The organism is Magnetospira thiophila (assembly GCF_054657015.1).
Window position 1 is genome coordinate 1,640,229 of sequence record NZ_BAAHXF010000001.1, and the last position, 351,632, is coordinate 1,991,860.

Annotated in this window: 330 protein-coding genes, 3 tRNA genes and 4 pseudogenes (1 of these 337 only partly in view); 202 read left to right on the forward strand and 135 right to left on the reverse strand. The window is 60.7% G+C overall.

Annotated features, from left to right (window positions below; translation table 11 throughout):
• Positions 1 to 309: the 3' end of a M16 family metallopeptidase gene (locus ACYQ1P_RS07920; protein WP_460019803.1), read on the forward strand. The gene continues 1,008 nt to the left of window position 1, outside the view; the window shows 309 of its 1,317 coding nt (coding positions 1,009-1,317); its start codon lies off the left edge, out of view; it ends in the stop codon at positions 307 to 309.
• The gene (locus ACYQ1P_RS07925) at positions 310 to 1,020 is read left to right on the forward strand and encodes a DUF3750 domain-containing protein (RefSeq protein ID WP_460019804.1); all 711 of its coding nucleotides are present in this window, start codon (positions 310 to 312) and stop codon (positions 1,018 to 1,020) included.
• Here ACYQ1P_RS07925 and ACYQ1P_RS07930 read toward each other — a convergent pair.
• Positions 1,017 to 1,901, reverse strand: a complete 885-nt coding sequence (locus ACYQ1P_RS07930; protein WP_460019805.1) for a branched-chain amino acid aminotransferase — start codon at positions 1,899 to 1,901, stop codon at positions 1,017 to 1,019. The genes ACYQ1P_RS07925 and ACYQ1P_RS07930 overlap by 4 nt on opposite strands.
• Positions 1,902 to 2,083: 182 nt before the next feature.
• Between ACYQ1P_RS07930 and ACYQ1P_RS07935 the strand changes: the two genes are divergently transcribed.
• The 3 genes from ACYQ1P_RS07935 to ACYQ1P_RS07945 are packed head-to-tail and all read left to right on the forward strand — an operon-like array spanning position 2,084 to position 4,541.
• The gene (locus tag ACYQ1P_RS07935; RefSeq protein ID WP_460020146.1) at positions 2,084 to 2,500 is read left to right on the forward strand and encodes a MarR family winged helix-turn-helix transcriptional regulator; all 417 of its coding nucleotides are present in this window, start codon (positions 2,084 to 2,086) and stop codon (positions 2,498 to 2,500) included.
• 39 nt (positions 2,501 to 2,539) lie between these two features.
• Entirely contained in the window at positions 2,540 to 3,223 is a 684-nt protein-coding gene (locus ACYQ1P_RS07940; RefSeq protein ID WP_460019806.1) for a response regulator, read from the forward strand.
• 1 nt (position 3,224) lies between these two features.
• Positions 3,225 to 4,541 (forward strand): ATP-binding protein, encoded by a 1,317-nt coding sequence (locus ACYQ1P_RS07945; RefSeq protein WP_460019807.1) that lies wholly within the window; start codon positions 3,225 to 3,227, stop codon positions 4,539 to 4,541.
• Between the two features lie 63 nt (positions 4,542 to 4,604).
• Here the strand turns inward: ACYQ1P_RS07945 and ACYQ1P_RS07950 are convergent, their stop codons facing one another.
• The 5 genes from ACYQ1P_RS07950 to ACYQ1P_RS07970 all read right to left on the reverse strand — a co-directional run bounded on the left by ACYQ1P_RS07950 (position 4,605) and on the right by ACYQ1P_RS07970 (position 7,801).
• The gene (locus tag ACYQ1P_RS07950) at positions 4,605 to 5,084 is read right to left on the reverse strand and encodes a phasin family protein (RefSeq protein WP_460019808.1); all 480 of its coding nucleotides are present in this window, start codon (positions 5,082 to 5,084) and stop codon (positions 4,605 to 4,607) included.
• A 141-nt stretch (positions 5,085 to 5,225) separates the two neighbouring features.
• Entirely contained in the window at positions 5,226 to 5,840 is a 615-nt protein-coding gene (locus tag ACYQ1P_RS07955; protein WP_460019809.1) for a hypothetical protein, read from the reverse strand.
• A gap of 78 nt (positions 5,841 to 5,918) precedes the next feature.
• Positions 5,919 to 6,743 (reverse strand): pyrroline-5-carboxylate reductase, encoded by an 825-nt coding sequence (gene proC / locus ACYQ1P_RS07960; RefSeq protein ID WP_460019810.1) that lies wholly within the window; start codon positions 6,741 to 6,743, stop codon positions 5,919 to 5,921.
• Between the two features lie 6 nt (positions 6,744 to 6,749).
• Entirely contained in the window at positions 6,750 to 7,250 is a 501-nt protein-coding gene (locus ACYQ1P_RS07965) for a type III secretion system chaperone family protein (protein ID WP_460019811.1), read from the reverse strand.
• Between the two features lie 260 nt (positions 7,251 to 7,510).
• A complete protein-coding gene (locus tag ACYQ1P_RS07970) occupies positions 7,511 to 7,801 on the reverse strand; it encodes an accessory factor UbiK family protein (protein ID WP_460019812.1) in 291 nt (96 codons plus the stop codon).
• Between the two features lie 154 nt (positions 7,802 to 7,955).
• On the opposite strand from ACYQ1P_RS07970, the gene rfaD reads away from it, so the two are divergent.
• The 10 genes from rfaD (at position 7,956) to ACYQ1P_RS08020 (ending at position 18,197) form a co-directional block, all read left to right on the forward strand.
• Positions 7,956 to 8,942 carry an ADP-glyceromanno-heptose 6-epimerase gene (gene rfaD, locus ACYQ1P_RS07975; protein WP_460019813.1) on the forward strand — a complete coding sequence of 329 codons (987 nt, stop codon included), beginning with the start codon at positions 7,956 to 7,958 and terminating at the stop codon, positions 8,940 to 8,942.
• Positions 8,943 to 8,957: 15 nt separating this feature from the next.
• Entirely contained in the window at positions 8,958 to 9,764 is an 807-nt protein-coding gene (gene lgt / locus ACYQ1P_RS07980; RefSeq protein ID WP_460019814.1) for a prolipoprotein diacylglyceryl transferase, read from the forward strand.
• Positions 9,761 to 10,837: a class I SAM-dependent methyltransferase gene (locus ACYQ1P_RS07985; protein ID WP_460019815.1), complete on the forward strand. Its 1,077-nt coding sequence runs from the start codon at positions 9,761 to 9,763 to the stop codon at positions 10,835 to 10,837. Before lgt ends, ACYQ1P_RS07985 begins: the two co-directional genes overlap by 4 nt.
• Entirely contained in the window at positions 10,834 to 11,601 is a 768-nt protein-coding gene (gene pgeF, locus ACYQ1P_RS07990; RefSeq protein WP_460019816.1) for a peptidoglycan editing factor PgeF, read from the forward strand. The genes ACYQ1P_RS07985 and pgeF overlap by 4 nt, the downstream gene beginning before the upstream one ends.
• 77 nt (positions 11,602 to 11,678) lie before the next feature.
• Complete coding sequence (locus tag ACYQ1P_RS07995; RefSeq protein ID WP_460019817.1) at positions 11,679 to 12,776, forward strand: hypothetical protein; 1,098 nt, start codon at positions 11,679 to 11,681, stop codon at positions 12,774 to 12,776.
• Between the two features lie 97 nt (positions 12,777 to 12,873).
• A complete protein-coding gene (locus tag ACYQ1P_RS08000) occupies positions 12,874 to 13,806 on the forward strand; it encodes a ribose-phosphate pyrophosphokinase (protein WP_460019818.1) in 933 nt (310 codons plus the stop codon).
• 104 nt (positions 13,807 to 13,910) lie between these two features.
• Positions 13,911 to 14,534: a 50S ribosomal protein L25/general stress protein Ctc gene (locus tag ACYQ1P_RS08005; protein ID WP_460019819.1), complete on the forward strand. Its 624-nt coding sequence runs from the start codon at positions 13,911 to 13,913 to the stop codon at positions 14,532 to 14,534.
• 3 nt (positions 14,535 to 14,537) lie between these two features.
• A complete protein-coding gene (pth, locus tag ACYQ1P_RS08010; protein ID WP_460019820.1) occupies positions 14,538 to 15,128 on the forward strand; it encodes an aminoacyl-tRNA hydrolase in 591 nt (196 codons plus the stop codon).
• Between the two features lies 1 nt (position 15,129).
• On the forward strand, positions 15,130 to 16,230 hold the full coding sequence (gene ychF / locus ACYQ1P_RS08015) for a redox-regulated ATPase YchF (RefSeq protein ID WP_460019821.1): 1,101 nt from the start codon (positions 15,130 to 15,132) through the stop codon (positions 16,228 to 16,230).
• Positions 16,231 to 16,403: 173 nt separating this feature from the next.
• Positions 16,404 to 18,197, forward strand: coding sequence for a SulP family inorganic anion transporter (locus ACYQ1P_RS08020; RefSeq protein ID WP_460019822.1), 1,794 nt, complete (start codon positions 16,404 to 16,406; stop codon positions 18,195 to 18,197).
• Positions 18,198 to 18,203: 6 nt separating this feature from the next.
• Here the strand turns inward: ACYQ1P_RS08020 and pgl are convergent, their stop codons facing one another.
• Positions 18,204 to 18,902 (reverse strand): 6-phosphogluconolactonase, encoded by a 699-nt coding sequence (gene pgl / locus ACYQ1P_RS08025; protein ID WP_460019823.1) that lies wholly within the window; start codon positions 18,900 to 18,902, stop codon positions 18,204 to 18,206.
• Positions 18,903 to 19,017: 115 nt separating this feature from the next.
• Here pgl and gnd point away from each other — a divergent pair, with 115 nt between their 5' ends.
• Both gnd and zwf read left to right on the forward strand, forming a co-directional pair.
• The gene (gene gnd / locus ACYQ1P_RS08030) at positions 19,018 to 19,938 is read left to right on the forward strand and encodes a phosphogluconate dehydrogenase (NAD(+)-dependent, decarboxylating) (protein ID WP_460019824.1); all 921 of its coding nucleotides are present in this window, start codon (positions 19,018 to 19,020) and stop codon (positions 19,936 to 19,938) included.
• Positions 19,935 to 21,443, forward strand: a complete 1,509-nt coding sequence (gene zwf, locus ACYQ1P_RS08035; protein WP_460019825.1) for a glucose-6-phosphate dehydrogenase — start codon at positions 19,935 to 19,937, stop codon at positions 21,441 to 21,443. The genes gnd and zwf overlap by 4 nt, the downstream gene beginning before the upstream one ends.
• Before the next feature lie 5 nt (positions 21,444 to 21,448).
• Here the strand turns inward: zwf and ACYQ1P_RS08040 are convergent, their stop codons facing one another.
• Complete coding sequence (locus tag ACYQ1P_RS08040) at positions 21,449 to 22,144, reverse strand: hypothetical protein (RefSeq protein WP_460019826.1); 696 nt, start codon at positions 22,142 to 22,144, stop codon at positions 21,449 to 21,451.
• A gap of 53 nt (positions 22,145 to 22,197) precedes the next feature.
• Between ACYQ1P_RS08040 and ACYQ1P_RS08045 the strand changes: the two genes are divergently transcribed.
• The gene (locus tag ACYQ1P_RS08045; RefSeq protein ID WP_460019827.1) at positions 22,198 to 22,623 is read left to right on the forward strand and encodes a hypothetical protein; all 426 of its coding nucleotides are present in this window, start codon (positions 22,198 to 22,200) and stop codon (positions 22,621 to 22,623) included.
• A 10-nt stretch (positions 22,624 to 22,633) separates the two neighbouring features.
• On the opposite strand, the gene traT is transcribed toward ACYQ1P_RS08045, so the two are convergent.
• Positions 22,634 to 23,392 (reverse strand): complement resistance protein TraT, encoded by a 759-nt coding sequence (gene traT / locus ACYQ1P_RS08050; protein WP_460019828.1) that lies wholly within the window; start codon positions 23,390 to 23,392, stop codon positions 22,634 to 22,636.
• A gap of 2 nt (positions 23,393 to 23,394) precedes the next feature.
• On the reverse strand, positions 23,395 to 25,452 hold the full coding sequence (locus tag ACYQ1P_RS08055; RefSeq protein ID WP_460019829.1) for a S1C family serine protease: 2,058 nt from the start codon (positions 25,450 to 25,452) through the stop codon (positions 23,395 to 23,397).
• A 135-nt stretch (positions 25,453 to 25,587) separates the two neighbouring features.
• Between ACYQ1P_RS08055 and ACYQ1P_RS08060 the strand changes: the two genes are divergently transcribed.
• The gene (locus ACYQ1P_RS08060) at positions 25,588 to 26,259 is read left to right on the forward strand and encodes a dienelactone hydrolase family protein (RefSeq protein WP_460019830.1); all 672 of its coding nucleotides are present in this window, start codon (positions 25,588 to 25,590) and stop codon (positions 26,257 to 26,259) included.
• A 55-nt stretch (positions 26,260 to 26,314) separates the two neighbouring features.
• Here the strand turns inward: ACYQ1P_RS08060 and ACYQ1P_RS08065 are convergent, their stop codons facing one another.
• From ACYQ1P_RS08065 to ACYQ1P_RS08145, 17 genes are all read right to left on the reverse strand, one after another.
• Complete coding sequence (locus ACYQ1P_RS08065; RefSeq protein WP_460019831.1) at positions 26,315 to 26,965, reverse strand: class II aldolase/adducin family protein; 651 nt, start codon at positions 26,963 to 26,965, stop codon at positions 26,315 to 26,317.
• Between the two features lie 2 nt (positions 26,966 to 26,967).
• Positions 26,968 to 29,019 carry a bifunctional aldolase/short-chain dehydrogenase gene (locus tag ACYQ1P_RS08070; RefSeq protein ID WP_460019832.1) on the reverse strand — a complete coding sequence of 684 codons (2,052 nt, stop codon included), beginning with the start codon at positions 29,017 to 29,019 and terminating at the stop codon, positions 26,968 to 26,970.
• 67 nt (positions 29,020 to 29,086) lie between these two features.
• Positions 29,087 to 30,904, reverse strand: a complete 1,818-nt coding sequence (locus ACYQ1P_RS08075; protein ID WP_460019833.1) for an ATP-binding protein — start codon at positions 30,902 to 30,904, stop codon at positions 29,087 to 29,089.
• Positions 30,905 to 31,771, reverse strand: coding sequence for a hypothetical protein (locus tag ACYQ1P_RS08080; protein ID WP_460019834.1), 867 nt, complete (start codon positions 31,769 to 31,771; stop codon positions 30,905 to 30,907). It abuts the gene before it with no gap.
• 76 nt (positions 31,772 to 31,847) lie between these two features.
• Entirely contained in the window at positions 31,848 to 32,501 is a 654-nt protein-coding gene (locus ACYQ1P_RS08085) for a hypothetical protein (protein ID WP_460019835.1), read from the reverse strand.
• The gene (locus ACYQ1P_RS08090; RefSeq protein ID WP_460019836.1) at positions 32,498 to 33,034 is read right to left on the reverse strand and encodes a hypothetical protein; all 537 of its coding nucleotides are present in this window, start codon (positions 33,032 to 33,034) and stop codon (positions 32,498 to 32,500) included. The genes ACYQ1P_RS08085 and ACYQ1P_RS08090 overlap by 4 nt, the downstream gene beginning before the upstream one ends.
• Positions 33,035 to 33,407: 373 nt before the next feature.
• Positions 33,408 to 33,827, reverse strand: coding sequence for a hypothetical protein (locus ACYQ1P_RS08095; protein ID WP_460019837.1), 420 nt, complete (start codon positions 33,825 to 33,827; stop codon positions 33,408 to 33,410).
• Complete coding sequence (locus ACYQ1P_RS08100; RefSeq protein ID WP_460019838.1) at positions 33,824 to 34,330, reverse strand: hypothetical protein; 507 nt, start codon at positions 34,328 to 34,330, stop codon at positions 33,824 to 33,826. The genes ACYQ1P_RS08095 and ACYQ1P_RS08100 overlap by 4 nt, the downstream gene beginning before the upstream one ends.
• A gap of 1 nt (position 34,331) precedes the next feature.
• Positions 34,332 to 34,721, reverse strand: a complete 390-nt coding sequence (locus ACYQ1P_RS08105) for a hypothetical protein (protein ID WP_460019839.1) — start codon at positions 34,719 to 34,721, stop codon at positions 34,332 to 34,334.
• Positions 34,722 to 34,738: 17 nt separating this feature from the next.
• Positions 34,739 to 35,608, reverse strand: a complete 870-nt coding sequence (locus tag ACYQ1P_RS08110) for a hypothetical protein (RefSeq protein WP_460019840.1) — start codon at positions 35,606 to 35,608, stop codon at positions 34,739 to 34,741.
• An 18-nt stretch (positions 35,609 to 35,626) separates the two neighbouring features.
• Positions 35,627 to 36,187, reverse strand: a complete 561-nt coding sequence (locus tag ACYQ1P_RS08115; RefSeq protein ID WP_460019841.1) for a hypothetical protein — start codon at positions 36,185 to 36,187, stop codon at positions 35,627 to 35,629.
• Between the two features lie 57 nt (positions 36,188 to 36,244).
• On the reverse strand, positions 36,245 to 37,360 hold the full coding sequence (locus ACYQ1P_RS08120; RefSeq protein WP_460019842.1) for a DUF4384 domain-containing protein: 1,116 nt from the start codon (positions 37,358 to 37,360) through the stop codon (positions 36,245 to 36,247).
• Positions 37,357 to 37,896 (reverse strand): hypothetical protein, encoded by a 540-nt coding sequence (locus ACYQ1P_RS08125; RefSeq protein WP_460019843.1) that lies wholly within the window; start codon positions 37,894 to 37,896, stop codon positions 37,357 to 37,359. Before ACYQ1P_RS08125 ends, ACYQ1P_RS08120 begins: the two co-directional genes overlap by 4 nt.
• The gene (locus ACYQ1P_RS08130; RefSeq protein WP_460019844.1) at positions 37,893 to 39,347 is read right to left on the reverse strand and encodes a hypothetical protein; all 1,455 of its coding nucleotides are present in this window, start codon (positions 39,345 to 39,347) and stop codon (positions 37,893 to 37,895) included. Before ACYQ1P_RS08130 ends, ACYQ1P_RS08125 begins: the two co-directional genes overlap by 4 nt.
• Positions 39,348 to 39,416: 69 nt before the next feature.
• Entirely contained in the window at positions 39,417 to 40,163 is a 747-nt protein-coding gene (locus ACYQ1P_RS08135) for a lytic transglycosylase domain-containing protein (RefSeq protein ID WP_460019845.1), read from the reverse strand.
• Entirely contained in the window at positions 40,160 to 40,588 is a 429-nt protein-coding gene (locus ACYQ1P_RS08140; protein ID WP_460019846.1) for a hypothetical protein, read from the reverse strand. Before ACYQ1P_RS08140 ends, ACYQ1P_RS08135 begins: the two co-directional genes overlap by 4 nt.
• Positions 40,589 to 40,601: 13 nt before the next feature.
• A complete protein-coding gene (locus ACYQ1P_RS08145) occupies positions 40,602 to 41,486 on the reverse strand; it encodes a hypothetical protein (protein ID WP_460019847.1) in 885 nt (294 codons plus the stop codon).
• Positions 41,487 to 41,695: 209 nt separating this feature from the next.
• Between ACYQ1P_RS08145 and ACYQ1P_RS08150 the strand changes: the two genes are divergently transcribed.
• A complete protein-coding gene (locus tag ACYQ1P_RS08150; protein WP_460019848.1) occupies positions 41,696 to 42,097 on the forward strand; it encodes a glycine zipper 2TM domain-containing protein in 402 nt (133 codons plus the stop codon).
• A 65-nt stretch (positions 42,098 to 42,162) separates the two neighbouring features.
• Here ACYQ1P_RS08150 and ACYQ1P_RS08155 read toward each other — a convergent pair whose 3' ends face one another.
• The gene (locus tag ACYQ1P_RS08155) at positions 42,163 to 44,019 is read right to left on the reverse strand and encodes a caspase family protein (protein ID WP_460019849.1); all 1,857 of its coding nucleotides are present in this window, start codon (positions 44,017 to 44,019) and stop codon (positions 42,163 to 42,165) included.
• A 332-nt stretch (positions 44,020 to 44,351) separates the two neighbouring features.
• Here ACYQ1P_RS08155 and ACYQ1P_RS08160 point away from each other — a divergent pair, with 332 nt between their 5' ends.
• On the forward strand, positions 44,352 to 46,556 hold the full coding sequence (locus tag ACYQ1P_RS08160; protein WP_460019850.1) for a HEAT repeat domain-containing protein: 2,205 nt from the start codon (positions 44,352 to 44,354) through the stop codon (positions 46,554 to 46,556).
• Here ACYQ1P_RS08160 and ACYQ1P_RS08165 read toward each other — a convergent pair.
• Positions 46,551 to 47,888 (reverse strand): MATE family efflux transporter, encoded by a 1,338-nt coding sequence (locus ACYQ1P_RS08165; RefSeq protein ID WP_460019851.1) that lies wholly within the window; start codon positions 47,886 to 47,888, stop codon positions 46,551 to 46,553. The two genes, ACYQ1P_RS08160 and ACYQ1P_RS08165, sit on opposite strands and share 6 nt — an antisense overlap.
• A gap of 104 nt (positions 47,889 to 47,992) precedes the next feature.
• Between ACYQ1P_RS08165 and queA the strand changes: the two genes are divergently transcribed.
• Both queA and tgt read left to right on the forward strand, forming a co-directional pair.
• Positions 47,993 to 49,024, forward strand: a complete 1,032-nt coding sequence (gene queA / locus ACYQ1P_RS08170; protein ID WP_460019852.1) for a tRNA preQ1(34) S-adenosylmethionine ribosyltransferase-isomerase QueA — start codon at positions 47,993 to 47,995, stop codon at positions 49,022 to 49,024.
• Complete coding sequence (gene tgt, locus ACYQ1P_RS08175) at positions 49,021 to 50,145, forward strand: tRNA guanosine(34) transglycosylase Tgt (protein WP_460019853.1); 1,125 nt, start codon at positions 49,021 to 49,023, stop codon at positions 50,143 to 50,145. The genes queA and tgt overlap by 4 nt, the downstream gene beginning before the upstream one ends.
• Here tgt and ACYQ1P_RS08180 read toward each other — a convergent pair.
• On the reverse strand, positions 50,142 to 50,357 hold the full coding sequence (locus tag ACYQ1P_RS08180; RefSeq protein WP_460019854.1) for a DUF3126 family protein: 216 nt from the start codon (positions 50,355 to 50,357) through the stop codon (positions 50,142 to 50,144). The two genes, tgt and ACYQ1P_RS08180, sit on opposite strands and share 4 nt — an antisense overlap.
• Before the next feature lie 145 nt (positions 50,358 to 50,502).
• Here ACYQ1P_RS08180 and ACYQ1P_RS08185 point away from each other — a divergent pair, with 145 nt between their 5' ends.
• Together ACYQ1P_RS08185 and gpt are read left to right on the forward strand one after the other, a co-directional pair.
• Positions 50,503 to 53,202, forward strand: a complete 2,700-nt coding sequence (locus ACYQ1P_RS08185; RefSeq protein ID WP_460019855.1) for a DUF748 domain-containing protein — start codon at positions 50,503 to 50,505, stop codon at positions 53,200 to 53,202.
• A complete protein-coding gene (gene gpt, locus ACYQ1P_RS08190) occupies positions 53,202 to 53,693 on the forward strand; it encodes a xanthine phosphoribosyltransferase (protein ID WP_460019856.1) in 492 nt (163 codons plus the stop codon). Before ACYQ1P_RS08185 ends, gpt begins: the two co-directional genes overlap by 1 nt.
• Before the next feature lie 79 nt (positions 53,694 to 53,772).
• Here the strand turns inward: gpt and ACYQ1P_RS08195 are convergent, their stop codons facing one another.
• Positions 53,773 to 54,492: a pyrimidine 5'-nucleotidase gene (locus tag ACYQ1P_RS08195; RefSeq protein ID WP_460019857.1), complete on the reverse strand. Its 720-nt coding sequence runs from the start codon at positions 54,490 to 54,492 to the stop codon at positions 53,773 to 53,775.
• Positions 54,493 to 54,614: 122 nt separating this feature from the next.
• On the opposite strand from ACYQ1P_RS08195, the gene ACYQ1P_RS08200 reads away from it, so the two are divergent.
• The 3 genes from ACYQ1P_RS08200 to ACYQ1P_RS08210 all read left to right on the forward strand — a co-directional run bounded on the left by ACYQ1P_RS08200 (position 54,615) and on the right by ACYQ1P_RS08210 (position 58,162).
• Positions 54,615 to 56,309, forward strand: coding sequence for a sensor domain-containing diguanylate cyclase (locus tag ACYQ1P_RS08200; protein WP_460019858.1), 1,695 nt, complete (start codon positions 54,615 to 54,617; stop codon positions 56,307 to 56,309).
• On the forward strand, positions 56,306 to 57,580 hold the full coding sequence (locus tag ACYQ1P_RS08205) for a DUF2336 domain-containing protein (RefSeq protein ID WP_460019859.1): 1,275 nt from the start codon (positions 56,306 to 56,308) through the stop codon (positions 57,578 to 57,580). The genes ACYQ1P_RS08200 and ACYQ1P_RS08205 overlap by 4 nt, the downstream gene beginning before the upstream one ends.
• 174 nt (positions 57,581 to 57,754) lie before the next feature.
• Positions 57,755 to 58,162, forward strand: coding sequence for a hypothetical protein (locus ACYQ1P_RS08210; RefSeq protein ID WP_460019860.1), 408 nt, complete (start codon positions 57,755 to 57,757; stop codon positions 58,160 to 58,162).
• A gap of 64 nt (positions 58,163 to 58,226) precedes the next feature.
• On the opposite strand, the gene ACYQ1P_RS08215 is transcribed toward ACYQ1P_RS08210, so the two are convergent.
• Positions 58,227 to 58,472, reverse strand: coding sequence for a HypC/HybG/HupF family hydrogenase formation chaperone (locus tag ACYQ1P_RS08215; protein WP_460019861.1), 246 nt, complete (start codon positions 58,470 to 58,472; stop codon positions 58,227 to 58,229).
• Positions 58,473 to 58,570: 98 nt separating this feature from the next.
• Between ACYQ1P_RS08215 and ACYQ1P_RS08220 the strand changes: the two genes are divergently transcribed.
• The 6 genes from ACYQ1P_RS08220 (at position 58,571) to ACYQ1P_RS08245 (ending at position 64,404) form a co-directional block, all read left to right on the forward strand.
• Positions 58,571 to 59,059: a hydrogenase maturation protease gene (locus tag ACYQ1P_RS08220; protein WP_460019862.1), complete on the forward strand. Its 489-nt coding sequence runs from the start codon at positions 58,571 to 58,573 to the stop codon at positions 59,057 to 59,059.
• 208 nt (positions 59,060 to 59,267) lie between these two features.
• Entirely contained in the window at positions 59,268 to 59,639 is a 372-nt protein-coding gene (locus tag ACYQ1P_RS08225) for a hydrogenase expression/formation C-terminal domain-containing protein (protein WP_460019863.1), read from the forward strand.
• A gap of 15 nt (positions 59,640 to 59,654) precedes the next feature.
• Positions 59,655 to 60,746: a hydrogenase small subunit gene (locus tag ACYQ1P_RS08230; protein ID WP_460019864.1), complete on the forward strand. Its 1,092-nt coding sequence runs from the start codon at positions 59,655 to 59,657 to the stop codon at positions 60,744 to 60,746.
• Positions 60,747 to 60,749: 3 nt separating this feature from the next.
• Positions 60,750 to 61,409, forward strand: coding sequence for a hypothetical protein (locus ACYQ1P_RS08235; protein WP_460019865.1), 660 nt, complete (start codon positions 60,750 to 60,752; stop codon positions 61,407 to 61,409).
• Positions 61,406 to 62,689, forward strand: coding sequence for a (Fe-S)-binding protein (locus ACYQ1P_RS08240; RefSeq protein WP_460019866.1), 1,284 nt, complete (start codon positions 61,406 to 61,408; stop codon positions 62,687 to 62,689). The genes ACYQ1P_RS08235 and ACYQ1P_RS08240 overlap by 4 nt, the downstream gene beginning before the upstream one ends.
• A complete protein-coding gene (locus ACYQ1P_RS08245; protein WP_460019867.1) occupies positions 62,686 to 64,404 on the forward strand; it encodes a nickel-dependent hydrogenase large subunit in 1,719 nt (572 codons plus the stop codon). The genes ACYQ1P_RS08240 and ACYQ1P_RS08245 overlap by 4 nt, the downstream gene beginning before the upstream one ends.
• 6 nt (positions 64,405 to 64,410) lie before the next feature.
• Here the strand turns inward: ACYQ1P_RS08245 and ACYQ1P_RS08250 are convergent, their stop codons facing one another.
• Positions 64,411 to 64,704, reverse strand: a complete 294-nt coding sequence (locus ACYQ1P_RS08250; protein ID WP_460019868.1) for a hypothetical protein — start codon at positions 64,702 to 64,704, stop codon at positions 64,411 to 64,413.
• A gap of 243 nt (positions 64,705 to 64,947) precedes the next feature.
• Between ACYQ1P_RS08250 and ACYQ1P_RS08255 the strand changes: the two genes are divergently transcribed.
• From ACYQ1P_RS08255 to istB (ACYQ1P_RS08290), 8 genes are all read left to right on the forward strand, one after another.
• The gene (locus ACYQ1P_RS08255; RefSeq protein WP_460019869.1) at positions 64,948 to 66,684 is read left to right on the forward strand and encodes a peptidase domain-containing ABC transporter; all 1,737 of its coding nucleotides are present in this window, start codon (positions 64,948 to 64,950) and stop codon (positions 66,682 to 66,684) included.
• Positions 66,681 to 68,870: a peptidase domain-containing ABC transporter gene (locus ACYQ1P_RS08260; protein ID WP_460019870.1), complete on the forward strand. Its 2,190-nt coding sequence runs from the start codon at positions 66,681 to 66,683 to the stop codon at positions 68,868 to 68,870. Before ACYQ1P_RS08255 ends, ACYQ1P_RS08260 begins: the two co-directional genes overlap by 4 nt.
• A 39-nt stretch (positions 68,871 to 68,909) precedes the next feature.
• Positions 68,910 to 70,271, forward strand: coding sequence for an HlyD family type I secretion periplasmic adaptor subunit (locus ACYQ1P_RS08265; protein ID WP_460019871.1), 1,362 nt, complete (start codon positions 68,910 to 68,912; stop codon positions 70,269 to 70,271).
• 75 nt (positions 70,272 to 70,346) lie between these two features.
• The gene (locus ACYQ1P_RS08270; protein WP_460019872.1) at positions 70,347 to 78,713 is read left to right on the forward strand and encodes a hypothetical protein; all 8,367 of its coding nucleotides are present in this window, start codon (positions 70,347 to 70,349) and stop codon (positions 78,711 to 78,713) included.
• Between the two features lie 333 nt (positions 78,714 to 79,046).
• A protein-coding gene (locus ACYQ1P_RS08275; protein WP_460018340.1) for an IS630 family transposase occupies positions 79,047 to 79,992 on the forward strand; the annotation gives its coding sequence in 2 pieces (ribosomal slippage) (positions 79,047 to 79,385 and positions 79,387 to 79,992; 945 coding nt in all).
• A 277-nt stretch (positions 79,993 to 80,269) separates the two neighbouring features.
• Entirely contained in the window at positions 80,270 to 80,548 is a 279-nt protein-coding gene (locus ACYQ1P_RS08280; protein WP_460019873.1) for a hypothetical protein, read from the forward strand.
• 140 nt (positions 80,549 to 80,688) lie between these two features.
• On the forward strand, positions 80,689 to 82,203 hold the full coding sequence (gene istA, locus ACYQ1P_RS08285) for an IS21 family transposase (RefSeq protein ID WP_460018637.1): 1,515 nt from the start codon (positions 80,689 to 80,691) through the stop codon (positions 82,201 to 82,203).
• A gap of 14 nt (positions 82,204 to 82,217) precedes the next feature.
• The gene (gene istB / locus ACYQ1P_RS08290) at positions 82,218 to 82,970 is read left to right on the forward strand and encodes an IS21-like element helper ATPase IstB (protein WP_460019056.1); all 753 of its coding nucleotides are present in this window, start codon (positions 82,218 to 82,220) and stop codon (positions 82,968 to 82,970) included.
• A 109-nt stretch (positions 82,971 to 83,079) separates the two neighbouring features.
• Here istB (ACYQ1P_RS08290) and ACYQ1P_RS08295 read toward each other — a convergent pair whose 3' ends face one another.
• The 3 genes from ACYQ1P_RS08295 to ACYQ1P_RS08305 form a co-directional block, all read right to left on the reverse strand.
• Entirely contained in the window at positions 83,080 to 83,289 is a 210-nt protein-coding gene (locus ACYQ1P_RS08295; protein ID WP_460019874.1) for a Mu transposase domain-containing protein, read from the reverse strand.
• A gap of 177 nt (positions 83,290 to 83,466) precedes the next feature.
• Complete coding sequence (locus ACYQ1P_RS08300; protein WP_460019875.1) at positions 83,467 to 84,012, reverse strand: gluconokinase; 546 nt, start codon at positions 84,010 to 84,012, stop codon at positions 83,467 to 83,469.
• Positions 83,981 to 84,394, reverse strand: coding sequence for an SDR family oxidoreductase (locus ACYQ1P_RS08305; RefSeq protein WP_460019876.1), 414 nt, complete (start codon positions 84,392 to 84,394; stop codon positions 83,981 to 83,983). Before ACYQ1P_RS08305 ends, ACYQ1P_RS08300 begins: the two co-directional genes overlap by 32 nt.
• 128 nt (positions 84,395 to 84,522) lie before the next feature.
• On the opposite strand from ACYQ1P_RS08305, the gene ACYQ1P_RS08310 reads away from it, so the two are divergent.
• Entirely contained in the window at positions 84,523 to 84,900 is a 378-nt protein-coding gene (locus ACYQ1P_RS08310; RefSeq protein WP_460019877.1) for an IS5 family transposase, read from the forward strand.
• 61 nt (positions 84,901 to 84,961) lie between these two features.
• On the opposite strand, the gene ACYQ1P_RS08315 is transcribed toward ACYQ1P_RS08310, so the two are convergent.
• Positions 84,962 to 85,420 (reverse strand): DUF2231 domain-containing protein, encoded by a 459-nt coding sequence (locus ACYQ1P_RS08315; protein ID WP_460019878.1) that lies wholly within the window; start codon positions 85,418 to 85,420, stop codon positions 84,962 to 84,964.
• Between the two features lie 186 nt (positions 85,421 to 85,606).
• Between ACYQ1P_RS08315 and ACYQ1P_RS08320 the strand changes: the two genes are divergently transcribed.
• From ACYQ1P_RS08320 to ACYQ1P_RS08360, 9 genes are all read left to right on the forward strand, one after another.
• A complete protein-coding gene (locus ACYQ1P_RS08320) occupies positions 85,607 to 86,272 on the forward strand; it encodes a DUF6134 family protein (protein ID WP_460019879.1) in 666 nt (221 codons plus the stop codon).
• Between the two features lie 9 nt (positions 86,273 to 86,281).
• A complete protein-coding gene (locus ACYQ1P_RS08325; protein ID WP_460019880.1) occupies positions 86,282 to 86,959 on the forward strand; it encodes a response regulator in 678 nt (225 codons plus the stop codon).
• Positions 86,956 to 88,350, forward strand: coding sequence for a sensor histidine kinase (locus ACYQ1P_RS08330; protein WP_460019881.1), 1,395 nt, complete (start codon positions 86,956 to 86,958; stop codon positions 88,348 to 88,350). Before ACYQ1P_RS08325 ends, ACYQ1P_RS08330 begins: the two co-directional genes overlap by 4 nt.
• 83 nt (positions 88,351 to 88,433) lie before the next feature.
• The gene (locus tag ACYQ1P_RS08335) at positions 88,434 to 88,994 is read left to right on the forward strand and encodes a thermostable hemolysin (protein ID WP_460019882.1); all 561 of its coding nucleotides are present in this window, start codon (positions 88,434 to 88,436) and stop codon (positions 88,992 to 88,994) included.
• Complete coding sequence (locus tag ACYQ1P_RS08340; RefSeq protein WP_460019883.1) at positions 88,987 to 90,486, forward strand: AMP-binding protein; 1,500 nt, start codon at positions 88,987 to 88,989, stop codon at positions 90,484 to 90,486. The genes ACYQ1P_RS08335 and ACYQ1P_RS08340 overlap by 8 nt, the downstream gene beginning before the upstream one ends.
• Positions 90,465 to 91,151 carry an iron-containing redox enzyme family protein gene (locus tag ACYQ1P_RS08345; RefSeq protein ID WP_460019884.1) on the forward strand — a complete coding sequence of 229 codons (687 nt, stop codon included), beginning with the start codon at positions 90,465 to 90,467 and terminating at the stop codon, positions 91,149 to 91,151. The genes ACYQ1P_RS08340 and ACYQ1P_RS08345 overlap by 22 nt, the downstream gene beginning before the upstream one ends.
• Positions 91,141 to 91,995, forward strand: a complete 855-nt coding sequence (locus ACYQ1P_RS08350; protein WP_460019885.1) for an SDR family oxidoreductase — start codon at positions 91,141 to 91,143, stop codon at positions 91,993 to 91,995. The genes ACYQ1P_RS08345 and ACYQ1P_RS08350 overlap by 11 nt, the downstream gene beginning before the upstream one ends.
• A 32-nt stretch (positions 91,996 to 92,027) precedes the next feature.
• A protein-coding gene (locus tag ACYQ1P_RS08355) for an IS3 family transposase (RefSeq protein ID WP_460019886.1) occupies positions 92,028 to 93,244 on the forward strand; the annotation gives its coding sequence in 2 pieces (ribosomal slippage) (positions 92,028 to 92,301 and positions 92,301 to 93,244; 1,218 coding nt in all).
• Between the two features lie 214 nt (positions 93,245 to 93,458).
• The gene (locus tag ACYQ1P_RS08360; RefSeq protein WP_460019887.1) at positions 93,459 to 96,758 is read left to right on the forward strand and encodes a S8 family serine peptidase; all 3,300 of its coding nucleotides are present in this window, start codon (positions 93,459 to 93,461) and stop codon (positions 96,756 to 96,758) included.
• A gap of 151 nt (positions 96,759 to 96,909) precedes the next feature.
• On the opposite strand, the gene ACYQ1P_RS08365 is transcribed toward ACYQ1P_RS08360, so the two are convergent.
• The 4 genes from ACYQ1P_RS08365 to ACYQ1P_RS08380 all read right to left on the reverse strand — a co-directional run bounded on the left by ACYQ1P_RS08365 (position 96,910) and on the right by ACYQ1P_RS08380 (position 101,270).
• Entirely contained in the window at positions 96,910 to 97,779 is an 870-nt protein-coding gene (locus tag ACYQ1P_RS08365) for a carbohydrate ABC transporter permease (RefSeq protein WP_460019888.1), read from the reverse strand.
• Between the two features lie 3 nt (positions 97,780 to 97,782).
• On the reverse strand, positions 97,783 to 98,697 hold the full coding sequence (locus tag ACYQ1P_RS08370) for a carbohydrate ABC transporter permease (RefSeq protein WP_460019889.1): 915 nt from the start codon (positions 98,695 to 98,697) through the stop codon (positions 97,783 to 97,785).
• Positions 98,698 to 98,798: 101 nt separating this feature from the next.
• On the reverse strand, positions 98,799 to 100,127 hold the full coding sequence (locus ACYQ1P_RS08375) for an ABC transporter substrate-binding protein (RefSeq protein ID WP_460019890.1): 1,329 nt from the start codon (positions 100,125 to 100,127) through the stop codon (positions 98,799 to 98,801).
• Between the two features lie 51 nt (positions 100,128 to 100,178).
• A complete protein-coding gene (locus ACYQ1P_RS08380; RefSeq protein ID WP_460019891.1) occupies positions 100,179 to 101,270 on the reverse strand; it encodes an ABC transporter ATP-binding protein in 1,092 nt (363 codons plus the stop codon).
• 254 nt (positions 101,271 to 101,524) lie between these two features.
• Between ACYQ1P_RS08380 and ACYQ1P_RS08385 the strand changes: the two genes are divergently transcribed.
• Positions 101,525 to 102,556 carry a LacI family DNA-binding transcriptional regulator gene (locus ACYQ1P_RS08385; protein WP_460019892.1) on the forward strand — a complete coding sequence of 344 codons (1,032 nt, stop codon included), beginning with the start codon at positions 101,525 to 101,527 and terminating at the stop codon, positions 102,554 to 102,556.
• A gap of 14 nt (positions 102,557 to 102,570) precedes the next feature.
• On the opposite strand, the gene ACYQ1P_RS08390 is transcribed toward ACYQ1P_RS08385, so the two are convergent.
• The 4 genes from ACYQ1P_RS08390 to ACYQ1P_RS08405 form a co-directional block, all read right to left on the reverse strand.
• Complete coding sequence (locus ACYQ1P_RS08390) at positions 102,571 to 103,500, reverse strand: NAD(P)-dependent oxidoreductase (protein WP_460019893.1); 930 nt, start codon at positions 103,498 to 103,500, stop codon at positions 102,571 to 102,573.
• Positions 103,501 to 103,522: 22 nt separating this feature from the next.
• Positions 103,523 to 104,296, reverse strand: a complete 774-nt coding sequence (locus tag ACYQ1P_RS08395; protein WP_460019894.1) for a hydroxypyruvate isomerase family protein — start codon at positions 104,294 to 104,296, stop codon at positions 103,523 to 103,525.
• 13 nt (positions 104,297 to 104,309) lie between these two features.
• On the reverse strand, positions 104,310 to 105,437 hold the full coding sequence (locus tag ACYQ1P_RS08400; RefSeq protein ID WP_460019895.1) for a lactonase family protein: 1,128 nt from the start codon (positions 105,435 to 105,437) through the stop codon (positions 104,310 to 104,312).
• A gap of 72 nt (positions 105,438 to 105,509) precedes the next feature.
• On the reverse strand, positions 105,510 to 106,547 hold the full coding sequence (locus ACYQ1P_RS08405; RefSeq protein WP_460019896.1) for an L-idonate 5-dehydrogenase: 1,038 nt from the start codon (positions 106,545 to 106,547) through the stop codon (positions 105,510 to 105,512).
• 201 nt (positions 106,548 to 106,748) lie between these two features.
• On the opposite strand from ACYQ1P_RS08405, the gene ACYQ1P_RS08410 reads away from it, so the two are divergent.
• The 12 genes and pseudogenes from ACYQ1P_RS08410 (at position 106,749) to tnpC (ACYQ1P_RS08465) (ending at position 117,732) form a co-directional block, all read left to right on the forward strand.
• Positions 106,749 to 107,519 (forward strand): SDR family oxidoreductase, encoded by a 771-nt coding sequence (locus tag ACYQ1P_RS08410; RefSeq protein WP_460019897.1) that lies wholly within the window; start codon positions 106,749 to 106,751, stop codon positions 107,517 to 107,519.
• A 22-nt stretch (positions 107,520 to 107,541) separates the two neighbouring features.
• Positions 107,542 to 108,033: a gluconokinase gene (locus ACYQ1P_RS08415; RefSeq protein ID WP_460020147.1), complete on the forward strand. Its 492-nt coding sequence runs from the start codon at positions 107,542 to 107,544 to the stop codon at positions 108,031 to 108,033.
• A gap of 370 nt (positions 108,034 to 108,403) precedes the next feature.
• Positions 108,404 to 109,462: a Fic family protein gene (locus ACYQ1P_RS08420; protein WP_460019898.1), complete on the forward strand. Its 1,059-nt coding sequence runs from the start codon at positions 108,404 to 108,406 to the stop codon at positions 109,460 to 109,462.
• Between the two features lie 168 nt (positions 109,463 to 109,630).
• A pseudogene (locus ACYQ1P_RS08425) lies at positions 109,631 to 110,373 on the forward strand (transposase).
• Positions 110,374 to 110,710: 337 nt separating this feature from the next.
• A complete protein-coding gene (locus ACYQ1P_RS08430; RefSeq protein WP_460019899.1) occupies positions 110,711 to 111,979 on the forward strand; it encodes a tyrosine-type recombinase/integrase in 1,269 nt (422 codons plus the stop codon).
• Positions 111,979 to 112,362 (forward strand): hypothetical protein, encoded by a 384-nt coding sequence (locus ACYQ1P_RS08435; RefSeq protein WP_460019900.1) that lies wholly within the window; start codon positions 111,979 to 111,981, stop codon positions 112,360 to 112,362. Before ACYQ1P_RS08430 ends, ACYQ1P_RS08435 begins: the two co-directional genes overlap by 1 nt.
• A gap of 68 nt (positions 112,363 to 112,430) precedes the next feature.
• The gene (locus tag ACYQ1P_RS08440) at positions 112,431 to 112,640 is read left to right on the forward strand and encodes a helix-turn-helix transcriptional regulator (RefSeq protein WP_460019901.1); all 210 of its coding nucleotides are present in this window, start codon (positions 112,431 to 112,433) and stop codon (positions 112,638 to 112,640) included.
• Positions 112,637 to 113,527, forward strand: a complete 891-nt coding sequence (locus ACYQ1P_RS08445; RefSeq protein ID WP_460019902.1) for a hypothetical protein — start codon at positions 112,637 to 112,639, stop codon at positions 113,525 to 113,527. The genes ACYQ1P_RS08440 and ACYQ1P_RS08445 overlap by 4 nt, the downstream gene beginning before the upstream one ends.
• A complete protein-coding gene (locus ACYQ1P_RS08450; protein WP_460019903.1) occupies positions 113,524 to 115,038 on the forward strand; it encodes a phage/plasmid primase, P4 family in 1,515 nt (504 codons plus the stop codon). The genes ACYQ1P_RS08445 and ACYQ1P_RS08450 overlap by 4 nt, the downstream gene beginning before the upstream one ends.
• A gap of 310 nt (positions 115,039 to 115,348) precedes the next feature.
• Positions 115,349 to 115,771 (forward strand): IS66-like element accessory protein TnpA, encoded by a 423-nt coding sequence (gene tnpA, locus ACYQ1P_RS08455; RefSeq protein ID WP_460019129.1) that lies wholly within the window; start codon positions 115,349 to 115,351, stop codon positions 115,769 to 115,771.
• Positions 115,768 to 116,118 carry an IS66 family insertion sequence element accessory protein TnpB gene (gene tnpB / locus ACYQ1P_RS08460; RefSeq protein ID WP_460019126.1) on the forward strand — a complete coding sequence of 117 codons (351 nt, stop codon included), beginning with the start codon at positions 115,768 to 115,770 and terminating at the stop codon, positions 116,116 to 116,118. Before tnpA (ACYQ1P_RS08455) ends, tnpB (ACYQ1P_RS08460) begins: the two co-directional genes overlap by 4 nt.
• Positions 116,119 to 116,175: 57 nt before the next feature.
• The gene (gene tnpC / locus ACYQ1P_RS08465; RefSeq protein ID WP_460019128.1) at positions 116,176 to 117,732 is read left to right on the forward strand and encodes an IS66 family transposase; all 1,557 of its coding nucleotides are present in this window, start codon (positions 116,176 to 116,178) and stop codon (positions 117,730 to 117,732) included.
• A 503-nt stretch (positions 117,733 to 118,235) separates the two neighbouring features.
• Here the strand turns inward: tnpC (ACYQ1P_RS08465) and ACYQ1P_RS08470 are convergent.
• Positions 118,236 to 119,231 carry a helix-turn-helix transcriptional regulator gene (locus ACYQ1P_RS08470; protein ID WP_460019904.1) on the reverse strand — a complete coding sequence of 332 codons (996 nt, stop codon included), beginning with the start codon at positions 119,229 to 119,231 and terminating at the stop codon, positions 118,236 to 118,238.
• Between the two features lie 307 nt (positions 119,232 to 119,538).
• Here ACYQ1P_RS08470 and ACYQ1P_RS08475 point away from each other — a divergent pair, with 307 nt between their 5' ends.
• The 4 genes from ACYQ1P_RS08475 to ACYQ1P_RS08490 all read left to right on the forward strand — a co-directional run bounded on the left by ACYQ1P_RS08475 (position 119,539) and on the right by ACYQ1P_RS08490 (position 130,474).
• Positions 119,539 to 122,556 (forward strand): peptidase inhibitor family I36 protein, encoded by a 3,018-nt coding sequence (locus tag ACYQ1P_RS08475; RefSeq protein ID WP_460019905.1) that lies wholly within the window; start codon positions 119,539 to 119,541, stop codon positions 122,554 to 122,556.
• Between the two features lie 442 nt (positions 122,557 to 122,998).
• Positions 122,999 to 124,864 (forward strand): hypothetical protein, encoded by a 1,866-nt coding sequence (locus ACYQ1P_RS08480; RefSeq protein ID WP_460019906.1) that lies wholly within the window; start codon positions 122,999 to 123,001, stop codon positions 124,862 to 124,864.
• A gap of 31 nt (positions 124,865 to 124,895) precedes the next feature.
• Positions 124,896 to 127,529 (forward strand): NHL repeat-containing protein, encoded by a 2,634-nt coding sequence (locus tag ACYQ1P_RS08485; protein WP_460019907.1) that lies wholly within the window; start codon positions 124,896 to 124,898, stop codon positions 127,527 to 127,529.
• A gap of 1,007 nt (positions 127,530 to 128,536) precedes the next feature.
• A complete protein-coding gene (locus ACYQ1P_RS08490; protein ID WP_460019908.1) occupies positions 128,537 to 130,474 on the forward strand; it encodes an SUMF1/EgtB/PvdO family nonheme iron enzyme in 1,938 nt (645 codons plus the stop codon).
• A 387-nt stretch (positions 130,475 to 130,861) separates the two neighbouring features.
• Here ACYQ1P_RS08490 and ACYQ1P_RS08495 read toward each other — a convergent pair.
• From ACYQ1P_RS08495 to ACYQ1P_RS08535, 9 genes are all read right to left on the reverse strand, one after another.
• Positions 130,862 to 130,954: transfer RNA gene (locus tag ACYQ1P_RS08495), tRNA-Ser, on the reverse strand.
• 67 nt (positions 130,955 to 131,021) lie between these two features.
• Positions 131,022 to 133,655, reverse strand: coding sequence for a type I DNA topoisomerase (topA, locus tag ACYQ1P_RS08500; RefSeq protein WP_460019909.1), 2,634 nt, complete (start codon positions 133,653 to 133,655; stop codon positions 131,022 to 131,024).
• 10 nt (positions 133,656 to 133,665) lie between these two features.
• Positions 133,666 to 134,790, reverse strand: a complete 1,125-nt coding sequence (gene dprA / locus ACYQ1P_RS08505) for a DNA-processing protein DprA (protein ID WP_460019910.1) — start codon at positions 134,788 to 134,790, stop codon at positions 133,666 to 133,668.
• Positions 134,791 to 134,965: 175 nt separating this feature from the next.
• Positions 134,966 to 135,685, reverse strand: coding sequence for an acetoacetyl-CoA reductase (gene phbB, locus ACYQ1P_RS08510; RefSeq protein ID WP_460019911.1), 720 nt, complete (start codon positions 135,683 to 135,685; stop codon positions 134,966 to 134,968).
• A 52-nt stretch (positions 135,686 to 135,737) separates the two neighbouring features.
• Positions 135,738 to 136,919 carry a beta-ketothiolase BktB gene (gene bktB / locus ACYQ1P_RS08515; RefSeq protein ID WP_460019912.1) on the reverse strand — a complete coding sequence of 394 codons (1,182 nt, stop codon included), beginning with the start codon at positions 136,917 to 136,919 and terminating at the stop codon, positions 135,738 to 135,740.
• A gap of 398 nt (positions 136,920 to 137,317) precedes the next feature.
• Positions 137,318 to 140,050, reverse strand: coding sequence for an ATP-dependent DNA helicase (locus ACYQ1P_RS08520; RefSeq protein ID WP_460019913.1), 2,733 nt, complete (start codon positions 140,048 to 140,050; stop codon positions 137,318 to 137,320).
• A 170-nt stretch (positions 140,051 to 140,220) separates the two neighbouring features.
• The gene (locus ACYQ1P_RS08525; RefSeq protein WP_460019914.1) at positions 140,221 to 140,370 is read right to left on the reverse strand and encodes a hypothetical protein; all 150 of its coding nucleotides are present in this window, start codon (positions 140,368 to 140,370) and stop codon (positions 140,221 to 140,223) included.
• A gap of 256 nt (positions 140,371 to 140,626) precedes the next feature.
• Positions 140,627 to 140,899: a hypothetical protein gene (locus tag ACYQ1P_RS08530; protein ID WP_460019915.1), complete on the reverse strand. Its 273-nt coding sequence runs from the start codon at positions 140,897 to 140,899 to the stop codon at positions 140,627 to 140,629.
• Positions 140,900 to 141,009: 110 nt separating this feature from the next.
• Positions 141,010 to 141,642 carry a S24 family peptidase gene (locus ACYQ1P_RS08535; protein WP_460019916.1) on the reverse strand — a complete coding sequence of 211 codons (633 nt, stop codon included), beginning with the start codon at positions 141,640 to 141,642 and terminating at the stop codon, positions 141,010 to 141,012.
• 133 nt (positions 141,643 to 141,775) lie between these two features.
• Between ACYQ1P_RS08535 and ACYQ1P_RS08540 the strand changes: the two genes are divergently transcribed.
• A complete protein-coding gene (locus ACYQ1P_RS08540; protein WP_460019917.1) occupies positions 141,776 to 142,138 on the forward strand; it encodes a hypothetical protein in 363 nt (120 codons plus the stop codon).
• A complete protein-coding gene (locus ACYQ1P_RS08545; RefSeq protein WP_460019918.1) occupies positions 142,135 to 142,530 on the forward strand; it encodes a hypothetical protein in 396 nt (131 codons plus the stop codon). Before ACYQ1P_RS08540 ends, ACYQ1P_RS08545 begins: the two co-directional genes overlap by 4 nt.
• Before the next feature lie 76 nt (positions 142,531 to 142,606).
• On the opposite strand, the gene ACYQ1P_RS08550 is transcribed toward ACYQ1P_RS08545, so the two are convergent.
• Complete coding sequence (locus ACYQ1P_RS08550; protein ID WP_460019919.1) at positions 142,607 to 142,732, reverse strand: hypothetical protein; 126 nt, start codon at positions 142,730 to 142,732, stop codon at positions 142,607 to 142,609.
• A 378-nt stretch (positions 142,733 to 143,110) separates the two neighbouring features.
• On the opposite strand from ACYQ1P_RS08550, the gene ACYQ1P_RS08555 reads away from it, so the two are divergent.
• From ACYQ1P_RS08555 to ACYQ1P_RS08605, 11 genes are all read left to right on the forward strand, one after another.
• The gene (locus tag ACYQ1P_RS08555; protein WP_460019920.1) at positions 143,111 to 143,317 is read left to right on the forward strand and encodes a hypothetical protein; all 207 of its coding nucleotides are present in this window, start codon (positions 143,111 to 143,113) and stop codon (positions 143,315 to 143,317) included.
• Positions 143,318 to 143,319: 2 nt separating this feature from the next.
• Positions 143,320 to 144,906, forward strand: a complete 1,587-nt coding sequence (locus ACYQ1P_RS08560) for a portal protein (protein WP_460019921.1) — start codon at positions 143,320 to 143,322, stop codon at positions 144,904 to 144,906.
• Positions 144,896 to 145,180 (forward strand): Bbp19 family protein, encoded by a 285-nt coding sequence (locus ACYQ1P_RS08565; RefSeq protein ID WP_460019922.1) that lies wholly within the window; start codon positions 144,896 to 144,898, stop codon positions 145,178 to 145,180. Before ACYQ1P_RS08560 ends, ACYQ1P_RS08565 begins: the two co-directional genes overlap by 11 nt.
• A 37-nt stretch (positions 145,181 to 145,217) precedes the next feature.
• Positions 145,218 to 145,880, forward strand: a complete 663-nt coding sequence (locus ACYQ1P_RS08570; RefSeq protein ID WP_460019923.1) for a capsid assembly protein — start codon at positions 145,218 to 145,220, stop codon at positions 145,878 to 145,880.
• Between the two features lie 808 nt (positions 145,881 to 146,688).
• A complete protein-coding gene (locus ACYQ1P_RS08575) occupies positions 146,689 to 147,060 on the forward strand; it encodes a hypothetical protein (protein WP_460019924.1) in 372 nt (123 codons plus the stop codon).
• Positions 147,061 to 147,367: 307 nt separating this feature from the next.
• Positions 147,368 to 148,867, forward strand: coding sequence for an IS21 family transposase (istA, locus tag ACYQ1P_RS08580; protein WP_460019925.1), 1,500 nt, complete (start codon positions 147,368 to 147,370; stop codon positions 148,865 to 148,867).
• Entirely contained in the window at positions 148,864 to 149,628 is a 765-nt protein-coding gene (gene istB / locus ACYQ1P_RS08585; protein ID WP_460019926.1) for an IS21-like element helper ATPase IstB, read from the forward strand. The genes istA (ACYQ1P_RS08580) and istB (ACYQ1P_RS08585) overlap by 4 nt, the downstream gene beginning before the upstream one ends.
• Positions 149,629 to 149,873: 245 nt before the next feature.
• Positions 149,874 to 151,460: a hypothetical protein gene (locus ACYQ1P_RS08590; protein ID WP_460019927.1), complete on the forward strand. Its 1,587-nt coding sequence runs from the start codon at positions 149,874 to 149,876 to the stop codon at positions 151,458 to 151,460.
• 129 nt (positions 151,461 to 151,589) lie between these two features.
• Positions 151,590 to 153,104: an IS21 family transposase gene (gene istA, locus ACYQ1P_RS08595; RefSeq protein ID WP_460019928.1), complete on the forward strand. Its 1,515-nt coding sequence runs from the start codon at positions 151,590 to 151,592 to the stop codon at positions 153,102 to 153,104.
• Between the two features lie 14 nt (positions 153,105 to 153,118).
• Positions 153,119 to 153,871, forward strand: a complete 753-nt coding sequence (gene istB / locus ACYQ1P_RS08600; protein WP_460019056.1) for an IS21-like element helper ATPase IstB — start codon at positions 153,119 to 153,121, stop codon at positions 153,869 to 153,871.
• The gene (locus ACYQ1P_RS08605; RefSeq protein ID WP_460019929.1) at positions 153,858 to 154,985 is read left to right on the forward strand and encodes a DUF7483 domain-containing protein; all 1,128 of its coding nucleotides are present in this window, start codon (positions 153,858 to 153,860) and stop codon (positions 154,983 to 154,985) included. The genes istB (ACYQ1P_RS08600) and ACYQ1P_RS08605 overlap by 14 nt, the downstream gene beginning before the upstream one ends.
• Here the strand turns inward: ACYQ1P_RS08605 and ACYQ1P_RS08610 are convergent.
• The 4 genes from ACYQ1P_RS08610 to ACYQ1P_RS08625 all read right to left on the reverse strand — a co-directional run bounded on the left by ACYQ1P_RS08610 (position 154,949) and on the right by ACYQ1P_RS08625 (position 158,317).
• Positions 154,949 to 156,078 (reverse strand): IS3 family transposase gene (locus ACYQ1P_RS08610; protein WP_460018929.1). Its coding sequence is split into 2 segments (ribosomal slippage): positions 154,949 to 155,817 and positions 155,817 to 156,078, totalling 1,131 coding nucleotides; the frame shifts between segments, so codons are not numbered across the junction. The two genes, ACYQ1P_RS08605 and ACYQ1P_RS08610, sit on opposite strands and share 37 nt — an antisense overlap.
• Positions 155,972 to 156,478 carry a formylglycine-generating enzyme family protein gene (locus ACYQ1P_RS08615; protein WP_460019930.1) on the reverse strand — a complete coding sequence of 169 codons (507 nt, stop codon included), beginning with the start codon at positions 156,476 to 156,478 and terminating at the stop codon, positions 155,972 to 155,974. Before ACYQ1P_RS08615 ends, ACYQ1P_RS08610 begins: the two co-directional genes overlap by 107 nt.
• A gap of 54 nt (positions 156,479 to 156,532) precedes the next feature.
• Entirely contained in the window at positions 156,533 to 157,399 is an 867-nt protein-coding gene (locus ACYQ1P_RS08620; RefSeq protein WP_460019931.1) for a formylglycine-generating enzyme family protein, read from the reverse strand.
• A gap of 54 nt (positions 157,400 to 157,453) precedes the next feature.
• Positions 157,454 to 158,317, reverse strand: a complete 864-nt coding sequence (locus ACYQ1P_RS08625) for a formylglycine-generating enzyme family protein (protein ID WP_460019932.1) — start codon at positions 158,315 to 158,317, stop codon at positions 157,454 to 157,456.
• 113 nt (positions 158,318 to 158,430) lie between these two features.
• Here ACYQ1P_RS08625 and ACYQ1P_RS08630 point away from each other — a divergent pair, with 113 nt between their 5' ends.
• From ACYQ1P_RS08630 to ACYQ1P_RS08655, 6 genes are all read left to right on the forward strand, one after another.
• The gene (locus ACYQ1P_RS08630; RefSeq protein WP_460019933.1) at positions 158,431 to 159,918 is read left to right on the forward strand and encodes a hypothetical protein; all 1,488 of its coding nucleotides are present in this window, start codon (positions 158,431 to 158,433) and stop codon (positions 159,916 to 159,918) included.
• Positions 159,919 to 160,018: 100 nt separating this feature from the next.
• Positions 160,019 to 160,327, forward strand: a complete 309-nt coding sequence (locus ACYQ1P_RS08635; RefSeq protein WP_460019934.1) for a hypothetical protein — start codon at positions 160,019 to 160,021, stop codon at positions 160,325 to 160,327.
• On the forward strand, positions 160,320 to 160,775 hold the full coding sequence (locus ACYQ1P_RS08640) for a cell wall hydrolase (RefSeq protein WP_460019935.1): 456 nt from the start codon (positions 160,320 to 160,322) through the stop codon (positions 160,773 to 160,775). Before ACYQ1P_RS08635 ends, ACYQ1P_RS08640 begins: the two co-directional genes overlap by 8 nt.
• Before the next feature lie 3 nt (positions 160,776 to 160,778).
• Positions 160,779 to 161,168: a 3TM-type holin gene (locus ACYQ1P_RS08645; protein WP_460019936.1), complete on the forward strand. Its 390-nt coding sequence runs from the start codon at positions 160,779 to 160,781 to the stop codon at positions 161,166 to 161,168.
• Between the two features lie 112 nt (positions 161,169 to 161,280).
• Positions 161,281 to 161,709, forward strand: a complete 429-nt coding sequence (locus tag ACYQ1P_RS08650; protein WP_460019937.1) for a MaoC family dehydratase — start codon at positions 161,281 to 161,283, stop codon at positions 161,707 to 161,709.
• Positions 161,710 to 161,861: 152 nt separating this feature from the next.
• A complete protein-coding gene (locus tag ACYQ1P_RS08655; protein ID WP_460019938.1) occupies positions 161,862 to 162,194 on the forward strand; it encodes a bacteriohemerythrin in 333 nt (110 codons plus the stop codon).
• 26 nt (positions 162,195 to 162,220) lie between these two features.
• Here ACYQ1P_RS08655 and tnpC (ACYQ1P_RS08660) read toward each other — a convergent pair whose 3' ends face one another.
• Positions 162,221 to 163,552, reverse strand: a complete 1,332-nt coding sequence (tnpC, locus tag ACYQ1P_RS08660; RefSeq protein ID WP_460019016.1) for an IS66 family transposase — start codon at positions 163,550 to 163,552, stop codon at positions 162,221 to 162,223.
• A gap of 267 nt (positions 163,553 to 163,819) precedes the next feature.
• A complete protein-coding gene (locus tag ACYQ1P_RS08665; protein ID WP_460019939.1) occupies positions 163,820 to 164,905 on the reverse strand; it encodes an SO_0444 family Cu/Zn efflux transporter in 1,086 nt (361 codons plus the stop codon).
• 167 nt (positions 164,906 to 165,072) lie between these two features.
• On the opposite strand from ACYQ1P_RS08665, the gene ACYQ1P_RS08670 reads away from it, so the two are divergent.
• Entirely contained in the window at positions 165,073 to 165,375 is a 303-nt protein-coding gene (locus tag ACYQ1P_RS08670) for a hypothetical protein (RefSeq protein ID WP_460019940.1), read from the forward strand.
• Here the strand turns inward: ACYQ1P_RS08670 and ACYQ1P_RS08675 are convergent.
• Together ACYQ1P_RS08675 and ACYQ1P_RS08680 are read right to left on the reverse strand one after the other, a co-directional pair.
• On the reverse strand, positions 165,372 to 165,959 hold the full coding sequence (locus tag ACYQ1P_RS08675; RefSeq protein WP_460019941.1) for an alpha/beta hydrolase family protein: 588 nt from the start codon (positions 165,957 to 165,959) through the stop codon (positions 165,372 to 165,374). The genes ACYQ1P_RS08670 and ACYQ1P_RS08675 overlap by 4 nt on opposite strands.
• Complete coding sequence (locus ACYQ1P_RS08680) at positions 165,959 to 166,846, reverse strand: S-methyl-5'-thioadenosine phosphorylase (protein ID WP_460019942.1); 888 nt, start codon at positions 166,844 to 166,846, stop codon at positions 165,959 to 165,961. The genes ACYQ1P_RS08675 and ACYQ1P_RS08680 overlap by 1 nt, the downstream gene beginning before the upstream one ends.
• 124 nt (positions 166,847 to 166,970) lie before the next feature.
• Here ACYQ1P_RS08680 and ACYQ1P_RS08685 point away from each other — a divergent pair, with 124 nt between their 5' ends.
• Positions 166,971 to 167,594, forward strand: a complete 624-nt coding sequence (locus ACYQ1P_RS08685) for a hypothetical protein (protein ID WP_460019943.1) — start codon at positions 166,971 to 166,973, stop codon at positions 167,592 to 167,594.
• A 78-nt stretch (positions 167,595 to 167,672) separates the two neighbouring features.
• On the opposite strand, the gene ACYQ1P_RS08690 is transcribed toward ACYQ1P_RS08685, so the two are convergent.
• From ACYQ1P_RS08690 to petA, 3 genes are read right to left on the reverse strand one after another with little or no spacing between them, the layout of a single operon-like run.
• Positions 167,673 to 168,458, reverse strand: coding sequence for a cytochrome c1 (locus ACYQ1P_RS08690; RefSeq protein WP_460019944.1), 786 nt, complete (start codon positions 168,456 to 168,458; stop codon positions 167,673 to 167,675).
• A 26-nt stretch (positions 168,459 to 168,484) separates the two neighbouring features.
• Positions 168,485 to 169,714: a cytochrome b gene (locus ACYQ1P_RS08695; RefSeq protein ID WP_460019945.1), complete on the reverse strand. Its 1,230-nt coding sequence runs from the start codon at positions 169,712 to 169,714 to the stop codon at positions 168,485 to 168,487.
• Positions 169,715 to 169,729: 15 nt separating this feature from the next.
• Positions 169,730 to 170,284, reverse strand: a complete 555-nt coding sequence (gene petA / locus ACYQ1P_RS08700; protein ID WP_460019946.1) for a ubiquinol-cytochrome c reductase iron-sulfur subunit — start codon at positions 170,282 to 170,284, stop codon at positions 169,730 to 169,732.
• 306 nt (positions 170,285 to 170,590) lie between these two features.
• On the opposite strand from petA, the gene ACYQ1P_RS08705 reads away from it, so the two are divergent.
• Positions 170,591 to 171,049 (forward strand): tRNA (cytidine(34)-2'-O)-methyltransferase, encoded by a 459-nt coding sequence (locus ACYQ1P_RS08705; protein ID WP_460019947.1) that lies wholly within the window; start codon positions 170,591 to 170,593, stop codon positions 171,047 to 171,049.
• Here ACYQ1P_RS08705 and ACYQ1P_RS08710 read toward each other — a convergent pair.
• Both ACYQ1P_RS08710 and ACYQ1P_RS08715 read right to left on the reverse strand, forming a co-directional pair.
• Entirely contained in the window at positions 171,043 to 171,399 is a 357-nt protein-coding gene (locus ACYQ1P_RS08710) for a TraR/DksA family transcriptional regulator (protein ID WP_460019948.1), read from the reverse strand. The genes ACYQ1P_RS08705 and ACYQ1P_RS08710 overlap by 7 nt on opposite strands.
• Before the next feature lie 43 nt (positions 171,400 to 171,442).
• Positions 171,443 to 171,979, reverse strand: a complete 537-nt coding sequence (locus ACYQ1P_RS08715) for a glycine cleavage system transcriptional repressor (RefSeq protein WP_460019949.1) — start codon at positions 171,977 to 171,979, stop codon at positions 171,443 to 171,445.
• Positions 171,980 to 172,107: 128 nt separating this feature from the next.
• On the opposite strand from ACYQ1P_RS08715, the gene msrB reads away from it, so the two are divergent.
• Complete coding sequence (gene msrB, locus ACYQ1P_RS08720; RefSeq protein WP_460019950.1) at positions 172,108 to 172,509, forward strand: peptide-methionine (R)-S-oxide reductase MsrB; 402 nt, start codon at positions 172,108 to 172,110, stop codon at positions 172,507 to 172,509.
• On the opposite strand, the gene ACYQ1P_RS08725 is transcribed toward msrB, so the two are convergent.
• The 3 genes from ACYQ1P_RS08725 to ACYQ1P_RS08735 form a co-directional block, all read right to left on the reverse strand.
• Positions 172,506 to 173,249, reverse strand: a complete 744-nt coding sequence (locus ACYQ1P_RS08725; protein WP_460019951.1) for a pentapeptide repeat-containing protein — start codon at positions 173,247 to 173,249, stop codon at positions 172,506 to 172,508. The two genes, msrB and ACYQ1P_RS08725, sit on opposite strands and share 4 nt — an antisense overlap.
• A 17-nt stretch (positions 173,250 to 173,266) precedes the next feature.
• On the reverse strand, positions 173,267 to 173,944 hold the full coding sequence (locus ACYQ1P_RS08730) for a transposase (protein ID WP_460019952.1): 678 nt from the start codon (positions 173,942 to 173,944) through the stop codon (positions 173,267 to 173,269).
• A gap of 65 nt (positions 173,945 to 174,009) precedes the next feature.
• Positions 174,010 to 174,741, reverse strand: coding sequence for a Crp/Fnr family transcriptional regulator (locus tag ACYQ1P_RS08735; protein WP_460019953.1), 732 nt, complete (start codon positions 174,739 to 174,741; stop codon positions 174,010 to 174,012).
• 302 nt (positions 174,742 to 175,043) lie between these two features.
• Here ACYQ1P_RS08735 and ACYQ1P_RS08740 point away from each other — a divergent pair, with 302 nt between their 5' ends.
• Positions 175,044 to 176,465, forward strand: a complete 1,422-nt coding sequence (locus ACYQ1P_RS08740; protein ID WP_460019954.1) for an ATP-binding protein — start codon at positions 175,044 to 175,046, stop codon at positions 176,463 to 176,465.
• On the opposite strand, the gene ACYQ1P_RS08745 is transcribed toward ACYQ1P_RS08740, so the two are convergent.
• Positions 176,462 to 177,115: a response regulator gene (locus ACYQ1P_RS08745; RefSeq protein WP_460019955.1), complete on the reverse strand. Its 654-nt coding sequence runs from the start codon at positions 177,113 to 177,115 to the stop codon at positions 176,462 to 176,464. The genes ACYQ1P_RS08740 and ACYQ1P_RS08745 overlap by 4 nt on opposite strands.
• 253 nt (positions 177,116 to 177,368) lie before the next feature.
• Between ACYQ1P_RS08745 and ACYQ1P_RS08750 the strand changes: the two genes are divergently transcribed.
• On the forward strand, positions 177,369 to 177,512 hold the full coding sequence (locus ACYQ1P_RS08750; RefSeq protein WP_460019956.1) for a hypothetical protein: 144 nt from the start codon (positions 177,369 to 177,371) through the stop codon (positions 177,510 to 177,512).
• On the opposite strand, the gene mutY is transcribed toward ACYQ1P_RS08750, so the two are convergent.
• Positions 177,507 to 178,559, reverse strand: a complete 1,053-nt coding sequence (mutY, locus tag ACYQ1P_RS08755) for an A/G-specific adenine glycosylase (RefSeq protein ID WP_460019957.1) — start codon at positions 178,557 to 178,559, stop codon at positions 177,507 to 177,509. The two genes, ACYQ1P_RS08750 and mutY, sit on opposite strands and share 6 nt — an antisense overlap.
• A gap of 77 nt (positions 178,560 to 178,636) precedes the next feature.
• Here mutY and ACYQ1P_RS08760 point away from each other — a divergent pair, with 77 nt between their 5' ends.
• The 8 genes from ACYQ1P_RS08760 (at position 178,637) to ACYQ1P_RS08795 (ending at position 186,139) form a co-directional block, all read left to right on the forward strand.
• The gene (locus ACYQ1P_RS08760) at positions 178,637 to 179,155 is read left to right on the forward strand and encodes a DUF721 domain-containing protein (RefSeq protein ID WP_460019958.1); all 519 of its coding nucleotides are present in this window, start codon (positions 178,637 to 178,639) and stop codon (positions 179,153 to 179,155) included.
• A 105-nt stretch (positions 179,156 to 179,260) separates the two neighbouring features.
• Positions 179,261 to 179,860 carry a DsbA family protein gene (locus ACYQ1P_RS08765; protein WP_460019959.1) on the forward strand — a complete coding sequence of 200 codons (600 nt, stop codon included), beginning with the start codon at positions 179,261 to 179,263 and terminating at the stop codon, positions 179,858 to 179,860.
• A 27-nt stretch (positions 179,861 to 179,887) separates the two neighbouring features.
• Complete coding sequence (locus ACYQ1P_RS08770) at positions 179,888 to 183,355, forward strand: AAA family ATPase (RefSeq protein WP_460019960.1); 3,468 nt, start codon at positions 179,888 to 179,890, stop codon at positions 183,353 to 183,355.
• A 147-nt stretch (positions 183,356 to 183,502) separates the two neighbouring features.
• Positions 183,503 to 183,913 (forward strand): AtpZ/AtpI family protein, encoded by a 411-nt coding sequence (locus ACYQ1P_RS08775; protein ID WP_460019961.1) that lies wholly within the window; start codon positions 183,503 to 183,505, stop codon positions 183,911 to 183,913.
• Between the two features lie 36 nt (positions 183,914 to 183,949).
• The gene (locus ACYQ1P_RS08780) at positions 183,950 to 184,675 is read left to right on the forward strand and encodes a F0F1 ATP synthase subunit A (protein ID WP_460019962.1); all 726 of its coding nucleotides are present in this window, start codon (positions 183,950 to 183,952) and stop codon (positions 184,673 to 184,675) included.
• Positions 184,676 to 184,725: 50 nt separating this feature from the next.
• Positions 184,726 to 184,950, forward strand: coding sequence for an ATP synthase subunit C family protein (locus tag ACYQ1P_RS08785; RefSeq protein WP_460019963.1), 225 nt, complete (start codon positions 184,726 to 184,728; stop codon positions 184,948 to 184,950).
• A gap of 71 nt (positions 184,951 to 185,021) precedes the next feature.
• Positions 185,022 to 185,594, forward strand: a complete 573-nt coding sequence (locus ACYQ1P_RS08790) for a F0F1 ATP synthase subunit B family protein (RefSeq protein ID WP_460019964.1) — start codon at positions 185,022 to 185,024, stop codon at positions 185,592 to 185,594.
• Positions 185,594 to 186,139, forward strand: a complete 546-nt coding sequence (locus ACYQ1P_RS08795) for a F0F1 ATP synthase subunit B family protein (protein WP_460019965.1) — start codon at positions 185,594 to 185,596, stop codon at positions 186,137 to 186,139. Before ACYQ1P_RS08790 ends, ACYQ1P_RS08795 begins: the two co-directional genes overlap by 1 nt.
• Before the next feature lie 18 nt (positions 186,140 to 186,157).
• Here ACYQ1P_RS08795 and ACYQ1P_RS08800 read toward each other — a convergent pair whose 3' ends face one another.
• Positions 186,158 to 186,496 carry an ArsR/SmtB family transcription factor gene (locus ACYQ1P_RS08800; protein ID WP_460019966.1) on the reverse strand — a complete coding sequence of 113 codons (339 nt, stop codon included), beginning with the start codon at positions 186,494 to 186,496 and terminating at the stop codon, positions 186,158 to 186,160.
• Positions 186,497 to 186,712: 216 nt separating this feature from the next.
• Between ACYQ1P_RS08800 and ACYQ1P_RS08805 the strand changes: the two genes are divergently transcribed.
• From ACYQ1P_RS08805 to ACYQ1P_RS08815, 3 genes are all read left to right on the forward strand, one after another.
• Positions 186,713 to 187,609 carry an efflux RND transporter periplasmic adaptor subunit gene (locus ACYQ1P_RS08805; RefSeq protein ID WP_460019967.1) on the forward strand — a complete coding sequence of 299 codons (897 nt, stop codon included), beginning with the start codon at positions 186,713 to 186,715 and terminating at the stop codon, positions 187,607 to 187,609.
• Positions 187,606 to 190,965, forward strand: a complete 3,360-nt coding sequence (locus tag ACYQ1P_RS08810; protein ID WP_460019968.1) for an efflux RND transporter permease subunit — start codon at positions 187,606 to 187,608, stop codon at positions 190,963 to 190,965. Before ACYQ1P_RS08805 ends, ACYQ1P_RS08810 begins: the two co-directional genes overlap by 4 nt.
• A gap of 171 nt (positions 190,966 to 191,136) precedes the next feature.
• Entirely contained in the window at positions 191,137 to 191,586 is a 450-nt protein-coding gene (locus ACYQ1P_RS08815; RefSeq protein WP_460019969.1) for a hypothetical protein, read from the forward strand.
• 84 nt (positions 191,587 to 191,670) lie between these two features.
• On the opposite strand, the gene ACYQ1P_RS08820 is transcribed toward ACYQ1P_RS08815, so the two are convergent.
• The gene (locus ACYQ1P_RS08820) at positions 191,671 to 192,252 is read right to left on the reverse strand and encodes a hypothetical protein (protein ID WP_460019970.1); all 582 of its coding nucleotides are present in this window, start codon (positions 192,250 to 192,252) and stop codon (positions 191,671 to 191,673) included.
• A gap of 339 nt (positions 192,253 to 192,591) precedes the next feature.
• Here ACYQ1P_RS08820 and ACYQ1P_RS08825 point away from each other — a divergent pair, with 339 nt between their 5' ends.
• The 13 genes from ACYQ1P_RS08825 to groL all read left to right on the forward strand — a co-directional run bounded on the left by ACYQ1P_RS08825 (position 192,592) and on the right by groL (position 207,890).
• Complete coding sequence (locus tag ACYQ1P_RS08825; RefSeq protein ID WP_460019971.1) at positions 192,592 to 192,987, forward strand: hypothetical protein; 396 nt, start codon at positions 192,592 to 192,594, stop codon at positions 192,985 to 192,987.
• A gap of 11 nt (positions 192,988 to 192,998) precedes the next feature.
• Positions 192,999 to 194,132 carry an efflux RND transporter periplasmic adaptor subunit gene (locus tag ACYQ1P_RS08830; RefSeq protein WP_460019972.1) on the forward strand — a complete coding sequence of 378 codons (1,134 nt, stop codon included), beginning with the start codon at positions 192,999 to 193,001 and terminating at the stop codon, positions 194,130 to 194,132.
• Positions 194,133 to 194,264: 132 nt separating this feature from the next.
• Positions 194,265 to 198,608, forward strand: coding sequence for an efflux RND transporter permease subunit (locus ACYQ1P_RS08835; protein WP_460019973.1), 4,344 nt, complete (start codon positions 194,265 to 194,267; stop codon positions 198,606 to 198,608).
• A 10-nt stretch (positions 198,609 to 198,618) separates the two neighbouring features.
• Positions 198,619 to 199,116, forward strand: a complete 498-nt coding sequence (locus ACYQ1P_RS08840; RefSeq protein ID WP_460019974.1) for a hypothetical protein — start codon at positions 198,619 to 198,621, stop codon at positions 199,114 to 199,116.
• Positions 199,117 to 199,139: 23 nt separating this feature from the next.
• On the forward strand, positions 199,140 to 199,688 hold the full coding sequence (locus tag ACYQ1P_RS08845; RefSeq protein WP_460019975.1) for a hypothetical protein: 549 nt from the start codon (positions 199,140 to 199,142) through the stop codon (positions 199,686 to 199,688).
• Positions 199,689 to 199,812: 124 nt separating this feature from the next.
• Positions 199,813 to 200,214: a sulfur globule family protein gene (locus tag ACYQ1P_RS08850; RefSeq protein ID WP_460019976.1), complete on the forward strand. Its 402-nt coding sequence runs from the start codon at positions 199,813 to 199,815 to the stop codon at positions 200,212 to 200,214.
• Between the two features lie 110 nt (positions 200,215 to 200,324).
• Positions 200,325 to 201,194, forward strand: a complete 870-nt coding sequence (locus tag ACYQ1P_RS08855; RefSeq protein WP_460019977.1) for a hypothetical protein — start codon at positions 200,325 to 200,327, stop codon at positions 201,192 to 201,194.
• 14 nt (positions 201,195 to 201,208) lie between these two features.
• Entirely contained in the window at positions 201,209 to 201,817 is a 609-nt protein-coding gene (locus ACYQ1P_RS08860; RefSeq protein WP_460019978.1) for a nucleotide-binding protein, read from the forward strand.
• A gap of 71 nt (positions 201,818 to 201,888) precedes the next feature.
• Complete coding sequence (locus ACYQ1P_RS08865; protein ID WP_460019979.1) at positions 201,889 to 202,788, forward strand: tetratricopeptide repeat protein; 900 nt, start codon at positions 201,889 to 201,891, stop codon at positions 202,786 to 202,788.
• A gap of 41 nt (positions 202,789 to 202,829) precedes the next feature.
• Positions 202,830 to 204,341, forward strand: coding sequence for a dynamin family protein (locus ACYQ1P_RS08870; RefSeq protein WP_460019980.1), 1,512 nt, complete (start codon positions 202,830 to 202,832; stop codon positions 204,339 to 204,341).
• A gap of 73 nt (positions 204,342 to 204,414) precedes the next feature.
• Complete coding sequence (locus tag ACYQ1P_RS08875; RefSeq protein ID WP_460019981.1) at positions 204,415 to 205,716, forward strand: NAD(P)/FAD-dependent oxidoreductase; 1,302 nt, start codon at positions 204,415 to 204,417, stop codon at positions 205,714 to 205,716.
• Between the two features lie 178 nt (positions 205,717 to 205,894).
• Complete coding sequence (gene groES, locus ACYQ1P_RS08880; RefSeq protein WP_460019982.1) at positions 205,895 to 206,182, forward strand: co-chaperone GroES; 288 nt, start codon at positions 205,895 to 205,897, stop codon at positions 206,180 to 206,182.
• A gap of 43 nt (positions 206,183 to 206,225) precedes the next feature.
• Entirely contained in the window at positions 206,226 to 207,890 is a 1,665-nt protein-coding gene (groL, locus tag ACYQ1P_RS08885; RefSeq protein WP_460019983.1) for a chaperonin GroEL, read from the forward strand.
• Positions 207,891 to 207,948: 58 nt separating this feature from the next.
• Here groL and ACYQ1P_RS08890 read toward each other — a convergent pair whose 3' ends face one another.
• Positions 207,949 to 209,946 (reverse strand): motility associated factor glycosyltransferase family protein, encoded by a 1,998-nt coding sequence (locus ACYQ1P_RS08890; RefSeq protein ID WP_460019984.1) that lies wholly within the window; start codon positions 209,944 to 209,946, stop codon positions 207,949 to 207,951.
• A gap of 57 nt (positions 209,947 to 210,003) precedes the next feature.
• Between ACYQ1P_RS08890 and ACYQ1P_RS08895 the strand changes: the two genes are divergently transcribed.
• From ACYQ1P_RS08895 to ACYQ1P_RS08905, 3 genes are all read left to right on the forward strand, one after another.
• The gene (locus tag ACYQ1P_RS08895) at positions 210,004 to 210,849 is read left to right on the forward strand and encodes a sulfite exporter TauE/SafE family protein (protein ID WP_460019985.1); all 846 of its coding nucleotides are present in this window, start codon (positions 210,004 to 210,006) and stop codon (positions 210,847 to 210,849) included.
• A 97-nt stretch (positions 210,850 to 210,946) separates the two neighbouring features.
• Positions 210,947 to 212,392 carry a glycogen synthase GlgA gene (gene glgA / locus ACYQ1P_RS08900; RefSeq protein WP_460019986.1) on the forward strand — a complete coding sequence of 482 codons (1,446 nt, stop codon included), beginning with the start codon at positions 210,947 to 210,949 and terminating at the stop codon, positions 212,390 to 212,392.
• Positions 212,393 to 212,401: 9 nt separating this feature from the next.
• Entirely contained in the window at positions 212,402 to 214,885 is a 2,484-nt protein-coding gene (locus tag ACYQ1P_RS08905) for a glycogen/starch/alpha-glucan phosphorylase (RefSeq protein WP_460019987.1), read from the forward strand.
• A gap of 6 nt (positions 214,886 to 214,891) precedes the next feature.
• On the opposite strand, the gene ubiV is transcribed toward ACYQ1P_RS08905, so the two are convergent.
• The 4 genes from ubiV to gluQRS all read right to left on the reverse strand — a co-directional run bounded on the left by ubiV (position 214,892) and on the right by gluQRS (position 218,368).
• Complete coding sequence (ubiV, locus tag ACYQ1P_RS08910) at positions 214,892 to 215,797, reverse strand: ubiquinone anaerobic biosynthesis protein UbiV (RefSeq protein ID WP_460019988.1); 906 nt, start codon at positions 215,795 to 215,797, stop codon at positions 214,892 to 214,894.
• Between the two features lie 3 nt (positions 215,798 to 215,800).
• A complete protein-coding gene (ubiU, locus tag ACYQ1P_RS08915) occupies positions 215,801 to 216,793 on the reverse strand; it encodes a ubiquinone anaerobic biosynthesis protein UbiU (protein WP_460019989.1) in 993 nt (330 codons plus the stop codon).
• Positions 216,790 to 217,455: a ubiquinone anaerobic biosynthesis accessory factor UbiT gene (gene ubiT, locus ACYQ1P_RS08920; protein WP_460019990.1), complete on the reverse strand. Its 666-nt coding sequence runs from the start codon at positions 217,453 to 217,455 to the stop codon at positions 216,790 to 216,792. Before ubiT ends, ubiU begins: the two co-directional genes overlap by 4 nt.
• Positions 217,456 to 217,531: 76 nt before the next feature.
• On the reverse strand, positions 217,532 to 218,368 hold the full coding sequence (gluQRS, locus tag ACYQ1P_RS08925; RefSeq protein WP_460019991.1) for a tRNA glutamyl-Q(34) synthetase GluQRS: 837 nt from the start codon (positions 218,366 to 218,368) through the stop codon (positions 217,532 to 217,534).
• Between the two features lie 100 nt (positions 218,369 to 218,468).
• On the opposite strand from gluQRS, the gene ACYQ1P_RS08930 reads away from it, so the two are divergent.
• Positions 218,469 to 219,023, forward strand: coding sequence for an HNH endonuclease (locus tag ACYQ1P_RS08930; RefSeq protein WP_460019992.1), 555 nt, complete (start codon positions 218,469 to 218,471; stop codon positions 219,021 to 219,023).
• Here ACYQ1P_RS08930 and ACYQ1P_RS08935 read toward each other — a convergent pair.
• The 3 genes from ACYQ1P_RS08935 to ACYQ1P_RS08945 form a co-directional block, all read right to left on the reverse strand.
• Positions 218,993 to 219,703 (reverse strand): hypothetical protein, encoded by a 711-nt coding sequence (locus tag ACYQ1P_RS08935; protein ID WP_460019993.1) that lies wholly within the window; start codon positions 219,701 to 219,703, stop codon positions 218,993 to 218,995. The genes ACYQ1P_RS08930 and ACYQ1P_RS08935 overlap by 31 nt on opposite strands.
• Positions 219,700 to 221,496, reverse strand: a complete 1,797-nt coding sequence (locus tag ACYQ1P_RS08940; RefSeq protein WP_460019994.1) for an HD domain-containing phosphohydrolase — start codon at positions 221,494 to 221,496, stop codon at positions 219,700 to 219,702. The genes ACYQ1P_RS08935 and ACYQ1P_RS08940 overlap by 4 nt, the downstream gene beginning before the upstream one ends.
• A gap of 89 nt (positions 221,497 to 221,585) precedes the next feature.
• Positions 221,586 to 221,855, reverse strand: coding sequence for a hypothetical protein (locus ACYQ1P_RS08945; protein WP_460019995.1), 270 nt, complete (start codon positions 221,853 to 221,855; stop codon positions 221,586 to 221,588).
• A gap of 115 nt (positions 221,856 to 221,970) precedes the next feature.
• On the opposite strand from ACYQ1P_RS08945, the gene ACYQ1P_RS08950 reads away from it, so the two are divergent.
• The 4 genes from ACYQ1P_RS08950 to ACYQ1P_RS08965 all read left to right on the forward strand — a co-directional run bounded on the left by ACYQ1P_RS08950 (position 221,971) and on the right by ACYQ1P_RS08965 (position 228,516).
• Entirely contained in the window at positions 221,971 to 223,479 is a 1,509-nt protein-coding gene (locus ACYQ1P_RS08950) for a UbiD family decarboxylase (protein ID WP_460019996.1), read from the forward strand.
• A 120-nt stretch (positions 223,480 to 223,599) separates the two neighbouring features.
• Complete coding sequence (locus ACYQ1P_RS08955; RefSeq protein ID WP_460019997.1) at positions 223,600 to 225,174, forward strand: BCCT family transporter; 1,575 nt, start codon at positions 223,600 to 223,602, stop codon at positions 225,172 to 225,174.
• A 74-nt stretch (positions 225,175 to 225,248) separates the two neighbouring features.
• Entirely contained in the window at positions 225,249 to 226,571 is a 1,323-nt protein-coding gene (locus ACYQ1P_RS08960) for an MFS transporter (protein WP_460019998.1), read from the forward strand.
• A gap of 118 nt (positions 226,572 to 226,689) precedes the next feature.
• Positions 226,690 to 228,516 (forward strand): sensor histidine kinase, encoded by a 1,827-nt coding sequence (locus ACYQ1P_RS08965; protein ID WP_460019999.1) that lies wholly within the window; start codon positions 226,690 to 226,692, stop codon positions 228,514 to 228,516.
• On the opposite strand, the gene ACYQ1P_RS08970 is transcribed toward ACYQ1P_RS08965, so the two are convergent.
• The 3 genes from ACYQ1P_RS08970 to gloB form a co-directional block, all read right to left on the reverse strand.
• Positions 228,513 to 229,778 (reverse strand): hypothetical protein, encoded by a 1,266-nt coding sequence (locus ACYQ1P_RS08970; RefSeq protein WP_460020000.1) that lies wholly within the window; start codon positions 229,776 to 229,778, stop codon positions 228,513 to 228,515. The genes ACYQ1P_RS08965 and ACYQ1P_RS08970 overlap by 4 nt on opposite strands.
• A gap of 100 nt (positions 229,779 to 229,878) precedes the next feature.
• Positions 229,879 to 230,490 carry a glutathione S-transferase N-terminal domain-containing protein gene (locus tag ACYQ1P_RS08975; protein ID WP_460020001.1) on the reverse strand — a complete coding sequence of 204 codons (612 nt, stop codon included), beginning with the start codon at positions 230,488 to 230,490 and terminating at the stop codon, positions 229,879 to 229,881.
• Complete coding sequence (gloB, locus tag ACYQ1P_RS08980) at positions 230,490 to 231,260, reverse strand: hydroxyacylglutathione hydrolase (protein ID WP_460020002.1); 771 nt, start codon at positions 231,258 to 231,260, stop codon at positions 230,490 to 230,492. The genes ACYQ1P_RS08975 and gloB overlap by 1 nt, the downstream gene beginning before the upstream one ends.
• Before the next feature lie 106 nt (positions 231,261 to 231,366).
• Here gloB and ACYQ1P_RS08985 point away from each other — a divergent pair, with 106 nt between their 5' ends.
• From ACYQ1P_RS08985 to ACYQ1P_RS08995, 3 genes are read left to right on the forward strand one after another with little or no spacing between them, the layout of a single operon-like run.
• Positions 231,367 to 232,149: a methyltransferase domain-containing protein gene (locus ACYQ1P_RS08985; RefSeq protein WP_460020003.1), complete on the forward strand. Its 783-nt coding sequence runs from the start codon at positions 231,367 to 231,369 to the stop codon at positions 232,147 to 232,149.
• A 38-nt stretch (positions 232,150 to 232,187) separates the two neighbouring features.
• A complete protein-coding gene (locus tag ACYQ1P_RS08990) occupies positions 232,188 to 233,630 on the forward strand; it encodes a TrkH family potassium uptake protein (protein WP_460020004.1) in 1,443 nt (480 codons plus the stop codon).
• A gap of 46 nt (positions 233,631 to 233,676) precedes the next feature.
• On the forward strand, positions 233,677 to 234,744 hold the full coding sequence (locus ACYQ1P_RS08995) for a mechanosensitive ion channel family protein (protein WP_460020005.1): 1,068 nt from the start codon (positions 233,677 to 233,679) through the stop codon (positions 234,742 to 234,744).
• A gap of 11 nt (positions 234,745 to 234,755) precedes the next feature.
• Here the strand turns inward: ACYQ1P_RS08995 and ACYQ1P_RS09000 are convergent, their stop codons facing one another.
• Complete coding sequence (locus tag ACYQ1P_RS09000; protein WP_460020006.1) at positions 234,756 to 237,065, reverse strand: putative bifunctional diguanylate cyclase/phosphodiesterase; 2,310 nt, start codon at positions 237,063 to 237,065, stop codon at positions 234,756 to 234,758.
• A 162-nt stretch (positions 237,066 to 237,227) separates the two neighbouring features.
• On the opposite strand from ACYQ1P_RS09000, the gene ACYQ1P_RS09005 reads away from it, so the two are divergent.
• Positions 237,228 to 240,506 (forward strand): chemotaxis protein CheB, encoded by a 3,279-nt coding sequence (locus ACYQ1P_RS09005; protein WP_460020007.1) that lies wholly within the window; start codon positions 237,228 to 237,230, stop codon positions 240,504 to 240,506.
• A 72-nt stretch (positions 240,507 to 240,578) separates the two neighbouring features.
• The gene (locus ACYQ1P_RS09010; protein WP_460020008.1) at positions 240,579 to 242,237 is read left to right on the forward strand and encodes an ATP-binding protein; all 1,659 of its coding nucleotides are present in this window, start codon (positions 240,579 to 240,581) and stop codon (positions 242,235 to 242,237) included.
• Between the two features lie 562 nt (positions 242,238 to 242,799).
• On the opposite strand, the gene rpmG is transcribed toward ACYQ1P_RS09010, so the two are convergent.
• The 5 genes from rpmG to phnD form a co-directional block, all read right to left on the reverse strand.
• Complete coding sequence (gene rpmG, locus ACYQ1P_RS09015; protein WP_460020009.1) at positions 242,800 to 242,967, reverse strand: 50S ribosomal protein L33; 168 nt, start codon at positions 242,965 to 242,967, stop codon at positions 242,800 to 242,802.
• Between the two features lie 72 nt (positions 242,968 to 243,039).
• The gene (locus ACYQ1P_RS09020) at positions 243,040 to 244,692 is read right to left on the reverse strand and encodes a S41 family peptidase (RefSeq protein WP_460020010.1); all 1,653 of its coding nucleotides are present in this window, start codon (positions 244,690 to 244,692) and stop codon (positions 243,040 to 243,042) included.
• Entirely contained in the window at positions 244,689 to 246,974 is a 2,286-nt protein-coding gene (rnr, locus tag ACYQ1P_RS09025; protein ID WP_460020011.1) for a ribonuclease R, read from the reverse strand. Before rnr ends, ACYQ1P_RS09020 begins: the two co-directional genes overlap by 4 nt.
• A 75-nt stretch (positions 246,975 to 247,049) precedes the next feature.
• Complete coding sequence (locus ACYQ1P_RS09030) at positions 247,050 to 248,777, reverse strand: sensor histidine kinase (protein WP_460020012.1); 1,728 nt, start codon at positions 248,775 to 248,777, stop codon at positions 247,050 to 247,052.
• Positions 248,774 to 249,640: a phosphate/phosphite/phosphonate ABC transporter substrate-binding protein gene (phnD, locus tag ACYQ1P_RS09035; RefSeq protein ID WP_460020013.1), complete on the reverse strand. Its 867-nt coding sequence runs from the start codon at positions 249,638 to 249,640 to the stop codon at positions 248,774 to 248,776. Before phnD ends, ACYQ1P_RS09030 begins: the two co-directional genes overlap by 4 nt.
• A 157-nt stretch (positions 249,641 to 249,797) precedes the next feature.
• Between phnD and ACYQ1P_RS09040 the strand changes: the two genes are divergently transcribed.
• The 10 genes from ACYQ1P_RS09040 (at position 249,798) to ACYQ1P_RS09085 (ending at position 260,452) form a co-directional block, all read left to right on the forward strand.
• Positions 249,798 to 252,413 carry a bacteriohemerythrin gene (locus ACYQ1P_RS09040; protein ID WP_460020014.1) on the forward strand — a complete coding sequence of 872 codons (2,616 nt, stop codon included), beginning with the start codon at positions 249,798 to 249,800 and terminating at the stop codon, positions 252,411 to 252,413.
• Positions 252,414 to 252,450: 37 nt separating this feature from the next.
• On the forward strand, positions 252,451 to 253,725 hold the full coding sequence (locus ACYQ1P_RS09045; protein ID WP_460020015.1) for a glutamate-5-semialdehyde dehydrogenase: 1,275 nt from the start codon (positions 252,451 to 252,453) through the stop codon (positions 253,723 to 253,725).
• The gene (locus tag ACYQ1P_RS09050) at positions 253,726 to 254,340 is read left to right on the forward strand and encodes a nicotinate-nucleotide adenylyltransferase (protein WP_460020016.1); all 615 of its coding nucleotides are present in this window, start codon (positions 253,726 to 253,728) and stop codon (positions 254,338 to 254,340) included.
• A gap of 47 nt (positions 254,341 to 254,387) precedes the next feature.
• Entirely contained in the window at positions 254,388 to 254,723 is a 336-nt protein-coding gene (gene rsfS, locus ACYQ1P_RS09055) for a ribosome silencing factor (protein WP_460020017.1), read from the forward strand.
• A gap of 15 nt (positions 254,724 to 254,738) precedes the next feature.
• Positions 254,739 to 255,200, forward strand: a complete 462-nt coding sequence (rlmH, locus tag ACYQ1P_RS09060; RefSeq protein ID WP_460020018.1) for a 23S rRNA (pseudouridine(1915)-N(3))-methyltransferase RlmH — start codon at positions 254,739 to 254,741, stop codon at positions 255,198 to 255,200.
• A 44-nt stretch (positions 255,201 to 255,244) separates the two neighbouring features.
• A complete protein-coding gene (locus ACYQ1P_RS09065) occupies positions 255,245 to 255,721 on the forward strand; it encodes a c-type cytochrome (RefSeq protein WP_460020019.1) in 477 nt (158 codons plus the stop codon).
• Positions 255,722 to 255,998: 277 nt separating this feature from the next.
• A complete protein-coding gene (locus tag ACYQ1P_RS09070; protein WP_460020020.1) occupies positions 255,999 to 258,368 on the forward strand; it encodes a hypothetical protein in 2,370 nt (789 codons plus the stop codon).
• 115 nt (positions 258,369 to 258,483) lie between these two features.
• Positions 258,484 to 259,623 carry a NapC/NirT family cytochrome c gene (locus ACYQ1P_RS09075; protein ID WP_460020021.1) on the forward strand — a complete coding sequence of 380 codons (1,140 nt, stop codon included), beginning with the start codon at positions 258,484 to 258,486 and terminating at the stop codon, positions 259,621 to 259,623.
• The gene (locus ACYQ1P_RS09080) at positions 259,620 to 260,072 is read left to right on the forward strand and encodes a c-type cytochrome (RefSeq protein ID WP_460020022.1); all 453 of its coding nucleotides are present in this window, start codon (positions 259,620 to 259,622) and stop codon (positions 260,070 to 260,072) included. Before ACYQ1P_RS09075 ends, ACYQ1P_RS09080 begins: the two co-directional genes overlap by 4 nt.
• Positions 260,069 to 260,452, forward strand: coding sequence for a hypothetical protein (locus tag ACYQ1P_RS09085; protein WP_460020023.1), 384 nt, complete (start codon positions 260,069 to 260,071; stop codon positions 260,450 to 260,452). Before ACYQ1P_RS09080 ends, ACYQ1P_RS09085 begins: the two co-directional genes overlap by 4 nt.
• A 2-nt stretch (positions 260,453 to 260,454) precedes the next feature.
• Here ACYQ1P_RS09085 and ACYQ1P_RS09090 read toward each other — a convergent pair whose 3' ends face one another.
• Entirely contained in the window at positions 260,455 to 261,360 is a 906-nt protein-coding gene (locus ACYQ1P_RS09090) for a sulfurtransferase (RefSeq protein ID WP_460020024.1), read from the reverse strand.
• Positions 261,361 to 261,494: 134 nt separating this feature from the next.
• On the opposite strand from ACYQ1P_RS09090, the gene ACYQ1P_RS09095 reads away from it, so the two are divergent.
• Positions 261,495 to 262,097: a tetratricopeptide repeat protein gene (locus ACYQ1P_RS09095; RefSeq protein ID WP_460020025.1), complete on the forward strand. Its 603-nt coding sequence runs from the start codon at positions 261,495 to 261,497 to the stop codon at positions 262,095 to 262,097.
• 10 nt (positions 262,098 to 262,107) lie between these two features.
• Here ACYQ1P_RS09095 and ACYQ1P_RS09100 read toward each other — a convergent pair whose 3' ends face one another.
• Positions 262,108 to 264,219 (reverse strand): HD domain-containing phosphohydrolase, encoded by a 2,112-nt coding sequence (locus ACYQ1P_RS09100; protein WP_460020026.1) that lies wholly within the window; start codon positions 264,217 to 264,219, stop codon positions 262,108 to 262,110.
• Between the two features lie 122 nt (positions 264,220 to 264,341).
• Between ACYQ1P_RS09100 and ACYQ1P_RS09105 the strand changes: the two genes are divergently transcribed.
• Genes ACYQ1P_RS09105 through ACYQ1P_RS09115 form a run of 3 tightly spaced genes read left to right on the forward strand, consistent with a single transcriptional unit; the run spans position 264,342 to position 266,062 of the window.
• Positions 264,342 to 264,983, forward strand: coding sequence for a hypothetical protein (locus ACYQ1P_RS09105; protein ID WP_460020027.1), 642 nt, complete (start codon positions 264,342 to 264,344; stop codon positions 264,981 to 264,983).
• A complete protein-coding gene (locus ACYQ1P_RS09110; RefSeq protein WP_460020028.1) occupies positions 264,980 to 265,753 on the forward strand; it encodes a competence/damage-inducible protein A in 774 nt (257 codons plus the stop codon). The genes ACYQ1P_RS09105 and ACYQ1P_RS09110 overlap by 4 nt, the downstream gene beginning before the upstream one ends.
• A 9-nt stretch (positions 265,754 to 265,762) precedes the next feature.
• The gene (locus ACYQ1P_RS09115; protein ID WP_460020029.1) at positions 265,763 to 266,062 is read left to right on the forward strand and encodes a hypothetical protein; all 300 of its coding nucleotides are present in this window, start codon (positions 265,763 to 265,765) and stop codon (positions 266,060 to 266,062) included.
• Between the two features lies 1 nt (position 266,063).
• On the opposite strand, the gene ACYQ1P_RS09120 is transcribed toward ACYQ1P_RS09115, so the two are convergent.
• Both ACYQ1P_RS09120 and ubiA read right to left on the reverse strand, forming a co-directional pair.
• Complete coding sequence (locus ACYQ1P_RS09120; protein WP_460020030.1) at positions 266,064 to 266,414, reverse strand: hypothetical protein; 351 nt, start codon at positions 266,412 to 266,414, stop codon at positions 266,064 to 266,066.
• A gap of 4 nt (positions 266,415 to 266,418) precedes the next feature.
• Positions 266,419 to 267,327: a 4-hydroxybenzoate octaprenyltransferase gene (ubiA, locus tag ACYQ1P_RS09125; RefSeq protein WP_460020031.1), complete on the reverse strand. Its 909-nt coding sequence runs from the start codon at positions 267,325 to 267,327 to the stop codon at positions 266,419 to 266,421.
• 71 nt (positions 267,328 to 267,398) lie between these two features.
• On the opposite strand from ubiA, the gene ACYQ1P_RS09130 reads away from it, so the two are divergent.
• From ACYQ1P_RS09130 to ACYQ1P_RS09140, 3 genes are read left to right on the forward strand one after another with little or no spacing between them, the layout of a single operon-like run.
• Positions 267,399 to 268,118 carry a 16S rRNA (uracil(1498)-N(3))-methyltransferase gene (locus tag ACYQ1P_RS09130; RefSeq protein WP_460020032.1) on the forward strand — a complete coding sequence of 240 codons (720 nt, stop codon included), beginning with the start codon at positions 267,399 to 267,401 and terminating at the stop codon, positions 268,116 to 268,118.
• A 12-nt stretch (positions 268,119 to 268,130) separates the two neighbouring features.
• Complete coding sequence (locus ACYQ1P_RS09135) at positions 268,131 to 269,483, forward strand: glutamate--cysteine ligase (protein ID WP_460020033.1); 1,353 nt, start codon at positions 268,131 to 268,133, stop codon at positions 269,481 to 269,483.
• Positions 269,484 to 269,494: 11 nt separating this feature from the next.
• On the forward strand, positions 269,495 to 269,797 hold the full coding sequence (locus ACYQ1P_RS09140; RefSeq protein WP_460020034.1) for a chorismate mutase: 303 nt from the start codon (positions 269,495 to 269,497) through the stop codon (positions 269,795 to 269,797).
• Positions 269,798 to 269,809: 12 nt separating this feature from the next.
• Here ACYQ1P_RS09140 and ACYQ1P_RS09145 read toward each other — a convergent pair whose 3' ends face one another.
• From ACYQ1P_RS09145 to ruvX, 5 genes are all read right to left on the reverse strand, one after another.
• Complete coding sequence (locus tag ACYQ1P_RS09145; RefSeq protein ID WP_460020035.1) at positions 269,810 to 270,046, reverse strand: thioredoxin family protein; 237 nt, start codon at positions 270,044 to 270,046, stop codon at positions 269,810 to 269,812.
• Between the two features lie 18 nt (positions 270,047 to 270,064).
• Complete coding sequence (locus ACYQ1P_RS09150) at positions 270,065 to 271,030, reverse strand: permease (RefSeq protein ID WP_460020036.1); 966 nt, start codon at positions 271,028 to 271,030, stop codon at positions 270,065 to 270,067.
• Positions 271,031 to 271,432: 402 nt separating this feature from the next.
• Positions 271,433 to 272,350, reverse strand: coding sequence for an AEC family transporter (locus ACYQ1P_RS09155; RefSeq protein WP_460020037.1), 918 nt, complete (start codon positions 272,348 to 272,350; stop codon positions 271,433 to 271,435).
• Positions 272,347 to 272,538, reverse strand: coding sequence for a DUF6116 family protein (locus ACYQ1P_RS09160; protein WP_460020038.1), 192 nt, complete (start codon positions 272,536 to 272,538; stop codon positions 272,347 to 272,349). The genes ACYQ1P_RS09155 and ACYQ1P_RS09160 overlap by 4 nt, the downstream gene beginning before the upstream one ends.
• A gap of 9 nt (positions 272,539 to 272,547) precedes the next feature.
• Positions 272,548 to 273,012: a Holliday junction resolvase RuvX gene (ruvX, locus tag ACYQ1P_RS09165; protein WP_460020039.1), complete on the reverse strand. Its 465-nt coding sequence runs from the start codon at positions 273,010 to 273,012 to the stop codon at positions 272,548 to 272,550.
• A gap of 98 nt (positions 273,013 to 273,110) precedes the next feature.
• Here ruvX and ACYQ1P_RS09170 point away from each other — a divergent pair, with 98 nt between their 5' ends.
• The 4 genes from ACYQ1P_RS09170 (at position 273,111) to gatB (ending at position 277,219) form a co-directional block, all read left to right on the forward strand.
• Entirely contained in the window at positions 273,111 to 273,923 is an 813-nt protein-coding gene (locus tag ACYQ1P_RS09170) for an SH3 domain-containing protein (RefSeq protein WP_460020040.1), read from the forward strand.
• Between the two features lie 75 nt (positions 273,924 to 273,998).
• Positions 273,999 to 274,289 carry an Asp-tRNA(Asn)/Glu-tRNA(Gln) amidotransferase subunit GatC gene (gatC, locus tag ACYQ1P_RS09175; RefSeq protein WP_460020041.1) on the forward strand — a complete coding sequence of 97 codons (291 nt, stop codon included), beginning with the start codon at positions 273,999 to 274,001 and terminating at the stop codon, positions 274,287 to 274,289.
• Complete coding sequence (gene gatA, locus ACYQ1P_RS09180; protein ID WP_460020042.1) at positions 274,286 to 275,758, forward strand: Asp-tRNA(Asn)/Glu-tRNA(Gln) amidotransferase subunit GatA; 1,473 nt, start codon at positions 274,286 to 274,288, stop codon at positions 275,756 to 275,758. The genes gatC and gatA overlap by 4 nt, the downstream gene beginning before the upstream one ends.
• Before the next feature lie 3 nt (positions 275,759 to 275,761).
• Positions 275,762 to 277,219 carry an Asp-tRNA(Asn)/Glu-tRNA(Gln) amidotransferase subunit GatB gene (gatB, locus tag ACYQ1P_RS09185; RefSeq protein ID WP_460020043.1) on the forward strand — a complete coding sequence of 486 codons (1,458 nt, stop codon included), beginning with the start codon at positions 275,762 to 275,764 and terminating at the stop codon, positions 277,217 to 277,219.
• Between the two features lie 205 nt (positions 277,220 to 277,424).
• Here the strand turns inward: gatB and ACYQ1P_RS09190 are convergent, their stop codons facing one another.
• Positions 277,425 to 279,200, reverse strand: coding sequence for a retron Ec67 family RNA-directed DNA polymerase/endonuclease (locus ACYQ1P_RS09190; protein ID WP_460020044.1), 1,776 nt, complete (start codon positions 279,198 to 279,200; stop codon positions 277,425 to 277,427).
• 621 nt (positions 279,201 to 279,821) lie between these two features.
• Here ACYQ1P_RS09190 and ACYQ1P_RS09195 point away from each other — a divergent pair.
• From ACYQ1P_RS09195 to ACYQ1P_RS09225, 7 genes are all read left to right on the forward strand, one after another.
• Positions 279,822 to 280,193, forward strand: coding sequence for a hypothetical protein (locus tag ACYQ1P_RS09195; RefSeq protein WP_460020045.1), 372 nt, complete (start codon positions 279,822 to 279,824; stop codon positions 280,191 to 280,193).
• The gene (locus ACYQ1P_RS09200; protein ID WP_460020046.1) at positions 280,190 to 280,663 is read left to right on the forward strand and encodes a hypothetical protein; all 474 of its coding nucleotides are present in this window, start codon (positions 280,190 to 280,192) and stop codon (positions 280,661 to 280,663) included. The genes ACYQ1P_RS09195 and ACYQ1P_RS09200 overlap by 4 nt, the downstream gene beginning before the upstream one ends.
• Positions 280,664 to 280,901: 238 nt before the next feature.
• On the forward strand, positions 280,902 to 281,273 hold the full coding sequence (locus tag ACYQ1P_RS09205; RefSeq protein WP_460020047.1) for a hypothetical protein: 372 nt from the start codon (positions 280,902 to 280,904) through the stop codon (positions 281,271 to 281,273).
• Entirely contained in the window at positions 281,270 to 282,829 is a 1,560-nt protein-coding gene (locus ACYQ1P_RS09210) for an alpha/beta hydrolase family protein (protein ID WP_460020048.1), read from the forward strand. The genes ACYQ1P_RS09205 and ACYQ1P_RS09210 overlap by 4 nt, the downstream gene beginning before the upstream one ends.
• A 119-nt stretch (positions 282,830 to 282,948) precedes the next feature.
• Positions 282,949 to 283,071, forward strand: a complete 123-nt coding sequence (locus ACYQ1P_RS09215) for a hypothetical protein (RefSeq protein WP_460020049.1) — start codon at positions 282,949 to 282,951, stop codon at positions 283,069 to 283,071.
• Between the two features lie 114 nt (positions 283,072 to 283,185).
• The gene (locus ACYQ1P_RS09220) at positions 283,186 to 283,551 is read left to right on the forward strand and encodes a hypothetical protein (RefSeq protein ID WP_460020050.1); all 366 of its coding nucleotides are present in this window, start codon (positions 283,186 to 283,188) and stop codon (positions 283,549 to 283,551) included.
• A gap of 4 nt (positions 283,552 to 283,555) precedes the next feature.
• Positions 283,556 to 284,128 carry a hypothetical protein gene (locus tag ACYQ1P_RS09225; RefSeq protein WP_460020051.1) on the forward strand — a complete coding sequence of 191 codons (573 nt, stop codon included), beginning with the start codon at positions 283,556 to 283,558 and terminating at the stop codon, positions 284,126 to 284,128.
• A 77-nt stretch (positions 284,129 to 284,205) separates the two neighbouring features.
• Here ACYQ1P_RS09225 and rplT read toward each other — a convergent pair whose 3' ends face one another.
• Positions 284,206 to 284,559, reverse strand: a complete 354-nt coding sequence (rplT, locus tag ACYQ1P_RS09230) for a 50S ribosomal protein L20 (protein WP_460020052.1) — start codon at positions 284,557 to 284,559, stop codon at positions 284,206 to 284,208.
• A 14-nt stretch (positions 284,560 to 284,573) separates the two neighbouring features.
• On the reverse strand, positions 284,574 to 284,774 hold the full coding sequence (gene rpmI, locus ACYQ1P_RS09235; RefSeq protein ID WP_460020053.1) for a 50S ribosomal protein L35: 201 nt from the start codon (positions 284,772 to 284,774) through the stop codon (positions 284,574 to 284,576).
• 384 nt (positions 284,775 to 285,158) lie between these two features.
• On the opposite strand from rpmI, the gene urtA reads away from it, so the two are divergent.
• The 12 genes from urtA (at position 285,159) to ureG (ending at position 295,851) form a co-directional block, all read left to right on the forward strand.
• Positions 285,159 to 286,448, forward strand: coding sequence for an urea ABC transporter substrate-binding protein (gene urtA, locus ACYQ1P_RS09240; RefSeq protein ID WP_460020054.1), 1,290 nt, complete (start codon positions 285,159 to 285,161; stop codon positions 286,446 to 286,448).
• Between the two features lie 93 nt (positions 286,449 to 286,541).
• Positions 286,542 to 288,158 (forward strand): urea ABC transporter permease subunit UrtB, encoded by a 1,617-nt coding sequence (urtB, locus tag ACYQ1P_RS09245; protein ID WP_460020055.1) that lies wholly within the window; start codon positions 286,542 to 286,544, stop codon positions 288,156 to 288,158.
• A 3-nt stretch (positions 288,159 to 288,161) separates the two neighbouring features.
• Complete coding sequence (gene urtC / locus ACYQ1P_RS09250; RefSeq protein ID WP_460020056.1) at positions 288,162 to 289,310, forward strand: urea ABC transporter permease subunit UrtC; 1,149 nt, start codon at positions 288,162 to 288,164, stop codon at positions 289,308 to 289,310.
• Positions 289,307 to 290,068, forward strand: coding sequence for an urea ABC transporter ATP-binding protein UrtD (urtD, locus tag ACYQ1P_RS09255; RefSeq protein WP_460020057.1), 762 nt, complete (start codon positions 289,307 to 289,309; stop codon positions 290,066 to 290,068). Before urtC ends, urtD begins: the two co-directional genes overlap by 4 nt.
• A 3-nt stretch (positions 290,069 to 290,071) precedes the next feature.
• Positions 290,072 to 290,767 (forward strand): urea ABC transporter ATP-binding subunit UrtE, encoded by a 696-nt coding sequence (gene urtE / locus ACYQ1P_RS09260; RefSeq protein ID WP_460020058.1) that lies wholly within the window; start codon positions 290,072 to 290,074, stop codon positions 290,765 to 290,767.
• Positions 290,742 to 291,611, forward strand: coding sequence for an urease accessory protein UreD (locus ACYQ1P_RS09265; protein WP_460020059.1), 870 nt, complete (start codon positions 290,742 to 290,744; stop codon positions 291,609 to 291,611). Before urtE ends, ACYQ1P_RS09265 begins: the two co-directional genes overlap by 26 nt.
• Before the next feature lie 12 nt (positions 291,612 to 291,623).
• Positions 291,624 to 291,926, forward strand: a complete 303-nt coding sequence (locus tag ACYQ1P_RS09270) for an urease subunit gamma (protein ID WP_460020060.1) — start codon at positions 291,624 to 291,626, stop codon at positions 291,924 to 291,926.
• A gap of 125 nt (positions 291,927 to 292,051) precedes the next feature.
• Positions 292,052 to 292,363, forward strand: coding sequence for an urease subunit beta (locus ACYQ1P_RS09275; protein ID WP_460020061.1), 312 nt, complete (start codon positions 292,052 to 292,054; stop codon positions 292,361 to 292,363).
• Between the two features lie 3 nt (positions 292,364 to 292,366).
• Positions 292,367 to 294,076: an urease subunit alpha gene (gene ureC, locus ACYQ1P_RS09280; RefSeq protein ID WP_460020062.1), complete on the forward strand. Its 1,710-nt coding sequence runs from the start codon at positions 292,367 to 292,369 to the stop codon at positions 294,074 to 294,076.
• Positions 294,073 to 294,531, forward strand: a complete 459-nt coding sequence (locus ACYQ1P_RS09285) for an urease accessory protein UreE (RefSeq protein ID WP_460020063.1) — start codon at positions 294,073 to 294,075, stop codon at positions 294,529 to 294,531. The genes ureC and ACYQ1P_RS09285 overlap by 4 nt, the downstream gene beginning before the upstream one ends.
• On the forward strand, positions 294,521 to 295,213 hold the full coding sequence (locus tag ACYQ1P_RS09290) for an urease accessory protein UreF (protein WP_460020064.1): 693 nt from the start codon (positions 294,521 to 294,523) through the stop codon (positions 295,211 to 295,213). The genes ACYQ1P_RS09285 and ACYQ1P_RS09290 overlap by 11 nt, the downstream gene beginning before the upstream one ends.
• Positions 295,210 to 295,851 carry an urease accessory protein UreG gene (ureG, locus tag ACYQ1P_RS09295; protein ID WP_460020065.1) on the forward strand — a complete coding sequence of 214 codons (642 nt, stop codon included), beginning with the start codon at positions 295,210 to 295,212 and terminating at the stop codon, positions 295,849 to 295,851. The genes ACYQ1P_RS09290 and ureG overlap by 4 nt, the downstream gene beginning before the upstream one ends.
• Here the strand turns inward: ureG and ACYQ1P_RS09300 are convergent.
• Positions 295,787 to 296,566, reverse strand: coding sequence for a class I SAM-dependent methyltransferase (locus ACYQ1P_RS09300; protein ID WP_460020066.1), 780 nt, complete (start codon positions 296,564 to 296,566; stop codon positions 295,787 to 295,789). The genes ureG and ACYQ1P_RS09300 overlap by 65 nt on opposite strands.
• A 34-nt stretch (positions 296,567 to 296,600) precedes the next feature.
• Positions 296,601 to 297,068, reverse strand: a complete 468-nt coding sequence (locus ACYQ1P_RS09305) for a hypothetical protein (protein ID WP_460020067.1) — start codon at positions 297,066 to 297,068, stop codon at positions 296,601 to 296,603.
• A 152-nt stretch (positions 297,069 to 297,220) separates the two neighbouring features.
• Here ACYQ1P_RS09305 and ACYQ1P_RS09310 point away from each other — a divergent pair, with 152 nt between their 5' ends.
• Together ACYQ1P_RS09310 and ACYQ1P_RS09315 are read left to right on the forward strand one after the other, a co-directional pair.
• Positions 297,221 to 297,847 (forward strand): Rieske 2Fe-2S domain-containing protein, encoded by a 627-nt coding sequence (locus ACYQ1P_RS09310; RefSeq protein ID WP_460020068.1) that lies wholly within the window; start codon positions 297,221 to 297,223, stop codon positions 297,845 to 297,847.
• Positions 297,848 to 297,990: 143 nt separating this feature from the next.
• Positions 297,991 to 298,146 carry a hypothetical protein gene (locus ACYQ1P_RS09315; RefSeq protein WP_460020069.1) on the forward strand — a complete coding sequence of 52 codons (156 nt, stop codon included), beginning with the start codon at positions 297,991 to 297,993 and terminating at the stop codon, positions 298,144 to 298,146.
• Here the strand turns inward: ACYQ1P_RS09315 and ACYQ1P_RS09320 are convergent, their stop codons facing one another.
• The 4 genes from ACYQ1P_RS09320 to ACYQ1P_RS09335 are packed head-to-tail and all read right to left on the reverse strand — an operon-like array spanning position 298,147 to position 300,892.
• The gene (locus ACYQ1P_RS09320) at positions 298,147 to 299,427 is read right to left on the reverse strand and encodes a CCA tRNA nucleotidyltransferase (RefSeq protein ID WP_460020070.1); all 1,281 of its coding nucleotides are present in this window, start codon (positions 299,425 to 299,427) and stop codon (positions 298,147 to 298,149) included.
• 2 nt (positions 299,428 to 299,429) lie between these two features.
• Positions 299,430 to 299,717, reverse strand: coding sequence for a hypothetical protein (locus ACYQ1P_RS09325; RefSeq protein ID WP_460020071.1), 288 nt, complete (start codon positions 299,715 to 299,717; stop codon positions 299,430 to 299,432).
• Complete coding sequence (locus ACYQ1P_RS09330) at positions 299,714 to 300,340, reverse strand: NUDIX hydrolase (protein WP_460020072.1); 627 nt, start codon at positions 300,338 to 300,340, stop codon at positions 299,714 to 299,716. The genes ACYQ1P_RS09325 and ACYQ1P_RS09330 overlap by 4 nt, the downstream gene beginning before the upstream one ends.
• 9 nt (positions 300,341 to 300,349) lie before the next feature.
• A complete protein-coding gene (locus ACYQ1P_RS09335; RefSeq protein ID WP_460020073.1) occupies positions 300,350 to 300,892 on the reverse strand; it encodes a DUF1285 domain-containing protein in 543 nt (180 codons plus the stop codon).
• A gap of 92 nt (positions 300,893 to 300,984) precedes the next feature.
• Between ACYQ1P_RS09335 and ACYQ1P_RS09340 the strand changes: the two genes are divergently transcribed.
• From ACYQ1P_RS09340 to ACYQ1P_RS09375, 8 genes are all read left to right on the forward strand, one after another.
• On the forward strand, positions 300,985 to 301,989 hold the full coding sequence (locus ACYQ1P_RS09340; protein ID WP_460020074.1) for an AAA family ATPase: 1,005 nt from the start codon (positions 300,985 to 300,987) through the stop codon (positions 301,987 to 301,989).
• A complete protein-coding gene (locus tag ACYQ1P_RS09345; RefSeq protein WP_460020075.1) occupies positions 301,986 to 302,867 on the forward strand; it encodes a DUF58 domain-containing protein in 882 nt (293 codons plus the stop codon). Before ACYQ1P_RS09340 ends, ACYQ1P_RS09345 begins: the two co-directional genes overlap by 4 nt.
• The gene (locus ACYQ1P_RS09350) at positions 302,861 to 305,509 is read left to right on the forward strand and encodes a DUF4159 domain-containing protein (protein ID WP_460020076.1); all 2,649 of its coding nucleotides are present in this window, start codon (positions 302,861 to 302,863) and stop codon (positions 305,507 to 305,509) included. The genes ACYQ1P_RS09345 and ACYQ1P_RS09350 overlap by 7 nt, the downstream gene beginning before the upstream one ends.
• On the forward strand, positions 305,499 to 307,538 hold the full coding sequence (locus ACYQ1P_RS09355; protein ID WP_460020077.1) for a hypothetical protein: 2,040 nt from the start codon (positions 305,499 to 305,501) through the stop codon (positions 307,536 to 307,538). Before ACYQ1P_RS09350 ends, ACYQ1P_RS09355 begins: the two co-directional genes overlap by 11 nt.
• A 42-nt stretch (positions 307,539 to 307,580) precedes the next feature.
• Positions 307,581 to 308,276, forward strand: a complete 696-nt coding sequence (locus ACYQ1P_RS09360; RefSeq protein WP_460020078.1) for a pirin family protein — start codon at positions 307,581 to 307,583, stop codon at positions 308,274 to 308,276.
• A gap of 67 nt (positions 308,277 to 308,343) precedes the next feature.
• Positions 308,344 to 308,670, forward strand: coding sequence for a hypothetical protein (locus tag ACYQ1P_RS09365; protein ID WP_460020079.1), 327 nt, complete (start codon positions 308,344 to 308,346; stop codon positions 308,668 to 308,670).
• Positions 308,671 to 308,862: 192 nt separating this feature from the next.
• Positions 308,863 to 309,069, forward strand: coding sequence for a hypothetical protein (locus ACYQ1P_RS09370; RefSeq protein WP_460020080.1), 207 nt, complete (start codon positions 308,863 to 308,865; stop codon positions 309,067 to 309,069).
• Between the two features lie 162 nt (positions 309,070 to 309,231).
• Positions 309,232 to 309,543, forward strand: coding sequence for a hypothetical protein (locus tag ACYQ1P_RS09375; RefSeq protein ID WP_460020081.1), 312 nt, complete (start codon positions 309,232 to 309,234; stop codon positions 309,541 to 309,543).
• 22 nt (positions 309,544 to 309,565) lie between these two features.
• Here the strand turns inward: ACYQ1P_RS09375 and ACYQ1P_RS09380 are convergent, their stop codons facing one another.
• Positions 309,566 to 310,594: a complex I NDUFA9 subunit family protein gene (locus ACYQ1P_RS09380; protein ID WP_460020082.1), complete on the reverse strand. Its 1,029-nt coding sequence runs from the start codon at positions 310,592 to 310,594 to the stop codon at positions 309,566 to 309,568.
• Positions 310,595 to 310,768: 174 nt separating this feature from the next.
• Here ACYQ1P_RS09380 and ACYQ1P_RS09385 point away from each other — a divergent pair.
• Positions 310,769 to 310,855: transfer RNA gene (locus tag ACYQ1P_RS09385), tRNA-Leu, on the forward strand.
• Positions 310,856 to 311,091: 236 nt separating this feature from the next.
• Positions 311,092 to 311,931 (forward strand): hypothetical protein, encoded by an 840-nt coding sequence (locus ACYQ1P_RS09390; protein WP_460020083.1) that lies wholly within the window; start codon positions 311,092 to 311,094, stop codon positions 311,929 to 311,931.
• Here the strand turns inward: ACYQ1P_RS09390 and ACYQ1P_RS09395 are convergent.
• The 10 genes from ACYQ1P_RS09395 to ACYQ1P_RS09440 all read right to left on the reverse strand — a co-directional run bounded on the left by ACYQ1P_RS09395 (position 311,889) and on the right by ACYQ1P_RS09440 (position 320,282).
• Positions 311,889 to 312,989 (reverse strand): IS5 family transposase, encoded by a 1,101-nt coding sequence (locus tag ACYQ1P_RS09395; RefSeq protein ID WP_460018622.1) that lies wholly within the window; start codon positions 312,987 to 312,989, stop codon positions 311,889 to 311,891. The two genes, ACYQ1P_RS09390 and ACYQ1P_RS09395, sit on opposite strands and share 43 nt — an antisense overlap.
• Positions 312,990 to 313,070: 81 nt before the next feature.
• Positions 313,071 to 313,352 carry an ATP-binding protein gene (locus tag ACYQ1P_RS09400; protein ID WP_460020084.1) on the reverse strand — a complete coding sequence of 94 codons (282 nt, stop codon included), beginning with the start codon at positions 313,350 to 313,352 and terminating at the stop codon, positions 313,071 to 313,073.
• Positions 313,353 to 313,426: 74 nt separating this feature from the next.
• Positions 313,427 to 314,266, reverse strand: coding sequence for a hypothetical protein (locus ACYQ1P_RS09405; protein WP_460020085.1), 840 nt, complete (start codon positions 314,264 to 314,266; stop codon positions 313,427 to 313,429).
• A 31-nt stretch (positions 314,267 to 314,297) separates the two neighbouring features.
• Positions 314,298 to 314,762: a PTS IIA-like nitrogen regulatory protein PtsN gene (ptsN, locus tag ACYQ1P_RS09410; protein ID WP_460020086.1), complete on the reverse strand. Its 465-nt coding sequence runs from the start codon at positions 314,760 to 314,762 to the stop codon at positions 314,298 to 314,300.
• 13 nt (positions 314,763 to 314,775) lie between these two features.
• Complete coding sequence (gene hpf / locus ACYQ1P_RS09415; protein WP_460020087.1) at positions 314,776 to 315,354, reverse strand: ribosome hibernation-promoting factor, HPF/YfiA family; 579 nt, start codon at positions 315,352 to 315,354, stop codon at positions 314,776 to 314,778.
• 166 nt (positions 315,355 to 315,520) lie between these two features.
• Entirely contained in the window at positions 315,521 to 317,068 is a 1,548-nt protein-coding gene (gene rpoN / locus ACYQ1P_RS09420) for an RNA polymerase factor sigma-54 (protein WP_460020088.1), read from the reverse strand.
• 54 nt (positions 317,069 to 317,122) lie between these two features.
• Positions 317,123 to 317,968, reverse strand: coding sequence for an LPS export ABC transporter ATP-binding protein (gene lptB, locus ACYQ1P_RS09425; protein WP_460020089.1), 846 nt, complete (start codon positions 317,966 to 317,968; stop codon positions 317,123 to 317,125).
• On the reverse strand, positions 317,965 to 318,792 hold the full coding sequence (locus tag ACYQ1P_RS09430; protein WP_460020090.1) for an LptA/OstA family protein: 828 nt from the start codon (positions 318,790 to 318,792) through the stop codon (positions 317,965 to 317,967). The genes lptB and ACYQ1P_RS09430 overlap by 4 nt, the downstream gene beginning before the upstream one ends.
• Positions 318,789 to 319,502, reverse strand: coding sequence for an LPS export ABC transporter periplasmic protein LptC (lptC, locus tag ACYQ1P_RS09435; RefSeq protein WP_460020091.1), 714 nt, complete (start codon positions 319,500 to 319,502; stop codon positions 318,789 to 318,791). The genes ACYQ1P_RS09430 and lptC overlap by 4 nt, the downstream gene beginning before the upstream one ends.
• Before the next feature lie 165 nt (positions 319,503 to 319,667).
• On the reverse strand, positions 319,668 to 320,282 hold the full coding sequence (locus ACYQ1P_RS09440; protein ID WP_460020092.1) for a ribonuclease D: 615 nt from the start codon (positions 320,280 to 320,282) through the stop codon (positions 319,668 to 319,670).
• A gap of 758 nt (positions 320,283 to 321,040) precedes the next feature.
• Here ACYQ1P_RS09440 and ACYQ1P_RS09445 point away from each other — a divergent pair.
• The 6 genes and pseudogenes from ACYQ1P_RS09445 to istB (ACYQ1P_RS09470) all read left to right on the forward strand — a co-directional run bounded on the left by ACYQ1P_RS09445 (position 321,041) and on the right by istB (ACYQ1P_RS09470) (position 326,233).
• Complete coding sequence (locus ACYQ1P_RS09445) at positions 321,041 to 321,289, forward strand: DNA cytosine methyltransferase (RefSeq protein ID WP_460020093.1); 249 nt, start codon at positions 321,041 to 321,043, stop codon at positions 321,287 to 321,289.
• Positions 321,290 to 321,368: 79 nt separating this feature from the next.
• Positions 321,369 to 321,791, forward strand: coding sequence for an IS66-like element accessory protein TnpA (gene tnpA, locus ACYQ1P_RS09450; protein ID WP_460019129.1), 423 nt, complete (start codon positions 321,369 to 321,371; stop codon positions 321,789 to 321,791).
• The gene (tnpB, locus tag ACYQ1P_RS09455) at positions 321,788 to 322,138 is read left to right on the forward strand and encodes an IS66 family insertion sequence element accessory protein TnpB (RefSeq protein ID WP_460019126.1); all 351 of its coding nucleotides are present in this window, start codon (positions 321,788 to 321,790) and stop codon (positions 322,136 to 322,138) included. Before tnpA (ACYQ1P_RS09450) ends, tnpB (ACYQ1P_RS09455) begins: the two co-directional genes overlap by 4 nt.
• A 57-nt stretch (positions 322,139 to 322,195) precedes the next feature.
• Positions 322,196 to 323,752, forward strand: a complete 1,557-nt coding sequence (gene tnpC, locus ACYQ1P_RS09460; RefSeq protein WP_460019128.1) for an IS66 family transposase — start codon at positions 322,196 to 322,198, stop codon at positions 323,750 to 323,752.
• A 199-nt stretch (positions 323,753 to 323,951) separates the two neighbouring features.
• Positions 323,952 to 325,466: pseudogene (gene istA, locus ACYQ1P_RS09465) on the forward strand (IS21 family transposase).
• A gap of 14 nt (positions 325,467 to 325,480) precedes the next feature.
• Positions 325,481 to 326,233, forward strand: coding sequence for an IS21-like element helper ATPase IstB (gene istB, locus ACYQ1P_RS09470; protein ID WP_460019056.1), 753 nt, complete (start codon positions 325,481 to 325,483; stop codon positions 326,231 to 326,233).
• Positions 326,234 to 326,677: 444 nt separating this feature from the next.
• Here istB (ACYQ1P_RS09470) and ACYQ1P_RS09475 read toward each other — a convergent pair.
• Positions 326,678 to 327,807, reverse strand: a protein-coding gene (locus tag ACYQ1P_RS09475) for an IS3 family transposase (RefSeq protein ID WP_460018929.1) whose coding sequence is annotated in 2 segments (ribosomal slippage) — positions 326,678 to 327,546 and positions 327,546 to 327,807 — 1,131 coding nt in all. Because the reading frame shifts where the segments join, the coding sequence is not laid out codon by codon here.
• 66 nt (positions 327,808 to 327,873) lie between these two features.
• Between ACYQ1P_RS09475 and ACYQ1P_RS09480 the strand changes: the two genes are divergently transcribed.
• Positions 327,874 to 329,016: a DNA cytosine methyltransferase gene (locus tag ACYQ1P_RS09480; RefSeq protein ID WP_460020148.1), complete on the forward strand. Its 1,143-nt coding sequence runs from the start codon at positions 327,874 to 327,876 to the stop codon at positions 329,014 to 329,016.
• Here ACYQ1P_RS09480 and ACYQ1P_RS09485 read toward each other — a convergent pair.
• Entirely contained in the window at positions 328,997 to 329,413 is a 417-nt protein-coding gene (locus tag ACYQ1P_RS09485) for a hypothetical protein (protein ID WP_460020094.1), read from the reverse strand. The two genes, ACYQ1P_RS09480 and ACYQ1P_RS09485, sit on opposite strands and share 20 nt — an antisense overlap.
• A gap of 150 nt (positions 329,414 to 329,563) precedes the next feature.
• On the opposite strand from ACYQ1P_RS09485, the gene ACYQ1P_RS09490 reads away from it, so the two are divergent.
• Positions 329,564 to 330,664, forward strand: a complete 1,101-nt coding sequence (locus ACYQ1P_RS09490) for an IS5 family transposase (protein ID WP_460020095.1) — start codon at positions 329,564 to 329,566, stop codon at positions 330,662 to 330,664.
• A 200-nt stretch (positions 330,665 to 330,864) separates the two neighbouring features.
• Entirely contained in the window at positions 330,865 to 332,223 is a 1,359-nt protein-coding gene (locus ACYQ1P_RS09495; protein WP_460020096.1) for a sensor histidine kinase, read from the forward strand.
• 423 nt (positions 332,224 to 332,646) lie between these two features.
• Here the strand turns inward: ACYQ1P_RS09495 and ACYQ1P_RS09500 are convergent, their stop codons facing one another.
• On the reverse strand, positions 332,647 to 333,849 hold the full coding sequence (locus ACYQ1P_RS09500; protein ID WP_460020097.1) for a pyridoxal phosphate-dependent aminotransferase: 1,203 nt from the start codon (positions 333,847 to 333,849) through the stop codon (positions 332,647 to 332,649).
• Between the two features lie 89 nt (positions 333,850 to 333,938).
• Positions 333,939 to 334,397, reverse strand: a complete 459-nt coding sequence (locus ACYQ1P_RS09505) for a hypothetical protein (RefSeq protein WP_460020098.1) — start codon at positions 334,395 to 334,397, stop codon at positions 333,939 to 333,941.
• Positions 334,398 to 334,527: 130 nt separating this feature from the next.
• On the opposite strand from ACYQ1P_RS09505, the gene ACYQ1P_RS09510 reads away from it, so the two are divergent.
• From ACYQ1P_RS09510 to ACYQ1P_RS09535, 6 genes are all read left to right on the forward strand, one after another.
• Positions 334,528 to 334,615: transfer RNA gene (locus tag ACYQ1P_RS09510), tRNA-Ser, on the forward strand.
• A 278-nt stretch (positions 334,616 to 334,893) separates the two neighbouring features.
• Entirely contained in the window at positions 334,894 to 335,121 is a 228-nt protein-coding gene (locus ACYQ1P_RS09515) for a hypothetical protein (RefSeq protein ID WP_460020099.1), read from the forward strand.
• A 108-nt stretch (positions 335,122 to 335,229) separates the two neighbouring features.
• Positions 335,230 to 336,729 (forward strand): IS21 family transposase, encoded by a 1,500-nt coding sequence (gene istA / locus ACYQ1P_RS09520; RefSeq protein ID WP_460019925.1) that lies wholly within the window; start codon positions 335,230 to 335,232, stop codon positions 336,727 to 336,729.
• Positions 336,726 to 337,490, forward strand: a complete 765-nt coding sequence (gene istB, locus ACYQ1P_RS09525; RefSeq protein ID WP_460019926.1) for an IS21-like element helper ATPase IstB — start codon at positions 336,726 to 336,728, stop codon at positions 337,488 to 337,490. Before istA (ACYQ1P_RS09520) ends, istB (ACYQ1P_RS09525) begins: the two co-directional genes overlap by 4 nt.
• Positions 337,491 to 337,750: 260 nt before the next feature.
• Entirely contained in the window at positions 337,751 to 338,503 is a 753-nt protein-coding gene (gene istB, locus ACYQ1P_RS09530) for an IS21-like element helper ATPase IstB (protein ID WP_460019056.1), read from the forward strand.
• Between the two features lie 112 nt (positions 338,504 to 338,615).
• Positions 338,616 to 339,923, forward strand: a complete 1,308-nt coding sequence (locus ACYQ1P_RS09535) for a recombinase family protein (protein WP_460020100.1) — start codon at positions 338,616 to 338,618, stop codon at positions 339,921 to 339,923.
• 96 nt (positions 339,924 to 340,019) lie between these two features.
• Here ACYQ1P_RS09535 and ACYQ1P_RS09540 read toward each other — a convergent pair whose 3' ends face one another.
• Positions 340,020 to 340,238: a hypothetical protein gene (locus tag ACYQ1P_RS09540; protein WP_460020152.1), complete on the reverse strand. Its 219-nt coding sequence runs from the start codon at positions 340,236 to 340,238 to the stop codon at positions 340,020 to 340,022.
• Here ACYQ1P_RS09540 and ACYQ1P_RS09545 point away from each other — a divergent pair.
• The 4 genes and pseudogenes from ACYQ1P_RS09545 to ACYQ1P_RS09560 all read left to right on the forward strand — a co-directional run.
• Positions 340,198 to 340,347 (forward strand): annotated as a pseudogene (locus ACYQ1P_RS09545) (Arm DNA-binding domain-containing protein); the annotation flags it as partial. The gene ACYQ1P_RS09540 and the pseudogene ACYQ1P_RS09545 sit on opposite strands and share 41 nt — an antisense overlap.
• Positions 340,348 to 340,416: 69 nt before the next feature.
• Entirely contained in the window at positions 340,417 to 341,307 is an 891-nt protein-coding gene (locus ACYQ1P_RS09550; RefSeq protein ID WP_460020149.1) for a tyrosine-type recombinase/integrase, read from the forward strand.
• A gap of 185 nt (positions 341,308 to 341,492) precedes the next feature.
• Positions 341,493 to 342,722 (forward strand): Fic family protein, encoded by a 1,230-nt coding sequence (locus ACYQ1P_RS09555; protein WP_460020101.1) that lies wholly within the window; start codon positions 341,493 to 341,495, stop codon positions 342,720 to 342,722.
• A gap of 133 nt (positions 342,723 to 342,855) precedes the next feature.
• Positions 342,856 to 343,985, forward strand: a protein-coding gene (locus ACYQ1P_RS09560) for an IS3 family transposase (protein ID WP_460018929.1) whose coding sequence is annotated in 2 segments (ribosomal slippage) — positions 342,856 to 343,117 and positions 343,117 to 343,985 — 1,131 coding nt in all. Because the reading frame shifts where the segments join, the coding sequence is not laid out codon by codon here.
• A gap of 36 nt (positions 343,986 to 344,021) precedes the next feature.
• On the opposite strand, the gene ACYQ1P_RS09565 is transcribed toward ACYQ1P_RS09560, so the two are convergent.
• The 8 genes and pseudogenes from ACYQ1P_RS09565 to ACYQ1P_RS09600 form a co-directional block, all read right to left on the reverse strand.
• Entirely contained in the window at positions 344,022 to 346,109 is a 2,088-nt protein-coding gene (locus ACYQ1P_RS09565; protein WP_460020102.1) for a hypothetical protein, read from the reverse strand.
• Positions 346,106 to 347,179 carry a TraB/TrbI/VirB10 family type IV secretion system protein gene (locus ACYQ1P_RS09570; protein ID WP_460020103.1) on the reverse strand — a complete coding sequence of 358 codons (1,074 nt, stop codon included), beginning with the start codon at positions 347,177 to 347,179 and terminating at the stop codon, positions 346,106 to 346,108. The genes ACYQ1P_RS09565 and ACYQ1P_RS09570 overlap by 4 nt, the downstream gene beginning before the upstream one ends.
• The gene (locus ACYQ1P_RS09575; protein WP_460020104.1) at positions 347,179 to 348,150 is read right to left on the reverse strand and encodes a TrbG/VirB9 family P-type conjugative transfer protein; all 972 of its coding nucleotides are present in this window, start codon (positions 348,148 to 348,150) and stop codon (positions 347,179 to 347,181) included. Before ACYQ1P_RS09575 ends, ACYQ1P_RS09570 begins: the two co-directional genes overlap by 1 nt.
• The gene (locus tag ACYQ1P_RS09580; protein WP_460020105.1) at positions 348,147 to 348,848 is read right to left on the reverse strand and encodes a VirB8/TrbF family protein; all 702 of its coding nucleotides are present in this window, start codon (positions 348,846 to 348,848) and stop codon (positions 348,147 to 348,149) included. The genes ACYQ1P_RS09575 and ACYQ1P_RS09580 overlap by 4 nt, the downstream gene beginning before the upstream one ends.
• A complete protein-coding gene (locus tag ACYQ1P_RS09585) occupies positions 348,836 to 349,021 on the reverse strand; it encodes a hypothetical protein (RefSeq protein ID WP_460018330.1) in 186 nt (61 codons plus the stop codon). The genes ACYQ1P_RS09580 and ACYQ1P_RS09585 overlap by 13 nt, the downstream gene beginning before the upstream one ends.
• 14 nt (positions 349,022 to 349,035) lie before the next feature.
• Entirely contained in the window at positions 349,036 to 350,142 is a 1,107-nt protein-coding gene (locus ACYQ1P_RS09590) for a TrbL/VirB6 family protein (protein WP_460020106.1), read from the reverse strand.
• Positions 350,139 to 351,083, reverse strand: coding sequence for a hypothetical protein (locus ACYQ1P_RS09595; RefSeq protein WP_460020107.1), 945 nt, complete (start codon positions 351,081 to 351,083; stop codon positions 350,139 to 350,141). The genes ACYQ1P_RS09590 and ACYQ1P_RS09595 overlap by 4 nt, the downstream gene beginning before the upstream one ends.
• A pseudogene (locus ACYQ1P_RS09600) lies at positions 351,065 to 351,632 on the reverse strand (type IV secretion system protein VirB4); the annotation flags it as partial. The gene ACYQ1P_RS09595 and the pseudogene ACYQ1P_RS09600, both read right to left, overlap by 19 nt.

Below are 351,632 nucleotides of genomic sequence, written 5' to 3' on the forward strand. Positions count from 1 at the left end.
GCTGCCGAGACGGTCAAAATCGTGCGCGATCAATGGACGATCCTGCGCGAAAGCGGCCCGAGTCCAGAGGAAGTGGCCGATGCCAAGACCTATCTGACCGGCTCCTATCCCTTGCGCTTCACTTCCGGCGGGGCCCTGGCGAGTACCCTGGTCGCCATGCAGATCCATAATCTGGGGCAGGATTATTTGGACCGACGCGAGGACTATATCAATGCCGTCACCCCCGAGGACGTGGCCCGTCTGGCGCGCCAACTGCTCGATCCGCAACGGCTGACCTTCGTCGTGGTCGGTCGGCCCGAGGGGCTGTAGATGGTCCGGCGCGGATTTTTCCTGTCCTTGATGTTCGGCATCTTGGCTGCCTGCGCGCCCGGCGATTGGCGCACGGCGAGCCGCGATTCCACCGGCATCGCGCCGGACCCGGCGCTGGTGCCCGAGCCTCTGGTGCAGGTCTATGCGGCCCGGGCCTGGAGCTGGCGCGGCTGGTTCGCCGTTCATACCTGGGTCGCCACCAAACCGGCCCATGCCCCGGCGTTCACCGTCTACGAAGTGACCGGATGGCGGGTGCGCCAAGGGTTGTCCGGAGTTTCGGTATCCCAGCGTCCGGCTGATGGGCGGTGGTTCGGGGCCGATCCTGAATTGATTGCCGAATTGCGCGGCCCGGGCGTCGAGGACGCCATCCGACGGGTCGATGCCGCCGCGCGTTCTTATCCGTACGATACAGAATACACCATCTGGCCGGGTCCCAATTCCAACACCTTCACCGCCTGGATCGGTCGCCATGTGCCGGAACTGAAACTGGATCTACCGCCAACGGCCATCGGCAAGGACTACCTCCCGAACGGCGCTTTCAGCGCCGTCAGCCCGAGTGGCAGTGGCCGACAGTTTTCGGTGTTCGGGCTCGCCGGCCTGACCTTGGGGCGTGAGGAAGGGCTGGAGATCAACCTGCTCGGGTTGGTGTTCGGGCTCGATCCCCTGGCCCCGGCCCTCAAGCTGCCGCTCATCGGCCGGATAGGCGCTTAACGAATTTTGCCCACTGCCCGCTCATAATCCTCGATCAGGTTGCGGGTGATCTGTCCGGGGGTGAAGGTCAGGTCGTTGATCTTGCCGACCGGGGTGACTTCTGCCGCCGAACCAGTGAGAAAGATCTCGGTGGCCTGGGTCAACTCGTCGGGCATGATGGCCCGCTCGATGACCTCGTAGCCCCGCGCCTTGGCCAGTCCGATGACCGTGCGCCGGGTGATGCCGTCGAGAAAACAGTCGGGGATCGGGGTATGCAGTTTGCCGTCCCCCATGACCAGAAAGATATTGGCCCCGGTGGCTTCGGAAACCTGGCCCCGCCAGTCGAGCAGCAGCGCATCGGTATAACCAGCGGATTCCGCGTCGTGCTTGGACAGGGTGGCGATCATGTACAGGCCCGCCGCCTTGGCATGCACCGGGGCGCATTCCGGCGGCGGCCGCCGCCAGGGCGAGGTTTTCAGGCTGATGCCTTTCTCGCGCAGTTCGGGGCTGAAATAGGACGGCCAGGGCCAGGTGGCAATGGCCAGATGGATCTTGGTTTTCTGTGCCGAGACGGCCATCATCTCGCTGCCCCGCCAGGCGACCGGGCGGATGTAGCCGTCAACGATGTTGTTGGCCTTGCAGGTGGCGATGCAGGCGGCATCAATCTCGTCGGCGCTATAGGGAATTTTGAAACCCAGAATGCGCCCGGACTCGATCAGCCGTTCCGTATGCTCGCGCAGCTTGAAGATCTGGCCGCCGTAGGATCGTTCCCCCTCGAACACGCAGGACCCGTAATGCAGCCCGTGAGTCAGCACGTGCAAGGTGCTCTCGCGCCAGGGAACGAGCTTGCCGTCATACCAGATCTGACCGTCGCGATCGTCGAAGGGAATGATGTCCGCCATGAAACAATGATCCGAATAGAGGGTTATTGTCGAAAGGATGTTGCTCTGGGTACCATTGGTCGGGTAATATGTCAATAACACTGACATAATTCTCCTGCACGGCAGGCCCCACAAAATGGCATGGGATTTCCGGGGATTTGGATAGCTTCGACGTCGAGAGTGAGCCGGAACTGCGCCGCGCCATGGAACTCCTGTTTTTCGCCTATCGGGATTTCACCGGTGAGGCCGATGCGCTGCTCGCTCAGTTCGGTTTCGGGCGGGCCCATCACCGGGCCTTGTATTTCATCGCGGCCCGCCCCCACAGCACCGTCAGCGACCTGCTGGAAATCCTCAAGATCACCAAGCAAAGCCTGGCCCGGGTGCTGGGGCAACTGGTCCGCGAAGGCTATGTCCGACAGGAGCCGGGACCCCACGACCGGCGTCAGCGGTTGCTCTCTCTCACGCCCAAGGGCCAGGCCCTCGAACAGCGTCTGGCCGCCGTGCAATGTGCCCGCATCGCCCGCGCCTACCGGGAGTCCGGGTCCGGCGCGGCGGAGGGATTCCGCCGTGTGCTGCGTCAGATGATCGAGGAGCCCGACCGTCCGCCGATGGACGGTTGACCATAGGCAGTCCGCTTCCCTTGGGCTATAGTTCGAGCCATGGATGAGCTGCCTCATATTCTGGTGGTCGATGACGATACCCGGCTGCGCGACTTGCTGAAGCGCTATCTGGGCGATCACGGTTTTATGGTCAGTGCGGCCGAGGATGCCGCCGATGCCCGCACCCGTTTGGCCTCCATGGCCTTCGACTTGATTGTTCTCGATGTGATGATGCCTGGGGAAACCGGCCTGCAACTGGTCGCCGATTTGCGCCGCAGTCTGGATGTGCCGGTGCTTCTGCTCACCGCCATGGATGAGCCGGAGGACCGGATTAACGGCCTGGAAGCCGGCGCCGACGATTATCTCAGCAAGCCGTTCGATCCGCGGGAACTGCTGTTGCGCATCCATAGCATCCTGCGCCGCACGGCCCCCAGGAACGCCGCGCAGGGTGACCCGGTGCGGTTCGGGGCCATCCATTTCGATCCGGCCCGAGAGGAGCTCAGTTGCAATGGCGAACCGATCCGTCTGACGACTTTCGAGGCCCAGTTGCTGCGTGTCCTGGCGGCGCGACCGGGCGAGGTCTTTTCCCGCGAGGACCTAACCCGGCTCAGCGGCGCGGCGGGCGGCGAACGGAGTGTGGATGTTCAAGTGACCCGCCTGCGCCGCAAGATCGAACCGGACAGTCGCGCCCCCCGCTACCTGCAAACGGTACGCGGACAGGGCTACGTCCTGCGACCGGACTGAGATGAAAATCTCCGTCAAACAGATTCTGCCGCGTAGCCTGCTGGGCCGCTCCCTGATGATCATCGTCACGCCCATTTTGCTGGTGCAGATGGTGTCGGCCTTCATTTTCTTCGACACCCATTGGGAGACCGTGTCGCTGCGCCTGGCGCGCGGCGCGGCGGGGGAAATCGCGTCGATCATCCGGTTGATGGATCAGGCCCCGGACGGTCAGGCGATCGAGAATCTATTCGCCATCGCCGAGGATCATATGCAGTTGCAGGTATCGTTGCTGGCCGGAGAAATCCTGCCCAACGTGCCGGAGGTGAGCGATGACAGCATTCTTGACCGGACCCTGCGGCGGGCCCTGCGGGAGTATCTGCCCCGCCCGGCCCAAGTGGATTCCCACAGCTTGGACCGTCAGGTCATCGTGACCGTTCAGCTGTCTGACGGGGTGCTTCGGGTGCTGGTTCCGACCAAACGGCTGTTCAGTTCGACGACCTATGTCTTCGTGCTTTGGTCGGCGGGATTGTCGCTGTTGCTGTTTGGCGTGGCGGTGATCTTCATGCGCAATCAGGTGCGCCCCATCCGGCGTCTGGCCCGTGCCGCCGACGCCTTCGGCAAGGCCCGCGATGTGCCCTCCTTCAAGCCCGAGGGGGCGTTGGAGGTGCGTCAGGCGGCGACCGCCTTCCTGCGCATGCGGGATCGCATTCAACGGCAGATCGCCCAGCGAACCGACATGCTGTCCGGGGTGTCCCATGACCTGCGCACCCCGCTGACCCGGATGCGCCTGCAACTGGCGATGCTCGAGTCCACGGAAGGCGTGCGCGAACTGGAAGAAGACGTCGCCGAGATGGAGCATATGCTGGAAGGCTATCTGGCCTTCGCCCGGGGCGAGGGACGGGAGGCACCGACCCCGACCAACCTGGGCGACCTGCTTGAAGAGGTGGTCGGACGCGCCCGACGCAAGGGATTATCCGTCGACCTGCATGTGGAAGAAACCCTGACCGTGCCGTTACGACCCCATGCCTTTCGCCGGGCGGTGACCAATCTGGTGGAAAATGCCGGACGCTATGGCACTCATGTTTTCGTGCGGGCCGGACTGCGCGGCAAGGCGGTGGAGATCGTCGTCGATGACGACGGGCCAGGCATTGCGGAAGATAAAAGGGAGGATGTTTTCCGACCGTTTTTCCGCATCGACTCGTCCCGCAATCCGGGCACCGGGGGTGTGGGGTTGGGGTTGACCATCACCCGCGACGTGATGCGGGCGCATGGGGGCGACGTGGACCTCGGCCAATCCCCTCAGGGCGGATTGCGGGCAAAGTTGAGGCTGCCGCTGTAGCCGAAAGGAAAAGGGGGCACCGGAAGCACCCCCTTGTCGCCACATGCCGTTCAAAAACAGCGATTACTTTTTGATCGCCAACAGAGTCTGGCGAATTTCGTCCATGCTTTCGGTGAAGCGCTTGTTGATCGCCGCCGCGGCTTCCGAATTGGATTTGGCAGACATTTCGGCCAATTCACGCGCATTGCCAAGAGCCTTCTCGAAGGCCGCCTTGACCTGCTCAATCTGTTTGGCGGCGGCTTCCTGAGGAGTGCCTCCCGCAGCCATTTGGGAAATGGTGGCCGACACTTCTTCCATGGTCTGTTGCAGGATCTCGGCCTGCCGACGCACAATGGCCTGCATCCCTTCCAAGGCCACCTTGTTGGCATTGGTCAGGGCTTCGATGTTCTTGCGTTGGGCTTCCATCATGGCCTGCGGATCCAAGCCAGGAATCTTCATGTCGCCAAAATTCTTGGAGAAATTGCCCATCATTTTGGTGGGATCGAATTCCGCCATCATCTTGGTCATGTCAAAATTGAAAAAAGGGTTTGTCTTGTCCGTCATCGCCTCATCCTCCGGCCGTTAACTGCAAATACGGGAAAGGTTTGCAGTGCACAATTTTGCAAAAGTATGCGCAACTCCATCCCCGGAGTCAATGCAAATGTTGCAGCGCACAAAAAAATGCTGCGCCCGGGGAGCGCTGGTTCAGGTCGGCACTTCCCGGGATAGATCCCCGGACGGCGCGCCGTTGTTTTCCCATGGACACCAACTCGCCAAAACATCGAGCCGCTGAAGGTTTCGATCCAGTGCCGCCAGGGTGGCCGATTGATCGGCGCTGTCGTCGTTCAGCCAGACCCGGGCGGTCGACAGCCACAGGGCGCAGAGCGCCTTGGTGCGCAGTCGTCCCTTCCAGCCCTGGGAGGACAGCCCGGCGGCCTCCAGCATCCAGCCCATGGATTGGGCAAAAGTGGGGGCAAGCAGCAGGGAAGACAAAGGATCACGACCCAGATCGCGCAGCACGGCGCGTAGGCCCTCCTTGTGCGCAGTCAGAACCTCGAAACGACGCATCAGGATATCGAACAAACGGTCATGAACCGTTTCGCCTTCGCCGTTGCCTTGAGCCAGAACCCGGCGATCCGTGCGGCGGACAAAGGTGCGCAGCAGATCTTCGCGGCTGGCGAAGTGCTCTCGAATCTGAGCCAATGTGCGGCCGCTGGAACTGGCCAGGGCATGAAAGCTCACCGCGCTCCAGCCGTCGCGGGCGGCGAGCGCGAGGGCGTCGTCGATCAACTTGTCGGGGGAATCAGATGGGCGGGGCATAGCGGACCTCCAAAGTAACGTGAGCCTGTGTCGGTCTTACCCGGAAAATGTGTTATCACCATGGCGCAAGGTCAAGGTTCAGCCGGCCAATTCTCGACCGCGCTGGACCGCCGCCGCCACCGCCTCGCGCATCAGGGTCGGCAATCCGCCCTCGGCCATCAGGACTTCCAGGGCCGCCGCCGTGGTGCCGCCGGGGGAGGTGACATTGAGCCGCAATTGGCTGGCACTGTCGGGGGATTGGCGAAGCAGTTCTCCGGCCCCCGACACCGTGGCCCGGGCCAGCAATTCGGCGGTGGCTTCCGGCAGCCCGGCCCGCACCCCGGCCCGGGTCATCGCCTCGGCGAGCAGAAAGACGTAGGCCGGACCGGAGCCGGACAGGGCGGTGACGGCATCCATTTGTGACTCGTCGGTCAACCAAACCGTCTCGCCGACCGCCGCCAAAAGCTGCTCGCACAACGCCCTGCCCTGGGCATCGACACGGGGATTGGCGCACAGGGCGGACACCCCGCGCCCGACGGCGGCCGGGGTGTTCGGCATGGCCCGCACGATGGCCGCGTCGGCTCCCAGTTTGGCATTGAAAAAGCCGATGGTCTTACCGGCGGCAATGGACAGAAAAACCACCGTCCCGACAAACGGTCGGTAAGCGGAAAGCGCCTCGGCCATGACTTGCGGTTTGACCGCCAGGGTAATCAGGCCAGGGTCGAACTCTCCGGACAGCTCGGCAACGGTGGCATGGACGGTGACGCCCAAGCCATCGCGAACCCGGGCCGCCGATTCCGCGTGTGGTTCAATGACCCGCACCCGTTCCGGGGCCAGTCCGCGGGATAACCAACCGGCCAGCAGGGCAGAGCCCATCTTGCCGCCACCGACCAGAAGCAGTGGCGGAGTCTCAAAGCGAGGCATGACGGTTCAGGCCTCGCCGACGGTCTCGATCATCGCCGCCGCAATGGCGTCGGGGGCCGACTTGCCGCCCCAGATGACATATTGAAAGGCCGGATAAAAACGCTCGCACTCGGCGATGGCGATATCCACCAGATCTTCCATCTGCCCCTGACTGACCCCATCGGCCCCGCGCAGCAAAACCGCGTGGCGGAACATGGGCAGTCCTTCGTCATCCCAGATGCCGAAATGACCGAGCCACATTTTCTCGTTCATGGTGGCCAGCAGGTCGTGCACTTCCTGGCGGCGCTTGGCCGGAACCCGCATGTCGAAAGCGCAGGTGAAATGCAGGGCGTTGACCTCCTCGCACCAGGCGAAGAATAGGCTGTAGTCGCACCACTGCCCGGGGACCTGCACCGCCATTTCCTCATCGTTCCGACGATCGAAAGACCAATCGTAGGAACTGATCACTTGTTCCACGGTGTCGATGGGATTGGTGACCGGACTTGTGTTCGATTGCAAACTCAACATGGTTGCGATCCACCTCCTATGGCGGTTTAGAGAGACCCGTCGCAGGTGGAAATGCGATTTCCTCTCCGTTCATGGCGCTAACCGCTAGATCTTGGGGGGTTAGCGAAATGTAGTGGAAACGTCGCATTCCCAACACAAGAGGTAGCCTGCCAGAAGCCGAGTCCCGGTGCAAGGGCCTGATTGTGACAGGTTCGCTAAATTATAAGGATTTATGGGGACAAAGCCGAAAAATATACAAATTTCCGGTGTCTAATGCCTGTTCAGTCGGCGTCCTTTGCCGCAGATTTCTTGCCGGTCGTCGGTTTCGCCGGGGCGGCGGCCTCCAGGGCGGCGAGGCGTTTTTCCAAATCCTCGTTGGCCATCCGCGCCTTGGCGGCCATGGCCTGCACGGCCTCGAATTCCTCGCGGGTCACCAGATCCATGCCCGAGAGCAGGTCCGCCAGACGCTGACGGATCATGGTGTCCACCTCGTCCTTTATGCCGGTCAGGGTGCTCATGGCTCCATTGGCCAGTCGCGCCATGTCATCGAACAAGGGGTTTCGGGTCTGCATGGGAATTCTCCAAGGGTCGCGTGTGGGGCGCATTATGCCCCGGAGCGCCGGTCGGCGCAACCGGGTGCGCGGCCCCTTGTCGCGACGGTTCTAGAAGCCTATAAAACACCCGGTACTTATATAAGCCCTTAGCCATATACATAAGAGGTGTCCCATGATCGTGGTCACCGGCGGTGCCGGATTCATCGGGTCCAATATCATTGCAGCCCTGGAAGAGCGTGGGACCTCTGCGCTTGTGGTCTGCGACCGCCTGCGCTCCAACGACAAATGGCGCAATCTGGCGAAGCGCGAACTGGAGGATGTGGTGCATCCGGAGCGCCTGTTCGAGTTCCTCGAAGGCAAGTCGGTGGAAATCGAGGCGGTCATCCATATGGGGGCCATCTCCTCGACCACGGAATTCGATGCCGATAAGGTGTTCGAGAATAACTTCCGCCTGACCATGGATCTGTGGCACTGGTGCACCCTGCATCGGGTACGCTTTATATATGCCTCCTCGGCGGCGACCTATGGCGATGGGGCCAATGGATTCCTCGACGACTCCGCGCCGGAGCATCTGGCCCGCCTGCGGCCCATGAATCCCTACGGCTGGAGCAAGCATTTGTTCGACCGTGCGGCGGTTCGCCAGATTCTCGATGGCGATCCGATTCCACCGCAATGGGCCGGGCTGAAATTCTTCAACGTCTATGGCCCCAATGAATATCACAAGGGCGGTCAGCAGAGCGTCGTTGCCCACGTCTACCCCAAGGCCAAGGCGGGACTTTCGGCGCCTTTGTTCCAGTCCCATCATCCGGACTACGAGGATGGCGGCCAGATGCGTGATTTCGTGTGGGTCGAGGACTGTGTCGATGTGGTGCTCTGGCTGCTCGACAATCCCCATGTCAGCGGCCTGTTCAACGTGGGCACCGGCACCGCGCGCCCGTTCAAGGATTTGGCCGCCGCAGTATACCGGGCGCTCGGCCAGGAGCCGGATCTGACCTATGTGCCGACGCCGGAGTCCATCCGCGACAAGTACCAGTATTTCACCGAGGCCAATATGAGCCGCCTGCGGGCCGCCGGGTACGACCGCCCGTTCACGTCCCTGGAAGAGGGCGTGACAAACTATGTCCAACTTTATCTGGACACGGACGACCCCTACCGCTGAGGACCGAAACGCCGCATGAGTCTCGTCATCCCTTATCCGCAGATTGATCCGGTGCTGGTGGAAATCGGCCCGCTGGTCCTGCGCTGGTATGCCCTGGCCTATATCGCCGGGCTGCTCGGCGGCTGGGCGCTGATCCGCCGCCTCGGCAGGCGGTCGCCGCTGCATCTCGATCCGGTGGCGGCGGATGATTTCATGACCTGGGCCACGCTGGGGGTGATTCTCGGCGGCCGGATCGGCTTCGTGCTGTTCTACAATCTCTCCTATTATATGGAGAACCCGTTGCAGATCCTCCAGGTCTGGCACGGCGGCATGTCGTTTCATGGCGGGCTGGCGGGGGTCACCCTGGCCATGTGGCTGTTCACCCGCAATCGGGGACTGTCGTTTCTGGCGTTCACCGACGTGGTGGCCTGCGTCACCCCGATCGGGCTGTTCTTTGGTCGGCTGGCCAATTTCATCAATGGCGAGTTGTGGGGCCGGGTGACCGATGTACCCTGGGCCATGGTCTTTCCGCGCGGCGGGCCGTTGCCGCGCCATCCCAGCCAACTCTACGAAGCGGCGCTGGAGGGGTTGGTGCTGTTCGTCATCGTCAATCTGGTGGCCCGCTCGACCCTCTGGCGGCACCATTCCGGACGGACGACCGGCGTGTTTCTGATCGGCTATGCGCTGTCGCGCATGGCCGTCGAAATGGTGCGCCAGTTCGATCCCCAGGTCGGTCTGCTGTGGGATGTCCTCACCATGGGGCAGTTGCTGTCCATTCCCATGCTGCTGCTGGGCCTGTATCTTGTCTGGCGCGCCCAACCTGTCACAGGGAGTCCGCAATGAGTGAAATCAGTACCCTTCTCCAAGAGCGCATTGCCGAGGACGGACCGCTGACCGTGGCCGAATATATGGGCATTGCCCTGACCCATCACCGGGGCGGCTACTACATGACCCGCGACCCGTTCGGCACGGCGGGCGATTTCATCACCGCTCCGGAAATCTCGCAGATGTTCGGCGAGCTGATCGGCCTGTGGTGTGCTGTCGCCTGGCAATCCATGGGCATGCCTGAAACTGTGAATCTGGTGGAATTGGGGCCGGGGCGCGGCACCTTGATGGCCGATGCCTTGCGGGCGGCGCGGGCGGTGCCGGCGTTCCAAAAGGCGGTGCGGCCGCATTTGGTGGAGATCAGCCCGACCCTGACGGCGGTGCAGAAAGAAACCCTGGGACGTCTCGATCTGCCCCATGCGCCGACCTGGAGCGAAACCTTCGCCGAGGTGCCGGAAGGGCCGATGATTCTGTTCGCCAATGAATTTTTCGATGCCCTGCCGATTCGTCAGTTCGAGCGCACCGACGAGGGCTGGTTCGAGCGACTGGTGACGGTCGATCCGGCGGGGGGATTCTGTTTTACCCTGGCGCGTGAGGAAACCGCCCGCCTCGGCCCGGCCCCGGAGGGCAGCATTCAGGAAATGAGCCCCGAGAGCCTGAACCTGGTCAAGACCATCGGCGAGCGGCTGGCCGCCCAGGGCGGCGCTGCGCTAATCATTGATTACGGGCACGGCGAAAGCGGCTATGGGGATACCTTGCAGGCGGTGCGCGGGCAGGAATATGCCGATGTGCTGGGTCAGCCGGGGGACGTCGATCTGACCGCCCATGTGGATTTCGAGGCCCTGGCCGACGCCGCCGAGATGGGCGGCGGGCGCTGCTTCGGCCCCATCGCTCAGGGACATTTCCTGATGGCCCTGGGCATTGAGATGCGCGCCCAGGCCCTGCTGGACAAGGCCAACGAGGCGCAGCGCCGGGAAATCATGACGGCCCATCATCGTCTGGTGCATCCCGATGAAATGGGGCTGCTGTTCAAGGCTCTGGCCGTGGTCGCACCGGGAATGGCCTGTCCGCCGGGGTTTGAAGCATCATGATTCTGACCGTCGCCTCACTGAACGCGGTCTCGCGCGTCCGCCATGCCTTTTTCACCCGCCAGGGCGGCCTGAGCGAGGGCATTTACGCCTCGTTGAATTGCGGTCCGGGCTCCCGGGACGACAGCAAGCGGGTGATGGCCAACCGGGCCCGGGCCATGCAATGGATCGACCGACCGGCGGACGCCCTGGTGACCGTCCATCAGGTGCATTCGGCCCGGGTGGTGGCGGTGGACGGTCCCTGGACCGGTGATCCGCCCGAGGCCGATGCCATGGTGACGAGCCAGGTTGGCGTGGTGCTGGGAATCCTCACTGCCGATTGCGCGCCGGTGCTGCTGGCCGATGGGCAGGCGCGGGTGGTCGCCGCCGCCCATGCCGGATGGCGCGGCGCGGTGGATGGGGTGATTGGCGCAACGGTCAAGGCGATGGTCGAGCGGGGGGCCAAGCCGTCCAATATCGTCGCCGCTGTCGGACCCTGCATCCAGCAACGCTCCTACGAAGTGGGGCCGGACATGGTGGAAGCCCTGTTGAGCATCGACAAGCACAATGAGAACTACCTGTTGCCGTCGCGCAAGCCCGGGCATCACATGTTCGATCTGGCCGCCTGCGTGATGATGCGTCTGCAACGGGCCGGGCTGCGCAATATCATTGGCACCCCCTGCGACACCTATGCCGAGCCCGACCGTTTTTTCAGCTACCGGCGCACCACCCACAAGGGCGAGCCGGACTATGGTCGCCAACTCTCCGCCATTTATCTGGAGCCCTAGCTCGAAATGCCGCACATCTATTTTCTCCTGAGCATTTCGGTGATCGGCCTGATGGTGGCCTGTACGGCGATGCTGTGATGTGGCGGGCGATCCCCAGCTTATTATTGTTGCTTGCGGTGGCGGCCTGCGCCCCGCAGGGAGCAGCGACTCCGCCCGCCCCGGTCGGGCCGCCGACCTGCTACCTGCCGCCCCTGGAAGGTGCACCCGTGGCGGTGCGCGGCCTGCTGATCGGCGGTCTCGCCACCGCCTTGCAGGAACGGGGATGGCAAATAACCCGTGACCCGGCGCAGGCCCATGATCTGGTCTTGCGCGGTCGGGTGGTCACCGACCCGGAGGTGACCAGCGGCCCCTATGCGGCGGTCCTTGATTGGATGTTGGAGAATCAGCGCGGAATTGGTCTGGCGTTGCTGCGTCAGCGTCTGGGCGGCTCGACCGCGCAGTGGTACAACGCGGACCCCCGGGTGCTGCTGGCGCTGATTGATGATGCGGCCCCCCGGGTGGTCGGCCTGCCGCGATCCCCCGCCGAACGCCGCTCCCTGGGCGGGGTGAGCGGGATGGTCGATGTGTTCGTCCCGGTGACCCCGGTGCACGGCAAGATCAAGCGGGTTTCCTCGGTCGAACTGTTGTTGCCGAAACTGCCGCTGCCCTGGGTGCCGCCGGTGCCGCCGGTGGAGGCCGCGCCGCCGGTCGACCCGGCACCGCTGCCGCCGACCATTGCCGATGTGCCGCAGCCGGAGCCGCAGGAGTCGTCGCGGCGGCCCGTGGCGACTCGGGGGCCCGTGGTTTTTGTCGGACCGGTGGAGGGCGCGCCGGGTGACGGCGGCGACGCCCTGGCCCTGGCCCTGGAAAACACCCTGGCGCGGACCGGGGTGAATGTCACCACCGATCCGCAGCAGGCGACGCATGTGGTCGAGGCGACTGTTTCGGTGGAACCGGGCGGCGGGGCCAATCCGACGGTTGGCATTTCCTGGCGGGTGTTCGACTCCGAGGGGCGGCCCTTGGGCACCATTGACCAAAAAAATCAGATTCGGGCGGCCATCCTTTATGATCGCTGGGGCGCGACGGCGGTCGGGGCGGCCAACGGCGCGGCCGATGGTGTGGTGGAATTGCTGATCCGCTGGAGTCGAATGCAACAACAATTCCCATCCGGGTCGGAAGGGCGTTTACAGAAATAAGTCAGCTTGGTACATTCCGCTCGCTTTCCGGCATCAGTTCCGCGACTGGTCCCACTGAGCTTTACGGGGTATGGGCACAACAGGGCGCGAGGCGATCATGAGGATCCTTTCCTGCAACAGCAACCGGCCCCTGGCCGATGCCGTCTCGGCTTATCTGAGTCTGCCGTTGACCAAGGCCAGCGTGCGCCGTTTCTCGGATATGGAAATTTTCGTCGAGGTGGAAGAGAACGTGCGCGGCGCCGATGTGTTCGTTTTGCAATCCACGTCGTTTCCGGCCAATGACAACCTGATGGAATTGCTGGTCACCCTCGATGCCTTGCGGCGCGGGTCGGCGCGGCGGATCACGGCGGTCATGCCCTATTTCGGCTATGCCCGTCAGGACCGCAAGTCGGGACCACGGACGCCCATCTCGGCCAAGCTGGTGGCCAACCTGATCACCGTCGCCGGGGCCGACCGGGTGTTGACCCTGGATCTGCACGCCGGACAGATTCAGGGTTTTTTCGATATCCCGGTGGACAATCTCTATGCCGCCCCGGTGTTTGTCCATCATATCCAGGAAACCTATCACGGCGAACATGTGATGGTGGTGTCGCCGGATGTGGGCGGCGTGGTGCGGGCCAGGTCCCTGGCCAAGCGGCTGAACGCCGATCTGGCGATCATCGACAAGCGTCGCGAACGGGCCGGGGTGTCCGAGGTGATGAATATCATCGGCGAAGTGGAGGGGCGGCATTGCGTCCTGGTCGATGACATCGTCGATTCCGCCGGCACCCTGTGTAACGCCGCCGTGGCCCTGACCGAGGCCGGTGCGGCCAGCGTGTCGGCCTATGTCACCCACGGGGTGTTGTCCGGGGGCGCCGTGGCGCGGGTGACGTCGTCGCCGTTGCGCTCGATGGTCATCACCGACAGCATTCAGGCCACCGAGGCGGTACGGGTGGCGTCCAATGTGGAACAATTGACCCTGGCCCCGCTGCTGGCCGAAGCCATGCATCGGATTGCCGAGGAAAAATCGGTTTCCAGTCTCTTCATTTGAGGCTATAACACCGCCGCCGTCCCGCCCAACGGGGCGGCGGACCTGTTGAGGCGCTGGCACCCCTGGAGGCCAGCGTTGTCTGTTTATTATTTAGGAGTATGTCGATGAGTGACATCGTGAACTTGGATGCCGAAGTGCGGGAGCGGGCCGGTAAGGGGGCAGCCCGAGCAACGCGCCGCGCCGGACGCATCCCCGCTGTGATCTACGGCGGTAAAACCGAACCAATTATGATTTCCCTGGAACCCATTCAGTTGCACAAGCGGCTGCACGCCCCGGGGTTCTTCTCCCATATGGTCCAGTTGAAGCTCGGCTCGGAATCCTATCAGGTTCTGCCGCGCGACGTGCAGTTCCATCCGGTGACCGACGTTCCGCTGCATGTGGACTTCCTGCGCGTTTCCAAGGAAGACCGCATCGAAGTGGCGGTCGTGGTGGACTTCATCAACGAACTGGCCTCGCCGGGCCTCAAGCGCGGCGGTGTGCTCAACGTGGTGCGCCACGAGGTGGAGCTGATCTGCTCGCCGGATAACATCCCCGAGACCCTGATCGCCGATCTGACCGGGCTCAACATCGGTGATTCGGTGCATATCTCCAACATCGCCCTGCCGGAAGGCGTGGTGCCCGCCATTGCCGACCGCGACTTCACCATCGCCACCGTCGTTGCGCCGTCGGGCATGGAGACGGAGACCGAGGAAGGCGAAGGCGAGGGCGACGCCGGGGCCGAAGCCTAGGCCATGTTGCTTGTGGTGGGACTTGGCAACCCGGGTGCGGGCTACGCCGGGAACCGCCACAACATCGGGTTCATGGCGGTGGACGCACTGGTCCGCCGCCATTCCTTTGGCCCCTGGCGCAACAAGTTCCAGGCCGAACTGGCCGAGGGCATGGTGGCCGGGGTCAAGGTCTACGCGCTTAAGCCACTGACTTATATGAATGAGTCCGGTCGTGCCGTGGCGGCCTGTGCCGGGTTCTACAAGATCTCGGTCAACGGCTTGCTGGTGTTTCACGACGACCTGGACCTGCAACCGGGCAAGCTGCGGATCAAGGCCGGCGGCGGTCATGGCGGCCATAACGGGTTGCGCAGTCTGGACGCTCATCTGGGCAGCCGCGACTATCGACGGGTGCGCCTGGGCATCGGCCATCCGGGAGACAAGGAGCGGGTTCATGGTCATGTGCTGTCCGATTTCGCCAAGGCCGACGGGGCCTGGCTGACTCCGATGATCGACGCGCTGGCCGAACAGTTTCCGCTGCTGGTCAGGGGCGATGACAGCGGATTCATGAACCGGGTGGCGCTGGCCCTGCAACCGCCAAAACAGAAGGACGACTGAAATGGGTTTCAATTGCGGCATCGTTGGCCTGCCCAATGTCGGCAAGTCCACCCTGTTCAACGCCCTGACCGCCACGGCGGCGGCGGAGGCAGCCAATTTTCCATTCTGTACCATCGAGCCCAATTCGGGCCGGGTGGCGGTGCCGGATTCGCGGCTCGATACCATTGCCAAAATCGGCAAGTCGGCACGGATTGTGCCGACCCAATTGGAATTCGTCGATATCGCCGGGCTGGTGCGCGGGGCCTCCAAGGGCGAGGGCCTGGGCAATCAGTTCCTGGCCAATATCCGCGAGGTGGATGCGGTGCTGCATCTGGTGCGCTGTTTCGAGGACGGAAATGTCACTCATGTGGATGGCGGGGTTGATCCCCTGCGCGATATCGAGACCATCGAAACCGAATTGATGCTGGCCGATCTGGAGAGCCTGGAAAAGCGTGAGGTCTCGTTGGTCAAGAAGGCGCGCGGCGGCGATAAGGAGTCGAAACTGCAATTGGATCTGGTCGGGCGTGCCCTGGCCCTGCTGCGCGAGGGGCAACCGGCCCGTTTGGTCGAGGTGGCTGACGATGAGAAAAAAGCCTTCGATATGCTGCAACTCCTGACCGCCAAGCCGGTCTTGTATGTCTGCAACGTCGATGAGGACTCGGCGGCGGAAGGAAATGAATTTTCAGCCATCGTCGCCCGGCGCGCCAGCGAAGAAGGCGCGGCCAGCGTGGTCATTTCGGCGGCCATCGAGGAGGAAATCTCACAACTGGGCAACGCCGAGGAAAAAAGCGAATTTCTGGAAAGCCTCGGTTTGCATGAAACGGGACTGACCCGGGTCATTCGGGCCGGGTATGAGTTGCTGCACCTGATTACCTTTTTCACCGTCGGACCGAAGGAGGCCCGGGCCTGGACGGTTTTTGGCGGCGCCCTGGCCCCGCAGGCCGCCGGGGTGATCCATTCGGACTTCGAGCGCGGGTTCATCAAGGCCGAAACCATTGCCTATGACGATTTCGTCGCCTGCAATGGCGAGCAGGGGGCCAAGGAAGCGGGAAAGATGCGCCAGGAAGGCAAAACCTACCGGGTCAAGGACGGCGATATCATGCTGTTCCGCTTCAATGTCTGAAATTATATGAGATGTTGCTAATTTAGTGTTCCATTTTAAGTCGATCGGTATATAATCCCCCATCTCCATGCTTCTTCGAAGCGGCTGGCGCGGTACCTTTTGGGTCGTACGCCACAGGTTCTTTGTTTCGAAAATCAAGAGCTAGGCTCGGGCTGAGGAAAGATCGATTCGACATGACTGCTTTGCGAATTCCCCGTATTCCCCGTATTCCACTCCAGATCTTCCTGCCTTTTCTCGCGTGGTTGCCGATGGTCAACCGACAGACCTTGCGGGCCGATCTCATAGCGGGCATCACGGGAGCGGTCATTGTTTTGCCGCAAGGCGTGGCCTTTGCCATCATTGCCGGATTGCCGCCGCAATACGGTCTGTACACGGCCATGGTGACCCCCATCGTTGCCGCCCTGTTCGGCTCGTCGCTGCACCTGATTTCCGGGCCGACGACGGCCATCTCGATCGTGATTTTTTCCGCCGTCAGCAGCCATGCCGAACCGGGGTCCCAGGAGTTCGTGACTCTGGCCCTGACCATCACCTTCCTAGCCGGGGTCTACCAGTTGGCCTTCGGTTTGGCGCGATTGGGCATATTGGTCAATTTCGTGTCTCATACGGTGGTTGTCGGTTTCACCGCCGGAGCGGCCATTCTGATTGCCACCAGTCAGGCCAAGAACGTGCTGGGAGTACATGTGCCACGGGGCGAGTCGTTCCTTTATACCTGGGCTGATATCTGGCACGAGATCGGCAATACCAACACTGCGATATTGGTGGTTTCCCTGACCACCTTGGTGGCTGCCGTGGCCATTAAAAAGTTCGCACCCAAACTGCCGAATTTGCTCATATCGCTGATCGTCGGCGCATTTGTCGCCATCGCCATGGGCGGAGCGGACGCAGGCATTACCACGGTCGGCGAAATTCCGGCCCATCTACCGCCCTTTTCGCTGCCCGATCTTTCGGCTGGCACCATTAAGCTGTTGGCGCCGCAGGCCTTCGCCGTCGCTCTGCTCGGTCTGATCGAGGCTGTTTCCATCAGTCGCGCCATTGCCTCGAAATCGCACCAACGCATCGACGGCAATCAGGAATTCATCGGCCAAGGAGCCTCCAATCTGGTTGGCAGCTTCCTGTCGTCCTATGCCGGGTCGGGGTCGTTTACCCGCTCGGGCGTCAACTATTCGGCCGGGGCCAAGACTCCCATGTCGGCGATTTTTGCGGCGCTGTTCCTGATGGGCGTGCTGTTGCTGGTTGCGCCTCTGGCGGCCTATCTTCCGGTCGGGGCGATGGCCGGGGTGATCCTGGTGGTGGCCTATAATTTGATCGACCTCAAACAGATCAAACATGTCATCGAGTCCAGCAAGGCGGAAACCTCGATCCTGCTGACCACCCTGGGCGCGACTTTGTTCCTGGAACTGGAGTTCGCCATTTACCTGGGCGTCTTCCTGTCGCTGGTCATTTTTCTGGCCCGCACGTCGCATCCGGAAATCGTTTCCCTGGCCCCTGATTTCGATCCGGTCTATGGCAAGAAAAAGCTGACCGACGTGAGGACTAAGCCCCTCAAGGAATGCCCGGACATGAAGATCCTGCGCATCGACATGTCGATCTATTTCGGCTCGGTCAATCACCTTCAGAAAGAGATCCAGCATATCTATGACAAGGAAGGGATCTATCACATCCTGATCATCGGCACTGGAATCAGCCTGATCGACCTGAGCGGGACCGAGATGCTGCTGCACGAAGCGGAGCGCCTGCACGAGTTGGGCGGCGGTCTCTACTTCGCCGAACTGAATCCCGTTGTCTATGATACGGTCAGCCGCACCCATCTGGTCCGCGCCATCGGCAATAACCACTTCTTCGACGAAAAACAGGACGCCATCCGCACCCTGCGGCGGTTGCTTCGCAAGCAGGGCAAATGTGACAATTGCCCGGTCCTGGCCTTCGAGGAATGCCGCGAGGTCAAGGCGGAAGGGATTTTGGGCTAAGCCGACTCAAATCCCCATCAAGTCGTGGTGCACCTCCACCCCCTGTTCGGGGCGGATGGCGGCGGCGGGGATCGGCTCCCCTTTCAGCCATTCGGTGACCGCGTGGCGTTTGCCCTCGCCACTGACCATGAAAATCACCTGCCTGGCAGCGCTCAACCGACGGGCGCTCAGGGAAAGGCGCTCCGGCGGCGGTTTGGGCGCGTCGAAGACCGCCAGCACATCGGGAGCGTCGGCGGCTTCGCCCCAATCCTGGCCGGGAAACAGGCTCGCCGTGTGACCATCCTCGCCCAATCCCAGGAGCACCAGGTCAAACATCCCGACTCCGTCGAGCGCCCGCGCATAAGACAGGGCGGCGGCGTCGGCCCCCAGCTCGGCGGGCATGGGATGAATTTGGCCAGCGGGAATATCCACATTTTCGAGCCAGCTTTCGGCGGCCATCAGGCTGTTGCGGTCATCATGATCGGGCGGCAGACAGCGCTCGTCGCCGAAGTAGATATGCCAGTGTGCCCAGTCGGCCGGAAGAGTCGCCAAAAGTTCATAGACCCGACGCGGCGTGCTCCCACCGGCGAGGACCAGATGAAACGCCCCGGAATCGGCGATGGCCCGGTCAGCGGCACGCATAACTTCTGCCGCCACGGCCACGGCCAGGGACGTGGTGTCGAGGTGGGAATGCCAACGGTTGTCGCGATGGGCTTGAGTCATCATGAATTCCGGCGCATCATCCTTCGGGAATCGCAAAATATTTGCGTATTAATATGAGCATATACCAACAAATTTGCAGAAACGATGTTTCTGTTCAGCCTGGGAAAAGGAAAAGCACATGCGTCTGGCAATGATCGGCTTGGGAAAGATGGGCGGGAATATGGCGCGGCGTTTACGCCGAGGCAACATCGAAGTGGTCGGCTATGATCGGGATGCCGGTACAGTTTCCGCCTTGGCCGAGGAGTCCGGCATGATCGCCGCCACATCGGTGGCCGATGCGGTCGGCAAACTGAGCGCGCCGCGGATCGTCTGGGTGATGCTGCCCAGCGGTGACATCACCGAAGGCCAGATCAAGGATTTGAGGGAGATGCTCGAGTCCGGTGACATCGTCATCGACGGCGGCAATTCCAACTACAAGGATAGCCAACGGCACGGAGCCATGTTGGCCGAAAAGGGCATCGGCTTCATGGACGCCGGGACGTCGGGCGGTGTCTGGGGCCTGGAAAACGGCTATTGCCTGATGGTCGGTTCGACCCCCGAGGTGGCCGCCACCATGACTCCCATTCTGCAAGCCCTGGCACCGGCGGCGGATACCGGCTGGGCGCATGTGGGACCGGTGGGCTCCGGCCATTTCACCAAGATGATCCACAACGGCATCGAATACGGCATGATGCAGGCGTTGGCCGAAGGGCTGGATCTGCTGCGCGGCAAGCAAGAGTTCAAGCTCGATCTCGCCCAGATTACCGAGCTGTGGCGACATTCTTCGGTGGTCCGCAGTTGGCTGCTTGATCTCACCGCCGAGGCCCTGGAGGGTGATCAGAATCTGGAAAATGTTGCCCCCTATGTGGCGGATTCCGGCGAGGGCCGTTGGACGGTCGTCGAGTCCATTGATCAGGGCGTGGCGGCTCCGGTGCTGACTCTGGCTTTGCAAATGCGTTTTGCCAGCCAAGATGAGACCGGCTACGGCTTCAAGCTGTTGTCGATGATGCGCAACGCCTTTGGGGGTCATGCGGTGAAAAGCAGCGGAGACGGCAAATGACTCTGACGCTTCCCCCTTGTACCATGATGATCTTCGGTGCCGGAGGTAATCTGGCGCGGATCAAATTGATTCCGGCGCTGTTCAGGCTGGAAGTGGCGGGGCGACTGCCCGACAACATGGCCATCCTGGCCTCCAGCCTGGAAGAATGGACCGACGCGCAATGGCTCGATCAGGTGCTCGACATCCTCAAGGCCAAATATCCCAAAGGCTACGACAAGACGGCCTTCGAGCGCTTTCGGCAGCGCCTGCATTATCACCCCAATCCCATCGGTGACGAGACCGCCTATCCGAAGCTCAAGGAAAAACTTGAAGATACCGCGACCTTTCCGCCCAACATCGCTTTTTACATGTCGGTCCGTCCGGCGGAATTCCCCAACATCATCGACAAGTTGGGCAAGGTCGGTCTGCTCAAGGAAACCAGCGGCTTCCGGCGGGTGGTGTTCGAAAAGCCGTTCGGCTACGACCTGCTCAGCGCCCAGACTCTGCAATCGGGGCTCTACAAGCATCTCAACGAACCACAGATTTTCCGTATCGACCATTACGTGGGCAAGGGCACGGTGCAGAATGTGATGGTGTTCCGCTTCGCCAACATTCTGTTGGAGCCGCTGTGGAACCGTCATTACATCGACCATGTGCAGATCACCCATTCGGAAACTTTCGGTATCGGCAATCGGGCCGACTATTACGAGGGCTCCGGGGCGCTGCGCGACATGATCCAAAGCCATCTGTTGCAGCTCATGGCGCTGGTCGCCATGGAGCCGCCGGTGTCCATGGCGGCGGAACATCTGCGCGACGAGAAGGTCAAGGTGCTCAAGGCCATCCGCCCGATCACCCCAAGTTCCGTCCATGCCCATGCCTTTCGGGGGCAATATGCCAGCGGCGCCATCGACGGCAATCCGGTGCCCGGCTATCTGGAGGAACCCGGCGTGGCTCCGGACAGCACCACCGAGACCTATGCGGCGATGAAACTGTTCATCGACAATTGGCGCTGGATGGGGGTGCCGTTTTTCCTGCGTACCGGCAAGCGCATGAAGGAGGGAGCCTCGGCCATTTCCATCCGCTTCAAGTCACCGCCGCAGGATCTGCTGCGTCAGGTGCGTCGCGAGCCGCCGCGCCCCAACTGGCTGATGCTCGGCATTCAGCCCGACGACTGCATGAAGCTGGAAATGCAGGTCAAGGTACCGGGCCTGGAACTCTCCACCCGCACCATGAGTCTGGATGCCACCTATCGCAAGAACGACGAAGAGGACTTCGACGCTTACGAAGGACTGCTGCTTGATGTGATGGAAGGGGACCATTCCTTGTTCCTGCGCATCGACGAGGTGGAATGGGCCTGGCGGGTGGTCGATCCGGTGCTCAAGGTCTGGTCCATGGAGCGCGAGTTCATCAATACCTATCCTGCCGGGTCCTGGGGGCCGCGCGGCACCTATCGCCTGTTCGAGCGCGAGGACCAGTTCTGGCGGCATTCCCTGGAACTGGGCGGGGCGGAACTAACGGCCTATTAGCCGGGTCAGTAACAGGTATAACTGGACCCCCCGACGGAAGCGTAACAATTCCAGGTCTTCGGGGTGTTCATGTAGCTATTGTATCGCATCTGGTTGTTCATGTTTGAAAACTCGGCCATGGCTTTTTGCTGGCCCGCTTTTCGACCGGCCTCGAAAGATTCGTCGGCAGAAGCCTGAAAGGACGATTGCTTACGCAGAACTTGGGCCACGCCGTAATTATAAACTCCGAACGGGATCTCACCTTTGAACAGGCCGTAGCGAAGTTTGGCCCGGCGGCTTTCCATGAGGTCTTCCGTTGCGCTGGTGGTGTAGCCTGCATCCTCACGCATTTTTTTGCAGGTTTCCTTGACTTGCTGCAGCCGCTGCACGGCGTCCACTTCGTCCTGGGTCGGGGAATCAGTGATCAGCAGCATTTCCCGTGTCGGTATTTCGTCGTGGCGGTAGGCCATTTTTCCGTCAAGAACACTGAGGTTGGCCTGTCCCATGGCCGCCTCGCATTGGGCCTCGATTTCTTTGTTGCCACGGGATTTTTCAGCAAATTGCGTGGCCTGAATACAGCCCGCAGTGAAAAACACAACACATCCGGCAATCAAGGCCAGGGGCGGGAGGGGGGTCGGGAAGCTTGTCTGCATGGGGTCCTCGCTGATACTATTCTTCGCCACAACGTGTGAAAAAATATCATATGCTATTGTTGTCTGCATAGGGATTCGATACAGTCACAATCCATAATATATTCTCGTGGGGGAGTTCGGATATGCGAAAGTGGCTTGGGTTTATCGGTGGTTTCTTCGCGGTGACCTTGGTAACAGGATGCGTAAAATATCATGTGGGGGGCGAGTTTGTGGGATCGGGCCAAACTTTTTTTGGCTCCGTTATCGTGAGCTTCGATCGGGGCTCCATTGATGTGGCCTCCGCAGACGGCAGCGTCACATGCGAGGGAAGCAGCAAAGTGATCAGCCGTCCCAGTTTGTTCGTTGATACGGGCGGAGCGGGAGAAGCGAGCGCAACATGCTCGGATGGGCGGACGATCAAGGTGGATTTCATCCAGACTTCTGAAACTGGGGGGCACGGTCAAGGCATCGACAGCGACGGCAAGGAAATTTGGCTGGTCTACTCCACATCGGAAAAAACAATCGCCTCGAAAGTCCGGCAGCGCCAGTTGGACAATCTTGTTAAATAATCTGTCCCCTTTATAGGAAGTCGCTGACGATCCGAATCACTCGGCTGCGCACGCCTTCGGTGATTTCCCGCTGCTTGACGTTGCGCCCCCCGGCATAAACGGCCAGGTTGGTATGGTAAGTGCGCTTGAAGCCGCTGATGACCTCCTTTTCGTCTTCATCCGGATCGTCCAGATTTTTGATCTTGGTGCTGCGGCTGAAGGTGACCCGCCGTTTGGAGACGGTGCGGTTCTTGACCACGCCGAACGTCACATTGGCGATGATCATGTAGGTATCCTCGGTGATGTTGTCACCGATGATGGCCCCCAGGGCCGCCCCGCCCAGCGCGCCCAGGTCCTGGGAATCACGGGCCTTGCCACGGGCCGAGGCCAAGCTGCCCGCCACCCCGCCGAGAAAGGCGTATTCGTAGGTCAGCCGTTCCTGGATATGGCCGCTGTGCATCACGTTGACGTCCAGAAGCAGACCGAAATCATCGCCTTGGGTCGGCTCATATCCCTTGGAAATCATGGCCCGCTCAAGCCGTTTGGTCAGGTCGTCCAAATCAAAGGCAAGGTCGCCAGAGGTGTTGCGGGTGCGGATCTTGATCTTGGTATTTGAATAAAAGGCCGCATCGGTCACCAGATTGTTTTCGATGGTCGAGCCATACATGAGACCGCTGCCTTCCGGGGTCTCGACCATGCCCAGGCGCGGCTGCGGCGAGCTGTTGCAGGCGACGAGCCAAGTCGAAAGCAGGAAGATGACCAATCCCCGGGTGATTACAATCTTGGACATGCTCAGCTCCTTCCCGCCGGGTCCACATGGAAACCGGATAAATGCTCATTCAGATAATTCAGGATTTCCGCGTAATGAACGGAAAACCCAAGCCCGTCGGTTCCGAGGTATCCCCAGGTATTCATGCCGATCACCTTGTTGCCATGGAACAGCGGGCCGCCGGAATTGCCGCCATTGATGGGCGCGTCGGTCTGCACGAAAAGGACCTCATCGCCGGCGCCGCCGGGCAGGTTGATGCTCGGCTCCTTGCGGATGGCGCTGACGATGCCCCGGGTGATGCTGAAGAGATGTCGATAAGGGTGGCCGATCACATCCGCTTCCATGCCGGGGCTGAGATCGCGGCCGGTGTAAAAGGCCACCGGGCGTCCGCGATCCTGCACCTTGACCAGGGCCACATCCAGCCGCACGTCCTTGGCCAGCACCGTGCCATAGGTTTCCCGGCCATCGTACATTTTCATTTCAACGACTTTTTGGTTTTCCACCACATGCCAGTTGGTAAGAACAATGTCAGGGGCCACAAAGAACCCGCTGCCCATGCCCCGTTTACCCGTATAGACCGCGACCACGGAATCGAAACGCGGATCGTTCAGGGGGCGCGCATCGAAAGTGTTGGCCTTGTAATTGGCCAGAGCCGCATTGCGATCCCGCTGTAGGACCTGACGCAGGGCGGAGAGGCTGGTTCGGTTGTTCTGTTTGTCGCGATTGTTCTTGTAGTGGGTCAGCAGTTGGCTCAGGGATACGGCCAAAGGCCCACTCTCGAAATCATCAATTTCCTGTTCCGTATCGTAATCCTGATCCAGTCGATTGCGTTTGGGATCGCCGGCAAGAACGTTGTAGGCCACATTGTAGCGCTGCTCTTCAAAGGCATCGAAAGTGGACTTGAAAAAATCGCGTCGCTTGCGATCCACAATGTAATAGTTGACCGTCATGTTCTTGCGCGACCGAATGTCGGCCAGGCTGAAAGAATAACGATAGGCGACCGGCTCTCCCACCGCCCGACGTTCGGTAATGCCGTAATCCTCCATGGCCAGGGGATTGACCGAGGGTGACGTGGTGCCTGTCGTGGGGTCCTTGACATCCTCGACGACCCGCCCGTCGGCGGTCATCACGCCCGTGCCATAACGGTTACCGATAAAGACCACGGAGGGCACTTCTTTCAGGCTCATCACCCGGCGCGTGGCCTTGGCCAGGGCCACTTCGAACACAACGATAAAACGCGGCCCGTTTCCGTCGTACGGGGTGATGGCCTCATCCAGGGAAAGTTTTTCCGAGTTCACCGGCAGATCCACATCGACGGAAGCAGGGAAATCAACCTGTCTTTCCCGCAGCAGAGTCTTGCTGGTGGCTTCGACAAAGCCGATGGTCGAAGAGTCCAGCTCCGCGCCTTCGAATCCGGCGGACTTGGCCAACTCGGCATTGGCCAGGAGGGTCTCCAGATCATCCCTTCCCTTGTTCCGACTCTTCAGACGCTCGGTGAACATCTGGACCAGTTCTTTTCGATGAGCCGCGCCGAGGTCGGTTCGGGAATATGTGCTGGCAAAGTGGCTTAAGTCTTCCAGCGATGCATTTTGTAATTTCGGGTAAAGGCTCCCCCATTGGGCGTCAAACAACGTTGGACCATCGAGATCAATAGGATAGATCTTTAAAAAGGAGCGTCCATGGATCAGGTCATGGCGGGCGAAGAGCGTCGGGGCATCTTGCCGCAATTGGGTTTCGAAGCTGCGCAGCCGTTGGCGCACGGATTCCGATTCGGGAGCTCCCGCCAGATCCTGCAAGTTGGTCCTTGTGCGGTCGAGAACGTTACGCAGGTCCGTCCAGGTCTCTTGAGGCTGCGGCCAATTCAAGCCCTCTAGATCCTTTTGCGCCTGAGCCAGGACGGCAGCGGAATCCAGTTCTGTTTCAGAACGTTCGGAACTGGGGGTTGTCGAGGAAACGGCGGACCTAGTAGATAGCCCGAGCTTTTGCAGGTCCTCTTGAATTCCGGACATGGTCTGACAGCCGCCGAGCAGAACGCCCAGCACCAACACTCCGAACAAAGTCCGTGTCCGGTACATACGCATGAGGACCCCTTGATTCACCTTAAGGCTGTGAGAGATTTTATGCTGCTCGCAATGTGGTGTCGAGACTCATTTGCCGTTAAGGAGTATTTTAGCTGTGGTCATACTTGTCGAAATTAGGGATTGGGAGAGATCGCTATGGGGCAAATCCTCAAATTGACGGCGGCCGACAATCATTCGTGCGCCGCCTATCTGGCTCGGCCCGACGACGACCCGAAGGGGGCATTGGTGGTGGTGCAGGAGATTTTCGGGGTCAATGGTCATATCCGCGATGTCTGTGACCGCTTGGCGGTGCAGGGCTGGACGGCCATCGCTCCGGCGGTGCAGGACCGGGTGAGGCCGGGGGTGGAACTCGACTATGACCCCGAGGGCGTCGCCACCGGACGGGAGATCGTCGAGCAACTGGGCTGGGACGGACCCATGCGCGATATTGCCGCCGCTGCCGAGTTCGTGGCACCAAATGGTCGGGTCGGGGTGACCGGCTTCTGCTGGGGCGGTTCGGTGACCTTCCTCGCCGCTTGCCGGGTGCCCGCCGTGGGCGCGGCGGTCGGCTGGTACGGTCGCCATCTGCCGCAATTCGTCGGCACGGACCACCCCCAATGTCCGGTAATGATGCATTTCGGGGCCGATGATCCGCTGATTCCGCCCGACAACCGGGCCGCCGTCGCTGCCGCCTATCCGGACGTGACGGTGCATCTGTACGAAGGCGCGGGGCATGGCTTCAACTGCGACCGCCGCCCGGATTTTCGCGCGGCGCAATCAAAGTTGGCCTGGCAACGAACCTTCGAGTTTTTTGAGGCAAATCTGTAGGGCTCCTTTTGCGGGCTCTACAAAGAGGGCCTTATTAATATAGGGACACAATATTTTATTTGTGTTGCGCATTGGCCCCATAGGTCTTGAAGATGTCCAGCATGCGCTGCATCTCGTCGGCATCGAGCAGGGGCGGTTCAGCGATGCTCAGGGCCTGCACATAGACCCGGGCCAGATCCTCCACCTCGGCCGCCAGATCGAGCGCCCGGGCGGCGTCGGGGCCACAGGCAATCATGCCGTGATGGGCCAGCAGGCAGGCAAAACGACCCTCCAAGGCCGTCACCGCCGCCTCGGCCAGAGCCTGACTGCCGGTGGTGGCGTAGGAGGCGCAGCGAATACTGTCGCCACCCGCTGCGGCGACCATGTAATGGAACGGCGGAATATCCCGTTCCAGGACAGCCAGAGTCGAACAATAAGACGCATGGGTATGGACGATGGCTCCGATTTCGGGACGCGCTCCATAGATATCCCGGTGAAACAGCCACTCGCTGGACGGCTTGCGGCCCGAGGTGTCCCAGTCGCCATTGAGGCCGACCCACACCACGTCCGGTGGCGTCAGAGCGGCATAGGGCAGCCCGGAAGGCGTGACCAAAAAGCCGTCCTCGAAACGCAGGGACACGTTACCCGCGCTGCCCCGGTTGAGACCCTGGCGATTCATCTCCAGGGCGGTATGGATCACCGTTTCGGCGGCCTCGGTGCGATTCATGATCAGCGCACCGACGCTTCGATATTGCCGCCATCCACCGTCAGCACCGCCGCCGTGGTCTTGCGCGCCTTGGCCAGATCGACGAAAGCCTGTGCCACGTCGGCAGCGGAAACCTCGCGACCCAGCAGGTTGCCCGCCATGTAGTCGTGTTCACTGACGCCGCGCGCCACCGCCCGTTCGGCGATGAAGTCGTCGGTCAGCAGGCCGGAACGGATGCGGTCCGCATTGACCGCATTGGCGCGGATACCGTCCCGCCCATGGTCGAGGGCATATTGCTTCATCAAGAACAAAGTGGCCGCCTTGGGCAATCCGTAGGGGCCAAAGTTTTTGCCCGGATTGAGCGCCTGTTTGGAGGTATTGAACAGCAGGCAGCCGCCGGTTCCTTGGGCGGTCATGATGCGTACAGCATTTTGACAAACAGTATGATGTCCCCAGAAATTCAATTCGAAGCTTTGACGCAAAATTTCGTCGTCCACCTCGCCGATGCGGCCCTGCCAGGCCGCCCCGGCATTGGAGATCACGATATCCACCCCGCCCAGGGTGGCGCAGACCCGATTGAAGGCCGCCCGCACTGCCGAGGGATCGGTCACATCGCAGGCCAGCCCCAGCCCCTTGACCGATTGGGCCATTTTTTGTGCCGCGTCGCCGTCGCGGTCGAGTACCACGACCTCGCAGCCCTCGGCGGCAAAGGCCCGCACGGTGGCGGCCCCGATACCCGATGCACCGCCGGTGACTACACAAACCTGCCGCGCCAGGGGTTTTTCCTTACCCTTGCCCAGCTTGGCCTGTTCCAAAGACCAGTATTCCATATCGAACTGATCGGACTCGGGGATCGGATCGAAGCGGCCCAGACCCTCGGCAGCGGTGATGACGGCTATGTTGGTCTCCGCCAGATCGGCGGCAATGGCCGCGCCGCCATGTGACTTGTCCATGCCGAACAGTCCCAGACCGGGCACCAGGGCGATGCGCGGGAACAGGTCCAGTTCGGTTTTGATGCCGCCCAACCGGGCGTTGTTGCGCTCGAAATAGGCGTGATAGTCCGCCTTGTAGGCTTCCAGGGCGGCGCGGGCTTCGTGAGCGAATTGATCGAGATGACCGGCGCGCGGCGTCGGCAGGATCAACGGCTTGGGCTTGGTGCGAATCACATGGTCGGGGGTCACCGTGCCGCGTTGGCTGTAGTCGGGCAGGTCCACCCCGTCCACATAGGCGCGGATGGCGTCGGAGGTGCGGAAATCGAGCAGCATGCGCCCGGGTTCCCGGTCCTCGCCCCGGTCCTCGGCCATCAGACCGCGCAGGATAGGCGCCACGTCGGCGACATCTGCCACGTCGCCCGGCAACTTGGCAACGGCAAAGACTTTCGGGCCGCTTCGGGCCAGCCGTTCCTCGGCCAATGTCACCAGATCAATCATCCGCTCATAGGCCTGTCGGGCCGTCGCCCCGAAGGTGAATATACCGTGTTTGACCAGGATCAGCCCTTCGGCATCCGGCTGATCTAGGTAGGCCCGGTATCCGTCGCGGGCCAGATAGAAGCCCGGCATCACATAAGGCACGATGACCATGCGGTCGCCATAGAGCTCGCGTGCCAGATCGGCCCCGTTGGGCTGGTCGGTCAGGGCGACCACCGCGTTGGAATGGGTGTGGTCTATGAACTTATGCGGAATGAAGGCATGCAGCAGGGTTTCCACCGAGGGGTTGGGGGCGCTGGCCTCCATCAGACTGGTCCGTTGCAGATTGACCATCTCCTCGTCGCTCAGGCTGTCGATGCCTTGCAGCTTGAGCAGCGGGGCGAGGCGCACGGCGGGCAGTCCCGCCGGTTCGATGGTCCCCATGTCCCAGCCCGACCCCTTGACGCAGAGCACCTCTGTGGGATCGCCCACCAGATCGGGCAAGGTGGTCTTGACCGAGGTATTGCCGCCGCCATGCAGCACCAGCTCCGGCACCGAGCCGAGCAGTCGGGTGGTGTAGGTGCGCAAAGCCCAATCCTCATTGATTCCTTGCGCGCCATAATGGGCGACGGCGGTACGGGCGTCGGAGTCGGACCAGAGTGACTGCATGGGGAGATGTCCTTGATATGAGCGTCAGCGGAGGTCCGGTTTAGCAGAAACGGCTGGCCGGGAAAAGTTATCCCACCACGCCCCGCTCCGCCACCTGACGCAATATCCGTCGCAATTGGACCGGATCAACCGGCTTGTGGATGGTCGGGTGGCCGCTGCGTCCGATTTCTTCCAGCCGTTGGGGGGCCGTGTCGCCGGTGATGATGAGGGTCGGCACCCCGTGACCCCAGGCGGAGACCAGGGCGGCGATGGCGTCGGTGCCGGTGCGTCCCTTGGGCAGACGGTAATCGACCAGCAACAGGTCAGGCGGTCGCCCGAACGCCGTGACCAGTCCGGGAAAGTCGGGATGGTCCGGGTCGGCGCAACAATCGGCGACCGCGCAATGCCCCCAGGCGCTCAACAGGGACAGGGTGGCATCGCGGACCAGCAGATCGTCGTCGATCAGCATGATATTCAGCGGGCGGCTCGGTCGATCCGGTTCCACTCCTGTGCCGATGGGCTCGATGGAACTCTCGAAGCGCGGCAGGATGAAGGAAAAGCAGGTCCCCTGGCCGGGATGCGAGACCAGGGTGATCTCGATCCGCATCACCTGGGCGATTCGGCGAACGATGGACAGCCCAAGACCCAGGCCCTTGCGGCGGTCCCGCTCCGGGTTGTCCAATTGGAAGAATTCCTCGAACACCCGTTCCTGGAAGGCCGGTTCAATGCCGGGGCCATTATCCAGGACCTCGATCGAAAAGTCGCCGCCCCGACGCCGCACCCCCAACAGGACCTTGCCCTTGGGGGTATATTTCAACGCATTGTTGACCAGATTGCGCAGCACAATTTCGGTCAGCCGTGGGTCGGCCAGCACATGGGCGCGCGGTGCGACGACGCGAAATTGCAGGTTCTTGCGCCGGGCGACCGGGGCGAATTCCTCGGCCAACTTGTGGAACAGGCGGCCCAGGGAAAAGACCTCCGGCTGCACCTGCACCAATCCGGCATCAAGGCGTGAAATGTCGAGAATTTCATCGAGCAACAGGCGCAGGCTTTCCGTGGTGCGGGTGATGCGCCGGGCCAGGTCCCGGGTTTTCTCTTCACCGGTCCCGGCGGACAGGGCTTCCAGATACAGGGTAATGGCTTGCAGCGGCTGTCGCAGGTCGTGGCTGGCTGCGGCCAGAAAGCGGGTCTTGGCGGTATTGGCCTCCTCGGCGGAGGTCTTGGCGGCCATCAGGGTCTGTTCATTGTCCAGCAGTCGGGCCACAAGGCGGTTATAGGCACCGATCACATCGCCCAGTTCGTCCCGCGTCAAAGGTTCAAGGGGGACATGCCGATGTTCCGCTTCGGTGCGCCGGATTTGGGCCAGCAGGGTCTCCAGGGGACGCCCGATAATCAGCCGATTGGCCAGCAGCGCGCTGACCAGCAGGACGAACACCAGAAAAGCCAGCAGCAGGAGATTGCGGGTGATCTGTTCGGTCAGGGTCTTGGAAACCCGATCAAAGGTAAACACCACCTCCAGGGTGCCCAGACGATAAATATTGGCGTCCGATTGAAAGGTCACCGGGGTGCGCGTAGTCAACCAGTCGGTGCCCGGCGGGGCACCGGATTGCGCAACCAGAACCCCCTTGGTGTCGACGATGCGCACCCCCGCCACATCCTGGGTCAACAGCAGGGCATCGAGCAAACGTTGGGTTCCGGCCTTGTCGAAGTTCCACATGGTTTCGGCGAGCGCGGAGCCCATGAATTCGCTCAAATGGGTTTGCTTGGCCGTTAATTCATTTTGCATCTGCCCATAGGTCAGGGCGACGAACAGTCCGGAGACCAGGATCGTGGCCAGAATGACCGGCGGCAGCAATAGGAGCAGAAACTTGCCGCGCAGGGTTTTCAGGCGATCCAGGAGACTCATCTAGTTCGTGCTCTTCAACAGCCTGTCGTCCCAGACCAGACGATAGGTGGGCCGCATGCCCTCGTCGAGCCAGGATTCGTAATGACCGCGATAGCCCGGGTCCCGGTACAGTGTGGGCAGGATGGCATTGACGCTGCGGATGATCTCGGCCCCCCATTCGCCCTTGGTGCAGGCCACATGGGAATGAAGGTATTCGGTCTCCTCGCGGACTTCCAGTGCGCGCGGCAGGGGGCCATCGGTGTGGGCATTTTGCAGCCCCAGCCGCGCCTCGTCCGGATAGCTCAGGGTATAATCCGCCCGTCCGGAGACCAGCATGCCGATCTGCGCCTCCAAAATGGCGTCGGTTTGCGTCAGTTCGATCACATGGGGCCGACCGCGATGGGGGGCGATGATTTCATCGAGCGTTTGGGTGTAGGAACGGCCCAGCCCGATGGTCAGAGTCAGGTCCGGATGATCATTGAGCAGTTCGGACAGGGACAGCGACGTGGGGTGCCCCAGCTTTTCGAGGGTTTCGGCCCGCATGAGTATGGAGATGGGCATATAGAGGTAATCGGGTTCGGAAAACAGCGCGACCTGGCGCCGGTCCGGCTTGTCGTAGGCCCCGATCAAACAAAGGGTCTGTCCCTCGGCGATGAGCGACCAGAAGCGTTCCACGTTGGCGGTGACATAGCTGTGCTGGTAATCGGGCAGCAGGCGCTGGATATCCTGCCGGTAAAGACTGCCGTAATAGCCCTTTTCGATCCCGTCGGGACCATCGAACGGCGCATAGTCGATGAGACCCCAGTAAATGGACTTGCGCGGTTCGGATTGCGCTTCAAAAGCCGAAAGAAATACAAGAAGGGCGTAAAACGGAACGAATCGGATCATTGACGTACCCTTGGATATTTTTAGGAGAGTATAGATAAAAGCCGCAGCATATACATCTTTAAGTGAATGACTCGGGCTAGCGCGTGTCGGGCAACGTGCGCATCATGCGCCGCAGGGCGTCGTCGATCAGCGACTCCATGACTTCCGCATCGGCCTGAAAAGCCCCCGCCGTCGCCGCGCTGGCGACCAGTGACAGGGGCGACAGGGGCAGTCCGCCGTCGCCGCGCCGGGCCGTATGGGCGGCCAGCCACAGCCGCCGGTCATCGGAGGCGCGGAACAGTTCCAGCCGCAGGCCGACCTGCCGTTCGCTCCAGACCACCATAAAAGAGTCTTCCAGATGGCCGAGCGTGGCGCGGGCGTAGAAGGGACAACGCTGGTCTATGGCAAAGCGGCGTCGGTCTCCAGCATTTTGGAGATCGAATCCCCGTTGTCGCTCCAGCCGCTGTCGGGCCAGCGGCGTGATGACCCGTTCCACCCGCCCGGCCAGCCGCCGGGCAAAGGCCTGGGTCAGTTGTTGTGCAGCGAGAGGATTGTCCAGACCCTCCGCAGGCAGGACCACCACACAGGTCGGCGGGTCGCGATGGAATTCCCGGTCCAGGTCGTACAGCACCTCGCGGGACAGGGGGGGCTGCGGAGTCTGACGGTCGGTGTCGGTCATCGGTCGGTAGCCGGTCTGCATGCAGCCGCCCAATAACACCAGCAACACGACCGCCAGCCCCAGCCTGTTCATGACCGCCTCCCGCAACCGCCCAGGTCGATGCGTCCGGGCAGGGGGGCGCCATCCACCTGAAGCCCGTCGATCCGCAGCCGATCCCCGTTCAGGACATAGGTGGCGCGAATCTGATGGCTGTCGGCATAGTTGGCCCCGATCCGCTGTTCGAGGCCGCCGAGCAGCGCCGCGTCGGCATGCCGGGGAAAAATGCGTACCGGGGTTCCGCCGCTCAGGCCGTGACGGCGGCGGATGGCGCGCACCAGATTTTCCTCGCTCCGTGCCGTCTGCCCTGAAGGCTGGCGCAGAAAGCCGCTGTAGCGGTCCAGGTTGATCTCCCAGCGCTGACCGGGGGCCTGTTCGAGGGTGAACAGATTGCCCGACTCGTCCAACACCGCCACCTTCATGCCATGGCAGCGATCCAGCAGGCCGAACAGGCGCTCCCGGGCCGCAGCCCCATCCGGCCAGGCGATCTCGATTCCTGGTCCCCGGCCATGCTCCAGAACCCGCAACAAGGTGCGCCCCTTTTGAATGTCGGCGACGGTGGGTTTCACCTCTGGAATGGGAGCCGGTTGCAGTGGCGTTGCGACCGTCGAAGCAGTCGGCGATACAGTCGGCAATGGTTGGGGGGCAACTGGAGCCACTGAAGGCGTGGGGCTCGGGGCCGGGGCAGGTTTCGGACCCGCGACGGTGGGGGGAGAAACCTCCGTTTGGGCAACGACAGCCGGGGCCACGGGGGGCGGTGGCAAAGTGAATGAGGGGGTGGCCGGGGGCGGCGCTTTCCGCTCATTCGCGTGCGTCACCTCGGCGGCGGGCCGCTGAACAATCGGCTGCTCTCTCGGCCAGATCAGGGCGATCAGGAACAGGCCGAGGGCCAAACTCAAAGCCAGGGAGAGGTGATTGCTCAGCGGTGCCCAGGTCATGACCTTACCTCGTCATTTTCTCGGCGTACAGGCGCTCCATGTCCGAGACCAGATCCTGCAAGGCCCGACGGCGTTCGGTCGGATCGGTCTTGGGGACCTCCGGTTCCGAGACAGCGACCGGGGCGTGTCCAGGAGAGTCTCCTTTGGGGGCCGGTTGCACGGTCCGCGTGACGACGGGAATCGGCTCGGGCAGCGGCGGCGGAGCCTGCACCGCCGGAACCACCGGCGCGGGTGGAAGCGCGGCCACCTGGGGGGCGGGTTGGGGCTCGGGTGTCGGTGCGGGCACCTCGATCTGTTGGGCGACGATCTTTTGCGGACGGTCGGGGAACATCTCTCGGGTCAGGGGCAGCCCGGTGGGACCGCCGAAGACCATCAAATAGACTAACGCACCGCCCACCACGAGATTGAACATGAGGAATTTCATAGGGCCTCCTTGGCGTCGAGACGCCGGTCGGTGATCAGCAACAACGCCCGCAACAGGGCTGAGACAGGCAAGCCGACCACGGTGGTCAAAAACGCCATGCTGAAATGCCGCGTCAGTTCGCGGATGATGCCGCCCACGGTTTCCGGGCTCAGGGTCTGATCGGCCAGGGTGCCGATGCCCAGGGAAATGCCGAACAGGGTATAGGTCAGGGCCAGGGTGGCGACCCCTCCCGCCCCATGCAGACCGGTTTCCAGCCACAGGGCGCGGGCTGTCGGATCGAAGCGGCTTTGCCCCATGCGGGTCCAGGCGAACAGGCTGACGAAGATCAGTCCGGTCAGCAACACCAGGAAAGTGCCGCCGAACACATTGACCGTCCAGGCCGCCAACGCCCCCGGGTCCCTGGCCGTCACCCAGACGGCAATGGCCAAAGTCAGGGTCAGCCCGCCGATCAGGTAGCTGACGACGCGCGAGCCGGTATCGGCGAGAGCGAGCAGACGACGCATGTCACCGTCTCCCCACATGGGCCGCCATCAGACTTTCGGTGCTGACGCCGAATTGATCGAGCCAGTTGTCGACCATGGTGCGGTTTTTCTCCACCGCCCCATGGGCCAGAAAAGTGACGTCATAATTTTTGAACGCCATGCGCACGGTGTTGGTGTTCTTGCCGCGCAGGCTCTCGTCGCGCAGCACCATGCGCTCCAGATCGACCAGTCGGCGCTGGGCGGTGGCCAGCTTGCCCATGCGGTCCGGGGCGGTCAGTTCCGGGTCGAGCATCAGATCGACGGTCACCGCCCGTTCCCGCTCCAGGGTCTCCAGGGTGTCGGCAAAGGCCGGGGGGGCGAGGGCCAGCAGCCCGAGGGCGAGGCCGGAGGAAAGCAGGATCTTGCGGGTCATCGGAAATCTCCCGTGTCTCAGTTGTTGAGGAAATAGGGCAGAGTCGCCACCGGCGAAGCCACGGCGGCGGCATCGGAATCGGCAAGTTCGGCATCCAGTCCGTCTTCGGCCAGAACCATGGCGTCCAGCGCCACCAGCTTGGCCATGTAGCCGATCATCACTTCTTCCTGGTCGAGCATCGCCAGTTCAGTTTGGATGTCGGCGGCCATGCGGCGCAGATGCTCCTTGCGGGTCAGCGGTTGGCCGTCGTCGTCGTGGACGTCGCGGTTCATCTCGTGGGACTGAATGCGGGCCAGCAATTTGCCCATGGCATCCATGTTGGCTGTGTATTGGCTGGCGTATTTGCTTTCGCTGGCCATGCTGGTTTCGAAGATCCGTTGATCAACCACATCGACCGACGACTTGAAACGCTGATGGGCGGCCTCTTGTTGCGCGATCAACTCCTGCCGGGCGCCGGTGGGATCTTCCTCGCTCTCAGCCAGCCGGTCGATCATGCGATCAAACAGCTTGCGCTTGGTCTCGAAATGCTTGCGGCGCAGTTCGTTGCGCTGGGATATCAGGTTCAGATAGGCTCGTTTCTCAGCCAGGAACTGGTGCCGAAGCTCAAGTCGGACATCCCCTTCAGCGCTCCCAATGGCCCGTTGCAGGTCGGCCAGGGTGCCGTTCTTGAGAGTCAGGTCTTGCTCGGTGCCGGTCAGCGCCTGCCCCAATTCCGAGCGCGCGAAATCATTGTCGATGGATTTCTGCAGATAGCTCGGCGGCAGCTTGATCAGCCGTTCGCTGGCCTGGGGTGTCCAGGACGGGCTGGCCCAACTGGGGGCGGCGGCGATGGTCAAGGCGCTGCTCATCATCAAGGCGGCAAGGATGTTCTTATATGACCGTTTCATTATAATGGCCTCCCGGCTCTAGTGACTCTGCCAATATTGAACCCGGCGCATTTCGCTCTTCAGGTCTGAATTGACGTTGGCATCGGAAAAACGGGCCACCGCATGATCCGGGCGCAGGCCGAGCAACACTTCCATGGTGTCGATGAATGAGGAGCCGTCCGGGTAATACAGATCGACCCCCGGATGAGCCTGACTCAAGCGATCCAGGTTGGTGCGGGCGCTCATCAGGTCGCCGCCCTTGAGATAATTCTGAATGCTCAGGGCATAAGCCTGAAGGCGTTCTTCCTTGGCCACCCCGGCGGCTTCCGGGCCCAGGTCGGATTCACAAGTTTCGAGAAGCCGGGCGCTGGCCAGATATTTGGCCCCGTCGCTGGCTTCGCGGGCCTGACGATCCAGGGTCAGGGCGTCGTCGCGGCATTTGCGATAGTCGCGCATGGCGGAGACTTCGGCGAACCGAGCCTCGCGGAATCCGATACCCGCATCGGCGGCGGGCGGCTGGGTGACGCAGGCCCCGAGGCTCAGGACACCGAGCAGGGCCAAAACGGCGGTGGTGGATTGATGAAAGGTCGTCTTGGACATGGTCTCACCCTCTGTTTCATTGCCTGAGCAGGCTAGGGAGGAGGGAGAGACGGTTTTTTATGGCGCGACGGTCAAACGCAGCCGCGCGGTCGAAATTTTTGATTGGGTCAGGCTGTCGGGCAGGGCCTCGAAATGGCCCTCTTGCAGGGCCGGGCTGAGTTCGGCGGTGATGTCCCGGTCGGCGGCGTAGCAGATCACCTGTTCCTCGCCTGCCGGAGGCGCCACTTGCAGGTCGAACGGAAACAGGTCGGCGCCGGGCAGATCGTAGCTGCGCCCGCCGAACAGCCGGGCCTTGGGAAAATGGCTGTTGGGCAGCAGTTGCAGGGTGGTGCCGTCGGCCTGATGATAAAAGCAATAGACCCAGGCGTCATTTGCCAGCACCAGCCGCAGATCCAGGCGCTCGCCAAAATGATAGACCGGCGTGGCCCCGCGCGGACTGCTCAGGTGGAGCAAAGGCACGTCAGGCAGAGGCTCCACCGCCGGGCGGGGCCACAGAAAGGCCAACGCCCCGGCCACCGCCGCGCTGGCGGCCAGAAACAGCCAGGGAAAGCGCCGTTTCGGCGTCGGGACTGGCACGGGAGTGAAAAGAGGACGCAGTTCCGTCGGGCCGAGGGGCAGCCGGTCGAGCAGATCCTGCACCGTTTGTAGGCCCAGAATCTCCACCTGTCCGGGCAGTTCGGCCTGGCGCAACATCGCGGCTTCAGCGTCCCCGGCGCAGGCCGCCAGGACCGGGATCCCCGCAACGGCCCAAGCTTCGAAGTGGGGGCGGGCGGCGGCGATCTTGGTCGGCAGATGATCCACCACGCCCACGTGAAGGTCGTAATCGACGGTGCCGGTGAGCCACAGGATCAAGTCGGCGTCGCGCTCCGGGGCCAGCGCCATATGTTCGGAACGGTGCAGCACATGGGCGGCAAACACCGCCAGTTGCCAAGACCGCCCGCCGCTGATCGGGCCGGACATGTCGAGCCGGTAGGCCTGTTCCCCCTCGTTGCTGCATTCGCGCAGAATGACCCCGCTGCCCGGGCGCACGAAATCGTCATAGTCGCCGCTGATGGAAAGGACCTCGGAGCTGCGTCCCAGGCAGACCATGGATTGGGGGGCCGCTTCGGCGGTGATGCGCTCGATGCGCACCGGCCCGTCGGTGGTGGCGACGAAGACGGCGCAGCGTTTCACCGGAGATAAGCCTCCGTTTGCGGGTCGGCGAGCATCCGTACCGCGTCCGACTGGCGGTCGAGGATCACCTGGACCACACCCTTGCGCGGCGTCGGCAGGGCGATCTGAGTCATGTTGTCGGCGCTGTCGCAGATGACCAATGTGGTCGGCCCCTCTGGCGGCGTGCCGGAAATTTCGACGACCAGATAGAGCTGATCCGGCTCGGCTCGGGACTCCCGCAGGCTGAGGCGGCAGTCTGTCCCCTCGCGGGTCGGCAGGGCCTCGCTGCTGGCGGCCCGGGCGCGTGGAACATGGTGAGTCGCGGCGGCCTGGACCATGGCCCGAAAGGCACGGCGCAGCGGCAGATGGCGGCCCAGCGCCTGTTCCAGATCCGGCTGCGGCCAGGACAAGCTGCCTTGGGCATAGGCCGACAAGCGGGCCGGGGACGGCAGGGCGGCGCGGCGCGTCGTGGTGAGAAGGTCGTCCGCCGCCGCGCGGTCGCCGAACAGGGCGGCGGCGCGGTCGAGCAGGTCGGGGGTCACGTCATAGGTGATCATGAGGGGTCTCCATACAGCGCCTGGAAGCGGTCGCGGAAAATGTCCTGGTCGGCTTGAAATTGGGTATGCAGGCCGTCGGTTGGTCGATCCAGGCGGTCGAGCAGGGTCAGGTATCCCGCCAGCAGGTCCCCCAGGCGCACCAATTCGTCCACCGCCTCCCGGAACGCCTCCCGGCGCGCAGCGGTTTCATCGAATCCCTTGCGGGTCAGGGTTTTGAAAGCCCGGGCGGCGTCTTCCAGCGGGATCACATTGTCCGCCGTCTCGGGCATTTCCGGAGCCAGAATATGCAGGGTGGCCTTTTGCAGTTGCGCCACATGGTCAGCCAGTTTTTGAAATAGATCCCGGCGTTGGTCATAGGGTTCGGCCTCGGCGCAGGATATCCGTCGGGCCACCGAGTCGGCTCCCCGTCCCACTTGCAGATCGTTGGTGATGCCTGCCTGCACCTGACCGAATATATCGTAGCGCAAAAAGGCCAACGGCAGACGCAGCGCATGGGGGCCATGGGTCATCAGCGGTTCCAGCGGCTTGCGCTCGCTGCTGCCCTTGAAGAACTTGATGTCGGACAGCGGCGGCTGATCGAAGGCGAGGAGCGGCGAGGTCCAACCGGGCGGGGCCGGTTCGGAGCGGTCGCTGTCGGCGATGTCGATTTCTCCGGCCTCCCGGTCCAGACCCAGCGGCGTGGCATCGTCCACGGCCATGCGTGCCCCGGCTTCTTCCAGCGAGTCCATGAAACGGGTGAATTGATCAAACACGGCGCGATATCCTCTGAATTCCTTGCTTTGGCAATGGAGGCACCAGAAGTCCAAAATCGCCGCGTCGTCGATATGCAGACGGTTTTCCGGGCTTCTTTGGCGCAGAAATCCGGCGATGGTGGTGAATTTCCCCTCGCTGCGGGCGGCGGGCAGGTATTTCTTGCGATAGCGCCGGAGGTGGCTGGACAGGGCGTTGCTGGCCTCGCGAATGGCGGCGCTCTCTTCTGCCCGGGTCATCAGAGTGCCCAGAATCTCTTCTAATTGGGGGTAGAAAGCGTAGCTCTCCAGGCCGCACAAAAACTCGTACAGCGCCGCCAGGATCGGCATCCGGCCATAGCGGATGGTGAAAGGGCCATCGGCAGAGGTCAGGGTGACGCCGTCCCGGTCGGCACCGGGATGATCGGCGAAGCGGGCGCGGGCGCGGGCGGCGCTGACCCCCTCCGGGGCCAGCAGGAAGGCGGCCCGTTGATCAGAGGTTCCGCCGAGCGCGGCGATCAGATGGCAGAGTTCGTACAGCGGGGCATCCTTGTGCGGCCCGCCCGCCTGCCCGACGATGAAACGGGCCAGCCAGTCCAGGGTCGGTCGCGGTGCATGGCGGGAGCGACCGTCCGGGGTCGTGGATTCCGCAACGGCACGGAAGTCCTCGATCAGCGGGCTTTCACTCCCCGCCCATAACAGTCTGTCGGTCGCCTCGTCCACGGGTCCTCCTGGCTTTTCCGGCCCCCATGTCGTGAAGTCTATGAGCCTTGGGACGCCCATGCAATTCTCCTAAAAGCGGTGCAGGCGCGGCGGGCGCTGGTGACGGGGCGGCGGACGATCATAAAAATCGTCCTCGCCTCGCCAGCGGCGCGGTGGGGGCGGAGGACGATCCTCATAGGAATCGTCAATGATTATGTAGTTGACGACTGGCGCGTCGCGGGCTTCCGCCCAGGGCTCGACGATCAGCCGTGGCGGGCGCTCACCGAAAAGATCGTCGTGCCGCTTTTCCCGGTCAATCGGCGACGCTTCGGCCAGGGCCCCCCAAATCTGCGCCTGCTCTTCATAGACCTGTTGCCACTTGAGCACCTGCCGCACATAGCCGCGATTGAAATCGTGCGGGCGGCTGTCCCGGGGATAATTGGTCAGGGTGCCGCCGTTGTAATGGGACAGGGCCAGATCCCAGCGTGCGTCATATTGATCGTACAGGCGTTCCAGATAGGCCAGTCCCGTTCGAATATTGGTCCGAGCGTTCCAAAGTTCGTCCGGGGTCAGGCCGAATTCGTCGCGACCGGTCTTCGGCATGATCTGCATGACGCCACGCGCCCCGGCTTTGCTGAGGGCACGGGCATTGAAATCGGATTCCACTTTGGCGACGGCCAGGGCCAGCTCCAGCGGGACCCGGGTACGGGCGGCTTCATGCAGGATCATTTGCTTGATTTCCGTGCGGCTGGCCGTGTCGGTGGGCGCGGCGATGGCGGCGGTACTAACGATCAGGGCCAGCAGCAACAGGCCGTTACGAATCCAGGTCAAAGTCATGGCTGTTTCTCCTTCAAAGCGGTTTGCCAGCGCTCATCGAGCGGAGCCATGGTCAGCGCCTTGACGGGAAGCTTGTCCCGTGCCGCCAGCGCTTCGGCCATGGGCAGTTGGGGATCGACGGCGAGCACCAATCGGGGACGGTCGGCGAAGCTGGCCGGGTCCACAGGGATCAAATCACCGTTGTAGTATTGACCCTTGTGAAACAGGACCAATGAGTCTCGGGGGACGGCAGGACCCGCTGCCTGCGTTGCCGTCGGGGCCTCGGTGCGCCCCAGGGTGACGCCGCTGTCGGTGACGGGCAGGTCGGCCGGGGCGACCAACCCGCCGCCCATGGAAACCAGGGTCAGGACCATGATGGAGAAAAAACCCATGGCCAGGGCGAGGGCGATTTCCGCCATGGCATTGTTGGGGGTGCCGTGAATCATCGCCTGACCTCCCTCAATCCGGACGGCGGGACAGGAAGGACAGCTCGGTCCGCGAACTGCGAATCAGCGTGAACCCCCGGTCGGAGCGGATAATACGGGCCGACATGCCCACATTTTCGAGCAGCCGATGAATGGCCCGGATCATCTGCCGGGGCTTGGCCGAGGTCTCGACCCACAGGATGCGGCTGCGCTCGGTGCGGCCCACCGACCAATAGTCCAGCCGGTCGCCGTAATCATCCAGAGTGCGCAAAAGGGTGCGGATTTCCTGGGGCTTGAAGTCCTGCAAAATCACCGAATACCCGCGCGGATCGACCTCTTTGGTCCCTGCGGCATGGGCCAATCTTTCAGCCACTTCCTGGGCGAAGCTTGGGCTCAGGTGGCGGGTCAGATCGAGAATGCGCTCGCCCCGACAGGCCCGGTGGCAGTCTTCCGGCAGCGCCTGCGCATCCCGCGCCCGCATAGACACCGTGTCGATCACCTGACCACTGGGCAGATCGACCACTTGTCCGGTCAATTGCACGAACAGCATGTCACGGGCATTCACCTCCGGGGCGACGGACAGGATCACCGCCCGGTCCATGGCCGGACGCTTGAGCGCCTGGGCGGCGGCAATGGCCTCCTGGGTGCTGCGCCGGGTATTTTCCGGATGGTGCGAGGCCAGGGTGATGTTGCTTTCCTGGAAGATCCGGTATCCATCCCGGTCCAGGGCTGCGCTCAGACGCTCGGCCAACAGGCGATAGGCCGGGCTGTCTCGGCGCGGCAGGTCGGGGGCGGCATCCTGGCCCAGAATGACCAGATTCGATAGGGGGGCGGCGGAAGCCTTGACGCCATCGGCCCAGGTCGGCATCGACGAGGCCCAAAGCAGTCCGGCCAGAGTCATCATCCATATTCGTTTCATCACACGGTCTCCCGGTTGCTGAGGATCGTGCGACGGTTAGGGAGGCGGGAGAGGTGGAATTGCCGTCGCAACATCAAAAATTGATCCACGGCTTGCCCCGTTGGGTGGCGGTGTCGGGAGGTTTTCCTGCCGCCCTTTTTGTTTGGCTCCCCAAAACGCGCTCTGAGACCTTCATTGACAACGTATCCACATGATCTTGGAGATGTACCATGCGCTTGAAATTGAAAATGGCCGCCCTGGCCGCCGCTGCCGCCCTGATCGCCGTCGCGCCCCATGGTTCGGCGCGGGCCGGTGATTCCTTCGTGACTCCCGGAACCCTGATCGGGGCCGCCGCCGGCGGATTGCTCGGTTCGACCATCGGACAGGGTCAGGGCCAACTGGTCGCCACCGCTGCGGGGACACTGTTGGGGGCTGGTTTCGGATATATCCTGACCGAACAGGAGCCGGTCCGCACCGCCTATGTGGCGCGCCGTCCCGAACCCCGCCGGGTGGTGGTGATCGAACAGCCGCCGCGCCGCCCGGTTCGGCAGGTGGTGGTCTATAAAACCCATCCGAAAAAGGCCTGCCGGGGTCGGGGATGGCGCTGCGACCGGCACGATCATCGTTATTGAATAGTGATACAAAAAAGCCCCCCGGGCGTACTGTCCGGGGGGCTTTTTTGTGGGAGAAGAGAGTGTCAGGAGCGGGGCGGGCGGGCCAGCACCGGGCCATCGCGGCACAACCGCCCCAGTTCCAGCGCCTTTTCGACGAAACGGTCGCGGTCGTTGCGATGAATGAAGCGGGCCCGTCCGAACAGGTAGTGGGTCACCTCCAGCAACTGGCCGTCGGTCTGGGACTTGATGGTCAGCGTCCGGTCCAGAACCTTTTGCGGCTCCTGAAATTCGAGGGTCACGACCCGGTCCTGGATATAGGTCCCCTTGCGGCTGCCATCGGGGCGGATCAACCGATCATGCTCGAAGGTGACCGTCACATTGAGCGCGCAGGCCCGGGGCAGGGGCTTGATTTGACTGTAGAACAGGGCGCTGGACCCCTCGGCCCGACAGGTGCCGCTGTCCGGCCCCGGACAGGCCACCGGCACATCCACCTTCTCGATATAATTCTGCCGTACCAGGATCTGCGCCATCTCGTTGAGCAGGTCCATGATCAGCCGCGCCGGAGGATGGGGCGGGGGAGCCCCTCCCGGGCGATCGAACGGAGGACGGGGCGGCGGGCGGCGCGCCAGGCGGCTGCCGGGTGGGGGCGGGCGGCGCGGATCGAACTCCTCCTCCAGACGCGGCGGTGGCGGTGCATTGTCCGGCGCATGATCGCGGGCGCGCTGCTCCAACTCATTTTCCAGCCGTTGCAGCCGGTCTTCCAGGGCCTCCTTCGTACTGTCAGGCGTTTCCGTTGGTTCGGGGTCCGGGGCCTGTTCGCGCAGCAGCGAGGCATAGACATAGCCCAAGCGCGCGCCGTCCCGTTCGACCAGATACCAGGGACGGTCGGCCACCTTGCCGGTGACCCGGACTCGTGCTCCCTTGGGCAACACACCGACCCGCGCGGTATCCAGGTCGGGGGCGGCGCGCACGTTGCTGGTGGCAATGGCTTCCATTTCCTTGTCCAGGGGATCGAGCGTCGGTGGACTGGATTGCACCCGAGGGGGGACGGAGAGGGTCGGGCGGGTCGGAAATCCGCCCTCGGGCGCGCGAACCAGAACCCTGTCCGGCGGGCCAAGCACCGTCGGCACCTGCTCCCGGTTATAGCTGCGGCGGGCCTTGTAACGCATTTCATCGTCGAGGAAGGCTTTCACTTCGGCCAGGGTCACCTGTCCGTCGTTGTTGCCGTGACCGGGGCTGTCGGCTTCTCCATAAAGGGCGCGCAGCAGATATTCGGTGAACAGGCCATGCTGGCTGTCGTCATCCCAACTGGCCAATTGGTCGGCGGAGGCGGCGGTGATGATGGTTAAGGACTCGGGCGAGGCCTCGGCCTTGGGTACGATGGTCACCCCCGAGGCCCCCTTGATCAGAGGCCCCCTGTGGCTGCTGCCGCTGAAACAGGCATCCACATAGACACTGACCGAGCGGGCCCCCAGTTGCCCCAGGTTGTCGTACAGCACATCCAACGGGTAGCCATTGATCTCTACCGTCGCCAAATCGGCATCGGCGGGCAGGAGGTAGCTGCGTCCCTGCTCCCGACCGGGCAGGCCATGCCCCGAATAGAAAACGAACAGGTCCGATTTGCCGGGATGGATATACTGGAAGACCTTGCCGCGCGGATTGCCCTGACGACCGAAGGTGGATTCCATCTGGGCCTGGGAGGCATCCATGAGCAGCAGGATGTTTTCCTCGCGAAAGCCCAGCACATCGCGGACAAAGCGATGCATGGCTTCGGCGTCCCGATGGGCGTAATCGACGGTTGGAACATCGGGATGCAGGTAGACGCTGTTGCCGACGATGACCGCCACCGCGTCCGCATGGGCCGACTCCGCAGCCAGCGGGGACGGTCCGCCCCGCAGGGCCAGGCCGATCACAAGAATCGTCAGATACAACCGTCGCATGGGCTTTCTCGCACTGGTGCCGGAACCTCGTTTAGGGAGGAGCCAGAGCCTTATTCGTCCAGGATAGCGGCATAAAACGGCCCTGGCGACCCTTGGATGACAGGTAAGTGTCTCAAGGGACGGAATGGTTCGACTTGCGGCGGGTGACGATTTCGGCCCTCCGCGCCGGAAGCGCATCGGCCGTCCCGATGCAAAGAAGTTCTGCGTTTGCCCAGGCCCTGCTTGCAAGAGTTCGCAAAGGAGCAAAAAGGGCAGCGGATTTTTTCCCCAGGCCCGCCGGGATCGTTTAGGATCGGCCTCCATTGGGGAATAAGAAAATCCGGGGGGTGACCATGGATGCCAAGCGATTTCTTTTTGTCTGCGCCGTCTCTTCCGTGCTGGCCATCGGAGCCTGCGACGAAGACCCGGTCAATGATCTGGTGAATGATCTGGAAAGCCGGTTTTCCAACGTGGAGGAGCGGGTTGCCGCCGCCGAACAGTTGGCCCAGATGTCCGATCCGCGGGCCAGCGCGGCGCTGCTGCGCGCCCTCAACCGCGAGGAGTCCCCGGTGGTCCGGGCGGCCATCGGTGCCTTGGCGCAACGTGGCGACGAACAGGCGGTGGAGCCGCTGTTGATCAAGCTGAAAACCGACAGCGATCCGAAAAATCAGGTCGCCCTGGTGGCGGCGCTGGGTCAATTGGGGGATGCCCGCGCAGTGCCGCTGGTCGCCACCCGACTGACCGAGTCCTTTCCCTTTGAAGTGGCCGTGGAGGCTCTGGCCCGACTCGGGGCTCCGGCGGTCCCGGTGCTGCTCGACGAAGCCAAGGCGCGCGGCGTGACCAGCGAACAGGGGCGCAAGATCCTCGCGACGGTGACCACGGTGACCGACCGCAAGGCGGTGGACGTGCTGATCAACCGGCTGACCGATCTGGATGACGAAGTGCGCGTGGCGGTCACCACGGCGCTGGGCAATATCGGCGACGAGCGGGCGGTGCTGCCGTTAATCGATTTGATCGAGAATTGCCAGGATTCAGCGCAACCGGCCAAGGGCGAGACCTGGATCACCACACCCGAATCCCGATTCCGGATGGCGGCGGCCAGCGCCCTGGGGCGACTCGGCGATCGTCGGGCCATTGAGCCGCTGCAAGTGGCGGCCCAGCGCTGTCACGCGGGATTGCAAGGTGCGGCGCTGACCGCCCTGGCCGATCTGGAGGTTTCCGACCGCAAAACCGTCGATCTGGCCCATGACGCCCTGATGTCGGCCCCCAGCCCCGAATTGAACAAGGTGGTGGCGATGGCCATGGCGCGCATGGGTCATCGGGGCCCGGCGTTGCTGATCGAATATACGACCGGCGTATCGAGCTATACCTTCACCGGCCCGCGCGACGCCCTGTTGGCGGAATCCGGGCGACCGGGGGTGCAACTGGCGCTGTTCGAGGCCCTGGAGCAGGACAAAAGCGAGGTCCGGGCCGCAGCGGCGGAGCTGATCACCGAGTCGGGACTCGTGCTGCCCCATGACCGGCTGGCGCAGTATCAGTTCGCCCGCGAGGATTGGGACGGACTGGTGGAAACCGGCGCGGCGGCGGTGCCGATGCTGATCCGCCATCTGGAATGGCGGCCCGAGGTTTCGCAAACCCTTGAAAGGATCGGTCCGGCGGCGGCGGCCCCTCTGGCCGAGAAGATGCGCGGCCTGTCTCCCTCCGGCCGCATGTTGGCGGCGCGTATTCTGGGGCGGCTCGGCGATCCGGTGGCGCTGCCGGTGCTCGAACAGACCCTGCATTATGACTCGGACGACGGGGTTTTTCTGGCTGCCGCCACGGCCATGGGCAAACTCGGCGGGTCCGGCGTGGCGCGTCTGGGACGCGGCCTCGGGGTGATGGAAAATACCGAACACCGGCGTCATGTGATTGCCGTGCTGAGTGCCACCCGACGTCCGGAAGCCGTGCCCTTTCTGATTGCCGAGTTTCAGAGTCACGGCAGTGAGGATGGCGAGGTCATCCGGGCGCTGTCTGGATTCGGTTCGCTGGCCCGCGACGCGGTGCCGCAGCTGATGGCCCATGTGGGCGAGGGCAAGGCCCATTGGGCGGATGCCGTCGTGGCCCTGGGCAAGCTGGGGGATCAGAGCGTGCGACCCTTTCTGATTGCCTTGCTGGGGGATTGGGAAAGCAGCCCCCCGGCGGCCCAGGCGCTGGACGAACTGGGATGGACGCCGCATTCGGACCGCCAGTGGATTCTTTATTACGGCGGGCGCCGGGCGCGGCTGGAACTGCTCGCCTACTGGACCAAGGCGCATGAGGTCCTGAAAGCGGAGATCGCTTCCGGGGACCGGCTGCGCATCAACAATGCGGTGCGCATCCTGATTGGTCTGGGGCGTCAGGAAAGCCTGGAGGACCTGACTTCGCTGCTTGCCGACCAGGGCTGGCCAGAGTTGGCGGCGCTCTATGCGCAGAGCGGCCATGACGGGCTGGCCCAGGCGGCAATTCAATGGACCGAGGCCGAAAAGACCGATCTCTCAGCCGTGGAGCTGTCCGTGCCGGTGCGTTGGGGCGCTTTATAGATCCCTGGAGGCCAGCTTCTGAAAGCGCCAGGACAACAGGACGACGGACACCAGGCTGGCCAGGAAGATGCCCTCGAACAGCCCCCCCGGACCGCGCCCCAAATGGATGGCCAGGGTCCAGGTGAGGGGGATCATCAGGCCCAGATAGACCGCCGTCTGAAGGCTCATGGTGACCCAGGTATCGCCGCGCCCGCGCAGGGCGTTGGACATTACCACCTGCCCGCCGTCGGGCAACAGGGCGAGGACCACCAGGGACATCAAAGGCAGCGCCGCCGCCAAAACCTGTGGGTCGGTGCTGAACAGGCCGATCAACGGTTCGGCGAACAGCAGGTAGAGCCCGCCACAGAGCAGCATGATCACGGTATTGGCCCCGAGACCGGTCCAGCCCGCCAACACCAGATCGTGGGGGTCCCGGCGTCCCCAGGCGGTGCCCACACGGACGGCGGTGGCGGCACCGAGGCCCAGGGCGACCATGAAAATGATCGACATCAGATTGAAAGCCACGGTGAAGGCCGCCATGGCCAGTGCGCCGAGCCATCCGGCAAACAGGCTGACCAAACCGAAGGCGATGGATTCCGCGCCGATGGCGATGCCCGCTGCATAGCCCAGGCGGCGCTGAGTCCGCCATCCGGCCCAGCCGCCGGGGGCCTTGCGGCGTACCCCGTAGATTTCCCGGTCGTGCAGAAACCAGACATAGGCGAGCAGGCCGAGAGTCGACAGGCTGCGGGCCAGGGTGGTCCCCCAGGCCGCGCCCTCGGCCCCCAGGGCGGGAAATCCCCACGCGCCGCCGATCAGCAGCCCGTTGAGGCCGAGATTGACCAAATTGGCGAACAGCATGGCGAGCATCCCCGGCAGCGGGCGGCCGATGCCTTCGAGAAAGAAGCTGGTGGCGAAAAAGAGGAAGGTGAAGGGGAGGCCAAGCCCGAAGGGGACCAATACCCGCCCCGCCCCGTGCGCCAGATCCGGGGTCTGGCCGGTCAGGGTGAAGAAATCTTCGCCGAACAGGGACAGGACGGCGCAGGGCAGGCCGATGACCAGAGACAGGGTCAGCCCGTGCCGCCAGGCGGCCCCGCATTCGGCGGGCCGCCCGCCGCCCGCCGCCTCGGCCACCACCACGATGGTGCCCAGTAGCAGGCCGATGCCAATCAGGGTCAGGCTGGTGGCCGGGGCCCAGCCGAGCCCCAGATAGGCCAGTTCGGTAGTCGAAAACCGCCCAACCATCACCGTATCCACCAACGCCATGATCATCAGGCCGGAGCGCGACAGCATCACCGGCCAGGCCAGTCGCGCCAGCTCCTGAAGGTGATGAACGACGCGGGCGAAGGGAAACATGGAAACGGCCTCATGGGGGGCGATGGCAGGGCTTATGGGCCAAAATCCGGGGCTGTGCAAGCGGGGCTTCCCCCCCGGCCCGCGCCCGTGTAGGGTGCGCCGCCATGGATGTGGACCTGTTTGATTTCGACCTGCCCCGCGATTTGATTGCCCAGCGCCCGGCGGTGCCGCGCGATAGCGCCCGGCTGCTGGACGTGGGGGCGTTCCTGGCCGACCGGGCGATGGCCGATCTGCCCGGCCAACTGCGCCCCGGTGATCTCTTGGTATTCAACGACACCAAGGTCATTCCGGCGCGACTGAGCGGCCTGCGCGGTGAGGCCAAGGTCGAAGTTACCCTGCATTTGCAGCAAGGCCCCGATACCTGGCGGGCCTTTGCCCGTCCGGCCCGCAAGCTGCACCCTGGCGATGTGATCCGATTCAACGAAGAATTCACCGCCCGAGTCACCGACAAGGGTGCGCGCGGCGAGGTGGGGCTAACCTTCGACCGGGCCGGGGGCGACCTGATCGCCGCCCTGGAGCAATGGGGAATCATGCCGTTGCCGCCCTACATCCGCCAGGGCCGGGGCGATGCCCGCGACCGCGACGATTACCAGACCCTGTTTGCCACCCGCGAAGGGGCGGTGGCGGCCCCGACGGCCGGGCTGCATTTCACCCCCGACCTGTTGCGACACATTGAGGAACGGGGGGTCAAAAATTCACGTCTGACCCTGCATGTGGGGGCCGGGACCTTCCTGCCGGTCACCGTGGATCGGGTGGAAGATCATGTGATGCACGCCGAATGGGGGGAGGTTTCCCCGGACGTGGCGGCGGCGGTCAACGAGACCCACGCTCAAGGCGGGCGGGTCGTCGCGGTGGGCACCACCTCGCTGCGGCTGCTGGAATCGGCGGCGGACGAGACGGGCGTGGTGCAGCCGTTCCAGGGCGAAACGGATATTTTCATCTATCCGGGCTACCGCTTCCGGGCGGTGGATCTGTTGTTGACCAATTTCCACCTGCCGCGCTCGACCCTGTTCATGCTGGTCTGTGCCTTCGCCGGGACCTCGCGTATGAAGGCGGCCTATGCCCATGCGGTGGCGGCGGGCTATCGGTTTTATTCTTATGGGGATGGCTGCCTGTTGCAGCGGGGGGACGCATGAGCATCGGATTCGACCTTCTGGCCACCGACGGGGCGGCCCGCCGGGGCCGCTTGCGCACCGCCCATGGGACGGCGGAAACCCCGGCCTTCATGCCGGTGGGCACCGCCGGGACGGTCAAGGCCATGTACCCGGAAGACGTGGAGGAGACCGGGGCGGAAATCGTCCTCGGCAATACCTATCACCTGATGCTCCGCCCGGGGGCCGAGCGGGTGGCGCGGCTCGGCGGTTTGCACGACTTCATGAATTGGCCGAAGATCATTCTGACCGATTCCGGCGGCTATCAGGTGATGTCCCTGTCCGATCTGCGCAAACTCACCGAGGACGGCGTGACTTTTCGTTCCCATGTGGATGGCTCGTCCCATCACCTGACTCCTGAACGATCGGTCCAAATCCAGCATCTGTTGGATTCCAACATCACCATGGTGCTCGACGAATGCCCGAAGTTTGGCACGCCGAAGGATGAAATTGCCAAGAGTCTGAAGCTGACCAGCCGCTGGGCCAGACGCTCCCGGGAGGCGTTTCTGGACCGTTCGGGCTATGGGCTGTTCGGCATTGTCCAGGGCGGCGTCCATGCGGACCTGCGGGCCGAAAGTGCAGCCGACCTGATTCACATCGGGTTCGACGGCTATGCGGTGGGCGGACTGGCGGTGGGCGAGGACCAGGAAACCATGCTCCGGGTGCTCGATTTCACGTTGCCGCTGTTGCCGGTGGATCGTCCGCACTACCTGATGGGCGTCGGCACTCCAGCCGACATCGTCGAATCGGTGCGTCGGGGGATCGACATGTTCGATTGCGTCATGCCGACCCGCTCCGGGCGCACCGGACAGGCCTTCACCCGGCGCGGACCGATCAACCTGCGCAACGCCCGGCACAAGGACGATCCCCGCCCGTTGGAAGAGGGCTGCGGCTGTCCGGCCTGCGGCAACTATTCCCGCGCCTATCTGCATCATCTGGTGCGCAGCAAGGAGATCCTCGGGGCGATGCTGCTGACCTGGCACAATCTCCAGCACTATCAGGATCTGATGCGCGACTTGAGGGCGGCCATCGAGACGGCGAGCCTGGACTCCTTCGCCGCCCGCTTTCACGCCACCCAGGAACGCGGCGACATCGCGCCTGTTTAGAGGTCTTCCAGGTCGATATCCAAAATGGTCATGACCATGGAATAGGATACCTCGCCGTCGTCCTCGTCCCGGTGCAGCACGCCGATGAAATCCTCGCCGATCATGACCTCGACGGGGGCATTGGGTTTGGACGGCGGGATGATGCTGATTCGGTTGTTGTCGAAGGTTTTGCGCAGGTAGCTCTGCACTTTGCCGATTTCGTCAGGCTTCATGAGAATCGAGTCTCCTTTTCGAGTCGGCGGATTTTATAATGGATCGGTGGAAAAATGCAGCCCCTGCCGTGCAGGTGGCTTGTATTCGTCCGGCAACAGGGCGATGTTCCCGATAGGAAAATGCCACTCAAGGACCCTTATGGACATGGCGGAAAGCGCACCCTCCCCAACCCGTCGCCCGCGTTGGCCCTGGATCACCGGCGGCATGCTGCTGGCGCTGCTGCTCGCTGTCGGCGGGCTGTTTCTGGCCTCGGCCCCCCTGGCGGCCTATCTGGCGGAGAAGGAATTGCGCGCTCTGGGTCTTGATCCGAAGGGCCTGGAAACGTTGCGTCTGGATTGGTGGAACCATGAAGTGCGGCTGGGGCCGGTGGCCATTGGCCGGGCCGGGCAGGTTCCCCTGGAGGTCCGCGAACTGGGGCTGGTCTATGACATCAAGGCCCTGTTCGACCATCGTGTCCGGGTGCGGCGGGCGATCCTGCATGGGGCGGATCTGCATCTGGAGCGCAATGAATCGGGCGCTTTGTTGCTGAACAAGATTCCCCTGGCCGACCTGATAAAAAGCCCGTCCGACGTGTCGCCGCCACCGCCAGACGCCGTGACCTGGCTGGTCGGCCTGGATCACTTCGAACTCAAGGACAGCCGCGTTAAGTTCGACGATCTGGCCAGCGGACGGACTCTGGCTTTGAATGCCCAACAACTGGATCTGAAGGGCTTTTTCGGCTGGACCCCCGATCAACCCGGGACCTTCGCCACGACCGCACGGATCAATGACATGGTCTTGGCGATGGAGGGCACGGCGACGCCGTTTGCCGAGACCCTCCGTCTGACTCTCAAGGGCAGCCTTGATGAAATAACTCTGGCAAAGCTGCAACAAGCGGTCGGAGATTTGGGGTTGATCAAACAAGCGGGCAGCTTCGGTCTGCGGTGGGATCAGCAGGGATCGCTGTCCCCCAATGCCGACTTGGCGCTGACAGGAAGCCTAGCATTGCTGGGCGAGGAAATGGACCTGGAATATCCGAATATCGGTGCCCTTACCCTGTCCAAGGGCCAGATGCATTTTGCCGGTGAAACTGAATTGTCGACCGCACAAGGGCTGGCGGTGCGGGGGTCGCTTTCCATGGCGACAGCGGCCGGGGCATGGGAGCAAACGGATTCATTGGCCGCGACACTCGAAAAGCTTTCGCTCCAAATGGCGAAACTGGATCTGGAGCGCTCCGCCGAGGGGGTTTTGGCGTTCAAGGGTCAACCCACGTTAGCCGTTGAAAAACTGGCTCTCACCACGCCTGTGGAAAGCACGCTGGGGCGCGGGACCCTTGCCCTGACCGACCTGACCGTACAGCAAACTGCCGATCAAACCTTGGATCTACAAGCTGTTGGAAGCCTCGACCTTGCGGAGATCAAGACGGTTGTGCCGAAAAAGGGACAACAGGCGGCGGTCTCTGTTGAGGTGGCCCGTCAGATATCGCCCTTCAAGGCCTCGGTTCATCGTCCCATAGAGGGCCTCTTGGACTGGCAGGTCGAGCTTTCGACGGATCTGGAGTCGTTACGAGCCAGTCTCGACGATGGAGCCGCCGCCCGTCTGCAAATGAAAGGCCTGTCGCTCGATAACGTCACCCTCCATGGGGTGAACGACATTCGTGTGGGTCAGATCTCGGGGCGAGGTTTGGACGCGACCTTGACCGATAAAATGGCGGCGCTCTCGGGAGGAGACGAGGACCCGGCCAAGGACCCTTCGGCGACCCCTATCGTCCTGCGGATCAGCAAAATATCATTGGATTCCGACAGTCGGCTGACGCTGATTGACGGATCGGTGGTGCCACCTACTCAAGGCACGTTCGATATTGAAACCCTGAGTCTCTCCGATCTGGCGCTTGATGACCCGGATCAGGCAGCACGGTTGGACCTGCAAGGCAAAATCAATAAGTTCACGCCATTAACTCTGAGCGGTTGGGCCAAGCCGTTTGGCCCGAGCCTGTCTTTTGACATGAACGGCAATATTGAGACACTGGAGTTACCGACCCTGTCGCCCTATGCGGCGCAGGCGGTGGGCATGAACCTGGACGGGGGGCGGTTGACCGCCAATGGCTCTGGTAAGGTTGAAGGTGGCATTCTCGACGGCAAGTTAGATCTGCAACTGGACAAACTGGCCTTTACGCCGCTGTCCGAGGAAGACCGAAAACGGCTGTCCGATCAGGTCGGCATGCCGGTGGAAACCGTGGTCGGGCTGCTGGAGGATTCCGACGGACGGATCAAGCTCACCCTGCCGGTGAAGGGCGATCTGGCGGCGCCCGAATTCGATTTGAGCGACGCCATCAATCAGGCCGTGGGGGGTGCCATCCAGGCCGCCGCCGGTGGCCTTTTCAAGGTCCTGTTCCCGCCCGCCGCACTGATTTCGTTGATCATTGAATCGGAAAATGGCGGTGTCAGCTTCAAGCCGGTGGTGTTCGATGCCGGATCGGCGAAGCTGTCCGCCACTGTCATCACCCATGGCGATAATCTGGCGCTGGTGCTCCAGGAACGCCCCAAGCTGTCCATCCGGTTGTGTGGGCGGGCGACCGGGGCCGATTTCAAGGTGATGGCCGCCGAGGCGCGCGCGGCGGCCCTGGCGCAAAAAATCGCTGCGGCGCCGAAAGCCAAAACCCCGCCTGAGCTGACGCCGGAAGACCTGCTCGCTCTGGACCAACAGCTACAGGTGCGGCTTGGCGAATTGGCCGTGGCCCGGACCCGCAATCTGAAACAATATTTGATCGAAAGCCATGAACTGGCGGCGGATCGGCTGGCGGAATGCCGCAGCCTGTTTGACGCCAAGGACACCTTAGCCCCGAGAGTGGAGGTCACCTTCTGATGCCTGCCCCCATCGACGAAACCGACGGATTGATCGTCACCTGGCCCGACGTGCACCGGGATGCCAAGTATCTGGTGCGCAAACTATTGTCCGATCAGACCTGGAAAGGAATCGTCGCTTTGACTCGGGGCGGTCTGGTCCCGGCAGCCATTGTGGCCCGGGAAATGGAAATCCGGCTGATTGATACCCTGTGCATCGCCACCTACGAAGAACAGGAAATGGGGGCGCAGGCGAAAATCCTCAAAGCCCCCGAACAGGCTGTGGCCGAACAGGGCGCGGGATGGTTGCTGATCGACGATCTGGTGGATACCGGCACCACCTTGCGGGCGGCCCGGGAACTGCTGCCCAAAGCCCATTTTGCCACCTTGTACGCCAAGCCCGAGGGCCAGCCGCTGGTCGATACCTTTTTGCACGAGGTCCCGCAGGCGCAATGGGTGTTCTTTCCCTGGGATACGGATTTGCAATATGTGGTGCCGCTGTCACGGCGGTAGGCAGGCCGCCGGATGGGGCGGCCGATGCCGCTCGTTTAGTATGCTGTCCCCCTAATACCTGGGTTTGCCGGGCATTTCCTCAGCCGCCAACCGCATCCCCCACCATCGCCGCCAGCCAGGCCGAGAGATCATCGGTGGCATGGTGGATATAGTCCGGGTGATGGCCGTCGCGGCCGAAGTCGGAGCCGGTGTCGATCCACAGGGTGGTCATGCCCAGGGCATGGGCCGGAATCAGATTGCGGGCCATGTCTTCGACCATCACCGCCCGGGTCGGCGAAATACCGTGGCGGCGGATCAGGGCGTCATAGATCGCCGGGTCAGGCTTGGGCACGAAGTCGGCGGCGAAAATGTCGAACACCGCCTCGAAATGGTCACCGATGCCCAGCCGATCGAGAATGCGCGCCGCGTGGGCTTCGTCGGCGTTGGTGAAGATGATCTTGCGTCCGGGCAGAGCGGCCAGGGCGCGGCCCAGCCGGGGGTCGGGGCCGATCACCGACAGGTCGATGTCATGGACGAAATCCAGGAAATCGTGCGGGTCGATGTGATGACGGTTCATCAGCCCGCGCAGGCTGGTGCCATAGTCGCGAAAATATTGCTTTTGAACTTTGAAGGCTTCGTCCTCGGGCAGATCCAGCAGCCGGGCGATATAGGCTTTCATCAGCACATCAATCTGATCGAACAGACATGCCGAATGGTGATACAGGGTGTTGTCCAGGTCGAACACCCAGACCGCCGCATCGCGCAGGCCGTGCGGATAGGCCAGGGGGGCAGGCTTGGACGAGGGCTGTGGCGCGTTCATGCCCCTTCATATAGGCCGGGTCGGCTGTGGACGAAAGACTTGATGTGAGAGGCAAGGCTTGCCGGGGCCGTCGAGGGCTTCTAAAATTCCCCTCCAATCCATAAGAATCGTGACCGCCCCACATGTCCGACACCCCACAGCACACTGCCGAAGCCCTTGAAACGGCGCCCTTATTGGACGGCAGGGGGTTGCAACTCATGCTCGACGGGGCCGCCGGACCGGCCCTCGCCCTCAGGGCCGACGGAACGGTCGTGGCCACCAACCGGGCCGGTGCCGTGTTGGCCGAGGCCTTGAGCAGCGGGACTCCGGCGGATTTTCGGGATCAGGTGTTGAGCGCCGTGCGGGGCGACGGTCCGCTGACCGGCAGTTATAGTTTCGACCAGGGCGACAAACCGCTGATCCTGGAGATCCAGTTGTTGCCCCTGGCGCCGCCGCTGCATCTGCTGCTGGCCCGCGATGTGACCCTGGAACGTAATCTGCGCGCCGCCCTGGTGGATTCCCGCGAACGCTTCAAGGATCTGGTGGAGGCCTCGTCGGATTTTGCCTGGGAAGTCGGGCCGGAGGGGCGGTTCGTCTATGTTTCGCCGCGCGGGGCCCTGGGCTTCGAGGCGGCGCGGCTGATCGGCCATGCCCCCTCGGAACTGCTCAAGAAGGGCGGTGATACGCGCAACCCCTTTGTTTCTCATAGTGAAGTGGAAGAGGCCGAGGTCTGGGTGCGGCGGGCGGACGGCACCCGCGCCTGCCTGATCGTCACCACCGTGCCCTTGTTTACCCAAGACGGAATCTGGCGCGGCGGACGTGGGGTGTGCCGCGACGTGACCGCCGAACGGGAAAAGGATGCCGCCCTGGCCCGGGCCCATCAGCGTGAGCAAATTCTCAATAGCGTGGTCGGTGCCATCCGCGACGAGGTGGACCCGCAGGACATGCTCGACGTGGCCGCCCTGGCCACCGCCCGCGCGATCCATGCGGATGGCGTGCGCATCTATGGCAGTGACGGGGCCGGGCATTTTTTCCTGGTCGCGGAACAGGGGGAGCATGCGGCCGATGAGATTCTCAATGAAGCCGTGCGGGCGGTGCGGGCCGATCACCGGGTGCTTGAATCCACGGGCGGGGAATTGATCTTGCTGTCCGCGGCCACCCCCTATCAGCGCGAAGTCAACGGTGCCCTGTGTGTCTGGCGACGTTCGGAGGGTCAGCCCTGGAGCGATGACGACCGCATCATCGCCGGTGACGTGGCCAACCGGCTGGGGATCGCCCTGGAGCAGTTCAACAACCACGAGCGGATTCTGAGACTGTCGCGGACCGATGGTCTGACCGGTCTGCTCAACCGCCGGGCCTTCTTCGAGGAGGAACTGCCGCGGCGGCTGAAGAAGTCCCAGCGGCCCGGCGGAGGCGGCGCGCTGGTCTATGTGGATCTGGACAACTTCAAGCGGGTCAACGATGTGCATGGTCACCAGAAGGGCGACGCGGCGCTGCTCAAGGTGCGCGATATTCTCGACAGCCATACCCGGGCCTCCGACCTGCTGGCCCGGCTCGGCGGTGATGAATTCGTCCTGTGGCTCGACCGCATCGAACCGGAGGTGGTCCGCCAGCGGGTCGATGTGCTGCATGAATCGGCCGCCGAACTGGCGGTTTTTTCGGGCGATGCGGCGCACCCGTTGGGGTTCTCGGTCGGTGTCGCCCTGTATGATCCGCTGATTGAGGAAACCATGGAGTCGTTGGTGGCCCGCGCCGATGAGGCCATGTACCGGGTCAAGAAGCGTGGCAAGGGCGGCATCGAGATTTCCCTGCCCACCGCGACGGGAGGGGACGCATGAGCAAAGAACTGGACAAGCTGATGAAGGGGGGCAAGGGGGGAAGCCTGAGCTACGAAGAATCCCGCGCCCTGGCCAACCATGATGATCCCGACGTGCGCCGCGCCCTGGCCGCCCGGTCCGACGTGCGCCCGGAAATCCTGTATTATCTGGCCGAGGATGACAATCCCGAGGTCCGGCGCACCATTGCCGGCAACAGCGCCACGCCGATCCTGGCCGATCATCTGTTATCGACAGACGGCGATGAGGATGTGCGCAGCGATCTGGCGGCCAAGATTGCCCATCTGGCCCCCGGCCTGAGTCCCTTCGAAACCGGCAAGATCGAATTCAAGGCCTATGAGATCCTGGAAACCCTGACCCGCGATCAGGCGGTGCGGGTGCGTCGGGTGATCGCCGAAACCCTGAAGGATGTGGCCGGAGCCCCGCCGGAGGTGATTCGGCGGCTGGCCCACGACGACGTGCTCGAAGTCTGCGGTCCGGTGCTGCAATTCTCCCCGGTGCTCAGTGACGCGGACCTGTTGGAGATCATCGAGGGGGCGCCGGTGCAAGGCGCGCTGGGGGCCATCGCCCGCCGCTCGGCGGTGGCCGAGGTGATTGCCGATGCCGTGGCAGCGACCGACGATGTTTCCGCCATCACCGACCTGCTGGGCAACCCCTCGGCACAAATCCGCGAGGAAACCCTGGACGCCATCATCGACCGGGCCAAGGAGGTCCGGGTCTGGCACAAGCCGCTGGTCGAACGGCCCCGATTGCCTTCCAAGGCAGCCCGCCGACTGGCCGGGATCGTCGCCCACCGCTTCCTCAAGACCCTACAGGAACGTCAGGACCTGGACCCGGAAACCGCCCAGGCGGTGCGGGCCGAGGTGGAACGTCGGCTCGACGAGGAACCGGACGACTCGGAAGAGGAGGATGCCTTGTGGGACGATCCCGACGCCGCGCGGGTGGAGGAGGCGGAGCGGCTCTACGAGGCGGGGCTGCTGAACGAAGACAAGGTCATGGAACTGTTGATCCAGGATCGGCCCGCCGGAGAGGTGGCCCTGGCCACCCTCTGCGGTCTGCGTCCGCGCACCGTGCGCAAGGTGCTCGACGGCGGCGTGCCCGAGGCGGTGGTGGCCCTGGCCTGGAAGTCCGGCCTCAGCGCCCCGTTCTGCCTGTTCCTGCAAGACGATCTGCTCGACTTGGACGCAAACAGGCGTCTGCCCCTCACCGAAAACGGCAGCTTCCCGCTTTCGGACGCCGACATGGAATGGGAGGTGGGGCTGTTCGGGAAGTGAGATGGCGCGAGGCACAAATTACAGCCCCCATAAAAACATAAGGTAGAAATTTTGAATCCGTTGAAGCTCATATGAGACATATGAGATCAGAATCTATACAACTCATTTGTGTTTGATAAAATGATATGATATACTGATTAATGTTGACGTGAGTCGTTCATGTAGGAGGTTGCCATGACTAATTTTGTAATGGGGAATCTCAATAAGCCGAACGCCAATGGAAGCCATGGTCACCCAAGAGATAAGCTTTTGAGGTCATTGGGATACCAGAAAGAGGCATATGAAGCGATCGAGGTGAATGGAGAGAAAGACTTTAGCACAATGGTTGGCTGTACCTCTAAAAAGATACGCCCCTGGTGGTTCAAGGAAGCGGGTGGTCCCTATGGGATACGGGTTTACTATGGAAACAGGGTCCTGGACATCAACGGGAATTCCGATGTGATTGTTGGCGATGATAAGGAGATGATCCCGAAGGCCATCGACTGGCTATTGGAGCAAGTGGAGGCCGGGGCCTTTGATCAATCCTTGAACAAGGTGGTGGAGGAAATGTCCGTCCGCCGCAAACAGGCCGAAACAGACTAACCCATGGAAATCCGCTCGCGGGCTTGAGAGCCGGACCAGGTGCCGAACGCCGAAGCCTTGATCCTCAGTCTCCGTTGGCGGTGTTTTTCTCCGGCGTGAGGATTTCCCGGAACAGATTCTGGGACTCCCTGGCTTCGTCGGGGGGGACGGTGCGGAAGATCACCCCCCGCGAGATCAGGACATAGTCACCTGGTTTGGGGGGCTCGTGCAGCATGCGGTCGACCTTGGCGGTCCGCCTGTGGCCGAACACCTCGCAAAGGGCCTCGCTTTCGTTGACCTCTAACACAAGCATGGGGACAGCAAGGCACATGGCAGGGATCTCCGCCGCAAAATGGATTTGACCGGACGAGCGGTCTGGTCCGTGATATATCGTCTCGCCTTGCAACCCGCAAGCACTGGGGGATTCCCATGGGAAACGATGCAAGGGGCATTTTGGTCCTGGGCCTGGGCAATCTGATCCTCTCCGACGAGGGGATCGGCTCCGTTGTGGCGCGGGTATTGTCCGAGGGCGCTGCGCTGGACGCCGAGATCATGGATGGCGGCACCACCGGTCTGCGACTGCTACCGGAAATCGAAAATCGGACGGGAGTCATTTTTGTTGATGCGGCGAATTTGAAGGCAGAGCCTGGAACCCTGAAGGTTTTTGAAGATCAAGAGTTTGACCATTTCCTCAACCGGATCACGCCCAGCGCCCACGATGTGGGCCTGCATGACTTGGTCACGACCCTGCGTCTGACCGGCACGATCCCCGCCCGACGGGCCCTGGTGGCCGTCCAACCGGGCCGTCTTGATATGGGCGACTCGTTGAGTCCCGCCGTGTCCGAGTCGGTGGAAAAAATTTGTGACGCGGTACGCACACTCGTGACGGCCTGGACCGGCCAAATCACAGCGAAATAGAGTTATACATTAGGGGTGCTGTGCGCAGGAATATTGCGTTGCACCTTAAATATTTTTAATAACATAATTTAAATATGTAATAGTATACCATTACAGATATTACACTTTCCATATATTCGCAAAGCGTTATATCATATTTATCTAAGCGTTCGGCATCTTAGATCAAGGCTGTACCCCGCATTATCATGCTGCGGTGCAGAACAAAAAAATGTCCGGTAGGGTATCAGGTGCGGTTGAGGCCATTCTCAACCAATTGAGTGAAGACTTGGAGCGTCTGGTCACAGACGGACTCCAGACCGCCATCGACCTCCGCACCCTGCCCCTGACAGATCCTGAAATCATCCAGCTCATTGAGTTTCTTGGAGAAGGCGAAGTCTCCGCCACCGTCCAGGCCCAAGGGCACAGCGACGTGCGGGAAACCGTCTATCCCGGTCTGTGGCTGGTCACCCATTTCGATGGGGCCGACCGCCAGCAAAGTCAACTGATTGAAATCACCGACATACCCGAAATCCTGAAGACCCAGAGGGCCGATGCCCTCGCGGGCCACAAGGCGTTGCAACAACGCCTGAAAACTGACTAGTCGTGGAGGACTGGCATGGGGAATAATAAAACTTTATCCGAGGTGCTGCGAAGCCGGGGCGTGAGCCGACGCGGTTTCCTCAAATACTGTGCGGGGTTGGCGTCCATCTTGGCGCTGCCGCCCGCCTTGGCCCCCAGAATCGCCGCGGCGCTGGAATCCCAGCGGCGTCCGTCGGTGATCTGGTTGTCCTTCCAGGAATGCACCGGCTGCACCGAGGCCCTGACCCGGTCGCATGCGCCGACCCTGGAGGAACTGATCCTCAACGTCATTTCGTTGGACTATCACCATACATTGCAAGCCGCATCCGGCCATGCGGCGGAAGCGGCCCGCGAACAGGCCATGCATGACAACAAGGGCAAATACCTGGTGTTGGTGGATGGCTCCATTCCGCTGGGCAACCCCGGCTTCTCGACCATCGCCGGCATTTCCAACAAGGATATGCTGATGGATACGGTCAAGGACGCGGCGGCAGTGGTTTCCATCGGGACCTGCGCCGCATTCGGCGGTCTGCCCAAGGCCAATCCCAACCCGACGGGTGCCGTGGCGGTGTCCGATTTGGTCAAGGACAAGCCGGTGATCAACGTGCCCGGCTGCCCGCCGATCCCGGTGGTGATGACGGCTGTCCTGGCCCACTACCTGACCTTCGGGACCCTCCCCGAATTGGATGCCAGGGGTCGGCCCAAGGCTTTCTATGGCGAAACCATCCATGACCGCTGCTATCGCCGCACCTTCTATGACCAAGGCAAGTTCGCCAAAGGGTTCGATGATGAAGGCGCGCGCAAGGGCTGGTGTCTGTTCGAATTGGGCTGCAAGGGACCGGTGACCTACAACGCCTGCGCCACAGTCAAGTGGAATGATGGTGTCAGCTTCCCGATTCAGGCCGGTCACGGCTGTATCGGCTGCTCGCAACCGGATTTCTGGGACGCGGGCGGGTTCTATGACGCCCTGTCCATCCCCACCGGTGGCTCTTACACCACCGCCGGTGCCGCCGCCGTGGGCGGCGTTGCCGTGGGCGCGGTGATGGCGGTTGCCAATAGCGCCAAACGCAAGAAGGCCGGCGCGACCCGCGAGCCGGTCACTCTCGAAGATCTGAAGGGGGAGGGTTGAGCCATGACTGGAACTGAACTCCTGCTCTGGGCCAAGGGACCGGGCTTCAACATCGCCCTGATCATCCTTTTGTTCGGCGTGCTGCTGAGGCTGTTCGAAATCCTCTCTCTGGGACGACGGCCCGACCGCTCGGTGCCCAAGGGGGATGCCCGCTCGCAGGGTCTGGCGACCCTATGGAACCGTTTCTTCCCCGGCCACGGCATGCTGATGCTGTCGCCGGTGGTGCATATCGCGGGCTATGTTTTCCATGCCGGTCTGTTCATCGTCCTATTCCTGTTCGTGCCGCATATCCAACTGCTCGAACGGGCGGTGCAGTTCGCCTGGCCGGGCCTGCCCAATGGCGTGGTCGACGGCGTCACCCTGGTGACCCTGTTGGCCATGATTGCCCTGTTGGTGGCCCGCATGAAGGATCCGGTCAAACGGATGCTGTCCGGGTTCGAGGACTATCTGACCTGGGTTCTGACCTTCCTGCCGCTGCTGACCGGCTATCTGGCGGTCAACCGGCTGTTCTATGACTACGAAACCATTTTGGCCCTGCATATCCTGAGCGTCGAACTGCTCATGGTGCTGTTCCCGTTCACCAAGCTCATGCACGCCATCACCTGGGCCTTCGCCCGTTACTACACCGGCGCCATCGCCGGCCGGAAGGGAGCCCACTCATGACCCAATCGTTTGAAAACGGACTCAAGTCCATGATGGAACAGATGGATGCGCCCATCGCGTCTTTCCTGTCCTCCTGCGTGCACTGCGGTCTCTGCGCCGAGGCCTGCCTGTTCTACACCGAGACCGGCGACCCCAAGTACACGCCGATCCACAAACTCGAACCGCTGAAGAAGATGTGGCGGCGGGAATATACCCTGTGGGGCAAGCTCGGCGGCATGGTCGGGCTGTTTCCCAAGGTGACGGCCAAGGACTTCGAAGACTGGGAAGAGCTGGTCTATGACAGCTGCACCATGTGCGGTCGTTGTTCCATGGTCTGTCCGGTGGGCAATGACATCACCTACATGATCCGCAAGATCCGCGAAGGATTCTCGGCCGCCGGGTACGTGCCCGAGGGCATGGCCAAGGCGGGCGTGCGGGCAATGACCGAAATCAGCCCCATCGGCATCAAACCGGCCATGGTCGCCAAGCAATGCGAGAAGCAATCCAAGGAAACCGGCCTGCCCATTGAGATGGATAAGGCCGGCGTCGACTACATGGTGCTGCTGTCGTCCATGGAGGTCATGGGGTTCCCGGAAATCATCGGTGCCATGGCCAAGATCTTCCACCATGCGGGGATCACCTGGACCATCTCGTCCAAGGCCTATGAAGCCACCAACATCGGCATTCAGATCGGCAACAAGGAGGTGGCCCGTGCTCTGGTGCAACGGGTTTACGACGAAGCCGTGGCCCTGAGGGTCAAGGGTGTGATCAGTCCCGAATGCGGGCATGCCTATCAGGCCATCCGTTGGGACGGCCCCAACCTGTTGGGCAAGGCATTTCCCTTCGAGGTCATCCATCTGATTGATCTGTTAGGCCAATTGCAGGCTGCGGGCAAGCTGCCGCTGACCGGCAAGTATCCGAAGAAGATTACCTACCACGATCCCTGCCAGCTCAACCGGCGCGGCGGCCTCGACCGACCGGCCAACAGTCTTATCGACGCGGTGGCCGAAAACTGCATCCCCATGGAGGATGCCGGGGCCTGGGGCTGGTGTTGCGGCGGCGGCGGCGGGGTCTCGGCCAATCACCGGGCCGAGGAACTGCGCTATAAGGTGTTTGCCAAGAAAAAACACCAGATCGAGAAGATCCGACCCGAGGAACTCCTGACCACCTGCGCCAACTGCCGCAACGTCATTGAGGAAGCCCTCGACGAATATGAAATGAACCTGCCTGTCATCGGCCTGACCGAACTCCTGGCGGACTACCTGGACGACGGCGGCAAGCCGGGGGAGAGTGAGCAATGACAAAGCGACTGGTTGTCGATCCCATCACCCGTATCGAGGGTCACCTGCGCATCGAAGCGCAAATGGACGGTGACACCATTGCCGGAGCCTATTCCTCCGGCACCATGGTGCGCGGTCTGGAAATCATCCTGCGGGATCGCGATCCCCGCGACGCCTGGGCTTATGCTCAGCGCATCTGTGGGGTCTGCACCCTGGTCCATGGGATGGCCTCAATCCGTGCCGTAGAGGATGCCCTGAACTATCAGATCCCCTACAATGCGCAACTGATCCGCAACCTGATGATCGCCGCCCAATATGTGCATGATCATGTGATGCATTTCTATCACCTGCATGCCCTGGACTGGGTGGACGTGGTTTCGGCGCTCAAGGCCGATCCCAAGGCAACCTCGGAACTGGCTCAGAGTCTGTCGAGCTGGCCGCTGTCCTCGCCGGGCTACTTCGCCGATACCCAAAAACGCCTGAAAGATTTCGTCGAGCAGGGACAACTGGGCATCTTTGCCGGTGGCTATTGGGGGCACTCGGCGTACAAACTGCCGCCGGAAGCCAATCTGATGGCCGTGTCCCACTATCTGGAGGCCCTGTCCTGGCAGCGCGACGTGGTGGACCTGCACGCCATCTTCGGCGGCAAGAACCCGCATCCCATGTTCCTGGTCGGTGGCGTGCCGACCCCGATCAGCACGGACACGGATTCCGGCCTCAACGCCGAACGCCTTTCCAAGGTGGCCGAGGTGTTGAAAAAGATGCTGACCTTCGTCGATCAGGTCTATGTGCCCGATACCATCGCCATCGCCAGCTTCTACAAGGACTGGTTCAAACAGGGCGAGGGGCTGGGCAATTTCATGTGCTACGGTGATCTGCCGGGCCGTGACATCAACGATGTGGCGTCCTTTGGCCTGCCGCGCGGCGCGATCCTCAACCGGGATCTCTCGACCATCCACGAGGTCGATTTGCACGATGCCGCGCAGGTGGAAGAATACGTCACTCACTCCTGGTATGACTACGAGGGCGGCAAGGACAAGGGCCTGCATCCCTACGACGGCGAGACCAGCTTCAACTACGACGGCCCGACGCCGCCCTATGATCAGCTTGATGTGGAAAAGGGCTATTCCTGGATGAAGGCCCCGCGCTGGAAGGGGCACGCCATGGAAGTGGGGCCGCTGGCCCGGGTGCTGTTGCTCTATGCCAAGGGCCATGAACAGACCAGGGCTTTGGCGGATTCCACGCTGAAAACCCTGGACCTGCCCATTGAGGCCCTGTTCTCCACCCTCGGTCGCACCGCGGCCCGGACGCTGGAGACCAAGGTCATCGTCGATATGATGCACGACATGTATGGGCAGTTGATCGCCAACATCAAAGCGGGCGACATCAAGACCCACAACGAGACCCTGTGGGACCCCGCCACCTGGCCGTCGGAGGCCCGCGGGGCCGGGTTCATGGAAGCGCCGCGCGGTGGTCTGGCCCACTGGATCGTCATCAAGAACGGCAAGATCGACAATTACCAGGCGGTGGTGCCCAGCACCTGGAATGCCGGTCCGCGTGATCCCAAGGGTCAGCCGGGGGCCTACGAAGCGGCCCTGGCCGGTCACAAGCTGGCCAATCAGGAACAGCCGCTGGAGATCCTGCGGACGATCCATAGCTTCGACCCCTGCATCGCCTGCGCCGTGCATCTGACCGGCGAGGATGGCGAGGAATTGTTGCAGCTTAAAGTGACCTGAACAGAGTCACATCCTGCGTTCTTTCCGGGCTCCCCAAGTGGGGGCCCGGTTTTTTTTGACTCCGATGAAGATGGCACAAACGTAGAATGCCATTTCCGCGCGACGGTTACTGATCGTCGAGCCTGAAAGCCGCAAGTTGGCACGCATCGCCCAGGACATCGGCTTGAAAAGCGATGTGACGATGATGAGCCTCAGGTTGTGTCCGGCCAATCGGGCGAACAAGCTCATTCGTCGCGCCGCCTCGCGCAACAAAAGCACACCCCCGTCTGAAGAAATCTCCCCGCCGTCGAAGGCCGCCACAACCTGCCCCCCCTTAATCTCGGCGCGACATACCATCGGATTAACAAAACCGGCCAAACCCGCTGCGGTGATATCACATCCCCGAAACTTGGTCCGAAATCAGAAGATGGAGGATTTTTTCGTTTTAATTCCCGTTGAATTATAAGTCATTCCGGCGTGAGAATAATGTAGACAAGACGTCCCGGTCGAGGTTACTCGAAAGAGGGCGCGTCACATTATCGAGGATCGGAAATACTGAAACCAATGGCTGCCCCACATCAAAGCCGCGCCAAGGATGGCCGTCGTTCGGTCCGGCTGGGGCAATTCAGTCGGTTGGGCCGGGTCATGCCGCAGTTGATCCTGGCCTCGCTGGCGATCAATCTGCTTTCCCTCGCTCTGCCCCTTGCGTTGCTCCAGGTTTATGACCGGATTATTCCCAACAGTTCCCTGAGCACCTTGTTGATTTTGGTGGTTGGCGTGGCCGTCGCCCTGCTTCTGGAGTTGCTGTTACGGATCGCCCGGTCTGAAATCACATCCTGGGTCGGTAGCCGGTTTGAACATATGGCCGGTTGCGCCGCCTTTCGCCATATCCTGCATTCGCGCATTGATGCGTTCGAGCGAGACGGCGCGGGCGTGTCCATTGAGCGATTGGCGGGCCTGCGCACGGCCAAGGAATTCTATGCCGGTCAAGCCCTGGTGGCGCTGCTCGATCTGCCTTTCGTGGTAATTTTCCTGGCGCTCATCTGGTTGCTCGGCGGCCCCGTGGTCTATGTGGCCGGGGGGATGTTGGTTTTGTACCTTTTGTTCACAATGGTCCAGGCCAGTGCCCTGAAACGGACCATTTTTGACCATACGACCCTGCGTGACCGCCGACTGAGCTTTTCCATCGAAGTCTTGAGCGGCGTCCATACGGTCAAATCCATGGGCATGGAAGCGCAGATGGTGCAGCGCTATGACCGGTTGCTGGAATCTGTGGCCGGAGGAAGCCGCGCCGTGGCCTACCGTAATGCCGCGACCCTCAATATCGGCACCTTGATCTCGCAACTGGCGCTGATCGCCGTTGTCGCATATGGGGCGACGCGGGTGATCGACTTGCAGATGACCGTCGGCGCGCTGGCCGCCTGCACCCTGCTCACCGGGCGCGCCATGCAGCCCTTGCAGCGGGCCGCCGGGTTCTGGAGCCGTTTTCAGACCATCCGTTTGGCCCGTCAGCGGCTGCGCGCCATTTTCAGTTTGCCGAGTGAGCCCCATTCCGATCATCCCGCCGCCGCCGAATGGCGCGGCGCATTGGAACTGAAGGATGTGCATTTCCGCTATGGCGAGGACGGGCCGGTGATCCTGTCCGGGGCCAGCCTGGCCGTCGCGCCGGGGGAATGCATCGGCATCAACGGCATCAACGGGTCGGGCAAGACCAGTCTGCTGGCCTTGATGCGCGGCACATTAGTGCCGGACTCGGGCGAGGTCCTTCTGGATGGACGGTTGATTTTCGACTACGAAACCTCGGAAGTGCGGCGCAGCGGCATTGCCTATCTGCCCCAGCAGGGCGAACTGTTCAAAGGCACCTTGCTGGAAAATATGACCATGTTCCGCAAAGGGTTGACCGGCAAGGCGCGTGAATTGGCCCGCGAACTGGGGCTCGATCAGGTGGTCGCCAAGCTGCCCGGCGGATATCACACCATGATCGGCGATGCGGGCGAAGACGCCCTGCCGCGCGGCATCCGTCAACGGGTGGCCATTGTCCGCGCCCTGGTCAACGATCCCAAAGTGGTGCTGTTCGATGAGGCCAACACGGCCATGGACAGCAACGGCGACATGCGCCTGCGGGCCTACCTGGAGCAACTCAAGGGGCGAGTGACTCTGATCATCGTGTCCTCGCGCCCGTCGCTGCTCAATCTGGGCGACCGGCGCTTCGACCTGACCGAAGGCCAATTGATCGAAAAACATGAAGACGGTCCGAAAGATGTGCGTCCCAACGATGCGGCGCAGAGGGTCCCGGCATGAGCAATAATGCGAAAATCCGGGCCGAACAGGACTTCGCCTGGGGCGACATGGCGGAGCACCAGAGCCTCAGTGATGAACAGATTCTTTCCGGCCAGTTGGGCGGCTTCAAGGCGGCGACGGATCTCGCGGCCTGCCTGCTGCCCTTGTTGCAGGCTCTGGGCTGGGAAGGCTACCCGCGCCATATTTCCGAATCCCTGCCGCATTTTGCCGATTCCCTGGATTTAACCGATTTGTTGAATGTGCTGGCCCATCACGGCTATGCCAGTCAGCAGTTCCGGTCCTCCCTCGGTAAAATCGATTCCCGCCTGTTCCCCTGTCTCTACCTGCCGGATCATGGCATGGCCCAGGTCGCGCTGGAACGGCGGGGGAAATCGGTCCGCGTCTTCGATTCCGCGACGCGCACCTACCGCGACGAAAGCAAATTCAAGGGCAGCGGCAGAGTCTTTGTCTTCCGGGCCGAAGACCTCAAGGAACAGACGGGGCAGGGCGCACAGACCTCGTTCGTCTATGACATCGCGTTGCGCTTCCGTCGGCTGATTATCCGCGCCCTGGCGGCCAGCTTTTTCGCCAATCTGCTGGTTCTTGCCACGCCGTTATTCATCATGGGGGTCTATGACCGGGTGGTGGCCAGCGGCTCGCTGTCCACGCTCAGCTTCATGGTCATCGGTGTGGCCGTCGCCCTGCTCGGCGACCTTGCCCTGAAAAGCCTGCGCGCCAACCTGATCGCCCATATCGGCGCGCGGATGGATTATCTCATGGGGCGGGCCATTTTCCGTCGCCTGCTGTTTCTTCCGCCTGCCTATACGGAAATGGCCAACGCCAACGCCCAGGTGGCCCGGCTCAAGGATTTTGAGAGCATCCGGGAGTTTTTTACCGGACCGTTGGCCACGGTGATGCTGGAAGGTCCCTTCGTGCTGATCTTTATTGCCGTGATGGCGATGATCGGCGGCAGCATCGCCTTTGTCCCGCTGATTGCCCTGCTGATTTTCGTCGCCATGGCCGGACTGTTTGCACCGATCCTGCATCGCAAAATCGGCGAGGCGGCGCGGGCTGAAAGCCGCAAACAGGAATTTCTGGTCGAAGCGTTGAGCAAAATGCGCACGCTGATGGATACCGGGGCCGAGGACATCTGGTATGACCGTTATCGGGAACTGTCGGCCCAGGCGGCGCTCAAGGGCAACGACAGCGCCCGCCTGTCTTCCCATGCCGCCGCCATCGCCCAGACCTTGATCATGTTGGCCGGGCTCAGCACCTTGGCCTGGGGGGTTTTCAAATCCTTGGAGGGGGAAATCTCGGTCGGTGGCTTGATTGCCTCGATGATCATGGTCTGGTGGATTTTGCGGCCCATGCAGACCCTGTTCTTGACCCTGACCCAGGTCGACCAGATCGCCTCCTCGGCTAAGCAGATCAATGCCCTCATGCGGCTTCGTCCGGAGCGCGAGGAAACGGCCCGGGTCATCCCGCTGGAAGAAATGAAAGGCGCGGTCAGCCTCGACCGGGTCTCTCTGCGCTACAAGGCGGAAGCCAACCCGGCGCTGATTGGCGTCTCCCTGGCCGCCGAGCCGGGCGAGGTGGTCGCCCTGGTCGGCCCCAATGGCTCGGGCAAGTCGACCCTGCTCAAGCTGATTGCCGGGATTTACGCCCCACAGGCGGGCACCGTGTCCTTTGACGGCATCGACATTCGCCAGCTCGATCCCATCGAACTGCGCCATCATGTGGCCTATGTGCCGCAGGAATATCATATGTTCTTCGGCACCCTGGCGCAGAACCTGCGGCTGTCCCACCCGACGGCGACCGATGAGGAACTGCGCTGGGCCTGTGCCCAGGCCGGTGTGCTCGACGATATCGAGGCGCTGCCCGACGGCTTTAGGACCCGCGTCGGCGATGGGCGTTCGGACATGCTGCCGTCCAATTTTCTGCAACGCATCTCCCTGGCCCGCGCCTATTTGCGCCGTGCGCCGATCCTGCTCCTGGACGAGCCGGTCAATGGCCTGGATTTCGAGGGTGACCGCCAGTTCATCAAGACGCTGGAAGCCATGCGAGGCACCACAACTGTGTTCCTCGTCACACACAGACCGAGCCATTTGCGCTATGTTGACAAGGTTGCCGTCCTTGACGGCGGCATGGTGCGCATGTTCGGTCCGGCGGAACAAGTCCGCAAGCGGATTCCTGAAGGTTTGTTCTGATGAGAGGCCCCCTATCGCAGTCAAGCGGAATGAAATGAGATGACGGACGCAACGATCGATCAGGCAGGACAAGAAATCACCCTGGTGCGGTCCAAGCGGCAACTCCGATTCCTGGGTCAGAGCGCGCTGCTCGAAGAAGCGGGCGTGTCTTTGATGTCCAATGCCATGATCGTCATCATCAGCGCCGTGCTGTTCGGCTTCATCGCCTGGGCGCATTTCACCGTCGTCGATGAGATCGCCGTCGGCTATGGGGCCGTGGTGCCTTTGTCCTCGGTGCATGTGATTCAACATCTTGAGGGCGGCATTGTCCTTGAAATTCCGGTCAATGAGCGGCAACTGGTGGAAAAAGGCGCGCCGTTGATCCGCCTCGACCCGACCCAGGTGCAATCGGATCTGGATCAGACACGATCCCGTGCGGCGGTCCTGAAACTGCGCGCCGAGCGGCTGCGTGCCTTGGCCCAGGGCCGCGAGCCGGACTTCTCCGCCTTCGGGCCGGAATATGCCGCCTTGGTGGTCGACCAACTGCAAATCCACCAGGGCGCGATCCAGCGCTATGATTCCCAAATCCGGGTGTTCGAAGAGCAAGAGGATCAAAAAACCGAAGAAATTCACGCCGTCCGCCAGCAACAAGCGGCCCTCCAGCGTCAGATCACGCTCTACGGTGAAGAACAAAAAATGCGGCAGGAACTGTTCGACAAGGGGGTGGGCTCGAAGCTGCGGGTGATCGAAATCAAGCGCGAGGTGGCGGCGGCGGAAAATGAAATGAGCCGCCTGATCGGGCAGGAGCGCACGGTGCTCAAGGAATTGTCCGAGGTCAAGGAACGCATCTCCGATCTCCATCGCACGCAGCAGGAAAACGCCCTCAACGAAATGGGGACGGTGACCGCTGAACTGGCCCAGGTGAGTGACTCCCTGCAACGGATCGAGGACCGCCTGCGCCGCTTGGTGGTCTACGCGCCGGTCACCGGCATCGTCCAGAATCTGCAATACCGGACCGTGGGCGGCGTGATCCCCGCCGGAGGTCAGGTCATGGAAATCGTCCCGGTGGATGATGAATTGCTGGTCGAAACCCGCATCAGCACCCGTGACATCGGTCACGTGAAAGCCGGTCAGGCGGTCACGGTGAAGGTGACCAGTTTCGATTTTGCCCGCTATGGGGCCATGGAGGGCGAACTGGAATCGGTTTCGGCCACCACCTTTATCGACGAACAATCGCAGCAACCCTACTACAAGGGCATGGTCCGGCTGCGCAAAAACTACGTGGGCAACGACGCCAAGAACAACATCATCCTGCCCGGCATGACCGTGCAGGCGGATATCGTGACCGGCAACAAGACCCTATTGGAATACCTGTTGAAGCCCATTTACGTGTCGCTTGAACAGGCTTTCCACGAACGTTGAGATCTGCACGGGGGCGCTTTTGCCCCATTGGCAGAGGCCCCAATGGCAGAGGCCCCAATGGCAGAGGATTGAGAAATGGCTGAGGAACAGAACACCCAGAACGCGGTCGATGCTTCCGAGGAATTGTATCTTGAAGGCAAAGGCTTCCAGACCCTGGAGGACGGCGAACAGCAAGACCTCAGCAGCCCCGCGCCGGATGGCGATGTGATGGATAGCGCCTCAATCCAGAGTGCACCCCGCGAAACTTTTGAACAGATAGTCGAAAACCTGGTGCAGGAAGGCGAAGCCCAGCAGCAAACGTCGGAAGTCACGCGGGAAACCGTTGACCCGCAGGCCGTCGACGGGGAAGTCTCTCCCTATTTCGTCGGCGAACCGCTCGAAAGTCCGGAACCGGATGACGAACCGGTGGAACAGCAGAGCTTCCAGCCGACAGCACGCGATCCGCAAGAACCCCGGCCCACGACCGATACGCCGTTGCCTGAAGAACCGACGCTCGTCGGGGAGGGGCCCGATCCGGAAGCCCCCGCTGCGAGCACCGCGACTGAATCTGCGTCGGACTCGCCGCCGCCAGATGAGTTGCCGCTGGATGATCCAGACGCCCAGATTCCCACTCTGACCATCGACATCCAGGATGGCTGGGAAGACCTGCCGCTGAAACTCGATATCAGTGCCAATCTGAACGATAGCGACGGGGCGGAAAGCCTCAGCATCACCTTTAATGACGTGCCGGACGGCTTCGGCTTCAGCGACAGCGCGGGCAATCCCTATCCATCGAATGGCAGTGGCTCCTGGACCTTCTCCGCCGGTCAGTTGGATGACCTCTATCTGACCCGCCCGGAACATTTTTCCGGCGATGTGTCCTGGCGCATTCAAGCCACCGCCACCGAAATCAACGGCAAGATCGCCTCGATCAGCGAGGATGTGACGGTCACCGTCGAGGCCATCGCCGATGCGCCCAATCTGGCCGCCCAGGACGTGGCCGGGATGGAGAATAGCTGGATTGATCTGGATGTCACCACCTCCCTGGTCGATACGGACGGCTCGGAAACCCTGGGCGCGGTCTATATCGCCGACCTGCCCGCCGGGGCCGTGCTCAATCACGGCACTCTGACCACCGAAGCGGTCACCGATGGGGATGTGACCATCCCGGCCGGGGCCTGGAAAGTGGATGTGGCCGACCTGGGCGATTTGAAAGTTCAGCCGCCGAGCAACGATTCCACCGACTTCAATCTGCGCGTCTGGTCGACGACCATTGACGAAACCTATCCGGGACTGCCCGGCAGCTCTGCGGACAGCGCCATCAGCGGCCCGGAAACTTTCCTGGTCGATGTGTCGGTGCTGGCCCCGACCGTCGGCGGCAGCGGCTCCGGCGATGAAGACACCTGGGCCGATGTGGATCTCACCGCCTCGGTGACCGCCGCCTCGGGCGACGAGACCCTGACTGTTTATGTGGAAGACCTGCCCAATGGAGCCGAAATCCGCTTGGCCGATACGGGTCAGGTGCTGACCCCCGATGCCGATGGCCGCTACGACGTGAGCGGCAACCTGGATAATCTTCAGGTGCATTGGACCACCGGCAATCTGGATACGGATATCACCTTCAACGTCCGCGCCCTGGTCACCGACGACGACGGCAACCCTCTGGAAGGTGCGGCGGGCGATTCTTCGACCCCCACCAGCAACACCGATTGGAACGAGGCCGTGACCTCGGTCACCGTGACCATCGACGCGGTGGCCGATGCCCCCGATCTGGCGGCCCAAGACGTGGCCGGAATGGAAAACAGCTGGATTGATCTGGATGTCTCGGCCAGCCTGACCGATACGGACGGCTCGGAAAGCCTGGGCAGCGTCTATCTGACCGGCATTCCCGATGGGGCATCGCTCAACCATGGCACGGAACTGACCGGCAGCGTCACCCTGCCCAACGGCACCCCCTTACCCGCCGGGACCTGGGTGGTCGATCCGGCGGATCTGGCCGACCTCAAGATTCTGCCGCCGACCGATGACTCCACGGACTTCACGGTTCAGGTCTATGGTACCAGCACCGAAACCGACGGCGGCGACAGCGCCGTCACCGGCCCGGTGGATTTCCTGGTCGATGTTTCCCTGCTCGCCCCCACCGTCGGCGGAAGCGGCGCGGGCAACGAGGACACCTGGATCAATGTGGATCTGAATGCCTCGATCACGGCGGCTTCAGGTGATGAGACTTTGACCGTCACCGTGGAAGATCTGCCCAGCGGGGCGGAAATCCGCCTCGCCGATACGGGCCAGGTGCTGACCCCCGATGCCGAGGGCCGCTATGACGTGACCGGCAACCTGGATAATCTTCAGGTCCGTTGGACCACGGCCCATCTGGATACGGATATTGAATTCAATGTCCGCGCCCTGGTCACCGACGACGACGGCAATCCGTTGGAAAGCGCGGCCGGGGATTCCTCGACCCCAACTTCCGGGACCGACTGGAATCAGGCGCTTTCCGCTGTCAGCGTCACCGTCAAGGCGGTGGCTGACGCGCCGACGCTGAACGCCAGCGCCGTGGGTGTGGAAGACAAATGGTTCGACCTCAATCTGGACTCGCAATTGGTCGATCAGGACGGCAGCGAAAGCCTGAGCCTCTCGGTTTTTGACCTGCCCGCCGGTGTGACCCTCGGGGTCGATGATGGCAATGGCGGCGTCACCCCGCTGACCCCCGATGCATCCGGCCATTATGATGTGACCGGTTTGACGGACAGTCTGAAACTGCTTGCTCCCGCCGACAGCAACAGCGATTTCACCCTCAAGGTGAGCGCCACCAGCACCGAAGCCGCCACCGGAGATCAATTGGCCGTGCAGACGGCGACCACCACCAAAACCGTCGCCGTGCAGGTGTTCGGCGTTGCGGATACGCCGTTCGTCAATGTGGATGAAGTCCCCAAAACCATCGACGAGGACACCTTCTATAATCTGCGCGATACCTTGCAGGTCGACGCGGGCCACGATGCCGCCAATGCGGTCAACGGCGGCACCGGCGAGGCGGGCTATGTGGCCGCTGCCTCGGCCAGCGCCGATGGTTCGGAAAGCTTGATGTTCCGCATCACGCCGAAGGACTATGCCACCGACGGCCAACGGCTGGCGATCAGCGATGACGCGACCATCAGCAGCACCGAAATCATCACTCCGCAGACCGATGCCTCGGGCCAAGTCTATTGGGAAGTTTCCGCCGCCGATGTGTTTGCCGGCAAGGTCTATGTGGGCGGCGCGGCCAACTGGTCGAGCCCCAGCGGACAGGATTCCATTCAGTTCGATATCGTCACCATCGCCACCGAAGACGATGCCAACGCCGATGACTCGGCCCTTGAGGGCACCGGCCTGACTCGCCAGGGATCGGCGACCAGCAGCACCGAGACCCTGACCCTGGTCATTGATCCGATAGCCGACAAAACCATTGTGACTGCCACAAACACAGGCAATGAGGATACCGCCATCCCGGTTTCGCCGACCTTTGTGCTGGCCGATGCGGACGGCTCGGAATCGCTGATTGGCGATGTGGTGATTCAGACCAACGACACCGACCTGTGGCTGACCGGGAAGCTGTTCTATGACGGCGATCAACTCACCCCGAATTACAACACCCAGACCGGCATGTTTGAATATCGCATTCCGGTCGAGGACTTGACCGATACCAGCGGCAACGGCACCGCCTTCCGCCTTGACGGCCTGACCTTCGAACCGGCGGAACATTCGGGCAATGACGTGACCTATCAGGTCCAAGTCACCACCCGCGATGTGCATGGCGACGTGACCCATACCACCACCGCCGACGGGGCCATCCATGTCTATGGCGTGGCCGATTCCCCCATTGTGCTCATTGATCCAGACGGCGACGGCATCAGCAACAGCCAGGTCACCGGGGCCGAAGACAACTATATCCACCTGGGCCTCGACGCCCAGTTGGTCGATGCGGACGGCTCGGAAACCCTGGTCAGTCCGCAGTTGCGCAATGTGCCCAGCGATTGGACCGTCGGCTATCTGGATGACCAGGGCCAGTTCACCCAGGCCAACAAGAGCGGGTCCAACTGGAACCTCACCCTGAGCAAACTCGATCAGGTGGTGGTCCGGGCCCCGACCGATTCCGACGCCGATGCCGCTAACCTGGAATTCCGCGTCACCGCCCGCGAAGGCAGTGATTACGCGGTGCGCACTGCCACCAGCAGCACCACCTTTACCGTGGTGGTCGATGCGGTGGCCGATACCCCCTCGATGATCGTGAAAAACGCCCGGGGCAACGAAGATACCCGGATTGAGTTGGATATTCGCCCGACCCTGGCCGATACGGACGGCTCTGAAAGCCTGACCGTGTTCCTCGGCGGGGTGCCGGACGGCGCGTCCTTCTCTGACAGCAGCGGCAATGCGGTGGGCACCCGGGTCAGCTTTGATGGCGACGGACAGCCGGTGGCCGATGCCGGGGAGGCGGTCTGGATGTTCAGCGCCACAGAAGTGGACGACTTGTTCATTCAGCCGCCACAGGATTCCAATGTGGATTTGAGCCTGACCGTCACCACCCGCGCCACCGAGGCGGCCAACCTGGACCATGCGGAGACCGTCGGCACCCTCAATGTGGTGGTGCGCGGCGTCTCCGACGGGCCTTTGATTCCCGATCAGTTGATCGATTCCCAGGGCCGCCTGATGGCCACTGGCGACGAGGACAACGCCATCAACCCGCTGTTCGAGCAATATGGCACCCAGGATATCGACGACTCGGAAACCCTCTCCATCGTCCTCAAGGACATCCCCGACGGGGTGGACGTCTATATGACGGCGGGCAACGAGTCCTTCATGAAATATATCGGCGGCGGCAAATGGTCCATCGACCCGGACCATCTGGGCGATGTGCGCATTGCCGCGCCGGGCGACTTCTCCGGTGAATTCGACATCGGGATCGACCTCATCACCACAGAAGACGACGGCCATACGGCAGCCCAATCGCGCCTGCTGCATGTCACCGTCGAGGCCGAAGCCGATACCCCCAGCGTCACCCTCTCCGCGTCCTCGACCGAGGATCTTTGGGGGGCGGGGGTAACCGTTTCCATTTCGCCATCGGTCAATGACACGGTGGCCGGAACCGAGGCCGCCGAAACCTTCACCGGGCTCTCCGTGAGCCTCAACGACGACGCCATTGGTCTGCCCAACGAGGCGGATGTGCAGTTCACCTTCCGCGGCGTGGCCGTGGGCGACAGCCTTGATTTGAGCGGGCAGGATCTGGCCGACTATCTGGCCGATAAATCACTGCTCAAGGTCACCGGGATGCCCGAGGACTGGTCCGGCGACCTTCCCATTTCCGCCACCGCCACGGCCACCGATGCCGACGGCTCGACGGCCAGCAAGACCGTCACCACGGTGGTCAAGTTGCAGCCCGATGCCGATGCCCCGACCTATAGCCTGACCGGGGCCGTGGACGGCACGGTGGGCAGCAGCCTCGATTTGGGCCTCAGCCTGACGCTCAATGATGCGGACAATTCGGAAAGCGTCTATCTGATCGTCGAGGGGGTGCCCAATGGCGTCGAATTGAACCAGGGGTTCAATAACGGAGATGGCACCTGGACCGTACTTTATGATCCCAGCAACCCGACGGCCTTGACCGCGACCTCATCCTATAGCGGTGAGGCCACCCTGACCGTGCATCCCTATGTCATCGACCTGGATACCAACGGCGATCGGGATACCTATTTCGACAACGCGGGACTAACCGTGGATCTTCGCTTCGATCCGTCGGGCGGCGGCACCGGTTCCGGCCCGATCACCCCCACCGGCGGGATCGTTGTCGATCCGCCGCAGGTCACCGTCACCCCGGTTTCCGGCACCGAAGATCATTCGGTTGTGTTGGACATCTCCGCCGTGGCCAATGGGGCGGGCGACAGTCTGGTCGGTATCGTCATTTCCGATCTGCCCAGCGGCAGCACCCTGTCCGGCGGCTATTACAATCCGCTGTCCGATAGCTGGACCATTGACCCGGCCAATCTGGGCAACGTGAGGATTACTCCGCCCCAGGATTATGCCGGGGAACTAACCCTCGATATCAAGGCCGTGGCTAGCGAAGGCGGGGTCTATGAAACCCTTAACCTGGACGATGTGGTGGTGGCCGAACTGGCTCCCGACGCGGATGGCCCGTCGATCTCCGCTTCCGTCGGCTCCGGGGCAACCCTGATCGAGGATCATGACATTCCGCTCGATATCGCCCTCGGCCTGCGCGATACGGACGGTTCGGAAACCCTGGGCGCGGCGGTGACCATCGACGGCCTGCCCAGCGGCGCGATCCTGATTGATGGCAACGGCCAGGCCCTTACCGTCAACGGCGACGGTTCCTACACCCTCGATAGCGCGGAACTGGGCGATATCAGCTTCCGCCCGCCGACCGATTACCACGGCACGGTGACACTGAGCATTACCGCCACCAGTCTTGATTCGGTCACCCTCGGCGGGGCGACGGTTACCGATACGGCCAGCACCACCAAGAGCCTCTCGTTCACTCTGGCCGCAGACGCGGACACCCCGACGGTGGATGCCAATGATGTATCGGGTAGCGAAGACACCAGCATCGCCCTCGACCTGACCGCCGCGTCCCAGGACGCCATCGGCGGTCTGGGCAGCTATAACTCGGAATATCTGTCGGTGGTCATCGGCAATGTGCCTGACGGAGCCGTTGTTTCCGGTGCGTTCAATAACAATGATGGCACCTGGACCGTCAAGGGGGCCAATGTCAACGCCGAAACCGGTGCCATCACCGGCGTCTCCCTGCTGCCCCCGGAAAACTACTCCGGCGATTTGGCGCTCACTCTGACCGCCTACAGCCTGGAACCGAGCAACAAGGATCTGGCGGAATCGAGCACCAATTTCACGGTGCATGTGGGCGGTGTCGCCGACATGCCGGAAATGGATCCGGCGGCGGTCAGCGGGGTCGAGGATCATCAGATTGCCCTCAACCTCAATGCCTCGCTCTCGGACAGCAGTGAGTCCCTGAACATTTCCATCACCGGCGTTCCGAACGGAGCCTCGTTCACCGATGGCAATGGCCAAACGGTTGGCGACTCCTGGGGCGGCGGGGTCTGGACCTTTACCGCAGCCCAGGCGGCGACGCTGCATTTCGTGGCTCCGGCCCATGCCTCGGGGACCTATACCCTGAACGCCTTTGCCTCCTCCATTGATGGCGGCTCGGTGGCGACCACCCAAAGCATGTCCTTCTCCATCACCGTCACCGGCGAGGCCGATACCCCGACCCTGACGGTCAACGATGCTTCGGGTGCCGAGGACAGTCTCATAGCCGTGGATTTGTCGGCGGCTCTGGTCGATACGGACGGCTCGGAAACCCTCCAGGTCATCATTGAAGGGGCGCCGGACAATTCAGTCTTCGTGACCTCGACCGGCACGGTGGTGCAATCGGGCGACGGCAAATGGTACTTCGATGCCGATCAACTGAATAATCTGAAAATCCAGACGCCGGACGACTATAACGGCCAGGTCACCCTGACCGTCACCGCCCAATCGACCGAAGGCGGCACCACGGCCGCCACCACCCAGACCCTGACCCTGGATGTGACGGCGGTGAATGATGACCCGACGGCCCAGGTCACGGCCACGTCCCAATCGGTGGTCGGGGCCATCGACCATCCGATTTTCGTCATTCCCGATGCCGATTTGATCGGCCAACAGGTGTCCTTTGCCGATGTGGACGACACGGCGGTCACCCGCATGGAGATCAGCATCGACAACGGGGCCTTGATGGGCGACAGCCTGGGGCTCAAGGGGATCGACCTGGGCACCGGAGCCACTGGCAATCTGGTGGTGGATGGCACCGACATCACGGTCACCTACAACGCCGATCTGCAAACCCTCAGCTTCGAGGGGGAATCCGATTTTGCCACCTATGCCGATCTGGCTGAAAAGGTTGTCTTTACCAACCTGACCGCCGACATGGAGCCCGGTGATCGCAATTTTTCCATCACCATCTATGACGACGAAGGCGGCAGCGGGTCGGTCACCACCCATGCGACCATTGGCGATGTGTCCGGGGGCATCGGCGTGCATCTCAATGACGGTGCGCGCCCTGAAGTGATGTGGAGCGAGGATGGCGCGGCAGCCACCGGCACCAGCGACGGCGACCAGTTCGTCTATCACTATGGAGATGGGTCCTGGTCGGTCTCCGGCGGTTCGGGCATTGACGAGTTGTTCATCATGAACCAGGACGGGCTGGGGGGTGACTGGTCTATCAATCAGATGGATTCCAACACCTTCGCCATTGCCGGTCAGGATCACGCCAGTTGGATGATCCATATTGATCAGGGAAGCGTCGATCTCAACGCCAGTTCACCGACCGAGTTGGCCTTCAATGGCGATGCCTCAGGCTCCATCGAACTGGAAAATGGGGCCGTGGTTCAATTCGAGGATCTGGACAAGATTATCGTCTAGAGTATCCGTCCGCAGAGAAATTGAAGCGAATGAGGCGAATGCGATTCATCGGCCTTGTCACCCTCTGGGGGACAAGGCCGATGTTGACGACAGGCCATCGAGGGTTCCATGACTGCTGCCAACTTCTCCAGGCGGATGCCAATTGGGGGTCACGGTAACCCGGCATCTATGTCAAACCGGACAAAGGCGCGGCAATCTCCGCCGCCAAGCGCCGCTGCCCCAAATCGCGCCAAGGCGACTAGAGCGGGATGAAGCCGGAGTGAATCGAAAGGGGATTCCCAAAGTCTCGCAATTCTGATTCAACATACTGGCTGGAAAAGGAGGCCAGTATGGATGACGAAACCCTATTCGAACGATCTCCGCGAGCGTGTGGTCGCCGCCGTTGAGGAAGGCGGCCTCTCTCGGCACCAGGCCGCGGCGCGGTTTGCCGTTGGTGTCAGTTCGGTCATCCGCTGGGTGACCCGTTTCCGCGAGACGGGCAGTGTTGCGCCCGACAAGATGGGAGGGAACCGGCCGAAGACAATCCGAGGAGAACACCGTGATTGGCTTATCCAGCGGTGCAAGGAGAAGGACTTCACGTTGCGTGGGTTGGTGGCGGAACTGGCCGAGCGCAAGGTGATGGTCGACTACCGCAGCGTCTGGGAATTCGTGCATGCCGAAAAACTGAGTTTCAAAAAAAAGCGTCCTTCCCAGGGAACAGGATCGGCCCGACGTGGCGCGTAAGCGTGAACAGTGGAAGGCGTATCAGGACCGGGTGGCCATTGATCGCCTAGTCTTCATCGACGAAACCTGGACCAAGACCAACATGGCGCCGCTCCGGGGATGGGCGCCGGTCGGCCAAAGGCTCGACGCCAAGGTGCCGTATGGCCACTGGAAAACCATGACCTTCCTCGCCGCGCTCCGCCACGACCGCATTGAGGCGCCCTGGGTTCTCGACGGGCCGATCAATGGCGAACGCTTCCGGGTCTATGTCGAGAAGGTGCTCATCCCCACCCTCAAGCCCGGCGATATCGTGGTCATGGACAATCTCGGCAGCCACAAGGGCGAAGCCATCCGCCGCCTCATCCGAGGCGCGGGTGCCAAGCTGTTCTTCCTGCCGAAATACTCCCCCGACCTGAACCCCATCGAGCAGGTCTTTGCCAAACTCAAGCATCTGCTGCGCAAGGAGGCCGCGCGCACCGTCGATGCGCTCTGCGAGGCCATCGGAAGGCTACTCGATGCCTTCCCGCCGCAGGAATGCGCCAACCTCGTCAGAAACGCCGGATATGGACCAACCTAAATTCATCCCGCTCTAGGGACCGGTTTCCCTACCGATTCCCTATTCCACATCCGCTAAGTCTTTGATTTTATGGCGTCCCCTAGGGGATTCGAACCCCTGTTGCCGCCGTGAGAGGGTAAGAACACGGCATTTTTGGGACATTCTCAAATCCGTACGGACTTCACGAACCCTATAAAACCCTAGTGTTTTCGTACATGGTTATCCCCTTGTGTCCGGGAACATATATTCCGTATAATATCCGTACGTTTTTTTAGGTTTGTTTTTGGGGAATTTTCTCATGGCCAGAACCGTACGCAACGCCAAGCTCGACACCCGATCCGCCCGCGTGAAATTGGCCAATCGGCGCGAACCGTATTGGAGTGTTATTTCCAAAGGGTGCGCCTTGGGGTACCGCAAGGGCGCTAAAGGCGGAACGTGGATTGCCCGTTTCCATGATGATGTTGGGAAGCACCGCTATCAGGCCCTTGGTGCTGCGGATGATGCGATGGAACCGGATGGCACCGTTGCGCATTCCGACGCAAAGCGGCCACTGATTCCGATCCAAAGCGGCCACTGATTCCGATTTAATCCGGCCACCGATTCCGACGCAAAGCGGCCACTTTTGTCTGGCCTGTGATCGACCTCGTTGGGTGATCTTTTGAGGGTTACCTTCGCACCTTTTGGGAAGGAGCGGAGATGCCCAGGGAGAGGTTGCCCATGCGCAAGATTCGCGACGTTTTGAGGCTGCATGCCGAGGGCCTGTCGAGGCGGCGGATCGCCGTCAGTTTGAATATTGGCCGTACAACGGTCGGGGATTATATCGCCCGGGCCAAACAAGCGGGGTTGAATTGGCCCTTACCCGGGGACCTTTCGGAGGAAGGGCTGGAGCAGCTATTGTTTCCGCCCTTGCGGGTTCGAACGAGGGAACGCCCACTTCCGCCCGATTGGCCGTCGCTGCACCGGGAGAAAAAGAAGCCCGGCGTGACCCTGGCCCTTTTGTGGGAGGAATACCGGGCGCGGCATCCAGAGGGTTACGGTTACAGCCGGTTCTGTGATCTTTACCGGGACTGGCGGGGTAAGCTGAACCCGACCATGCGCCAGAACCATGTGGCCGGTGAGAAGCTGTTTGTCGATTACGCCGGTCAAACCGTGGAAGTGATTGACGGCTTGACCGGCGAGGTCCACGAGGCCCAGATCTTCGTCGCCACCCTGGGAGCCTCCAGTTACACCTACGCCGAGGCCACTTGGAGCCAGGCGCTGCCTGATTGGATCGGTTCGCACAGCCGCGCCTTCAGTTTTTTCGGCGGCGTTCCCAAGCAGATCGTTCCCGACAACCTCAAGTCCGGTGTCATCAAATCCTGCATTTATGATCCCGAGGTTAATCGGACCTACGCCGATCTGGCGAACCATTACGGTACGGCGGTCATTCCCGCCAGGCCCTACAAACCAAGGGATAAGGCGAAGGTGGAAGTCGGCGTTCAGGTGGTCGAGCGCTGGGTTCTGGCCCGCCTGCGCAATCGCCGTTTCTTCTCCCTGGCCGAACTCAATCAGGCAATCCGTGAACAGCTTGAGGTTCTGAATAGGCGGGTCAGCAAGCATCTGGATGCGTCCCGGCGGCAACTGTTCGAAGAACTGGACCGCCCGGCCCTCAAAGCCTTGCCCGCCGAGCCCTTCGAATACGCCGAATGGAAACAGCGACGCGCCGGCATCGATTACCATGTGGAAGTGGGCAAGCATTTTTACTCGGTCCCGCATGCGTTGGTCAAACAAACCCTGTGGGCTCGCATCACGGAACGCAGTGTCGAGATATTCCATAAAGGCAAGCGTGTCGCCGTCCATATGCGCGGCCCCGGCAATCGGCGTCATACCACGGTCCCGGAACACATGCCGTCATCACACCGACGATACGCCAGTTGGACGCCGGAGAAAATCCGCCGCATGGCTACCGCCCAAGGGGCCAACACGGAAGCCCTCGTTGACATTATTCTGCGCCGCAAGCCACACCCGGAACAGGGCTTTCGTTCCGCTATCGGCATCCTCCGCCTGGCCAAGGTTCATGGGCCGGAACGCCTGGAGGCGGCTTGCGAAAGAGCGCTTGAGATCGGCGCCCATTCCTATTCTTCCGTCAATTCCATCCTCAAGAACAGGCTTGAGGATTGCAAAACGAAACAGGCTGAGAACGGTCCCGCCATCGATCATCCCAACATCCGGGGTTCCGGATATTTTCATTAAGGAGGAAAACAACCATGTTGCAACACCCCACTCACGACCAACTGAAGCTCCTCAAGCTGACCGGTATGGCTCAGGCCTTCGCCGACCTCAGAGACAACCCCCAAGCCGAAGATCTGGCTCATGATCAATGGCTGGCTCTGCTTCTTGATCGTGAAGAAGCCGTCCGTGACGACCGCCGATTGACCTACCGTTTAAGAAACGCCCGCCTGCGCCACGCCGGGGCCTCAGTCGAGAACGTCGATTACCGCAGCCCCAGGCGTCTCGATAAATCCCTGTTCCAGCAACTGGCCCAGGGGAAATGGATCGCCCAAAAACAGAACCTGATCATTACGGGTCCATGCGGTATCGGCAAATCATGGCTCGCTTGCGCCTTGGGTCAAAAAGCTTGCAGAGATGATTATTCCGTCCTCTACAAACGCCTGCCCCGAATGTTCTCCGAATTGGAAATGGGTCGCGCCGATGGCCGTTACCCGCGTTTGTTTCGCGCCCTGACAAAACCAAACGTGCTGATCCTCGACGATTGGGGCCCGGAAAAACTCAACGCTGATCAGCGCCGCGATCTTATGGAAATCGTCGAAGAGCGTTACCAAAACGCCTCGATCCTGATCACCAGCCAACTGCCCGTCGATAAGTGGCACGACGTCATCGGCGAGCCCACCTTCGCCGACGCCATCCTCGATCGTATCGTCCACAACGCCCACAGGCTCGATCTCGACGGACCCTCAATGCGAAAGACCATGGCCGCCAAAACCATTGACCAGACCTAAGGAAAATGACATCAACAAATTACCCAACGGCGTCGATCACGCCGCCAAAAACGAGCCCAGGATAAAGTGGCCGTTTTGGATCGGAATGGGTGGCCGCTTTCCGTCGGAATCAGTGGCCGGTTTCATCGGAATGCGCAAGCGGGACACCGCTTACCGTGATTCGCGCCCAAAAGGTTTGTTTGATTAACGAATGGGGAACTGAGTAAAAATTCTTGGCAACCTCCACATGATAATCGACCCCCGAACAGGCCGAGGCCAAGGCCCTGCATGAGAAGCTGTATTTTTCGTTGTCTGGAGATAGCAGAATTGACCGTTTCAAAAATTCCGATTGAATTCCGAGCCGGCATTTCTGGAATTCTGGCGCAGCATCAAAAAAGCCGCCAACTCGTTGAGTTAGCGGCTTAAAGTTTGGTTGCGGGGACTTGAAACCACCGAGACTATTGCCAGTTTGACTTCGGCTTTCATGAGAAAATCGGACACCATAACCGGCCCTGAATTATCGGTCTTCTTCCCGTAATCTTGCCACAAGGGTTGCCACAATCGTGTCAACCTGATTGTCGATTGATACGGTGACGCTTGGTTCGTCGGATTCAGGACGCTCCAGATCGGCAAGTTGGCTGGAGAGAAGGCTCGGTGGCATGTAATGGTCGGCCCGGGCGCGCATTCGGGCATGGATCGTTTCGCGGTCGCCATCAAGCAGGACCAGGACCAGCGGATGCCCCACATTGTCACGGAGGTAATTGCGGTAGGTGCGCTTCAACGCGGAACAGGTGGCGATGACGCCACCGCTGTCTCCCGCCGCTTTGCGCATGGCTCGGCTGAGCGCCCTCAGCCAGGGCCAGCGGTCCTCGTCGGTCAGGGGGATTCCCCGGGACATTTTTTTGACGTTGGCTTCCGGGTGGAAATCGTCAGCATCAAGAAACGGCAAGCCCAACTCATCGGCAAGAGCCTTGCCAACCGTTGATTTCCCTGACCCCGAGACGCCCATGACAATGACGATGGGGCGGTTGTCAAAGTGAAACTGTGATACCGCCATCGACATAGAGGATGTGCCCGTTGACAAAATTCGAAGCGGGTGCACTGAGGAACACACAGGCGCCGACCAATTCTTCCACTTCGCCCCAGCGGCCGGCTGGTGTTCGAGCACTCAGCCAGGCAGTGAATTTTTCGTCCGCCACGAGGGGGGAGGTCAACTCCGTCTTGAAGTAGCCGGGTGCCAGCCCGTTTACCTGCAATCCGTATTTGGCCCAATCTGTGGCCATTCCCTTGGTCAGATTTGCCACGGCCCCCTTGGAGGTAGTGTAAGGCGCGATGGAGGGCCTGGCCAAGGCGGTCTGGACGGAACAGATGTTGACGATCTTGCCTGTCTTGCGCGCAATCATGTGCTTGGCCACCGCCTGACCAACGTAAAACACCGAAACCATTCCACTCGGAAGTGGGGCCTATTTTGAGATCTCCACAACCGGATTAGATGTTTTTAGGTCCTGTACTCAATTAACGGCGGCTTAACCTGGGCATGATTCAAACTCCCAAACAGCAGGAGTTTGGATGGATGCGCTACGATCTGACGGATTTCGAATGGTCGGTGATCAAGCCGATGTTGCCGACGGGACGACCCGGCCCCGTGCGCTTGGACGACCGCCGTATTCTGAACGGCATTTTCTGGGTTCTGCGCTCGGGGGCACCGTGGCGCGATCTTCCGAGCCGATACGGCCCCTACACAACGGTCTACAACCGGTTCAACCGGTGGCGCAAGGCAGGCGTCTGGGACCGGATTATGGACACAGTCACAGAGGCTTATGACGGCGATATCCAGATGATCGATCCCTCCGTCGTGCGCGTTCATCAGCATGCGGCCGGAAAAAGGAAATATCGGATGCCGCGTGAGGGGACTTTGCGAAATTCGCAACAATGTCGTGCTGTGGAATGAGACAAATGCAGACAGCCGACCTTTTGGGATCGGCTGTCTGGATCGGGTCCGTGGTCGAGGCCTACATATGGGCGACGTTAACCCCGAGGCCATAGACCAATTGACCGCCATAATAGGCCGTCGCCAGGACGGCGGCGACACCGCCCAGTTCGACCAGTGGAATAACAATCTTCACCGCCCCTGAAATCGAAATATTGCGCAGCCATAACAGGGCCCGCAAGGCCCCCCAGACGGCGAGCGCAATGGCGGTGGATTCGCCCAGATGCTCATGGATCTCAGCCAGATCATTGTGAAACCCGCTGCTCTCGGCGAATTCCAGGGCAATATCACCGAAGAAAAAGGCGGCGATAGCGAACAACCCAGCCAGCACGGCCAGAGCCGTCGAGGCATTACCCCATCCGCTGCGACCGGTCACAGGCTGACCCCGCAATGTCGCCAGGAGATCCAAACCGGCCAGAGTGAGAACGAAGACGATGGGGAAATGCACCAGAATTGGGTGAATATGTTGAATCGGAATCATAGGTGGGCACTCTTTTTTGTAAGAGAAATGGAACTTGGTGCGCCGATTGTCGGACACCAACGAGCGCGAAGAATGCCAGAATCGACTGACACCAACCTGACAGTGCGTAGAAAGATTCAAGTCAGAAAATTGTCAGGAACGCCGCGTAAAACAGCGTCTCCATTTCATTCTAGGAAGTCGTTTGCCATGTCTTCAATCCAGTCTCACATTCGCCGACTTGCTTTGAGCGCCGTCCTGATGGGGGGGCTCATCGTCCCGGCCCAGGCCACCGTTTCCATGCAGAATCAGAAGGAAACCCTGAAGTTCACTGTTTTGCGCTCCGGCAGTCCCGTCGGAACCCATGTGATCGACATCCAGGGAACACCGGACGGGGCCACAGTGAAAATCAAGACGGACGTGGTCGTCACTCTTGCCTTTATCCCGGTTTACCGTTTCGAGCAAACCTCCGAAGAAGTCTGGCGGGAAGGTCGCCTGGAAACCCTGTCTTCGACCACCAACGACGACGGTGATGCGCATGAACTGGCCGTGCATCGGGATGCGGATAAATTGGTCGTCGTTGGTGATACGATCCGCCATACTTTGCCGCAGAACCTGCTTCCCGCCAGTTTGTGGAACCCGGCGTTGGTCAAGGAGGGCAAACTCCTCAATACAATCAACGGCAAGACCATGGCGGTCTCCGTGGTCGATGTCGGCGAGGATTCTGTCGATGTTCATGGGAAGCCCCGACCGGCCCATCATTATGCGCTCACGGGCGACTTGACCAGAGAGCTACGGTACGATCGTGATGGGAACCTGGTGCGGGTCAGCTTTGCCGCCAAGGATGACTCCCGTATCGACTATATCCTGGAGTAACGCCGCGCCATGCGAATCCTGCTGGTCGAGGACAATCTGCAACTCGCTGCCTTGACCCGGGCCGGGATCGAAGCAGCGGGTTTTTCCGTCGATACCCTCACCACCGTCACCGATGCCACCGAGGCCATCGCCAGCATTCCCTACGATGCCTTAGTGCTCGACCTCGGTCTGCCGGATGGCAACGGATTGGATTTATTGCATCAGGTGCGCGCGACAGGCAAGACCCTGCCGGTTCTGATTCTGACGGCCCGCGACGGCATCGGCGACCGGGTTAATGGCCTGGATAGCGGGGCCGATGACTACCTTCTCAAGCCGTTCGCCATGGAAGAACTGGTGGCCCGCTTGCGGGCATTGCTGCGGAGACCAGGCAACCCGCTGTCCGTCGAACTGCGCTGTGGCAACCTGACATTCGACACCGTGTCCAGGCAAGCGATCTGCGATGGAAATGCCCTGCCACTGTCCAAGCGCGAAGGCGAAGTGCTCGAACATTTGATGCGTCGTGCCGGTCGGGTTATCCCCAAAACCGCAATTGAGGAAAGCCTTTACGGGTTCGAAGACGAAGGATCGAGCAATTCGGTCGAAGCGCTGTTGTCCCGACTGCGGCGCAAGATGCTGGCCGGTGGCATCACGCCGACCATCCTGACCATTCGCGGTGTCGGCTATATGCTGACAGAGCCCGAACCATGATAGCGACCAATCAAAAGCGGCGCGCACCGTCGCTGATGCGGCGGATTGTCTTGCGTCTATCAATGATCACCGCCCTGGCAACGGTGCTCGCCTATGCCTGGCTGGAATTCGAAACCTTCAACTCCATCGCCTATCTCCACGAGGACTCCCTGCGTAGCGTCGCCCGCACTCTCGCCAAGGCCCTGCAACCAGGGGCGGACCCCGAGCATCCGTTCCTTGTCCTGCCCGAGTCCCTGACCGTTCAGGACAGTTCAGTCGCCCCGGAATACCATTATGCGATCCGCCGGATGGATGGCACGGTACTGTACGAAAATGGCCTTCCCCTTGGCCCCCTCCCGCAGACACTGGGCGAGGATGAGGACGGCACCCTCTACGAACACGATCCCGACGGCATCGGTCCGGAAGATTATGTGGGCATCGTATTGGCTCGGGTTATTCAGGGCACCCCCTATTGGATCCAGGTCGAACAGAGCAGCGATACCCATATGGCCCTGGTTCAGGCCATCGCCGAGGATTTCTTCGACGATGGGGGATGGGCCATTTTACCGTTTCTATTGGCCTTGTTGATCGGCAGTATTTTGACCATCCGCAACACTTTGACTCCCCTGGACCGACTGTCGCACATGGCCGCGACCATCGGCCCGGACACGCCAGACGTCCACCTACCCGAAGGCCAGATTCCAAGCGAGGTGCTGCCGCTGGTGCAAGCGTTCAACATGGCCATTGACCGGATGCAGGATGGCTATCGACTGCAAAGGGAATTTACCGCCGACGCAGCCCACGAACTTCGGACACCGCTGGCCGTGTTGCGCGCGCAGGTCGACCTGATGCCGTCCCAGGAGCAGGCGGCCCCGTTGCGGGCCAGCGTCGACACCATGGCGCGTCTGGTTTCCCAACTGTTGACAGCAGCCCGTATGGACATTTTATCGGTGTCCTCAACAGAACAGGCCGACCTCCATGCGGTGGCGGTCGAGGTGGCCCAGTTCCTCGGCCCGCTGGCGATCAAACAAGGTCGGGAGATCGAAGTGATTGGGAACACGGAACCAATGCTGGTGCGTGGCAATGCCGAGGCGCTGTTCGACGCCCTGCGTAATCTGGCGGAAAACGCTCTTACCCACAGCCCGCCCAAGGGAATGGTGAGTCTGCGTATCGGCCCCCATGAAGTGGCCGTGATCGACCATGGCCCAGGTATTGCCGAGATCCATCGCCCCCATCTATTCTCCCGCTTTTGGCGGGCTGATCGCAATAAAAGCGGGGCCGGTCTCGGTCTATCCATTGTCGCCCGCATCGCTGAAGCCCATGGGGCAGCGATCCTCCTCGAAGACACTCCGGGGGGGGGCGCGACCTTTTATCTGAAATTCCCCGAAAAATTAGATCCTGTCGCAAAATAACCTTTCTATCGTCAGGTCATTGTCAGTTGACGTGGGCATCCTCCCCTTACCGCCGGTCACGGCGTTTACAGGAAAGGTGCCCCATGAATTTGCTTATCACCCCGCTCGGCCACCCTCTTCGCCCTCAGGTCGAAATGATCGTCCGGTCCGTCTATCAGCGGGAATACGGTGCCATGGTCAAAGACCTGCCGCCGCTCATGCTCGCGGCGTATGATGAGCAGGGTAGCTTGACCTGCGCCGCCGGATTGCGGCAGGCTCCGTTCTTCTCGGAAATCTACTTAGATGAGACCATAGAGACCCTGCTCAGTCGAACCGGAAACCATGCCGTCGCCCGCCAGCAGATTGTCGAAGTTTCCGCCCTCGCCGCCTCCCGTCCCGGTGCCGCCGTGGCCCTGGTCCGTGCAGTGATTACTCATTGCCGGGAGCAAGGCTACGAATGGGCCTTTTTCACTGCCACCGCCCGTCTGCGGGTGATGTTGCGGCGCTCCGGCATACCTCTGATGACGATCGCTTCCGCGCAGTCGGAACGGGTCTCCCACCCCGAGGACTGGGGAAGTTACTATCTGCATGACCCGCAGGTCTGCGCCGTACATCATGCCATGCCCGCCGTGGCTGCAGCACGACCGGTCGCCTGCAATGGCTGACATGCTCGCCAGCCTGCTGAAGGGGCGCGCCCGGCGCAACGGACAAGCCACGGCGCTGATCGACAACGGTCAAATCCTAACATTTCACGAATTGGCCGACCGGGTCGTGGATGCCGCCGCCTGGGCCGCCGGATTGCCGACGATGGTTGGGCTGATCGGCCCCAAATGCGCGGATTGGGTGATTGCCGACTTGGCGTTAACCCTGGCCGGGAAAACTCTGGTTCCGTTGCCGGAATTTTTCTCCCGCGATCAACTCTCCCATATCATCACCGATTCCGGGCTCTCGGCCATTGTCCTGGTGGGCGAGGACCAACCGGATAATCTGGCCGCCGGTCCGGCCTTGTGGCGGCTCGGCACATCGACGGCCTCCTGGTCGGATCTGGACCCCGCGTTATCCGCCCGGTCGCAACGCATCATCTATACCTCCGGCACCACCGGACGGCCCAAAGGGGTCCGACTCGATGAGACGCAGGTGTCAGCCAGTGCCGCCGCTTTGGTCGCGGCAACCGGAGCCCAGCCAACGGATATTCATTTATCGGTATTGCCCTATTCCCTGTTGTTGGAACAGATCGCTGGCATTCGTGCACCGCTTATCGCCGGAGCAACGGCGGTGATCTGTCGCGATGGGTTTTCTGCGGCCCTGCGGGGGGACCCCCGTCTCCTGGTTGCGGCGGCCGAACAGACCCGCCCAACGATCTCGGTGCTGGTGCCGGAGCTACTCGATGGATGGCTCAGGGCGTTGCAGGCCCTGGGACAAAAGGCACCGCCCTCGCTGCGGTTTCTGGCCGTCGGCGGAGCCTCTATTCCCCCTGCCCTGGCCGAAGCGGCCTGGAATATGGGACTTCCGGTTCATGAGGGCTACGGTTTGTCCGAATGTTGCTCCGTGGTAGCGCTGAACCGCCCCGGTGAGCGCCGCCCCGGCACTGTCGGTCAACCGCTCCCGGAGCTAAAAATCACCATCGAAGACGGTGAAATAATCGTGCAGGGGCCGACCGTGATGCAAGGCTATCTCAACAAAGACCCCCTCTCGACACGGCGCTGGCCGACCGGCGACCTGGGGCGCCTGCGGCCCGACGGCAGCTTGGAAGTGTTCGGGCGCAAGGACCAAGTGATCGTTACCGCGCTGGGACGCAACGTCAGCCCGGAATGGATCGAGGCCCTTGTCCTTGCCGACCGGGCCATTTCCCAGGCGGTCGCCTTCGGCAACGGCGGGTCGTTCCCGGCTCTGGCGGTCTGTTTCCACGAGACATCGGAAAGTGACCCAGAGGAACGGGTGCGGGCCATCCTCGCCCCCCTCCCCGATTACGCCAGACCCCGGCACATCATCGTCACGACTCTCGACGACTTGCGTCGCAAGGGATTGCTGGCACCTAGCGGCAAACCACGCCGCAAAATGTTCGCCGCCCATTATGGTACGAACAGACTAGAACACCATTCACCTTCACTGGAATTTTCATCTCAGGAGTCCCAATGTCTTTCTACGAACAACTAAAACTAAGCACTGCCGCCGAAGCTCGGGCCTTCCAGTCAATTCCGCTGATCCGTCGGACTATTGATGAAGGGGTGAGCCTGCCGCTGTATCTGGATTTCCTCGCGCAGGCCTATCACCATGTTCGCCATACCTGTCCCCTGCTGGCTCTGGCGCTGTCGCGTCTACAATCTGAGGATGCGGCCTACCGTGCGGCGCTGCTGGCCTACCTCGAAGAGGAAAAAGGCCATGAACAATGGATTCTGGCCGATATTGCGGCGCTCGGTGGCGATGCTGACACCGTTCGTCGTGGGGAGGGGCGATTGCCCTGCCGAACCATGGTATCGCACGCCTACTATTTGACCGATCGCGTCGATCCCTATGGCTTGCTCGGCATGGTGCATGTGCTCGAAGGCATGTCGGTGATGCTGGCTACCACCGCCGCTCAGGCCATCCGCGCCCGATTTGCGCAGAGTGGCATCACGAAAGCGACCGGGGGGTTCTCCTATCTGATGTCCCATGGTGCCCTGGACCAAGAGCATGTGCAGATGTTTGCCGGATTGCTCGATGGCCTGAACGATCCCCGGAAACAGGACCGGATCGTCGCGGCGGCCATCGACTTCTACCAACTCTATGGCGCGATCTTCGAAGACCTGGGCCAACCGGAGGAACTGCGCCATGCGTCTTGACATGACTGATCGTATCGCTCTGGTGACCGGTGCCGGTTCGGGTATCGGGCGGGCCCTCGCTCTGGCCCTGGCGGCGGCGGGCATGACCGTCATCCTGGTGGGGCGGCGCACCGATGCCCTGGAAGAAACCCGTGCCCTGTCACAACATGCACTACGGATGTGGCATATCCCCACCGACATCACCGATCCGACGGCCCGCCGTCAATTGGTCGAACGGGTCAAGGCCCGTCACGGTCGCCTGGACCTGTTGATCAACAACGCTGGCATGGTTACGGTTGGCCTACTGGCCACCACAACCGACGCCCAACTCCAAAGGATGATCGACCTCAATGTGATTGCCCCGTTGGCCCTGACCCGCGACTTCCTGCCCTTATTAAAAAAAGGTCAAGCGGCGCGGGTGGTGATGATCGGCTCAATGTTCGGCGATATCGGCTTTCCCCTGTTCGCCGCTTATTCGGCCACCAAGTTCGCCGTGCGCGGCCTAGCCGAGGCCCTGCGGCGGGAATTGCATCCGCTCGGCATCGGCGTCACGTATGCCGCCCCCCGAGCCACCCGCACCCCGGCAGCGGACGGATTTTCCAATCTGATCGAGCCGCTCTCTATGACCCTCGACGCGCCGGAAGATGTGGCAAGACACATCCTCGACGCCATTCGTCGGCAAAAGCGCTCGGTTTATCCGCTTGGTCCGGAACGGCTGTTCGTTCTGATTCAGAAATTGTTTCCGGCCCTGGTTGACCGCTCGGTGGTGCGTCAGACCGAGGCGCTGACCCGAGACAAGACGACCGAAGCCAATGCAACGACCCGTCAGAGTGAGCTGGTCCCGGAAAATCGGACAGTGAGTTAAGGTGTATTCCCCGAGTTACGGAGGAATACGAGATGACGAAGCGACGGACGTTCACGTCGGAATTCAAGGCCAAGGTAGCGCTGGAAGCGCTACGGGGCGACAAGACGATCCAGGAGATTGCGTCGCGGCACAAGGTCCACCCGAACCAGGTCAGCACCTGGAAGCGCCAAGCAGTGGAAGGTTTGGGCGAGGTGTTTTCGAATGGATCGGAGCGTGACAAGCGGGACCATGAGGAAGAGGTCCGCGACCTTCATGCCAAGATCGGCCAACTGACGGTGGAGCGGGATTTTTTGGCCAGAGGGCTCAAGCGATGAGCCGGGAGGAGCGCAAGGCGATGGTGCGCCGCGACGTTCCCGGACCGAGCTTGAGCCGCCAATGCGAGATCCTGTCGATCAGCCGGTCCTCGTTCTATTACCGGACCAAGGGCGAGAGCCCTGAGAATCTGGCTCTGATGCGGCGCATCGACGCGTTGTTCCTGAAGTATCCCTTCTTCGGCAGCCGCCAGATGGCTCGGCAACTGCGGCGCGACGGGATCGTCGTCGGGCGTCACCGGGTGCGCCGCCTGATGCGCAAGATGGGCCTGTCGGCCATCTACCAGGCCCCCAGGACCAGCATTCCGCATCCGGAGCACCGGGTCTATCCGTACCTGCTGAAAGGCTTGGCCATCGAGCGTCCGAACCAGGTCTGGTGCGCCGACATCACCTACATTCCGGTTCAACGGGGCTTCTTGTACCTGGTCGCCATCATGGACTGGGCAAGCCGCCACGTCTTGGCTTGGCGGCTGTCCAACACCATGGATGCCGCCTTCTGCGTCAAAACCCTCAAGGAGGCCATGGCCCGCTACGGCGCCCCGGAGATCTTCAATACCGATCAGGGCAGCCAGTTCACCAGTGTCGCCTTCACAAGCATTCTGAAGGACGCCGGCGTGAGAATCTCCATGGACGGCCGGGGTCGCTGCATGGACAACGTCTTCATCGAGCGCCTGTGGCGTTCCCTGAAGTACGAGGCGGTCTACCTGCAAGAGCTGGCCGACGGCTTCGAGGCGCAGCGTATCATCGGCGACTGGTTCGGCTTCTACAACACCGAGCGCCCCCACTCGGCGCTGGGTGGCCTCACCCCCGCCGAAGCCTACCAAATCGGCGGCGACGGCGGGCCTGTGGATATGATGGATACGCCTCGCGGCTTACCCACATCCCCACAGGCTCAACAGCAACAAGGAAATATGATAAATAGGGAATTGGCGGCATGATCAGAATGCGGAATACACCTTAACCGAGCCGCCAAACTGTCCAACATTGTGGGACCAGCTCACTCTGGCTTCCCCATATGTTGTTGATGGAAGTCGAACAAGGGCGGACAAAAAAGACTTCGCTGGGATTCGAACTCATCGTCGCGAACTGTGACATATGACATGAAGGGCCCTTCCATGGGACGCGGGGGGGCATGATGACAAAGAGGCTGATATGACCAACGATCTTTCGCGGCTGATGGCAGGCTTTTCCCCTGCGGACTCCCTCTGGTTCACGGGGCTGGAGTCCGATCTGAATAGCTGGGACGTGCTTCGCAAGTTCGGAGGTCTTTCATCGGCAAAGGGGTCCGAAACTGTTTCCCATATGGACTCCGCGTATCGGGCTCCCACGGTCCCCCTGGCGGCACCTGACCCACAACAGCAAATCATTGCCTCCCCCTCCGCCAAAGACTCATCCACCGACGAGGTCTCGCCCCAGGCTCAGGGCTTAATCATCACGCCGCCAACAGATCCCGGTTTTGGGGTCCAGTGGCATCTGCAAAACACCAGTGGCGGCGTGGACATGAACTTGCTGCCCGCTTGGCAGGACTATAGCGGTGCCGGTGTTGTCGTGGGGATCGTCGATGACGGCGTGCTCTACACGCATCCTGATCTGGCCGCCAATTACCGCACCGATCTGGATCTAGATGCCCGGGGCGGGGATTATGACGCCATGGCCGAAGCCGGGGACGATCACGGCACCCTGGTCGCCGGGGTCGTCGCCGCCGATGACGATGGCAGCGGCATGGTGGGCGTTGCCCCGGATGCCCAGATTACCGGCTTTCGAATGGGATACGGGGCGGACGGAACCCTGGCCCAGGAACTGGCGGTCCTGCAACAGATCGTCAATGTGGACGTGGCGAACAATTCCTGGGGCTACAACGGTTATTTCTACGACGACTTTGAAACCCCGAGCTTCGCTGCCCAAGGTCAGGCGATCGAGAATGCCGCCGCCTCCGGGCGTGACGGACTGGGCACGGTGACGGTTTTTGCCGCCGGAAACGACGGTGATGTGGGACAGAATGTCAACTATCACAGTTACAGCAATTCCCCCTACACCATCGCCGTTGGAGCCCTGGATTCCAATGGGAACATGGCCTCTTTCAGTACTCCCGGTGCCGCCGTCCTGGTTTCGGCCCCTGGTGTAGATGTGGCGACTATCTGGTCCGACCCGGCCTATTACGGCATCGTCAGCGGCACCTCCTTTGCCGCCCCGGCCGTGTCCGGCGTGGTTGCCTTGATGCTCGAAGCCAATCCGGAGTTGGGCTATCGAGATGTGCAGGAAATCCTTGCCTATTCTGCTTGGGACCCTAGTTCCTCCGCCGATGGGTGGCAGACCAACGGGGCAGACAACTGGAATGGCGGCGGACTGACCGTTCACGATGGCTATGGCTTCGGTCTGGTCGATGCCCATGCGGCGGTGCGGCTGGCGGAAACCTGGACCGCCCAATCGACCTATGCCAACCAGCAGTCTCTGACCATGAGTTCGGCCCCCGGCGAAGTGTTTGCCTATCTGGCTGGGACCAGCGATACGATCACCATCACCGAGGACTTCCAGATTGATCAGGTCCAGGTGCATCTGGATATCGACCATACCTGGATTGGCGATCTCTCCATTGCGCTGACCTCCCCTGACGGCACCACCAGCTTGTTGGTGGATCAGCCTGGGGTCAGCGCCTCTTCGACCTACGGCAGCAGCCAGCAGGACATCAATTTCACCTTCAGCTCCGTGCAGTACTGGGGAGAGAACGGCCTCGGCGATTGGACTCTCAGCGTCAACGACATGGCCGCCGGAGACGACGGCATTCTGAATTCCTGGGACCTGACCCTGCTCGGCGATGCCTATACCCTCGACGATACCTATTTCTTCACCAAGGAATGGGCCGACCTGGGCGGCGATACGGCGCGCCAGACCCTGTCCGATCTCGGCGGCACGGATACCTTGAATTTCGCCACCCTGACCGAGGATTTGGTGTTTGATCTGGCCGCTGGCAGTTGGAATACCCTGATGGGGCAAGGGTTCCAAATCAGCGCGGACAGCACCATCGAAAACATCTTCGGTGGCGATGGCAGCGATACCTTCCTGGGTAACGCCGCCGACAACAGCCTCGTCGGGATGCGCGGCTACGACACCCTGACCGGCGGTAGCGGCGATGACTGGATCGACGGCGGCAGCAGTGATGGCGATGTGGCGGTGTTCTCGGGCACCATCTGGGATTATCAGATTTCCGAAACCAATGGCTTGTATCGGGTTTCCGGCCCTGACGGCACGGATCAAGTGTCCGGTGTGGAATGGTTCCGGTTTGTCGGACCAGAAGAGACACAAATGTTCTCCGCCCAGGAAGTATTGAATCCCCCACCCCCACCGCAACCTCCGCAGATAACGATTACTGGTACCGAAGGTGCGGATACTCTAACCGCTGGCGATGATCCAGCGGGATACGTACTAGACGGTCTCGACGGCAACGACCGACTGAACGGTCGTGACCATAATGACCAACTCTTCGGCGGGGCGGGCGATGACAGGCTCTACGGTCGGGATGGCGACGACGTTCTGACCGGGGGTAGCGGCAATGACCTGCTCGTCGGCGATGCGGGCGCGGATACGCTGCTTGGTGGGGCGGGCGATGACAAGCTCTACATTGATAGCGATGACGTCTTGATTGATGGGGGCAGCGGCACCGACTGGGCCTATGTGAAGGGCACCGGCGGGGTCACCCTGGATTTGGCCTCCAGCCAGATTGAAAATGCGTCCGGCGGCACAGGCAACGACAGGTTCGATGCCAGCGGCATGATTGATCAGGCGAAGCTCTACGGTCGGGATGGCGACGACGTTCTGACCGGCGGCAGCGGCAATGACCTGCTCTTCGGCGATGCGGGCGCGGATACGCTGCGCGGCGGGGCGGGCGATGACAAGCTCTACATTGATAGCGATGACGTCTTGATTGATGGGGGCAGCGGCACCGACTGGGCCTATGTGAAGGGCACCGGCGGGGTCACCCTGGATTTGGCCTCCAGCCAGATTGAAAATGCGTCCGGCGGCACAGGCAACGACAGGTTCGATGCCAGCGGCATGATTGATCAGGCGAAGCTCTACGGTCGCGATGGCGACGACGTTCTGACCGGGGGCAGCGGCAATGACCTGCTTGTCGGCGATGCGGGCGCGGATACGCTGCTTGGTGGGGCGGGCGATGACATCCTTTATGGCGGAGCCGGAATGGATCTATTCCTGTTTGGATTAGGGGATGGCTTTGATCGTATTCAGGATTTTGATGTTGGAGATATCCTGAAGTTGTCAGGAATCAATATGGATGACCTTAGCGTTGAAACCAAAGGGGATGATGTGATCCTTTCGATCAACGGAACAAATGACAAAATTCAGATCGATACACCTGACACTACAGCGGCTCAGAGCTACTCACTCACCCAGAGTGATGATGGGAGCATTGTGTTTGCCTTGGACACGTTGACATAACACGCAAGAAGACAGGCGGTTCAGGGCATAGCGGATGGCCCCGGCAAGCTGCGTCTTGCCGGAGAGTCTCGGCAACTGAGCACAAAGGGGGGACTCCAAAGGACGCCCCGGCTTGATCAAGGTGATCTGGTGGGATACCCGACCAATGGATCTAACCCTTGACCGCGCCTGCCGTCATGCCGGTGATGATCTGTTTCGAAGCCACGAAAGTGAAAATTATCGGCGGAATGGCCAATAACATGCCGGTGGCCATGATCACCCCCCAATTGATGTCGTACTCAGTCAACGAATTGACGATGGTCACTGGGACGGTCCGTGTGGTGCGATCAAGGAGCGCATTGGCGATCAAGAACTCGTTCCAGGCAATGCGGAAGGTGAAGATTGAGGCGGCGGCCAACCCTGGCTTGATCACCGGCAGCACCACCAGGAAAAAGACTTGCAAGGCATTCGCACCATCAATCCGGGCGGCTTCCTCCAGTTGGATCGGCACCTGTACGATGAAGCTCTGCAAAATCCATATGACAAAGGGTAGGTTCATGGCGACGTAGACCAGGATGATCCCCGCAGTGGTGCCATCCAATTGATATTGGAAGGTCCAGATGCCAAACACCGGCACCAACAACACGGCAGGGGGGACCATACGCATCATTAAGGTGGTCACGGACATGGAGCCCCGCCCCATGAAGCGGAAGCGGACCAGTGCATAGGCGGCCATGCAACCGACCACCAGGGTAATGGCTGTGGAAATCAGTGCCACAGTCAGCGAATTACCCAGCGCACGCCCAAAGGTGGGATCACAGTAATCCACATGGGCCGGTTCATACCACAGAACGTTACAGAGCACGGTCTCGTAATTCTGCAAGGTGGGGACAAAAAGCAACGCCGAGGCATCGCTCATGATATCCACGTTGAGCCGTAAGGATGTGGTCAGCATCAGATAGATCGGCCCGACGGACATCAGGACCAGGGCGAGGACCAGGGCATAAAATGCCGGATTTTGCCGTTGCGTCGGGTTGCTCATCGCTTATCCCTTCTCCGCTTCTTGCCGGATATTCTCGGCCCGCGATTCAACGACTTTGTTGTAGACGAACATGATGATGGTCAGCGTCAGCAGCAACAGCAGCAAGAAGTTTGACATGGCGGCAGAGACTCCCAGCTCTCGGAATTCCGAGGCTGTTCGAGCGATGCGCAGGGACATGATTTCCGTTGACAGACCGGGGCCGCCGTTGGTCATGACCAGAATCACTTCCAGCACTTTGAAGGCGTCGATCAGCCGCAAAAGGGCAGTCACAACCAGTACCGGCATCATCAGGGGTAGCTTGATATAAAGGATCTGTTGCCAGCCCGAGGCGCCGTCAATGCGCGAGGCCTCCATGGCCGATGTGGGCAGGGACTGCAACGCCGCCAGGGCAAGAATGAAGATAAACGGGGTCCATTGCCAGATATCTGCGATGATGATGGAGGTCAGCGCCCAGCCGGAATCCGATAGCCAGGGAATAGCTTCGAAGCCCCAGCTTTTCAGTGTCTGATTAAAGATCCCCACCGACGGATGATACATGTACCGCCACATCAGACCGACCACGATGGGGGCAATCATCATCGGCAGGATAAAAATAGTCCGTAAAACCGAGACCCCGCGAATATTGCGGTCCAGCAATAGGGCCAGCCCAACCCCGATCACCATCTCGGAAACCACCACGATGGACGAAAACTTCAGGGTCACAATCATGGATTCCCTAAATGCCGCGTCCTGAAGCAAATTCACGTAATTCCGCAAACCGACCCATTCGGCCTCGCCGATCCGTTGGCTGGGGTTCCAGTCCAGGAAGCTGGCATAGACCATGTAGCCGATGGGATAGAGCAACCCAATGACCATGATCACCGCCGCTGGGGCGAGGAACATGTAGGGCGTGATACGCTTGACGTTTGCGGCAGCCATATCCAACTGCTCCTATCCGTTCCGTCCTGGTGGGGCGCGGGAGGCCCCGAAACCGGAGGGCCGACCCTTGTGGGAATCTGCCCTCCGCGTCGTTCAGGAGGTTACTTCCAGCTATAGTAGCCAGCTTCTTCCATGATTGCCTTGGCGCGCATGGCGACACCATCCAACCCTTCCTGGATATCCAGGCCCTCGGTCAGGATTTTCGACATGGTCGTGCCCAGGTCGGCATTGATTTTTCCCCACACCGGAATGATCGGACGCCAATCCGGGTCGGCGTACTTCAACGCTTCACCAAAGGTCTTCATATGCGGGAACTTGGCATTCACGTCCGCGTCTGCATGGGTCGAGTAGCGCGATGGGTTGCCTCCGGCCATGGCGACCAGCTTGTCCCCATGCTTGGAAGTCAGCCACTGCATCAGCAGGAATGCGGCTTCCTTGTGCTGGGCGTTCTTAGGAATGGCGATGCCAAAACCGCCGGTCTGTGAGCCGCGACGCACGCCTGCGGGATGCAGAGCCCAACCAACCTTGCCAACAACTTTTGATTTCTCGGGATCATTCACCTGACCAGAGAAGATTGATGTATCGAGGAACATCGCGGTATTCCCCTGGAGGAAGGCATTCGCCGCCTCTGAGAAACCAAAGGACTTCGAGCCCTCTGGACCGCAATCAACAATCTTCTTCAGAGCCTCGGCTGCCTGGACGCCCGCCGCATTGTTGACGATCGGATTCCAATTATCATCGAATACCCGCCCCCCCAGAGGCGCCAAATGGAGCAGGAAGGCATGGCTGGCCTGATGGCCGGAAGCAGCACGGGAGGCCAGTCCGCCCATACCAGGTTCCAACTGCGGAATTTTGCAGACCAAGTCGAGAAGCTCGTCGTAGGTTTCAGGAACTTTCAGATTATGCTTCTCAAAGATATCCTTGCGATATCCGAAGACAGAAGTTTCCGCACCATACGGAATACCGAACAGGGAACCGGTTGGGCCAGGCAAATAACCCTTCTTGCCCCCCGCGACGCCGATATTTTCCAAGTACCCTTGGATCAGGTCATCGGGATCGTAGTTAGGATCTGCCAGCTTCGGATTCATGAAAAAGCGGGCCAAATTCTCGATCTGATCCGCAAACACATAGTCCGCTTTAGAGAAGACCACATAGGCGATGAGATCATAGTCACCCTTGCTCTTGGTCAGTTCCAAGGTCTGCTTTTCACGCATCTTTTGGTACTGCAACTGATCAACCTCGACACCGATGCCGGTTTCCTTGGTGAACTGAGGCAACACCTTCCGAACAGCGTCATAGTGAGCATGGGCTGGAAAATTGACCACCAAGGTCGTCCCCTTGTAGGGTGCATAGGGGTTCGCCAAAGCGGCCCCCACGGTCAGCGTTACGGCGGCTGCCGTTAGCGCTATTGTCTTTGCCAGATTGAGCATTATTACATTCCTCCTGTTTCTTAATCCTAGCGAATACATATTTGTCGGCGACTAGAGGCGGAGTTCAGTCTTGACGTCGAACACCATGATGCTCGTGGGATCGACCGAGAAGCTTACCGTCTGGCCAATGTCAAATCGCGCCGAGCTGCGCAGTTCCACCAGCAGTTCCTGGGTCCCGCAAAGAGTGACCAGCACAGAATGGGCCCCCAGGTATTCAGCCAGTTTGACGTAGAGGGATATCTGTATTCCCTGTGCATCGCCCTCACTCATCGGCTTGAGGGAAGACGGACGAATGCCCAGCGTGACCTTGCGTCCTGACACATGGTCAAGACGTTGCCGCAGGGATTGAGACAGATCCAGCAGGAACCCCTCACCCTGGGCCGCCAAGGTGCCATTGGTCTCGATCAATTCCGCTTCAAGAAAATTCATCGTTGGGCTGCCGATGAAACCGGCAACGAACTTGTTGGCCGGTTCCTTGAATAGGGTCTCTGCCGAGCCCTCCTGCTGCACCAAGCCGTTGGCCATGACCACGATGCGATCCCCCAGAGTCATGGCTTCCACCTGATCGTGGGTCACATAGACCATGTTCTTGTCCAGGGTGTTGCGCATTTCCGCGAGTTCCGTACGCATCTTGGCGCGCAACTTGGCATCCAGGTTGGACAGCGGCTCATCGAACAAAAAGGTCGAGGAATCCCGCACGAGAGCCCGCCCCATGGCCACCCGCTGACGCTGCCCGCCGGATAATTCTCCCGGTTTGCGGGTCAGCAATTGTTCGATGCCGAGCATACCCGCGACACGGGCCACCCTCTCGTCGATGATGGTCTTTGGCACCTTTTGCAGGCGCAGCGCAAATGACATGTTCTTGGCGATGTTCATATGAGGATAGAGCGCGTAATCCTGGAACACCATGGCGATGTCCCGGTCCTTGGGTTCCAGTTTGCTGATCGGTTTGTCGTCGAACCAGATCTCACCGCTGGTGAGATCCTCCAACCCGGCGAGCATTCGTAAAGTCGTAGATTTGCCGCAGCCCGAAGGACCGACCAGGACGGTAAATTCTCCATCCTCGAATTCAAGGTCGAAGGGCGGCAGAACCTGAACCGGGCCGTAACTCTTAGAGACGGAATCAAACCTTATTCTGGGCACGACTCACTTCTCCTCGATAATCTCGGATCTCGCATCGGCGACCCCAACCAGATAGCAAGCACAAGGTCTTGGCATCCAAAGCGAACCACCCCATAGGATGTTCATAAATCGCAATTGTCATACGCTAACATTTTTTCTGGTTTGAGTCCATGGAATTTGACATGCGCTAACATTTTTAAGGTATTATACTGGCCGTTTAAAACGGAGAAACAGTATATCACCCCAACGACAGACCACAAAAGCCAGAGACGTCCATGCCATCGAACAACGGCAAGCCGAAAAAAAATCAGAAGCGGGAACAAACAACTCTGCGCGAAGTGGCCGCCGCCGCGAAGGTGAGCGAGATGACGGTCTCGCGGGTGCTGCGCCAGACGGGGAACGTTTCCGATAAAACCCGAGCCAAGGTCCTGGCCGTGGTCGATGCGTTGGGTTTTGTGCCCAACAAGATTGCCGGGTCCCTGGCCACATCGACGTCCAATCTCATTGCCGTTATTGTGCCATCCCTGCAAAATCAGGTGTTTACCGAAGTCCTGGCCGGTCTGACGAGCCATCTGGACCAGCATGGTTACAAGGCGGTGATCGGTATTTCTGATTACGATCAGGACAAGGAAGAGGAACTAATCCGCTCAATGCTGTCCTGGCGTCCGTCCGGGTTCATCGTCTCCAACTTGTCCCACACGGAACAGGCACGCCGAATTCTAAAAAACGCCGGTATTCCTCTCGTCGAGATGATGGATACGACGGCGGAACCGATTGATTCTTCCGTCGGCGTCGATCATTACGCCGCTGGGGCCTTGATGGCGCACCACTTCATGGAGAAGGGATATCGACGCCTCGGCTACCTTGGTTGGAACAAGCATGACCGCACGGCCCGCAAGCGCTTTGAAGGTTTCAACAGGGTTCTGGCCGAATATGGCATGGCGTTCGAGGGCCTCATGGAGTTTGACCGGCCACCAGATATTGCCATCGGCAAGGATGGTCTCTTCAACCTCCTGATTGATCATCCGGACCTGGAGGCCGTCTACTTCCCAAACGATGTAGCTGCGGTCGGTGGACTGTTCCATTGCCTGGAAGCGAAAATCAACGTGCCCGGTTCCCTGGCCATCGGAGGCTTCAGTGGATTGCAAATCGGTCAACTCATGCCCCAGCCCCTGACTACCGTCATCGTCAAACGCTTCGAGATCGGGCGGCGGAGCGCCGAGCACATTGTTGACCGCCTGAACGGCAAGATCGTCGAACGGATAAGCACCATCGAGCTCAAGCTCGCTCCAGGGGGAACCACGTAAGGCTTACAGAAGGATCACGGGAGTTTGTCGGGCTTGCTCGGCGACACCCGGATTGGCGGGTTGGCCTGTTCGTAGGACAACAGCAGCGCACAGTGATCCAGACGACCCTGACCATTGTCGAGCAGGGCGCGGTAACGCTCCAGTACTTCGCGGCTCAGGGGTAGATCCAGATTGGCACTCGCCGCCATCTCGACGGCCATATCCATGTCCTTGACCGAATACTCCAACGGCCCGCCGGGGACGAAATCGCGGTCGACCATCTTCTGGCCGTGGATTTCCAAAATGCGGCTCTGGCAATAGCCGCCGCGAATGGCCTCGCGGACCTTGCCCGCGTCGACGCCCAACGAGGCGGCCAGCATCAGACCCTCGGTCACAGCGCCGATGGTGATGTGGACAATGGCCTGATTGACCAGCTTGCAGACCTGTCCGGCCCCCTCCTCACCCAAATGAAAGACATTACCCAGGACCTCGAACACGGGCCGCGCCCGTTCCAGGTCCGCTCCGGAACCCCCGATCATAATCGACAGGGTTCCCTGCTCGGCCCCCGAAACGCCGCCGGAAACCGGCGCGTCCAGGTGGTGAGCGTAGCCAGCCTGGGTCATGCGGATATGATTGTCCCGCGCGATTGCCGGGGCCAGGGAGCTCATATCGACAAGCAGGCTATCCTTCGGCGCGTTGGAGATAATGCCATCCTGGCCGAAATAGACAGCCTCGATGACTTTGGCACCCGCTAGGCTGGTGATCACCATATCCGCCTCGGCAACCGCTTCGGCGGAGGACTCGGCCCATTTGGCCCCCCGATCAATCAGCGGCTGACACTTGACCTTGTCGGTGTCGCGCAAGGTCAGCACATAACCCGCGTCGAGCAGGCGTCCGGCCATGCGGCTGCCCATCAATCCGATGCCGATGAAGGCAATGTGGGGGCGGCTGTTGCGTTGGGGCATGGGTGCGTCCTCCATTTGGCCATTAAGATTTTAAATAGGCGTCGAGCCAGCCGAGTCCGTTGTCGGTTGTACTGCGCGGGAGATATTCGGCCCCCACGTAGCCGTCCCACCCCATCGCGTCGAGGGCCGCCAGCAGGTCGGGATAGTTCACTTCGCCGCGATCGGGTTCGCCCCGGTCGGGGACTGCGGCGATCTGGATATGCCCGATGAAGGGGAGCGAGGCGCGCAGCCGTTCTGTCAAGTCACCCTGCATGATCTGGGTGTGATAGCAATCGAACATGAGCCGCAGATTTTCGGCACCAACGGCCCGGACGGTCTCGATGCCGTCTTCCACCGAACGCAGATGATAGCCGGGCGCATCGCGTTGGTTGATCGGTTCGATGACCACGCCGATTCCCCGTTCACCCGCCTTCTGTGCCGCATAGGCCAGATTGGCCCGATAAACCTCTTCTGCTCCTGGGGCATGATGGCTCTTGCCGGCGACCGCATTGATGTTCCGACAGCCGATGCTGGCGGCATAAGCCACCGCCTCATCAACGTAACCACGTGCCTCCTTTTCTCGTCCGGCCAGGGACATCACCCCAAAGTCGTCGGCCCCATTGATCCCCAACCGGGTGTTGAGCCCCAGCATCGGCAGGCCGGTTTCGTCGAGGGCCGCCTTGACCTTTTGCGGGTCAACGTCATAGGGGAAGTGGCACTCTACTGCCTGGAACCCCGCCCTCTTTGCCCTGCGAATGGCATCTGGCAGGGTCAGTTCCTTCCACAAAAAACCGAGATTGGCCGAAAATCTGGGCATGGTGCCCCCCTGTTTAGACGTCGAGGAACCGGATGTAATTTGGTGCCGGGATCTCGTAGATCTCATCGGTCATATCCAGTGTGCCGCTGTCCACATCGCGCGAAAACACCCGAACATGACCGGAATCCTGGTTGGCCACGACCACCGCGCCGCCGCAGGGCGTGATGGCGAAGTGACGAGGGAACTTGCCACCCGTCGGGATCAAGCCAGTCCGCTCCAGACGACCATCCTCAAGCACCCGGAAGATGGCGAGTGAATTGTCCCCCCGGTTGGAGACGTAAAGGAAGCGAGCATCGGGAGAAAGTTTGATCTCGGAGACGTAACTCACGTTGTCGCGGTTATCGATGGTCGATTCATACTGGATGGGGATCAGGCGAGGCTTGCAGGCCTTCGGGTCGCTCGCATCGAGTTTGGCCACGCAGACCGTATTGAACAACTCGTTGGAAACGTAACAGATGTCCATGTTGGGATGCATGGCCATATGGCGCGGGCCGGATCCGGGCTCGAAGTCGATATGGAGTTCACGTGTCAATTGCTTGGCCGCCGCGTCCCAGCGATATTGGAAAATTGCATTCTCGCCCAGGTCGGGGATGAACACCCAGTCGTGCCAGAAGTGAGCGCAGTGGGCGTGCGGGCCAACTTGGCGGTTGCCCCAATGGTCCTCGCGATTGGTGACCTGTCGCCAAGTTCCCTCGGGTCGGTAGAACTGCTTAAAACTCTGGCGGATTGTGCCGAGCTTGCCGTCGGCGTCCACGTCGGCGACGTCGATGATGGCATCCCAATAGTTGATCACAATCGCCGCATCTTTGGTCGGGGCCAAGGCCAGGTAACAGGTCGAACGACCCGAGGCGCGGAACGAGTCCTTGAAGTCCAACAATCCGTCTGCGGTGATTTCATAGCGCAGGACATCGCCCTCATCCTTGATCGTCTCGACGATGGCATAGAGGTGTTTGTTGTCGCTGTGTGGAATGAGGACGGCCGGATTGAGGGCTTCGTAGGCCTCTCGTAGGCTCAGTTTACCGGCCTTATCCAGGGTCATGGCATAAATGCCTTTGCCGGGCACAGGGGCGTAAGGCTGGTGAGCCAGCACGTCCATGTCGCTGTAGGTCCCTGCGAGGAGCGCGAAATCTCGAGCCAGCATGTCACTCTTCTCCTTTTTTCCACCCCCCTGGGCCTCGTGGGCCGGTTAGGGGTATTCAGGTTTGCACTCAAATTACGACCCAAATGAAAGTTGAACCTTCATCGCCGACCGGCGGTCATTCGCCGCTTCGAAAGCGGCGACCGCTTCATCAATCGGATAGACGCCGGTCAGAAGCGGCGCCAAAGGAATCCGTTTCTCGCCGATGAGTTTGACCGCCCATTCAAATTCTTCGTGGAAGCGGAAGTTGCCGCTCATCTGAATTTCCTTGGCCACCAATTTGTTGAGCGCCAACGTGACGTCCCCGCCCAGGCCAAGCAGAATCAGATGACCGCGCGGACGGATCACATTTATGGCGGAATTCAAGGCGGCTTCGTTGCCCGAGGCCTCAATCACCACATCAAAAGTGCCCTTTCCGGCCTCAAATTCTTGCAGGTTATTGGCGTGCGTGGCCACATTGATGGTCTGATCGGCCCCGACCGCCCGAGCCCGTGCCAAGGCTTCGTCGACCACGTCCGTGGCGACAACCCGCAAGGCACCATGAACCTTTGCAACCGCCACCACCAAGGCACCGATCGGGCCTGTGCCCGTGACGAGCACTGTCTTGCCCATGAGATTGCCCGCCTTGCGCACCGCAGCCAGGGCGACGGACAGAGGCTCTGCGAAGGCTGCCTCCTGAGGGTTGGCCCCATCAGGAACCTTGACGCATTGCCCGGCCTCGGCGACCAGGGATTGACTGAAAGCTCCCTGGACATGGGGGAAACGCATGGCGCTCCCATAGTAACGCATGTCCAGGCACTGGTTATACATGGCCTTTCGGCAGTATTCGCACGTGCCGCAAGGACGGCTGGGGTTGAGCGCCACCAGATCCCCCACCGACAACCCTTCCACACCATCGCCCAGGGCGGCGACATGACCCGCCACCTCGTGCCCGAGAATCATCGGTTCACGGATACGAATGGCCCCGAATCCACCGTGGTTGTAATAGTGAAGATCGGAGCCGCAGATGCCACCGGCGGCGATGTTGACCAATACCTGACCCGCTGAAACGGTCGGTGTGGCAACCTCCTCAATTCTCAGGTCCTTGGGGCCATGGCATACGACAGATTTCATTGCATTGTCCTTTACTGAGCAGGGGGGGATTGGACACGGCCCTGCTGTTCGGTGGCCCATGGATTGTCGAACGATTTGCGGCGAGCCGGACAGATCGGCTCTCAACTGCGCTTGACAATACCCACCGTCCTGGACTAATGTTAGCGCTAACATTTTTAAATGCAAGTCGATTCTTCATCCGAACCTGCGAAAGGAGAAATCGTGATCGGCAACAAACTTTTCGATCTCACCGGACAGCGTGCCCTGGTGACCGGTTCGGGCCAGGGCATAGGGTTCGCATTGGCCCGGGGACTTTCACAGGCCGGGGCGGAAATTATCCTCAACGACATTGATGCGGATCGGCTTGCCGCCGCCGCCAAGACCCTGCGCGCCGAGGGCGTCAAGGTCAACGAGTTGGGATTCGATGTGACTGATGCCGCGCAAACTGCCGATGCCATTGACCGTTTCGAGGCTGAAACCGGCTCTATCGACATACTGGTCAATAACGCGGGTATGCAGTTCCGTGCGCCGCTTGAGGAATTCCCGGCCGAACGCTTTGACTTCATGATGCGCTTGAACATCAATTCGGTGTTTTACGTTGGTCAGGCGGTGGCCAAGCACATGATTGCGCGCAAGACAGGCAAGATCGTCAACATCTGTTCCGTCCAGACCGCCTTGGCCAGGCCCTCCATCGCGCCTTACACTACCTCCAAGGGGGCCGTGGCAAATCTGACCAAGGGAATGGCCACAGATTGGGCCAAATACGGATTGCAGGTAAACGGGCTGGCACCCGGCTACTTCAAGACGGAGTTGACCTCCCCCCTCGTGGCGGACGAAAAATTCACTGCCTGGCTGAGTGCTCGAACACCAGCCGGCCGCTGGGGCGAAGTGGAAGAATTGGTCGGCGCCTGTGTGTTCCTCAGTGCACCCGCTTCGAATTTTGTCAACGGGCACATCCTCTATGTCGATGGCGGTATCACAGTTTCACTTTGACAACCGCCCCATCGTCATTGTCATGGGCGTCTCGGGGTCAGGGAAATCAACGGTTGGCAAGGCTCTTGCCGATGAGTTGGGCTTGCCGTTTCTTGATGCTGACGATTTCCACCCGGAAGCCAACGTCAAAAAAATGTCCCGGGGAATCCCCCTGACCGACGAGGACCGCTGGCCCTGGCTGAGGGCGCTCAGCCGAGCCATGCGCAAAGCGGCGGGAGACAGCGGTGGCGTCATCGCCACCTGTTCCGCGTTGAAGCGCACCTACCGCAATTACCTCCGTGACAATGTGGGGCATCCGCTGGTCCTGGTCCTGCTTGATGGCGACCGCGAAACGATCCATGCCCGAATGCGCGCCCGGGCCGACCATTACATGCCACCGAGCCTTCTCTCCAGCCAACTTGCCGATCTGGAGCGTCCTGAATCCGACGAACCAAGCGTCACCGTATCAATCGACAATCAGGTTGACACGATTGTGGCAACCCTTGTGGCAAGATTACGGGAAGAAGACCGATAATTCAGGGCCGGTTACACGCGCTCAAGCAGGAACTCCAGTAGCGGACACGGTGCCAAACGACATGTGAGGTCTGGCTGACCGATTTGGCAAGGCCGGGGATGACCCGCAGGTGACCCGTTGTGACCAACCCACACAGCCAAAATCACAATGTAGAATGTACCGAAGCCTACTGTTGCCGCTCCGCGCAAGATGTGCGTTGTACTACAACGCCAGCTTGGCACGGGAGACGCTGCGCTCTCCCGTTGCATCCCTCTCTACCTGGAGCGAACCTGGGAGCATCCATCCTGTGGATATCTGCACAAATGGATGGAATTGGATGGAAGAACGGCGGGAATCGTGCCATGCTAAACGGAGGAAATTGGATGAATGAATGGATGACCTCCTCAAGACAGACACGATCAAAATCACGCCCGCGATCCTGAAGACCATCGCCGAGATCGACGAGTTCAAGGGCGCATGGGCGGCGCTCGGGCGGCTCGCCCCCGAGCGGCTTGACGGTCTGCGCCACGTCGCCACCATCGAAAGCATCGGCTCCTCCACCCGCATCGAAGGCGCGCGCCTGTCCGACCGGGAGGTGGACCGGCTGTTGTCCGCCATCGACATCGCCGCCTTCGCCAGCCGCGACGAACAGGAAGTCGCGGGCTATGCCGCCGTCATGGAAACGGTATTCGCCAGCCATGCCGACATTGCGCTCAGTGAGAACCACGTTAAGCAGCTTCACCGCGATCTTCTGCAATATGCCGCCAAGGACGAACGGCATCGGGGCGCGTACAAGACGCTGCCCAACCATGTCGAGGCCTTCGGTCCGGACGGCAAAAGCATGGGCGTCGTGTTCGAGACCGCTTCGCCCTTCGAGACTCCGGCCCAGATGGAGGCCCTGATCGCCCGGACGCGCGCTCTGCTGGAACAGGGCGAATTGCATCCGCTGATCGTGATCGCCGTGTTCGTGGTCGTCTTCCTCGCCGTCCATCCCTTCCAGGACGGCAACGGGCGATTGTCGAGGGTGCTGACCACGTTGTTGCTGCTGCGCGCCGGGTACGGGTATGTCCCCTTCGCTTCGCTGGAAAGCGTGATCGAGCAGACCAAGGACCAGTATTACCGCTCCCTGCGTCGGACCCAGGGGACACTGCGCACGGATGCGCCCGACTGGCAGCCTTGGCTGGACTATTTCCTGGGGGCTCTCCGCACCCAGAAACGCAGGCTGGAGGACAAGATCAAGCGCGAGCGCATCCTGCTCGAAAAGCTTCCGCCGCTGTCTATTCAGATCCTTGATATCGTCGCCAATCGGGGCCGGGTCACGGTGGCCGAGGGGACGGAGATCACGGGGGCCAGCCGCAACACGGTCAAGGACCATTTGAAAGCCCTCACGCGCGACAGACACCTGCAACGTCACGGCGCGGGAAGGGGAACGTGGTATGGGCCAGGGTGAAGCGAAATAGTACGGGTATTCACAGAAAACAACCAAAACACGATACCCTCTTGAGATATATATCCAATCCAACATAATACCAATGGCCCGACGCAGTGACTCGCGCGGGGGATTCCCAAACGAGAAATAGTGTGTTTCGATACCCTGACCATCGAGGGAAGGTATGGGATGTGGCATGCGATCCGGTTGCGGGAGGATTATGACGCGGGGTCGGTGCGGGCGCTGGCCGGGCGTTCGAAGGATGCTTTGCAGGTGCGGCGTTTGCTATCGATCGCGGCGGTCTATGACGGCATGGATCGGGAGGCCGCGGCCCGGGTCGGGGGGATGGACCGTCAGACGCTGCGCGACTGGGTGCATCGGTTCAACATCGACGGCCCGGACGGACTGCTCGACCGCTGGGCGGGCGGCCCGAAGGGGCGGTTGACGGCGGCCCAGAAAGCGGAGACGATCGCGGATTTTAACAAAACTTCCCCCGGACGCTGGCGGCGGCGGTAGGCCATCTTCCCGCCGATACGCCGGTCGAGGTCTGGTTCCAGGACGAGGCCCGGGTCGGCCAGAAGAGCGGCCTGGTCTATCAGTGGGCGAAGAAGGGCACGCAGCGGCATCTCGGCGAGATCAGCCGCGCCGTCGCCCCCGGCGCTCATGCCGTGCTGCTCATGGCCCGGGCCGGATGGCACACCACGGGAGAACTGAAAATGCCACGAAACATCAGCCCGATTTTCCTGCCGCCCCGCTCGCCGGAGCTCAATCCGGTCGAGAATATCTGGCAGTACATGCGCCAGAACTGGCTTTCCAACAGGGTCTTCGACAGCTATGACGCCATCGTCGAGGCATGCTGCGATGCTTGGAACCGCCTTGTCGACAAACCATGGAAGATCATGTCCATCGGACTCCGCGATTGGGTGGTCTAAGGTTAATGAATAGGGCGGTAGGCATTAGGCGGTTGCCCGGGACACCGGCAGCCGCTTTTTCTTTGCTTGGATTCGCAGGTTTATGTTCTGTCCGCGATACACCCCTTGATTTTGGGTATGCGCCTCTCCTGCAAAAACCCTTAGAATCTAAAGGCTCTCGGGAATCTAAGGGGAAAAGATTTGGCGGAGAGGGGGTCTGCCATTTTTTTGTCTAATATGGTCTCATGAAGTTTCAGCATCTCCATAACTTGTTTATATAAAAAGGTAATTGACGCAAGGCGTCTCATGCAGTCTGATATAAGCTCTGTTTTTGTGTGGGGCTGAATGTGGGGCTGATATGGCGCTAACTGATCTCAAAGCACGGAACATGAAGCCGGGCGACAAGCCGTTGGCCGACGACAAAGTGGCGGGGCTTAGACTCCATCCTGGGAAGGCCAAGGGACAGGGAAAGTGGTTGCTCCGCTACGTGTCACCGACGGAAACGATTTCCGGGCAGCCACAGAAAGCTGCCCGCCGCGAGATGGGGTTCGGCTCCTATCCTGATGTCGGTATTGCGGATGCACGTACTGCAGCAACCCGAGCACGAGACCAGATCAGAAAAGGCATTGACCCCATCAATGACCGCGAGGCGGCTCGGGCCGCTCAGAAGGATGAGGTACAAGCCATGACCTTCGAGGTTGCCGCTCGGCGGGTTCATGACGATCTCAAAGCTGGCTGGAAAAACGGGAAGCATGCAGCCCAGTGGCTAGGAACACTGGAGGAGTATGTAATCCCTAAGATTGGCAAGCGTAAGGTCAGAGAGCTAAGGGCTCAGGACTTCGCTAGTACTTTGCAGCCCATATGGTTGGACAAGCCGGAAACCGCCTCACGTGTCAAGCAACGGTGCTCAGCGGTGATGGACTGGTGCGTAGCGCAGGAAATTATTGGAGCCAATCCGGTAGGGGTGGTGTCGAGACTGTTGCCGAAGCAGCCTGGTAAGCGGGAACGGGTCACGCACCAGCCCTCTATTCAGTGGAAAGAGGTTCCTTCTTTCGTTGGATCAGTTCTCCGGACCGGAAAGCCTAATCTTAGCCGTCTGATGCTTGAATTTCTCATCCTGACTGCCGCCCGGTCGGGAGAGGTGCGTGCAATGACATGGGAGGAGGTTGACCTGGAAAAGGCTGTGTGGATCATCCCAGCATCCCGCATGAAAGCGAAGGTCGAGCATCGTGTTCCACTATCTAATCGGGCAATGGAAATCCTCAGCCTCCAGGAAGGTAAGCACGAAACCCTCGTATTCCCCTCCCCGACTAACAAAGTTCCGACGGATATGGTCCTTACGAAGTTTCTTCGGGATAAGCAGGTCGCCAGCGATACTCCCGGACGCATCGCCACGGCTCACGGGTTCCGGTCCAGCTTTAGGAACTGGGCATCGGAAAACGGATATCCTCGTGATTGGGCGGAAAGAGCCTTGGCCCATACGATCACCAACCAAACTGAGGCTGCATACCATCATACGGATCTGCTAGAGCAGCGGCGACCTATGATGGACGCATGGGCGGATCATGTGTGCGGTGTGGCGACAGAAGACGGCAAGGTCGTTGCGTTTGGTAAAGGGGCTGCTTGATGCCGACAAAAAAGAGGAAAGAGCGTGAACAGCAAGGTGATGCGATACGTCGTGCCTTGGAGAACCCTCCGGAGCATGTCAGGCAGCGCATGGAGAACCCTTCGGAGGCTTCAGACCGGTTAGCTGAAGCACTGCCAGTGAAGCTCTACAACGGAGGGATATTCCATGTCGATGACGAGGGGGACATTTGTCAGATTACCCAGGACCGAGAGTTGGGGGCGAACGCAAACCGCAATGAGGAAAAGGCTGAAAGAGCGGAAAGCCTTAGAGAAAAATACAGAGATATATGGGGGAAACGTGGGGCAGCGGGCATAATCGCCCGCAAGGAGGGACTCAACCAGAAGACCATCCGGCGCTATTTCAGGGACTTCCCAAGAAATTAAACGGACAGGCCAACCTGCCGCCTTTTGAGGAATGCGTATCATGGGCTCAAACAGTCCAGGAGGTCCTCATGCATCATCAACACCAGAAACGCCGCGCATTACGCCTCGCGGAGGTTCTTCACCTTACGGGGATCAGTCGCGCCCAGGTCTACCGCATGGTAGCCAGCGGGGCATTTCCCGCACCTTACAAGCTTTCTGAGACCGGACGCATTACAGCATGGAAAGAGGCCGAGGTCCAAGCTTGGCTTGCAGAAAAGTTTGAGGGTAGGGACCAGTGATGCAAACTTTCCTAACTACGATCCTCCCCGCCGATGGCGTTTTCTTCGTGGGAGTGAAAACCCAGACCGGGTTCCGCAATATCGCCTGCCTCTCCATCGAGGAGATGGAACAAATCGCTCGGCAGTACGATGCCCAGGGGAGCGACGTCTATCATGCCTGTGCAGCCTTCAAGGCGGCCTCCCATGTCGATGGCCAAGGCAAGAGGCGGCAGCGGACGCAGGAGAACGTGAAGTCGGTTAAGGCATTCTGGCTCGACATCGACTGCGGGGCTGACAAGGCGGCATCCGGGAAGGGGTACGTGACGATCCGGGATGCGGCTGTCGCGTTGCAGGATTTCGTCCAGACCGTAGGCCTCCCCAGGCCCTGGGTGGTCAATAGCGGGGGCGGGCTCCATGTATACTGGACCCTCACGGAGGCGATCACCAAGGAAGAATGGGACCCAGTGGCGCACCAGCTGAAGGCTTTAACAAGGTGTCAGGCCATTCGGTTCCTCGCGGATGATTCCCGGACTACGGACGTCGCCAGTGTCCTCCGCCCACCCGGGAGCCACAATCATAAGCCAGAGCGCGGAGGCGCGGAGGTTTCGCAGCTAATCGAGGGGGCGCTTACGCCTTTCGACCAGCTGAGCGCGCTCATCGGCTCGGCTTATGTGGGCCACTGCACTAACGGTAAACGGCCCGGCAAGAATCTCCAGGGCGCCACTCACCAAGCAGTGCCCATGCCGGAGACATCCGAGAATATGGCCAGGGTGAAGTCCGCACTGGCTGCCATCGACCCGGACTGCGAGCGCCCCCTTTGGCGTGATATCTGCTTCGCCATCCATTCACTTGGCTGGTCATGTGCCAAGGACTTGGCGCGCGCATGGAGTGCGGGAGAGATACGATGAGAACGTTGGCCACCAAGTTCGATCCGGTCGAGTTCGACAAGTTGTGGAACTCTATCAAACCCAACGGAGGCATCGGTCCCGGAACCCTTTTCCATTATGCAAAGCAGAGGGGGTGGGTCGATCCCCAACAGGGGGGGCAGGGTTCCGTCGAGGCTAAGGATATCCTCAATGCTCGGCTCTTTGCTGAGGCCAATCGTGACCGCCTCCTTTTTATCCAAGAAACCCATGATGTTCTGCAGTTCACTCATGCGGGGTGGACGAAGGCGCCAATCGGTGCGGCTGATACTGCGGCTAAGGCGGTGGTGGCAAGCATCTCCGCAAAGGCAGCATCCCTGCTTGCGGCCGACCCGCACAGCACCAGGGGGGGATCTCTGCTCAAGCATGCCCAGAACAGCAGCACCCTCCAGCGTATTCAAGCAATGATCGAACTCGCCAAGAGCGAGCCGGGCATGAGTGCTAGCCTCACATCCTTCGATGCCGACCCGTGGGTACTGGGTGTGCAGAACGGCGTTCTTGACCTCCGGGCAGGGCAACTGAATCCTATCCTGCCGACGACGCTGGTATCGAAACGGTTACCTGCCTCACATGACCCGGCGGCGCAGTGTCCGCGTTTTGATCGGTTCCTAGCCACGGTCCAACCAGATGTTGATGTACAGCGCCTTCTTCAGCAGTTGGCCGGGATATGGCTGTGCGGGGAGTCGAACCCGCAGAAACTCACGTTCTTCTACGGCCTCGGCGCGAATGGCAAGACCACTTTTATCGAGGTGATGGCTTGGTTGCTGGGTGACTACTCGAAGAGGATCGCGACGGAAATGCTCATGCAACACCAGCGCAGCCCGCAAGGGCCATCGCCCGATATCGTCAGCCTAAAAGGGCGGCGGCTGGTCTACTGTAACGAAGTCGAGGAGGGGCGCCGCCTTGCCGAGGCAAGGGTGAAGGAACTGACCGGCGGGGACACGCTGAGCGGACGCGTGCCGTACGGCAAGGAGGATATCACGTTCCAACCGACTCATAAGTTGGTGATGATCGGCAACCACATGCCCGAGGTGCGGGATATGGGCCACGGCATGTGGCGGCGGATGTTGTTGATCCCATTCGAGCAGATCATCCCGGATCATGCCCAGGACCCGAACCTGCTGGAAAAGCTCAAGAGCGAGGGGAGTGGCATCCTGAACTGGGCACTTGCCGGACTGCATGATTACCGGGCGAATGGGCTCGCGGTCCCCGCATCGATCACAACTGCGACGGATGCCTACCGCACCGATCAGGACATCATCGGTGAGTGGCTCACTGACCACTGCAACATCGTCGCGGGCGCTGCGACGCCAAAGGGTGATTTGTATGGTGCGTATCGCCTTTGGGCGCAGGGCCATGGCCACCAACCTCTCGCTCAATCGCGCTTCACCCGTAAGTTATCCGAGCGTGGTCATGGGACGGACGCCGGACGGCGCAACATCGCTGGCCTGGAACTTAACAATGATGGGAGGCGAGCGGCTCGTTCGCCTGTGTAAAGTTGCGCGCTTTGCGCGGATATTGGGGTGTTTATAGAAATTCTCCTATAGAGACCTCCTATAGAGAGTTTCAATAAATAGGCCAAAAACCGCGCAAAGCGCGCACCCCCCAGCCTCGGTCGGGCCGCCACCAGTCGAAAGGTGGAAAGTTATGATGAAAAGTTACATCGCCACCTTGCGGGCCGAAGATGGCACGACGAAGCACTATAGCAGAGACAGGGTAAAGGGTAAGCGCCATTTTGACCCCACCTATTTTTTCCAATGAGAAGCGGCGATAATCTTGCCTCGTATTTTTCGAGGGAGGTTTTCTATGCCGGAAGGTTCGGCGCTACATACGGAGTCCACTGTCGTTTCTCAGTTTGTTACGGAGCCGGGTGGTCGGCGCCGGTGGCCCGACGACGTGAAGGCACGGATTGTTGCACAGACCTTGGTTTCTGGCGCGAGCGTAAATGGCGTTGCCAAACGCCATGGTCTGAGAGCCAATCACCTTTCGGATTGGCGGCGGCGGGCGCGGGAGGGTCGTCTGGTTCTGCCGGCGGCCGAAGGTGATATGGCCATGGTGGCGCCTGCACTCACCCCGGCATTTGCCTCTGTCATTGTGCGTGAAGAAAGCCCGCCGGAACCGGCATCGACTTTGGATATGATTGTCGGCCCGGTGACGATCCGGATTGACGCTTCGACCTCGGCGGATCGCTTGGCGGAGATCGTTACAGCCTTGGGACGGGAGCGATGATGTTTTCTTCCGAGGGCGTGCGGATCGTGGTGGCGACCCGTCCCGTGGACTTCCGTAAAGGCCATGATGGGCTGGCGGCCTATGTCTTCAACGCCATGAGACGCGATCCGTTCACCGGCATGGTTTTCGTGTTCCGGGCCAAGCGGGCGGACCGTTTGAAACTTCTCCACTTCGACGGCAGCGGCCTGGTGATGACCTACAAGCGGCTTGAGGATCAAACCTTTGTCTGGCCCGGGATAAAAGACGGGGTGATGGCCCTGTCTGCGGTGCAATTCGAGGCCCTTTTTGCGGGCTTGGATTGGCGCAAGGTTCGGCCCCTGGAAGGGTCTTCGCCGACGGTGGCCTGACCCAGAAAATGCATGTTTTATAATGCATAAGGCCATGGTTTCTGCTAGATTCCAGCCATGTTGAACGCGCCTGAAAGCGAGCCGGAAAGCGGCCTATCCGAAGCGGACCTGCCCGACGATGTCGAGGCCTTGAAGGCCATCATCCGTTCCCAGCACGTCATCAATACGCGGCTGGAGAAGCTGGTCAAGGCGTTCAAACATGCCCTGTTCGGCGCCAAGTCGGAAAGAATAGCCCGGGATCAACTGGAACTGGCGCTGGAGGATATCGAGACCGGAATTGCCGAGGTTCAGGCTGCGGGCGAGGCTTCGAACACGCCCTCATCAAAGTCAACGAAGAAACCACGCCAGACCAATCGGGGCAATCTGCCCAAACATCTGGAGCGGATTGAGGAAGTCATCAAACCCGATGATGTGACCTGCGCGTGCTGCGGCACCGAGCGCCACGTCATCGGCGAGGATGTGTCCGAACGGCTCGATGTCATTCCGGCGCAGTTCCGTGTGATCATCACCCGGCGTCCCAAATATGCCTGCCGGGTCTGCGAGGAAGGGATCGTCCAGGCCCCCGCTCCGGCACGTCTGATTGAGGGTGGGTTGCCGACGGAAAGCCTGGTGGCCCATGTCATCGTTTCCAAGTACGCGGATCACGCGCCGCTCTATCGCCAGGCCCAGATTTATGCCCGGCAAGGGATCGATCTGGATCGTTCGACCCTGGCGGGCTGGGTGGGCAAGGCGGCTTTCGTTCTTAAACCCGTGGTCGATGCTCTGCTGACGGACTTGAAGGGTTCGACGAAACTGTTCATGGACGAAACCCCGGCACCGGTCCTGGACCCGGGAAGGGGCAAGACCAAAACCGGTTACTTCTGGGCCCTGGCCCGTGATGATCGGCCTTGGGGCGGTGACGATCCTCCTGGCGTGGTGTTTACCTATGCGCCGGGGCGCGGTGGCAAACATGCCGAGGATATCCTGGACGGGTTCGGCGGCATTCTCCAGGTGGACGGCTATACCGGCTATAACCGGTTGATCAAGCCCGGACGGCTCGATCCGGCGATCTGGCTGGCCTATTGCTGGGCCCACGCCCGGCGCAAACTCTATAAACTGGTTAAAACGGGAACATCGCCCATCGCCGGGGAGGGCCTGAAACAGATTGCGGCACTCTACAAAATCGAAGATGAAATCCGCGGTCGGTCGCCCGAAGACCGGCTCGCCGTTCGCCAGGAACGCTCCGCACCCTTGGTCAAAGCCTTTGAAACCTGGATCGCCGAACAGCGCAGCCGGGTCTCGGCAAAATCACTGCTTGGCGAAGCCTTGACGTATATTGCCAAGCACTTCGAAGGGCTCTGCCGGTTCCTATCCGACGGTCGCGTCGAAATGGATTCCAATACCGTCGAGCGGACAATCCGGCCCATCACCCTTAATCGCAAGAATGCTCTCTTCGCCGGTCATGACGCGGGCGCCGAAAACTGGGCGGCGATCGCCTCGCTCATCGAAACCTGTAAGCTGAACGGCATCAACCCCTTCGCCTACATCGAGCATACGCTGAAAGCCATCGTCAACGGCCATAAGCAAAATCACATCAAGGACTTGCTCCCCTGGAATTATCAGGCCGGCGTGTGAGCGGGACTGCGCATTCGGTAAAGGTTAGGTGACACGATGCTCAAACGTTACATGCAGGAACTGCACTCTCTCGTGGAAGAGGCAAACCGCGAACGAAAACAGTCGGGTCCTGTTGATCCACAATCTCCGCCCCCACCCCTCGACCAGCAAATCGTGGCGCTCATGGCCACCCTGTCTCCCGCCCAGGCCAACCGGCCTTGGAATATGGAGGAACTCCTCCTGCGGCTCCAGGGCCGCTACAGGGATCGCCCTCATGCCCAGCAGGTAGGTCAGGCCCTCCGGCGCTTGGGGTGGCGGAGAGAGCGTTTGTGGGGCTCCGAGCATGCCGGTCGAAGGATGTGGCTACCGCCACGGTGATGACCGGACTCGGAGGTGGAGCCGACACTCAACCGCCGACCTCTGGATACGTGCTTTTGCTCCTCAACGGACTTTGGCTGACAGATTTCCATAGGGCTGCTTGTGACCCTAAGCGGACGTAGGCGCGGTGTTCCTTTCTGTCGCACCTATCTTAGGTCATATTGCCTGGGCGGTTTGCCAAAGTGTTTCGTAAAGGCTTTGATAAAGTTTGTGACGTGACGATAGCCCACGCGATGCGAAATTTGTTTTAGGGGCACGTCTTCGTTCAGGGCCTGTCTTGCAACTTCCAATCGTTGGGACTTCAAAAGTTCAAACGGCGTCATGTGATAAAGCGCCTTGAACCCCAGGGTGAGTTTCTTTTCCGATAAGCCGACGCTTTGCGCCATTTCACTGAGGGAAGGGGGGCTGCGCAAATCGCTCAGCAAAAACTCACGGACTTCTTCGATCTTCCCTCTGTCTTTTTGGGTGAGCTTTGAGGTGCAGTTCACAGATACACTTGTTTCGTTTACGGCATGCAGCTGAAGCGCGAGAAGTTGAATGGCAATGCCTTCAAGCTGAAGCGTACGAAGTGTCCCTTGCAATTCCGAATGGACCGCACTGCGGATGAGGTGGTGCATCTCTTGATTTATGCGAAACTTCTGAAGGGGCTGTTGGGAGAAATCTTCTGCCATCATGGCCTGAATTTCCGGCGAGCTCGGACCTTCAAGCGTTGCGTCAATCAGATCCAGTGGCGCTTTCACGTCCAAGACATTGATGGCACTTCCGCCTTTGTATTGTCCATCATGTGTTCCCGCATCAGGGCAGTACATCACGCCGAGGTGCGGGGTATAGCGGGTCGGCGCAGAGCCGATGAAATTGAGCATCGGCTCACCGCACTCGACATAAAAATTCGAAAAATAACCGGGCGTGCGCTCATTGGGGAACGTGAGTTCAAAGTCGTTCTTGATTTCGCTTTTTAAAACCAGAAATTGGATGTCGTTGTTGATGAAATGTGTTGAGGTTTCCCCGGACCAATTCTCTTCATCTATTTCAATAGTCCGGCTTTCGATTAAGTCGTCGGCCTCAACATCTGTCTCGCTCATGAGCCAGTTGGAAAAATTGAGAAACGAAGGGGTGTTCGTCGTGGGAAGACGCGCATCCATCTGTCTAGCCCCCCAGGCTTAAAACATTTGGCAGTCAAAACAATTTCTACATTTTATATGGGTTTTGCAATGGCCTGCAAGATAGTCTGATATAACTATGAAAAATTTCAGGCCGGAAATTTATCGTATCATTGGTTGAGCAGGCATAAAACTTGGATCATTCGGCATTTCGACGTTTCTGGATATAGAAAGCACGAGCAAGATATATAAGACGCACTTTTTATACATCTTTAGCGTCGTTATCCTTAGGTTTCCATGCCTAAAGCCCCCCGAGGAAGAGATGTTTCACTCAGTTGCGCGTTATTTTATGTTGTTTGCCGTCCTGAATATGGTTTTTGTGTCTACGGTCCCCGCATTTGCTGCGGCCAAATCAGATAAAATCGATACGCGAAAAATTGAGCGATGTGTCTCCGATGTTGAACGCAAAGCCAAGAAGCTTGGCAACAAACTTCCATCCATTTTGACCGAAGCAGCTGTTCGAATGTGCTGGGTCAGCGAAGACCGCAAAACGGCACTTGGCGTATTGGACTCATTATCTTTGGATGCCATCAAGCGATCCCTTGAGCAGGTCGACCGCTTGCAAATCCAGCAAGGTTTCGATGGTCGGGCACGGACGCAAGAGCCGGGATTGCTCGGTCTCGATGGGGCGCGTGAGTTGTTAAGTGACATTCTGTTCCGCGAAGCTGTGTTCCTTTGGTCCCTTGCCAAAGCAAAAGGCGGGCCTGAAATCCCCTTGGAAAACACCGGGGTCCGCTCGGGGACGTCGACGAGTGCAAACGGCATGGAACTGACCTACACAATCAACGACGGAACGGGCGGCCAAGGGTCTTTCGCAGATCAGTACGTCAAAGTTCATATTCAGGCCTTGGAGGGCAATCCGGATACCGCCCTGGGCGTGAAGTTGCGCATGTTCAATGCGCTGAAAGCTATCGCACTCAAACCCCAAAGCCAACGGACAAAACTCGAGCAACGCTATTTGACGGCCTTCGATGGGTATTTGCGTGAACAATACGTGCGTATGATCGATGCTGCTGTTGCAAAAAAAGAAGAATATGAACGCGAACAGCGCGAAAAACCCGGCACCGCGATGGAAGGTGTTTTCAACATCGGCTCAGCCCCCCCGGATTATACGGAATACATGGGCGCAGCGATCACAGCGGGTGCCTCGGCGGCGGCTTTGGGTGCAGTGATTGGCACGGCGGCGACGGCCTCTTCGACCATTGCAAGTACTTCGAGTGCGGTGTTGGCAGCTGCAGCGGCTCAAGCCAATGCGGCCATGGCGACCTTGGCCGCATCTGGCGCATCATCGGCAATGGCGTCTGCAACCGCTGCGGAAATTTCCGCGGCGACGTCAGCAGCTCTCGCGTCGGCTGGCTCAACGTCGGCAGTGGTTACGGGTATAATTGTGGCTCCGGTGCTCGTGGTCGTCGGTGCCGTGGTAGCGGCCGTTCTGGGCACCAAAGTCGTGATCCAACAGGCCAATGCGGACAAGGTGATGAAACAATTGCTGGCCTGGAAAAAAAGTGGCCGGATATCGGTGACAACCTTATTGGGAACCCGTGAAGGGAACATGCAGTTCGAACACTTCTTCACCAAATCCACGGCTTCGTCTTCGCCCAGCATTGCGGGTTACGTCAATCCGGCGGATGGCTGTAAAGCGTGCTTCTATTCCGATGCAGGATTTAAAGGTGACATGGTGTGTACCAATAAGGGCATTTCCAACCTTACTGCTGCTCCGTCGAATGGCAAAACGATCAAGATGAACAAGAAAATCTCATCGGTCGCGTTGGACCAATCGAACTGCCCGAATTCGTATGCCGTGCTTTACACGGGGACGAAGTATAAAGGTGATCGCAAATACCTGCGTTCCAGCATCGGCGATTTGAGTGCTTTCAATCTGGGCAAGAAAAAAGACTGGAACGATGCGGCGATGGCCGTGGCCTTCATCGACGACGATGCGCCGAAGTGTGAGGTTTGTGTGTTCACCAAAGCCAATTATCAAGGTGCAAAATATTGCATGACGACGGGTGGCCTCAACAAGCTGAGCACTGTGGGCATGCGCGATAAAATCACATCGGTTCAAATGAACACGAAGGATTGTCCGAGTGCGGGCGCTTGGCTCTATCGCAAAAACAACTATGTGCGCAAGGCAAACGGCTCCGGCGTGACCGAAGTGACATCAAGCGTTGCTGACTTGGGTAAAGGGGTGCGCAATACGGCATCGTCTTTGTATTTCGCCGCAGATGGGAAGAACCCATATGAAGTTCCGGCTTCAGGTGGCTGTCGCGTTTGCATGTATGATCGCGCCGACCACAAGGGCGAATACATGTGCGTGAACGACAACATTCCCGACATGGGCCGCTATCGCATCGCTGGTGAATTTTATGACTTCAACAACAAAGCCAGCTCGGTCCAAGTCATCCGTGACGCGTGTCAGAAAAATGATGCGATGGAATTGGAGATTTACACCAAGCCCAATTTCAACGGCAAAGTTATTCGCATCTTCGGTCAAGACATGATGAACTTGAAAGGCCCGGCCAACAATGTTGCGTCCTCGGCAAAGCTGCACCATTACGACACCACCAAATCGTGCCGCCTGTGCATGTATGAGGACGCGAACTATCAAGGTCAAAAGGTTTGTGTCACCAAGGATAGCCCGACGGTTCCGTCAGGCTTCAACAACAAGATATCCTCGATCCGTTTGGAGAAAGGTGGTTGTTCCGACGGTGGGGCCGTGATCTTTGGCACCAAAAACTATGGTGGGAAAACGCAGGAAATCACGCGCTCCTATCGGGATTTGAAGGCCTTGAAGCGTGGCTCTCAAAACTGGAACGATGCGCTGTCATCTGTACGGTTTGCGCCGAATTATACCCAGCTTAAAGCGCAGGTGATGGAAAACGTCCAACAAGCTATGGCACCGACGCAGCCCAAGCCTGTGGACCCGGCGACGCTGTGCCAGATCTGCCTGTATAAGGACAAGAATTACAACGGTGAAAAACAATGTATCACCGGCAAGGCCGGTAGCTTCAGTGCGACGCTGAACAACAGTGTGTCCTCTGTGAAGGTCGAACGCGGGGCATGTCCGAAAGGTGGTGCGATTGTCTACAAAAACAAAAACTACGGCGGCAAATCGGCCTTTATCCTCAACTCCATTCCAGATCTGCAATCCGTTCCCGGGTCTGATATGAATTGGAACAACGCTATGTCGTCTCTGAAGTTCTCGGCCAATCAACGCGATAGCATGGTTCAAGGCTTCAAACGCGTTATGCCGACGGCATCAGAAGCACAGATCAAGGCGAAAATCATCCAGATATACGGCAAGTAAGGATATGGGGCTGCCCTTTGGGGTGGCCCCATTTGTCCATCCCACCGCGCGCCCCGCAGCCAACAAAAAAATATAACTCAATGGATTATGGGTTTTTTGTTTGTGTCGTACTCAATCCCAAATATCTCTGGATGAGCTATGGGTAAGCACTCTACTTCAAGCCCACGCAAGCTTGAACAATGACATTGATCTGCCCCTACGAAGTGGTCTTTGACACCAAGGCCTGTGGAAAGAATATCGCCTTGGAAATGGATGAAAATGGCAATTGGAGCGGTACGCCGGGGTATATCAAATCGAACAAGTCTGACCTGAAAGGTGTTCAGCGCAGACGCAGTGGCCATTGGTACAAAAACATGTCGTCCTCCCGCGGTTGATTTATTTTAAAAGTGCAGTCTCCAATGGGGGGCTGTGCTGGATACAAAACGTAAGGTGATTGAAGAGCATGACTAAGGTATCTTTTCGCAGCGCATTGCTGCTGACGACCCTTTTGGTTTCTGGCTGTCAGACGGCGGGGCTGAACGGCGGGCCGTTTTTAATGGCACAGACAGACAAGGCGGATACGCCGCCTGTCGTCGCGAAACAAAAGAGCGCTATCCAGGAATTGGTTGCCCAAAGCATTAAGGCGATGAAGGAGCGCGACCTTAAGGAAGCATCGCGCTATATCAACCTTGCGCTCAAACTGGACATCACGAACCCGGATTTGCAGTTTCTTAACGGCTTGACCTATCACCTAATGGGCGTCGCTGGGGATACGGCAAAATTCGAGCTGGCCGAACAAGGCTACAAGCAAGCCTTGAAGTTTGACCCAGGCAGCATTTCCGCTCGCTATCAAATGGGGCTTTTGTATATGGACCAGCGCCGCTTCGGCTTGGCGCAGGGGTATTTTGCGGCTGTGGCATTGCATCGTGCTGATGATCCGGTGGTTTTGTATAACCTGGCTGCGGCTTCATACTACGCGCGCGATCCGAAAACAGCGGAAGGCGCGTTGAAGCAGCTGATGGAGATCGATCCTGAGGCGGCGAACAATCCGGATATCCTTAAAGCGAAGGCCGTGGTATTGGCCGCGATGGATGACCGCGAAGGTACGGAAGAGTTTATGGATGCCTTCCGCGTTGCGTCCACGGACGACAAGCTCGTGCGCCGTCTGGAGCGGCGCGTAAACAGCTGGCAAGCTTTCTACGAAACGGATGCCAAGGTCTTGATGGCGCAGTACGGTGACCCGTATGGCGCCAGCGACCCTTACGGGTCCAGCTCTAACAGCTATGGCGGAGATGACACTGGGAATACCGATCAGAACGCTGCGGCAGCAGTCGGCACGGATCCGTCCATGGTGGTTGTTGACGTTGTGTTGATCGGTACGCAAGAAGACGTCCGTGATTCGCGCGGCATCAACTTACTTAACGGTTTGCAATTACAATTTGGTGATCCGTTGTCGGGAGCTGCTGGTTTTGGGTACACACGTACTCGCACCAAGGACAACCTCGATTCAGGTTTGGCCGAAAGCACCCAGACCATCACGCGCCAGATCAGCATTCCGGCTGTGACCTATTCGTTGAACATTGCGAATTCCTTAGATTCCAACAACCAAATTTTGGCAAAGCCAAGCTTGGTTGCTCAAGCAGGACAGACATCTGAATTTTTCTCAGGTACGGAAATTCTCGCAGCTGCCGTTTCGGGCGGCAATGGTGACAGTGTGTCGGTGCAAAAAGAAGTGGGTGTGAAGCTGGCGGTGACGCCGGAAGTTTTGCCCAATGATATGCTGCGTTTGCACGTTGTGGCGGAACGAACCTTCTTGACTGACCCTTCGAACTCAGTTGTGTTTGAATTTCGTCTCGACACCACCAAGACCAACGTTAACTCGACGGTTACGATGAAATTTGGCGAAACGCTTGTTTTGGGTGGCCTGAGCGAGAAAGAAACGTCAAAGGGGGTCGATGGTGTTCCCGGCCTTCAGGATGTTCCGGGTCTGAAGTACCTGTTCTCGGAACGTACGCAACGTCAATTTGAACGCTCCATCCTGATCTTGATGACGCCGCGTCGTCCGCACTACACCCGCCAAGCCGAAGCCGATCGGGAAATAACGTTGGAAAACATGTCCGATCTCGAACGCGATATCGAACGCCTCAATCAACGCCACCGGGATTGGTTCACGCCGCGCCCGACGTTCAACAGCATTCTCGACAAGTTGCAAGGCCGTGAATTCTTTGAAGAATTCCGTGTGGGTGATGTGGACGTCAACGCTTGGCAAGATTTGCCCCAAGCACAAGAACACATTGCCATGGTTCAAGATCGCCTGTTGAAAAACTAAGGCCTGACTGTTCCTGCAAGGGAGCCAGACAATGACACTTCTTAAAGGCCGGAATTTCGGGCTGTTCATTTTTGTGATCGCGGTGATGTGTATGGCGTGGACGCAAAGCATTCGCGCACAAATCGCAGCTTCTGAAGATGTCGGTGGCTGGATGCAATTGTCGGGAACGGCTATTGATGTCTCCATCAATGCTCAAGGTCAGGCGTATATCCTGGACGACAAGGGTACGCCTTGGCGTTGGGATGCTGTGGAACAGCGCTGGCGGCGCATGTCGAATACATTTGTGCGTATCACAGCGGCAGAGGGAAACCGTCCCTGGGCAATCAATCGCGATGGTGTTGTGTATCGCTATAATGGCCTTTGGTGGGAAGACAAGGACACCGATGTCGCCGATGTTGCGGCCGACGCTGTGGGGAATGTCTATATTTCCAAGTATGACGGCACGATCCACAAATGGAACCCGTTGCGCAGTGAATGGCGCAAAATCTCAGGCGATGCATGGCGTTTGGCTCTGGACGCATCGGGCAACCCTTGGGTCGTGACGGGGCAGGGGCATATTCGCTCTTATGATGGCGAAAAGTGGACGTCTTATCCTGGCATGGCTGTCGATGTTGCTATTGGCGGTAACGGCACGGCTGTGATTGCAGATGCAGAAGGTCAGGTGCGGGTCTGGAGCCCGCAAAGTCACAAGTGGACCTTAGAGCCCGGCGTGGTAGACGTCTCTGCGGTGGCGGCGACCCCGAACGGCAAGCCTTGGGCGTTGTCCACAGGCGGGCGCATCATGGTGAAGGCGCACCTCGTTTCACCGGAAAAAATCAAAACGGAAAAAGGCAAAGCCAAAGAAATCCACGCGAAGGGTATTCAGGCCCCGGTGGCGGTGGCGGGTGTTCCCGTTCCCCCATCCAGCCAAGCCAGTGTACCGCAGCCATCCAATCCGACACCGTCGGCGCCACAGGCTGAGGACGCCAATGCTCCGGTCGAGCAAGCTTCAACCCCGCAGGCGAAAGGTGGGAGCACACAACAAACGACGGGCCGCAATATCGGCAACACCGAAGTGCCAACCGTGGGTGTCAGCAGTGCCAGCGATTCTTCGACGTCTTCGTATACAGGCAAGCTAACCTTCGTGAACACCCGCAAAAGTGCGGCGACACTTGCCATCGGTGCGGATGGCAGTGTGTTTGGTTTAGATACAGGCGGGAACGTATTGCGTTGGTCCAACGATAAAGAACGCTTTGACAGCTTCCCCGGCACCTTGGCGCGCATTGCGGTGGACAGTGATGGGAACCCCTGGGGCATCTCTGCCTTGGGTCGGGTGTTTCACCATGATGGATCAAGCTGGAAGCAAATCCAAAACGTGACGGCATCTGATATTGCCATTGGGTTTGACGGCTCTGTCATCATCGCGGATGCATCCGACTTGCTTCACAAACTGAACAACGCCAAAAGGTTCTTTAGCCCGATCAAGGGCAGCGGAGCATCTGTCGCCGTGGCCTCTGACGGAACGCCTTGGACGATCCGTGATGACAACTTGGTGCAACGCTGTGATGCGATCCCGTGCAAGGTCTACGCACAAAAGGCCATCAGCATTGCGGCAGGTCCCGATGGCAGTATCTGGGTTGTATCGACGGACAATCATTTGATGCGACTGAAAGCCACTTCGACGTCGTTTGAAAAAATTCAAACCCCTGGTCACACACCGCGGAAGGTTGCTGTGGGGCCGAACGGTTATCCCTGGGTGGTGAGCACAGATAAAACTGCGTTGGCATCGGCGTTCTTTGAACGCGATGAAACCAACGATAGTTCACTGGCCTTATCGACCACAGGCAACACGACAGGCAGTGGTGAGACCAGTTCCGTGTCCTCATCCAGCACATCGGCCTTCACGTTTTCCAAGAACATGAAGTTTGATGATGTGATCGACACAGGATTTAAAACCGTTTATGACGCGCTTGTGGAGTCGGATCCTGATGGGGTGATTTGGGCCTACAACTACAACCAGGATTCGAGTGAGTATTCTCAGATTCAATATTACGACTCTCGTCGCAAAAAATTTGTGGATGCTGACACAAAGCTCGATGCGTACCTGCTTCAGTATTTCGAAGTTGAATCCGAAGATTTGATATGGGGTGTGAGGGATAGTGACGACACGCTGTTTCGTGAAAAGAATGGCGTCGTAAAACAATACACCCCCCACTCGTCTATTACGAATTACAACGCGATGGACCTTGGCCCGGATGGCACACTTTATGTGTCTATCTCCATTGGCGACAGCAACCGATATCTCTACTACAAGTCCCCGGATTCGGAAGTGTTTAAAAGGTTCAGCACATACACCAACGTCCGCGACGTTGCGGTCGGCCCCGGTGATGACATCTGGATTATGGGCGACAATTTACAAGTGATGCGCTGGACGGGATCGAAATTTGAAGAGCCCGGAAACTCGACATTCAATGCATCAAGTATTGCGATCAGCAAAGTCGACAGCACGGTCTATGCCAAAAAGAATGGGACCACTGATCTGTACAAGTGGAATGCGACCAACAAAGATTTCGACAAGATCAACAACATCTCGGTGAGTACGTTTGACGTTGATGGTGATGGGCGGCCGTGGATTTGTTGCGGCAGTGATTCAAATGATATTACGGTCAGCAAGGCGCGGGATTGATGCTGGAAGGCAAGGTTTTGCACACTCCTGCTAGTGTTGAGAAAATAGGCAAATAACGAAATCGAAAATAGATATCTCAGCATCTCGGCTCACAAACAGATAGGTAAAATCATGAAGTTTATACACTCCTTTTTCGCAGTCTCGATCGTCCTTGGTGTTGCATTGGCGCCCGATGCCCAGGCTGCGAACAAAAACGATATTAAGTCTGCCATCACGCAACAGACCAGCAAGGTTGACCCACGCAACAAAAACAAGTTTGACGGAATTGTTTAAGTCGTGACCGTCAGCAATGCTGCGACGCGTCTAGAACTGAAAGATGTAACGACACCTCGCAGAGCAAAGTATCTGGGCGTCAAGGTGACCGATTGCAAAAAAACGGACAAGCGGTGCAAACAGCGCTTCTATATGTCTTTTGATGGCGGGCGGACCTGTAATTTGGACGGGAAGTACGCCCTTAAATTTCAGGTTCACTGTCAGAGTGGAACGCCTTTAGATACCCCAGCCCCAACATGATGAAATTGAAAAAAGCAGCGGCAAATGGATGTCTTTCTTTGCATCTGCCTTCGCGTGCTTGTACGGGCAAGGATGTTCTCCTGAAGTAAATGCTCTCGCCATCATGCATGAAACAATAACGCGTGTTCGCGGTCAAATATTCCCGTTAATCATCCGTCTGTAATTCGGATTTCAATCATCATGTCCGCTCTTGGCTAAAAGCAGGAGTGCCCAAGTCGTGCTCAGAAAGTCCGCTTCTGGCACGAGGCTGCCATTCGAGATTTCCGCTGGCGTGTCCGGTCTGGGTAGCCATCCAGACCTATCTACACGCCCCGAAAAAACCTCCGCGCTCCGAGAGGCACCTCTCACTCCCCCCCTGGGGGGCATCAGGCTCCAGCATGCTTGAGGCATGAAAAAATCGCTCACGTAATCTCATTTCGGAGGGTATTCAACTTTCGAGACGGGTAGGCTATGCTCAGTTCTCGTCTGATAATGTCATGGGCTATGGGGGCATCATGGACAGGGGGTTGCTAGCGTTTCTGATTATGTTGGGGCTGCTGGTCGGCATGTCCCCGGCTTTGGCCGAGAAGCGGGTGGCGCTGATCATCGGCAACAACAGCTATGCCACCCTGAAGGACTTGCGCAATGCCCGCAAGGACGCCCAGGGCGTTGACGCCAAGCTCAAAACCTTGGGCTTTGAGACCATTCTCCGGCTGGATGTCAAACTGCGCGACATGGGCCGCACCCTCGACCAGTTCGAAGCCAAGCTGGCCAAGGCGGATGTGGGGCTGGTGTTCTATGCCGGGCATGGCATTCAGGCCAATGGGCGCAACTATCTGATCCCGTCCGATGCCCTGGTGGAGACTGAGACGGACCTGGAATTCGGGGGCGGCGTTCCGGTGCGTAAGCTCTTGGACCGGATGATGCGGGCCGGGACGGCGCTCAACATCGTCATCCTGGACGCCTGCCGGGACAATCCACTCCCGACGCGCTCCGGCTCTCGTGGTCTAGTTGTCGAGGTTCCTCCGGCTGGTATGGGGGCCAAGGGTACGGCGATCCTTTATTCCGCCGCTCCGGGGCAGGTGGCGCTGGATGGGCCCAAGGGCGGGCACGGTGTCTTTACGGGCGAGTTGCTGCGTGTTCTTGATCAACCCGGCCTGAAGCTGGAAGACGTCTTCAAGAAGACAGCGGCGCAGGTCGCCTCGCAGACCAACGGCAAGCAGGACCCCTGGATCAATTCGTCGGTGAAGGGCGACTTTTATTTCAAGCCGGGGCAGTCGAAACCGGCACAGGTGGCCTTGCTGCCACCAGCCTCGACAAGTGATCGGGATACTGAGTTCTGGACCGCCATCAAGGACAGCAGCGACAAGGCAGACTTCGAGGCCTATCTAAGCCAGTTCCCGAAGGGGACCTATGCCTATCTGGCCAAGAAGCGGATAAAGGAACTGTCCGAACCTGAATACGTTGTCGCCAGTCTAAACACCCGGATGTGGGTGTCGGGCAATGGCGCGGTAAACGTACGCGTTGAACCGACGACCGAGGGGGCCAATGTGGGACGCCTGGAGGGACGCTCGGAGGTTCGGGTCACCGGGCTTGTGGAGGACGGTGACTGGTACCGGGTTGATTTGCCGACAGGAGTGGTTGGCTACGTTTACAGCAATCTCCTGACGGGCAGTGAACCGCAGCTTGACCCCGCGCACAGTCTGTCGCCTGGCGACACGTTCCGGGACTGCGAGAACGCCTATGTGGCGACGGCAGGACGTTACGCACCCTCCGGGGCATTCTGCGGCCCGGAGATGGTGGTGATCCCGTCCGGATCATTCCAGATGGGCTCCAACGACGGGGATGATAACGAGAAGCCGGTGCACCGGGTGAACATTGGCTACCAGTTCGCGGTGGGAAAATACGAGGTGACGCAGGCCGAATGGCAGGCGGTGATGGGCAGCAACCCGAGCTATTTCAAGGGCAGCAACCAACCTGTTGAGAGGGTGTCCTGGGAAGACGCTCAGACGTTCATCGAGAAGCTGAACCGCAAGACGGGCCAGCGCTATCGGCTGCTGAGCGAGTCTGAATGGGAATATGTGGCCCGCGCCGGGACGACGACGACGTACAGTTGGGGCAACAGCGCCGGATCGGGCAATGCCAACTGCTACGACTGCGGCAGCCGCTGGGATAACAAGGAGACAGCACCGGTTGGCAGCTTCCGGGCCAACCCCTTTGGCGTACACGACATGCACGGCAATGTGTGGGAATGGGTACAGGATTGCAAAGACAGCTACGCCAATACCCCGACCGACGGCAGCGCCATAGAAGGAAATAATTCCTGCTTTCGCGTCCTTCGCGGCGGGTCCTGGGTCAGCCATCCGTGGGACCTCCGCTCGGCCATTCGCTTCAGGGGCCGACCGGACGTCCGTAGCAGCTATCTGGGGTTCCGCCTTGCCCGGACGCTTTAGGCATGCATGCCTAAAGCTTACCTTTTATGTTTTAACCCTTTTACCCTTTGGCCGCCGAAGGCGGCGTTTCTCTATGGGGAGCAAAACTTTACACGACCTAAAAATTGCCTCGCAGTGAAAGAGGCGTGCCTCATCCCCCTGGGGGTGTCCGTATCGCCAGTCCGACCGGGGGGGTACCCCTGGCCGACTTAGCGGCGCGAATCTAGCCGCTGGCACCTCGGGGAGGGACGAATCAGGAAGAGCTGTCGCAGCCCCTGTGGTCGCCTCCATATGATTCCGAAGGGCACCAATAAACCTTCAAGCCTCGACTTGATGTGGGGCTAGATGTGGGGCTGCAACGGCATGACTGAATTTTGCGCTGCAAAAACAATATATTATTAGAAAGAGTGGCGGAGAGGGGGGGATTCGAACCCCCGGTACCCCTTATCAGAGTACGACGGTTTAGCAAACCGCTGGTTTCAGCCACTCACCCACCTCTCCGCAGGCGACGCCCCTAGAAAAACCAGGGGCAGCCGTCATCGGGTTTTAATGGCCAGGGGCGGGGCTGTCAACGTGACTGTGAGGCGGCTGGTTTTTTCTTTGCGGCTGGTTTTTTCGCCGCAGCCTTCTTGGCTGGCGATTTCTTCGCGGCAGGTTTTTTGGCGGTCGCCTTCTTGGCCGGTTCCTTTTTGTCCGGGGCGGACTTGCCAGACTTGGCGGCGATCAGGGCGACGGCCTGTTCCAGGGTGATTTCCGTATCGCGCAGCTCCTTGGGGATGGTCGCCATGGTGCGGCCATGCTGCACGTAGGGGCCCCAGCGCCCGGCCCGTTGGGTGATCAACTTGCCGTCTTTGGGGTGCTTGCCGAGTTCCTTCGGCGGGTCTTTGCGCGGCGCGTTGGCCAGCAGTTCCACCGCCCGGTTCATGCCGACGCTGAGCACGTCATCTTCCTTCAGGGACACATAGGTGCCGCCCATCTTGATATAGGGACCGAAGCGGCCCAGGCCGGCGCTGATGGCATCGCCGGTTTCCGGGTGGGTGCCGATGGCGCGCGGCAGGGCGAGCAGGCCCAGGGCCTTGGCAAGGTCCACTTCGTCCGCCGCCAATCCGCGCGGCAGGGAGGCCCGCTTGGGCTTGGTGGCGGTCTTGCCCTTGCCCTCGGCCTCACCCAATTGGACATAGAGACCATAAGGCCCCTGACGCAGGGTGACGGTCAGCCCGGTTTCCGGGTCCTGGCCCAGTTCGCGGGTTTCGAGATTGCCGTTGCTCTCACCGTTTTCCCCGTTGCCCACTTCCAGCCGCTTGGTGAATTTGCAGTCGGGGTAGTTGGAACAACCGATGAAGGCCCCGTACTTGCCGAGTTTCAGATTCAGCCGCCCGTCATCGCATTTGGGACAGGCGCGCGGATCGCTACCATCCTCCGGTGCGGGAAAGAAATGCGGCCCCAGGGCGGCGTCCAGGGCGTCGAGCACGTCTTTGACCCGCAATTCGGTGGTTTCGCCTATTTTCTTGGAGAAAGAGTCCCAGAAGTCGTGCAGCACGGTGCGCCAGGCAATCCGTCCGCCGGAAACGTCATCGAGCTTTTCTTCCAACTCGGCGGTGAAGTCATAGGCCACATAGCGGGTGAAAAATTCGGACAGGAACGAGGTGACCAGACGGCCCCGATCCTCGGGCAGGAAGCGCTTTTTCTCCAGCTTCACATAATCGCGATCCTGCAACACGGTGATGATGCTGGCATAGGTGGAGGGACGACCGATGCCCAACTCCTCCATTTTCTTGACCAGGCTGGCTTCGGTATAGCGCGGCGGCGGCTGGGTGAAATGCTGTTCCGGCTTGGTCTCTTGCAAGGCCATGGCCTCACCCTCGGCGACTTGCGGCAGGCGCTTTTCACCTTCGTCGTCGCCGACGTCGTCGCGGCCTTCCACATAGAGCTTCAGGAAACCATCGAAGGCGACCACCGATCCGGTGGCGCGCAGCACCGTCTTGCCGCGTTCATCGGCGATATCGGCCCCCACCTGATCGAGCACGGCGCTGGACATCTGACAGGCCATGCTGCGTTTCCAGATCAGTTCATAGAGCCGCAATTGCTCGTCGGAGAGGTGTCCGGCCACATCCTTGGGAGTCCGGCTGACGTCGGTCGGACGCACCGCCTCGTGGGCTTCCTGGGCATTCTTGGCCTTGGTCTTGTAAAGACGCGGCTCGGCGGGCAGATAGGAGTCCCCAAAGGCGCGACCGATCTGCGCCCGAATGGCGGCAATGGCTTCGTTGGCCAGATTGACCGCATCGGTTCGCATATAGGTGATAAGACCGACCGTCTCGCCGCCGATATCGACGCCTTCGTAGAGCCGTTGCGCCACCTGCATGGTGCGCTTGGCCCCGAAGCCCAGTTTGCGCGAGGCTTCTTGCTGAAGGGTCGAGGTGGTGAACGGCGGCGGCGGATTGCGGCGGCCCTGTTTGCGTTCCACCGAAGTGACCGTATAAGACCCGGACTGGATCGCCCGCACCGCCGCCTCGGCGGCCTGAGCGTCGCGCAGGTCCATCTTGTCGAGCTTGCGGCCGTCCAACTGGGACAACTGGGCCGTCACCGTGCCGCCGGAAGGGGTGGTGAAATCGGCTTCCACCGACCAGTATTCCTGGGACTTGAAAACTTCGATCTCGGCCTCACGCTCGCAGATCAGGCGCAGTGCCACCGATTGCACCCGGCCCGCCGACCGGGACCCGGGCAGTTTGCGCCATAAAATCGGCGACAGATTGAATCCGACCAGATAGTCCAAGGCCCGCCGCGCCATGTAGGCGTCAATCAGCTGATGGTCCAGGTCGCGCGGGTTCGCCATGGCGTCGAGCACAGCGGATTTGGTGATCTCGTTGAACACCACCCGTTTGACTTCGATGCCCTTGAGCAGTTTTTTCTGTGCCAGCACTTCCTGCACGTGCCAGGAGATGGCCTCGCCCTCGCGATCCGGGTCGGTGGCCAGGAACAGCTTGTCGGCCCCCTTGAGCGCCGCCATGATCGCCTTGACGTGCTTGGACGATTTGACGTCCAGCTCCCAATCCATGGCGAATTCCTCATCCGGGCGCACCGAGCCGTCCTTGGCCGGCAGGTCGCGGATGTGACCATAGGAGGCGAGAACGGTGTAGTCCGCGCCCAGGTACTTGTTGATGGTCTTGGCTTTGGCCGGTGATTCGACGACGACGACGTTCATGAAGTCCTTCTTACCCGTCAAGGAGCAGGGAAACCCGATTTCCCGGATGACGCTCCAGGCGGCTGGAAAGTTCCAGTTCCAGGAGCACCGTGGCAACCACGGCGGGGGAGAATTGGCATCGTCTGATGATTTCGTCAACACCCACGGGAGCCGGACCCAAAGATTCGATGATCCGATTGCGGGCGGATTCCGGCTCCGAAGGCAGGGGTTCGGGGGGGGAGGACGGCGGCAGGAAAGGCCGTCGCGCTTCCTTCAGGACGTTGCTGCCGGAGGCCTTCAGCAGGTCGAGAATTTCCTGCGCCGATTCCACCAGCGTCGCCCCCTGTCGCAACAAATCGTTGGCTCCGCGGCTGCGCGGATCGAGCGGCGAGCCGGGGACGGCAAACACTTCCCGTCCCTGATCGAGGGCCAGCCGGGCGGTGATCAATGAACCCGAGCGGGGGGCCGCCTCGACTACCAGAACCCCCCGCGCCATGCCGGAAATCAGTCGATTGCGGCTTGGAAAATGGCGTGCCTGGGGCACCGTGCCGGGCGGCGATTCGGCGATCAAGGCCCCGACCTCGCGAATCCGTTCGTACAGGGCCTGATTTTGTTTGGGATAGATGTTGTCCACGCCCCCGGCGAGGACGGCAACGGTGCCGCTGGCCAGGGCACCCTGATGGGCCGCAGCGTCGATTCCCCGCGCCATGCCCGATACCACCAGCAGTCCGCCCGCGCCCAGGTCCCGGCTCAAACGCTCGGCCAGATGACGACCATTGGCCGAGGCATTGCGCGCCCCGACCACCGCCACCGCTTTTTTGCGCAACAGGTGGGCGTGGCCGAGCAGATAGATCAACGGCGGCGCATCCTCGGTCTGGGTCAGCAAGGGCGGATAGTCGGGCTCGACGGCGGCAATCAACCGTGCCCCGATCAACCGCGCCGCCTCGATCTCCCGTTCGGCGGTGGCGCGGTCGGCTATTTTCAGGTGCTTACGCCCGCCCCGGCGGGCCAATTCGGGCAGGGCATTCAGGGCCTCCCGGGCGGACCCGAAGCGCTCGAACAGTCGGTGAAAGGTCACCGGCCCCACATTTTCACTGCGGATTAAACGAAGCCAGTCGATCTTTTCCGAGATCGAAAGAGTTTGCGCATCTGCCATGGGTATTTAAGGTAGAGTATGGGTGGCATACTCGTCAATAGGTGATAAAATGTCAGCGGGGAAAAAAATCTTTGCCCGGAACGTCCGAGCGGCCCCTGTGCCATGACAGCACAACGGGGCCGCTCGGGGTCTATTCACATCTGGTCAGGGGCAGGGTGCCGCCTGACAACGCGCGTTACATGTACTGACCGCCGTTGACGGCAATCACCTGACCGGTCAGGAAACCGGCTTCCTCGCTGGCCAGATAGACAACGGCGGAGGCAATGTCCTTGGGGTCGCCCAAGTGACCCACCGGGATTTTCTTGGCTTCGCCTTCAAGAATTTCCGGCGGCATGGCCTTGGTCATGTCGGTCAGGATGAACCCGGGGGCGACACAGTTGGCGGTGATCCCCTTGCGGGCCATTTCCTGGGCAATGGACATGGTGAAGCCGATCATGCCCGCCTTGGCGGCGGCATAGTTGGCCTGGCCCATCTGACCCTTTTGGCCGTTCATGGAGGAGATATTGATGATGCGGCCCCAGCCCCGCTCGCGCAGGCCGTTGGCAATGCAGTTCACCGTATTGTACACGGAGTTCAGATTGACGTTGATCACGGCGTGCCATTTGGCCGGGTCCATTTTGTGCACCATGCCATCACGGGTGATGCCGGCGTTGTTGACCAGGATGTCAATGGGGCCGTGGGCCGCCTCGATCTCGCCAATGCAGCGCTTCACGTCGTCGTAGTCGGACACATCAACCTTGAAGGTCGGAATGCCGGTACGGTCGGTGAAGGCTTTATTCTTCGCTTCGTCAATATCAACGGCCACCACATTATAGCCGCCCTTGGCCTTGAAGGCCTCGGCAATGGCCGATCCGATCCCTGCGGACCCACCGGTGACCAATACGTTACGCGTCATGTCATTCTCCCTATTGATATATTCAATGTATTTTGTGGAGCTTCGAGAGCCCTCACAGTCGTTCGAGGATGATGGCGATGCCCTGACCGCCACCGATGCACATGGTCGCCAATCCGTAGCGGCCCTGAATACGCTGCAACTCGTAGATGGTTTTCACCGTGATGATGGCCCCCGTGGCACCGATGGGATGGCCCAGGGCGATGGCGCCGCCGTTCGGATTGGTCTTGGCGGGGTCGAAGCCGAGCTGGTTCGACACGGCACAGGCCTGTGCCGCAAAGGCTTCGTTGGCCTCGATCACATCCATGTCGTCGAGCTTCAGTCCGGCCTTGGACAGGGCCTGCCGCACGGCGTCCACCGGCCCCATGCCCATTTCGTCCGGTTGCACGCCGGAGAACCCGTAGGCCACCAGCCGGGCCAGCGGCTTGGCCCCATGTTTCGCCGCCACGGCCTCGCTGGCGACCACCACGGCGGCCGCGCCGTCGTTGATGCTCGAGGCGTTGCCCGCGGTGACGGAACCCTCGCGGTCGAAGGCAGGGCGCAGGCTGGACAGGCTGTCGAGGCTCACATCGGAACGGGGATGCTCGTCCTTGTTGACGATGATGGTCTTCTTGCGCGATTTCACCTCGATCTCGACGATCTGCGAATCGAAATGCCCCGCCGCCTGGGCGGCGATGGCGCGGCGATGGCTTTCTACCGCGCATTCATCCTGAACCGAGCGATCAATGTTGTAGCGATTGGCGACGTTTTCCGCCGTGATGCCCATGTGGCCAGCGCCGAACGGATCGGACAGGGCACCCACCATCATGTCGATGAGCTTGGAGTCGCCCATTTTCTGGCCCCAGCGATTGGTCTGAAGCGTGTAACCCGAACGGGACATGTTTTCCGCCCCCCCGGCCACGCACAGGGTCGCATCGCCGAGCATGATCATCTGCGAGGCGGAAATGATGGCCTGCATGCCACTGCCGCACAAGCGATTGAGAGTCAGAGCCGGGCAGGCCTGCGCAAGCCCGCCATCCAGGGCGGCGACGCGGGAGATATACATGTCCCGAGGCTCGCTGTGGATCACATTGCCGATCACGCAATGATCGACGGCATCGGCGGGCACATTGGCCCGTTTCACCACCTCAGCAACAACGGTCGAGGCCAGTTTGGTCGCTTCAACAGTTGACAATCCACCGCCGAAATCGCCGATGGCGGTGCGCGCACCACTCAAAAATACTACCGATTGGGTCATAGTCCGTCTCCAGGATGATTCAGAATAAGGGTGACTCGCTGCCAGGCCCCAACGCCTTCAAAGACCCTGTGCATCGAAAACCGATCACATTGCCTTCCAAGTGCAGGACGTAGCGGCAAATTCCCTCCCGTTTTGGCCTCCCGCTGTCCCATGCCTGTGTCGGCATGGTTGGTGGATTCGTGCAAAACAATCTTGCAAGCGCAAACGCTTGCCTGTGCTCAATGTTTGGGAAAATCCAGAAAATGACACGCACCGACGGAACGCCGCCGCAATGCCTGCGGATGATGATGGTTCTTATGCCGGCAACGACTGCATTTCAGCCGAAAACGCAAGCCGGTGCCCATCCCTCCCTGAATCCTCCAGATTGATCTTAGGCGAAGAACGATGGACACACAACGCTACAAAAACCCCTTCACCTGATCAATGGCCTCGGCCAGTCCCAAGCGCTGCACGGCGACGCCTTCGGGGAAGGCTCCGAGCAACCGCGACGGCAGTCGGGAATCGAGCATCACGAACACCCCCCGGTCATCGGCCCGACGCACCAGCCTTCCGTAGGCCTGCTTCAGCTTCAGGCGGGTCAGCATGTCGTCGTAACGCCCGCCGCCGAATGCCTGACGTCTTGCCTTGTGCAGAATGTCGGCCCGCGCCCAGGGCACCCGGTCAAAAACAATCAGCCGCAGCGCCCGGCCCGGTACGTCGACGCCATCGCGCACCGCATCGGTGCCGAGCAGGCAGGCATTTTCCTCGGCCCGGAAGATATCAATCAGGGTGCTGGTATCCAGGGGGTCCATATGTTGGGCATAGAACGGCACTCCGGCCTGATCGAGCGGCCCGGCGATGCGACTATGCACGGCGCGCAGCCGCGAGATGGCAGTGAACAGCCCGAGCCCGCCGCCGCCCGCCGCCAGGAACAATTCCCGATAGGCCGAGGCGATCAAATCCATGTCGTCGCGCCCCACGTCGGTGACGATCAGCACGCGGGTCTGGTTGGCATAATCGAACGGCGAGGCCACTGCTGTGCGCTCTGCCGCCCGGGACAGGTGGCGGGTGCCGGTGCGGATCTCGGCCGCATCCCAGTCCTTGGCCTCGTCGCCGCTGCCGTCGCGCAGGGTGGCGGAGGTGATCAAAAACCCCTGCGCCTGTTGCGCCATCACCCGGGAAAAAGGGAGGACCGGATCAATCCAGTGACGGTGCAGCCCCACATCCGTATCGCGGCCATTCTGGCGGTCCAAACTCAGCCAGTCCACATACTCCGGCGGCGTCTGTTCGCCCAGGGATCGCAGCATGGCGCGCCAGACCTGGGCCGAATCGACACAGCGCCGTTCCAGCGAGCGGATCAGGCTGTCGATGCGCAGGCGGGTGGCGCTGTCCAGATCGGCGGCATCATCGTCGAGCCATTTGGCCAAGGCGCGGATCAGCAGCCGGGCCGGAGTTTCAATGTTTTGCACTGCCTGTTCCAGATCCACCGCCGTCTCGATCAATCCGGGGATCGGCGGCTGGGTTTCGGCTTCCAGGCTATAGGCGGATTCGGTATTGCGAGTGCGGGCCAGGACCTGGGCGCGCAGCCGTTCGAGAAAGGCCTCGGCCGGACCATGGGGTTGGCCGGACGACAGCCGCTGGTGCCAACCCAGGCCGGGCAACTGGTGCGCCGCATGGAGCAGACCGCCAAGGGCGTCGAGCAATTCCGGCTGGCTGGCCACCAGATCTTCCATGCGGGCCTTCAGGCCGCGCGCCCGGGAGCGGTCCCGATCTTCGGCCCCGAGCAGCCAGCGGCGCAGCTCGGCTGTTTCCTGACCCGACAAATGGGCCGAAAAGGCCTTGTCGGCGGCCTCGAACAGATGGTGCCCCTCGTCGAACACATAGCGGGTCGGCAGGTAGGCCTCATCGCCGCCGCCCAGCGCCGCCTGCACCAGCACCAGGGCATGGTTGGCAATGACGATCTCGGCCCGACGGGCGCGGCGGATGGACCGTTCCACATAGCATTTTCGGTAATGGATACAGCCGGAATAGATGCATTCGCCGCGGGTGTCGGTGAGGTCCACGGTCAGCCGCCGTCCGACCAGATCGGCCAGCCAGCCCGGAAAGTCGCCGCCCACCATGTCGCCGTCGCGGGTCGCGGCCCCCCAGCGGGCCATCAGTCCAAGCCCCACCGCATCGGTCGGGTGCAGCGGCAGGCGCTGCACCGCCTCGTCCAGATTGAGCAGGCAGAGATAGTTTTCCCGTCCCTTGCGCACCACCGCCTTGGCCGCCTTCTCTCCCCGGTCCGGATACAGTCGGTCCAGTTCGCCATCCAACTGCCGTTGCAGATTGCGGGTATAGGTGCTGATCCATACCGGCCCGTGATTCTTGCGCGCCCAGACGGCGGCGGGGGCGATGTAGCCCAGGGTCTTGCCGACCCCGGTCCCGGCCTCGGCCAGCACCGCCCGGGGTTCGCCCTCGGCGTCGCAGGGATCGAAGGCGGCGGCGACGGCGGCGGCATATTCCTTCTGCTGAGGGCGGTCCTCGGCGGTGCCGCCAAGCATCTTCACCAGTTGCGCCCGCGCCTCCACCGGCTCCACCGGCAAATGTCCGGCCGGCGGCTCCGGGGCATGTTCCGACCATTCGGCGCGACGGGTCCAGACCTTGAGGCCCTCCGACAGATTGCGTGAGTGAGGGGCGTCGCCGCTCTGTCCCAGGGCCGCCAGCACATAGGAGGCCCAGGGCCAGGCACCGCGGGTCATCGCCCAGGCCACCGGTACGGCGTCGCGGCCCACCTCGGCCCGGGTCAGTTCGTCCAACAGCAGGCGACAAACCTGATGCAGCGCCTGCGCCTGTTCGATCAACGTTCGCGGTGCCGACAACCCGAGGGCGGCGGCAAGTCCCCCGGCGGTCGGCAGGCAGAATTGCGCCGGTCGCACGAAAGCGAACAACTCCAACAGGTCAAGCGCGGCAAAGGGAGAGGTCTTGAGCCGCCGGGCCAGCGCCGGACCATGGCAAATCAGAACGGGTCCGGCCTCATGCACCCGTTGGGCGGTCTCGCGCAGGGACAGACTTTCCGGTTCCGCATCGGGCCGCACCCAGGCGACGCCCCGCAGCCCAACGGCCAAAGCGGCCGCCGTCGGCAGAACAAGAGGCGAATCGGCTGCATTCATCATGCCCGGAGTATAGGCATGGCGGGGGGTGGGGAACAGGGGTGGATAAGCCGACCTTCGTCAAGGCCATTTCCGAATATCATAAAAACCCGCCTTCGGGAGATCTCCGAAGGCGGGTCACGGGGGGAAGCGTTGTTGAAGTTAGATGAGCAGGGCTGGTGAGAGGCTGCTCAATGGAAGCGGGAACGTGCAAAGCGGGCGGCGCGGGCCTGGGTCATCACGGTACGGACCTGATCAGGATGTAGGCCGTCCCGGCGCATGACCGCGTGGACAAGGGGGTCTCTGAGCAATTGTTCGAGATTGGGTTCCGTATGCATCATAAAGTGTCTCCCTCAAAATTTGGTCCCATCAGCCGCCATGTTAGGGGGAGCAGGCGAAACTGATGGGACGGTTTGTTCGGTCCCGCTGGATTTCGGCGAGCGGGTCCTGCGCCGTTGGGGAATGTCCGGTGGGCCGTCCGGGTGTGTGTCATCCTCCAATACCAAGTAATATACTACAGTATTTGATCATTAACAAGCCGACGTATGTTTATTACCCTTGTTCATAAGGGGATAAAAAGTTGACTTTAATATATGGTTATTGGCGGCGGCGAAGGTTTTCAAGGCGTTGCCGCAAGTCCTGAATCCGGACATCGGTTTCCGGGGTATCCGTAACGGAGCGCCGCCGGGCGATGGCACGGACGGTTTCCAGTGCCTGGTGCGCCTGTTCCGAGGCGCGAGCGGCCTGACGCAAGGCGGCGAGTCGCGCCGTGCCGCCGACCCGTGCCGCCCGACGCTGTTCCAACGGCGGAGCATCATAACGGAGATGCAGTCGTTGGGTAAGAATGAGGATATCATAAAAAGTATTCATTCCTACACAAAGCCTTAAAAAAGGATTTATGTCAAGAAAAAACCCTCCCGGTTCGCGGGAGGGTCGGAACGTTGCCGAGGCCGGTGTAAAATCCGGCCCAGGGTCAGGGCTTACTGGCTGGCCCAGATGATGCGGGCCATCCACTCGATCTCTTCCATGCCCAGTTCCCGGTCGCCGTGGTCGGGGTTCAGAGAGCGCAACTCGATCTTGCGGGCCGTCATGCGGACCAGTTCCTTGGCCATGACCTCGCCCAATCGGGTCTTGGCGACGATGCGGTCGCCGCGCCGGATGGTCGCCCCCGGCGAGACCAGCACCCGGTCGCCGTCCCGATAGACCGGCTCCATGCTCTGACCAGAGATTTCCAGGGCATAGCAATGGGGGTCGCCGATTTCAGGAAATGGAATCTCGTCCCAGCCGCTGCCGGCGGGAAAGCCCGAGTCGTCAAAAAAGCCCTCGTCTCCAGCCTGCGCCAGACCGATCAGCGGCACATTGCGAAACACCCCGAGGCCACGGGATTCGCCAATGTAGGAGACGAACTCGCCAATGGTCGCCCCGGTCGCGGCGAGAACCTTGGAGACGCTTTCCGTGCTCGGCCAGCGCAACTTGCCATCGCCCGTGGTGCGCTTGCTTTTATTGAACGTGGTCGGGTCCAGGCCCGCTTTTTTCGCCAGGCCGGACGCCGAGAGGCCGTGTTCCTCGGCCAGGCGGTCGATGGCCCGCCAAATGTCAGCATGTCTTAGCATGGGAACATGTTCACACAAATTTGGAGGGGGGTCTATAGGAAAAAATAACAATATAGACTTGACATCGGATGATAGTCCCAGATATCAGATGTTAGTTGTTTATATGTTCTAATTTAGCTGGGAGGCTGTTCCCATGAAACATGTGAAATACATCCAGCGACCGATTCCGGTGCGCGAAATCGAGCCGTTTCAGGATGTGGAGCAGGTTTGGTTCTGGTTCATTCATCACCAGCAGACCCGCCGGGAAGGGGCACGCTTCGATAAATTGCTGCGCACCGACCGGCCCTGCGATCCGGATGACATCTACGTCATCGTGATGAAGCTGCTGCGGATGGGTAAAATAGCAGCCCATCACCTCAGGGTGCTGATGGATTTTGGCTTGGCCGGACGGCCACCAGATCCGCGATCCCGCTCGGAGGAAATTCCCGCCAGGTTCTGGGATGAGGCATTGGACAGGATGGTCACGCCGCTGCGACTGAAGGGTATTCTCGAATGACCGGGCGGGGTGAAGGGCAAGGCTGGGCGGACGGCGATGCCATCGTCGTCTTCGTGGCCCATAGCCAAATCTGGTGGTTGAGATGGCTGAAACCTGGATTTCGGCATTGTTTCGTGATCTTTCGGCAAAGTGGCGGGTGGCTGGTCTGTGACCCCTTGTCCCATCAAACCCTGATCCGTCCCTGGCCCATGACGTCGGGGACGGACTCCCTGGCCTGGTTGCACAATCAGGGGTGCCGGGTGGCGGTGACCCGTCTGCGACAGGCCCCGCTGCGCATGGCCCCGTTCCGGCTCTATACCTGTGTCGAGGCGGTCAAGCGGGTGCTGGGACTCCAAGACCGTTGGATCCTCACGCCCTGGCAGTTGTTCCGGTTTTTGATCCGCGACGACTGAGTGCGGGATCATCGGCCCCCAAAAAGAAAGGGCGACCGAAGCCGCCCTTTCCTCAATTCAGTCGAGCTTCCTTGGATCAGAAGGCGACTCTGACACCCGCAATGGCAGCCCAGCCGCTGTTGTTGTCGGTGGTGGTGGCGTTGTTGCCGCCGTCCCAATCGACATTCAGGATGGTGCCTTCCAGGGTCACGCCCGGGCCCATGGCATACTGACCACCCACACCCCAGACGGTACCTTCGTCCTTGGTGTTGTTGGTATTGTCGCCTAAGGATGTTTGTTGCGAGTGTGCCTTATTTGCAATACCTCGGAAACGGGAGATCTTAGTGCATCCCACAGATAATTCACATAATGTTCTTTGCTGTGGCCACATAAAACAATATGCAAAATCATAAAAAATGAAAAAAAGCATATTTTATGGTTGACGGAGGGAGATGTTTCCGGATATAAGCGAGTCAACGACCACCCGAAGTGCGTCCGCAGTCTGCCCCGAGGAAATTCCCGGGGTATTTTTTTGACTGCATCACCCGCCCCGGCATCCGCCGGGGTTTTTTGTACCCCCCTGATAAAAGGAGATCGTCTCATGGGAGGATTATTTAGCTCACCGTCCCCGCCGCCGCCGCCGCCGGCTCCCGCGCCGGCCAAAGACCCGGAAGAAGAAGCCCGCAAGCTGCGACTTGAAAATATCGAGCGTCGCCGAAGGGGTCGCGCCGGCACGGTGCTGACGTCGGAACGGGGACTGCTGGATGAAGCCGCACCCGCTTCCGGCAAAAAGCTGTTGGGAGAATGATCATGAACAAACTCAAACCCAGTGACATCCTGGCCCGCTATCAGCGGGCCAGGGACCGCCGCAGCATGTGGGAATCCCACTGGCAGGAATGCTATGACTATGCCCTGCCGCTGCGGGACAACAGCCTGTCCCCCGGACAGCCGGGCGAAAAAAAGACCGATCACCTGTTTGACGGCACGGCCCCCGATGCGGTGGACCAGTTGGCGGCCAGCCTGCTGGGTCATCTGACGCCGCCCGGCGGTCGCTGGTTCGGATTGAATGCCGGACCGGATGCCACCACCGAAGCCCGCGAATCCCTGGCCGACGATTTGGATCGCATGTCGCGAACCCTGCAAACCCATTTCGACCGCTCCAATTTCACCGTCGAAATGCATCAGTGTTATCTGGATCTGGTGACCGTCGGCACCGCCTGCCTGCAATTCGAAGAGGCCCGGGTGGGCGAAAATTCGGCATTTCGATTCACCGCCGTGCCGCTTGGCCAAGTAGTGTTGGAAGATGGCGGGTCCGGGCGGTTGGACGTGGTCTATCGGCGCGCCGAACTGACTGCCGGTCAATTCAAGGTCCGGTTTCCGGAAGCGGAATTGCCGAGCGACCTGCAACGCCGTCTGGAAAGCGATCCGGACGAACGGGTCATCGTCATCGAGGCGGTGATTCCCGAAGACGGCACCTATGGCTATTGGGCTCTGCTGGAGTCCGGGACGGATACGGGGGGCGAAGCAACCGTGTTGCGCCAGGGTCGCTTCACTCATTCCCCCTTCATCGCCTTTCGCTGGGTCAAGTCGCCGGGCGAAAATTACGGACGCTCGCCGGTGATGAAGGCTTTGCCGGACATCAAGACGGCCAACAAGGTGGTGGAACTGATCCTTAAGAACGCCTCTATCACCGTCACCGGCATCTGGCAGGCCGATGATGATGGGGTGCTCAACCCGGCGACCATCAAGCTGGCCCCCGGAACCATCATCCCCAAGGCCGTCGGCTCGCAGGGGCTGACTCCGCTCAAGGCTCCGGGGGAATTGCGGACTTCGGAAATCGTCCTTGAGAGTTTACGCAACAACATCCGACGGTCCCTGCTGGCCGACAAGCTGGGGCCGACGGAAGGTCCGAAAATGACCGCTACCGAAGTTCTGGAACGCTCGGCCGACATGTCCAGGCTGTTGGGTGCGACCTTTGGACGGTTGCAGGCCGAATTGTTGAACCCGTTGCTCATGCGGGCGCAGGCCATTCTGCGTCGGCGGGGAGAAATTCCCAATCTGCGGATTGATGGTCGGGAAGTTGTGCTGCGCTATCAATCCACCCTGGTGCGAAACGCGGCCCGCGAGGAAGCGCAGAATATTACCCGCTGGATCGGGGCGCTCAGAGAAATCGGCGCCGATGTGACAACCATCGTCGATGTCCCGGCGGCGGCCCGCTGGTTGGGGCGGGCGTTCGATATTCCCGACGAACTGGTCCGCGAGAGGGATGAAATGCCAACCGCAACGGCACTCGAAACGTCTACCGCGCCGTCCGGACCTGCACCGCAAGGAGGTGCCGAGATGATCGGCCAGATGTTGGGAGCCCTGACCGGGCAGGGAGGCCCCCATGGCGCATGAGAACGAGGGCTGGGGCTGGTTCGACCTTGCCCCGGGCAACAAGGCGCGGCAGCGGGAAAGCGAGCGACAGCAGGACCTGGCGTTGTCCTGTGCCCGCTGTTTCGGATCCCGGGATGGCCAACGGGTGTTGGCTCATCTGCGGGCGGTGACCATCGACCGCACCCTCGGCCCGACGGTCGATTCCGCCACCCTGCGCCACATGGAGGGCCAGCGCCATCTGGTCTCCTATTTAATGACCCTGATGAAGCGGGGTCAGGAAGGCCAAAGCCAATAATTTTTCAATCCATATAAACGTGATCAAGGAGTAAAAAATGACCGAACAGCAACCCCTGATGCAGCCCAGTCCGCCGCCCAATGTGCCGGTCAAATTCTGGGACCCTGAAAAAAACGAAATCCGGACCCAGGCGCTTCTGGAATCCTATCTGGCGCTGGAAAAGCGTTATGGTGCCTTTCGAGGGGATGGCGTCCCCGCCGACCCCGAGGGTTATCAAATCGAGACGACAAGTGCTTTCCTGGCCCCTGACCCGGAAGTGAACAAGCGCCTCCATCAGGCCGGGTTCACGCGCAGCCAGGCCCAGTTGGTGTACGATCTGGCGAAGGAACATGTCCTGCCCTCCATCGTCGAGCTGGTGAAAGACCAGTTTGCTCAGTCGCAGTTGCAAAGGCTGATGGACCATTTTGGCGGGGAAGATAAATGGGCCGAAATCTCAAGGCAAATTGCCGTTTGGGGGCAGGCCCATCTGCCGAAACAGACCTACGAAGCCCTCAGCACGACCTATGAAGGCGTGCTGGCCTTGTTCAACATGATGAACGGCGGAGAACCGGGTCTGATCGAAGAAGGCGGTCGGGCTCAAGGGCCAGCCAATGAAAAAGATCTGCGCAAAATGATGGACGATCCCCGCTATTGGCGCGATCACGACGAGGCCTATGTGGCCCGGGTGACTGAAGGCTTCAAGCGGCTCTATCCGGATTGACCCGAGCGGGATCGGGGGGAAACTCCCGGTCCCGAGTCTTTTAGCAACGAATTCAGACGGCAAGGCGGGGTCGAGCGCATCTTTACCTTTCGAGATGCCGCTCCCGCGCCCACGGGCGTCGGCTTCTGACTTTTCCCCCGGAAGCCGACGCCCGTTTATTGAACAAAGAGCAAGAACAATCCAAAAAAGCCTTCGAACCGATCAAAACGCTCGCATCCAGGAAGGCAAAATAATCATATAATAAATCTATAAATAGAAATTACAAATATAATATATGACGATGAAATTGATATTGTAGTTAAAATTATAAATAAGATAATGCTATGTCGTTGCGCATATTTTTTTGAGAAATTATATAAGTCATAAAATAAATAGAAAATGTACAATGGATAGGAAATGATAAAAATTACAAATATAATATTAAGATAAGGAATTTCAATTAAACGGTCATAAACAATTAAAAACGCAATATTTAATGGAATGTATTCTCCAGATAATATTGTGTATAAAAATGAATGAATTGACAAATAGTAAATATAATCAAAAAAAGTAAGTGTATTTACTGATAAAATATAGATAGAAATAAATCTTAAAAATAATGATATAGTATATACCAAAATAAAAATTACATAGTCATCTATAGGAAATATATTTCCATGAACGGGCGTTCCAGAAGAAATAAATAAAGTTATTAATGATATCGTCAGTAATGTTGATACAATAAATAAAATTTTGCGAGTTATTTTATATTTAAACAATTCATAATCCCCAACATTTGTTTGTAATAGTTAAATCTAGGAGAGTAAAAATGACCAATGATTCAATTGAAAGGGACCTAACAGCAGGCATCTACATCGAGGCTAAACCAGCAATCGATCCTTTCGGTGCTTTTGGCTACCATTCATACCTGACCTACCGGGATGGGAAGGGAAGCACGGAGGTTATCCGTGGTGGCCCCGACACAATGCTGGCAGAAGACGTAAAGATCGTCGTCCAAGCGGGAATCCCCCTTGAGCAATCAAAAGATGCTTACGAGCCAGGCGAAACACCTGCATCCAGGGGGGCCAAACAAATTGACCTGGGTACACGCGAGCCTAAAGAAGTATGGCAGGCCATGGTTGAGTCGGCAAGAAAGATATCCTGCAAAAACCGTATGAGTATGATAAAAATAATCATATAATAAGTCTGCGAAATGATATTAAAAATATAAAATAAGATGATGTAATGGAAATTACTGTTAATAGTATAAATAGAATAACATTATGCCTCTTCGCATATTTTTTTGAGAAATTATACAAGTCATGGAAAAAATAATAGATGTATAATGGAAATGCAAGAATAAAAAATATTAATAAAATATCATGAAATGTAAATTGTAAATCCCGGTGCCAAAGTGGGCCACGGAAACGGTCGGATGATCTGACTGTCGCGGACTAAAATTCCGCCATTTTAACGTCTTTTGTTCGTTTGGAGCGGAAGGCGGGGAGATGTATCACGTGGACCTATACAGGCGGGTGCGCTTGGCTTGTCATCACGACGGTCTGAGCCAGCGCGAAGCGTCGCGGCGGTTTGGGATTGACCGCAAGACGGTAGCCAAGATGCTCCAGCATTCGACGCCGCCGGGCTATCGGCGGGACCAGCCGGCGAAACGGCCCAAGCTTGATCCCTTTATCAGTGTTATTGATCGGATCTTGGACGACGACCGGGATCAGCCGAAAAAGCAGCGCCATACCTGTCGGCGGATTTTCGAGCGTCTGCGCGATGAGCATGGTTTTGGTGGCGGCATCACCATCGTCACCGACTATATTCGCGAGCGCAAACGGCGGACGAAGGAGGTTTTTGTGCCCCTGGCCCACGATCCGGGCCATGCTCAGGTGGACTTCGGCGAAGCCTGGGCGGTCATCGCCGGGATCAAGCTCAAAGTACATTTTTTCGCTTTGGATCTGCCGCACTCAGACGCCTGTTTTCTCAAGGCCTACCCGCAAGAGACCAGCGAGGCGTTCTGTGACGGCCATGTCTCGGCCTTCGCCTTTTTCGGCGGCGTTCCCCGCTCTATTCTTTATGACAACACCAAGATTGCCGTGGCCAGGATTTTGAAGAATGGGGAACGGGTTCGTACCCAGATCTTCACCCGGCTGCAATCGCACTATCTATTCAAAGACAGGTTCGGGCGCCCAGGCAAGGGTAACGACAAGGGCGATGTGGAAGGACTGGTCGGCTATGGGCGGCGCAACTTCATGGTTCCCATTCCACGGTTCGAGAGTTTCGATGCCCTGAACGCCTCTCTCGAGGAACAATGTCTGAAGCGCCAGGAGGATAAACTTCGCGGTCATGGCGAGACCATCGGGGAACGCCTGATGCGCGATCTGGACGCCTTGATGGAACTGCCCGTCACCCCCTATGACGCTTGCCAACAAGTGAGCAGCCGGGCCAGCTCCGTCTCCATGGTGCGCTATCGGGGGAACGATTACTCGGTGCCGGTGGCCTATGCCCATCATGAGGTGCTGGTGCGCGGCTATGTGGATCGGGTGGTTATCGGCTGCGGCAGCGATGTCATCGCCCGCCACCGGCGTTCCTATGACAAGGGCGACATGGTTTTTGACCCGATGCACTTTCTGCCGCTGTTGGAGAAGAAGGTCGGTGCCCTTGATCAAGCGGCGCCCCTGAAAGGCTGGAACCTGCCGGACGAATTCACCACCCTGCATCGGCTGCTGGAGGCCCGCATGGGCAAGAAGGGCAAGCGGGAGTACGTCCAGGTTCTGCGTCTGATGGAAGACTTCGAGAGGGACGACGTCCATGGTGCCGTCAAACAGGCGCTGGCCATGGGCGCCATCGGCTATGACGCCGTCAAACACCTGCTCCTCTGCCGGATCGAGGAGCGGCCACCCAAACTGGACCTGGATATCTATCCCTACCTGCCCAGCGCCACCGTGGAGACGACAAGGCCCGCCGCCTATATGAACCTCCTGGCGGAGAAGGCGGCATGAGTGACAGCCCTCAGATTCTGCTCCATCATCACCTCAAGAAGCTGCGTCTGCCCACTTTCCTTGCCGAATACGACAAACTGGCCAAGCAGAGCGCCGCCGAGAACAAAAACCATGTGGAATTCCTGCTCCGCCTCGTCGAGCTTGAGTTGATCGAACGGGAGCGGCGTATGATCGAACGAAGGATCAAGGCCGCCCGGTTCCCCGCGGTCAAAAGCCTCGACAACTTCGACTTCAAGGCCATGGCCTCGCTCAATAAGCCCCTGGTGATGGAACTGGCTCGATGCCAGTACATTGAGGATCGTGAGAATATCATCGCGCTGGGTCCCAGCGGCACCGGCAAAACCCATATCGCCCTGGGCCTCGGCCTGGCGGCATGCCAAAAGGGATTGAAGGTGCGCTTCATCACCGCCAGCGCCCTGGTCCACGAACTGATGGAAGCCAGCGATGAGCGCAGACTTCTGCGCCTGCAAAAACAACTCGCCGGTCAAAACCTGCTGATCATCGACGCACTGGGCTTCGTACCCTTATCCAAGACCGGGGCCGAACTGCTGTTTGAGACCATCTCCCAATGCTATGAGCGCGGCTCGGTGATCATCACATCCAACCTGCCGTTCGACGAATGGACCGAGATCTTCGGTTCCGAGCGCCTGACCGGAGCTCTGCTCGACCGCCTCACCCACCATGTCCATATTCTGGAGATGAACGGCGAGAGCTTCCGCCTCAAGCAAAGTCAAAAACGCCGGAAACCCGCAGAAACCTAATTTTACAGCCCCGGGTCGACCTCCCAGACCAAGGTTGCCCCCGTGCGCCCACAGGCACCTCCCGCCCGGCTTCGCTTCGCGTAACGCAAAGCGCTACACGAAGCCGAACGGGTCCCTCCTATGGACGACCGGGACAACCTGCACCACGACGCCCGCCATCAGAAAAAGTGGCCCCTTTTTGCTCCGGTCAAATGGCCCCTTTTTAGTCCGGCGTTGACAAAGTCACTGATTTTGCGCTTAATAGCGTGGCCACCCATAAGACAAATACAGCCGAAACGCATTACGTTGGCGTCTATAACGGCGGTGGCGGATCGTTTTTCAAAGGGTATATGGCGCAGGTCTGCCTTTTTGATGGCCTGACCATCACTGATCCAGCCACAGATGGCCTCGGAGAGTTCGATACCAACGGCGTCTGGAGGCCGGTGAGCAACGCGGCGATGATCGCCATCGCTGATACTCAAGGCGGCAACTCCTTTGTCCTTGATTTCAGCGATGGCAGCAACCTCGGCATTGATGTTGGCGGAAGTTATTCCCTCGGCACCGTAACCGCCACCATGACCGGCTACACTACCCCGTCTGGTACTGTTACTGCTGATGTGGATGACGGATCGGAAGCGTGGCGGGCGTTCAACAGCGATGTGTCCAGCGCAGGGGCTTATTGGTACGCCACAGGGGCCATCACGACCCACTGGATCAGCTATGAATTTGCCAGTGCGCAGACGATCAAAGCCTATGATTTGTATTGCCAGAACTATGGCACCATTCGCGCCCCCAAGACCTGGGAGTTTCAGGGATGGAACGGTTCGGGATGGGACACGCTGGACAGCCAAACCGGCGTCACGGCCTGGACCCCACTGGTGCCCAACCGGTACGTCATTGCGAGCCCCGCATCTTATGCGAAATATAGGCTCTACGTTACCGACTGGAACAATCTTTGTGTTCTACAGGAGATCATTCTGTATGGAGAAGGCAGCTACGGGCTAAACCATTGGACCGTCAACGGCACCATCACTCAGGTAGGGGATACGCCAACCGCCAACGGCCACACCTGGAACCCCTTGCTTGCGGGCCTTGTTGGTGTTCTCTCAAACGGCAATAAAACCCACGGCGCGACAGGACTTGATAAGTTTGGCTACGGCACCATCCAACTGCCCACCAGCGGCAAATACTATATCGAGATGGGGTTCACCGATACTGTAGCCAACTATGTTGATTGGGGCATTTGTCGGAAGCCTTATACGGCGTCATCTGGTGTTGGGCCTGGAACTTACTACGCTTATATCGAGCCGTATATGTGCTATGGGTTCAATGGGTACACCTATGACCCAGCGGGCAATACTGCTGCCTACGGTAACAATACGCACTGGTCAAGCGGCACAAAGATTTTCCAGATTTTCATCGACTGCGATGCGGGCGACATCTGGTTCGGCGTAGACAATTCCATCAAGGGTGGGACGCCCGGTGATCCGCCAGACGGAACCAATGTTGCCTTCACTGGCATTGATATGTCTGAAGGTTGGGTTGTTTTCCACGTTGACAGCGGCGGCGCTGATAACCCGATGATCTACGCAGAAGAAGATTGGACCTACAGTGCCCCGGCTGGCTTTGTGGCCCTGACCACCGACAACCTGCCCGCAGTCACTATCACCGACCCGAGCCAACATTTCTCGGTCGATCTCTGGTCGGGAACAGGTGCGACGCAGACAATCACCCCCTCCTGTGGCACGGGGCTGACCTGGATCAAGTCGCGCTCCAATGCCACCGACCATTGCGCATTCCGACGCAAAGCGGCCACTGATTCCGATCCAAAGCGGCCACTGATTCCGATTTAATCCGGCCACCGATTCCGACGCAAAGCGGCCACTTTTGTCTGGCCTGTGATCGACCTCGTTGGGTGATCTTTTGAGGGTTACCTTCGCACCTTTTGGGAAGGAGCGGAGATGCCCAGGGAGAGGTTGCCCATGCGCAAGATTCGCGACGTTTTGAGGCTGCATGCCGAGGGCCTGTCGAGGCGGCGGATCGCCGTCAGTTTGAATATTGGCCGTACAACGGTCGGGGATTATATCGCCCGGGCCAAACAAGCGGGGTTGAATTGGCCCTTACCCGGGGACCTTTCGGAGGAAGGGCTGGAGCAGCTATTGTTTCCGCCCTTGCGGGTTCGAACGAGGGAACGCCCACTTCCGCCCGATTGGCCGTCGCTGCACCGGGAGAAAAAGAAGCCCGGCGTGACCCTGGCCCTTTTGTGGGAGGAATACCGGGCGCGGCATCCAGAGGGTTACGGTTACAGCCGGTTCTGTGATCTTTACCGGGACTGGCGGGGTAAGCTGAACCCGACCATGCGCCAGAACCATGTGGCCGGTGAGAAGCTGTTTGTCGATTACGCCGGTCAAACCGTGGAAGTGATTGACGGCTTGACCGGCGAGGTCCACGAGGCCCAGATCTTCGTCGCCACCCTGGGAGCCTCCAGTTACACCTACGCCGAGGCCACTTGGAGCCAGGCGCTGCCTGATTGGATCGGTTCGCACAGCCGCGCCTTCAGTTTTTTCGGCGGCGTTCCCAAGCAGATCGTTCCCGACAACCTCAAGTCCGGTGTCATCAAATCCTGCATTTATGATCCCGAGGTTAATCGGACCTACGCCGATCTGGCGAACCATTACGGTACGGCGGTCATTCCCGCCAGGCCCTACAAACCAAGGGATAAGGCGAAGGTGGAAGTCGGCGTTCAGGTGGTCGAGCGCTGGGTTCTGGCCCGCCTGCGCAATCGCCGTTTCTTCTCCCTGGCCGAACTCAATCAGGCAATCCGTGAACAGCTTGAGGTTCTGAATAGGCGGGTCAGCAAGCATCTGGATGCGTCCCGGCGGCAACTGTTCGAAGAACTGGACCGCCCGGCCCTCAAAGCCTTGCCCGCCGAGCCCTTCGAATACGCCGAATGGAAACAGCGACGCGCCGGCATCGATTACCATGTGGAAGTGGGCAAGCATTTTTACTCGGTCCCGCATGCGTTGGTCAAACAAACCCTGTGGGCTCGCATCACGGAACGCAGTGTCGAGATATTCCATAAAGGCAAGCGTGTCGCCGTCCATATGCGCGGCCCCGGCAATCGGCGTCATACCACGGTCCCGGAACACATGCCGTCATCACACCGACGATACGCCAGTTGGACGCCGGAGAAAATCCGCCGCATGGCTACCGCCCAAGGGGCCAACACGGAAGCCCTCGTTGACATTATTCTGCGCCGCAAGCCACACCCGGAACAGGGCTTTCGTTCCGCTATCGGCATCCTCCGCCTGGCCAAGGCTCATGGGCCGGAACGCCTGGAGGCGGCTTGCGAAAGAGCGCTTGAGATCGGCGCCCATTCCTATTCTTCCGTCAATTCCATCCTCAAGAACAGGCTTGAGGATTGCAAAACGAAACAGGCTGAGAACGGTCCCGCCATCGATCATCCCAACATCCGGGGTTCCGGATATTTTCATTAAGGAGGAAAACAACCATGTTGCAACACCCCACTCACGACCAACTGAAGCTCCTCAAGCTGACCGGTATGGCTCAGGCCTTCGCCGACCTCAGAGACAACCCCCAAGCCGAAGATCTGGCTCATGATCAATGGCTGGCTCTGCTTCTTGATCGTGAAGAAGCCGTCCGTGACGACCGCCGATTGACCTACCGTTTAAGAAACGCCCGCCTGCGCCACGCCGGGGCCTCAGTCGAGAACGTCGATTACCGCAGCCCCAGGCGTCTCGATAAATCCCTGTTCCAGCAACTGGCCCAGGGGAAATGGATCGCCCAAAAACAGAACCTGATCATTACGGGTCCATGCGGTATCGGCAAATCATGGCTCGCTTGCGCCTTGGGTCAAAAAGCTTGCAGAGATGATTATTCCGTCCTCTACAAACGCCTGCCCCGAATGTTCTCCGAATTGGAAATGGGTCGCGCCGATGGCCGTTACCCGCGTTTGTTTCGCGCCCTGACAAAACCAAACGTGCTGATCCTCGACGATTGGGGCCCGGAAAAACTCAACGCTGATCAGCGCCGCGATCTTATGGAAATCGTCGAAGAGCGTTACCAAAATGCCTCGATCCTGATCACCAGCCAACTGCCCGTCGATAAGTGGCACGACGTCATCGGCGAGCCCACCTTCGCCGACGCCATCCTCGATCGTATCGTCCACAACGCCCACAGGCTCGATCTCGACGGACCCTCAATGCGAAAGACCATGGCCGCCAAAACCATTGACCAGACCTAAGGAAAATGACATCAACAAATTACCCAACGGCGTCGATCACGCCGCCAAAAACGAGCCCAGGATAAAGTGGCCGTTTTGGATCGGAATGGGTGGCCGCTTTCCGTCGGAATCAGTGGCCGGTTTCATCGGAATGCGCACCGACCATATCTGGATCGACAGAATCCGGGGTGCGAACAAGGTTCTCAAGTCAAATGTTGTGGGTGCTGAAATCACGCCGACAGATGCAGTGGACGTCTACGGCACCGACAGTTTTGATCTTGGTGCCGATACCTGGGGCAACTTCACCAATACATCCGGCAGGACTTATGTCGGATGGACCTGGAAGGCAGGCGGCGCAGGTGCAGCCAATACTGATGGATCAATTAGTTCTACAGTATCTGCAAACACAGCGGCTGGATTTGGTATCGTTTCGTATACAGGCAATGGCACTGGCGGTGCTTCGGTTGGGCATGGTTTAACTAGTGCGCCAGAATTTATTATTGTCAAACGAAGGGACGGAGCAATTGGCTGGGGTATTTACCATTCCGCTATGGGGAATACACAAGGCGTATCTTTTTCTACTATTGCTCCATCAACGTCTAGTGGCTGGTTGAATAACACAAGTCCGACATCAAGCGTGTTTACTCTAGGTGCTGGAACAGATGTAAACCCAAACCTGGGTTCAATGATTGCCTATGCTTGGCACGGCGTCTCCGGTTACAGCAAATTCGGCAGTTATGTCGAGGTGTCTTCCGCCGACAGGACGTTCGTCCTGACCGGGTTCAAACCGGCCTTCGTCATGGTGAAGAACATCACCACGGCGTCAAACTGGCATATCTGGGATAGCGCCCGTGGGCCGAACAACGTCATCAACGCGACCCTTGAACCCAACGCCAACACCGATGAGGCGGGCATCGGGAACTACCCCATCGACTTCCTATCCAATGGGTTCAAGAGAGCTGGCCGGGATTGTTCAGACAGTTTTTGGCGTTGGATAAGTGGAGCCTCTGCCGGTTGCCGTGTTGTATCGCCGATGCGGGGCCTCACGCAGGGAGGGCGTAGCCCGACTGGAGTGGGGCCCCGCATCGGCAGTGAACGTCATGCTGCCACCGCCTGGGGCTGGTTGTCAAAGTAGATCCTATCCGGCGGCACCCGACCGAGGCTCGAATGTGGCCTCTTGCCATTGTAGAAGTCAAAATAGCGGCCGAGCGAGGTCCGCGCCTCGCCAACGCTGTCGTAGGCCCGAAGATAGACCTCCTCGTACTTCACCGAGCGCCACAGCCGTTCGACAAAGACGTTATCCCGCCAAGCTCCTTTGCCATCCATGCTGAGGGCGATGCCGTTGTCCAGCAGCAGGCCGGTGAATGGGGCACTGGTGAACTGGCTGCCTTGGTCGGTGTTGAAGATCTCCGGCTTGCCATACTTGGCCAGCGCGTCTTCGACCGCTTCCAGACAGAAATCCACGGTCATGGTGATCGACACCCGCCAAGACAGAACCCGGCGGCTGCACCAGTCGAGCACCACACAGAGATAGACGAACCCCCGCGCCATGGGGATGTAGGTAATGTCCATCGCCCATACCTGATTGGGACGCAGGATGGGTAGGCCGCGCAGCAGGTACGGATAGATCTTGTGTCCCGCTGCTGGTTTTGACGTGTTTGGTCGCCGGTACAAGGCCTCGATCCCCATGCGCCGCATCAGCGTGATGACATGATCGCGGCCGATCTCAACGCCCTCGTTGCGCAGGAAATCGCGCAGCATCCGGCTGCCTGCGAACGGAAAGTCCAGGTGCAATGCGTCGATCCGACGCATGATGGCCAGATCGGCGGCAGACACCGGTCGGGGCTGGTAATAGAGGCTGGCGCGACTAAGCCGCAGCACCTCCGCCTGCCGTTTCAGCGGCAGGGCATGGTCACGGTCGATCATCGCTTTACGCTCAACATGCCGGCCTTGTCGAGCGCACCGGCCAAAAAATCATTCTCCAACGTCAATTGGCCGATCTTGGCATGCAACTCCTTCAGATCAACCGGCACCGTCGCCTGGGATCGGCTCGCGCCGAAAACCCCCGATGCCCCCTCCAGCAATTGCCCTCGCCAGGTCGTGATCTGGTTCGGATGCACATCAAACTGCTGCGCCAACTCGGCCAGCGTCTTGTCTCCCTTGATCGCCGCCAAAGCCACCTTCGCCTTGAAAGCCGCTGTGTGGTTCCGCCGTGTACGCTTCGTCATGGTTCCTCCCGATCAACGGCATCATCGCCGCTCTCAGGCAGAAAATCCACTTAACCCCCTGTCTGAATTTCCCAGGCCACCTCTCAGCGTCCCTGCAAGCGTTATGTGAGGCCCTGGTGACTTCGTAGCGTCCCATGGCGAAGGGGCGGGGGATGGTGACCCGATGCACCGGCGTTGTTGAAATGTACTCGCCACTGATGATGTGCCGAGGGGGTTGATCATGCCCCATCATGAAACTGCCCGCCGGGATGACGACCATTTCCGGACAGTCGGAACAGTCCTTAAATACGTCGCCGGGCTTGTAGATTTTGGGCTCAGTCAGCTTCAAGCCTTGAAGCATCAGCAATCCAAGTATCGATCCAAAAAACAACCCAACAACCCCAAAAACGATCAAGCGCATTTTCGTCTCCAACCGTAGGCACTCTACTGTCAAACGTCGATCCAGGAACGATGGTCAGGGGGTTTGATGGCCCTCCACAAGACCCAATTCCGCATCGGTGAGGTCGCGGACAACGCGAAATCCGCTTTTTACATCGCGTTTAAAGTATTGGTTCCACCCCCGATAAAATACAGAAGTTTCATATAATGAGGATCTCCAGGATGCGCCTCTTCGTGTCCCTCTAAAGCAATCACCGTCCAACCGGAATGACCCGTCTTCCGGTGCACCTATATAGCTGTTGTTCCAGCAATCAGAGACCCATTCATCAACATTGCCGAGCATGTCGTACAGGCCAAAGGGGTTTGGCGGAAATGTTCCAACAGATCGAAGCTCCATCGGTTCACCACGAGTCAGGCATACGCTGCAGTTCATTCGACCCGTTTCGAATTCATCACCCCACCAATAGCGGGTTGTTGTCCCTCCTCGCGCGGCATATTCCCATTCCGCCTCGCTGGGCAGTCGATAACGATGTTTTGACGATTGTTCGAGCCAGTGTAAGAACCCCAGCATTTCTAGATAGGTATGATAAACTGCGGGCATGTCTTTTTTGGTTTCCAATCTTCGATTGTAATTATTGACCCAACACAGATTCGTATCCCGACAGGACAGAAATTCCTTAACGGTCACTTCGTAGCGCCCCATGGCGAAGGGGCGGGGGATGGTGACCCGATGCACCGGCGTTGTTAAAATGTACTCGCCACTGATGATGTGCCGTGGGGGTTGATCGAAGCCCATCATGAAGCTGCCCGCCGGGATGACGACCATTTCCGGGCAGTCGGGGCAGTCCTTGAACACGTCGCCGGGTTTGAGCGGCGCGGCCAGGGCCTCGACCGACCCTATAGCCAGCAGCAACCCAAGAACCCCAAAAACGATCAAGTGCATTTTCGTCTCCTCCCGAGAGAATTGTACTGTCAAACGCCGATCCAGGAACCATGGTCAGGGGGTTTGATGGTCCTCCACAAGACCCAGTTCCGCATCGGTCAGGTCGCGGACAACGCGGAAACCTGAAGTTTGGCTAGTTGTAAAATAATGGTCCCACCCCCGGTCATGGACCGGATGGTCAAAGAACCTTGAGGAATAGGATGCGCCTCGAGAGTTTCCCCATTCGCACCGGCCTTCGAGCCAGGGCGTGCCGTCCGTCGGCGCCCCGTCATAGGAGATGTTCCAACAATCGCTGACCGATTCAACAACATTGCACATCATGTCGTACAGGCCGAAGGGATTGGGCGGATATTGGCCCACCGGTTCGATCTTCCGATACCATCCGGGTTTGGTCTTGTCGGAGCAGTTTTCCCGTCCGGGCTCCATCTTGTCGCCCCACCAGTAGCGGGTGGTGGTGCCGCCCCTGGCGGCATATTCCCACTCGGCCTCGCTGGGCAGCCGGTATTTATGTCCCGTTTGTAATAACAGCCAATGGAGAAAACCGAGCTTCTCATTGAAGGTGAGGTTCACCGCAGGCATGTCAGGACGAAAGTGGTATCGTTCCATGTAGCTGTTGAGTTGGCAGAGGCCAGCGGCCCGGCAGGCGATGAAGGCGCCGCGGGTCACTTCGTAGCGCCCCATGGCGAAGGGGCGGGCGATGGTGACCCGATGCACCGGAGTGGTGAAAACAAATTCAGAGTCCACAATAAGATCCGGCGGTTGATCGAAGCCCATCATGAAGCTGCCCGCCGGGATGACGACCATTTCCGGGCAGTCGGGGCAGTCCTTGAACACGTCGCCGGGTTTGAGCGCTGCGGCTGAGGCTGCGGCGGGCAAGACTCCCAACATAAACCCCAAAATCAGCCAACAGAATCTCATCCAAATCTCCTTCTCCATCCAAGGGAGGGGAAAGCGGGCCTTTGAGCCCAAATCACGGTCTCCGAGAATTCCGGAGATCAATTCTACCGTAACCCATGAAAAAGGAAAGACTCATGTCCAATACCGATCAGACTTCAGAAAAGTACAGGATTATCGTTCACGCGGACCCGGATGGGGCCGTGGGGCACTTCGCGGTCTCGCTGATCGAGCCCGACGGCACCCAGCATACCTACGGCAAATATCCGGCGGGAACCGACAACCAAAAACTAGGCAAAAAATTTAAAGTCACCGCCGCTCTCGGCGGCGCCGTGCCCGGCGAGATCCGGGACGATTCCAAGTATCAAGAAAGCGATGGTGATATCGAATCCTATCCGATTGACTTGACCGAAGAGCAGGCGATGAAGGCCAAGGCCTTCATTCACCGACAGCAAGCTTCTCCCGAGTCCTACAAACTCTATGAGAAGAATTGCGTCGATTTCGTCAACGCTGTGCTGAAAGAGGCCGGGACCGGCAAAGACATATCAAAACTATTCAGAGAAGATCAAATAAAAGACCTGGGTAGCGTCGGCACCCTCTACGGTGCCGGTCAGTACGCCATCGACAAGGCCCGCGAAGGCGAACCGCATCCGCAACTTCAAATGCGCGACGACCAACTGCTGCCCGAGGGGGCATCCCTGTCGCCGGAAGACCTGAATCTTCGCAACAAGACGGCGCAGGACCAGGTGGCCTTTCTTGCCAAAATGAGCGAGCCGCCGAAGGGTCCCGAGGGCATTCTGGCCAAGCGCACCGAGGATTGGACGCCCAAAGAGGTGGAGGATCTGGCCGGGTCCGATCACGCCATGCTGTCAGCCCATCCGGAATTCCAAACGACCAACGACCGGCTGATGGGCTGGCACGCCCTGCATTACGGCACCGGCCCGGCGGAGTATGACGCCACCGGACGGATGATCGATCCGCAATATAAACTGTTGCCAAAAACCACCGAAACGCCAGCCCAAGACCCGCTCGGACGTGACGCCCTGGACGGCGTGTTGCGGGTCGGCAAGCAGGTGGCTCAAATCGCCGGCAAGGACAAATGGGCAGCCGCCATCGGGGCCTTGCAATCGGGCATCAATCTGCTCAATAGCACCGGTGGAATTATCATGAATTCGAAGCCGCTGGGCATCCCGCCGTTGAAGCAGGACGGTGATTTCGGCCCCAAGACCAAGGGGGCTTTGCATCGTTTGGTGGCTGACAAGGGACCGGAAGCGGTGAGCGAGGCGGTCGGCCTGGCTCATTTCACCGACCATGCGGCGCGCCGTCGTCTGGGTGAAACCGGGGAAAAGGAGACCCTGGCCAAAGCCGCTGATACCGCCTTTGCGCCGCTGCTCTCCCGACCGGGGACGTTCAAGGCCGATGACCGCTCGCCCAAGCCCTGGGGGCTGGGAGTGCAGGCCACCCTCAACGATCTGGGCCGGGACAAGGACCCCGACTGGACGCCGTTGAAGGAAGACGGCTGGATCGGCCCGAAAACCGAACAAGCGTTTCAGGGCCTGTTGCCCCGGGTGCAGGACGACGAACTGACCGGTTCCCTGGCCCGCAATCTGGGGTTTCTGGGCTGAGACTTGATTTTTTAACAACCAAACTAAAACCGCCAAAGGGCCGTCTTTCAAATGAGAAAGCGGCCCTTTGGCGTTGGAGCTCATGAAAGGAGTTCAAGCAATGACCATGCAAACGCCCATGGACGTGATCTGGTGGATCACCGCCGTGGAAATCCCCGCCCTGGCCGGGCTGTTCTGGCTGATCTGGCGCACCCGTCAGGAAACCGAAGATGCCCTGGAACGCAGTTGCCACGAAATGGAAAACCAGGTGGCCCGGGTCCGTGAGGGATTGTCCGCCTACAAGTTGGAGGTCGCCAAATCCTACGCCTCCATCGCCCTTTTGAAGGACGTGGAAAAACGTCTGACCGACCATTTGCTGCGCATCGAGAACAAACTCGACGGCGTGGTGGGAGGATCGCGCCATGAGTAAAAATGCCAAACGACCGGAAAAGCTTGAGGAGCGGGAGCGGCAGGTGGATATCCTGGCCCGCACCCTGTATGGCGAGGCGCGCGGCGAACCCTTCAGCGGCCTGGAAGCGGTGGCCTGTGTGGTCATGAACCGGGTGCGGCGCGGCCAAAAGCGGCGCAACGGTTATTGGTGGGGAACCACTGTGGAGGAAGTCTGCCTGAAGCCCTGGCAGTTCTCCTGCTGGAACGACAACGACCCCAACCGCAAGCTGCTGGAGCGGGTCAAGGCAAGCGATCCGGTGTTCGGTCGCTGTCTGTCGGTGGCCCGGCGGGCGCTCAATCGACAACTCCCGGACCCCACAGATGGGGCGACCCACTATCACACCCGGGGCGTGGTGCCCGACTGGTCGTTCGGCAAGCAACCCTGCGTGATGATCGGCCATCACCTGTTCTATAATAATGTGGAGTGAGCCATGTTCGGAGCCTTGCTGGGGCCACTGGTGGCGGGCCTGTTCTCGGTGGTCGACAAGGCGGTCGAGGACGAGGACGCCAAAATCAAGATCAAGGGCGAGCTGCAAACCATGATCCTCACCGGCCAGATGAAGGAGATTGAGCAAGCCGCCTCGATCATCGTCGCCGAGGCCAACGGCGAAAGCTGGCTGCAACGCAACTGGCGACCGATGCTGATGTGCCTGTTCGGCATCATCATCGCCAACAACTACATCGTGTCGCCGATCACCGGCAGTCCCTCAATGCCACTGCCCCCCGACATGTGGGAGCTGTTGAAAATCGGTGTCGGCGGCTATGTGGTCGGGCGCTCGGTGGAAAAGGGCGTCAAGGTGTGGAAGGAGGGCGGGAAGTGATCCCGTCCTCCCGTATTTCTGGGGACGATCGCGGCGCAAAAATCTATTGCATCGCAGCACGGCCTCGCTCAGACTTCGCGCATGCAACAGGACATCACAAGGGGAAGCGACCATGGACGAATTGAACGGTTATTATTTCGAGGACCTTTCCGAAGGGATGACCGCTGTGTTCGGCAAGACCGTCACCGAGGCCGATATCATGGCCTTTGCCGGAGTTTCCGGTGATACCAATCCGGTGCACCTGAATGAGGAGTACGCCGCCCAGACCATGTTCAAGGGCCGCATCGCCCACGGCATGTTGTCGGCCGGTCTGATTTCCGCCGTGTTTGGCACCAAGCTGCCGGGGCCAGGTTGCATCTATGTGAGCCAAAATCTGCGCTTCAAGGCCCCGGTGAAGATCGGCCACACGGTCATTGCCCGGGTCACCGTCACCAAGTTGATCCCGGAAAAGGGCTTTGTCGAATTCGCCACCATCTGCACGGTCGGCGATAAAAAGGTCCTCGACGGTGAAGCGACGCTGATGGTGCCGAAGCGAGGATAGGCGCGGCTGGTCGATTGGCATCTCTTCTTCGTCCAGGTGATCCCTGACCCCCCCCATGATGGGGCGGGTCTCTTGAGCATCATTCTCTGGAATTTAAGGATCGCCCAGTGTAATAAGTGTTACATGTAAGCTCTTCGAATAAGGTGGAAAACATGCCGCGGTTTGTTTGGAAGGATGATTATCTGACCGGCGATCCGATGATTGATCGGCAGCATAAGCAATTGCTGGAACTGGCCAATCATCTTTTCAAGGCAGTCAAAGAAAAGAAGGACAGGCTGATTCTGAAGGAAGCCTTCAACGGCCTGTTGATCTATACCGAACACCATTTTGCCGCCGAGGAAGCCCTGTTCGAATCCAAGGGTTTTCCGTTGTTGCCCGCCCACAGAAAGCTGCACAAGGAATTGGTGGAAGAGGTCAAGGGCCTGTGGCGGGAAGACCTGATGGGCTTCGTGGACATGATCGGCCCGACCCTGGAAAACTGGTAATTGCTCACCCCCTTGGGTGATGTCCGTCACGTTGCCACCGGCAGGGCGGTACCGTCAAGGGTGAGTCTGATGGCGGGGAGGATTCCGATTCCTCGTCGTCGGGCGGTTTCGAGGACGGATCTGACGTTGGCGTAGAGGGTGGCGCCCCACTCGGATCGGAAGCAATTGGTGACCTTGCGGAAGATGACGCATGGCCGGAGCGCCTGTTCGGAGCCGTTGTTGGTGGCCGGGATGGCGCGGTTGGTGACGAAGACGAAGAGGTTCTGGCGGAAGCGCTTGATGGAACGGAGCAGCTTCTCTCCGGCCGTGGTGGCGGGGACGATCTTCAGCAATTCGTCGAGCCGGGACTGGAGGCGGGAGTGATAGGCCGCCAGGGTCGCATCGGCCAAATCCGGTCGGCGCCGGCCGATGCGGGTGGCCCGCTTCAGCAGGGCCCCGAGGCCGGGAGCCAGGGCATCGTCGCCCGCGTCGATGGCATATTGGATGTCGCGCAGCAGGTGGGCGAGGCAGGCCTGATGGTCCTTGGCGGCCCACCCCATCTGCGCCGCCAGCCGGTCGGATACCCAGAAATCGGGGCGAACCTCGCCGAGGAATTCCTCGACCACCGCCTTGCCGCGCGAGGGTCGGATGACGAAGCAGGCGCTGTCGCCGTGGTGGAAGACCCAGTTCCAGAAGGTCCGCTTGCCGACGCGGACGGATGTCTCGTCGGATTCGATCGCGGTGCCGGACAGCAGCCGCTCCTTGATACGGCTGGTCTGGGCCGCGAAGGCGGGCGCGCTGTCCTGGAGCATGTTGGCCAGCGCCCCTTCGCTGATCTCCAGGCCGAACAGGTCGCGCAGCAGGCGCTCCAGCCGTTCGAACGGAATCGCCTGACCGAAGCGCAGATAGAGGACGAAGGCCCGCAGGTTGGGGCCGAACGGCGAGCCCGGTTCCAGCCCGGCGGGCGCGGGCGCCTTGAACCGCTTGGCGCAACAGGGGCAGGTGCCACCGAACAGCGTCACCCGTGTCACGTCGGGCGCGATCTCGGGGATTTCGATGCGGTCGTAAGCCTGGACCTCGGCCTGTGTGACGCCCGTCACGTCCGCTCGGCAGTGCGGGCAGTGGTCGGCCAGCACGTCGCGCCGTCGTGTCGGGTTGGGGTGCAGCGGCCGATGTGCTCCCGCATGGGCCTTGCCCTTCGGCTTCGCCTTGCCCTCGCCATTCGGCTTGTGCCCTTGCGACGGCGGCTTGCTCGAATTGTCCGGCGTCTTCGGCGGCAGGTTCAGTTTCTCCCGCAGATCCGCGTTCTCGGCCTTCAGCGTGGCATTCTCGGCCTCCAAAGCCGAGACCCGCGATTCCAGCGCGTCCAATCGCGCCATCAGCGAACCGATCAGCGTGTCCTTCTCGGACGGGGAAAGCGTGGTGATGTCGGGCAGCGGAGTCATGGAAAGGTTGACTCATATTCGCCCATCCAGCGCAACAGAAATCTGCATTTCGGAGCCGGATATCGTCACGCCGCCCCAGCGCTCCCCCGGTCAAGCCGTCGGGGTCGGTGAGCAATTACGAAAACTGGGTGGAAACCCGGCTGGTCCGCCATATGATTGTCGAAGATCAGCGGACGGTCAATTCCCTCAAATAGCGCTGGCTCATTCGGCAGCGGCGGTCTGACGTCCGGTGAAGCGGGCCGACAGCGCGGGCCAGATCCAGGCCACGGCCAGCAAGATACCGCTGGCCCAGGCCATCCACAGGGGCACGATCTCGGTCCCCGCATGGATATCGGCGGCGATGTCGAGAGCCATCTCGGCCGCCACCCAATCGACCACGAACCCGGCAATCATGGCGCTGAAGATGATGCCACCCAGATAGATCACCACGGCGGCGCGCCCCATTTCCTTGTGCACCACGCCGATGGTCGCCAGATTGGTGGCCGGACCGGCGAGCAAAAAGACCAGCGTGGCCCCCGGCGAAATACCCGCCATCAGCAAGCCGGCGGCGATGGGGGTGGCGGCGGTGGCGCAGACGTACATGGGGATGGACACAACCACCATGATCACCATGCCGAGAAGCCCGGTGCCCCACTGGGTCAGCGCCTGCGGTGGGACGAAGGCGGCCACGGCGGCGGCGGCGAGAAATCCGAAAATCAGCCAGGGCGCAAGGTCCTGAAGAATATCGGTCAGCGCATAGCGGACCCCCTCGACGGTGCGGGCCAGGGCTGAAGGTTCAGTGGTATCTGCTGCCGGTGCGCTGCTGCCACAGGACCCGGAGGAACAACAGCTATCCACCGGTTTGGCCTGAATCGGCAAGGCGCTAGGGTTGAGTTTCGGTTCGTCGGGCAACAGCATCATCATCATGCCGGTGGTCATGGCGCTGAAAAGAGCTCCCAACGGACGGGCCACGGTCATGAAGGGGCCGAGCAGGACGTAGGAAATGGAAATGGAATCGGCCCCGGTCTCAGGGGTGGAGACCAGAAAGGAGACGGTCGCCTCGCGACTCGCCCCGGCCCGGCGCAAGCCGATGGCAGCAGGCAGGACGCCACAGGAGCATAGGGGCAGCGGGGCACCGATCAGCGCCGCGAGGGCGGTCGGTTTCCAGCCCCTGCCGCCAAGCCAGCGTTTAATGCCTTCCTCGGGAAACCAGGCCTTGATGGCCCCGGCGATGACCAGACCGAACAGCAGCCAGGGCGCAGCTTCCAGATAGAGGTTTGTCAGTTGCTGCAAAAAGATCGTTGCCAAGGTGGGCCTCGAAGGTCAGGAGGAGAGACGGTCAAAGTCTACCGTCATCCCCATCGCGAGTCATTATCAAAGTCATATGCGATCTCTGGGCCGTTAACTCTTTGATAAGGCAGGCAGGCTAGGCTCATCTTCGGTGACCTACGACTCCTCAGATGCCGGAGACCTTCATGCAGTCGGGAACCTATCCTCCCGCCGCGAGCGATGTATTTGATTCAGAACCCGTTCCGGTGCGCCTGTCGGTGCGGGTGGATGGGGATGTGCTGTTGCTCCGGATGTTCAACGCCGACGCGCCGAACGACGAAATATTCGCCGAACTGACGCCGGATCATGCGTTGTTGCTGGCCGAACGGCTGGTGACCTCGGCCATTTCCCTGCCGACCCTGGCCAATCGCGGGGCGGTGAAGCAGTTCCTGCTGCGTTTGGTCACCGCCCTGACCCACTGGCTGCGCTATTTCCACGCCAGCCGTTAAAGCCCCCTGGCCCGCAATTGACTGACCAGACGGCGGCGGTTGCGTGCGCCCAATTGGTCGTCACGGGCGTGGATGAAATGGCCGGACATGTTGAGAAGCTGACCGGTCAGCAGCGGCAAGGATTGTAACAGGGCCATGTCCGACATGCCGACCCGCAACGGGTCCCCTTCTTCCAGCAGGTCGATGGCCTCGACCACGCGCAATCGCGGCACGGCCCGCAAGTCGTTCAAAAATCCTTCGGAGATCGGACAGGCGACCAAGAACAGACGCCGCACGCTGACCAACTGGTAGGCAATCTGGGCGGCAATCAGACCGCCAAAGGAATAGCCGATCAGATTTTCCGGGGCCGGTTGCGGTAGATGATGGCGCGGGTCGAAGCCGGGGAGCGGGGCGCTGCGATAGCGAAAAACAAGCCCAGCCTGCAAGGTCTGATCGAGCAGGCTGCCATGCAGACCGGGCAACGGGATCAGGCCGTTGGTGCCCAGGGACACATCGGCCACCCCGGCCTCCTCCAGGGCGGCCTGCATGTCCGCCATGTAGCCGCCGCTGACATCGAGCCCACCGAAAAATACGGTGCCTGCCATCAGGCTCCCAACACGCGACCGGCCACCGCGTCGAGACGTTTCAACACCTCAGGGTCGCGGGCGTCGGGAGCGGTGATCAGTGCCGTGTTGAGCGCCGTTTGACAGCCCTGGGCACAGGTTTCGGTGCGCCCGGACAATCTCGGCGCGGTCGCCTTGACCAGAGCGCGGGCGTTGTCGGCGTTGGTCATCAGCACCTGGACAATGGCCTCGACGGTCACATGGTCGTGGTCCGGATGCCAGCAGTCGAAGTCGGTGACCATGGCCACCGGGCAGTAGCACATCTCCGCCTCGCGAGCCAGTTTGGCCTCTGGCATGTTGGTCATGCCGATGACGTCGCAGCCCCAGGCGCGATAGAGGTTGGATTCGGCCAGAGTGGAGAACTGCGGCCCTTCCATGGTCAGGTAGGTGCCGCCGCGCTGATAGGGGACGCCGATCTCCTTGATCGCCGCTTCCACCGCATCCGCCATGCGGTTGCAGGTGGGATGGCCGAGACCCACATGGCCGACGCAGCCGGTGGTGAAAAAGCTTTTGACCCGGGCGAAGGTGCGGTCGATGAACTGGTCCACCAGCACGAAATGTCCCGGCGGCAGTTCCCGTTTCAGCGACCCGACGGCGGACACGGCCAGAATCTCCGTCACCCCGGCCCGCTTCAGGGCATCAATGTTGGCCCGGAAGTTCAATTCCGAGGGCGGAATTCGGTGGCCGCGTCCATGGCGCGGCAGAAAGACCATTTTCTGGCCGTCCAATTCGCCGAACAGCAACTCGTCGGACGCATCACCGAACGGCGAGTCGATCTTTCGCCATTGGGTGTTGCTCAGGCCGTCGATGTCGTAAACGCCGCTGCCGCCGATAACGCCGATGACCGGCGGAGTGCCCGGATGGTTCATGGGGTGCCCTCTTCATGACTCGTTCGATGGTAGGGCATTGTTGCCGCTTCGCTTCCCCCTTGCAAGCGGTCAAAAGCCGGTGCACCATCCGTCGCTTTCATAACAAGTTTTTGGAGTGTTCCTGATGCGATATGCGATGTTACCGATCCTGGCGGGTGTGGCCTGCGCCACCGGCCTTGGCACCCCCACGTGGGCCGAGGAGGACACCCGGACCCTGCTCACCCTGCAACCGGAAATTCAGGCGCAGTTCCTCCAGGAAATGCGGGGTCACATGGAAACCCTGGACGACCTCATCACCGCCATCGGTGCGGGCGACTTCAAGCAAGCAGCGACCATTGCCGATACCAAACTCGACTTCGGGCATCACATCTGGGACGCCATGGCCGCCCAGGGGGCCGGTCCGGAACAGATTGCGGAGATGAAGCAACGGATGCAGGCCATGGGCGCCGGGGGCGGCCAGGGAGCGGACATGACCGATGAGGAGCATCTGAAAATGGAACAGCGGATGGCCGAACATATGGGCGGCATGGGCATGGGGCGTGGCATGGGCATGGGCATGGGCCGCTACATGACGCCGGAATTCCGCCAGATGGGCCAATCCATGCACGCCGCCGGGGGGGAGCTGGCCAAGGTGCTGCAAGCCTCCGCCACACCGCCGAGCGCCGAGGATTACCGCCATGTCATGGAATCTCTGTCCGACGTGACCGCCGTCTGCCGCGCCTGCCACGCGACGTTCCGCATTCGCTGAGACCCGATCTCGGACAGATAAAAAGGGCCGCCGGATGATCCGACGGCCCTTTTCTCTATGGGGATGGGGCGATGCGGCTTAGTGCACGTCGCTCCAGATTTGGCGCTTCAGGGCGTACATCATGGCCGAGAAGACGGCCAGGAAGATCAGCACCTTCAGGCCGAGGCTCTTGCGCTCGTCCAGTTCCGGTTCGGCGGCCCAGTTGAGGAACGCCGCCACGTCGCGGGCGTGCTGATCAAGGGTCATCGGCGTGCCGTCGTCATACTCCACCGCTTCGTCGTACAGCGGCGGGGCCATGGAGATGGCATGCCCCGGGAAGTAGGTATTGTAAGATTTGTCTTCCGGGATGGGATGTTCCTCCGGTGCCTCGTCCAAATAGCCGGTCATCAGGGCGAAAATGTAGTCCGGTCCGCCTTTGCGGGCCTTGGCCATCAACGACAGATCGGGCGGCAGCGCCCCGCCGTTGGAGGCCATGGCCGCCTGTGGGTTGGGGAACGGAGCGTGGAAGCGATCCGACGGCAGGGCCGGACGGGTCAGGAACTCGCCGTCGTCGTTCAGTTCCTCGCCATCCTCGTTGGGACCGGAGCGGACTTCGTATTCCGCCGCCAGTTCCTTGATTTGATCTTCATCGAAGCCGAGTGCCGACAGATTGCGGTAGGCGATCAGGTTCAAGGAATGGCAGTTGTTGCAGACTTCCTTGAAGATCTGGAAGCCGCGCTTCAACTGCGCCTGATCGTATTGGCCGAACAGTCCGTTGAAGGACCACTGTTGGGCCTCCGGGTGCGGCGTATCGCCGGACGCCAGAGCCTGACCCGAGACGCCGAGCGCCAGTGCGGCAATGGCGGCCAGGGCGGTTTTACGCATGATATTCATCCTCGTATTCCCCCTTCTCACTTCGTGACCGCCGCGGAGATGCTCTCGGGCAACTCCTTGGTGCTTTCCATCCGGCTGACCACCGGCACGATGACCAGCAGGTGCAGGAAGTAGTAAGCCGTCGCCACCTGACCGATGGTCACATAGGGCTCCTCGGCCAACTGGCCGCCCATGTAACCCAGGATCAAGGTGTCGATGAAGAACAGCCAGAAGAACATCATCGACAATGGCCGGAACTTCATGCTGCGGACCTTGGACCCATCAAGCCAGGGCAGCAGGGCCAGGAAGATGATCGACAGGAACATGGCAATCACGCCCTGCAGCTTCGCGGTCAAGAACCAGATGTCCTGGGTGAAGGCCCGCAGAATGGCGTAGAATGGCAGGAAGTACCATTCAGGCACGATATGGGCCGGGGTCGACAAGGGGTTGGCCGGGATGTAGTTGTCCGGTTCGCCGAAGAAATTCGGGGCGAAGAAGACGAAGTACATATAGAACAGCATGAACAGGCCGATTCCGTAGAAATCCTTGATGGTATAGTAAGGATGGAACGGAATGGTGTCCTGCGGACCCTTGACGTCGATGCCCAGCGGGTTGCTGGACTTGTGGTGATGCAGCGCCCAAAGGTGCACAAACACCAAGGCGAAGATCACGAACGGCAGCAGGTAATGCAGCGAGAAGAACCGGTTCAGGGTCGGGTTGGCGACCGAGAAACCGCCCCACAGCCAGGTGACGATGGATTCGCCGACCAGCGGAATGGCCGAGAACAGGTTGGTGATCACCGTGGCACCCCAATAGCTCATCTGTCCCCAGGGCAGCACATAGCCCATGAAGGCCGTAGCCATCATGGCCAGAAGGATGACGACGCCGATGATCCACAGCAGTTCGCGGGGATATTTGTAGGAGCCGTAGTACATGCCGCGGAACATATGGATATAGACGACGATGAAGAACATCGAGCCGCCGTTCATATGCAGATAGCGGATCAGCCAGCCCCAGTTCACGTCGCGCATGATGCGCTCGACGCTGTTGAAGGCCATCGCCTCGTGCGGCGTGTAATTCATGACCAGCATGATGCCGGAGAGAATCATGATGACCAGCACCATCCCGGCCAGGGAACCGAAGTTCCACCAGTAGGACAGGTTTTTCGGCGTCGGATAATCGACGGCGCTGTGTTGCATCATGGTGAAGATCGGCAGGCGGTAATCAATCCACTTGACGATCGGGTTTTTCCAGGTCGGATCACTCATTGCCATATCCCCCGATTAGCCGATCTTGATGATGTCGTCGGAAACGAATTCGTAGGGCGGCACCACGAGATTAAGCGGAGCCGGACCCTTGCGGATGCGTCCGGAGGTATCATAATGGGAGCCGTGGCACGGGCAGAACCAGCCGCCGAATTCGCCGCGCGGCTCGCCGGGCTTTTGGCCCTGCGGAATGCAGCCCAGATGGGTGCAGATGCCAACCAGGATCAGCCATTCGGGCTTTTGCACCCGCTCGGCATCCGTTTGCGGATCGCGCAGGTCGGCACCGTCGTCGGCGACGGCCTTTTCAATTTCTTCCGCCGTGCGATGGCGGATGAATGTCGACTTGCCGCGCCATTGGACAGTCACCGACATGCCCTCTTCGATGCCCGAGATGTCCACTTCGATGGAAGCCAGCGCCAGCACGTCGGCCGACGGGTTCATGAAATCGACAAAGGGCCAGAGAGCGGCCGCGGTACCGGCGGCACCGACGGCAATCGTGCCGTACAATAGGAAATCGCGGCGGGTAGCGTCGTCGCCCGGATTCTCAGGCGCGGTGGTTGCCGTGTCTGCCATGACTGAACAATCCCCTTCCTGGCCCCCGTACTGGGCCATCTGCGTTATAACCGTTTGGGTCCTTGGGTTACGATGGCAACCCCCCTGTTGCCGAACGCAATCCAGGAGAGGTGACCTCTCCCCCTGTTCATGCTGAAGACGATCTGTCGGGACAGCACCGTCCTCCATTTCGGGCCAAGCCGAAACGTAGCGCAAGGGTATATCGGATATTATTGCGTTTGAAAAGGGCGGAAACGCTTCTCTTGCCTCTTTTATAAGGAAATGCTTATTTAACAATACAGCTCCAAGGGAACCCTTTGTTCATCCATGCGTCTCGTGTTGTTTCAACCTGATATCCCGCAAAACGCCGGAACCCTGTTTCGGTTGGCGGCCTGTTTCGGCTTGCCGGTGGACCTGATTGAGCCTTGTGGTTTCGTGCTGTCGGACAAACACCTCAAACGGGCGGGCATGGACTATCTGGATCTGGCCCATATCCGTCGGCATGAATCCTGGGAGGCTTTCGAGGCCCAGCGGGCCGGGCGACGGCTGGTATTGCTGACCACCCGTGGGGCGGTGACCTATACGGATTTCGCGTTTCAGGGCGATGACCTGTTGATGGTCGGGCGGGAAAGCGCCGGGGTGCCCGATGGGGTGCATGCCGCCGCCGACGCGCGCCTGCGCATTCCCCTGACGGCCACGGCCCGTTCGCTCAATGTGGCGGTGGCGGCGGCCCTGGTGCTCGGCGAGGCGTTGCGTCAGACCGACGGGTTCCCCAAATCTCAGTGATGTTCGGCCTTTTCGGCGCATTTGATGCACAGAGGGACCGACGGGTCGAGGTCCAACCGCTTGGCCGGGATCTTGGCATCGCAAGCGGTGCAATGGCCGTAGTCGCCTTCTTCGATCCGTTTGAGCGCATCTTCGATATGCAACAATTCCACCTGCCGATGGCGCTCCAGTTCCTGGGCCATGGCCTGGGATTGCAGGGCATCCATGCGCGATAGACGGCCCAGGCGCTGCTGGTCGACCTCGACGGTCGCCCGATCGGCCTCGGTGGCGTCGTGCTCGGTGTTGAGTTCGGCGCGGCGCGTGATCAGCCGTGCCTTGTATGATTCCAGGTCCAGGTCCTTCCGGCTCATATCTCTGCTTCTTCTTCTCTTGTTTTAGGGGGAGGTGGGACGATCAAATGCCGTCCTCGGTGCGGTGCCAACGAATGATTTGTCTCAGTTCGGCTGCCGTATTCTCCAAGGTGGCCAGACAGGCGTCGGCCCGCTCGTCGGGAATGTAGGCGGCAATCCGGGTGAGGAAGTGGTCTTCCCCCTTGCGGTCCTGTCGGTCGGCGGCCAGACGGACGATATTGGCTCCGTATTCTTGAAAAATTTCGGTCATCCGGGCGACCACGCCGGGGCGGTTGACCCCCTCGCATTCCACATGGTGGGTCACCTGGGACAGCGGCTGCGGGCCCGGGTTGCGTTCGAACGGACGGACCTCCAGGGTGGCACCCGCCAACTCCGGCAGATCCGCCATCTCCACTTGCAGTCCGTCGGCGGTGATGTTGTCGGGGAATTGACAGATGGAGGTGAACTCCGCCGCGTCGCCCAGCACGGCAAACGAGGTGTCGCCCAAATCGCCGCCCAGGTCGTAAAGACGGGCGGTGATGGCGGAGATCAATCCCACCCGATCCGGGCAGAATACGGAAATCAACAAGTTGTGGGCCATGAACGTTCCCTGGGGCGACAATTTTGCGTTACTTTAGCATCCTCCGTGTCCCCGGAACAAGATGTGCTGGACACCTTGTATTTCCGCCTTGTCGATCCCTTATGTTGAACAGCAAAAGGAGCGGCGCGATGAATGACAAATCACCGGAATCAGAAGTTCAATGGCGGCAGAAACTGACTCCCGAGGCCTATCGGGTGTTGCGGGAAAAGGGCACCGAACGGGCGTTCACCGGTGCCTATTGGGATGAAAAGGCCAGCGGGACCTACGTCTGCGGTGCCTGTGGGCAGGAGCTGTTCTCTTCCGCCAGCAAATACGATTCCGGGTCCGGCTGGCCCAGCTTCTGGCAGGCCATCGCCGATGGGCGGGTCACCGAGCATCGCGATGTCAGTCATGGGATGGTGCGCACCGAAGTCACCTGCACGGCCTGTGGTTCCCATCTGGGGCATGTCTTTCCCGATGGCCCGCCGCCCACCGGGCAGCGCTACTGCATCAACTCCTTGTCCCTGAAGCTGCATAAGAAGGAGACTTAATTGGCTCGCCAGCGCTGATTGATCTTCGGGTGCAGGTCGGGGGGCAGGTTGATGGCGCCTCTGAAGTCGGTGTCGTCGAAAGTGGCGTTTTCGAATACCGCGCCATCGAGGTTGGCCCCGATGAACACGGCCTTGAGCAGGCGCGAGCCGCGCAGCACCGTCTGGCGCAGGTCGCAGCCGGAGAAATTGACCTCCTCGGCGCTGGCTCCGGTCAGCTCCATGTGATGCAGCTTCGACCAGCGGAAATCGCTGCCCAGGATGACGCCGCGCAGCATGTAGGCCCCGCTCAGATCGCTGCGCCGGAACCGCGCGCCTTCCATGATCACGTCCTTCATGTTGCTGTCGCGCAGGTCGACCCCATCGCCGCGCACATAGTTGAGGTCGGTGCCGAACAGAAAGGCCCGCCGCATGTTGGCCCCGGTCATGTCTGAATAGTCGAACCGGGTATGGAACAGGTCGGCCTCCGACAAATCAGCCCGCTGAAACCGGGATTCGGAAAAATCCGACCATTTGAGATTGGCCTTGTGCAGGTTGGCGCCCTCGAAGCGGCAGCCGAAACATTGCATGTTCGTGAGGTCCATGCCGCTCAGGTCGGCTCCCGAGAAATCGACGCCGCGCCATTTCTGGGCGGTGAATGTGCAGGCCCGCAGGTCGCGTCCGGCGAACGGCGGCGAACAGGCGTCGGCCAGCGCCGCACCTGCCCAAAGTCCCAGCACCAGGGCTGGAATCCACTTCACCATTTGAACACCTCGTTGAGTCAGGGGGTTGTCGCCGGGCGGGCCTTGGGCTTGGGTCCGGGCTTGTTCTTTTTCAGCGACCGTCCCAGTTGCGATTCCAGGCGGGTCACGAAGGCGCTGTCGCCGAGCGGACGGCCGGTGCGCTCATGGGCCCGCAGCAGCTCCAGGTCCGCCTCCTCCAGTGGGCCATTGAGGAACGGCTTCCAGGCCCCGAAGCGTTGGCGCAGGGGAGCCGGATCGACGAACCCGTCCAGCTTGTCTTTCAGATGGGCGCGGGCGGAACTCCAGACCCAGTCCTTGGGTTTCTTGACCAGTCTGGCCCGTACCGGATTCAGTTCCACATACCGGGTGGCTATATCCACATAGGGGTCATCCAGCGGAAACGAGGCGAACCGGCCCTGCCAGAGATAACCGCGCCAGTTCTCGCGGGTGTTGATGTGACGGGTGTAGCGCCGGTGGGCCTCGCCAAGCGCCGCCTGGAGACCGGTCTCGGAATCGGGGACGAGCAACAGGTTCACATGATTGGGCATCAGGCTATAGGCCCAGATGGCCACCCCGGCCTTGGCGCAGAATTCCCCGACCAGGGTCTTGTAGAGCCCGAAGTCGTCGTCGGAAAAAAACGTCGGTTGCTGACGGTTGCCCCGTTGGATGACCAGATGCGGCCGACCGGGGGCGACGACGCGGGCTATGCGGGCCATGGGAACTCCTCGCCGGTTATGACTCCAGTGAGACCCAGTATAAACCCATATCCGCTATGGTGTCCCTACAATTCCAGGGGATCGAACAGATTGTCGGGATTGAGGATCTCGAAGGTGCGCTTGCCGTTGCGGATCAGCCCATCGGCCTCCAGCTTCTTCAGCACCCGGCTCAGGGATTCGGGGGCCAGTCCCAGGTAGTTGGCCATGTCGCCCTTGGTCATCGGCAGGTCGAGGGTGCGGCCATTGTTTGGCGTGGGTTCGCCGCGCCGGGCCATCAGGTCGAACAGAAAGTGGCGGACCCGCAATTCGGCCCGTTCGTTGCGGGTCAGCATCCAGCCCATGCGGTCCGCATGCAGCCGCTGCCCCATGCGGTGCAGGATCGTCGATTGGAGATGTTCGTTGGCGCAGCACAGGCGCGTCAGTTCCTCGGCGGGAATGGCGCAAAGCCAGGTGCTTTCCAGGGCGATGCCGTCGCAGCTATAGGTGTCACGCCCGATGCAATCGCCGCCGATCAGATCTCCGGCGAAAAAGAATCCGGTGACCTGTAATCGGCCTTCGCGGGTAATGGTTTCGGTCTTGATGGTGCCGCTGCGCACCCAATACAACATGGCAAAAGGATCGCCGGCCCGGAACAGGCGCTCGCCGGGCTGCACCGGGCCACGGGCCTGGACCACCCGGTCGAAGTCATCGCCGGCGACTTCGTGAATGGCGCGGGCCAGACAGTTGGGGCTGGCGCGACAATGTCGGACAACATTCTGTTCCCGGTCGATCTCGGACCGAGCCGTCATGCCTTGCATGTCGTTTCTCCCCGTCTTGCCAAACCTGCGAGCCAGTCCGTTTGAGGGACTCTTCGTATTGAAGCCAATTCTTGTGTGAAAATGGTACTAAAGGACCATCTATAATTCAACAACTAAAGTATGCGTTTCGAATATGCACTTTATAGTCATACTAAAGTACGTCCCATCTGAAAGACGAAAGGCGGGTAAAGGGACTGGATTTCAAGATTGGAATGGCTGAAAATCGGCGGACAATCGCATGACCGAAAGGCGAGACAGTGATTCCCATCAAGGTTCTCGATCGGGGGGGTGCCGGAAAATGGATGACCCGGCGCTATGTGTTCGCGCTGACGGTTATCGCGCTGCTGGCCGGTTCCGCCTTTGCCATTGTCGGTCTGTTGATCGCCCAGCACCAAAGTGTTTTGTCGGTGGTCAACGTGAGCGGTCGCCAGCGCATGCTGTCCCAGCGCACGGCGTTGTTCGTGGAACGTCTGGTCCATGCCCGGAGTGAATCCGAACATCAGGCCTTTCACAGGCAACTGACCGAGGCGACGGATCTTTTGGAAAACGCCCATCGGGCGCTGACCGGGCAGGGGGGGCCGATCGCCCTGGAACATCAGATGACCGAGCAGGCCATTCGCGGCTATTTCGAGGGACCGCTGCCGCTCAACGGGATGATGCTCGACTATATCGCCGCCCTGCGCCGGGTCCTCGATATGCCGGACCAGGACCTGCACCTGGGGCTGGCTGACGTGCGTTACGTGTTGCAGACGGCGCCCGGGGAGTTGGTCGAGCGGTTGGACCGCATGGTGGCGCTGTACCAGGACGAAGGCGAGGCGGCGTTCCGCAACCTCCAGGTTCTGGAAGCGATTTTTCTGGCTCTGACCCTGATTACCCTGACCCTGGAGGCGTTGCTGATCTTCCGTCCCATGGTGCGCCGGATCACCGACCAGATGGATCGCATCACCCAGATGACCGAGGATCTGTCACGGGCCAGGGACCACCTGGAGGATGAGGTGTTGAAGCGGACGCGGGAATTGGATGATGCCCGGGTGGCGGCGGTGCGGGCCAACAAGGCCAAATCCCACTTCCTGGCCGCCGCCGGGCATGATCTGAAACAGCCGCTGGAGGCCATCGGCATGTTCAGCGGCATGCTGGAGCGCCGCATGCCCGATGAGAAAAGTCAGGCCATCATGCATGACATGCACGATGCCCAGCGTTCCATGCGCTCGCTGCTGGATTCCATTTTGCAGCTCTCGAAACTGGAAGCCGAGGTGGTGGAGCCCCGATTGTGCTGTTTCGATCTGAAGGCGCTGATTTCACAGATGGTCGGAGAATTCGCCCCACGCGCCGAGGAAAAGGGGCTGCAATTGCGCAGCGTGATTCCGGATCTGTATGTGGAGACCGACCCTTTGTTGCTGGAGCGGATTGTGCGTAATTTTGTCAACAATGCCCTGCGCTATACCCGGCGCGGCAAGATTCTGATTGGCGTTCGGCGGCGCGGTGATATGGCGTTGGTCCAGGTCTGGGACAGCGGTCCGGGGATTCCCGACGACGCCAAGGAGCGGGTATTTCAGGAGTTTTCGCAGTTGGAGGACCCGGACCGGGACCGCAGCGAAGGCATCGGATTGGGCCTGGCCATTGTGCGCCGTCTGGCCCGCCTGCTAGGCCACGAGATCGAGTGCCGCTCCTGGGTCGGGCGCGGATCAATGTTTTCGGTCAGTGTGCCGTTGGCCAGGCGTTAGCGCGGGGACTGTTGCTGATAGATCAGTACCGCCTGGGTGCGATTGTCCGCCCCCAGCGTCTTGAGCACGCCGGTGACGTGGGATTTGACGGTGCTCAGGTTGAGATCCAGTCGGCTGCCGATCTCCTGATTGGACAGGCCCTGGGCCATCAGTTGCAGCACGTCGCGCTGACGACGGGTCAGGCCGTCCAGATGGGCTGCATCTCTGCGATCATCGGTGAGGTCGACGCCGTCTTCGAACAGGGCGGTCTGCATGGCTCCGCCAAGGACCGGCGGGACGTAGGAACCGCCCTCCAGCACCAGCTTCAAGATGGTGGCGATCAGCGAATCGTCGGTGGACTTGGGGATATAGGCCCGCACACCGCACTTCAAAATGGCCCGCATTTCCTCCGGCGATTCGGAAACCGTGAAAACGGCCACCGGGCAGTCCCCGGCCCGGGCCACCAGATCCCGGATGTCCTCCAGTCCCTCCAACTCGGGCATGCGCAGATCGAGCATGATCAAATCGAACGGTCCGGTGGAATCAATACGCTCACGGGCCTCGCCATAGGTCTTGGCTTCCACCACAAGCAGATCGTCGGTCAATTCGGACAACACGTATTTCAACGCTGTCCGGACAATGGAATGATCATCGGCGAGGAGCACATGCACGGCGGGCAACTCATCAAAAAAGGTCGATTCGCCTTCATGTTAATCCCCTCGCGGCTGCGGTTTCAACTCTCGCCATGCCGCTGCCGGATGCCAAATACAAAACCTCTCCAGCAGGGCTCTGTATCCCGAGTCTGTATATCAGATTTGTAAGAAAAATAATATTAGAAAAACCGCAATTAATGATCTTGACATGACTTAATACCATACTAAAATGATATGGTATTAAGCGATCCCATGGACAAGGAGGGTTCCCATGCAATCGACTCAGAGTTATCGCGTTTTGGATGGTGGCCGGGTAATGATGCGCAGCCCGAAGGGCGGCGAACGTCCGGTGACCGACCGGGAATGGATCTCGTTGTGGCTGCGCGATCCCCGAATCACCCTGGCCGCCCTATGAGGCGGCCCGCACCAGGGCAATGGCCTTGTGCATGACCGTGGGCAAGGGGTAATCGGCAAAGGCTTGTGGGGTTACCCAGATTCCGGAAGATGTGGCATCGCCTTCGGTACAGGTGCCGCGCCAGACGGTCAGGTTCAGCCGGAAATGGGTGAAGACGTGGATCACGGTGCCCGGAATCGGCTGCCAATTCACCACCGCCGGAGCCTCGGCGCGTGCCGCGTCGTCGGTCCAAGGGCTTTCCCGCCAGTCGCTGCCCGGCAACCCCATCATGCCGCCGAGCAGACCCCTTGGAGGCCGTTGTTGTAACAACACAGCCCCATCCTCCCGTTGCAGCCAGAACACGACCCCGTGGCGGGTCGGGCGCGGTTTGCGCGGGGTCCGGCGCGGCAACTCGGCGGCCAGTCCCCGTTGTCGGGCCAGACATGCCAAGGCCAAGGGGCAGGTGCCACATTTGGGGGATTTCGGCGTGCAGACCGTGGCCCCCAGGTCCATCATCGCCTGCGCATGATCGCCGGGACGTTGGCGGGGGGTGAGACGGGCCGCCTGCTCCCGAATCTGCGGCTTGACCCCGGGCAGCGGGTCGTCGAGGGCATACAGGCGGGCAATCACCCGTTCCACATTGCCGTCGACCACCACCGCCGGATGGTCGTAGGCGATGGCAGCGATGGCGGCGGCCGTATAGGGACCGACCCCCGGCAGCGTCAGCAGCGCCGATTCGCGGTCGGGAAAACGCCCGTTGTAGTCCCGTGTCACCACCTGGGCGCAACGATGCAGATTGCGGGCGCGGGCGTAATACCCCAGCCCCTGCCACAGGGTCAGCACCCGATCCAGGGGGGCCGCCGCCAGGGCCTCGACCGTTGGCCATGCCTCCAGAAACCGTTGGAAATAAGGCCCCACGGTGACCACGGTGGTCTGTTGCAGCATGATCTCACTGAGCCACACATGATAGGGGTCGGCCCGGTCGCCGGGAGCGGCTCGCCATGGCAGGTGCCGCCGATGGCGGTCGTACCAGACGAGCAGGTCACGGGACAGGGAATTGGAGGTCACGGCGGATTGATCCCACAACAAAACAGACGCATGCTATCACCTCCCTATCTGAAATATCGCCGGGGAAACAGTATTCCATGACCGCCGCCGAGGATAAACCGGGGACACCGACGGCCGAGCGCTCGCGCCGGGCGCGTGGGTTGGCCGGTCTTGTCTCCAGGGTGACTCGCCCGCTGTTTTTGAACCGGGGGCTGGCCGACGGCACCCTGGTGGCCCATTGGGAGCAGATTGTCGGGCCGCATCTGGCCGCCTTCACGGCCCCGGAAAAGGTCAGTCGGGGCGGCAACCCGCCGCATGGCCTGCTGCATCTGGCAGTCAGTCATGGGGCGCTGGCCCTGGAACTGGCCCATCTGGAACCGCAGATCGTCGAGCGGGTGAATGCCCATTTCGGTTATCGGGCCATCGACGGCCTGCGGTTGTTGCAAAAACCGTTGCCGCCGCGCCCGCCCGCCGCGCCACCAAGACGGGCGCTCGACGATGGTGAACTGGAGCAACTCCAGGACTCCCTCTCACAGGTCGAGGACCCCGACATCCGGGCCGCCCTGGAACGGCTGGGCAAGGCCGTCAAACAAAGGCGGAAACCAGGGGACGAATGACCGTCACTCAGTTATACACAATGGATCTCGGAAGGGCTTTTACGAGTCTTGAAGAGTCTGGATGTGGTCTATAGTCTGCAACATCTTGTGGGTCGGGAGATATTTATGCGCAAGATTTACCTTTGTTTGGTTGTGATTTTCGCCTTGGCGATGGCCTCTACGGCGCGGGCTGCGGGCTATGAGGAACTCTCCATGGGGCGGGCCGATGCGCCGGTGACCATCGTCGATTATTCCTCGCTGACCTGTCCCCATTGCGCCGCCTTCCACACCACGACCCTTGAACAGATCAAGAAGGACTACGTGGAGACCGGCAAGGTGCGCATCGTGTTCACTGATTTTCCGTTCGAGGGTGTCGGCTTCCGGGCGGCGGTGGCGGTGCGCTGCGCCGATCCGCTGGCCCGCCAGGGACTGCTCGACTTGCTGTTCAAGACTCAGAACGACTGGACCCATTCCCCGGACCCGGTGGCGGCCATGCTGAAGGTCACCCGGTTGGCCGGCCTGACCGAAGAGAAATTCAACGCCTGTCTGGCCGACACGGCTCTGACCGAGGGAATCATCAGCCGTCTGCAGGACGCCCAGAAGACCCACGGCGTCACCTCGACCCCGACCTTTTTGATCAACGGCGAGAAGCTGGTCGGCAGCGAACCCTATGACGTCTTCCAGGCGGCCATCGACAAGGCGCTGGCGGCAGCGGGCGTCAAGTAGGGCAAACTCAGGGGGGGATCGACAGAGTTGGTGCAGTTCACCCGCCTTCGCCTGACGGGCTTCAAGTCGTTTGTCGATCCGACCGAATTGCTGGTCGAGCGCGGCCTGACCGGCGTGGTCGGGCCGAACGGCTGCGGCAAGTCCAATCTGGTCGAAGCCCTGAAGTGGGTGATGGGCGAGACCTCCGCCAAGCAGATGCGCGGCGGCGAGATGGAAGACGTGATCTTCGGCGGTACCGACAACCGTCCGGCCCGCAACATCTGCGAAGTGGTGCTCAGTCTCGACAATTCGGAACGCAATGCCCCGGCGCTGCTCAATGACAACGACGAACTGGAAGTCAGCCGCCGCATTGAACGGGGACGCGGCTCAGCCTATCGGGTCAACGGCAAAGAGGTGCGGGCTCGGGACGTGCAGTTGCTGTTCGCCGATTCGGCCTCCGGCGCGCGCTCCACGGCGCTGGTCAGTCAGGGCAAGATCGGCACCCTGATCAATGCCAAACCGTCCCAGCGGCGCACCTTGCTGGAAGAAGCCGCAGGCATTTCCGGCCTGCATTCAAGGCGTCACGAGGCCGAATTGCGGCTCAAGGGGGCGGAAGAGAATCTGTCGCGCCTGGACGATATCCTGATTACCCTGGAAGCCCAGTTGCAGGGGCTGCGCAAGCAGGCCCGGCAGGCCACCCGCTATCGCAATATTTCCGACCATATCCGACGGGCCGAGGCGGCGCTGTTTCATCTGCGCTGGCTGGCCGCCCTAGAAACCCTGGATCAGGCGCGCAAACACCTGAAACAGACCGAATCGGCGGTCTCCGAAATGACCGTCATGGCGGCGGCAGCGACCACCAAACAGGCCCAGGCCGCCGACGGTTTGCCGCAATTGCGCCAGCAGGAAGCCGAGGCCGGGGCCGAACTGCAACGCCTCACCCTCGCCCTGCGCGAGTTGGAAGTGGAAGCCCAGCGCGTGGTGCAGGCCCGCGAGGAGGGCCAGGGGCATCTGGCCCAGGCCGATGGGGACATGGAGCGCGAACGCATCCTGGCCCGCGATGCCACGGCGGCACTGGCCCGCCTGACGGAAGAGCAGCAGGAGATTCAAGCGGCGCGCGCCGGGGAAGAGGACGCCCGAACCGCCGCCGCCGCCCGGCTGGCGGAAGCCGACCGGCTGGTTCAGGAATTGGATCAGGCACTGCACGAACTCACCGACCGGGTGGCCGCCGAAGAGGCGCAGCGGGGCAGTCTGGCCCGTCAGATGGAAGATCTGGCGCGGCAAAAGGCACGTCTGGAGACTCGCGCCCGGGACCTGCAAGGACAGCGCCAGACCCTGGTCGCCGACGGCATCGACGAGGCCGACCTGCGGGCGGCAGAGGAAGATGCGGACGAAGCGGAGGCCGCCGCCAACGGCGCGCGGGCCGACCTGGAGGCGATGGAAACTGCCCGGACCACGGCGGAACAGGCAGCACGTCAGGCCACCGAGATCTGGCAGGCGGCCCAGTCCCGTCACAGCCAGATCGACGCCGAGGCCAAGGCGCTGCGCCGATTGAGTGAAAGCGGTCACGCTGCGGACGGCCAGGGCGCGCCGGTGCTCGATGGGTTGACCGTCGAACCCGGTTACGAAGCGGCCCTCGGGGCAGCCCTGGGCGAGGACCTCAATGCGTCCACCGATACGGCGGCCCCCATCCATTGGGCGGCCCGGCAGGGGACGGATGGAGCCGCCTTGCCGCCCGGATGCGTTCCCTTGTCGCAATATGTGACCGGAGAATCAAAATTAAAGGCACGGCTCGATCAGGTGGCCGTGGTGGAAAACGCGGCGGCGGCTGAACCCCTGTCGGGGTCCTTGGCCCAGGGCCAGCGGCTGGTCTCCCGAGATGGGGGCCTGTGGCGCTGGGACGGGCTGACCGTGCGGCCCGGCGCGCCGGTCGCCGAAGCGGTGCGGCTGGAACAGCGCAACCGGTTGAAGGAACTGGAGGCGGGTCTGGGCAAGGCGGAGCAAGAGACCGAGGCGGCGCGGGAGGCGGTCGACTCGGCCCGCGAGACGGTGCAGCGGGCGGTGGATGGCGAGCGTCAATGCCGCGAGTCCCTGCGCGAGGCGGACCGGGCCTTCGGCAAGGCGCGCGACCGGCGGGCCGATTTGCGGCAGAAGGCGGCGCGGGCGGAAAGCCGTCTTGCCGCCCTTGACGAGACTCTGACCCAGTTGGCCGTCGATCTGGCCGATATCGAGCGCGACAGCGCCACGGCGGCGCAACGACTCGAAGATGCCCCGGAACCCCAGGAAGGTCGCCGGGCATTGGGTCAAATGCGCGAGGATCTGGGCGAGCGCCGGTTGGTCCAGGTGGATGCCCGGGGCCAGCATGACGCGCTGGTCCGCGAGGCCGAGGCCCGGCAGCGCCGGTTGCGGGATATCGAACGCGAAATCGACTCCTGGCGGCAACGCCAGGGCGGGGCCGAGGCGCGGATGAGCGAATTGACCGAGCGTCGCCGGGTCACCGAACAGGCATTGCAGGCCCTGGCTTCCCGCCCCGAGGAAATTGCCGGACAGAAAGCCGCTCTGGCCGAGAGGATTAGCGAAACAGAAGTCAAACGACAAGCCGCCGCCGATCGTCTGGCAGAAGCCGAAACCATGGCTCGCGATGCCGACCGGGCGCTGCGCGAAGTGGAAACCGAGCTGGCCCGGGCGCGCGAGCAGAAGGTGCGGGCCGAGGCGGCGGTGGAACAGGGCAACGACAATTGCCGCAATCTGGCCGAACGGGTGGTGGAACGGCTGGATTGCCGCCCCGATGATCTGGCGGCTGTGGCCGAACTGGACGACTCCAAGGATCTGCCCGATCTGGCGGCGGTGGATGCCCGATTGCAGCGCCTGCTACGGGAGCGCGACGGCATGGGGCCGGTCAACCTGCGGGCCGAGCAGGAAGCCGAGGAACTGACCGAGCAGATGGAAACGCTGCAACGGGAAAAGGGCGACCTGTTGGCGGCCATTGAAAAATTGCGCCGCGGCATTTCCGAGTTGAACCGCGAGGGACGGCAACGACTGCTGGCCTCGTTCAAGGAGGTGGACCGCCATTTCCAGGATCTGTTCACCCGCCTGTTCGGCGGCGGTCATGCCCATCTGGCGCTCACCGAGGCCGACGATCCGCTGGAAGCCGGACTGGAGATCATGGCCAGTCCGCCGGGCAAGAAATTGCAGAGTCTGTCCCTGTTGTCGGGCGGCGAGCAGGCACTGACCGCCCTGGCGCTGCTGTTCGGGGTGTTCCTGACCAATCCGGCGCCGATCTGCGTGCTCGACGAAGTGGATGCGCCGCTCGATGACGCCAACGTGGACCGCTTTTGCAGTCTGTTGGGGGAAATCGCCCATCAGGGCAGCACCCGCTTCATGGTCATCACCCACCATCGCATGACCATGGCCCGCATGGATCGCCTGTTCGGGGTCACCATGCAGGAACGGGGTGTTTCCAAACTGGTCTCGGTTGATCTGCAAAAGGCTGTGGAATTGCGCAGTGCGGTATAAAACCGCTTTTTTTGGCAATTTTACATTATAAATCATAGGCTTGATGGGCGGGTTTTGCACTTGACAGGGGTTGGGGGGGGCCGTATTGTCCGATCCACGCGTGCGGCGCGGAAAAAGGCTGTGTTCAGGAGGACTTGTCTCCCATCCATGACGACCAACGGTGGCTCCCCGAACCCGCTTGAGGACCTGGACTCCCGATTGCGGCGGGCCCGGGAAAAGGCGGACGGGAAAAGCCGGGACGATGCGGCCGATGGGGCATCCTCCCGGGGCTTGATGAAGGGCCTGGGGTTGGCTTTTCGGGTCGCTACGGAACTGGTCGCGGCATTTGCCGTGGGTGTGGGGTTCGGCTACCTGTTGGATGTTTGGCTGGACATCGCGCCATTTGGGCTTATCCTGGGGTTCTTTCTGGGGGCGGCCGCCGGGGCGCTGAATGTTTTTCGCGTCGCCAACAACCTGGGGCTGGCAGCCGGTTATTCCGGCCCGAGCGAGGACGGTGACGACAACGGTGACGACGACGAAGTTGACGAAATGACGGACGGTTCTTCCCGTGGGGGCTGAGCCGAATGAGACGAGGTAGGATTAAAGGGGGCGTCCGTGGCTGATCCGCTTCACCAGTTTGAAGTTGTGACCCTGATTCCCATCCAGATCGGGGGGGTGAATGCTTCCCTGACCAATTCCGGTCTGGTGATGGTCGTCGCGGTGATGGTCATTTCGCTGTTCCTGATTCTGAGCATGCGGGGCCGCGCCCTGATCCCCAATCGCTGGCAGTCGATGGCCGAATTATCCTACGAGTTCGTCGCCAACATGATCCGCGACAATGTGGGCAACGAGGGACGGCGCTATTTTCCGTTCGTCTTTTCGCTGTTCATGTTTGTTCTGTTCGGCAATCTGCTGGGTCTGATCCCCTACAGTTTTACCTTCACCAGCCATATCATCGTTACCTTCGCCATGGCCATTACGGTATTCCTGGGCGTCACGGTGATCGGCTTTTTGCGCCATGGTCCGAAGTTCTTGATGTTCTTCGTGCCGTCGGGCGTGCCTGCGGCCATGCTGCCGTTGCTGGTGCCCATCGAGATCATCTCCTATCTGTCGCGCCCGGTGAGCCTGTCCATCCGGTTGTTCGCCAACATGACTGCCGGTCACACCATGATGAAGGTGTTCGCCGGATTCGTGATCGCGCTGGGTTTTCTCGGCGGCTGGGCCCCCATCGCGGTGAACGTCGCGCTGACCGGCTTTGAATTTTTGGTCGCCTTTTTGCAGGCCTACGTGTTCACTGTGTTGACCTGCCTGTATCTGAACGATTCGATCCACATGCACTGAGTTTTTGTTTTCCGCTAACCTGACATAACCACCATAGAGGAATTAGGACCATGGAACTTGCTGCCGCGAAGATGATTGGCGCGGGTCTTGCCGTGATAGGACTGTCCGGCGTTGGCGCCGGTATCGGCAACATCTTCTCTTCCCTGATCAGCTCCATCGCCCGCAACCCGGCGTCCCGCTCCCAGGTCTTCGGCCTGGCCATGCTGGGCTTCGCGTTGGTCGAGGCGGTGGCTCTGTATGCCCTGCTGATCGCCTTCCTGATTCTGTTCACCTGACGGAACCCGCCTCGACCGGCCAGGGGCGGAGTCTCTTCGCCGCGGGACGGTCCGGGGATCAGGAGCGCATGATGGCCCCTACTCGACATATCCAGGCCGCGATTTTGGCCATGGTTCTTCTGGTTTCCGCTTCCTCGGTCGAGGCGGCGGGGATGCCGCAGTTGAATCCGAACAACTTCGCTCCCCAACTGGTGTGGCTGGCGCTGAGCTTTTTCGTGCTCTATGTGGTGATGGCACGGATCGCCCTGCCCAAGGTCAGCCATGTTCTGGAGGCCCGGCAGAGTCGCATCGAGGCCGATTTGAAGCAGGCCGAACAGCTCAAGCAGGAGGCCGAGGCCGCTGCCGCCAGTTACGAGGCCGGTCTGGCCGATGCCAAATCTCAGGCTCAGAGCACGGTCCGCGAGATCAATCAGGAAATGTCCGCCAAGGCCCATGAGGAATTGAGCGCCGTGATTTCCCGCCTGACCGCCGATGTCAAAGCGGCCGAGGCTTCCATCGGCGAGGCGCGCAACAAGGCGGTGGGCAATTTGCAGGCCATCACCGTCGAGGTGACCCAATCCGTAGTCGCCCGGCTGGCCGGGATGGAGATCGACGCCGCCACCGCAGGCAAGGCCGTCGATCTCATATTGAAGGAGCGCCGGTAATGCAGGCACTTGCCGCCGAGGTGGGCGCCCATGGCGCACAGGAAGTTGCCCATGGGGGGGCCTTTTACACAACCCCGGAATTCTGGGTCTTTGTCTCCTTCGTGCTGTTCGTGATCCTGGCCGCCCGGCCCATATTCCGGGTCATCACCACCGGGCTGGATGATCGGGCAGAGACCATCAAGGCGCAATTGGACGAGGCCGAGCAACTGCGTCGTGAGGCCAAGGACATGCTGGCGTCCTATCAGCGCAAGCAACGCGAAGCCAGCGAAGAGGCGGAGCGAATCCTGATCCACGCCAAGGAAGAGGCCGAGCGCATTCGGACCCGCGCCGCCGAAGAATTGAAAAACACCATCAAACGCCGCGAACAGCAGGCCAAGGAGCGCATTGCCCAGGCCGAGGCCAAGGCGATGGCTGACGTGCAGAGCATTGCCGCCGATGTGGCCCTGATCGCGGCCAAGCAGTTGATTCAGGAGAACCTGAAAGCGACTCAGGCCAATAAGCTGGTCGAGGACTCCATTGCCGAACTGGGCAAGAAGCTGCACTAATCCGCGTTACGATATTCCCTACAGATTTTCTTCCGTGTCCGAGTGGGACGCGGCTGCCACCTCCGGGCAATAGAGGTCCGAGAGGGTTTCCAGCATGCGCGTCACGTTGGGATCGGTGAGGGAATAATAGATGCGCTGGGAATCCCGGCGGGTGCGCACGATCCCATCCTTGCGCAACCGGGCCAGATGCTGGGAGAGGGCGGATTGGGTCAGGCCGACTCGTTCTTCCAACGCCCCCACGGATTTCTCGCCGCTGCTGAGTTCGCAGACGATCATGAGCCGCCGGTCGTTGCTCAGACATTTGAGCAACGAGGAGGCATCCCGAACATTGCGCTCCAAAACGTCAACGTCCATCATGTGGTTGCGACTCCGGTTTTTTATATTTGATCTTGCTAATATAAGAAAAATGCTCATATGTGTCAGCAAGTTTCGTTAAGGAATCCGGGAATTCTCGGGTCAGGAGAGGCTATTATGCTGAAATCACGTGTAATTTTATTTTTTGGTGGTTGGTTTTTGGGGCTCTTTGCGGGGCTATTGAGCGTCGGAAATGGGGTACATGCCGAAGATTATACCGTGCAGAAGCATCGCATCGAGGATCGCAAGGCGGTTTATGCGACGGTGGAAAGCGCCGACCTGTTGCAGGCCCGGGCGCGGATCGGCGGCACATTGGTGACCCTGTCGGTCGATGAAGGCTCGCAGGTGGAATCGGGACAGGTCATCGCGGTGGTCGGCGACGAGAAATTGGCGCTACAGGCACAGGCCATTCAGGCCAAGATGCAGTCCTTGATGGCCGAAAGGTCGCAGGCCGAAACGGATTTGCGCCGGACCCGGGAATTACGGGCCTCGGGCACGGTCAGCCAAAAGAAATTGGATGATGCGGAAACCGCGTTGCGGGTGGTGGATCGCAATCTGGCCGCCCTGCGGGCCGACCGTCAGGTGATCGAGCAGCAGTCAAAGGAAGGTGCGATTCTGGCACCGGGCTCCGGTCGCGTGTTGCAGGTCAAGGCAACTGCGGGGGCCGTGGTGCTGCCCGGTGAGGGGGTGGCGACCATTGCCTCGGAAGATTATTTCCTGCGCATGAGCCTGCCGGAACGGCATGCCCGTTTCCTCAAGGTGGGAGACCGCGTCATGGTCGGGCCGCGCGGCGTCCAGGGGTCGGCCGATGACGCCCTGCGCGAGGGCCACGTGGTGCAGGTCTATCCCCGCATGGAGCAGGGCCGGGTGTTGGCCGATGTGGCGGTGCCCGGACTGGACGGCTATCTGGTCGGGGAGCGCACCCTGGTCTATGTCTCCACCGGTCATCGGGAGGCCTTCGTGATCCCGGAAAAGGCTCTTTATCAGCGATTCGGGCTGTCCTTCGTCAAACTTCAGGACGGCACCGAGGTGGTGGTGCAGGTGGGGCGTCCGGTGGACGGCGGCATGGAAGTGCTGTCCGGTCTGCGTGACGGCGATGTGGTGAGGCTCCCATGAGCGGCCAGGATCCCAAACTGGGGATCGCCGGGAGCATCACCCAGGCGTTCATCACCTCCCCTTTGACGCCGCTGCTGTTGCTGGCTTCCATTGCCGTCGGGTTGATCGCCCTGGCCGTGTTGCCGCGCGAGGAGGAGCCGCAGATTTCCGTGCCGGTGGTCGATCTCATCGTCAATGTGGATGGCCTGAAGGCGGTGGATGTGGTCGAGCTGGTCTCCAAGCCGTTGGAGGACATGATCAAGGGCATCGACAACGTGGAGCATGTCTATTCCGAGAGCATGGACGATTTCGTCATGGTTTCGGCCCGCTTCGACGTGGGTACCGACGAAGACGTGGCCATCGTGCGGATTCATGAGAAAATTCAGGCCAATCTGGATTCCATCCCCTATGGCATTCCCATGCCGTTGATCGTCGGGCGCGGGGTCAATGACGTGCCGATCATGGTCTTCACCCTGTCGCCCGAGGGCGCGCAGGCGGAGCGCTGGGATGACAATGCGCTGTACAATCTGGCGGATGAGTTGTTGCCAGAACTGGTCAAGGTGTCCGATGTGGGGCTAACCTTCATCGTCGGCGGTCGGGACAATCAGATTCGCGTCGAACCGGACCCGGAACTGCTGTCCCTCTACGGGCTGACTCTCAACCAGCTGACCGACAAGATCCGCAATGCCAACCGGTCGTTCCAGATCGGCAACCTGCGCAGCGGTGGGCGCTCCCTGCCCGCCGTGGCCGGTCAAACTTTGCAAGGGGTCGGGGATATCGGCCAGTTGCTGTTGACCAGCCGCGACGGCCGCCCGGTCTATGTGCGGGACGTGGCCCGCGTGGTGGTCGGTGCCGCGCCGAGTGACAGTCGGGTCTGGCAGATCGAACCGAGCAAAGGCGAGGGGCCGGGACGGGTCCCCGCCGTGTCCATTGCCATCGCCAAGCGGGCCGGGTCCAATGCGGTGCTGGTCGCCGAGCGGCTCAATGAACAATTGGAAACCGTCAAGCAGCGCCTGATTCCGCCGGGAATCCGTGTGGAGGTCACCCGCAACTACGGGGAAACGGCGCTGGAAAAGGCCGACGAGCTGTTGTTCCATCTGGGTCTGGCGACTCTTTCCATCGTCATTCTGATCACCCTGACCATCGGCTGGCGCGAGGGGCTGGTGGTGATGGTGGTTATTCCAACAACCATTCTCCTCACCCTGTTCGCCGCCCATCTGATGGGCTTCACCATCAATCGGGTGAGCCTGTTCGCGTTGATCTTCTCCATCGGTATTCTGGTCGACGACGCCATCGTGGTGGTCGAGAACATCGTCCGCCACTGCCACATGAAAAAAGGCGACAAGACCAAATCCGCCGTGCGAATCGCCGTCGAAGGGGTGGCCGAGGTGGGCAATCCGACCATTATCGCCACTCTGACCATTGTCGCGGCTTTGTTGCCGATGATGTTCGTTTCCGGATTGATGGGGCCGTACATGAGCCCGATTCCGGCCAATGCCTCGGCGGCCATGCTGTTTTCCTTTTTTGTGGCGGTGATCGTCACCCCCTGGCTGCTGATGAAAGTGTCGGGCAAGACCACCCAGGGCCACGGACGGCTGCGCAAAGTGATGTGCAAGCTGCTGTCGCCGGTCATGCGCTGTTCGGAAAAAGAGGTCGAGGAACGGCTGCGCGAAGAATTCGATATTTTCGAGCCGGGAGCCGAATCGTACGACCATCTGGAACACGAGGGCAAATTGGGCGCCTTTTACCGGCGCGTGGCGCGGCCGGTGCTGGTCGGTCGCAACCGCTCAAGGCTGTTGCTGGCGGTCACCACGGCGGCGACACTCGGCGTCTGCGTTTTGTTTGCCACCAAGGATGTGACGGTGAAACTGCTGCCGTTCGACAACAAGTCGGAATTCCAGGTGGTGGTCGATCTGCCCGAGGGCAGTCCGCTGGAGGAAACCGAACGGGTGCTGATCGCCGCCGCCGAACGGATTCGCGATTTGCCGGAACTGGTCTCCATCCAGGCCTATGCGGGCACTTCCGCGCCTTTCAACTTCAATGGGTTGGTGCGTCACTATTATCTGCGGGAAAAACCCGAACTGGGAGATTTACAGGTCAATCTGTTGCCCAAGCATGGCCGCGACCGGACCAGCCACGAGATTGCCCTGGAGGTGCGCCAAAAGCTGGTCGGGCTGGATGTGCCGCCGGGAACCTCAGTCAAGGTGGTGGAAGTACCGCCGGGACCGCCGGTGTTGTCCACCCTGCTGGCCGAGGTCTATGGGCCGGACGCCGAGTCGCGCCGGGCCGCCGCCGCCAAGATCCGCGAGGCCTATGAAAGCGTCGATTTCGTGGTCGATGTGGATGACAGCTTCGGGGCGCCCACCGAGCGTCTGCGCTTCGTCATTGATCAGGAAGCGCTTGAATTCCACGGAGTCGAGGAGCAGGCGGTGTACGATTCGCTGAGCGCGTTGCTGGGCGGCGTCACCGTGGGATATTCCCAACGCGGCCAGGGCAGCAACCCCATCGAGATTGCCGTCCGGCTGCCGAAAAGCGATCTGTATCCCTCCGAACGGCTGTTGTCGACGCCGTTGCCAGCCCCCGGGCCGGCCGGGGATGCGGGCCGCATCGTCGAATTGGGCGATGTGGTCAAAATCGTCCATGAAGCCGCCTCATTCCCCATTTTCCGTCGCGACGGCCATTTCGCCGAAATGGTCATGGGGGAATTGGCAGGTCGTTACGAGGCCCCGGTGTACGGCATGTTCGCCGTCGAGGATCAGGTGAAGGCCCAGGACTGGGGGACGGCCGGGCCGCCAACCTTCCACTACCACGGCCAGCCGGAAGACGAGTCGCGGGTCAGCGTGTTGTGGGACGGGGAATGGGAGATCACCTATGTGACCTTCCGCGACATGGGGGCCGCCTTTGCCGTCGCCATCATGGCCATCTATCTGTTGGTGGTCGGTCAGTTCGGGTCGTTCAAGGTGCCGCTGGTGATTCTGGTGCCGGTGCCGTTGACGCTGATCGGCATCTTGCTCGGCCATTGGCTGTTCAGTGCCCCGTTCACGGCCACTTCGATGATCGGATTCATCGCCCTGGCCGGCATCATCGTGCGCAATTCCATTTTGCTGGTGGATTTCATCAATCAGCAATTGGCCACCGGGGTGCCGTTGCGGCAGGCGCTGATTGACGCCGGGGCGATTCGCTTCAAACCGATCTTCCTCACCGCTCTGGCGGCGATGATCGGTGCCGCCTTCATTCTGGCCGATCCGATCTTTCAGGGACTGGCCATTTCCATGGTTTTCGGGCTGATGTCGTCGACCGCCTTGACCCTGCTGGTGATTCCGGCGATCTACGTGTGGCTGCGGGATGACGGTCGCGGCTTCGGTAAGGCCGAATGAGGGGTGTAACGCACTGATAACGAACGTATATAAGCAATCGCTAATTTTTTTGCTTAACATTTGTGCGGGAATGGCATAATGTGAGTATAATCTCGGAATGCCAAAAGGCATTTCTGTGATAAGAACCAAGCGTTCAAGAATAAGCTTGAACCGGGGACGACGGGGGAAGTCATGTACCGGCGACAAACAAGCGGCCGCTTTATCGTCCTGACCACGGCGGGGATCGTGGTCGTGATGAGCGTTTTCACCTGGGTCATGTACGGCATGGCGCAGAAGGTCTATGTGATGACCGACGTGATGTTGGAAATGAACGCCTCCGTGGTGCGGATGGTGGTCATCCAGGAACGCATGGCCTCCGATATGAACGGCATGCATCAAAATCTGCTCAAGATGAACGAATCAGTGGCCGGAATGGACAATTCGGTCGCCAGCATGGACAAGAGCGTCAGCGACCTCAACGTCAATGTCCGGGCGATGACCGTCAACGTACATAACATGTCGACCAGTGTCAGCGGCATGACCGCCATCATGAGCTATATGGGCCGCGACGTGGGGCGGGCTTCCCACGCATTTTCGCAGCCCATGTCCTACATGTGGGGCAACATGTTCCCGATGAACTGATGCGGGCGAATCGGACAACCAAATCGGGCCGCCCTGCGGCCCGATTGTCGTTTGAGCGCCTGTGAGGAAAAACCCCAAAAACTATTATTGACTGATTAGATTAATAAACTTTGCGAATCGGGTCATTTTCTTGCTCTTGGGCAGCGGGGTGACGTATTGGTCGATGATGTTGTCCAACTGGGCACCGTCGATCTCGTATTCGCCCGCCAGTTCCTTCTCGTAGAGGAAGGCCGCCAACGGCAGCAGCGCCTCGCGGATACGCGAATCGGCAAAGATGTTCTGCGCCACTTCTTCGAGATGAAAGAACACCTCCTCGTAGTCCTGCCCCTCGTTGAGCCCGGACAGCAGGCGGGTCAATTCATCGATTCGCGAAATGTCGCCGGTACAGCAGGTATGGGAGCCGCAGACCATATGTTCCGCCATTTGTCCGCCGAACAGCTCGATCACTCGGGCTTCCAGCATATCCATGAAGGAATCCCAGTTGTTGTGGAGAAAACTCTTGTCGGTGATGGTGATCGGCGGGCGTGGTAGCAGCCGCACGGAGAGGATTCGGTGTCCCAGTCCCCGCGCCACCAGAGCATGTCCGGCCTGATACACGGCCAGCCGATAGGATGCATCGGCGCAGTTTTTCTCCGATGCCTCACGGCCCCCTTCCGTATTCAGCATTTGCGTTTTCCCCCGCCCACTGTTTTCCGCGATTCCCATCCTTTGGGATGGTGATTCTCTCATGGAATCCGTCGGATTTAATTATATTAGATGATGATAAGATTAGCATGGACTGTGAGAATCACGCAACCAGTCAGCCAGTTGACAAGAAAAGCTCATGCAGTGCCCGAATTAATCGCACAAAGAACTTTAAAGTCCGGGGTCTTGTGCTAAGATGCCCATCCCTTGGCCGCACCGGTCCACGAAAGATCGCACCCTGCTTGGAAGGCCCGAACCTAATAGCGACGAATGTGACCGGGTGGCTGCAATAGAGACATTATAAATGACGGGGGGATTTGCATGTCTGAAATTTTTTCAGCTGAATGGATGGACGGTTTCAAGGACCAGTGGAATGCGATGCCCGACCTGGCCAGCGCTTTGGCCAAGATCGGATTCTCTTCCACCATTGGCTATGGCTACGTGGGCGAAGGCAAGCCGCGGGGCGTATTGATCGTCGAAAACGGTCAAGCCATCTCTGGCGGTGCCTATGATGGTCAGGAGCTCAATTGGGACATTCGTGCCGCTGCAAAGGACTGGGAGAAGTGGCTGAAGAAGCCGCCGGGAATGATGGGGCTGGGTATGGCCTATACTTCTCGCAAACTTCAGTTCGTTGTGGGTGACTACGGAGCGATGGTTAAAGATCCGCGCATGGCCGGACCTTTCATCAAGAGCTTCGAAGTCATGGGGAAAGTCTAAGGTCAAAGCATATGAATGGTTCGGGCTGGATTGGAGTGGCCGCCGCGTTGGCGCTCGGCGTCACCGTGGCGGGCGCAGTGCGCGCTCAGGATTTCAAGACGATGACTGTGCAGTCCGTCCAGGTGGGCGGAACGGCGACGGTCGGCGGAACGGTCATTCCCTTCAAGGAAGCGACTTTTACCGCCCAAATTCCGGGACGGGTGGAATATATCGCCGGTTCGGAAGGGGATAGCGTCAAGAGTGGGGAAGTGGTCGTCGCCATTGACGATGACGACATCCAGGCCCAGCGACGGGCCGCCCAGGCGTCGATCTACAATGCCGAGACGGCATTGCGCAACGCTCAGGTCCAATACTCCCGAGAGCTGATCTCTCCAAGGGTCAACAGCATGACTGGCATGCCCGGCATGGGAATGCCCGGCATGTTCGATCAGATGTTCACCCGCCCGATGGGCGAGGCCATGGGCCGCACCTATCCCGGTCTGGAGCGTCAGGCTGACCTCTATGCCCAGGGGGCCGGGGTCAATCAGGCGCGCAACGCCATCACCCAGGCCCGCTCCAATCTGGAATCCCTTGATGCCAAACTGAAGGATGCCCGACAGACCGCGCCGTTCGATGGCGTGATCGTCGAGAAGATGGTCGAGGTTGGCGATACGGTGCAGCCGGGCATGCCGCTCATCGAATTCGCTCATACGGACTTTTTGCGCATCATCGCCGACGTCCCGGTGCGATTGGTCAATGGCTTGTCCAAGGGCATGTTCGTGCCGGCGCGATTGGATATCGGCGGGGCCAAGATTCAGGCCAAGGTGGCCCAGATCTTCCCCATGGCCGATCGTCAGCGTCATACGGTGAAAGTGAAATTCGATCTTCCCAAAGGCGTTCCCGGCGGACCGGGAATGTATGTGGAAGTGACCATCCCCGACAGTTCGGTGCCGTTGCGCGCGGTGCCCTCGGTGCCTGAAAACGCCCTGGTCTGGCGGGGCAGTCTGCCCTCGGTCTTCGTCCTCAAGGATGGTCAACCCTCCCTGCGCGTGGTCCGTGTCGGGTATCCCCTTGGGAACGGCAACGTATCCGTGCTCTCTGGCCTCAGCGGCGGCGAGCAGGTGATCGTCGATCCTCCCGCCAACCTGATTTCGGGTGGCCGGTAGGCCCATGCCACCGGTCCGAAATCAGCGCCAAGGAAGGGGGGAGCAATGACCGAAGAAAACGGAAAAACTAGCGGGACCGAGAATGGGCCCCACCACAGCAAGCCGCAGGAATCTCTCGGCTTAGCCGGAAACATGGCCAAGGCGTTTATCAATTCGCCCTTGTCGCCGTTGTTTTTGTTCACCAGTCTTGCCCTGGGCATTCTGGGTCTGCTGTCGACATCTCGGCAGGAAGATCCGCAGATTTCCGTGCCCATGGTCGATATCTTTTTCCAATATCAAGGGGCCTCCGCCGAACAGGTGGCCAGTCTGGCGACCGATCCGCTGGAACGCCTGATGAGCGAAATCCCCGGAGTGAAGCACGTCTATTCGATGTCGCAACGGGATGGCGGCATGGTGACGGTGCAGTTCGATGTCGGCGAGGCCATGGAGCCGTCGTTGATCAAGCTGTGGGACAAGCTGATGTCCAACATGGACAAGGTGCCCCCCGGCGTCTCGCAGCCCATGGTCAAGCCCAAGGGTGTGGATGATGTCCCCGTGGTCAGCCTGACCCTGTGGTCCCACGATGTGGACGAGGCGGCGCTTCGGCTGATCGGTCTGGACGTGATGCAGCGCCTGAAAGAGGTTCCCAACACCTCGCAGAGCTTCATCGTCGGCGGGCGGTCGGAAGCGATCAAAGTGGAGATCTATCCGGAGCGTCTGTCAGGCTTCGGCATCGGCATGGACCAGTTGGCCAAGACCGTGACCTCGGCCAACTCCGAGCGCGGCGTCGGCACAGCGGAAATCGGCGAAACCAGCTTCACGCTCTATACCGGAGCCTGGCTGCGTCGCGCCAAGGACATCGAGCGCCTGATGGTGGGCGTCCACGAGGGCAGTCCGGTCTACGTGCGCGATGTGGCAGTGGTGACCGAATCCACCGAAGATGCCACCAGTGTGGTGACCTATTATACCGGTCCGTCCTATGGCGTTCCGCGCGGCGGCTCGCACATCAACGCCGATGGCGAGATCGAATACAAGGACGAGGAAGCCCATAACCAGTCCATGGTCGGTCGGGAATTGGCTCCGGTCGGGGCGGCGGCGGTGACCATCGCGGTGGCCAAGAAGCCGAACACCAACGGCGTGACCGTGGCGTCGGCCATTCTGGAGCATGTGGAACGGCTCAAGGGATCGCTGGTCCCCGACAACGTGCATGTGGAGGTCACCCGAAACTACGGTCAGACGGCCAACGACAAGGTGAACAACCTGGTCTTCAAACTGTTCGTCGCCACCGGCGTGGTGACCATCTTCATCTTCTTGGCCCTGGGCATTCGTGCCGCCATCGTGGTGCTGATCGTGATTCCGGTGGTGATTCTGGTCACCGTGCTGGCCGCCTGGCTGATGGGCTATACCATCGACCGCGTGTCGCTGTTCGCGCTGATCTTCTCCATCGGTATCCTGGTCGATGACGCCATTGTGGTGATTGAGAACATTTACCGGCGCTGGCTGGAGGAAGGCACCGTCGATGTGGCGGTGTCCATCGACGCGGTGCGCGAAGTGGGCAACCCGACCATTCTGGCGACCTTCACCGTGATTGCCGCCCTGCTGCCCATGGGCTTCGTCTCGGGCATGATGGGTCCCTACATGGAACCCATTCCGGCCCTGGGGTCGGTGGCCATGCTGTTCTCGCTGTTTGCCGCCTTCATCTTCACGCCGTGGCTGGCGCAGCGCATTCGGCCGAGCATGGCCAAGCTGCACAAGATGGAGCAGAAGGAGCATTCCCAGAACGAGAAGCTGGGCCGCTTGTTCCGCAACATTTTGGTGCCGCTGCTGGAGAGCAAGGTCAAGGGATGGACCTTTGCCGCGTTCCTGATCGGTGCCCTGCTGCTGAGCTGCTGGATGTTCCCGACCACGATGGTGACGGTGAAGATGCTGCCGCACGACAACAAGCCGGAATTCAACGTCAGCATCAACATGCCGGACGGCACCGCCTTGCCGGTGACCGCCAACGTGGCCAACCGGTTGGCCGACGAGCTGCTGAAAATTCCCGAAGTGAGTGCCTTGCAGACCTATGCGGGCACGGCCTCGCCGTTCAATTTCAATGGCCTGGTTCGCCATACCTATTTGCGCAACATGCCCTGGATGGGGGATATCCAGGTGCAGTTGGTGCACAAGTCCGACCGCAAGCGTTCGAGCCACCAGTTGGCCGCCGATGCCCGCAAGCTGTTGACCCCCATCGCCAAGGAAATGGGGGCCAAGATCGAAGTGATCGAAATGCCACCGGGGCCACCGGTGCTGCAAACCATGGTGGCGGAAATCTACGGGCCCGATCCGGAAACCCGTCGTCAGGTGGCCAAGGACATCACCCGTCTGTTCGAAGAGGCGGAATCCGTGGTCGACGTGGATAATTTCCTGCAAACCAAATACGAGACCTGGCGCTTCATCGTCGATCGGGAAAAAGCGTCCCGTCGTGGGGTGTCGGTGGAAGACATCAACCGGCAGCTTGAAATGGCCATGGGCGGGTTCAAGATGGGCGACGTGAAGGTCGGCCATGCCCTGGAACCTCGCTATATCATTTTGCAGATGCCCATGGCCTTCCGCAGCCAGTTCGGACATCTGGGCGAATTGCCGGTCCCCTCGGCTCATGGCACCATGATCCCGCTGGGCGAGTTGGGACGGTTTGAATCGTTCATCAAGGATGATCCGGTTTTCCATAAGGATCTGCGCCCCCTGGAATTCGTCACCGGCGAAGTCTCGGGTCGTCTGGGAGCCCCCATTTACGGCATCCTGGAAGTGGAAGACCTGCTTGATGGCTACGAGTCTCCAGATGGGGTCCGAGTGGGCACCGAATACATGGGGCCGCCAGCCTCCAGTCAGGTCTCGGCCATGGAATGGACCGGCGAGTGGACGGTGACTTACGAAACCTTCCGGGACATGGGCATCGCCTTCGGCGCGGCCATGGTGCTGATCTATATCCTGGTGGTCTGGGAGTTCGGCAACTTCACCCTGCCGGCGATCATCATGGTGCCGATTCCGCTGACCCTGATTGGCATTATTCCGGGTCACGCTTTTATCGGTTGGCTGATCGGCGGCGGCGAGTTCACGGCCACCTCGATGATCGGGTTCATTGCCCTGGCCGGTATCATCGTGCGCAATTCCATTCTGCTGGTGGATTTCTCCAAACATGCGGTGGCCGACGGCATGGATGTGCAGGAAGCGGTGATTTCCGCCTGCCGGACCCGGACCCGGCCCATCGTCATCACGGCCTTTGCCCTGGTCGGTGGTTCGTTCGTGATCCTTGACGACCCGATTTTCCAAGGCATGGCGATCTCGCTGATGGCGGGCGTGCTGGTCTCCACGGTGCTGACCCTGGTGATCATTCCCCTGGGCTGCGTGAGCTTCCGCAAGGCCATGTGCGTACCGACCTCCGAGGGTCATATCCATACGCCCTGCGCCGCCGGAGCCCATCTCGACGGACCGCGGGACGTGGGCATTGGGGCACCCGACGAGGACGAGGCCGAGGAAGAATTCAAAACCCCCTTGTGGATGAAAATCTGGTCCGGCCTGATCATGGCATTCTACGTCATTCGGGCCATGATGATGTTTGTCTGGATGGGGCTTCAGGCGGCCTATGGCTTCCTGCGCAGTCTGTTCGGATTCGGACGCTCGGGGGGCAATGACATGCCGCCACCGACGCCGCCGCCCTACAGCCCGCCGCCACCCCCGGCCCGTACGCCGCCGACGCCGCCCGCCGGACCGGCCGCGAAGCAACCGGACCCGACTCCCACGCCGCCGAAAGCGGCCCCCGAGCCGAAGCCGGAAGCCGCCAAGCCGACGGAGTCGCCTGCGCCCGCCAAGCCAACGGAACAGCCGGAATCGCCGAAAGCGGCTCCCCAGACTCCGCCCGAAGCCGCGCCCAAGGCCATGGCTCCGGCCCCGGAGGTCAAGGGGGAAGTCGAGGTCATCGCCCCGACGCCGCAACCGAAGCCGACGCCGCCGAAAGCCCCGGAACCTGAGGTCATCGAGGCCAAGGCGGAACCCGTGGCCGCAACGCCGGCCCCGGCCCCGGTCGTCGAGACGCGTGAGGCGGCGAAAAGCGCGGACGTTTTGGCGGCGACCACCTCCCGCTCGGCGGAAGTCAAGGAGCCGGTCAAGGAGACTGAAAAACCGGCATCAAAACCGGCCCCAACCGAGGCGACCCCGGCCAAGGCGACGGCGAGTCCGTCAAAGGAATCGACTTCCAAGGCGGTAGCGCGTACAACGCAGGCGGAAAAAGTCACCGCGCCGGAGTCTCCGGCACCCAAGACCACCGCCAAGAAAGCCGCCGCCCCCAAGGCCACGCCCCGCAAGGCGGCCCCTGCGAAGTCCGCGCCGAAAGCGAAGGCCAAACCGGCGGCGAAACGTCCGAAACAACCGACGACGGATGCCGGGCCGAAGCCCCATAAGCGGCGGGGCATTCGCCTGAAGTCTTCCATTAACAATACTCCGGACGACCAATCATGAGGTCCCGATCATGCGCATAATCCAAACCCTGCTTGCCCTGAGCTGTCTGAGCCTCGCCGTACCGGCGCTGGCCCAGCAGAATGTGCCCGATCTCACCAAGGAAGTGCCGCCGGAACCGCCCGGACTGTTCCATTCCACTGTCTTGATCGCCCGACCGGGGCAGCCTGAAATGCCCAAGGCACCGGAACGTCCAGAGCGGTCGTTGCCGTCCTTTGCCTCCCAGCCGCAGACCGTGGCTCCGGCGGCTCTGGATGAAAATGTCCATAGATACCCAACCTTTGGCAGCATGCCCCAGCAGCCGTTCTGGCAAGGGGCACCGGAGCAGCCGGTGGAGCCGGTGGCAACCCCGGCCCCGAAAGTCGAGGAGACGGAGCAGAAAACGGTTGCGAAGCCGCAAGCCCAGCCCGGCTGGCGGCCCGCGTGGCCCCCGCAACCCTATGGGGGCTATCCAGTGCCGCCCTATGGCTACGGTTACGGCTATGCCCCGCCCTATGGCTATGGCCGCTAGTTGATGCTGAAACGGATCGCCTTATGAAAATCCTCACGGCTTGTCTTTATGGGACTGCCGCCGGTCTGCTTCTGGTGGGGCAGGCACTGGCGGGGGATAATCCCTGGCGAAGTCCTGGATGGCAGGTGCCGCAGCCGGAGCCGCAATATCAGCAGGATCAATCCACGACTATCGTCGAGCCGCCACATATGGACACCCTGCCCCAGGCTCCCCTGATGCAGCAGCAGGGCGTCCTTCCGCAAAGCCAAAACTATGCCTACCCGCCACGCAATATGGAGTACCCGCCGGACGATCTGGACGCCCAGTTGGAAGACAAAAACAATCGGCGTTTCGGTCCCGGTACTTATGGCCCGCAGGACGTGCCGAGCTATCCGGCCCCGCCGGGGGGGCCGCGCTCATCCAGCAACGGCTATGTGTACGAAGTGCCCAGCCGCCCCTACACTGAAAATCCGACCGTCTATGATTTTTATGGCCCGCATGAGTTCTCGCCCTACGGCGGCGGTGGCAGCATGGGGGGATGGCCACTCTCCGGCGGGTCAGGTATTCCCTGGCCCGGGTACTCGACATGGTGATTTGATATTTCGCTTGTCTCTCCAAGGAGATGGCGGAAGGTAGTCGAATGCAGGTATTGGTCCCTTCGACCGGTATTCGGCCCTTTAACCTAAGGGACTAATTGATGCACAGGAGACTACGTTCATGAAGAAAGTACTTTTGACCTCTGCCCTGGCTCTGGCCCTGGGCACCGGTATTGCGGTTTCGGACGCTTCCGCTTGGTGGGGCGGCGGTCCGTGGAACAACAACGGTTGGGGCAACAACAGCAACAACGGTTGGGGCGATGGCTCCGGCGACGGTTCCGGCAGCTTCAACTTCGGTATGAGCGGCAGCGGCAGTGGTCGTGGCAACAATAGCTATAACGGCTATAACGGCTACAACGGCTACAACGGCTACGGCGGCGGCCCGTGGGGCGGTCCGGGTTACGGCTATGGTGCTCCCTATGGTGCCCCGTATGGTGCTCCGTATGGTGCCCCTTACGGCGCTCCGTATGGTGCTGCTCCGTACGGCGCGGCCCCGGCTGCTCCGGCTGCTCCGGCTCAGTAAGACGGACCAAAGACGACCGGATGTCGGCACCGTACGCCCTCGGGCGGCGGTGCCGACTCCGCACTCACCATAAGAAAACTTACGTTCTGAACCTGACGAAAGAGGAGCCCATGAAAGTCCACGTTATGATGATGATGGCCCTTGTATTGACAGGATCTCTGGCCCGGGCCGAGGGACCTTCCTTTACCGCCGACGCGGTGAGCCGGGTAGGCGACGAGGTCATTCGGAGTTTTCGCTATCTGCATGGTGAGGATGCGGTCCGCCTGGAACTGGAAAAGCAGGGCCACCATCTGGTTCAAATCGTCAAGACCAGCGCGGGCAAGATGTGGGTCATCGACCCGGACAAAAAGACCTATATGGAATTCGCGGGCAACATGCCCGTCAACTCGCAGGGCGCGCGGCAGGTCAAACCCTGCGAGGCGCCGCCCCCGGGATTCACCTGCGAGGCCCTTGGAAAGCAAAAGGCGGGGGCCTTCGATGCCGACGCCTACCGAATCAGCGGCAGCCAGGACAAAGCGCAGAGTTCAACCGTATATTGGGACCCGCAAAGCAAACAGGTCGTCCGTCAGGAAACGTCGGATGGCAAAGTCATGCAGGCGGAATTCGTCGGTCGGGAATCCATCATGGGCCGGGACACCGAACATTGGCGGGCCACCTATACGGAGCCCAATCAACTGCCGCAGATCGGCGACTGGTGGCTGGACACCCAACTGGGGACCAGAATTCGCGAGGCGCTGCCGACCGGTGAAGTGCGGGAACTGAAGAATATCCAGGTCGGGACCATCGATTCGGCACTGTTTGAGGTGCCGCCGGGCTATACCAAGATTCAGCCCCCCGCCGGGCCGTCATCCAGCCCCGGTCAGCCGGGGGGCAGTGGCGCGCGGCCGTCGCCCTATCCGCCCTCCGGTGGACAATATCAACGGCAACCGTATCCACCCGGCGGTGGTCAATACCGCTATCCCAATCCCAATGGGCAATGACAAGGAGGTTCTGAATGATCACCCTGGTCGGAAATCTCAAAGGCGGAACGGGCAAAAGCACGGCAGCCTTCAATCTTGCGCTCTGGTTGGCGGCGCGGGGCGACAAGGTCACCGTCTGTGACCTGGACCCGCAGGCGACTCTGCGCGATGTGTTGGAACTGCGGGAAGAGGAAGCCTACGAACCGCAGCTGAAAAACATGCGGGAACTGCCCGAACGGGCCGTCGGCGAGGTCATTGTCGATGTGGGCACATCGGATATGATCGGTGTGCACGAGGGAATCAAACGCGCCCATCAGATCATCATCCCCGTCGCGCCGAGTCAGGCCGACGTTTGGGCGACACAGCGGTTTATCGAACTGGTGAAGAAACATGCCGGGCGCAAGAAGCCCCGCATGCGGGCCTTTATCAACCGGGCCGATCCGCATCCGCTGTCCCATGAAAACCGGGAGACCCTGGAGGCACTGCTGTCGTTGTCACAGATAGAAACCTTGTCGGCGCAATTGACTCAGCGCATGGTGTTCCGGCGTTCGTTCAGCGAGGGCATGGGGGTCTTCGAGCTGGAACCGACGGGGAAAGGGGCCAAGGAGCTCGACGCGCTCGGCAAAGAAATATTTACCACCTGAGGCGTGTCCTCCCTCGCGGAATCGAAGAAAACGGACTGACAATTAAAGAATACTGGTAAAGGGGAAAAGTCATGGCTTTACTGCGGTTGTTGCTGTTGTATGCGTTCGTCGGCGTGGCGATCTACGCCTATATCAAGCGCGATCAGGTCATGCCCATGTTGGGCGGGGCCTGGCATGAAATCGAGGAAACGGCTGAGGATCTGAGCCGTGAAGTCGGGCTGAGCGGCTCCGAAACCGTAGAAAAGAAGGCCGTCAAGGAAGAGGCTGAAGAAAAAGCCGAGGCCAAGACCGAAGTTGCAGAGGCAACGCCCGCGAAAGCCGAAGCTCCCGAAGCCGCCGCCGCTCCTCAGGAGCAGGCTGCCGCCCCGGCTCCGGCTCCCGAACAAGCTCCGGCTGCTGATCCGGCGCCAACCCAACCCGCCGCGCAGCCTGCCCCGGAGGCCCAATCTGCGCCTCAGGTTCAGCCGGGAACCTTGCCCAAGGGCTTCCCGGACATGTCCATGGCGTATCATCCGGGGGCCTCGGCCCCGCAGCCGATGAGCATGGAGCCGCCGACCCGCCCGGAACGTCCGGCCCGCATGGAACCGCCGCAGCGTCCGGCGCAGCATGCCATGCCGGAAAATCGGCGTCAGGGACCGATCTCCGAGGCCGATCTGGCCCCGGACGTGCGCGATGCCTGGATTGCCGCCCGTCTGGCTTTCTACGAAGGGGAATACGACAAGGCGGAACAGATGTACGTGGATCTGGCGGCCAACAATCCGACCCTGCCGGATCTGATGGGGGAACTGGGCAACCTGTATTATTACCAGCAGCAGCATGACAAGGCGGCGGAAGCCTACTTGCAGGCGGGTCTGCGGGCGGTGAACGGCGGGCAACTCGGGTTGGCGTCGTCGCTGGTTGGCGCCCTGCAACGGTTGGCCCCGGATCTGGCGGACCAACTGCGCGAGGCGATCCAGACCCACAATCGCTGATACCGAACGAACAAGACCGCCGGAAGAGAAAGAGCACGCGCATGTTACAAACCCACAGCCCGAAATTCCTGTCCCAGCGCCTGCGGAGCCTGGAAGAACATCTAAAGGGCGAGAACCCGATCCTGGTCGAGTTCCTGCCGACGTTCTACAAGCTCGACAAGTCACTGCATAAAATGGGACTGCTGGACCAGGATTCGTCCCTGGCGACGCGGATTTCCTGGTGGCCGGTGGTGGCCGTGCTGGGCACCTTCTCTTCCGGCAAATCGACGTTCATCAACGCCTATATCGGCAGCAAGCTCCAGGAAACCGGCAATCAGGCGGTGGATGACAAGTTCACCGTGGTCTGTTACCGCACCTCCTCGCAGGGGCATAACATCACCCTGCCGGGGACGGCGCTGGATGCCGATCCGCGCTTTCCGTTTTTCCGCATGAGCCGGGAAATCGAGAAGGTGCACGAAGGCGAGGGCAAGCATATCGAGTCCTACCTGCAACTCAAAACCACCTCCGAGGAAAACCTGCGCGGCAAGATCCTGATCGATTCCCCGGGGTTCGATGCCGACGACCAGCGCCGCTCGACCCTGCGCATCACCGACCATATCATCGACCTGTCGGACCTGGTTTTGGTGTTTTTCGATGCCCGCCACCCGGAGCCCGGGGCCATGCAGGACACCCTGCGGCATCTGGTCAGCAAGACCCGCCAGCGCACCGACGCCAGCAAGTTTCTGTACATTCTCAATCAGATCGACACCACGGCCAAGGAAGACAATCCGGAAGCTGTGGTCGGCGCTTGGCAACGGGCCATCGCCCAGGCCGGGCTGACCACCGGGCGATTCTATTGCATCTACAATCCCGAAGCGGCGGTGCCAATCGAGGATGCGGCCCTGAAAAAGCGCTTCGAATCCAAACGCGACGAAGACATGAGCGCCATCCTCGGGCGCATGGGGGAAGTGGAAATCCAACGCAGCTACCGCATTGTCGGGGTGCTGGAAACCGTGGTCAACGAAGTGGAAACGGAGATCGTGCCGAAGTTGCGCGCCGCCAAGGAGAAGTGGCGGCGTGGGGTGCTGATCGGCGATGCGGTTTTTTATGTTTTGTTGCTGATCGGGGCGGTTTCCCTGGTGGTCGGCATGAACTGGTTGCCCGGCGCGGAACAGTCCCTGTTCGGCTGGCTGGGGGCGCACAAGCTGGATATTCTGATTGGAATTCTGGCCTTTGCGGCGCTGGGGCTGGGCTTCCATTATTGGCTGCGTGGTCTGATGGCGAAACGGATCGCCGACAAATTGCCGGAAGTGATCGGTCAGGTGGAGCTAAACCTGCGCCAGGCATTCCTCAAGAACACCCGGTTTTACCGCAGCATCTTCTGCCAGAATCCGGCCGGATGGAGCAAGCGCGCCCTGCGCCGCTTCCAGTCTCTGCGCGAAATGGCGGCCCAGCATGTGCAGCGTCTCAACGACTGTTATGCCGATCCGTCGGGCAAGATGATTCTGCCGGAGCCGCCGCGGCTTGAGCCAGTGGTTGAAGCCCTGCCGGAACAGATGACAGCGGAAAAGTAATCGTATATACAGAACAACAATGTGACATAAAAATCGTCACAATTACTTCTTTTATGCTTGGGAGAGCTTGAATATGGCACATGTGGTTATCATTGGAGCGGGTCTTGGCGGCATGCCGATGGCCTACGAAATGCGCGACGAACTGGGAAAGCAGCACAAGGTCACTGTCATTGGCAATGGCCCGGAATTTCAGTTCACGCCGTCCAATCCCTGGGTTCTTGTCGGTTGGCGCAAGCGCAAGGATGTGGTGATTCCGGTCGAGAAATATCTGAAGAAAAAGGGCATTGATTTCATTCCGGTCCCGGCCAAGAAGGTGCGTCCGGCTGATAACCAGGTCGATCTGGCCGATGGTCAGGTGGTGGATTACGACTATCTGGTAGTCGCCTCCGGCCCGCATCTGGCGTTCGAAGAAGTGGAAGGCCTGGGCCCAAATGGCGGCTTCACCCAATCGGTGTGCCATGTGGACCACGCGGCCAAGGCTTACGAGAAGTGGGAAGAATTCTGCAAAAACCCGGGGCCGATCGTGGTCGGCGCGGTGCAGGGCGCGTCCTGTTACGGCCCGGCCTACGAAATGGCCATGATTATGGATACGGACCTGCGGCGTCGCAAGATCCGTGACAAGGTGCCGATGACCTTCGTCACCGCCGAGCCCTATGTGGGCCACCTGGGCCTGGGTGGCGTCGGTGATTCCAAGGGCATTCTGGAATCCGAATTCCGCAGCGTGCACGTCAAATGGATCTGCAATGCCAAGGTCGAGAAGGTCGAGGACGGCATGATGCATGTCTCCGAGGTCGGAGACGACGGCAAGGAAGTGAAAAAGCACCAGTTGCCCTTCAAATTCTCCATGATGCTGCCGGCCTTCAAGGGCATTGAGGCGGTTCAGGGAATCGAAGGCCTAGTCAATCCGCGCGGCTTCGTCACCGTCAACAAGTTCCAACAGAACGCCACGTTCAAGAACGTCTATTCGGTCGGTGTGGTCGTGGCCATTCCGCCGGTGGAAGCCTGCCCGTTGCCGGTCGGTGCGCCCAAGACGGGCTACATGATCGAGTCCATGGTGACCGCCACGGCGCATAACATCAGCAACATGATCGACGGCAAGGAGCCGGAGACGGAAGCCACCTGGAACGCCATCTGTCTGGCCGACTTCGGAGACCGCGGCGCGGCCTTCGTCGCCCTGCCGCAGATTCCGCCGCGCAACGTCAACTGGTTCTCCGGCGGCAAGTGGGTGCATCTGGCCAAGATCGCCTTCGAGAAGTATTTCATCCGCAAGATCAAGAAAGGCACCTCGGAGCCGATCTACGAGAAATATACCCTGAAGGCCCTGGGCGTCACCAAGCTCAAGGACAAGTACACCGCGCCGACCATCCACGATTGAGAAATTACCGCGATATTTTGTGATCAAGGCCGTCCTACGGGGCGGCCTTGTTGCTTTTCCGGGAGCGCGGGGTTGACAGATGGAGCCGACACCCTTACATGTCTGGCACTCAGCACTCACGAGTGCTAGCAAAAATCAGGTTTTCGTTTTTCACCAATATGTTGAGTGAGGTAGCACTATGAAGTTCAGGCCGCTGCATGACCGCGTTCTGGTCCGTCGCACCGAAAGCGAAGAAAAGACCGCTGGTGGCATCATCATCCCCGACACCGCCAAGGAAAAGCCCATGGAGGGCCAGGTCGTTGCCGTGGGCGCCGGAGCCAAGGGCGAAGACGGCAAGGTGACCCCGTTGGATGTGAAGGCTGGCGACCGCATTCTGTTCGGCAAGTGGTCCGGCACCGAAGTCAAGATGGACGGCGAAGAGCTGTTGATCATGAAAGAATCCGACATCATGGGCATCATTGAATAACACCCGTGATCCGCGACCAGTTTGAATAGAGGAAATACCAATTATGGCTGCCAAAGAAGTTAAATTCAGCACCGATGCCCGCGCCAAGATGCTGCGGGGCGTCGACATTCTCGCCGATGCCGTGAAAGTGACCCTGGGTCCGAAGGGCCGCAACGTGGTGATCGAGAAATCGTTCGGTGCGCCGCGCATCACCAAGGACGGCGTCACCGTCGCCAAGGAAATCGAGTTGGCCGACAAGTTCGAGAACATGGGCGCCCAGATGGTGCGCGAAGTGGCCTCCAAGACCAACGACGAAGCCGGTGACGGCACCACCACCGCCACCGTTCTGGCGCAGGCCATTGTCCGCGAAGGCTGCAAGGCCGTGGCTGCGGGAATGAACCCGATGGATCTGAAGCGCGGCGTCGACATGGCCGTGCTCGCCGTGGTCGAGGACGTCAAGTCCCGCGCCAAGGCCGTTTCCACCAACGAAGAGATCGCCCAGGTCGGCACCATTTCCGCCAACGGAGACACCGAGGTCGGTCGGATGATCGCCGAGGCCATGGAAAAGGTCGGCAACGAGGGTGTCATTACCGTCGAGGAAGCCAAGAGCCTGACCTCCGAGTTGGACGTGGTCGAGGGCATGCAGTTCGATCGCGGCTACACCTCGCCGTACTTCGTGACCAATGCCGAGAAGATGACCTGCGATCTGGAGAACCCGTTCATCCTGATCCACGAGAAGAAGCTGTCCAGCCTACAGCCGTTGCTGCCGGTGCTGGAGACCGTGGTGCAGTCCTCCCGTCCGCTGATGATCATCGCCGAGGACATCGAAGGCGAGGCTCTGGCCACCCTGGTGGTCAACAAGCTGCGCGGCGGCCTCAAGGTCTGTGCCGTCAAGGCTCCGGGCTTCGGCGACCGTCGCAAGGCGATGTTGGAAGATCTCGCCATCCTGACCAATGGTCAGGTGATCAGCGAAGATCTGGGCATCAAGCTGGAGAATGTCACCATCGACATGCTCGGCAGCGCCAAGAAGATCGCCGTGACCAAGGAAGACACCACCATCGTCGAAGGGGCGGGCGAGGCTGATGCCATCAAGGCCCGTTGCACCCAGATCCGGGCGCAGATCGAGGAAACCACCTCCGACTACGACCGTGAGAAGCTGCAAGAGCGTCTGGCCAAGCTGGCGGGCGGCGTGGCCGTTCTGCGGGTCGGCGGGGCGACCGAGGTCGAAGTGAAGGAAAAGAAAGATCGCGTGGACGACGCCCTGCACGCCACTCGGGCGGCGGTCGAGGAAGGCATTGTCGCCGGTGGCGGCACGGCGCTGCTCTACGCCATCCGTGCCCTGGACGGCATGGAAGGGGAAAACAACGACCAGAAGGTGGGCGTCAACATCGTCCGCCGGGCGTTGCAGGCCCCGCTGCGTCAGATCGTCGAGAACTCCGGTTTCGACGGCGCGGTCGTCGCGGGCAAGCTGCTCGAAGGCAAAGACACCAACTATGGTTTCAATGCCCAGACCGGCGAGTACTGCGATCTGGTCAAGGCCGGTATCGTCGATCCGACCAAGGTCGTGCGCACCGCGTTGCAGGACGCCTCCTCGGTGGCCGGTCTGTTGATCACCACCGAAGCCATGATCGCCGAACGGCCTGCCGACCATAAGGGCGGCGACGCCGGCGGCATGGGCGGCATGGGTGACATGGGCGGCATGGGCGGCATGGGTGGCATGGGCTTCTAAGCCTCCCCGTCGAACAGAAAACCTATCGGAAAAGGCCGTCCTTCGGGGCGGCCTTTTTCTATGCCGGGGGCGCGGCCTTGGCGAGCAGACGCTCATACAGTGCCCGAGCCTGCGCAGACATATCGCGGCAGGCGGCCTCGAAGCCGTCCAGGAAATGCAGCAGAAATGCCCGCCGCAGGTCCTGGTCGGCGATGCGGCATCCCAGATAGGCCCCGGCTCGAAAGGCGTTGTAGAACGAGGTATCCACCAGTTCCCAGATGCCGACCAATGAGTCTTTTCGTTGAAACAGACTCCGGCGCAACCGTTGTTCGGTTTGCGAAAACAGATGATCGGTTTGCCGGGCCTGACCAAGAATATCGGCAATCAAAAGCGGGAAGTTGTCAGCGGCTTCTGCATAGCTGTTGAGCCGGGCCGGGTCCAGGAATGTACCGGGCGCAACACTGGGCAGGGTGCGTTCCAGGGCGCGGAAGAGGTCGGTCTTGCCGCGCGGGGGCGGCGGGAGATCGACCGTCGCGGCGGCCCGCGGACGGCAACCGGGTATCTGCGCCCCGTCGGCACAGTTGAAGGCCTGGGCCTCGGGGAAGGCGGCCAGCCCGACCTGAAAATTCATGCGCGAGGAATTGTGGACCCAGGACGTTTCCGCCCTTCCTCCAAAGTTGCCCGGAACTGGGATATGAAAGGAGTCCTCCACCCGTTGAGAGCTCATGCCGGGGAGGAAGTTATTGTACCCCTCTTCCAAAATAGCCGCGTCGCGGGCGTGGTGGGCTTGATTGGGGCGGCGACCGCAATCAATGCCGAACAGGTAGAGTTCCCTGAAACCCAGCGACAGGGCCGCATCAAAGGCCGCATTGGCGACCAACGGGGCGGCGGAAGGCAGAGCGGGAATGCCATTGTGAAACAGGCGGCTGCAACTGAGACCGGGGCGGAAATAAAACCACACCCGGTCGAACAGATCGGTCAGGGTTGGCGGAATACCGGTCGAGGCGATCAGGGCGATATCCTCAAATCCGTAGGTGTCACGCCACTGAGTTAAATTTTTGACTGTGGGAGAGGTGTTTTCGTTCTCCACATGGGCATCGGGACGGATGCCGTTTTTGAGCAGAATTCCCAGGGCCGAACCGCAGGATAGGATGATCGCCCGGTCGGCCAGTTTTTTCAGCTTCGGCAAATCCTGGTCCAGGGATGGACCGGAACCGACTAAAATCACCGGCAGCGGTTGCGCCAGCGGGGGGCGGGCACCGATAATTTTGAACGAGCGATCCATAATGTTATCGCCGCTGTTTTCCAGAGTCAGCAACTCGTCCTCGAAAAAGCCCACCCCGGCCTGGGTGGTGCGCATGCGAGTCTTGAACTGGTCGTGAGTCTCGGTCAGTTCCCAGGACGGATAATGTTGATAGGCATAGGAGCCTTCGAGGAACGTCCGGCCATTCAAGGCGACGAAACGCAGCAGTTGCCGGGCATTTTGGTCCGGCGTCCCGCCGCTGATCAGGAATATCCGTTGCCCCCGACCAACCGCCGACTCCCACAACGCCCCCCAGTCGATGCAGGTCATGGATTGCAGAATGAACTGCGGCAGGGGTTCGACGATGAGCAGGTTCTGACAGGCCGTCCGTTCCAGGAGCGGCCCGATATGGTGGCCCAGACCGAGACCGAAAACGAAACAGTAGCCGGTATCACAGCAAGGCCACTCGGTGCGCTGCGCAGCCGGAACACGGGCATCCCAGAAGTCGCTGATGTCTTTCATGGTCCGGTTGAAGACGGGACTGACGTTGAGCTGTTCCAGGTTGCTTAAGTGAAAGCGGTCGGGATCGGCGAAATAGGCGGCCAGTTGGTCTTGCGTATCGCGGACGGCCCCGTTCTCGTACAGTTTTTTGTCCCCAAGGGCGATATTGTCCGGCACCCCAGCCTCCGGGACCCATGCCAGAGCGCTCAGGCTTTTCCACAAGGCCGGAAAATAGTGCTGAAAAACAGCGACGTTGCGTGTGAAGAGAGAGGACTGCGAAAGGGTCACCTGATCCGAACTCCTGCCCGAATGGTCGAGACATGCCGTCATCATAGCCGAAATGACGCGAAAGTCTTGCCCGGGACCTGGATCGGGTGTCAATTGTCAGCCATGGACATGCTCTCCGATCCGACCTTCAACGAGGCCGCCCGTTGGTTTCTGCCCGCCGCCCTGTTGGCCGGGGCCGGGGTGCTGGCCGGTTTGATCGCCGGGCTGCTCGGCGTCGGCGGCGGAATCGTCGTCGTCCCGGTGCTGTTTCAGGTGTTCGGGCTGATCGACATGGACCCCGCAGTGCGCATGCATGCGGCGGTGGGGACCTCGCTGGCGACCATCATTCCGACCGGATTTTCCTCCGCCCGGGCGCATTGGAAACGGGGCGCGCTCGACGCCACGGTGCTGCGCCAATGGGGGCTGTGGCTGGTGCTCGGCGTCTTCGCCGGGAGCGCCCTGGCGGCCCATCTGGAGGGGCGGGTGCTGACCTTGCTGTTCGGGGCGCTGGCCCTGAGCGTGGCCCTGCGGTTGTTGCTGGGGGGCAAGGATCGGGCGATTCGCGACCGATTGCCCCCGGCTCCGTACTCCCAACTCATCGCAGGGGCCATCGGTCTAGTCTCGGCGCTGCTGGGAATTGGCGGCGGAACGTTCAGCGTGCCGGTGCTGACCCTCTGCGGTCGCTCAATCCATCGGGCCATCGGCACGGCGGCGGCGCTCGGGCTGATGATCGCCCTGCCGGGGGCCCTGGGATTCATGATCGGCGGCTGGGATGTGGCGGGACGACCGCCGCTGTCCGTCGGCTATGTCAATCTGCTGGGCTTGGCCTGCATCGTCCCGACCTCGGTCCTCGCCGCACCCTGGGGCGCCCGGCTGGCCCACCACCTGCAACCGGAGCATTTGCGCCGGGCATTTGCACTGTTTTTGCTGCTGGTCGCCGGGCGAATGATTTTTAGCGGGTTTTTATGAACAGAACCGCGACTTTCCTTTAAAGGTATCGTAATGTTGCGGCGCATTTACGAGCGTGTCCCTGGCCGTTCGCGAATGGATGGGGGGGGATTGGATCATGAAAGTACTGTTCGTCACGCCAGAGGCGCATCCGTTGATCAAGACCGGCGGGTTGGCCGATGTGGCCGGTGCCTTGCCCCCCGCCCTGGTCAAGGCTGGGCTTGATGTGCGGGTGATGATGCCCGCCTATCCGGACGCGCTGGACCATATCGAGGGCCGGGTGGACGGGGCCGATCTGGGCGATCCCCTGGGATTCGGACGCACCCGGCTGGTGGGCGGCCGCATGCCCGACAGCGGCCTGCCGGTGTGGCTGGTGGATTGCCCGCTGCTCTACAATCGCGACGGCGGTCCCTATCTGGATACCCATGGTCATGATTGGGCCGACAACCATCGCCGCTTTGCCTTGCTGTCCTGGGTGGCGGCCTATGTGGGCAAGGTGGGGGACGAGCGGGCCTGGGTCCCGGCGGTGGTGCATGCCCATGACTGGCAATGCGGCCTGGCTCCGGTTTATCTGCGGCAATGGCGCGGCCCCGGCCCGGTGACCGTGTTCACCATTCACAACATGCAGTATCAGGGCATATTCGCTCCGGCCATTCTGCCCGAGGTAGGGCTCGATCCGGCGCTGATGAATATCAATGGGGTGGAATTCTATGGGCACGTCTCCTTTCTCAAGGCGGCGTTGCGGTTTTCCGACAAAATCACCACGGTGAGCCCGACCTATGCCCGTGAAATCCAGACGGCGGACGGCGGCTGGGGGCTGGATGGCCTGATGCGCAGCCGCAAGGCCGATCTGGTGGGAATTCTCAACGGGTCCGACTACGACATCTGGTCGCCGGACGCCGATGATCTGATCGCCAAGCCGTACACTCTGAAAAGTCTGAAATCGGGTAAGGCCGCCTGCAAACTGGATTTGCAGGACCGCATGGGATTGGCCGAGGAGGCGGAGGCGCCGCTGTTCGGGATCGTCAGCCGCATGTCGAGTCAAAAAGGGCTCGACCTGATCCTCGCCAACGTTGAAAAGCTGTTGCGGGCGGGGGCTCAGATCGTCGTGTTGGGGTCGGGTGATCTGGCTCTGGAAGATGCCTTTCGTGCCCTGGCCATTGCCCATCCCAAATCGGTTGCCGTGCATATCGGCTATAGCGAGACCCTGGCCCACCGCGTCCAGGCGGGTGCCGATGCCTTCGTCGTCCCCTCGCGGTTCGAACCCTGCGGATTGACCCAGCTTTACGCCATGCGCTACGGCACCCTCCCTGTGGCGCGGCGCACTGGTGGCCTTGCCGACACCATCGTGGATGCCGAAGCGGCCAACGGCACCGGTTTTTTGTTCGACGCCCCCACCGCCGAAGGGCTATGGTCGGCGCTGGAGCGGACGCTGGAGACTTATGCACAGCCGGAAAAATGGCACAACTTGCGGTGCCGGGCCATGGCCCAGGAATTCGACTGGACAAGAGCCGCCGCAGCCTACAAGACTCTCTACGAGGAAACGATCAACAGCAAGCAATAGACGGGACCCATGGATAAAACTCTGACCGACGCCATCGACCACAGCTTCCAGAACGGAGCGCTGAAGGATCACGACAGCATGCGCGATACCTTGCTCTTTTACATGGTGCATGGGGTCGGTCGCGACCCGAAGGAAGCCTCGACCCGCGACTGGTATTATGCCCTGGCCTATATGGTGCGCGGCGTGTTGTCGGAACGCTACATCCGCGCCAAGCGAATGCAGCGAAGCCAAGGGGTCAAGCGGGTCTATTACCTGTCCATGGAGTTCCTGATCGGGCGCAGTCTGGCCTGTCACATGTTGAACCTGGGGCTGTGCGACGAGGCCGCCTCGGTGCTCAAGGAATTCGGTCAGGAGATCAAGGCCGTTCAGGATTTCGAGCCGGATGCGGCGCTGGGCAATGGTGGCCTGGGGCGACTGGCCGCCTGTTTCCTCGATTCGCTGGCCACCCATGGCTATCCGGGCTACGGCTACGGCCTGCGCTACGACTACGGCATGTTCCGTCAGGCGATCAAGGACGGCCAACAGAAAGAGCGCCCGGAGAACTGGCTGCGTCTGGGCAATCCCTGGGAATTCGAGCGTCCCAACGTGATCCATATGGTTCAGTTCGGCGGACGGCTGCATAAATACCACGATGAATCCGGCCAGGAGGTTGTTGAGTGGCTGGACACCGACAATGTGCTGGCCCTGGCCTTCAACATGCCGGTCTCGGGCTATGGGCAGCCGACGGCGGGCAATCTGCGCCTGTGGTCGGCCCGGGCGACCCGTGAACTGGATCTCAGTTCCTTCAACGAAGGCAACTACATGGGCGCGGCGGGCATGAAGGTCACCTCGGAGAGCCTGACCAAGGTGCTCTATCCGGCGGACAATACCCGCGAGGGCCAGGAACTGCGCCTGAAACAGGAGTATTTTTTCGTCAGCGCCTCCATTCAGGACATTCTGGATCGGCACCTGCGGGATTTCCCGAGCCTGGACAACCTGCCGGAACAGGCCTCCATTCAGCTCAACGACACCCATCCGACCCTGGCCGTGCCGGAGTTGATGCATCTGCTGATTGATCGCCATAAATACACCTTCGAGAAGGCCTGGGACATCACCCGTCGGACCTTCTCCTATACCAACCACACCTTGATGACCGAGGCGCTGGAAGTCTGGGCGATTGACCTGCTCGGCGCGTTGCTGCCGCGTCATCTGGACCTGATCTATCGGATCAACGACTTTTTCCTGCGCGAGGTGCAGGCGGCCCATCCGGGCGATCCGTCGATGCTTGGTCGGCTGTCGCTGATCGATGATCATCGGCGGATGGTCCGTATGGCCCATGTGGCGGTGGTCGCCAGCCACAAGGTCAACGGCGTCGCCGAAATCCATTCGGGTCTGGTTAAAACCCGGCTGTTCCCGGATTTCGACCGCTTATTCCCGGAAAAATTCACCAACATGACCAACGGCATCACGCCGCGCCGTTGGTTGCTGGAGGCCAACAAGCCGCTTAATGAATTGATCACCAAGCATATCGGCAACAAATGGATCACCGAGTTGGACCGGTTGCAGGAACTGGCTCCGCTGGCCGATGATCCAGCGTTTCGTCGCGCCTTTGCGGCGGCCAAGAAGGTCAACAAGGAGCGGCTCGCCGCCTTTATCAAAACCTCCAACAAGATCGAGGTGGACCCCACCTCCATGTTCGATTCCCAGGTCAAGCGGATGCACGAGTACAAGCGGCAACTGCTGAATCTGTTGCACGTGGTCACCCTGTATAACCGCATCCGCAGGAATCCCAACGGGAACCACCAGCCGCGCACGGTGATCCTGGCGGGCAAGGCGGCACCCAGCTATTACATGGCCAAGCAGATCATCCGCCTGTCCAACGATATCGCCGAAATCGTCAATCACGACCGGACCGTGGACGGCAAGCTGAAGGTGGTGTTCATCCCCAATTACAGCGTCACCTCGGCGCAGATCATCATCCCGGGCAGCGATTTGTCGGAACAGATCTCCACCGCCGGAACCGAGGCCTCGGGCACCGGCAACATGAAGTTCGCCCTCAACGGGGCCTTGACCATCGGCACCTTGGACGGGGCCAACATCGAAATCCGCGAGGAGGTGGGCGAAGACAACATTTTCATCTTCGGCATGACCGATGACGAAGTGATGGCCCGCAAGCGCTCCGGCTACGACACCTGGCACTATTACAACAGCAACGAGGAATTGCGGCAGGTCCTCGACATGATCTCGTCGGGGCATTTTTCGCCGGAGGAGGCGCACCGCTACAAGGACGTGGTGGACTCCCTGCTGTGGGGCGGCGATCCCTACATGCTGCTGGCCGATTATGAGTCCTACATCAAGGCCCAGGGCGAAGTGGAGCGGGTATTCGCCGACCCCGACGAATGGATGCGCCGCGCCATCTTGAACGTCGCCCACATGGGCAAGTTCTCCAGCGACCGCACCATCCACGCCTACGCCAAGGAAATCTGGAACATCAAGCCGATGCAAGAGAAGTAGGGGCGGCTATTCGACGGCCAGCTCACCCACTGCCGCCACGCCGTCGGTGCCGTGGTAATAGCCGTTGGAAAAAGGCAGGCCGTCGGACAGGACTTCCAGTTGGGCCACCGCCCGGGCGGGGTCTGTCCGGCCGTCCAGCAGGTCGCGGAACTGTCGCGCCACCGCGACCATGTCCACATGCTGCGGGGCCAGCCGGAAATGCGCGATCCCCATGCGCTGCAACTCGGGCAGTTCCTGGGCCAGATTCACATAGCTGTAAGACAGGGTCTGGGTGCCGTTGACGGCCAGAAAAGGGGTGCCGTCCAGGGTGTCCAGGTCCATGCCGTCCGGGTCCTCGGCGCAGACATACTGACAGGAATCCTTGTGCAGGCCGCGCGACCGGGCATGGTAGCAGCGTGCCGAGATGGCCAGCGGCAGACGCCCGAACACCTGCACTTCAAGGGGCACCAGCCCGGCGACGGCCAAAGCCCGCAGCGCGGTGGCTGGCAGTTCACCGGGCAGGGAGACCCGAATCGCTCCGTTGCGCGCCAGATAGGACAAGGTGCCCTCGTTGTAGACATTGACCAGCGGCCCGACCACATGCGGCTTCCCGGCCAGCAGCGAGATGGCGGACAGGTCGTTGGCCTCGACTGTCAGTTCGGCATGCTGGCACAGATCGCGCATCTGGTCTTCTTCGCGTCGCGACATGATCAGGGCCAGGGTGGAGAGTACCACCTCCTTGCCCGCCGCCTGTAAGCGCTCGATGACCTCGGGCAGAATCGGGTCGATGAACGGTTGACGCTTGGAGCAGACCACCTCTCCCAGACAGACCGTATCCAACGGCGCTTCGTCGGCGATGCGGAAATAGAAGTCCCGCCAGACCTCCGGTGCCCAGTTGTAGAACAGCGGGCCGAGGGTGAGCTTGCTGCTCATACCTTATCTCCAGGTCTTGCGATAGGAACCGGCGGTCTCGGTGTGTCCTTCGGTGAGCGCCGACAGGTCCATCGGCGGGACGGGCTCCCCCGCCGCCGCATGATCCACCGCCTGACGGAAGGCTTTGACCACCTGGGTCACATAGGCCCGGCCACGTTGCCGCCCCTCGATTTTCAGGGCGGTCACCCCGGCGGCCATCAGTTCCGGCAGCATGCCGATGACATTGAGGCTGGTCGGGTCCTCGAACAGATAGCTGGTCTTGTCATGGGCGATGAAGCGGCCTTTGCACAAGGTCGGATATCCAGCGTTCTCCGAGGCCTCGAAACGATTGATGGTGAACGGCCCCAGCTTGGACGTCAGGCGGTCGCCTTCTTCCACATATTGCACATGGCTGGCCGGGGAACAGACGCCGTTCATGTTGGGGGACTTGCCGGTGACATAGGACGACAGGGCGCAACGTCCCTCGGCCATGACGCAAAGCCCGCCGAACACGAAAACCTCGGTCTCCACCTCGATCCGCTTGTTGAGATCGGCGATTTCGGCAATGGTCAGCACGCGGGGCAGGACCACCCGTTTGATGCCGAATTCGCGCACATAGAAGTTGATCGCCTCGGCGTTGGAGGCGGAGGCCTGTACCGAAAGATGGCGACGCAATCGGGGATGCCGCCGCGCCGCATAGTCGGCCAGTCCGATGTCGGCCAGAATCACCGCATCGACGCCCAGGTCGGCGGCATCGTCCACCGCCTGTTGCCAGGGCTCGAAATGGCCCGCTTCGGGAAAGGTGTTGATGGCCACCAGCACCTTGACCCCATGAGCATGGGCAAAGGCCAGACCGTCCTGCAATTCGATGCGGCTGAAATTCAGGCCGGGGAAATTACGGGCGTTGGTGGCGTCGCGAAAGCCCAGATAGACCGTATCCGCCCCCGCCTCGACGGCGGCGCGCAGGGCGGCCGGGGTTCCCGCCGGACAGACCAGTTCCAGCTTTTGACCGGTCATGGGGCGCTTCTCCGAGTCCGTCGGGCCGCCTTGTCCAGATCGGCGACCTTCAGTTCGAGACGGCGCAGATCGGCGGCCTGGGTATCGGCGCGGCGCTCGGCGGGAGCCAGGGCGGCGCTCCGCAACAGATCCAGATCGCGGGCGAAACGGCGCATCAGTCGTTGACCCAGGGAGAGGGCGTGGCGGGCCGGTCGGGCCGCCGGACCGAGAACCGAAAGCACGTCTGCCACCAAATCAATCTCCGCCCCGTCAAGGGCGTTGCGCAGGGCGACCACCGCCTCGGTATCGCCGCCGAAGTGCAGTTGGCGGGTGAAGAACAGGGCGTCGCCGTCAATGCGGCCTTCCAGCAGATCAATCAGCACCAGCAGCGGCCCGCCAATGGTCGCGGTGACGCCTTCGGGTACTTCCGAACCGTCGCCGAGGGCGGTCAGTCGCGGGGCCTGTGGATCCGCATGGAGCAGAAAGCGGAGGGGCAGGTCTATCGGATCAATCAACACCAAGGGCACCGCCATGCCCGACAGCCGCTCGAACACATCGGGGTGACGACGGCGCAAAAGAGTCATGGACAGATCGAGCAGCGGCTGCAACAGCCTCGGCGGCAGCGGCCGCAGCACGAACCCGGCGAGCAGCACCGGGGAAAACGGCGGCGCGGTTTCGGACATAGCCCGCTTCCTTTTGATCTCGTTTTTACAAATGTGACCTGGACTATAGCGGCGCGTCCGGGGGGCTGCAATTGATTTAGGTCAGCAGACCGGCCATTTTCCGCACCGTTTCTGGAGGGTGCCCCGCCTCGCGCAGGGCGCGCAGGGTCAACGAGCGGTCGCGTTTGGCGAACCGTTTGCCGTCCGGCCCATACAGCAGGGGATGATGATGATAGTCGGGGGTGTCCAGATCCAGCAGGGCCTGCAACAGCCGGTGCACATGGCTGGCTTCGAACAGGTCTTCGCCCCGGGTGACCAGGCTAACCCCTTGCAGATGATCGTCGAGGGTGACCGCCAGATGATAGCTGGTCGCGACATCGCGGCGGGCCAACACCACATCACCGAATTGTTCCGGTCGGGCGGTTTGCGGTCCGCGCGCCGTATCGTGCCAGCACAGAGCGCCCGTCCGTGACACCGCCCGGGCCATGTCCAGGCGCACCACATGGGAATCGCCGCGCGCCAGACGTTCCTGCCGTACGCCCGGATCCAGGCGGCGGCAGGTGCCCGGATAGATCGGCCCGTCGGGACCGTGCGGGGCGGTGGTGCTGGCGGCGATATCGGAGCGGCTGCAAAAACACGGATAGAGCAGTCCCGCATCGTTCAATCGCTCCAGGGCGCGGGCATAGTCGGCCAGATGCTCGGACTGGCGGCGCACCGGGGTCTCCCAGCTCAGCCCCAGCCAGACCAGGTCTTCATATATGGCCGTCTCATATTCGGGACGGCAGCGGCCCGGGTCGATGTCCTCCAGGCGCAGCAGAAAACGCCCGCCGCTGTCCCTCGCCCGCGCCTGGGCAAAAAGCGCCGAATAGGCATGACCCAGATGCAGATATCCGGTCGGGCTGGGGGCGAAACGGGTGACCACGGGGCGGCTCATGACGGCCAGGATAGCTTAACGTGAATTTCATGGTCCAGGTATTTGGCACCCGATACAAGATGTTGTATGCTGCGCCCGACGGAACGGATAGGAGCTTATTTTGTCCCCAGACGCGCCGGCCCTGGTTCTCAACGCGGACTTTCGTCCGCTGAGTTATTTTCCCCTCTCCCTGTGGTCCTGGCAGGAAGCGGTGAAGGCGGTTTTTCTCGGCCGGGTCAATGTGGTTTCCGAATATGATCGGGCCATTCGTTCGCCCAGCATGGAAATGCGCCTGCCCAGCGTGATCTCGCTGAAGGAATATGTGCCGCAGGCCAAAAGCCCGGCCTTCACCCGGTTCAACGTGTTCCTGCGCGACCGTTTCGCCTGCCAGTATTGTGGCGAGTCCTTCGCCGCCAATGACCTGACCTTCGATCATGTGATTCCGCGCTCGCGCGGCGGACGCACCACTTGGGAAAACGTGGTCACCGCCTGCGCCCCGTGCAATCTGCGCAAGAGCAACCGGATGCCCGACCGAACGTCCATGTATCCCAGGCAGGAGCCGATTGAACCGTCGGCCTACCTGCTTCAGCACAATGGACGTTCGTTCCCGCCAAACTTTCTGCACGAGAGTTGGCGGGATTATCTTTACTGGGATACGGAACTGGAGCCCTTCTGAGGCGGCAGGGCCTGTTCCGCCAGTCGCGCAGTACGGGACTGGCGCAGGTCCCGGTCGTCGATGGTCGCCGCCACGAAACTGCCCAGGGTGTCACGCGGAGACAGCCGCAATCGGGCCAGTTCCTGCACCTGCATCTGGGTCAGCGCCCCATAGGGGCGACCGGTGGCGGAGACGGCGGCCAGACCGATGGGCAGGCCCTCCGGAGCCCAGGCCCCGCGCCGCGACAGGTAGGTGAACGGACGGGGGACTTCCGTCCCCTGTTCGCTGCGGAAGCAGGCCCCCTCCAGCACCACGAAATCATAGTTTTTGCCCACCGCCTCGCTCTGGTGCATGACCGGCAACTGGGCCTGGGTGAGCCAGGTGACGCAGAGGGTCACGGTGCCGCCGGGCAACGGATGGAGAGTCGCCGGGATCGACCCGTAGACCGAAAAATGCGCCGAATAGACCGCGTCGAAACCGTCCAGGGTGCCCCGCTGCACCGGGATCTGTTCGCGATCTCGCAGTTCGGGAAATTTCATCGCCAGTCGTTCCGACGCCTGATTGGCCCCGACCGCCAGCACCGGGGTCCGGCCCTCCAGACACACATCCGCCGTCCAGGGCTGCGGCCCGGCAGCGGTCAGCACATAGGAGGAATGGGGCAATCCGTAAGGATAGCGCAGCGCCAGCTCGATGGGGTTCATTGGGCGGCTTGCGGCAGGTATTGGGAGATGTCCACCTCGTCGATCTGTTCCGGCTTCAGGAACAAGGTGGCGTATTCCTTGTAAATGCCGCTGGTCAGGAACAACCGGAACAGATCCGCATCAATATGAGCATCCTTGGTCATGAACGACATGATACGCACCGCATCGCTGAGGGTCTTGGGCTTCTTGTAAGGGCGGTCGGCGGCGGTCAGGGCCTCGAAAATATCGGCGATGGCCATGATCCGCGCGGGCAGCGACATCTGATCCTTCTTCAGGCCGCGCGGATAGCCGCCGCCATCCATTTTTTCGTGATGGCCGCCGGCATATTCCGGCACGTTCTTCAGGTGTTTGGGGAACGGCAGGGCACCGAGCATGAAGATGGTCTGCACGATATGATCGTTGATCTTGAAGCGGTCCTCATCGGTCAGTGTGCCGCGTCCGATGGCCAGATTGCACAGTTCGCCGCGATTGGCCTTGTGCGGCGGCGGTACCATGTTGAATCCCATTTCCTTGTAATGGACCAATTGTTCCTTCTGTTCCTTGTCGTGGGCGATGAGGTGTTGCGGCTTGTCGGCCAGCAGAGGCTCGACCACCGGCGGGTTGGGGTGGTCCTTGGGATAGCGTTGCAGTTCCTCGTGGGCCAGCCCCAGCCGGTCGTCGAGGGTGCGGGTCCAGGTTTCCCGAGCGATGTTCTGGAGGCGCTCGACCCGTTCCGGGGCCATGAATTCACCGCCCAGGTTGCATTCGGCGATAAAGGCGAAATCCTCGTCAAGCTGGGCCAGCCGAGCTTCGAGCCGGGCTTGCAGATCGGCCTCGCTGCCCTTGCCCGCCTTCAGGTCGCGGTAGAAATCCAATTCGGCGTCGCGCTTGAGCACCTCGACCCGCATGCGGATTTCGTGAATGCGGTCATAGATGCATTCCAGCTTGGTCGCCTTGTCCACCACCGCCTCGGGCGTGGTCACCTTGCCGCAATCGTGCAGCCAGGCCGCGATATGCAGTTCTTCCCAGCCGTCGTCTTCCAACTGGAAATCGGCAAACGGAGGTTCCTTGGAATCACAGGCGGCATGGGCCAGCATCTTGGTCAGTTCGGGGACCCGCTGGCAGTGGCCGCCGGTGTAGGGCGACTTGGCGTCGATGGCCCCGGCGATCATCTGGATGAACGAGGCCAGCAGGTCCTTCTGGGCCGAAATCAGTTGCTGGTTGTCCAGGGCGACGGCGGCCTGCGACGACAGGGATTCGATGATCGGCTGGATCTCGGCGCTGAAGGGGATGACCTCGCCGGTTTCCGGGTCCTGGGCATTGAGCAGTTGCAGGACGCCGATGACCTCTTCCTTGTGGTTCATCAAGGGCACGGTGAGGAAGGATTTGGAGCGGTAGCCGGTGCCCTGGTCGAACTTGCGGGTGCCGGAGAAATCGAAGTCCTCGGCCTCGTAGGCATCGGGGATATTGATGGTCTCCTTGGAAATGGCCACGTGGGTGGCGACGTTGTTGTGATTGCCGCGCCCGTCCTCGCGATACATCTGCAACGGCGGAAAGGGGATCTCCTTGCCGGTGGTGCCGCCCATGGCAATGTTCAGGGAATCGTTGAGCATGATGACGAACTTCAGCGAATCCTTTTCCGTGCGCAGGTACAAGGTGCCGCCGTCGGCATGGCACAGGTCCTTGGCCTCGTGCAGGATCAGTTCCATCAGTTTGTCGTGATTGCGCTCCGACGACAGGGCTATGCCGGTATCCAGCAACCGCTGGTACCATTCCATTTTCGGGCCACCGTTGCGGCGGGCTTCCGTGCTCATGGTCTGTCCCTCGAAGGCGACTTCATATTACGAAAAGTATAGTGCCAACGGGCCGGTTTCAACACGCACATTATGGCCTTGTGTTGAACTTATTGCTGTTTGTTCAGCACCCCGAGGACGATCCGGCAGTGCTCGATCAAGGCGCGCAGCCGGGTTTCGGCCAGCAAGGCCCCGAAATCACGCTCTTCCCGGGCCATGGCCTGCAAGCGCTCGAAGGACAGCGGCAGGCCATCGAGAATCTCGCGAAAAGCGGTGATCTGTCGGTCGATGGCGGCATCATCAGTCCAACGCGCCAGGGCCGGCCCGCCGGTCTCGTCGGTGATTTCGTCGAGCAGACGCTGCAAAACAGTGCGGGCCATGGAAAGCGGGATCATGGTGGGAGGCTAACATTTTCCATCCTTCCCGGAAACGGCTTTTCCCGTCGCCGAGCTGTGGCATAATCCCCCGAGCCCACCTCAGCGAACGGAAACCCCCATGTCCTATGAAAGCCTGCGCGAGTTCCTTGACCGTTTGGAAAAGGCGGGCCGCTTGGTGCGGGTCACCGAGCCGGTGTCGCCCTTCTTGGAAATGACCGAAATCCAGACTCGTTTGCTGGCCGAGGGCGGCCCGGCGGTACTGTTCGAGACTCCGCTGCGTCCCGACGGCACGCCCTACGACACGCCAGTGCTGGTCAATCTGTTCGGCACCGTGGAGCGGGTGGCCTGGGGGATGAATCGGGAGCCGTCGGAATTGCGCGAGGTGGGCGAGACCTTGGCATTCCTGCGTCAGCCGGAACCGCCGGGGGGGCTGAAAGAGGCCATCGGTCTGCTGCCCATGGTCAAGACCGTGCTCTCCATGAAGCCGAAGACCGTCTCCCGCGCTCCGTGCCAGGAGGTGGTCTGGACCGGCGACGACATCGACCTGAGCAAACTGCCGGTGCAGACCTGCTGGCCCGGCGAGCCCGCCCCGTTGATCACCTGGCCGCTGGTGGTCACCCATGGCCCCGGCGAAGGCAAGACCGACAGTTTCAATCTGGGCATCTACCGCATGCAGGTGCTGGGCAAGAACCGCTGCATCATGCGCTGGCTCAAGCATCGCGGCGGGGCGCAGCATTTCGCCCGCTGGAAGGCGGCGGGCCGGGGGCCATTCCCGGCCGCCGCCGTCATCGGGGCCGATCCGGGGACCATCCTGGCCGCCGTCACCCCGGTCCCCGACACCCTGTCCGAATACCAGTTCGCCGGGCTCCTGCGCGGCAAGAAAGTGGAACTGGTGGACTGCAAAACCATCCCGTTGAAGGTCCCGGCGACGGCGGAGATCATCCTCGAAGGCCATGTGCTGCTGGATGAAGAAGCCGACGAAGGCCCCTATGGGGATCACACCGGCTATTACAATTCGGTCGAACGGTTTCCGGTGTTTGAGATCAGCGCCATCACCCTGCGTCACAAGCCGATTTACCTCTCCACCTTCACCGGCCGCCCGCCGGACGAGCCGAGCGTGCTCGGCGAGGCGCTGAATGAGGTGTTCATCCCTTTGTTGCAGCAGCAGTTCCCGGAAATCGTCGATTTCTGGTTGCCGCCGGAGGGCTGCTCCTACCGCATCGCCGTCATCTCCATGAAGAAGGCTTATCCGGGCCACGCCAAGCGGGTGATGATGGGGGCCTGGTCGTATCTCCGCCAGTTCATGTATACCAAGTGGCTGATCATCGTCGATGACGACATCAATGCGCGGGACTGGAAGGATGTGATGTGGGCCATGTCGACCCGCATGGACCCGGTGCGCGATACCCATACGGTGGAAAACACGCCCATCGACTACCTGGATTTCGCCTCCCCGGAATCAGGGTTGGGCGGCAAGATCGGTTTCGACGCCACCAATAAATGGCCGCCGGAAACCAAGCGCGAATGGGGCCAGAAAATCCGCATGGACCAGGGCGTGATCGACAAGGTCGATGCCCTGTGGGGCCGCCTCGGCCTACCCGGCAGCGGCAAGAGCATCTGGAAATGATTTCAACCAGTTCCGTACAATATCAAGAAAAGTTTTGATAAATAATCCCTGTGGGGGTTCAAATAATTAATCGAATCGAATAGGATGCTCTCATGGGAAACAAACCTATGGAGCGTGTTGATGGCAGTCGAAAGTGAAGGAATTTATGATACTGAATATGAGGTAGGCCAAGATAATATTCATAAATTCGGTATGGATATCCATCACCCCGTATTTTGGATTTCTGCTGTATTGGTGTTGTTTTTTGTTTTGGGAACCCTCATTTCTCCCGAACCGGCCAAGGAAATTTTCGATGGCACAAAGTCCTGGTCGATCAACAACTTTGATTGGCTGTTCATGGTCGGCGGCAACATTTTCGTGGTGTTCTGTCTGGTCTTGATCGTTCTGCCGGTGGGCAAGATCCGTCTCGGGGGAGCGGATGCCAAGCCGGAATTCTCCACCATGTCGTGGTTTGCCATGCTGTTTGCTGCGGGCATGGGCATCGGATTGATGTTCTGGAGTGTCGCCGAGCCGACCGCCTATTTCACCGACTGGTGGGGTACGCCGCTGAACGTTGAAGCGCGCACACCGGAAGCGGCACGCATGGCCATGGGGGCAACCATGTTCCATTGGGGGCTGCATCCCTGGGCCATTTATGCCGTGGTCGCCTTGTCGCTGGCGTTCTTCGCTTATAACAAGGGATTGCCGCTGACCATCCGGTCGGCGTTCTATCCGCTGATCGGGGATCATTCCTGGGGCTGGTTCGGCCACATCATTGATGTGGTTGCCGTACTGGCGACGCTGTTCGGTCTGGCGACATCTCTTGGCTTCGGAGCCCAGCAGGCCGCCAGCGGGCTGCATTTCCTGTTCGATATTCCCAATAGCATCAATACGCAGATCGCCATTATCATCGCGGTCACTTCGGTAGCGGTGGTATCGGTTGTTCGCGGATTGGACGGCGGGGTGAAGGTGCTGTCCAACATCAACATGGGTATGGCCCTGCTGCTGTTGCTGTTTGTCTTTGTCTTCGGGCCGACCCTGGCCATTCTCAGCACCATGGGGACGACCGTCGTTGCTTATGTGGAAAACCTGATACCTCTGAGCAACTGGATCGATCGCACGGATGAGAAGTTCTATCACGGCTGGACGGTCTTCTATTGGGCCTGGTGGATTTCCTGGTCACCGTTCGTCGGCATGTTCATCGCCCGTGTCTCGAAGGGCCGTACGGTGCGTGAATTCCTGATTGCCGTGTTGCTGGTGCCGACCCTGGTCACCCTGGTCTGGATGTCTGTTTTCGGCGGCTCCGCCCTGGAGCAGGTGCAGGCCAATATCGGCGAGTTGGCCAATGGCATCAGCACCGTCTCGTTGGCCATGTTCCAGATGCTGTCCCATCTGCCGTTGACGGGTATCGTATCGTTCGTCGCCATCTGTCTGGTGCTGGTGTTTTTCGTCACCTCCTCGGATTCCGGCTCGTTGGTGATTGACAGCATCACCGCTGGCGGCAAGCTGGATGCGCCTGTTCCGCAGCGCATCTTCTGGGCGACCATCGAAGGCGTCGTCGCCGGTGCCTTGTTGTTTGGCGGCGGGGCGGATGCGCTCGGGGCTCTACAGGCGGCGGCGATCACCGTGGGACTGCCCTTCACCCTGGTGTTGCTGGCCATGTGCGTCAGTCTCTACATGGGATTGCGGCACGAGCAACGGGAAATTGGCATGTAGGCCAGACTCCAGCCTTGCACGAGCGGGGGGAGCGGGGCACTCTCGGTCCCCCTGCTCGCACCATGGAAGCCGCCATGCATCGGATTGTTTTGCCCGTATCGGCCCTGTTGACCGGGGTGGCTCTGTTGATGATCGCCAACGGGCTGTTGACCTCGCTGATCGGGGTGCGGCTCGGACAGAGTGGAGCCGGTGCCTTTTCCAATGGGCTGATCGTTTCCGGCTATTTTTTCGGCCTGCTTCTGGGGGCTCTGCTGTCCAGCCGCATTCTTCAACAAGTGGGGCATATTCGGACGTTCAGTGCTCTGGCATCCCTGTTTTCCGCCGCCTCGTTGCTTCATGCCTTCAACGAAGGGGCGCTGGTCTGGTGGGGCCTGCGGGTGATCGAAGGGCTCTGCATGGCCGGGCTGTTCATCTGCGCCGAAAGCTGGCTCAACGAGCGGGCCGACAACGCCACGCGCGGCACCATACTATCCATCTATACGCTGACCGCTGGCCTTGGCACGGGGCTGGGGCAATTGTTGCTGGCCACGTTTCCGGTCGAAGGATTTGTGCTGTTCGCCCTATCCTCGGTGCTGTTGTCCCTGGCTGTGGTGCCGGTCGCCCTGACCCGCACGCCCGGCCCGGCCCTGTTAACATCCTCCCGGCTGGCTCTCCGGGCGCTGTGGAAGGTTTCGCCGCTCGGTGTCAGCGGCTGCGCCGCTTCCGGCATGCTGCTCGGGGCCTTTTACGGTATGGGGCCGATTTTTGGGCTTCGCATGGGCTTGGACCCGAGTGGCGTCGCCTGGTTTATGGGGGCGGCGATTATCGGCGGTATGCTGCTACAGTGGCCCATGGGACGGCTTTCCGACCGGGTGGATCGCCGATGGGCCATTCTCGGCAACGGGTTCGGGATGGCCTTGTTCAGCCTCGGCATTGTGGCGGTGACGGCGGGGCAATTCAGCCCGGAAGCCCTTGATACCCTGCCCTTCGACGCCGATATGCTGCCCGATCCGCAAGCCTTCAACGAACGATTTCAAACCTGGATCGGGCCTCTGGTGGTGGGGTTCGGAGCCTTGGCCTTCACCCTCTATCCGTTGAGCGTGGCGCAGGCCAACGACCACGCCAAGGCAGACGGCTTCGTGGCCATGTCCGGTGGCCTGATCCTGTCGTACAGTGCGGGCGCCATGGCCGGGCCGGTGTTGGCCTCGCTGCTGATGGAGGGGATGGGGCCTTTGGGACTCTTTGCCTTCACCGCCCTTACCGGATTGCTTCTCGGCGGATTTTCCCTGTGGCGCATGCGCCGGTCGCCTGCCGTCCCGCCGGAAGAGCAGGCGCCCTTTCAGCCGGTTCCTCGTACGTCCGTGGCCGCCTATGCCCTCGATCCAAGACAGACGGAAGGGAATCGCTTTCGTGAGTGATCCAGGCTCCGGGTCGGGCAGCAGGATTGAGCAAGCCACATAAATATATTTAATTTTGATGCCACTACCGTATATTTTCGGCAAAGTTAAACCCATTCAAATCTGTAGAAGGCCGGGCATGCTCGAACAGGAAATGGCTCAATTCGCCCTTGAGCATACAGCGTTGGAGGTCTATTGGGCCGACCAGACGGGGCGTCTTGTGGAGGCCAACCCCGCCGCCTGCAAGGCTCTGGGCTATACCCGGGAGGAACTGTTGGCGCTCCGCGTGGCCGACGTGGACCCAAAGACCGACGAGGCGGTCTGGGCGCGGGTTCTCAACGAGCTGCGAGTCAATCGGAAGACGCGCATCGAGACCGTTCATCGGCGCAAGGACGGCTCGGATTACGAGGCGGAAGTCACCGTATCCATCTTCGAAAAGGACGGGGTCGAGCTGATTTGCGGTCTGGCCCAGGATATCTCCGAGCGCAAGAAATTGGAGCGGGATCTCCAGGACTCCCTCGACATATACAAAGCGGCCATCAACACCCCGGCCATGGGCTTTTGGGTTCTGGATCTCACGGGTCGGCTGTTGGAAGTGAATACCGCCTATGCCAAACTTTCGGGGTACGGGCCGAGCGAGCTGATCGGCATGCGGATCGGGGACCTGGATGTGGAGGAATCCGCCGAGGATACGGCGGCCCGCATTCGGCAAATCAGTACAGAGGGCTTTGCCCGCTTCCGAACCCGTCACCGGCGCAAGGATGGGTCGATTTGGCCGGTTGAGGTGGTGACGACCCATTCCGTTGCGCGGCAGGGCTGTTTTTTCGTTTTTCTGGAAGACGTGACCGAAAAGGTGGAGCTGGAAGCAATAAGGCAAAAAGCCCAGCAGGCCCTGATGGAAAGCGAGCAAAACCTCACTCACGCGCAGAAAATTGCCAATATGGGCAGTTGGACCCTGGATTTGACGACCAACGAACTGACCTGGTCGGACCAAGTCTTCAGCATATTCGGCATTGACAAAGATCGCTTCGGTGCCACCTACGAGGCCTTTATCAAGGCCATCCATCCTGACGATGTGGACGAGGTCCAGTCCCAGTTTCGCGGTTCCGTGGAGGGAAAGAATCCCTACGATGTGGTGCACAGGATCGTTCGCAACGATGACAAATCAGTCCGCTGGGTCCGCGAAAAATGTGAACATACCCGCGATGCCGAGGGCAATGTGCTGCGCTCCATGGGTACGGTTCAGGACATCACGGAAAGCAAGCTCACCGAGGATGCCCTGCGCGCCTCCAACGAAAACCTTCAGACGTTCAGCCATCTGACCTCCCACGACCTGCGCGAACCCTTGCGCATGATTACCAGCTATCTGCAATTGATCGAGCGGAAATGCAGTGCCTGTCAGGAAGGCGACATCAAGGATTACATCGGATTCGCGGTGGAGGGGGCGAAACGCATGGATGCGCTCATTCAGGATCTGCTCCTCTTTTCCAGAATTCAAACCCAGGCCGTGGCACGCGATGCCGTGGACACCCTGCAGGTCGTGCGCGCCGTCTCCGATAACTTGAGGCTCCAGATAGAGTCACAAGGGGGACGCCTGCTTTTCAAGGATCTGCCGGTCGTTCGCGCCGATCATGGTCATATGGTACAATTATTCCAAAACATTATAAGTAATGCGTTCAAATATCAGGATGAGGCGACAACGCCTCGGGTCGAGGTCGCCGCGTCGGTTGCCGGGGGCTATGCCACTTTTTCCGTCACCGACAATGGCATTGGGATGAAAGCGGAATATTTCGATCGGATCTTCGGAATTTTCGAGCGTCTGCACAGCCGCGAAGCCTTCGAGGGCACGGGGATTGGACTGGCCGTTTGCAAAAACATCGTGGAACGAAACGGCGGCCGTATCTGGGTTGAAAGCGAACCCGGGAAGGGCAGTACCTTCTATTTTACCCTGCCGGTGGCACTCTAATCCAGCCGTTCCCCGGCGCTGGAGAAATGAATGATCTCTTCGTCGGCATTTTCACGGAACGGGTCCAGGTCCGTATGCTGCAAGCCGAGGAAAATCGGCGGCGCGTTGCGGCGATAGATGTTCACCTTGGCGTTGAATACCTGATGCGGCTGGCCGTGCTTGTCGTGGATAACGAACCGGCTGATGCCGAATGAGCCGTCCGGGTATTTAGGACCGGTCAGATAACAACGGATGGACTCGATGGCCTCCCCCGACAGCACCAGCCCCTCCAGGTTGGAGATGGTGGCCTCGGCCCGCTTGATGAAGTCCAGGGCGTCGATGCGGTGGGTGCGGCCGGTGCCGGACTCGATCATCGGGGCGCGGAAATTGCCGATCAGAATCTGCCCCGGCAGGGCGCTGGAAATCATCCGCGCCAGCACGATGGTCACATCGCCGACGATATAGCTCACCGCCGTCGGATTGAGCCCCTCGGCCTGAAAGAATTCGTAGTGTGAGCCCACATGGAAGCAGGTGCGCAGGTAGGGCACCGTGCGACCGCTGGACTTAATACGGGCGATGGCGTTGTCGGCCATCACCAGATGCATGAAGTGATAGAGGTCCAGATTGGCCCGGATGGAGGAAATGCGGTTCCAGATGTAATAGCCGTCGCCGGTGGTGGAGCGGGCGAACTTGATCTCAATGTTCTTTTCCAACAGCTTCGAATAGGCCGCGTTGACCGAATAGGACAGGCTGTTGAGCTGCGTCACCTGCTCGAACGGCGAGACCAGGGAAAAGCCCACCGCATCAAACAGCGCCACCGCCCGGTCCTCCACCAGCGAGATGGAATAGCGCCGGACCAGGGCATCGACGGTCAATAAGGGCAGATCCTCCCCCGGGGTGAAGCTCAGGTCCAGGCGGAGAGGCTCGGTATCGAACAATTGGGCAATGGCCAGCAGGCGGTCGGGATTGGCCTGTTTGGCCCCGGAGAGAATGCGTTCCAGGGCGCTGGTCGCCCCGTCCCCCATGGCGTCGGCAATGGGGTCGCCAAGTCCGGCGACCACCTCGGCGATGCGGTAATGGGGCACCACCACCAGATCCAGCGCCAGGGGAGCCGGGCACCAGGCCAACACGATATCGTGGCCCAGGTTCCATTTTTCATAGATTTTTTCGTCGAGCTGCGAGGAAAAAAGCTTGATCCGCTCATCGGCGGCACCGGGTCCGCTGGTCCTGTCGCGGAATATATCCAGCCAGGACCCCCGCTTCAAAAGACCGACGTTTCCCAAGGATAACTCCTGCACTATCGCAATGAATGCCGGTTCGGAGTGTCGCACCCGGAAGGGATTCGGGCAAGGCATAGCCGGTGCCCAATCCCCTCCGCCGCCGTCATGGGGCGCTGTGGATCGTCTCGGTCATGGATTTGCGGGCCGCGAAGAGGTCGTTCCAGGCCTTTAGCCGGGGCCGTTCCGTCCGCCAGGGGGTGGCGGCAAATCGAAAATCCAGATAGCCCAGGGCACAGGCAATGGCGATCTGGCCGATGGTTGTCGATCCCTGTCCCAGTTCGTCCGCCTCGCCTTCCAGGACATCCAGGGCGGCGGTGATCTTGTCCCGTTGGGCAAACGCGAACGTCGGCGACTGCTCGCCCTCGGGACGCAGGGATTCCATACGGATCGCCACCGCCGCATCCATGATCCCGTCACCCAGGGCCTGTCGGCGCAGCGCCGTCCAACGGGTGCCGCCGGAGGGTGGGAACAGCGCCACGCCGTCGTGCAGGCTGTCCAGATATTCGCAAATCACCGGCGAGTCATAGAGCACTTCGCCCCCGGCGAGCCGCAACGCCGGAACCTTGCCCAGGGGGTTGACGTCTGCCGGACCATGACCCTCCTGAAAGGCGGCTTTCGGCAGCATTTCAAGCCGCGCGAATAAACCGCATTCGTGCGCCGTGACGATCACCTTGCGGACAAAGGGCGAGGTAGGGGAATAGGCGAGTTGCATCATCAGAAAACATCCTTGCGATGGCGGATTTCAGCGAACACCTGGGCCGGATCGAGCCCGTTCATGCCCAAGGCCAGTTGCAGGGCCGGATGGTCGGCGCGCAGGAAGGGATTGCATTTCTTTTCCTCGCCCAGCCGCGACGGGACCGTCGATTGTCCCTGTTCGCGCAATCGGACCACCTCTCCGGCCCGGCTCCGCAGGTCCTTGTTGGCCGGGTCGATGGAAAGCGCGAAATCCGCGTTGGCGTTGGTATATTCATGGGCGCAGAACACCTGCGTGGTGTCGGGCAGGGCGCGCAGTTTGCTCAAGGATTTCCACATCAATTTTGGGGTGCCCTCGAACAATCGCCCGCAGCCGAGGCTGAATAACGTGTCCCCGCAAAACAGGGCTTCCGCCTCGGCAAACCAGAAGGCGATATGGCCCATGGTATGGCCTGGCACCTCCAGCACCTGCGCGGTCAATGACCCCAGTTTGAACAAATCCCCTTCGCTTAGGCCGATGTCGAGGCCGGGAATGCGCTCGGCATCGTTGGCCGCGCCGACGATCTGACAGCGGGTGACCATTTTCAGGTCCTCGTTGCCCCCCACATGATCCCGATGGTGGTGGGTGCACAGGATGTAATCCAGCGTCCAGTTCCGCTCGTTGAGCACCGACAGCACCGGCTGCGCCATCGCCGGATCGACCACCGCCGTCTGGCCGCTGTCCGCATCATGCAGCAGATAGACGTAATTATCCGTGAGCACGGGAACCTGTATGATTTCCATGCCGGGCATGGTGTCCTCCCCTTGCTGTAGCTGTGGGGGGAAAGTCTATGCATGGTCGGGCCGGGCGGCAAGGGACGATTGGGCAAGCGGCGAATTTGGGGGTACACTGGGCGCCATGTGGAACGATATTGTCGATTTGCGGGATTTTTACGCCAGCGACCTGGGCCATGTGGCACGCCGGGCATTGCGCCTGCAACTCCGCCTGATGTGGCCGGATGTGACGGGCATGACCCTTCTCGGCCTGGGCTATGCGGCTCCGTTTCTGGGACTGTTCCGTAGCGAGGCGGCACGGGTGGTGGCCGCCATGCCGGCCCCGCAAGGGGTGCTCCATTGGCCTGCCGACGACAAGAACCTGACCACATTGACCGAGGAACTGGAACTGCCGTTTCCCGATCTTTCCATGGATCTGGTGCTGCTGGCCCATGGTCTGGAGAGTTCCGAACAGGTGCGCCCCCTGTTGCGCGAGGTCTGGCGGGTGCTCAGCGGCAGTGGCCGGGTGTTGATCATCGTGCCCAACCGGCGCGGTCTGTGGGCGCAAACCGAACGCACACCGTTCGGCCATGGCCATCCCTATTCCCCGACCCAGATTTCACGTCTGTTGCGCGAATGCCTGTTTACGCCCATCCGCACCGAACAGGCGCTTTTCATGCCGCCGTTTCGCTGGCGCATGATGCTTTCCGCGGCCCCGGCCTGGGAAAAGGTCGGTCGGAGTTGGTTCCCGGGCATTGGCGGCGTGCTCATGGTCGAGGCCGGAAAACAGCTCTATGCCGGAACCACTGTGGTCGCCGAAAGCCGCAAGCGGCAATCCTACCGGCTGCTGGCGCGGCCCAATGGCGGGGGCCTGGGACGCCAGCACCGGGACCAATGCGAGGGTGACGCGGCCCCGCGACTGCGCTAAAGTCTGCCCGACCACCATCCGGGACGAACGGTTCCTCCATGGAATTCAAACCTATCTTTCGCATTGTCGGGGCGCTGCTCCTGGGGCTCGCGGCGACCATGCTGATTCCGGCCGCCGCCGATGCGGTGCAGGACAATCCGGACTGGATTCCATTCGTCCTCTCGGCGGCAATCACCGCGTTCGTCGGCGGCCTACTGGTTCTGGCCACCCTCAGTCCCGACCCGCTCCGCCTGGACATACGGCAAACCTTTCTGCTCACCGCCGCCTGTTGGATCATCGTGCCGTCGTTTTCCGCGCTGCCGTTCATCGGGCTTGGGCATGGCTATACGGATGCCTTTTTCGAGGCCATGTCGGGGATGACCACCACCGGGTCGACCGTGTTCACCGGGCTCGACACTTTCCCGGTCGGGGTGTTGTTGTGGCGGGCCTTGCTGCAATGGGCCGGGGGGGTCGGCATCATCGTCATGGCCATTGTCATGCTGCCCTACCTGCGGGTCGGCGGGATGCAGCTGTTCCGCACTGAAAGCTCCGGTGAATCCGAAAAGATCGCGGCCAGTGCCTTTCACATGACCGCCTGGATTCTGGGCGTCTATACCGCCCTGACACTGCTCTGCGCGGTGCTGTTTGGGCTTGAAGGCATGACCCCGTTCGATGCCGTCTGCCATGCCATGACCACGTTGTCCACCGGTGGGTATTCCAATCATGACGCCTCGTTCGGCTTTTTCCCCAGTCCCGCCGCGCAATGGACGGGGACCCTTTTCATGATCCTTGGCGCCTTGCCTTTCGTGGCTTACATCAAACAGATGAAGGGGCACAGACGGGCGCTGATCGACGACCCACAAATTCGTGGCTTCGTGCTGTTCCTGACCCTGACCATCCTTTTGCTCAGCGTCTGGCTGGAAAATGCGCGCGGGGTCGAATTTTTGACCGCCTTGCGGCTGGTCGCCTTCAACGTGGTCTCGGTGGTGACCACCACCGGCTTCGCATCGGAGGATTATGGGTCCTGGGGAGCGGCGGCGGTGGGAGCTTTTTTCATGCTGACCTTTGTCGGCGGCTGCGCCGGATCGACCAGCGGGGCGATCAAGATTTATCGGTTCCAGGTCCTGCGGATCGTCGTGCGGGCCCATGTGCTGAAACTCATCAGCCCCCATCGGGTGGTGCCCATGAGCTACGGCGGCAAGGCTCTGGGCACCGACGTGCCCACCTCGGTGCTGGCTTTTCTGGCCGTTTTTCTGGGCACTGTGGCGATGTTTTCGGTGGTGCTCTCGGCCATGGGGCTGGACCTGGTGACGGCGGTGACGGCCAGCGCCACGGCCATCACCAATGTTGGCCCCGGTCTCGGTCCGATCATCGGACCGGCGGGCAACTTTGCCACCCTCCCCGATGCGGCAAAGTGGATTCTGGCCCTGGCCATGATGATGGGGCGGCTGGAAGTCTTCACGGTGCTGATTTTGTTCAATCGGGATTTCTGGCGGGCCTGACTCGACTCAGACGACTGAACATCAACAACAAGGAGCAACCAAGGTCATGACATGGCAAGACCTTCCCGCCTGGGCGGGACCTTCGATCATTTTCGTATCTGCCACATCGGCGGTCCTGTTGGGACATTGGATTTTTTTCAGTTTCACCCTGAGGATTGCCGCCAAAACAGATACCGTTCTCGATGATTCCCTGCTCCGTCGCAGTCGTCGCCCTGTTTTGTACATTATTCTGTTTTTGGCTTTCCTGGCCCTTGTTCCGTCGGTGGGGCTGGAGCCTGTCACTTTATCCATGGTGCGCCAGGGGCTGGTTCTGGCGTTGATTTTGTCGGTGGGCTGGCTGGGTATATCGCTCACCGGCACCATCACGGATTTCGTGCAGCATACTTTTCGCCTGGATGTGGCCGACAATTTGCGGGCGCGGCAGATGCATACCCAGATGATCGTGGTGCGGCGGATTCTGGTCGCCATCATTGTGATCGTCATTTTGTGCCTGATCCTGATGAGTGTGCCGCGCGCCCGGGAAATCGGCATCAGCCTGTTCGCCTCGGCCGGGGTGGCCGGATTGGTCATCGGCATGGCGGCCAAACCGGCGCTTGGCAACCTGATTGCCGGGCTCCAGATTGCCCTGACCGGTCCGATCCATATCGACGACGTGGTGATCATCGAGGGGGAGTGGGGGCGCATCGAGGAGATCAGCTCGACCTATGTGGTGGTGCGGATCTGGGACCAGCGACGGCTGATCACTCCGCTATCACATTTCATCGAGAACCCGTTCCAGAATTGGACCCGCAAGACGGCCGAGATCATGGGTACCGTATTTATCCATGCGGATTACACCATACCTGTGGACGCGGTGCGCGCCCAATTGCGCCGCATCGTCGAGGCCTCCGACTTGTGGGATGGCCGCGTGTGCGGTCTGCAAGTGACCGACGCCACCGCCGCCACGGTCGAGTTGCGCGCCCTGGTCAGTGCTGCCGACGCTTCAAAAGCCTGGGATCTGCGCTGCCATGTGCGGGAAGAACTGCTGACTTGGCTACAGGCCGAGCACCCGGAGAGCCTGCCCCGGTTGCGCGCCGAACTGCAAACCGGCGCCCAGCCCGAAAACCCCTCCTAAAGGGGATGGCCTCAAGTCGGTCGGCCCGCCGCCCAGCGGGAGAGGAATTCGGCAACATTCGGGGCCGGCAGGGGACGGCTGATCAGATAGCCTTGCAGGCAGTAACAGCCCTGGGAAAACAGAAACTCGAGCTGTTCCTCGGTCTCGACACCCTCGGCGACGGTGGCGACGTTCAGGCTGTTGGCCAGGGAGATGCTGGCCAGGACGATGGACCGATCCTCCAGGGAAATGAAGATGTCGCGCACGAACGTCCGGTCGATCTTGATCGTATCCATCGGGAAGATCTTGACGTAGGACAGGGAGGAATAGCCGGTGCCGAAATCGTCCAGACTCACCCGAACCCCCAGCCGCTTGATGAGTTGCAAGGCGGAGGCGATTTCGGAGGAATCCTTCAGCATGGCCGTCTCGGTGATTTCCAGATGCACCAGTTCGGCCGGGACCTGGGATTCGACCAGGATCTCATCCAGCAGCAACGGCAGATTCGGATCAAGCAATTGCCGCACAGATAGATTGATGGCGATGAACAAATCGGTCCAACCCTCATGGCGCCAGATTTTGAGCTGTCCGATAGCCTCCTGGATGACCCATCTGCCGAGGGCCAGAATCTGTCCGGTTTCCTCGGCAAGGGGAATGAACTCGTTGGGCGGCAATTCGCCGCGCTCGGGATGATTCCAGCGGATCAGCGCCTCGAAACCCGAGACACGGTTGCGGGACAAATCCACAATGGGCTGATAGTGCAGCGTGAAATCGTTGTCTGCCAAGGCGTTGTGCAGGCTGCGCGCCAACAGGGTCCTGGCCCGCTGCGCCTCGTACATCTGCTGCGAGAAAAAGCGGAACGTGTTGCGGCCGCCGGACTTGGCCTGATACATGGCCGTATCGGCATGTTTGACCAGATCGCTGAGAACGTTGCCGTCCTGTGGATAGATGGCGATCCCGATGCTGGCCGAGACGCGGAACCGCAGGATCTCCAGGTCATAGGGTCTGGCGATGGCTTCCAGTATGTTTTCCGCCACCCGGGAGGCCTCCAGCGAGGCCTGTTCGACGTCCCGGATATCGCCCAGGATAAGGGTGAATTCATCGCCGCCCAGGCGCGCGACCGTATCGCTTGAGCGCACCGTGCCCAGGAGCCGCCGCGACACCTGCCGCAACAGGTCGTCGCCTGCCGCATGGCCGTGGGTGTCGTTCAATTCCTTGAAATTGTCCAAATCTATGAACAGAATAGCCAGGCAATTCTCATGCCGCTTGGCCCGCACCAGCGCCTGCTTCAGGCGGTCGTAATACAAGGTCCGATTGGGCAGGCCGGTCAGGACGTCGTTGTAGGCCAGTTGCTGCATCTGCTGGGTGTTCAGCTTCTTCTCCGTGATGTCGCTGAAAATACCCACGAAGTTCACCACTTCGCCGTTGTGCCCGGTGATGGAACTGATGCTCAACCATTCCACATAGGATTCGCCGTTCTTGCGCTTGTTGACGATCTCCCCCTGCCAACTGCCTGTCGATACCAGACTGTTCCACATCTCCTCATAGAACGACGGGTCCTGATGGTCGGATTTGAGGATGCTCGGATTTTTCCCCAGCACTTCTTCCTGCCGATATCCGGTGACCACGGTGAAGGCGTCGTTGACGCGCAGAATCCGTCCCTGTCGATCGGTCACCAGAATGCCTTCGATACTGTTTTCGAACACCTTGGCGGCCAGCGACAGCTCCAGTTCGAGTTTTTTGCTCTCGGAGATATCCGTGAGCGCGATCATCACATAATCGTTCTCGTCATGCCCCTGGGGACCGAGACCCATGGCGCGCCGTCCGGAAATGACCACATGGGTTTCACTCTGATCCCGGCTCAGGCGAACGTCGATTTCCTTGCCCTCGGGCCGGTTGAAAAAAGCACGGAAGCGTCCCAGGAATTCGTCCCGGTCATTGGGATGAATGAAATCGACCAGCAGCGCGCCGACGATGGTGCTGTGCTCGCGATCAAACAGCGTGCACAGGGTTTCATTGCACTGCTGGATGCGGCCCCGGGAATCCACGTTGGCATATCCCACCGGGGCATCGTTATAGAGATGCAGATATTCGTCACGGGCGACCGTCAGTTCGCTTTGCGAGCGAAACAGCTCGTCATTCTGCATCTCGATTTCGATCTGGTAGACATGCAGGTCATGCACCAGTTGGCGGATTTCGTCGGCGCTGTAATTTCGGTGGCTTTTCCCCTCGGAAGCCAGAATCTCCTCCGCACGACGTCGCAGCGAGAGGATATGATTTTTCCTCCTGTTCTGGCTGACTGTATCCATGGCAGTGAGCATGATCCAAGTGAGAATTTTTTGCATTCTACCTTCATCTTTAAAAAAAATGAAGGTAAACTCGCTCGTCTCGGTGGGGGCTCCCCGACAGCAAAAAGCCCGTTATTCAGCGATCATTGACTGGAGACGATAGTGCGCGACGATCAGCCAGGTATAACGGATTCCGATGGGAAATCCGCACCGGAGGGGTTGAAGGCTCACCCCTCCCACATCGTCGGTATCGGCGCCTCGGCGGGTGGTTTGGAGGCCATCCAGGCCTTTTTCAAGCATATGCAGCCTGAAACGGGCCTCGCCTTTGTGGTCGTCCAGCATCTGTCGCCCGATTACAAGAGCCTGATGGTCGAGTTGCTGGCCAAGGTCACCGATATCCCGGTGCAGCGGGCCGAAAACGGCATGGAAGTGCTGGCCGACAACATTTATCTCATCCCGCCGCAGAAGAACCTGAAGATCTTCCATGGAGCGTTGCTGCTGAGCGAGCAGGAGCGTAGTTCGAGCACGGTCAACCTGCCCATTGATATTTTCCTGACCTCGCTGGCCGAGGACTGCGAGTCCAAGGCGGTGGCGGTCATCTTGTCGGGCACCGGCAGTGACGGCACCCGCGGCTGTCGGGCGGTCAAGGAAGCCGGCGGCATGATCATGGTGCAGGAAGAAGCCACGGCAAAGTTCAATGGGATGCCGCGCAGCGTGATTGCCAGCGGATTGCCGGATTTCATCCTGCCCGCAGATGAGATGCATAGCCAGTTGCTGGCCTATTCCAAACACCCCTACACGGCGCGGGAAGGTCATGAGCGTACGCTGCTCAACGACAATACCGGCATCAGCCGCATTTTCTCCATGTTGCGCGAGAAATCGAAAATCGACTTCACCTATTACAAGCCCAATACGGTGGTGCGGCGGATCGAGCGGCGGATGACGGTCAATCAGGTGGACAGTCTGGAAGACTACGTCCGCTTTCTCGAACACCATCCCTCGGAACAGACCACCCTTTACCGGGAAATGCTGATTGGCGTGACCAGCTTCTTCCGCGATCCGGATGTGTTCAATCTGTTGGAGGAAAACTGGCTTCCGGCCCTGATCACCAAGGTCAAGAACGAGGAGTTCCGCATCTGGGTGGCCGGCTGCTCGACCGGCGAGGAGGCTTACAGCTACGCCATCCTGTGCCAAGAAATCATGGACCGGGCGGGTATTCATCGGGATGTGAAGATCTTCGCCACCGATGTGGACCAGGACGCCATCATCACGGCCAGCGCCGGGGTTTTCCCGGTCAGCGTCACCGTCGACATTCCGGCCAACATGTTGAGCAAGTACTTCATCAAGCAGGGCGACGATTACCGGGTTACCCGGCAGATCCGCGAGATGGTGGTGTTTGCCCGGCACAATCTGATCAAGGACCCGCCGTTCACCAACATCGAACTGATCAGTTGTCGCAACCTGCTTATCTACCTGCAACCGATCCTCCAAATCCGGGTATTGGAGGCGTTCAATTTCTCGCTGCGCTCCGGCGGCATTCTGGTGCTTGGGAGCAGCGAGTCCCTGGGCGATGCGGAAAGTTTCTTCGATACCCTCAGCGGCCGCTGGAAAATTTTCAAGTCGCGCGGCAACCGCAAGCCGATGATGCATTCGGAGCGTTTTTCGACGGCGGGACTGTTCCGCTCCCAGCCGACCTTCCGCGACCCGGAGGGCGGGCGCGCGCAGAGCATTTACGAGGAAGAGCGCGTGCTTGGGCGCTTCGTGGCGGGTCTGGCCGATGGATTTCTGCCCTTCACCATCCTGGTGAACGAGGACATGGAACTGCTGCATGTGATCGGAGACAGCAAGGCCTATCTCAATCCACCTTCCGGCAAGGTGGTGAACGACGTCACCAAGCTGATCGCCAGCGATCTGTCCATTGCCCTGTCCACCGGATTGTCGAAAGTCTTCAGTGCCGGAACCGAGATATCCTTCACCAATGTGCGCCTCACGGCCAATCATGAGGAACGGGTTTCCGTTGATATGCGCATCAGGCCCTTGCCCGAGCAGCGGGGCAAAAGCCGTCTGGCCGCCGTGTTCATCATCGAAACCGGCCGCTTCCCCACCAAACCGACCCTGGCGGAGTCACCGGAAAGTTTCGATATCGGCAAGGAAGCCGAACAACGAATCATCGACCTGGAACAGGAACTCCAGTTCACCCGGGAGAATTTACAGGCCTCCATCGAGGAGCTGGAAACCTCCAACGAGGAATTGCAGGCGACCAACGAGGAACTCCTGGCCAGCAACGAGGAACTGCAAAGCACCAACGAGGAACTGCAATCGGTCAACGAGGAACTGTTCACCGTCAATGCCGAATATCAGAACAAAATCACCGAATTGACCGAACTGACCAACGATCTGGACAATTTCGTCAATTCGACGGCGGTGATTTCCATTTTCCTCGACGAAAATTTGGACATTCGCCGCTTTACCGCCAATGCCAAACAGGTGTTCAACATCCTGGATCATGATGTCGGGCGCCCCTTCGATCACATTTCCCACCAGTTGCTGGACTTCGATCTGGTGACACCGGTGCGGCAAGTCAATCAGAAGGGAACGCCGGTGTCCCTTCAGGTGCGAACCCAAAAGGGGGACTGGTACCAATTGCGCGTGCGCCCCTACATGGTGTCCCAGCGCACCCAGTCGGGTGTGGTCATCGTCCTCAATGAGATCAATGACTTGAAATCGGCCCAAACGTCGCTTGAGGATGCCACGAAGCGCTCTGAAATGGCGCAGGTGGCGGCCCATATCGGCACCTGGGAATGGGACATCGGACAGAATTCCCTCTATTGGTCGGAGAATATCGAGAACCTGTTCGGCCTGGACAGGGGCACCTTCAAGGGAACCTATGACGAATTCACTGCCCGCGTTCATCCTGAAGATCTGGACGAGGTGGAAAAAGCCATCGCCGATGCGCTGGCGGGAAAATCCGATTACGACGTCGAGCATCGGGTCATCTGGCCCAATGGCAAGACCGTCCGCTGGATGGCGGAAACAGGAGAGGTCCTGCGCGACGATTCCGGTCAGCCCGTGAAGATGTTGGGGCTGGTCCGGGATATCACGGACCGCAAGCTGGCCGAGGACAAGCTGCTGCAAAACAAGGCGCTGCTGACCAGCATTCTCGCCGCCACCCCGACCGGCATCGGCCTGATGCGGAACCATGCCATTGTCTGGGTGAACCGCAAGTTCGAGATCATCACCGGCTACTCAAAAGCCGAACTGCTCAAACAATCCAGCCGTATTCTTTATGCCTCGGACGCGGCATTCGAGCGGGCCACCGACCCCGCCCAATGGGCCATGGATGAGCACAACGTCGGGACAGTGCGCCTGCAATGGCGAAAAAAGGATGGCGCCATGTTGGAAGTCATCGCCTTCATCACCGCCATTGCCACCGACGATCCAACCCAGGGCATGGCCTTCGCGGTGATCGAGGCCAACAAGGTGCGCGACATGAACTAAGCGGGGGCTTGTCCCGTGATTTGGATCTCTGTATGAATGTTAGATGAATTTCATTTGAGATTTTCAATTGCCATGAACAACAGACGGACGAACCGGGCCGCGCTACATGCAAGTCCGCTGTTGCCGATCCTGGGCCTGCTCATGCTGTTCGGGGGGTGGGGAGGGCCCGCCTCGGCACAGCCAACGCTTCCCGAGGACTTGCGAGACTACCTGGACTCCCGGGGGCCGGTGACCATGTGTGTCGATCCGGATTGGATGCCCTATGAACGGATCGACGAAACCGGACGCCATGTGGGTATGGCGGCCGATTACATTGCCCTGTTCGAACGGCGGATCGGCGTTCCCATCAAACTGGTGCCCAGCGCCAGTTGGTCGGAAAGCCTGGTGCTGGCCAAAAGCCGCGCCTGCGATATCATGTCGTCGCTCAATGATACCCCGGAGCGGCGCGCCTTTCTCAATTTCACCACCCCCTATATCGAATCGCCGCTGGTTTTGGTCACTCTCGACGACGTTCCCTTTCTCGATGGATTGAAGGATCTCTATAAACGCACCTTGTCGGTGCCCAAAGGCTATGCCCATGGGGAATTCGTGCGGCGGGACTACCCGGATATCCAGGTGATCGACGTGGCGACGGTCAAGGAAGGGCTCGAACGGGTCTCCCGCAACGAGGTGTTCGCCCATTTCGGCTCGCTCTATGTGGTGGTCAACGAGATCCAGAAGAATCAACTGAGCAATCTGAAGGTCAACGGCCAGACCGAATATCACAATCGCCTGGCCGTCGGCGTGCGCAACGACGATCCGAAGCTACTGGCTGTTTTTGACTGGGCAGTCCAATCCTTGACGCCGGAAGAACATATCCGGATCAGTCGTAAATGGACCGCCACCCGCTTTGAATATCGGGTGGATTACAGCCTGCTCTGGCAAGTCGGCGGGGCCGCTCTGATCGTCGTTGGGGTGTTCTGGCTGTGGAATCGCAAATTGATTTCGCTGAACAATCGTCTGCATCAGGAGATCCAGCGGCGGGAGGCGGCGGAGAAGGAACTGAGCCGGTCCAACGCGGATTTGGAGCAATTCGCTTATGCCGCCTCGCACGACCTCCAGGAACCCCTGCGCATGGTTACCAGCTATCTCGAACTGCTGCACCGGCGTCTGGGCACCAGCCTGGACGAGACCTCTCGCGAATTCATTGATTTCGCCATCAATGGCGCGCAGCGCATGACGCTGCTGATCCGTGGCATGTTGGAATACTCACGGGTTGGCAATCACGGTTTCACGCTCGGCCCCGTGTCCACCGATGACATGGTCCGCGCCGCCCTGTCCAATTTGTCCGCCACCCTGAATGAACTCCATGTGGAGGTTCATCCGCCGGAGGAAAGCCTGACCGTTCTGGCCGAGCCCCACCAGATCGTCCGGGTGTTGCAGAATCTGATAGGTAATGCTCTGAAATACCGTGATCCTTCTCGCCAGCCGCGCATTATCCTCAGCGTCCGACGCCAAGGACGGAAAGCCCTTTTTTCAGTCACGGACAACGGCATCGGGATCGCGCCGCAATACTTCGACCGCATTTTCGTCATGTTTCAACGGCTGCACCCCAATGACAGCTACGAAGGAGCCGGAATCGGCCTGCCGGTGGTCAAGAAAATCGTCGAGGGCCATGGCGGACAGGTCACGGTGCTATCGGAACCGGGCAACGGCAGCACTTTCACTTTTACCCTTCCTCTTGCCACTTGACTGAATGTTCAATAATTCTCCATCCAGTTGACGCCGACGAAAACCCCATCGGCAATGTATTTGCCCGCCGTCACGACCGGTTCGGCGGTCAGCGGGCCGCCGTCAATCAGATGAGGTGTGACGGGGAGGGTAAAATGGAAATGGTGCGCCCGACAGGATTCGAACCTGTGGCCCCCAGATTCATCCCACTTCGGCTTTCACCGCCACCCGCCCGGGCGTTCGTGGTCTGGACTTTCCCTTCACCCTAGGCCCGAGGAGCCCTTAGGTGCTGCCCTTCAAGTCTCTACACCTTCCCCCGAGGGGGCTTGGCACGGGATTGCCAGCGACGAGATGTCGGTGAGGGTTCCCCGTTTTTGAGCAGATTCACGCCGCCGTTTCCGAGTGGCGTGCCCAATTAGATTCAGGAATCTGGTGCTCTATCCTGCTGAGCTACGGGCGCATTGCCATATGTATCGGTGATACCCGGTTCGGCCAGAAATCGCAACAGTGTGTTGAAGCGATTGCCGAGACAAAAAACCCGCGACCGAAGGATCGCGGGTCGGGAGATCCAATCTGGACATCCTTATTTGATTTTGGCTTCCTTGAACAGCACGTGCTTGCGCGCCTTCGGATCATACTTGCGGAACTGAAGCTTCTCGGTGGAAGTCTTCGGGTTCTTGTTGGTCACATAAAAGAAGCCGGTGTCGGCGGTGCTTACCAACTTAACCTGAATTGTCGACGGCTTGGCCATGGGGTTTGTCCCATTCAATCGTTGTAAAACCAGAGCGGCGCAAGATACAGCCCCGGCCCGCCCTGTCAAGGGTCATTTGTGTTCGGCCACCGACGAGGCCGGCGCCGGATCGACCAGATGCGCATAAAGCGGACGATCGACCAGGACCCGGCGCGCCAGAATCAGGTCGCTCCGATCACGGCGCCGCTCGGCCGGACAGGCGGCGCGCAGATCGCCCCGCAGCGCCTTGGCGTCACGCGGCGCGGCACGCCAGGCGGCCAGGGACGCGCGCCCCGCATCGGCCTGTCGGGCCAAATCCGAATCGGTCAGATCAAGAAGCTTGCCGTTCAGGCTGGTACAAAGGACCGGCCGCACCCCCAGGCCATGCAACACATAGCCCGACGGTGCCACGAACTTCGACCAGGTCAGGGTCATTTCGCCATCGTTGGGCAACCGGATGACCGTCTGTACCGTCCCCTTGCCATAGGACGTGGTGCCGATGATCGCCGCGCGGCCCTGGTCCTGCAAAGCGGCGGCCAGGATTTCCGCCGCCGAGGCCGACTTGCCGTCGATCACCAGGGCCAACGGCAGACCTTCGAGAATATCGCCGCTTTCCGCCTCGTAGACCTGGAAACTGTCCGGATGGCGACCGCGGGTCCGGACAATGTCGCCGCGCTCCAGGAACAGGTCGGCCACATCCACCGCCTGACGCAGCAGCCCCCCCGGGTTGCCGCGCAGATCCAGCACCAGCCCCTTGAACGCGGCACCCATTTTTTCCCGCTGTTCGTGGATCATGGTGCGCAGGGTGCGCGTGGTATGCTGATTGAAGCTGGAAATGCGCAGCACCACGATGCCTTCGGAGGTGCCCTGGTGAAACACCGAGGCAGGGACGATGCGCCGTCGCACCAACTCGAAGGTCACCGCCTTGTGGTGATTGGGCGGCAGCAGGCGCAGGGCAATCCGGCTGTTGATCGGTCCGCGCAGCATATTCTGCACCTGGGCACGGGTCAGGTTGGCGACCCCGACCCCGTCGATTTCGAGAATCTGGCTCTCGGGCATCAGTCCGGCCTGATCGGCGGGACCATCCGGCAGAACCTGGGTGATGCGGACCCGGGTGCCGGTGGCCTGGTAGCGCACGCCGATGCCGCCAAAGCCCTCCCGGCGGGCCCGCTGGACCCGCGCCTGTTCGGCCCCGGCATAGCGTGAATAGACATCGAGCTGTGACAGGGCGCTGTCGAACAGGGCTTCATAAATACTTTCCGAGGAGGCGTCGCGCAGGTCCGGCGACCCCCGACGGGCGGCGTCGATGGCATCTATGGACAGCCGCGCCCAGCCGCCCACATCCTCCGCCTCGGGCTCGGTCAGCCGGACCAGGGTCACAGCCCCGGCATTGATCTGCAAAAAACCGTCCTGGCGCCGGGCCACCAAGACCGGATCAATGGCCCCCAACCCCTGAAGACCGTCCAGGGCCAACCGGGCCGGATCGACGTCCTCAATGAATTTATCGGTGATCGCTTCATAGACGGCGGTGACCGTATGGGTCATCGCCGGTCGGGCCAGCACCGGCAGACCGTCGCCCGGCAGGGTGCGGGCGGAGGGCGCTTCGGGCGGTGCCAGGGTCGCAGGGGCGCACCCGGCCAGAAACAACCCCAGACCGAGGACCGAACGGGCAATCACGGCGAACGTACGCGGCATCATGCCCTGATTGTGCCGGAAATCCGGTACCCTGTCATCATTGGGGCTCATTTATGCCGTTTAGCCTTGATTTTAGGTTTTTTACCTCGCCCTCTCGGCGGACCTTTGTGCGGCCCGGGACGGGGTTTTCCCTTGGTGATCCGAGGGCGTCCACCCAATGCCTGCACCCAGGCCGGTGGGGTCCAATCCTCACATAGCTCCATCACCAGACTGCCGACCACCGGATCGGCCTCGGTCAGCTTGACCTGCATCGGTTCACCGAGCCGGAATTCTCGCCCCGTGGAGCGCCCGCGCAACAGATGCTGTTCCTCCACATGGTCGTAATAGTCGCGGGGCAGGGACTTGATGGGGATCAACCCGTCGGCGCCCGTGTCGTCGAGGGTGACGAACAACCCGAAGCGGGTCACCCCATTGACCCGCCCGGTGAAGGTCGCGCCCACATGGTCGGACATGAAGGCCGCCAGATAGCGATCCACGGCGGTGCGTTCCGCCGCCGCGGCCCGCCGTTCGGTGTCGGAAATATGTTGACCGATCTTTCTGAAATCCCCCGGGTCCTGGGGCAACGCCCCGGCAGAGGGGCGCAGGGAGCGGATCAACGCCCGATGGACCAGCAAATCCGAATAGCGCCGAATGGGTGATGTGAAATGGCAATAACGGCGCAGGGCCAACCCAAAATGGCCGAGGTTGTCGGGGCTGTACTCGGCCTGGGCCTGGGACCGCAAAACCACTTCGCTGACCATATGGGAATAGGGCGTGTTGGCCACCTGACGCAGCAGGCCGTTGAACTGGCGCGGTTGCGTGACCTGTCCCTTGGGCAGCGAGATATTCAATGTGCTCAGGAACTGACGCAAATTCTCGATCTTTTCCAGGCTGGGCTCGTCATGCACCCGGTACATGCAGGGCTGGCGCTTTTTCTCCAGTGCTTCCGCCGCCGCCACGTTGGCGCAGATCATGAACTCCTCGATCAGCTTGTGGCTGTCGTAGCGGACCCGCATCTCAATCCGCGCCACTTCGCCGCTGTCGTCCAGCACCACCCGGCGTTCCGGCAGGTCCAGTTCCAGCACCCCGCGCGCCGCCCGGTCCTTCAGGAAGGCCGCATAGGCCCCGTAGAGCGGTGCGATGACACTGTCCAGCAACGGCGCGGTAGTCTCGTCGGGATGGCCGTCGCGGGCCGCCTGCACCTGCTCGTAGGTCAGCCGGGCCGCCGAGCGCATCAAGCCGCGCACGAATTTGTGGCGGCGCATCCGGCCTTCGGCGTCGATCCACATATGCACCGCCAGACAGGGCCGGTCCTCATGGGGGCGCAGGGAGCACCAGTTGGCGGCCAGCGCCTCGGGCAGCATGTGAATGGCCCGGTCGGGGAAATAGACCGAGTTGCCGCGCTCGTAGGCCGAGCGGTCCAGGGCATCGCCGGGGCGCACGTACCAGGCCACGTCTGCAATGGCCACCAGCACATGCCAGCCGCCCGGGGTCGCCGGGTCCGGCTCGGCCCAGACCGCATCGTCGAAATCGCGCGCATCGGCCCCGTCGATGGTAACCAGGGGAATATCCCGCAGATCGACCCGGCTATCCAGCGGGGCCGGCCCGGCAGCCTCGGCCTGGGCCACCGCCTCGGGCGGATGCTCGACCGGAATCTGGTGGCTGTAGAGGGCGATCTGGGTAGCCGAGCGGGCTCCGGCGCGGGCGCCTAAGGTTTCCACTACCTTGGCGGCGCGCAGACCGAACGGCCTGCCGGGCAGCAGTTGGGCGACCACCAGTTCGCCATCTTCCGCATTCAACCGATGTTCCGGGGCGACCAACATTTCCTTGCGGTTTTTGCGATCCACCGGGCGGATGCGGCCCTGCGGCCCCATATCGACAAACACCCCGAGAATGCGTGCCGGGGCATCGGCCAGCCGCCGGATCAACTGGGCCTCATAGGCCCCGTCGCTGCTTTTGCGCAGTCGGGCCAGAATCTGGTCGCCGATGCCGGGTGCCGGGCCACGCTTCCGGTCGGGCACCACATAGATGGGCGGCGGCGGTCCGTCGTCGGCATCGTCCCAAGTCGCCGGACGGGCCATCAATTCGCCGTCCATGTCGGTGCCGGTCACATTGAGCACGGCCACATTGGGCAGCACCCCCGAAGGCCGCAACCGCTTGCCCCGCTCCTTGCCCAGGAGGCCCTCGTCCTTCAGGTCGCGCAGCACTTTCTTCAGTTCAATCCGTTGGCCGGAATCGAGATTGAAGGCGCGGGCGATCTCCCGTTTGCCGAGGGAGCCCGGGTGGCGCGAAATGAATTCCAGAATCTCCTCGCGGCTGGGAAACGGGGCGGGAGCGGAGGTTTTATGGGCCAAATCGGGAATCCTGTGAATCCTGTTGAGAAAAGGAAGGCGCGCCGTACTGCTTATAGCAAGCCGTGGCGTAAATCCCTACTGTCGGCTGAGGTCGGTGGCGTCCTCGGGGAGGGCGAACCGGAATGTCGCCCCCTTGCCCAATTCACTTTCCACCCACAGTCGGCCATGGTGCTGTTCGATAATCCGTTTGCAGATGGCCAGACCAATGCCGGTGCCGCCATAGACTTCCTGCTGATGCAGCCGCTGAAAGATCTGGAATATTTTCTGGTGATAGGCCGGTTCGATGCCGATCCCGTTGTCGGCCACGGATATGATCCAGTACGAACCTTCGTGAGTGGCGGACACTTCGACCCGGGACGGGCGGGCCGGATCGCGGTATTTCAGACCATTGCCGATGAGATTTTGCAGCAACCGGGTCAATTGACCGGCGTCGCCCGTCACCGTCGGCAGGGCGCCGTGCAGGATTTCGCCGCCCACCTCCTCCAGCACGCCCTGGAGATTGGCCGTCGCCTGATCGACCACTTGTTCCAGATTGACCGGCGCGAAGGGCTGGGTCTGGGTGCTGATTTGAGAATAGGCCAGCAGATCCTGAATCAGCCGGCTCATCCGACCGGCCCCCTCCACCGCGAAATCAATGAAGGTTCGGGCATCCCCATCGAAGCGGTCCGCATATCGCATTTGCAACAGTTGCAGATAGCTGGTGATGGTCCGCAAGGGCTCCTTCAGGTCGTGAGAGGTCACATAGGCGAACTGCTCCAACTCGGAATTGGACCATTCCAGTTTTCTGGCGTGGCGGGCCAAATCACGCTCGATCCGCTTGCGCTCGGTGATATCCAGAATCACGCCGATGATCCCGCCCACCTCCCCGTTGGCCCTGTGAAACACCGCCTTGTGAAACACCACCTCCCGGCGCTGTCCGTCGCCGGTCTGGACCGAGGACTCGTAGATCTGCGCGCTGTCCGACGCCAACAAATCCTGATCGGCCTTTTGATAGATATCGGCCAGACCTGGGGGCGCGATATCGTGGACGCTGCGCCCCAGGATCTCGTCTCGCGGGCGTCCGAGGTAGGCTTCGAAGGCCTCGTTGCAGTCGATGTAGATGAGGGCTTCATCCTTGACGAAAACCGGGGCCGGAATGGCACTCAGCAGATTTTCCCGAAACAGCAATTGATTGCGCATCGCCTCTTCGGCCTTGGTCCGTTCCCGGATCTCCGCCTCCAGATCCTGCGTCCGCGCCTCGACCATGGATTCCAGTTGGTCCTGGTATTCAGTCAGGGCCGCCTGTGCCCGCTGCATGGGCAGCAGCGCCGAGCGACGCACCGTCTCCCACAAAATGCCCCCGAGCCCCAGCACGGAGAGGGCAAAAATGCCCAGCATCAATTGACGCCACGATCGCACCTGATCCAGGATCGAAGACAGGTCGTAGGTCACGGCGATGGTCAGCAACGGACGCTCCGGCGTCTGGATGTCATGACCGAGTTGGCCGGTCGCCTGCCCCGCCCGCCCGCGCTTCAACTCGGCGACCACAAATCCGTTGGGAGCTGTGGCCACAAAGCGCGACACCATGGTTTTGCGCCGGGCCCAATCGAGCAGCAATTCCTCGGCATTTTCATAATGATGCTTGAGGAGCATTTCGCGCACGGCCATGTCCAGGGTTCGAAGGTCCGACTGAAGCCCGCTGACGGCCTCTTCCTCCAGAATCGTCCGCACCTGTTGGATGGCCACCATGTAGACAATGCCGAGCAGCACGGTGAGCACCCCGAAAATGCCGATCAGGGCGGCGCGTGCCGGCGTGATGGTCATGGGGCGCTTCCCTGACTGTGCAACAGGGTCAGGATATCCCGCAGATTTTGGTAATCGTCCAGGGACGCCGGGACGATGCCGCTGGCGGTGCTCTTGATCGCCCGCAACGCCTCCAGGCCCGCCGGATGGTCCTTCAGGGACAGCAAGGTGGCGCGCAGAGTCTCCACCTGGGCCGGGGGGAGGCGACTGGCGGCCACGAAGAGATGTTCCGATATGGCGGGCGTGCGTTGCAGCGCCCGCAGCCCCCGGCCCTCGTATTTGTCGAACACCTCTTCCTTCACCGCCCCGGCATCGAAATCCCCCAGCAGCACCCCCAGGGCCACGTCGTCATGGCTGCCGAGAAAGGCGAATCCCCCCAGGGCGTCCTCGTCGATGCCCACTTGAAGCAGCATGTAGAGCGGGACCAGATGGCTCATGGTCGATTGCGGATCACCGAAGGCCATGCGCTTGCCGCGCACCTCCGATAACTGACGCAGGGGGCTGTCCGCGCGGGTGATGATGACCCCCTCAAAGGTCGGGCGACCATTGATCTCCAACCGCCCCAACAGAGGCTTCAGCCCATATTTCTCCCACATGCCGACAAAGGCCGCCGGTCCAATGAAGGCCAGATCCACCTGGTTCAGGCCGACCCGCGTCGCATGGCTCTCGTAGTCGGCGGAGATGTCCAGTTGCACCTTTCGTCCGAGGGCGCTCCCCAGGATGTCGGCCAGGGGCTGAAAGGACTGGATCAGTTGGGTTGCCGGACGATAGGGGTGAATGGCCAGAATCAGCGGGCCGTCAGCCGCCCGCACCGGCATCCCGGCCAACAGGAGTAAGCCAAGCAGGATCAGACGGAACGGGCGCGGCGGTTGGATCAATGCCATCGTCTTCGGTTCACGGGAACATTTCAGTCCTCAGTATAGTACGACCTGACATTTGGTATATGCCCAATAATTTATGGAAAATATGCATCGCCCATATGGATAAGGAGGCTTTCGTATGATGTAATGGCTGCGACACAATGGATGAGGCTGAAATCCGATGCTCAAGATCCGCGTAGCCAATGGCCTGTATTGGGTGGACATTCCGGAGGTCGACCTGCGCATTCAGTGCGGTTGTCCGGCCGACAGCGTCAAACATCTGATCAAGCGTGGCCTCATCCAATCGGTGGAGCGCGACGGCGTGTCGTTCGAGAACGGCCCCAATGCCATTTTGTTGTCCGATACCAGCCTACAGAAAAGCGATTTCGCCAATCTGGCTGAGTTTCCGGTGCTCCAGATGCTCTATCGCCAAGGCATGCTGATTCCCGGCCATCCCAACAATCGCGGGGTCAAGCCGCTGCTCATCGGCTCCGAGGATCAGTTGCGCACCCAGATGAACTATATCTTCCGCGGCAATTACGGCTTGCAATCGGAAGTCGAATTGATCGAGGCCGGTGTTGATCCCGAGACCGCGCATCAGTGGATGCGCATGAAGCTGAAATTCGCCTTCGGCCAGATCCGCTCCTCCCGCGAATTGCTCAACACCCAGGTCCTGGACTCCCATGCGGTGGAGATCGCGCCCGGGGTGACGGTGGCCCGCCTGGGCCCCAACCTGTTCGAAATCTGCCATGGCGACGAGCGGGTCGAGGTCAATCTGGCGCTTGGCCCGTCCGAGACCTACGAAACCCCCTATCAGTTGGGCTATCACAATCTGAAGCGGGAATATTTCGCCGTCGTGCATGTGGGCGAAGGGGATGGCTGGGACGTCAACCGGCCCTCCATGGGCTCCATCTTGATGTATCAGGGGCGGATCTACCTGATCGACGCCGGGCCGAACATCGGGGCCTCTCTGCGCGCCCTGGGCATCGGCATTCAGGAGGTGGCGGGGCTGTTTCATACCCACGGCCACGACGACCATTTCGCCGGGCTGACGGCCCTGGTGCGGGCCGACCACAAAATCAAATATTATGCCACCCAGGCCGTGCGGGCCTCGGTGACCAAGAAAATCGCCGGGTTGATGGCGATCACCGAGGACAGCGTCAACGCCTTCTTCGACATCCACGATCTGACCATCGGTCAATGGAACGACGTGGAAGGTCTGGAGGTCAAGCCGATCCATTCGCCGCACCCGGTGGAGACCACGGCATTCCTGTTCCGCGCCCAGGGCGACAGCAAATACCACAGCTATGCCCATATGGCAGACATAGCCTCCTTTGCCGTGCTCGACCGCATGCTGACCGACGACGAACAGGCCCCGGGCATTTCCCGGCATAGCCTGGATGCGGTGCGCGCCGATTACCTGACCGAGGTGGATCTGAAAAAGCTGGATGTGGGGGGCGGCATGATCCATGGCTGCGCCGCAGATTTCGAAAAGGACTCCTCGGGCAAGCTCATCCTGGCCCATCGGGGGACGCCGCTCAGTCCGGACGAAAAGGAAATCGGCGGCGGCGCCCCGTTCGGCACCGTGGAAGTGCTGATCCCGGCCCTGCAAGAGTATTACTATCGGGACGCCAGCGCCTTCCTGAAAACCTATTTCCCCACGGCCAAACCGCACCAGATCGGGGCGCTGCTCAATCACGAGATCAAGACCCTCAACCCGGAATCCATCATTGCCCGCGAGGGCGAGGCCTGTACCCAGGTCTATCTGGTGCTCAGTGGTCAGGTGGAGGTGATCAAGGGCTCGAAGGGTATCCAGGGGTTGGTGGCGGCCGGGGCGCTCATCGGTGAAATCGGGGCCATTGGCGGCTACCGCTATTTCCGCACCTTCCGCACCAGCAGCTTCGTCAGTGTGCTGTGCCTGCCCGTCGAAGCCTTTCGGCGTTTCATTCGCGAGAACGGCCTGGAGTCCGAAATCAAGATTCTGGCGGGCATTCAGGAATTCCTCGAACAGACCACCACGTTCGGCGAAAACATGTCCCAAGGTGCCCTGCGACGGCTGGCGGCGGCGGTGCGGATTACCACCCTGGACCCCGGTCAGGTGGTGGACTGGCAGGACGGCGACTGGCTGAGTCTGGTGCAAAAAGGCAGCCTGGACCTCATGGTCGGTGGAGAGGTGGCGGATCAGGTCGGCCCCGGGGAGGTCTGCGGCGAGGCCTGCGTGCTCTACAATGTGGCCCCGCTATATCAGGCGGTGGCCCGGGAACCGGTCCGCATGGCGCTGATTCCGGCGGCTCTGGTGGCGGAAATTCCGGTGGCCCGCTGGAAGTTGCTGGAACTCTATCAGCGGCGCATTCACAAGCTGGTCATCTCCCCCGTTCTCGACCGGGAGGCTTTTCCCTGGTGGGACGAATACGATCTGGGCGTGATCGAGATGGACGATCAGCACCAGCGGCTGTTCGAACTGGCCAGCGAGGTGGCGGAGCATCTGAAGCACCCGACCGAGGGAGCGGCGGCAAGCACCGCCATGCGGGAGATGATCGACTATACCAACTTCCACTTCCAGTCCGAGGAAGACTTCCTCATCACCCATCGCTATCATCGCCTCGACCACCATCAGCGGGTTCACCGGCAACTGGTGCATGATGTGGTCCAGATCGGCGAGCGACTGGCCGCAGGCGAAAGAATCGGCTACGAGGAGTTCCGCAGTTTCTTCCTGTCCTGGATCGTCTATCACATCCTGGTGGAAGACCGGCGCTACGCCCGCGCTCTGGTCAGCAACGGCGAATATGCCATTTGACGGCTCCGACCCCGGGGACCTGAATGAAAGAGTTAAGATGAACGTCGAGACCCCTTTGGATATCCCGGCCCTCATGGATCGCCTCGGCAAGGCGGCCAAGGCGGCGGCGGCGCAACTGGCGGTGACCGACAGCCAGACCAAGAACCGTGCCCTGCGTGCGGCGGCCCAGGCCTTGCGCGACCAAGCCCCCTTGATCCAACAGGCCAACGGCAAGGACATGGCGGCGGGGGAGGCCAAGGGGTTGGGCAAGGCCCTGCTCGACCGCCTGCTGCTCACCGAAGGGCGCATCGAGGCCATGGCCACCGGGCTGGAACAGATCGCCGACCTGGACGATCCCATCGGCACCGAACTGGCCCGCTGGCAGCGCCCCAATGGCCTGGACATCGCCCGGGTGCGGGTGCCTTTGGGCGTCATCGGCATCATCTACGAAAGCCGTCCCAACGTGACCGCCGACGCCGGGGCCTTGTGCCTGAAAGCCGGAAACGCCGCCATCTTGCGCGGCGGGTCGGAGAGCTTTCATTCTTCGTCCGCCATCCTGAAGTGTTTGCAGCACGGGCTGGCCGAGGCCGGACTGCCCGAAACCTGCATCCAGATGATCCCGACCACCGACCGCGCCGCCGTCGGCATTATGCTGACCCTGAGCCAATATATCGACGTCATCGTGCCGCGCGGCGGCAAGGGGCTGATCGAGCGGGTGACGGCGGAAAGCCGCATCCCCCTGTTCAAGCATCTGGACGGCATCTGTCATACCTACATCGACCGCGCCGCCGATGCGCAAAAAGCCCGCACCGTCGCCTTCAACGCCAAGATGCGGCGCCCCGGCATCTGCGGCGCTACCGAGACCATCCTCATCGACCGCCCGGTGCTCGAAAGCCATCTGCCCGGCTTGCTCGACGATCTGATCGCTGCCGGGTGCGAGGTGCGCGGCGACGCTGCCGTGCGCGCCCTGGACGACCGGGTGATTCCGGCCAACGACGCCGACTGGGACACCGAATACCTGGATGCCATCGTCTCGGTGAAAGTGGTCGACGGGGTGGCCGGAGCCATCGACCATATCAACCTCCATTCGTCGCAGCATACGGAAAGCATCATCACCGAGGACGCGGCGGCGGCGGAAAAATTCTTCGCCGAAATCGACAGCGCCATCTTGATGCTCAACGCCTCGACCCAGTTCGCCGATGGCGGCGAATTCGGCATGGGGGCGGAAATCGGCATTTCCACCGGCAAGATGCATGCCCGGGGACCGGTCGGGGTGGAACAACTCACCAGCTTTAAGTACCTAGTGCGCGGCAACGGGCAGACGCGGCCCTAGATGGATCACGGACGCCTTCGCATCGGGTTGCTCGGGGGTTCGTTCAACCCGGCCCATGCGGGACACCTGCATATCAGCCGCGAAGCCCTCAGGCGGCTCGACCTGGATCGGATCTGGTGGATGGTGTCGCCGCAGAACCCGCTGAAGGACCCGCAGGGCATGGCCCCGCTGGCCGACCGCCTGGCCTCGGCCCGGGACATGGCCCGCGACCCGCGCATTGTTGTCACCGACATTGAGTCCCATTTGGGCACCCGACACACCGCCGTCACCCTTGCCCGACTGACCCGGCACTTTCCCCGCTATCGTTTCGTTTGGCTGATGGGAGCCGACAACCTGATCCAGATTCCGCGCTGGCGGCAATGGACACAGATCTTTCATCGCGTTCCCGTTGCGGTTTTCGCCCGTTCCACTTATGATCTTAAGGCCTTGTCCGGCGCGGCGGCCAAACGGTTCGCCCAGGCGCGGATCGGTGAGGGGGCGGCCCGGCATTTGGCGGTTCAACCTCTTCCCGCCTGGACGTTTTTGATGATCCGCCGCCACCCGGCTTCGGCGACGGCCCTCCGGACCCAACAGGGTCCTCACCAGACGACGGACAGGAAAGGAAACGACAGATAACCAAGACAGCAAAAGGTCTTCCCTCGGCCGAGGAAATTCTGGCCCTGGTGGAAAAGCAATTGGATGACGACAAGGCGGAAAATGTGATCGTCATCGACCTCATCGGCAAGACCGCCCTGGCGGATTACATGGTCATTGCCACCGGTGGCTCGCAACGGCAGTTGAGCGCCATGAGCTTTCATCTCCGGGAAAATCTGAAAAAACTGGGCGTGCCTTCCATTTCCACGGAAGGCGAGCAGCAGGGCGACTGGGTCCTTTTGGATGCCGGTGACGTGCTGGTGCATTTGTTCCGCCCGGAAGTCCGATCCTTCTACAATCTGGAAAAGATGTGGGGATTGGATGCGCCGAGCCCGCGGGCCTCGGCGGGGGCGGGCATGGTTTAGTCCCGGCCACCCGGCATGAAGATCACCCTTGTTGCGGTCGGGCGCTTCGGCTCCGGCCATGGGGAAGAGCGCCGTCTGTTCGAGCGCTATAGCAAGCGACTGCCCTTTGCTCTCGACCTGCGCGAGGTGGAGGAGAAAAGACCTCTGCCCGCCGCCCAGCTTCAGGCCCGCGAAGCCGAGTTACTGCGCGCCGCTGTCCCCGCCGGAGCCTTGTTGGTCGCCCTGGACGAAAAGGGCAAGTCCCTCACCACCCGGGCCTTTTCCGAGAAATTCGAACAATGGCGCCACCTGGGCCGCGACATTGCCTTCGTCATCGGCGGGGCCGACGGTTTGCACGAAAATGTCCGCCAAAAAGCCGACCTGCTGCTGTCCCTGGGGCCGATGACCTGGCCCCACCTAATGGTCCGCGCGCTGATCGCCGAGCAGATCTATCGCGCCCATTGCATCCTGACCGGACACCCCTACCACCGGGATTGAGCTTGTCCTATACTTCTCCCGTTCCAGGTTCGAGGGAGGCAACAATGCGCACCAAATGGCCGTTTGCAGTTTTCGCGCTGGTCGTGGTCGGCGTGGTCGGCGTCTATGCCAACGCGATCCTGAGCGGCCCGCCCATGCGGCCCGGCGACCCGGAAGACCTGGCCCAGGTGGCGCGCGGCAAGACCCTCTATGCCGAGACCTGCGCCACCTGTCACGGGGCCAACCTGGAAGGCGAAACCCCCGACTGGCGTCGCCGCAAGGAAGACGGCACCCTGCCCGCGCCGCCCCACGATACCAGCGGCCATACCTGGCACCACGACGACCCTTTGCTGTTTTCCTATATCAAACAAGGCGGTCAGGCTTTGATGCCCGCCGGGGTGGTCAGCGGCATGCCGCCGTTCGGCGAAAAACTCAGCGATGTCGACATCTGGGCCGTGCTCGCCTTCATCAAGAGCCATTGGACCCTCGAGGCCCGGCAGCGGCAGGAGGACATCACCCGTCACGCCGCCTCCCGCGGATAGCCCTTCGACCTGCTTTCAATTCGCTGCCGTCGCTTCGATCATTGAACGAATCGTTCAATCAGCCGTGACCCTATACGAACGTTTTATCCATATTTTTTTTATGGTTAACTGAGCGGCAAAGTCGGAAACTCATCTTATCCTATTGTTATATAAAGACAATAATTCACTCATAAACTGAGGTGTAATTTGGCATGCCTCTTGCGGCTTGTGGTCGGCAATGTGCTTGCAAACCATCACCCGGCTTCGTTGGGAAGCCAACCACCTCACGGGGGATTACATGAAACGACTGATGATGATTGCGGCAGCGTTCCTGCTTATGGGCAGCAGCGCGGCTATGTCGGCCGTTCCCGATAAAGTGATGCCGAATGTGGCCAAGGAGAAGGGTTGCCTTTCCTGTCACGAAGGCGTTGAGCGCTTTAGCGAAGGCGACATGCAGAAGGACATCGAGAAGTTCGGTGCCCAATACGGCGATAAGGATGGCTGTACTGTCTGTCACGGCGGGAACAACATGGGCCTGACCAAGGAAGAGGCCCACGCGGGCGCGCCTTCCATGCTGACCAGCAAGGGCGGTCCCGATAATTTCTATCCCGATCCCGGTTCCTTGTGGATTTCCGACCGCGCCTGCGGCCAGTGCCACACCGGCTACAAGGATCGTCTGGAAAAGGCTTTGATGAATACCGAAGCCGGCAAAATTCAGGGCAACCTGTGGTCTTGGGGTATCCAGAAGGACATGAAGGTCGTCTATGGCAACTATGACCTGGTCGACGAGGACGGGATCGTCCCGGCGGTCGGCACCGACGCCTACAAGAAGTACATGACCGCCATGGCCAAGGCCCATCCGGACCAGTACCCCCGGAAGCTCAAGCAGATCCCGGAAGTCAATGTGGACGAGATCTCCAAGCATCCGAATCTGGCCGGTATCACCTACTCCCGTCAGGAATGCCAGCGTTGTCACGTCGGCATCCGTGGTCGTGAGCGTCGGGGGGATTATCGCGGCTCCGGCTGCTCTTCTTGCCACGTTCCCTATTCCAACGATGGCTTCTACGAGGGCAACGACCCGACCGTCGACAAGATGCAGCGCGGTCACATGCTGACCCACCAGATGCAGGCCACCCGCAAGACCAAAGTCCATCTGGGCGACAAGGAATATTCCGGTATTCCGGCCGAGACCTGTGTGTCCTGCCATAACCGTGGCAAGCGCGCCGGTGTGTCGTACCAAGGCCTGATGGAGTTCCCCTATGGGTCTCCGTTCAACGCCCAGGGCGGCAAGCAGTCCAAGCTGCACACCAAGCAATATATGTTCATCAAGGCCGACCTGCACCATGAGGTCAATTCCATTGAGGGCAACCCCAAGGGCGGTATGTACTGCCAGGATTGCCATACCTCGATCGACATTCATGGCGACGGCAACATTCCTGGGACGACCTTGGCCCAAGTGGAAATCGAATGCGAAGATTGCCACGGCACGGTCAAGAAATATCCCTGGGAGCTGGCCATCGGTCGCGGCGAGGAATTTGGTGAAGCAACGGCCGAAGAAGGTCGCGGCCTGACCAAGGAACTGCCGAAATTCATGATGGACGGGACCGTGTACGAGCCCGAGGACGGTTATCTGTTGACCGCCCGCGGCAATCCGCTCGGCAACGTGGTCAAGCGCGGCGATGAAGTCTGGCTGCACTCGGCCACCGGACTGGACTTCCGGGTGCCGGTGTTGAAGGAAATCGACAAAAAGGCATCCTACAAGAGCACCATGGCCAAGGTTGCCATGGGCAACATCGCCAAGCACCAGGAAACCATGGAATGCTATGCCTGTCATGCCGACTGGGCACCGCAATGCTATGGCTGTCACGTCACCATGGACTATTCCAAGGACAAGGAAGGCAAGCCCAAGATGAACGCCGACTGGATATCCAACGCCAATGCGCGGGATCCGAAAACCGGCCTCACCGGGGACCATCCTCTTGGAACCAGCGGCATCAAGTCTGCGGGCAAGGCTTCTGAAACCCGTTCCTACCTGCGGTGGGAAACCCCGACCCTGGGGATCAACGGTGAAGGTCGCGTCAGCCCGATGATGCCGGGTTGCCAGGTCATCACCACGGTGATCGATAAGGACGGCGTGACCGTTGCCGAGAACGTCATCAACATGACGCCCGAAGGCAAGGGTCTCGATCATGCCGCCGTGCAGCCTCATACGGCCGGTCGCAAGGCCCGTCCGTGCGAAAGCTGCCACGACAATCCCAAGGCTCTGGGTTACGGCTTCGAAGGTGGCCGCTTCACCCTGGGGTATGAAAAGGGATACACGGTCGATCTCGCCGCCGGTGACGGCTCTATCCTGCCCGGCAAGACCACGGTTCAGATCCCGGCCATTCCGGCCCTCGATCACGACCTGTCCGCCATCATCGACAAGGATGGCAAGCAGCTCGTTTCGGTGGGGTCGCACTGGCCGCTGACCGGGCCGCTTCCGGAGAAGGTGCGTATGTCCGTGGATAAGGCTGGCGTTTGCCAGGCTTGCCACGAAGAACGCTACAACCCGGAATTCTGGGCCAAGGTGACCGAAGAAGGCACCTATGACAGCGATGAGCACAACGACATGGTGAAGGCCGCGTTGGAGGCTTATGCCGCCAAGCGGGCCATGAAGATGTCCAAGTGATCATGGCTCGATCCATATAACACAGGGGAGCCGGTCCGGTGGGGCTGGCTCCCTTCTCTTCCTTTAAGATATAAAATTAATCTGATTAGTAAAAAAACCGTTCCGAGGGTATCCGATGAAGACGATATGGACATGGTTCTGGGGTTCCAGCCACCGATACTTTTTCGCGGGCGTGCTGTTCATCGCCGGGGTGATCGTATGGGGGGGATTCAACACCGTCATGGAATACACCAACAAAATGGAATTCTGTGTCGGCTGTCACGAGATGCGCGATAATGTCTTTGCCGAATACCAACAAACGATCCACTACACCAACCGTTCCGGCGTGCGGGCAATTTGTTCCGACTGCCATGTGCCCAGGGAATGGGTGCCCAAGATCCTACGCAAGATCCGCGCTTCCAACGAACTTTATCATTGGGCAATGGGAACCATCGACACCCCCGAGAAATTCAATGCCCACCGGCTCCAACTGGCGAAAAGCGTCTGGTCCGAGATGCGGCAAAATGAGTCCCATGAATGCCGCAACTGCCATTCCTTCGAGGCCATGCACTGGGATAAGCAGGGCAACCGGGCGCAAAAGACCATGAAAATCGCGGTCAAGGAAGGACTGTCCTGCATCGAATGCCACAAGGGCATTGCCCACAAACTGCCGGATCTGGAACCGGCCTTCGCCGCCTTGGGTGAGTCATTGACGGCCCAATCGGCCAAGGAAACCCTGTCCGGCGAAGTTCATACCTTCTCGGCTAAAAGCCTGACCCTGGACAAGGACGGCAGTGGCAAGGTTGCCGAGGTGGAGCCGCTGACCACCCTGACAGTGCTGGAAACCGATGGCGACCGGATCAAGGTGCGCCTCATCGCCTGGGACCGCGAGGGCAGTCTCCAGCTTTATGCCAAACCGGGACCGCAGATGCAGGTCGCCAAGGTCGGCATCGACGGCATGGATCTCCTCAAGCCGAAAGCCGAATTCATCGACAAGGAAACTGAACTCACCTGGCATCAGGTCAGCCTCGAAGGCTGGACCACCCGCGACGGCCTGACCCTCAATCGAGATGCCGCCTGGGGCTATGCCGAGGAGATGTGGGCCCTGGACTGCAATCTCTGTCACAACCAGATCGCCCGCCAGGAATACAACGCCTATGAATGGGGCAAACAGATGCTGGCCATGCGCCGCTTCACCAAGCTGACCCCGGAACAACAGGCGGTGGTCTTGAAATACGTGCAGGCAGGATCGTCCGATATGGTGAAGGCCCCATGAGGCCGTTCATCCTGGGTTTGGGCTTGGCAGCCGTGCTGGCCGCCACGCCACCGGTTTTCGCCGCCGACCCTCTGGGTCTGTTCATCGGTCGGGTGCAGGCCATGAAAAGCATGAAGGACGCCATGGGCACCATCGGCGGCGCGGTCAGCCGGGGTGAGGCGACCGACCCGGCCATGTTCGCCTATCCGGTCAAGATCCTGACCATGGCCAGCCGTCGCGTCGCCCATGTGTTTCCCGAAGGCAGCACCCATCCGGAATCGAAAGCCCGCCCGGAAGTTTGGAGCGACCGGGCCGGGTTCGAAAAGGCCGCCGAGCGCGCGGTCACCGCTGCGGAGGCGCTTCAGGCGGCGGTCGAAAGCGGCGAGGGGGATCAATTGGCCAAAGCCTTCGACGGGCTCTTTTCCGCCTGTAAGAATTGCCACGAAAGCTATCGGATCGACAAAAAATGAAATTCTTACTGCTCACGACTCTGTTTTTTCTGGGCACCCTTGGTATCGTCCGAGCCAGCGACGTGACCGCCCAGCGGCCGATCACCGGTGACCAAGACGCCCCGACAGTCTGCGAAGAAACCTGTAGCGCCTACAAATGCGGCTGGTCCGGCGAATGGCGTCACGGCACGGATGGGGCGGCAGATGTATGTGATTGCGGCATTGAGCGCACGCGCATGATTCCAGGCGGCACCTTCCGGTCGGCGGCAGAGGCGGCCCAGGGCTGCAACGAGGTTTGCGACCTCAACGAGGACAAGTGGGACGGGCAGTGGAGTCCCGTGCCCGGCGGCTTTGCCACCTGCGGCTGTCGGCATGTGGCCGAATACTGCCCGACCGACTAACCTTAACCGATGGCGCCGCCCATATCGTTGGAGGGGTTGAAAATATCCCGATGCTGATTGCTCCATTGAATCATCGACCCGTCGAACAGCCGCACATCCGGCAGGCCCATGATCTCGCGCACCGCGAACCAGCCAATGGCGGCCCGATAGCCCATATCGCTGAACAGCACCACCGGCCCGGGCGGCGTCCCCAGGGTATCGGCAAAGATCCCGCGCAGATGGGACAGCTTCCGGAAATGACCGGTTTGCGGATCGACGAAGGCTCCGGGTGGAAAGCTCACCGCATCGAGAATGGTGCCCGCTTGCCTCACCAGCGGATGAGTCACCTCTCCCATGAAGGCCGAAGTGGATCGCAGGTCAATGGGCGGTGTGCCGTAACTCTCCCCGGCCCGGACCTCATCAATGCTCGCCAACCCCTGCTGGATTGGCGTGGCATGGTAGTCGGTGGGATCAAGAGGCGGGGCCAGGCTTTGCGTCGGCCCTCCCTGCGCCACGTAGCCCGGCAGACCGCCATCGAGCAGATACAGACTCTGGTGGCCGAGCATGCGCAGGCTCCAAAATATCCGCGTCGCAGCAGCATAGCCGTTGTCATCGGTGGTGGTGGGCACAATGACCACCGTTGTCGTTTCGGATATGCCCAGGCCGCCGACGGTGCGGGCCAGCGCCTCCGGGGGCGGCAGCATCCCCGGCAGCCCTTCGTAGTCCACGGTCCAGCCCTCGCTGGCGTAGTGGGTGACCACGGCCTGCGGCAGGTGCTCGTCGCCGGGATCGACCCCCGGAGCGACCACTTCCAGCAGCACCGCCCCGGACAGGCGCGACAGGTCCGCCGGTTTGATCAGGGTCTGATCCGGGTCCGCCAGGGCGGGGGTTGTGCACAACAGCAACAGCAAAGCAAGGGTGCGTAACATGGGACAGCCGATCCAATTGTTATATTATATGCCCCATCTTTCCCTGCCACGCCCGCCGTGGCAAGTCACCTGACCGTCCTCAGAGTTCAAAAGTCCGTGAGACAGCAAAGGAACCGAAGACCATGATCCGCTGGATGACATTTATTGCCCTGACCGTGATTCTTTCCGCTCCGGCCCAGGCGGGCGTTGCCGAGGGACTGGCCGCCGTCGAGAGCGGCGACTATGAAACGGCGCTCAAGGAATTCAGCCTCGCCGCCACCCACGGCGACCCGGAGGCGGCCTATAACATGGGGGCACTCTATCAGTTGGGGCAGGGCGTCGAGCGCTCCGAGGCCGAGGCATTGAAGTACTATCGGCAGGCGGCGACCGGCGGCAGCAGGGACGGCCAATTCGCGCTGGGCAGCTTCTATCACCGGGGCAAGGGCTGGCTGCAAAAGGACCCGGATCAGGCGGTGTACTGGTACGAAAAGGCGGCCGAACAGGGCAGTATCGCCGCCCAATATAACCTGGGCATGATGTTCGCCACCGGCGAAGGGGTGGCCGTCGCCTACGGCTCCAATCCTGATTACGTGAAGGCTTTTTCCTGGTTCAGTATCGTGCGCCGCAACGTCGAGACCGACGAGGACCGGGCCAAGGTGGATGTGACCTTAGGGGAACTGAAGGAACATATGACCGACGGCCAACTGGCCCGCGCCAACGAACTGGTCGAGGATTGGTGGGGCAAGTTCGGCAAATAGGTCCGCTTCCTCAGCCTTCCGGGGCGGCGCGGAAGTGAGCCCAGGTTTCGCGACCGTCCCGGTTCTCCAGGTAATGCACCAGGGCGAGCACGGCCTTGCGGTCGAACTTCTTGTCCGCCTCCTCGATCAGGATGGATTCCACCTTCTCGAAGGTGAAGGCCTCGCGGTAGGCACGCGGGCTCAACATGCCGACAAAGGTATTGGCCACGGCGACGATGCGCGCCGGAAGCACGATGGACTCGCCGCTCAGTCCGCGCGGCCCGCTGCCATCCCAGGATTCGCCGATCTGGCGCAGGGTATCGACCACCGGCCCCTCGAACTCGACCTTCTCGATCATCTCGGCGCTGACCTCCACCGAATTGGCCAACAGATCGCGCTCCTCGGGCGACAATTGGCCGGTCTTGGTGAGCAGGTCGGTGGGAATGAAGATCTTGCCCAGATTCATCAGCCGTCCGGCCAGATCGGCGGTGGACTGGGTGATCTCGTCCAGGCCCATCTCCCCGGCCACGGCCCGCGCCACTTCGGCGACCCGTGACGAATGGTGGGCCGAGAACGGATCGCGTCGATCCACCACCCCGACCAGGGTATCGACCAACTGCATCAGGCGGCGCTTGGAACGTTCGGTCTCCAGGGTCAGGTCGGTAATGTCGTCGAGAATGGTCAACGAGGCCGGCGGATAATCCCGGTCACCACGCAGCGGCACATGGGCCGAGCGGTACCAATAGGGCTGTCCATCCTGATCGTGGAACGTGCGCAGGGCGCGTTCAGGGGTGAATGACTCGATCACCCGGCCATTGATCTCCGCATAGGTACCGGCCTTGATCGGCCCGTACACCGAGGTCATGGTCTTGCCCAGCATATCCTCGGGCTTCATGCCCGCCACATCTGCGGCGGTCTTGTTGGCGAAGGTGAAGCGGCCTTCCGCATCGACGGCCATGATCTCGGTGGGCTGGCTGTCGGTCACCACGCGCATGAACTTGACCATGTTTTCGAAGCGCTCGGCGGCGATCTTGAAGCGGGTCGCCGCCTGCGCCGCGCGCACCGAGGTGCCGTGACGCCAGACCGCAACGATGGTGATGAGAATGCCGACGATGAGCAGGATGAACACGGTGAAGATGGTATTCAGCCGTTCTTCCACCTGGGCCAGGGCCTCCTCGCGCGAGACCTTGCGGATCAATGTCCAGGGGGTATCGGCAATGGCGCGGGCGGTGATCAACGCCTCGGCGCCACTGTAATCGCGCCCGACCAGAAATCCGCCGGGGGTCTGGAGCCCGAACGCCGCCCCCAGCTTCGGGGTGTCCAGCGCCAGACTGAGCTTCAACGGGGCGGTGCCATCGGCCAGCGGCGACAGATAGGTGACCGTATTGCCATCGGCCCGCACCAGATAGGATTCCGCCGTCTTGGCAATCTCGCCGGGCTGCTTGAGGCGCTTGAACAGCCCCTCATCGACCACCCGCACTCCCATGACAACGCCGATTCCCTTGCCGTCGGGATCATCCTGCAAGCCATAGACCGGCAGCGCAAAGCCCATGGTCACCGGCCCGGCCTGGGACGGAAACATGTCGATTAGCGTCGGTTTGCCGGACAGGGCCTGATGGAACGCGGCAATCAGCGGCTCGTCGAAGGCGGGCATGCCCGGAGTCACGGCCAGGGCATCACCGGTGGCAGCAATCAGCGCCATCCCGGCCATTCCCGGCTGACCGACGTTGGAGGTCTCGGCGGCCAGCGAGGGCGGGCTGGAGAAGCCTTCCCGCTCGGCGGTGGCGACCAGCAGATTGAGCATGTACCCGGCCTGCGCCGCTTCGTCGGTCACCGCCAGACGGTCCCAGTCGGCCATGGCCAGTTCGGAAATATAGAGTTGCAGCGATTCGTTGGTCGCCAGTTCCCGAATGACGGTGAAATTGCTCTCGACCCATTCGGCGACGGCGGCGGCACGGCTGTCGGCGACGATGCCGAGCCGGACTTGCCATTCCTGCTGCGCCCGAACGCGCTCGGAATCGACGAATCGGTAAGCGAAAAACACGCCGATCACCGCCACGGCGGTCAACAGGCCCAGCGCCCCCCAGATCATGTTGCGTATGCGGCGGCGGTCCACGGCGTCTTCATGGGAAATCTTGGCCATTGGTCCCTCTATGGTCGTTTGGTTCGATGGTAAGGGATTGGAAGCCGTTCGCCAACTGCCGAGACAGCTTCGAGGCATGGAATTTCGGTGGACAGCCCCCTCCGCCCATCGGAAAATAGGATATGCGCTCCCAGGTTCGATCCTTTTTGCTACTCTTGGCCCTCCCCCTGATGCTGGGCGGATGCGGCGATCCCCTGCCCACGGCGGGGCTTCATGCGGAATTGCCCGATGCCCCCAACCGGGCCTCCCGATACCTGTTTCTGCTCGGCCCCCCCGGCGATCCCATGACCCAGCCCGGTCAGGCCCTGGCGGATCGCGGTCTGTTGGTGGTTGCACCGACCGAAGGCGGAAGAGGCATTTCCCGACCGGTCAGGGTCCGCCACTGGATTCGCGAGTTGCTGGCCCTCGGCGTCCCGGCGGACCGACTCGCTGTGGTCGGTTTCGGGCTCGGCGGGGACGAGGCGCTGGAGATTTCGGCGCTGGTCAAGATGGGTGATCTGTCGTTTGTCTTGATCGGCACCTGCGCGCTTGGCGACGCCCAACGGGAAGAGCAGTTTCAGAGCCTGATCGAAACCCTGGGCACCAGCCTGCGCGGCCGCCTGCTCTCCCTGCGGGCCGAGACAGGCGCGCAAAGTGGGTCCTGTGCCGCGCTGTTCGAGCGCTCGCCGTTCGCCGAAACCTGGGAAAGCAGCTATGCGGAAACCGATTGGCTGACTCCGCTGCTCGACTGGATCGGCCTGAAAGAGACGCCGTCCAAGCCATGACCAAGACGGGTCGTCCCACCGCCGCCTTCCTGATCATCGGCAACGAAGTGCTTTCCGGCCGCACCCGCGACGCCAACCTGCCCTTTCTCGCAACCCGTCTGACCGGCCAAGGCATCGACTTGATCGAGGTGCGGGTCCTGCGCGATGTGGAATCAGAAATCGTCGCGGCGATCAATGCCTGCCGCCGGGCTTTTGATCTGGTGTTCACCAGCGGCGGCATCGGGCCGACCCACGACGACATCACGGCGGCCGCCATCGCTAAAGCATTCGAAATTTCCCTGTGTCTGGACCCCCGGGCCGAGGCCCTGCTGCGCCGCCATTACAAGCCCGAGGACATCAACCCGGCGCGGCTGAAAATGGCCCACCTCCCCGAAGGGGCCGAGCTGATCCTCAATCCGGTCAGTCAGGCTCCGGGGTTTCGTTTACAAAATGTCTATGTGATGGCCGGGGTACCGCGCATTTTCGAGGCCATGTTCGACGGCATCAAGGACACCCTGCCTGGCGGCACGCCCCGATTATCACGGACCGTGGCGGTCTATCTGCCCGAAGGCCAGTTGGCCGAACCGCTGGCCCGGGTGCAGGACCAATTCCCGCAGGTGGAAATCGGCAGCTATCCCTTTGCCCGTGACGGACGGCTGGGGGCGGCGCTGGTCGCCCGTACCCCCGATGCCGAGGATCTAGAAGGTGTGGTGGCGGCGCTGGTACACATGATCCACGATCTGGGCGGCGAACCGCTGCTCGATGAAGATCCGCGCAGCCGATTTTTATGAGGCTCCATTATGGACTGGTTGAACAAAATCCATCATCCCCGCCCCCCGGCCTCACCTTGGGACCGACTGAGCCGTCCCCATGTCCATGCGTTGCGGTTTCTCGGACGGCATCTGCTCTACGGCCTCGCCGCCGGTTGGTCCCTGGGCGGCCTGATGCTCTATGCGGACATGGGCGGGCTATGGACCATGATCAGCGCCTCGGAGGACGGCTTCTTGTTCTTTTTTCTGCTGTTCTTCGGTCTCAGCGTGACCTTTGGCAGTGTCGGCATGGGCTATGGCATCATGAGCCTGGGCCAGGAGTGGGATTAACTCATTTTCGCCGACGATGGCGCTCCTGTAAGCCGCGCAGCAGAAAATAGGTGGTGGTGCCGACACAGGCGGCCATCAACACCGGGAACCATCCGGCGATTCCCGCCGCCATCCCCATGCCAAGCCCCTTGCCGGTCATATAGGTGCCGCCCGCCGCCCCGGCTGTTATCGCCCCATGTTGTGCCGCCAGGCCCACCCCCAGCCCGGCATGACCGGCCCCGGCAGCGGCGGCCTTGCCGGCCATGCCATGGGCCACAGGACTCCCCGAGGGCGTCACCTGTTTAGCCGCATTCAGTGCCTTTTTGGCAATGTCCAGCGGGTCGTCGTTCTTGCGGGTTTTGTCTTTTGTCATGGAATTATCCGATCAGCTTCGCGGTGATGATTCCGGCCAGAAGCAGCAGCCCGAAATCACGATTAGCTTTGAACTTGCGCAGGCAGTCGGGGGGGTCGTCGATATTGACGGCGCGGGCCTGCCAGCCCAGATGCAGGCCGCCCAGGGCCAAACCGACCCAGAACGGCCAGCCCAAATTTACCAGCACACCGACCACAGCCAACAAAAGCAGAGTCAGGCCATAAAAAACCACCAGCCAGGACCGGGTCGCGTTCCCCAGCCGCAAGGCCGTGGACTTGACCCCGACAATCAAATCATCGGCCTTGTCCTGATGGGCATAGATGGTGTCATAGCCCAGGGTCCAGAAGAAACCGGCGGCGTAAAGGACCCCGGCCGCCGGTGGCAGATCCCCGGTCACAGCCGCCCAACCCATCAAAGCCCCCCAATTGAAGGTCAACCCGAGAAAGGCTTGCGGCCAATAGGTGATGCGTTTCATGAACGGATAGGTAAAAACAAGAATCAGCGACGCGACACCCACGGCCACGGCGAAGGCATTGAATTGTAGCAGGATCGACAACCCCAACAACAATTGCAGCCCGAGAAAAACCAGCGCCCGGAACAGCGACACCGCGCCACTGGCAATGGGCCGGTCGGCGGTGCGGGCCACCCGGGCGTCAAAATCCCGGTCAACGAAATCGTTAAAGGTGCAACCCGCGCCGCGCATCACCAAGGCACCGACGGCAAACAGCGCCATCAACCAAACGTCCGGCGCGCCCTCAGCGGCCAGGGCGGTGCTCCACCAGCAGGGCAGCAACAACAGCCAAGTGCCAATGGGACGATCGAGCCGCATCAGCCGCAGATAGGGCCGCGCCGCCGGGGGTGTCCAGCGGTCGATCCAGTTGCCGCGCGGGATATCGGTGGCCAGACTGCTCATGGCGCGGTTTTATCACCGACCGGGGATGAAAATAAAGAGGTCAACGTGCGTCCGCCCGGCTATCATGGGTCATGGCCAGAACCCCGACCCGACTTTATGTGACCGACGACCTGACGGCAGGACAATCCATCAGCCTGCCGCCATCGCAGGCCCATTACCTGCATGGGGTGCTGCGTTTGAGCCCGGGCGACTCGCTGCATCTGTTCAACGGGCGGGAGGGCGAATGGCTGGCCGAGTTGCGCGACATGTCCAAAAAGCAGGCGCGCCTGGAGGTCACCACGCAGACTCGCCCCCAGATGCCCGAGCCCGGCCCGTGGCTGTTGTTCGCCCCATTAAAGAAGGATCGCACCGACTTTCTGGTCGAAAAAGCAACCGAACTGGGAGCGGCGGCCCTGTGGCCGGTGTTCACCCGTCATACGGTGGCGGCGCGGGTCAATCAGGAACGGTTGCGGGCACAGGTCATCGAGGCGGCGGAGCAATGCGGGCGGCTGACCCTGCCCGAACTCATCCCGCCGCTGACCCTGAACAACCTGGAACGGGCCTGGGACCCGGCCCGACCGCTGTGGATCGCCGACGAATCTCGAACCGGCACCCCTTTGAAAGACTTAGATGTTTCTGCCGCTCCTGGTATTCTGATCGGGCCGGAGGGCGGTTTCGCCGAGGCGGAGCTTGACCTGCTCCGGCGTCTGCCGTTTGCTGTGCGCGTTTCCCTCGGACCGCGACTCCTGCGCGCCGAAACGGCGGCCCTGGCGGCGCTGGCCGGATGGCAGGCACTGGCGGATGATCAATAAGGACTTTATCGCATGGGCACTTCCGCGCCGATCACCCATAAACAGCAACTGATCGACCATCTGGCATCGGGCTGCAAACCCCCCTCGCAATGGAAAATCGGCACCGAACATGAGAAGTTCGCCTATGACCTGGACACGTTGATCCCCCTGCCCTACGACGGACCGCGCGGCATTCGTGCGGTGCTGGAGGCCCTGCAACAGTTCGGTTGGACCCTGGTTTACGAAAACGGCAATCCCATCGCCCTGTCGGCCGAGGGCAAGGGCTCCATCACCCTGGAACCGGGAGGACAGTTGGAACTCTCCGGGGCCCCGCTGGATAATCTGCATCAGACCTGCACCGAGGTGAACACCCACCTCAAACAGGTCAAGGCCGTGGCGGCGGATCTCAACATCGGGTTCCTGGGGCTGGGCTATAACCCCAAGTTCACCATTGATCAGGTGCCCTGGATGCCCAAGGGGCGCTATGCCATCATGCGCCGCTACATGCCGACCCGGGGCAATCTCGGACTGGACATGATGCTCAATTCCTGCACCGTACAGGTCAATCTGGATTTCGACAGCGAAGCCACCATGGTGCGCATGTTCCGCATGTCCCTGGCCTTGCAACCCATCGCTACGGCATTGTTTGCCAATTCCCCCTTTAAGGCCGGGAAGCCGAGCGGCTTTTTGAGCTACCGCAGCCACATCTGGACCGACGTGGACCCGGACCGCAGCGGCATGCTGCCGTTCGTGTTCAAGGACGGCTTCGGCTTCGAAACCTACGTGGACTACCTGCTTGATGTGCCCATGTATTTCGTCTATCGCGACGGGCGCTATATCGACGCCGCCGGACAGTCGTTCCGCGATTTCATGGCCGGAAAGCTGCCCGCCCTGCCCGGCGAATTGCCGACCATGAGCGACTGGGAAGATCATATGACCGTCGCCTTCCCGGAAGTCCGTTTGAAGAAGTACCTGGAAATGCGCGGTGCCGACGGTGGACCCTGGGGGCGGATCTGCGCCCTGTCGGCACTGTGGGTCGGGCTGCTCTATGACCCCGAGTCCCTGGACGCGGCCTGCGAGTTGACCCGCGATTGGAGCATCGAGGATCTGGCCTATCTGCGCGAGGAAGTGCCGAAATACGCCTTGAAAACCCCCTTTCGCAACCGCACGGTCAAGGAGGTGGCCCTGGACATGCTGAAAATCTCCCATGACGGCCTGCGCCGCCGCGACCAGTTGGACGTGGTGGGACTGAACGAAACGCACTTCTTGAACGATCTGTTCACAATCGCCGATTCCGGGTTCACGCCCGCCGAGGAATTGCTCTGCGCCTATGAACGCCGCTGGGAGCGGAGCGTCGATCCGATCTTCCAGGAATATGCCTATTAGAAGGAACATCCATGCCAACCATTCGTCCCTGCACGACCATGGACCAGGTACGCGAGGAAATTGACCGCCTGGACCAAGTCATTCTGCCGCTGCTCGCCGAACGGTCGCACTATGTCGCCCAGGCGGCGCATTTAAAGGAACGGCGGGACGATGTGGTGGTGCCGACGCGCATCCAAGAAATCATTGCCCGAGTGCGCGATCTCGCCGGGCAAAACCAGATGGACCCGGATTTGGCCGAGGATCTCTATCGCAGTATGATCGACGCCTTCATTCGCTTTGAACGGCGCAAATGGGACGAAGACGCCGCCTCGTAACGGTCGTCCGCCTCAGGCTTTAAGCCACTTTTCAATATCGCCCGCCGCCGGAATACCGCCCGCGTGGACGACCGTCCCGTCGAGCACCACACCCGGTGTGCTCATCACCCCATAGCTCATGATATCCGCCATCTCGGTGACTTTTTCGATGGCGACCTCAACCCCCAGAGCTTCAGCCTTGGCCTTGATCAGATCTGCCGTGGTGACACAGTTCTTGCAACCCGATCCGAGTACCTTGATGTGTTTCATAACGAAATCTCCTGTGGGTTAAGCAAGCAGCGCATTGAACAGATAGCCGACCGCGACGAAGGCGACAAACAGAATTCCGGTAAAAGTGGCAATCAGCGGCATTTTGATCACCTTGCGCAGAATGATCATCTCCGGCAGCGAGATGGCGGCGACGCTCATCATCAAGGCCAGCACGGTGCCAATGGGGACGCCCTTGCCCATCAAGGCTTCGACAATGGGAATAACGCCGGTGGCATTGGAATACATGGGAATGCCCATGATCACGGCGAGGGGCACGGCCAGCGGATTGTCAGCGGCGGCATATGTAGCGAAAAAATCCTGCGGCACGAACCCATGCAGGGCCGCACCGAGGCCGACCCCGATCAGCACATAGAGCCAGATTCGCCCAACGATTTCCCTGACCTGATCTCGGGCATAGATCAGGCGTGCCTTGAGGCTCGTGTTGATTTTCTGAAGCACCACATTGCCCATGCGGATTTTCCACACATAGTCCTCGACCCAGCGTTCCAACTTCAAGAATTCGATCAACAGCCCGCCCACTAGGCCGACGAGTAGCCCGGCGCCCACATAGAGCGCCGCGACCTTCCATCCCAGCGCGGCGGCCAGCACCACCACGGCCACTTCATTGATCATCGGCGAGGCGATCAGAAAGGCCATGGTGACGCCCAAGGGGATACCGGCTTCCAGAAATCCGATGAACAACGGCACCGACGAACAGGAGCAAAAGGGCGTCACTGCGCCCAATCCGACGGCCAGGGGATAGGAGACAAAGCGTGAGCGTCCCCCGACCACACGGCGCACCCGCTCGGGCGACAACATGGCCCGGAAGAATCCGATGGCAAAAACGATCACGATCAACAGGGTAAAGATCTTGGTGATGTCTTCGAGGAAGAAATGCACCGCAGCGGTCAGCCGAGCCCCTTCCGACAGACCCAGCAGGTCGAAGGTCGCCATATCTGCGAATTGAGTGAAAATCTCGAACATCAAGGAATTCCGTACTGGCCCGAAAGCTTTTGGCTTTCGGGCCTAAAATTTGGTGCCCCCACACGGACTCGAACCGCGGACCTACTGATTCAGTTGTCCCGGACTTTCGCCCGGGGCCGGACTATCTCATCACCTTCGGCCTGACCGGTCAGGTGTCGGACGCTAATGGCGTCTTACCCGGAACGCTTTCCGGACCGCCTAGTCTCTGCACGTTCCCCGAAAGATCGTCCGGGGCTTCGCTCAGGGTTGCCATGTGACAGGTTTCCCTGAATTCATCCGATTTTCGACCGCCGTTTCCGACGGAAGTTGCCATGTGACAAATCAGTTGCTCTACCAACTGAGCTATAGGGGCTTAACGGGCGGACGATAGCGCGATGTCCGGGCCGGAGCAAGGCGATCCGTTCAGTCGATCAGTAAAATGGTCAGGGGCAGGGTGGCCATGGCGGCCAGCGTCGTGGCGGTGATGATTCCGGCGATCATCCGCTCGTCGCCCCCCAGGGCGCGGGCCAGGATATAGGCGTTGGGCGCGCCGGGCATGGCGGCCCACAGGACACAGATGGCAAGACTCAATCCTTCCAGTCCGAGCAGTCCGCCGACCGCCCAGACCAGCAAAGGCATCAGCAGCAGTTTGATCCCCGAGGCCAGACCGACCATCGCCCCGGCGGCCCGCACAGCCGGCAGATCGAGCCCCGCACCGACCGCAAGCAGAGCCATGGGCAGGGCCGCCCGGGCCATGATCTCCAGCGTCGGCTCGACGAACGGCGGCAACCCCAGCCCGCTGGCATTGAGAATCAGCCCAGCGATGATGGCCAGGATCAGCGGATTCTGGATCAACGAGACGGCGATGGATTTAACGTTGGCTTCCTGCCCATGACGGCCATACCCGATCAGCACGATGACACAAAGCACATTGATCAGCGGAATGGCGGCGGCGACGCACATGGTGGCGATAATGGTCCCGGCCGACCCATAAAGCGCCGCCGGAACGGCCAGGGTCACATAGGTATTGAAGCGCACCGCGCCCTGGAACACCGAGGTAAAGCCGGGGCCGTCGGTAGGCAGCACCCGGCGCAGGGCGAGCACGAGCGCGGCAATGGTCAGCACGCCGATCCAGACCGCCCCGAAAATGGGCCAGACATTGAGCCCGGCAAGGTCCGACAGGGCGATGCGATGCACCAGCAGGGCCGGGAAGAACAGGTAATAGACCAGCTTCTCCACCGCCGGCCAAAAGGCGTCGGCTACCCACTGCCGGGAACGCAAAAACGCCCCCAGGGCAATCAGGGCGAAAATGGGAAACAGCGATTCGAGAACGGAGATCATGGGGCGGGGTGATCCGGCTTGGCTCGACGGCGCCAGGCCCCGAAGATCAGGGTCAGCAGACCGAGCAATAACTCATCAATGAACGGAATCACATCCGGAATCAGCAGATCAATCAGAAAAAGTCCGCCGGTGAGAAAAAAAAGGCTGCGGAATTTCAGCCCCCTGGCCCACTGGAAAAACAGCTTCATCCGGTTGCCTCAATAAGCCATGGCATCAAGCGCCCCTTGCAGGATATAAGCCGCCGCCGCCCGGTCCACCACCTGGGCCCGCTTCTTGCGCGTCAGGTCCGCCTCGTTAACCAACATGCGTTCCACGGCGGCGGTGGATAGCCGTTCATCCCAAAAGGCGATGGGCAAATCGAATCGCTGGTCCAGACTGGCCGCCAGATCGCGTACCGACTGGCAGCGCGGCCCCTCGGTACCGTCCATGCTCACCGGCAGACCAAGCACCAGCCCGCCCACCTCGTGTTCGGCCATCAAGCGCTCCAGTTCGACCACATCACGGGAAAACTTAGTGCGTTTAAGAGTGATCAGCGGCGTCGCAATGCTCATGGTCAGATCGGCCAGGGCCAGACCCAGGGTCTTGGTGCCCGGATCAATCCCCATCAGCCGACGACCGCGCGGCAGGTGCTCTTTGAGCTGCTTGATATTGTCCAGAATCATGTGCTGAGACTAGACTTTCCGCTTTCATGTTACCAGGGGTTCCAGCAAGCCCCTGGCTTGCGTATCATGGGACGCAAGATGGGAGCGTGAGAGAGTCCATGGGCAGGACAGGATATCAGGCGAGGGGATGCGGGCTGGCGCTGTGGGCGCTGCTGCTCTGGCCGAGTCTTGGCCTCGCCGCCGAGGACACGCCGCCCGTCCCCCTCGTCTTCATGTCCCAGGAGATCAAGCCCGCCGTGCGGATGTTCGTGGTGTCGCAGGACGGCAACTTGCGTGCCACACCTTCGCTCAGGGGTGAGAAACTGGGCGAAGTGGTGCAAGGCCAGCGCCTGAGCTCGCCGGGATCGGTCAGGGCCGACGGCGGCATCTGGTACGCCGTACGCCACAAGGGCAAGGACCTGGGCTTCGTATTCCAGACCCTGGTGATGCCGGTACTTGACGGCAGCCTGAGCAGCCCGCTGACCGGCGATCTGGCGGTCAAGGACGCGGCCTGCTTTTACGAATTGATCTATAGCGGGCGGACCAGCGTCGAGGAGGCTCCCCTGCAGACCGCCGATTATGACCTGACCCTCTATTGCACCCGGGCCGACAAGCGCATACGCACCCGGGGTTTCATGTTCCTCACCGAATCTCCCTACAACCTGTCGCAGGACCCGCTGTTTCAGATCAGCCTTGATGTGCTGGAAATCGGCGGCGACGAGGAACCGCCCTCGGTGGCCCTGATCTGGAATCGGGATGACGACCGGATCACCTTCGATAGCATGACGCCGGAACTTTATGCCGGAAAACCCGACCCCCTCAGCCTGCCCGCCGAAGACCTGCCGCAAGCCCTTGTGGCGGCGATGAAATTGGCCATCGGGGCGTGGAACGGCAAAGTCTGGCCGTTGCTCCCGGCCGCCGAGAAACCGTGAGGTTGCGGAGACCCCGGCCCGGTGATAGGGTGCGCGCCATTCCAAAAGGGTCGGGTTTCGAAGGGTTTTCCACAGATGGCTTTGGACAAGGACGAGGTTCGCAAGATCGCCCGGCTGGCACGCATCCGGGTGCCGGAGGAAGAGTTGGACAGTCTGGCCGGAGAAATGTCTCAACTCATTGATTGGGTGGAACAATTGGGCGAGGTCGCGACCGACGGGGTGGCCCCGATGAGCAGTGTCGTGCATGTCACCCTGCCGCAGCGCGATGACGTGATCAATGATGGCGGCTATCCCGACCGGGTGCTGGCCAATGCGCCGGACCGGGTGGACGATTTCTACACCGTGCCCAAGGTGGTCGAGCAATGAGCCGCAAGCTGACCGATCTGACCCTTGCCGAGGCCCGTGACGGACTGACGGCGGGGGAATTCACCAGCCTCGAACTGACCGAGGCCTGTCTGTCGGCCATGGACGCCGGGCGCGACCTCAATGCCTTCATCACCGAGACGCCGGATCTGGCCCGTGCCCGCGCCGCCGAGTCCGATGCTCGTCGCGCGGCAGGCGAGGCGCGCGGGGCGTTGGACGGCATCCCTTATGCGGCCAAGGATCTTTATTGCACCGAGGGGGTGTTGAGCACCGCCGCCTCGCATATTCTCGACGGCTTCCACCCGACCTATGAATCCACGGTGACCGCCAACCTGCGCGACGCCGGAGCGGTGATGCTGGGCAAGGCCAACCTGGACGAATTCGCCATGGGGTCGGCCAACATCACCTCTTATTACGGACCGGTCAAAAACCCTTGGGGACCGAAGGACGGTCGGGATCTGGTTCCCGGCGGGTCGTCGGGCGGGTCCGCCGCCGCCGTCGCCGGAGGGCTGGCTCCGGCCGCCATCGGCACCGATACCGGCGGCTCCATCCGACAGCCCGCGTCGTTCTGTGGCATCGTCGGATTGAAGCCCACCTATGGACGCTGCTCCCGCTGGGGCATCATCGCCTTCGCCTCGTCGCTGGATCAGGCCGGACCGATGGCCCGAACGGTGCGCGACACGGCGATTCTGCTCGGCGGCATGGCTTCCCACGACCCCAAGGATTCCACCTCCGTCCCGGTCGCCGTGCCCGATTACGAAGCGGCGCTGACCGGCGATGTGCGCGGTCTGCGGGTCGGCATTCCCAAGGAATATGTGGTCGAGGGCATGGCCTCGGAAATCAAGGACCTGTGGGCGCGCGGCGCCGATTGGTTGAAGGCCGCCGGGGCCGAAGTGGTGGAAGTCAGTCTGCCCCACACCAAGTACGCCCTGCCCACCTATTACATCATCGCCCCGGCCGAGGCCTCGTCCAATCTGGCCCGCTATGACGGGGTGCGCTACGGCTTGCGGGTGCCCGGCAACAGCCTGGAAGAGATGTACGAAAACACCCGGGGCGAAGGCTTCGGGCAGGAAGTGCGGCGGCGCATCATGATCGGCACCTATGTGCTGTCGGCGGGCTATTACGACGCCTATTACCTGAAGGCCCAGCGGGTGCGGGCGCGCATCGCCGAGGACTTCTCCAAAGCCTTCGAGACCGTCGATCTGCTGCTGACTCCGACCGCCCCCTCGGCGGCCTTCGCCATCGGCGATAAACAGGACGATCCCATCGCCATGTATTTGAACGATGTGTTCACCGTGCCGACCAGCCTCGCCGGACTGCCCGGCCTGTCGCTGCCCGCCGGACTGTCCCTCGACGGCCTGCCGCTGGGCCTGCAACTCATCGGCAAACCGTTCGACGAGGAAACCGTGCTGCGCGCGGCAGGGGTGCTGGAAGACGCGGCGGGGTTCAAGGCTGTTCCGGGGGAGGGCTGATATATGACCTATATCATCGAAGGCCAGACGGGAGACTGGGAAATCGTCGTCGGGCTGGAAGTCCATGCCCAGGTGATTTCCAATGCCAAGCTGTTTTCCGGTGCCGCCACCGCTTTCGGCGCGGCCCCCAATAGCCAGGTGTCGCTGGTCGATTCGGCCATGCCGGGGATGCTGCCGGTGATCAACAGGCAAAGCGTCATCCAGGCGGTGCGCACCGGCCTGGGATTGCAGGCGCAGATCAACCTGACCAGCGTTTTTGAACGGAAAAACTATTTCTACGCCGACCTGCCCCAGGGCTATCAGATCAGCCAGTATCTGCATCCCATCGTCGGCGAGGGCACCATCGTACTCGACCTGGACGACGGCAAGACCCGAGACGTGGGCATCGAGCGGCTGCACCTGGAACAGGATGCCGGAAAGTCGCTGCACGATCAGGACCCCAGCCGCACCTTCGTCGATCTCAACCGCTCCGGCGTCACCCTGATGGAAATTGTCTCCAAGCCCGACATCCGCAGTCCGGAAGAGGCCGGGGCCTACCTGCGCAAGCTGCGTTCCATCCTTCGTTATCTGGGCACCTGTGACGGCAACATGGAAGAAGGCTCCATGCGCTGCGATGTGAATGTGTCGGTGCGTCCGGTCGGCGAGACCGGGTTGCGCACCCGCACCGAGATCAAGAACGTCAACTCCGTGCGTTTCGTCATGGCCGCCATTGAATACGAGGCGGCGCGGCAGGTGGAACTGTACGAAGACGGCGGTGCGCCGGTGCAGGAAACCCGGCTGTTCAATGCCGCCAGCGGCGAAACCAAGTCCATGCGCTCCAAGGAGCACGCCCACGATTACCGCTACTTCCCCGACCCGGACCTGCTGCCGTTGGTATTGAGCGAAGATTTCGTTTCGGAAATCAAGGCCACCCTGCCGGAATTGCCGGACCAGAAAAAACAGCGCTTCATCGAGCAATGGGGGCTCACCCCCTATGATGCCAGCGTGCTGGTGGCGGAAAAGGAAACGGCTGATTATTACGAAAAGGTGGCCCAGGGCCGGGACCCCAAACTGGCCGCCAACTGGGTGGTGACCAACCTGTTCGGGGTGCTCAACAAGCAGGGCCTGGACATTTCCGAGAGCCCGGTTTCGGCGGAGAACCTGGGCGCGCTGGTGGGGCTGATCGCCGACAACACCATTTCCGGACGCATCGCCAAGGACGTTTTCGAGGCGATGGTGGAAACCGGCCAGCCCCCCGCCGCCATCATCGAGGAAAAGGGCCTCAAGCAGGTATCCGACAGCGGCGCCATCGAGGCCATGGTCGATGAAGTGATCGCCGCCAACCCGGAACAGGCGGAACAATACCGCGGCGGCAATCAGAAAGTGGCGGGATGGTTCGTCGGCCAGATCATGAAACTCTCCAAGGGTCAGGCCAACCCGGGCATGGTCAACCAGATCCTGAAATCCAAACTGGGCGGTTAGACGGGCCACGCAAAGGAACTCTTCGCCGCGACAAACGGACTCCTTGAGGCGTTCAGGCAGTGGGCGGGGTCACCTGTAGAGGGTAGATATTTGAGCTGTTAGCGGAATCCAGTATGGCTCATCGCGAAGCCGCTGGGGGCGTCCATGCCATTATCGTAACCCGCCCCGAAGGACGCGCCTCACTAAACAACAAAACACAAAAGAATTATGGCATGTTAGCACCCACGGCAGGAACTGTAGGCGCGGCTGCAACAGCGGGCACGTCAGGGGCTGCTAGAATACCAGCATAGTGCTTTAGAACAGCTTCGATGCGCTGTAATAGCTCTTCAAAGCCGGAAAAGTCAACGGTACCTGCATTTGCACGGACAACTGACTTCGCAAACGCAACCTTACCGTAATGCGTGTCATCTTCATGAACTTTCTTCGGATTGAAGGGTTTCCCGTTCAGTTTGGTCGCCAGCAAGGCTGGTTGAAACAAATCTTCTATCTCTCTTGGTTGTGAAGCCGCACCTTCGGGCACCTTAACGAGATAGAGATTTTCACCGAGATGATAGAATGGGTCCGTTGTTTTAGTATTGATCGTTTTGTCGCTCATCGTGTTGGCGTTCTTGAATACGGTTTTTGGCCCATCATCATTGTCGCAGAGAATAATGACCGGATTGGCCATCGGCTTGTGCGGATATTTCTTCAGGTTGTTCGTGTAGCTAGAGATCAAAGAGGCTTGTCCTGCGGCCCCATGACCGAGGTTCAAGATATCGCGAGTCGTGCTAGAAGGCTTCAAGAAATGCACCAACCGGACCACCTCGCCATCTTCCTCTTTACCGAGAAGTGGAAACTTCTTTACAAGAGAACGGATTGCGCATTGCAGATAGGTGATATCCGAGATGCCTTCGGTCACTATCAGAGGTGCGCTAGACGCAACAAAATACTTATAGAATAAAAACTTCCAATACAACTCTTCGGGCGCACGTGGAGGATTAAATTCGCCAGCAGCCTTGGCCCGCTTATTAACCATTGGCTTTCGGTCGCGCCGAGCTTTGACGAAGTAGATGTGAGACAGCGTGCCTTCTAGAGGATTGAGATTGTCAGTGCTGTTGGCAGGATCATCATCCGGCTTGAAATAGAAACCCTTACTGAAGAGCGAATTGCACATCGCTCGCGCTGCGCGGTAGTAATTTCGGTTGATATTGGCCTTCTCGTTCACAACCAAGCCCGTGACGGTTTGGCGCGAACGACGCAAAGACATGCGTGTCTTCACCGGATTGATCAAGAACCCGGCCTTTTCAATCTCTTTCCTGAGTTTCTTGCCCACCACCCATTCAGTGCCGTGCACATTGAGGGCAATCTCATTAGGAAAAAGCTTCTCGTTCGTAGAGAAGGTTAGATCATCGGCGTAGCGCGTATACGTGCAGCGCGCATCACGCGCGAGAGCGAGAAGCCGTGAGTCCAGAATGTTGCCGATCAAATTCGAAATCACTGGCGAACATGGGCTGCCCTGCGGAAGAGAGTTATCGTGGCAAGAAATCTGGGCGATGATCGTGGCTATTTTGGGCTCCAACGAAAACATAGTGTCGTGGATGAAGAAGCCGCGAACTCGCCCAAAATTTATCGTGCCGAAGAAATCTTCAAGGTCGAGATTGAAGACAAAGCGTCGTTTCTTATGCATTTCAGCATTGGATACAATGGTGCGGCCCCGATGAAAGCCATGGGAGGCAAACCAAAACCGACGGTCAGTGATCTTCTTTTCGTGCACACAGTCATAGAGCAAAACAGCAAGGCGAGTTTGCAGCAAGGCGAGTCGTGGCTCTGGCGCATGGATAGTGCGAACGCCGCCCGATTTTTTCGGAATATCAAAAGAACGATACTTCTTGGTCGCGTCCATCTTGTAGAGAACAAAGCTGACACCCTTTGGGGTGAAGCCAAGTAGCTTTGAAAAGTCAGTAAGGCTCTTGGCTTGCTGTAATTTTTCTAATGAACTCAAATGCCTGTACTCTGGGTTAGGTGCTTACGGGCACTCTTATGCGAGCGTAGGCGATACACCGAAAATCGGAAAATACCGCAAGGGAACTGAAGGTAAGCAGCATGCCTACCATTGTTGTCATTTGCCGCGAAACGCAGCAGGAAGTCTGCCCGTAAGCGTTTGAGATTATGCCCGTATCTATGTTTCGGCGCAAGTCCGAGCAACTCCTTCCGCATGAGAAGTTACGATTGCAGTAATGGCATGGACGCCCCCAGCGGATTCGAGATGAGCCATACTGGGGAGTGTCAAAGCTTTCAAGCACAGGGAGCGTCCAATGGTTACGGTGACAGTGCATTCAACTATCTTTTGGGGTTACGGTGACAGTGCATTCAACTATCTTTTGATGCGGACTGTGTTGATATCAAAAGATAAGATTATCCTGATCCGTAATCCGAGATTGCCGGTCAAGAGATAGGCCGAGAGTCACCCCCACTGCCGCTTGGTATAACTGCGGTTGCTTCCGACGGCGCTTTCTACGGTCTATCGAATTCACGTTTCCAGAATCTGGGACGGGCCAAGGATCTGCTGCCAGATAACAGCTTTCAATTTATCGACAACATTGATTTACTTGCCGGAAGATGCATGAACGCCTTGAATAGCGCGGCTTTATCACCAAAGGGCGATCTGCTTGCCTGCTGTGGCTTCGAGTTGGAGGAGAATTCAGTTTTGAACTTCGGCTCGGTTAAGGAAGTGGACGCCCACACGCGGGTCGTCGAAGCCAATGCCAATCCGATAGCCATGGCTTTGGCCTACCTCGGCCCCGTATTCCTTAAGGAGGTGGTGGAACAAGTCAAACCGGATATCCGCTTTCCCGTCCGCTACGCATCCATGTGCGAAGTCTGCCAGACGGTTGTTCACAACCCCAAGGCCGTCGCGGCCTTGCGGCACAGCGAAAACCTCTATGTACCTGCGACCAACACAGTTCGGACGATGTCGCAAAGGCTGGCAGGATGAAAAAAGAACACGTGCAAACCATTTGCTTTCCCCTGAAACACCTGGGACGGGACTGTGGCGCATCATGGGCACGGATTGTGCGCTCCACCGATGGCGGTCGCATCGTTGAATGCCGTCAGGTCATGAAGGAAATCGAGGCGATCGGGCTCCGGAAAAGCAGACAGCAATCGAGATATGTTTTCAATTCGAGCGGCGCATTGATCTCGGCTGAAATGCGTGATCACAATGGCAATCAGATTTCCCTTGAAATTTCTTTGGGCAAAATGCGGACCGCGGGCCGGTCGCTTCCGCTTGCCTCCCCGATCTCATTCGTTCTGGAGGCCAACACGATGGCTCTGAGCGTTGCCCTTCTCGAGAAAATCTGGCCGGGGAAAGAATCGGTTATCACCGCCCTGATTCCGGCAACCGGCGCTGTCTTGCCCTATCGAATTTCCAAGGTTACGGTGACAGTGCATTCAACTATCTTTTGATGCGGACTGTGTTGATATCAAAAGATAAGATTATCCTGATCCGTAATCCGAGATTGCCGGTCAAGAGATAGGCCGAGAGTCACCCCCACTGCCGCTTGGTATAACTGCGGTTGCTTCCGACGGCGCTTTCTACGGTCTATCGAATTCATGTTTCCAGAAACTGGGACGGGCCAAGGATCTGCTGCCAGATAACAGCTTTCAATTTATCGACAACATTGATTTACTTGCCGGAAGATGCATGAACGCCTTGAATAGCGCGGCTTTATCACCAAAGGGCGATCTACTTTCCTGCTGTGGCTTCGAGTTGGAGGAGAATTCAGTTTTGAACTTCGGCTCGGTTAAGGAAGTGGACGCCCACACGCGGGTCGTCGAAGCCAATGCCAATCCGATAGCCATGGCTTTGGCCTACCTCGGCCCCGTATTCCTTAAGGAGGTGGTGGAACAAGTCAAACCGGATATCCGCTTTCCCGTCCGCTACGCATCCATGTGCGAAGTCTGCCAGACGGTTGTTCACAACCCCAAGGCCGTCGCGGCCTTGCGGCACAGCGAAAACCTCTATGTACCTGCGACCAACACAGTTCGGACGATGTCGCAAAGGCTGGCAGGATGAAAAAAGAACACGTGCAAACCATTTGCTTTCCCCTGAAACACCTGGGACGGGACTATGGCGCATCATGGGCACGGATTGTGCGCTCCACCGATGGCGGTCGCATCGTTGAATGCCGTCAGGTCATGAAGGAAATCGAGGCGATCGGGCTCCGGAAAAGCAGACAGCAATCGAGATATGTTTTCAATTCGAGCGGCGCATTGATCTCGGCTGAAATGCGTGATCACAATGGCAATCAGATTTCCCTTGAAATTTCTTTGGGCAAAATGCGGACCGCGGGCCGGTCGCTTCCGCTTGCCTCCCCGATCTCATTCGTTCTTGAGGCCAACACGATGGCTCTGAGCGTTGCCCTTCTCGAGGAAAACTGGCCGGGGAAAGAACCGGTTATCACCGCCCTGATTCCTGCAACCGGCGCTGTCTTGCCCTATCGAATTTCCAAGCAACACAATGACTGGACAAGCAGTCTCGGTGAAACATTCCATACAGACGGCAAGGGAACTATCCGGTCTGTCACGGTCTCGGCATCGGACTTTGTTTTTGAACGCTCCAATAGGGCCTTTCCAAAATGGACTCTGGACGAAAGCCGGTCAGTTATTTCCTACTCGCCTCCAAAAGGCATATGCGTTGAAGATGTTTCCCTGCCGTTGAGAGGATGCAAGGAAAAGCCTCATGAAGCAACGGTTTCACGCCCAAACCCTGATCGCCGTTCTTTTGCAGCGGGAGTGTTTGTAGGGGGGACGGGCGTTTACACTCGACATGGGCAGACGGCATCTCTTGATTTCGGCTACCACCAATTGCTTGATGATCTTGCGGCAGAGGGACTTTCGACCCTGCGCTATGAACGATTCTCGCCGCAGGCCATGGATTTGGAAGAGGCCGAAAGTAATATGGGGTTCAAGGAAATCTGCGCTGACGCGGGACAAGCCTTGAACTGGCTTTCGGCACAAGCATGGGCCAAAGGAAAGTCGAAAATTATGGTCGGCCACAGCTTTGGCGGCCTCGTGGCCCTGGAGCAGTCGGCCAATCGGAATGATCTGGGGGCAATCGTTTTATTGTGTTCGCCCGGCAGGCCTCTTCGAACCATCGTCGATGAGCAACGGGGCTGGTTTCTGCAACATGCGGAAACCAGCCGGAACGCCAGGAACGAAATGAAGGCTCTGAACCATGAGTTTATCAGTGCCCTGAAAAGTAACCAGGAATGGACCGCCGAAACCGTTGACCCTAGAATTTTTCCCTTGAAACGCAAACGTAAGCTCTACAGCGAAATCCTTGACCTGGACCCCGCTGCCCTCGCTGCAAATGGCCGATGCCCGGTAATCATCGTCCAGGGAACGAATGACGTGCAGGTTAGCATCACGGATGCGAAATTACTGGCCGAATCCTGTGAAAAATCGGGGCGACCCTATCAGATCCATTTGGAAGACGGTCTGGACCACCTGCTACGCAGAAATACCGAAACGGGCCTGAAGGTGTTGAAGGTCTATCGCGACAGACGCCGCCGCATTCCCATCCGCCTCATTCGAAAAATTGCCAAATATATCGAAGAGGCTGCTGGATAATCACTATGAACAATCAAAGAACAGGGTTACGGGTTACAGTAATGGCATGGACGCCCCCAGCGGCTTCGTGATGAGCCATGCTGGTGAGTGTCGAAACGGACCAGCAAAGGGAGCGTCCAATGCCTGAGATGAGCACAACCGGGCCAGAATCCTGCCTGGTGGCGATGGAGGCTTGTGGCGGGGCGCGCCCTTTCGCCCGCGAGATTCAGGCGTCGGACATGCGGTCCGGAGTCACCCGCTGAGCGTAGATAAACGACATCCCAGCGATTTAAAATATTATAATGCATTGACAATAGGCATCGCATGCGAATAATACGCAATCGCATTTGATGGTAATTTACAAGGATGGCCTGCCAATGGATGCCCCTGTCGATGATCTTGCTCCCGCCCAGGACTCCCGTTTTTCCGCCGCTCCACGGGTGGATCCCGGCGGGCACCCCTGCGCGCCGCTGAATACCCGTCGAGAGCCGCTTTCCCCTCACAACCGCCCGCCGCGCAAGCTGCCGCAAGCCCGACCGACGCCGAAGCGCAGCATGCGCCGGGTCGGCAAGGAGGCGGTGAAGGCGGGCATGGCGGCCAGTCTGGCGGTGACCATGCTGACCGGTTTGAAGATCATCCGACCGATGAAATGGCATGGTCCCGCGAGTTGGCTTTTCGTGGGTCTCACCCTGGCCCATACTCTGGTCTATGAAATTCCCAACAAGCGGGCGTCAAAAAGGTAGGCTGATGATCTATTTGCTGCCCATTGCCTTTGCCCTCGGCTGGGGGGTTGGGGCCATTACCGGCAAAGGCGGAGCGGGAATTGGCGCATCGGCGCTCGGTAAGCGCAAGCCCGGCAAGTCGATGATTCACTTTGCCCGGGAGATTTGGGAGCCGGAAGAGGACGTCATTCTGGCGACCGAGGAGATCCCCTTGGACAACAGTCATGGGGCCTCCATGCTGGTCACCGAACTGTATTTTACCCGCAGCGCCAGCGTCCGGATCGAGGTGGAGCGGGACAGGGGCAGCCTGTCCGAACTGAGCGCCGAGATGTTCACGCTGCTGAAAAACCAGACCGAGTACTATCTGAAACGGACTCTCAGCCTGAATCTGGAGGCGGTCGTCGAACGCAAGGTCCATCTGAAGCTGACCGCGCCCCCCCATGGGATCAGTCACTATCGGATTGTCTGGAAGCAAACCGGAATGCGGGGATTCTACGAGGTCGAGGTCGGCGACCGCTTCTATCAGGTGCCGTTTCTGGTGGCGCAGGGGTTGAGCCTGTCCGTGGATACCCTGCCGACCCTGCCGACGGCAGCATAGGGATTGATCTGTGCCGCCAAGACAAAACGCCCCTCCCGGCGAGGGAAGGGCGTTCCGCAATAGGCTATGGCGTGGGCTTACAGCGCCGCGCGGGCCTGTTCAACCAGACCACCGAAGGATTCCGGCTCATGCACGGCCAAATCGGCCAGCACTTTGCGGTCCAATTCGATCCCGGCCTTGTTGAGGCCGTTCATAAACTGCGAATAGGTCAGGCCGTGCAGACGGGCACCGGCATTGATGCGCTGAATCCACAAGGCGCGGAAGCTGCGCTTCTTGGCCCGCCGGTCGCGGTAGGCGTACTGGAGGCCCTTTTCGACCTTTTCCAGCGCGATGCGATAGGCGGAGTTGTTGCGGCCCTGATAGCCCTTGGCGAGCTTGAGGACTTTCTTATGACGAGCGTGGGCAGTCTTGCCCCGGGAAACACGTGCCATGGATCAATCCTCCGTCAGCGGCTGTAGGGCATGAAGCTTTTGACCATGCGGGCATCCACGTCATTGAGGATCATGGAGCCACGGGCCTTGCGTTTCATGCTGATGGGGCGCTTGGAGGTATTGTGCTGCTTGCACGCCGGATTGCCACGCACCTTGCCCGACGCGGTCAGGCTGAAGCGCTTTTTGGCACTGGATTTGGTCTTCATCTTGGGCATTTGGATATCCTCTCGACAAAAGGTTTTCTCTTACATGACGGCTGGGCATGCCCCTGCCGGACCGTCGATTAGGAGCGGGGTTATAACCGAGTGACAGGGGGAATGCAACTGTTTGGACTCGTCCCTCCCGAGGAGGACCGGTGGCGGCCCCGCTGCATATTTGATGTGCATAATAATTCCGCTTGGGGGATGGGCAATGCCTAAATATTAATCAAACTGGGGAGGAGTCACCCTGGACCTGAGCTGCTCAATATCGAAAAAACCATATAGTATATTGTTATAGGCTCATAATTTTTGAGTTCTCACATTTTATGACAACTGGCACGGCCTTTGCTCTTGAGGGGGTGGTTCACAAACAACCCCTGAGTGGAGGGATATCCAAATATGAATAAGACACTTCGTACCCTGGTCGGAGCCGGTGCTGTTGCCGCGACGACTTTTGCGGCCGGTCTGGCCCAAGCCGCCGATACCATCAAGGTCGGCGTTCTGCACTCCCTGTCGGGCACCATGGCGATCAGTGAGACGACGCTGAAGGACACGGTCCTGATGATGGTCGACGAGCAGAACAAGAAAGGCGGATTGCTGGGCAAGAAGCTCGAAGCGGTGGTCGTCGATCCGGCCTCCAACTGGCCGCTGTTTGCCGAAAAGGCCCGCGAACTGATTGAAAAGGACAAGGTTGACGTGGTGTTCGGCTGCTGGACCTCGGTGTCCCGCAAGTCCGTGCTGCCGGTGTTCGAGGAACTGAACTCCATGCTGTTCTATCCGGTGCAGTATGAGGGCGAGGAAAGCTCCCGCAACGTCTTCTATACCGGTGCGGCGCCGAACCAGCAGGCCATCCCGGCGGTGGACTACCTGCTCAGCGAGGATGGCGGCTCGGCCAAGCGGATCGTGTTGCTGGGCACCGATTATGTGTATCCCCGCACCACCAACAAGATCCTGCGCTCCTATCTTCACTCCAAGGGCATCATGGATGAAGACATCATGGAAAACTACACGCCGTTCGGTCATTCCGATTGGCAGACCATTGTTGCCGACGTGAAGAAGTTCGCTTCCGCCGGTAAGAAGACCGCCGTGGTCTCGACCATCAACGGCGACGCCAACGTGCCGTTCTACAAGGAACTGGGCAACCAGGGCATCAAGGCCGAGGACATCCCGGTGGTCGCCTTCTCTGTGGGTGAGGAAGAACTGGCCGGTCTCGACACGGCCCCGCTGGTGGGTCATCTGGCCGCCTGGAACTACTTCATGAGCGTCGATGCGCCTGAGAACAGCGAATTCATCAAGGCTTGGCACGGGTTCATCAAGAACGACAAGCGGGTCACCAACGATCCGATGGAAGCCACCTACATCGGCTTCAAGATGTGGACCCAGGCCGTCGAGCAGGCCGGGACCACCGACGTGGACGCCGTGCGCCAGGCCATGTACGGCCAGAAGGTCAAGAACCTGACCGGCGGCATGGCGGTGATGAACACCAACCATCACCTGTCCAAGCCGGTGCTGATCGGCGAAATCCAGGACAATGGCCAGTTCGATATCGTTTGGAAGACCGATGGTGAAGTGGTCGGCGATGCCTGGTCCGATTTCCTGCCGGAAAGCGCCAAGCTGACCGCCGACTGGACCTACCCCTGGGTCTGCGGCAACTGCGAGAAGCCGAAGTTCGGCATGCCCGCAATGTAATCTCGTCGTGATCAACCGGAGGCCGGTCATCGGGTCGGCCTCCGGTCTCTCTCCAATTTTTCAATTCACCATCGTTAGACGGACAGGCGGGTCATGTTCAATTTGATGCGGGTCATCCCTTTTGCGCTGATGGTACTGATCGGGTTCAGTGGCACCCTGGCGCAAGCCGATACCCTCGAAGACGGCATCGCCGCACTGGGTGCCGACAGCTATACGGCCAAGATCGCCGCCGTGCAGGCCCTGGGGGCCGCCGGAGATGATCGTGCGGCACCGGTTCTGCAGGCTTTGAGCGAGGGCAATCTCTATCTGCGCAAGGCGGACGGCAAGGTCGTCATCACCGAAAAACGCAACAATATATATGTGCTTACAGACCCGATTTCCGGGACCGAAATCGCCCAGGTCAAAAAGGATGAAATCAGCAAGATCGGCGTCAACAACCGCCTGCGTGGCGTAATCAGCCGGGTCATGGGGGCCTTGAACCTGTTTTCCAAAGACCCGGCGCGGCGCGGCGAGGCCGCCGACGCGGTTTTCGAATCCCGTTCCGCCGACAACATCGACCTGCTGACCAAGGCCCTGGAACGCGAAACCGAGGCCACGGTACGCGGCCGCATGGAACGCTCCCTGGCCGCCGTCACCCTGACCGCGTCCAAAGACACCGCCGCCCGGGAGCAGGCTCTGGTGGTGCTGGCCGACTATCCCGATCCGGACGTTCGGTCTCTGATGACCCGTATTGCCGCCCAGAGTGACGACCCGGTGGCCGCCGCCGCCGCCCAGGCATTGAAGAAGGTGGAAGACAGCCTCGCCTTCTGGCACGCCATCGGGGCTATTTTTCAAGGGGTGAGTCTGGGCTCGGTGCTGCTGCTGGCCGCCGTCGGACTGGCCATTACCTTCGGGGTGATGGGGGTCATCAATATGGCCCATGGCGAATTGGTGATGCTCGGGGCCTACACCACTTTCATGGTGCAGGAAGCCTTCCGTGCCTACGCGCCGGGGGCCTTCGACTATTCCCTGTTCGTCGCCATTCCCGCCGCTTTCCTGGTCGCCGGGGCGTTCGGTGTCGCCATCGAGCGCAGCGTCATCCGGTTTCTGTATGGACGACCGTTGGAAACCCTGCTCGCGACCTGGGGTATCTCGCTCATTCTGCAACAACTGGTGCGGACTTTTTTCGGCCCGACCAACCGCGATGTGGGCACGCCGTCGTGGATGTCGGGGGCCTTCGAGAGCGCCTCGGGGTTGGTGCTGACCTACAACCGCATCACCATCATCGTCTTCTCTTTGTTGGTACTGCTGGCCATCGCCCTGGTGCTGCGCAAGACCGCCTTTGGACTACAGATGCGTGCCGTGACCCAGAACCGCCGCATGGCCAGTTCCATGGGTATCCGCACCGGCTGGGTGGATGCCATGACTTTCGGCCTGGGGGCCGGGATCGCCGGGGTGGCGGGTGTGGCGCTCAGTCAGATTGATAACGTGTCCCCCAACCTGGGTCAGACCTACATCATCGACAGCTTCATGGTGGTGGTATTCGGCGGCGTCGGCAATTTGTGGGGTACCCTGGTCGGGGCCTTCTCGTTGGGTATCGCCAACAAGTTCCTGGAACCCTATGCGGGGGCGGTGCTGGCCAAGATCTTCGTGTTGATCGCCATCATCCTGTTCATTCAGAAACGCCCGCGCGGACTGTTCGCGCTCAAGGGCCGTGCGGTGGAGGCCTGAGACATGATCAAGCATCCGTCCCCCTTCGCGATCATCACCACCGGCACCGGCGGCAAGATCCTGCTGCTCACCATGATCGGTGCGGCGGTGCTGGTGCCGCTGCTCAATCAGATGGTTCCGGCGAGCAGCTTTTTTCATGTGCCGACCTATATGGTCAGCCTGCTGGGCAAGTATCTGGCTTTTGCCCTGCTGGCTCTGAGCGTTGATTTGATCTGGGGCTATGCGGGGATTCTCAGTCTCGGCCATGGGGCGTTTTTTGCCCTCGGCGGCTATGCCATGGGGATGCACCTGATGCGCCAGATCGGCGACCGGGGAGTCTACGGCAACCCGGAACTGCCCGACTTCATGGTCTTCCTCAATTGGAAGGAACTGCCCTGGACTTGGTACGGCTTCGATTCCTTTCCCTTCGCCATGCTGATGGTGTTGCTGGTGCCGGGCACCCTGGCCTTGGTGTTCGGTTGGTTCGCCTTCCGCAGCCGGGTGACCGGGGTCTATCTGTCGATCATCACCCAGGCCATGACCTTTGCCCTGCTGCTGGCCTTTTTCCGCAATGACATGGGCTTCGGCGGCAACAACGGCCTGACCGATTTCAAGGACATCCTGGGGTTCGATATCCAGGCCGATGGCACCCGGTTGACCCTGTTTTCGCTCACCGCGCTGGCGGTGGCCGGAGGTTATGCCCTGTGCCGGTTGATCGTCGCCTCACGGTTGGGGCGGGTGCTGATCGGCATCCGTGACGCCGAGAGCCGCTCGCGGTTCCTCGGTTACCGGGTGGAATACTACAAGCTGTTCGTTTTCGTCGTCTCGGCCATGCTGGCCGGGGTGGCGGGGGCGCTCTATGTGCCGCAGGTGGGGATCATCAACCCGTCGGAATTCGCCCCGGCGGCCTCCATTGAGATCATCATCTGGGTGGCTGTGGGCGGTCGCGGCTCGCTGCACGGGGCGGTGCTCGGGGCCATTCTGGTCAACTTCGCCAAGAGCTATTTCACCGGTGCGTTGCCAGAAGCTTGGCTTTATGCCCTGGGGCTGCTGTTCGTCCTGACCACCATTTTCCTGCCCAAGGGGATCGTCGGCACCCTGCCCAGCTTCGGCGACGGGCAGAGCCTGTTTTCCAAATGGCGGGCCAAACGCACCGTGGGAGAAACATCATGAGTTCCGCCTCTCCCCTCAAACATGACACGATCCTGTATCTGGATGGCGTGTCGGTGAGCTTCGATGGCTTCAAGGCGCTCAATGAACTGAGCTTCTACGTGGAGGCCGGGGAACTGCGCGCCATCATCGGCCCCAACGGCGCGGGCAAGACCACCATGATGGACGTGGTCACCGGCAAGACCCGGCCCGATTCCGGCGATGTGCAATTCAATGGCGGCATTGACCTGACCAAGCTCGACGAGGCCCATATCGCCAACTTAGGAATTGGACGTAAATTCCAGAAGCCGACCGTGTTCGAGACCCAATCGGTGTTCGAAAATCTGGAACTGGCCCTGAGGGGTCAACGCGGTGTGTTCCAGTCCCTGTTCTTTAAGCTCAATCGGGAGCAGTCCGACCATATCGAGGACATCATGGAGACCATCCGGCTGCACAACTTCCGCCATAAACTGGCCGGGGATCTGTCGCACGGGCAGAAGCAATGGCTGGAGATCGGCATGCTGCTGATGCAGGAGCCGGAACTGCTGCTGGTGGACGAACCGGCGGCCGGTATGACCGATGCGGAAACCCTGGAAACCGCCGAATTGCTCAAGACCATCGCCGGGGATCATTCGGTGGTGGTGGTGGAGCACGACATGGAGTTTGTCCGGGCTCTGGATTGCAAGGTGACCGTGCTCTGCGAAGGTTCGGTGTTGGCCGAGGGGACCCTGGACGCCATGCAGGCCGACGAGCGGGTCATTGAAAGTTATTTGGGGCGCTGACCAATGTTGCATGCTGAAAACATCGATCTGTTCTATGGTGCCTCGCAGGCCCTGAAGTCGGTCAATCTGGACGCAGTATTGGGGCAGGTGACTTGTGTCATGGGCCGCAACGGAGTCGGCAAGACCAGCCTGATGCGCGCCGTGGTCGGGCAGCAAGCCATCCAATCCGGTTCCATCACCTGGGACGGCGAGGAGATCACCCACATGGCCCCCTACGACCGGGCCAGAAAGGGCATCGCCTTCGTGCCCCAGGGCCGCGAAATCTTTCCACTGCTGACGGTGGAGGAGAACCTGCAAACCGGCTATGCGCCGCTGCCGCGCCCCCTGCGCCATATCCAAGACGAGATCTTCGAGCTGTTTCCGGTGCTCAAGGACATGCTGGGGCGGCGCGGCGGCGATTTGTCCGGCGGTCAGCAACAGCAACTGGCCATTGCCCGCGCCCTGGTCACCCGGCCCCGGCTGCTGGTTTTGGACGAGCCCACCGAAGGTATTCAGCCAAGCATTATCAAGGATATCGAGCGGGTCATCCGTTTGCTCGGACAAAGGGGTGACATGGCCATCGTTCTGGTGGAACAATACTTCGAATTCGCCCGCGACTTGGCCAACACGTTTATTGTCATGGACCGGGGCGAAGTGGTCATGCAGGGCACCCGCGCGCAACTGGTCGAAGAAGATGTCCGTCGCTATCTCACGGTCTGAGCAAGTCGAACCGGCCAAGGTCACCACATCGGGACAGGGCCGGGTTTCCTTTGTCGCCGATGCCGGGGGTATCACCCGACTGAAAGACCTTTATCAGAGCGATCCCATCCGGATTGTTTTCCCGACTCCGCCGCGCGGCGAGATTCCGTCTGCCGTGTTCGTCACCACCTCCGGCGGGCTGGTCGGCGGCGACCGGCTGGACCTGTCGGCCTCGGTGGGGGCGGGAGCGGCGGCGCTGGTCACCGTGCAGGCGGCGGAAAAGATATATCGCTCGGCCGGGCCAGCGTGTCGCATCGACGTGGCCCTGGACTGCGGGGCCGGGGCCTGGATGGAATGGCTGCCCCAGGAAACCATCCTGTTCGAGGGCGCAAAGCTGCGCCGTCGCACCCTGGCCCAGGTGGCTGCTGGCGGAAAGCTGCTGGCCGGGGAAATGCTGGTGCTCGGGCGTGGGGCCATGGGTGAAAGAATCACTCGGGGTTTGGTGCGCGACGATTGGGAGATTCGGCGCGACGGGCGGCTGATCTGGGCCGATGCGCTGTGCCTCGATGAGAACCTGGAATCGCTCATCGCCCATCCGGCGGGATTGGGCGGCGCAACGGCTCTGGGCACCCTGGTTTATGTGGCCGATGATGCCGCAAACTGGTTAAATGACGCCCGCGATTTGTTCGACGGTTTGGATCGGGATGTCAAAGCCGGGGTGACGGTGGTCAATGGGGTGCTGCTGGTGCGCTTGATGGCTGCCGACCCCTATCCGTTGCGGGCGGCCTATGGCAATTTCTGGGCCTCCTTTCGCCAATTAACTGGGGGACACGATGCCCAACTGCCGCGCTTGTGGCATATTTAGGAGGGAGATTTTATGAACCTGTCACCGAGGGAAAAGGATAAGCTGCTGGTGGCCATGGCCGCCGAAGTGGCGCGCAGGCGGCTGGCCCGGGGGGTCAAGCTGAACTATCCCGAAGCCATGGCGCTGATTTCCGACTTCGTGGTCGAGGGGGCGCGGGACGGACGTTCGGTGGCCGACCTGATGAGCGCCGGGGCGACCGTCCTGAGCCGCGATCAGGTGATGTCGGGCATCCCCGAGATGATCCACGAGATTCAGGTGGAAGCCACCTTCCCCGACGGGACCAAATTGGTCACCGTGCATCAACCGATCCGTTAAAAAGGGCCTCATGCTTCGACAAGCTCATGCTTCGACAAGCTCATGCTTCGACAAGCTCAGCATGAGGTTCTATTCAATTCCTCATCCTGAGCTTGTCGAAGGATGATTGTGCAAGGAGACCGAATATGATCCCCGGAGAACTGTTCCCCGCCCCCGGTGCCATCGTCCTCAACGAGGGCTGCGCGACCAGGACCCTCAAGGTGGCCAACACCGGCGACCGCCCGGTACAGGTGGGCTCGCATTATCATTTCCACGAGACCAACGACGCGCTGGATTTTGATCGAGAAGCGGCACGCGGTTTCCGGCTGGATATTCCGGCGGGGACGGCGGTGCGCTTCGAGCCCGGCCAGTCGCGCGAGGTCACTCTGGTGGCCTATCGCGGCGACCGCATCGTCAAGGGGTTCAACGCCCGCGTTCACGGCAAGCTGGAGGGCTGACCCATGGCATATTCCATAGACCGCGCCGCCTATGCGGGGATGTTCGGCCCAACCACCGGCGATCGGGTGCGCCTCGCCGATACGGACCTGATCATTGAGGTGGAAGAAGACCGCACCACCTATGGCGAGGAAGTGAAATTCGGCGGCGGCAAGGTCATCCGCGACGGCATGGGCCAGTCCCAGGCCACCCGCGCCGGGGGGGCGGTGGATACGGTCATCACCAATGCGCTGATCGTCGATCACTGGGGCATCATCAAGGCCGATATCGGGATCAAGGATGGCAGGATTGCCGCCATCGGCAAGGCGGGCAATCCGGACATTCAGCCCAATGTGGATATCATCGTCGGCCCGGGCACCGAGGCTATCGCCGGGGAAGGCCGCATCGTCACCGCCGGGGGCATTGATTCGCACATCCATTGGATCTGCCCGCAGCAGATCGACGACGCGCTGTATTCCGGCATCACCACCATGCTCGGCGGCGGCACCGGCCCGGCGGAAGGCACCAATGCCACCACCTGCACCCCCGGTCCCTGGCATCTGGAGCGCATGTTGCAGGCCGCCGAAGCCTTCCCCATGAATTTGGCCTTTTTCGGCAAGGGCAATGCCTCGGAGGCCGCCCCGCTGATGGAGCAGGTCGCCGCCGGAGCCTGTGGCCTCAAGCTGCACGAGGACTGGGGCACCACGCCCAGCGCCATTGATACCTGTTTGGGTGTGGCCGAGGAGACCGATATCCAGGTCGCCATCCATACGGACACCCTGAACGAATCAGGCTTTGTGGAAAACACCATCGCCGCCTTCAAGGGCCGCACCATCCATGCCTTCCACACCGAAGGCGCGGGCGGCGGCCATGCGCCGGACATTATCAAGGTCTGCGGTGAACAGAACGTGCTGCCCTCAAGCACCAATCCGACGCGCCCGTTCACGGTCAATACCATCGACGAGCATCTGGATATGCTGATGGTTTGCCATCACCTGGATTCCAAGATCCCGGAAGATGTGGCCTTCGCCGAAAGCCGCATTCGGCGCGAGACCATCGCGGCGGAGGATATCCTGCACGATCTGGGGGCCTTCTCCATCATCGCCTCGGACAGCCAGGCCATGGGCCGGGTCGGTGAGGTGATCATCCGCACATGGCAGACCGCCGACAAGATGAAGAAGCAGTTCGGCGCTTTGGACGGCGAGACCGGCAACAATGACAATCTGCGGGTCCGCCGTTATGTGGCCAAATACACCATCAACCCGGCGCTGACCCACGGCATTGCCAACCATGTGGGCTCCATCGAGGTGGGCAAGCTGGCCGATCTGGTGCTGTGGAAACCGATGTTCTTCGGGGTCAAGCCGGACATTGTGCTGAAATGCGGTACCATCGCGGCGGCGGCCATGGGCGATCCCAACGCCTCCATCCCGACCCCGCAGCCGGTCCATTACCGACCCATGTTCGGGGCCTTCGGGCGCTCCCTGACCGCCAGTTCGGTGACGTTCGTCTCCCAGGCGGCGCTGAATCTGGGGATTGGGGCCAAGTATGGGCTGGGCAAGACTCTGTTGCCTGTATCCGGCTGCCGCACGGTGAAAAAACGGGACATGATCCTTAACAACTATACCCCGACCATGGAAGTCGATCCGGAAACCTACGAAGTACGGGCCGACGGGCGGCTGCTGGTCTGCGAACCGGCGGTGGAACTGGCTTTGGCGCAAAGGTATTTCCTCTATTGAGCCTGCGCCGCGTCATTGCCGTATTACCCAGGGGCTCCTGGAGCGGAACGCCGGTCGGGACGGTCACCCTGGCCTATGCCGACCGCCACAAGCGACGCCTGCGCATGACCGATGACGGCGGCGCGGCCTTTCTGCTCGACTTGCCCCATGCGGTGCTGCTGGCCGGGGGGGACGGGCTGGAACTGGAAGACGGCGGTTATCTGGAGGTCAGGGCGGCGGTGGAATCGGTGGTCGATATTCGATGCCTTGATGCCGTGCACGGGGCGCGGGTCGCCTGGCATATCGGCAACCGCCACACGGCGGTGCAGGTATTGCCCGATGGCCGCCTGCGCATCATCGACGATCATGTGATGGTGCATATGGTCGAGGGGCTGGGGGCGACGGTGACCCCTACCCGCGCCCCCTTCGAACCGGAGGGCGGAGCCTATGCGCCGGGCGGCGGTCATGCTCACTGATCAGGGTTTGAGTCGGCTGATGACCTGGCTGTCGCCCAGTTTCCCGGTCGGGGCCTATGCTTTTTCCCATGGCCTGGAACAGGCGGTGGACATCGGTGCCATCAAGGACCTATCCAGCCTGACCCGCTGGGGCGGGGGCATCCTGAGCTTCGGGGCCGGACGGCTGGACGCCGCCCTGTTCCGCGCCGCCCATGACGCGACAGATTGTGGGGACATGATGGTATTATCCCGTGTGGTGGAGCGGGCTGATGCCCTGCGCGGCACGGCGGAAATGGCCCTGGAAAGTCGGGCGCAGGGGTTGGCTTTTTTAAGCTGCCTGGAACAGGTCTGGCCGCATCCATTTTTGAGCACCTGGCGCTTGGAATTAAAGGGACAGGGTATTGATCCTGCCTATGCGGTGGCGGTCGGTGTGGCGGCGGCATTGGCCGAGGTGCCGCAGCGTCCGGCGCTGGTGGCGTTTCTCCATGCCTTTGCCGCCAATCTGGTCTCGGCGGTGGTGCGGCTGGTGCCCCTGGGGCAGACCGATGGTCAGCGCGCCATGGCCGCCCTGGAGCCGATCATTATTGCGGCGGCCTCTGCCGCTCTGGCCCGCGAGGCCGACGATTTCGGCACAGCGGCACTCACTGTTGATTTCTTGTCGATGCAACATGAAACCCAATACACGAGGTTATTTCGATCATGAGCAATCCCCTGCGCGTGGGAATCGGTGGGCCGGTGGGCTCGGGCAAGACGGCATTGCTGGAGCAGCTCTGCAAGCGGCTGCGCGATCGCTACGGCATCGCTGCCATCACCAATGACATTTATACCCGCGAGGACGCGGAATTCCTGACCCGCGCCGGAGCCCTGGCCCCGGAACGCATTGCCGGGGTGGAAACCGGCGGCTGTCCCCATACGGCGATTCGCGAGGATGCCTCGATGAATCTGGCGGCGGTGGCCGACATGACTGCCCGCTTCCCGGATCTGGAGGTGATTTTTGTCGAAAGCGGCGGCGACAATCTCTCGGCCACCTTTTCGCCGGAACTGGTCGATCTGACCCTTTATGTGATCGACGTTTCGGCGGGCGACAAAATTCCGCGCAAGGGCGGCCCGGGCATCACCCGTTCGGATTTATTGGTCATCAACAAGACCGACCTGGCCCCATTGGTCGGGGCCGATCTGGGGGTGATGGAGCGGGATTCGAAAAAAATGCGCGGCGACCGCCCGTTCGTTTTCGCCCAGGTCAAAAAGGGCCAAGGGGTAGACGAGATTATCGACTTCATCGTGGAAGCGGGTGGTCTGGAACGGCGACCCGCTTTCTTGCCACATAATATCCATAGCTGAAAAACGCCGAAAAGCGTTCATAGAGCGAAATCTCAATTTCCTCCGCCTGCACAAGGGCTCGCGCCGACTCCGAGTGGTTGTTGCGCGAAAGAAAATCGGCGAAACGGGCTTGCATCGGACGATAATAATTGTCCAGCCAGCAATGTTCGGAAAGTGGAAAGTAGCCAAGGGGCGTATAGCCATTTTTTTCCAGGACGGCCATTTTGGCCGATGCCGTGGCGACCTCGGGGTATTCGCGCATCCAATGTTGCGTCAGTTCGGAGGGCCGCTCATCTGTCAGCCAGGACAGTTCGGAGACGGCCAGGATGCCCCCCGGTTTCAAAAAGGGCCGCCAAGCCTTGACCCCGTTTTCGAATCCCATGTTGTAAATCGCACCTTCGGACCAAATCGCATCAAGGGATTGGGCTTCGAAGGGCAACGCCTCCATGGAGGCGGCCCGTGTTTTTATGGTCTCTCCCAGGCCCTGCCGTTGCGCTGCGACGTCAAGCCGCTGCAAAAATTCCGGCAGAAAATCGACGGCGGTGATTCGGGCATCCAGTTCCTGCGCGAGAACGAGCGTCGCGGCACCCGTCCCGCAGCCGATGTCGGCAATATGGAGGCCCGGCGAATCGCGCAAACCGGAAAGTGCGACGGACAGGCGAGTCTCGTCGTCCCCACCGGGACCCTGGCGTTTGCCGTCCAGATGCAAATCAATGAGAAGTTCGAGACCCTCCATCCGCAGACTCCGCTCCGTCCACGCCACGGGTCATCTAGTCTTCCAGGTCGATCCATTCCTGGAGCTTTTCCAGGAAATCGCGGGTCGGCGGCCATGTGCCCTTGAGGGCCAGGCCGAGTCGGCGGTCCAAACGCTTGTAGCCCATGAATTCCATGATGTCGGCTTGATTCTGGCCGCGTGTGGCGATCAGGAACTTGATGCGGGCGATGCTGCGCTTGTTGAGGAAGCCGCCGAGGCCGACTAACTGGTCCTTGCGCTCGCGATCCATGGAGGATTCCTTGACCCAGGCCAGGAATTCCTCCTGCTCATCGGTCGAGGCTTTGAGCCATTCGCGGCGCAGAATGTCCATCGGCGACATCTGTTTGATGAGGCCGGCTTGAATGCAGGCGGCCCGGACGCTGTTGATCTGTCCAGACACCACCCGGGCATGCAGACTGGGATGTTCGGAAGACAACCGACCAAGCCAATAATTGCTGCCACGTTGACTGATTCGTTCTTTCATGGCGGGCACCATGGCAGGAAACGATTGCTGCAACAACCCCCCATGGCATGAAGTTATCCCCCGGGTGTGGGTAACCTCGATGACTAGGCATTTTGATGTGACGGTATTACACTCCGAGCCTTCAGAGAGTCGATCCAACAGGAGCCAAAAAAATGAGTGATGCCCTGAATTATCTGATCGCTGCCCGACCGGAGGCGATGACCCACTACTTCGAATTTCTCAAAGGAGCGGGGACCCACCTCGACACCAAGACCCGGGATCTGATCTCGGTCATTACCAAGGTGGATGTGCAGACCGAGCCCGGTCTGAAGCAATATCTGTCGCGGGCGCTGCGCAACGGCTGCACCCCCAACGAAATCATCGACGCCCTGTTGATGGCCTTCCCGACCCTGGGGCTGGCCAAGATCGTCTGGGCCACCGACATCATCCTCGGCATGAAGATTTCAGATTTCGCCACCGAGGCGCTGAATGCCGAGCCGGGTTGGCACGATCTGGGGGCGTTGGCCGACTTCCCGCAGAACGAGGCGACCTATGTGAGCAAGGACTATCGGCATGTGTTCGTCTACCGCAAGGGCGATGTCTTGAAGGTCTATAACAGCACCTGCCCGCATCAGGTCACCGACATTCCGGAACTGGCCATCGCCGGGCAACACCTGACCTGCCCCAAGCACCAGTGGAAGTTCGATCTGGAAACCGGGGCCTGCGTGGAGAAGGGCAAGCATCCGCTGACCTCCTACGAGGCCAAGGTCGAAGGCGACCGGGTGTTGGCCTACTGGTAGCCGAAAGGGGTTCCGTCCCGACGCCGCACCGGCTCCATATTTTTGGGGCCGGTGTTTTTATTCATAATTATTCCGCTATCAAAATGACCGAGCCTTCCCCATATTTATATGAGGCAATGCAACGAAGACACTGAGGACTCCTGATGAGGCATTTCATGTACATCATTCATCGAAGCCCCGAGGGCAAGGAATGGTGCGTATCGGTGAACGGGGTGCTGGTCAGCCGCCTCGGCAGCAAGTCGGAAGCCAGGAGAATGGTCGAGAGTCTCCGGGTGCGCAATGCCGAGTCCCGCAGCTAATCATAGATCGGACGGCGGCCATAATTCGCCGAGCCGGATCAGGCAGGCCGCCCTGTCCGGCTGCATGTCTTCGCCGATCCACCAGTTTTCCACCGCCCTGAGCAGGGGGCCAATTGCGTCGCCGTGGGGCACCCCGGCCGCCAGGGCGTCGCGCCCGCGCAGGGGAAAGGTCACCGGTTCCCAGGCGGCACAGGCGCGCAGGTGAGACATCCAGATTTCGTTATCCTCTAGGCCCCGTTGTGGGGTGCGGGCGGCTTCGTCGGCCCAGGCCAGCAGCAACCGGTCACGGGTCCGTTCCGTGCCTTCCGCATAGAGGGCGCGGCGCAATTCTTGTGGTGTCATGTCCGGTCGCGGCGCGCGGCGGGGCGCGGCCAGATCGGCCAACCGGTCCCGTTGAGGGTTGGACAGATGCAGCCGATGGGCCATTTCCCGTACCCCATCCGGGTCCGTTTGCAACAGGGCGGCCAGACGGCGCACCGGATCGGCCTCGATCCCGTCCAGTCGCCAGGTGTTGGCCTCCAGCCAGGACAATTGGCGCAGGCGTTCGGTGTCTCCGGTCGCCGCCTCGGGCAGGATCGGAGCCAGCGCCCCCTGATCCCGCATCAGGTCGATGACGCTCGCCGGGTCGGGGGCCAGCAGAATATTGAACAACTCGTTGCGAATGCGCTCGCCCGACAATTCCGGCAGGCGCGGCGCAAAGGTCCGGCAGGCGGCCAGGGCCTCCGCATCCGGCGGCGGGCGACCATAATGGGCGTGAAACCGGAAAAACCGCAGCACCCGCAACAGATCTTCGTGGCACCGTTGATGCGCATCGCCGACAAAGCGCACCCGACCCTGTCCCAGGTCCTCCAGGCCGCCAAAGGGATCGTGAATGTCGCCTTCGGGGGTGCAGAACAGGGCGTTGATGGTGAAATCCCGTCGCGCCGCATCGGCGGTCCAGTCATCGGTGAAGGCCACCGTGGCTCGCCGTCCGTCGGTTTCCACATCCACGCGCAAGGTGGTGATCTCGAAATGGGTCTTGTGAATCACCGCTGTCACCGTGCCATGGGCCAGGCCGGTGGGGATGACCAGAATACCCGCCGCTTCGAGCCGCCTTACCACCTCGGCGGGGGCCAAATGGGTGGCGATGTCGATATCCTTAACCGTGCGATTCAACAGCGCATCACGGACACAGCCACCGACGAAGCGGGCCTCGTCGCCGGTATACAGCAGGGCCTCGAGCAGGGTTCGGGTTTCCGGTGCCGTCATCCAGGGCTGCGGGGGAATCCGCGACCCAGTCATGACTACTGCCCCGGCGTAGGTGGAATGATCCGACCAGGCACCACGCGGCCATCTTCCCAGCGTGGGGATTCGAATGTGCCTTGCACATCGCCGCTGCCGAGAACGGCCATCATGCCCAGACCGGCCATGGTGAGCAGAAAGCCGACCACCAGCAGCCAGAACCAGGGGCCACGGGCAATGGTGACCAACAGGCCGTGCTCCCCGGCCTTGCGCGAGACAATCACCCAGACCACGTAGACCATGAGTGGTCCGAGCAGCGGCAACAGATACTGCAGGAGGAGGCGGATCATGGATTCAGAAACTCATAGAGGCTCATCAGGATTCCGGCGGTGGCACCCCAGATGAAGCGATCGCCATAGGGCATGGCATGGAAATGCCGCTCGCGCCCCTGGAAGGTCCGGCTGTGTCGCTGATGGTTGGCCGGATCAAGCAGAAAACTCAGGGGCACTTCGAAGGCCTCGGCGACCTCGAACGGATCAAGCCGCAATTGGAACGGCGGCGAGACCAGACCGACCACCGGGGTGACGCGGAAACCGGTACGGGTCTCGTAGTCGTCGAGCATGCCGATCACCGAGATGTGACAGCGGTTCAGACCGACTTCTTCTTCCGTTTCGCGTAGCGCGGCGTTAATCGCGCCCTGCCCGGACGGGAGGGAATCGCCGTCCTCGATACGACCGCCGGGAAAACTGATCTGGCCTGGATGATGTTCCAGATGATCGGTGCGCAGGGTGAGCAGGACGGTCAGCCCTCCGGGCCGTTCCACCAGCGGCACCAGAACCGCCGCCGGACGCAACTCGGGACGGGGCCGCATGTCGGGATTGAGGTCCCGATCCCCCCGGGGCGGCGGCAGATGGTTGTCAACGGACAGCCGGTCACCCTGGCCAAATTTCTCGATGATCGCTTGCCGGTTCACGTTGCGCCGTCATTCCTTCAAGGCCCCCAGGGGAAAAAAGGTGCCCATGCTCCAGATGCCGTACTGGGACTCCCCATCGAGTCGTTCTTCGATTCCCAGATCCACCAAATCATAATACACCGCGCGGGACAATCTTGCATCCAGCCCGGGACGGACCCGCACATAGGGGAGGATCTGGTCGGTCTCGGGGTCGTGGGCGATCCGCAGGGGATGCTCCGGGCCGAGGGTGATCAAGTCGTCCACATTGGTGCGCAGGCTGACCACCTGATCACGGCCAGACTGACAGGTGTACATCTCGACGGCGAGGAAGGGGACGTCCTCGACGGTAATGCGTCCCGCCTCGGCCGGGGTGATCAACCAGTAGTCACCCTTTTCATCGCGATGTAAAACCGAGGCAAAAAGACAAACCAACTCTTTCCGTGCGATTGGCGAGCCATGATAATACCAGATACCGTCGCGGGCGATCCGGATATCCAATTCGCCGCACGGGGCCGGGCCGGACTCCGATGAGGAAGCGGTGACGGCGTCGCGGGCGGAACGAAGTGGCTTCATATATTCCGGTCCTTCCGGGATGATGGCGACTGAGGAAATCGGTCGGGACGTGGTCGACCAGTAACCACGAAATTAATATCGGCAGGGTTCATATGGGTATTACCGAAGCGGACGCCAAGACCAACCAGACGGTAAAACAGGCGGAAGCCCTGGCCGAGCGCCTGCATCAGGTGCGCGACGCCCTGGGACAGGTGATTTTCGGCCAGGAACAAGTCATCGAGGATGCCCTGGTGACTTTGTTGTCCGGCGGCCATGCGCTGCTGGTCGGGGTGCCCGGTCTGGGCAAAACCCGGCTGGTGGAAAGCTTGGGGGCGGTGCTGGGGCTGGAGGAACGCCGGGTGCAGTTCACCCCCGATTTGATGCCCGCCGACATCCTGGGCTCGGAAGTGCTGGAGGAGCCGGAACCGGGGCGCCGCGCCTTTCGATTCCTGCCCGGACCGGTGTTCAGCCAGTTGCTGATGGCCGACGAGATCAACCGGGCCAGCCCGCGCACCCAGTCGGCGCTGTTGCAGGCGATGCAGGAAAGCCGGGTCTCGGTGGCCGGGCATTATCATGATCTGCCGCGCCCGTTCCATGTGCTGGCGACCCAGAATCCTTTGGAGCAGGAGGGCACCTATCCGTTGCCCGAAGCACAGCTCGACCGCTTTTTGATGCAGATCGACGTGACCTATCCGGAAATCGAGGCCGAGCGGCGGGTGCTCACCGTCACCACCAGTTCCGGGCAGGCCCGGGTGGCAAAGGTGCTTTCGTCGAGCGATCTGCTGGCCGCCCAGGATCTGGTGCGGGCGATGCCGGTGGGCGAAAGCGTGGTGCAAGCGATCCTCGACCTGATTCGGGCCGGGCGTCCCGGCGAAACCGCCTCGGCGGAGGTCAACCGTCATGTGGCCTGGGGGCCGGGACCGCGCGCCGGTCAGGCGTTGATGCTCGGGGTGCGGGCGCGGGCCTTGCTGGATGGCCGACTGGCCCCCTCGGCGGACGACGTGACGGCCCTGGCGCGGCCCATTCTGCGCCATCGCATGGCGTTGAATTTCGCCGCCCGGGCCGATGGGATTTCCCTGGAAACGATCATCGACCGGCTGTGTCGGGAGATTGCATGATCGACCCGCTGCCGCCCGCCGTCCATCGTCAGGCCGCCCATCTGGGCGAGGGTCTGCCACCGCTGCTGGTGGCGGCAACCCGCATCGCCGAGGGGATTCGCATGGGGCTGCACGGACGGCGACGGCAGGGGCCGGGAGAGGCCTTCTGGCAGTTCCGGCCTTTCCGGGCGGGGGATTCGCCACGCGGCATAGATTGGCGGCGTTCGGCCCGTTCCGATGAGCTGTTCATCCGCGAAAAGGAATGGCAGGTGGCGCAGACGGTGGCCCTGTGGTGCGACGGCTCGCCCTCGATGGACTATCGCTCGGCGCGCAGCCTGCCCAGCAAACGGGAACGGGCGGCGGTGCTCTGTCTGGCCCTGGCCCTGCTGCTGGCTCGCGGCGGCGAACGGGTGGGGTTGCTGGGCACGGAGACGACTCCCGGCGGCAGCCGCGAGACCCTGCACCGGATGGCCTTGGCGCTGGATGGTCCGGCACCGGCGCTCGACGATCCACGGGTGCACGGCGGCGTGCCGGCCCATGCCCGGCTGTTGTTGTTCGGCGACATGCTGGCCGATGTGGCCGACCTGACCCGCGACCTGACCGAGTTGGCGCGGCGTGGCGGGCACGGCCATCTGGTGGTGGTGCGCGATCCGGCGGAGGAGTCGCTGCCGTTCAGCGGACGGCAACGAGTCAGCGGATTGGAGCAGGAAGGCACCCTCTTACTCGGTCGCATTCAGGCACTGCGTCCGGCCTATCAACAACGGGTGGCCGATCAACGGGGGGCACTGGAAACCCTGGTACGCGATCTGGGCTGGAGGCTGACCTGGCATCACACGGACCGACCGGTGGAGCCGACCCTGTTGGCGCTCTACGAACATCTGGCGACGGTGCCGTGCTGAGCGTCGGTGCCTTGACCTTCGCCGCGCCCTGGGCCTTGGCCGCCCTGGGGCTGGTGCCCTTTTTGTTGCCGTTGTTGCGGTTGATGCCGCCTCCGGCGCGGGATCTGCGGTTTCCGGCGATCCGTTTCCTGTTCGGGTTACCCGGCAGTGAGGAAACGGCAGCCCGCACCCCCTGGTGGCTGGTGCTGTTGCGGTTGCTGCTGCTGCTGCTGATCATCATCGGCGCGGCCCGTCCGTTACTGGGGTTGTCGGCTCCCACGACGGCGGGCCCGCTGTTGGTGGTGCTCGACGACGGCTGGGCGGCGGCGCGGGACTGGCCGACCCGGCAACGCTTTCTGTCCGATCTGCTGGGCCGATTGGCCCCGGCGGGACGGTCGCTGCTGCTGCTCACCACCGCTCCCGAAACCATCGGCGGCGTGGTGCCGCCGCCGCGCCTGCTGACCCCGGCCACGGCCCGCCGGGCAGTGCAGGAGTTGCGTCCCCATCCCTGGCGCACCGACCGCAGTCAGGCCGCAGAACGGCTGCAAACCTGGTTGGCGACGAACGAGGCTCCTGCCGATCCCTTGTGGCTGAGTGACGGTTTCGGCGAGGACGACGCCGCTTCCCTGGTGGACCTGTTGGCCACCCTGGGCACCCTGACCCTGCATCGGGATGCCCCGGACCGACCGCTGCTGCGCCTGCTGCCGCCGCAACGGGAAGGCGACGCCATGCGGGTGACCGCCCGTCGCCTTTCGCCATCCGGCCCGTGGACCGGGGACGTCCGTCTGTTGGATGCGTCGGGTGCAACTTTGGACAAAATATCGCTGGCCTTCGACGATGGCGCGGACTTGGCACAGGTCCGGCTGACCCTGCCCGCCGAACTGTCGCGGCGGCTGGCGCGGCTGGAACTGTCGGGTCCCGATCGCACGGTCGGCGGGGTCGTGCTGCTCGACGATAGTTGGCGACGGCATCCGGTGGGGCTGGTCGGCTTCGATGGCGGCAGGGACAACGCCGGGGTGCTCGATCCCCTGCACTATCCGGCGCGGGCGCTGGAGCCAACCGAGGAGGTGCGGCGCGGGGATCTGGCGGCGTTGCGCGAACGGCCCCTGGCGCTGCTGGTCATGGCCGATCCGCCGCCGTTGTCCGATGCGGACCTGAAGGACCTGTATGGCTGGATGGATCGCGGCGGCACCCTGGTGCGCTTTGCCGGACCCCGTCTGGCCGACGCTCCGAGTCTGCCGCTGCCGGTAACGGTGCGCAGCGGCGACCGCTTTCTGGGCGGCAATCTGTCCTGGACCCAACCGCTGGCCCTGGCGCCGTTTCCCGAGGACAGTCCGTTCGCCGGTCTGACCATCCCCGCCGAAGTGAAGGTCCGCCGTCAGGTGCTGGCAACGCCGGAATCGGTGCTCGCGGCGCGGGTCTGGGCGCGGCTGGAGGACGGCACGCCGCTGGTCACCGCCGAAAAGCGGGAGGCCGGATGGCTGGTGCTGGTCCATATCACCGCCGATCCCGATTGGAGCGACCTGCCGCTGTCCGGCCTGTTCGTCGAGATGATGCGGCGGCTGGCCCGGTTGGGGCCGGGCACCGTCCCCGAGGTCCAGCCGGGGGAGAGCCTGCCCGCCCTGGCTCTGCTCGATGGCTTCGGAAGCCTGATCGACCCTCCCGCCGACAGGCCGTCGCTGACTATCGGGGCCGAGTCCCCGGTCGCACCGGGGCTGTATGGGCGGCCCCAGCCCCGAGCCGTGGTCAACCTGTCTTGGGATGCGCCGGGCTGGCGGGCTTTGGAGCCGCCGCAGCAGGCCCGGTGGGCAGCCTATCAGATTGCCCCGGCGCGGGATCTCAGCGGTGCGGCATGGACGGCGGCGGCGCTGCTGCTGCTGCTTGATCTGCTGTTGTCCCTGTGGGCGCGCGGGCTGGTGGTGGCCGGATTGATGGTGATTATTGTCTGTCCGGTGCAGGCTGCCGAGGTGTCCGATCTGGCCAACCGACCGCGCCTCGGCCATGTGATCACCGGCGACGCCGCCCTCGATGCCACGGCCCGGGCCGGTTTGGAGGGACTGACCTGGATGACCAAGCGGCGCACGGCGGTGGAACTGGACCCCCCGGCGGCGGTCGATGTGCGCACCGCCGACCTATCGCTGTTTCCGCTGCTCTATTGGCCGCTGGCCGACGCGCCTCGGACCCTCGACGGGGAGACGGCGCGGCGGGTCGAGGATTACATGCGGCGCGGCGGGTTGATCCTGTTCGACGGGCGCGGCCTGCTGGCCCGCGATGCCGGGGAGCGGCTGCGCCGCCTCACCGGACCCTTGCGGGTACCGCGATTGATGGCGATTCCCAAGTCCCATGTGCTGGGACGCAGTTTCTATCTGTTGTCGCGATATCCCGGGCGGCTGGATGGCCCCGCCCTGTGGGTGGAGCGGCCCGACCGGCGGACCAACGACGGGGTGGCGACGGTCATCGTCGGAGACAATGATTGGGCGGCCGCCTGGGCCATTGATGAGTTCCTGCGCCCGCTTCATGCGGTGGCCCCGGGCGGTGAACAGCAGCGCGAGATGGCTTTCCGATTCGGCATCAATCTGGTGATGGTCGCCCTGACCGGCAATTACAAGGGCGATCAGGTGCATCTGGACGCCATCCTGGAAAGGCTGTCCGATGATCGGTGATCTGGTCTTCGAGCCCCTGTTGCCCTGGGTCGGTTGGGGCGGGCTTTGTGCCCTGTCCGTTATGGCGCTGGCCTGGAGCCTGTGGCGGCGCGCCCGCGGCACGCTGTGGCGCAGCACGGTGCTGGTCTTGTTGTTGCTGGCCCTGGCCGGTCCAAGGGCGCAATGGCAGGAACGACAGCCGGAGCCGGATATCGGGTTGCTGCTGATCGACCGCTCCTCCAGCCAATCCCTGGAACAGCGTACGGCGCAGACTGATGCCGCCGTCGCCGCTCTGCGCCATGCCACCGAAAACCTGAACGACTTGGATCTCCGCGAAATCGAAGTCGGCGACGATCCCGACGGCGGCGGCACCGGGTTGGTGGCGGCCCTGCAACGGGCGATGATCGACCTGCCCCGCGAGCGCTTTGCCGGGGCCATCCTGATTTCCGACGGCCAGGACCGGGGCACTCCGTCGCCGGACGCGCTGGATCTCCCCGGGCCGGTGCATCTGTTGCTGACCGGCCATCCCCAGGCCCGCGACCGGCGAGTCGAGATTCTGACGGCCCCGACCTTCGGCATGGTGGGCAAGACGGTGCCCTTGAGCTTTCAGGTCAGCGATCCGGGGGCCGCGCGCCGCGAAGACCTGACCGTCGATCTGCGCCTGGACGGTGAGCTTTGGAAACAGATGCCGGTCCGGGTCGGCGACGCGGCGACGGTCGAGGTGCCGTTGTCCCATGCCGGGCCGACGGTGGTGGAAGTGCGGGCACCGTCGTTGCCCGAGGAGGTGTCGCTATTGAACAACCGGGCGGCGCGGGCCGTGACCGGGGTGCGTGACCGCTTGCAGGTGCTGCTGGTTTCGGGCCGCCCGCATCCTGGGGAGCGGGTATGGCGCAATCTGCTGAAATCCGACCCCGGGGTCGATCTGGTGCATTTTACCATCCTGCGACCGGCCAGCCGGGTCGATCCGACGCCGCTGCGGGAACTGGCGTTGATCAGCTTTCCGACCCAGGAACTGTTCGAGGAACGGCTCCAGGATTTCGATCTGGTGATTTTCGACCGCTATGTGGTGCGCCATCTCATGGCCCCCGAATACTACCGCAATATCGTCGATTACGTGCACCGGGGCGGGGCCTTCCTGCTCGCCGCCGGACCGGAATTCGCCGGACCGGACAGCCCGGCCCAGACCGACCTGGGGGCCTTGTTGCCCACCGGAGCGGAAGCCAGCCGGGTGCGCGAACAGACCTTTCGACCGCAAGCCACGGACAAGGGTCGGCGGCATCCGGTGACCCTGCCCTTGGTCGACGCGCCCATCGGGCAGTGGCATCAAATGATCGCCACCGACGTCCAGCGCGGCGACGTGCTGATGCAGGGGCCAGACGACCTGCCCCTGTTGATCCTGGATCGTCAGGGCGAAGGGCGGGTGGCGCTGCTGTTGAGCGATCAGGTCTGGCTGTGGGCGCGCGGCCATGATGGCGGGGGGCCGCATGGGGAACTTCTGCGTCGTTTGATCCATTGGCTGATGAAGGAGCCGGAACTGGAAGAGGAACGCCTCACCGCCCGGATGGACCAGGGAGAGTTGAAAATTCAACGCCGCAGCCTGTCCGAGGACAACCCGGCCCCGGCCCTGGTCACTGCCCCCGATGGAACGGTGCAGGAAATCCCCCTGAAACCGTCCGCGCCGGGTTTGTTTCAGGCCGCCCTCGCCGCGCCGTTGCCCGGTACCTATCAGGTGCAGTCGGACCACCTGACCGCCTTGGCCATCGGCCGCGAAACGCCGGAGTTCAGTGCCCCCCGGTCAACACCGGACAAGCTGGCCCCGCTGGTGACCGCCAGCGGCGGCGCGGTGGTGGTACTCGACCGAGACGGCATACCCGCCGTGCAACGCCGCTCCGCCGGGGGGGCTCAACAGGGCCGCAGCTGGATCGGCCTGCAACGCAACGGGGTGAGCCGGGTCACCGGGGCGCGGGATTTGCCGCTGCTGCCCGGGCTGCTGTTCGCCCTGGCGCTGGTGGGCGGACTGGGTGCCGCCTGGTGGCGCGAGGGACGCTGAAGCCCCATATAGGGTGAACAGAGCAAATGGACGGAGGTCGGCATGATCAAGATCATCCCTTTCGAGGACCTGGGCCAAGCCGAGCATGGCTGGCTGTCGGCCCGGTTTCATTTCAGTTTCGCCGAGTATTATGACCCGGACCGGCTGGCCTTCGGCCCCTTGCGGGTCTGGAACGACGACCTGATCCGGCCCGGCGGCGGCTTTCCCATGCATCCGCATCGGGACATGGAAATCGTCACCTATGTGCGTCAGGGTGCGATCAGCCACGAGGATAACCTGGGACACAAGGGCGTCACCCAGGCCGGAGATATCCAAGTGATGAGCGCCGGGCGCGGTATCCGCCATTCGGAATATAATCACGGCACCGAGGATCTGCGGCTGTTCCAGATTTGGCTGTTGCCCGACCGGCAGGGACTGGAGCCCCGTTGGGAAGCCACCACCTTCCCCCGAGGTGAGCGGAAAGGCCGGTTGATTCCCGTCGCTTCCGGGCAGGGGCTGCCGGATACCCTGACCATCCACCAAGACGCCACCCTCTATGCGGCGGATTTGGCGGCGGGCGATCGGGTTGTCCATGACCTGGCCCCCGGTCGTCGGGTCTATCTGGTTCCAGCCCGTGGGCAAGTGATCGTCAACGATGTGGCAGTGAGCGAACGGGCCGGGGCGGCGATCAGCGATGTGGACCGCCTGGATCTGGTCGCCGGGACGGATGCGGAATTGCTGCTGTTCGACCTGCCGTAATTCCCCTTTCATCCTGTGGCGACAGCCGGTTACACTGGGTCGATGGAATGTTCGACTCGGAGGCTCCATGCCGTTTGTCCGCCGCACCGCCGAAGGCCAGATTGAGGCCCTCTATGATCGACCCTACGAGGGGGCCGAGGAGGAACTGCACGGCGACTCGCCGGAAGTGGTCGATTTTCTTGTCGGTCGGGAACAAGCCCAATGGGTCTCTTCGGATCTGGCCCTGGCCCGGGTGCTGGAGGACCTCATCGACGTGCTGCTCGAACGCCATGTGATCACCTTTTCCGACCTGCCCCCGGCGGCTCAGCAGAAACTCATCACCCGGCGGGGCCTGCGCAAAGAACTGGACTATGTGGCCAGCCTGTTTCCCGAAAGCAGCGACGAGGACTTCTAACGCTATTGCATAGCCCCCTGGATTCTGCATGGCTCCCATGTGGATTCAGCATTGGTCTTTTTTGTGACATTGCAATATTGTTACAACCGTGTTCCGGGGGAAGGGTGTCCCTGGGACCTATTTTTTTGACCGTGTGGGATTCGTGGCCGGTCAGGGGCCGGGGATCCACACCGAGATCGGGGATGTCGACACATGACCATCGAAGCCCGGGCCAGTCTTCTGGCCTACCTCCAGGATCGTGCCCGCGAACTGCTGCGCGATGCTGCTTCCGCGACCATGCCGACCGGCGCCGGTCTGCGCGCCGAGGCCGAAGAACTGCTGGCCCTGCATGGGCTCATTTCCCATCGCGAACTGCCGGCTCAAGAACAGCTCAGCCTGCGGTTCCCGCGCGCGGCTTAAGCCATTTATCAACTTTTGACCTCCAATATGGCGATATCGGTTTTGTCCGGTGTCGCCTTTTTGTTGTTGCGGTCATCGGGCACTTGCGGAACACTGTAGGCAAACAGTTAGCGGCGGTTTTTTATGCCCAAATCTTTGGAGAATAATGAGATGCGGAGTGACATGCGGACGTCGAATCGCCTGCGATTCATGATGGAGACCGCCGTCAAACAGGCCAACCGGGAAATTCTCGATCCGATGATTCCTGAACTCACGGCCGAAAGCATCAAGCCGATTGTCGATGCCACGGCCCGCATGCGCGGCGAATACCTGCTGGCCCTGTTCGCCGTTGCCGATACGGTATCGAGCGGCAACCTGTCCATGAGCGCCGTCGAGCGTCTACGTGAACTGCGTACGGCCTATGACGAGCTGGCCCATGCCTTCCAGGCGCTGGAAGTCGCCATCGAACGGGGCTATCTCTCGGTCAAGGCCTGACCGGTCAACGAAGTCTTCTGCTTTAAACAGGCCGCAGCCGCTGGTGCGTCGGCGGCTTGAAGCGGCTCAAATAGCCGGGCAACACCCCTTCACAGGCAGTGGGCTCAATGCCCAGATCGGCCAGGGTCTTGGCCCCCGCCGAGACCAGATTGTCCTGGGCCAGCAGCTTCAACTGGTCACGGGTGACCATCGGCTTGGGCAGGAATTCGAGAAACCAGGCGGCGATTTTCATGAACAGAAAATGCACCGGCATCAGGATGCGGGCGCGGTTGCTGTGGGTCAGCACCAGCTCCATCAATTCCTTGTAGGAATAATCGCGCGGTCCGCCCAGTTCGTAGGTCTGCCCGCGGGTCGCCGACTCGGTCAGCCCCTTCAGGGCGGCGTCTGCCACATCGCCCACATAAACCGGCTGCATCCGGGTGCCGCCATGACCGAACAGGTCGATCAACGGGGCGCTGTCGCCGCCGAGGGCGCTCAGATTGATTTTTGGCGGGAACGGGCAGCCGAGCACCGGCAGGACCGGCGTGAAACGGGCCAGGGTGGCAAAGCGGTTGAAGAAATCGTCCTCGGGGCCGAAAATCACGCTGGGCCGCAAAATGACCGCATCGGGAAAGGCCTGACGCACCGCCAGTTCGCCGTCATGCTTGCTTTGGGCATAGGCCGAGCCGGTCGCCGGATCGGCGATGGCTGAGAGGTGAACCAGGGCCTTGATCTGGGCCGCTGCGGCTTCCGTCGCCACGTTGCGCGCCCCCTCCACATGGATGCGGTCAAAGTTCTGTGCGCCCCAGGGCGACAGGATGCCGACCAGATTGATCGCCGCATCGGCCCCGCGCAGGGCGGCCCGCACACTGGCCGGATCGCCCACGTCGGTGGGGACGGCAACCACCTGACCGACCTCGCCACAGGTGCGCAGATAAAGCGCGTCTTCCGGGTCGCGCACCGCAATGCGCACCTGGGCCCCCTGGGCCGCCAGACGTCGGACGATATGCCGACCGACGAAACCCGATCCGCCGAATACCGTAACCAGCTTGTTCTGCAATTGCGCACCCATCGGTCCTGCTCCCCTGGATTTAGCTGATTTTGCATAGTCCTTCCCGGGGGTCGGCGTCAACCACAAGCCGACAAGCCCCCCCTCGGCGGTGAAATGATATTGACACCTGCCCCGGGGCTCGGTAGATGAGGGGCCCCGACGCGGTGACCCGTTCGCTCTTGTCGGTCCTGAAGTGCCCAGGTGGCGGAATTGGTAGACGCGCAGGTTTCAGGTACCTGTGGCCGCAAGGTCGTGGAAGTTCGAGTCTTCTCCTGGGCACCATTCTCTTTTTAACTCGTTGAAACATGAAAACCCCCCTGTTATCAGGGGCATCACCTCACCAAACTGGTGCGCATTGGTGGGGCTCAAGATGTTTTTTCGAGTTGTGCGTCCGATGAAACGACCCAGCAGGCAGCTTGCCTCGGATGCGGGCCACAAGTTTGGATCGGGCAGGATCTGTTGGCACAGGCTTTTTGATCACGTATTCTCCCATCATTCAATTTATGGAGGATATCGTCTTGCCTGAACGTATTGCCATCAAGATCCTTACAGGGTCCGATCTAACATTCTTCGATACGTTCTTCAAGCGGAGCAACATTGGTAACCAAAAGGCTATCAATCTTAATGCAGACGTTTTCGCCAAGCAGTTCTATCCAGACTTCGCGGAACGTTCCCTTGGTGAAGAAGTGGAAGTTCCTGTTGCAGTTACAGTGTTCGGCCCTTACCCAGGTAAGCCGTACCACTTTGCCCGTTCTATCACAAAGAAGATGACATACAAGAACTGGCGGCTCAACGGCGCTGCGGTTCCTGACCCTGACGACGAAGCTGGACGTTTTGACCAACTGGTAGTGGGCGACTTGGGAGTGCTTGAGTTCCATGGAGACTCGGTTCCAGAAGCCGTGCAGATTGTAATCGTCTCCTCCGAGGGTGATCCAGAACTCCACAATAGGCTGAATGGGGAAGTGCTAAATGGCAAGCGGTCCATGGTCGCAGTTTCAAGAGAACGCTTGTTTGAAATAGCAACTGAGGCATCCCTTGACCTAAGTCATCCGATCCGGGCGCTGCTCAAAGACCCAGAACTCGACGAACTCATTGAACAGGCACACCTTGGAGTCGAACCTGCTGTCCGCCACCTGAGGGAACGGGCGGGGAGGAGGCTTACAAAGTTGGATCTAACAGGCTGCGGAAAAACGCGGAAGGTCGGCCCCTTTCCCCATCGGTCGGTGCCATTCAGTGGCCTCGGCGAGGGGGTGCGGGCCGCTTTTGCGGCCGGTTTCCCCGGACTCTGCCGATTTGAGGCAGAGTCCGGGTATCGTCATGCCGCAGCCATCAACTTCGGCAGCCTGACGAGGTTGTAGGCGGCGGCGGTCAGGGTGAAGACCCAGTCGACGCGGTCGGTGCCCTTGTGGCGGGTCTTGCGCAAATTTCCGGTGGTCTTTGCCCAGCCGAAGACCTCCTCAATCCGCTTGCGGATGCGCAAGCTGATGGCGTAGCCGGGATGGCGGGTTGTGCGGCCATCAATGGCGCTACGGCGGCGCACGTCACCGGTTTCGGTCACCTGCTCGTTCCGGGCGATATGGGGCGTGACCTTGCGGACCCGCAAATCGCGGACGAATTCGCGGACGTCGTAGGCCTTGTCGGCGCCCAGGGTGATGCGGCCCTTTGCGGCCAAGCCATCAACCAGCGACAGGGCCGCCTCGCGCTCGGCGGTGCCGGTGGCCCGGGTGACCATGGCGCCGACCACCAGGCCGTTGCGGTTCTCCATCAACACGTGGCCCATGAAGGCCATGCGCGAGGATTGGCCGTTGGCTTTGCGGTACAGCTTGGCGTCGGGATCGGTGGTCGAGGCATGGGTCTGGTTCGAGCGCTTCTCGCCGCGGAAATCGCGTTCGCCGTTGCGCCCCGGCCCCGGAGGCGGATCGCCGCCATCCTTGGGCCGGAAGCTCTTCATCGAGGCCCAGGCGTCGATCAGCGTCCCGTCCACCGAGAAATGCTCGTCCGACAGCAGGTCGCGGCCACGCGCCTGCGCCACCACCGCCGACAGAAACTTGGTCGCCACCTCGCCTTCCAACAGCCGGTCGCGATTCTTGGTGAACACCGTCACGTCCCACACCGGCGCATCCATCGACAGCCCCACGAACCAGCGGAACAGCAGGTTGTAGCCGACCTGCTCCATCAACTGCCGCTCGGAGCGGATCGAATAGAAGGCTTGCAACAGCAGGGCACGGAGTAGCTTCTCCGGCGGGATCGAGGGGCGACCCACCTTCGCGTACATCCCCTCGAAATCCGTCGACAGGACCTCCAGCACCTCATCGACGATGGCCCGGATCGGTCGGAGCGGATGGCTCGCCGGAACCCGCGCCTCGCAACTCACATACGAAAACAGGCTCTCCGTCCAAACGTCGCTGCCACGCATCTCGCCCCCCCTGTCGCTTTCAGGAGGAATCGAATCATACCCGGTCGTCAAAGGGAAGAGTTTTTCCGCAGCCTGTTAGAGCTACCCTTCCAACGGAAAAAGTGAACATGACGCGCGTCCCCCTGCGTGAATTCGGGGTCGATCCAGATGCGCCCGCCGTGGAGGGGAGACGATCTTGCGGCAGATGGCCAGCCCGAGGCCCGTGCCTTCGAATTTTTCCCGCATATTCAGGCGCAGAAAGTTGACGAACATCTTGACGTGATAGGCCGGATCAATGCCGATGCCATTGTCCTGGACCTGGAACAGCCAGTCTCGATCCTCTCGGCTGATGGTCAGTTCAATCTGCGGGCCGAGGCTGCCCATGGGGAGTCTGCTTGGGGTTAAAGCCAAGGCCCGCAACGGGCCGTCACGCGCCGTCGCAAAAAATGAGGTGGAGGCTACTCGAACGCCGCCTTGATCGCCGAATAGGCCTGACCGAGGGTCTTGTCGCGCATCACCAGACGCATATGGTGGCGGGACAGCGGGCGGTCGTTGGTGAAATGCATGAACCAGCTATCGGCCCAGGCGGAATTGACACACAGGGTGACCAGCCGGGTATCGAAACGAAACTCGTCCAGCAACAGGAACGAATAGCGCTCCAGGATGTGATAGATCCACGGCCAGTTGAAGCGCTTGTCCAGCGGAGCCGTCAGCCCATGACCATAGAGATAGTTGGACAGCGGCAACTCCTCCTTGGCCGAATGCGGGTTTTCCTCGTAGCTGTCATAGACATGGCGCAGAATCGCCGCGTGACGGGACGGGGTCAGCACCATGACGCCGGTATTGGCCCAGTCGGGCACGGTTTCATCGAGCCCCGCCTTGCGGTAGGTCTCGACCACCATTTGATCAAGGGAGTTCACCCGGCCCAGGGTGCGCTTGATGTGCAGGCGCAGCTCATGGGATGTCGCCGGGACCAGACCGACAAGCGCCTCGGGCACCTGCGAGACGACGCAGGGGGCCAGATTGTGATTGACCAGAATGTCGGTATCCATCCACACCACCCGTGCGTAGGCCGCGACTTCCGGATGTTCGAGAATGAGCAGTTTCTGCCAGTTGGGGGTGCGCTGTCGCCCCCGGGGCGACGGGTCCAGGTAATCGCGCAACGGCAGAATGTCGTAGCCGTAACGAGCCGCATAGTCGACCCAGGAGGGACGGACGTTCTGTTCCCAGAAGCTGTAGTAGTCCTCATCGCCGATGATGACGGTGACCAGGGCCTTGTCATTGCGGGGCTGACTCATGGCCTCCTCCGCCTGCGCCGACAATCGGGTCTCAGGCGGCGCGGCTGGTGGCCGCCTCGGTCAACAGGGCATACAGCCCTTCCGGCCGATTGCTCCCGCGCAGCTTCTCGCAGACATTGCTGTCCCGCAACAGGCGGGACACCCGGGCCAGGGCCTTCAGGTGATCGGCTCCTGCGGATTCCGGGGCCAGCAACAGAAACACCAGATCGACCGGATGCTCGTCGATGGAATCGAAATCTATGGGATTTTCCAGCCGGGCGAAGATTCCGTACAGCCGTTCCAGACTCGGCAGCTTGCCATGCGGAATGGCGATGCCGTTGCCGACGCCGGTGGTGCCCAGGCGTTCGCGCTCCAACAACACGTCGAAGATCGCCCGCTCGTGCAGACCGGTGATGTCGGCGGCGCGCTTGGCAAGCTCCTGCAACGCCTGCTTCTTGCTGGTCGCCTTGAGATCGGCGATGACGCTCTCGGGACTCAGGATATCCACGATTTCCATGGCCAAATTCCCTTTACTTGTCGGACCCATCCGGGTCGATCCAGCCGATATTGCCGTCCGGACGCCGATAGACCACATTCAGCCGCCCGTGCGCCCGATTGTAGAAAACCATGACACACTGATCCGCGAGGTCCATCCGCATGACCGCCTGTCCGACGCTCAGACTGTCCACCCGGGTCGGCAACTCGGCGATGATCACCGGGGCCTCGTCGGTCGCCGGTTCCTCGTCCGCCGCATGCTCTTCCGCCGCCAGCACGTACTGCTGGGCCATGAGTTCGGCTTCTTCCGATTGATCTTTGTGATAATCCTTGATGCGGCGCTTGTAACGGCGCAACTGCTTGTCGATGCGTTCCAAGGCCCCGTCGAAGGCGGCATAGGCGTCGCCGCCGCGATTCAGCCCCTGAACCACCAGCCCGCGTCCGGCATGGACATGAATGTCGGCCCGAAACTGGTGGGCTTCCTTGGAGAAGACAACGGTCCCGTCGATCGCGCGATCAAAGTACTTGGCAACGGCGGCGGACAAGGTGTCGTCCACATGGACCCGCAGGGCATCCCCCACATCCATGTTCTTTCCTTTAACGGTAATATCCATATTTGGGAACTGTTCCTGTTGTTCCTGAAAAAAGCACCGAAACCCTTATCGGTGATGACCTTCCGTTTCCCCCACCGGGGCGGCAGTTCAGGAGAAGGTGCGGGACATTAGTGTCAGGACAAGGGCAAGTCAATAGTGCCACATCCCCTGCACGGCCACGAACTCCCTATCCCCCGCTCAACTGCAACTTTTTCTGCTTGCGCCGATCCACCGATGACGGGATGCGCAAAGCTTCCCGATACTTTGCCACTGTTCGACGTGCGATGTCGATCCCTTCCGCGCGCAAAAGATCGACAATTTTATCATCCGACAAGATTTTTTTCGGATCTTCTGTGTCTACTAGGTGTTTTATCCTGTGCCGCACCGCTTCCGACGAATGGGCCACGCCCCCATCCGAGGCGGCGATGGCGGTGGTAAAAAAGTACTTCAGCTCGTAAATCCCGCGCGGGGTGGCGATGTATTTGTTGGAGGTCACGCGACTGACCGTGCTTTCGTGCATTTCAATGGCATCGGCGATATCGCGCAGGATCAAGGGCTTCAAGTGGCCGACTCCGAGACTGAAAAAGCCGTCTTGCTGCTGCACGATTTCCGCCGATACCTTGAGGATGGTGGTCGCCCGTTGATGCAGCGCCTTGACCAGCCAATTGGCCGTTTGCAGGCATTCGGCAATATATTTGCGCGATTCCGCGTCCCTGGCCTGACGGGCCACCACCGTGTGATAGGCGTTGTTGACCAGCACCCGGGGCAGGGTCTCGGCATTCAGTTCGATGATCCAGTCGCCGCCCGGGCCGGGGCGCATCAAAATGTCCGGGACGACCGCCTGAACCAGCCCCTCCTCGCCGAACGACAACCCCGGCTTGGGGTCCAGTTGGCGAATCTCGGTGATCATCTCGGCCAGGTCTTCTTGATCCACGCCGCAGACCCGCAGCAGACCCTGGATATCGTGGTGGGCCAGCATCTCCAGGTTATCAAGCAGCGCCTGGATGGCCGGGTCGAGTCGGTTGCGGTCACGCAGTTGCAGGGCCAGGCATTCCGCCAGATTGCGGGCGAACAGACCGGCCGGATCGAATTGCTGCACCAGGGCCAGGGTTTGATCGACCAAATCCGGCGCACAGCCCAGGGTCTCGGCCACCGTTTCGATGTCGGTTTGCAGATAGCCCGCAGCGTCCAAGTTATCCAGCAGATGCAGCGCCACCATGCGCTGGGCGGGGTGATGCAACTCCATATTGATCTGCCCGATCAAATGATCCCGCAGGGTCGGGCTTTCGGCCAGGGTGCGCTCCATGTCCCCGGTGGGGTCTGAAAAATCCGCTGCGCCGCCGCTGCCCCAGGAGTCGAAGGCCTCGCCACCGCCCGTCGCGCCGCCCACCAGATCGCCCGGCGAATCATTATTGAACGTATTGTCGTAATCCACGTCCAGGGCGGAACTGGATTCCCCGGAGGCGTCCTGTCCGGTGACCGCATCCACCGCGTTCAGTCCCGGCCCGTCGGTTTCCAGCATCGGCCCCTCGTTGTGGCCCTCCGGCGGGTCCTCGGACGGGGTATAGGAGGGCTCCTCCTCCATTTCGAGCAGCGGATTGCGCTCCAGTTCCTGTTCAACGAAATGCGACAATTCGAGATTGTTCATCTGCAACAGCTTGATGGCCTGCTGCAATTGCGGGGTCATCACCAGAGTTTGACTCTGGCGGATATCCAGGCGGGCGTTCAGCGCCATGACGGTCTCCCGGATTGGGAGGGCCATCGGCCCTTTGCATGCCTGGCACGGGTCCTAGAGGCTGAAGCGTTCACCAAGATACACACGCCGCACATCCTGATTGCCCACGATGTCGGTTGGCGTTCCCTCCATGAGGACCATCCCATCATGGATGATGTAGGCCCGGTCGATGATATCCAGGGTTTCGCGCACGTTATGATCGGTGATCAGCACGCCGATCCCACGATCCTTGAGATGCCCGACCAGATCCCGAATGTCTCCGACGGCGATGGGATCAATGCCGGCGAAGGGTTCATCGAGCAGAATGAAATGGGGCCGGGTGGCCAGGGCCCGGGCGATCTCCACCCGACGGCGTTCGCCGCCGGACAGGGCCAGCGCCGGGGTGCGCCGCAAATGGGTGATGGAGAATTCGGCCAACAGGGAATCCAGCAACGCCTCGCGCCGCTCGCGGGAGGTTTCGACGGTCTCCAGGACGGCCCGGATGTTGCCCTCTACGGTCAGGCCGCGAAAAATGGAGGCTTCCTGTGGCAGGTAGCCGATCCCCATGCGGGCACGCCGATACATGGGCAGGTCGGTAATGTCCTGGCCGTCCAGACGGACCCGTCCGTAATCGGGCGCGATCAAGCCGGTGATCATATAGAAACAGGTCGTTTTGCCCGCCCCATTGGGGCCGAGCAGCCCGACCACCTCACCCCGTTGGATCGACAGATTTACCCCCCGGACCACCGGGCGCTTCTTGAAGCGCTTGCCCAGATCGACGGCGGACAGGCCCTTGTTTTCCAAATCCGTGTTGTCGCGCACCAGGACCGGAGCCCCATCCCGAATCGAGGCCGCCGGTTGCGGTGCTCCGTTCTGGTCCTGTTTCTTGTTTTTCTTGTCGCCGCCGAACCCCATGATCATTCCCGTGCTTCTCCTGTCAGGTTTTTATCGGGCGTCAACAAACCGCGCACCCGTCCCCCCTGTTTCTCACAACTGCCGAGACGACTCACCCCCGTCTTCAGATTGACCGTGGCACCGCAGCCGTCGAGCTGATTCTTGCCCCGCGTCAGGGTCACCTTGCCGGTCAATTCCACGATCCCCGTCGCCACCTGATACACCCCCCGGTCGGCGGTGATCACATCTTCCTTGGTCACCACATGGATATTACCGTAGGCATCGACCCGATGCACGGCGCTTTTCCCATCGGCAGACTGCCGCAGGTGGGCCACCAGCACATCGCCGCGCAGCCGCCGATCCTCGCGGACGGCCACCGCATTGCCGCGCGCCACCGCCATGTGTTTGGTATCCCAATATTCCAGTTGCTGATCGGCGGTGATGAGGTCGGTCTTGGTTTCCAGCCGCACCCGCCCGCCGGTGAGCACCATGACCGATTGCGCCACATCGTAATAGCCCATGCCGCCGTAGGCCGTTTCACCGGGGGAAGAAATCTCCACATCCTCCTCGGCCCGCAATTGGGTAATGCGGGTTTGCCCGGTCTCGGTGTTTTCATAGAAGGCCTTCAACACCTTGGCGCGGACGGTCAGATCCCCCTTGGAGGCCCGGGCGTTGCCCCGCGCGATGAAAACCTTGCCGTCCTGCTGCCACTCGATTCCTTCGTCGGCCTCGACCTCCAGCGGCACGTCGGCATCCTGCCCGGTCATGCCGGTCAGCGCCTGCGCCCAGGCCCCGGAGGCCACGGGCACGGTCATCAGATGGATCGCCAGGACGAGCCGCGCCGGGATCATGGAGTCTCCTCGCTGAACTGGTCGATGGCGTGAATGACGATGCGGGTCTTGCCGGTAAAGTAGATGGTTCGGCCCCGGTCGCGAATATCGAACCCCTCCGCCTGCAATTCGCCAAACGGCCCCTGACCGGTCACCGGCTCATTGCCCGAGGCACTGTTGTTGCCCAAATCCACATGGGCCAGACTGGTACGGATTTCGTACCCCGTATCATGGAACAGGTTGACCGCCCCCTTGAGGTCGAGGGCCTTGCGCTCCTGGGTATAGAGGCCGCTGTTGGCGGTCAACACCAGCCAGGTCCCGTCTTCGAGGGTGATGTCGGCCTTGGGCATTTCCAGTTCCACATGTTCGGTGCCGCCGCCCAGATTGCGCGCCAGATCGGCGGAAACGGAAAACTGTCGCCCCCCGTCGTCGGTGCCCACGTAGCGGGCATTGACCATGCCTGCCTGATCCACATCGCCGACTTCCATGGAGGCGATGCCGATCCTGAAACTGTTATCCTCGGGCTGGATATGCGGCCAGATGGCGATCAAAACCAGCAGCACCACGGCGATGATCGGGAACAAAACCTTGAGCACATGCACCATGCGCGAATAGCGCGCCACCTGACGCCGACGGCGAAAGGCTTCGGCCTCCATGTCGGCCAGAGTCGGCTGCGGCGCGGCGGTAAAGGCCTTTCGTCGATGGCCCTGAAGCGCCAGGCTATCAGACATGGCCTCCCCCCCACCCGGTGGGGGGACGGAAACCGTCAAAGCGAACTGTCTCGATCACCTGATCCTCTCGCGGCAAAGCCTCGATCCCGATTCTTCTTGTGCGACAGTATGAGGGTTGCAGAGCAGGATTTCAAGAATCGTGCCAAACAAAAAAAGCCTGACAGCTCAGTGACTCAGGATATCCGGTTGCTCCCAGCCATCCAGGTCCAGCAGGCCCCGGGTGGGCAGAAACTGGAAACAGCCCTCGGCAAGCGCACGGCGGCCTTCCCGGTCCAGCAACTGATCCAGGATGTCGCGCAGTTGGTGCAGATAGAGCACGTCCTGGGCCGCGTAGGTTTGCTGCTGCTCGTTCAGGGTCGCGCCGCCCCAATCGGACTGCTGCTGTTCCTTGGACAGTTCGACCCCCAGCAGATTCAGGCACAGGTCCTTGAGGCCGTGACGGTCGGTGTTGGTGCGCACCAGCTTTGACGCCACCTTGGTGCAATAGACCGGCGCGCACAGGACATCCAGATACTTGGCCATGATGGCCACGTCGAAGCGCGCGAAATGGAAAATCTTGGTCACCGCCGGATCGGCCATCAGGGCCTTGAGATTGGGCGCGTCATAGGTGCTGCCGGGCGGAAAATGGACCAGATGACAGACCCCGTCGCCCGCCGAAAGCTGAACCACGCACAGGCGGTCGCGATGGGGATTGAGCCCCATGGTCTCCGTATCAACGGCCACGGCGGCACCGAAATCCAGTCCGGCGGGGAGATCCCCCACATGCAGTTCGATTTTCACGATCGGATCGTTCCCGTCGTTGAGGTCGTCAGCGGCTTGGCCCGTTCAGGCACCCCGCTCCGACATTTTGTTTCTCCGGCGGGAAAACACCCCCCGAAAACCGAATTAACATATTGAAATCGTTCACAATAGTGAGCGTTCTCATTCTGCTTTGTGTACCAGCATCACGGCCCACCCGTCAAGCGGCTTTATCCATTCGAACAATCCATCGGATCGATTATCTGCGGTCAACGTTAGCCCCAACAGTACGCCCCCCAAAGGAGGGGCTTTCCACATTTATCATCAAAATGAAAGAAGGGCTGGTACCCAGAAGAAGACTTCAGAGCATTTTTTTTATTAACCCGTTGCAAGCACGAGATTTAAAATAAGCCTTACTTAGGCTTTGTGCACCAACATTCCGACCCAACCGTCAACGGGTTTTCGATCACGTATTTTGGAGAGACAACCTACCGCTCTTGGGGTCATCCGAGCCAGAGAAGAGTATGGAACGTATGATCAGCTTCTAGTGTGCGTCTAATTGTGCAACACTGCACATCTTATCTGTGTTTTGCATAGAATTACGGTGGGAAAAGTGGGTAGGAAGCCAATTCGGCTATAGTTACTTCTAGACAAAGATGACGCTGAGCGCCTTCGGCAGTATTGCGTCAAGTTCGGCTTCAATAAGTCGACACTGGTAGGTAGGTTGATCCGAGAGCGTCTTGATTATAAGAGATATCCTAAGCAACCATCACTATTCGGGGCCAGCAGAGAGTGACGCAATGACCACATTGGATACGAATCGTTCAATCTTCACCAAGGTTGACCGGATCAGAAATGGCTGCCCTCCAAGGGTTTTGGACCTTTTCGCTGGATGCGGTGGACTGTCCCTCGGGTTCGCAGCTGCCGGATTTAATATAGCGGCAGCCATGGAGTCCGATCCTTTCGCAGCAAAGTCTCATGGTCAGAACTTCCATCCCTATGATGATCGCCACTCAAAGGCTTACGACATCACTGCTACAGATCCGTAAGCGCCATTTTGACCCCACCTATTTTTTCCAATGAGAAGCGGCGATAATCTTGCCTCGTATTTTTCGAGGGAGGTTTTCTATGCCGGAAGGTTCGGCGCTACATACGGAGTCCACTGTCGTTTCTCAGTTTGTTACGGAGCCGGGTGGTCGGCGCCGGTGGCCCGACGACGTGAAGGCACGGATTGTTGCACAGACCTTGGTTTCTGGCGCGAGCGTAAATGGCGTTGCCAAACGCCATGGTCTGAGAGCCAATCACCTTTCGGATTGGCGGCGGCGGGCGCGGGAGGGTCGTCTGGTTCTGCCGGCGGCCGAAGGTGATATGGCCATGGTGGCGCCTGCACTCACCCCGGCATTTGCCTCTGTCATTGTGCGTGAAGAAAGCCCGCCGGAACCGGCATCGACTTTGGATATGATTGTCGGCCCGGTGACGATCCGGATTGACGCTTCGACCTCGGCGGATCGCTTGGCGGAGATCGTTACAGCCTTGGGACGGGAGCGATGATGTTTTCTTCCGAGGGCGTGCGGATCGTGGTGGCGACCCGTCCCGTGGACTTCCGTAAAGGCCATGATGGGCTGGCGGCCTATGTCTTCAACGCCATGAGACGCGATCCGTTCACCGGCATGGTTTTCGTGTTCCGGGCCAAGCGGGCGGACCGTTTGAAACTTCTCCACTTCGACGGCAGCGGCCTGGTGATGACCTACAAGCGGCTTGAGGATCAAACCTTTGTCTGGCCCGGGATAAAAGACGGGGTGATGGCCCTGTCTGCGGTGCAATTCGAGGCCCTTTTTGCGGGCTTGGATTGGCGCAAGGTTCGGCCCCTGGAAGGGTCTTCGCCGACGGTGGCCTGACCCAGAAAATGCATGTTTTATAATGCATAAGGCCATGGTTTCTGCTAGATTCCAGCCATGTTGAACGCGCCTGAAAGCGAGCCGGAAAGCGGCCTATCCGAAGCGGACCTGCCCGACGATGTCGAGGCCTTGAAGGCCATCATCCGTTCCCAGCACGTCATCAATACGCGGCTGGAGAAGCTGGTCAAGGCGTTCAAACATGCCCTGTTCGGCGCCAAGTCGGAAAGAATAGCCCGGGATCAACTGGAACTGGCGCTGGAGGATATCGAGACCGGAATTGCCGAGGTTCAGGCTGCGGGCGAGGCTTCGAACACGCCCTCATCAAAGTCAACGAAGAAACCACGCCAGACCAATCGGGGCAATCTGCCCAAACATCTGGAGCGGATTGAGGAAGTCATCAAACCCGATGATGTGACCTGCGCGTGCTGCGGCACCGAGCGCCACGTCATCGGCGAGGATGTGTCCGAACGGCTCGATGTCATTCCGGCGCAGTTCCGTGTGATCATCACCCGGCGTCCCAAATATGCCTGCCGGGTCTGCGAGGAAGGGATCGTCCAGGCCCCCGCTCCGGCACGTCTGATTGAGGGTGGGTTGCCGACGGAAAGCCTGGTGGCCCATGTCATCGTTTCCAAGTACGCGGATCACGCGCCGCTCTATCGCCAGGCCCAGATTTATGCCCGGCAAGGGATCGATCTGGATCGTTCGACCCTGGCGGGCTGGGTGGGCAAGGCGGCTTTCGTTCTTAAACCCGTGGTCGATGCTCTGCTGACGGACTTGAAGGGTTCGACGAAACTGTTCATGGACGAAACCCCGGCACCGGTCCTGGACCCGGGAAGGGGCAAGACCAAAACCGGTTACTTCTGGGCCCTGGCCCGTGATGATCGGCCTTGGGGCGGTGACGATCCTCCTGGCGTGGTGTTTACCTATGCGCCGGGGCGCGGTGGCAAACATGCCGAGGATATCCTGGACGGGTTCGGCGGCATTCTCCAGGTGGACGGCTATACCGGCTATAACCGGTTGATCAAGCCCGGACGGCTCGATCCGGCGATCTGGCTGGCCTATTGCTGGGCCCACGCCCGGCGCAAACTCTATAAACTGGTTAAAACGGGAACATCGCCCATCGCCGGGGAGGGCCTGAAACAGATTGCGGCACTCTACAAAATCGAAGATGAAATCCGCGGTCGGTCGCCCGAAGACCGGCTCGCCGTTCGCCAGGAACGCTCCGCACCCTTGGTCAAAGCCTTTGAAACCTGGATCGCCGAACAGCGCAGCCGGGTCTCGGCAAAATCACTGCTTGGCGAAGCCTTGACGTATATTGCCAAGCACTTCGAAGGGCTCTGCCGGTTCCTATCCGACGGTCGCGTCGAAATGGATTCCAATACCGTCGAGCGGACAATCCGGCCCATCACCCTTAATCGCAAGAATGCTCTCTTCGCCGGTCATGACGCGGGCGCCGAAAACTGGGCGGCGATCGCCTCGCTCATCGAAACCTGTAAGCTGAACGGCATCAACCCCTTCGCCTACATCGAGCATACGCTGAAAGCCATCGTCAACGGCCATAAGCAAAATCACATCAAGGACTTGCTCCCCTGGAATTATCAGGCCGGCGTGTGAGCGGGACTGCGCATTCCGACGCAAAGCGGCCACTGATTCCGATCCAAAGCGGCCACTGATTCCGATTTAATCCGGCCACCGATTCCGACGCAAAGCGGCCACTTTTGTCTGGCCTGTGATCGACCTCGTTGGGTGATCTTTTGAGGGTTACCTTCGCACCTTTTGGGAAGGAGCGGAGATGCCCAGGGAGAGGTTGCCCATGCGCAAGATTAGCGACGTTTTGAGGCTGCATGCCGAGGGCCTGTCGAGGCGGCGGATCGCCGTCAGTTTGAATATTGGCCGTACAACGGTCGGGGATTATATCGCCCGGGCCAAACAAGCGGGGTTGAATTGGCCCTTACCCGGGGACCTTTCGGAGGAAGGGCTGGAGCAGCTATTGTTTCCGCCCTTGCGGGTTCGAACGAGGGAACGCCCACTTCCGCCCGATTGGCCGTCGCTGCACCGGGAGAAAAAGAAGCCCGGCGTGACCCTGGCCCTTTTGTGGGAGGAATACCGGGCGCGGCATCCAGAGGGTTACGGTTACAGCCGGTTCTGTGATCTTTACCGGGACTGGCGGGGTAAGCTGAACCCGACCATGCGCCAGAACCATGTGGCCGGTGAGAAGCTGTTTGTCGATTACGCCGGTCAAACCGTGGAAGTGATTGACGGCTTGACCGGCGAGGTCCACGAGGCCCAGATCTTCGTCGCCACCCTGGGAGCCTCCAGTTACACCTACGCCGAGGCCACTTGGAGCCAGGCGCTGCCTGATTGGATCGGTTCGCACAGCCGCGCCTTCAGTTTTTTCGGCGGCGTTCCCAAGCAGATCGTTCCCGACAACCTCAAGTCCGGTGTCATCAAATCCTGCATTTATGATCCCGAGGTTAATCGGACCTACGCCGATCTGGCGAACCATTACGGTACGGCGGTCATTCCCGCCAGGCCCTAAAAACCAAGGGATAAGGCGAAGGTGGAAGTCGGCGTTCAGGTGGTCGAGCGCTGGGTTCTGGCCCGCCTGCGCAATCGCCGTTTCTTCTCCCTGGCCGAACTCAATCAGGCAATCCGTGAACAGCTTGAGGTTCTGAATAGGCGGGTCAGCAAGCATCTGGATGCGTCCCGGCGGCAACTGTTCGAAGAACTGGACCGCCCGGCCCTCAAAGCCTTGCCCGCCGAGCCCTTCGAATACGCCGAATGGAAACAGCGACGCGCCGGCATCGATTACCATGTGGAAGTGGGCAAGCATTTTTACTCGGTCCCGCATGCGTTGGTCAAACAAACCCTGTGGGCTCGCATCACGGAACGCAGTGTCGAGATATTCCATAAAGGCAAGCGTGTCGCCGTCCATATGCGCGGCCCCGGCAATCGGCGTCATACCACGGTCCCGGAACACATGCCGTCATCACACCGACGATACGCCAGTTGGACGCCGGAGAAAATCCGCCGCATGGCTACCGCCCAAGGGGCCAACACGGAAGCCCTCGTTGACATTATTCTGCGCCGCAAGCCACACCCGGAACAGGGCTTTCGTTCCGCTATCGGCATCCTCCGCCTGGCCAAGGTTCATGGGCCGGAACGCCTGGAGGCGGCTTGCGAAAGAGCGCTTGAGATCGGCGCCCATTCCTATTCTTCCGTCAATTCCATCCTCAAGAACAGGCTTGAGGATTGCAAAACGAAACAGGCTGAGAACGGTCCCGCCATCGATCATCCCAACATCCGGGGTTCCGGATATTTTCATTAAGGAGGAAAACAACCATGTTGCAACACCCCACTCACGACCAACTGAAGCTCCTCAAGCTGACCGGTATGGCTCAGGCCTTCGCCGACCTCAGAGACAACCCCCAAGCCGAAGATCTGGCTCATGATCAATGGCTGGCTCTGCTTCTTGATCGTGAAGAAGCCGTCCGTGACGACCGCCGATTGACCTACCGTTTAAGAAACGCCCGCCTGCGCCACGCCGGGGCCTCAGTCGAGAACGTCGATTACCGCAGCCCCAGGCGTCTCGATAAATCCCTGTTCCAGCAACTGGCCCAGGGGAAATGGATCGCCCAAAAACAGAACCTGATCATTACGGGTCCATGCGGTATCGGCAAATCATGGCTCGCTTGCGCCTTGGGTCAAAAAGCTTGCAGAGATGATTATTCCGTCCTCTACAAACGCCTGCCCCGAATGTTCTCCGAATTGGAAATGGGTCGCGCCGATGGCCGTTACCCGCGTTTGTTTCGCGCCCTGACAAAACCAAACGTGCTGATCCTCGACGATTGGGGCCCGGAAAAACTCAACGCTGATCAGCGCCGCGATCTTATGGAAATCGTCGAAGAGCGTTACCAAAACGCCTCGATCCTGATCACCAGCCAACTGCCCGTCGATAAGTGGCACGACGTCATCGGCGAGCCCACCTTCGCCGACGCCATCCTCGATCGTATCGTCCACAACGCCCACAGGCTCGATCTCGACGGACCCTCAATGCGAAAGACCATGGCCGCCAAAACCATTGACCAGACCTAAGGAAAATGACATCAACAAATTACCCAACGGCGTCGATCACGCCGCCAAAAACGAGCCCAGGATAAAGTGGCCGTTTTGGATCGGAATGGGTGGCCGCTTTCCGTCGGAATCAGTGGCCGGTTTCATCGGAATGCGCAAGCGGGACACCGCTTACACAGATCCTGAAATGCTCTGTGGAGAACTAGGGCTTGGGCCAGTCACTGAAGCGGTGGATGTCATCGTGGGCGGCCCTCCATGTCAGGCTTTCGCGCGAGTGGGACGGGCAAAACTCAGGGAAGTGGACAAACATCCAGAGGCCTTTAGAGCTGGCCGGGATTGTTCAGACAGTTTTTGGCGTTGGATAAGTGGAGCCTCTGCCGGTTGCCGTGTTGTATCGCCGATGCGGGGCCTCACGCAGGGAGGGCGTAGCCCGACTGGAGTGGGGCCCCGCATCGGCAGTGAACGTCATGCTGCCACCGCCTGGGGCTGGTTGTCAAAGTAGATCCTATCCGGCGGCACCCGACCGAGGCTCGAATGTGGCCTCTTGCCATTGTAGAAGTCAAAATAGCGGCCGAGCGAGGTCCGCGCCTCGCCAACGCTGTCGTAGGCCCGAAGATAGACCTCCTCGTACTTCACCGAGCGCCACAGCCGTTCGACAAAGACGTTATCCCGCCAAGCTCCTTTGCCATCCATGCTGAGGGCGATGCCGTTGTCCAGCAGCAGGCCGGTGAATGGGGCACTGGTGAACTGGCTGCCTTGGTCGGTGTTGAAGATCTCCGGCTTGCCATACTTGGCCAGCGCGTCTTCGACCGCTTCCAGACAGAAATCCACGGTCATGGTGATCGACACCCGCCAAGACAGAACCCGGCGGCTGCACCAGTCGAGCACCACACAGAGATAGACGAACCCCCGCGCCATGGGGATGTAGGTAATGTCCATCGCCCATACCTGATTGGGACGCAGGATGGGTAGGCCGCGCAGCAGGTACGGATAGATCTTGTGTCCCGCTGCTGGTTTTGACGTGTTTGGTCGCCGGTACAAGGCCTCGATCCCCATGCGCCGCATCAGCGTGATGACATGATCGCGGCCGATCTCAACGCCCTCGTTGCGCAGGAAATCGCGCAGCATCCGGCTGCCTGCGAACGGAAAGTCCAGGTGCAATGCGTCGATCCGACGCATGATGGCCAGATCGGCGGCAGACACCGGTCGGGGCTGGTAATAGAGGCTGGCGCGACTAAGCCGCAGCACCTCCGCCTGCCGTTTCAGCGGCAGGGCATGGTCACGGTCGATCATCGCTTTACGCTCAACATGCCGGCCTTGTCGAGCGCACCGGCCAAAAAATCATTCTCCAACGTCAATTGGCCGATCTTGGCATGCAACTCCTTCAGATCAACCGGCACCGTCGCCTGGGATCGGCTCGCGCCGAAAACCCCCGATGCCCCCTCCAGCAATTGCCCTCGCCAGGTCGTGATCTGGTTCGGATGCACATCAAACTGCTGCGCCAACTCGGCCAGCGTCTTGTCTCCCTTGATCGCCGCCAAAGCCACCTTCGCCTTGAAAGCCGCTGTGTGGTTCCGCCGTGTACGCTTCGTCATGGTTCCTCCCGATCAACGGCATCATCGCCGCTCTCAGGCAGAAAATCCACTTAACCCCCTGTCTGAATTTCCCAGGCCACCTCTTTTCTCCACGATCCGAGGGCACAACTTTACAAAGCGTATCTGGATTTCGTCGAGGCTTTCAAGCCCCTCGCCCTTCTGATGGAGAATGTTCCAGATGTGCTAAACCATGGAGGGCAGAATATCCCTGAGGAAATCTGTGACGTTCTAGAGGACAAGGGCTACGTCTGCCGATACACCCTGCTGAACTCCGTTTTCTACGGGGTCCCCCAGATACGGGAACGAATGTTCTTGATCGCCTATCGACAGGAACTCAGGGTCGCCGAGCCAAAATTCCCTGAACCATTACACCGTCACCCTCTCCCGCCAGGGTACGAGGGGTCAAGAGCGGTGGCCCTGAAACATCTGAACGGCCCCCTCACGGGAGCCCATGACTACGTGGAACCCCCGACACACTCTGGAGACACCAAGCCAGCTGTCACCGCTTTCGAAGCCATTGGCGACCTTCCGGTGATAGACGCGAGAAAGGAAATGGCTGAGGGGCGTCTAAAACGCGGTGCGAGGCGGTTCGACGCTCCCACCATGCAATACGACAAAGCCCGCCCGATTTCAGCCTATGCGAGGATGATGAAAGAGTGGGAAGGCTTCACCGCTCCAGAGCAGGGGCTGTACGATCATCAAATCCGCTACCTTCCCAGAGACTACGACCTATTCGCTGAAATGCGGGAAGGTGCGGAGTACCCTGAGCTACACGCGCTGGCAGTCAAGCGGTTTGAAACACGGGCTAGGCAAATGACCCTCGTTCCAGATTCGGATGCATGGGATGCGCTAAAGGCCACCATGGTACCGCCCTATGACCCCGGCAAGTTCCCCAACAAGTGGTGGAAGTTACGGAAGGACTGGCCAGTGAGAACACTGATGGCCCACCTAGGCAAGGACAGTTATAGCCATATCCACTATGACGGCACCCAGGCACGGACTATCTCCGTCCGTGAGGCAGCCCGTCTTCAGTCGTTTCCTGATGGATTTAGGTTCTGTGGCACCATGAACCCTGCCTTCCGCCAGATCGGGAATGCTGTTCCGCCACTGCTTGCGAGGGCAGTGGCGGCAAAGATGCTCGACACCCTCATGACTGCTGTCAGCGGAGGTTATTCGACACCCAAAATTGTCACGGAAGCAGCTGAATAAAACCATCATCCGGTTCGTCCGGCCGCTCGACTCTTACCGCCTCCCCCCAATTTAGAGTATTGGGGGCGATAGTGAATCCGACCGGCAAGACGCCGTTTGGAAGGTGCTCCGTGCTGTTGAGGATCTCCTTGGCAAGAATGTTTATGTTCTCTGAAACCTTTGCTTCAGCGCCATCCTCGGTCAGTTCATACAGTCGAATGATCCGATAAGGGATCTTTTCAGATGCAGCCGCCACAGTTTCGGCTCCAGAGAGATGGAACGGTGTCTCAAACTTCTGGCTGGTGGCCTTGGCATCAAAGCGGATGGCTGCGCCTTCGGTGGTTTCGAAGTCCCATGATGCCCCAGCATCTTCGGAAGAAGTCCATTTGACGGATGGTAGTTTCCCTTCCGAGACCATCTTATTCAGGAGATGGTGCGCAAGGGCCTCGCCATCATCACCAATGCGTTCTGCCTTTGCCCTGGCCTCCTTTAGCAGGCTGCGGAAAAACTCTTCCCTTTGACGACCGGGTATGATTCGATTCCTCCTGAAAGCGACAGGGGGGGCGAGATGCGTGGCAGCGACGTTTGGACGGAGAGCCTGTTTTCGTATGTGAGTTGCGAGGCGCGGGTTCCGGCGAGCCATCCGCTCCGACCGATCCGGGCCATCGTCGATGAGGTGCTGGAGGTCCTGTCGACGGATTTCGAGGGGATGTACGCGAAGGTGGGTCGCCCCTCGATCCCGCCGGAGAAGCTACTCCGTGCCCTGCTGTTGCAAGCCTTCTATTCGATCCGCTCCGAGCGGCAGTTGATGGAGCAGGTCGGCTACAACCTGCTGTTCCGCTGGTTCGTGGGGCTGTCGATGGATGCGCCGGTGTGGGACGTGACGGTGTTCACCAAGAATCGCGACCGGCTGTTGGAAGGCGAGGTGGCGACCAAGTTTCTGTCGGCGGTGGTGGCGCAGGCGCGTGGCCGCGACCTGCTGTCGGACGAGCATTTCTCGGTGGACGGGACGCTGATCGACGCCTGGGCCTCGATGAAGAGCTTCCGGCCCAAGGATGGCGGCGATCCGCCTCCGGGGCCGGGGCGCAACGGCGAACGCGATTTCCGCGGCGAGAAGCGCTCGAACCAGACCCATGCCTCGACCACCGATCCCGACGCCAAGCTGTACCGCAAAGCCAACGGCCAATCCTCGCGCATGGCCTTCATGGGCCACGTGTTGATGGAGAACCGCAACAGCCTGGTGGTCGGCGCCATGGTCACCCGGGCCACCGGCACCGCCGAGCGCGAGGCGGCCCTGTCGCTGGTTGATGGCTTGGCCGCAAAGGGCCGCATCACCCTGGGCGCCGACAAGGCCTACGACGTCCGCGAATTCGTCCGCGATTTGCGGGTCCGCAAGGTCACGCCCCATATCGCCCGGAACGAGCAGGTGACCGAAACCGGTGACGTGCGCCGCCGTAGCGCCATTGATGGCCGCACAACCCGCCATCCCGGCTACGCCATCAGCTTGCGCATCCGCAAGCGGATTGAGGAGGTCTTCGGCTGGGCAAAGACCACCGGAAATTTGCGCAAGACCCGCCACAAGGGCACCGACCGCGTCGACTGGGTCTTCACCCTGACCGCCGCCGCCTACAACCTCGTCAGGCTGCCGAAGTTGATGGCTGCGGCATGACGATACCCGGACTCTGCCTCAAATCGGCAGAGTCCGGGGAAACCGGCCGCAAAAGCGGCCCGCACCCCCTCGCCGAGGCCACTGAATGGCACCGACCGATGGGGAAAGGGGCCGACCTTCCGCGTTTTTCCGCAGCCTGCTAAAGTAATAATATTCTATGTATTGCCAATGGATAGGCGCATTTAATGGAATCCGGGACGTTGTCAGACATTAAGCGCCTTTGGTTCGCCGCCCTGGTGATGGTGGTCTTGGTGGTTGCGGTGGCAGTCGCGCTGTCCTGGGGATCGTACCAGACCGCCGTTGCCCAGCAGCAGCAGTGGCTGCTTGAGGTAGTGCAGGCGAATGTTCGCTTGATGAATGCCGTGGCCCGCTTTGATCGACTGCAAAATGCAGACGAACATCTGACACCTAAAGAACTGACTCTGTCGCAAATTCTTGATGCGAAGTTGGAGAAGGCCGCCCTGGGCCATACGGGCGAATTCGTCCTTGGGCGACGCAACGGCAGCTTGATTACCTTTGTCATTCCTCAGCGCCATACGCAGGGCCGCATTCCTGATTCAGTACCGTTGATCTCCCAATTGGCCGAGCCCATGCGGCGGGCATTGGCTGGTCAGTCGGGCACGATGATCGGCCTCGACTACAGACGGGAGTTGGTGCTGGCGGCCTATACCCCGGTCACCGAATTGGATGTGGGCATGGTCGCCAAGATCGACATGAGCGAAATACGCGCCCCGTACATCCGCTGGGGCCTTTTGGGAAGCTTGCTGGTCATCGCTTTCACCCTGCTGGCCTTCTATCTGGCACGTCGCCTGACCACCCCGATTATCACCAAGCTGGATCGACATGCCCATGATTTGGAACGCCTGAACCGGGATCTTACCCATTCCAACAAGGAATGGGAGGCCTTCGCCTACGCCGCCTCCCATGACCTCCAGGAACCCCTGCGCACGGTGGGCAGTTTCGTGCAGTTACTCCAGCGTAGATACCGCAACAAACTGGACAGCGAGGCCGATGAATACATCGACTTCGCGGTTGCCGGAGCCACCCGCATGCATGACCTGATCCAGGGCCTGCTGACTTTTTCACGCATCAATCGGGCCGAAACCGTTCTTGAACCGCTGGATATGAATGAAATCGTGCAGGTCGCCCAGGACGACTTGCAGTTTCGGATCATGGAAACCTCGGCCCGGATCACCCTGGACAAGTTGCCGATGGTCACAGCGGATAAAAGCCAGATGGTCCGTCTGTTCGACAACCTGATCAGCAATTCCCTCAAATACTGCGATCTCGAACGCCCGCCGGAGATCCACATCTCCGCCCGTCCCTTTGGTCATGAATGGGAATTCTCGGTTAAAGACAACGGCATCGGCATTGAACACAAGTTCGAATCGGAAATCTTCCAGTTGTTCCGTCGCCTGCACGGTCGCGACAAATATGACGGCACCGGCGTCGGTCTTGCCCTGTGCAAGAAAATCGTCGAACGCCACGGGGGACGCATCTGGCTCGACCCCGAAACCACGCAGGGGAGCCGATTCTGTTTCACCCTGCCCATGTCCTAGGTAAGGCATGGTGCGCCCGACAGGATTCGAACCTGTGGCTCCCAGATTCATCCCACTTCGGCTTTCACCGCCGCCCGCCCGAGCGTTCCTGGTCTGGGATTGCAGTGGATTTCTGTGATTACGGTGATGGGGTGGACGACCCCTGCTTTCCGGCGTCGAGATGCGCCAAAGTGGTGATTGTTGAGCGGAAGTCGAATGTCCGCTTTGTTGGAGCAGGCAATTCCTGAGCCGCACTCCGTGAATTCCGGTCAAAGGATAGGCTAAAAATCACCCCCACTGCCGCCTAATATAAACCGTCTCAGCTCTATCAATCCGGCACCGCGCGCCCGTCCACTCTGTTCCTTCTATATAACGGGGACACTATACATATTTAGCCAAGAAAAACCGCCCCTCCCCCCTGCGGGAAGGGGCGGTCCTCGAAAGTCACTTCAAGGCGGCGCAGAATCGTTTGATTCGGGTGCAGGCTTCCTTGAGATTTTCGTCGGAGGTGGCGTAGGAGACCCGGAAATGGGGCGACAGGCCAAACGCCTCTCCCTGCACGGCGGCGACGCCTTCGGCTTCCAACAACGCGGTGACGAAATCGCTGTCGGTCTCGATCTTGCTGCCGTTGGGAGCCGTCTTGCCCATGCAGCCGGCAATGGACGGATAGACATAGAAGGCCCCTTCCGGGGTCAGGCAGGACACGCCCTCGCAGTCGTTGAGCATCGCCACCACCAAATCGCGGCGCCGCTTGAAGGCCTCGTTGCGCGGCACCAGAAAATCCATCGGCCCATTGAGGGCGGCCACCGAAGCGGCCTGGGAAATGGAACTGGTATGGGTGGTGCTCTGCGACGAGATCATGTTCATGGCCTTGATGATCGACAGCGGACCACAGGCCCAGCCCACCCGCCAGCCGGTCATGGCCCAGGCCTTGGAGACGCCGTTCAGGGTCAGGGTACGTTCGAACAGTTCCGGCACCACTTGGGCGATGGTAGCGAATTCGAAGCCGTCATAGACCAGATGCTCATACATGTCGTCGGTCATCACCCAGACCTGCGGATGCTTTTTCAACACCTCGCCCAGGGCCTTCAACTCGGCGGCGGAATAGGCCCCGCCGGTGGGGTTGGAGGGCGAGTTGAGAATCAGCCACTTGGTCTTGGGGGTGATCGCGGCTTCCAGCTCCGCCGGGGTCATCTTGAACTGGTTATCGGCGGTGCAGGCGACAAACACCGGCTTGCCCTCGGCCAGCAGGGTGATATCCGGGTAGGACACCCAATAGGGCGCCGGAATGATCACTTCGTCGCCCGCCTCCACGGTCGCCACGATGGCGTTGTAGATGGTCTGCTTGCCCCCGCAGCCCACATGCACCATGTCGGGGGTATAGGTCAGCCCGTTATCCCGCTGATGCTTGTCACAGATCGCCTTGCGCAGCTCCAGGGTGCCCTGGGGCGGAGTGTATTTGGTCTTGCCCGCGGCGATGGCGGCCACGGCGGCCTCTTTCACATGATCCGGCGTATCGAAATCCGGCTCTCCGGCACCCAATCCGATGACATCCACCCCGGCGGCCTTCAATTCGGAGGCCTTGGTGGATACGGCGATGGTCGGCGAGGGCTTGATGAGGCTCAGGCGGGAAGCGATGAACGGCATGGGTCGAATCCTGTCGATGGCAAAAAACAAAACGGAACATTGTCCGGCGGAACCATATGCGGTGCACGAGTAAGTGGCAAGCCAATCCGTCACGGTTTTTCAGGCGAATCCTCCCTCGAAACCCGGTCGGCGGGGGTGAGTGTCATCGGCTCGTCCGAGGTCTGTGCGCCGTCAAAATCATCGGCAATTTCGTGATCCCCCTTTTCCGCCTCCTCGGCCAGTCGGTCGAACAGAAACAGCGAATGCTCCAGTTCCTCCAGACCGGCCGGATGGCGATTGCGAAACACCCAGACCAGAATCAACCCCGGCCCGCCCAGCAGCAGCCAGGCCGGGGCCTGAAGCAGCGGCCCCAGATAGTCGGCCCAGACCCCCAGCGGCAAGGATTCGCGAAAGGCAATCAGCGACGGAGCATCATAGAACCGCCACAGCTCCGAGGCTGGAATCAGAATGCTGTGCATTTCCGAATAGGCCCGCGAAATGGTCTCCATGCCGGCCAGCATCACGGCCAATCCGCACAGCAGCAGACCGAAGAGAAAGGGAATATACATGGACCATCCGCGGGCAGCGTGAAAGGGCATCGACCGACCGATAGTGCCGGAACTCTCGGGCTCAAAGCAACATCTTCCAAAAACCGTTGCGGCCCGCCAACACATGGGTTAGTTTGCGGCCCTTCTTTGCGGAGAGATGGCCGAGTGGCTTAAGGCGCACGCTTGGAAAGCGTGTTGAGGGCAACTTCACCGGGGTTCGAATCCCCGTCTCTCCGCCAAAACTTTTCCCCTTAGATTCCCAAGAGCCCTTAGATTCTAAGGGTTTTTGCAGGAGAGGCGCAAGCCCAAAATCAAGGGGTGTATCGCGGACAGAACATAAACCTGCGAATCCAGGCAAAGAAAAAGCGGCTGCCGGTGTCCCGGGCAACCGCCTAATCAATCATTCATGGCTGAAGATTGATTAGCGGACATCGGCGATTTTGTCAACGGCGGACGCGATTCGCCGAACGGAATCGTGCGCGCTTTTTCGTCCGCGCCGCGCCCCGGTGAGGTTGGTATGCCTTCTCCGGTGTTTCGCGACGATTCCCGATCCGCGCCCGCGTCCGGGCGGCGGCAATTGCGCTTTGGCGCGCTCGATGTTGGGGAGCAGCGGTTATTCACCCTGCCCGCCGAGAACCTGTTGCCGAATCAGCTTGCGCACAAACAGCGGCTGTCCCGGTTGATCGACCCCCGCGAGGCGCGGGCCGAGCTGGGGGCAAGCCTGGTCTGGGACTGCGATGTGTAAATCCCGGTGCCAAAGTGGGCCACGGAAACGGTCGGATGATCTGACTGTCGCGGACTAAAATTCCGCCATTTTAACGTCTTTTGTTCGTTTGGAGCGGAAGGCGGGGAGATGTATCACGTGGACCTATACAGGCGGGTGCGCTTGGCTTGTCATCACGACGGTCTGAGCCAGCGCGAAGCGTCGCGGCGGTTTGGGATTGACCGCAAGACGGTAGCCAAGATGCTCCAGCATTCGACGCCGCCGGGCTATCGGCGGGACCAGCCGGCGAAACGGCCCAAGCTTGATCCCTTTATCAGTGTTATTGATCGGATCTTGGACGACGACCGGGATCAGCCGAAAAAGCAGCGCCATACCTGTCGGCGGATTTTCGAGCGTCTGCGCGATGAGCATGGTTTTGGTGGCGGCATCACCATCGTCACCGACTATATTCGCGAGCGCAAACGGCGGACGAAGGAGGTTTTTGTGCCCCTGGCCCACGATCCGGGCCATGCTCAGGTGGACTTCGGCGAAGCCTGGGCGGTCATCGCCGGGATCAAGCTCAAAGTACATTTTTTCGCTTTGGATCTGCCGCACTCAGACGCCTGTTTTCTCAAGGCCTACCCGCAAGAGACCAGCGAGGCGTTCTGTGACGGCCATGTCTCGGCCTTCGCCTTTTTCGGCGGCGTTCCCCGCTCTATTCTTTATGACAACACCAAGATTGCCGTGGCCAGGATTTTGAAGAATGGGGAACGGGTTCGTACCCAGATCTTCACCCGGCTGCAATCGCACTATCTATTCAAAGACAGGTTCGGGCGCCCAGGCAAGGGTAACGACAAGGGCGATGTGGAAGGACTGGTCGGCTATGGGCGGCGCAACTTCATGGTTCCCATTCCACGGTTCGAGAGTTTCGATGCCCTGAACGCCTCTCTCGAGGAACAATGTCTGAAGCGCCAGGAGGATAAACTTCGCGGTCATGGCGAGACCATCGGGGAACGCCTGATGCGCGATCTGGACGCCTTGATGGAACTGCCCGTCACCCCCTATGACGCTTGCCAACAAGTGAGCAGCCGGGCCAGCTCCGTCTCCATGGTGCGCTATCGGGGGAACGATTACTCGGTGCCGGTGGCCTATGCCCATCATGAGGTGCTGGTGCGCGGCTATGTGGATCGGGTGGTTATCGGCTGCGGCAGCGATGTCATCGCCCGCCACCGGCGTTCCTATGACAAGGGCGACATGGTTTTTGACCCGATGCACTTTCTGCCGCTGTTGGAGAAGAAGGTCGGTGCCCTTGATCAAGCGGCGCCCCTGAAAGGCTGGAACCTGCCGGACGAATTCACCACCCTGCATCGGCTGCTGGAGGCCCGCATGGGCAAGAAGGGCAAGCGGGAGTACGTCCAGGTTCTGCGTCTGATGGAAGACTTCGAGAGGGACGACGTCCATGGTGCCGTCAAACAGGCGCTGGCCATGGGCGCCATCGGCTATGACGCCGTCAAACACCTGCTCCTCTGCCGGATCGAGGAGCGGCCACCCAAACTGGACCTGGATATCTATCCCTACCTGCCCAGCGCCACCGTGGAGACGACAAGGCCCGCCGCCTATATGAACCTCCTGGCGGAGAAGGCGGCATGAGTGACAGCCCTCAGATTCTGCTCCATCATCACCTCAAGAAGCTGCGTCTGCCCACTTTCCTTGCCGAATACGACAAACTGGCCAAGCAGAGCGCCGCCGAGAACAAAAACCATGTGGAATTCCTGCTCCGCCTCGTCGAGCTTGAGTTGATCGAACGGGAGCGGCGTATGATCGAACGAAGGATCAAGGCCGCCCGGTTCCCCGCGGTCAAAAGCCTCGACAACTTCGACTTCAAGGCCATGGCCTCGCTCAATAAGCCCCTGGTGATGGAACTGGCTCGATGCCAGTACATTGAGGATCGTGAGAATATCATCGCGCTGGGTCCCAGCGGCACCGGCAAAACCCATATCGCCCTGGGCCTCGGCCTGGCGGCATGCCAAAAGGGATTGAAGGTGCGCTTCATCACCGCCAGCGCCCTGGTCCACGAACTGATGGAAGCCAGCGATGAGCGCAGACTTCTGCGCCTGCAAAAACAACTCGCCGGTCAAAACCTGCTGATCATCGACGCACTGGGCTTCGTACCCTTATCCAAGACCGGGGCCGAACTGCTGTTTGAGACCATCTCCCAATGCTATGAGCGCGGCTCGGTGATCATCACATCCAACCTGCCGTTCGACGAATGGACCGAGATCTTCGGTTCCGAGCGCCTGACCGGAGCTCTGCTCGACCGCCTCACCCACCATGTCCATATTCTGGAGATGAACGGCGAGAGCTTCCGCCTCAAGCAAAGTCAAAAACGCCGGAAACCCGCAGAAACCTAATTTTACAGCCCCGGGTCGACCTCCCAGACCAAGGTTGCCCCCGTGCGCCCACAGGCACCTCCCGCCCGGCTTCGCTTCGCGTAACGCAAAGCGCTACACGAAGCCGAACGGGTCCCTCCTATGGACGACCGGGACAACCTGCACCACGACGCCCGCCATCAGAAAAAGTGGCCCCTTTTTGCTCCGGTCAAATGGCCCCTTTTTAGTCCGGCGTTGACAATCCGGGGTTCCGGATATTTTCATTAAGGAGGAAAACAACCATGTTGCAACACCCCACTCACGACCAACTGAAGCTCCTCAAGCTGACCGGTATGGCTCAGGCCTTCGCCGACCTCAGAGACAACCCCCAAGCCGAAGATCTGGCTCATGATCAATGGCTGGCTCTGCTTCTTGATCGTGAAGAAGCCGTCCGTGACGACCGCCGATTGACCTACCGTTTAAGAAACGCCCGCCTGCGCCACGCCGGGGCCTCAGTCGAGAACGTCGATTACCGCAGCCCCAGGCGTCTCGATAAATCCCTGTTCCAGCAACTGGCCCAGGGGAAATGGATCGCCCAAAAACAGAACCTGATCATTACGGGTCCATGCGGTATCGGCAAATCATGGCTCGCTTGCGCCTTGGGTCAAAAAGCTTGCAGAGATGATTATTCCGTCCTCTACAAACGCCTGCCCCGAATGTTCTCCGAATTGGAAATGGGTCGCGCCGATGGCCGTTACCCGCGTTTGTTTCGCGCCCTGACAAAACCAAACGTGCTGATCCTCGACGATTGGGGCCCGGAAAAACTCAACGCTGATCAGCGCCGCGATCTTATGGAAATCGTCGAAGAGCGTTACCAAAACGCCTCGATCCTGATCACCAGCCAACTGCCCGTCGATAAGTGGCACGACGTCATCGGCGAGCCCACCTTCGCCGACGCCATCCTCGATCGTATCGTCCACAACGCCCACAGGCTCGATCTCGACGGACCCTCAATGCGAAAGACCATGGCCGCCAAAACCATTGACCAGACCTAAGGAAAATGACATCAACAAATTACCCAACGGCGTCGATCACGCCGCCAAAAACGAGCCCAGGATAAAGTGGCCGTTTTGGATCGGAATGGGTGGCCGCTTTCCGTCGGAATCAGTGGCCGGTTTCATCGGAATGCGCATCAAGGATCTGGCACTGAAGACCAAGCGCGGCCAGTCCGGTCGCATCAACAAGGGTCGTGCTGCTGGTGGTCTGGCCTATGGCTACCGGGTCAAGCCCGGCGTCGAAGCCGGAGACAGGGAGATCATTGAGGAAGAAGCAGAGATCATCCGTCACATTTTCACCGCCTACGCCGCCGGCGAGAGTCCCCGCGTCATTGCCCGGACCTTGAACGATAAGCAGATCCCCGGCCCCGGCGGACGCCCCTGGGGCGATACGACCATTCGCGGCCAAGTGGACAGGGGCACTGGACTGCTCAACAACAGCCTCTACGTGGGACGCCTGGAGTGGAACCGCTGTTCCTATATCAAAGATCCCGCGACCGGCAAACGTGTCGCCCGGCCCAACCCGCCGGAGGACTGGCAGGTAACCGACGTCCCTCATCTGCGCATCATCGGGCAAGATCTCTGGGAACGGGTCAAGGCCCGCCAGACAAAGGTTCATCGGGCCATGGGGCGTGACGAACTGGGCAACGCCCTGAACCGGGCGCACCGTAAGAAGTACCTGCTGTCGGGATTGCTGCTCTGCCATCATTGCGGCCATCCCTATACCATCTCCGGCAAGGACAGCTACGGCTGCAACACGCACCGATCCAAAGGCACCTGCCCCAATGACCGAACCGTCGACCGGCTCCAAGCCGAGGCCAGAATATTTGATGGCCTGCAGCACCGCCTGTTGGCCCCCGAACTGGTTTCCGAGTTCATCAAAGCCTTCCGAGAAGAAGTCCTCAAATCCGACAAGCAGCGCCATGCGCAACGTCGAGCCAACCAAAAGCAGTTGAACACCGTGATCTCACAAATCAACCAGATCATCCGGGCCATTGAGGACGGTATGTATAACCCCTCCATGAAGGACCGCATGACCAACCTGGAAGCCCGCAAGGCCGACCTGCAGGGCAAGCTGACAAAGGCCGAACCCGAGGACAAAGATCTGCTCCCCATGCTGCCGGACCTGTCCGATCTTTTCCACGACAAGATCGCCCACCTCACCGAGGCCCTCAACGACCCGGCCATTCGCTCCGAAGCCTTCGACCTGATCCGCTCCATGATCGACAAGATCGTCGTCGTTCCCAACCCGGCCTGGCCGGACGACCATATGCTGGAGATCCACGGCGCCATGGCCGAGATCCTGGCCCTTTGCGCCGGCCAGACCCCCAATCGCAAAACCCCCGCCGCGTTAGCAGCAGGGGTTTTACCGTCGGTGGTTGCGGGGATAGGATTTGAACCTATGACCTTCAGGTTATGAGACTAACGATTATATGTCCGCTAACCCATTGATGCTCATATCTTTCTTGCATTTTTTCAATAAGTTATAGATATTTGTTCTTTATCTCCTCTTGCCTTACGATAGCAGGAAATCTATGATTTTGGCAAAACGGTGTTGACTTTCGTGTTGACTATTATGTCGGGAGATCATGGTTATGGGCAAGCGCGTTGCGGCGGAGAGGATCGAGATATCCAACCGGTCATTGGACAAGATCAGGCCGAGCGAGAAACCGCGCATCATCTGGGACAGCAAATTGACCGGATTTGGTGTCAAGGTGATGCCGAGCGGCTCCATGTCATATTTGGTCAACTATCGGGCCGATGGCGGTGGGCGAAAGGCTCCCAACCGACGCATGGTGATCGGACGGCACGGAACGATATCACCGGCCAAAGCGCGGCAAAGGGCCCAGGAAATTCTCGGCGCCGCCGCCGGAGGGAAGGACCCGTCGAGCGCGCGTCAGGAACGCCGCGCCATGCCGACCCTCGGCGATATTTTTGAAAACTACATGGCCGCCAACCCGAACCGCAAACCGCGCACCGACGCGCTCTATCGTTATGAGATGGATCGTTATCTGGGCGACTGGCAGAATAAGCCGATAAGTTCGATCACTCGCAGCGATATCCAGGACCGTTTCAATTCGATTTCCCGCCAGCATGGCCCGACCCCGGCAAACCGGGTCATGTCCCTGCTCCGCTCCGTCTATCGCAGTCCCTGCGCTGAAGATGAAGCGCTCCGCAACCCGGTGGAGATCTGGCAGGCCGGTGGCGGGCGCTTCAACAAAAAGCCCCGGCGCAAAATCGACACCCCGGCGGACATCCTGCCAAAATGGCAAAAGGGATTTGAGGCTGTTCAAAACGGCGTCATCCGCGACGCCATTTCGGCTGGGCTGTACACGGGAATGCGCTTGCGAGAGGTCCTTTGGCTTAAATGGTCGGACATCAGCGACAGCGAGTTGATCGTCGAGGAAACCAAAACCGGGGAACCGCTCCGCCTGCCGATCACCCGGCAACTAGCCGATGTTTTTGAGCGGCGCAAAAAGGACAACGAGACCGGCTGGGTGTTTCCGAACAGCGAAACCAAATCCGGCCACCATGAAGACATTCACCACGTCTACCCGACCATCACCAAAGGGGCAGGTACGAAATTTTGGTTTCACGCCCTTCGCAACAATTTCATCACCATCGCCGAGCGCGACATCGGCCTCGCCACCAGCCTAACCAAACGCCTGGTCAACCATGCCCGCCCACAAGACGTAACCGAGGGGTATGCAGCGGACTGGACGTTCGAACAGCTGCTGCGCGCCGCTCAGTCGGTTGCGGATAGGATTGATGCGTTGATCGTGGCGCCCGCTAACGCCTCGTGAGGAGTGCCACGCCCCCAAAGCCAATCGCTGTGCAACCGGCGGCCGACTTCTGCCGCTTTTTGGATGCGGGCAGAACTCCCAATCTGACTTGACCCATCCGTTAATCGCTCCACTTCCCCAGACCGTCGAACAGCTCTGAAAGCCTATCCCAATCCTTTCGTAAGGGACATGACAAAGAAAGTTAATTGAGCTATCCTTTCTTTAATGGAATGCCAAAGAAAGGATTTCCGCGCAAGATGCCTCTTAAGCGCGAACAGACGCGATTGGGACAGCTCATTACGACAACGGTCGCCGGTGAAAGGGTGTCCGCCTTCGTACCGCCGGGCCTTCCCCCGAGGCCTCCAATCAATATGGAGAAATTGCACGGACTTCATGACGCGGCCAACCGAGCCATCGGACAGCTCAATGGTATCGCCTCAGTTTTGCCTGACACGCCGCTTTTTCTATACATGTATGTCCGCAAAGAGGCCCTGCTCTCGTCACAAATCGAAGGCACCCAATCGTCCCTGTCCGACTTGTTGCTGTTCGAAGACAAGGAAGTTCCTGGTGTGCCGATTGATGACGTCCAGGAAGTCTCAAATTACGTCGCCGCGATGACACATGGGCTTTCACGTATCAGGGAGGGCTTTCCGTTTTCCTTGCGTTTGATCCGAGAGATTCACGAAATCCTGCTTTCTGGCAGTCGCGGAAGCACGAAACTACCCGGCGAGTTTCGGCGATCTCAAAATTGGATTGGGGGAACCCGGCCAGGAAACGCCTTCTTTGTTCCGCCCCCACCAGAGATGGTTTTGGACTGCATGTCTGACCTGGAGAAGTTCATCCATGCAGACACACCCGAGATACCAGCCCTCATAAAAGCCGGGCTTGTGCACGTTCAATTTGAAACGATCCATCCATTCCTGGACGGAAACGGTCGGCTGGGAAGACTGCTTATTACCCTTCTGTTATGCATGGAGGGGATAATCAGCGACCCGATCCTTTATCTAAGCCTATTTTTCAAAACTCATCGACGCCTCTATTACGACATGCTTCAAGTTGTTCGGGAGGCCGGCGATTGGGAAAAGTGGTTGGCTTTTTTTCTCGAAGGGATCGCTGAAACTTCAATCCAAGCATCCAGCACTGCACGTGAGATCATTAGCCTATTCGAGCGCGACCAAGCCAAGATAGAAGATTTGGGGCGGCCAGCAGCATCTGCCTTGCGTGTGCACCAACTTACGCAAAGAAAGCCGCTTATTAGCGTTGCAGCCGGATCCCGCCAATTGGGAATTTCAGCACCGACGGTTAGAAAATCCATCTACCATCTTGTCGATCTTGGAATTCTTCGGGAAACCTCGGGACGGAAGCGCGACCAGACCTTTGTTTACGATGCATATCTAAACATTTTGACCCAAGGAACCGAACCGATTCAGAGATAATTGAATAGGTTTTTTGAAGGAATGATGCATGAAGCGCATCCAAGTTGACAGAGGTGGCCTGGGAAATTCAGACAGGGGGTTAAGTGGATTTTCTGCCTGAGAGCGGCGATGATGCCGTTGATCGGGAGGAACCATGACGAAGCGTACACGGCGGAACCACACAGCGGCTTTCAAGGCGAAGGTGGCTTTGGCGGCGATCAAGGGAGACAAGACGCTGGCCGAGTTGGCGCAGCAGTTTGATGTGCATCCGAACCAGATCACGACCTGGCGAGGGCAATTGCTGGAGGGGGCATCGGGGGTTTTCGGCGCGAGCCGATCCCAGGCGACGGTGCCGGTTGATCTGAAGGAGTTGCATGCCAAGATCGGCCAATTGACGTTGGAGAATGATTTTTTGGCCGGTGCGCTCGACAAGGCCGGCATGTTGAGCGTAAAGCGATGATCGACCGTGACCATGCCCTGCCGCTGAAACGGCAGGCGGAGGTGCTGCGGCTTAGTCGCGCCAGCCTCTATTACCAGCCCCGACCGGTGTCTGCCGCCGATCTGGCCATCATGCGTCGGATCGACGCATTGCACCTGGACTTTCCGTTCGCAGGCAGCCGGATGCTGCGCGATTTCCTGCGCAACGAGGGCGTTGAGATCGGCCGCGATCATGTCATCACGCTGATGCGGCGCATGGGGATCGAGGCCTTGTACCGGCGACCAAACACGTCAAAACCAGCAGCGGGACACAAGATCTATCCGTACCTGCTGCGCGGCCTACCCATCCTGCGTCCCAATCAGGTATGGGCGATGGACATTACCTACATCCCCATGGCGCGGGGGTTCGTCTATCTCTGTGTGGTGCTCGACTGGTGCAGCCGCCGGGTTCTGTCTTGGCGGGTGTCGATCACCATGACCGTGGATTTCTGTCTGGAAGCGGTCGAAGACGCGCTGGCCAAGTATGGCAAGCCGGAGATCTTCAACACCGACCAAGGCAGCCAGTTCACCAGTGCCCCATTCACCGGCCTGCTGCTGGACAACGGCATCGCCCTCAGCATGGATGGCAAAGGAGCTTGGCGGGATAACGTCTTTGTCGAACGGCTGTGGCGCTCGGTGAAGTACGAGGAGGTCTATCTTCGGGCCTACGACAGCGTTGGCGAGGCGCGGACCTCGCTCGGCCGCTATTTTGACTTCTACAATGGCAAGAGGCCACATTCGAGCCTCGGTCGGGTGCCGCCGGATAGGATCTACTTTGACAACCAGCCCCAGGCGGTGGCAGCATGACGTTCACTGCCGATGCGGGGCCCCACTCCAGTCGGGCTACGCCCTCCCTGCGTGAGGCCCCGCATCGGCGATACAACACGGCAACCGGCAGAGGCTCCACTTATCCAACGCCAAAAACTGTCTGAACAATCCCGGCCAGCTCTTGCTTCGTGATACCCTATTGACCGTCCCATAGTAGTAAGCGGCAGAAAAGCGTGGGTGATTTTCATATTCACCATTGGGAAATATCGTGCAAAATCCACCCACCTGAAAGTATGCGTACCCCGTGCTGTAGGCCCCCGACGCGGTGACCGTATCGACACAGACGTCGGTCGGCCCGGTCGGCACCCCGGCCCCAATGGCCTTCTCGTAGTCGGTGCCGTCCGGCCGCCGCCAGATCTCCACCAGGTCGGTCAACTGCAAGGCATCGCAGCCCGCATATTCCCATTGCCCGTTGGGCAGGGTGTCGGTGCCGGTCAGTTCGAATGGCATCTGGGTTGCCCCCTGGAGCACTTCGGCGGTCTTGATGTCGTAGCGCCCGCTGGGCGGCGTGATATAGACCGTGCTCAGGGCATAGGCGAACAGTTGGTCGTCATGGTTCTGCCAACCGGCGGTCTCCACCTGATGGGCATAGACCGCCGCCGAGGCCTGACAGCCGGTGACATAGACGGGCACCCCGTTGTGCAGGTAGTAGAAGCGCTCCTCGCCATAGCTGACCCCGGCGGTCAGGTCGTGTTCCCAGGTCGCCGGGTTGTCGCAGCCCCCGGTGGTCGTGGCGATGGGCAACGCCCCCGAGGTGTCCGGGGCGCATTCGGTGATATACTGCTTCACCCCATCCACGTTGATCCGCAACCGGCTTTGCAGGGTCACCGTGCCGCCGTCCAGATCGACAATCGGCGAACAGACATATTGCCCGTCCGATCCCTCGTAGATTTGTTCATGGACATATTCGACGCCGGTGTCGGTGCAGCCGCCCGCCTGATAGGTGATGCCGTCGAGAGCATAGGTCCAGGTGCCCTGCTGATAGGAGGTGCCGCCCGCGTAGTCGTGGCGGATCGAGCAGCCGTTGGTGGTCCGCACCATGGGCACGGGGGCCTTGGTCTCGGAGGCCTGGCAGCCCCGCACCTGCACGTCGGCGTTGTTGGAATCCCGATAGATCAGGGCCGACTGGGGCACCGCCTGTTGCGCCTGATAATCGAGCAACAGGGTGCAGGCGGTGAAGGTCTCGACAATGGGGAACAGTTGATCGCTGTCCGCTGCGCATTCGGTGACCTCCTGACGCGCCCCGCCCGCGTCCACATAATATAAGAGATACTGCGCCGTCGCCGTGCGCGCCTCCATGTCCACCAGATCGGAACAGACCGAATAGCTGCGTTGCAGGGTGAAGCCCTCCGCCCCGTCGGTGCAGGGGGTTTCCGAGGCGACCACGCCGCCGGTCGCCGTCACCGTCTTGGATTGCTGAATGGCCCGCAGTTGCTCGATGTCGATGCGCACCGGGCAACCCTCGGTGACCACACTCACCGTCTCGGTGGGGGCGTCGGCCAATTGCACCGGATCAGGGGTCTTGTAGGCCGCCGCCGGATCGTTGGCCGTAGCATTGCTTCCGGCCGGTTTGGCCCCGTCGTCGGTGGAGGCGATAACGGCGGGCTCTTCTTGCGTTGGCGTTTCTGCCGGATGTTCGGCCAGCCGCTTCAGGGCCTCGATCAGACTCGCCCCGTCCCCCTGCACGGTGACCGGGGCCGCCGGTTGCAGTCGCGGATCGTCCAGTTCGAACTGGGCCGAGAACAGGTTGGAGTCCAACGCCTCCCGCCGCCCGTCCTTCTCCACCCCGACCAGCACCACCTGCCCGATGCGCTTGTCTTCCACCGTCACATAACGGGCGTAGGCCTTGGCGGTGACGCCCCGGGTCAGGTCCGGCGATGCCCCCGGCACGGTGAGCAGGCTGAGATCGAGCGGCAGCGGCTCGCCCTCGGGGATCTCGGTCAGCCGCGCGGCGCGGGTCAGAATATTCACCTTGGCGGCCAGGGTGGCGATCATCGCCGGATCGTCTTCGGCGGCTGGATCGGGCGTCTCCGCCGCAGGGGCCGCCAGGGCGGCGAGCAGCGCGGCAACGGCCAGCGCCAGGATCAGGGCTTGCGTCTTCATGTTCCGTCTCCTTGTCCGGGTTTGCGGATGTACCAATCGTGGGCGGGCCGGATCTGCACCCGCGTCCCCTGGGCAATGGTCACGATGGGCACCAGATTGACCGTTTGTTCCAAAACAGATGCGGTGATCTCGCCGAACTTCTCTGACAGTTCCTGCGCCCCCTCGCCGGTGACCGCGCCGACCGAGGAGGTGGCGTCCCCCTTGTCGGCCAGGGCGCTGGCCAACCGCACGGTGGCCGAGATTGCCGAGATCAGGATGGCCGTGCCGTATTTTTCCCAGAAGCGGTTGTCCACCTCGCCGGTGATTCCGGCCCGCCCCTGCTGGTCGCCCACCGGGGCCGCCAGTTCGAGGATTTCCGCCCGGTGCCCGGCCATGAGCACCCGCTTGCAGGTCAGGGACAGCCGGGTGCTGCCCACCTGCTTCGGGCTCTCGTAATCGCAGATCAACCGCGAGCCCTTGGGGATCAACACGTTGCGACCGTGATAGCCGAACACGTCGCGGCTGGTCTGGATGATCGCCTCGCCCCCCTCCTTGCTGTCGAGCTGACTGTTGATGCCGGTCTCCAGCACGCCGCTGATGTAGCGGTCGGCCGCCAGGATGCGGGCGTTGTCCACCGGCGGACCGGAGAGCCGTCGCTCTGCCCCATAACCTTCCGGCTCCCCGGGCATTGCCCCACCTTCCATGCCGGGCGTCAGGCGGGCTAGTTGCGGGGTTTTGGGTCCGGGCAAGGCCCCGTCGATCAGGCCGTCGCCGTCGAACATCGCCGGATGGGCCAGCGCGGTTTGCAGGGCAATCCGATAGGGATCGGGACGCGGCGCGACGACCAGCGGACGCGGGATCGGGGCCGGAGGCGGTGGCGGGGCCGCATTGTTGATCACCCGGGTGAGCACCACCGGCGGGAAGGCGGGCGGCTTTTGCGGCTGCGGCACCGGCGGCGGCGGTGGGGCATTGAAGGTCCAGGCCGCCTCGTCGCCATCGGGCAACGGCGGCGCGCCTTCCACCGTCGCCGTCTGGCACAGGCCACCGAGGGTCAGGCCGAGGGCCAGGGCCGCTTCGCAGAACAAACCCATCACGCCCCTCCGCTATAACGAATGCACAGGAACCGGGTGCCGGACTTGAGGGTGATCAGCGGCTGGGTGCTCTCGATAATGTAGGTGGTCCCCCGAACCCGGGTGTTGACCAGTTCGTCCAGCCCGTCCACCACCACATAGGCGGTGGGCAGTTCCAGATCCCGCCAGCGTTCCCCGAAACGGACGTAGGTGAACACATCGTCCCGGAACACCGTCTCCGGCTTCAGATCGTCACTGCCCGAGAGTTCGTAATCGCCCCAACCGCGCAGCTTGTCCGGATCGAAGGGCACCGTCTCCACAAAGTCGTCGGGCAGCGGTTCCGCCGGGGTATCGGACAGATCTGAGGCCGCCGATGTGCCTGGGGGCGGCAGCTCCAGGGTTTGAATATCGGTTTTGCCTGCCGGGGCGATGATCGGCGGCGCATCGACCGCCCCCTCGATGCGCACCACCAGATCGGGCAGGGTATCGGCATTGAACCCTTCGGCCCGCAGATAGAAGGGATACAACGCGCCGGAACGGCCATGCACCACCATGTTGCTGTCCAGGCCGAACCCGGCGGGCATCACCGACAGACGACGCGGGCCGCGCAGGGTGACCTTGAACGCCGCCGGATCGCCCAGGTCGGCACGTTCGATCTTCTCACCCTCCGGCAGTTCGATCACCGTCACCATGCGTTCGCGCAACCGCACCCTATAAGTACAGTCGGCACAGACCAGGGTGCGATAGACCCCGGCGGTCTCGTCGGCCCGGTCCCAGGCCGCCTGGATCTGACCGCCGACGCTCAACCGCAGCAGCTCGCCATAGTCCCCGTCGGCTTGCCGCTTGGCTTGCGCCACAGCGGACTCCGGCACCGGACGCTGTGGCCCGCCGTTGGGGAACGGCGTCTGCGCCACGGCGGAGGTCAGGGGGGTCAACGACAGTAAAAGAAGAAGGGCCGTTCCGTTGCGCCGACTGAATACAATATTATTCATGAGTTGGCCCTTTCCTTGAGAACCAGGTCGAGCACGGTGATGCCCAGAGGGTTTTCGTATTTGTCCGCCGCGCGCACGGTCTGCGGACGCAGGGTCAGGTTCAGATAGGCCCGCAGCTTCTTGCGCTCGATCTCCGCCCCGTCCTTGTGGTCGGTCTGCACCAGGTCCACCGCATACTTGTAGGTGCCGCCGAAGGAATCGATGCGGTCCAGGCTTTCCACGGTGATCGAACGGGTCAGCCGGGCGTCGAGGGCATCCTGCACCGCGCCGCTGTCGATACGCTCGCGGCGGAAGCGCTCGTAGAACGCCCGGTCGGTCATGGTGAAGGCCTGACGAAAGCGCTCCGTCTGGGTCACCGTGTCGATCTCCAGCAGCATCCGCACATAGCGCCGGGCCATGTTCTCCAGCAGCACGTCCAGCCCCTGCACCGTTCGTTCCACCGGCTCGATGCGGTACAACCGGTTGTCGTCCGGATCGGTGCGCACCAGGGCAATCTCGGTGGTCTTCAAGGGCAACAGATGGGCGAAGGCGCTGACCGTCACCGACAACCCGCCCAGCAGCGCGACGTTCATCGCCACGCTCAGGCGCAGCAGCCAGGCCAGACGCCGATGGGCCACCCCGAAGCTGTACGGATCGGCCCGGAACACCGCCGCATGGCTCACCGTCCGGTTCTCGTCCAGGGGGGTCAACTCATCCATTTGAAGCCTCTTCCGTCGAACTGGAGGGGCAGGCAGGCACAAGGGCTTTGGCGCATCTCGTCGGCCCCGGAACCCTCGTTGGTCGGCATTTCCACCTGTGGGGTGACGGCACAGCCGCCCAATCCAACGACGGCCAGGAGCAGCAGCAAAAGCACCAGCAGAACATTCCTCATGACGGTCAACTCCTTCATGGCTTTGCGTTGATGTTGCGGACCCGGTTCAAGATTTCAGCGGCGCGGGTCGAGACCTGCTCAAAGGCCGCGATGGGATGGCTTGCGGCCCCGGCGGTCCAGCCGGTGGCCTGAGCGGCACCACTGGCCGCCTTCCCGAGAACCATCGCCGCAGGTCCGCCCGGCATGGCGACGAGGCCCTTCTTGGCGAACGAGAAGGCCGTGCCAGCGATCCCCGCCGTCAGGACTCCTGCCGCCGTGTTGGTGAGGGCCGATCCGGAGATGGAGTTGGCGAGGCCGGTGGCTTCGGTCATAAAGGCGGTGCCCATCCAGCCCAGGGCCATGGCCAGCAGCAACGCCGTGTTGTTCATCGACAGGTCTTCCTGGTCGAAGGTGACCGGATCGCCGACATTGAGTGCCGTCGTGCCGTACATGACCACGGCCAGGGCGGCGGTCGATGCAAACAGGACCATGAACGACGAGATCAAAGTACGCATGCCGCTGACCGCCATGCCGCGCCCCCAGCCGAAGCCAAAGCCCAGCATCAGATAGGGACTGAAGGTGGCCAGCATCATGATCCGGAAGATCGACACCACCACCTGGCTGAAGTAGACGATGAGCAGCAGGAAGTACGGAACGACCAGCGCGATGGCATAGAAGATCGGCAGGGTGTTGGTGAGCGAGGTCTTGCGGGCCAGTTGACCGGCCAGGCCGAGCACCTGCATGATCCCGGTCTCGGCTTTCTCCACCAGGGCCGTCATGCCTGCAAGGCCACTCGGTTGCACTGAGGATTGCCCCGCTTCGCCGACCGACAGGGCGACGCTCGCGGCCGATCCCATCACCGACAAAGAGGCCTGATAGATGTTGTTGACCAGCCCCGGACCCTGGCCCGTCAGCAAAATCCATGCTATAAATACGAAGACGAACTCCTTACCAAAGGCTGCGAGATCGGCCTGCCCGAGGATCATCTTGAGACCGTGAATCACCACCCACAGACCGACCAACGACAGAAAGAGCAATTGCATCGGATCGACCAGAACCGCACTCAAATCCTGCGTGAATTGATTGGCCAGATTGACGTATTCGGTGACGATCTCGCAGGTGAAGCAATCTATGGCTCTCATTCGTCCTTCTCCTCTCCGTCCCCGGCCAAACGGCTGTCCAGCGGCACCCCGGCTTTCATCACGTAGGCCGACTGCACCTTCAGCAACTGCGCCAGGATCTGCGTCTGTTGCGCCATGGCCCGGGCCATCAGCACCTGCCCCTTGGCGATGACCGCCAGCCGGTCATTCTGATCCTTGGCCGCGTCGGCCGCCGTCTCCAGTTCGCCCGCCGCCTTGTTCAGGGCTTCCGCTCCTTGCGCTGCCACGTCGCCCTGACCCAGGCCCTTGGAGGCCGCATCAACGATCATGTTGTCGCGCCGCACCTCCACCGCCTTGCGCGCCTTTTCCTGGTCCTCCCAGGGTTTGGCGGTGATCGTCTTGGGATCAATCCACAGGGTTTGCCGATAGGCGTCTCCGGCCTCGCAGATGGAGGTGAAGTCCATGTCCTCAAACTCGACCGAGGGCATGAGCTTGCTCAGATCGGGCACCAGACATTGGGCATCCTGCCGCAGGTCGCGCCCGACCTTGGCCAGATTGATCAGCGGCAGGGTGATCTGTCCCATCTTGCCGAGGGCGTTGAGCTGTTCCTGAGCCTTCTTCGACAGCTCGGTGAGCTTGTCGATCTGCTGCTGCATTTTGCTCAGCTGGTCGGTCAGCTTGCCGATGGCCGTGGTGTCGATGACCGGATATTCAGCCCGCGCCGGACTGGCGACGGCGAGCAGCAACAGTAGCGGCAGGGTCTTTTTTGCCCGTCGTTCAACTTCTCCGATCCATTCCACCAGCAGCTCGAAGTAGCCGTCGTCCCAGCCCCTCACCCCGAGGAAGGACAACCGATGGCTCACCGTCGCGGGGGCGATCTTGAGCTTGAGCGCGATCTCCCGGTTGCTCTTGCCCTTGCGGCGCAGACCGACCAAGGCCAGGTCCCGCTTCAGGGTCCAGTGGGTCACAGATGATCCGGCCATGCCGCCCCCCATTGTGCCTGAAGGGCCGCCAGTCGCCGGTTGGCGTCCGGTCCGGCCTGATAGAAGCGCAGCGCCGCGCCCAGGGGCCGCAGGTCCACGTCGATGATGGCGCTCTCGTCGAAGCCACTGGCCGCGTCACGCTTGATCACCAAGGCCCGCCGCTCGCCCGGACGCCGCTCTTCCCCATCGCCGCAGACGAAGGCGATCTGTTCGTCGTTCAGCTTGAATGGGCGCAACGAGGCTTCGCTGGCCTGACTGTTGGGCAGGAACAAAAAGGTCGAGGTGTTCTCGATGAAGGCGTCTGCCCCCGGCGACTTGAACAAGGCCGCCGGGTCCTGGAAGGCCAGACCGACCGAGCCGTTGAGCTTGCGGTACTCGCGGAACATCTCCATGGCCAGATTGCGGAAGCCGTCGTTCTGCAACAGCTTCGCCGCCTCGTCGATAAAGATGGTGAAGCCCTTGGCATGGCCTGCCGCCCGATAGATGGCCGAGGCGATATGCGCCACCACCGGCGGACCGACCACCGGATCGTCTAGCGCCTCGTTCATG

What these genes read in the sequence shown, in the direction of transcription:
- ACYQ1P_RS09270 (WP_460020060.1), top strand. Translation starts at nt 291,624, where the DNA reads ATGAACCTGTCACCGAGGGAAAAGGATAAGCTGCTGGTGGCCATGGCC.
- ACYQ1P_RS08280 (WP_460019873.1), top strand. Translation starts at nt 80,270, where the DNA reads ATGGCCAGAACCGTACGCAACGCCAAGCTCGACACCCGATCCGCCCGC.
- ACYQ1P_RS08125 (WP_460019843.1), bottom strand. Translation starts at nt 37,896, where the DNA reads ATGATCACCTATGACGTGACCCCCGACCTGCTCGACCGCGCCGCCGCC.
- ACYQ1P_RS08330 (WP_460019881.1), top strand. Translation starts at nt 86,956, where the DNA reads ATGATAGCGACCAATCAAAAGCGGCGCGCACCGTCGCTGATGCGGCGG.
- ACYQ1P_RS09200 (WP_460020046.1), top strand. Translation starts at nt 280,190, where the DNA reads ATGAAAAAAGAACACGTGCAAACCATTTGCTTTCCCCTGAAACACCTG.
- ACYQ1P_RS08255 (WP_460019869.1), top strand. Translation starts at nt 64,948, where the DNA reads ATGGCTGCCCCACATCAAAGCCGCGCCAAGGATGGCCGTCGTTCGGTC.
- ACYQ1P_RS08785 (WP_460019963.1), top strand. Translation starts at nt 184,726, where the DNA reads ATGGAACTTGCTGCCGCGAAGATGATTGGCGCGGGTCTTGCCGTGATA.
- ureC (WP_460020062.1), top strand. Translation starts at nt 292,367, where the DNA reads ATGGCATATTCCATAGACCGCGCCGCCTATGCGGGGATGTTCGGCCCA.
- ACYQ1P_RS08790 (WP_460019964.1), top strand. Translation starts at nt 185,022, where the DNA reads ATGGCCCCTACTCGACATATCCAGGCCGCGATTTTGGCCATGGTTCTT.
- ACYQ1P_RS09205 (WP_460020047.1), top strand. Translation starts at nt 280,902, where the DNA reads ATGAACGCCTTGAATAGCGCGGCTTTATCACCAAAGGGCGATCTACTT.
- ACYQ1P_RS08545 (WP_460019918.1), top strand. Translation starts at nt 142,135, where the DNA reads ATGACCGGGCGGGGTGAAGGGCAAGGCTGGGCGGACGGCGATGCCATC.
- ACYQ1P_RS08575 (WP_460019924.1), top strand. Translation starts at nt 146,689, where the DNA reads ATGACCAATGATTCAATTGAAAGGGACCTAACAGCAGGCATCTACATC.
- ACYQ1P_RS09120 (WP_460020030.1), bottom strand. Translation starts at nt 266,414, where the DNA reads ATGACAAAAGACAAAACCCGCAAGAACGACGACCCGCTGGACATTGCC.
- ACYQ1P_RS09170 (WP_460020040.1), top strand. Translation starts at nt 273,111, where the DNA reads ATGGGCAGGACAGGATATCAGGCGAGGGGATGCGGGCTGGCGCTGTGG.
- ACYQ1P_RS08350 (WP_460019885.1), top strand. Translation starts at nt 91,141, where the DNA reads ATGCGTCTTGACATGACTGATCGTATCGCTCTGGTGACCGGTGCCGGT.
- zwf (WP_460019825.1), top strand. Translation starts at nt 19,935, where the DNA reads ATGACTCTGACGCTTCCCCCTTGTACCATGATGATCTTCGGTGCCGGA.
- ACYQ1P_RS08855 (WP_460019977.1), top strand. Translation starts at nt 200,325, where the DNA reads ATGAAAGTCCACGTTATGATGATGATGGCCCTTGTATTGACAGGATCT.
- rlmH (WP_460020018.1), top strand. Translation starts at nt 254,739, where the DNA reads ATGAAGATCACCCTTGTTGCGGTCGGGCGCTTCGGCTCCGGCCATGGG.
- lptC (WP_460020091.1), bottom strand. Translation starts at nt 319,502, where the DNA reads ATGTCTGATAGCCTGGCGCTTCAGGGCCATCGACGAAAGGCCTTTACC.
- ACYQ1P_RS08935 (WP_460019993.1), bottom strand. Translation starts at nt 219,703, where the DNA reads ATGAACCCCATCGAGCTGGCGCTGCGCTATCCTTACGGATTGCCCCAT.
- ACYQ1P_RS08325 (WP_460019880.1), top strand. Translation starts at nt 86,282, where the DNA reads ATGCGAATCCTGCTGGTCGAGGACAATCTGCAACTCGCTGCCTTGACC.
- ACYQ1P_RS08760 (WP_460019958.1), top strand. Translation starts at nt 178,637, where the DNA reads ATGACCGCCGCCGAGGATAAACCGGGGACACCGACGGCCGAGCGCTCG.
- ubiA (WP_460020031.1), bottom strand. Translation starts at nt 267,327, where the DNA reads ATGAGCAGTCTGGCCACCGATATCCCGCGCGGCAACTGGATCGACCGC.
- ACYQ1P_RS08815 (WP_460019969.1), top strand. Translation starts at nt 191,137, where the DNA reads ATGTACCGGCGACAAACAAGCGGCCGCTTTATCGTCCTGACCACGGCG.
- ACYQ1P_RS08150 (WP_460019848.1), top strand. Translation starts at nt 41,696, where the DNA reads ATGCGCTTGAAATTGAAAATGGCCGCCCTGGCCGCCGCTGCCGCCCTG.
- ACYQ1P_RS08055 (WP_460019829.1), bottom strand. Translation starts at nt 25,452, where the DNA reads ATGCGTATGTACCGGACACGGACTTTGTTCGGAGTGTTGGTGCTGGGC.
- ACYQ1P_RS08065 (WP_460019831.1), bottom strand. Translation starts at nt 26,965, where the DNA reads ATGAATCGCACCGAGGCCGCCGAAACGGTGATCCATACCGCCCTGGAG.
- ACYQ1P_RS09070 (WP_460020020.1), top strand. Translation starts at nt 255,999, where the DNA reads ATGAAACGACTGATGATGATTGCGGCAGCGTTCCTGCTTATGGGCAGC.
- istB (WP_460019056.1), top strand. Translation starts at nt 325,481, where the DNA reads ATGTTGCAACACCCCACTCACGACCAACTGAAGCTCCTCAAGCTGACC.
- ACYQ1P_RS08260 (WP_460019870.1), top strand. Translation starts at nt 66,681, where the DNA reads ATGAGCAATAATGCGAAAATCCGGGCCGAACAGGACTTCGCCTGGGGC.
- istA (WP_460019925.1), top strand. Translation starts at nt 147,368, where the DNA reads ATGTATCACGTGGACCTATACAGGCGGGTGCGCTTGGCTTGTCATCAC.
- ACYQ1P_RS08140 (WP_460019846.1), bottom strand. Translation starts at nt 40,588, where the DNA reads ATGATTCACGGCACCCCCAACAATGCCATGGCGGAAATCGCCCTCGCC.
- ACYQ1P_RS08210 (WP_460019860.1), top strand. Translation starts at nt 57,755, where the DNA reads ATGACTAATTTTGTAATGGGGAATCTCAATAAGCCGAACGCCAATGGA.
- ACYQ1P_RS08310 (WP_460019877.1), top strand. Translation starts at nt 84,523, where the DNA reads ATGCGCTACGATCTGACGGATTTCGAATGGTCGGTGATCAAGCCGATG.
- ACYQ1P_RS08525 (WP_460019914.1), bottom strand. Translation starts at nt 140,370, where the DNA reads ATGATGCATACGGAACCCAATCTCGAACAATTGCTCAGAGACCCCCTT.
- ACYQ1P_RS08185 (WP_460019855.1), top strand. Translation starts at nt 50,503, where the DNA reads ATGGCGGAAAGCGCACCCTCCCCAACCCGTCGCCCGCGTTGGCCCTGG.
- ACYQ1P_RS07985 (WP_460019815.1), top strand. Translation starts at nt 9,761, where the DNA reads ATGAGTGAAATCAGTACCCTTCTCCAAGAGCGCATTGCCGAGGACGGA.
- ACYQ1P_RS09445 (WP_460020093.1), top strand. Translation starts at nt 321,041, where the DNA reads ATGACCACATTGGATACGAATCGTTCAATCTTCACCAAGGTTGACCGG.
- ACYQ1P_RS08375 (WP_460019890.1), bottom strand. Translation starts at nt 100,127, where the DNA reads ATGCTCAATCTGGCAAAGACAATAGCGCTAACGGCAGCCGCCGTAACG.
- ACYQ1P_RS09050 (WP_460020016.1), top strand. Translation starts at nt 253,726, where the DNA reads ATGGATCACGGACGCCTTCGCATCGGGTTGCTCGGGGGTTCGTTCAAC.
- ACYQ1P_RS09345 (WP_460020075.1), top strand. Translation starts at nt 301,986, where the DNA reads ATGATCGACCCGCTGCCGCCCGCCGTCCATCGTCAGGCCGCCCATCTG.
- ACYQ1P_RS09505 (WP_460020098.1), bottom strand. Translation starts at nt 334,397, where the DNA reads ATGTATATTCCCTTTCTCTTCGGTCTGCTGCTGTGCGGATTGGCCGTG.
- ACYQ1P_RS08520 (WP_460019913.1), bottom strand. Translation starts at nt 140,050, where the DNA reads ATGAATGCAGCCGATTCGCCTCTTGTTCTGCCGACGGCGGCCGCTTTG.
- ACYQ1P_RS08940 (WP_460019994.1), bottom strand. Translation starts at nt 221,496, where the DNA reads ATGAGCACGGAAGCCCGCCGCAACGGTGGCCCGAAAATGGAATGGTAC.
- ACYQ1P_RS09395 (WP_460018622.1), bottom strand. Translation starts at nt 312,989, where the DNA reads ATGCGTGGCAGCGACGTTTGGACGGAGAGCCTGTTTTCGTATGTGAGT.
- ACYQ1P_RS08320 (WP_460019879.1), top strand. Translation starts at nt 85,607, where the DNA reads ATGTCTTCAATCCAGTCTCACATTCGCCGACTTGCTTTGAGCGCCGTC.
- rfaD (WP_460019813.1), top strand. Translation starts at nt 7,956, where the DNA reads ATGATCGTGGTCACCGGCGGTGCCGGATTCATCGGGTCCAATATCATT.
- ACYQ1P_RS08180 (WP_460019854.1), bottom strand. Translation starts at nt 50,357, where the DNA reads ATGAAGCCTGACGAAATCGGCAAAGTGCAGAGCTACCTGCGCAAAACC.
- ACYQ1P_RS08685 (WP_460019943.1), top strand. Translation starts at nt 166,971, where the DNA reads ATGCGATATGCGATGTTACCGATCCTGGCGGGTGTGGCCTGCGCCACC.
- ACYQ1P_RS08710 (WP_460019948.1), bottom strand. Translation starts at nt 171,399, where the DNA reads ATGAGCCGGAAGGACCTGGACCTGGAATCATACAAGGCACGGCTGATC.
- phnD (WP_460020013.1), bottom strand. Translation starts at nt 249,640, where the DNA reads ATGGCATTGATCCAACCGCCGCGCCCGTTCCGTCTGATCCTGCTTGGC.
- ACYQ1P_RS08145 (WP_460019847.1), bottom strand. Translation starts at nt 41,486, where the DNA reads ATGAAACGAATATGGATGATGACTCTGGCCGGACTGCTTTGGGCCTCG.
- ACYQ1P_RS08385 (WP_460019892.1), top strand. Translation starts at nt 101,525, where the DNA reads ATGCCATCGAACAACGGCAAGCCGAAAAAAAATCAGAAGCGGGAACAA.
- ACYQ1P_RS08895 (WP_460019985.1), top strand. Translation starts at nt 210,004, where the DNA reads ATGGACATGCTCTCCGATCCGACCTTCAACGAGGCCGCCCGTTGGTTT.
- ACYQ1P_RS09400 (WP_460020084.1), bottom strand. Translation starts at nt 313,352, where the DNA reads ATGGGCAGCCTCGGCCCGCAGATTGAACTGACCATCAGCCGAGAGGAT.
- ACYQ1P_RS09340 (WP_460020074.1), top strand. Translation starts at nt 300,985, where the DNA reads ATGGGTATTACCGAAGCGGACGCCAAGACCAACCAGACGGTAAAACAG.
- lgt (WP_460019814.1), top strand. Translation starts at nt 8,958, where the DNA reads ATGAGTCTCGTCATCCCTTATCCGCAGATTGATCCGGTGCTGGTGGAA.
- ACYQ1P_RS08650 (WP_460019937.1), top strand. Translation starts at nt 161,281, where the DNA reads ATGGACGAATTGAACGGTTATTATTTCGAGGACCTTTCCGAAGGGATG.
- ACYQ1P_RS08420 (WP_460019898.1), top strand. Translation starts at nt 108,404, where the DNA reads ATGGATGACCTCCTCAAGACAGACACGATCAAAATCACGCCCGCGATC.
- ACYQ1P_RS08845 (WP_460019975.1), top strand. Translation starts at nt 199,140, where the DNA reads ATGAAAATCCTCACGGCTTGTCTTTATGGGACTGCCGCCGGTCTGCTT.
- ACYQ1P_RS08300 (WP_460019875.1), bottom strand. Translation starts at nt 84,012, where the DNA reads ATGTCGATGGCGGTATCACAGTTTCACTTTGACAACCGCCCCATCGTC.
- istB (WP_460019926.1), top strand. Translation starts at nt 148,864, where the DNA reads ATGAGTGACAGCCCTCAGATTCTGCTCCATCATCACCTCAAGAAGCTG.
- ACYQ1P_RS08405 (WP_460019896.1), bottom strand. Translation starts at nt 106,547, where the DNA reads ATGAAATCTGTCGTATGCCATGGCCCCAAGGACCTGAGAATTGAGGAG.
- istA (WP_460019928.1), top strand. Translation starts at nt 151,590, where the DNA reads ATGCGCAAGATTCGCGACGTTTTGAGGCTGCATGCCGAGGGCCTGTCG.
- ACYQ1P_RS08265 (WP_460019871.1), top strand. Translation starts at nt 68,910, where the DNA reads ATGACGGACGCAACGATCGATCAGGCAGGACAAGAAATCACCCTGGTG.
- tnpA (WP_460019129.1), top strand. Translation starts at nt 115,349, where the DNA reads ATGCCGGAAGGTTCGGCGCTACATACGGAGTCCACTGTCGTTTCTCAG.
- ACYQ1P_RS08245 (WP_460019867.1), top strand. Translation starts at nt 62,686, where the DNA reads ATGACAAAGCGACTGGTTGTCGATCCCATCACCCGTATCGAGGGTCAC.
- ACYQ1P_RS09370 (WP_460020080.1), top strand. Translation starts at nt 308,863, where the DNA reads ATGACCATCGAAGCCCGGGCCAGTCTTCTGGCCTACCTCCAGGATCGT.
- proC (WP_460019810.1), bottom strand. Translation starts at nt 6,743, where the DNA reads ATGCCTCGCTTTGAGACTCCGCCACTGCTTCTGGTCGGTGGCGGCAAG.
- ACYQ1P_RS08555 (WP_460019920.1), top strand. Translation starts at nt 143,111, where the DNA reads ATGGGAGGATTATTTAGCTCACCGTCCCCGCCGCCGCCGCCGCCGGCT.
- ACYQ1P_RS08645 (WP_460019936.1), top strand. Translation starts at nt 160,779, where the DNA reads ATGTTCGGAGCCTTGCTGGGGCCACTGGTGGCGGGCCTGTTCTCGGTG.
- tnpC (WP_460019128.1), top strand. Translation starts at nt 322,196, where the DNA reads ATGTTGAACGCGCCTGAAAGCGAGCCGGAAAGCGGCCTATCCGAAGCG.
- ACYQ1P_RS08155 (WP_460019849.1), bottom strand. Translation starts at nt 44,019, where the DNA reads ATGCGACGGTTGTATCTGACGATTCTTGTGATCGGCCTGGCCCTGCGG.
- ACYQ1P_RS08560 (WP_460019921.1), top strand. Translation starts at nt 143,320, where the DNA reads ATGAACAAACTCAAACCCAGTGACATCCTGGCCCGCTATCAGCGGGCC.
- ACYQ1P_RS08625 (WP_460019932.1), bottom strand. Translation starts at nt 158,317, where the DNA reads ATGAGATTCTGTTGGCTGATTTTGGGGTTTATGTTGGGAGTCTTGCCC.
- ACYQ1P_RS09570 (WP_460020103.1), bottom strand. Translation starts at nt 347,179, where the DNA reads ATGGGTTTGTTCTGCGAAGCGGCCCTGGCCCTCGGCCTGACCCTCGGT.
- ACYQ1P_RS08115 (WP_460019841.1), bottom strand. Translation starts at nt 36,187, where the DNA reads ATGTCCAAGACGACCTTTCATCAATCCACCACCGCCGTTTTGGCCCTG.
- ACYQ1P_RS09105 (WP_460020027.1), top strand. Translation starts at nt 264,342, where the DNA reads ATGCGCTCCCAGGTTCGATCCTTTTTGCTACTCTTGGCCCTCCCCCTG.
- ACYQ1P_RS08060 (WP_460019830.1), top strand. Translation starts at nt 25,588, where the DNA reads ATGGGGCAAATCCTCAAATTGACGGCGGCCGACAATCATTCGTGCGCC.
- istA (WP_460019925.1), top strand. Translation starts at nt 335,230, where the DNA reads ATGTATCACGTGGACCTATACAGGCGGGTGCGCTTGGCTTGTCATCAC.
- ACYQ1P_RS08110 (WP_460019840.1), bottom strand. Translation starts at nt 35,608, where the DNA reads ATGAAACGGTCATATAAGAACATCCTTGCCGCCTTGATGATGAGCAGC.
- ACYQ1P_RS08810 (WP_460019968.1), top strand. Translation starts at nt 187,606, where the DNA reads ATGAGCGGCCAGGATCCCAAACTGGGGATCGCCGGGAGCATCACCCAG.
- ACYQ1P_RS08450 (WP_460019903.1), top strand. Translation starts at nt 113,524, where the DNA reads ATGAGAACGTTGGCCACCAAGTTCGATCCGGTCGAGTTCGACAAGTTG.
- ACYQ1P_RS08955 (WP_460019997.1), top strand. Translation starts at nt 223,600, where the DNA reads ATGGCAGTCGAAAGTGAAGGAATTTATGATACTGAATATGAGGTAGGC.
- ACYQ1P_RS08485 (WP_460019907.1), top strand. Translation starts at nt 124,896, where the DNA reads ATGACACTTCTTAAAGGCCGGAATTTCGGGCTGTTCATTTTTGTGATC.
- ACYQ1P_RS08905 (WP_460019987.1), top strand. Translation starts at nt 212,402, where the DNA reads ATGGATAAAACTCTGACCGACGCCATCGACCACAGCTTCCAGAACGGA.
- ACYQ1P_RS09075 (WP_460020021.1), top strand. Translation starts at nt 258,484, where the DNA reads ATGAAGACGATATGGACATGGTTCTGGGGTTCCAGCCACCGATACTTT.
- ACYQ1P_RS08715 (WP_460019949.1), bottom strand. Translation starts at nt 171,979, where the DNA reads ATGGCCCACAACTTGTTGATTTCCGTATTCTGCCCGGATCGGGTGGGA.
- ACYQ1P_RS08800 (WP_460019966.1), bottom strand. Translation starts at nt 186,496, where the DNA reads ATGATGGACGTTGACGTTTTGGAGCGCAATGTTCGGGATGCCTCCTCG.
- ACYQ1P_RS07995 (WP_460019817.1), top strand. Translation starts at nt 11,679, where the DNA reads ATGTGGCGGGCGATCCCCAGCTTATTATTGTTGCTTGCGGTGGCGGCC.
- ACYQ1P_RS08000 (WP_460019818.1), top strand. Translation starts at nt 12,874, where the DNA reads ATGAGGATCCTTTCCTGCAACAGCAACCGGCCCCTGGCCGATGCCGTC.
- pgeF (WP_460019816.1), top strand. Translation starts at nt 10,834, where the DNA reads ATGATTCTGACCGTCGCCTCACTGAACGCGGTCTCGCGCGTCCGCCAT.
- bktB (WP_460019912.1), bottom strand. Translation starts at nt 136,919, where the DNA reads ATGACCCAATCGGTAGTATTTTTGAGTGGTGCGCGCACCGCCATCGGC.
- ACYQ1P_RS08270 (WP_460019872.1), top strand. Translation starts at nt 70,347, where the DNA reads ATGGCTGAGGAACAGAACACCCAGAACGCGGTCGATGCTTCCGAGGAA.
- ACYQ1P_RS08840 (WP_460019974.1), top strand. Translation starts at nt 198,619, where the DNA reads ATGCGCATAATCCAAACCCTGCTTGCCCTGAGCTGTCTGAGCCTCGCC.
- ACYQ1P_RS09275 (WP_460020061.1), top strand. Translation starts at nt 292,052, where the DNA reads ATGATCCCCGGAGAACTGTTCCCCGCCCCCGGTGCCATCGTCCTCAAC.
- tnpB (WP_460019126.1), top strand. Translation starts at nt 115,768, where the DNA reads ATGATGTTTTCTTCCGAGGGCGTGCGGATCGTGGTGGCGACCCGTCCC.
- ACYQ1P_RS08305 (WP_460019876.1), bottom strand. Translation starts at nt 84,394, where the DNA reads ATGGTTTCGGTGTTTTACGTTGGTCAGGCGGTGGCCAAGCACATGATT.
- ACYQ1P_RS08735 (WP_460019953.1), bottom strand. Translation starts at nt 174,741, where the DNA reads ATGCAAGGCATGACGGCTCGGTCCGAGATCGACCGGGAACAGAATGTT.
- ACYQ1P_RS08640 (WP_460019935.1), top strand. Translation starts at nt 160,320, where the DNA reads ATGAGTAAAAATGCCAAACGACCGGAAAAGCTTGAGGAGCGGGAGCGG.
- gpt (WP_460019856.1), top strand. Translation starts at nt 53,202, where the DNA reads ATGCCTGCCCCCATCGACGAAACCGACGGATTGATCGTCACCTGGCCC.
- ACYQ1P_RS08945 (WP_460019995.1), bottom strand. Translation starts at nt 221,855, where the DNA reads ATGGCCCGCACTGTTTTGCAGCGTCTGCTCGACGAAATCACCGACGAG.
- ACYQ1P_RS08240 (WP_460019866.1), top strand. Translation starts at nt 61,406, where the DNA reads ATGACCCAATCGTTTGAAAACGGACTCAAGTCCATGATGGAACAGATG.
- ACYQ1P_RS08335 (WP_460019882.1), top strand. Translation starts at nt 88,434, where the DNA reads ATGAATTTGCTTATCACCCCGCTCGGCCACCCTCTTCGCCCTCAGGTC.
- ACYQ1P_RS09040 (WP_460020014.1), top strand. Translation starts at nt 249,798, where the DNA reads ATGCTCAAGATCCGCGTAGCCAATGGCCTGTATTGGGTGGACATTCCG.
- ACYQ1P_RS09045 (WP_460020015.1), top strand. Translation starts at nt 252,451, where the DNA reads ATGAACGTCGAGACCCCTTTGGATATCCCGGCCCTCATGGATCGCCTC.
- ubiV (WP_460019988.1), bottom strand. Translation starts at nt 215,797, where the DNA reads ATGAGCAGCAAGCTCACCCTCGGCCCGCTGTTCTACAACTGGGCACCG.
- ACYQ1P_RS09135 (WP_460020033.1), top strand. Translation starts at nt 268,131, where the DNA reads ATGGGCACTTCCGCGCCGATCACCCATAAACAGCAACTGATCGACCAT.
- ACYQ1P_RS09150 (WP_460020036.1), bottom strand. Translation starts at nt 271,030, where the DNA reads ATGTTCGAGATTTTCACTCAATTCGCAGATATGGCGACCTTCGACCTG.
- istB (WP_460019056.1), top strand. Translation starts at nt 337,751, where the DNA reads ATGTTGCAACACCCCACTCACGACCAACTGAAGCTCCTCAAGCTGACC.
- ychF (WP_460019821.1), top strand. Translation starts at nt 15,130, where the DNA reads ATGGGTTTCAATTGCGGCATCGTTGGCCTGCCCAATGTCGGCAAGTCC.
- ACYQ1P_RS08365 (WP_460019888.1), bottom strand. Translation starts at nt 97,779, where the DNA reads ATGAGCAACCCGACGCAACGGCAAAATCCGGCATTTTATGCCCTGGTC.
- glgA (WP_460019986.1), top strand. Translation starts at nt 210,947, where the DNA reads ATGAAAGTACTGTTCGTCACGCCAGAGGCGCATCCGTTGATCAAGACC.
- ACYQ1P_RS09085 (WP_460020023.1), top strand. Translation starts at nt 260,069, where the DNA reads ATGAAATTCTTACTGCTCACGACTCTGTTTTTTCTGGGCACCCTTGGT.
- ACYQ1P_RS07925 (WP_460019804.1), top strand. Translation starts at nt 310, where the DNA reads ATGGTCCGGCGCGGATTTTTCCTGTCCTTGATGTTCGGCATCTTGGCT.
- ACYQ1P_RS08995 (WP_460020005.1), top strand. Translation starts at nt 233,677, where the DNA reads ATGACATGGCAAGACCTTCCCGCCTGGGCGGGACCTTCGATCATTTTC.
- ACYQ1P_RS09355 (WP_460020077.1), top strand. Translation starts at nt 305,499, where the DNA reads ATGATCGGTGATCTGGTCTTCGAGCCCCTGTTGCCCTGGGTCGGTTGG.
- ACYQ1P_RS08530 (WP_460019915.1), bottom strand. Translation starts at nt 140,899, where the DNA reads ATGAATACTTTTTATGATATCCTCATTCTTACCCAACGACTGCATCTC.
- ACYQ1P_RS09585 (WP_460018330.1), bottom strand. Translation starts at nt 349,021, where the DNA reads ATGAGGAATGTTCTGCTGGTGCTTTTGCTGCTGCTCCTGGCCGTCGTT.
- ACYQ1P_RS09140 (WP_460020034.1), top strand. Translation starts at nt 269,495, where the DNA reads ATGCCAACCATTCGTCCCTGCACGACCATGGACCAGGTACGCGAGGAA.
- gloB (WP_460020002.1), bottom strand. Translation starts at nt 231,260, where the DNA reads ATGCCCGGCATGGAAATCATACAGGTTCCCGTGCTCACGGATAATTAC.
- ACYQ1P_RS09080 (WP_460020022.1), top strand. Translation starts at nt 259,620, where the DNA reads ATGAGGCCGTTCATCCTGGGTTTGGGCTTGGCAGCCGTGCTGGCCGCC.
- ACYQ1P_RS08830 (WP_460019972.1), top strand. Translation starts at nt 192,999, where the DNA reads ATGAATGGTTCGGGCTGGATTGGAGTGGCCGCCGCGTTGGCGCTCGGC.
- ACYQ1P_RS08620 (WP_460019931.1), bottom strand. Translation starts at nt 157,399, where the DNA reads ATGCACTTGATCGTTTTTGGGGTTCTTGGGTTGCTGCTGGCTATAGGG.
- ACYQ1P_RS08470 (WP_460019904.1), bottom strand. Translation starts at nt 119,231, where the DNA reads ATGGATGCGCGTCTTCCCACGACGAACACCCCTTCGTTTCTCAATTTT.
- topA (WP_460019909.1), bottom strand. Translation starts at nt 133,655, where the DNA reads ATGAACGTCGTCGTCGTCGAATCACCGGCCAAAGCCAAGACCATCAAC.
- ACYQ1P_RS08535 (WP_460019916.1), bottom strand. Translation starts at nt 141,642, where the DNA reads ATGCTAAGACATGCTGACATTTGGCGGGCCATCGACCGCCTGGCCGAG.
- ACYQ1P_RS09315 (WP_460020069.1), top strand. Translation starts at nt 297,991, where the DNA reads ATGAGGCATTTCATGTACATCATTCATCGAAGCCCCGAGGGCAAGGAA.
- ACYQ1P_RS08765 (WP_460019959.1), top strand. Translation starts at nt 179,261, where the DNA reads ATGCGCAAGATTTACCTTTGTTTGGTTGTGATTTTCGCCTTGGCGATG.
- tnpB (WP_460019126.1), top strand. Translation starts at nt 321,788, where the DNA reads ATGATGTTTTCTTCCGAGGGCGTGCGGATCGTGGTGGCGACCCGTCCC.
- ACYQ1P_RS08725 (WP_460019951.1), bottom strand. Translation starts at nt 173,249, where the DNA reads ATGGTGAAGTGGATTCCAGCCCTGGTGCTGGGACTTTGGGCAGGTGCG.
- ubiU (WP_460019989.1), bottom strand. Translation starts at nt 216,793, where the DNA reads ATGACCGGTCAAAAGCTGGAACTGGTCTGTCCGGCGGGAACCCCGGCC.
- tnpC (WP_460019128.1), top strand. Translation starts at nt 116,176, where the DNA reads ATGTTGAACGCGCCTGAAAGCGAGCCGGAAAGCGGCCTATCCGAAGCG.
- ACYQ1P_RS09220 (WP_460020050.1), top strand. Translation starts at nt 283,186, where the DNA reads ATGGATGCCCCTGTCGATGATCTTGCTCCCGCCCAGGACTCCCGTTTT.
- ACYQ1P_RS08005 (WP_460019819.1), top strand. Translation starts at nt 13,911, where the DNA reads ATGAGTGACATCGTGAACTTGGATGCCGAAGTGCGGGAGCGGGCCGGT.
- ACYQ1P_RS09310 (WP_460020068.1), top strand. Translation starts at nt 297,221, where the DNA reads ATGAGTGATGCCCTGAATTATCTGATCGCTGCCCGACCGGAGGCGATG.
- ACYQ1P_RS08390 (WP_460019893.1), bottom strand. Translation starts at nt 103,500, where the DNA reads ATGCCCCAACGCAACAGCCGCCCCCACATTGCCTTCATCGGCATCGGA.
- ACYQ1P_RS08835 (WP_460019973.1), top strand. Translation starts at nt 194,265, where the DNA reads ATGGCCAAGGCGTTTATCAATTCGCCCTTGTCGCCGTTGTTTTTGTTC.
- queA (WP_460019852.1), top strand. Translation starts at nt 47,993, where the DNA reads ATGGATGTGGACCTGTTTGATTTCGACCTGCCCCGCGATTTGATTGCC.
- ACYQ1P_RS08825 (WP_460019971.1), top strand. Translation starts at nt 192,592, where the DNA reads ATGTCTGAAATTTTTTCAGCTGAATGGATGGACGGTTTCAAGGACCAG.
- pgl (WP_460019823.1), bottom strand. Translation starts at nt 18,902, where the DNA reads ATGATGACTCAAGCCCATCGCGACAACCGTTGGCATTCCCACCTCGAC.
- ACYQ1P_RS08225 (WP_460019863.1), top strand. Translation starts at nt 59,268, where the DNA reads ATGTCCGGTAGGGTATCAGGTGCGGTTGAGGCCATTCTCAACCAATTG.
- gatB (WP_460020043.1), top strand. Translation starts at nt 275,762, where the DNA reads ATGACCTATATCATCGAAGGCCAGACGGGAGACTGGGAAATCGTCGTC.
- ACYQ1P_RS08775 (WP_460019961.1), top strand. Translation starts at nt 183,503, where the DNA reads ATGACGACCAACGGTGGCTCCCCGAACCCGCTTGAGGACCTGGACTCC.
- ACYQ1P_RS09590 (WP_460020106.1), bottom strand. Translation starts at nt 350,142, where the DNA reads ATGAGAGCCATAGATTGCTTCACCTGCGAGATCGTCACCGAATACGTC.
- ACYQ1P_RS08075 (WP_460019833.1), bottom strand. Translation starts at nt 30,904, where the DNA reads ATGAGTCTCCTGGATCGCCTGAAAACCCTGCGCGGCAAGTTTCTGCTC.
- gatA (WP_460020042.1), top strand. Translation starts at nt 274,286, where the DNA reads ATGAGCCGCAAGCTGACCGATCTGACCCTTGCCGAGGCCCGTGACGGA.
- ACYQ1P_RS08730 (WP_460019952.1), bottom strand. Translation starts at nt 173,944, where the DNA reads ATGGCCCGCATAGCCCGCGTCGTCGCCCCCGGTCGGCCGCATCTGGTC.
- tgt (WP_460019853.1), top strand. Translation starts at nt 49,021, where the DNA reads ATGAGCATCGGATTCGACCTTCTGGCCACCGACGGGGCGGCCCGCCGG.
- ACYQ1P_RS09405 (WP_460020085.1), bottom strand. Translation starts at nt 314,266, where the DNA reads ATGAGTCAGCCCCGCAATGACAAGGCCCTGGTCACCGTCATCATCGGC.
- ACYQ1P_RS07955 (WP_460019809.1), bottom strand. Translation starts at nt 5,840, where the DNA reads ATGCCCCGCCCATCTGATTCCCCCGACAAGTTGATCGACGACGCCCTC.
- ACYQ1P_RS09020 (WP_460020010.1), bottom strand. Translation starts at nt 244,692, where the DNA reads ATGAGCCCCAATGATGACAGGGTACCGGATTTCCGGCACAATCAGGGC.
- ACYQ1P_RS09115 (WP_460020029.1), top strand. Translation starts at nt 265,763, where the DNA reads ATGGACTGGTTGAACAAAATCCATCATCCCCGCCCCCCGGCCTCACCT.
- ACYQ1P_RS09215 (WP_460020049.1), top strand. Translation starts at nt 282,949, where the DNA reads ATGCCTGAGATGAGCACAACCGGGCCAGAATCCTGCCTGGTGGCGATG.
- ACYQ1P_RS08205 (WP_460019859.1), top strand. Translation starts at nt 56,306, where the DNA reads ATGAGCAAAGAACTGGACAAGCTGATGAAGGGGGGCAAGGGGGGAAGC.
- ACYQ1P_RS09145 (WP_460020035.1), bottom strand. Translation starts at nt 270,046, where the DNA reads ATGAAACACATCAAGGTACTCGGATCGGGTTGCAAGAACTGTGTCACC.
- ACYQ1P_RS09290 (WP_460020064.1), top strand. Translation starts at nt 294,521, where the DNA reads ATGCTCACTGATCAGGGTTTGAGTCGGCTGATGACCTGGCTGTCGCCC.
- ACYQ1P_RS08085 (WP_460019835.1), bottom strand. Translation starts at nt 32,501, where the DNA reads ATGAACAGGCTGGGGCTGGCGGTCGTGTTGCTGGTGTTATTGGGCGGC.
- ubiT (WP_460019990.1), bottom strand. Translation starts at nt 217,455, where the DNA reads ATGTCCGAAACCGCGCCGCCGTTTTCCCCGGTGCTGCTCGCCGGGTTC.
- ACYQ1P_RS08480 (WP_460019906.1), top strand. Translation starts at nt 122,999, where the DNA reads ATGACTAAGGTATCTTTTCGCAGCGCATTGCTGCTGACGACCCTTTTG.
- ACYQ1P_RS08985 (WP_460020003.1), top strand. Translation starts at nt 231,367, where the DNA reads ATGTGGAACGATATTGTCGATTTGCGGGATTTTTACGCCAGCGACCTG.
- lptB (WP_460020089.1), bottom strand. Translation starts at nt 317,968, where the DNA reads ATGATCATGGGGTTCGGCGGCGACAAGAAAAACAAGAAACAGGACCAG.
- ACYQ1P_RS08215 (WP_460019861.1), bottom strand. Translation starts at nt 58,472, where the DNA reads ATGTGCCTTGCTGTCCCCATGCTTGTGTTAGAGGTCAACGAAAGCGAG.
- ptsN (WP_460020086.1), bottom strand. Translation starts at nt 314,762, where the DNA reads ATGGAAATCGTGGATATCCTGAGTCCCGAGAGCGTCATCGCCGATCTC.
- urtB (WP_460020055.1), top strand. Translation starts at nt 286,542, where the DNA reads ATGTTCAATTTGATGCGGGTCATCCCTTTTGCGCTGATGGTACTGATC.
- ACYQ1P_RS09365 (WP_460020079.1), top strand. Translation starts at nt 308,344, where the DNA reads ATGCCGTTTGTCCGCCGCACCGCCGAAGGCCAGATTGAGGCCCTCTAT.
- ACYQ1P_RS08540 (WP_460019917.1), top strand. Translation starts at nt 141,776, where the DNA reads ATGAAACATGTGAAATACATCCAGCGACCGATTCCGGTGCGCGAAATC.
- ACYQ1P_RS09000 (WP_460020006.1), bottom strand. Translation starts at nt 237,065, where the DNA reads ATGCAAAAAATTCTCACTTGGATCATGCTCACTGCCATGGATACAGTC.
- ACYQ1P_RS09360 (WP_460020078.1), top strand. Translation starts at nt 307,581, where the DNA reads ATGATCAAGATCATCCCTTTCGAGGACCTGGGCCAAGCCGAGCATGGC.
- ACYQ1P_RS09210 (WP_460020048.1), top strand. Translation starts at nt 281,270, where the DNA reads ATGAAAAAAGAACACGTGCAAACCATTTGCTTTCCCCTGAAACACCTG.
- ACYQ1P_RS09110 (WP_460020028.1), top strand. Translation starts at nt 264,980, where the DNA reads ATGACCAAGACGGGTCGTCCCACCGCCGCCTTCCTGATCATCGGCAAC.
- ACYQ1P_RS08235 (WP_460019865.1), top strand. Translation starts at nt 60,750, where the DNA reads ATGACTGGAACTGAACTCCTGCTCTGGGCCAAGGGACCGGGCTTCAAC.
- ACYQ1P_RS08965 (WP_460019999.1), top strand. Translation starts at nt 226,690, where the DNA reads ATGCTCGAACAGGAAATGGCTCAATTCGCCCTTGAGCATACAGCGTTG.
- ACYQ1P_RS09375 (WP_460020081.1), top strand. Translation starts at nt 309,232, where the DNA reads ATGCGGACGTCGAATCGCCTGCGATTCATGATGGAGACCGCCGTCAAA.
- msrB (WP_460019950.1), top strand. Translation starts at nt 172,108, where the DNA reads ATGAATGACAAATCACCGGAATCAGAAGTTCAATGGCGGCAGAAACTG.
- ACYQ1P_RS08870 (WP_460019980.1), top strand. Translation starts at nt 202,830, where the DNA reads ATGTTACAAACCCACAGCCCGAAATTCCTGTCCCAGCGCCTGCGGAGC.
- ACYQ1P_RS09595 (WP_460020107.1), bottom strand. Translation starts at nt 351,083, where the DNA reads ATGGCCGGATCATCTGTGACCCACTGGACCCTGAAGCGGGACCTGGCC.
- ACYQ1P_RS08655 (WP_460019938.1), top strand. Translation starts at nt 161,862, where the DNA reads ATGCCGCGGTTTGTTTGGAAGGATGATTATCTGACCGGCGATCCGATG.
- istA (WP_460018637.1), top strand. Translation starts at nt 80,689, where the DNA reads ATGCGCAAGATTCGCGACGTTTTGAGGCTGCATGCCGAGGGCCTGTCG.
- ACYQ1P_RS09540 (WP_460020152.1), bottom strand. Translation starts at nt 340,238, where the DNA reads ATGGAGCCGCTCGGCATCACCTTGACACCAAATCCGGTCAATTTGCTG.
- ACYQ1P_RS08220 (WP_460019862.1), top strand. Translation starts at nt 58,571, where the DNA reads ATGGGAAACGATGCAAGGGGCATTTTGGTCCTGGGCCTGGGCAATCTG.
- ACYQ1P_RS09485 (WP_460020094.1), bottom strand. Translation starts at nt 329,413, where the DNA reads ATGGTCTCGGAAGGGAAACTACCATCCGTCAAATGGACTTCTTCCGAA.
- hpf (WP_460020087.1), bottom strand. Translation starts at nt 315,354, where the DNA reads ATGGATATTACCGTTAAAGGAAAGAACATGGATGTGGGGGATGCCCTG.
- urtD (WP_460020057.1), top strand. Translation starts at nt 289,307, where the DNA reads ATGAGTTCCGCCTCTCCCCTCAAACATGACACGATCCTGTATCTGGAT.
- ACYQ1P_RS08345 (WP_460019884.1), top strand. Translation starts at nt 90,465, where the DNA reads ATGTCTTTCTACGAACAACTAAAACTAAGCACTGCCGCCGAAGCTCGG.
- rplT (WP_460020052.1), bottom strand. Translation starts at nt 284,559, where the DNA reads ATGGCACGTGTTTCCCGGGGCAAGACTGCCCACGCTCGTCATAAGAAA.
- urtC (WP_460020056.1), top strand. Translation starts at nt 288,162, where the DNA reads ATGATCAAGCATCCGTCCCCCTTCGCGATCATCACCACCGGCACCGGC.
- ACYQ1P_RS09155 (WP_460020037.1), bottom strand. Translation starts at nt 272,350, where the DNA reads ATGATCTCCGTTCTCGAATCGCTGTTTCCCATTTTCGCCCTGATTGCC.
- ACYQ1P_RS09160 (WP_460020038.1), bottom strand. Translation starts at nt 272,538, where the DNA reads ATGAAGCTGTTTTTCCAGTGGGCCAGGGGGCTGAAATTCCGCAGCCTT.
- ACYQ1P_RS08675 (WP_460019941.1), bottom strand. Translation starts at nt 165,959, where the DNA reads ATGGCAGGCACCGTATTTTTCGGTGGGCTCGATGTCAGCGGCGGCTAC.
- ACYQ1P_RS08890 (WP_460019984.1), bottom strand. Translation starts at nt 209,946, where the DNA reads ATGATGACGGCATGTCTCGACCATTCGGGCAGGAGTTCGGATCAGGTG.
- ACYQ1P_RS08160 (WP_460019850.1), top strand. Translation starts at nt 44,352, where the DNA reads ATGGATGCCAAGCGATTTCTTTTTGTCTGCGCCGTCTCTTCCGTGCTG.
- ACYQ1P_RS09305 (WP_460020067.1), bottom strand. Translation starts at nt 297,068, where the DNA reads ATGAAAGAACGAATCAGTCAACGTGGCAGCAATTATTGGCTTGGTCGG.
- traT (WP_460019828.1), bottom strand. Translation starts at nt 23,392, where the DNA reads ATGTCCAAGATTGTAATCACCCGGGGATTGGTCATCTTCCTGCTTTCG.
- gatC (WP_460020041.1), top strand. Translation starts at nt 273,999, where the DNA reads ATGGCTTTGGACAAGGACGAGGTTCGCAAGATCGCCCGGCTGGCACGC.
- ACYQ1P_RS09515 (WP_460020099.1), top strand. Translation starts at nt 334,894, where the DNA reads ATGCCTTCTCCGGTGTTTCGCGACGATTCCCGATCCGCGCCCGCGTCC.
- groES (WP_460019982.1), top strand. Translation starts at nt 205,895, where the DNA reads ATGAAGTTCAGGCCGCTGCATGACCGCGTTCTGGTCCGTCGCACCGAA.
- ACYQ1P_RS08865 (WP_460019979.1), top strand. Translation starts at nt 201,889, where the DNA reads ATGGCTTTACTGCGGTTGTTGCTGTTGTATGCGTTCGTCGGCGTGGCG.
- ACYQ1P_RS08860 (WP_460019978.1), top strand. Translation starts at nt 201,209, where the DNA reads ATGATCACCCTGGTCGGAAATCTCAAAGGCGGAACGGGCAAAAGCACG.
- rpoN (WP_460020088.1), bottom strand. Translation starts at nt 317,068, where the DNA reads ATGGCGCTGAACGCCCGCCTGGATATCCGCCAGAGTCAAACTCTGGTG.
- ACYQ1P_RS08360 (WP_460019887.1), top strand. Translation starts at nt 93,459, where the DNA reads ATGACCAACGATCTTTCGCGGCTGATGGCAGGCTTTTCCCCTGCGGAC.
- gnd (WP_460019824.1), top strand. Translation starts at nt 19,018, where the DNA reads ATGCGTCTGGCAATGATCGGCTTGGGAAAGATGGGCGGGAATATGGCG.
- ACYQ1P_RS08430 (WP_460019899.1), top strand. Translation starts at nt 110,711, where the DNA reads ATGGCGCTAACTGATCTCAAAGCACGGAACATGAAGCCGGGCGACAAG.
- ACYQ1P_RS08080 (WP_460019834.1), bottom strand. Translation starts at nt 31,771, where the DNA reads ATGATCCGATTCGTTCCGTTTTACGCCCTTCTTGTATTTCTTTCGGCT.
- ACYQ1P_RS08695 (WP_460019945.1), bottom strand. Translation starts at nt 169,714, where the DNA reads ATGAGTGATCCGACCTGGAAAAACCCGATCGTCAAGTGGATTGATTAC.
- tnpA (WP_460019129.1), top strand. Translation starts at nt 321,369, where the DNA reads ATGCCGGAAGGTTCGGCGCTACATACGGAGTCCACTGTCGTTTCTCAG.
- ACYQ1P_RS08165 (WP_460019851.1), bottom strand. Translation starts at nt 47,888, where the DNA reads ATGTTTCCCTTCGCCCGCGTCGTTCATCACCTTCAGGAGCTGGCGCGA.
- groL (WP_460019983.1), top strand. Translation starts at nt 206,226, where the DNA reads ATGGCTGCCAAAGAAGTTAAATTCAGCACCGATGCCCGCGCCAAGATG.
- ACYQ1P_RS09490 (WP_460020095.1), top strand. Translation starts at nt 329,564, where the DNA reads ATGCGTGGCAGCGACGTTTGGACGGAGAGCCTGTTTTCGTATGTGAGT.
- urtA (WP_460020054.1), top strand. Translation starts at nt 285,159, where the DNA reads ATGAATAAGACACTTCGTACCCTGGTCGGAGCCGGTGCTGTTGCCGCG.
- dprA (WP_460019910.1), bottom strand. Translation starts at nt 134,790, where the DNA reads ATGGCAGATGCGCAAACTCTTTCGATCTCGGAAAAGATCGACTGGCTT.
- ACYQ1P_RS08565 (WP_460019922.1), top strand. Translation starts at nt 144,896, where the DNA reads ATGGCGCATGAGAACGAGGGCTGGGGCTGGTTCGACCTTGCCCCGGGC.
- ACYQ1P_RS08100 (WP_460019838.1), bottom strand. Translation starts at nt 34,330, where the DNA reads ATGCGTCGTCTGCTCGCTCTCGCCGATACCGGCTCGCGCGTCGTCAGC.
- ACYQ1P_RS07930 (WP_460019805.1), bottom strand. Translation starts at nt 1,901, where the DNA reads ATGGCGGACATCATTCCCTTCGACGATCGCGACGGTCAGATCTGGTAT.
- ACYQ1P_RS08850 (WP_460019976.1), top strand. Translation starts at nt 199,813, where the DNA reads ATGAAGAAAGTACTTTTGACCTCTGCCCTGGCTCTGGCCCTGGGCACC.
- ACYQ1P_RS07950 (WP_460019808.1), bottom strand. Translation starts at nt 5,084, where the DNA reads ATGACGGACAAGACAAACCCTTTTTTCAATTTTGACATGACCAAGATG.
- ACYQ1P_RS08070 (WP_460019832.1), bottom strand. Translation starts at nt 29,019, where the DNA reads ATGCAGTCACTCTGGTCCGACTCCGACGCCCGTACCGCCGTCGCCCAT.
- ACYQ1P_RS09325 (WP_460020071.1), bottom strand. Translation starts at nt 299,717, where the DNA reads ATGATCCGCCTCCTCCTGCAGTATCTGTTGCCGCTGCTCGGACCACTC.
- ACYQ1P_RS08095 (WP_460019837.1), bottom strand. Translation starts at nt 33,827, where the DNA reads ATGAAATTCCTCATGTTCAATCTCGTGGTGGGCGGTGCGTTAGTCTAT.
- petA (WP_460019946.1), bottom strand. Translation starts at nt 170,284, where the DNA reads ATGGCAGACACGGCAACCACCGCGCCTGAGAATCCGGGCGACGACGCT.
- ACYQ1P_RS09030 (WP_460020012.1), bottom strand. Translation starts at nt 248,777, where the DNA reads ATGACCATCACGCCGGCACGCGCCGCCCTGATCGGCATTTTCGGGGTG.
- ACYQ1P_RS08195 (WP_460019857.1), bottom strand. Translation starts at nt 54,492, where the DNA reads ATGAACGCGCCACAGCCCTCGTCCAAGCCTGCCCCCCTGGCCTATCCG.
- ACYQ1P_RS08690 (WP_460019944.1), bottom strand. Translation starts at nt 168,458, where the DNA reads ATGCGTAAAACCGCCCTGGCCGCCATTGCCGCACTGGCGCTCGGCGTC.
- ACYQ1P_RS09430 (WP_460020090.1), bottom strand. Translation starts at nt 318,792, where the DNA reads ATGATCCCGGCGCGGCTCGTCCTGGCGATCCATCTGATGACCGTGCCC.
- ACYQ1P_RS08105 (WP_460019839.1), bottom strand. Translation starts at nt 34,721, where the DNA reads ATGACCCGCAAGATCCTGCTTTCCTCCGGCCTCGCCCTCGGGCTGCTG.
- ACYQ1P_RS08950 (WP_460019996.1), top strand. Translation starts at nt 221,971, where the DNA reads ATGTCCTATGAAAGCCTGCGCGAGTTCCTTGACCGTTTGGAAAAGGCG.
- ACYQ1P_RS08615 (WP_460019930.1), bottom strand. Translation starts at nt 156,478, where the DNA reads ATGCGCTTGATCGTTTTTGGGGTTGTTGGGTTGTTTTTTGGATCGATA.
- ACYQ1P_RS09320 (WP_460020070.1), bottom strand. Translation starts at nt 299,427, where the DNA reads ATGACTGGGTCGCGGATTCCCCCGCAGCCCTGGATGACGGCACCGGAA.
- ACYQ1P_RS07965 (WP_460019811.1), bottom strand. Translation starts at nt 7,250, where the DNA reads ATGTTGAGTTTGCAATCGAACACAAGTCCGGTCACCAATCCCATCGAC.
- pth (WP_460019820.1), top strand. Translation starts at nt 14,538, where the DNA reads ATGTTGCTTGTGGTGGGACTTGGCAACCCGGGTGCGGGCTACGCCGGG.
- urtE (WP_460020058.1), top strand. Translation starts at nt 290,072, where the DNA reads ATGTTGCATGCTGAAAACATCGATCTGTTCTATGGTGCCTCGCAGGCC.
- ACYQ1P_RS08040 (WP_460019826.1), bottom strand. Translation starts at nt 22,144, where the DNA reads ATGCAGACAACAATAGCATATGATATTTTTTCACACGTTGTGGCGAAG.
- ACYQ1P_RS08045 (WP_460019827.1), top strand. Translation starts at nt 22,198, where the DNA reads ATGCGAAAGTGGCTTGGGTTTATCGGTGGTTTCTTCGCGGTGACCTTG.
- ACYQ1P_RS09130 (WP_460020032.1), top strand. Translation starts at nt 267,399, where the DNA reads ATGGCCAGAACCCCGACCCGACTTTATGTGACCGACGACCTGACGGCA.
- ACYQ1P_RS08135 (WP_460019845.1), bottom strand. Translation starts at nt 40,163, where the DNA reads ATGACTTTGACCTGGATTCGTAACGGCCTGTTGCTGCTGGCCCTGATC.
- ACYQ1P_RS08370 (WP_460019889.1), bottom strand. Translation starts at nt 98,697, where the DNA reads ATGGCTGCCGCAAACGTCAAGCGTATCACGCCCTACATGTTCCTCGCC.
- ACYQ1P_RS08820 (WP_460019970.1), bottom strand. Translation starts at nt 192,252, where the DNA reads ATGCTGAATACGGAAGGGGGCCGTGAGGCATCGGAGAAAAACTGCGCC.
- ACYQ1P_RS08705 (WP_460019947.1), top strand. Translation starts at nt 170,591, where the DNA reads ATGCGTCTCGTGTTGTTTCAACCTGATATCCCGCAAAACGCCGGAACC.
- ACYQ1P_RS09300 (WP_460020066.1), bottom strand. Translation starts at nt 296,566, where the DNA reads ATGGAGGGTCTCGAACTTCTCATTGATTTGCATCTGGACGGCAAACGC.
- ACYQ1P_RS08200 (WP_460019858.1), top strand. Translation starts at nt 54,615, where the DNA reads ATGTCCGACACCCCACAGCACACTGCCGAAGCCCTTGAAACGGCGCCC.
- ACYQ1P_RS07970 (WP_460019812.1), bottom strand. Translation starts at nt 7,801, where the DNA reads ATGCAGACCCGAAACCCCTTGTTCGATGACATGGCGCGACTGGCCAAT.
- ACYQ1P_RS09580 (WP_460020105.1), bottom strand. Translation starts at nt 348,848, where the DNA reads ATGGATGAGTTGACCCCCCTGGACGAGAACCGGACGGTGAGCCATGCG.
- ACYQ1P_RS08230 (WP_460019864.1), top strand. Translation starts at nt 59,655, where the DNA reads ATGGGGAATAATAAAACTTTATCCGAGGTGCTGCGAAGCCGGGGCGTG.
- gluQRS (WP_460019991.1), bottom strand. Translation starts at nt 218,368, where the DNA reads ATGAGCCGCCCCGTGGTCACCCGTTTCGCCCCCAGCCCGACCGGATAT.
- istB (WP_460019056.1), top strand. Translation starts at nt 153,119, where the DNA reads ATGTTGCAACACCCCACTCACGACCAACTGAAGCTCCTCAAGCTGACC.
- ACYQ1P_RS09100 (WP_460020026.1), bottom strand. Translation starts at nt 264,219, where the DNA reads ATGGCCAAGATTTCCCATGAAGACGCCGTGGACCGCCGCCGCATACGC.
- ACYQ1P_RS08740 (WP_460019954.1), top strand. Translation starts at nt 175,044, where the DNA reads ATGACCCGGCGCTATGTGTTCGCGCTGACGGTTATCGCGCTGCTGGCC.
- ruvX (WP_460020039.1), bottom strand. Translation starts at nt 273,012, where the DNA reads ATGATTCTGGACAATATCAAGCAGCTCAAAGAGCACCTGCCGCGCGGT.
- phbB (WP_460019911.1), bottom strand. Translation starts at nt 135,685, where the DNA reads ATGACGCGTAACGTATTGGTCACCGGTGGGTCCGCAGGGATCGGATCG.
- ACYQ1P_RS09265 (WP_460020059.1), top strand. Translation starts at nt 290,742, where the DNA reads ATGTCCGTCGCTATCTCACGGTCTGAGCAAGTCGAACCGGCCAAGGTC.
- ACYQ1P_RS08395 (WP_460019894.1), bottom strand. Translation starts at nt 104,296, where the DNA reads ATGCCCAGATTTTCGGCCAATCTCGGTTTTTTGTGGAAGGAACTGACC.
- ACYQ1P_RS09090 (WP_460020024.1), bottom strand. Translation starts at nt 261,360, where the DNA reads ATGTTACGCACCCTTGCTTTGCTGTTGCTGTTGTGCACAACCCCCGCC.
- ACYQ1P_RS09500 (WP_460020097.1), bottom strand. Translation starts at nt 333,849, where the DNA reads ATGCCGTTCATCGCTTCCCGCCTGAGCCTCATCAAGCCCTCGCCGACC.
- tnpC (WP_460019016.1), bottom strand. Translation starts at nt 163,552, where the DNA reads ATGGCGCGATTGGACGCGCTGGAATCGCGGGTCTCGGCTTTGGAGGCC.
- ACYQ1P_RS07935 (WP_460020146.1), top strand. Translation starts at nt 2,084, where the DNA reads ATGGAACTCCTGTTTTTCGCCTATCGGGATTTCACCGGTGAGGCCGAT.
- ACYQ1P_RS08435 (WP_460019900.1), top strand. Translation starts at nt 111,979, where the DNA reads ATGCCGACAAAAAAGAGGAAAGAGCGTGAACAGCAAGGTGATGCGATA.
- rpmG (WP_460020009.1), bottom strand. Translation starts at nt 242,967, where the DNA reads ATGGCCAAGCCGTCGACAATTCAGGTTAAGTTGGTAAGCACCGCCGAC.
- ACYQ1P_RS08635 (WP_460019934.1), top strand. Translation starts at nt 160,019, where the DNA reads ATGACCATGCAAACGCCCATGGACGTGATCTGGTGGATCACCGCCGTG.
- ACYQ1P_RS09095 (WP_460020025.1), top strand. Translation starts at nt 261,495, where the DNA reads ATGACATTTATTGCCCTGACCGTGATTCTTTCCGCTCCGGCCCAGGCG.
- ACYQ1P_RS09550 (WP_460020149.1), top strand. Translation starts at nt 340,417, where the DNA reads ATGCCGACCCTCGGCGATATTTTTGAAAACTACATGGCCGCCAACCCG.
- ACYQ1P_RS08960 (WP_460019998.1), top strand. Translation starts at nt 225,249, where the DNA reads ATGCATCGGATTGTTTTGCCCGTATCGGCCCTGTTGACCGGGGTGGCT.
- ACYQ1P_RS08550 (WP_460019919.1), bottom strand. Translation starts at nt 142,732, where the DNA reads ATGGGCCCGGGCGTGACCCTGGAAGGCACCATCCTGAATGTCGATTGG.
- ACYQ1P_RS08020 (WP_460019822.1), top strand. Translation starts at nt 16,404, where the DNA reads ATGACTGCTTTGCGAATTCCCCGTATTCCCCGTATTCCACTCCAGATC.
- ACYQ1P_RS09010 (WP_460020008.1), top strand. Translation starts at nt 240,579, where the DNA reads ATGAACAACAGACGGACGAACCGGGCCGCGCTACATGCAAGTCCGCTG.
- ACYQ1P_RS08440 (WP_460019901.1), top strand. Translation starts at nt 112,431, where the DNA reads ATGCATCATCAACACCAGAAACGCCGCGCATTACGCCTCGCGGAGGTT.
- ACYQ1P_RS08570 (WP_460019923.1), top strand. Translation starts at nt 145,218, where the DNA reads ATGACCGAACAGCAACCCCTGATGCAGCCCAGTCCGCCGCCCAATGTG.
- ACYQ1P_RS08340 (WP_460019883.1), top strand. Translation starts at nt 88,987, where the DNA reads ATGGCTGACATGCTCGCCAGCCTGCTGAAGGGGCGCGCCCGGCGCAAC.
- ACYQ1P_RS09565 (WP_460020102.1), bottom strand. Translation starts at nt 346,109, where the DNA reads ATGAAGACGCAAGCCCTGATCCTGGCGCTGGCCGTTGCCGCGCTGCTC.
- ACYQ1P_RS08750 (WP_460019956.1), top strand. Translation starts at nt 177,369, where the DNA reads ATGCAATCGACTCAGAGTTATCGCGTTTTGGATGGTGGCCGGGTAATG.
- rpmI (WP_460020053.1), bottom strand. Translation starts at nt 284,774, where the DNA reads ATGCCCAAGATGAAGACCAAATCCAGTGCCAAAAAGCGCTTCAGCCTG.
- istB (WP_460019056.1), top strand. Translation starts at nt 82,218, where the DNA reads ATGTTGCAACACCCCACTCACGACCAACTGAAGCTCCTCAAGCTGACC.
- ACYQ1P_RS08670 (WP_460019940.1), top strand. Translation starts at nt 165,073, where the DNA reads ATGCAGTCGGGAACCTATCCTCCCGCCGCGAGCGATGTATTTGATTCA.
- ACYQ1P_RS09380 (WP_460020082.1), bottom strand. Translation starts at nt 310,594, where the DNA reads ATGGGTGCGCAATTGCAGAACAAGCTGGTTACGGTATTCGGCGGATCG.
- ACYQ1P_RS08630 (WP_460019933.1), top strand. Translation starts at nt 158,431, where the DNA reads ATGTCCAATACCGATCAGACTTCAGAAAAGTACAGGATTATCGTTCAC.
- ACYQ1P_RS08875 (WP_460019981.1), top strand. Translation starts at nt 204,415, where the DNA reads ATGGCACATGTGGTTATCATTGGAGCGGGTCTTGGCGGCATGCCGATG.
- ACYQ1P_RS09225 (WP_460020051.1), top strand. Translation starts at nt 283,556, where the DNA reads ATGATCTATTTGCTGCCCATTGCCTTTGCCCTCGGCTGGGGGGTTGGG.
- ACYQ1P_RS08475 (WP_460019905.1), top strand. Translation starts at nt 119,539, where the DNA reads ATGTTGTTTGCCGTCCTGAATATGGTTTTTGTGTCTACGGTCCCCGCA.
- ACYQ1P_RS08990 (WP_460020004.1), top strand. Translation starts at nt 232,188, where the DNA reads ATGGAATTCAAACCTATCTTTCGCATTGTCGGGGCGCTGCTCCTGGGG.
- ACYQ1P_RS09335 (WP_460020073.1), bottom strand. Translation starts at nt 300,892, where the DNA reads ATGAAGCCACTTCGTTCCGCCCGCGACGCCGTCACCGCTTCCTCATCG.
- ACYQ1P_RS08315 (WP_460019878.1), bottom strand. Translation starts at nt 85,420, where the DNA reads ATGATTCCGATTCAACATATTCACCCAATTCTGGTGCATTTCCCCATC.
- ACYQ1P_RS08795 (WP_460019965.1), top strand. Translation starts at nt 185,594, where the DNA reads ATGCAGGCACTTGCCGCCGAGGTGGGCGCCCATGGCGCACAGGAAGTT.
- ACYQ1P_RS09575 (WP_460020104.1), bottom strand. Translation starts at nt 348,150, where the DNA reads ATGAATAATATTGTATTCAGTCGGCGCAACGGAACGGCCCTTCTTCTT.
- ACYQ1P_RS08490 (WP_460019908.1), top strand. Translation starts at nt 128,537, where the DNA reads ATGGACAGGGGGTTGCTAGCGTTTCTGATTATGTTGGGGCTGCTGGTC.
- ACYQ1P_RS08975 (WP_460020001.1), bottom strand. Translation starts at nt 230,490, where the DNA reads ATGATGCAACTCGCCTATTCCCCTACCTCGCCCTTTGTCCGCAAGGTG.
- ACYQ1P_RS09195 (WP_460020045.1), top strand. Translation starts at nt 279,822, where the DNA reads ATGAACGCCTTGAATAGCGCGGCTTTATCACCAAAGGGCGATCTGCTT.
- istB (WP_460019926.1), top strand. Translation starts at nt 336,726, where the DNA reads ATGAGTGACAGCCCTCAGATTCTGCTCCATCATCACCTCAAGAAGCTG.
- ACYQ1P_RS07945 (WP_460019807.1), top strand. Translation starts at nt 3,225, where the DNA reads ATGAAAATCTCCGTCAAACAGATTCTGCCGCGTAGCCTGCTGGGCCGC.
- ACYQ1P_RS08680 (WP_460019942.1), bottom strand. Translation starts at nt 166,846, where the DNA reads ATGAACCATCCGGGCACTCCGCCGGTCATCGGCGTTATCGGCGGCAGC.
- ureG (WP_460020065.1), top strand. Translation starts at nt 295,210, where the DNA reads ATGAGCAATCCCCTGCGCGTGGGAATCGGTGGGCCGGTGGGCTCGGGC.
- ACYQ1P_RS09065 (WP_460020019.1), top strand. Translation starts at nt 255,245, where the DNA reads ATGCGCACCAAATGGCCGTTTGCAGTTTTCGCGCTGGTCGTGGTCGGC.
- ACYQ1P_RS07940 (WP_460019806.1), top strand. Translation starts at nt 2,540, where the DNA reads ATGGATGAGCTGCCTCATATTCTGGTGGTCGATGACGATACCCGGCTG.
- ACYQ1P_RS08400 (WP_460019895.1), bottom strand. Translation starts at nt 105,437, where the DNA reads ATGCTGGCTCGAGATTTCGCGCTCCTCGCAGGGACCTACAGCGACATG.
- ACYQ1P_RS08415 (WP_460020147.1), top strand. Translation starts at nt 107,542, where the DNA reads ATGGGCGTCTCGGGGTCAGGGAAATCAACGGTTGGCAAGGCTCTTGCC.